Origin of the sequence: Stutzerimonas stutzeri, assembly GCF_051028275.1 — a bacterium.
Classification (GTDB): Bacteria; Pseudomonadota; Gammaproteobacteria; order Pseudomonadales; family Pseudomonadaceae; genus Stutzerimonas; species Stutzerimonas stutzeri_AS.
Genome location: NZ_CP069269.1, coordinates 1,052,501 through 1,511,651, shown reverse-complemented (window position 1 = coordinate 1,511,651; position 459,151 = coordinate 1,052,501). Strand labels below are relative to the sequence as shown.

The following is a 459,151-nucleotide window of genomic DNA, read 5'->3' as shown; positions in this document are numbered from 1 at the left end:
CTGCTTCGCTGAAGCTCATGCCGTGCTGCGCCATGCCAATACCGACACCCCCGATGAGGTTGATAAACAAGATCAGCAGGCCGGCGATGGCGTCGCCGCGAACGAATTTGCTCGCACCATCCATCGAGCCGTAGAAGTCTGCCTCGGAGGCAACCTCGACTCGGCGTAACTTCGCTTCGGCTTGATCGATAAGCCCAGCGTTGAGGTCAGCGTCGATTGCCATCTGTTTGCCGGGCATGGCATCAAGGGTGAAACGTGCGCTGACTTCGGAGATTCGCCCGGCACCCTTGGTGACCACGACGAAGTTGATGATCATCAGGATTGCGAAGACCACGATACCGACGACGTAGTTGCCGCCGATCACCACGTTACCGAAGGCTTCGATCACGTGACCGGCCGCAGAGCCGCCTTCATGGCCGTTGATCAGCACCACGCGAGTCGAGGCTACGTTCAACGCCAACCGCATCAAGGTGGCGACAAGCAGGATCGTCGGAAACACCGCGAAGTCCAGCGGCCGCAGAGCGTATACGCTGACCAGCAGGACGACGATCGACAAGGCAATGTTGAAGGTGAACAGCAGATCCAGCAGGAACGGCGGCACCGACAACATCATCATGCCCATCATCACGAGCAGCAGAAGCGGCACGCCCAGATTACCGCGCCCTGCGCCCGTCAGGCCGTTTCGAATATTGATGAGTTGCGTGCGATCCACGTAAACCCCGCCTGACCAGAACAAAGAATTGACGCAAAAACGCGTCCTGACAGGGCTATAGCAAAAAGGGGTCCAGTTTTCAGCTCTACATCGCCAGACCTCGAGGTCGGGATGGACGGACCGAACGCGACTGGGCTGCGGCAGTCACACAGTCGACGGGCGGCGTGACGCCGCCCTCGTCCAGTCAAACAGGAGCGTGCTATGAAACAGTGGTTAATTGCCGCAATGGCCAGCTGCGCCGCGATCGGCGTGCAAGCCGAAACCCTTTCCGTCGAGATGAACAAGGTCAACGATCAGGGCGTTGCCAGCTCCATCGGTACCGTGAAGATCGAGACAACCGATCACGGTCTGGTTTTCCGCCCTGACCTTTCTGGCTTGAACGCTGGCGCTCATGGCTTTCATGTTCATGCCAATGGCAGCTGCCAGCCTGCAGAGAAAGACGGCAAGAAAGCTGCGGCCGTTGCAGCCGGGGGACATTGGGATCCGAAGAACACTGGCAAGCATGGCGAACCCTGGGGAGACGGCCATATGGGCGACCTGCCCGTCCTGGTGGTTGATGCCCAAGGCAAAGCCAGCCAACCGATCCTGGCGCCGCGCCTGAAGAGCCTGGGCGATCTCAAAGGCCACGCGCTCATGGTTCATGAAGGTGGCGACAACTATTCCGACAACCCCGAGCCGCTGGGCGGCGGCGGTGCCCGCGTCGCTTGCGGCGTGATCGAGTAAGCAGCTAGCTTCACGACACGAAACAGGCCGTCTCGGCTTAGCTTGAAAGCGAGCGATTATTCATCCCGCCGCAAGTCTGGTGGAATCGGCAGGTTGCTCAACGGGTCCGGTCGTTTGCCCTTTCCGGAGCGGTACTGGCGTAGCTGATAGACATACGCCAGTACCTGCGCCACGGCGAGGTATAGTCCCGCCGGTATTTCCCGGTCGAGCTCGGTCGAGTAGTAAACCGCTCGCGCCAGAGCCGGTGACTCGAGCACCGTCACCTGATGCTCGTTGGCGATTTCGCGAATCTTCAGGGCGACGAAATCTCCACCTTTGGCCACCAGCGTGGGCGCCCCGCCTTTGCTACCGTCATATTTGAGCGCCACGGCGAAGTGAGTCGGGTTGGTGATGACCACATCCGCCTCCGGGACCGCCTGCATCATCCGCCGTTGAGCAGCGTCGCGCTGCAACTGACGAATCCGCGATTTCACTTCAGGCTTGCCTTCGCTGTCCTTGTACTCGTCGCGTACCTCCTGCTTGGTCATCATCAGCTTCTGCTTGTTGTCCCAGAGCTGAAAAGGCACATCGACCGCCGCAATCAGAATCAGCCCGCAGGCCATCCATAAAGCACTCCAGCCAACCACCTCGACGCTGTGCATGATGGCCAGGTCAAGCGGCTGTTTGGCGATGGACAGCAGGTCGTCCTGATAGGCGGCCAGCACAGCCAGCGCCACCATTAGCACCACGAAGAATTTCGCCAGTGCTTTGAGTAACTCGACCAGCGCGTGGGTGGAAAACATCCGTTTCAGGCCGGAGCCAGGATTCATACGACTGAACTTGGGCGCCATTGACTTGCCTGAAAACAGCCAGCCACCCAGGGAAATCGGACCGATGATCGACACGATCATCAGCACGATGAGCAAGGGCATGACGGCCTCGAGCGCGACCATCCCACCGCTCATCAGCAGCCGCACCATTGCGGCTTCATCCAGCAAGGTCTCACGGCTGAGCTCGAAGCTGTTCTGCATCAGGGCCATCAGGCTGCCTGCCATGCTGCCACCAGACGCCAGCAACCCGCCGATACCACCCAGCGTGACCGCCACCGTGTTCAGCTCTTTGGAGCGGGCCAGCTGGCCTTTCTCGCGCGATTCCCGGACCCGTTTTTCCGTGGGTTCCTCGCTTTTGTCGGCACCGCTTTCGCTCTCAGCCATAACAGGCCTCCCGCAGCTGTGGTGAAGGCATACGCATCAGCGTAGCCCGATCAGTTCGCGAAGCATCGCCAGCGCTTCGCTGACGAAGCTCTGGTATTGCGCAAGAAGGTCAGCCATTCCGATCCAGACAATGATCAGGCCCAGCACCAGGGTCAGCGGAAAACCAATCGAGAAGATGTTCAGCTGCGGCGCAGCGCGTGTCATCAGACCAAACGCCAGGTTTACGACCAGCAACGCGGTAATCGCCGGCAACACCAGGAGTAAACCGGCCCCGAGCACCCAGCCGAGCTTACCGGCGATCTCCCAGAAGTGGTTGGTACCAACCACCCAGCCGCCGACTGGCAAGGTCACGAAGCTCTCTGTGAGGATTTCCAGCGCCACCAAGTGCCCATTCATGGAGAAGAACAGGAGGATGACCAGCATGTTGAAAAACTGACCGATGACCGGCACCGATACGCCGTTGGCCGGATCGATCATCGAAGCGAAGCCAAGACCCATCTGCATTGCCAGCAGCTGCCCAGACACGATGAACACCTGAAAGAACAGCTGGAGGACGAACCCGAGCATGACGCCGACCAGGATTTGCTCGGCTATCAGCACCAGCGCCAGTCCACTCAACGGATCCACCAGCGGCACCGCAGGCAATCCCGGAACCAGCACAACGGCAATTGCGACGGCGAGGTATAGCCGCACCCGCATCGGCACCAGCTGAGTCCCGATGATAGGCATACTCATCAGCATGGCGGCCACGCGAAACAGCGGCAGCAGAAACTGCGCCACCCAGGCGCCGATCTGCGCGTCGCTGAGCTCAAGCACAGGCGCAAGCCGTATGGGGGACTGAAACGGTCAAGCACTCACCCAATGATCAGCGGAATGTTCTGAACCAGACCCTGGGTGTATTCCATCAACTCACGGACAAGCCAGGGTCCCGCCCATATCAGGGTGACCAGCATGACCAACAGGCGCGGAAGGAAACTCAGCGTTTGTTCGTTGATCTGGGTGGCCGCCTGAAACATGGCCACGACGAGGCCAACGAGCAAACTCGGAACTACCAGCACGCCGACGATCATTGCGGTCATCCAGAGCGCTTCGCGAAACAGATCAACCGCGACTTCGGGTGTCATGCGTGTCTCCGTATAGGCTCTAGAGCGTGCCGAAACTGCTGGCTAACGTACCGATAATCAAACCCCAGCCATCGACCAGAACGAATAGCATGATTTTGAACGGCAGCGAGATGATCAGCGGCGAAAGCATCATCATGCCCATCGCCATCAGCACACTGGCGACCACCATGTCGATGATCAGGAACGGAATGAAGATCATGAAGCCGATCTGGAATGCGGTTTTCAGCTCGGACGTCACGAATGCAGGAACCAGAATCGTGAGAGGCGCCGCGTCCGGGGACTGGATATCGGTCCGCCGGGACAGTCGCACGAAAAGCTCCAGATCGCTTTCGCGGGTCTGCGCCAGCATGAAATTCTTCAGAGGGACTTCTGCCCTAGCAATCGCATCCGGCGCCGAGATCTGCTCATTCAGGTAAGGCTGGACCGCCTCGTTGTTAATCCGCTCGAACACCGGAGCCATGATGAACAGCGTCAGAAAAATGGTGAGGCCGACCAGGATCTGGTTTGAGGGCGTCTGCTGCAGGCCCAGCGCCTGTCGCAAGATCGAGAAGACGATGATGATTCGTGTGAAGCTGGTCATCAGCATGACGAAAGCCGGAATAAAGCTCAGCGCCGTCATGATCAGCAGTATCTGCAGGCTGACCGAATATTCCTGCTGCCCCTGTGCGTCGGTGCTCAGGGTAATTGCGGGGATCGACAAGGGGTTGTCGCCCTGCGTAATCAAGCCCCCTGCATCCTGGCCCACGGCAAACGGGGCGGCCAGGATCAACAGGGCCGCCAACAACAATCGAAACATCAGGGCTTGTCCTTGTGATCCCGACCGAGCAGCTCCATCAGCCGCTGGGCAAATTCGGGGTTGGCAGGTTCAGCGTCCGGCAGATGCACCGGCTCCTTCAGCACATGCAGGGGCGTGATACGGCCAGCGCTCAAGCCCACCAGCACCTGCTCGCTGCCTACCTGGACCAATACCAGACGTTCACGTGGCCCCAGGGCCTGAGTCGAAATCAGTTTGATCGCCTGGTTGCTGCGAGGATTCAACTGCTGCATGCGACGCAGCAGCCATGCCAGCAGGAAAATCAATCCAATCACCAGCAATAGACCGAGCAGCAGCTTGGTCATCTGCCCACCCATGCCAGCGGAGCTCATATTTGTAGCGGGCTCGGCAGCCATCGCTGGCACGGCCAGAAACAGCGAGAGGATCGTCAGGGCCCGCATGTCAGCGCAGCTTCTTGATGCGTTCGCTCGGACTGATCACGTCAGTCAAACGAATGCCGAACTTTTCGTTTACGACCACCACTTCGCCGTGGGCGATCAAGGTGCCGTTGACCAGTACATCGAGCGGCTCGCCAGCCAGGCGATCCAGCTCCACGACCGAGCCCTGGTTGAGCTGCAACAGGTTGCGAATGCTGATTTCCGTACTGCCAACCTCCATCGAGATGGAAACCGGGATGTCCAGAATCACGTCCAGGTTAGGCCCCTCGAGACCCGCTGGGACCGGGGCCGCCTTGGGACTGCTGCCAAACTCCTCCAGCGGGGCACGTGGCGGCGACGACGCTGCAGCCGGCCCCTGATTCAACAGGGCATCGATATCATCCTGATTGGCATCACCCGCTTCAGCCAACGCCGCAGCCCATTCATCAGCCAGCGCCTGCTCTTCAGGGGAAGTGTTTTCGAAATCGTCTGCCATCGCTAATCCTCGACCGGCTGGTAATTGAGTGTGGGCTGAATCAACGTGGTCGCATTACGGATTCAAGCACCTGCAGGGCCAGGTTGCCCTTGTGAGCGCCAAGCTTGACCTTGAAGGTCGGCATGCCGTTGGCGCGCATGATCATGTCTTCGGGCATTTCAACCGGGATCACGTCGCCCGGTTGCATGTTGAGAATGTCGCGCAACTTGAGCTGTCGCCGCACGACGGTCGAACTGAGCGGCACCTTTACATCCAGCACGTCTTCTCTCAGGGCATTGATCCAGCGTTCATCCTGATCGCTGACGTCTGATTGAAAGCCGGCATCGAGCATTTCGCGAATCGGCTCGATCATCGAATAGGGCATGGTCACGTGGAAATCACCGCCACCGCTTTCCAGCTCGATGTGGAAGGTAGACACCACCACCACTTCACTTGGGCTGACGATGTTGGCCAATGCCGGATTCACTTCGGAGTGCACATACTCAAAATTGACGTCTAGCACCGCGTGCCAGGCTTCCTTCAGATCGACGAATGCCTGATCCAGCACCATCCGCACCACGCGCAACTCGGTAGGCGTAAATTCGCGCCCCTCGATCTTGGCGTGCCGGCCGTCGCCGCCAAAAAAATTGTCGACCAGCTTGAACACCAGCTTGGCGTCGAGGATGAACAGAGCGGTACCGCGCAGCGGCTTGATCTTCACCAGATTGAGGCTGGTTGGCACGTACAGGGAGTGGATGTATTCGCCAAACTTCATCACCTGCACGCCGCCGACTGACACGTCTGCCGAGCGGCGTAGCAGGTTGAACATGCTGATGCGCGTGTAGCGGGCAAAACGTTCGTTGATCATCTCGAGGGTGGGCATACGCCCGCGGACGATCCGGTCCTGGCTGGTCAGGTCGTAACTTTTGATGCTGCCCGGTTCGGAATCACTTTCGGTATCGACAAGACCGTCATCAACTCCGTGCAGGAGCGCGTCGATCTCATCTTGCGAGAGCAGATCTTGAACAGCCATCTACAACGACCCCTATTGCAATACGAAATTGGTAAACAGAACTTGCTCGATAGCAAGCTTGCCGATTTCCTTCTCTGCTAACGCCTGAACGCTGGCGGTTGCCTTCTGGCGAAGCATTTCCTGTCCTACCGGCGTCGCAAGGCTCGCAAATTCCTGACTGGAAAACAGCATGACCAATTGATTGCGCAGCAACGGCATATGTTCCTTCAATGCGTCGAGTGCGGCCTGGTCTCGCGACATCAGCGCCACGCTGACTTGCATGTAGCGCTGGCGACCTCCGGTATTGGCGAAGTTGACAATAAACGCAGGCGCCAACACTTCATAGATTGCAGTCGCACGTTGGGGCGGCGCGTTCGCTTGTGAAGCTTCCTCGGCCGGCTTCTCCGAGGCACCTCGAGACATGAAATAGAAGGTGCCGCCTACCGACAACCCAACCGCTAACAGCAAGCCGAGGACGATCATGATGATCAGCTTGAGCTTGCCCTTTCCCTCAGTCGCCGCCGCAGGACTGGGAACGTCCGGAGGGCCCTGTTTCTTCGCCATGCCAAATATCCGTCATCACAAGTGTTATCACTCGCCTCGAAACGAAGCGAGCAACTGCTATGCCAAAGTATCAATCAGCTCATGAGCTGCGTAAATGATTGCCTCGCACCGGCTCGTCTTTGCGGACCGATACTGAGTTTGCTCTGCCCAGTTTCGAACGACCGCACAAGAACGCGGCGAGGAAGGTTTGACAAGAACCCGTCACCCTGGGAAAGACGCGAGGGGGCTGGTTCAGGTAGCGGGTAAAGAACATTTTGAAGGCGGTATTATTGCGGCTTAACCGAGCGCAGCAGCCGCTCCCACGGCATGACTAGGCTCGGCTTTCAGACCGATTTGGCTGTCAGGCGTAGTAATCCACCAGGCCACGACCGCTGGCGACACGACCCGAGCTGATCTCCATGGTGCCTAGCGCCATTTCCTCCTCTGCTCCAGCCAAGGCACCGGCAACGCCGCCGCGCGGCTCACCGCCGCTTTCACCTTTCCACCCTCGTGACTGGTCAGACACGTTGACGTCCATGGTCATGCCCTGTTGGGCGAACATATCGCGCAGTCGCTGCATCTGTCCTTCCAGCGCATCCCGAACGCCAGCATGCGGACTTACGAAGGTCACCTGCGTCTGGTCCTTGTTCATGTCGATACGAACCTCCATACGACCGAGCTCGGCTGGATCGAGTTGAATCTCGGCAGACTTGAGGTTCTGGCTGGACAACCACATCACCTTATCGACCACAGCTTCGCTCCAGCCAGACTGCTGCATCTGTACGGGTTGGCCGGGCACCATCACAGGCCGCTGTATTTGCTGCGTCTGGTTCTGCTGAGCGATCGCCTGCGTCAAGGGGCTGAGCCGATCGATCGGCGCTTCAGTGATATTCGTACGGCTGTCCTTTGGCACATCGAGCTTTTCAAGCAGCTCTCCAAAGCTTTCATCCAACGAGCGAAGCTCAGGCTCTTCGACCTGCCCCTCGAGCAGGTTCGCCGGAAGCAGTTCCTGGGCATCGACTGCGGCGTCGCCTGTCATGACCAGACTCTGAGCGGTATTCTTCTGGCTGGCCGCCTGTTGCTCTCCAATGCGCTGCCCCGCCAGCAGGGTCTCGCTGTCTGGCGAGGCATCAGCAGGCACCGCCTGCGGTTGTGCCAGGCCCATCAGGAACTCGCTGCCTGCCGGAGGTGGCTCAGCGCCCGGCTGGACCCCACTAGCATCCGGCTGACCACCCATGCCGAAAAGCAGTAGCGGGTCGAGGTCGGCTTCAGGGTCGTGCGGGCTATCGTCGGCGGTCTCGGCGCCCGGAGGCAGCTCCTTGCCGGGTTCGGCCGCAGTCGGCGCTTCGCTGCCGCTTGACTTGTCAGTTTCCTGACTCGACTTATCGCTCACCGGCTTGTCGCGGGCCGGCTTTGCTGCAGCATTCTGCGCTTCGGCGGGTTTGCCCTGGCGCTCTTTCGCGTAGACGTTGGCGAAGCTGGAGGCCTCGTCCCGACTGGATTGCGGGGCGGGTTTAGGCGAAGCGTTCGCTGCTTTGCCGGCCGCGGTCGGAGCCTTGATGTTTAGCAACAGATCGGGAGAGACGGCCATAGGTTTTCCGTTGAAGGATGACGACGTACGTAGCGTCAAGCAAAGTCCGGGCCACCGACTAGCTGGCACCTAAAGCTGCCTCACTGAGACCAGCGGTTCGCCGCTACAGCAACCCCGTCAGCCAGCTCCATGCCAACGTTGGCGCTCGGCTCGGTAAAGGATTCGCACGATGGCGAACTCTCGCTCGATACGCTCGATCAACGCCGGGGCTTCATCCAGCTGCTCGCGTCGGGCGGTTTCCTCCATCTCGCGACAAAGGTCCGCCAGCAGTACGGCGCCCATGTTGCTGCAGCTTCCCTTGAAGCTGTGCGCGGCCTGTCGCAGGTCCTCGGATTGACCGCTCAGACAGGCCGCCTGCAAAAGGCGCAGCCGTTCTTCCGAATCGACGAGAAAGGTATCCAGCAGCACCGGATATTCCGCATCCATCACTTCCTGAAGTGTCGCGAGCACCCTGCTGTCGAGATGTTCGGCCACGGAAATGCTCCTGGCTGCAAACGGAGAATTATGCACGACCGACCCAGTGGAACTCTACGTAAAGGGCCTTGCCATCCGGCTCCCAATAGAAGCGTTCACTCAACTGACGAATCATACGCAAGCCTCGCCCACCCAAACGACCGCTGCAATACTGCTGATTCAGGGCCTGCTGCACATCAAAGCCTGGACCACTGTCTCGAACACCGATCCGCAGATACCCCGTTGGGCCTTCAGACTTGACGGTTAACTCGATGGATACGAAGCCTTCGGCAAGCTCATCCAAGCGTTGCTGTCGTTCACGATAATACCTGGCGAAACCGTCGGCACCGCACTTGATGGTCGAATCCAGTAACAGGACACCGTGCTCCAAAGCGTTGGCATAAAGTTCGGTCAGGACCGTGTAAATGGTTCCGATACGGTATCGCAACGGCGAAATCTGCAGCAAAAGCTGCATCGTGATTGGCAACGGATCGGCCATACGCAGGCTGCTCGGACGAAGCTCGAAGCAAGTCGTCCAGTCTCTCGGGTTAAGCTCTTTGGAGCCTAGCGGGAAATACGGTGTAGACAGCTGTGCAACCGGCGTTTCCTCGGCGATCATGCTCACCTCGACGAGGCTCAAGTCGTCAAGGATTTGACCATGAAAGGCGTGCAGCGCTTGTTCGATATCCTCGAACAGCCTCGTTCGGTCGCTGTTCGCATCCATGACAGCCAGCAACCTTTGTTCGCCGAAGAGCTCGTCGTCAGCGTTGCAGCTCTCAAGCAATCCGTCGGACATCAACAGCAAGCGGTCTCCAACCGCCAGGGACAACGTCTCGAAGGTATCGTCGAATACGGTCGCCTCGCGTACCCCTAGCGGTAGATGCCCGGACCGCAAGGGCAACCGTTCTCCATTCGCCTTGAGTAGATAGCCATCCGGTAAGCCGCCGTTCCACACGCGTAGGATGCCCTGTCCCAGGTTGATGTCGAGCAATGTGGCGCAGCAAAACATCTCGACCGGCAGGATCAGCTTTAGCTTGGCGTTGATCTCGCGGAGTATCTGGTTACTGGAGTAACCCTTTGCCGTCATTCCATAAAAGGTTTCTGCCAGCGGCATGGCGCCAATCGCGGCTGGCAAACCATGACCGGTGAAGTCCCCGAGCAGCACGAACATCCTCCCGGCCGGCGCATGAGCAGCGAGCAGCAGGTCGCCGTTGAATAACGCCCGCGGAGACTGTCGATAACGAATGTTGGGTGCGTTGAGGCAGCCGGCGTGAGCCACCTTGTCGAAGATCGCCTTTGCCGCTTTCTGCTCGTCGAGCAGTTGCTGATTACGCCGGGCAATAAGATCGCGCTGTTCCAGCACCGTTGCCTGCAACCGCCGCAAGCGATGCATAGCCTGGATCTTCGCTTCGAGGATGATCGGGTTGTAAGGCTTGGCGATGAAGTCATCGCCCCCTGCTTCCAAACAGCGAACCAGCGCTTCGTTTTCGGTGAGCGAGGTAAGAAAAATGATCGGTACCAGCTCGTTTCCAGCCAGTTGCTTGATCTGCTGTGCCGCCTCGAAGCCATCCATCACCGGCATCAGCGCGTCCATTAGGACCAGCTGCGGGCGCTCGCGTTCGAACAGCGCGACCGCCTCGGCGCCATTGGCAGCGGTTACCACATGATGTCCCTGGCGACGAACGATAGCCGCCAAGAGCATGCGGTCAGCCGCGCCATCCTCCGCGATGAGTATGGAGAGCCGACGAGGCATCAGGGTATGGCGAACAATTGTTCGAAGTTGGAAACCGAGAGGACTTTACGGACGTCGGGATTGCAGTTGATCAGGCGGATATCGGCCTCGTCACCGCCCGCGTGATCTCGCAGCAGCAACAACATGCCCAGAGCAGAACTGTCGAGATAGGTGGCCCCGTTGAGGTCGACTACATAGCGACGGGGCGAGCTACCCGAAGCCTGATAAGCGTCGCGAAAAGCCTGATGTGTATTGAAATCGAAGCGCCCCTGAATCGTAATGGTCAGCTCCTGTCCATCTGCCGATAGCTGTGAACTGATGGTCATCTAGCACTCCTGATCCAAAGCAAAAACATGGCTGTGATGCCGGCCGGCGGTGACGCGTCAGCGGGACGCTTCCAGCTGCACCCTGGCCTCGGTGAGCAGCTGCACGGCAGCACACAAGCTGCATGAAGATTTAGCATTCAAAACCCGGCGCAGCAAGTTTCAATCCTGTTTTGGCTTGCTGGCCAGGCGTTGTGAGAACTCGTCGAGCAGTTTCTGTTCGCGTTTGTCGGCCGCCGTCCTGGCTTCCTGTAGATAGCGGTCAACCAGCTTGCGCAAGCCATCGAGTCGGGCGCGTCGCTGTTGCCATTGTTCGCGGAGCTTGTCGAGGTTGTTTCGGTGCCAATCCAGGCTGCGCTGCTGCTGCCCGATCGCTGACTCGAGTTGCGAAAGGAAGCGTTGGTAGTTCATCAACCACTGGCCAGACACGCCCTGGCTGCCCTGAACCATCCATTGCTGCTGGTAATCGGCAAAGTACTGGCGCAGCTCGCCAAGTTTGGCTTCTGCCTGGGCGACTTGCGTCTGGCCTTGTCCGAACAGCTTTGCAGACTCTCGCTCGGCACGCTCGGCCATATCGATCACGGGCGCCAAACGCGCTGCACGGCTGGTTGCCAAGCCTTAACCCGCGACCTTGGGGTTGAACACGCTGGCCAGCAAAGCCTCGCTCTGGGTCAGATGCTCAGCCTCGTTCAGACCTTGCCGAAGGTAGCGCACCATCTCAGCCTGCCGGGCAATGGCGAGGTCGGTCTCCGGGTCGCCACCCGGTACATAAGCGCCAACGCTGATGAGATCGCGGCTCTGCTGGTAGCGCGACCAGAGCTGCTTGAAACGTTGCGAGTGACGCACGTGCTCGACGCTGACCACTTGCGGCATGACGCGGCTGATGGATGCCTCGATATCGATTGCCGGGTAATGACCCTCCTCGGCCAGTCGACGCGATAGCACGATGTGGCCATCAAGTACGCCCCGTGCGGCGTCGGCGATCGGGTCTTGCTGGTCGTCACCCTCGGACAACACGGTATAGAACGCAGTGATCGAGCCGCCGCCCTCTTCTGCGTTACCGGCGCGCTCCACCAGACTCGGTAGTTTGGCGAACACCGACGGTGGGTAGCCCTTGGTCGCGGGCGGCTCGCCAATCGCAAGAGCAATCTCGCGCTGGGCTTGGGCGAAGCGAGTCAGCGAATCCATCAGCAGCAGCACGTTCTTTCCTTTGTCTCGGAAATACTCGGCGATACGCGTGCAGTACATGGCGGCCCGCAAGCGCATCAACGGCGCATCGTCTGCCGGCGAGGCCACGACGACTGAACGCTTGATGCTTTCTTCGGTGAGGATGTTCTCGATAAATTCCTTCACTTCTCGCCCACGCTCGCCGATAAGCCCCACCACGATGATGTCGGCCTCGGTGAAGCGCGTCATCATGCCAAGCAAGACCGATTTACCGACACCGGTACCGGCGAACAGGCCCAGACGCTGACCGCGCCCCACAGTGAGCAAGCCGTTGATGCTACGGATGCCAACATCCAGCGGCTCGCTGATCGGGTGGCGCTTGAGCGGATTGATTACCGGGCCATCCATCGGCACCCAGTCCTCCGCTTTCATTCCGCCCTTACCATCCAATGCCCGCCCGGCACCGTCGAGAACGCGACCGAGCATAGAGGTGCCCATGGGCAGGCGGCCGGTATTGGCCAATGGGACGACCCTGGCGCCAGGGGCGATACCCGCCAGACTGCCGACGGGCATCAGATAGAGTTTGCCGCTGGCGAAGCCCATTACCTCGGCTTCGACCTGGGTCGGGTGGTAGCTGTCTTCGTTAATGACCAGGCAGCGACTTCCGACCGCAGCGCGCAGCCCCTCGGCTTCCAGAGTCAGACCGACCATACGCAACAACCGACCTTCGAGGATCGGTTGGCTGGGGAGTTTGATGGCATCGCCGTAGGCTTCAAAGCGTTTGGCGAAGCTGGTGCGTTCAAGGCGCATCGGGGGCCTCCGTGTCAGAGCCGAGCTCTACATGCAGGTCGGCCTCGGGCGGACTGGTGGCGTTCTCTCGCTGTTGCTCGAACAGCTGACTGATCGCTTGGCCCAGGCGCGTTTCGACACTGGCGTCGATACGGCTCTGCTCGGTCTCGATGCGGCAGCCGCCAGGCAGAAGATCGCTGTCTTCGACGATACGCCAGGTTTCTTCATGGCGTTCACGTAGCGCCTTGACCAGCTCGAAGTCTTGCGGATTGATGTAGATGCGCACATTGCTCGCCCCCATAGGCAGCAGCTTCAGCGCATCGCGCAGAACCTGGCGAATCTGACTGGAATCGATCAGCAGATCGCGCTGAATCACTTCGCGAGCCAACTGACTGACCAGCGTAACCATGGCGTGCTCGAGATTACGATCCTGATCGGCGATAGGTTCGAGCAGCTGTGCCATCAGCGTTTCCAGATTCTGCAGCTTGGGCGCCAGCGCTGCTTCGGCCTCTTGCCTAGCCTTGAGCTGACCGGCGTGAAAGCCGTCCTTCTCGCCGGTACTGAAACCTTCGTTATAGGCTTCCTGGCGAATCGCTTCGAGCTCATCGAGCGTCAGCGGTTTGACCTCCTCGACCGGGACGTCCTCGCTATGCGACAACTCTTCGGCAGGAGCCGGTTCCTCGACGGACGCCTGCACTTCCGGCTCTGCGCCTAGCGGATCGAAGCTCGGCAAAGCCCAGCGATCGAAAACGTTGACGTCCTTCGCACGGATCACATCGCTGGGGTTTTCCTTGGACATACAACTCGCTTAGATCTAGACCATTTCTTCGCCGCCCTTGCCGCCGAGTACGATCTCTCCGGCTTCGGCCATGCGACGGGCGATGGTAAGGATTTCTTTCTGGGCGCCTTCGACTTCGCTGATGCGCACCGGACCTTTGGCTTCCAAGTCATCGCGCAGCAATTCACCGGCACGCTTGGACATGTTCTTGAAGATTTTCTCCTTGATGGCTTCGTCAGCGCCTTTGAGCGCCATGACCAGCACATCGGAGGATACTTCGCGCAGCAACACCTGGATGCCCCGGTCGTCGACATCGGCGAGATTGTCGAACACGAACATCAGATCCTCGATCTGCGACGACAGGTCTTCGTCGACGTCACGGATGGCATCCATCAGCTGGCCTTCGACCGAGCTGTCGAGGAAGTTCATGATATCTGCCGCACGCTTGACGCCGCCCAGCGTCGCACGGGTGGTATTGGCGTTGCCGGAAAACTGCTTCTCAAGGATAAGGTTCAGTTCTTTCAGCGCAGCCGGCTGCACTGTGTTCAATGACGACACACGCAGAACGATATCCAGCCGCACCTTGTGGTCGAAATGCGAGAGCACTTCACCCGCCTGGTCGGGATCCAGATACGCCACTACGATGGCCTGGATCTGAGGATGCTCGTAGCGAATCACATCTGCAACCGCGCGCGGCTCCATCCACTTCAGGCTGTCGAGACCGCTGGTGTTGCCACCAAGCAGGATACGGTCGATCAAGCCACCCGCCTTGTCCTCTCCCAGCGCCTGGGTGAGCATTTTGCGGATGTAACCGTCCGCGCCAACGCCAACACTGGTCTGGTCGCCGACGATCTCGACGAATTCGCCCATCACCTGTTCTATCTGGGTTTTCTGCACGTTGCGCATCTGCGCCATTGCCGTGCCGACTTTCTGTACTTCCTTCGGGCCCAGATGGCGCAACACCTGCGCAGCGTCGGCCTCGCCGAGAGAGAGCAAAAGAATTGCAGCCTTGTCGACCTTGTTCAGCTTTGCGGGTACTCGAGCATCACTCATCTGCGTTGATCCAATCTTTGACGACCTGAGCCACCCGGCCCGGATCCTCTGCTACCAGATTCTTGATGGCATTCAATTGCGCATCGTATCCCTCGGAGGGGCTGGGCAGCATGATGCTTTGCGGCCCACTCAGGCTGACCCGATCACTCGCCAGCGCACCATCGATACCCTCCAGATCGCCCAGCTCGGCATCGCCGGGCACGGCTTGAAGCTCTTTAGCCTTACCGGCGTTCGTCAGGTTGTTCAGGACCGGTCGCAGCACCCCGAAGACCAGCACCAAGATAAACAGTACGCCAAGAACCTGTTTTACGATGTCCCAGAACCACGGCTGCGAGTAGAACGGAATGTCGATGAACGCATCGTCAAGCGAATCAGCGGCAAACGGTGCATTGATCACGCTTACGCTGTCACCGCGACTCGCATCAAACCCAACGGCATCCTGTACCAGGCGGGTAAAGCGCGCCAGTTCTTCGGCACTACGAGGCACACGGGTCGTGGTGCCATCAGCCGCAACCGTGACCTGGTCGTCGAGCACCACCGCAACCGACAGACGGCGCAAACGGCCCTGCTGCTGCTTGGTATAGCTGATCGAACGGTCCAGCTCATAGTTGCGGGTCGCCTGCTCACGCTTGTCGGCCGGATAAGGGGCCAACATCGGTTGGCCGGTTGCCGGGTCCATGACTTGCTGACCGTTGGCGTCCAGCAGCGGCTGACCGGGAGCGATGGCACCGGCTGCAGCGGCCTGCCCTGCCACGGCATTCTCTGGCGCAGCCGCCGCGCCGGGAGGTTGATTGCTCAGCGCACCGGGTACGCCCTGCGGGCCCAGGCTGCTCTGGCGCTGTTCGCTGACGCTCTGCTCACTACGCAGTGCCGGCTGATCCGGGTTGAAGGTCTCGGAGGTGGACTCGACAGCGCTGAAATCCACATCGGCGGACACCTCAGCCTTGTAGCGACCGCTACCCAGTACCGGCTGCAAAATGTTATGCACGCGCTGGGTGTAAAGGCTTTCCACGCGACGGCTGTAGTCGAACTGCTTGCCAGCCATGCTCAGCTCGGTGAGCTCCTGCTGATCGGACAGCAGATTGCCTTTTTGATCGACCACGGTGATCTGTGACTTGGTCAGCTCCGGTACGCTGGTTGCGACCAAATTGATGATCGCCATGACCTGGCTCGGCTCGAGGCTGCGGCCTGGGTACAGCTCAACGAGTACCGATGCGCTAGGCTTGCGCTCATCGCGAACGAACACCGAGCTCTTTGGAATGGCAAGGTGAACGCGAGCGTTCTTGACGTTGTTCAAGCTGGAAATGGTGCGCCCCAGTTCACCTTCGAGCCCCCGGCGATAGCGGGTCGCTTCCATGAACTGGCTGGTGCCGAGGCCTTGTTCCTTGTCGAGAATTTCAAAACCGATATTGCTGTCGGTCTGGGCAATGCCAGCGCCAGCCAGTCTCAGCCGTGCACGCGCCAGGTCGTCCGCCTTGACCAGCAAAGCGCCGGACGTGGGTTCGACGGTATAGGAAATGTCGGCGGCTGCCAGGGTTTCCATCACCTGATTAGCATCCATCCCGGCGAGGCTGCCCAACAACGGACGATAGTCCGGCTGCTGCGACCACAGCACCACGGCGAAACCGATGGCTACGCTCGCTGCCAGACCGACCAACAGGCCGATCTGCCGCAACATCGACATTTCAGACAGGTTCTCCAGAAAGGAGAGACCCAGCAAAGGCTTCTTCGGGGTATCCGAAGCGAGTGGTACCGGAGCGTTGGTAAGTGCGTCAGCCATTATTCAAATCCTGCCTTAGACCGGCATCTGCATGATGTCTTGATACGCCTGGACCAGCTTGTTGCGCACCTGGGTCATGGCCTGAAAAGAAACGCTCGCTTTTTGCGACGCGATCATGACTTCGGTCAGATCGATACCGCCCTGCCCCATCTCGAAAGCGCTGGCCAGTTGACTGGATGCCTGCTGGGTTTCATTCACTTTGTTGACGGCCTGTCCGAGCATATCGGAGAAGCTCGGGGCACCAACCTCCGGAGCAGCCGTCACGGGCTTGGAACGCGCCATGGCATCGGTCTGCATGGCCCGCATTTCCAGCATCAAGCGATTGAATTCGATACCCTGACTCATCATTCCTCCAACAGCTGCGGTTTTTTTGACGCATCGCAGCAGGCACTGGGGTAATAGCAACATCGGTGCCAGTGTCTGCTTAGCTGTCGGCACGCTTCTTCATCCGGGGGACGGACGGCACCAGGCTGGGGCCTTGTACTGTTACGCTGATCGCGACAATGGCTGTACCGCGACGTAAAGCGTACGACTCCCTAGCCTGCAAGCACTCCAGGCGAGGATCATGCTCAAGGGTCCGTTGCCATCCAATTCCGAGCGCATCAGCCATTCATGAAACCAACCCTATGCCGACGATGACCGCAACCACCGCCTCACCACAGCGCTTCTTCAAGGACAGCTCAGCTTCAACCGTCGTGGCCGGCTTCATTGCCATGCTGACCGGCTACACCAGTTCGCTGGTGCTCATGTTCCAGGCCGGGCAGGCAGCGGGGCTCAGTAGCGGCCAGATCTCCTCGTGGATCTGGTCGCTGTCGATTGGTATGGCCATTTGCAGCATTGGGCTGTCGTTGCGCTATCGAACGCCCGTCGTCATCGCCTGGTCGACGCCCGGCGCAGCGCTTCTGATCGGCAGCCTGCCTGGCGTACCCTATGGGGAAGCCATCGGAGCATTCATCTTCGCTTCAGCACTGATCGCGCTTTGTGGGTTCACCGGAAGCTTCGAACGGCTGATGCGTAAAGTCCCCGCCTCGCTGGCTGCCGCCCTGCTGGCCGGTGTGCTGTTCAACATCGGCAGCGAAATTTTCCGTGCCGTGGAAGTCCAACCGGTGCTTGTGCTGAGCATGTTCTTTACTTATCTGACCGCTAAACGCTTCCAGCCGCGCTACACGGTGTTGTCTGCTTTGCTGGTTGGCTGTGCCTTCTCGGCAGTGACAGGCCTGCTGGACTTCAGAGCGCTGAGCCTGGACGTCGCGGTGCCCGTCTGGACAACGCCAACGCTGTCGTTCGCCGCGCTTTTCAGTATCGGTATCCCACTGTTCGTCATCGCCATGGCCTCGCAAAACATGCCGGGACTGGCAGTGCTTCGCGCGGAGGGCTATCAGGTCCCAGCCTCACCGCTGATCTCGGTGACGGGCACTGCCTCGGTGCTGCTGGCTCCGTTTGGCTCCCATGGCATTCATCTGGCCGCAATCACCATGGCGATCTGCAGCGGCCCCGAAGCGCATCCCGATTCGTCTCGACGTTACACGGCGGCCGTTTGGTGCGGCATTTTCTATGGGATAGCCGGGATCTTTGGCGCCACACTGGCTGCGCTGTTTGCGTCTTTCCCTGCTGCCCTCGTGCTTTCCATCGCTGCGCTGGCGCTGCTCGGCTCGATAGGCAGCGGTTTGACCCAGGCCATGCAGACAGCACGCGAGCGCGAGGCTGCGCTGATCACCTTTATGGTCACGGCGTCAGGGCTGACGCTGTTCGGCATCGGCTCCGCGCTATGGGGGTTGGTCGCGGGCGTGCTGACACTATTGATAGTCAGCGCGCCCAAGCCGAAGGATTAGCCTCCGGCAAGCGGCTGCAGCTATCAGATCGCCATGGCGCCACCGTCGACCGCCAGCGCGTGGCCAGTGGTAAATGCGGCACCGTCACTGCAGAGATAGAGCACTGCAGCGGCGATTTCCTCAACCTTGCCGACCCGGCCGACCGGGTGCATGGCTGCGGCGAACTCAGCTTTGCGCGGGTCGGCTTCATAGGCGCGACGGAACATGTCGGTGTCGATCACGGCCGGGCAAACTGCATTTACCCTGATCTGCTTTTTCGCATATTCGATCGCCGCTGACTTGGTCAGTCCGATCACGGCATGCTTGGACGCCGCGTAGATGCTCATCTTCGGTGCCGCGCCAAGTCCTGCCACCGACGCGGTGTTGACGATGGCGCCGCCTCCCTGGGCCAGCATCACCGGGAGCTGATGCTTCATGCACAACCAGACGCCCTTCACGTTGACGCCCATGATGGCGTCGAATTCGGCCTCACTGCCTTCAGCCAAGCGCCCCTTCTCGATCTCGATGCCAGCATTGTTGAAGGCATAGTCCAGACGTCCATAGGTTGCCACGGCCTGCTCGACCATCGCCTTGACTTGCTCGTCCCGCGTGACATCGCAGCGTATGAATACCGCGTCGCCCCCCGCTTCAAGAATTGCTTCTGCACAGGCCTTACCGCCTGTTTCATCAATGTCGGCAACGACAACCCTGAGACCCTGATTGGCGAACGCGAGCGCGGTAGCCCGACCAATCCCTGCTGCTGCACCCGTGACCAACGCGACCTGACCGGAAAAAGACATGCTCATGCTGAATATCCTGATCGTTATAAGAGCGGCGGCAGTCCGAACGTGACCGCCCACCAGATACCGGTCATGGTTATACCGTCATCTCTAACCACCATTAAGTGGCGTTAGGGGATATCACTCAGACGGATGCCAACGCATTCCAGAATGCTGCCCTTGCTTGCAGGGTCGGGCTTGGCGGGCTACACCAAGGTTTTGCACACATTCGAGGCCATCATGAACACCATCAACCACCAATATCTGCTGGCCAAACGCCCAGTTGGCGCGCCGACGAAAGACACCTTCGAGTACGTCGAGAAGCCAGTGGGCGAGCCCGAAGCCGGCCAGATCCTGGTGAAGGTGGAATACCTGTCACTGGACCCGGCGATGCGCGGTTGGATGAACGATGCGAAATCCTATATTCCGCCAGTCGGGATTGGCGAAGTGATGCGCGCCCTCGGCGTCGGCAAGGTCATCGCCTCTAAGCATCCGGGCTTTGCCGAAGGCGACTACGTGAACGGCGCGCTTGGCGTTCAGGAATATTTCCTCGGCGAGCCGAAAGGTTTTTACAAGGTGGACCCTGATCAGGCGCCCCTGCCACGCTATCTTTCGGCACTCGGCATGACCGGGATGACTGCCTATTTCGGCTTACTGGCCGTTGGGGAACCGAAAGCCGGCGAAACCGTAGTGCTATCAGGCGCGGCCGGTGCCGTGGGCAGCGTCGCCGGACAGATTGCCAAGATCAAAGGCTGCCGCGTCGTGGGTATCGCTGGAGGCGCCGACAAGTGCCGCTTCCTGACTGAAGAACTCGGCTTTGATGCAGCCATCGACTACAAGAGCGAGGATGTCGCCGCTGGTCTGAAGCGCGAGTGCCCTAAAGGCGTTGATGTCTACTTCGACAACGTTGGGGGCGACATACTGGATGCCGTGCTGACGCGGATCACCGTCGGCGCCCGTATCGTGATCTGTGGTGCCATCAGTCAGTACAACAACAAGGAAGCGGTCAAAGGGCCGGCCAACTACCTGTCCCTGCTGGTCAACCGCGGACGGATGCAAGGCATGGTGGTGATGGATTACGTTTCCCGTTACCCGGAAGCCATGAAAGACATGGCAGGCTGGATGCAAAGCGGCGAGCTGAAGAGCAAGGAAGACATCGTGGAAGGCCTGGAAACCTTCCCAGACACCTTGATGAAGCTGTTCACCGGCGGCAACTTCGGCAAGTTGGTGCTGAAGGTGGGCTAGGCCTGATGCGAACAGAACCGGTCGCCGCCGTTGCGACCGGTCGCGAGCAGCTCGAAAGATGTCCGACTGCGCCCTGCACCGACCAGTCTGGTCACGCCAGTTCGGCAACAACCGCCGCTAATGCCTGCGCTGGATCGGCAGCCTGAGAGATGGGGCGCCCAATGACTAGATAGTCGGAGCCCGCCGCCATGGCTTGCGCCGGTGTGAGAATCCGGCGTTGATCGTTCGCTGCACTACCCGCTGGACGAATGCCCGGCGTGACCAGCTGCAACCCTGGGAACCTTGACTTCAGTGGTTGCGCCTCTTGAGCCGAACAGACCAGACCATCGAGTCCTGCTTTTTCTGCCAGACCGGCGAGCCGCAATACCTGACGTTCTGGTTCGAGATCCAGACCGACGTCTGCCAGGTCGGCCTGCTCCATGCTGGTGAGCACTGTTACGCCGATAAGCAGTGGCTTTTGTCCGCTTACCTTGTCCAATACCTCCCGACAGGCCGCCATCATGCGCAAGCCACCGGAACAATGCACGTTCACCATCCACACACCCAGTTCTGCCGCAGCGCTGACCGCCATAGCGGTGGTGTTGGGGATGTCATGGAATTTAAGGTCCAGAAACACCTCGAACCTTTTGGCCTGGAGTGCCTCAACGATCTGTGGACCGCAGCGGGTGAACAGCTCCTTGCCGACCTTGACCCGACACAACGCTGGATCAAGCTGATCTGCCAGTGCCAGCGCAGCATCACGGGAAGGAAAGTCGAGCGCAACGATGATCGGAGTCTGACAGGGCATGGCGGGTCCTCGGCTAAATTCGGCGCGCATTGTCGCAGAAAAGCAGGTTCTGGGAGATCCGTTCAAACGCTAAAGGTTGGGCGCAGCTACGGCGGGATGGCTTAGCGCCTCGGCCCAGCGTAAGGTGACTCAATCCACTTCTACTCTTGGAGAACCCTATGCCTTGGTACATCTGGCTGCTGTTGGCCCTTGTGATCGGTACGATTGTCGGAGGCTTGCTGATGCTCCGCGCCGGTGCCCGCAAGATCCCGCTCACTGACGAACAAAAACAGCGCATCGCTCAACGCAACGCCGAAGCAGACGCTCAGGACGCTCGGGATCGCTAGGTGCATAGGTGCGCTTGCTACAAGCTCACCAGGCATGATTTGTTGAGGAACGAAGGGGTTTCACGTGAGCCATCCCCTGCCGGTCGAGGAATCGGACGCATCGTTCAGTCAAGCCGTGGCCTGATACAAACGCCACGACACTGATCAGCACATATCCGGCTTATCGCTTTATCTCGAAATTGATCTGAGCCCCATCGATGATGGCTTCGTCCTGAGCGGCGCCCGGCAGGAGCTCACCACTGAGCTGCAAACGGGAGTCCTTGCTCGACTCGAACAGGGGCGGTAGCAGGTTCATTGACGTCGCCTCCTCCGCAGGTTCAAGCGTTTCGGACCAATCATCCGGAAGGCTCAGATCAAGTTCCGGATCTGGTAGCTCGACGTCCTCGACCTTTTTCTTCGACGCGGCGGCGACAGCGGGCTTTGGCTTGGGTGGCGGTACGACTCGCTCGGACGGCAGCTGCTCGGACTCTCCGGCCGTTACCGGCGCGAGATCGATCTTGATCTCTACAGGCGCGTCCTGGACGTCCGGCTCGGGTTTGGCAGTTGCCGGCGCAACGGCCGCGATTGGCGAGGACTCGACCTTCGGCGGCTCCGGGAGCACCGGATCATCAGGAACCTTCTCCCCGTCACACGCGGCGATAAGCGGTATCGCCAACAGTAACAGCCATCTCATGTTCCGCCCTCCTCCGTCCTAGTTCGATTGTCGACAAAGCTCCCCGGCAAGCTCACCCAATGTCTTCAGCGCCCTTTCAGCTTCGGCGGTCCACGGCAGAGCGCAATTGAGCCGTATGCAGTGGTTGAACTGCTCGGTGTTGCTGAAGATCAACCCCGGCGCGATGCTGATGCCCCGCTCCATTGCCTGCACGTGCAGTTGCTTGGTGTTTATCCGCGCTGGCAGGCTGACCCACAGGATGAATCCGTCTGTGGGCCGAGTCATCTGCGTCCCGTCAGGAAAATATCGCTGAACCGCCAGCTGGAACACGCTGAGGTTCTTGCGGTACTCATGACGGATATAACGCAGGTGTCGGTCGTAGCCTCCATTTTCCAGATAAGCGGCAACGCCCATTTGCGTCACGCTACACGCCGAATGCGTGCTGAACGTTTGCAAACGCTGTATTTCTTCGCGGTAGCGGCCGGGGAGTATCCAACCTATACGCACGCCGGGAGAAATCGTTTTGGAAAAGCTTGAACAGTAGATCACGCGACCATCGAGATCGTTCGACTTGAGTGCCTTAATCGAGCCCGGATCGAACATGAGTTCACCGTAGATATCGTCCTCCACGATTTGAATGTCGAAACTGGCGGCCATCTTGAGCAAACGCTTCTGGCGCGCATCGGGCATGCTTCCGCCCAGCGGATTACTCAATCGCGCGGTCAAAACCAACGCTTTGATCGGCCATTGGCTGGCGGCAAGCTGCAACGCCTCGAGGCTCATCCCTGTATCCGGGTCGCAAGGAATCTCGATGACTTTCAGCCCCAGTAGATCGGCCAACTGCAACAAGCCATAGTAGCTTGGCGACTCCGCCGCGATCAGGTCGCCGGGCTTGGTCAGGACACGGAGCGACATCTGCAGCGCGTCGACACAGCCGTGGGTGATCACGACATCATCGGGGCCAACGACGACCCCCGCGTCACGCATACGAATCGCCACCTGCCGCCGCAAGGGTTCATAGCCCGGGCTGAACATGTAGCTGAACGCCCGCTGGCTCTGAAAGCGGGTGACCTTGGCCAGCTGCTGATGCAGAGCCCTTACGGGGAGATAATCGACGTGTGGAACGGCGGCGCCCAACGGGATAAGCCCTTCGCGACGCGAGTCGCTGAGCACCTCGTTGATGATGCTGCTGCGGGTGACCAGCGTTGGCCGCTCAACCTGAGCGATGTCCGGCGTGGGTGCGGTCAGCGCGGGTGTGTGATGGACATAGAAGCCTGATTGCGGGCGAGCCCGAATCATCCCCTGGTCTTCAAGATTGGCGTAAGCCTGCAGCACGGTCGCATGGCTGACGCTCAGCTGCATGCTCATCTTGCGTACAGACGGTACTCGTTCGCCCGGACGATAGACGCCTCGCCGAATGTCCTCAGCAAGCTGATGGGCAATACGCTGGTATAGCAACAGATTGGTCATATTGTCCGACTCCGCCAACTGAACCATAACAGTAGTACAACCCTGTTATGCACGACCAATACAGTTGGCAGCTAACTCGCCGACACAGTCAGTTACCTTTACGCACACAAACTCAACGTGGGCTGCTCAGCTGCCCATTTTCATCGGAGAAAAGAATCTCGACTCGACGATTTTGTGCCCGGCCGCGCGCCGAGGCGTTCTCGGCAATGCGATGTTGTTCACCGTAGCCAACGATCTCGATGCGCCCAGCATCGATTCCGATACTCTGGATGAAGTCACCTACAGCCTGTGCCCTGGCTTTGGACAGGGCAAGGTTCTCGGCCGCGTCGCCTCGGTTGTCGGTATAACCCTCGATCCGGACTCTGCGTTTTGGATTGAGCTGCAGAAAATGCACGACCTTGAGTAAGGTGCGGTTGGCTGAGGCATCCAACTCGGAGCTGGCCGCCCTGAACAGAACATCCCCCAGCGTCATGACCAGACCGCGATCGGTTTCAGCGGCCGCAAGGCTGATCAACTGATCCTCCAGCCACCGGTCCTGGCTTTGCATACTCAGCAGCTTGGCCTCCTGAACAGCAAGGCGCAGCCGGTCCAGTTCCATGCTCAACTGAGTAGCGCGGCGCTGATTCTGAATCTGTTCGCTGTGCTGCCGGGCAATCTCGCTGTAGCGCTTGCTGAGATAGGCATAGTGAATGACATCGTCGGTGCTGCCCCAATAGCCCGCGAATTGCTTCGCTCGGGCCAGCGACTCGCCCGCTCGCACCATATCCTTGGGCGCGTCCTGAAGGATGTGGGGCTCTTCGCTGATACCCTCGAACGCAGCCGCCGCCTGCTCCAGATGCTGCAACGATTCCGACGAAGCGCAGCCCTGCAGTCCGCCAAGCGTGACCAGCAGGCCAATTGTCTTAAAAGCCGATTTCACTGTAACGCCCCCAGCTGTTCGCGCATCCGCGCGATACGACGATGCAACTCAGCCAATTCCTGCTCGCTCTTGTCGTTGAGTACACGAGCCTCGGCCAGCCGGGCGTCCAGTTCCGCCTGCTCGGCTTGCAGCCGTGCTTCCCGGTATCGCTCACCCTTCATGGCTTCTGTCGCAGCCGCAAGCTTCTGCTCGGCCAGCGCAAGCTCCGGGATTTGTTCAGATGCGCCTACACCCCTCGCCTGGACCACTGCCTGCTCGGTGAGGCGCAACTGTTCGGTGGGTGCCGGATCGCTGGCACAACCAACCACTGCAGTCAGTAAAAGCGTGCAGCAAAGATGTCTAATCAAGTGAATGACCCTAGCGTTGCGAATTGCTTGTCGGCGGCTGCTGCTTCCAGCGCTCGATATTGTCTACGAGCAGTTGCTGAGGAATTCCCGCGGCGCGCAATTCTGTCATTTTTATCGCCAGCTGTCCGCGCAACCAAGGACCATTGCAAGCTGAATCATGAGCCACGGCGAAATGCATACCACCGCTGAAGACTGGCGGGTCCAGTCGTTGAATCTCGGCAAGGAGCCCTTGCCGGGCCGCGTGGGCGATGGTGCTGTAGCGCTCGTGCAAAACATAGTCTGTCTTGCCGTCCACCAGCGTCTTCAGGGCCCCGCTCAAGTTCGAAGTGGAGCGCAAGCTGAGGTTTTCCTTGGCGTAACGCTCGAACGCGCTGTGCGTACGCGGAGACGCCACGTAAGTGCCCGAGCGACCTACAAGGTCATCGCGATCGGTGTATAGAAAGGGGGGTGCTTGACCTACCCACGCCGATATCTGCAAGGGCGTGATCGAGGGATGGACGAAGTCCAGATACGCCAGTTCTTTTGGTGATAGCACTGCATCGGCCAGCACGTCTACTTGCCCACTGCGCACCTGTTCCAGCGCCTTGGCCGCATCTCCGGTATAGAGCACCTCGAGCTTCAGATCGAGAGCGTCGGTGATCCTTTTGAGTAGATCAGCATTCGCCCCTATCAGCCGCTTGGGATTTTGCGGGTCTCGCCAGAGAAACGGGGGGTTTTCTGCGCCTCCGGTCGCAATCAGCCGATCACACTTCGCAGTTGCCGCATGCACCGAGAAGGGTGTAGCCAGCAGCAAGGCGAGCAAAGCGGACTTCAGCGGAACGGCACAACGCATGGAAAACCTCATCGTTCGGAATGGGATACACCCTCTCTCGGGTCTGCAGGGATGTTAACACTGGCCAGCGCAGCCAAGGTGCCCATAAAAAAACCCGCTCTAATAGCGGGTTTTTTTCAAGCTGCTCGGTTACACCAGCTCTTCGAGCTCCGGCAGGATCTGGAACAGATCGCCAACCAGGCCGTAATCAGCGACCTGGAAGATAGGCGCTTCTTCGTCCTTGTTGATCGCGACGATAACCTTCGAATCCTTCATGCCCGCCAGATGTTGAATCGCTCCGGAGATGCCCACCGCGATGTACAACTGCGGCGCGACGATCTTGCCGGTCTGGCCGACCTGCATGTCGTTCGGCACGAAGCCGGCATCGACCGCTGCACGCGAGGCGCCAACAGCAGCACCAAGCTTGTCGGCCAACGAATACAGATGCTTGAAGTTGTCGCCGTTCTGCATGCCACGACCACCGGAGACGACAATCTTGGCTGCTGTCAGCTCAGGACGATCGGACTTGGCCAGCTCTTCGCCAACGAACGCCGAAACGCCAGCATCGCCAGTGCCGGACACTTGTTCGACTGCAGCCGAACCGCCCTCTGCATTGACCGGATCGAAGCCGGTCGCACGCACGGTGATGACCTTGATCGGTGCGCTCGACTGCACAGTTGCAATGGCGTTGCCAGCGTAAATGGGACGCTTGAAGGTATCAGCGCTTTCAACGGCGATGATCTCGGAGATCTGATCCACGTCCAGCTTGGCGGCAACGCGCGGCAGGAAGTTTTTACCGTTGGTGGTTGCAGCGGCCAGCACGTGGCTGTAGTTCTTGGCCAGATCAGTGATCAGCGGCGCAACGTTTTCCGGCAACTGGTTCGCGTATGCAGCATCATCCGCGACCAGAACCTTGGAAACGCCTTCAATCTTGGCGGCCGCTTCCCCGATCGCAGCGCAACCGGCACCTGCGACCAGCACGTGAATCTCGCCGCCAATTGCTTTGGCCGCGGCCACGGTATTCAGGGTGGCTGCAGCCAGAACGGCGTTGTTGTGTTCAGCGATAACCAGGATAGTCATTTAGATTACCTTCGCCTCGTTTTTCAGTTTCTCGACCAGTTCTGCGACCGACTTGACCTTGATACCGGCGCTGCGTGCAGCCGGCGCTTCCACTTTAAGGGTCTTGACGGTGGAGGTGGTGACTACGCCCAGCGCATCCGGGGTCAGCACTTCCAGCGGCTTCTTCTTGGCCTTCATGATGTTCGGCAGCGACGCGTAGCGCGGCTCGTTCAAACGCAGGTCGGTGGTTACGATTGCCGGCAGGTTCAGCGCAACGGTCTGTGCGCCGCCGTCGATTTCGCGCTCAACGTTCACCTTGTCGCCGGACACTTCAACTTTCGAGGCAAACGTACCCTGAGCGAACCCGGTCAACGCGCCGAGCATCTGACCGGTCTGATTGTTGTCGCTGTCGATGGCCTGCTTGCCAAGGATCACCAGCTGCGGCTGCTCCTTGTCTACAACTGCCTTCAGCAGCTTGGCAACGGCCAGCGAATTGAGTTCCTCAGTGGATTCGACCAGCACGGCGCGATCGGCACCGAGCGCCAGCGCGGTGCGCAGCTGCTCCTGAGCAGCGGTCGGACCAATGGAAACCACGACGATTTCACTTGCGACGCCCTTCTCTTTCAGGCGTACGGCTTCCTCAACGGCGATTTCGCAGAAGGGGTTCATCGACATCTTGACGTTGGCGAGGTCGACGCCGGAGTTGTCCGGCTTGACGCGGACCTTGACGTTGTAATCGACCACTCGTTTGACAGCTACAAGAATCTTCATGGATTCCTCGTTACTCTCCGGTGAATAGAATTTCGCCGAGGCGAACCGAGCCATGCTCAAGGCCGGGCCGCCATTTCAGCCATCGGACCTGTTCGGCGAGCACAAAACTGCCCGTATCTTGACTGCAGGCAACTGCTGGGGTCAACAACGCAAATACCCAGTCATAAGCCGCAGTTTCCAGAGTCTATCAGGCTTGGAAGAAATTCAAACAAACGTTTGTATTGGACCGAATCAGACGGCTATATATAATGCGGCAGCTCGGCTTGGTCAGGGATACGATCCAGCCCTCCACTATCTAAAAAACAACTAAGCCTTGAGTAGGAGATAGCCAATGGAACGCGAATACATGGAATTCGACGTAGTCATCGTCGGCGCCGGCCCCGCGGGCCTGTCCGCTGCCTGCCGATTGAAGCAACGCGCCGTTGATGCTGGAAAGGAAATCAGTGTCTGCGTCGTTGAGAAAGGTTCCGAAGTAGGCGCCCACATTCTGTCTGGTGCTGTGTTCGAGCCACGTGCGCTGAATGAACTCTTTCCCAACTGGAAAGAGCTGGAAGCGCCGCTCAATACCCCAGTCAAGCGTGACGACATCTACCTGCTCAAGAGCGCCGAAGCCGCTCGCAAGCTGCCCAATGCACTGGTTCCGAAAACCATGCATAACGAAGGTAACTATATCATTTCCCTGGGTAATCTCTGCCGCTGGCTGGCACAGCAGGCCGAAAACCTTGGTGTCGAGATCTACCCGGGTTTTGCGGCTCAGGAAGCACTGATCGACGAAGCGGGAGTGGTTCGCGGCATATTGACCGGCGATCTCGGCGTGGACCGCGAAGGCAACCCGAAAGAAGGCATGTACACGCCGGGCATGGAGCTACGCGCCAAGTACACCCTGTTCGCCGAAGGCTGCCGCGGCCATATTGGCAAGCAGTTGATCAACCGGTTCCAGCTCAACGCGAACGTCGATCCACAGCACTACGGGATTGGCATCAAGGAACTCTGGGACATCGACCCGGCCAAGCATGAACAAGGCTTGGTGGTACACACCGCAGGCTGGCCGCTGGACGATGACAACACCGGCGGCTCATTCCTCTACCACCTTGAGAACAACCAGGTGGTGGTCGGTCTGATCGTCGATCTGTCTTATAGCAACCCGTTCCTCTCGCCGTTCGACGAGTTCCAGCGCTACAAGCATCATCCAGTGATCAAGCAGTACCTGGAGGGTGGCAAGCGCGTTTCCTACGGCGCCCGGGCAATCGCCAAGGGCGGCATCAATTCGCTGCCGAAGATGGTATTCAACGGCGGCGCGCTGATCGGTTGCGATGCCGGTACGCTGAACTTCGCCAAGATCAAAGGCAGTCACACCGCAATGAAGTCGGGCATGTTGGCGGCCGAAGCGGTGGCGGACGCCTTGTTCGCCGGTCGTGACGGCGGTGACGAACTGACGGGTTATGAAGAAGGCTTCAAAGCCAGCTGGCTCTACCAGGAGCTATATGCCAGCCGCAACTTCGGCGCAGCGATCCACAAGTGGGGCGCCGTCAAGGGTGGCGCGTTCAACTTCATCGATCAGAACATCTTCAGCGGCAAGATTCCGTTCACGCTGCACGACACCAAGCCCGACTATGCGTGCCTGAAGACAGCTGCCGAGTCGAAGAAGATCGACTACCCCAAGCCGGACGGGAAGCTCAGCTTCGACAAGCTCAGCTCGGTATTTCTCTCCAACACTAACCATGAAGAGGAGCAGCCGGTTCACCTCAAACTGATCGATCCTAGCATTCCGATCGAGAAGAACCTGCCGATGTACGATGAACCGGCCCAGCGTTACTGTCCGGCAGGTGTCTATGAGGTATTAGACAACGACGAGGGTGGCAAACGCTTCCAGATCAACGCGCAGAACTGTGTTCACTGCAAGACTTGTGACATCAAGGACCCTTCGCAGAACATCGTGTGGGTTGCGCCGGAAGGCACCGGGGGGCCCAACTACCCCAACATGTAAACAAGGCTCCACGGTGCATAGCGAACCCCGCCTCGGCGGGGTTCGCTTTTAGATGGCAACGCTTCGAAATCTTGCGGCATGACCTCCGTCACCGGCAGCGCTGCCTGGTCTAACCCACTCGGTTATCGCCGCTCAAAATGAAAAGCCCCGACCAAGGCCAAGGCTTTCTCACTGTCTCGCTAATAACCGGCACTCAAAGCCCGGCTACATCCTCGGCCTGGAGACCTTTCTGGCCCTGGGTAACCGAAAACTCCACCTGTTGCCCTTCTGCCAATGAGCGGTGGCCATCGCCACGAATCGCCTGGTAATGCACAAATACATCCGCGCCACTGCCCCGCTGGATGAACCCATAACCCTTGGCATCGTTGAACCACTTGACGGTTCCGGTCTCGCGCTCAGCCATCCTACTTCTCCAACTCGATTCTTATTATTCCCGCTCGGGGAGGGACGAACAGGCCTGACCCGTCGAAGGTCACCGCCAGCACCCAATGTAGCGCAGCAGCCGTGACAAGCAGATTTCAGCCGTACCGAGTGAGTATAGAGCGCGCTGAACCGTCTCGTCTTTGCTTTCTCCCGTGCTAATTCCGATTCGCATCACAAACAAACACCTCTCTTGGCGCAGGCTAGCCTGAACGATGCAAGACACACTTATGCGGGGGCCAGCTTGGCAGAAATGACCGACAACACCACAGCGGCTTTGCCCGGCGACCAGCGTTGCGGCACACTTGCGCGCTTCCCGGGAATTAACCCGTCCACGCTCGAATCTGCCGTATGACTCGCTCTCCTATCCGTCGCCTGCTTTTCTCCCTCGTTCGCCGTCTGTTGTATGTCTGGGTTCGCTCGGAGACCATCAATCAGTCGGCCCTTACGCTCAAGCTTGACCGCAGCAAGCCGGTTTTCTACGTGCTGCAACGCGCCTCCCTGAGCGACCTTGCGGTACTCGATCACGAGTGCAACAAGGCAGGCTTGCCGCGTCCAGTGGCTGATGTGGAGGTCGGTAATCACATCGAGCCGGCTGCATTCATCTTTCTCAACCCAGCGGCCAGCTGGTTTGGTCGACGTACACGGGCGGTCACGCCTGAGCCGCTGGTACGTCTGGTCGGGGCACTGGAACAGAACGCGGTCGACAATGCGCAGATCATTCCGGTAAGCGTGTTCTGGGGCCGCTCGCCGGATCGCGAAACCAGCGCCTGGAAGCTGCTGTTCGCCGACAGCTGGGCGGTAACCGGCCGGTTGCGCAAATTGCTCAGCATCGTCATGCTGGGTCGCAAGACCCGCGTGCAGTTTTCCGCACCGATCCAACTCAACGAGCTGGTCGCGCAGAACAAAGGCCATGAGCGCACCCTACGCATGGCGCATCGGATGCTACGGGTCCACTTTCGCAATCAGAAGACTGCTGTCATCGGGCCTGACCTGTCGCACCGTCGCAATCTGGTCAAGGGCCTGGTACATACACCTCAGGTACGCCAGGCAATCAAGGACGAGGCCGAGCGCGAGAACATTTCGCTGGAAAAGGCGGAAGCCCGTGCCCTGCGCTACGGCAACGAAATCGCCTCGGACTATGCGTACACCGCGGTGCGCTTTCTCGAGGTGGTGCTGTCGTGGTTCTGGAACAAGATATATGACGGCATCCGGGTCAATCATCTTGAGCCATTGCAGGAAGCCGTGCAGGGGTACGAGGTGATCTATGTGCCCTGCCACCGCAGCCATATTGACTACCTGCTGCTCTCCTATCTGCTGTTCCGTAACGGCCTGACACCGCCGCACATTGCCGCCGGAATAAACCTCAACATGCCCGTAATCGGCAGCCTGCTGCGCCGCGGCGGCGCATTTTTCATGCGGCGCTCGTTCAAGGGTAACCCGCTCTACACTTCGGTATTCAACGAGTACCTGCACACCCTGTTCAGCCGTGGCTTTCCGGTCGAGTACTTCGTCGAGGGCGGGCGGTCACGTACCGGCCGCATGCTGCAGCCGAAGACCGGCATGCTCGCGATCACCTTGCGCAGCTATTTACGCTCCTCCCGTTTGCCGATTCTCTTCGTGCCGGTATACATAGGCTATGAGCGAGTCTTGGAAGGTCGCACCTACCTCGGTGAGCTGCGTGGTGCAGCCAAAAAGAAGGAATCGATCTTCGATATCTTCAAGGTCATCGGGGCGCTGAAGCAGCGCTTCGGCCAGGTCTGGGTCAACTTTGGCGAACCACTGAAGCTCAACGAATTTCTTGACCAGCAACAACCCGGCTGGCGTCAGCAGGATCTCGCACCGAACTTCCGTCCGGAGTGGCTCAACGACACCACCAATCGCCTCTCGGAGCGGATCGCCCAGCGGCTCAACGAGGCGGCTGCGGTCAATCCGGTCAATCTGGTCGCACTCGCGATGCTCTCCACCAGCCGCCAGGCACTGGACCGGCGGTCACTGATACGCATCCTTGACCTCTACCAGAACCTGCTGCGGACCGTACCTTACTCGCCGCATACCACGCTGCCAGACGGCAACGGCGACAGCCTCGTCGACTACGTGAAAGACCTCGACCTGCTCGCTGAACAAAAGGACGCGTTGGGCAACATCCTTTATCTGGACGAGCAGAACGCTGTCCTGATGACCTACTACCGCAACAACGTGATGCACATCTTCGCCCTACCGGCGTTGCTGGCAAGCTTTTTCCAGAGCAGCTCTCGAATCAGCCGCGAGCAGATCCTGAGCTTTACCGAGGCGCTTTATCCCTACCTGCGCGCCGAATTCTTCATCCGCTGGGAGCCGGAAGAACTGGAAGCGGTCGTTGATCAGTGGCTCGCCGCCTTCGTCGAGCAAGGGCTACTGAAGCTCGACGGTGCAAATTACGTGCGCCCAGCGCCCAGCTCGCGTCAGTTCGTTTTGCTGACTCTGTTGGCACGAGTCATCGTCCAAACCCTGCAGCGCTTCTACATGGCGATTTCGTTGCTGCTCAACAGTGGACAGCACACCCTGAACGCTGAAGAACTAGAGAATCTTTGCACGGTCATGGCCCAGCGACTGTCGATCCTGCATGGCCTGAATGCGCCCGAATTCTTCGATAAGAGCCTGTTCCGTCACTTCATCAAGAGCCTGCAACACCAGGACGTGCTGCGTCAGGACGAACACGGCAAGCTCGGCTACCACGACAAGCTCGGCGAGCTGGCTGAAGGCGTTGCCAAGCGTGTACTACCTGCAGAGATCCGCCTGTCGATCCGCCAGGTAGCGCTTGAGCGGCATCAGGACGAGGCGGACGAAACCGTCCCAGAGAGCTGACATTCCTTTTCGCGGCGCCAGGCCATCGTCATCTCCGCATGCCCGGTGTGCTCGTCGTAGCCGTCGGCCAGCGATTCGAAACCGTGCCGGCGATAGAAGGCGATGCTGGCGGTGTTCTCGGTGTAGACGTTGAGCTGCAGGTAGTCACGCTGGGTCTTGGCGTGCTCGATCAATGCCGACCCAATGCCGGAGCCCTGAACCGCTGGCAATACGAAAATGGCGGCCAGTACTTGATCGACGAGGGAGACGAAACCTTGGATCGATCCTTCGCGCTCGTAGACCCAGGTCTGCGAGGCCGGCAAGTAGGTATCCCGCATAGCGTCGAGCCTAGATTTCCAGAAGCTGGGATCGACAAAGTGGTGAGCACGGATCGACGCCGTGAGCCAGATCGTCAGGATCGGCTCTACGTCCTCGGGGCGACAGGGTCGGATCATGCAGAGAGCTCGTGCGGCCATGGATGAAGCGAAACGGTAGCGCATTGGCGTTGCCATGTCTCGCTCGCATGCCCCAGGAACGAACCAGGAGGTGTCTGCGTTGCGCCCAGCAATCGGCTAGCATCACGCTAATCGAACGCTTGACGGTCGCCCTATTCCAATCGGAAGGTAATGCTCCATGCTCCGCACCACTACGCTCATTCTCAACCTGCTCGTCTCTGCCAACGTCCTCGCCGTCTCGCTCCCCGAGCTGAGCCAGGGCGACGCCAGCCAGGCGCTGAAAGATGCGCTCAGCCAGGGTACCCAGGTCGCCGTGCAGCAGCTTGGTCAGCCGGGCGGATTCAGCAATGATCCCGACGTGAGAATCGAGCTGCCCGGCAACATCGGCAAGGCCTCACGCATGTTGAAGATGATGGGGATGGGCGCTCAGGTCGAAGCGCTGGAAAACGGCATGAACAAGGCCGCAGAAAGAGCCGTGCCGCAGGCGCAGTCACTGCTGCTGGATGCGGTGAAGAAAATGACCGTTGCGGACGCCAAGGCGATCCTTGCGGGCGGCAACGACTCTGCAACGCAGTACCTAAACAAGACCAGCCGCGAGCAGATCCGTGCGAAGTTTCTGCCAATCATCAAGGAGGCTACCGACAAGGTCGGCGTCGCTCAGCAATACAATGCCCTGGCCGGCAAGGCATCCGGGCTCGGCGCGGTCGATCCGCGCTACGGCTCGGTGGAAGGCTACGTTACCGAGCAGGCACTTGAAGGGCTGTTCACGGTCATAGCCGAGCAGGAAGCGAGCATCCGTCAGGACCCAGCACAGGCTGCCACCAGCGTAGCGAAGAAGGTCTTTGGGATGCTGATGAGGCAATTGATTTAAAGACGGCGCAAGGCTTAGCCACGATGTATCACGGAGAACGATTCAACGCGTGGACGCACCTGGCTGGAGGCGTCCTGGCCTTGATCGGAACGGTCTGGTTGCTGGTCAAGGTGGCGTTGGACGGCGACCTGGCGAAGATTGTCAGCGTCACCATCTATGGATGCACGCTGGTGTTGCTCTACAGCGCGTCGACGCTCTATCACAGCGTACGCGGGCGCGCCAAAGCGGTGATGCAGAAGCTTGATCACCTTTCGATCTACTTGCTGATCGCCGGCAGCTACACCCCTTTCTGCCTGGTGACCCTACGAGGCAGCTGGGGTTGGTGGCTGTTCGGGATCGTCTGGTCGCTCGCCGTGATCGGCATGTTGCAGGAAATAAAGCCAAGGTCCGAAGCCAGAGTGCTATCGGTCGTCATCTACGCCGTGATGGGCTGGATCGTGTTGGTCGCGGTCAAACCATTACTCGCCGCACTCGGTACTGCCGGCTTCGTCTGGCTGGTTGCTGGCGGCGTGCTCTACACGGTCGGCATCATCTTCTTTGCCTACGATCAGCGCTTTCGTCACTGGCATGGCATCTGGCATCTGTTCGTGATGGCAGGCAGTCTGCTGCACTTCGTGGCGATCTCGCGGTACGTAGTCTGACGGCCGTACCCTTGGTCAGAGTTCGTTCATGCGATTGACCTGCTGCGCAAGCCGCATGGTTTCCTGTTCTTCGAGCCTCAGCATTTCGTCAAGCAAGCCGCTTGCTTTGCCCAGCCCGGCTCTGTTCTGCAACGAGCGATACAGGTCAATGATCTGGTTATGGACCGCGAATATCTCGCGGGAAATCTCGGTCACACTCATCTGCGCATAAGTCTCGCTGTCGAGATCCAGCGTTAGCATGTCTTGCCGAACGGCGTCCTGCAGGTGGGCTTGCAGTGCTTGGGGATCTGCGTGCTCCTTGATTCGCCCGATCGTTCGGGTCAGCTCCTGCTCGTGCTGGGCGAGGTAAACCAGCAGCATCTTGGCCAACGAGTCACCCCGATCATTTGCGCCTTCAGCCATGCAGTCTGAAAGCCGGGTATGGGCTTGGCTGGTCCAGTCGATCAGGTGTTCGCATCGTTCGATGTTCATGAAACCTCCATCCGCTGCGTTGATTGCCGGGCGAATAGCCGGCGCCATTCCAAATGGAGCGGAATTTCGATGCAAACACGTAAAGCCTGAATTGGCCAGTGCTGGACATCGATTGGATGGTGCGGCCGCTGGCGAAACCGAGCCAGGCTGTTTTTTGTTAACCAGACGAAGCATGACCTGAAGCAGCTTGACCTTGCCACTAGGGCAAGGTTGATGATCAAGCCTAGCCGGACTGGCCGGTATCAACGGAGGGTTTCTTATGAATTCCACCCAGCTTCAGGTTCAAGGCATGACGTGCGGCGCCTGCGTGCGACACGTCACCCAGGCGCTGAACACCCTTACCGGCGTTGACAGTGTTGAAGTCGATCTTCAGAGCGGGCTGGTTCGCGTCGATGGAAACCCTGACAAGGCTCAATTGATCGCCGCCCTGCATGACGCAGGCTATGCCGCTCAACTCGCGAACCAGGCTACCCCTCCCCTATCACTGCAAACAGGTTGCGGTAGCGGTTGTGGTTGCCGTTGATATTTCATCAAGGAGTGCAGTTATGCGTTTCATCAAATCCAAAGTCGCGGTCATTGCAGCCTTGTTCGTCGCCGGCAGTGTGCACGCTGCCGATGTCATCGATGTGCACCGGGACGCCAACTGCGGGTGCTGCAAGGACTGGGTCAAGTACCTGCAGGAAAACGGCTTCGAAGTCCGGGACCATGTTGAAAGCAACATGTCGGCGGTCAAGCAACGCCTGGGTGTTGCCCCGCGGCTGGGCTCCTGCCATACAGGCGTCATCGACGGCAGGTTCATAGAAGGCCACGTACCAGCCGCACAAATCCGTGAGCTGCAGCAACGCAAGGACCTGCTAGGTATCGCTGTGCCGGGCATGCCGGCAGGCTCGCCCGGCATGGATTACGGCCAGCCGGCTCAGGCCTATCAGGTGATCGGCCTGACCACCGAAGGATCCGACCTGGTGCTGGCCGACTATCCGGCAAAATGAGTCGGGCCGAAAAACCTCCGCGCCTGCCTGCTCAGTGCAGGCAGGTGCATCTGCTATCTGGCCTCTGCCGCCGTTGATCCAGCTGCGTGGACGCCGAGTTTTCAGGCACAGACGCTTACCCACACGCACGGCGACAAAGGACTCAGCCGAAGATTATCACCCATCGGTCGATCCCTCCTCACCCAAAGCCATCACTGATGCTTCTTGGCGTCTGTATCAGACGCCACGAACGTTTTTCAGCTTATCCCTGCGGTGCGACGGCTCCGGCGCCGGACGTTCAGGCGATATCGGACTGACGATAGGCATCGCGCCACGCTTGATGGCGTTCATCCTGCCAGACCCGCAGATGCAGCTGCGCCATCCCGTCCGGATCGTTCAGCAAGCGCCAGCGAGCCGCTTCGGCAGCACCAGTCGGGCCGGCATCGAGGATCTGCTGAATGCGCTGTTCGCGCAGCAACACGGCACCGGGAACGACTTTGGCGTGCCGCGCCCGAGCCATCCCACATACCAGCGCGTTGTAGATCGGATCGACAGTGGCTGCGATAAAACCGTTCGCCAGGGCGTTGGCCTGATTCTCGCGTGTGTAGCGGTCGGTCGATGCCAGTTCCTGCGGCGGCTGGAACTCCTCCGGAATCAGGAACAGCTTACGGCGATACGCCGCGAGCCCGAGGCCAGTGCGGCTGGTAATCACCGATACCGGCGCAGACAGGACCAGCGATACCACGATCGGTGCCAGCCACCATAGAAACGAAGGGTCCAGCCAGCCAACCAGCGCCGTCCAAAGCACTCCCAGCAACATCTGGGGACCGTGCCGGCGCAAGGCTTCGCTCCAGGGCGTTGCATTGTCGGCGCGCTGTGGTGATTTCCACTGCACCGACCAACCGAGGAAAGCAGCGCTCACGAATACCGTGTGGAACAACATGCGCACCGGCGCGGCCAGCACCGAGAACAGGCTTTCCAGCACCATCGAGACCACCAGCCTGACGCGACCGCCGTATTCGTGGGCACCCTGGATGCAGATCAGCAGAACGCTGAGCAGCTTGGGCAGGAACAGCAGCGTCAGGGTCGCCGAGAACAGCGCGATCGCTTCCTGCGGGTGCCATTGCGGCCACAAGGGATACAGCTGATTCGGCCGCAGGAAGTACTCCGGCACCATCAGCGTGTGGATCGCCAACAACCCAGTCGACAGCGCCAGAAAGACAAACCACAGCGGTGCCGACAGGTAGGACATCACCCCCGTCAGGAACACGAAGCGATGCACTGTGTGCATGCCCTTGACCAGAAACAGGCGGAAGTTCATCAGGTTTCCGTGGCACCAGCGGCGGTCGCGCTTGAGCTCGTCGAGCAGGTTGGGCGGCAGCTCCTCGTAACTCCCCGGCAGGTCATAGGCAATCCAGACGCCCCACCCCGCGCGCCGCATCAGCGCCGCTTCGACAAAATCATGGGACAGGATATCGCCAGCGAAAGCCCCCTTGCCGGGCAACGGCGCCAGGGCGCAGTGCTCGATGAACGGTTTCACCCGGATGATCGCGTTATGGCCCCAGTAGTGGGACTCGCCCAACTGCCAGAAATTGAGTCCGGCCGTGAACAGCGGGCCATACACCCGGGTGGCGAACTGCTGCATGCGCGCATACAGCGTGTCCATCCCCGAAGCCTTGGGCGCTGTCTGAATGATCCCGGCGCCTGGATTGGCTTCCATCAGCCGCACCAGGCTGGTCAGGCAGTCGCCGCTCATCACGCTGTCGGCATCGAGCACCACCATGTAACGATAGCTGCTGCCCCAGCGACGGCAGAAGTCGTCAATGTTGCCACTTTTGCGCTTCACACGACGGCGGCGACGCCGGTAGAAGATATGACCGAAGCCATCGACTTCCCGACAGACCTCCAGCCAGGCCCTCTGCTCGGCCACGCACGTATCCGGATCATTGCTGTCGCTGAGTACGAAAATGTCGAAGTGCTCCAGCTGACCCGTCGCCTTGAGCGACTCGAACGTCGCCCTCAGCCCGGCAAACACGCGTGGCACATCTTCGTTGGCGATCGGCATCACCAACGCCGTACGCGCCTCGCGTGGGATCGGCTCATCGCCAAGGGTGCTGGCCGAAATGTTGTACTGATCATGCCCCTTGAGCAGCTGAAAGAAGCCCATCAGCGCAGTCCAGAAGCCCACCGAAACCCAGCAGAACAGCAACGCAAACAACAGCAATATGCTGGTCTGCACGACATACGGCAGGATCTGCCGTGCCGATTCCTGCAGGGGCTGCTGAAACACCTCCTGCAGATCGATCAACGCCCAGCCCTGATACGGCAGCACCGATTTCATATGCCAGGTCGCGATTACGGTCTGCACCAACATCAGCACCAGCAGGGTCGTGCGGCGGAACGCGGCCATCTTGCGCCAGCCCGACCGATCAACGGATTGAGCCGGGGGCATCTCCACGGTGCGGTTCTTCTTGCGCAGCAAGCGCCACCAGCTCAGTTGCAGCACGCTGGTGTGCCACGGCTCCGGCACCATGCGGGTGCGGACGATGGGCGGTGTCGACTGGATACAAACGCGCCCCTGGTGATCACGCGTCAGCGCTTTTGCACGCTCCAGGGTTTCGCCCCAACCGAGTTTCAACCGAGCGGGTACCGAACCGAGCAGGTCATTTTCGCTCGGTTCCACGTCGCTGGCAGTCGGCACCGACCGGTCCAGAGCCCGATGAATCCCTTCCAGCCCGCTACTGTCCTCGTCCAGGTCTCGGATCAGGGCTTGGCGTTGCTGTTCATCCAGAGGCAACTCACTGATGTAACTCCCGACAATTGACGGCTCCACGGGATTACTCACTGGTAGGAATCTGGTAGCTCCAGGTTTCGGAAAGCGTCTTCTCGCCTTCCACCAGCGCTGCGCGCAATTCCACCGGCCGCTTAGCGTCACGCACCTTCAGACGCAAGGTGAGGCGCCAGCCATTGGTCACCGGGTTGTGCCGCAGATTGTTTTCCACGAGTTCGGCGTTATCGCCGATGCTGACCTGGGTCGTAACCGGAGCGTCCGCCGGCAGCTCGGCCAGATTGGGGCCAACGAAATCGACGATCAGCGCGGTGCTGCCGTCAGGCTGGCGGATCAGGTTGGACTGTTTGACATCCCCTGCAGACAGCCGCGTCTGGCTGACCCAGGCCAGCTTCGGATCATGCAGCGCGGGCTCGTCCATGGTGAAGTGCAGACGGTACTCGAAGTCGAGCGGCTTGCCGGGCTCAGGCCGCTGCTCCGGGACCCAGAAGGCAACGATGTTGTCGTTGGTTTCGTCAGGCGTAGGAATCTCGATCAGTTCTACCCGGCCCTTGCCCCAGTCGCCCTTGGGCTCGACCCAGCCGCTGGGTCGCAGCTCGTAGCGGTCGTCCAGATCCTCGTAGCGACCGAAATCGCGGGTACGCTGGAGCAGGCCGAAACCGCGCGGGTTTTCCACGCTGTAGCTACTGATAGCCAGTCGCTTGGGATTGTTCAGCGGTCGCCAGATCCACTCGCCGTTGCCGGTGTGAATCGCCAGCCCCTCGGAGTCGTGCAGCTGTGGCCGGTAGTTGAGCAACTCGCTGGGCTGATTGGCGCCGAACAGGTACATGCTGGTAAGCGCGCCGATGCCAAGTTTCTCCACCGGCTCGCGCAGATAGACGCGCGCTTTGATATCGACCGTGCTGTCCTTGCCCGGCGTGACCACCATCCGATAAGCGCCGGTGGCGCGGGGTGAATCAAGCAGTGCATAGATCACGAGATTACGACGATCGGCTTCGGGGCGCTCGATCCAGAATTCACGGAACCGGGGAAACTCCTCGCCGCTCGGCAGCGCTGTATCGATAGCCAGACCGCGCGCCGACAGGCCATAGACCTGGTCCTTGCCGATGACCCGGAAATAGCTTGCCCCCAGCAGGGTCAACAGCTCGTCCGCCTTGTCCGCCTTGTTCAGCGGATAGAGCACCTTGAACCCGGCAAAGCCGAGGTTCTCCAGCGCGGCAGGGTCTATCTCGACGTTGCCGAACTCGAACATGTCCCGGTCATAGCGGACCTTCTCGACACCTGTAGCGGTGATTTCATTGATCCTCACCGGGACGTCGAAGTGCATGCCCTGATGGTAGAACTGCACTTCGAAGGGTGTCGGCGCGTCATGCCAGAGCGCTTTTTCACCGCGGAAGCGCAGCTGCTGGTAATCAGCGAAGGCCATGTTGCGAAACACCGGAGGCAGGTTGCTCTTCGGCGCCGCATAATCCTCGGCCGCGAGCTTTTCTGCCTTGACCGCTACATCATCGAGACTGAAGGCCCAGCTTTGGCCGGCAAACAGTCCCAAACACAGACTCAACGTCATTCCCAGTGCCCGACCTGAACGAGCCCCTGATTTGAAATGATAGGTACGTGACACAACGCCTCCTGAGCAATCACGATTACCGTTGACCGCGATGCGGCCCGGTTTGCTGTCGTTGGTCTTCCGCAGCGGCAAATGATTCACCGGGTAGCCAAGCAAAGCGGCAAATCATCCCACGCCGCATGAGCGCCGGATAGCCACCCCAGGAGGACTTTTTCACATTGCATACCGTCGCCCAATGCCCAACCCTAGCGGGCTGCGGCCAGGCGACCAGCGGTCAGCTGGATGACTCACAGAAGGGTGAACTGCCCCCGCTTTACCTGCGCTGAATCCAACCCGATCTGCACTTCGAACACGCCGGGCTCGGCAACGCGCTTCAGTTGCGCGTCAACGAATGTCAGGTCCTTCTCTTCGAGCCGGAAGCGGACCTCCCGCGTCTCGCCAGCCTTGAGGAACACCTTGCGAAACCCTTTGAGCTCCTTCACCGGACGGATCACCGACGCCACCTCGTCCCGGACGTACAACTGGACGACGGTCGCACCGTCGCGCGATCCCGTGTTCTCCAGCGTCACGCTTGCTTCTAGGTTGCCGCCGCGCGCCATGGTCGTGCTGGACAAGCGCACCTCGGACAATTCGAACTGGGTGTAACTCAGGCCATAGCCAAAGGGATACAGCGGCCCATTGGGTTCCTCGAAGTATTGGGAGGTGTAGTTGCCCGGCTTGCCTTCGACATAGGGCCGACCGACGCGCAGGTGGTTGTAATAGGTCGGAATCTGCCCCACCGAGCGAGGAAAGGAGATCGGCAGCTTGCCTGCAGGATTCTGATCGCCAAACAGCACGTCAGCGATGGCATGCCCCCCTTCCGTACCACTGAACCAGGTTTCCACAACCGCATCGGCGTTGGCTTTCGCCCAGTTGAGGTCCAGCGGACGCCCATTCATCAACACCAGTACCAGCGGCTTGCCGGTCTTCTTGAGTGCCTCGAGAAGGGCCTGCTGGCTTTTGGGGATCTGCAGGCTGGTGCGGCTCGACGCTTCATGGGACATGCCGCGCGATTCGCCCACGGCGGCTACGATCACATCGGCCTGTTCAGCAATCGTGACTGCCTCAGCGATCATCGCTTCCGGTGAGCGTGGGTCTTGCACGACCTCGGGCTTGTCCCAGTTGAGGAAGTTCAGGTACTCGACCATGTGCGGGTCGTCGGTGATATTGGCGCCGCGGGCGTGACGTAGAACGGCTTTGTTGCCCAAGGCATCGAGCAAGCCCTGGCGTAGGGTCACCGACTGTGTGGCGACGCCCGCAGCGGACCAGCTACCCATCATGTCGACCGGCGAATCGGCCAGCGGACCAACCAGCGCGATGGTTCCGCGCTTTTGCAACGGCAAGGTCTGGCCCTTGTTTTCAAGCAGCACGATCGATTCGCGCGCTACGGCTCTGGCGGCCTCGCGATGCAAACGGCTCTCCGCGTTGACGTCAGCCGGATCGTCGTTGGCCGACCCGATGCGCAGGAACGGATCATGGAACAGGCCCATGTCGTACTTGGCGCCCAGTACTTCGCGCACGGCCGTGTCGATTTCACCGACCTTGACCTCACCTGACTCAACCAGGCCGGGCAGCTCCTCGCGATACAGTGAATCGGCCATGCTCATGTCGATGCCGGCCTTGATCGCCAGCTTTGCCGCCTCGCGGCCATCGGTTGCAACGCCATGGCGCATCAGCTCGCTGATCGCGCCGTGGTCGCTGAGGACAACCCCATCGAAGCCCCAATCGCGCCGCAGCAGGTCCTGCAGCAGCCATGTATTGGCGCTGGCTGGCACCCCGTTTATGGAATTGAGCGCAACCATTACGCCGCCCGCCCCGGCATCGATGGCGGCCTGATAAGGCGGCAGGTAGTCCTGATGCATGCGCATCGGGCTCATGTCCACCACGTTGTAGTCACGCCCGCCTTCGACCGCACCGTAGAGGGCGAAATGCTTGACGCTTGCGGTCACGCTGTCCGCCGCGGCTGGCGATTCGCCCTGATAGGCCTGCACCATGGTGCGCGCGATTTCGGAGACGAGATAAGGGTCTTCACCAAATCCTTCGGATGTACGCCCCCATCGAGGATCGCGGGAAACGTCCACCATCGGCGCGAAGGTCATGTCCAGGCCGTCGGCACTGGCTTCGATGGCCTGGACGCGACCGCTGGTGGCGATGGCGTCTAGATCCCAGCTCGAGGCCAGGCCCAGACTGATGGGAAAGATCGTCCGATGGCCGTGCACCACGTCATAGGCGAAAAAAATCGGGATCTTCAGTCGGCTGCGCAATGCGGCTTCCTGCATCGGTCGATTGTCATGACGGGTCACCGTATTGAAGGTGCCACCGATGCGGCCGGCTTCCAACTCCTCGAGCATCCGCTCGCGGGGCATGTCGCCACCGATGCTGATCAACCGCAGCTGGCCGATCTTTTCTTCGAGCGTCATCTGTTCGATGAGGCTGGCGATGAAGGCCGGCTTGTCTTCGAGTAAAGGGGAATGGGGTTCGGCGGCGACTGAGTGCAGCGAAAGACCGGTCATCAGACCGAGCAGGTACAGCCTTTTCATTATTTGAAGATTCCTGAGCCTGAACGGCTGATGGGACGAACCAACTGATTCCGGCACCGCCGGCTTAAGCATTGCTGAGTATGAATTTTCCGATGGCTTGTAACCAGCGATATACAACGGTGGGGTGGCCATTGCGGCACCCGTCGAAGCGCATCGGGCATAAGCTCGTAAGGCGCGCCGGCATCGAGACCATCACCGGCTTTACTCTACAAAGGGCTACTTGCTGGCAGCGAAACGCTTCACGGAGCCTAGCCAGGCGTCATCCAGGCGGCTCTGATCGATGTCCATTCCCCGAGCTTCCATCCTGTCGCGATGCTGATTGATTTCGCCCGTCACTTCGCTGAGCGAGGCGCTGTTGCCATCAAGCAGATGCATCTGCGTCAGCCCCAGGTGGTAGAAGCGCAGCAGTCTCATCGCATCGGGATCGCCAGCCTCAACGCCGGCCGTAACGTGATGCATGACGTTGGTGACGCTCATCAGGCTGCGCTTGAGACGCCAGCCGTAAGCCGCGCATGACATCCATGGCTTCTCCAGATAGACATAGCGCACCAGCGCGGCAGTCAGCAGCAAGCCGGTCATAACCCCGATCGCGTTCCACTTCAGATTGTCTGCACCCGCCTCGCCGAACAGCGCAACGGCGAGTGTCGCCAGCCCCATCGCCAGCACTGCGAAGGTCACAACTACGACCAAGGTGCTTCGGCGCGTCTGCTGCCGGTAGGTTTCGGGGCTGAGCGGCTTGATTTCGAATACAACCATGTTCGTGATCCTTGGGCTGGACGGGTCAGAGTGTGCCGACGGGCGCCGCATTATCTCTCAGTCAACCATTGGGCAGCTGACGCCGGACAGGCGTTGCCGGGTGTACTGCAGCGCACGGCGCTATGAGCGAGCTCGGGGGTGCCAACAACGTCGCAGCACCGACAGCGCAATCGCCCCCTGGCTTTCAACCACCTGCAGCAGTCTCTATGATCAGTGCATCGTACCTTGGGCAGTCAAAAGGACCTTACATGAGCCGCTATGAAATCTCCTTTTCCGGCGAACTCGCTCCAGGCGCAAAGCTGGAACAGGTTGAGGCCAACCTGGCCCGATTGTTCCAGGCCGATGCCCAGCGCATCGCCGTGCTTTTTTCAGGTCGGCGCATCATCATCAAACAGGACCTCGACCATGCCAGCGTCGAGAAATATCGCCAGGCCATGGCACGCGCCGGCGCCATCGCCGAGGTCCGACCGATGCCCGTGGAGGTCGAAGAAATCGAACTGGCCCCACCGCCGCCTGAGGAGCCGATTCGCGAGCCGCAGTCTCCCACTTCAGCTTCCCCACTGCCGCTGAAGGTGACCCCACGGGACGAGTACATGGCTGCTTTCGTCGATGTCGAGGCACCGGACTTCGGCATCGCGCCGGTCGGCGCCGACCTTCAGGATGCGCGCGCACCCGTGCAGCCGCCTGCTGTCGATCTGTCACAGTTCAGCCTGGCCCCGGTGGGCAGCGACATGGCTGAACGGCGCCGCGCCAGCGATGCGCCCGTACCGGACACCTCTCACCTGAAACTCGTGGACTGACTTCGCATTCTTAAAGACCTGGGCTCAAGCGGAACCCCGCAAGGCCGCCCGCTTCAGCTGCCCATTTAGCGAATGTTGGTTGGTCTTCGGCAGCCTGGGGTGGGCGTTAGTCCACCAGCGCCTCACACCCAACCGCTGCGCCCTTATCCACCACAACCGAACTCGCAGCGCTGCGCCGTGCTCAAACCCTAGAAGCCCGCAAAGTGCCCGTTAATCCATGGATCTCGTCGTTGCCCGCCCTGAAGGTCTGTACTGCCCGCCCGGTGATTTCTACATCGATCCCTGGCGCCCGGTAGATCGTGCTGTCATCACCCACGCCCACGGCGACCACGCGCGCTGGGGCATGGGTCACTACCTGGCCTGTAGCGACAGCGAGGGCATCCTGCGCTCTAGGATCGCAGCTGACATGCCCCTGCAGACCCTGGCCTACGGCGAATCCGTCGAACATCATGGCGTGAGGCTCAGCTTCCATCCTGCCGGCCATGTCCTCGGCTCGGCTCAGGTACGGCTCGAATACAAGGGGGAAGTCTGGGTTGCGTCAGGCGACTACAAGGTGGAGCCGGACGGCACCTGCGCGCCCTTCGAGCCAGTGCGTTGCCATACGTTCATCACCGAATCGACCTTTGGCCTGCCGATCTACAAGTGGCCCTCTCAGACCGCCGTGTTTCGCGAGATCAACGACTGGTGGCGTGCCAACGCCGCGGCGGGGCGCGCCAGCGTGCTGTTCTGTTATGCCTTCGGCAAGGCGCAGCGCATCCTGCACGGCCTCGATGAAACCATTGGCACGGTCGTGGTCCATGGCGCAGTCGAGCCGCTCAACAAGGTCTACCGAGAGGGCGGCGTCTATCTGCCGCCCACTGTCTACGCGGGCGATCTGAAGAAAGGTGATCCGCGCCTGAAGCAGGCGATCATCCTTGCGCCGCCTTCGGCCGGTGGCAGTACCTGGATGCGTCGCTTCGGCGATTATGCCGACGCCTTCGCCAGCGGCTGGATGATGCTGCGCGGCACACGACGTAGGCGCGGAGTCGACCGCGGTTTCGTGCTCTCCGATCACGCCGACTGGCCGGGCCTGCTGTGGGCCATCGAGCAGACCGGTGCGGAACGGGTGATGGTGACCCACGGCTCGGTTCCCGTACTGGTGCGTTACCTGAGGGAAATGCGCGGCCTCGACGCCCAGGCCTTCGAAACCGAATATGGCGAGGAAGACGACGACGCCCAGGAGGCCGAATGACCCGCTGTCATGCCGTTGGCGTCCTACCGGGAAATATCGGCACAGAACAACGACGCCTCACTTGTAGGAGCGAGCTTGCTCGCGACCCAAAACCATCGCGTCGCCACGGATCGCCAGCAAGCTGGCTCCTACGCAAGCACGCACAAGCAGAAGCGCGACCCGATACCTGTAGGAGCGAGCTTGCTCGCGAACCAAAGCCATTGCGCCGTCGCAGACCGCGAGCAAGCTGGCTCCTGCCAAAGAGCATCAGCACTGAGCTTCATCACCACCGTTGTAGGAGCGAGCTTGCTCGCGAACAGCCTGCCGCAGCCGTAACAGTTAGGCCGAAATGAAAGCCTTCGCCACCCTTTACAGCCGCCTCGACGCGACCACGTCAAGCAACGCCAAGCTCGCCGCGATGCGCGACTACTTTCGCGAAGCCGAGCCTGCCGACGCCGCCTGGGCAGTCTACTTTCTTTCCGGCGGACGGCCGCGCCAGCTGGTGCCGACGCGGGTGCTACGCGAGACTGCGATGCAGGCATCGGGCCTGCCGGAATGGCTGTTCGAAGAGAGCTATCAGGCGGTCGGCGACATGGCCGAGACCATCTCGCTGCTGATGCCCGAGGCCGAGCACAGCTCTGACGACGGGCTCGCCGTGTGGATGCAGGACAAACTGTTGCCATTACGCGGCCTGCCGCCGGAAGAGTTGGTCGAGCGTCTGCCAACGCTGTGGGCACAGCTGGACCGGCTCAGCCTGATGGTTTGCATCAAGCTGATCACCGGCGCCTTTCGCGTCGGTGTCTCGAAGCTGTTGGTCACCCGCGCGCTGGCCTCACTGGTCGACCTGGACCCCAAACGCGTGGCGCAGCGGCTGGTGGGTTACACCGATCTGTCTCACCGCCCCAGCGCCGAGGGCTATCTGGCGCTGATCGCCGATGAATCTGAGCACGAGCATGCGCAGCGCGGCGGCCAGCCTTACCCCTTCTTCCTTGCCCATCCATTGCAGGCGCCGGTGGACGAGTTCGACACCCTTCTCGGCTCGCCGGAAAACTGGTTTATCGAATGGAAGTGGGACGGCATTCGCGCGCAACTGGTCAAGCGTGACGGGCAGATCTGGGTATGGTCCCGAGGCGAAGAACTGGTCAGCGAGCGCTTTCCGGAACTCTGCGAGCTGGCTGGCTGCCTGCCGGACGGCACCGTGATCGACGGCGAGATTCTGGTTTGGAAGCATGCACCCGGCGAGCCTGCGACCGAACTCTTCCAGCAGCCGGAAGGCGAGGATACCGACACGACCGAACGCCTTGGCGTACAGCCCTTCGCTCTGCTGCAACAACGGATCGGTCGCAAGAACCTGACCGCCAAGGTACTGCAGGACGCCCCGGTAGCGGTGCTTGCGTATGACTTGCTCGAGTGGGAGGGCAATGACTGGCGGCAACGCGAACATCACGAACGTCGACATCAGCTTGAAGCGGTCGTCCGTAACTGCCCCAACCCGCGGCTGATGCTGTCGCCATTGGTGACAGGTGATAGCTGGGAAGACCTTGAGCAACAACGTCAAGCCTCTCGGGCGCGCGGCGTCGAAGGCATGATGATCAAGGCGCGAGCCGCGCAGTACGGCGTCGGCCGGACCAAGGATGTTGGCGTCTGGTGGAAATGGAAGATCGATCCTTACTCGGTCGACGCTGTGCTGATCTACGCCCAGCGCGGCCATGGTCGGCGCGCCAGCCTCTACACCGATTACACCTTTGCCGTCTGGGACGGCGAGCCGGGCGACCCGGAGCGCAAGCTGGTGCCCTTCGCCAAGGCCTATTCCGGCCTGACCGACGAAGAAATGCGCAAGGTCGACGCCATCGTGCGCAAGACCACCGTTGAGAAGTTCGGGCCCGTACGCAGCGTCACTCCGACCCTGGTGTTTGAGCTCGGCTTCGAGGGTATCGCCGCCAGCAGCCGCCACAAGAGCGGCATCGCCGTTCGCTTTCCGCGCATGCTGCGCTGGCGGCACGACAAGCCGGTAGACGAGGCCGATACGCTGGAGACGTTGAAGGAATTGCTTGGATGATGCGGCCAGCTGAAAAAGCCGGGCGGTCCAATGAAGGAGTCAACTTGCTGGCGATTCGCGTTGCCGCGAAGCACCATGATCGCGAGCAAGCTCGCTCCTACGAAAAGCAAAGGCGTAGCCTCGGCTCGAATCGGGCATGGACCGACGAATGAGTACGCCGCCCGCCTCCCTTGCCGACCGCTGGTTCGCCGCCCGCGGTTGGCAGCCGTTCCCTTTTCAGCAGCAGGTCTGGCAAGCAGTCCATGATGGCGAATCCGGCCTGCTCCACGCCACCACAGGCTCGGGCAAGACCTACGCCGTCTGGATGGGCGCACTCAATCGCTTCGCTTCCGCTTCACCCAAGACGTCTGGGGCTGAGTCGTCAGACAAGGCCGCTGCCCTCACGGTCCTATGGATCACCCCCATGCGCGCGCTGGCAGCCGACACGGCCCGCGCCCTGCAGGCTCCGCTGGAGGATCTTGGCATTAATTGGAGCATCGGCCTGCGTACCGGTGACACCAGCGGTGCCGAACGTGCACGCCAGGGTCGGAGATTGCCCAGTGCGCTGGTCACCACACCGGAAAGCCTTACCCTGCTACTGACCCGTGCCGACGCCCGCCAGGCTTTCGCCGGTCTGCGCATGCTGGTGGTGGACGAGTGGCACGAACTGCTGGGTAACAAGCGCGGGGTTCAGCTGCAATTGGCGCTGGCCCGCTTACGCCAGTGGATGCCGGACCTGATCGTCTGGGGGCTTTCGGCCACGCTGGGCAATCAGCCGCACGCCTTGAAGGTACTGCTGCACCCCGGCACCGGCCGGCTGGTGCAAGGCAAGATCGACAAGGATTTGCGCGTCGACACGCTGCTACCACCGACAATCGAACGCTTCCCCTGGGCCGGGCATCTTGGGCTGCGCATGCTGCCCCAGGTGGTGGAGCAGATCGATTCGGCGGCCACCACACTTGTCTTCACCAATACCCGTTCGCAGTCCGAGATCTGGTATCAGGCCATTCTCGAAGCGCGCCCTGACTGGGCTGGACTGATTGCTCTGCACCATGGGTCGCTCGCGCGCGAGGTACGCGACTGGGTCGAACTGGGCCTCAAGCAAGGCGCGCTGAAGGCGGTGGTCTGTACCTCCAGCCTCGATCTCGGCGTCGACTTCCTGCCAGTCGAGCGGGTGCTGCAGATCGGCTCGCCGAAGGGCGTGGCGCGCTTGATGCAACGTGCCGGTCGCTCCGGGCACGCGCCAGGCCGTACGTCCCGGGTTACGCTGGTGCCGACGCACAGCGTTGAAGTGGTGGAAGCCGCCGCTGCTCAGGTTGCCATCGCCGAACGACGCATCGAAGCACGCACGGCACCGCATCGTCCCCTCGACGTGCTGGTGCAGCACCTGGTCAGCATGGCCCTGGGCGGTGGATTTCGACCTGATCACCTGTTTGAAGAAGTGCGCCAGGCCTGGTCGTACCGAGAACTCACCGAAGACCACTGGCAATGGGCACTCGCCTTCGTCCGTCATGGCGGACATTCGTTGACGGCCTACCCGGACTATCAGCGCGTCGAGCCGGACGAGACCGGTTTATGGAAAGTGCCGAGTCGCCGCGTGGCGCTGCGCCATCGCATGAGCATCGGCACCATCGTCAGCGATGCCAGCCTGACGGTGAAGTTTTGGGCCAAGGGCGGTAGCGGTCGCTCGCTGGGCACCATCGAAGAAGGCTTCATCGCCCGCCTGCGACCCGGGGACAACTTTCTGTTTGGGGGGCGCCTGCTCGAACTGGTGCGGGTCGAAAACATGACGGCTTACGTCAGCCGTGCAACAGGCAAGAAGGCAGCGGTGCCGCGCTGGAATGGCGGTCGCATGCCGCTGTCCAGCGAGCTGGCCGATGCCGTGGTCGAGCAACTCGGTGCCGCCTCGCGGGGCCGCTTCGAATCGGCCGAGATGCAACTGGTCGAACCCCTGCTGCGCGTGCAGATGGACTGGTCGGCGCTGCCCACCGAAACCACGCTGCTGGCCGAGGTGATGAAATCCCGTGAGGGCTGGCACCTGTTCCTCTATCCCTTTGCCGGCCGACACGTGCATCTGGGGCTAGCCAGCCTGCTGGCCTGGCGCATGGGCCAACAACAGCCGCTGACCTTTTCCATCGCCGTAAACGACTACGGTTTCGAGCTGCTGTCCGCCACCGAAGTAGACTGGCTGCAATGGCTGACACCGGCGCTGTTCAACCAGGACGACCTGTTGCATGACGTTCTCGCGAGCCTAAACGCGGGCGAGCTGGCCCGCCGGCGCTTTCGCGAGATTGCTCGCATCGCCGGGCTGGTCTTTTCCGGCTATCCCGGTGCGCAGAAGAGCGCGAGGCAGCTGCAAGCCTCCAGCGGCCTGTTTTTCGACGTGTTCCGCCAGTACGACCCGGCCAACCTGCTGCTGACTCAGGCCGAAGAAGAGGTGCTGCGCCAGGAACTGGAGGTCGAGCGGCTGGAGCAGACCCTGAACCGCTTGCAGCGGCGCGAGCTAGACGTGCACATCGTCAAGCGCACCACTCCCCTCGCCTTCCCGCTGATGGTCGAACGCTTCCGCGAAAGCATGACATCGGAAAAATTGGCTGACCGCATCCGCCGGATGGTTGCCGAGCTGGACAAGGCCGCCGGGCCCGGTGGCTATCAACCGGAAGCGAATGCCAGCATTGCGGTCGAGCGCGAGACCAGCCCAAAGCGCAAACTGCGCGCAACCAAGGACGGCACGCCGCGGGTGAAGAAAGCAAAACGCGGCAACTGAAGGCTATGCGCAGCCCATGCGCTATGCGTGCGATCTCAAATACACCGCAAAAACGAGCTGCTTGCGACGTCTCAGCAGATTCTTTCGATCCAAACCCACTTCCCAGTGAATCCCGTCGTGCAGCGCATCTACCCCACACGGTCCGCAACACATCGAAGCGACACCGCGATACCACCGGTCCTAGGAGCGAACTTGCTCGCAATCGCGTCAAACTGTTCGCGTCCCCAACCGCTGTGCGGTGCGCCCCATGAAGCAGCCTCGAGCCTTGCGTCTCGTGCCAGACATGGAAACGATACGGCACTATCCTGGCCCCGTAGGAGCCAGCTTGCTGGCGATCGCTTCTTCCCGATTGCTCGACGATGTCTCTGTGGCGCCCACCATCACGCTTCCCAGTAGATACCTGTCCCCTCCCCGCCATGCATGGGAACGAGCCAGCGCTCGCGATAAACTCCGCCGCATGAATCCTCATCTTCCCATCCAACTCGAACACACCGAGCTCTGGTTGCTCGCCGACAAGGCCGTTTACTGGCCGGAACAGCGAACGTTGCTGATTGCCGATATCCACTTCGGCAAGGCAGCCGCTTACCGCCGTCTCGGTCAGCCGGTGCCCCACGGCACCACCCAAGCCAATCTGCAACGACTGGACGCTCTGCTCGCTCGTTATCATTGCGAACAGTTGATCTTTTTAGGCGATTTCCTTCACGCGCCGGAATCGCAAACGCCCGCGACGCTAGGCCAGCTACAGGCTTGGCGCGCAACCCATCCCGACCTGACGATCACCCTGATTCGTGGAAACCACGACCGGCGAGCCGGCGACCCACCCGCTAGCCTCGACATGACCGTCGTCCCCGAACCGCTGCTGCTTGGCCCGTTCGCCCTGCAACACGAACCGGACCCGCACCCGACCCATCACGTACTCGCCGGCCATCTTCACCCAGCGTTCCGTCTGCATGGTCGCGGTCGCCAGTCGTTGCGACTGCCGTGCTTTTGCATTGGTTCGCGGGTCAGCCTGCTGCCAGCGTTCGGCAGCTTCACGGGCATGATGGAGGTTGACGCCGACCCGGGCCGGCGTCTGTTCGTGGTTGGGGATGAGTGCGTGTGGCCGGTGACTTGAGTACGGTTCAGGCTTGGGAGATGCCGGTTACAGTGATACCGAAGCGTTCATTGAGACGTGTGGCGGGCGTCTCCTCCAGATCCGGATCGTGCTCGTAAGCATTGTCCTCATCGGCATAGTCCTGTTCGGCCTTTCGGGTGACCAGCTCAACTGCCTCATCTATGTCCGGTTGACGATCGGATTCGGTCCGGAGGATGGAGGTGTTGCCATCTTTGCTGTAAGCGATGATCCAAGTCGTCATATATACCCCCTGCTGTCTTAGCGCCTTCGGCGGAGACTCGCTAGCCGAGATTGGCGTCGCTCTGATTAGAGACTAGCCCCTCCTATTCAGTTCTGCCGCTTGCGCTTGATCCGACGACCCGCCAAACGGTCTGAACAGCGCTACCGCACATCGGTCATCCTAGAAAGCAGACAGAGGACGAGGCCATGATTCAGTCGCTACGCATGAACGAAACGACCGAAGAGCAGCTGATCAGCCAGCTGCGCAACCATGCCACGGTGCTGCCCTCGATTGAAGACCCAGGCTTTGCCGACGCGTTTGAGCAGTTTGCCGACGCGCGGGTCGTGCTGATTGGCGAAGCCAGCCACGGAACATCGGAGTTCTACCGCGCCCGGGCCGCAATCACTCGGAGATTGATCGAGCGTCACGGCTTCAACATCGTTGCCGCGGAAGCGGACTGGCCAGATGCGGCAAAGATCGACCGCTACGCTCGGCAGGAGCAGTCACCCGTCTGGGTCGAGGAAGGCTTCAAGCGCTTTCCGACCTGGATGTGGCGCAACCAAGAGGTGGCCGACTTCGCACGCTGGCTGCGCAGCCACAACGACGCGCTGCCTGCCGAGCAGCGCGTCGAGTTTCGCGGGCTCGATGTCTACAGCCTTGGCTCCTCGATTCAGGAAGTGCTGCGCTATCTCGACCAGGTCGACCCGCAGGCTGCAGGCGCGGCCCGTCAGCGCTATGGCTGCCTGAGCCCCTGGCATGACGAGCCAGCCGTCTACGGCCACAACGTGATGCGCGGCCAGCCGTCTTGTGAAGACGCGGTGGTCGAACAGCTGCGCGCTCTGCTCGATAAACGGCTGGAATACCTCGACAAAGATGGCAGCAATTTTTTCAGCGCCGAGCAGAACGCCCGTGTTGTGCTTGCTGCTGAGCAGTACTACCGAGCCATGTACCAGGGCTCCACCGAGTCGTGGAATTTGCGTGATCGCCATATGTTCGACACCTTGCGCGCCCTGCTCCAGCATCGCGGAGAAGACGCCAAAGCCATCGTCTGGGCACACAACTCCCATATTGGCAATGCGGCATCGACGTCGATGGGCTGGGGCGGCGAATTCAACATTGGAGAGCTGTGCCGAACGGCATTTGGTCGTGATGCGGTGCTGCTCGGCATGGCCACTGATCGAGGCGAAGTCGCCGCTGCCGATGACTGGGACGAGCCCATGCAGATCAAGCAGGTCCGCCCCTCTCGCCCGGATAGTTGGGAGCAGTTGTTCCTGCGCGCCGGACTGCCGGCTTCGCTGACCACGTGGCGCGATGACCCACTGCTTCGGGAAGCCCTGGCCCGCCCGCGCCTGGAGCGCGCCATCGGCGTCATCTACCGTCCGGCTACCGAACGTCAAAGTCACTACTTCCAGGCCATACTTTCAGAACAGTTCGATGCCCTGCTTTGGCTCGAACAGACCACGGCCGTCACGCCGATCGGTCCGCAGCAGATAGATGAAGAAAGCGTTCCGGATACCTACCCGTTCGGAGAGTGAACCATGCGCGCCTTCACGCCAGAGTTTCGCGACCGCACCCATGCCGGCCAGGCTTTGGCCGAGGCCCTACAGCACCTGACAGAAGCTCAGCCGCTGGTGCTTGCGCTGCCGCGTGGCGGGGTCCCGGTTGCCTTCCATGTGGCGCAACGCCTCGGCGCGCCACTGGATCTGGTGCTGGTACGAAAGATCGGAGCGCCCGGCAACGAAGAACTGGCGCTGGGCGCGGTCATTGATGGCGCCGAGCCTAAATGGGTGATCAATCAGGAATTATTCAACCAGATTGCACCGCCACCAAACTGGTTCGAGGAAGAGATGCGGCGTCAGCTCACCGAACTGGAACGCCGTAGACGTCGCTATTGTGGCTCGCGACCAGCTCCGGTGGTTTCAGATCGCTGCGTCATCGTGATCGATGACGGCATCGCCACGGGTGCCACGGTTCGGGCGGCACTGAAGGGACTCAAGCAGTCGAAACCGAGCCGCGTGGTGCTGGCTGTGCCTGTTGGCCCGCGTGATGTAATCGATATGCTGGAAACCGAAGTGGACGAGATGGTTTGCCTGGCGATGCCGGAGCCGTTCATTGGCGTGGGTTGCCATTATGGCAATTTCGAACAGACCCCAGACGAGCAGGTGGTCGACCTGCTCGCTCGGGCGTCTCAGGTTGCGCCCTCCTAACCCGATCAGGCAACAGGCGCTGGCGGTGGTTGGTCGGGAATCGTCGGCTCGCCTGGCTCGCTGGGCAGGTCCGGCACGCCTGGTTCTTCGGGATCGCCCGGTACGCCATTGGCCTGCAAGCTGAACGTGTCGGGTTCCAAGTAAGGATTGGTGTCCATGTCGCTGTCCTCCTGCGGGGTCAACAAAGCCCGGATGGGCTATAGCAGTAGAGGGCTGGCAGACGGCAGAAATCCATCCTTCCGTCGGCCGCTGCAACCAGAACGACCAGAACGGCACGACACATACCTCGCGATATCTGTAGGAGCCAGCTTGCTGGCGATCCTATGTCCCGCCGTGACTCCTGATCGCGAGCAAGCTCGCTCCTACAAAGGCAGCCGCGTGGGGACTGGTGGCTCGCAGCATGCGCACGCGTTAACGACCAGAACGGCACGGCGCACACCTCGCGATATCCATAGGAGCCAGCTTGCTGGCGATCCTATGTCTCGCCGTGATTCCTGATCGCGGGCAAGCTCGCTCCTACAAAGGCAGCCCCGTAGGGGCTGGTGGCTCGCAGCATAGACACGCGTTAGCGACCGGAACGGCACGACGCACACCTCGCGATATCTGTAGGAGCCAGCTTGCTGGCGATCCGCGGCAGCGCGGTAACTTCTGATCGCGAGCAAGCTCGCTCCTACCAAAGCAGCCGCGTGGGGACTAGTGGCTCGCAGCATGCGCACGTGTTAACGACCGGAACGGCACGACGCACACCTCGCGATATCTGTAGGAGCCAGCTTGCTGGCGATCCGCGGCAGCGCGGTGACTTCTGATCGCGAGCAAGCTCGCTCCTACCAAAGCAGCCGCGTGGGGACTAGTGGCTCGCAGCATGCGCACGCGTTGACGACCGGAACGGCACGGCGCATACCTCGCGATATCTGTAGGAGCCAGCTTGCTGGCGATCCGCGGCAGCGCGGTGACTTCTGATCGCGAGCAAGCTCGCTCCTACCAAAGCAGCCGCGTGGGGACTAGTGGCTCGCAGCATGCGCACGCGTTGACGACCGGAACGGTACGGCAACACCTTACGATCTGTAGGAGCGAGCTTGCTCGCGAACCGAAACGCGCAGATTGTCCGCTTCTACCCACGCGCCTCGCCGCCGCTATCGAACCGAAGATCAGCGACCCCTTACCACATCAGATCATCTGGAATCTGATAGGCGGCGTACGGATCGTCCGCGTCAGGCGCTTCGGTCTGGACATTGAGCTGAACGATACGGCGCGGGTCACGCTCCTGGATCTTCAAGGCCGCCTCGCGCGGGATCACCTCGTAACCGCCACCATGACGAACGATCGCCAGCGAGCCACTGGACAGCTTGTCGCGCATCAGTTTGTTAACCGACAGGCGTTTCACCTTCTTGTCGTCAACGAAGTTGTAATAGTCCTCGGTGGTCAACTTAGGCAGGCGGCTGCCTTCGATCAGTTGTTTGATCTGCGCGGTACGGGCTTTCTGCTCGGCCTTTTCCTGCTGCTGACGGTTCAACTCCTGATCACGGGCCTGTTTCTCGGCTTGGGCCTTGAGTGCCGCTTCGCGCTGAGAGTTGTCCTGTTCGGCCTGGCCTTTTTTGACCAGACGCTGCTGTTTCTGCTGTTGCTTGCCGGCCTGCTTGGCCTGTTTCTCATTGACCAGCCCGGCTTTGAGCAGCTGATCGCGAAGGGAAAGACTCATGTGTCGGCTCGTCTCGTCGTGAATTCAAATTAGACGTAAGGGTGGACCGTGCACGATCATCCGAGCGGGTTCGTGGCACGGACAACTTCCACGGTTACGCTTCGGCTATCAACCGCAAGTTGCTGCCTTTTCAGCTTTCTTGGCCTCGCCCCAAAGCGCGTCGAGCGCCTCCAGGTCGCAATTCTCGATGGGCTGGCCGCTCTCCCGCAAGGCTTGTTCGATAAAGCGGAAGCGCCGCTCAAACTTGCGATTGGCTGCGCGCAAGGCATTTTCGGGGTCGACCTTGAGATGACGCGCCAGATTGACGGTTACGAACAGCAAATCGCCAATCTCCTCGGCGATCGCATCGGGGTCGTTTTCGCTCATGGCTTCGAGCACTTCGCCGAGTTCCTCGCGCACCTTATCCACCACCGGCAACGCGTCGGGCCAGTCAAAGCCGACCTGGGCGGTGCGTTTCTGCAACTTGGCCGCACGGATGAGCGCCGGCAATGCGCTGGGCACGTCATCGAGCATTGACAGCTGTTCGGGCGCGGAGGCTTTCTCGGCGCGCTCCTCGGCCTTGATCTCCTCCCAGCGCTGCTTGATTTGCGCCTCGTTGAGGCCTGGCAGTTCGGGCGAGCCGTAAAGGTCGCCGTCGGGGAATACATGCGGATGACGGCGCAGCAACTTTCGCGTGATGCCATCAACCACCGCATCGAACTCGAAGCGACCTTCTTCCTTCGCCAACTGGCTGTAATAGACGACCTGGAACAGCAGATCGCCCAACTCGCCCGGCAGGTGATCGAAATCCCCGCGTTCGATGGCATCCGCCACTTCGTAGGCCTCTTCCAGCGTGTGCGGCACGATGCTGGCGTAATCCTGCTGCAGGTCCCATGGGCAGCCATGTTTGGGATCTCGCAGGCGCGCCATCAGGTGCAGCAGGTCATTGAGTTGATACATGGGGACTCCTCAAGGGCAACGCTGCACGGCATCGCGCAGCGGCCCGAAACGGGTCACGAAGCCCGCAGGCGACGAGCTTCGATGATATTGGGCAGCTGCGAGATCCGGCTGAGCAACCGACCCAACGCATCGAGCCCTGGGATTTCGATGGTCAGCGTCATCTGCGCCGTGCTGTCTTCCTTGTTCGAGCGGGTATTGACGGCCAGCACGTTGATCCGCTCGTTGAGCAGAATCTGCGAAACATCGCGGAGCAGACCGGAGCGGTCGTAGGCCCGGATGCTGATGTCCGCCGGATAGGTCTTCTCCGGGATAGGCCCCCAACTGACCTGGATGATCCGCTCCGGTTCACGCCCGGACAACTGCAGCACCGACGCGCAATCCTGGCGGTGAATGCTGACGCCGCGTCCGAGGGTGATGTAACCAACAATCGGGTCGCCCGGCAGCGGCTGACAACAGCCGGCCATTTGCGTGAGCAGGTTGCCGACGCCCTGAATCTGCACGTCGCCGCGTTTGCCTGGCTTGGTACTGGTGGGGCGCTTCGGGATCAGCTCGAGCTGATCATCACTAGGGCCGTCCGGCTCCACCAGCTGCTGGGCATGGTTGACCAGCTGAGCCAGACGCAAATCGCCTGCGCCCAGCGCGGCAAACATGTCCTCGGCGGTCTTCAGATTTGCTTTTTCGGCCAGCTTGTCGAAATCCACCGGCGGTAGATCGAGGCGGCCCAGTTCGCGCTCCAGCAGCGCCTTGCCGGCCGCCACGTTCTGGTCGCGGGCCTGTAGCTTGAACCAGTGGACGATCTTCGCCCGGGAGCGCGAAGTGGTGATGTAACCCAGGTTGGGGTTCAGCCAGTCGCGGCTCGGCGAGCCCTGCTTGCTGGTGATGATCTCGACCTGTTCGCCGGTCTGCAGGCTGTAGTTGAGCGGCACGATGCGCCCGTTGATCTTCGCGCCGCGGCAGTTGTGGCCGATCTCCGTGTGTACGCGGTAGGCAAAATCCAGCGGCGTGGCCCCCTTGGGCAGATCGATGGCATGACCGTCCGGGGTGAATACGTAGACCCGGTCAGGCTCGATATCCACGCGCAGTTGATCCGCCAAGCCGCCGATATCGCCCAGCTCTTCGTGCCATTCCAGCACCTGACGCAGCCAGGAGATTTTTTCTTCATAGTGGTTCGAGGTGCTCTTGACGTCCGTGCCCTTGTAACGCCAGTGCGCGCAGACACCCAGCTCGGCCTCTTCGTGCATGGCCTGGGTGCGAATCTGCACCTCCAACACTTTGCCCTCCGGCCCGAGCACGGCGGTGTGCAGCGAGCGGTAGCCGTTTTCCTTGGGGTTGGCGATGTAGTCGTCGAACTCCTTGGGAATGTGGCGCCACAGGGTGTGCACGATACCTAGCGCGGTGTAGCAATCCCGCACTTCAGGCACCAGCACACGAACGGCACGAACATCATAGATCTGGCTGAACTGCAGCCCTTTCTTCTGCATTTTCCGCCAGATGGAATAGATGTGCTTGGCACGTCCATCGATCTCGGGATGTATCCCGGTGGCAGTCAGCTCGTCCTTCAACTGTTGAACGACGCTATCAATGTACTGCTCGCGATCCAGCCGGCGTTCGTGCAGCAGCTGGGCGATCTGCTTGTACTGCTCGGGTTCGAGGTAGCGGAAGGACAGATCTTCCAGCTCCCATTTGATATGACCAATACCCAGTCGATGGGCCAGTGGCGCATAGATATCGAACACTTCCCGCGCGACGCGATGGCGCTTGTCGTCATCGGCATGTTTGACGGCGCGGATGGCGCAGGTTCGCTCGGCCAGCTTGATCAGCGCGACGCGCACGTCATCGACCATCGCCACCAGCATCTTGCGCAGGTTTTCCACCTGGGTCTGGGTGCCCAGCACCAACGATTCGCGCGGGTTGAGGCTGTCGCTGATGGCGGCCATGCGTAGCACGCCTTCGATCAGCTTGGCGACCACCGGTCCGAAGTGCTGATGCACCTCAGCCAGCTGGATCTTGCCTTCACGCACGCCACGGTAGATCACGGCTGCGACCAGGCTGTCCTGGTCAAGCTTGAGGTCGGCGAGGATTTCGGCAATTTCCAGCCCGGTCTGGTAGCTGGAGGTGCCTTCGCTCCACAGATTCTGTGCCGCGTTCGCCTGCTGCTCTGCCGCCCGAGCGAACTCGCAGGCCTGTTTGAGTGCGTCGCGGTCGAGTGCCGGGTCCATCCCCAGCACATGATCGAGCCAGCCATCGAGGTTGATGCTGCCGTCCGTATTGATCGGCTGAAGCGCTCTGACCTGGACCATCTAATACCTTCCCTCTACGCATTATCTGCGTCGAATACGCCGACTTTCTAAGAGTCGGTCGGTTAAACCACAGGCCGATCGCCTGTCGATATAAAGCCAAACTATGCAGACCGCTCGAAGAGCGCCATCGCCTCTACGTGTGCCGTTTGCGGGAACATGTCCAGCACGCCGGCCTGTATCAACTGGTAACCCTGGCCGATCAGCTCGGCAGCATCCCGCGCCAGCGTTGCGGGATTGCATGAAACATAGACCACACGCCTCGCGCCTAACGTCGTCATCTGCCGAACGATTTCCAACGCGCCATCGCGCGGCGGATCGAGCAGCACTGCCGAAAAGCCGCCCTCTGCCCACTCGGCCTCGGCAAGCGGCTTCGACAGGTCTGCCTGATAAAAGTGCGCAGCATCCAGACCGTTATGCTCTGCATTGGTGCGGGCACGCTCGACCATCTCGCCAACGCCCTCCACCGCCACTACCTGTGCACCCTTTCGTGCCAGCGGCAAGGTAAAGTTGCCCAATCCGCAGAACAGATCGAGGACTCGCTCGCCCGGTTCCGGTGCCAGCCAATCCAGCGCCTGCGCCACCATCGCCTCGTTTACCGGCGCATTGACCTGGATGAAGTCTCCCGGCCGCCAAGCCAACTCCAGATCCCACTCCGGCAAGCGATAGCCCAACAGGTACGTCGATTGCACTGGCTGCGGCGCGCCCTCGCCCTGCAGCCAGAGCTGCACGTTTTGTGCCCTTGCGAATTCGGTCAGGCGCTGCAGATCGCCCGCGGCCAGCGCAGCGGTGTGGCGCACCAGCACCGCTTCGCTAGTCCCGCTGAACAACTCCAGGTGGCCGATTGCCTGCGGCTTGTCCAATTCATGCAGCACGGCCAATAGCCCCGGCAACAGCGTCTGCAAAGGTTGTACCAGTACAGGGCATTCGCGGATCACAACGATGTCCTGGCTGGCACTGGCGCGGAAGCCGACATCCAGGCGCTTCGCTTTGTGATCCCAACGCACCGCCAGCCGTGCGCGACGGCGGTAGCCGAACTCGGGCCCGCTGAGCGACGTGGCCCATTGCTGCGGCTCGACCGCCGCCACACGGGACAGCTGCTCGGCAAGGCTGCGTTGTTTCAATTCAAGCTGATCGTCAGCGCTCAGATGCTGCAGGTTGCAGCCTCCGCAAACCCGCGCATGGGGGCACGGCTCGGCGCGACGGCGAGCGCTGGGTGCCAATACTCGCTCGGTACGGGCTTCGATGATCTGACTGCGGGCGTTGAGCACGCGCGCCTCGACGTCTTCGCCAGGCAAGGCCCCTTCGGCGAACCAGGTGCGGTTGTCGAGAAAGGCGATGCCTCGCCCGTCGTTGGCGAGCCGCTGAATGCTCAGCCGCTGCTTCTTGCCGGTGGGAATCTGCGGCTTCTTCTCGCCACCACTGGGCTGGAAACGCAAACCACCACTGCGCTTGGCCATTAGCGGGTTCCACCGTGCAAGTTCATGTCGCGATCAAGCCTGGTCATAAACGCCCGTCGACAGGTAGCGGTCGCCACGGTCGCAGATGATCGCCACGATCACCGCGTTTTCAACTTCCTCCGACAGACGCAGCGCGGCAGCCACTGCGCCGCCCGAGGAGACGCCACAAAAGATACCTTCTTCACGCGCCAGCCGCCGCATGACGTGCTCAGCCTCTTCCTGCGCCATGTCGACGATGCGGTCGACGCGCTCGGCCTGGTAGATCTTTGGCAGGTATTGCTGCGGCCAGCGCCGGATACCTGGAATCGCTGCGCCCTCCATGGGCTGCAGGCCGATGATCTGGATCGCCGGGTTCTGCTGTTTGAGGTAGCGCGACACGCCCATGATGGTGCCGGTGGTACCCATTGAACTGACGAAGTGGGTGATGCTGCCCTGAGTCTGCTGCCACAGTTCGGGCCCGGTGCTGGTGTAGTGGGCTTCGGGATTGTCCCCATTGGCGAACTGATCGAGCACCTTGCCGCGCCCTTCAGCAGCCATTTTTACTGCCAGGTCGCGAGCGCCTTCCATGCCCTCTTCCTTGCTTACCAGAATCAGCTCCGCGCCGTAGGCGGTCATCGCGGCCTTACGCTCGGCGCTGGAATTGTCCGGCATGATCAGGATGAACTTATAGCCCTTGATCGCAGCGGCCATCGCCAGGGCGATGCCGGTATTGCCGGAGGTGGCTTCGATCAAGGTATCGCCGGGCTTGATGTCGCCGCGTGCTTCGGCCCGGGCAATCATCGACAGCGCGGGACGGTCCTTGACCGAACCGGCAGGGTTGTTGCCTTCGAGTTTCAGCAAGATCGTGTTACTGGTTTGACCGGCCAGACGCTGCAGGCGAACCAGAGGGGTGTTGCCGACACAATCGGCGATGGTCGGGTACTGAATTGTCATGGCTTCGATGGACCGCACAGCCTTTGAGAGGCGCACATGATACCGGCAACCACCGGCCGCGGGCAGACCATGGTCCCCTCGCGTCGCTCAGGATGGCGGCGCGCTACGGCTGCCGATGCGCCATGTCGAGTGTCCATTCGGCGAAGCAGGCAGACAAACGGCTCAGCTCCCTGAAAATACGAAGATTTTCCCAACCGCAGCGATTTGGCTTGGCAGGACGGAGTCAGTAGTCTAGGTCTGTAAACAGTTACAGCTTTCCTTCCGCCCCAGACAAGGAACATCCCATGCACGCCGGACGAGCTGCCCTGGTTCCATCGATTCTGTTGCTCAGCCTCACCGCCTGTACTCAAACGGACGGCCCGTCCAGCGAAATCCCGCCCGCCCCGGAAGCGTCCAGCGGGTATTCGGCCAAGCCCGGCTGGGCGCTGGAGCGCTTTGCCGTCGCGGCGGCCAACCCGCTGGCGACGGAGGCTGGCTACGACATCCTCAAGGCCGGCGGTAGCGCAATGGATGCGGCCGTGGCGGTCCAGATGGTGCTGAGCCTGGTCGAGCCGCAATCCAGCGGGCTCGGCGGCGGTGCCTTTCTGCTGTACTGGGATGGCGAACACATCGCGGCGCTGGACGGACGCGAGACCGCACCGGCTGCGGTCGACGAGCGACTGTTCCTGACTGCCGACGGCGAGCCAATGGCCTTTCTCGATGCCGTGGTAGGCGGTCGCTCGGTGGGTGTGCCGGGCGTGGTCAGAATGCTTGAGCGCGCGCACGACCAGTACGGGAAACTGCCGTGGCGTGCATTGTTCAAGCCCGCTATCGAACTCGCCGAAGACGGCTTCGAGGTCAGCCCGCGTTTGCACAGCCTGCTGGCCAGCGACCCGGCCTTGCGCGGCGACCCGCGCGCGGCGGCGTTTTACTACCAGGCTAATGGCGAGCCATTACCGGTCGGCCATCGCCTGCGCAACCCGGCTCTCGCCGCTCTGCTCAGGGAGATCGCCGCGCGCGGCAGCGAGGCGTTCTATACGGGCGCCAACGCCCTATCGCTGGTGCAGCAGGTCAATACTCACCCAACCAATCCAGGCCGTATCAGCCTGAGCGATCTGGACGGCTATCAACCGCGACAGCGAGACGCCATCTGTACCCTTTGGCAAAAGCGCTATCAGGTCTGCGGCTTTCCGCCGCCGTCGTCGGGCCACATTACCCAGATGCAGATTCTCGGGATACTGGAACACCTGCCGCCAGTTCAGCCCCTCGATCAGGGCGTGCCCTCTGTCGAGTTCCTGCATCGTTACACCGAGGCCTCTCGCCTGGCCTACGCCGACCGAGCCAAGTACCTGGCTGACCCGGACTTCGTGCCGGTCCCCGGCCGCACCTGGAACAGCATGCTTGCGCCGAGTTACCTCAAAAGCCGTGCGGCACTGATCGGCCCAAGCAGCATGGGCACCGCCGAAGCAGGCGAACCGGGCGAAATGCCTGTCGCGCTCGCCCCGCAGGCGGCGCAGCCGGAATACGGCACAAGCCACATCAGCATTGTCGACGCCGAGGGCAACGCGCTGGCGATGACCACAACCATCGAGCAAGCCTTCGGCTCACGCCTGCTCAACGATGGCGGCACCGGCCTCCCCGGCGGTTACTTGCTCAACAACGAGCTGACGGACTTTGCGTTCGTACCCTACGACGCGATGGGCCGGCAGGTGGCCAACCGGGTCGAACCCAACAAGCGGCCGCGTTCAAGCATGAGCCCGACGCTGGTGTTCGACGTCACGGGCGAGCAATTCCTTGCGAGCCTCGGCTCGCCAGGCGGCGCCGCAATCATTCATTTCACGGCAAAAACCTTGCTGGGCATGTATGACTGGGGACTCGATGCGCAACGCGCGATCGATCTTCCAAACTTCGGCAGTTTCAACGGCCCGACGGTACTTGAATCCGGTCGCTTCCCGACCAGCACCGTGCAGGCGCTCGAAGCCCGTGGTCATGAGGTCAACGAGACCGAAATGACCAGCGGACTGCAAGCGATACAACGTACCGAAAACGGCTGGTTCGGCGGCGCCGATCCGCGCCGCGAAGGGGTGGTGATGGGCGAATGATGCTGCGGCATCGGGCTTTTCAGGCTTTCCTGCGGTCGGCACTGCCGCAGGCGAGCCTTCCTCGTCCGGGTGCGCGCCGAAGGTTCGCCCTCAGGCGAATGCGCTCAAGTGGTTGCGTCCCCCACTAGACCACACGTGCCTCTATCTCCAGCCGCTCGATGGCGCTGTCGAGCTCATCCAGCGCCTGGGCCGCGCTTGGGTGGTTCTGCTTGAGCAGGGTTTCGCTGCGCTCGCAGGCCGCGCGCAACTGAGGCACCCCGCAGTAACGGGTAGCACCGTGCAAACGATGCACGCGGTCGATGGTCGCCTGCCGGTCATTGGCCAGGCGGGTTGCGCGGATCACCTGACGATCATCCTCCAGCGAGGCCAACAGCATGCTCAGCATATCGGCGGCGAGATCGGCCTTGCCGGCGGCCAGGCGCAAGCCTTCTTCCGAGTCCAGCACCTTGAGATTGTTTTCCGGCGGCTGTGCCTCGGGTGGCGCAGCCACAAAGCTGCGCGTCAGCGGCAGGCCAGTCCACTTCAGGATTACCTGAGCCAATTGCCGCTCGCTGATCGGCTTGGTCAGGTAGTCGTCGAGGCCGCTCTGCAACAGCGAACGCTTTTCATTGGAGAGCGCATGCGCCGTGAGGGCAACGATCGGCATTGGCGGCTGAGCGCTGTCGTCCTCCCAGCGGCGAATCGCCTCGGTGGTTTGACGCCCGTCCATGCCCGGCATCTGCACATCCATGAACACCAGATCGAAGGGCTTCTGCTTGACGGCCTCCAACGCTTCCGCGCCGCTGCTCACCGCCTCGACTTCGCCGCCCATATCGGTCAGCAGGGTTTCCAGCAACAACAGGTTGGCCGGGTTATCGTCGACGCAGAGCACGCGTGGCGGTCGCGTCTCAGGCACCGCCGTGCTCTCGATCAACGCCTGCGGTGGCCGCAACAGGTCGAGCAGCACCCGCTGCAACTTGCGCGTGCACGCCGGCTTGCTCTGGAGCTGGGCATGAGTATGCGACTCGGGCAACGCCTCGTGGTACTGCGCCTGTTCGCTGGTTGGGCAGAGCACGATGCACTTACAGCCGAGCCCTTCGAACTCCCATAACCGCAGGCAGAGCTGTTGCGGTGCGATCTCCCGATGCGTCACACCGAGCACGGCTATTTCGATTGGTCTGTCACTGGTATGCGCTTCGAACACGGCCGCTTGCAGTTTATCCAGGCTCTCGAACGGCAGCACTTCCATGCCGCAGCTCTCCAGCTGGTGCTGCAGGGCCTGACGGGTCAGCGGATGCTGTTCAAGCAAGCCAACCTTGCGCCCGAGCAGCGCCGCTCGCGGCAGATCCTCAATGTCGTCACGTGCTTTGGGCAGGCTCAGGCTGATCCAGAACTCGGAGCCCTCTTCCGGAATGCTGTCGACGCCGATTTCCCCCCCCATCTGCTCGATCAGGCGCTTGGAAATCACCAGCCCGAGGCCGGTACCGCCGGGTTGGCGCGACAGGGAATTGTCTGCCTGGCTGAACGCCTGGAACAGCGCGCGCAGGTCCTGATCGGTCAGACCGATGCCGGTGTCCTGCACGCTGATGCGCAGCTGCGCACGGTCGGAGCGCTCATCCTCGACCATCGCGCGAACGATGACAGTGCCTTCGTTGGTGAACTTGATGGCGTTGCTGACCAGGTTGGTCAGCACCTGCTTGAGCCGCAACGGGTCCCCGACCAGCGACAGCGGCGTGTCGCGATAGACCAGACTGACCAGCTCCAGACGCTTCTCGTGTGCTGCTGGGCCGAGGATGGTCAGGGTGTCTTCGATCAGGTCACGCAGGTTGAATGGAATGCTGTCGAGCACCAGTTTGCCGGCCTCGATCTTAGAGAAGTCGAGGATCTCGTTGATGATCCCGAGCAGGCTGTCAGCGGACTTCTCGATGGTCGACAGGTAATCGTGTTGCCGCGGTGTGAGGTCGCTTTTCTGCAACAGATGCGTAAAGCCGAGGATGCCGTTGAGCGGCGTACGGATCTCATGGCTCATGTTGGCCAGAAATTCGGACTTGATCCGGCTGGCCTCCAGCGCTTCCTTACGGGCAAGATCGAGTTCGATGTTCTGGATCTCGATGGTTTCCAGATTCTGCTGCACGTCTTCGGTGGCCTGGTCGATGCTCTGCTGCAGTTCTTCACGGGCGGCCAGCAGCGCCTCGGCCATGCGGTTGATGCCTGCCGCGACCTCGTCCATTTCATGACTGCCGAGCGGCGGCAAACGGGTCTCCAGATGACCGTCCTTGAGCTGCGCCACCGCAACCTTGACCTTGTGCAGCGGCTTACTGATCGCCGTGCTCATGCGCAGCGCCAGCAGTGCGGTGATGATCAGCCCGGCACCGATCAACAACAGGCTGGTAAAGAGGCTGCGGTAACCGCGCAGCAACGTCCCTTGGTGCGACAACTCAAGCTCCAGCCAACCAACCAGGCGGAGGTCGTTTTCCGGGTTGTCTTCGGCGAGATTCAGATGCTTGCCACGCACCGGCAGGAGGATGCGTGTGGTGTCGACGTTGCTGACTTGAGTCAGCGCCTCGGGATCGGTTGGCGGCGATGGGGTGATCATGTTCGGCCCGGCATGGGCCTGCAGGTTGCGCTCGGCATTGAGGATGGACACGGCGCGTACATCGGGCTGGTCCAGCACTTGGTTGAGGATACGTTGTAGCCGTTTGCTATAGCCTTGCGCCATGGCGGGCGCGGCCAGAGGGGCCAACTGCTCTGCAATCAGCTGGCCCCGCGCATCGAGCTGATGGCGCATCTCGGAAAGCTGCATCCAGGTGAAATAGACGCCAAGCGCCACGGCGAGCACCATGCTGGGCAACAATATCAGCACCAGCACGCGACTCTTTATTCCCAAGTCCTTCAACACGGTTCCATTCCCCTTGGTAGCCCGGCCGCTAGTGTAGCGACTCGCTGGGCGGGAAGCTGCACGGCTTCGCTGCGGGGTGACGGAGTGTTATGCCGCTTTCCAAAGTTTTATGGCAATTCGGTGAGAGACGCTGAAGATCATCGCACCACCCGAAGGAGCTGATGCGAAGCCGGGGCGCCTGGTTCGCGAGCAAGCTCGCTCCTACAAGAGCCGTACGCTGCTAACCGTTGGCACTGATGACGGTAGATACTTCGTGACTGCAGCGGATCGCGCAAGCTCGCTCCTACAAAAAGGTGGATCGAGCTAGCGCGCCATAGGACTCATACACAGGACACGCATATTGCCGGGACTGCGCTCGGCCCAGCACTGAGGCACACTATCGCCCCATGAACTCTATTGCATATCACCCCGCCTGCTGCACTCCCTTGAGCGATCAATGGCCGCTGCCGCTCGCCTTGCCAGGCGTGCAATTGATCAGTACCCACTTCGATCCCGCCCTGCTCGTCCCTGAGGACTTCGTCCGCTGCGGCGTGCCACCTATGGCTGCCGTGAGCAAACGTCAGACCGAGTTCCTCGCCGGCCGCCTCTGCGCGTACGAAGCCCTGCGCAGGGTGACTGGCGAGCCCTGCATCCCCGCTGTGAACGACGACCGCTCGCCTTGTTGGCCAACCGGGGTGACCGGTTCCATTACCCACGGCGCCGGCTGGGCCGCAGCGGTGGTGGCGCGTCGTGACCAGTGGCGCGGCCTCGGGTTGGATGTGGAAAAGCAGATTCCAGCCTCCCGGGCGGATCGCCTGGTCGCCGAAATTCTCACCCCGCGCGAGCTGGAGGGCTACGCAGCACTCGACGAGGCCCAACGCTCGCTACGGGTGACCCTTACCTTTTCGATCAAGGAAAGCTTGTTCAAGGCGCTGTATCCGCTCGTCAACAAACGCTTCTATTTCCAGGAAGCCGAGCTGATCCATCATGACGACGGCGGCTATGCTCGCCTGCGGTTGCTCAATGATCTATCGGACGACTGGAAGACCGGTGCCGAACTGGAGGGCCAGTTCGCTCGATTCGATGACTACCTGCTGAGCCTGGTCAGCCTCTCGGCCACTGTTTGAGCGCGCCGCTCGTCCCATCGGGTCGAGATGGGTATCGCAGGCTCACCCCATCCTACCGGGACCGCTTGCGTGGCCAGACCAGACTGAAACGGGCACCGCCCAGTGGGCTGTGACCAATCTGTGAACGGCCATCGTGCCAATAGGAGATACGCCGGACGATCGACAATCCCAGGCCATGTCCACCGGAGGCTCGGGTTCGGCTGTCGTCCAGGCGCAGGAAGGGCGCGAAAACCTTTTCCCACGCCTCTTCCGGTACGCCCGGTCCATCATCTTCTACCACCAGCTGAGCCCGCACGGCATCGATGGCAAAGCTGACGTGAACCCGCGTTTCGGCATGGCGCATCGCATTGCTGATCAGATTGCTCAAGGCGCGACGCAGGTAGTGCGGCTCGGCATCGACGAGACTGCTTCCGTCGGGGCCCGGTTCACACGGCCCGCGCTCAACCAAAACGGCAGGCCGCAACGGCGCCAGCTCTCCGATCACCTGATCGATCAGGGTACTCAGGTCGACCGATTGGAACGTCAGTTCCGGCGAGCCACGTTCGAGACGCGTATACACCAGCATCTCGTCCACCAACCGGTCCAGATCGTCGATGTCACCGTCCATATCGTGCAGATAGCGACTACGCGCTTCCGGTGTCTGCGCCGAGCCGGCCATCTCCAGGCCAAAGCGCAACCGGGCGACGGGCGTTCTCAGCTCGTGAGCCACCGCGCTGACCATCTCCCGCTGCACCGCCAGCAAGCGCTGCAGATGACTGGCCATGCCGTTGAATGCCTTGGCCAGGCGTCCCACCGAGTCGGTGCCGGCGTCCGGAACGCGGGCTTCCAACTGGCCGGCCGCGATGCGTGTGGCGGCGCGCTCGACACTTCGCAACCGTCGCTCCAACTGGCGCACCAGCAGGTACACCGTCAGCCCGATCAGCGACAGGCCCAGCACGCCGATCAGTATCAGCAGCTGGGGCGGATAGGGATTGAGCTGATAGAGCGGACCAAGGGACATGATCCAGGGCGTGCCAGCAATCGCCGCGAATACCCGGATGGCCTCTCCCCCGTTGACCAGCGCCATCACCGTGTCGCCTTCATCCAGTCGGCGACGCTGATCGTCATCGAGGCTGGCACTGTCGCGGGTCAGCAATTGCAGCTCATAACCAAAGCCGCGCGCCTTCTTGAGTTCAGCCAAGCGCTGGGGCTGTTCGTCTTCGGGGTAGCGGATCAGCTCATCGATCAACAGATAGATGGTTGCACGCGCGAGCTGCTCACTGAGCTGCTCCACATCGCCCGTCAGCGCCAGGCGGTCCTCTGCGCTGACCAGCGAAAAGATCGTCACGCTGCCGGGGCGGATCTGCTCCACCAGCACCTGGCCGTTCAGCAGCCGGGTTTCCAAGCTGCTCTCAAGCCGGATGTCTTCCAGGGTTCGCACCCGCAAGGGTATGCCCAGCAGCCGCCCCCATAGATTCGCCGCCTGGCGCCGCTCGATGGGCGTCATGCTGCTCATGTTGTACGCCATCAGGCGAAAGGTACCCGCCGCCAGCGCCTCGCGATGCTGATCGGCTCTTACCTGGTTGAGCAGATGCAAACCACCGGCGCCCAACAGCCCAACCAGCACCAGCACGGCGAGCATGCCGCCGTAGATGCGCAGGAAGATCGAATTCACTGCAGCGCTTCAGCCGCTTCGGAGACGAACAGATAGCCCTTGCCACGTACCGTCTTGATCAGCCGCGGGTGATCGGGGTCATCACCGATCTTCGGGCGGATGCGGGAAATGCGCACGTCAATGGAACGGTCCTGGCCGTCGTACTCGATGCCGCGCAATTCAGAGAAAATCTGTTCGCGGGACATGATCCGTCCCGGATTGGAGGTCAGCAGCCATAGCAGGTCGAACTCAGCGCCCGTCAGCTCGATGCCCTCCCCGCGCAACCAGGCCTCGCGCAGCGCGTTGTCCACTACCAGAGGGCCGTACTGGACGCGTTTTCCACTGGGCATAGGTGAGACCTCTGCGCCCTCACGGCGCCGTAGCAAGGCCCGAATACGCGCCAGCAGCAACCGCGGCCGTACCGGCTTGCAGACATAGTCGTCAGCACCGGTCTCCAGACCGAGCACCTGGTCGAGGTCGTCGGCGCGTGCGGTCAGCATCAGGATCGGACCCTCGTATCGATCGCGCACCTTGCGGCAGATCGACAATCCATCCTCGCCGGGCAGCATCAGATCGAGCACCACCAGATCGGGACGCTCATCAACAATGCGTTCGGCCGCCTGGGCGCCATCCGCCTCGATGGAGACCTGCATGCCGTTGCTTTCAAGATACTCACGGGTCAGTTCGGCCAACCGCTGGTCATCTTCGACAATCAGGATGTTCCAAGACTCTTGATCCACCACGCGCCCTCCCGATACACCGGCCGGCATTGTAGCGCCACGGCGCAGGGAGATGGCAGCAGTAGCGGCGCACCACTCACCGGCCTTTTTTAGTGCGTCTTCATCAGGAAATAACCTCTCGACTCACGCGACCGAGGTGGCCAGAGCGAAGCCATTGCCTTCGTGATCCACCGCCGCAGCGGAGATCGATCACCCCAGACCCAGGCGCTCGACAGGCAGATGGCCAGCATCTGCGCTAATTCCGTCAAATCGACGCCTCGGCGCCAGTGAAACGCTATAAATCCGCCTTTGACAAAACACCACATATAGTGTTTTGCCTAGACCGGCGTCAGGCGTCCGAAAGCATCGGGTGACACGCATCTCATCCGAAGCGTGTGCAGCCCCGAAATGGCGCGGGCTGCGCCCCGATCGCGCACAGCTCGCCCACATCTTATCCACAGGTTGTTCATTTTTAGCGCCTTGCACTGCGCCCGAACCACCACTATCGTGTCGCTCCAGCGGTGTTTTACCCCATATGTTGGGTGTTAAAAGCCGAACAGACACAAACGCCGGAAAAAGCAAGCAAAATAATTCGCTCTGATTTTTACCCGGCTTGCGCTCGCATCGGCGCGATAGATCGCCGCCGCAGACCGCGACCCTGCGCAGCTCAACATTGATTTTGCTCAAGCCCAGCAGTAGCGCATGCGCCAAACGCATCACACTACATGTTGTGTTTTGAGGTTGTGATCTTCACAACGCCTGACTATGCTTCGGCACATTCGATTCGCCACCCTCTGGTGCCGGATCGTTTCCAGTTTTGAGTCACCCATGGCCGGTTCGCCGGGGCATGGTTAATGCAACACGAGACATGCGACATCCGATCAAGGCCGCCCACGAAGCAGGCCTGACACCTAACGAGCTACCGAGACAGAGAGAATCCGGAGACCCCATGCAGAACGAGTCCATTCGCGAGAACCCGCACGCCGACAGCACGCTGGACCTGGCCGCCACTGCGCCGGGCCAGCTACGCGTGATCAAGCGCAACGGTACAGTCGTCCCCTACACCGATGACAAGATCACCGTCGCCATCACCAAGGCGTTTCTCGCAGTGGAAGGCAACAATGCCTCTGCCTCGTCGCGCATCCATGACACCGTCGCGCGTCTGACCGAACAGGTCACTGCCACCTTCAAGCGCCGCATGCCCTCCGGCGGCACCATCCATATCGAAGAAATCCAGGATCAGGTCGAACTGGCCCTGATGCGTTCCGGTGAGCAGAAAGTCGCGCGCGACTACGTGATCTACCGCGAGTCCCGCACCCAGGAGCGCAAGCGTGGCGCGGTCGACGCGCCGGTTGACGCCCATCCGAGCATCCGCATCAAACGCGCCGACGGCAGCCTGTCGCCGCTGGACCTGGGCCGCCTGAACACCATCATCACCGAAGCCTGCGAAGGCCTTGCAGAAGTCGATGGCGCGCTGATCCAGAAAGAAACCCTGAAAAACCTGTACGACGGCGTCGAGCAGACCGACGTCAACACCGCCCTGGTGATGACCGCCCGCACCCTGGTTGAGCGTGAGCCGAACTACTCCTACGTTACCGCACGCCTGCTGATGGACACCCTGCGCGCCGAAGCCCTGAGCTTCCTGGACGTCGCCGAATCCGCTACCCATCACGAAATGGCCGACCTCTACGCCAAGGCGCTGCCGGCCTACGTGGAAAAAGGTGTGCAGTTCGAGCTGCTCGACCCGCGCCTGAAAGAGTACGACCTGGCCAAGCTGGGCGCCGCGATCAACCATGAGCAGGACCAGCAGTTCACTTACCTCGGCCTGCAGACCCTCTACGACCGCTACTTCATCCACAAGGATGGCGTGCGCTTCGAGCTGCCGCAGATCTTCTTCATGCGCGTCGCCATGGGCCTGGCCATCGAGGAAGAACAGCGCGAAGCCCGCGCCATCGAGTTCTACAACCTGCTGTCGTCCTTCGACTACATGGCCTCCACGCCGACCCTGTTCAACGCCGGCACCCTGCGCCCGCAGCTGTCGTCGTGCTACCTGACCACCGTGCCGGACGACCTGGGCGGCATCTACGATGCCATCCGCGATAACGCCCTGCTCTCCAAATTCGCTGGCGGCCTGGGCAACGACTGGACCCCGGTGCGCGCACTCGGCGCCTACATCAAGGGCACCAACGGCAAATCCCAGGGCGTCGTGCCCTTCCTGAAAGTGGTCAACGACACTGCTGTTGCGGTCAACCAGGGCGGCAAGCGCAAGGGCGCGGTCTGCGCGTATCTCGAAACCTGGCACCTGGACATCGAGGAATTCCTCGAACTGCGCAAGAACACCGGTGACGACCGTCGCCGTACCCATGACATGAACACCGCCAACTGGATTCCCGACCTGTTCATGAAGCGCGTCTTCGACGACGGCAAGTGGACCCTGTTCTCGCCAAGCGAAGTACCCGACCTGCACGACCTCACCGGCAAGGCCTTCGAGGAGCGTTACGAGTACTACGAAGCCCTGATCGAATACGGCAAGATCAAGAACTACAAGACCCTGCAGGCCAAAGACCTGTGGCGCAAGATGCTGTCCATGCTGTTCGAAACCGGCCACCCATGGCTGACCTTCAAGGACCCGTGCAACCTGCGCAGCCCGCAGCAGCACGTCGGCGTGGTACACAGCTCCAACCTCTGCACCGAGATCACGCTGAACACCAACAAGGACGAGATCGCCGTCTGCAACCTGGGCTCGATCAACCTGCCCCAGCACATCGTCGACGGTAAGCTGGACACCGCCAAGCTGGAGCGCACCGTGCGCACCGCTGTGCGGATGCTCGACAACGTCATCGACATCAACTACTACTCGGTGCCGCAGGCGCGTAACTCCAACTTCAAGCACCGCCCGGTGGGCCTGGGCATCATGGGCTTCCAGGACGCGCTGTACCTGCAGCACATCCCCTATGGTTCCGACGCCGCCATCGACTTCGCCGACAAGTCCATGGAAGCGGTCAGCTACTACGCCATCCAGGCCTCCTGTGATCTGGCCGACGAGCGTGGCGCCTACGAAACCTTCCAGGGTTCGTTGTGGAGCCAGGGCATCCTGCCGCTGGATTCCCAGCAGATCCTCATCGAAGCGCGTGGCCAGAAGTACATCGACGTCGACCTGACCGAGTCCCTGGACTGGGCCCCGGTGCGTGCGCGCGTCAAGAACGGCATCCGTAACTCGAACATCATGGCCATCGCGCCGACCGCGACCATTGCCAACATCACCGGCGTGTCGCAGTCCATCGAGCCGACCTACCAGAACCTGTACGTGAAATCGAACCTCTCGGGCGAGTTCACCGTGATCAACCCCTACCTGGTTCGCGACCTCAAGGCCCGCGGCCTGTGGGACGCGGTCATGATCAACGACCTCAAGTACTACGACGGTTCCGTGCAGCAGATCGAGCGCATCCCGCAGGAATTGAAAGACCTCTACGCGACCGCCTTCGAAGTGGAAACCAAGTGGATCGTCGACGCCGCCAGCCGCCGCCAGAAGTGGATCGACCAGGCCCAGTCGCTGAACCTCTACATCGCCGGCGCCAGCGGCAAGAAACTGGACGTGACCTACCGCATGGCCTGGTACCGTGGCCTGAAAACCACCTATTACCTCCGTGCCCTGGCCGCGACCAGCACCGAGAAGTCCACCGTCAACACCGGCAAGCTCAACGCCGTGTCCAGCGGTGGCAACAGCGGCGCCAGTGCTGCCCCGGCGAAAGCTGCGCCAGCGCCAGAAATGGCCGCCGGCCCGGCACCGGTGCCAAAAGCCTGCGCCATTGATGAACCGGATTGCGAAGCCTGCCAATAAGAAACCTGGCTGACGCACGAATCTGAGCGGACCGCGCGTTGTTGTCCGCCAAGCCGGCCCCCATCACGTACAGCTGTACGCTCAGGGGCTCCGACTTGGCAGACGCCTAGCGCTGCCTCGCTCAGCTTCGCGCTCACACCGAGTGAGCGCTGAAAAAGCGCTGCTCTAGGAGCGAGAGAAACACGGACTTGTAGGAGAGGCGGACGGCTAGTTGCGGACGGCCAGTCGGGGACGCCGAGTTGCGTCACCTGTAGGAGCGAGCTTGCTCGCGATCCACTATCCGCCAACTCCCGATCCGAGTTAGTGCAATAGCCACAGGCCAGCCCTGCTCCCATCCCCTCGCCCCACCGGGGAGAGGGCTAGGGTGAGGGGCCGCTCCACCAGACAACACAAAGGCCGGACCCAAACCCCGGCCTGATACAGAACACCGGGACGCAGGGCACCTCCACCCTCCCCCAACCAAACAACCGCTTTTGCGTGCACACACAAAAGCCCAAAACATTCCGACCGGCCACGACCGGTCCCCAATCAGGAGAAACCACCATGCTGAGCTGGGACGAATTCGACGAAGAAGACACCACCTCTGCCGCCACACCGGCCGCTCCCCAAGCCGCTGCAGCAAAATCCGACGCCCCCGCCAAACTCGACCAGGACGCCGCCGGCTCCGTCGAAGAAGCCCGCGCCGTTGCCTCTGACGACTCCGCTGCCGTCGCCCGCGCCAAGAAAGCCCTGGACGACCTCGACATTCAGGAAGGCCTGGACGACCTCGAAGGCGCCTCCGCCCGCGTTCACGTCGGCGACAAGCAGATGATCAACGCCCGCGCCGACCTCAACCAGCTCGTCCCCTTCAAGTACGACTGGGCCTGGCAGAAGTATCTGGATGGTTGCGCCAACCACTGGATGCCGCAGGAAGTGAACATGAACGCCGACATCGCCCTGTGGAAGAGCCCGGACGGCCTCTCCGAGGACGAGCGCCGCATCGTCAAGCGCAACCTCGGCTTCTTCTCCACCGCCGACAGCCTGGTCGCCAACAACCTCGTGCTGGCCGTGTACCGCCTGATCACCAACCCCGAGTGCCGCCAGTACATCCTGCGCCAGGCCTTCGAAGAGGCGATCCACACCCACGCCTACCAGTACTGCATCGAATCGCTGGGCATGGATGAAGGCGAGATCTTCAACATGTACCACGAGATCCCGAGCGTCGCGAAGAAGGCCTCCTGGGGCCTCAAGTACACCCGCTCCATCTCCGACCCGACCTTCCAGACCGGCACCGTCGAGACGGATAAAGAATTCCTGCGCAACCTCATCGCCTACTACTGCGTGCTGGAAGGCATCTTCTTCTACTGCGGTTTCACCCAGATCCTCTCCATGGGCCGCCGCAACAAGATGACCGGCACCGCCGAGCAGTTCCAATACATCCTGCGCGACGAGTCCATGCACCTGAACTTCGGCATCGACGTGATCAACCAGATCAAGATCGAAAACCCACACCTGTGGGACGCCGCCATGAAGGACGAAGCGACCCAGATGATCCTCCAGGGTACGCAGCTCGAAATCGAATACGCCCGCGATACCATGCCCCGCGGCGTCCTCGGCATGAACGCCTCGATGATGGAGGACTACCTCAAGTTCATCGCCAACCGTCGCCTGACACAAATTGGCTTGAAGGAAGAGTATCCGGGCACTACCAACCCGTTCCCTTGGATGAGCGAGATCATGGACCTCAAGAAAGAGAAAAACTTCTTTGAGACGCGGGTTATTGAGTATCAGACGGGTGGGGCTTTGAGCTGGGATTGAGTACTGGAAAGGCCCCGTTTGCTCGGGGCCTGCAGCTGAAGGGAAGCCACTATGACAGCAAGCATCACTGCCTTAAAAGAAGCCAAGAAACAGCTACGAAACGCCAATAGAAAGTTCAAATCATGGAGCGCCCAACCCACATTCGGCCCCGAGGGAGAATATACATCCAACTCCCTAAAAGCCGGGGTGGATGCCATTCTGATCGATCTGTCCGCCCTTTCTAAATCTGACGCCAAAATTATAAAAATCACTACCCACCAAGAAAGGACAAACCTAACAAACTTAACCACGAAGCTCGCGCAACTGCTGCCGTCAGAAAACGGAGCACAAATCGCAGCGCATTTAGACGCACTCAAAGTTTCGCTTCGCCCATACAATCTGCGATTCACGGCCGAGCGAAGCGAAGAATTTTTCAACAATTGCGATGAACTGCAAAGGCGTGCCACTGAGCTCTCAGTCAAGACGACAGAGATTGAAGCATCCTTAGAGTCTGCACAAAGCATCATAGAAGAAAGCAAGAAAGCAAGAAAGCTAACGACGATCTCTCCTCAAGAGTTTCAGAGCTTGAAATCCTTATTTCTGAAATCCCTACTAAGCTCAGCGCAATAAGCGAATCTGAAGAGGCCGCCGACTCTCATTTAGGAAGTATTTCTGCACTACAAACGTCCGCCAAACAAGCCCTGAGCCAGATCAAGGAAACGCAGACACTCATAGATAACTTTGTAAACAAAATCTCTCAACGAGAAATACAGTTAGAAGAACAATCAAAAAAATCGGAAAGCTTTCAGCAGCGCCTTAGCGATTATCAGGCGCAGCATGAGAAACTCCTAAAAAAAGCAGAAGGCCTAATTGAGAGTTCTCGACAAGCTCTTGGCTATGCTACAGCCGAGGGCCTGAGTGCTGCATTTCAAGAACACCATACTCTCACACGAGAAGACTGGGCAGCCAAAGGCTGGGTTGTAAGTTCTGGAGTCTTCCTTCTCCTCGCTATCGGCATCGGCATCTGGGTTGCAAGCGGCGCAGAGCAGGCCACATCTCTGCCGCTTATCATTGGAAGGCTCACGCTTATACCTCTGTGCGTCGCCGGATCATGGTTTAGCGCAAGTCAATTTATCAAGTTAAAGAATTTAGCCGAGGATTATGCTTACAAAAGCGTTCTCGCCAAATCTCTTGTAGGTTTCTCGGAGCAGATCCGACAGAGCGGGGAAGATCCCGCGTGCCATACGACATACCTGCAGCAGGTTCTCAATGAGATACACAAAGACCCCCTGCGGCAGAGAAACCAAAAGAGCGATAAAGATAAGCTCGACATAAACTCCATCAAGGAGGCTATGGATCAGCTCTTCGCTATCGGAAAAGAGCTGAAAGAATTAGCCCCTAAGCTAACCGGTAGCTTTGGTCAGAAAGCACCTGAGTGATTTCGAGAGCGAGCGATGAAAGGCGGCCAACGCTCTGCTTGTCCACCGCTCCGTGACACCACCCGCCATACTTTCCCCGCTCCCACAAGAAAAAAGGGGACAGCGAGGTAGCCTGGAAGCGACGCGTGGAAAAGGCTTCGCCGTTTTCCACCCTACGCTCTAACCCCCAACCCGCTCATTTTCCGCCGTGCCGAACGAAACGCTAGTGATGCTGGCAGGCCGCGATTTGAAATCTAGCAGCCCCCGACAGTGCCCAAGCCCAAGTTTCGTGAACGAGGGCCGGTTAGCCAAGGCCGTCAAACAGATAGACTGCGGCCCGGTTCAACAGCACAGGGAAGATTTTCATGGGGACGGACACCCTCAAAGACGCAGCCTACCCGTTCGATCAGGGCTGGGATCTGGACACCGGCTGGAAGCCTGACAGAACTGGCAGCCGCGATTCGAGCTGGCTACCTGAACATGGCTGGGGCCGACAGGCCGAGTTGCCGAAGATCAAGCCAGGCAACGGCGGCGCCTCCTTTGCCGCCTGGGAGCAAAAGGTCGAAGCCGCTCCAGAACTATCGGATTGGCCGCCGCCCGTTATGCTCAAGCTTCCCGAAGCCCTGCCGCCAGGCTTCTACATAGTGCCGCGCAGCATGTCCGGCGAGCAGGTGCTCGCCAGGCTGTTCGCCGACGCGCCGCACAAACATCTGGTCAATCGCATCAAGGCTCTAAATCCGACCTTCGCGAAGGGCTTTAAAGCCGGAGAAATGTTTGTTCTCGGCAACCTGATCAATCCAGCCGCTTGCTCACGCGAAGAAGCTGACCTGATGGCAGCCGCAGCGAAGGTGCGCGCAGCTCTGGAACCATTGAGCGAGAGCGAAGCCAATTTCATGGCTGACCATCAAGCCGAAATCGCTTTGATGGTGGGTGGCGCAAGCGGATCGCTGGGGCTCGGCACCGACGTGCTCGGGAACGGCTTGAAGCAAATCGAGAGCACATTGCGCGACATCGAATACCTTCATCAGCGCGAGTTCGCAGCGCATGGTCATCTGCGCAGTCAGCAGTTCTTCACGTCCCGCCAACAGCTGTACCGCCAGCTCGACAACCAGTTGAAGGCAACCTTTCTTGGTAAGCAACTGGGACTGGGCAACTACCCAACCTTGCGCCAGGATCTCGGCATTTCCACCCGTAGCTTGGTACATCATTGGAGCAAGGGCGGCGCGCCAGGCCAGATACCCGGATACGCGACCCACATGAATGAAATTGCCAAGGCGGCGAAGTACCTCAAGTATGGCGGCTACGTTGGTGTCGCGCTTGGCGGGACGGCCTCACTATTGAAAGTCCAAGAGGTCTGCCAGGCCGGGGAAACCCAGGCGTGTCAGAAGATTCGGTTTACCGAGACGGGTAATTTTGCTGGGGCGCTGGGTGGTGGAGCGCTAGCTGTGGCGATTGCTAGTCCTGCGGCGGGATCGATTTGCGTCGCCCTTGGAATTGCGACAGGCGGACTGGGCGGTGTTGTTTGCGGTCTGGTAGTGGTTGGCGGAGCTTCGGTTGCTGGTGGGGCCGGTGGCGGATGGGCTGGCGAACTTGCGGGCGAGAAGATTTATGAGGGGAGTAAGCATTGAACTTCAGCACATGGTTTGAAACCTGGCCGTTAGACCTTCAAATCACCTTTCTCTTAGCCCCTTTCGCAATCGGGTTCTCAGGCCTGCTCATGATTCTTGTAATGGCCTACAGAAATCTCGACACGATACTCCATACGTTCCCAAACAGCGGATACGTGATTAGACAGAAAATGCTTTGGGGTGACAGCGGCCTTTACTCCCGTTTTGTGTTAACCAGCAGTTTGGCAGCTATAGCATTGTTCCCCAAAGGTCACATAAACCGGGGAGACCTGTTGGAAAGCGAACTGCGCAATCTCCCCCACTCCATTAAACACCGCATGGTAGTGGCCTGGTGGCTCTGCTTCGCCGGGATGGCTTGGCTGCTTCTCGCAGTCGGCCTGCTGAAGCTCACGTCAGATTGAAGGAGACACCAGCGATCAATACCCTCTCGTTGATCGCTTTGCAATTGACTCACATACGTGAAATCTAGCTCACCTGCTAATTAAACGATGAAATACAAGGACGTTCCATGACATCTAAAAACGAGATATCTGTTATCAAATATGTAGGATTGTTTGCATTGCTAAACGCAGCATTAATGCTCTTTTTCAATGTACTCGCACTCGGCTTCGACATTGACTTCGGCTCCGGAGCTAATATAGCAATCTTGATGGGCGCATCCGTGGTTACTTCCAATCAATTTGTAACTGCCAACAAAAGGGCCCCGGATAAGTCGGAAAAAAACAAGCTGATATTTGGCTGCTTATTGTCAGCAATTGCCATATCGATCGTTGGCGTTGCGATATTGATTTCCATTGCATTCGGCCCACGAGGGCTAGCTGAAATAAAAAGCATTCTTCCCGCGCTCTCTATGCAAACGTGGTTCGTCATTATAAGCGCAGTAACGTTTTTCCATTATTTAATGCTAAGCCTCTCATTTGGATGGCATGCAAATAGATTAGCCATGAAAATTCAATCAAAAGCGTAACGCAACATTGTTTGGCCGGTCATTTCATGCGCTGTGACTGGCTGTGCACGGCCCAAGGTCGTGAACCGAAGTGCATGGGGCGCTTCTGGGCAGGTCGGAGAAAACAACCGAGGCCATTATCGAGGCAACCTCCGGACGTGCCCTATGACAGCGCGGCGCGCCTGATCCAGAACAACATGCTCAGCGGTATGCCGAGGACAACGAATGAAAGATTCAGCCCGCGGATTATTACTGGTGACGAGCGGCATCTTCATACTTAGCTTCGATGGCTTGCTGGTGCGTCTGGCACAGGCGGATGGCTGGAACATTGTGTTCTGGCGGGGTTTGTTGATGTTCGTGGCACTTGGGGTGTTTTCGCTGTCTGCCAAAAGCCGGGCGAGCATCCGGGCGCAACCGCTGGTCAGCACCAGTTCGGCACTGTTAATGGCGCTGACTTCGATCTTCTTCGTGTTGGCTGTCATCCATACCACGATTGCCAATGTCGTGGTCGTGCTCAGCACAGCACCGTTGTTCGCGGCGCTGTTCACCCGGTTTTTCTTGCGCGAGCACGTGGGGCTGCATACCTGGCTGGCGATAGGTGTAGCCGCACTGGGGATCATGGTGGTATTTGCTGGAGCCTTCACCCCGACGGATCGGGCCGGTAACGGGTATGCGCTGCTGTCCTCGGCGGCGGTGGGCGCCAACCTCACCCTGTTGCGCCGCCATCCGGCCATCGATCGAATGCCACTCATTGCGCTGGGCGGTTTTGCGGCCGCATTGATCGCATTGCCCAATGCGCAGCCGTTCAACCTGAACGCGACAAGTTACTGGGCGTTGGCGGTGATGGGGCTGGTGCAGATGCCCCTGGCCACACTGCTGATCAACAATGCGACGCGCTATCTGCCCTCAGCTGAAGTGGCGCTCTTTTATCTGCTGGAAAGCGTGCTGGGCACGCTCTGGGCCTGGTATTTTCTACATGAAACGCCCGCCAGCGCGACGCTCTACGGTGGCGCTCTGGTCATCACAACGCTGGTAGCGCACGCTGGCCTGACCTTGCGCTCACGCCCCGCATTGCCGGCCTGAGGAGCCGGCGACGAAAGTAACGGATCTGCTGGAGCACGTCAGGCTCTGCGTATCCACGCCTCACCCTGTCACCTCGCACAACCTACCCGGCACCGCCATCACCCACTCCCGCACCGCCAGCACCGCCGGGTCCTCCCGACGATTTTCTGGGTACACGAGGTGAAAGGGCTTGCCCTCCATCTCCGGTCCGAACGGCTGCACCAGCCGCCCTGCCCTCAATTCATCCTCGATCAGCTGACGGCTCATCAGGGCCACGCCCTGCGCACCAATCGCAGCCGAGATGGCGTGGGTCTCGTCGGAGAAGACCAGCCCGGCATTGACGTCCAGCCCCGGCACGTTGCCGAGCTTCTGCCATGCCAGCCAATGGATCGGTGCTGACGCGGCGGCCTGAGCATGGAAGTGAATCAAGGGATGCCTGGGCAGCTCGTCAACATCACGCAAACCGAGGTGCGGGCTGCAGACCGGGACGAAGGTGTTGTCGAACAGCTTCTCTGCCAATAGCCCCGGCCAGCGGCCGTCGCCGTAGCGGATGGCAATATCCGCCGTAACGCCGTCCAGCGGGACCGGTTCGTGTGAGGTGTGAAAGCGCAGATCGATGTCGGGGTGGGAGTCGCGCAGCATGCAGACCCAAGGCACCAGCCAGCGGACGGCGATAGCCGGTGTGGTGCTGAGCGTGATGGCTTGCCGGCATGGCGTGGCACTGAGCCGCTCCACCGTTGTGCTGATGTTGTCGAAGGCCGTCTCCAGGGTTTGCTGCAGCTCGCGGCCCTGAGCGGTCAATTCCAGCTTGCGCGGCTTGCGCAGGAACAGCGCCACGCCGAGCGTTGCTTCTAATGAACGAATCTGATGACTGATCGCCGTGGCCGTGACGTGAAGTTCTTCGGCCGCCTGCTTGGCGCTCTCGTGCCGCGCTGCCGCTTCGAAGGCGCGCAGCGCCGAAAGCGAAGGTAACCACCGATGCGCCATAGCTGAGTTTTCCTCACCTGTAACCGAAAGAAATGGTCGTTTGTCGCCTACAGAGCCTAGCCCTAGCCTGCATTCAACGCGAACACAGATGAATTCTTTCACAGAGGAGACTCGCCATGACACACCTACTGCACCTCGACGCCAGCGCCCGCCCCGGCCTCGCTGGCAAGGACGAGCACGGCTCCCACAGCCGCCATCTGACCCAGCGCTTCGTCAGCCAATGGCAGGCCCGCCGCATGCAGGACGACATCACTTATCGGGACATTGGCCAAAACCCACCCTCCTTCATCAGCCATGACTGGATCGCCTCCAGCTTCACGCCAGACGAACGCCGTGAGCCATGGATGAAGCAAACGCTGGCCGAAAGCGACCAGCTGGTAGATGAGCTGATCGCCGCCGACGTGCTGGTCATCGGCACGCCTCTCTACAACTTCGGCATGCCGGCTGCGCTCAAGGCCTGGATCGACCAGATCGTGCGACCGGGGCGGACGGTTGAAGTGGATGAAAGCAAACTGCCCGATCCCTACGTGCCGCTGCTGGCTGACCGGCCGCGGTACGCCATCATTCTCAGCGCCAGGGGCGGCATCGGCTTTGGCCCAGGCGGAGAGATGGCGCACATGAACCATTTGGAACCGAACCTGATCACCGCGCTCAATTTCATCGGGATCACCCGCATCCATCAGATTGCCATCGAAGGACAGGAAACGGGCGGCGAGGTGTTGGCGGCCTCGGTGGCACAGGCGCTGCGTGACGTGGATGCCTTGGTTGTCCGGCTTCAGGCGATGATCGACAAGCCTTCAACTCTGACCGATCTGAGGCAGACCGAGGCGGTGTAAGGAGGTGGCACTTTCGACGGTGCGGTCGGTCCGTTGTAAACCCTGCGTACTGGTTCCGGACATGCTGAATTTAGGATAAAAAAGCGATCAAAGCGGCGCCCCTAAGGGCGCCGCACTTATTTCAAGCAGAGAGCTTCTGGCTGTAGATGTCCGCTGGGTTGCCGATGTCGACCCGGTCCGCGTTCATCACCTTGTCCCACGCTTTGACGAAGTCATGGACGAACTTCTCGTTGCCGTCGGCCATACCGTAGACCTCTGCCTGAGCGCGTAGCTCGGACTGCGAGCCGAAGATCAGATCCACGCGGGTGGCGGTCCAGGTGGGCTGGCGGGTCTTGCGATTGAGGCCCTGGAAGCGATTCTTGTGATCGGTCGCGACCCACTCGGTGCCCATGTCCAGCAGATTGACAAAGAAGTCGTTCGACAGCGTGCCTACGCGGTCGGTAAAGACGCCCTCCTTCCCGCCATCGGCGTTAGTGCCCAGTACCCGCATGCCGCCGACCAGCGCAGTCATTTCCGGCGCGCTGAGGCGGAGCAAGTGCGCCTTGTCGACCAGTGCCTCCTCGGGCGCCATGAAGTGGGCGTCGTAGTAGTGATTGCGGAAGCCATCTGCGACCGGGCGCAGTGCCTGGAACGACTCTGTATCGGTCCATTCCTCCAGGGCATCCATTCGTCCTGGCGTAAAGGGGACTTTGATGGTGACGCCGCCATCCTGGGCCGCTTTTTCCACCGCGGCGCAGCCGGCCAGCACGATGAGGTCCGCCATGGACACCTTCTTGCCGCCAGTTGCCGAACCATTGAACTCGTTCTGGATGTTGGTCAGCTTTTCCAGCACACGGGCCAGCAACGCCGGGTTGTTCTCTTCCCAGTCCTTCTGCGGGGCGAAGCGGATACGTGCACCGTTGGCACCGCCACGCTTGTCCGAGCCGCGGAAGGTGGACGCTGATGCCCAGGCGACAGACACCAGCTCCGACACGGAAAAGCCCATGCCGAGCAGCTTCTGCTTGAGGGAGGCGATATCGGCGTCGTCGATCAGCGGGTGATCGCATTCAGGAATCGGGTCCTGCCAGATCAGCGTTTCCTTGGGTACGAGTGGCCCGAGGTAGCGGCCGGTGGGGCCCATGTCGCGGTGGGTCAGCTTGAACCAGGCGCGGGCGAAGGCATCCGCGAATTCGTCCGGGTTCTCCAGGAAGTGCCGCGAGATCTTTTCGTATTCCGGGTCGAAGCGCAGGGCCAGGTCCGAGGTCAGCATGGTCGGCTTGCGCTTCTTGTTGGGGTCGAACGGATCGGGAATGATTTCGCCGACATCCTTGGCCTGCCACTGATGCGCACCTGCGGGGCTCTTGGTCAGCTCCCACTCGAAGTTGAACAGGTTTTCGAAGAAGTAATTCGACCACTGCGTCGGGGTCTGGCTCCAGATCACTTCCAGGCCCGACGTGATGGCGTCGGCGCCGACACCGCTCTTGTAGCGGCTGCGCCAGCCGAGGCCCTGGTCCTCGATGACGGCGCCTTCAGGCTCCGGCCCCATCAGCGAGGGGTCGCCCGCACCGTGAGTCTTGCCGAAGGTGTGTCCTCCAGCAATCAAGGCCACGGTTTCGTAATCGTTCATCGCCATGCGGGCGAAGGTTTCGCGGATGTCGCGCGCCGATGCCTTGGGGTCCGGGTTGCCGTTCGGGCCTTCCGGGTTCACGTAGATCAAGCCCATCTGCACGGCGCCCAGCCCGGGATGCAATTGCCGCTCGCCACTGTAGCGTTCGTCACCCAGCCAGGTGCCTTCTGGGCCCCAGTAGAGTTCTTCCGGCTCCCAGGTATCGGCGCGGCCACCGGCGAAACCGAAAGTCTTGAAGCCCATGGATTCGAGCGCCACGTTGCCGGTGAGCACGTACAGGTCTGCCCATGACAGCTTGCGGCCGTATTTCTGCTTGATCGGCCACAGCAAGCGCCTGGCCTTGTCGAGGGCAGCATTGTCCGGCCAGCTATTGAGAGGCGCGAAGCGCTGCTGCCCACCGCCAGCGCCGCCACGGCCGTCAGTGATGCGGTAGGTCCCCGCGCTGTGCCAGGCCAGGCGGATGAACAGCCCACCATAGTGGCCAAAATCGGCTGGCCACCACTCTTGCGAGTCGGTCATGACCTTATGCAGGTCAGCAATCACCGCGTCGAGATCGAGCGACTCGAATTCAGCGGCATAGTCGAAATCCCCGCCGTATGGGTTGGAGCGCGGCGAGTGCTGGTTGAGTGAGGTAAGGCTCAGAGCTTCCGGCCACCAGTCACGGTTGCTCGGACGCTTGCGAGGTGCACCGGCGCCATGACCGAACGGGCATCCACCACCTGTAGTTTCTCCAGACTCAGCGCTCATGTTCTTCTCCTCAAGTAGTTGTAGTCGTCGCGGTCAGGCGCCGCTTCTAAACCGTAGCACCGACATCGTTGCAGAACAAAAAAGGGCTGAGACCGCTGATCGATACCGTTCAAGCCACGATAGTCAGCTACAAACCCAGCGCCGATGCGGCCTGCAGGGGTCTGGGCGGGGTTGGACAACGCATTGAAGCCTTGCATGGTATTTAGCTATAGCCTTAATAGGCTTTTTCTAAGCCAGCCCACGCAATCACATCAACCCCCTGCTTGCCGGCCTGCGGTGAACCATTCGCTTCGCCATAACGGCTCGGCCTCTGGCTATCCGTGGATATTGCCCCCAAGTGCTTCTAGAAAAATTGCATCAATGTGCTTTTTCCGCCCGTCACGCATGGACCGGCTGGCAGCTAACTGACGGATGCTCTGTTACGACTGTGATGAGCGACGGATCCGTTCTAACGCCATGCCTGTCGCACAGTACAATGGCCACTTTACCGCATTACTCCGGAGCCCCGCCTGTGTTCACCCTCACCCACCTGGATACCCCTCCGCCGGAATCGATGAAGAGTCAAATACTGCAGATGGTGGTGGACTACCTCAGCGACATCAGCCCGGTGTCGCTACCACCCAGCAATCCGCTCTACCAGCTGTATCAGTACGTCGTGGGGTTCGAGGTGCATCGCTATCTGGAGAGCATGGACGGTGCGCAGCCGGGCAAACCCAAGCTGATCATGGCGCTGGACGCGGACGATCCGGCTCTCCTGGTCGGCTTTGCTCTCTTCCTGCCGTACATGGATGATCCGCAAGCGTGCTCGCTGCTCTACCTCGCGGTAAAGGCCGACCATCGCCGACAGGGCATCGGCCAGGCCATGGTCGACGCTATGGTGGTGCGCTATCCCCACGCGGAGGTGGCCTGCGTGGCCGGAAAGGTGCCGTATTTTCAGTCGCTGGGCTTTCAGCCGTTGGCCGCCCGCGGCCCGCAGGTGGTGATGAACACCCGCAGCCAGGCTTCCAGCGGCGTGGTGGCAGTGCAGGATTTGGAACCGATATTCCAGTCCGAAGAGGTCCGCCAGATTCACAGTTACCTGGTGAAGCAACACGGCGCTCAAGCCATGAGCGATGCGGAAAAAGACCGCGACCAGCTACTCGATGAGCTGGCGCAACAGGCAGTGCATCTGACCCAGACGTCGTCGACGGCCAATCGGTTGCATTGATTGCACACCACAGCCGATGCGCGCTTCAGCACATACGAAATTGATTATTCAGCGTTGCAGAGGTCCGTTCATAGCCAAATCAGACAGCGCATCTGCTGGGGTGCAAGGGGTTAGACGTGCCAGCCATCGCTCCAGCTACCGCTGTAATGAACCAGTAGCCTGGCAACGAGTAGGCAGTCTGCTCATCAACAGGACGATGCGTTTGGGCTTTTACCGTTTGACGCATGCAAATATCGCATTCCCCGACGTCCCGTTCCACGGAATGATCTTCTCGTAATCATGCTCTAGCACGTGGACTTCGAAGTACGGCTGCAACAAGCCGGTCAGTTCGCCGAAGGTCACCGCCACCATACGATGCTCGTCGTGCCACACCTGGCTTTGCTCTGCAGCCTTCTTCTCGATCCGCAGCCTCAACAGCTGTTGCTCGCCCGCGCCGGAGTACTGCCAGCCGGAGCTGAACTTGAACAAGCCATCCGGGTGATTCGCGCTGTGCGATACGAATGAATCATTGTCGATAGCGTGTTTGTCGACCGCGTTGAAGCAGAAGAGCCCACCATCGGCCAGGGCGCCATGGACGCTGGCGATACAGGCCTTCAACCGCTGCACGCTTGCGCTGTAGTGAATGGAATAAAGGAAACAGGTGATCAGGTCGACCGGCTGCGGGACGGCAAAGCGACACATATCGCCTAAGGAAAATTGCGCTTGCGGGCAACGCGAGGCCGCGATGTCCAACATGGGCTGGTTGATATCGAGGCCGCTGCTCTGGTAACCCGCTTCGATGAAAAGCCGCACGTGTGGCCCAGTACCACAGGCGAGATCCAGATGCCGTCTTCCGCCGTTCCCAAACAGCTGCTGAAGCCGGTTGATACCCTGACTCTGCGCCCCGTAATCGATATCGGCACACATCAGATCGTAGTAACCCGACAAGTCGGTATAGAGAGCATCGCCGGGCATGATGACCTGATGTGTAAGCGGGAGCGTTGACGGGCGCGCATCATATCCGTGGCGCATGAAATTCGCCCGTCAATTCAGTGATGAGAGGCCTGGTTTTTCATCCTTTCGGGCGCGGCCCGTATACTTGGCGTTTTTTCGCGCGAGCCCTCCCCCTGTGAGCAACAAACGATATGCCTGCATCGGGCTGAGCAACCCGAAGTCGCCGTCTAACGTGGGCGCGATCATGCGTGCTGCTGGGTGCTATGGCGCCGCTTCGGTGTTCTATACGGGCACCCGCTACGACCGCGCCAAGGATTTCATCACCGATACGAAGAAGGTTCATCAGGGCATCCCGCTGATTAACATCGATGACCTGCGCAAGATTCTGCCGCTCGGCTGCATTCCGGTTGCTGTCGAACTGGTTGAAGGCGCGCGAGCGCTGCCCGAGTACACGCACCCGGATCGTGCGCTTTATATCTTCGGCGCTGAGGATGGCTCGCTGAGCAAGGAGATCCGAGACTGGTGCGAGGATGTCGTTTACATCCCAACCAATGGCTGCATGAACCTCGCTGCAACGGTCAACGTGGTGCTTTATGACCGGCTGGCCAAGGGCAACAACACCCGCTCTGGTCCGCAGTTCTGAGCGGTGATCCTGACCAATGAGCCCGGGGCCGCGTTTGCAACCGCTGCATCAGCGTGGCGACAACAGTGGCCGCCGGTGCGTAGCGGCCAATGTCGGTGTGATGGTGATGGTCCACGTTCAGGATGAAACAGGCCCGGTCCTGGGCAGGACCTGTGTCGGTCTCTTCCCGGTTCCGTTGGCGTGCCGCTCAGGAAATATCGATCTGATACCGAAACCCATCGGCTGCGGCACGGGACAGGCGGTACTCCAGCGGAGAACGGTCATATCCAAGCGCCGTGCGCTCGATGACGACCACGGGTGCGCCCTCTTCGATTGACAGGGTTTTAGCCATGACACTGTCTGCTGCGCCCACGGTGAGCGTTTCCTTCGCAGAAGCGATGCATTGGCCGCACTGCTTTTCGTAGAACGGATAGAGCAATTCGCCAAAATCTTCGGAATCGATTTCTGACGTCCGTGTATTGAGTCTGACCAGGATCCGGTCCGGTGCTGCGGCGCCGGGTCGTGGCTCCTTAACGCGGCCGGCACGCTTAACGGTTTGATCCGTTAGCGTGCCATGCTGCGGTTATCTGCCCTGCTTTAACCAGTGACTGTTACAGCGCGTACTCGGTCAATCCGGCGTACAGACGCGTCATCTCATTCAGCTGACGGAACATCGACTCGGCGTTGACAGCAACGATAGTCGGTACAAACTCCGGCGAGGCGAACGCCTTGCTCGCGAATTTCCAGCGGGCATCTGTTTTGCGCAAGGCATCAGCAATCTGAGGATTAGGTGAGCCAGCCGCTTGCAGTTCATCCATCACGACACTGAACTCCGCAACGGACGCTTCGAACTTAGCGTCCAGGTCAGGATGCTGAACACCCCATGCACGGGCCATATAGAACATTGCGGTGCGCTGGGTCAGTACGCGGTTCCAGCCGCTGCGGTTGATCGAATGCGAAGCCTCGTCGCCGTTGTGCTCTTCGAGCAAGTCAGTCAGGTGCTGAGCCTGCTGCACCAATGTCTCGGCCTTGGCCAGTACTGCGGGTGCCTGGTCCTTGCTCGGTACGGCAAGGACCAACTCACGATAGGCCGCCCATGTGGCTTCTATCTTGTCCAGCTCAGCACGGATGGCGTCGTTCGGCGCTGCTAACTTGAGTTGCTCATGATGATCTTCGAACAGTGCTACGCTGTCATCGCGCTGCTTGGTGGCTTCGGCAACTTTGACACCCGAACCGATCATCAAGTAATTCTTGGCCGCGATTTGACCCAGGGTGCGTTGCAGGCCCGCCATGTTCATGGTTTCCAGAGGCACGGGTTCTGCCCAGCAAAATGCGCTCAGCAGACTGCTGCCCAACAGCAGCGCGCGGAGTGTTTTCTTGATCAACACGGTATTCCTCTCTGATTCAATGAATAGCGTACGCCGCTGTGGCGGCATGCGTCCGAGTCAACGCGTAGTGCAGGTGGCTGACCTGTTACGCGCAACTCAGGCGTGCCATTTGAATGGGCGTAGCTTTCTTGAACCTTGCAGGCACCGCGGTTTGGGACTCCCAGGGGCCGAACTGTGAACCGCTGCAGAAAACGCAACATCTAGCGCCAACGAGCTGGCGTAGGAGTTGCCCATCCTCTTGTTTGAGGATCGGGAGTCGACCCAGTAATGCTGCGCTAACGATCAGCCGGCGGACCGAACATCAGCGCACGGTGCGCCGCTACGCCAGCCATGGCGCCATCGCCTACAGCCAGCGGTACGGAACCGGCCGCTCGGGCTATGTCTCCGCAGGCGAACACACCCGGAACAGAGGTCGCCTTGTTCGGATCAGTCTTGATGAACGCCCCGAGTGGGCCTTCCGCCATTTCGCAGCCCAGCTGAGCGACCAAGCTGGAGGCACGTATCCGGGGCGCGACGAATAGGCCGCCGAAGGGCAGCTCTCGGCCATCCTCCAGCTCCACGGTTATCGGTGCGCCCCCCTTCAGCCGCGCGACCCGGGTACGCTCCAGCGCCGTGCCTCGCGCCTCGAGTTGCGCCAGCTCTTCAGTGGTTGGCTCGAATGCATCGTTCAACAGCAGTGTTGTAGTGCCCCAGTCGGGCAGCATCAGCGCGTGGTGCATAGACAGTTGAGAGGTTGCGAGCACGCCGATGCGCCCCAGCTTCAGCTCATAGCCATGGCAATAGGGACAGTGAAACACCTCCGAACCCCAACGCTCAGCCAGCCCCGGAGTCGTGGGCAGCTCATCGACCACGCCGCAGGCAACGATCAACAGGCGCGCCCGGTGCTGGCTACTGCCTCGGACGTCGAGGGGATCAGTGGTTGGCAGGCGTTGAGCGACAGTGGCTGTACAGCGAATTGAACTGACCTGACAAGTCAGCCAGGCTCAGCGAGCCCAACCGGTTCAGCAGCAAAGTTTCAGCCTCCTGCATGGCCTCTTCGAGCGCAGCGTTGACGACACGTTCGACCAGGCAATCAGGGTTATCACGATCAGCGCCAATGGCGAAGATACGAGGCCCACCGACCGCGTTGAAAATATCCAGCAATGTAACGTGTCGCAGATCCACCGAAAGGCTCCAGCCCCCGTTGTAGCCTTTGTCGGCACGGACATAGCCAGCTTTTCTCAACGCCGTCATGGTCCGTCGCACCACGGCCGCGTTGGTGCCAGGCATCTGCGCGATCTGCTCGGAAGTCACCGTCGCTCATCACGCGCCAAGTGCAGCAGGACGTGGAGCATACGAGACAGGCGGCTATCGGTTCTCATGATCGGCGGTCAGTCTCTGGAAGGGTTGGGCTCGCACCTTACCCTGACTGCGGTATGAAGGCCACGCAGGGGCCTGCCCTGTCGCTGGTTCGCCGGAGCGATCGACAGCTTTACCGATGGGCGCTCATCACCGCAGCAGACGGATCTGCATCAACGGTGCGCAATTTGAGGGCCTCGTAAGGTGTGCAGCACTGCTTGCAATCAGGCGTCTCTGGATGCCGTTGCGAGCGGTAGCGTGCGGTTATCCAGTGCAGGCTACCTCGTCTTGCAAGTGCGCCTTAAGCCAACAATCTGCATCCACCGTCAGATCGATTGATAGCGCTGCGGTATGCCTATAGAGTCAGCCTGTCCATGCAACGGACGGATCGATGCCCAAGCGCATCACGGAGTGCAGGCTTCCATTTTCAGGGAACGAACATGACGACTGGGCTTGACCAGATACCGAACGACGCAGCCCGCCTGCACCTGGCGCCTACGGATAGCCCGGTTACGCCGGACGTCGGGGGTGCATATCCAGCTCTCACTGATCTACACCCCTTAGCGCTGCGAATAGGGGGACTGTTACTGACCTTCATTCTGACCGGCATGATAGGCACCGCGCTCGCCGCCCTAGGCCAGCCGGCGATAAATCAAGGTGCCAAAGCCATGCCGCTGTTGCAGATGATGACCGAAAAGCCTGCTCGTCACGTCATTCACTGAGGTCGGCCTTAACCGGCCATATGCCTTCGTCACGCCGGTTGCATCATCACCAGAATGAAGCCCACCACGATGCCGGCCAGAGCAATAGCCCAACCGATCCTGTGTGCGCGATTCTTTTCTGCTTGCCGAACGGGATCAACGGGCTTTTTCTTTCTCACGTTTCATCTGCCTTTGAGAACACTCGACTGCCAGCGGCACCTTTGCGCTGCCTAGCATAAGGGGCGCCTTTTTAGGCTGGGTGGAGCCAATTGTCCAGCCTGTCGACAGGCGTCTGCATTCGATGACGGCGCGGGATGCGACTGCTAGCCGAGCGGACTCTCGCCGGCATTGGGCTCGTCTTTGGGTTCGACGGTGTTTTCCGGGTTGTCTCCACCGGCGTCAGGCGCGTCGCCGTATTCGTCGTAATCCGGCGGGGTCAGACCATCCTTGAGCGGGTCTTTAGGGTCAGTCATGTGCTCTTCTCATCGATCAGGGGCTAGCGGTTCATAACGTTCGAGCGCTTCGATCACGCAATGTTCGCTGCAACATGAACCATGAGAAAAAACCATTTTTTAGGAAACGGGCCACCTCTGGCCAATGGGGCACACTGGCAAAGGGGCAGCCGTTACTGCGCACCAAAGGTCGCCGTCCAGTAAATGCCAGCATCGCTTTGCGGATCGACTGCATAGGCGGCGCCCATCTCGCTGAAGCGCGGATTCATCACGTTTGCGCAGTGCCCCGGGCTTGCCAGCCAGCCTTCGACGACCTTGCTCGACCGATCCAGCGCTGCAGCGATGTTCTGCCCCACCTGAGTCCCGATATAGCCTGCCAGCTCGGCTCGATCGCCAGGCGTGCGCCCATCCTTGTCCAGCGGGCTGAGGAAATTACCATTGGCCATGGCTCGGCTGTGGGTTTCGGCGACCGTTGCGAGCGTCGTGTTCCACCCCAGCGGCGGCGCTGCGGCGTAATCCGTACCGCCACATTGACGAGCCTGTCCGCGGGCACGGTTGAGTTCGTCTAGCAACATCTTTCCTTCCGTCTGGGAATCCTTTAGATGCCCACCTAGCAAGGGTCTCGCCAGAACGATGCGCCAGTCCCTCCCCTCGCGACTGACGCCAATATCGGCGTACTGCGGGTCGAGCACCACCCGACAGAAGCTCTCAACAAGCGCCTGCATGGCCGCTTGCGCATCGCGCGGACCTGAGAGGCTGATGGCTTGGACATTAACCATTGGATAACCCGCGCGCGACAACGCGCTCTGCAACTCACCGGCACCAGTAGCCGATAGGATCAGGCGTGCATCAAGAGACACCGGAAGCAGCTCTTCGCTTGCCTTGTCGCCGCAACGCTGCACTTCGCTGCGATAGGCATTGATGGCGTTGATTAGCTGCACCTCTTCAGTGCCAGCCGCAGCAGTCACTCCATCAGCATTGGACAGCGACGCCAGAAACAGGCCGAGGATGAAAACACGCATGAACATCTCCAGCGACGCCAATAGGCTCAAAAAACTCAAAGATGCACTGCAAAAGCGCGTTCGTCGAGTGTCCCGCCGCACTGCGGGCCACTGGACAGAGCAGACGTGCAAGGCGGTTGCCGGTCTGACGGCAATCCAATCTATAATCATTCCTATTTGCTTAGGATACGTGCAATGCAGCCATCCGCGACCCGACGGATTCTGGCGATCGAGGATGACCCGATTCTCGGCGCCCATCTGAAGAGTTCGCTCGAGAGCCGTGGCTTCAACGTAACGCTCGCCGTTGAAGGCATCACCGGCCTGGCCTTGGCCATCGACGGGGTGTATGACCTGATCCTGCTTGACGTGATGCTGCCAGGCCTCGGCGGGATGGAATTGTTGACCCGGCTGCGTGCCCGCCAGCGCACGCCTGTACTCATGCTCTCAGCGCTGGGCAACGAAGCGCATCGCATTCAGGGCTTCGACAGCGGTGCCGATGACTACCTGCCCAAGCCATTCAGCATCGAGGAATTGCAGGTGCGCATGGCCGCCATCCTCCGGCGTGTGGCTTACGAGCGCAGTGCGCCACCAGCTGCCAATGACGACATGCTGCGCTTCGATGACCAGCGCAGCGACATGTGCCACGAAGGTCGCTGGGTGGGCCTGACGGGCACTGAGTACCGCCTGCTGAAAGTGCTCCACGATGCGAAGGGTGAAGTCTTGAGCAAGCCCTTTCTGTATCAGCAAGCCCTTCGCCGCGGCTACTCGCAACATGACCGCAGCCTGGATATGCACATCAGCAATCTCCGCCGCAAACTGGCGCAGCAGCAGGTGGTCAACCTTCGCCTGGAGTCAGTGTGGGGCAAAGGCTACGTGCTGGAACTGCAGGCGAGCTGATGCCCAACCGCCATTCCCTGCTCTGGCGACTGGTGGTTCTTGTTGCCGGATTCTGTCTGTCGATGATCTGGGCCAGCGGCTACATGAGTCGCCATATCGATCGGGCCAGCTCCCACTTGTCCGAACAGGCGCGAGAGATCCTCCGCGGCTACGCGAGCGAAGCCAAGGCCGCGTTGCAAGCGGGCCCAGAGGCGATGGCGCAGTGGCTCAGGGAGATGAAGGAACGTGAGTCCTGGCTGGTCGTGGTAGACGCACAGTTACAACCCTTGGGCGACCAGTCGTTGAGCGACGAGGAGCGGCAGAGGCTAACGTTCGTCCGGCACTACGAATGGCCCATGAGCAGGCGCTATCAGGGCCTGCCGCTGGTATCCGTCCCGCTGGAGGGCACCGCTGATCAGCTGATAATCCAGCTGCCGGAACGCTTCCGGCCCTGGCGTCACCATGCGTTGCTCACTGCGGGCGGCGTATATCTGCCACTGATTTTGCTGTCACTGCTGTTCTGCTGGCTCCTCTACCGGATGCTGGTTTCACCCTTGGACCGCCTGCGTCTGCAGGCGCACGAATTGCGAGACAACCACCTCCATACATTGCTTCCGCCGTCCATTGCGCGGCGCAACGATGAACTGGGCGAACTGGGCCGTTCATTGGAATACCTCACCCAACGTCTGCGCGAATCTGTCACCCAGCAGCAACAGCTGCTACGGGATCTGTCCCATGAGTTGCGTACGCCACTGAGCCGGCTTCGTGTCGCCTGTGAAAGCGAACTGAGCGCCGAAGAAATGCGCAACCGCACAGAGCGTGAGATCACCAACATGCAGCAATTGGTCGATAACACCCTGGAGTTCGCCTGGTTGGATAGCGAACAGCCACGCTTCGAGTGCGAGCCGGTGGATGTCGCGGCGCTCTGGGAGCTGCTCTGTGAAGATGCCTGCTTCGAGGCTGGATGGCCGCGAGAGCGCATCCAGGCACGGATACCTGAAGGGTGTCAGGTGCTCGGCAACCTCAACGCACTGGCACAGGCGATGGAAAACATCCTGCGCAACGCCATTCGCTATTCCCCACCGGACGGGGTGGTTTGTCTGAGCGCGCAACGAGGCGAAGACAGCTGGCAGCTGCGCATCGAAGATCAGGGCCCTGGCGTGCCGGACGCGCAATTGTCGATCATCTTCAGGCCCTTTGCGCGGCTCAGCGCGGCCCGTCCGGGAGGCGACGGTTTCGGTCTTGGCCTCGCCATTGCCCGCAGCATGGTCGTGATGCAAGGCGGTGCAATCTGGGCCGAAAACAGCAACCCTGGCCTGCGCCTGACCATCGAGCTCAAAAGTGTATAGATTGTAAATGCGCTTTACTCTCAAATGAGAATACTTAGCATTGCGGTCGATTTGCGGCTTTGTTCCGCAGGTCTCACGCATGCGCCATGTCGTTCGTGGCGGCAGATGACCTAAGTTTTCTCAGGGAGATGGCAGTACATGATGACTTTCAATCGACATCGGCTGGCTTGTGCAATCACCGTAGCCACCTGGATGAGCATGCCGGCCAGCGCCGCAGAGCCGGTCGAACTGTCGAACGTTGTCGTGACCGCGTCGGGTTTCGAGCAGCAGATCAAGCAGGCCCCCGCTTCCATCTCCGTGGTCACCAGAGAAGAACTGGCGGATAAATCCTATCGCGACGTGACCGATGCGCTGCGTGACATACCAGGGGTCGTTGTGACCGGTGGCGCCAGTTCCAGCGATATCAGCATTCGCGGCATGGCATCCAAATACACCCTGATTCTGATCGACGGCAAACGCATGGAGTCGCGCGCGACGCGTCCCAACAGCGATGGGCCGGGCATCGAGCAGGGCTGGACGCCGCCACTGGAAGCCATCGAGCGCATCGAGGTCGTGCGTGGCCCGATGTCCTCCCTGTATGGCTCCGACGCCATGGGCGGCGTGATCAACATCATCACGCGCAAGGTAGCCGATACCTGGCACGGTGGCTTGCGAACCGAAAAGACCTTCCAGGACCGCTCCGACTCGGGCGATTACCATACCCTCAACGGCTACCTCTCCGGGCCTCTGGTCGACGGTCTGCTGGGGCTCCAGGTCTATGGACAGACGTCTCGCCGAGACGAAGACGACATTCTTGGCGGTTTCAACGAGCAAAAGACCGATAGCGGCACGGCCAAGCTGTCGTTCACGCCCAACGCGTCCAACGATATCGTTCTGGAAGTGGGAAAGACCGAACAGGAACGCAACGCAACGATCGGCAAATCCAGTACAGGCAGAGGCGATTCGCTGTCTGATTACGACCGTACCCATTATTCCATCAGCCATACCGGTCGCTGGGATGGGGGCCAGTCAGAGACCTATCTGCAGCAGGAGCGCATCGAGAACCCGGGCCGCGAGATGGAACTGGAGAACAGCGTATTCAACACGCAGAGTTCGTTCTTCCTGGGCGACCATATCGCCACGCTTGGTGGCCAGTACAAGTACGAAGACCTGTCGGACAACGGCAATCAGCTGGCTGGCGCCGAGGACCTGACCCGCCTCACACGCTGGTCGTGGGCGCTGTTTGCCGAGGACGAATGGAGCCTGACCGACAGCTTTGCACTGACCACCGGCCTGCGCATGGATCGAGACGAAAATTACGGCACCCACTGGTCTCCACGGGTCTATGGCGTGTGGCAAGCGGCAGAGCAATGGACAGTGAAAGGTGGCGTCTCCAGCGGCTATCGCTCGCCGGACATCCGCGCGGCGGTGGACAACTGGGGCCAGATCACTGGCGGTGGCCGTGGCGATCCGGCGGTGATCGTAGGCAACTCGGCGCTCAAGCCTGAAGAAAGCCTAAGCCAGGAAATCGGCGTGCTATGGGACAGCCTGAACGGTGTGTCGGCCGGCGTCACGCTGTTCAACACCGATTTCAAGGACAAGATCACCGAGGTTCGCCGTTGCTCGGACACCACCGCCACCGCATCGGGCCAGTGCGTCGTCAACGGAGAGGCGTATCGCTTCATCAGCGACCGCGTGAACGTCGACGAAGCTCGCATGCGCGGCGTCGAGGCGACCTTTGACTGGGCAATCACCGAAACGCTGTCGCTGGGTGCCAACTACACCTATACCGAATCGGAACAGCGCAGCGGCGAGTTTAGCGGCGAACCGCTGAACCAGATGCCCAAGCATATGTTCAACACCATGCTGGACTGGCAAGCCAGCGACCACCTCGGCACCTGGGCACGGCTCAATTACCGCAGCGAAACTTCAGAATATTTGTCGCGCGCCAGCATGGCGGAAAGCACGCCCTCGTACACGCTGGTTGATCTCGGCGGTACTTATGACCTGAACCGTAACGTCAAGCTGCTTGCCGGTGTTTACAACATCTTCAACGAGCAGATCGGCTACGAGAGTTACGAAACCGTACTCGACGGGCGCCGCTACACCGTCGGAATAAGCGCTTCGTTCTAACGATTAACGAAGCAGATGCCTTGCCCCACGCCAGGCGTCTCGCTTCGCTTCAGGAGACTGGCGTAACGAACTTAGCCTGACCGGGCGCATCGGTGTACCCGAGTCGGTTGAACAGACTCCCCCATGCCTGACCGGCGTTTCGACGGTTGGGCATTTTTCGTATGGACCTCACTGGAAGCCCGTCGTGACCCGTTCTGCCACCCAATCGCGAAGTGCCTGGCCTGAAGTTGCGGCCCGCACCGTACTGGCCCTTCTGGGCGGTTACGCTTTCACCTATGCCTTTACCGCCGCGTTTGCACGCTTGTTGCCGCTCGATCCGGTGGACGCCGTTACCGCTGCTTCGCTGCTTTCCTTTGTGGTGTATCTGGTGTTCCTGCTCTGGGCGTTCGCGGCACACTCGCTGCGGCGCGTGCTGATTGGCACCGGGCTGGCCATTCCCTTCGCGCTTATCGGTTACTGGCCGCAACTGACGGAGCTATTGCCATGAAAGGCAGCCTGACGCAATCTATGTCCTGGCTGCATACATGGTGCGGGCTGCTGCTCGGGTGGATGCTGTTCGCGATCTTTCTCACCGGCACCCTCGCGGTGTTCGACAAGGAGATCAACTGGTGGATGCAGCCGGAGCTGACGAATCAGCAGCAATCGGCTGCGTCCGCAGCCGACACGGCGCAGCGCTGGCTGACAGAAAACCATGCGGACGAAACGAACTGGAACATCAGCCTGCCCACCGAACGTTCGCCGGGCCTGGCCGTCTCGGTTGGCGAACGTCGACGTGGCGGCGGCAGTGTCACTCATCTGGACCCATCCACCGGAGCGGTCACCGCGCCTCGTGAAACCATCGGTGGCAATTTCTTCTTCCATTTTCATTACACGCTGCACCTTCCACGGACATTGGGTGTCTGGGTGGTCGGGTTCGCGGCGATGGCCATGCTGGTGGCGCTGATCAGCGGCATCATCATTCACAAGAAGATTTTCAAGGAGTTCTTCACCTTCCGCCCAGCAAAGGGGCAGCGGTCCTGGCTTGACGGCCACAACGCCAGCGCCGTGCTGCTGCTGCCCTTCCACCTGATGATCACCTATACAGGTCTTGCCATCTTCTATCTGCTCTATATGCCGGCAGCGGTCGATGTCTTGTATGAAGGCGACACCCGCGCCTTTTTCAATGAGGCGCAGCCGGCCTGGGCGGCGCAAGAGGCGCTACGTAGCGGCAGCCGTTCAGCCCCTTCTGTACAGGCCGACGCCGCGCCGCTGCTCCCTCTGAGCGAAATCGTCAGCCGAGCCGAAGCACACTATGGGCCAGGCATGGTCGGTGGGCTGTCTGTAAACAATCCCGGCCGGGTCGATGCCAAGGTAACCGCGCGGACGGTGCTTGGCAGTCGCCTCGAGCTGACCAAGGGCGAAGGCATACTCTTCGACGGTGTGACGGGTGAATTGATTCACGCGCCGGAGCCGTCGCGCACCAGCCAGCTGACGCAACGCGTGCTGGCGGGCCTGCACTTCGCCCAGTTCGGCGGTTACCCGATGCGCTGGCTGTACTTCATCTGCGGCCTGGTCAGCTGCGCCATGATCGGCACGGGCCTGGTGCTCTATGCAGTCAAACAGCGCAATCTGGCCAAGACCAACCCGCACTTTCTGCGTCTGGTGGAGAGCCTCAACATAGCGGTCGTCGCTGGGCTTTCGCTGGCCTGTGTCGCGCTTTTGTGGAGCAACCGATTACTTCCGGCAGAGCTGGCCGCACGCCAGGGTTGGGAGCTACGGCTGTTCTTTGGTATCTGGGCGCTTAGCTGGCTGCACGCCTGGCTCCGCAAGCCTTTGCATGCCTGGCGCGAACAGCTCGCGGTCGCTGCGCTGATGGCGCTCGCCCTGCCAGTGCTGGACCTGTTGGCGTTCGGGGGTTCGCTGGACAACATGCGGCTCTCGCTGCTCGCAGGCGTGGCCTTTATGGGGCTGCTGGTGGGCTGGACAGCCTGGAAAATACCCACCGTTGTGGCTGCCCGCAAAGACCGCTCGGCTCGCCTCGAGCGTCCCGCGGCAGGAGTCTCGTCATGAATGGATCCGCATTGTTCGCGAGCCTCGTGCTTGCATATGCCGGCATGTTGGGCTTCTGCCTCGCGAAAGAACGCCACTGGAAACAACTGGTCAATCCGCGGGTGCCTATGTCGCTCCGCCGGCTCTGCATGCCTGTCGGTGCTTCGCTGCTAGGCTTTGCCGTTTACGTTGCGGCCATCGTCTGGCCCACCGGCATGGCCGTGGTCGCCTGGTTCGGCCTGATCTCATTGAGCGGTTTTGCGTTGCTGATGCTGCTTCCCTATGCGCCACGCCTGGCGGTACTCCTTCCGCTGGCCGGGGGCCTGATCTGGGTCGTTGCGACCTTGCTCTGATGGCTGACGAAGGCACTGTTCGACCAGGCACAGATAGGCGAGCCCTGAGCAAACAGTGAGTCACGCGACGGTGATGGCCCCATTGGGCAGTGCTCAATGCCAAAGATAGTCGAGCACATTCAGCGCTTGTCAGATCGCCGCTTACCTGTCTTCGGGGCGGGCCACGTTAGATATACCAGCGCGTCCCTGACGATGTGGGAACACCGTTGCCCGCAGCTGTGATTTGAAAACGATATTCAGGAAACTTCTGTAGCTCGCTTTGCCAGCAAAGTCTGCCCTGCCAGGCGGGCATCGCCCTGAACAGGAAAGCCGTAGCGAGAGATGCCAGGCGTGATAGAGCGCCGCCTGGGCGCCAAGCGTCGAAGAAGAGGAAGAAGAAGTTGCCAAACCCTGGCAGCCCCTAAGGGCCGCCAAGGCAGATGGCTCTAGTGCTTGCGATTACCAGTTGTAACTGACCTTCGCCGTAATCTCACGACCCGGGTTGTAGTAGTCCGCGGTGCCGGAGCCGACCACGTGCTGCTCGTCCAGCAGGTTGCTGACGTTGATCGCTAGCTCGGTGTCTTTGAGGATCCGGTAGTTGAAGGCTGCGTCATACAAAGTAGTCGCATCGCTTTTTTCACTGTTAGCGGCGTCAAAGTAGTACGCGCCGGTGTAACGCGCGCCGAGGCCGACACTCATCGTGGTACCTGGCAAATTGTAGTAAGTCCACAGTGAGGCCGAATGCTTGGGCGCTGCCTCGAACTCATTTCCCTTGAGTGAAACGCCGGTACGCAACGCTCCACGCAGCACCTCCGACTCCATGTACGAGTAGCCACCGATAAGGCTCAGGTTCTGAGTCAGTTCCGCCTTGGCTTCGAGATCAAGGCCACGCACCTGGGATTCACCAATAGTCTCCCGCTCGATGGTGCCATTAGGCTGCACGACCGCAATGGTGACGTCTTCTTGCGTCAAGTCGTAAATCGCTGCGGAAAAGAGCGCATTCATGCCTATAGGCGAGTATTTCACGCCGAGCTCGTATTGCTTGCCCCGCTCAGGGGTGACGCCAATGGTGGGCGGTGCTACGGATTCCACCATGCTCACATAAGTGGAAATTTCATCGTTGACGATATAGGTCAGCGCACCTCGGTAGGACGTCTCCGAGAAACTATCGGAAACTTTCACGTCGGTGATGTCTGTGCTGGAGAGATCCAGGGAGTCGTTACGCATACCGCCGGTAACGATGAATCGATCAAAGAAGGACAGGTTCTGCTGCACAAAGACCGACTTGGTGGTGTAGTCCTGTTTGTTACGACGGTAGGGAACCAGTCCGACCGGGGCACCGCCGTATACCGGGTTGGCGATGTCGATGGGAGTAACGCTCTGATATACGGAGCTATCCTCGGACGAAGCATCGCGGTACTCCACCCCAACCATGGTGCTGCTATCGATGTTCTCGAAGCGGGCGTCGTACTGAAGCATCAGGTTGCCATTAAGCTGATCAGCTTCGGTGTCAGTACCGAAAGCATCCCGATTGAGTAAGGTCCCCGTTCCCGTACCGTCCAGATATACGTAGCCAAAATCGTCGGTCAGCTCGCTGTAGCGCAGGTTGCTGCGAAGAACGAAGCCGTTATCGAAATCATGAGTGAATATGCCGCTGATACTGGTGCGCTCGACGTCATGAAAGTTGTAGCTTGGCTCGCCATAGAATTTACTGCGGTCGTATTCCCTGTCCTTCGGATAACCGCCACTGTTTGGCGAACTTTTAGTATTCAGATGATCCACAATCACTGTGGCCGACGTAAACGCGGTCGGTGCCCATGTCAGGCCGCCCATCAAGAACTTGCTGTCGTCCTTGGAGTGGTCATATTCACGTTCGCTGTCCTGGAACTTGCCGGTGAATCGGTAGGCCAGCGTTTGGTCCTCATTCAACGAATCGCCGACGTCGATGCCGGTTTCGATATGGTCGAATGAACCGTATGTCACATAGCCTTGGCCGAACTTGTCGAAGCGCGGTTTCTTGGTAACGAAGTTTACGGAGCCACCTGGATCTGCCGGACCAAATAAGGTGGAGTTGGCCCCACGCAAGATCTCAATGCGCTCGTAAGCAAAGGGCTCTTCGCGCACACCGCGCATCGACCCCAGGGTCAGCCCGTCACGGTAAGTGGTGGCCTGGAAGCCGCGAATCTTGAAATAGTCGTTACGGTCGTCGGTGCCGTAATAGTCGCTGATCACGCCAGGGGTGTACTGCAGAACTTCTTCAGTCGTGCTCGCGCTGCGCTGTTCGATCTCCTTCTGAGTGACAACCGAAACCGATGCGGGCGTGTTGAGAATGCTGGTAGGCACCTTGCCGCCGACCCAAAGCTCCTGTGCAACGACGGTGCTTGCGTCGTCGCCGGCGGATGCACTGGCGTTGACGATGATGGGGGCTAGGCGAAACGGCTCGTCGGCTTTCTTCGTAGACGACTCCTGCGCATTTCCGATCATCGGAACAGCCACCAACGGCGCGCAGCACAAAACCGCGGTCGTGGTGCGTCGCCAAGGTGTCCGTGCCCTATCAAGCCCGGCTTTGCTACCAGTCATACTCCAGCTCCTTAATGTGTGGGTATTAGTCGCGAGCCTGATGATGCTGTCAGCATGTGTTCATGCCTTTCGCGACCAAAGGATGATAATCAATAGCGAACAAGATATGTAATCATTTGCACGAAGTTTCTCGATTGAACTGTGATTCGCGTGGGTGTGTCCGTGATCAGGTAGATTTACAGCGCCGATTAGGCTATCCACTCGCTCAGCGGCCAATCCCAAATGGCCCGTAAGTCATTACAATGCGCGCCTTCGATCTACACCCGGTCCGCGCACATGTCCTTGCCCAAACACCATCTCGAACTGCTCTCCCCCGCTCGGGACACCACCATTGCACGCGAGGCCATCCTGCATGGCGCCGATGCGGTGTACATCGGCGGGCCGAGTTTCGGGGCGCGGCACAACGCCGAAAACAGCGTGGCGGACATAGCCGAGCTGGTGAAGTTCGCCCACCTGTTCCATGCGCGGGTGTTCGTCACGATTAATACAATCCTGCATGACGACGAGCTGGAAGCCGCACGAGAATTGATCTGGCAGCTCTACGAGATCGGCGTCGATGCGCTGATCGTGCAGGACATGGGCGTGATGGAAATGGATATTCCGCCCATCGAGCTGCACGCCAGTACCCAGACCGACATTCGCACCTTGGAGCGTGCCAAGTTTCTGGACAAGGCAGGCTTCTCGCAGCTTGTGTTGGCCCGCGAGCTGAACCTGCAGGAGATCCGCGCGATCAGCGAGGCGACGGATGCAGCCATCGAGTTCTTCATCCACGGCGCGCTGTGCGTGGCCTTCTCTGGCCAGTGCAACATATCCCATGCACAGACCGGCCGCAGCGCCAATCGCGGCGATTGCTCCCAGGCGTGCCGCCTGCCGTACACGCTGAAAGACGACCAGGGTCGCGTGGTCGCGTTCGACAAACACCTGCTGTCGATGAAGGACAACAACCAGAGCGCCAACCTGCGCGCGTTAGTCGATGCCGGCGTGCGTTCGTTCAAGATCGAAGGGCGCTATAAAGATGTGAGCTACGTGAAGAACATCACTGCTTACTATCGCCAGCGCCTCGATGAAATTCTCCTGGACCGACCCGATCTGGCCCGCGCCTCCAGCGGACGCACCGATCACTTCTTCGTGCCGGACCCGGACAAGACCTTCCACCGCGGCAGCACCGATTATTTCGTGACCGACCGCAAGATCGACATCGGCGCCTTCGACTCGCCGACCTTCACAGGCCTGGCGGTGGGCGAAGTGCTCAAGGTCAGCAAACACGACCTCACCGTGCAGACCCGCGAGCCGCTGTCCAACGGCGATGGCCTTAACGTGCTGGTCAAGCGAGAGGTAGTGGGTTTCCGCGCCAGCGTGGTCGAGCCACTCGGGCAGGTTGAAGAGGATGGCCAGTCGCTTTGGCAGTACCGCGTCGAGCCTAACGAAATGCCCGCCGCTATCCGCCAGCTACGCCCCAATCATCCGCTGAACCGCAACCTGGACCATAACTGGCAACAGGCGCTGCTGAAGACTTCAGCGGAGCGTCGGATCGGCGTGCGCTGGCTGGCCAAGTTGCGGGCAGACGAACTGCAATTGCACGTCACCAGCGAGGAAGGCGCGTACGCCACGGTCTCGTTGGCCGGCCCCTTCGGCGAAGCGAAGAAACCTGAACAGGTCCCTGGCCAGATCGCCGACCTGCTGAGCCAGCTGGGCACGACGATCTACCACGCCGAAGACGTAGACGTGGACGCGCCGCAGGCCTTCTTTATTCCCAATTCGCAGCTCAAAGCGCTGCGCCGCGAAGCCATCGAAGCGTTGACCGAAGCCCGCGAAGCGATTCGCCCACTGGGCAGCCGCAAAGCCGTCAGTGTGCCGCCACCGGTTTACCCCGAAGCGCACCTGTCCTTCCTCGCCAACGTCTACAACGAAAAAGCGCGTGCCTTCTATCACCGCTACGGTGTTCAGCTGATCGATGCGGCCTACGAGGCCCATGAGGAAACCGGCGAGGTGCCGGTGATGATCACCAAGCACTGCCTGCGCTTCTCCTTCAACCTCTGCCCGAAACAGGCCAAGGGCGTGACGGGTGTACGCACCAAGGTCGCCCCGATGCAGCTTGTGCACGGCGATGAGGTACTGACCCTGAAGTTCGACTGCAAGCCGTGCGAAATGCATGTGATCGGCAAGATCAAGGGCAACATTCTCAACCTGCCGCAGCCGGGCAGCGCCAGCGGCGTGGTTGGCCATATCACTCCGGCCGACTTGATGAAAACCATCCGCACCAAGCCACACGCCTGACGCCGCCCCAGACCCAACGGGCGCCTTCACGGCGTCCGAGCAACGTCGGTTATGTGCGCGGCGTCGTTTCGTTAGCGACCTGCCACACCGTGCCACCGAGTAACCAGGTGGAAATGGCTGACCAGAACGATTCGGCCAACGCCCGGCGGCGAATACCGCCAAAAATCCAGTGCGCGAGCAAACTTACTGGCGAATGGACACTCCTAATGGCACAGCGCCCATACCGCCCAATAGGGTCGCGCAGCTCAGTGGGAAGACAAGGATAGAAGAATGCTCAACAGGTCAGCCAATTGGATCGTTGCAGTGCTTTTGTTCGCCTCTGTTGCCGGCTGTACTACAGCCCCGCCGCAAAAAACCGATCCCGAGCCGCCGCCTCCGCCTGTTGCTGCGGAGCAGATCGGCTCAGGCAAAGCCTCGTATTACGGCAAGCAACACCACAACAAGTTGACCGCCAGCGGCGAACGATTCGATCAGCACTCGCTGACAGCCGCGCACCGTACACTGCCGTTCGGTACGAACGTTCGGGTCATCAACACGCGCAACGGCAAAAGCGTCGTGGTACGTATCAACGACCGTGGGCCTTTCGTACGTGGGCGGGTCATCGACCTTTCGAAAGCGGCCTTTGAAAGCATCGCCAGCACGCGCGCCGGCGTGATCCCGGTGCGCCTGGAACGGGTTGACTGACCCGCACGATTCGAGGCCCAGTCAGCCATCAAGTTTTAAAGCAGCGTGCCGATAGAGGCCACGACTCCTCAGATTCAGATTCGGTGCTTTGATGTTCAACGGCCAGCTAAAAAAACAACTTGAAGAACAGGCAGCAGAATTGTCTCTGCTCCGACAGCTCCGCGAGCAGATGAACAGCACGATGCTGTCGATCACCCTCGATCCCGAGTTCCGAATGGTGGCCGTCAATAATACATTCGCCGAAACGCTCGGCTACCGAGTCGAGCAGCTACAAGGCCGTGCTATGGCGGATATCGTCCCGGCCTATGTAAAGAATCTGCCCTGCTTCCACAATTTCCGAGCCGCCGTCTCCAAGCTTGCGCCAATCAGCGACGACTATCGCTTTCTGCGCACCGACGGCAGCCTTGCCTGGCTGCATATCGACTGGTATCCGATCAAGAACGCCCAGGGCGGTTTGTTGCATATCAGCGGGTATGCCCGTGAAGTGACGAAGGAACTGCAATTCGCCAAGGAAAACGAAGCCTTCATTAACGCACTGCTGCGTTCTACCGCGGTCATTCAATTCAATCTGGACGGCACGGTAGTCTCGGCCAACGAGCAGTTCCTGCAAGGCATGGGTTATTCACTCAAGCAGATCGTTGGCAAGCACCACAGCATGTTCTGTACAACCGAAGAAGCATCGTCCCAGGAGTACAAATCCTTCTGGCAGACCCTCAACCGAGGGGAATACGTGGTGAACCGCTTCAAGCGCATCGATAACATGGGGCGGGACGTCTGGCTGGAAGCGAGCTACAACCCCGTCTATGACACCGAAGGCAAGCTGTGCAAGGTGGTCAAGTTCGCCAGCGTGGTCAGTGACCAGGTCGCTCGTGAGGTTGAGGTCCGCGAGGCTGCAAGCATCGCCTATGAGGTTTCCCGCAAGACCGATACCAGCGCAGAGCGCGGCGCTGTGGTGGTCAAGGATACGGTTGCGACCATGCAGCGCATCGCCGAGGAGGTCGAATCAGCCACTCAGGGAATCGAGGCGCTAGGCCAGCAATCACACCTGATCAGCTCCATCGTTCAGACCATTGGCGGCATCGCTGCACAGACCAACCTGCTTGCACTCAACGCTGCCATCGAAGCTGCACGAGCTGGTGAACAGGGGCGAGGGTTCGCAGTCGTTGCAGATGAAGTGCGCCAACTGGCGGGGCGCACCAGCGCCGCCACGGATGAGATCGTCAGCGTGGTGCAAAAGAACCAGGCACTGGTAGACGAAGCCGTACGGGAAATGACCACCAGCCGCGAGCAGGCCGCTCAGGGGCTCGCGCTGGCCAACCAGGCTGGCGAGGTCATCGTCGAAATCCAGGACGGCGCCAAACAGGTCGTCAGCGCAGTCAGTCGCTTCACCAACGAACTGCACTGACCGGCCATTATTGACTGCTGATTCCGGCGTCGAGGCCTTCGCTTGGCTCGCCGCGCACCTGCGTCAGGACCTCGTTGATTGCGCTGGCAATGACGTCCGGATGATCCTCGGGGCTGAAGTGACGGCCCTTGGGGATACGGGTTAACGGAGCGCCCAGTTCTTCGGCCAGTCGTTGTCCGGTGGCGAAATCCAGCGGATCGGCATCGCTCCAGACAACGCGCTTCACCCCACCGATTGCTGACAGTTTTCCAGCAAGGGCTTCGGTGTCCTTGGCGCTCATGTTATCGAGCTGGTGAGCAAATGCCTTAGGCCCAATCCCCCGTGAATAAGGCTGCCAGTGCAGTTCAGCGGACTCCTTGCGGCGCCCTGCGTGATCGTGACCGAGATTCGCCAGCCCGGTCAGGAAGATCGGCTTGAGCAATGCCGGAGGTAATTTGCTGATCAAGGCAGTCTGCTGCTTCGCTGCACGCACGGCAGCTACCGGCCAGTTGTCGTAGGCCACACAATCGGCGAGCACGAGCCCGCGGCAGAGCGCTGGGTGCTTGACCAAGAGTTGCTGAACGACCCCGCCCCCGACGTCATGGCCTACGAATACCGCTTCACGGATGCCGAGTTGCTGTAGCCAATCGTGAAGGTAATCAGCCTGGCGCGCGACGGAGATGTCCCGATCGAGGCCCTGCTCCATCGACCAGCCGAAGCCCACCTGCTCCCATGCGAGACAACGCACACCCACCAGCGATAGCTGCGGTATGACGTAGCGCCACAAGCGCGGTTGAGTCGGGATGCCATGCACCATGATGACGGGGATGGCATCCGGCTCGGTGGAGCCGTGCTCTTCCCAGCGCATCAGAATGCCGTTGACCATCGCACTCTTGACCAGCTCAGGTGCCTTGGGCAGGTCATCGGTCACGTCTTCTGAACGGCGACCAGTCAACGCTGAGCCGACGCCCAATGCCGCCGCTGCATACGCAGCGGTGCGCAACCGGCTGGTGCTGGGAAGAGCCAAGGCGCAGGCAGCGGCGATGCCGCCAAGGATCAGGCGATTCTTGTCGATCTTTTCGGGAATTTTCATGGGCAGGTCCTGTGAAAGCGCGTTAAAGGTGGGGCCTTCGCTCGCTCTCAGGGTTCCCCTACCAGGCCCGCTCTGCGACGAGGGGTCTGACCTGCCACATCCGCCCAGTATCAGAGCAAGGCGCTGTCTACTGGCCTGACGAAACGATAGGTCGCAAAGCAGCACAGCACGACGCCGCTCAATGCCAGCAGCCCGCCCACGATGCCCACGTTGACGAGCCCCAGATGCACAGTGACCAGGCTGCCAAGCAGCGCGCCGCCGCCGATACCGACATTGTAAATACCCGAGAATATGGCCATGGCAACATCGGTCGCGTCGGATGCAAGATTGAGCACCTTCGCCTGCAGCGCCAGGCCGAAGCACATGCCGGCGATGCCCCAGACGACCACCAGAGCGGCTAGTAACGAACTGTTGCGCGAAGCGGGCAATAGCAGCAACAGACACGTCGCCATGACCGAAATTGCAGCAATCAGGAAGCCTTTCGGGTAACGGTTGCTGTAACGGCTGAAGAGCATCGAGCCGAAGATGCCGGCGCCACCAAACAACAACAGCAACGCGGTCGTCATGTCGCCACTCAAGTGCGCAATGGTTTGCGCGAACGGCTCGATATAGGTGTAGGCGGTGAATTGAGCGGTGATCACCAACGCGGTCAGTACATAAGCCGCAACCAACGCCGGACGCTTGAACAGTACCGGCAGGCTGCGCAGCGAGCCGGAGTTCTGGCTTGGTAGCAGCGGCAGAGTCCGCGCCAGGCAGATCACCACAAGCGCCGCGATTGCTGCAATAGACAGGAAGGTGGTACGCCAGCCCAGCAGCTCCCCCACCACGCGACCAAGCGGAATGCCCAGCACCATGGCCAGCGCGCTGCCCGTCGCCAGCATGCCCAGCGCCTGTGCCTGTTTGCCTTGAGGTGCGACGCGCACGGCCAATGAGGCCGTGATCGACCAGAACACCGCGTGGGACAGGGCGATTCCGACACGGCTGACCATCAGCATGCTGAAACTCGATGCCACGCTGGAGACCAGATGGCTGCCGATGAACACCACGAACACGAAGACAAGCAGCGTCCTCCGCTCGACGTTGCGGGTCAGCAGCATCATCGGCAGCGACATCAGCGCCACGACCCAGGCGTAGATGGTCAGCATCAGTCCTACCCGGGATGGCGGCATATCGAACGAATGCCCGATGTCGCTCAGCAAGGCGACCGGGACGAACTCGGTGGTATTGAAGATAAAGGCAGCCAGCGCCAGTGCTACGACACTGAGCCAACTTCCGCCGTGAGCGCTTTGCGATTCGTTCATGTAGGGCAAATTCAGGAAGCAATCCATTCGCCAACCGCAGCGCGACAGGAAGGCACGTCGCTGTGTGACGAATGAGAGGTAAGGATTTCGGCGGTCCCGTTCGGCCACACAACGCACCCAGCCCGCGTGGCTTAGCCGAAAGCGCGGGCTGGCTGGGAGCTGAGGAAGAATGTGGAGCAAGACAGTCGGAGCGCCGCGATTCTACGCCGGCGACGTATCGATGTCAGGCACCGAAAACGCTCTGCGACGGGCGGCCTGCGGCACTCGGTTTAAGCAGCCAGAGCGTCTATGCCGCCGTTGTCATGCATGCGAGACCCGACCACTCGGCAATCCGCCGAAACTTTCCAGCCAGGCATAAGCCGTACTTATTGTCCCCACTTACACGTCTGGAGCATCCATGGCTTATCCGAAGATTCACGCGCAGAAACAAGACCGCTTGCCAGGCCTGGAACGCGAGATGCAGCCACAGGCTGAGTTCATTCGCGACGGCTACAAGGGCAGCGGAAAGCTGGCTGGCAAGGTCGCGTTGATCAGCGGCGGCGACAGCGGCATCGGTCGTGCGGCAGCGGTGCACTTCGCCCGAGAAGGCGCTGATGTCGCGATCATGTACCTCGACGAGCATGAAGATGCCGAAGATGCCAAGCATATGATCGAAGCCGAAGGCCAGCGCTGCCTGCTACTGCCTGGCGACATCCGCGACAGCAGCCACTGCACCGATGCGGTCGAACAAACCGTGAAGACCTTTGGCAGACTGGACGTGCTGGTGAACAATGCCGGACGTCAGGAAGTCCAGACACGGCTCGAAGACATCACCGATGAGCAGTGGGAAAAAACCTTTGCCACGAATATTCATGGCTACTTTTATCTCACCCGTGCTGCGCTCGCCCATCTGAAAGCGGGCGCGTCAATCATCAACACCACTTCGATCAACTCCTTTATCGGCAATCCGATGCTGGTCGATTACACCTCGACCAAGGGCGCTATCGATGGGTTCACCCGCGCCCTGTCGCAACAGCTGATCGAGCGCGACATTCGTGTCAATCAGATCGCTCCGGGCCCAATCTGGACGCCACTGCAGCCGCCCTCTCTTGGCAAGCATGACCCGCAATTGCTCGAGGACTTCGGTAGCCAGATGCCCATGGGCCGCTGCGGCCAGCCTTCAGAACTGGGGCCAGCCTACGTTTACCTGGCATGCGACGACTCCTCCTACGTCAGCGGCCAGACGATCCATATCAACGGCGGCAAGGTGGTGAACGGCTAGCGCGCCGCCCCTGCCAGCGATCGAATCAGAGAGGGCGAGTGGTCTGCCTCCTATCACTCGCCAACACGAGAAGCGGAAGCATCACGTAATGAGAATGCATGGAACCTTCGCCTTGCCGGTCCCACTCAATAACAGGGACGGCGCGCACTCACCTGACCGGTCGAGACGCTAGCCCCGCCTATCAACCGCAGCCAGGCCTGCATACACAAGGTGAAGTCATGCCCCAGATCCTCCTAGCGGCGTTTGACCGTTACGCCGAAGCCGAGCAAGTCAAAACAGAACTCTTGAGCAAGGGTATCGCCAGCGATGCCATCCAGATTTCCGCGTCTTTCAACCCCGACACCGTCGACAGCAGTCGCGTAGAGGTGGTGGGCGAAGAGCCAGACGATGACGCCTCGGTAGCGGAGAAAATCGGCAGTTTCTTCGGCAAGGTGTTCGGTGACGATTCAAGCAAGCATGCCGGTCGTTACCCAGAGGCTGCACGGCGGGGCTCCACTGTGGTGACCGTCACGCTGGATACGGATGACGAAGTCGCCATGGTCGAACAGTTGATGGAGCGAAACGGTGCGATCGACATCGACGAGCGCAGTGCCAGCTGGGATGAAGAGGAAGCCACGCCCGTCACTGCCAGTACCGAGACGCTGACCACGGGTTATCCCGATGCAGCCTCTCTCAGTGTCGATGAGCGCGAGCTGGACGGAACGGCCAGCGGAGATCGCGGCGCTGCAAACGGTTCGATTCCGGGACGCGCCGAAAACGACAAGGCCGGACGGCGCGACAACACAGCCGGGCGGGTACGCATCATCCCGCGCTAAGCGCGCTAAGACCGGTACGAAACAGCACAGGTCAGCTCGCTATCTACCCGCTCTGAGTAGCTGAGCTGACCTGTCGCCTGACGATGCAGCTCGAAGTCGCGTCACTGCGAAACGAACACCTCGTCGAGCAGATTGTTCATGGCTTGGAATGCCCGCTCCGCCACTAGCGGATTGAACTCGTTGCGCCCCGGCGCGTTGGCGTAAGGGTCCGTGAATGAATGCACGGCGTTGCTATAAATGTTCATTTGCCAGTCCGCATCGGTGGCTTTCATCTCCGCGATGAAGGCGTCGACCTGCTCTTTCGGCACTGCCGGGTCGTCGGCACCATGCAGCACCAGTACCGGCGACTTGATCTGCTTGGCGTCGTCCGGGTTCGGCGTGTCGAGGTTGCCATGAAACGAGACGAAAGCATCCAGATCTGACCCGGATCTCGCCAATTCCAGCACCGCACCGCCGCCGAAGCAGAAACCGATCGCAGCCATCTTGCCGTCAGCGAGCGCTACCTGATCTTGTGACCTGAACGCCTCGACCGCAGCCTGTGCCCGCTTGCGCATCAGTGGGCGGTCGCCGCGTACGAAACCGGCGGCCGCCTTGGCTTCATCCGGATTCGATGGCCGGACCTTTTTGCCGTAAAGATCGGCCATGAACACGACATACTTGTCACCCGCCGCGCGTGCTGCCTTTTCGGCAGAGCGCTCGGTCACGCCCAGCCAGTTGGGCACCATAAGCAGCCCGGGGCGCGGCGCCGATACCGCATCGTCATAGACGAGCAACCCTTCATAGGCTTCACCGTCGATTTCATAGGCATGCGGCTTGACCACCACCGCTGCTTCGGCAACACCGACCATTCCGGACAGCGCCAGGGCAATGCACGTCTTTTTTTCCATGATTGCGTTCCCGCTAGATGAGACGACTCATCAACAGTAGCGGAAAAAAACCCGGACACCGGCAGGCTTGCTCACGGGACCGTTTCGGTTTGTGTCGGCTCGCCTGGGCGGAAGTCAGGAATGCTTGAAGCGGCGTTGCAGTGCCAGAGCATCAGCGGTCGCCGCGCCGCTGGCAGTATTGTCAAAAATGCACCAGCTGGGCGTGCCCGCCTGTGCTCGAAGGCGCTGAGCCAGGGAGTCGAGCCACGCGTCGCCATAGGACGAGTGGTAAATACGTGGCGAACCGTGCAGGCGGTAATAACTGAAGCCTTGCCAGCCGCCGGGCTCAGTTGCACCTTCGAAAGGCGCCGGGTCGGCTGCGACCCTCGCGATTCGCGCGCGCTGGAGCAGTGGCTCGGCATCGACCCAGCTCTGATGGCGAGGTTCGACCGCCACCGGCCCCGCATAACGCGCTCTCAGCGAGTCGATGAACGCACTCGCCGTGTGCGGTTCGTAGTCCAGCGAAGGGGGTAATTGCACCAGCAGACAGCCAAGCTTCTCCCCCAGATGTCCGCACTCGTGTAGAAACTGGTCGACCAAGGCCGTGCAGTCAGCCAGACGCCGTTCATGGGTGATCTGCTTGGGGACCTTGACGCAGAAGCGAAACCCGAGTGGCACGCTTTCGCCCCATTTGGCATAGGTCGCCGGCCGATGGGGACGGTAAAACGCACTGTTGATCTCAACGGCGGAAAAACAACCCGCATACCGCTGCAAAAGCGTGCCCTGCGCGGGGAATTCCAGCCACTGCTTGCGCGGCAGACTCCAGCCAGCAGTGCCGAGCAGAACGGACGAGCCGTCGCTTTGAACACTCACCGCATCGCGCCATCACGCGTCTGGTACAGCTGCAAAGGTCAATGCCTGAACACAGCTGCACAGGCTGCAGGCAGCGTACGGCTGGGGCTGGCCATTGCCTCGGGACGCGGCGTCGGAAGTATCGCTTTGCAGCCCTCGCCTGCAGGGGGTGGTGGTTGGTCCACACATCCGGTTGAGCCCTCCGGGCAGCGCAGACGAACGTGCAGATGCTCGTCGTGAAATGGCCATGGGCGGATGCGTTGCAGCCAGGAGCGGTCCTCCCATTCGCGCTCGCAAAGGTCTCGCTTCACCGCAGCATCGACGAAGATTCGAGTGACCCGCGGGTCTTGCGCGGCAAGGCGGATCAGCTCAGCGTGCTGATCGGTCCATCTGCTCTTGTCCAGCTCCCCTGTCGCTTCGTCGACCAGAATAGGTTGTTCGATGCCCTCGCGCTCGCTGCGCTCAAGGGGGGGTAGGTCCAGACGGAACCAGATGTCGACATCCAAGCCGCTCTGGTGGCTGACGTGCCCATACGACATCGGTCCGCCGCGAGGCTGCGCCATGTCGCCGACGAGCATCGGCCCGATACCAGCCTCATCGAGTCGCCGACCAAGGCTCTGGATGTAATCGAGCAGGTCCGGGTGGCCATAGTGACGATTGCGCGCCAAATCGACGGCCTGATAGCCCACCCCTTCGGGCGGCAGCTGTACGGCACCCACCAGACACGCCGCGCCATGCTTGCCGATGATCAGGGGTTCGCCAGGTACCGGCTCCATCACACTGGACCAGTCCCGGTCAGCAGCGCTGACCGACGAAGCCAAGCATCCCGCTAAACCGCAAGCAACCACGGCTCGCTTGAAAGAAAACATGGGTATTTTTCGGGTGCGAAGGCTAATCATAGCTACGGCCAAGTCCTCGTACTGATTCAAACGTTGCGTTACTGCTGCTGACGCGCCAGCCACTCCAGCCCAGGCTGGTAGAGCATGTCGTGCTCACCCTCGAACAACACCAGCTCGGTGGGACCGGACTTCAGATACAACAGCACGTCCGCGTCCGCCTCGGCGAACTGCGGAAATTGCTCGTTTCCCTGAAGCGACCGCTGCTGCAGGGCATCCGGGACCTGACGGGTTTCCATTAACTGGTCGATTTGCTCTTGAGGTATGCGATCTTGCGCATCGGCCAGGTCATTGAACGCGTGCAACGCCTGTTCAGGCGGGACTGTGGTGTCGTCGATGCCGTGAGCGATCAGCACTCGGATATCGCCTGCCACCTCGGGTACATGAGCGCTTGGGCTGCGCTTACGGCATTCTTCATAGGCCTCGGAGCCTTGGTTCGGCTCGCCGCCGCACGCTTGCTCGATTTCGCCCGCATATTTTTCGCCTCGCCTGTCATTCCACGCGTGCCAGCTGACCAGGTCATAAACCGGTACCCAGGCCGCGACGCCCGCAAACACATCGGGATGACGGCTCGCCAGGTGCAGCGCGTTCATGGCGCCGCCCGAATAGCCGAGCAGGTAGATTCGCGACTCATCGATCTCGGCGTTTTCCCGCGCGTATTGCAGCGCGTCCTCCATGTCGGAAATCGCCAGATCGGAGGCGGTCGACTCGGGACGACCGTCGTTCTGACCTCGGAAGTTGGGGTGGATGAATACCCAATCATTGGCAATGGCGAACTGGCCGAGCGGAATATCAATGTTCTGCAGATAGTCAGTGCTCCAGCTGTGCAGCACCATGAGCAGCGGCTTTTTCCTGTCTGAACCCGAGTCGTAGAACAGTGCAGCTTGTTCGGTATCGTCGGCGCTGGACGGAATCGTGATGTCTTCCATCTCCGGCGTCGCTTCACGCCAGCGGGACAGCTCGGCTATCGCCAGACCGCCCGGATAGTTGGTGACCCGCAGAAGATCACTGGGGTGTTTCAGATCCTCAGCCAGTGCGCTTCCGACACCCCCGGCGGACAGCAGCATCATCGCGAGCAGTACGGCACGAGCAACCCAGCCGGCCAGAACGGGCGTGCGCCATGACTGGCGACCTACCGCCAAGACAGTGTGTAGCGGGTAACTGCTTGCACCGTTGTGTAGCGCCATGACCGTTATCTCCCGCGAGTCGGTTCAGTTGTATATGGTTGCGACTCTGAGCGAGCGCATACGTTCGCGACCGTGCGAGCCGACGCATGGCCGGCGTCCGTGCCGCTCGTAATGCGCCGCCCGATTGTCCAAACTCGCAGCACATCTGATCAGAGAGGCGTCGATCATGCGCAAGGCCGAAGCCAAACACCGCCATACTCACAAGCTGGCGAGACTTCAGCGATTCCTGGACTGGACCTGCGAGCGTCATCCCAACTTCGCGCCCAAGAAGAATCATCAGGAGAAATGGTTCAGCACCTATCTCGGCTATCAGCCGCCGGAAATAGGCCGCGCGGCGCGGTTGTTCTGGCTTGGGCTGGACGAAGCAACCGTCGAGGCGAACCTTGCGAACGCTGAGCCCACCAGCCTGATCGGCCGGCTGCTCAACCGGGACGTGAACGACTTCAGTTGTACGGTGGATATTTTCGGCGTCGAAGAAACGCTGGAGTGTGGCCCGGTGCAAAACCTGCTCGAGCCAGAGTTCGCGCTGCGCATCGACGACAGCCGGTCGACCGACGACTTTGAACGCAACGTCTGCGCCGCAGTGGAGGACCTGGTTCGGGATCGCCTGCATGTCCTGGAAAGGCCATTCATGAGCTTGAGCGATGAACAGAAAGCCCGGTGCCTGGAGCGCATGCCGGCCAGGCTTTCACGCCTCGATGATTTCGCGGCCCGGGCCGTGGACGTTGTCAACGAAGTCAAGCATGAGCTGCGTTATGTAGTCGAGCTGCGCCACGGCGAGCTGACGCTGGACATGCAACGGCGCATCCCGGGCGGTCAGGGTCATGTGCTCAGCGAACAGGAAGTCGCGGAGCTGAAAGAGGAAGACCGCCAGGCCCTGAACGCCAAGTTCGAGATGATGATCGAGGAAGCCCAAGACTTCGACCTACAGCTGCTCGGCGAAAAGCGCCTGACCGAAATCTTCATGATGGAGCCGAAGAAACTGCGTCGGACCATCCGCTTCGCCCGCGAGGACAATCGTGAAAAGATGGCCTTCGCAGTGCTGCTGGAGAACAACCCGCGCTTCGTTCACTACCACAAGCTCTACGCCGCACGGCGCATCACACGCACCTGGACCGCCCTGCTCGGCCCGACCAACAGCGGCAAGACCTACCAGGCGATCCAGGCCATGACCGGCGTAACCCACGCCATCTACCTTTCACCCTTGCGGCTGATGGCGCTGGAAAACCAGGAACGCATCGAATCCATGGGCGTGCCCTGCTCGCTGGTCACCGGCGAGGAAGAAATCATCCGCGAGGGCGCCACGCACTATTGCTGCACCGTCGAGGAGTTCGCCCGCTTCCGGCATGAATCCTGGGATGTGGTGGTAATTGACGAAGTACAGATGATGGCCGATTCGCAACGCGGCTGGGCCTGGGTCGATGCACTGGTCAGCGCCTATACCCAGGACCTGATCATGACCGGGCCAGAGCTGATCCAGCCGTCGCTGAAAACCCTGTGCGACCTGTGCGAAGACGAGCTGGTAATCAAGCGCACCATGCGCCTGTCACCGGTGGATGTGGCGCGCCGGCCTACCTCGATCAAGGCGCTGGATGCCGGTTCCATGCTGGTTGCCTTCAGCCGCAGAACGGTACTTGAGCTCAAGGCGATGCTGGAAATGACCGGCAAAAGCGTCTCGGTGGTCTACGGAGCGCTCTCGCCGGAAGTACGGCGCGAGCAGGCACGTCGTTTTCGAGAGGGCGAGGCAGAAATCATGGTCGCCACCGATGCGGTAGGCATGGGCTTGAACATGCCAGCCCATACCCTGTGCTTCTACACCGACGAGAAGTACGACGGCATCCAGAACCGCCAGCTCAAGGTGCAGGAAGTCAAACAGATCGGCGGCCGTGCCGGGCGCTTCGGTCATCACTCTAGCGGTGTCATCACTGCGCTTGACGGCCAGACGCTGCAGTCAATCAAGCGCCTGTTCCACAGCGCGGACCTGCCGGTCGACCTGTCGCAATTCCAGGTACGACCCTCCATCGAGCATCTGCAAGCCATCTCCGACCTGATGAACGAGCCGAGCCTGCTACGCGCCTGGCTGACGTTCAACCGCAACATCAACTATGGCGACGAATTCATCTCGATCCTGCCGGACGAGTTGGCCGAGTGGATCAAGCTGATCGACGACCCGACCATCGACCTGCCGCTACGCTGGATCTTTGCCTGCACGCCGATTCGCGGCGGTCTGGACAGCCCGGCCAGCCTCTTCGCCCAGCAATGGCTGAAGAAGGTTGCGCAGGAGAAAGAGATCCCATTGCCGCGGCTGATTATCGATGCCGACCTGGCAACGTTGGAAAGCTCGCTGCATGTCATCGAAACCTACCTGCATCTGGCACGCACGCTGCCGGCACACTTCCCGGCGCTGGAGCAGGCCGAAGAACACCGAAGCCTGCTGAACGGCGCTATCACGCGTGAGCTTTCACGCCAGCGTAAGCCCCGCAGTTCCGAGCGTCGCCAGATGTCGAGAGACAACCGTAACTGCAAGGGGTGTGGCAAGGCGATGCCCATGGCGGCGCGCAAGTTTCGCCTCTGCCAGAGCTGTTTTCGCGAACAGCGCTGAGCCTGCCTTCGCCATCCGCTACGGCCACATCGGATAGAGTCTGGCTGTCTGACGCCGGCCCCGATTGGCCATCCAGGCTGGCCAGGGGACGCACCGGCCCTTAGGATGCGGCAGGTTCATCCTGCCGCGGTCGTCTTCCGGCGCTTACCGCGACACCGCTTGCCAAGGAGTCAGGGTCGATGTCGATCATCATTCAGTTGCGCAAGCAACTGGCCGCGGTCACCAACAAATTCGGCTGGGCCGCACTGCTGCTCGCGTTATGTGTGCACGCTGGCGTGTCCTATGCCGGCCTGCGACTGTTTGAAGAAACGCCGCTGACAGAACTGAACACCTTCATCTACTTCTACCTCACGACCGCATTGACGGTTGGCTACGGTGACTTCTCCCCCCAGACTGAAGGTGGTCGCATCTTTGTCTCCACCTGGTTGATGGTCGGCGGCATCGCACTGCTGACGGCAGTGATCGGTAAAACCACCAATTCCATTGTTGAAATCTGGAGGAAAGGTATGAAAGGCAAAGGGACGTTCGCGACGTGCACGGGCCATACCGTGGTGATCGGCTGGGAGGGTGAAGTCAGTGAGCGTGTCGTCGAGCTGCTGCACGAGGACGAAACGTCCAACGACCATCTGATCGTCATCTGCGACACCGCACTCGAAGAAAACCCGATGCCGGGCAAAACTGAATTCATCCGCGGCGAGAGCCTGTCCTCGGCAGCGCTTTTGCAGCGCGCCGGCGTTAAAGGTGCCGAGCGCACGCTGGTGCGCACCGGCTCGGACGACCTTACCCTCGCCGTGGTGCTGACCATCAACCAGCTCAACCCGATCGGCCATGTCGTTGCGCATTTCAGCAGCAGTGAGACCGCCCGCCTCGCCCGCACCTATGCGCCAAAATTGGAATGCACGTCCAGCATGGCTATCGAGATGCTGGTGCGCTCTTCGCAGGATCCGGGCTCGTCAGTGATCATCAACGAGCTGCTGAGCGTCGGCCAGGGCGCCACGCAATACCGCCTGCTACTGCCGGACAGCTTCGAGAGCACGGTCGGCGCGCTGTACAAGCAGCTCAAAGATCGTCACAACGCGACCCTGATCGGCTATCGCGCCAGGGATCAGAGCCAACCGACCATCAACCCGGCCAATGACACCCAGGTGCGCGGCGGCGAGCTCTTCTACATCGCCGATGCCCGTCTCGCAGGCTTGGGCGATGTGAGCTGAGGTTCCATTGCCTGCCGATTCGGGAATCTACCCGGCCATTCCGGCTCTGATCAGAACAGTCCTGAGCAACCGGGAGACACCATGAGCGACCCCCATAATCTGCAGCGATTCGTCGAGGCCCAGCAGTCGACCTACGACCGCGCACTGGCGGAGCTGAAGGCCGGCCATAAGCAAAGCCACTGGATGTGGTTCATTTTCCCGCAGATCACCGGCCTCGGCCGCAGCGACATGGCGCGTCGCTACGCCATCAAGGATACGAACGAAGCGGCGGCGTACCTCCAGCACCAGATACTCGGACCTCGCTTGGAGGAATGCGCGGAGGCGCTGCTCACCCATGCCGAGCGGCCGGCACGGCAGATTCTCGGTTCGCCCGACGACATGAAGCTGCGCTCAAGCATGACGTTGTTCGCCGCCGTTGCGCCCGAGCGAACCGTATTCCAGTCGGTGCTGGATGCCTTTTTCGCCGCCGACCCGGATTCGGCGACACTGTCGCGACTGCGTCAGTGAGCCGCACGGAAACAGACTGCGGATCGAGACCGGTGCGACCGGTACGATAGTTTTCGACGTTGATTGATCGCGAGTGCTGGGCAGTATCCGGCGTATGACCCAGTAGACAGTTTCAAAGTCATCTCGCAGAAACTGTTCGTAGGCCCGCTCCGGCCGAGGAACCACTGATCGGTTAACCCCTCAAACCAGCGGATCGCAGCCGGCCTCCGGGTTCGTTGCGGTCCGACTGCCCGATAGCCGCGCTTGATGGCCAACGTTCAGGTCCGAGTCAACAGGTTCGAGCCTGACCGGGAACTGCGCAGGTCATCATCACTTGCGACGCCAGTTTTCTGTCAGCCGTGAACGGCATATCACGGCTTCGTCAGCTTTCCGTTGAAATGTTCAACTTTTTACTTTGACAGCCCGTACTTTTGACTTTAAGTTTTCGCTTACGAACATTTCCGAACCCTCGCAGTATTCGGATCATAAAAACAACAGTCCTAGATAGAGGTTCTGCGCATGAGTAACCCGTCCACCCCGACGCTTCGGGGGCAATGCATCGCCGAGTTCCTCGGCACCGCCCTGTTGATCTTTTTTGGTACCGGCTGCGTGGCGGCACTCAAGCTTGGCGGTGCAGATCTAGGTCTTTGGGAAATAAGCATTATTTGGGGTATTGGCGTCAGCATGGGGGTTTACCTGGCCGCGGGCGTTTCCGGCGCTCACCTGAACCCTGCCGTTTCCATCGCGCTCTGGCTGTTCGGCACATTCGAGCGTAACAAGGTGCCGGCCTACATCCTCGCCCAAACCGCTGGCGCCTTTTGCGCCGCTGCGTTGGTTTACGGTCTTTACAGCAGCCTCTTTTTCGATTTCGAACAGGCCCAGCAAATGACCCGCGGCAGCGTCGCCAGCCTGGAACTCGCTTCGGTATTTTCTACCTACCCGCACCCTTCGCTATCGATCGGCCAGGCATTCCTGGTGGAAGTGGTGATTACCGCTATCCTCCTGGGGATGATCATGGCGCTGACCGATGATGGTAACGGTCTGCCTCGCGGCCCGCTCGCCCCCTTGCTGATCGGTCTGCTGATTGCTGTGATCGGCGGTGCAATGGGACCGCTGACTGGCTTCGCGATGAATCCGGCGCGCGATTTCGGGCCGAAACTGATGACCTTTTTCGCCGGCTGGGGCGAAGTCGCATTCACCGGCGGTCGCGATATCCCGTATTTCCTGGTCCCGCTGATAGCACCGGTGTTGGGTGCCTGCATAGGTGCGGCCGGTTACAAGGCCCTGATCTGCAAACATCTGCCGGGGCTGGGCGGCGGCGCCTGCGATGCGCCAGCAACCGCAGAAGCGAAGCCTGACAGCAAGGCCTTTACCAAACACGATGTCACTGCCCAAGAAGCTCGTTAAGGAATCGACACCATGAGCAATCAGAACAACAAGCAATTCATCGTCGCCCTCGACCAGGGGACCACCAGTTCCCGCGCCATCGTGCTCGACCGCAACGCGAACGTGATCACCATCGCTCAGCGCGAGTTCGCACAGATCTATCCGCAACCCAGCTGGGTCGAACACGACCCCATGGAAATCTGGGCCACCCAGAGCGGCGTCTTCGTCGAGGCGCTGGCTCAGGCCGGCATCACCAATGAACAGGTCGCTGCGATCGGCATCACCAATCAGCGCGAAACCACCATTGTCTGGGACAAGAACACCGGCCGGCCGATTTATAACGCCATTGTCTGGCAGAGCCGCCAAAGCACGCCGATCTGCGATCAGCTCAAGCGCGACGGCATGCAGGACCATATCCGCAAGACCACCGGCCTGGTAATCGACCCCTACTTCTCGGGTACCAAGATCAAGTGGATCCTCGATCACGTTGAAGGCAGTCGTGAACGCGCCCGCCGTGGCGAGTTGCTGTTCGGCACCGTCGATTGCTGGCTGATCTGGAAGATGACCCAGGGCAAGGCGCACGTGACCGACTACACCAACGCCTCGCGCACCATGCTCTATGACATCCACAAGCTCGACTGGGACCCGGTGATGCTGGAGACGCTGGACGTCCCGCGTGAAATGCTGCCGGAGGTGCGTTCCTCTTCGGAAATCTACGGTCACGCCTACCTCGGCTCCGGCCAGAGTACCGGCATCCCCATTGCCGGGATTGCGGGCGATCAGCAGGCCGCGCTTTTCGGCCAGATGTGTGTCGAGCCCGGCCAGGCGAAAAACACATACGGCACCGGTTGTTTCCTGTTGATGAACACCGGCACCAAGGCCGTCCAGTCCGAACACGGGCTGCTGACCACCATCGCCTGCGGGCCTCGTGGCGAGGTCAATTACGCACTCGAAGGTGCCATCTTCAACGGTGGCTCTACGGTGCAGTGGCTACGCGACGAGCTCAAAGTGATCAACGATTCGCTGGATTCGGAATACTTCGCGACCAAGGTGCAAGACAGCAACGGTGTCTACCTGGTGCCGGCATTCACCGGCCTTGGCGCACCCTACTGGGACCCACGCGCCCGTGGCGCGCTGTTCGGTCTGACGCGCGGCGTTAAAGTCGATCACATCATCCGCGCCGCGCTCGAGTCCATTGCTTACCAGACCCGTGACGTGCTCGACGCCATGCAGCAGGACGCGGGCGAGCGCTTGCGATCGCTGCGCGTGGATGGCGGTGCAGTGGCGAACAACTTCCTCATGCAGTTCCAGGCCGACCTGCTGGGCACCCAGGTCGAGCGCCCGGAAATGAAGGAAACTACGGCCCTTGGCGCTGCCTACCTGGCAGGCCTGGCGACCGGCTTCTGGAGCAGCCTGGACGAGTTGCGCAGCAAGGCCACCATCGAACGCGTCTTCGAACCCGCCTGCGATGATGCGAAGCGCGAAGCGCTCTACACGGGCTGGAAGAAGGCGGTTGGCCGCACACGTGACTGGGAGGAGGAATAACCCAGACGCGTGACATTTGCCTTCGAAAAGCGCCCGACCTGGATCAGATCCCGCGTCGGGCGCAGTCATTCGGAAACGAACAATTCTTTAATCACAGACCAGACTGCGGCATGCTTCCCGGCATATTGATAATAAGGAAGCCTCCATGACTCTGGCCCCACGACAGCAGAGCATTCTCGAACTGGTGCGCGAGCGCGGCTACGTCAGCATTGAAGAGCTGGCGCAACAGTTTGCGGTGACGCCCCAGACCATCCGCCGCGACATCAACCAGCTAGGGGAAGCCGGCTTGCTCCGTCGCTACCACGGTGGCGCCGCCCACGACTCCAGCGTTCAAAACACTGCCTACACCCAACGTGCCCGCCAGATGCGTGACGAGAAGCGCCGCATCGCCGACGCCCTGGCTTCACACATTCCCGACCAGGCATCGCTGTTCATCAACATTGGTACCACCACCGAGGCCATCGCCCACGCGCTGCTGAACCACCGCGACCTCAAGGTGATCACCAACAACCTGCATGTAGCGAGCATTCTGAGTCCCAAGGAAGATTTCGACGTGCTGATCGCCGGGGGCAACGTGCGCAGCGATGGCGGCGTGGTCGGTCAGGCCACTGCGGATTTCATCAGTCAGTTCAAGGTCGACTACGCCCTGATCGGCATCAGCGGCATCGACGACGACGGTACGCTGCTAGACTTCGATTATCAGGAAGTCCGGGTATCGCAAGCCATCATCAATAATGCTCGCCAGGTCTTTCTCGCCGCGGATTCGAGTAAGTTCGGCCGCAACGCCATGACGCGCCTCGGATCGCTGGAACAGATCGACATGCTGTTCACCGAGACCCAACCACCGGAAGCCTTTCTCGAATTGCTCGCCCGGCACAAAGTGAAGCTGGAAGTCACGCAATGACAGGTCGGGACGGGCTCCGTTAGGCGCCCCGGACTATCCCCTGCAAAAACCCACAGGGCAGGGATTTTGATCAGCTCCTAGCCGTTTGGGCGTTTGTGCCCACAGCGCACACGCAAGCCTGAACGGCTATAGGTGCAGCAAGCGTGCTCCCGATCTAGCACCACTCGGTGATCGAGTACCCACCCGACTGATCGTCCGCACCTGAACGCCCATGGTCCACTTGGAGCTTTGATCGGATTCTGGCTCGACGACCGCATCTCACGAGGATTCCAGGCCGCTCTGCTCGCCCGAGCCAGCACATCGCGTACTCCGTTTTGCGGCTCAGCACCAATTAGCAGTTCATATCAGTTCGATTATTTTCTTTTGATATAAAAAATGAACACAGATGCTAGAGAAGGATTCGCTTCTACGTTAGGATGTTCACATTCGAAAATCAATGTTCGTTCTTGAGGAGAATCCCGTGACTGAGACCGTCTCCGAGCTGTACGACATCGCAGTAATTGGCGGTGGCATCAATGGTGTAGGTATCGCTGCAGATGCAGCCGGACGCGGCCTATCGGTCTTTTTATGTGAGCGCGACGACTTGGCCAGCCATACGTCGTCGGCGAGCAGCAAGCTGATCCATGGCGGCCTGCGCTACCTGGAGCATTATGAATTCCGCCTCGTACGCGAGGCGCTGGCCGAACGCGAAGTGCTAATGGCCAAAGCACCACATATCGTCAAGCCAATGCGTTTCGTCTTGCCGCATCGTCCTCACCTGCGACCCGCCTGGATGATCCGCTCTGGTCTTTTCCTCTACGACCACCTTGGTAAGCGTGAAAAACTACCGGCTTCACACGGCTTGCGCTTCGGTGATGAGAGCCCGCTGAAGCCGGAGATCAAACGCGGTTTCGAATATTCAGATTGCTGGGTCGACGACGCGCGCCTGGTGGTGCTCAACGCGATGGCCGCACGGGAAAAAGGCGCGCACATCCACACCCGTACCCAATGCCTGAGTGCCAAGCGTGCCGGTGGCATCTGGCACGTGGAGCTGCAGCGTCAGGATGGCAGCCGTTTTTCGCTGCGCGCCAAGGCACTGGTAAACGCAGCCGGCCCATGGGTGGCCCAGTTCATTGGCGACAACCTGCAGCAGCGTTCGCCGTACGGCATTCGTCTGATCCAGGGCAGCCACATCATCGTGCCCAAGCTGTACGAAGGTGAGCAGGCCTACATCATGCAGAACGAGGACCGGCGCATCGTGTTCGCCATTCCGTATCTGGATCGCTACACCATGATCGGCACCACTGACCGTGAATACCGCGGCGATCCGGCTACGGTCAGCATCAGCGAAGGAGAGATCGCCTATGTTCTGGGAGTGGCAAATAACCACTTCCGCAAGCAGCTGGAGCCCAAGGACATCGTGCACACCTTCGCCGGCGTCCGGCCGTTGTGTGACGACGAGTCGGATAACCCCTCGGCTGTCACCCGTGATTACACCCTGTCTCTGGCCGCTGAACACAAGCAGGCCCCGTTGCTTTCGGTATTCGGCGGCAAGCTGACCACTTATCGCAAGCTCGCCGAATCGGCAATGGCGCAGCTCAAGCCGTTCTTTCCGAACATGGGGGCGAGCTGGACGGCCAGCGCCGCCCTGCCCGGCGGTGAACACATGAGTACAGCCGACGCGCTCGCCGAAGAATTGATGGAAAAGGTGACAGGCGTAGACCGGCCATTAGCCAAACGTTGGGCGACCCTCTATGGCAATCGGGTCTGGCGCATGCTTGGGGCTGCACGTTCAGTTGAGTCGCTAGGCGAGGACCTGGGCCAGCAACTGTATTCGCAGGAAGTGGACTATCTATGCAGCGAGGAATGGGCCACGCACGCCGATGACATTCTTTGGCGCCGCACCAAGCTCGGCCTTGCATTCAACGAAGCGCAAAAAGCGCGCCTGCAAGACTATCTGGCGGACCAGCCCGCCAATGGGACGGCGAGCAGCAACGCCGCATGACATGACTCAGGGGGCTGCTCGCTCAGCCCCCGCCCACGGGTCACTGCTGGGCAACTGATCAGTCAAAACCGGCGCGTCACCCTTCGCCCTGCCGTCTGCGGTGCCTGGGTATCGGCAATGACCTGGCTGGGGCAGGCCCGACGCCACGAATCACCTGATCTTCATGTCGCCGTTTGTGTTTGTCCTGCAGCCTTCGCATCGAACCTGGGCTTAGGCCTGGTTGGACTGTGCTGCAACACAACCTCCTTTTCGTCAGCCCCTACGTCACGAGCACGCCTTATGGGGTGTGGAAGAACCGTGCGAGAGCCAGCACCAGTCTGCTGGTTATCGCCTGCACCGTTTGTCGCAGATGGCCGTTCCGGTCACGAAGCCTTCATACACAGCACCCACCGTCGAGCCAACAGACATCCCGAGGGGCTTGGCTCATGGCGACGAATGCAGGCGCACTGGCTGATAAATCTTCCACCCCGGCTACCCGTCAATGGCTTTCCTGGCTGTTGGTGGTCGCGCTGATCTATCTGTTGCTCGCCGCAGTCGGCGCAATCGGCGACGGCTTCAAAGCAGCCACGGGCGACAATGCAAGAGAGTTGTTCGCCTTTGCCACCAATCCTTTTGTCGGCTTGATGATCGGTTTGGCCGCCACGGCGTTGATCCAGAGTTCCAGCACCGTGACCTCGATCATCGTCGGAATGGTCGCCGGTGGCCTGCCGATCCCCATTGCGATCCCCTTGATCATGGGCGCGAACATCGGCACGTCGCTCACAAGCACCATCGTCAGCCTTGGCCACATCCGAAGTGGGCAAGAATTCCACCGCGCCTTTGCGGCGGCCACGGTGCATGACGCCTTCAACATCACGGCTGTGACCATTCTCCTGCCACTGGAGCTGCTTTTTCATCCGTTGCAACGTATTTCCGAGGCGCTCGCAGGCCTGCTGGTACATGACAGTGCGAGCGTCGACATGAAGAGCATGAACTTCATGAAGACCCTACTGAGCCCTGCCAGTGAGCTACTGGAGGCCAGCGTATCCTGGCTGCCAAGCACGGTGTGGGCTGGCGTCGGGCTGATCGTTATCGGGATCGGGCTAATTCTCTTCGTGGTGCAGGCCATCGGCAGAGTGCTGCGCAAAGTAATGGTCGGACGCGCCAAGGACATCATGCACGCAAGCGTCGGTCGCGGGCCGGTATCCGGCATCGCATCCGGGACGATCATCACCATCCTGGTGCAATCATCCTCCACCACAACAGCACTCATCGTGCCGCTGGCCGGCACGGGCGTCTTTACGCTCAAACAGGTCTACCCGTTCACGCTTGGCACCAACATCGGCACCTGCGTCACCGCCTTGCTGGCCGCCACCGCGATCTCGGGCCCCACGGCAGAACTGGCGATGCAGATCGCACTGGTGCATCTGATGTTCAATCTTCTGGGGATCACCATCATCTACGTACTGCCTTTCCTGCGCGGCGTCCCACCCGCGATCGCCAACTTCCTTGCGGACCTGGCCCAGCGCAACAAGCTGTATGTCGGCGCCTATATCGGCGGCGTGTTCTTTGGCCTTCCGCTGCTGCTCATCACCGGCAGCCAACTCTGACCAGCCTGGGGAGCCAAACCATGCAAAGCGAACGCCGCATCCAGACCGAAAATCGCATCCGTGAACTTCGCGAATCATTGAATGAACTGGAGGCGCAGCTCGAGCGCATCGACGCGCAGGAAGAGCAGGCGCAACACCGTGAAATCGACCGTCTGGACGATTACATCAACGCGGTGGATACACGCTTCAACAGCCTGCAGCTGTTCTGGACCGCGCTCAAAGCCGACTGGCTGAAAGCGAAATCCTGACCAGCCCGCGAGTCAAGTAGAGGGAACTTCAAATGCACGTTGCCCAATCCGCCCGCTTCCTGCTGGTCAGCCTCTCCCTGTGCCTGCATGCTGCGCTCGCACCCGCAGCGAACGAAGAGGCACCGGCATCCGACGGGTTGCTTATCGACGGGTCCAGTACGGTTTACCCGTTGACCCGTGAAGCGATAAAGCGTTTTCAGCGTGAGCGCCCTGGTCACCCGATCAATGTAGAGTTTTCCGGGACCACTGCCGGGTTCCGAAGTTTTTGCGCCGGCAAGACAGACATCAATGATGCGTCGCGCGAAATCAACGACGAGGAACAGGCAGAGTGTGCGGAAAATAACGTCCGCTATCGCCAGATCCCCATCGCCATGGACTCCATTGCGGTGGTGGTTCATCCCAGCAATCGCTGGGCGAACGATATTACGGTGGAAGAACTCAAGACGTTATGGAGCCCCGACGCCGAAGGCCGGATCACGCGCTGGAACCAGATCCGCCCTGAATGGCCGGACCGCCCCATCGAGCTGTTCGGCCGTGGGCAGGATTCGGGGACCTATGACGTCTTCACCGGTGAGATCGTCGGCACCACCCACCGCAGTCGCCAGGACTACACGGCCAGCGAAGACGAGGAACAGCTGGCCTCGGGCATTGCCGCCGAGCCCAATGCGCTTGGTTTCTTCGGCATCGGCGCATACCACCGCCACTGGGACGAGCTGAAACTGCTAGCCGTGGACAATGGTAAAGGCCCGGTCTATCCAACGCTCGACACGGTCGCCAAGGGGCACTATCAGCCACTGACACGTCCGCTGTTCCTTTACGTGAACGAACAAAGCCTGCAACGCAAGCCCATCACGCAAGCCTTCATCCAACATTACCTGCAACGTCTGCCCAGCTGGATCCATTTCACTGGCTTCATGCCACTCGGTTCCGAGCAATACCAACGCAGCATGGCGGTCCTGCAGAACCCACCGAAACAGCCTTCGCCCGAGTCGAACTGAGCCCGATGCTTGAATCGCTGGGCAAATCCGGTAGGCTCGCACCTTTCCCACTGGAGTAGACTCACATGGCACGAGCCACCGCCCGCCACATCCTGGTTCCCACCGAAGAAAAGTGCAACGAGCTGAAGGCTGCCATCGAAGGCGGTGCCGATTTCGCTCAGGTTGCCAAAGACAATTCCACCTGCCCGTCCAGCCGTCAGGGTGGTGACCTGGGCTCATTCGGCCCCGGTCAGATGGTCAAGGAATTCGACACTGTCGTCTTCAGCGCCCCGCTCAACGAAGTACAGGGCCCAGTGAAAACCCAGTTCGGTTATCACCTGCTGGAAGTGACCAGCCGCCAGGACTGATCACCTCGTCCCTGCACGCCATGTGCGGGGACGCCTTGCCGCCTCTGCTGACATCAGAGAGGCGCCTGCCCGCAGCACCTCCCCGCTCGCTTCGATCTCAGCTTCTTCACGCCTCCAGACGAATTATTCAATCTGCCCGTTTCGGCCGCTCATGCTCTGCATGATAGAGCTGCCCGATGCGGCCGTGTCGTGCGTCGCGTTGGCTGCCTGATCGGCCAGCTGGCCAGCAGACTGACCTCCTTGGCCAACTCATGCGTGCGACTGGCCAGGCTTCGCCTTGTCTGCAACCACTGCGAAGCCACGCCCCTGCCTGCCAGCGCGTGCAGCCTCGATGGCAGCGTTACGGGCCGACATTGCGGTGGCTGTGGCCCGCCAGCCCCACCATGGGTGCACTGGCCGAACGCCACACAACGGCTATGGTCACCTAACGGAGGGCTGCTCGCCGAACACTCATTGCAATCGAGGACTCGTCATGTTTCATGTAACGCGCATTGGTGACAAACGCATCGACGTGGATTTCTCTGGCAAGCTGGACAGCAGCGAGATGCGCTTCGCGCTAGATGAGCTACTGCGAAAATCCGATGACATCAGCCACGGTCACATGCTGATGCGCATAGGTGATTTCGACATCCCGACGCTAGGGGCGATGGGTGTGGAATTGGCGAGAATTCCGCAATTGTTTCGCTTCATCCGCCGCTTCGACCGCTGTGCGGTCGTTTCCGGCAAGGAGTGGTTGCGCAGGGCCAGCGAAATCGAGGGTGCCCTGTTTCCCGGTCTGACGATCAAAGCGTTCGACGAATCCCAGAACACCGAAGCCCACAACTGGCTTGAAAGCGTGGGCTGAACCAGCCCGACATTCGCTCAGCCTGCGATCAACGGGGCTTGCCGAAGACCTGAGTCCAGTAGCTGCCTGCAGCGCTGCTTTTGTCCATGGCATAGGCCGCCCCCATCTCGGTGAAATCGGGGTTCATAATGTTGCTGCAGTGACCGGGACTGGCCAGCCAGCCGGCCATCACTTGTTCCTCGGAGCCCTGCCCGGCCGCGATGTTCTCACCGATCCGCTGCCAGCTGTAACCGGCCCGGTTGGCCCGGTCGCTTACCTGGCTGCCATCCGGCGCGTGATGGCTGAAATAGTTCTGCTCCGCCATGTCACGGCTGTGGGCAAGCGCAGCACCGCCCAGCTTGGCATTCCAGGTCAGCGCCGGAGCGGCATCGAACGAACGGCTACCGCAGGTTCTCGGCTCGGCCCTCGCCTCGTTGACCCGTTCAAGAATGTTTTTTCCTACCTGCTGCCAGTCGCCTAGATCAGGTGACAGCAGCGGCCGGGCCAATAGCACCTGCCAGGTGTTGCCCTTGCGCGATACGCCGATCTCAGCGAAGTCCTGGCTACGCAGTGGCTCGCAATAGCGCTGCTTCAGTGCTTGCATGGCGGATTGCGCGTCGGCCGGCCCTGATACGGACATGGCTTGCAGCTTGGCCGGACGATAACCGGAAGCCTGCAGCGCTTCCTGCAGTTGCGTTCCGCTGGCGGCCGGCTGCACGCTCAGTGCCTTGTTCGGTGCGAGCGGCCCGATAGGCTGACCGTCGCCACCCCCGCAGGCTTCGTCCGCGCTGCGGAAATCGTTGATCAGGCTGACCAACTCCTGAGGTTCCTGTGCAAGGGCTGGAACAGCCAGCATCGGCGCCAGCACCAAGACCAGCAATGGCCCCGCTACTGATCGCGCGCTGCGAGCCGGTTCGATGGAGATCGGATTGAAGCCTGGAACAGCTTTGAGGGAGGTCATGAATCACCTGTAGAAAGGAACCTATAGATCCTGACCACGATCAATCACGAGCGATCCACTTCCTTCACAACAGCATTGTCGGCCGCCCCTGCACACTGCGTCGTTTCCAGGCGAAGACCAGCATGGACAGCAGCAACACCAGCGAGCAGTCGACGAGCCATCGTATGGCAGCCAGCCCGCAGGCCGTCCAGTCACCCACGCTCATGGCCATGGTGGTGATGGTCGCCGCGGGGACCAGCGCCAATCCGGTCATTACCCCTGCGGTCAGTACGGACCTGTTGGTAGCGACCAGAATAGCGCCGGCAATTGCCGATAACGCGGTCACCACGGTCGAGGGGATCGTCAGCGAGGTCCAATAACGAAGCAGCTCCTGGTTACCGAGATAGCCAGGGTCGGACGACAGTGGCGCCTCGCTCATTGCGACAAACATCAGGGTAGCCAACGCCGCACCGAGCACCAGTGCCAGGTACAGCCGCAGCAGATCGTGAGCGCCGCGCTGACGCGCTTGGCTACTGGTTATCGCGCCCAGGGCAATCCGTGTAATAGGCTCGAAACCAGGTGCGATGAGCATGGCACCTATCACCACATGCAATGTATTGGTCGAGACGCCGACGGCAGCAATGAACCCTGCAGCAAACATCAGGAAAAGCGTGTTTCGGTTGGTATTGCTCTCCTTCAGTAGCGACGACTCCATCTCCTCCCAGGGCGCATCACTGGGTTCGCGGGTCAGCTCTCTGGCATCGGGCGAAGAAACGCTGCTGAGCAGTTCCGAGGTGACGATAGACGAGTCCGCACTCTTACCGAGGCCTCGCGCCTCGAGCCGCCGCATCAGTTCGAGCAAGGCCGGATTGGTTAGCTCAACGGTGATGACATCACCCTTGGGCTTGAGCGAAACACCTTTATGCAAACTGATACCGGTGACGCCCTTGATGGGTTCTATTTCATTGATGAACTGCTCCGTAAGGTGTGGTGCAAGTGAAATCTGGACTTGTCGCGACATGGCACATCTCTCTTTGATAAACAGCACGGAACGGACTGTTACCTATCTGATCGGACCGAAACCAGGGTGATTTCATTCCGCCAGTGCGATCATTGGTACGTGATAACCGGAAGCGACAAAATGCGATCATTTGCAGCCGTTCAACCCTCTCGCCCAGACCTGCGCAGCCCTCGCCACCCATGACGCTATCTGACTTTCTGCTATTCGCACTGCCGGCGATCTTCCTGACTGGCCTTTCCAAAGGCGGTTTTGGCGGCGCCCTAGGTGGCATCGCCGTACCGCTGTTGGCGCTGGCAATATCGCCCAAACAGGCCGCTGCGGTGATGCTGCCGATTCTCTGCCTGGCGGATGTAGTGGGCCTCAAGGCCTACGTTGGCCACTGGGACAGGGCGAATCTGAAGGTGATGATGCCGGGGGCGTTGATAGGCATCGCGCTGGGCTCGCTTACCTTTGGCATGCTCGACGAGCGCATGATCGGTCTGATGATGGGCGCGATTGCGGTTGGCTTCGTGCTGCTGGGACTGGTCACCAATAATGACAAACCGCGCCCGCTGCAACGCGGTCGCGGCACATTGCTTTCCACGATTGCCGGCTTCACCAGCTTTGTCGCGCATGCCGGCGGGCCGCCGATCATGATGCACTTGCTGCCGCAGCAGCTGGACAAGCTGCGCTATGTGGCGACCATCAACCTGTTCTTCCTGATGACCAACGCCCTCAAGCTGATCCCCTATGCCGCGCTGGGCCAGTTCAGCCGGGAGAACCTGCTGCTCAGCCTAACCCTCGCGCCGGTGGTGCCGTTTGGCGTCTGGGCCGGGCTCTGGCTGCACAAGCGCATCGACCATAAATTGTTCTACCGAATCGCTCGTATAGGCATGCTCCTGGCCGGGTTGCAGTTGATCTGGAAAAGCCTCTGACGCGCGTACCAGACATGACCGGACAACCGGTTTAATGAACGTTCGCCGCCCTGCTCAGTCGGATTTAGTGAACCCACTGCAAAAGGAGTCATCCTCATGCTGAAGTTTCTGGGCAGCACAGTAGGCATCATCTTTCTGATCGGTCTGTTGGTCGTGATCGGCCTGTTCGCGCTGATTTTCTAACGCCTATTGAAGACGTTTGCATTGCATCTACGGTCCCTCGGTACGCACAGCCGCAGATTGCACGTTTCATCGACAGGCCGCCGCCAACATGGCGGCCTGTTTGTTTTCGGTTACTGCACCTCGAATGTGACGACCATGGCCCCTCGCCTTCTCAGCGCCATTTCCGTCCCCGTACGCCCGCTTGTCCTGTTTGTCCTGTTCTGCATGGCGATGCTGCCGTCACTGCACGCTTGGGCCCAGGAGGGTGTTGCGACCGTGCGCCTGGACGGCCGCGCCTTGTTCCGCATTGGCCCCACAGAGGAGCTGGAAGCACGGCCACGGGCTCGACAGATTGAACGGCAACTGGCAGCCGTGCTGGAAACGCCGAAGGGCATCACACAGGCTCGCATCGAACCAACCGAATCCAGTGAAGACGACGGCCTGCAGATCAGCGTAGCCGGCCGTCCTCTGATGGTGGTCTCGCCAGCCGATGCCGAAGCCAACGGGCTGTCCCTTGACCGGCTCGCCCGGGATTGGGCAGCGATACTCGACCGGGCGCTGGCTACGGCTGCAAAACGCCGCGATTCTGACCGTGGACGTTTTTTGACCTCGGTGCAGTCAAGCGTTGAGAACGCTTTTGCGCGCCTGCTCGAATCAGCCATCAACATTATCCCGCGAGTGCTAGCCGCCCTGCTGGTGCTGCTGTTGTTCTGGGGCCTGGCCACCGCTGTGCGGGCGCTGATGAAGAAAATTGTGCGCCGCCTGGCGAACGACCTGACCGTCGAGAATCTGGTCCGGCAGGTGAGTTATTACGCAGTTTGGGTGCTCGGAATCATCGTCGCCGCGAGTGCCTTCGGCCTGGAGCCCAGCACCCTAGCCACCGGGCTTGGGCTGACCAGCCTGGCGCTGGGTTTCGCGCTCAAGGACATCCTCTCCAACTTCGTAAGTGGTCTGCTGATCCTGACGCTGCGGCCGTTCCAGCTGGGCGACCAGATCATCATCGGGGAAACCGAGGGCAGCGTGGAGCGCATCGAACTGCGCGCCACCCAGATCCGTACCTACGACGGGCGCCGCGTACTGGTCCCTAACGCCGAGACCTTCACCTCGCGTGTCACCAACAACACGGCGGCGCCGGTCCGCCGCGGCAAGGTGGTCTGCAAGCTGTACTACGGCATCGACATCGATGCGGTCAGCGCTGTCATGCGCGATGCGGTGCAGCAGACGCCCGGCGTACTGGCCACTCCTCAAGCCGAGGTGCTGCTGACCGATCTGGGCGACAGCCAGTTCGTCTTCGACGTCCTGTTCTGGTGCGACTCACGCCGCTCGGATTTCGTCGCCACCGCCTCGGAGGTGCGCAAGGGTCTGGTCGCCGCGCTGCTCTGCGCCGGGGTCACGCTGCCGGACCAGGCGCGGCAACACATCGTGGTGCATACACCGAAAAGCTGAGTCGGGCTCCAACCCTGCCGAATACCGTTTATTACCCCTGGGCATAGGTCACTACGAGCCCCGTGCATCGTCGAAGCCTGAGCAGGATTTAACCTGAACCGTGCCCGCCACCTGCGGTCGAGTGTAGGTCAGCGCGCGATACCGCGGCGAAGACAGCACGAGACAAAAGGTCTGACTGAATGAGGCAGTTACTGCAAAACGCTGTGCTGATCAGCGCCACGACGCTGCTCATGGCGGCCTGCTCCGACGAAGAAAAAGCCGAACAAGCCGCACCACCACCCCCCGAGGTAGAGGTCGTGACGGTCGACCCCAAGCCGATCCCCAACATCATCGAGCTTCCCGGGCGTGTCCAGGCCGTTCGCATCGCCGAGATCCGCGCCCGGGTCAACGGCATCATTCAGGAAAGGCTGTATGAAGAAGGCACCGATGTGGAAGTCGGCACGCCGCTGTTCCAGATCGACCCCCGAGAAATGCTCGCCAACCTGAAGGCAGCCAAGGCCGCATTGGAACGTGCCGAGGCCACCGCATTGAATGCTGCGCAGGATGTTAAACGTTACAAGGGCCTGGTTGCCAAACAAGCCATCAGCCAACAGGAATATGACACTGCACTGGCCACCCTGCGCACGGCCAAAGCCGATGTGTCACAAGCCGAAGCCAACGTGCAGTCGGCCGAGCTGGAACTGGAGTACACCACCGTCGAGTCACCCATCGAAGGGCGCGCCGGGCGTGCGCAGGTCACCGAAGGTGCGCTGGTCAGCGCCAGCGAGGGCACTTTGCTGACCACGGTGGAGAAGTTCGACCCGGTCTATGTGAACTTCGCCCAATCGAGCTCCGATCTCCTGCAAATTCGCGCACAGCTCGCTTCAGGTGCCCTTGAGCTGCCCGAGGATGGCCGCGTGGAGGTCAAGCTGATTCTGGAGAATGGTCACGAGTACCCGCATCCCGGCTACGTCAACTTCTACGCCATGAGCATCGATGAGAACACTGGCACCGTGGCCGTTCGCGCCGAGTTTCCCAACCCGGACAGGCTGCTCCTGCCCGGCCAGTTCGTTCGCGCGCGGATCAATGCAGGCATCCGCCCTAACGGCGTGCTGATTCCGCAGCGTGCTGTCATGGTGAACGATCAGGCCGCGCGAGTGCTACTCGTTGGCGAGGACGACAAGGTCGCTTCTCGTAAGGTCGAGCTTGGCGAGCTGCAGGGCAGCAAATGGATCATTCGTGACGGTCTGGAGGCCGGTGAGGTGGTCATCGTCGAAGGCGGCGGCAGTGTCCGCAGCGGTGCAGCGGTACGAACAACTCCCTACCAGGCTGAAGAGCCGCCGGAAGCGCCAGAGTCGTCCAGGGCGACCGAGTCCAGCCAATGACCCCGGCGTTCTTCATCCGGCGACCGGTATTTGCCTGGGTCATCGCGCTGGGCATTCTGCTGGGCGGCGTCCTGGCCCTGCGCTCACTGCCCGTCGAGCAATACCCGAGCATTGCCCCCCCGACGCTTCGCATCAGCGTGACCTACCCCGGCGCAGACGCATCGGTCCTCGAAACCAACGTCACCCAGGTGATCGAGCAGGAACTCAACGGTGTCGAGGGCTTCCTCTACATGGACTCGTCGAGCCGCTCCAACGGCAGTGCATCGATCGAGTTGACCTTCGAGTCCGGCACCGACATCGACATCGCCCAGATGGAGGTGCAGAACCGCTTGAGTCGGGTGGAGCAACGATTGCCGGAGGAAGTCCGACGACAAGGCATCCAGGTCTTCCAGGCATCGCAGGACTTCCTGCTGATCATCTCGCTGTTCTCCGAGAACGGCACCATGAGCACGCTGGAGCTCGGCCACTTCGCCACTACCCGCGTACTCGACGAGCTGCGCCGCGTTCAGGGCGTGGGGGATATCCGCGAGTTCTACACCGCCTATGCCATGCGCATCTGGCTCAATCCGGATCGGCTGGCCAGCTTTGGGCTTTCAGCCGCCGACGTGCTCGCCGCCGTGCAGGAGCAGAACAGCCAGTCCGCAGGCGGTGCACTAGGCGCCCTACCGCTTGCCGAAAATATCGAGATCAACGCGCCCCTGGAGACCCGAGGTCGCTTCAGCACGCCGGAGGAGTTTGCCTCGATTATCCTGCGTGCCGGCCCGGACGGTTCGGCGATACGCCTGCGCGACGTCGCGCAAGTGGAGCTTGGTGCACAGGATTACACCTCACGAAGCGAACTTAACGGCCAGCCCGCGGCGGGCCTGGCTGTGCAACTGTCGCCTGGCGCTAATGCCCTGGATACGGCGGCTGCCGTGAAACAGCGGATGAGCGAGCTGGCCGAAGGCTTCCCGGAGGACATCTCCTGGACCGTGCCATTCGACTCGACCCCGTTCATTTCATCATCGATCCAGCAGGTCGTGGTCACGCTGTTGCAGGCAATGGGGCTGGTGGTACTGGTGATGCTGCTGTTCCTGCAGAACTGGCGCACCACGGTCATTCCCACCATTGTCATTCCGATAACCCTGGCCGGTACCTGCCTCGGCCTGTGGCTCATCGGCTTTTCGATCAACCTGCTGAGCCTGTTCGGCATGGTGCTGGCGATTGGCACCCTGGTGGACGACGCCATCGTGGTGGTGGAGAACGTCAAACGGATCATGGACGAGGAGCAGTTGCCGCCCTATCAGGCCACCGTCAAGGCCATGGAGCAGGTGACCGCCCCCATCATCGGCACGACCCTCGCCCTGATTGCCGTATTCGTGCCGCTGGCATTTTTCCCCGGCTCGACTGGCGGCATTTACCGTCAGTTCGCGGTGACGCTATCGATTGCTGTTGCCACCTCGACCGTGCTCGCACTGGTGTTGACCCCTGCGCTGTGCGCTGCATTGCTCAAGCCAAGTCAGCCTGACAACGGCAAGCCTGGACTGGGTCAGCGCATCTTCGGCCCGTTCAACCGCTGGATGGAGCGCACCACTGACCGGTACCACCATGCCGTCGGCGGCATACTTGCGCGTCCGATCTGGTTTTTGCTCGCCTTTGTCGGCTTGCTGGCCCTGACAGTCTTCCTATACCTGCGGATGCCCAGTGCTTTTCTGCCGGATGAAGACCAGGGCTCCCTGATGACCGTGATCCAGGCCCCTGCTGGCGCGACGGTAGAGCGCACGGAGGAAGCTATCGAGCAGGTCAAGGCGTTCTATGCCGACCATCCGCTGGTCGAAGACGCCATCACCGTTTATGGCTTCAGCTTCTTTGGCCAGGGCCAGGCTCATGCGATGTCCTTCGTACGGCTGATTCCGTGGGAGCAGCGCACCGAAGAAGGTAGCTCCGCCCAGGCCCTGGTTCGCGAAGCCATGGGCCGCTTCTCACAGATCAACGAAGCCCGGGTGTTCGCCCTGAACCCGCCTTCGATTCCCGGATTGGGCGTGGCCGGCGGGTTCACTTTCAAACTGGAAGACCGCGGCGGGCTCGGCTACCAAGCACTGCTCGATGCGCGCAACCAGCTCCTCGGCAAGGCGAATGAAAGCCCGGTGTTGCAGAACGTGCGGCCTGAAGGCGCGGACGACGCGCCGCGCCTGCGGGTCAATATCGATCGCATCAAGGCGCGCGCGCTAGGGCTGTCGATCAGCGAGGTGAATGCGACGCTGGCCATCGCCTTCGGCAGTGCCTACGCCAACGATTTCAACCGTGACGGACGTGTTCTGCAGGTGCTGCTGCAGGCTGATGCGCCTTATCGCATGACGCCCCAGGACGTGCTCGACCTGAAGGTAATCAACAATGAGGGCGAGAGCGTGCCGTTTGGCGCCTTCACCACCGTGGGCTGGACCGAGGGACCCACTCAGTTGCAGCGCTACAACGGCTACCCGGCGCTGACCCTATCCGGTAGCGCGGCACCCGGTTCGACAACGGGCGAGGCGATGACCGAAATGGAGCGGCTCGCAGCCGAACTGCCGGGCGGGTTCAGCTACGAATGGACTGGCGCCTCGCTGGAGGAGCAGCAAGCGTCCGGTCAGGTCGGTTTACTGCTGGGGCTGTCATTGCTGGTGGTGCTGATGGTACTGGCGGCTCTGTATGAAAGCTGGACGGTGCCCATCGCCGTATTGCTGGTGGTGCCCTTCGGCGCGCTGGGCGCCGTGCTGTTCGCGATGATTCGAGACTTGCCAGCGGACGTCTATTTCAACGTCGGTCTCGTGACCATCATTGGGCTTTCGGCTAAGAACGCCATTCTGATCGTCGAGTTTGCCATCGAAGAAGAAGGTCACGGCAAAAGCCTGACCGATGCCGTAATGAACGCGGTGCGCCTGCGCTTCCGCCCTATCCTGATGACCTCCCTGACGTTCATCCTCGGCATGTTGCCGCTGGTGCTGTCCACCGGCGCCGGCGCGGCTGGCCGGGTTGCGGTCGGTACGGGCGTCATGGGCGGCATGATCGTCGCAACGCTGCTGGGCCTGTTCTATATCCCGCTGTTCTACCTCTCCGTACGGCGCTGGCTGACCAAGCGTCGTCCGCCTACAGCCGAAGACAAGGCGCACCCAGCCGAGGAACAGGAGGCGCCAGACAATGCCTGACCGGCTCTCGCGACTTGCGGCCTTGCTCATGGGCGGCCTGCTGGCTGGCTGCCAGTTCGCCCCGCCACATGAGCAACCCCCTTCCCCCAGTGCCGCGCAATACCCGGCCGACTATCAGCCCAGGGACGGCGAGATTCTGGCCAGCGAAATCGCCTGGCGAGACTTTCTAGAAGATCCTCGACTCGAGCTGTACATCGAGACGGCCCTGCAGCGAAATCGAGACCTGCAGATAGCCGTAGCCCGAATCGAGGAGGCCCGCGGCCAATTCGGCGTACAGGAAGCCGACCGCTACCCGACGCTGGCTGCGACGGCTGATGCCAGCCGGGGCCGCTTTCCGACGGGCAGCGCTGGCCAGGTAGGGCGCGCCTCCCCTGGCGGGCCTGTTGCCGGAGCTGCGGGCAGTTCCAGCGGTCAGATCACCGAGCGATTCTCGGTAGGACTCGGCGTATCGGCATTCGAACTGGATTTCTGGGGTCGTGTGCGCAACCTCACCGAGGCGGCGCGCGCTCAGTATCTGTCGACCGTCCAGGCGCAGCGCGCATTCCGGCTATCGCTTATCGCCGATGTGGCCACGACTTACCTCGCCGTCCGCGGCGCTGAAGCACGGATCGAACTGGCTGAGGCAACGCTACAGAGCCGCCGCGATGGCCTGCGCATTGCCCGCGTACGCTTCGAGGCGGGCATCACCTCGGCGCTCGACCTGAACCAGGCACAGGCGCTGCTGACCCAGGCCAAGACGGAGCTGGCCAATCTGCACCTGATCCGAGCCGAGCAGGTCAATTACCTCACTCAGCTGATCGGGGGCCCGCTACAACAGCCGTTGCCGGCGCCACTGCCACTGAACGAACAGATCGAGCCATTGCGGCTGGATGCGGGGCTGCCGTCGGAGCTGCTGTTGGTCCGCCCCGACATCCTGGGTGCCGAACTGGAGCTGCGTGCGGCCCGCGCCAACATTGGTGTGGCGAGGGCTGCGTTCTTTCCGCAAATCTCCCTGACCGGCAGCCTCGGCTATATTTCCAATGAGCTGGATGACCTGGTCAGCCGAGACAACCGCACCTGGAGTATCGGACCGAGCCTCTCGCTGCCGCTGTTCGACTTCGGTCGCAATCGCGGCAACCTGACCGTCGCCGAGGCCCGCGAAAACGTGGCCGTAGCCGAGTACGAAAGCGCCATCGAAACCGCGTTCCGCGAGGTGGCCGACGCGCTCGCTGGTCGCCGCTACCTGGCCGAACAGGTTGCCGCTCAGGCGGAAAACGTCGCCACGCTGCGACGCATCGCCGACCTTGCGCGCGAACGCTATGCCGAAGGCGTAGTGAACTACCTGCAGGTGCTAGATGCTGAGCGCAACCTGTTCGATGCCGAACAGGCCTTTATCGAGATCAAGCGTGCTCAAGTTCAGAATCTGGTGAGCCTGTATATCGCGCTGGGCGGCGGTACTGACGCTCCGTCAGCAGCTCCCGAACCAACGCAGGGGGCTGCGGCCTCCACTCGCTAAGCCGCGAAGCAGTGCGCTTCCCGACCTGTGGCGCCGAATCCTCGACGCGTCATGGTGGTCCAACAATCACTACCTGATGACAGAGGAATTGAAATGGGCCTGTTCGACGAGATCAAAGACAAGCTCGGCATGGGCGGCGTGAGCAACGAAGCACACAAGCCGGTCGATCCAAGCAACACGCCGAACCAGCATGCGCCGGATACCGTGGTCGACTCGGAGCGCCCTACCGCTGCGCACAATGCCACCACCACGCCGCCAGGCGTCGCGCCCAGCCCGGAAGGTGTCGCCCATTCGACGGGAACGTCGACAAGCGCGGTGGATGTGCCTGCCAAGCTAGACGCAATGGCTGCAAACCATCCGGAGCCGTTGAACTGGCGCACCTCCATTGTCGATCTGCTCAAGCTGTTGGGTTTGGATAGCAACCTGGAGTCACGCAAGGAACTCGCTACCGAACTGGGCTGCCCGGCCGACAAAATGGGCGATTCGGCAGAGATGAACACATGGCTGCATCGCACCGTGATGCACAAGCTCGCTGAACACGGCGGCACCGTCCCGCCTGAACTGCGCACCTGATCCGCGGGCTGGCTTCGCTGGTGTTTGTCACCTAGCGGGCGCGGATCGCCAGCAAGCTGGCTCCTACAAACAGCGTCGAACTCACCCTGTAGGAGCGAGCTTGCTCGCGAACAACCGTCAGACGCCCCGTAGTGCCGCGAGTCCGCACAGCCCGGATCGCCAGCAAGCTGGCTCCTACACAGACCTCCGAACCCACCCTGTAGGAGCGAGCTTGCTCGCGAACAACCGTCAGACGCCCCGTAGTGCCGCAAGTCCGCACAACCTTGGATCGCCAGCAAGCTGTCTCCTACACAGACCTCCGAACCCACCCTGTAGGAGCGAGCTTGCTCGCGATCAACTTACAAACGCCCCGTAGTGCCGTGAGTCCGTACAACCCGGATCGCCAAGCTGGCTCCTACACAGAGCGCAGCGCCAACCCTGTAGGAGCGAGCTTGCTCGCGATCAACTTACAAACGCCTCGTAGCGCCGCGAGTCCGCACAACCCTGGATCGCCAGCAAGCTGGCTCCTACACAGAGCGCTGAGCCTGCCTTGTAGGCGCGAGCTTGCTCGCGAACAACCGTCAGACGCCCCGTAGTGCCGTGAGTCCGCACAACCTTGGATCGCCAGCAAACTGGCTCTACACAGAGCGCAGCGCCAACCCTGTAGGAGCGAGCTTGCTCGCGATCAACTTACAAACGCCTCGTAGCGCCGCGAGTCCGCACACCTCTGGATCGCCAGCAAGCTGGCTCCTACACAGGGCGCCGATCCTGCCTTGTAGGAGCGAGCTTGCTCGCGAACAACCGTCAGACGCCCCGTAGTGCCGCAAGTCCGCACAACCCCGGATCGCCAGCAAGCTGGCTCCTACACAGAGCGCGGAACCTGCCTTGTAGGCGCGAGCTCGCTCGCGATCAACCCTCAAACACCGCTCAATCGTCCAGCGACGGCCCGATCATCTCGGCCAGCTGCGGATACACGCCCGGACAGGCAACCAGATAGGGATTGCCTCGCAGCAGCCCATCGTTCCGGAAGAAATCATTGACCCGGCCACCCGCTTCTTTCACCAGCACCAGTCCAGCCATGCAATCCCAGCTTTTCAGCTCGGTCTCGTAATAGCCGAGCAGCCGTCCGGCTGCCACGTAGGCGGTCATCAGCGCGCCGGAGCCGTTACGGAAGAACATCCCGCCTTCGGCCAGCAGCTTCTCCATGAACGGAATGAAATGCGCCTTTCCGCGCGGGTGGAACGTGCCTGTGGCGGTCACGCCTTGTCCGACGTGTGTTGCCGCGCTGACTTTCAATGGTACGTCATTGACGTACGCCCCCTTGCCCAGGCAGCCATGAAACAGTTCGTTGTGGTTTGGATCGGCAATGGCGCCCAGGTGAGGTTCGCCGTCAATCAGCAGACCGATCGACACGCACCAGTTATGCAGGCCATTGACGAAGCAGGCGGTGCCGTCAATCGGGTCGATCACCCAGACGCAGCGGGCACCCAAATCAGCTGATCCACTCTCCTCCCCGAGAAACCCGTCCTCGGGAAAGAGCTCGGTCAGCCGTTGGCGGATAAAGGCTTCGATCTGCTTGTCGGCGATGCTGACCACGTCCTGCAGATCATCACCTTTATGCTCGATAGTCAGTGCGTCGCGCTTGCGGTAGTACTCGAGCCCCATCTGTGCAGCTTCCTCTGCCAGAGACTTGGCACAGGCATAACGTGCTTCGATATCGAGGCTGGAAGCGACGGAGTCAGAATTCATGGTTGTCCTTTTGCAAAAAACAGGTGCGGCGGCGCGCATGGAGTTGAGAATTCTAGTGAAACAACCGTGACAGGCCTATGCTGCGGCGCGGCGATGCCTCTTTGATATCGCCGCGCCCACCATCGCATGACGCCTCGTCCTGCTTGTCTCGGCCCCTGCCTGCCGGCCAACCGGGAGGATGGTCGCCACGGCTGAACCTATGGGACCGGTGGGCTGGCGCTGTCAGCAACACCTGCAATCGATCCAGAGGGATGTCAGGGCAGCTCCTCGCCTTGCTCATGCAGGCGCACGTTGAGCTCATCGACCACCGGCGCCCATTCAGCATCGTCCATCAACTGTTCTTTGAGGAAAGAGCCCTGGGCTTCACTCCAGAAAGGCGCGTCAGACACCTTCATTCCGTTCGGAATAGGTCGATGGGTGGCGATAAAGGCGTCGATGCTGGCCGGGTCAGATGGCAGACCGAGCTGCTCGAAAAGCGTACCGAGGTCTTTATTGGGCAGTTCCATGGGAGCTCCATCAGCTTGTGGAAAATCGAACCGCCTCGCTGGCGATTCGTTGTTCTACATAGAGGCGATGGCCCACCGCACAGTTCAACCGAACAGGCGCTGATTACTCCCATGCAGCAAAGCTGCAGGAGACGAGCCGGGCGAAAACGCCCGCCGCAACCACTAGGCTGCGACAGGCTGAGGAAAGGTTACGCCGCTTTGTCGAACAGCTGCCTGCCTTCATCGAGGCACTGATCGACTAGCCACTTGCCGTGGGCGATGGAGGCCCGCTGCGCCTGTTCCAGTTCAGCCATGAAGGCATGCCCAACGGGAAGCGCCATGCGCCGAGTGGTCTGCCCTTTGGGATTGCTGACACGGCAACCGCCTGCCCACGGTGTCGGCGTGCCGGGATGTTCCATCACCTCTGCGGTGATGACGTGATCGCGATATTCACATTGCATCATGGTCATGGTGTCACCTCGCTTGCTGTTGGCACGGGTCCGTCAATGGTCTTGTCCACGCGCCTGATGATTCCCCCTCTGGTGTAGTCGAACTCTGCCGCATCGAGCGCGCTATGCCCCTGTTGCGGTCATTCATTTGGGTATAGCACAGCCGCCGCCAGCCATAGGTCCGGCCGTCGTATCGAAGAGGTTTTTTGCTCGAAGGGTGTTACAGGAGGTGTAACGAAGGCAGGCATCGCGAGGATGCCTGCCAGTTGCGGTAGAGAGGGATATCAGGAGGTACGCAGCTGCTCGTCGGCGAGGAAGTCTTCTTCCAGTATGGCGTCACGGCCTTCCACTTCCAGGGTCTCGCCTTCCAGCGGCACCGGAGCTGAGGCGCGCTTGCTGCGCAGCTTGCCGAACTGATGACTCAGCGCGTTGTTGAGCTTGTCGATCGCACCGTCGACGGCGAATTCAAGCGATGCCGCCTTGTGCGTGACGGAAACGGGTTGACGGCCCTTGGGGCGGGCCTCGATCTGGCAACGCTTGTCATGGGCGCCGGCCTTGACGCCATTTTCGTCGTTGAGGTGCACCACGACGCGGGTCACTTCGTCGTCAAACCGATCCAGCTTGTCAGCAACACTGGAACTGACCCAATCAACCAGACGGGCACTTCCTTCGATGTGGTTATCGCTATGAACTTGAATCTGCATACGCTTATTCCTTCTATGCGACAGGGTAACCACCGTTCAGCACAAACGGCCTGATCTAGAAATGCCACCATTACGCCGATTAAGCAAGACCAGGGCAGCCCGTTTCGCTTGTGTGATCGACCGTAAAGGCCAGGCCGATGCGGGACGGAATCAGGACGTGGCGGCGAGTTTTTTCTTCGGGTAGATATCGTAGCGGCTGGACTTGCCCTCCAGGCTGTAGCCCGGACTGGAGCCGTCGATGGTCGGCGCCTTGCGAGGCCGTTTCACCACCACTCGGTGGCTGGCCAGCGCCAACGCCTGTTCGAGCAAGGCGGCGGCGTCCAGGTCGTCACCAACAAAAGGCCGGAACAGGCGCATCTCCTTTTTGACCAGTGCGCTCTTCTCCCGATGGGGAAACATCGGATCGAGATATATGACCTGAGGAGGCTCCTCTTGCCATTGCCCCATGAGCTCGATGGCATTGCCCTGCCGCAAACGCATGCGCTCGACGATACAGCGCACCTCGAGGTCATCGCGGCCCCGTTTCAGCCCGTCTTCCAGAAGCGCGGCAATCAGCGGTTGGCGCTCAAACAGCACCATTTCGCAACCCAAGGTCGCCAGTACAAACGCATCGCGCCCCAGGCCAGCCGTCGCGTCCAGCACGCTGGGACGAATACCGGGCTGGATGCCAACCGCCTTGGCGATCATTTGCCCGCTCCCGCCCCCGAACTGCCGGCGATGCGCGGCGCCGCCTTCAACAAAGTCCACCCGCACCGGCCCGGGTGCCTGCGGACCGAGCAGCTGCAGCTGCAAGCCATTCTCTCCCAGCTGCAGGGCGAACTCCGCCTCGTCCGCTTGTGTCGGCAAGCCCAGCCGCTGCGCCCAAGCCTCAGCCTGGTCGACAAAGTGCGGTGCGAGGGCTTCGACGCGGACCAATGGGGACAAGGCGGTCATAGGGCTAACTCAGGTCGGAAAAAACGCCGCATTCTGCCAGACACGGCATCGCACTGCCTCAGCGGCACAAACCGAAACCGCCCATATCCACATGGAAATGATCATGATGAGCCGCGTTGTATTCAGGGCTCAGGGTGATCTTGAAGGCATCGCAGGCTGCCGCCTTTACTTCGCGAAGGAAGCGCGCCTTGTCGTCATCGCCCTTCCAGTCGCGCGCAACGGTGATTCGCGTGCCGTCATCCAGCCTGAAGCCGGCCAGGTCCAACGCATTGGCCGAGGCGTGTTGGCTGCGCCTGTTGCTCCGCGCAATGTTGCGACAGGCAAAGCTCCCGAAGTGATCGACCCGAACCACTGGCTGGCCAAATATCCGCTGGGCCGCAGGCTGAAGACCGTGCCGTTCGAACATTGCATAGGCCGCAGCCAGCGGACAGGTCGCCAGAAACGCGCCATTGAACCGCACTGTAGACCCGCTTACGCGTACTGCATTTTCCACCGGACACCCAGGCTGCGGCGTGCTGTCAGGCACGGCGACATAGTTCAGGTCGGATGTTTGCAGGGCCTGCTCGCAGAGTGCTCGGTCTTGCTGCAAACGCTTTACCTTGAATGCGGTCAGCAGATTCGGCGCTTCACGGATGTCCAGTGGTGCCCAGGGATTCCACTTCGCCGGAACATCGACGTGCCCACGCCACACCGCGTAGGCGAACCCAGCCAGTGCGACGAGCAGCAACAGGAACAAACGGCCAAATGTCATAGGCGTTTGGGCAGCACCGACGCATGAAGGTTGCAGTGTCTCGCTTGCAGAAGGTCAGTCAGCGCTCGCCAGCTATGCCAAGCAGTGAGAGCTGCGCCTCGGTTTGCATGGGCGTCATGGCCAATGGCGGCAAGCCGGGTAGCCGCGCGCTGAGCTGTTCATGGAAGCGCATGGCGAGCTCTGGTGCCAACTGATTGTCGGGTGTATGCAGATACACATGCGGACGCTTGCCTGCCTCGATCCACTCCGCAACCTTATCCAGCCACGGCGCCATGAACGGATCATTCGCTTTGAGCTCTGGATGCCCGACGAAGCGGAGCTGTGGAGACTCACTGAAAGCCGCCGGCCGTACCGGCAACCGCGGTTTTTTGCTCTGAGCATGCCTCAGCGCTGGGTCGCTGGACTGGCAGCTGAACAGCGCCCGGGTGTCCATGCAGATCCGCTCGACGCCTCGCTCATGGAGCATCCTGTTCAATGCCCGCTCCTCCTCACCTCTGGCGAAAAACGCGGCATGGCGTACTTCCACGGCAAGCGGTCGATCAAGCGTCTCGATCAGCTGCGCCAACTCTTCCAATCGAGCGGGACCAAAGGACGCGGGCAGTTGCAACCAGAACGGCGTCACCCGCGCGCCAAGCGGAGCCACCAATGAGCGGAACGACAGGATCAGATTCCCGACCTCACCGAAATCCGGCGCGTGACTGATCTCCCGGGGCAATTTGGCGCAAAAGCGAAAGTCTTCTGGCATCTGCGCGGCCCAACGCTCGATCTTCTGCACCGAAGGCCAGGCGTAAAGGGTGGTGTTGCCCTCGACCGTATTGAACACCGAGCAGTAATGAGCGAGGTAGTTGCTCGCCGGCAAGCTTGGTGAATACAACGAGCCGCGCCATGCGGCATCGTTCCAGGAAGGGCAACCGAGAAAATAGGGAAGCGTCACGCGCGGTTCACTACGCCTCAAGCGTAGAGATCAAGGCCGAGCACTTCCTGAGCGTCCAGGTCGGCACTGAAGCTGGCCGTGGTGCCGTAGCTTTGGAGAGCCTGCACCGCACGGCTGTTCAGCGGCCGCTCCATCATGGCTTCGAAGCGCGCCGGCATGAAATCACCGGAAATCACCGAGCCATAGTCGGTCGATTCGCTTTTGCTGCGTCGGGACAGGTGCTCGTAGGTGGAATCGGCTTGGGTAGCCGACGTGACGATGGATTCGCGCGCCTGCTGCGCTGCTCTTTCACTTTCGCGATAGGGGACCGGCGCACTGCCAGGCTGGGCAGGACGATCGATGGGATAGGCAGAGGGGACGAAACCGTTTAGGCGCATCATTCACCTGTTCAAGTGCGCCGACTCTAGCGAGCCGCCCGACAATTGGCAATGCCGCTCGTCAGCGCGCGACCTTGGGTGTGGCGACGGTGTCACGCAGATAGATTGGCTGAGCCTGATCTGCTTCCACCGCTTCGCCCCGCTGCCAGGCAAAGCCGGCCAGCGACAGTAGATCCTCAGCGTGCGGCAGCAGGGTGGCGTCCATGGCTGACGGCTGAACCGCGAGGCGCGAGCCATAACCCCAGCCGGTACCCGCGCCGAACCATTGCCCTTCGCTTCCACGAGGAAGCGATACCTGTTCGGGCGGCAACACCGCTTCACTGCCAGCCAGTTGCATTTCGCCTTGCTGCACGCGATAGCAGCCCCAGTAGACCTCGTCCATGCGAGCGTCTATCGCCACTGCAACCTGCTCGGCCCCTCGATCGCGATAAGCGCGCTGGGCAATGGTGGCCAGGGTCGACACCGGCAGCACCGGACGCTCCAGCGCGAACGCCAGGCCCTGTACAACGCCAACGGCGATCCGTACGCCCGTGAAAGCGCCAGGCCCGCGGCCAAAGGCCAGCGCATCGACGGCCGACAGGGCAATGCCCGCTTCGCTGAGCAGCGTCTGGATCATTGGCAGGAGACGCTGGGCGTGCAGCCGCGGAATGACCTCGTAGTGGCTCAGCACGCGGCTGTCATGCAGCAGCGCGACGGAGCAGGCTTCGGTGGCGGTATCCAGGGCCAACAGCGTGGTCATCAGATGTTCCGGTCAGCAGGAAAAAGGGCGGCGATTGTAGCAGTTGCGTTTGCGCCCGATGAATATCGAACCACGCCATAACCCGAAAGAGCTTTGAAACGAAAAACGGCCCGCAAGCGGGCCGTCGGGGGACCGGGCACTATCAGCTGAGCGCTGCCAGTACCTTAGCGGTGATGTCTTCCACAGAGCCAACGCCTTCGACACGACTGCACTTCGGCGTGCCTTCGGCCGCCTCGAGATTCTGGTAGAACGCGACCAGCGGTTTGGTCTGCGAATGATAGAGGCTAAGACGATGGCGGATGGTTTCTTCCAGATCGTCCTTGCGCTGAATCAACTCTTCGCCAGTCAGGTCATCGAAGCCAGCCACTTTCGGCGGATTGTGCTCGGTGTGGTAGACACGGCCCGATGCCGGGTGCACGCGGCGGCCAGACAGGCGGCCAACGATCTCTTCGTCATCCACGGCGATTTCCAGTACGTGGTCCAGCTTTACGCCAGCATCACGCAGCGCCTCGGCCTGCGGAATGGTGCGCGGGAAGCCGTCGAACAGGAAACCATTGGCGCAATCAGGCTGCTGCAGACGCTCCTGAATCAGCGCGATGATGATCTCGTCGGAAACCAGACCGCCGCTATCCATCACGTCCTTGACCTGCAGGCCCAGTGGCGTGCCAGCCTTGACCGCTGCACGCAACATGTCGCCCGTGGAGATTTGCGGGACGGCAAACTTCTCAGTGATGAAGCGTGCCTGCGTGCCTTTCCCGGCACCCGGCGCTCCCAGCAGAATTACGCGCATGGAGTGAGTCCTCAAGTTTGCAAAGAGATGCCGCCAGGATCGATGCAATGCACCCTCACCTCTGGCGAATCAAAAAATCTGGTTTGCCGCCATGCGACAAAAGGTTGAACACGATACACAGCGCACAGAACGCAGACAAGCGGCGCCCAAGGCGGCGCGGTAGGACAACCCGGCGCCGCATGCTGTGACGAGAAAATGCCGTCAGCCGCTCATGACGACGGATGCAAGACGCATCATGAGCAGGTCCGAAACGGGTCAACCGGTGTTTCGCAGGCCCGCGGCAATTCCTGCAACGCTGACCAGCAAGGCTTGCTCCAGAGGGCTTGCCGCCGGGCTCTGCTGTTGCCGGGAACGGGCAAGCAGTTCGGTCTGCATCAGATGCAGCGGATCGAGGTAAGTGTTGCGCAGACCGAACGCCTCCAGTGTCGTAGGGCTATGCGCCAGGAGCTCTGACTGCCCGGTCAACTCAAGCACCGCCGTTACCGCCTGCGACAATCTGTCACGCAAATCATGCCCCAGCGGCTGCAGCTCTGCAGTGACCAGACGCGTGTCGTAGCGTTCGGCTATTTCCGCGTCAGCCTTGGCCAGGACCATCTCCAGCATGTCGATACGGGTCGTGAAAAACGGCCACCGCTGCCGCATCCGCTTCAGGCGTTCACCTTCGCCACGCTCCAGCGCGGTCCGCAGCGCCTGTTCCCATCCCAGCCAGGCGGGCAGCATCAGCCGCGTCTGGGTCCAGGCGAAAATCCAGGGAATCGCCCGCAAGCTTTCGACACCGCCCTCGCGTCGCTTCGCTGGGCGGCTGCCCAGCGGCAGGCGCCCAAGCTCCTGTTCAGGCGTGGCCTGACGGAAATACTGGACGAACTGAGGATGATCGCGCACCACGCTGCGGTAGGTTGAAACGCCCTCCGCAGCAAGCTGCTCCATGGTTTCGCGCCAGTCCGGCTCGGGCATGGGCGGCGGCAGCAGGGTCGCTTCAAGCACGGCTGCCAGATAGAGGCTGAGGTTCTGCTCGGCGATATCCGGCAAGCCGAACTTGAACCGGATCATCTCGCCCTGCTCGGTGGTACGGAAACGCCCCGCGACTGATCCGGGTGGCTGCGAAAGTATGGCTGCGTGAGCCGGACCGCCGCCCCGCCCGACTGTACCGCCACGCCCATGAAACAACAGCAGCTCGACCTGATGCGCGCGACAGATCTCGACCAGGCTTTCCTGCGCACGGTATTGAGCCCAGGCCGCCGCGGTGGTCCCGGCGTCCTTGGCCGAATCCGAGTAGCCGATCATCACTTCCTGCGGGCCGTGCAAACGCTGACGATAGCCAGGCAAGCCGAGCAGCTTGTCGATGGTCGGGCCGGCATTGTCCAGGTCGGCGAGCGTCTCGAACAGCGGCACGACACGCATCGGGCGTTGCAGACCGGCCTCCTTGAGCAACAGCTGTACCGCCAAGACATCCGAGGCGCCCCTGGCCATGGAGATGACGTAGGACCCGAGCGACGCACCGGGCGCCTGGGCCACCACGCGACAGGTTTCCAGCACCTCCGCGGTGTCGGCCGATGCTTGAAAGGTTGGGGGTAGCAAGGGCCGGCGGTTGTTCAGCTCGGATTGCAGGAAGTCCAGACGCTGCTGCTCGTCCCACTGATCGTAATGACCGATACCCAGGTAGTCGGTGATCTCAGCCAGCGCGGCGACATGCCGGGACGAGTCCTGGCGGACATCCAGGCGCACCAGAAACAGTCCAAAGCTCGCAGCGCGACGCATGGTGTCGAGCAAGTCACCGTCCGCAATCATTCCCATGCCACAGGCGTGTAGCGAGTGGTAACAGAGCTCCAACGGCTCGCACAAATCCTGATTGTCCTGCAGGACTTCCGGCGGAGCAGGTAGGTCATGCTCGATTGCCGCGTTCGCCCACTCGCGCGTGGCCAGTAGCCGATTGCGTAGGGTCTTGAGCAAGGCCCGGTATGGCTCTGCCGACTGCCCGCTGCGATTTAACAGTTCAGCGCTGGCGTTCTGCATCGACAGCGCTGCGATGAGCCCTTCCATATCGCGCAGAAACAGATCCGCCGCGACACCACGCGCCAGCAGCAGCACTTCACGGGTGACATTGGCCGTCACATTGGGGTTGCCGTCTCGGTCACCGCCCATCCAGGAGGCAAACCGGATCGGCGCAGCGTCCAGCGGGAGGGGAAGACCGGTGCTGCGTTGCAACGCCTGGTCAGTCTGGCGCAGCACATTGGGCAATGCCTGCCACAGCGAGTTTTCGATGACGGCGAAGCCCCATTTCGCCTCTTCTATCGGTGTCGGCCGGCTGCGACGGATTTCTTCGGTGTGCCAGGCCTCGGCAATCAGGCGCTGCAGACGCAGTTCGATCCTGGCCAGCTCCCCCTGACCCAGGTCGGTGTGATCCCGCGCCGCCAACTGCGCAGCGATGGCATCGTATTTCTGGATCAGGGTGCGTCGTGATACTTCGGTGGGGTGCGCGGTCAGTACCAGTTCAATGTCCAGGCGGGCCACCTGGCTCGCCAGAAAGTCCTGACCAAAGCCTTCGCTTTTCAGCCGCTCGAGCAGCCCACCCAGCGCACCAGCTTCGGACGGGGCCGGTTCGCCAGGCCGCCGCCTGCGCACCTGGTGATACTGCTCGGCGATGTTGGCCAGATTGAGAAACTGGCTGAAGGCGCGCGTCATGGGCAGGAGCTCGTCATCGCCAAGCCCATCCAGAGTCTCCTGTAACAGCCGTGCTCCATCAGCAGAACCGCGGCGTGCGCCCTTGGCGCCCTTGCGGATGCGCTCAATCTTGTCGAAGAAGGCTTCGCCGTGTTGTTCGCGAATCGCCCTGCCCAGCAGTTCGCCAAGCAGATGAACATTTTCTCGCAGTCGCGCGTCGATTTTCGCCATGTTCGCCTCTCTCCACAGGCCGCGCACGGGCAGCTCGCAAACGATGTGCACCTCGTGCTGAACGGCAACGCTGTATGAACCGTCCAAACAGAGTGCACAGCGTCTATGACGATGACAAGGCGTAGCCGAACAAGCCTGTCGATGCTGCTCGCATCACCCGCCACTATCGCTCGCCCATGCGGGCTAAGGATGGAGCAAGATGAAACTTTCAGAACTGGTCCGTGAATGGGAAAACAGTGCCAAAGGCCGTATGAGCGCTGCGCAGTACACCATTCCCCTGGACGTCGAAAGCGCGGCCAGGCTGGCGGCCCTCGCCGAGATGTACCCCAAACGCAGTACCGAAGAGCTGCTGGGAGAGTTGGTTGGCGCCGCCCTCGAAGGAATCGAAACCAGCCTTCCCTATGAGCAGGGATCCAAGGTCATTGCAACGGACGAGCAAGGCGACCCCATCTATGAAGACGTCGGGCCTACCCCTCGCTTCTTGGCACTGTCGCGCAAGCATCTTGACCGACTGCTCGCCGAGCGGGCACCACAATCCTGACGAATCTGTAACGCGTATCAGGGCCACATGAACGTGCCGAAGTGGTGCGTGTATTGTGGCCTTGCGCCTATCCAACGGCTCTACGCCGCCGCCTCCAATCGTTGCGTTTGTTTTTTACTGGAACGTTTGCGCCCAGCAGGCCTCACAAAAACAAGCCCGCATTAATTGCTGCCTCTCAAACGAGATCAGACGCAGCGTAACGGGCGCTGTTTTCGATATCCCATTCGATATCCCAATGGAGACTGGCCATGAAAATGAACACCATCGAAAGCCCCCAATCGCGATTCCAGCTACCCAAGCTGGCAGCCGTTGCACTCGGGGGCCTACTGCTGGTTGGTTGTGCCGGCAATCCACCGAACGAGCAGTTCGCTGTAACCGAATCGGCCGTGCGTAGCGCGATGAGCGCCGGGGCCACCCAGTATGCTCCGGTCGACATGCGTGCAGCCCAGGAGAAGTGGAAGCAGGCCGAGCTCGCAATGCAGAAAGAAAACTTTGACGAAGCCCGCAAGCTCGCCGAACAGGCAGAGTGGGATGCTCGAGTTGCAGAGCGCAAGGCCCAGGCCGCCAAGGCTCAGAAAGCCGTAGAAGACGCTCAGAAGGGTATTCAGGAACTGCGTGAAGAAAGCATGCGCGGCCTGCAGCAGCGATAAACCTTCCTTCCCTTCCGCACTCCCTTTAGCAAAGGATGAATCGACATGCATAAGCTAGTAGCCCTACCCACAGCGATCGCCATGAGCATCGGTCTTGCTGCCTGCTCATCGCAGCCAAACCAGAATCTGGAAACGGCACGTGCCGAGTTCTCGCAGCTGCAAAGCAACCCGCTCTCGCAAAAGTATGCTGCTCTTGAGACTCAGGATGCGTCCAAGCAACTGGATAAAGCCAACGCGGCGTACCTCAACGACGCCGATAAAGAGCGCGTCGACCAGCTGGCGTACCTGACCAACCGTCGTATCGACCTGGCCGAGCAGACCATTGAACTGCGCCAGGCCGAGCAGCAGATCGAGCAGGCTTCAACGCAACGCGCCCAAGCCCGACTGGAGTCGCGAGAAGCGATGCTCAAGCGTCAGCAGGACGAGATCCGTCAGTTGCAGCAGGATTTGCAGGCCAAGCAAACCGAGCGCGGCACCTTGGTCACCTTTGGCGACGTGCTGTTCGACCTGAACAAGGCTGAGCTCAAACCGGCCGGTCAGCGCGACGTGGGCAAGCTTGCAGATTTCCTCAAGGAAAACCCAGAGCGCAAGGTCATGGTCGAAGGCTATACCGACAGCACCGGCTCCGAATCGTACAACCAGCAACTATCCGAGCGTCGCGCTGAAGCGGTACGTCGTGCGCTAGTCAGCTCCGGTGTGGAAATCGATCGAATCCAGACGGTTGGTTACGGTGAAGCCTTTCCGGTGGCGAGCAACGATTCACCTGCCAGCCGGGCGATGAATCGTCGCGTTGAGGTCACCATCTCCAACGACAATCAGCGTGTAGCACCGCGTTCATCGATGGAGCAGTAACGACGTAAACGCGCCATTAGCATCGAAGCCCGCCGGTTATGGCGGGCTTTTTCATATCCGAAGCGCAAGTGCATCCGGCCAGCGGCGTGTCTGGCTCAGTTGTCAGGCGTGCTCTGCGCTGGCACCTGCTGACCCATACAGCGAATGGCGCGTTTACGGTCGTCGACCAATACGCCCGTAAGCCCCTTCTGCTCCGTATCGAAGAGCACCAACACACCATCGATACACTCAGCGACCTGAGGCGCGGGCTTGAGCGAGACCCTATAGTTTTCGCCGGGAATGGTTTTGAGCATCGTGTAATCGGCCAGCAACAGGGCGTCCTCCGGCTTGGCGAAGTGCACGTAGCCATAATAGGTAAGCACCGCGACAGTGGCGAAGACGCTGCCGATAGCAGTGAGAATCAGCGGAATGGGATTGCGTTCGGACATGGACCTGGTTCGCCTGATCAAAGAGCCGGCATTGTCTCAAATCGGGCTCGTAACGCTAAGCCCCTTGCGCGACCTAAGCCCGGCGGCCTTTTCGTCCGTGCAGACTGGCCATGTGACGCCCAGCAACCGCGGCGCGCACTGATTGTCTGCCATTGCCACGACGAATAGCACTTCCCGCCACTGGATTAACAACAGATGGTTGACCGATCCGCTATGCGGGCATGCCTTTGCCTGCGCGTGCTCTTAATTTCCAAAGGACCAGACAGACATGGCTCCAACTGCCCGCCTCGACGCCTTCGATCTGAACAGCCCCTTCGCCGCGATTCCCGATCTCATCGCCTATTGGGCCAGCCAGCGACCGGATCAAGCGGCGCTGATCCAGGACGAGCGTCGCCTAAGCTACGCCGAGCTCGATGGCGTGATGAGCCGCGTTGCTGCGGCACTGCAGCGCGACGGCATCCAGCCTGGCGACGTGTTGGCCATCTGCGCATACAACGCGATCGAATATGCCGTTGTGTTTCTTGGCGCATTGCGCGCCGGCGTCGCTGTGGCGCCGCTGGCTCCATCGGCCAGCCCCGAAAGCCTGCTGACCATGCTCGCTGACGCCGCGCCCCGCCTGTTGTTTGTCGATGCGAATGCGGCTGAGCATCTGGCATCGGTCGCAACATGGGTGCCCTGTCCGGTCCTGCGCCTGGACCTGCCGACAGAGCAGGGCCTGTCAGCATGGCTGAGCGACGCAGCGCCGGAGCCGGTGGCGATCCAGCCAGGCTGGGCGTTCAACATCATCTATTCCTCCGGAACTACCGGCGAGCCCAAGGGCATCGTGCAATCGCACGCCATGCGTTGGGCCCATGTACGTCGCAGCGCCGCCTATGGATATGGGGATAACGCCACCACGCTCATCTCCACACCGCTGTACTCGAACACCACGCTCGTTGCCTTTCTTCCGACGCTCGCCATGGGCAGCAGTGTCGTGCTGATGAGCAAATTCGACGCTGGCGAGTACCTGCACCTGGCCGAGCGGCATGAGGTGACTCATACGATGCTGGTGCCCGTGCAATATCAGCGGCTCATGGCACGTGAGGATTTCGAGCAATACGACCTCAGCCGTTTCCGCTACAAAATGTGCACCAGTGCGCCGTTCGGGGCGGCGTTGAAAGCCGATGTACTGGCGCGCTGGCCAGGCGGGCTGATCGATACCTATGGAATGACCGAAGGCGGCGGCACCTGCATCCTCGCGGCGCACGAGCACCCAGACAAGCTCCACACCGTAGGTCGGCCAGCCGAGGGCCACGATATTCGCATCATCGACGACGAGGGCAACGAACTGCCCGAAGGTGCGATCGGCGAGATCGTAGGGCACTCTCCGGCCATGATGACCGGCTACCTGAACAAGCCGGACAAAACCGCCGAAGCCGAATGGTTCGACCCCGCCGGCAAGCGATTCATTCGTACCGGCGACATTGGTCGCTTCGATGCGGATGGCTTCCTGACGCTGGTCGACCGCAAGAAAGACATGATCATTTCCGGCGGTTTCAATCTTTATCCAAGCGATCTCGAAGCCATCCTGCGCGAACATCCGGCCATCGCCGACGTGGCCGTAGTGGGCGTGCCATCAACGCGCTGGGGCGAAACGCCGGTGGCCTTCGTGGTACTCGGGAAGGGCCACCCGGAGGCGTCCGACACGCTGCTGGACTGGTTCAATAGCCGCGTCGGCAAGACGCAGCGTTTGGCGCGGCTGAAGCTGACGGACGAATTGCCCCGCAGCGCCATCGGCAAGGTGCTCAAGCGCGAACTTCGCGATCGCTACCTGGCGGAGCACGGAGCCGCTGACTAAAAGTCGCTCAACGGCGCCAGCACCGCCTGGCGGCTGGCGCCGCATCGCCTCGCCTCGCCGATTCGGCCGAATGGGACTTCGACTCGCTCCGAAGCTGCTCAGTATCCGCGCTGGATATCAATCACGCCGCTGACGGGTCGCCCCTCTTCCAGCGCAACGATCTTTTCCGCGATCTGGGCAATGGTCGCTTCGCGCAGGGTTCGCGCCGAGACATGGGGTGTGATGGTGACTTGCGGCATCTGCCAGAACGGATGCGAAGACGGCAGCGGCTCTTCGCGGAACACGTCGAGCACTGCGCGGGTCACCTTGCCCTCGTCGATGGCGCGGCAGAGATCGTTGTCGACCAGATGCTCACCGCGACCGACATTGATAACCACTGCATCAGGCCTAAGCCGCGAGAGCAGCGAGTAGTCGATCAGATCGCGCGTACTGTCGGTCAGCGGCAGCGTGTTGACCAGCACGCGCGTTTCACTCAGAAAATCGTCCAGTGCAGCCTCGCCGGCAAAACTGCGCACGCCTTGGATGCTGTGCCCGGAGCGCGACCACCCCATGACCGGGTACTCCAGCGCTGCCAACGTAATGGCGACACGCTGGCCGATATGCCCAAGCCCGAGCACGCCGATCGGCCACTCGCTGCGCTCGATAGGCCGCCGCAACTTCCATTGCCCCTGAGCCTGCTGCTCACGGTAGGCGTCCATGTCGCGACTGATCGCGATCACGTGATAAACGACGTATTCGGCCATCTGCACGGCCATTCCGGCATCTTCCAAGCGAACGATTGGGGTTTGGCGCGGCAGGTTCGGCATTAGCACCAGCGCATCTACTCCGGCGCCGAGATTGAACACCGCCTTCAGCTGCGGCTCCTGATCGAACAAGGCCGCGGGCGGATGCCAGACGATAGCGTAATCAGCACCGTAACTCGGATTGTCCGGCTGCCAGACCTGAATCTCGGCCTGTGGCAGGTGCTGTCGGATCAGGCTGGTCCAGCGCTCAGGCTTGGGATCGGCGGCGACGAAGAGAACTTTCATGGTCACTCGGTTTTATTCCTTGGCAGACATCCGGGACGCTAGCGTAGCGCTATATCGCATAGACATGACCATTGGCTTCAAGCAGGCGCAGCAAGGCAGGCCAAGTCAGCTTGGCGGCCATGCCCAGCTCGGCGGACTGCTGCCGCGTGGTCTCGATGGCGGCTGCCGACGGCATGTGGGTCGGACCGCAAGCCTGAGCGCGCACCTGAATCTCACACGCCTTCATCAGGAAGTAGAGGTAGGTGAAGGCTTCGGCGACGGTGCTGCCAGCCGTGAGAACCCCGTGATTGCGCAGCATCATCATGCGCTTGTCACCCAGGTCGCGGATCAACCGCTCGCGCTCACTCAGATCCAGCGCGACGCCTTCATACTCGTGATAGCAGAGATGATCGAGGCAGAGCATGGCCGTCTGGCTCAGCGGCAACAAGCCATCGCGATGCGCCGATACCGCCACGCCATCGGCAGCGTGCAGGTGCATGACAGCACCGGCGTCCTCGCGGCCCATGTGCACGGCACTGTGAATGGTGAATCCGGCCGGGTTGACCCGATGCAAGCTGCCGCTCTGGACGATCTGCCCCTCCTGATCCACCTTGACCAGCGACGAGGCGGTGATCTCCTGAAACAGCAAGCCGTACGGGTTGATCAGAAAGTGGTGCTCGGGGCCCGGCACGCGGGCAGAAAGGTGGGTAAACACCAGATCATCCCAGCCGAAGTGCGCGACCAGTCGATAGGAGGCTGCCAGGTCCTTGCGCACCTGCCATTCGGCTTCCCGGTTCGTAGCGGTTGAATCTTGCATAGCATCTGCTCCGTTCATTTCGAAGGCGCCATCGGGTGCGGGGCCTTGCAATCGCTTCGCTGCCGTCAGGCCTGCTCGGTGCCAGCAGCGTGTTTGCGGTTTTCTTCTTCCTGCAGCGCACGCCACATCAGTTTGCCGGTGGAAGAACGAGGCAGGGACGCGACGAACTCCACGTAGACAGGTGCCTTGTATGCGGCCATCTCGGCCTTGCACCAGTCGATGATGTCCTGCTCGCTGACCTGCGCTGCCTGCCCGTCACGCAGCACTACGCAGGCCTTGACCGTCTCGCCGCGCTTCGGATCGGGCCGCGAGATCACACAGCATTCCTGAATAGCCGGATGGCGGTACATCAAGCTTTCCACTTCTGAGGGCCAGACCTTGAATCCAGACGCATTGATCATTCGTTTGACCCGATCGACCAGGAAGAAGTAGCCCTCTTCATCGTAGTAGCCCATGTCGCCGGTGCGGAAAAATCGATGGCCGTCCAGTTGAATGAACGCGCGCTCGGTCTCTTCGGGGCGATTCCAGTAGCCCTGGAACAGCTGGGGCCCGCGGCTGATGATCTCCCCTATCTCATTGGGCCCGAGCTCCTGGCCGGTATTCAGATCGATGACGCGGCTGTCCACGTCGAACACCGGAATGCCGAGGCACTGTGGCTTGGGCTGCGGCACTGGATTGATGTGGGTGGCCGCGATGGTTTCGGAAAGCCCATAGCCTTCGATGTAGCGCAGGCCGGTAAGCCGATGCAGCTTCTCCTCCACCGCTTTGGGCATCGCAGCCCCGCCGCCGCCAACACTGACCAGACTGGACAGGTCATAGCGCTCCAGATCCGGATCGGACAGGAAGTCGATGGCCATGGTGGCGATGTTGACCCAGCCGGTGACGGCATGCCGCTCGATCAGTTGCGCCGCAACCTTGCGGTCCCAGCGAGTCATGATCACAGCGGTGCCGCCGTTGTAGATCGGCCCGCTCATGGCCCCCTGCATGCCCGTGACATGAAAGTACGGCAGTGTCGCGAGGATCACCGATTCGCTGGTGCTATGGGTCCATACGATGCGATGGATGATGGTCGCCATCGCCGAACGATGGGTGTGCATGCAGCCCTTGGGCGCGCCTGTGGTGCCGGAGCTGTAGGGAAATACACAGAGGTCGTCCGGGCCGGCCGTGTGTGGGCCGGGCTGGTGACCCGCCGCGATCGCCTCGCGCCAGGCGATGCCGCCGGGAAACGTCGGCGCGGCGACAGGCGCCTGCACTTCGGCCGGCAATGCCAGATCGGTGGGCTGCCGGACGTATTCCGAGTAAGCCGCCACGACGACATGACGCAACTGTGCGGTGCCGACCAGCGGAGAGATGAAGCCGGTGAGCTCCTGCCCGCACAGACACACGGCGGCGCTAGTGTCATGCAGGTAATGCTCAAGCTCTGCGCTATGGTTCATCGGGTTCACCGGGATCACCACCGCGTCCGCGCGCAGGATCGCGTAGTAGGCGACGGTGAACTGAGGCGAGTTCTGCATGTAGAGCAGCACTCGGTCGCCCTTGGCCACGCCCAGTTGCTGTAGATAGCCGGCCAGAGCCTCCACTTCGCTCAACAGTTCGGAGTAGGTAATCAAGGTGTCGTAGAAAACAATCGCCGTCTTACCCGGGAAGCGACGCGTGGAGATCTCCAGATTGGTGAACAGGCTGGTTTCCGGCACGCTCAGGTGCTTGGGCAGATCCTCAGGCCAGACCGCATGATGACGAGTGAACATTACTGAACTCCTGGATCGCAATTACAGGGCCAGGTCGGCCATGGCCCTTTCTTCGCCCCACTCGAGCCAGGGCCGGGTGTCGCGCAAGGGTGTGATAGCGATGCGTTTTTCACGCAGCGCAGCGACGTCGGCCTCAGGGGCGACGATATGGGCAGACGAATGCTCGAAGCCGAGCCACCAGTACGGCAGGCCACGGCCGTCTCGCCCCGCCTGCAGACGCGGACGGGCAATCGAACCGCGCGATTGCTGGGTCATCCGCAGGTGACTGACGGCGTCGACCGAGCACGCCGGGAAGTTCACATTCCAGCAGCAGCCGCCCTCACGACGCGCCCAAAGCGCTCGGATCACGGTTTCAGCATGGTTTTCGACACAGGACCAATCCATCCGCGCGCGATCGAGGAAGGCCTGGCTCAGCCCGATGGCCGGCAGGCCTAGCAGATCAGCACTGAGCACCGCACCAAGCGTGCCGGAGTAAGGCACAGAGTCGCCGATGTTGGCGCCGCTGTTGACGCCGGACAGCACCAGATCAGGCGGCGAATCCTGCAGCCACTCGGCCATGGCAAACATCACGCAGTCTGACGGCGTGCCGGAGACGGCGAAGCGCTGCGCTCCATGCTCATACACCCGCAACGGGGCGTGCACCGAAATGCCTTGTCCAGTGCCGCTCTGGTCATGCTCGGGCGCCACTACCCATACCTCATCAGCCAGCCGCGTCGCGATCCGCTCGAGCAGCGCCAATCCGGGCGCGGCGATGCCGTCATCATTGGTCAATAAAACGCGGCGTAACAACGGTGTGCTCATGCGGTACCCCCACTGCCATTCTGAGCGATCCGCCAGCCGGCCTCGGCCAACAAACCGGCGCGCTGGCCGACCTGCAACGCATCGGCATTGCTGGCGTTGCCCTGCAATGCCCGCGCATACACACCCTGAAGAATCGCCGCGAGCCGGAACAGCGAAAACGCCACGAACACATGCCAGTCGTCGATGCCGTCGCGCCCGCTCTTCAGGCAGTACCGTTGCAGCACCTCTGGCTCGGACGGTATGCCCTGAGACTGCAGGTCAATGCCCACCAACCCACGCAAGCCGTCCACACCGGCCGGCAAGTGGTACGGCAGACAGAAGTAGGCCAAGTCAGCGAGCGGATGGCCGAGGGTCGACAGCTCCCAATCAAGAATTGCCGCTACCCTCGGCTCCGCTGGATCGAAAATCAGATTGCCGAGGCGGTAGTCACCGTGGGCAATGGCGCATTCGTCGCGCTGTGGCACCTGCTCAGGCAACCACTGCATCAGCTGCTCCATGGCCGGCATATCACCCGTCCGGGACGCCTGATACTGGCCAGACCAGCGTTTCACCTGGCGGGCGAAATAACCCTGCGCCTTGCCAAAATCGCCAAGGCCCACCGCCTCGACGTCGACCTGATGAATCTCGGCGAGCGTCTCGATGGCAGCCATATGGATCGGCCGGCGTTCGGCTGCGGTCAGGTCTTTCAGGGCCGGATGGCTGAAGATTCGTCCGTCCACATGATCCATCAGATAGAACGCGGTACCGATGATGCTTACGTCTTCGCACAGCAGGTGTACCCGCGGCACCGGAACCGAGGTGTGCTCGGACAGGGCCCGGATCACCGTGTATTCGCGCTCGACCATGTGCGCAGACGGCAGCACCTTGCCTGGCGGTTTCTTGCGCAGCACGTAACGGCGACCGGCGCTTTCCAACAGGTAGGTGGGGTTGGACTGGCCACCCTGGAACTGGCGGATCACAACGTCATCGCCCATCTGCGGTAGGAGCTGGCGCAGGTATCGGATCAGCGCAGCCTCATCGAATCGATGCGCGGGCAGGACGTCGATCAGTTCGGGTTCGTTCATCGCCGCGCCCTCAGCATGCGGTTTCGCCGCCATCGGCCACGATCACCTGGCCGGTGATGTAGGCGCTGGCGGGCGCGGCGAGAAAGACCGCCAGCCCGGCAATATCCACTGGCTCACCGATACGGCGCAGCGGGGTTTTCTCCGCCGCACGACGGACGCGCTCGGGATCGTCGAGCAGCGCCTTGGCGAAATCGGTACGCACCAGCCCCGGCGCGATGGCGTTCACGCGGATGCCCTTGGGGCCCCACTCCGCCGCCAGATTGCGTGCCAGTGCCGCTTCCGCCGCCTTCGACACCCCGTAGGTGCCGATCACGGTATTGCCGCGCAGTCCGGCAATGCTGGAGAGCATGATGACCGCGCCTTCGCCACGCTCGGCCATCTGCGGGAGGACCATGTTGGACAGCCAGAAGGTGCCCTTGACGTTGGTGTCCATGATCTTGTCCCAGGCGTCGTCGGTCAGCTCGCTGGTGGGGCCATAGACCGGATTGGTGGCGGCGTTGCAGACCAGCACGTCGATTCGCCCCCAGGTTTGCAGCGTTGTATCGACCAGGCGCTGCAAGTCCTCTTTGCGGCCTACGTGGCAAGGCACGGCGATCGCATCGAATCCTGCGCCCTTGAGCTCGGCGGCAACCGCTTCACAGGCATCGGCCTTACGGCTCGATATCACTACGCGCGCGCCGCAGCGGGCCATTTCTTCGGCAATGGAACGACCGATACCGCGGGTGGAGCCGGTGATCAGCGCCACTTTTCCGGACAGGTCGAATAACGGATTGGTCATCGGACGGCATCCTTTTTGTTGTTTTGTCGGAGCTCAGTGCTTGCTGGCGTAGTTTTTCAGTTCCAGTTTGGCGATGGTGTCCAGGTGCACCTCGTCAGGGCCGTCGGCCAATCGCAGGGTGCGTTGATGTGCCCAGGCCGCCGCCAGGAAACTGTCCTGGCTGACACCTTTGGCACCGTGAACCTGAATCGCGCGGTCCAGTACACGCAACGCCATGCTTGGCGCCGCCGCTTTGATCATCGCAATCTCCTGCCGCGCCACCTTGTTGCCGACGGTATCCATCATGCGCGCCGCTTTCAGCGTCAGCAGGCGGGTCTGCTCGATTTCGATGCGCGAACGCGCGATGTCCTTGCGAACCGAGTCGAAGTCGGCCAACGGCTTGCCGAAAGCAACACGGGAATGCACCCGCTCGCACATGGCCTGCAAGGCCCGCTCGGCCACGCCAATGGTGCGCATGCAGTGATGGATTCGGCCCGGACCGAGCCGACCCTGGGCGATCTCGAAGCCGCGACCTTCACCGAGCAGCATGTTGCTCGCGGGCACACGTACGTTGTTGTAATGGATCTCGGCATGGCCATGAGGGGCGTGGTCGTAACCGAAGACGTTGAGCGCACGGATGATCTCGACGCCTGGGGTGTCCAGCGGCACGAGGATCATGGACTGTTGCCGGTGCCGTTCTGCCGCTGGGTCGGTTTTGCCCATGACGATGGCGATCTTGCAGGTGGTGGTCATTGCGCCTGACGACCACCACTTCTTCCCGTTGATGACATATTCATCGCCTTCGCGACGTATCTCGCAAGCGATGTTGGTGGCATCGGAAGACGCGACCTCGGGCTCGGTCATGGAGAAGCAGGAGCGTATCTCACCGTTGAGCAGCGGCTTGAGCCACTGTTCCTGCTGTTCTGGCGTTCCGTAGCGTGCCAACACTTCCATGTTGCCGGTATCCGGTGCGGAGCAGTTGAACACTTCAGCGGCCACATGCGAGCGGCCCATGATTTCACAGAGATGGGCGTACTCGACGTTCGTCAATCCGGCGCCGTGTGCACTCTCTGGTAGAAACATATTCCACAATCCCTGCGCTCGGGCTTTGGCTTTCAGCTCTTCGAGGATCGGCGGTGGTGCCCACCGGTTGCTGGCGGTAGCGACCTGCTCATGGAACACATGCTCGTTAGGATAGATATGCGCATCCATGAACGCCGTGAGCTGTCGCTGGAGATCAAGTGCCTTTCCGGTCAGTTCATACATCGCCGTTTTCCTTTTTGTTGTTCTGTGTAGGGAAATCCATCGGGACGCCCTGAGGCTGCTCGCTGCCAGAGCGAAGGCGAAAGGTCGCTTCGCCGATTGCCAGCAGGCGATCTTCGCTGTCGCGTATCTCTCCCGAGCTGTTGAATATCCGGCTACCGCCAGCACGTCGTCGGCCGACGGCGCGCACCACACCGCCCGAACATTGCCCGGTAAAGGTGGTGTTGAGCACCAGGGTAACGGCCTTGCGCACCCTTCCCGGATAAGGGCAATAGGTCCCAGCCTCTGCCAGCACGACATCCAACAGCGCTGTCATCACGCCGCCGTGGAGCACGCCGGCCATATTCAGGTGACAGGGTTGGACATCCAGCTCGATGACAGCTTCGTCTTCAGTCCAGGACACTTGACGATAGCCAAGCACCTGATGAAAGCCAGGCAGATCCTTGCCACCACTGAAAGGCAGATGACTGGGCTGGCTGGCATCACCGGGCAGATCGGTCCCCAGCCCGCTCATCGTGACTGTACCGGGCACAGCAAATCCGCGTTTAGGCCGGAGCCTGGATGTTGCGTCTGGGTTTTTCCCGCAAGGAAGCGCATGGCGAGTCCTCTCGATTATTGTTGTGGCGAGTCCTCTCCCTTTGAAGCTGGCATGCCTTAAACATCGCGTCAATTCGAAATTCAGTTCCATCATGCAGAATTATGACGACCCACAAACAGAACCGTCTAAGCTCAACCAGGACTCTGCTGACAGGCACTAGCCGACACGCGAAGCCCAATCGATAGTCGAACGAGGCCCGCGATAGCCTTCTGCTAGCGCTTGAAAAAGCCTTGCGCTATGTTAGTTTTCAAGCATCTTTGCAGAAACTAGTTTTGCTGTGCGAAACAAACGGCGAGATTAAGCGGCACCCAGATGGCCCGCAGCCAGACAATTACAACAAGAGGACGCGTTATGAAATCCATACTAAAGAAGCTGCTCGTTCCCGCCGGCCTGCTTGCGCTGGCGGTTTCGGCAACCGCTCCGCAGATGGCCATCGCACAAGACGTCACCAAGTGGCGGGTGCAATCTCATTGGCCGAGCGCCAGTAGTTCCTATCAAGACAGCCTCGTCAGGCTCAAGAATGAAATCGAACGGCGCACCGATGGTCGTCTGGAGTTGCAGCTGTTTGAATCCGGCGCCCTGTTCAAGCCACAGGAAACCTTCAATGCCGTCAGCCGCGGCATCGTTCAGATGGGCACCATCTCCCCCGGTTATGCGCAGGACAAGATGACCCTCGCCGGCATTGCCTCCGGGCTGCCCTTCGCCTTCCAGAATGTCTGGGAGGCCGCGTATTTCCATAAGCAGATGGGCTTCGAAGACATGCTCCGCGAGGAAGCGGCGAAGCACGGTGTGTATTGGTCGACCGACAAGGTTTATCCAACCGAAATGGTGGTCAAGAATCCGATCAACAGTTGGGAGGATTTCACCAAGCTGAAGATCCGCTCATCCGGGGCGCTGCAGAAATTTCTCGACGAGGCCGGCGCCTCCACTACCTATCTGCCTGGCGGCGAACTGTATCCGGCGCTCGATACCGGCGTAGTCGACGGTGCCCACTGGGGCGCGGTCCAGGGCGCGGCGAGCATGAGCTTCTATGAAGTGGCGAAAAATCATGTGCGGCCGGCACTGAACATTGCCGGCACTGACGTGATCATCATCAGCCAGAAGGCGCTGGACAAGCTGTCCGAGCGCGACCAGGAAATCGTCAAACAGATTCTCGACGAGCAATTCTGGTACCGCACCAATGAGTATCTGTACCAGGAACAAATCGCGTTGCAGAAGGCCATGAAAGAACAGGACGTGAAGGTCAACGTATTGCCTGAAGACGTTCAGGCACGGCTCCGCGAAGTCGCCAAGAAAACCTGGGAAGAAGAAGGCAAGCGCAGCGACAAGTCGGCCGAAGCCTTGCAGAAGCTGAAAACCTTCCTCAGTGACCTCGGCTACCAGTAACCCCCTAGCCTGACCCACCCCCGAAGCGGTCGCGTCGGGGGTGCGATTCGCTCAACCTTTGCTCGTGGGGCCAGTCATGCGCCTGATCCATGCCTACATCAACGGCATCACCCGGCTCAACGAATTCATGGGCCGCTGGGTGGCCTATCTGATCTTTCTCATCTTCGCGCTGTTGCTGCTCGAAGTGTTCATGCGCTATCTGTTCTCGAGCCCCACATCCTGGACCAATGAACTTGGACAAATGCTGTTTGGCGCCTATGTGGTGTTGTCAGGCGGCTACGTCATGGCGCACCGCGATCACGTCAACGTGGACCTGCTCTACGCCTCCTTCAGTCCTCGTACACGCGCCTGGGTCGATATCTTCACCTCGAGCATGTTTTTTCTGTTCATGGCTGCGCTGCTGTATTTCGGAAGCTCCATGGCGTGGGAGTCAGTTCAGGGTATGGAGACCTCTTATTCCGCCTGGAACCCACCGGTCTGGCCGATCAAGGCGATGATTCCGCTCGGCACCTTGCTGCTGTTGCTGCAAGGCATCGCCAAGCTGCTGCAGGACATCCTCATAGCGGTGGGACGTGAATCAGGCGACAACACCAGCCACGCGGGGGATGCGCAATGAGCATCGAAATCACCACGTTGCTGTTTTTTCTCACGCTGATCTTCTTTCTCGTTCTTGGCCTACCGCTGGCCTTCGTGCTTGGCGGTGTCTCGGTGCTGTTTCTGTATTTCACATGGGGCGTGGACGCGTTCTACATGGTCGCCTCGCAGATGTGGGGCACCATGGAAAGCTTCACGCTGGTGGCTATACCGCTGTTTGTGTTCATGGCCATGCTGCTGGAACGAACCGGCGTGGCGCGCGACCTCTATCGCATGATGCACCTGTGGTGTGGCGGTATGCGTGGGGGGCTGGCAATCGGCACGCTGGGCATCTGCGCGGTGTTCGGCGCCATGGTCGGCATCAGCGGAGCTGCGGTCGTGGCGATGGGCACCATTGCCCTGCCGGCGATGCTCGAACGCGGTTACGACAAACGCATGGTGCTCGGTTGCATCAACACCGGCGGAGGCTGGGGCATCCTGATACCGCCGAGCATCATGATGATCCTGTACGCAATGATCAGTGGTCAGTCTGTCGGCAAGATGTTCGCGGCTGGCGTCCTGCCGGGTCTGTTACTGGTTGGGCTGACGGTCACCTACGTGCTGGTGCGTTCTTTCCTGCAACCTCATCTGGCCCCCGCCCTGCCGAAGGAAGAACGCGGCAGCTGGGGTGAGAAACTGCGCGCGGTACGCGCCGTGCTGCTGCCCATCGGCATTGTGGTCATGGTGCTCGGCTCGATCATTGGCGGTTTGACGACCCCGACCGAGGCCGCCGCCATGGGTGTATTCGGTGCGCTGATCTCCGCTGCCGTCTATCGCAAGCTCAACTGGCCGATCCTGCAGGAAGCGGCCATTCGCACCTTTAAATTGACTGGCATGATCGCCTGGATCCTGTTCGCGGCTCACGCGTTCAGCTCGGCCTATCAGGGCATGGGCGCGCAGTCGCTGATCGAAGGGCTAATGATGGACCTTCCGGGTGGCCGCTGGGCCATCGTCATCTTCATGATGGCTATCGTGTTCGTCATGGGTATGTTGCTCGATCCGGTAGGCATCATGCTGATCACCCTGCCAGTGTTCTTGCCGATTGTCGCGTCACTCGGTTTCGATCCCATCTGGTTCGGCGTGCTCTTCGTGATCAACATGGAGATCGGTTACATGACGCCACCGTTCGGTTTCAACCTCTTCTATCTGAAAGGCATCGTGCCGCCCGGCATCACCATGAAGGACATCTACTGGTCGGTCATACCCTTCGTAATCGTCAACATCATCGGCATGGGCATCATCATGCTGTTCCCCGAGATTGCGACCTACCTACCGAACACGCTGTTCTGATCAAGCGGTGCTGAAATAGAAAAGCCGGAGCAGACGCTCCGGCTTTTCTCGTTGCAGCGAGCCCGACGCTATAGACCTGCCGACCGGGCTGCCCTTCCCGCGGCTACTTGCGGCCGAGGATACGCAGAATACGTATGAACAGGTTGATCATGTCCATATAGAGCGCCGCGGCGCTGTCGATGGCGTTATCCACGGTCTTCGGGATCCGGTTCGCCCGGCCCCAATCCACGCCGATATAGCCACAGAAGATTAAGACCACGATCCAATCTATGGCCCCATGACGAACACCCAGGATGAACATCTCGAACAACTCGATGACTATCACAGCCAGCAAAGCCACAGTAAGCGCACCGGCGATTCGTTCGAAGAACTGCGGAAACAGCGTGCCCGCCACCATCATCGCTACGGTAACCAACGCCGTAACGCGGATGGCCTCCTGAACCAGGTTGGCGTCATAGCGGCTGACCACCAGATTAACCACCAGTCCGAACGGCAAGACGACCAGATTGTAGCCAAGGAAGCTGATCCACGGCTGATTCGAGCGTTGAAACAGATAGATCCCTGCTAGGCAACAGGCAAAGTAACCGCCAAAAAACAGCAGAGGATCAATGCTGCGAATGGGTTCGACCGGAATGTGGACAACCATCCACCAGTTAACCAAGAAGCCCCAGCAGAGCGTGAGGCCGATGAGCAGGTTGTAAACGGCGGCAGATACCGTGCGATCCGTTACGTTCGGACGCCGAGCGAAGACCGAGTTTTCCATGTTTCATGCATCCTTGCTTGATAGTCATTGAGGCCAGCAGGCACTGTCCGGTGCCTGCGTTAAATTATATTGGCGTAATCCGCTTCGATCCGATCCAGGCTCAGGTGGTTGAGGAAGTTTGAGAAGCACATCCAGGCCGACAGCGCGTTCAGGTCCTGGAATTGCTGCGGCAGATACTTTGGCGGCACCACCATCCCCTCCTCCACCAATTGGCGCAGGGTACGCATGTCTTCCAGTGTGGTCTTGCCGCAGAACAACAGCGGGATCTGCTCCAGCTTGCCCTTGCGAACCGCCAGCTGGATGTAGTTGTAGATCATGATGAAGCCCTTCAGGTAGGACAGATCCTTGGTGAAGGGCAGACCGCCTGGCAGCGATCCACGGAAGACCCGGCTGGCGTTGCTGTAGCACTCGTCCGCGGCATAGCCCTCGTCACGGAAGAAGGCAAACACGTCAAGGAAGTCGGCGCCCTCTTCGGCCATGTGGATGGCTCGGGTACGGTTGGTGAGCTTACGCAGGCGGGTCGGGTAGGAGGCGAAGGCGATGACTTCCATCAGAATTGCCAGGCCTTCCTGGGTTACCGTCGACGACGGCGGGCCTTTGGCGAGGAAGGTGCAGATCGGCTGATTCTGCCCGTTGAGCGTGGTGCCGACGTGCACCAGCCCCTCGTGGACTTCCAGCGCCCGCACGTCACGCTCATTGAACATCGCATCACTGCGGATTTTGATGTAGTCGGCGCCGGCTGCGGCATCAGCCAGAATGCCATCGGACTCGAATACCCGAATAACGCCCTCACCCTCACCAAACACCAGGTCCAGGCGACGTTGCAGCATGTCGACCGCCTGCGGGGCGGTCAGTACCTTGGCTTCGTCTTTCAGGTCACCACGGTCGGCGATGTTGTTCAGGTAATCAGAGAGCATCAGGCCGAGGTCGGCCAACGTTGGGTCACCGGCGTGAAACGCATCCGATGCTGCACCGTACAGCTCCTGGGAGATCAGTCCGAAGTCGGCGGTGCCGCGCGCTTCCAGCATGCGGATCACCATCCGGTATTCCTTGCACATGCGACGCATGATCTGCCCGACCGGGTTGAACTGCCCCAGTTGTCGGGTGATGTCACGTTCGATGTTCTGGAATTCTTCTTTCTTGGCGCTGGAGTCAAAGGCCAGCGGTCGACCTTCGTAATAGGCACGATCGACCTTGGGCAGCTCGCGGCCCCCCGCTGCGAAGAAGCCTTGGCGGACATTGTCGTCCCACTTCACCGCATCGAGCACCCGCACCGGGGTTTGCGCCTCGACGATGCGGTCGGACAAGCCGCGCACCGTGAGCTGATATTCGTCCAGGTTGTTACGGCTGTTCATCCGTACCTCGTCAGTGATGATCCGTAGCCTTGAGCTTTATACATCAGCGGACCGCCGTGATCCGTGTCCGGTTCGCAGACGGTGACCTCCGGCATGCAATGAGTGTCGGCAGCCATCGGCCGAACTGAACCCGTCTGAACAGGTTCGAGAGGAGACCGTACGCCTTGAGTGGCGTACGGCATGCAACCTGCCGCCAGGCAGCGCCGAGCGGCAAGTTCGCTTATCAGGCTTCAGGGCGCATGTGCGGGAACAGGATCACGTCGCGGATGGACGGCGAATTGGTCAGCAGCATAACCAGACGGTCAATACCGATGCCCTCCCCTGCCGTCGGCGGCATACCGTATTCCAGCGCACGGACGAAATCGGCGTCGAAATGCATCGCCTCGTCGTCGCCGGCGTCCTTGTCGCGGACCTGGGCGTGGAAGCGCTCGGCCTGGTCTTCAGCATCGTTGAGCTCGGAATAGGCGTTGGCGATCTCACGGCCGCCAATGAACAGCTCGAAGCGGTCGGTCACGCTCGGGTCGTCGTTGCTGCGGCGCGCCAGTGGCGAGACTTCAAACGGATAGCGGGTAATGAACGTCGGCTGTTCCAGCTTGTGCTCGACCAGCTCTTCGAAAATCATCACCTGCAGTTTGCCCAGCCCTTCGAAGCCCAGCACCTTGGCACCGGCCTTCTTCGCGATGGCGCGGGCGGTGTCGATGTCCTGCAGGTCTGCAGCGCTGATGTCCGGGTTGTATTTGAGGATCGAATCGAACACTGACAGCCGCGCAAAGGGCTCACCAAAGTGGAATACCTTGTCGCCATACGGGACGTCAGTGGTCCCGAGTATCAGCTGCGCGAGCTCACGGAACAGCGCCTCGGTCAGGTCCATGTTGTCTTCGTAATCGGCATAGGCCTGGTAGAACTCGAGCATCGTGAACTCGGGGTTGTGCCGGGTCGATACGCCTTCGTTACGGAAGTTGCGGTTGATCTCGAACACTTTCTCGAAGCCGCCGACCACCAGACGCTTGAGGTAAAGCTCCGGCGCGATGCGCAGGAACATCGGCAGGTCCAACGCGTTGTGGTGAGTCTCGAACGGTTTGGCCGCCGCGCCACCCGGAATGGTTTGCAGCATCGGCGTTTCGACCTCGAGGAAGTCGCGCTCATTGAGGAACTTGCGGATATGGGCAATCACCTGCGAGCGGACCCGGAAGGTGTGGCGGGTTTCTTCGTTGACGATCAGGTCAACGTATCGCTGGCGGTAGCGCTGCTCGGTATCGGTCAGCCCATGATGCTTGTCCGGTAGCGGGCGCAGCGACTTGGTGAGCAGGCGTACGCTGGTCATTTCGACGTACAGGTCGCCTTTACCCGAACGGGCCAGGGTGCCCTCGGCGGCGATGATGTCGCCCAGGTCCCAGGTTTTGACCGCGTCCAGCGTCTCAGCCGGCAGGGTTTTGCGATTGACGTAGACCTGGATACGGCCAGTCATGTCCTGGATAACCATGAAAGCGCCGCGGTTCAGCATGATGCGCCCGGCAACCTTGACCGGGATCGCCGCTTCAGCCAGCTCTTCCTTGGATTTGTCGGCGTACTTCTGCTGCAGGTCGTTGCAGTAGCAGTCGCGACGGAAGTCGTTGGGGAAGACGTCGCCTTTGGCGCGCTCGGCGGCCAATTTTTCCTTGCGCTGAAGGATCAGGCTGTTTTCTTCCTCTTGGATGGCGTGCTGGTTCAGCGGTTGTTCGCTCATGTCTTGATGGATCCTGGTTAGGCGTTCTTGCCTGTGTGAAAACGGTTAGCGCAGCAGGGGGGTAAAGCGTAGCGTGCGCGGGCTGGGCATAACGGAAAATGGCGAGGACGCGGATCAAAGTGTAAATGAGCACTGCTCATTACCTTCGCCTCTTCGGTCCGCCGTCCGGGCGTTTGGTGGCGAGCCACCGTCCGAGCCATTTCCATATGCTGCCTAGCCAAGCGCAGTCGCTTTACAGCCCCTGTTTCAGGCTGGCTTCGAGATACTCGTCTATATCTCCATCCAGCACCTTATCGCAGTCGCTGCGTTCAACGCTGGTGCGAAGGTCCTTGATGCGCGACTGGTCGAGCACGTAGGAGCGGATCTGGTGACCCCATCCGATATCGGACTTTGAGTCTTCCAACGCCTGGGACGCCGCATTGCGCTTCTGCATCTCCAGCTCGTACAACTTGGCTCGCAACATTTTCATGGCGGTGTCCTTGTTGGCGTGCTGGGAGCGCTCGTTCTGGCACGCCACCACCGTGTTGGTCGGCACGTGGGTGATACGCACTGCCGAGTCGGTGGTATTGACGTGCTGACCACCGGCTCCGGAGGAACGGTAGGTGTCGATACGCAGGTCCGACGGATTGATCTCGATGTCGATGTTGTCATCGATTTCCGGCGAAACGAATACCGCAGTGAACGAGGTGTGTCGACGATTGCCGGAGTCGAACGGACTCTTGCGCACCAGGCGGTGAACGCCAATCTCTGTACGCAGCCAACCGAAGGCGTACTCGCCCTTGATATGCAGGGTTGCGCCCTTGATACCGGCCACTTCGCCTTCGGACAGCTCGATGATGGTGGCATCGAAGCCGTGCTTGTCGGCCCAGCGCAGGTACATGCGCAGCAGCATGTTGGCCCAGTCCTGGGCTTCGGTGCCGCCGGAACCGGCCTGAATGTCGAGGTAGGCGTTGTTGGGGTCCATCTCGCCGCTGAACATGCGGCGGAATTCCAGCCCTTCGAGAATGCCGCGCAGACGGTCCAGTTCGGCCGCGACGTCGTCTACGGCGCCCTGATCGTCTTCTTCGACAGCCATGTCGAGCAGGTCGCGGGAGTCGGCCAATCCACCTTCGAGATCGTCGATGGTTTCGACGATCTGCGCCAGGGTTGCGCGCTCACGGCCCAGGTTCTGGGCGTATTCGGGATTGTTCCAGACGTTTGGGTCTTCGAGTTCGCGGTTTACTTCGACGAGACGATCATGCTTCTGATCGTAGTCAAAGATACCCCCGAATTGACTGGGTGCGGTCGGACAGGTCCTTGATGCTGTTGAGGATCGGGTTGATTTCCATAGGTCGGCAGCTCTCAATCGGACGTTGCGAAAAGCCGACGATTATAGCGCAGCAGGCTGCGGCTGACAGCCCACACGGGGACCATTGGCGAGGTAAATGTCAAGCAACGCGAAGATCCAACGGCAAAGGCGGCCGGCACGCCGCCTCGAGCGTCATTACACGGAAACGCCACGCACCTGGCTTTCCAGTTCGGCCTTCAGTTGCGCGTCGAGTTTCAACTGCCGGGCCAGCTCATCCAGATAGGCACGCTCCATGAACTGTTCCTCGTCTACCATCAGAACACTGGCGAGATACATCTCCGAAGCCATTTCCGGCGTGGTGGCAGCGGCTGCGACATCTACAGGGTCGAGCGGCTTGTTCAGCTCGGCTTCAAGCCAACGCTGTAACGCGGGATCGTCGGTGAGCTGAGCCAGTTCAGCCTCGATCATCTTCCGCTCCTGATCATCGACGTGACCGTCGGCTTTCGCCGCAGCGACCAGCGCCTTGAGGATGCCTCGGCTGTGCTCTTCGACCTGTTCCGGCGGCAGCCGGTCAACGGTTTTCGGCTCGGCCTGGGACGTGCCCGCCGTTGCCGCAGCACCTTGTTGTGCCTGTTGTGCCTGTTGTGCCTGCCAGTTGCCATAGGCTTTGTAAGCCAGCATGCCGAGCGCGGCCAAGCCACCGTAGGTGACGGCCTTGCCGCCCATACGACGACCGCTCCGGCTGCCTAGCAACATGCTTAACGCGCCGGTTGCCAAAGCCCCCTTGCCGCGACTGCCATCGCCGCCGAGAAGGCTACCCAATGGCCCACCTGCGCCTGAAAGCATGTCACCAAGCGAGCCACTGCTGCCCTTGGGAGTGCCTGGCCCCGCTACGGAATTCTGCTGCTTTTGTAGAAGGTCCTGCCCAGACTTGAGCAGTTGATCGAGCAAACTGGAGGTTTTCATGAGTTACCTGCTTACGAAGTGATGGACTAATCAAGCGAGTCAGGAACCTGCCGGATCGGCGTGTTGCGGTGGGCCGCACGCACATATTGGGCCGGCCAGGGCACCGAGCTGTCGCGCAAGTCTTCAGCGGCATGGAGCGGCCAGTACGGGTCTCGCAGCAGCTCTCGGGCGAGCAGGATAAGGTCGGCCTGGCCGGTGCGCAGGATATGCTCGGCCTGAACCGCTTCGGTGATCATCCCGACCGTGCCGGTCGCGATGCCGGCTTCACGCCGAACCTGCTCGGCGAACTGGGTCTGATAACCCGGCCCGACGGGTATCTCGGCGTTGACTGCCGTACCACCGGATGACACATCGATCAGGTCGACGCCCAATGCCTTGAGCCGTCGTGCCAGCTCGACCGTTTCTTCGGAATTCCAGCCATCCTGTACCCAGTCGGTGGCAGACAAGCGGACAAACAAGGGCAACTCTTCTGGCCAGACGGCCCTGACCGCCTCGGTCACTTCCAGCAACAGACGGATCCGGTTATCAAAGGACCCGCCATAGCCATCCTGCCGCTGGTTGGACAGCGGGGAAAGAAACTGATGCAGCAGGTAACCATGGGCGGCATGGATCTCGGCAACCTTGAAGCCAGCAGCCAGCGAACGCTCGGCGGCACGCACGAAAGCCTGGATGACCTCACTGATCCCTGCCTCGTCAAGTGCGGTCGGCACGGCATGCTCCGGATCGAAGGCAATGGTAGAAGGCCCGACCGGCGTCCAGCCACCCGCTGCGATAGGCACGCTGCCGTGCTTACCCAACCAGGGCTGCCAGGTGCTTGCCTTGCGACCAGCATGGGCCAGCTGAATTCCGGCTACGGAGCCCTGGGCATCGATGAATCGCGTAATGCGCCGCAGCGGCTCGACATGCTCGTCGGACCAGATGCCCAGGTCTTCTGGTGAAATCCGGCCATTGGCCGACACAGCTGTCGCCTCGATGATTACCAGGCCTGCCCCGCCCACAGCCCGACTACCCAGGTGGACCAGATGCCAGTCATTTGCCATGCCGGCCTTCGCCGAGTACTGACACATGGGCGACACGACGATGCGGTTCGGCAGCGTCAGCTGGCGGAGCGTGAACGGCTGGAAGAGTTGTGTCATGAAAACCTCGACTGCATGGGATGCGTTTTGGACATCCTTCAGTAGAGACTGTTTCGACAACTTTGTCCGGTCCAGGCCACGTGGGGCAGCGAATCGGTGACCGCGTGTTGCGGAAGATCGCCGCTCTGCGGGTCTGTCATGGAGCGGACAGACCCGAGCGTGGCCATGCTCAGTTGCGCTGCGTCCTGTGCCCTCGCCAGACGTATACCGGCGTTTAAGCTGCCTCTACCTCAACCGGTACGCCGTTGAGGACGGCATTCCCAGACAAGGCATCAAGCTGGCGGTCATCGGTAAGATCGTTGGCGCTGACGCCTGGCTGGCGATTGGCAATCTCCAGTTGCACCCCTGGGCGACCATGGCCCCAACCATGCGGCAGACTGACCACTCCAGGCATCATCTCGTCACTGACGGCCAGCTCGACTTCAATCATGCCGACCCGCGAGCGAACCCTCACGCGCTGGCCATCAAGCAGCCCGAGCCGGGCCAGATCGAGTGGATTCATCAATAGCTGATGACGCGGTTTGCCCTTAACCAGTCGGTGATAATTGTGCATCCATGAGTTGTTGCTGCGCACATGACGACGACCGATCAGCAGCAACTGATCGCTTTGCGGAGCGGAGGCAGAGGCAAAGCGCTGCACGTCCTGCAGAAACAGCGATGGTGCCGCCTGGACCCGCTGATTGGCGGTCTTCAGCCGGCTGGCAAGGTTGGGTTTGAGCGCCCCTAGATCGACACCATGCGGGAAGTCACGCAGCCTAGCGAGGCTCAAGGTCAGCTCGCTCCCGTCACCATATTGGCCAGCACGCAGCCCCATGTCGATCATCTGCTCAGGTGAGACGGTCGGCTTGAGATCGCCACCGGTACGCGCTGCGAACGCCTGCGCCAGCCCAACGAAGATTTCCCAGTCATGCAAGGCGCCAGTTGGTTTGGGCAGGACCGCCTCGTTGAACCGGGTGACGTTGCGCACGGCAAACAGGTTAAAGGTGGTGTCGTAGTGATCATGCTCAAGCGGCGCGGTTGGGGGCAGGATCAGGTCGGCGTAGCGCGTGGTTTCATTGATGTAGAAATCAACGCTGAGCATGAACTCGAGGCCGTCGAGCGCTTGTTCCAACTGACGACCATTCGGCGTCGACAGGACTGGATTGCCCGCCACGGTAACCAGTGCACGAACCTGACCCTCGCCTTCGGTGAGCACCTCCTCAGCCAGCGCCGAGACGGGCAACTCGCCGCCGTATTCGGGAAGCCCCGACACCCGGCTCTGCCAGCGATTGAAGTGCCCGCCCGATGTGCTCGCCACCAGATCCACCGCCGGTTCGGTGCACAGCGTTCCGCCTACACGATCCAGGTTTCCAGTAACCAGGTTGATTGACTGCACCAGCCATTGGCATAGCGTGCCAAATGCCTGGGTCGATACACCCATGCGACCGTAACAAACTGCACTGTCCGCAGCGGCGAAATCACGTGCCAGCCTGCGAATCTGCTCGGCTGGAATGCCACAGCGCAGGCTCATCGCTTCGGCTGTGAACGGCGCCACAGCCGCGCGGAGTTCGTCCAGGCCATCCACCGGTAGATGGCTGACTCGGGTCAGTTGTTCCTCGAACAGCGTGTTGAGCAGCCCGAAAAGCAGCGCCGCGTCCTCACCTGGGCGAACGAACAGATGCTGGTCGGCGATGGCGGCGGTTTCGCTGCGGCGCGGATCGACCACAACCAGCTTGCCGCCCCGTGCCTGCACGGCCTTGAGGCGCTTTTCCACATCAGGGACGGTCATGATGCTGCCATTGGAGGCCAACGGATTACCACCCAGTATCAACATGAAGTCGGTGTGATCGATATCGGGAATCGGAATCAGCAACCCGTGGCCATACATCATCAGACTGGTCAGATGATGCGGCAGCTGATCGACCGATGTCGCCGAGAAACGGTTGCGTGTCTTCAGCTGACCGAGAAAGTAATTGCTGTGCGTCATCAACCCATAGTTATGCACGCTGGGGTTGCCCTGATAGACCGCTACGGCATTGTTGCCGTGACGCGCGCGGATGTCCGCCAGACGCTCGGCCACCAGCGCAAAGGCATCGTCCCACTCGATGGCCTGCCACTCGCTGCCGACACGGCGCATCGGATGACGCAGACGGTCCGGGTCGTTCTGAATGTCCTGCAGCGCGACCGCCTTGGGACAGATATGGCCGCGGCTGAAGCTGTCTTCCGGATCGCCCTTGATGGAAACGATCTGCTCATCGCGTGTTTCGATGGTAAGTCCACAAATGGCTTCGCACAGGTGGCAAGCACGGTGATGCCGAGTCGTTTCGCTCATCGCAGGCTCCGGAGAATCGTTCTTGTAATCCGACCACTCTAGGCCGGACCCGGGCGGGTGCCAATGAATTGCAGTGCGGCAAATAGGAGCCGATTCAGATAACCAATCTTGCCAAGGCAGCCTGTAGGGCTTGGGAGCTAATCAGCGTTTTTGACGAACCTAACTCAACACGCCACAGCAAGCTGGGATCAGCGAGGCCGAATCGAGCCGCAGCCCTTGTAGGAGCGAGCTTGCTCGCGATCAAGACCTCCGCGTAGCTGCCGAATTCATCATGCCTCAGCGAGCAGACTCGATCGCTCAACGCGCCGCGATATGCGCCACCAGCAACTGCACGCTTTCTCGCCCGCGAAACTCGTTGACGTCCAGTTTGTAGGCCAGGTCAGCCCAACGCACGGTAGGGTTCGGCCAGAGGTCGCGATCGATATTGAACGCAATGCCATCGAGGGTCAGCGAACCGCATTCGCTCTTGAGCACCATTTTCAGGTGTTTTTCGCCCACCAGCCGCTGCTGCACCAGCTGGAATACGCCATGAAAGACCGGCTCCGGGAAGTGCTGGCCCCAAGGCCCGGCATTGCGCAGCGCCTTCGCCAGCTCAAGGTGGAATTCCTCGATGCTCAGCTGTCCGTCGGTGAGCAAGCGCCCGGTGAGATCGTCCTCGCAGAGCTGGCGCCGCACCTCTGTATCGAACGCCGTTGCGAAAGCACCGAAGTTGGTCTCAGGCAGCGACAGGCCAGCGGCCATCGCATGGCCACCAAACTTGGTAATCAGACCCGGATGTCGCGCTGCGACCGCATCCAGCGCATCGCGGATATGAAAGCCGGGCACTGATCGTGCCGACCCCTTGAGCATTCCGTCGCCCGCGTCAGCAAAAGCGATGGTCGGACGGTGATACCGCTCCTTGAGGCGCGATGCGAGGATGCCGATCACGCCCTGATGCCAATCCGGATCGAACAGGCAGAGGCCGAAAGGCATGTCCTCAAGCGGCAGCTCCTTGAGCTGAGCCAGCGCCTCGCGCTGCATGCCCTGCTCGATGCCCTTGCGGTCCTGATTGAGCTGGTCGAGCTGCACCGCCATGTCCCGCGCCAGTGCTTCGTCTTCGCAAAGCAGGCATTCGATGCCCAACGCCATGTCGTCAAGCCGCCCCGCCGCATTCAGCCGCGGGCCGAGAATAAAGCCGAGATCGGTCGAGGTGATGCGGCTGTGGTCGCGCCCGGCGACTTCTAGAATCGCGCGCAATCCAGGGCGCGCCCGCCCGGCGCGGATCCGCGCCAGGCCCTGATGAACGAGAATTCGATTATTGGCGTCCAGTGGCACCACGTCAGCGACGCTGCCCAGCGCGACCAAATCGAGCAGCTCGGCCAGGTTCGGCTCGGCCCAGCTATTACGCGCAAACCAGCCCCTGTCACGCAGCGCCGCGCGCAAGGCCAGCAGAACGTAGAAAATCACCCCGACGCCGGCGATGCACTTACTCGGAAAGGCGCACTCCGGCTGGTTGGGGTTGACGATGGCATCGGCGGCGGGCAACTCCGGGCCAGGCAGGTGGTGGTCGGTTACCAAGACCTTGAGCCCGGCCGCCTTGGCCGCCGCCACGCCATCCACACTGGAAATTCCATTGTCCACAGTCACCAGCAACTCGGGCCGTCGCTCGAGCGCAACAGCGACGATTTCCGGCGTCAGGCCATAGCCGTACTCGAAGCGATTGGGCACCAGGTAGTCCACGTGCGCAGCGCCCAACTGGCGCAAGCCCAGCACGCCCACCGTACTGGCCGTAGCGCCATCAGCGTCGAAGTCACCGACGAAAAGAATGCGCTGGCGGGTTTCGATTGCCTCGACCAGCAGCGACACGGCGTCGTCGATTCCTTTGAGCTGGCCATAGGGGATCAAGCGCGCCAACCCCTTGTCCAGTTCCGTTACTGACTGCACGCCACGGGCGGCGTAGAGACGTGTCAGCAGCGGCGGCAAGTCGCCCAGGTCGGGAAGCCGTTCGGGAAGTGGGCGGGGTTCGATGCGCATCTATCTGTTATCCGGCGTACTGCGTGAAGTGAGTCAGAGCGATGTAGCGGCGCGTGCGGCCTGGTCGTAGAGGCCGGACATGGCACGCAGCATCCCGGCGAGACGGTGAATCTCGTCAGGGTCGATGTTCAAATTTTCGAAGGAGGCAATCAGGCATTCCTTGCGTATGTCGGCGTACTGCTGGCACAGCTCACGGCCCTTCTCCGTGGTCCGGTAGAACATCTCCTTACCCTGCTTTTCGCCTTCGACCAGACCGAGCTTGCCGAGCTTTTTCAACGCGTAGGTCACGGTGTGAGTGTCTTCGATATTGAGCAAAAGGCAGATATCCGCCTGTCGTTTAGCGCGACCTCGGCTGGTCAGGTTATGCAGCACCATGACGTCCAGCGCATTCATTTCCACCGCACCGGAAGCCCTCATGCAGCGCTCCATCCAACGCATCAGCGCGGCGCTGGCAATGATGATGCCGTATTCGAGCTCGGACAGTTCCTGCGATTGCTCGGCGAGATGAGCCGAGGCGACGATGGACGATCGCAACGGACGGGGGGGTTTGGCGTCAACCATCTTGCGGACCATGAACTGGCGGGCGGAGCATGGCGCCGCCCAGGTGAATCGGGTCCGCAAGCATACAGCAATGCGAACCGGAACGACCGCTGAACACATGCTCCACAAATACTTATTGATAAATCATCGATAATTTATCATCGTAGTTTCCACTTACATTCCCGTGCCCTTTGCAGACCAGCGGCCCATGAGGATTGATATGAAACCTCTACTTCTCAACTGCGACATCGGCGAAAGCTTCGGTGCCTGGTCCATGGGACTGGACGCCGAGGTCATGCCGTTCATCGATTGCGCCAACGTTGCCTGCGGTTTTCATGCATCGGACCCGCAGACTATGCGCCGCACCGTGGCACTGGCGGCTGAGCATAAAGTGATGATTGGGGCTCATCCGGCTTATCCCGATCTGGTCGGCTTCGGTCGCCGCTCCATGACGTGTAGCCCGGAAGAAGTAGAGAACATGCTGCTCTATCAGATGGGTGCGCTGGATGGCATCTGCCGCGCCGAAGGTACGCAGGTTCGCTACGTCAAGCCGCACGGCGCCCTCTACAACGACATGATGCGCAAGCCCGACCTGCTGCGCGCGGTAATGAAGGCCGTTATCGCTTATTGTCCGTCGCTTCCTTTGATGCTGATGTCGACCCGAGATAACCGTAGCGCGCAGGCATTGGCTGACGAACTGGGCATCACCCTGTGGTTCGAAGTCTTCGCCGACCGGGCCTACGACGCGGCTGGAATGCTGGTCTCCCGGACCCTCCCCGGCGCCGTTCACCACGATGCTGATACCGTCGTTGCCCAAGCCGTGAGCCTGGCCAGGGGCGAAGCATTGACCGCCACCGACGGCAGCGCCTTGATGCTGCGCGCCGACACACTTTGTGTGCACGGCGACAACGCCGGCTCGGTCGCTGCGGTGCAGCGTATTCGCCAGGCTCTTGAGCGCCTACCGGCATGAAGCTGCGTATCGAAGTGGTCGGCATCGACTGCCTGATGCTGCGCCTGTTCGATGAAATCGACGAGGCGAACATGCCGTGGCTGCTGGCGGCGGCGCAGCGATTGCGAGACGCCTTTGGCGCCACTCTGATTGATCTTGTCCCTTCCTATACGACACTGCTGGTGCACTACGACCTTCTGCAACTGGACGATACCCAGGCGCGTCAACGCATCGCGGATGCTCTAGGTGCACTGCAGCCAGACACGAGCGGCCAGGGACGAGAACTGGATATCCCGGTGTGGTACGACCCGAGCGTCGGACCGGAGCTTGAAACGCTGGGCCAACGGACCGGATTAGGCGTTTCAGGCGTCATCGAACGACACAGCGCCCATGTTTATCAGGTGTTTGCACTGGGCTTCGCTCCCGGTTTCGCCTTCATGGGGCTGGTTGATGAGTGCCTCGCCAGCCCGCGCCTACAAACACCTCGCAAGCGAGTCCCCGCCGGCAGCCTAGGCATCGCGGACCGGCAAACAGCCATCTATCCCCTGATCTCACCTGGCGGCTGGAATCTCATCGGCCGCAGCCCGACCCGGCTGTTCGACCGCTCCCTTGACGGCTACAGCATCTGGCGACCCGGTGATCGAGTGCGGTTTCAACCGATTGATCGCGCTGAGTTCATCCGACTCGGCGGTGACGACAGCCCCTTCGAGGTGAGGCCATGAGTCTTTTGATCGAGCGCAGCGGCGCATTGGCCAGCCTGCAGGACGGTGGCCGTTTCGGTGTTCGCCATCTCGGTGTGACCCAAGGCGGCGCTGCGGACTGGCTCTCACAACGCTGGGCGAACGGGTTGCTAGGCAATCCGCCAAGCGCCGCAACGGTGGAGATCACGGTGGGGAATTTCGCTCTGCTCGTCGAAGCGGACAGTTGCCTCGCACTCTGCGGCGCCGATCTGGGTACAACGCTGGATGGCCAACCTATCGCACCTGGCCGCAGCTTTTTCGTTCGCAAGGGCCAACGCCTGACATTCAACACACCCCTTAAAGGCGTACGTGCCTATCTGGCGGCACCTGGCGGCTTTGTTGCCCCGCAATTGCTGAACAGCTGCGCCACGGTCAGCAGAGAAAACCTCGGCGGCTTGAACAGCGACGGCCGACCACTGGCGGTCGGCGACCGGCTAAGTTGGCATGGAAAGGAGGCGACTCCCCGTGAGCTGACCGCTGAAATGTGCTCCGTGTTGTTCACCGAAGCGCCGTTATCAGTGGTGCTGGGTGCACAGATCGGTGACTTCAGCGGCCAGAGCCTTTTCGATGTGTTCAACTGCACGTGGACCATCGACCAGCGCGCCGACCGCATGGGCATACGGCTCCTGGGTCCAGCGTTGAACAACTCAAGGCGGTCGATGATCTCGGAGGCGGTGCCGCTGGGCGCAATTCAGGTACCCGCGGACGGTCAGCCCATCGTCCTGCTCAATGATCGGCAGACCATTGGCGGCTACCCCAGGCTGGGTGCGCTGACACCGCTAGCCGTCGCACGCCTGGCGCAATGCATGCCCGGTACAGAGGTGCAGCTAAAGCCAGTCGCTCTTGAAGCCGCACAACGTGAGCATCGGAAGCTGCTCGCCAACTGGTCATGACTTACCGGAGGAGCGAGCGGATGGGAGGCGATAGTCGCTCGGAGACATCCAGGAAAGGCGAGCGCGTTTAGCGGCTTCGTCACAACCGCCGGAGGCGCGCCACCGATCAGCAAAGCTGTGCCCCGCAACCGGCCATACAAAAACAAAACACATAGTCTGGGCACCGCCCGGCTGCATTTACATACCTGCCCCAACATCAAGAAAAAAGGTACATCAATGCAACCCACACCCAGTTTCACCCCGGGATCACAACGCAACGTGCTACGAGGCGCCGTCTTCATTATGGCGACCTCCTCTATCGGCCCCGCCTTTTTGACCCAGACCTCCTTGTTCACGGAGAAATACCTGGCGAGTTTTGCGTTCGCCATCGTCATTTCGCTGCTGATCGACATCGGTGCGCAACTCAACATCTGGCGAGTCATCACTGTCGCGAATCTACGCGGGCAAGACGTGGCCAATCGGGTTATTCCCGGTGTCGGTCATCTCATTTCGGCGTTTATCGTGCTGGGAGGCATTGCCTTCAATATCGGCAACATCGGCGGCGCCGGGCTGGCGATGAACGTCCTGTTTGACATTCCGCCGGTGATCGGATCGCTGATCGCAGGGGTGGTGATCATTGGCATTTTTCTACTGCGCAACGCCAAGGGCGTCATGGACTCGGTGATGCAGCTGCTCGGCCTGGTGATGCTGTGCATGATCGGCTACGCCATGCTGCAATCCAATCCGCCAGTGCTGGAGGCGCTGAGCCGCAGCTTCAATCCTGACGATCCGCTGATCCTGCTGCTGCCCATCGTGACATTGGTAGGCGGCACCGTCGGCGGCTATATCTCATTCTCTGGGGGGCATCGATTGGTCGAAGCCGGGATCACTGGCGTTCAGAATGTTGGCCTCGTGACCCGCGCTGCGATAACAGGCATCGCGACGACCGGCATCGTGCGGATCTGCCTGTTTCTGGCTGCGCTCGGTGTAGTCAGCCAGGGGTTGACGCTCGATCCCGGCAACCCCGCGGCTTCAGTGTTCTCCCATTCGATAGGGACGGTGGGCTATAAGATGTTCGGCGTCGTCCTGCTGGCCGCTTCGGTGTCATCGGTAATCGGTGCGGCTTACACCAGCGTGACATTCATGTACTCGCTGCACGAAAGCATCCAGCGAAACAACCGCTGGATGGTCATCGCTTTCATCGGGTGCTCGACGCTCATTTATAGCCTGGTCGGACAACCAGTGAAGGTTCTGGTCGTGGCGGGCACGCTCAATGCGTTGGTCCTGCCGCTGGCGCTGGGATGTGTGCTCTGGGCTGCAAAGAAGCCGAGCATCGTCGGTGACGAATATCGTCATCCGACCTGGATGATGGTGTTCGGCCTGTTGGCCATGCTGGCAACAGCGGTCGGGGTGGTGATGTCATTCAATGCCTTCGTCGATTTCTGGCAATCCTGATGCCGTAGCCGCAACGCCTAATGAGCAGCCGGCGAACGCCTCAGCCGCGTTCGCCGATCAGCCACTCGAGCGGGACTTCGTGCTGGCCTCGCTCGTCAGTGATGAACAACGCACCTTCGCTAATCATCACGCTCCAGTTGATTGCCCGTGGCAGATCCAAAGCGACGTTTTCCAACGTTTCCTGCCCCACCGCGACCACATTGATCTTCTTCAAGCTGCGGACGCTATCGAGTACTCGGGTCTGCCACACGCGCAGGTTGCCGTAGGCCACCAGACTGAAGCGTTCCGCGCGCCGCGAACACCAGGTGATACGCTCGGCGTCCGGCTGCCCGACTTCGATCCAATGCAGGACGCGGTCATCCAGGCTTTTTTCCCACAGAGCCGGCTCGTCGACATCTGACAGACCGCGACCGAACGCAAGTTGTTCGTCATACCAGAGAACATAGGCAATGAGCCGCGCAACCAGGCGTTCTTCTGTCTCCGAGGGATGCCGGGCAACGGTAAAGCGCAGATCCTGATAAACGTGGCGATCCAGATCGGTGAGATTGATCTCTACCTTATATGGCGTGGCTTGCAGGGCCATGACAGCTCCAGGCGGGAAAAGGACCCGCAGTTTAGCGCATCACCAAGGCTTAAAGAGGGGAGCGGTTGGGTTATCGAAAACAAGCGCAAGGCAGCCAAATCCGATGAACGATCTTTGACAATCATTCTCATTATATTTAGCATCCCTCCTATCGCAGACCCAACGGGTAGTTCATATGTACGTGTGTCTTTGCCAAGGCGTGACCGACGGGCAGATCCGTGAGGCCATCTATGAAGGTTGCTGCAGCTATCGTGAGGTGCGCGACGCAACGGGTGTGGCAACTCAGTGTGGCAAATGTGCGTGCGTTGCCAAGCAAGTCGTCCGCGAAACCCTCAGTGATATTCAGGGCGCCAATTCGTCGCTCGCCTACCCGGCCGGTTTTGCACCCGCTTGATACAAATCGATTTCCCATAGCCGGGCAGAAGCCCGGCTTTTTTATGCCTGTAAATCAATGCCTTGCTACCAAGTCGCGGAACAGACTTATTCTTATTCCGGTTTACCCTTTAACATTCAATGACTTAGGTTTGACAGCCTCTATATTCGTGGCCAGACTGCGCCCATCAACGAACACGCTTCGACGCAGGGCACCGATATGAAAGGCGATAAGCTAGTCATTCAACATCTGAACAAGATCCTCGGCAACGAGCTGGTCGCGATCAACCAGTACTTCCTGCATGCGCGCATGTACGAGGACTGGGGACTGGGCAAGCTCGGCAAGCACGAGTACGCAGAATCCATCGATGAGATGAAGCATGCGGACAAGCTGATCAAGCGCATTCTCTTCCTTGAAGGCCTGCCCAACCTGCAGGATCTCGGCAAGCTGCTGATAGGCGAAAACACGCGCGAGATGCTTGAGTGCGATCTGAAGCTCGAGCAAAGCGGCATGCAGGACCTCAAGGTCGCTATCGCTTACTGCGAAAGTATCGGCGACTACGGCACACGCGAGATGCTTGAAGATATCCTCGAATCAGAGGAAGAGCACATCGATTGGCTGGAAACCCAGCTGAGCCTGATCGACAAGGTCGGCATGGAAAATTATCTGCAGTCGCAGATGGACCAGTAAGCGCACTGCACCGGCAAGAACGGGAGCCTCGGCTCCCGTTTTTTATGTCCGACGTTAAGCCCAATTCAGCACTGTCAGCTCAAAGCGCAGACACAAAAAACCCGCCTACTGGCGGGTTTCAGTATCGCTTGGATCAAGCACCTGCTTTTTGAGCGGCTTGCTTGATCAAAGGCTGTAGCTCACCTTTTTCGAACATCTCAAGGATGATGTCGCTACCACCGACCAGCTCGCCATCAACCCACAACTGGGGGAAAGTCGGCCAGTTGGCATACTTCGGCAGGTTGGCACGAATTTCGGGATTCTGCAGGATGTCGACATAGGCGAATTTCTCACCACAGCCCATCACGGCTTGTGTTGCGCGAGCTGAGAAGCCGCACTGCGGCGCGTTGGGGGAGCCTTTCATATAGAGCAGTACCGGGTTCTTTTCGATCTGCTCTTTGATGGTTTCGATGATATCCATGGGGCACCTCGGCTAGTCTCGGTTGCCCGGCATTGTACAGGAACAACAGCCTAAAAGCCGAGCCACGGACTCGGCTTTTCTGCCCTAGCGCGCTGCGAAGCTGGCCTATAACGCCGGTTTCTGGCGTGTTGAGACCGATTTGCGCCGGCCAAGGCTTTCTGGATAAGATCGCGCCTTTCCCGTTTCGTCGCCATGTATGCGACCCCTGTCGTAGGTCTTCTTTTTCGTCGAAAAAACACCGGCCTCGATTGCGGCAATAAAGGTAGTTGATATGAGCGCAAGGCATTTTCTCTCACTGATGGATTGCACGCCCCAAGAGCTGTCAGGCCTGGTGCGTCGCGGCATCGAGCTGAAGGATCTGCGCGAGCGCGGGATCCTGTTCGAGCCACTGAAGAACCGTGTGCTGGGCATGATTTTCGAAAAGGCCTCGACCCGCACAAGGCTGTCTTTCGAGGCGGGGATGATTCAACTCGGCGGACAGGCAATCTTCCTCTCGCCTCGCGACACCCAACTCGGTCGCGGTGAGCCGATCAGCGATTCGGCCATCGTCATGTCGAGCATGCTCGATGCGATCATGATTCGAACCTTCGCTCATTCAACCCTGACGGAGTTCGCGGCCAACTCATCAGTGCCCGTCATCAACGGACTGTCGGATGATCTTCACCCCTGCCAGCTGATGGCTGACATGCAAACCTTTCACGAACTGCGCGGCAGCATCGCAGGCAAGACGGTTGCCTGGATCGGTGATGGCAACAATATGTGCAACTCCTACATGGAGGCAGCGCTTCAGTTCGATTTCCAGCTACGCATCGCTTGCCCTGAAGGCTATGAGCCCAAGAGCGAACTGGTCGCGCAGGCCGGTGATCGGGTGCAGGTACTCCGCGATCCACGCGAAGCCGTCAGCGGTGCGCATCTGGTCAGTACCGACGTCTGGGCTTCCATGGGCCAGGAAGACGAAGTCGCCGCGCGTATCGCCACCTTCCGCCCATATCAAGTAAACCGAGCCTTGCTCGATTCTGCAGCGGACGACGTTCTGTTCATGCATTGCTTGCCGGCGCACCGCGGCGAGGAAATCAGTGACGACCTACTGGACGACCCGCGTTCCGTAGCCTGGCAACAAGCTGAAAACCGTCTGCATGTGCAGAAAGCCCTGCTGGAATTTCTGGTCGAGCCGGCTTTCCACCACGCATGAGCCACGAACCGCTCCTGCACTTGCGAGATCTGGACTGCGGTTATGGCGGTCACAGCATCGTGCAGAAACTCAACCTGCACCTGAACCGCGGAGATATCGGTTGCCTGCTCGGGCCGTCCGGTTGCGGAAAAACCACTACCTTACGGGCCATTGCCGGGTTCGAACATCTCAACGAAGGCGAGATTCAACTCGGCGAATCCATAATCTCCCGCCGTGGTTTCACCCTGGCACCCGAAAAGCGTCGGATTGGCATGGTGTTTCAGGACTATGCGTTGTTTCCGCACCTGACCGTGATGGAAAACATCGGATTCGGTATACGCAAGCATCCGCAGTCGAAACGCATCGTGCAGGAGATGCTCGATCTGGTGCATCTTTCCCCGCTGAGCAAGCGCTATCCGCACGAGCTTTCCGGTGGTCAGCAGCAACGCGTCGCCCTGGCCCGTGCACTCGCGCCTGAGCCGGAACTGCTGTTGCTGGACGAACCCTTCTCCAACCTGGATGGGGACTTGCGCCGGCGTCTGAGCCATGAGGTACGGGCGATTCTCAAGGGACGCGGCACCAGCGCGATTCTCGTCACCCACGATCAAGAAGAAGCGTTCGCGGTCAGCGACCAGGTCGGCGTGTTCAAGGATGGCCGGCTGGAGCAGTGGGATACGCCGTACAACCTCTACCATGAGCCACACACGCCTTTCGTCGCGAGCTTTATCGGCCAGGGCTATTTCATTCGTGGACAACTGATCGATCCCGAGACGGTGCAGACGGAGCTCGGCGTCATCCGAGGCAACCGTGCCTACACCATGCCAGCCGGAAGCTCGGTAGACGTGTTACTGCGTCCGGATGACATCGTCTATTCACCCGACAGCCCGCTGAGAACGCTGATCGTCGGTAAGACGTTCCTCGGCGCCTCCACGCTTTATCGCCTGCAATTGCCGACCGGCAATCAACTCGAAGGGATATTCCCCAGCCACGCCGACTACGCACCCGGTCAGGAGGTCGGTATCGCTATCGCTGCTGACCACCTGGTGGTGTTCCCCGCGCAAGGCAGCGTGGCAGCTTATGAAAAGCTGCCGGAAGCGGGTGTACGTCGTTATAGCAGCAGCTAATGCTGACTGTGCCCTACTCGTCCGCCTGAACTACCGCGGCCTCACCGCCTTTTGGCCTGAGGCGGCGAGCCCTGAAAAATTCGCTGAGTGTCTCGCTGCACGCCTGCGCGGCCACACCACCTTCAATCAACACACGGTGATTGAGGAAATCTTGCGAGAAAAACTGGCCTCGGCTGACCGCCACGCCCGCCTTGGGCTCCGTGGCGCCGTATACAACACGCTGAACACGCGAATGAACAATCAAACCCGCACACATGCTGCACGGTTCAAGCGTCACGTACAGCGTACTTCCCGGTAGGCGGTAGTTTCCCAGCCTGGATGCCGCGTCGCGAATGGCGACCATTTCAGCATGGGCGCTGGGGTCGTGGCTGGAGATGGGGCAATTGAAGCCGCGACCAACAATCTGGCCATTCTGCACAACCACCGCACCGACAGGCACCTCCCCGAGCGCTGCCCCTTCGGCAGCAAGCGATAACGCCTCACGCATGAATGCTTCATCGTGGGATCGATCGATGATCATCGGTCTCTTCATCTATTCACCGGCTGCTGCCGTCCTCATACCACTTCAATCGCTGCCATCAGCCCGGTTTCCATGTGATCGATGACATGGCAGTGAAACATCCAAACGCCTGGATTATCGGCCACCAATGCGATTCGCGCCGTCTCGTTCTTGCCAAGCAGATAGGTGTCGGTATACCAGGGGTCGATGCGTTTGCGGTTGGACGAAATGACCTTGAAGGTCAGGCCGTGCAAGTGAATCGGATGCTGATACTGGCTGAGGTTGCGAAGCTCGAATATGTAGTGGCCGTCTCTTTTCAACGTAGCGATCGGTCGCTCCGCGCAGGTCTTGTCGTTGCTGTCCCAAGCCTGGCCATTGATCTGCCAAAAGGTAAAAGCCTCGCCCGCCCCGGCATCGCTGGACAGGGTGCCAGCCCATTCGAAATTGAAGCGCAGGGTTTCTGCTCGCTGCAAGTCCGGCTCCGCAACCGGGTTGGCTGGCAAAGGTGCAGGCCAGTCGCCTTCCGTCTCGGCTGTATCGACGGAAGCGAGCGTGGCCAGCCGCAGCGGGCCGTTGCGCAGGGAAATCTCCTGCCCGGCAGAAGGCACTTTCAACGCCAGGTCGATGCGCATGCCCGGCCCCAACCAATAGGTTTTGCCCAGCGGGCGCGGCACGATCGGGTTACCGTCGATTGCATAGATACGTGCGTCGCCATCCGACAGGTTCAGGCGGTAGGTGACAGTGTTGGTGATGTTGATGATGCGCAAACGCACCACTTGGCCGGCAGGCAGCTCAAGGGTGGGCGCGTGTTCCCCGTTGACGGTCGACAGCACGCCTGGGGTTCCTCCCCGGGCGGCTTCTCGCGGCACACTGAAGTCGGTGAACTGCCCCTGCTTGTCGACATGCCAATTCTTCAGGCTTAGCGTCCGCTCATGGCGAAATCCGCTCGGCTCGCGCTCTTCGACAATCAACGGCCCCACCAGGCCACGGCCCAGCTGCTCAGCACTCGTTGTGTGCGGGTGATACCAGAAACTGCCCGCATCCGGCACCTGAAAGCGATAGTCAAACGACTCGCCTGGCAAGACTGGCAACTGCGAAACATATGGGACCCCATCCATATTCACCGGCAGGCGGATGCCATGCCAATGGATGGTGGTGGGCTCTGGCAGGTGATTAATGAAGCGCACCCGCAGCCAATCACCCTGTCTGGCGCGCAATTCGACGCCTGGCGCCTGCCCACCGTAGCACCACGCCGGCGTTTTGGTGCCGGCGATCAGCTCGATATCGGCTGGAGCTGCGATCAGCTCGTAATCGTGGGTCACTGGATCAGCCGGACGCCCGAGCCAGTAGCGTGCGCCGCCGCCTACAACCCCCAACGTCGCGAGCCCAGCCAACCCGGCAAGCATTTTTCTTCGCGTAAAGGTCATTTCGTTCTCATCAAAAACTGCACGAACTGTATCGCTATCTAGCAACTAGATTGGAATCGCTCGCATTTGCGTCATGCTACAGCTTCGTGCGCTGCCTCGCAGCATGCAGTAGTCGCTCATTAATACCGTCAGCCGATTGCTGCGAACCCTCGCGCCCGATCCTGCGTCTACTAGGGGACATTCATCTATATCGAGGAGGCGCCATGCACCCCACCGCAGCCCAAGCCAAGGGCGAAGTCAGCCGAGGCATCACCTGGCTCGCCCGTAGCGGCTACGCCGCACGAGGCGTTGTCTATCTGATTGTCGGGCTATTCGCCTTCATGGCTGGCGTCGGCAGCGGAAACACCGTCGGTACCAAAGGCGCCATTCAACAATTGTTGGGGCAGCCGTTCGGAGAAACCTTGCTTTGGATCATGGTTGTCGGCCTCGTGGCTTACGTGGCGTGGCGTTTAACTCAGGCTATTACAGATCCGGAAGGTCATGGCACCGACGCCAAGGGCATATTGATCCGCTCAGGCCTCGTAGGAAGCGCCGTGACCTATTCGCTGCTCGCCCTGTTTACCCTCGGGCTGCTCGGTAGCTCCATTGGCGGGTCAGGCGGCGGCGGTGGGTCAGGTGGTGGTGACTTCCTGTCTGGCCTGCTTGGCTGGAAATACTCCAATTACCTGGTCTACTTTGTTGCACTGGTTCCGCTGGGTGTCGGCATCGCCCACATAATCAAGGGCTGGAAAGCCAAGTTTGAAAAGTACTTCTATGCTTCCGAACACGTCATGAAATGGGTTCGCCCTATTTCCCGCTCAGGCCTGATTGCTCGTGGCGTCGCCTTTTTCGTGGTCGCGGGCATGCTCTTCACAGGTGGTAGCCGCTACGAGCCCACCAACCCGCCGGGACTGGAGGATGCTCTGAGTGCGCTGCAGAATTTGCCCTTCGGCACGTTCTGGCTGTCGCTCATAGGGCTTGGATTGGTGGCCTTCGCCATCTACAGCTTCTCTGAGGCGATCTGGCGACGCATCGATGCGCCAGCCGTCATGCACTGACTGACACGTTGCAAAACAGAAGCCCCGGAATCCCGGGGCTTCGTCCTACCGAAACGCTATTTGGATCATTCCCACTCGATCGTAGCGGGCGGCTTGCTCGATACGTCGTAGGTGACGCGGGAGATGCCATCGATTTCGTTGATGATACGGTTGGACACCTTCTCCAGCAGCTCGTAGGGCAGATGCGCCCAGCGGGCGGTCATGAAGTCGATGGTTTCCACTGCACGAAGTGCGACGACCCAGGCATAGCGACGACCGTCGCCGACCACACCGACCGACTTGACTGGCTGGAATACCACGAAGGCCTGGCTGGTCTTGTGGTACCAGTCGAAGTTGCGCAGCTCCTGAATGAAGATGTGGTCGGCACGACGCAGCAGATCGGCGTATTCCTTCTTTACCTCGCCAAGGATGCGGACGCCCAGACCCGGGCCTGGGAAAGGATGACGGTAAACCATGTCGTATGGCAGCCCCAGCTCCAGACCGATCTTGCGAACTTCATCCTTGAAAAGCTCACGAAGCGGCTCGACCAGCTTGAGGTTCATTTCCTCCGGCAGCCCACCGACGTTGTGGTGTGACTTGATCACATGAGCCTTGCCGCTCTTGGCGCCAGCGGACTCGATGACATCCGGATAAATGGTGCCCTGGGCAAGAAACTGGATATTGTCGAGCTTGCTGGCCTGAGCATCGAACACGTCGATAAAGGTACGGCCGATAATCTTGCGCTTTTTCTCCGGGTCGGCTTCGCCGGCCAGATTCTCGAGAAACTGCGCCTCGGCGTCCGCGCGGATCACTTTGACGCCCATGTTCTCGGCGAACATGGCCATCACCTGATCGCCCTCATGCAGGCGCAAGAGGCCGTTGTCGACGAACACGCAGGTCAGCTGATCGCCGATGGCCTTGTGCAACAGCGCCGCCACCACCGAGGAATCAACACCGCCGGACAGACCCAGCAGCACGTTGGCCGAACCGACCTGAGCGCGCACCTGCTCGACCAGATCTTCTACGATGTTGGACGGCGTCCACAGGGCTTCGCAGCCGCAGATCTCGAGCAGGAATCGCGACAGGATGCGCCCGCCCTGGCGAGTGTGGGTTACTTCCGGATGGAACTGTACGCCGTAGTAGCGCCGATCATCGTCACCCATCGCGGCGATTGGGCAGCTTGGGGTGCTGGCGAGGATGTGAAACCCTTCAGGCAGGCTGGTTACCTTGTCGCCGTGGCTCATCCAGACGTCGAGGCCAAACACCCCGTCGTCATCCATGTGGTCTTCGATGCCGTCGAACAGCTTGGATTTGCCAACCAGGTCGACGCGGGCATAGCCGAATTCACGCTCGTCCGATCCTTGCACTTTACCGCCGAGTTGCTCGGAGAGGGTCTGCATGCCGTAGCAGATACCGAACAGCGGCACGCCCAGATCGAACACCGCCTGAGGCGCGCGCGGGCTGCCTTCGGCGTGCACCGATTCCGGGCCGCCAGCGAGGATGATGCCGCGCGGTGCGAAGGCGTGGATGTCTTCGTCACTCATGTCGAATGGATGCAGTTCGCAATAAACGCCCAGTTCACGAACGCGACGGGCGATCAACTGGGTGTACTGCGAGCCGAAATCCAGAATCAGGATTCGATGAGCGTGAATGTCTTGATGGGCCATTTTTTTCCCCTGGGAAAAACGGCTGAAGGCTGAACGCAAGCGGCTGAACGAAGCATGTGCTCATCCAGCCGCTCGGCGATCAGCCTCCAGCGACAGAAATATCAACCAACCCGGTAGTTGGGCGCTTCCTTGGTGATCTGCACGTCATGCACGTGGGATTCGGCCATGCCAGCGCCGGTGATTCGCACGAACTGCGGATGGGTACGCATATGGTCAATGGTCGCGCTGCCGGTATAGCCCATGGATGCACGCAAGCCACCCATCAGCTGATGAATGATTGCTGCAAGCGAACCCTTGTAGGGCACCCGCCCTTCGATGCCCTCGGGCACCAGCTTCTCAGCGCCTGCCGACGAATCCTGGAAATAGCGGTCCGAAGACCCCTGAGCCTGGGACATGGCACCCAGCGACCCCATACCGCGGTAGGCCTTGTAAGAACGACCCTGGAAGAGCTCGATTTCGCCTGGGGCTTCTTCGGTACCGGCGAACATCGAGCCCATCATCACAGCGTTGGCGCCGGCCACGATGGCTTTGGACAGGTCGCCGGAGAAACGGATGCCGCCGTCGGCGATCATTGGCACGCCGGTCCCTTCGAGCGCGGCGGAGACGTTGGCAATAGCGGAGATTTGCGGCACGCCTACACCCGCGACGATGCGCGTGGTGCAGATCGAGCCTGGGCCGATACCGACCTTGACCGCGTCAGCGCCCGCCTTGACCAGGTCCAGCGCGGCTTCGGCCGTGGCGATGTTGCCGCCAATAACCTGAACCTGCGGGAAGTTGTCCTTCACCCAGCGCACGCGATCCAGTACGCCGCGGGAATGACCGTGAGCAGTGTCGACAACGATTACGTCGACGCCAGCAGCGGCCAGCGCCTCGACGCGCTCGGCGGTATCAGGGCCTGTACCTACGGCTGCACCGACACGCAGGCGACCCTGACTGTCCTTGGATGCCAGCGGGTAGGTCTTGGCCTTCTCGATATCACGGAAGGTCACCAGGCCGCGCAGGTGGAAGTTCTTGTCGACCACCAACATCTTTTCGATGCGGTGCTCGTAGAGTTTGGTTTTGATTTCTTCCAGGCCGGTGCCTTCCTGAACGGTGACCAGCTCATCCTTCGGCGTCATGATCGCCGCGACCGAGTCACCAGCGTTTGGCGTGAAGCGCAGGTCACGTCCGGTAACGATGCCCACCAGCTCTTGACCAGAGACAACGGGGAAACCGGAGAAGCCGAGCTCGCGAGCCTTGCGCAGCAGTTCGCTGATCTTCGTCTCAGGGGTCACGGTGACCGGGTCGTGAACGATCGCTGTTTCGTGGCGCTTGACCTTGCGTACTTCCGCAGCCTGCTGCTCGACATTCATGTTCTTGTGAATGATGCCGATGCCGCCTTCCTGCGCCATGGCGATGGCCAGGCGAGCTTCGGTAACGGTATCCATCGCTGCTGAAACGAGGGGAATGTTCAGCTCGATGTCGCGGGTCAGGCGGGTCTTGAGGCTGACATCCTTCGGCAAAACTTCGGAATAACCCGGGATCAGGAGAACGTCGTCGAATGTCAGGGCTTCTTGGCTGATACGCAGCATGGCGGGGGCTCCCAGGCGGGAAAAAGGAAGCGCGGCATTATACCCGCCCACACCATCGCGCTCAATGCGGTTGTGAGGCACTTCGCCCTTATGCCGTTTCGCTTGACCGGCACGCTGACTGATCGGTCACCGCTATGCGACCACGACAGCCACCTTGAACCCCAGGCGAGCAGCGAACTCGTCCAGAAAGGCCTGAGTGAATACAGCATCGCCCCAGCCATTGAAGACAAAGCCGAGGTTGGAAAAACCGCAGGCTGGAATGAACAAGAACCCGTTGATGTCATCTTCGAAGCCGCATTCGGGACAGGTGAAATTATCGGTCTGCTTGGGCATCCACTCATCCAGGCTTTCGAACAGCGCTTCACCGATCTCGCGTCGACACTCGGGGCAGCCCGCCTCCTCGGCGAAGTCCTGGGTCGGCGTGTAAATGCAACGTTTGGTCACTACCTCCAATCCATTGATCGCCTCACCGAATGGCAAGCGGTCCGGATGCACCACGACGCTACGCGCGCCTGATGCGATGGCATATGCCATGCCGCCGACGCCGCGTCCGCAGGTGGTGGGCAGCGCCTCGACGATTCGACGCTCAGACAACCAGCGTAGGACCATTCGCGCTTTGGCTTCATGGCCAGGAAACGTTGAGATACGCGGCACGACGATCGCTTGATGGTGGCTCATGACTGGCTCGGAAAGGGGCAACGAAAGCGGCGCAGCTTAATCGGTTAGCCGCACAGGTCAACGAGGTGGGGCCAGCTGTTGTCTGACTAAGCGTTAGTCTTCAACGCCCATCGAGGCACTTTTCCCTTATCATCGCCGCCATGCTCAATGATCCTTTTCAACGCCTGAATCTCGATCGCGAAGTGCTGACTGTCAGCCAGCTTAACGGTCGTGCACGCCTGCTGCTCGAAGACGTCTTCGCCCAGGTCTGGGTCGAAGGTGAAATATCAAACCTGGCCAAGCCTGCGTCCGGCCACGTGTACTTCACGCTCAAAGACAAGAACGCTCAGGTCCGCTGCGCGCTGTTCCGACAGAACGCGCTGCGCGTGCGTCAGGCATTGCGCGATGGCCTGGCGGTAAAGGTTCGCGGGCGGGTGTCGCTGTTCGAGGGGCGCGGCGATTACCAGCTGATCCTGGATAACGTCGAGCCGGCAGGCGACGGTTCGCTACGTCTGGCCTTTGAAGCCCTTAAAGAGAAGCTGAGCGCTGAAGGTTTATTCGACGCGGCCACCAAGCGCGCCTTGCCCCTTCATCCGAGGCGCATTGGTATCGTCAGTTCGCCCACCGGCGCGGTGATCCGGGACATCATTTCGGTGTTTCGCCGACGCGCACCGCATGTCGCCCTGACGTTGGTGCCGACCCCTGTCCAGGGTCGCGAGGCGACGGCGCAAATTGTCCGTGCGCTGGAACTGGCCGATCGTGGCGATTTCGATGCGCTGATCCTCGCGCGTGGTGGCGGCTCGCTAGAGGATCTCTGGTGTTTCAATGAGGAGAGCGTCGCTCGAGCCGTCGCTGCCTGTGAGACGCCGATCGTCTGCGCTGTTGGCCATGAAACCGATGTATCCATCGCCGACTTCGTCGCCGATGTCCGCGCCCCGACGCCTTCCGCCGCCGCCGAGCTCCTGGCCCCCAGCAGTGCTGATGTTCGCCATCGACTCGAAGGCTTGCGACAACGCCTGCTGCTCCGTATGCGCGATCGTCTGCACCGCAGCGCCTCACATCTGGAAAGCCTGACGCGGCGACTGCGCCACCCGGGCGAACGCTTGCAGCAGCAGGCCCAGCGTATCGACGATCTGGAACAACGGCTGCTGCGCGGCATCGACCGTCGGCTCTGCGCCGGGCAAGAACGCCTCGCTCGATTCGAGACTCGCCTGGCCGGGCAACACCCGGGGCGAAACCTGACCCTGTTGCGCCAACGGCTCGATCATTTGTCCGGCCGCCTGCCTCGCGCAATGCAGGAAACGCTCAAGGGTCATCGCCACCAGCTACGGGGGTTGGCGCAAACACTGAATGTCGTCAGTCCGCTCGCCACGCTGTCACGTGGCTACGCCATTCTGCTCGATGAGCGCGGCCAGGCGATTCGACGTGCCGACAAGACCCAACCCGGCCAACGCCTCAAGGCACGACTGGGTGAAGGCGAACTGGACGTCAGGGTCGAAGACAACCATCAGACGCCTGTGACCTTGTCATCGCTGGATTAACCCATTCTCTGCCCAGGAATCCCATGCGTTTTGCCCTTGCCCTGCTGCTGTGTTTGTCGCTCCCGGTTCACGCCGAGGGTTTTCTCACCCGCCTGCTCAACAAGCCAGTACCCGGCGGCGTTGCTGTCATAGACCTGGGTAACGAGGCCAGCGCGCCAAAAGCACGGTACGACGGCAAACCGGTCCTGGTGGTGCGCGAAGACGACAAGCGCTGGATTGCCATCGTCGGGATACCGCTGACGGTCAAGGCGGGCCAGCAATCGCTGGACGTTGACGGCCGCGCGCAAGCTTTCCGCGTCGAGCCCCGCACCTACCGCGAGCAGCACATCACGCTGAAAAACCAGCGGCAGGTGAACCCGAACCCTGCCGACCTCAAGCGCATCCAGCGCGAACTGGACGAACAGACGCGGGCCTACCGACAGTTCAGCCCTCGCCAGCCCAGCAACCTCTTGTTCGACAAGCCGGTCAACGGCCCGCTCTCCTCACCGTTCGGCCTGCGGCGCTTCTTTAACGGCGAAGAGCGCAACCCGCATTCGGGGCTGGATTTCGCAGCGGAGACCGGTACGCCGATCAAGACGCCAGCAGCCGGAAAGGTGATCCTCACCGGAAACTATTTCTTCAACGGAAACACGGTGTTCGTCGACCACGGCCAAGGGCTGATCAGCATGTTTTGTCACCTCTCGAAAATCGACGTGAATGTCGGCGACGAACTTTCACGCGGCGCCGTGCTGGGAAAAGTTGGCTCCACAGGCCGTGCCACCGGACCGCATCTACACTGGAACGTCAGCCTTAACGATGCGCGTGTCGATCCGTCGATCTTCATCGGTGCGTTCAAACCCTGACCCGACCCAAGGACCCAATATGCTCATCAATGCGCAGGATTCGACCCTCCTCATTATCGACATCCAGGAACGGCTATTTCCCGCTATCGAAGGCCACACCGCATTGGCCGAGCACAGCGCCTGGCTGATTCAGGTTGCCCAGCGCGTCGGTGTGCCAGTGCTGTTCACCGAGCAGTACAGCAAAGGGCTTGGCCCTACCATCGCCTCGTTGCGCGACGGCATGGCTGACGAAGCGATTATCGAGAAGCTGCATTTTTCAGCAGCGCGCGACGGCGAGCTGTTCAAGCGTCCCGGCGGCGAGTGCAAGCAGTTCATCATCAGCGGTATCGAAACCCACATCTGCGTACTGCAGACCGTGCTCGACCTGTTGGCTCGCGGTCATCAGGTCTTCGTCGTAGAAGAAGCCGTCGGCTCGCGTCGCGCCAGTGACAAAGCGCTCGGCCTAGCGCGCATGCAACAGGCTGGAGCCAGCATCGTCTCCCGGGAAATGGTCGCGTTCGAGTGGATGGAGCAGGCCGGCACCGACCTGTTCCGCTCGATCAGCCGTGAATTCATCCGCTGATCAAACGCGCCGCTAACAGCCATCTGACGGAGCACTTTCATGCAGGACGAATTCAGGATCTGGCTGGACTGGCTTAGAGCCCACCCTGAACTGCAGACATTGGTCGCCAGCGCGGCGCTAGTATTCGCCGCCTGGCTCGCCAACTGGGTGGTCAAACGCATCCTTGTCCGCGGCGTCTACCAGATCGTACGCAGCTCGCGCGAATCGGAACTGCAGGATTTCGGGATTATCCGTCGGCTGTCCAACATCGTGCCGGCGCTGGTCCTTTCGGTCGGTGTGAACGCTGTACCGGGCTTACCTGAAGCGGCTGTCACAGTGGTGCGCAACGTCTGCAGTGGCTTCATCGTGTTAACGATCGCCCTCGCACTGGGGGCACTGCTGGACATCATCAACATGATCTACCGGCGCCGGGCCGATGCTCATGTGCACCCTATCAAGGGCTACCTGCAGGTCGTGAAGATCGTCGTGTATGCGGTTGCGACCATCCTCATCATCGCCACACTGATCGACCGATCGCCGCTGATTCTCCTGTCCGGCCTCGGTGCAATGGCAGCGGTGCTGTTACTGATCTTCCAGGACACCATCTTGTCGCTGGTGGCCAGCGTGCAGATCACCTCCAACGACTTGATCCGTGTCGGTGATTGGGTAGAAATGCCGCAGCTCAACGTAGACGGCGATGTCATCGACATCGCCCTGCATACGGTGAAGGTGCAGAACTGGGACAAAACCATCAGCAACATCCCGACCAAGCGCTTCATCAGCGACTCGTTCAAGAACTGGCGGGGCATGCAGGAAAGCGGTGGACGGCGGATCAAGCGCAGCCTGTTTCTGGATCAGCAAAGCGTGCACTTTCTGAGCAACGATGAATGCAAGCGTTTGCACCGCTTCAATCTGCTCGACGACTACCTGACCGAGAAGCGCCGGGAGATCGACGAATGGAACGCCAAGCTCGAAGAGCGCGGCAAGGAACCGGTAAACACCCGGCGCATTACCAACATCGGCAGCTTCAGGGCTTACGTCGAACGTTATCTGCGCAGTCACGGTGGGATTCATCAGGCGATGACCCTGATGGTGCGCCAGCTCAGCCCAACCGCGGATGGCTTGCCACTGGAAATCTATTGTTTCACCAATACTGTGGCCTGGACTCAATACGAGGCGATCCAGTCGGACATTTTCGACCACCTGCTGGCGATTCTGCCGGAGTTCGGTTTGCGTGTGTTCCAACACCCGAGCGGAGCCGACATGCGGGACTGGCGCGAGGCGCTCGCGCAAGATGGCGCACCGGTACTGCAACCGGATCGTGCAGGCGCCCGCAGCACTTTTCAACACAGCGGGCACGAATAAGCGAGACGGGATTAGCAAGCGGATCGAAAGCGGCATCGCCTTTCGATCCGCTGCCAGCTCTTAAAAACTCAGGTCAACGCGCCCCCAGTAGGTGCGACCGGGCTCGTTGATGCGCTCATCGGCGGACAAGCCGAAACCGGCATTAGGTTGAGATGCTCGCTGTACGCCTTGTCGAACAGGTTATCGATGCCGGTGCTGACCTTGAAGTTCGGGCTCAGGCGATAGGCGCCGTTGAGCGAGAAGACACCAAATCCCGAACTGTCATGGAAATCCTTGCTGACCACATTGCCGGAGCCGTGTGTGGATGGCTTTGAGGCTTCAACCAGGCAGAACGGGAGGTGCGCAGGGGTGTCGCTGAATATGGCGCCTTGCAGGCAACAACAGCTCGACCGGACGGGACGAAGCAAAAGCCGGACGGAACCGTGGCATCGCCAGCTCGAGCGTCAGAGTCAGCGGAGGGTTAAGCGTCAGCAGCTCGCAATAGCCGCAGAGATCCAACGCTTGTAGCCAGGTCGGATTCTGCGCGCCGCCCGTGCCGTGATGAGCAGCTCCAGCAGGCACCGCATGGGCCGATTGGTGCGCATGGGAATGCTCGCCAGCCGACGGTTTGGCTTGCAGCGCCGAATAAAGCGGGCCGACATGAATCATCAGCATGGCGAATAGGCCAAGCCAGATGCTAGATGACCATAGCCGTTTGCGTGTCAACGATGCATACCCGGATCAGGTGATAATGGTTCCAGCGAAGCGGCCGGATGATCGCACGCCCAGAGTCGTTTCCGGCGACATGAGGCCGCAGCAGAACGGGCAGCAAATGCTCATATAACTCAATAATTCAGCTATAAATTGCGCACTTGTCCGATATAGGGTGAAAACTGCCATTTTTAAAACAGTTCTTGCAACCACACACATCCACGCAATACTTTTGCAGCATCTACGATTGGTGCACGCGCGAGCGGCACTTCTCCGCCACGTTATCCATGGGGAATCGCCATGACCATGCTCAAGAATCCAGCGACGAAGTACCGCGCCTTTGCGCCGTTGAACATCCCGGATCGTACCTGGCCTTCCAAAACCATCACCGAGGCTCCTATCTGGCTGAGCTCGGATCTGCGTGACGGCAACCAGTCGCTGATCGAGCCGATGGATGCGGGCAAGAAGATGCGCTTCTTCAAAACGCTGGTGCAGGTTGGCCTGAAGGAAATCGAAGTAGGCTTTCCCTCGGCATCGCAGACCGATTTCGATTTCGTGCGCGAGCTGATCGAGGGCGGTCACATCCCGGATGACGTCACCATTCAAGTGCTGACTCAGGCTCGCGAAGACTTGATCAGCCGCACCTTCGAGTCGCTCAAAGGCGCCAAACGAGCGATCGTTCATTACTACAACGCCACCGCTCCGAGCTTCCGCCGCATCGTCTTCAACCAGGACAAGGCTGGTGTCGTAACCATCGCGGTCAACGCCGCGAAGGTGGTCAAGCGCCTGGCCGATGCCGCCCCGGAAACCGACTGGCGCTTCGAGTACTCCCCGGAAGTGTTCAGTTCGACCGAGACGGACTTTGCGGTCGAGGTGTGCAACGCCGTTATTGAGGTTTTCCAACCGACGCCCTCGAAGAAGCTGATCCTCAACCTGCCGGCGACTGTGGAAGCCGCCACGCCCAATATCTATGCTGACCAGATCGAGTATTTTGGACGCCATATCAACAAGCGCGACAGCGTGCTGATCAGCCTGCACACGCACAATGATCGGGGTACTGGCGTAGCCGCCACCGAGCTGGGCCTGATGGCTGGTGCTGATCGGGTCGAGGGCTGCTTGTTCGGCAACGGCGAGCGCACCGGTAACGTCGACTTGGTAACCGTCGCGCTGAACATGTACAGCCAGGGCGTTGACCCTCAACTGGACTTTTCCGATATCGACGCCGTACGCAAGGTGGTCGAGGAATGCAATCAGCTGCCAGTGCACCCCCGTCATCCCTACGTCGGCGACCTGGTCCATACTGCCTTCTCCGGATCTCACCAGGACGCGATCCGCAAGGGTTTCAGTCAGCAGGATCCGAATGGCCTATGGGAAGTGCCCTACCTGCCGATTGACCCCGCCGACATCGGTCGCAGCTACGAAGCAGTGATCAGGGTCAATAGCCAATCTGGTAAGGGCGGCATCACCTATCTGCTCGAACAGGAGTACGGGATCAGCCTCCCGCGCCGCATGCAGATCGAGTTCAGTCAGGTCGTCCAGAAAGAAACAGATCGGCTAGGCCTGGAAATGAGCGCCAAGCAAATCTATGCCTTGCTGGAGGCCGAATACCTGCAGGCTACTGCGCCCTATACGCTCAAGAGCCATCGCCTCCAGGAAGAGAACGGCACAAGCGCGCTGGATGTGGAAGTAACCAGCGAAGGTGAAACCATGCATTGGCGCGGCATCGGCAAAGGCCCGCTGGAAGCACTGGTAGCGGGCCTTCCAGTCAAGCTTGAAATCATGGACTACCACGAGCATTCGATTGGTGCTGGCAGCAACGCGCGGGCCGCGGCCTATATCGAAGTGCGCCTGGACGGCGAGCGACCGCTGCATGGCATCGGCATTGACGAAAACATCACCACTGCCAGCATTCGTGCGCTTTTCAGCGCACTGAACCGTGCACTGCGAGAAGCACAAAGCAAAGCCGCCTGAATGCCTCGGTGAAATCAAGCAAGGGGATGCTCAAGCCTCCCCTTTTTCGTTGGTCTAGCCAACTTGAGCGCGTTTTGCCCCCCATTGCGCCTCTTGAGCTGTAGAACCGTCACCTCAGGCCTTCCCTCGTCAACGCCGAGCCGGTAAGGTCGCCGACCTTCTGAGGAGTCGGCATGCGCTACCTTATTTTCGTCACCCTGCTCTGGGCATATTCCTTCAACCTCATCGGTGCGTACCTGGCCGCTCAGGTGGACAGCTATTTCGCTGTGCTGACGCGTGTGGTCCTGGCCTGCATTTTCTTCCTTCCGCTAACCCGCTGGCGGGGCGTTGCGCCGGGCTTCATTGCCGGGGTAACGCTGGTTGGCGCCTTGCAGTTTGGCGTCACCTATATCTGTCTTTACTTGAGCTTCAATGTGCTGACTGTCGCGGAAGTGCTGCTGTTCACCGTACTGACCCCCTTGCACGTCACGCTGATCGATGACGCGATAAACCGTCGTTTCAACCCCTGGGCATTGGTGGCGGCTGCCGTTGCTGTGTTGGGCGCTGGGCTGATCCGCTATGACGGCGTGTCCAGTGATTTCCTTGGTGGCTTCCTCTTGATGCAGCTGGCGAACTTCACCTTTGCCGCTGGCCAGGTCGGCTATAAGCATCTGGCATACCGCTACCCCTCTGATGTCCCGCTCTATCGCCGTTTTGGCTACTTCTTCCTGGGTGCGCTGGTCATCGTGTTGCCTGCCTGGTTGATGTTCGGCAACCCTGACAAGCTGCCAACCACAACCAGCCAATGGAGCGTGCTGATTTGGATGGGCGTGCTGGCGACTGCGCTGGGGCAGTTTTGCTGGAACAAGGGCGCGACTCAGGTGGACGCCGGCACGCTAGCCGTGATGAACAACATGGCGGTGCCGGTGGGACTGGTGCTCAACCTGTTGTTCTGGGGCACAGAGACTGATCTGCTACTGCTAACGCTGGGTGGACTGACCATCCTCGCCTCGCTGCAGATCAACCGACTGGGCCACCGGAAGGCTCGGTTAGCCATCAGGTGATTGTTACGCGTGGCTCATAATCGACCCCGATGATCGTCGTGCCCGTACGGATGTGATTCTCTAGTGCGCGTACGTCCCTGGTCACCGTCCGCTCAACGCGCTGCGGCTTTGCAGAGCCGGGTCGCTATTCCGATCGGTCTTTATCTGAGCGAAGGCTACAGCTCGCGATGTCCAGAAAGGATGGCCTGGACAGCTAGGCTGAACCTTGCACGTGCAGTTGCACCTGGGCAGCCGCGCACTGCATGCTGCTAGCTCAATGGATAATCATGGCTACAACAATGCGGGACAGGACGCTCTACACCACGCTCGGATCGCTCGTACTGCTGGCATTGGTCGGCTCCGGCGTGGCGCCACATGACCGAGCGACCTGGCTGCTTGAAGTCGCGCCAGTGCTGATCGCCGCCCCGCTGCTCTTGTGGAGCTATCAACGCTTCCCACTGACGCGCCTGCTCTATGTGGTCATAGCCATACATGCACTGATTCTGATCGTTGGCGGTGCCTACACCTATGCCCGGGTTCCGGCGGGCTTCTGGCTACAGGAATGGCTGGACCTCAGCCGCAATCCTTACGACAAACTTGGTCATTTCATCCAGGGAGTGACGCCTGCGCTGCTGGCGCGGGAGATTCTGCTACGTTGTCGTCTGGTGGCGCCCGGGAAAATGCTGGGGTTTATCGCACTCTGCGTCGCACTGGCGTTCAGCGCATTCTATGAACTGATCGAATGGTGGGTAGCACTCCTCGCCGGCCAAGGCGCAGAGGATTTCCTCGGCACACAAGGAGACCCTTGGGATACACAGTCAGACATGTTCATGGCGTTGCTCGGAGCGATACTGTCCGTCACCCTACTGGCGCGCCCGCAGGATCGACAGATTAGCCGGCTGACCCAGCAGGCATAGCGGAGTCACGCATGCTTTACAGAATCGGAGCCGATGCAGTACTGCTACTGCATCTCACGTTCATCGTATTCGTGCTACTGGGTGGGCTGCTGGTCGCCTGGAGGCGCGGATTTCTGCTGCTGCATATTCCAGCAATTGCGTGGGGCATCTTCGTCGAGCTAACCGGGCGACCCTGCCCCCTTACCCATTGGGAAAATCTGCTGCGCCAGCTGGCGGGCAGCGCCGGCTACGAGGCCGGCTTCATCGAGCATTACCTAGTGCCGCTGATCTATCCGGCCTGGCTGAGCGTACCGGTGCAGTACCTGCTGGCCGCCGTGGTCGTCTTGGTAAATGCACTGATCTACGGCGGCGTGCTGTGGCACCACAGACATAGCGCTGGAGCGAACCGGTGACGGTCGCCCCTTGGTCAAAGCTTAAGCTCGAATGCGTCGCCGTCGTGGTAAGCAGGGAATTTGCTGCGAAATTTGGCCAAATCGGCTGCCCGCAGCCGCGTCCGGAATACCCCCTCGGCATCGCCGGCGTCCAGCAACGTATCCCCCAGGTAGTCGAGCACTTGGCTGTCTCCACTGTAGGGGTAACCTTTGCCATCCTCGCCTACCCTGTTCACTGCCGCAACGTAGCAAAGGTTTTCAATAGCTCGCGCAGGGAGTAACCGGTTCCAGGCATTGCGTCGCGCAGCCGGCCAGTTGGCGGTGTAGAGCAAGAGATCGGTGTCGTGCGGATCACGGCTCCAGACCGGGAAGCGCAAGTCATAGCAAATCAAGGGTCGCACGTTCCAGCCGTTCAGCTCGAATACCGCCTGCTGGTTGCCCGCCGTGTAGTGCTTGTGCTCACCGGCCATCCGAAACAGATGGCGCTTGTCATAGTGCAAGATTTCGCCATTTGGCCGAGCCCATAGCAGTCGGTTGCGGTGAGTGCCGTCTGCCGCCTCGATGATCACGCTGCCAGTTATAACCGCGTCCATCCGCGCGGACTGCTCGCGAAGCCATGCGTAGGTCGGCCCTTCCTCGGGTTCGGCAAGCGATTCGGAATCCATCGAGAACGCCGTGGTGAACATTTCAGGCAGGACAATCAGGTCGACGCCACGAGCTTCGTCCAGTAGACCGATAAAACGGTCACGATTGGCAGCGGCATCCTGCCAGACGAGAGAGGTCTGGATGAGCGCCAGTTCGAGATCCGGCAACGTATTCAAATCGCGCATAGTCGTTGTGCTGCTTGGCGCAGCGTCTCCTCTCGTTTGGCGAAGCAGAAGCGGACTAGCCGTGATTCTGCAGGAGGTGTCTGATAGAAAACCGATATCGGGATGCTTGCCACACCATGCTGGCGGGTTAGCCATTCGGACATGGCTACATCATCGAGATCCGGCCGAATCGCCGAATAGTCGGCCAGCTGGAAATAGGTGCCAGCAGCTCGGGTGAAGCTGAATCTGGAACCGGCGAGCAAATCGCAGAACAGGTCACGCTTGGCCTGGTAGAACGCCGGCAATTCGCTTACATGCTCCGGATGGGCCGCCATGAAATCGGACAGCGCCCACTGCAGCGGTGTGACGCCGGTAAAACTGACGTACTGATGAATCTTGCGCAGCTCGATGGTCAAGGCTGGCGGTGCGATCACATAGCCGGTCTTCCAGCCCGTGACGTGATAAGTCTTGCCAAACGAACTGACGACGAAAGCGCGCTGGAACAGCTCCTCGTGGCGCAACACGCTGGCGTGCTGCCGACCATCAAACACGAGGTGCTCGTACACCTCATCGCTGAGCAGGTAGATCTCACGGTCGCGAATCAGCGCCGCAAGGCGATCCAGGTCCGTCATGTCGATTAGCGCCCCGCTGGGATTGTGCGGGGTGTTCAGCACGATCATCCGAGTGCGAGGGGTGATCGCATCGGAGAGCCGCTGCCAGTCGATTGAAAACTCAGGGAGGCTCAAGGGTTGATGAATACAAACACCGCCGGCCAACTCCACAGCAGGTTCGTAACTGTCATAGCACGGGTCAAACACGATGACCTCGTCACCCGGCCGTATCACGGCCTGAATCGCGCAGAAGATTGCTTGCGTAGCGCCAGGCGTGATGGTGATTTCCTGTTCGGCGCTGACCTGGCGGCGGTATAGCGAATCTACCTTGATCGCTACCTGCTCGCGCAGCGTTGGCAAACCAGCCATAGGCGCATATTGGTTATTCCCACCCATTACGTGCCGAGCGAGCGCCTCGCGCAGCGCGTCGGGGCCGTCAAAATCAGGAAAGCCCTGGGACAGGTTCAGCGCCCCGGTCTGAGCGGCCAGCTGGGACATTGTGGTAAAGATGGTGGTGCCGACATTGGGCAGTTTACTGATGAACATGAACGCCTTCCGACAGGTCTGCCGCAGGAGCAGCAGCAGAGAAAACAGAATAGCCGATCAAAGCAACTCGATACGAGGGCACGCGGTATCTGACGACTGCTGCTCCCTAGGATCACTGACTGGATGATTCTGTCATCCAATACCTGCCAGAAGCACAACATGCCCTCTACTCTGCCCACTCTCAATGGGACAACCTGCGCGCGATGCCTATCCAACTCTGCAGGGCGTGATCCGGGGCGGTACTGAGCAGATAAGCAGCAACCGACAGCCGATGGCGCACAGCCATTGTGTTGCCTGGGCCGCCACCCTGCTAAGCCTGGACATGCACGACCGGCCCTGCATATGGACCGGTTTCCGACGAAGCAGACTTAGGCTCAGCGCTTGTCGCGACGCTTCTTTTCGGCCTTTTTGTGGTGGGACATAAGGCGACGCTTCTTGTTGACCTGGCGATCCGTCAGCGTGTTCTTCTTGCCTTCGAACGGGTTTTCGCCGCCCTTGTACTCGATACGGATCGGCGTTCCGACCAGTTTCAACACACGCCGATAGGTGTTTTCAAGATAACGGGTGTAGGACTTGGGGATGGCGTCGACCTGGTTGCCGTGAATCACGATCAGCGGCGGGTTGGCCCCGCCAAGGTGCGCATACCGCAGCTTGATGCGGCGGCTGGCGACCATCGGTGGCGCGTGCTCTCGAACGGCATCCTCAAGAATCTGGGTGAGGCGACTGGTGGGCCAGCGGGTTACGGCTGACTTGAAGGAGGCCTGCACGGATTTATACAAGTTGCCAACGCCCGTGCCGTGCTTGGCCGAGATAAAATGGATGTCCGCAAACTCAACGAAGAACAAGCGACGCTCGAGTTCGGTCTTTACGTAGTCGCGCTCGCTCGGCTCCATGCCGTCCCACTTGTTCAGCGCGATGACCAATGCACGACCGCTTTCCAGAACAAAGCCAAGCAGATTCAGATCGTGTTCCACTACGCCTTCGCGTGCATCCATGACGAAGATGACCACGTTCGAGTCCTGGATCGCCTGTAGCGTTTTGACGACTGAAAACTTTTCGACGGCTTCGAAAATCTTGCCTCGGCGACGCACACCTGCGGTATCGATCAGTGTGTACTTCTCGTCGTCGCGTTCGAATGGGATGTAGATGCTGTCCCGCGTCGTGCCGGCCTGATCATAGACGATGACGCGTTCTTCACCCAGCATACGGTTGACCAGTGTCGATTTGCCGACGTTGGGCCGACCAATGATCGCGATCTTGATGCCATCCTTTTCGCTCGGCCCAGGGATGCGCTTGAGTTCCTGGCCTTCGGAGACCTGCTCACCCTCCTCGGCCTCGCTCTCTGCCTCTGGCATCTCGGCGTTGTCCTTGGGGAACATACCAAGGGCCTGCTCGAGCATGTGGCTGATGCCGCGGCCGTGCGCCGCGGCAATCGGCAACGCATCGCCAAGGCCAAGCGGACTGAATTCCGCGCGTGCGATGTCCGGGTCGATGCTGTCGACCTTGTTGGCTACAAGGAAGTGGCGCTTGTTCATCTTTCTCAGATGCTCGGCAATCATCTGATCGCCCGGAGTCATGCCCGCTCTCGCATCCACCATGAACATGACCGCGTCAGCTTCCTGCATCGCTTGCAGCGACTGCTCGGCCATCTTCGCATCGATACCCTGCTCGTCTCCGGTCAGCCCCCCCGTGTCGATAACTATATAGGTGCGGCCCTGCCATTTGGCCTCGCCGTACTGGCGATCACGGGTCAGACCGGCATATTCCGCGACGATAGCGTCTCGGCTCTTGGTCAGACGGTTGAACAGGGTCGATTTACCGACGTTCGGACGGCCCACCAGGGCGATTACGGGAACCATACGGCTCTCCACTGCGATATTTCAGAAAACACGAAGGCCGCTGCAAGGCAGCGGCCATGTATAGCGTCCCGCCGAGGCGAGACAAAGGGACTGACGCGGCCTCAGTCCGCTTGGCGAATGGTCAGTGCGACCAGTTTTCCGCCATTACCGTAGACAAACAGCCAGTCACCTTCAACCACTGGCTGCACACGCACACCATCGCTGTCGATGCGGGTACGGGCAACGAAGCGTCCATCCACCTGACTCAACAAATGCAAATAGCCCTCCTTGTCACCGACCGCTACGTAGCTGGAGAAGACCCCCGGCCCTGACAATTGGCGGCGAGCCAGCGCATCGTTGCTCCAGAGGGCGGTCGTGGAACGTTCATCAATGCTGACCACAGTGCCATCGGCCTGACTGACGTAGACGCTCCCATACCCCATTGCCACGCCAGACGAGGTGGAGGCGTCGCGCTGCCAGAGGATACGCCCGGTTTCCAGATCCAGGGCCGCGACGCGCCCCTGATAACTGGCGACATACAGGGTGCCGCCTGAAAGCAGCAGCCCACCATCGATATCGACGACGCGCTCCAATTCGGAACGGCCCGTGGGGATGGCGACCCGCTGCTCCCATACTGGCAGCCCACGTCGGGTATCGAGCGCTACGACTTTGCCGCTGGACAGCCCTGCGATCGCCAGCTCGTTGGTCAACAATGGTTCGCCCGTGCCGCGCAACGTCAGCACAGCGGGCGAGCTCTCGTAGCTCCAACGCTGCTTGCCGGTGTCGATTTCGAGGGCAACGACCCGGTCATCCTGCGTTTGAACAACCACTACATCGCCGTTAACGGCTGGGGCCGCGAGTACCTCACTGCTGACCTGGCTGCGCCAGCGCTCTTCGCCGGTCGAGACGTCCAGAGCCAACACTTCTCCGCGCAAGGTTCCGAGCAGGATCAGTCCGTAGCCTGCGCCAACGGCACCCGAGATCGGCACGTTGAGATCGTTTTTCCAGTTGACTTTTCCTGTCGTGCGGTCCATCGCGACAACCAGGCCTTTCACGTCCGCAGCGAAGATCTCGTTGCCGTATACGACCGGCGTCAGGAGGTTGTAGGTTTCGCCCTGACCTTTGCCAATCGAACGGCTCCATTCCTCTTTCAGCTGAATCTCTGCATCGAACTCGACCAGCTCGGCGGGTTCAGGCTCTTTCTTGTCATTGCTGCTGCAACCCGCTGCCAGTACGGCCAGGGTGAGCAGTGCTGCAGTCGTCCAACGCATCAATTCACGCCTCTCCGCGAGCCAGGTCATCTAGTTTCAGCTGCAAGCCGCCGATCGCGGCATCCTGAGACAGCAATTCTTTCGCCTTGGAATAGGCGGCGTGGGCCTCGTCAGGACGCTTGAGCGCCACCAGCAAATCACCGCGCAACTCTTCACGGCTGGCGGCAAAAGCTTCCACAGCATCGCCTTTGAGCAGCGCGAGCCCTTCTTCGGCTTTACCCTGCGCGGCCAGAACACGGGCCAAACGCTGACGGGCCAGTTCTTCGAGGGTCTGGTCAGCAGGCTTATCCAGCACGACCTGCAACTCGGTCACAGCATCATCGAGACGCCCTGATTCAACCGCAACCTTGGCTACGAACAGGTTGCCGTACTGGGCATAGTGAGAACCGGAAAACTCCTTCTGCAGCTGATTGCCCAAGCGCGAGACTTCAGCGGCGTCAGCGCCGTCCTGCTCCAGAGCTGCATTCAGCAGTTGCTGATAGATGACCGACGCGCTTTGGGACTGGTTGAGCTGATATCGCTGCCAGTACTGCCAGCCGAATACGACCACCAGGGCAACTGCAGCCCCTAACAGCAACGGCTTGCCGTTACGCTGCCACCACTCCTTGATTTGCGCCAGCTGTTCTTCTTCGCTACCCGAGGTCACACCGTCACTCCTTCAATTCGCTATTTTCAGGCCTATCGGCTCAAGCCAGACAGGCAGCCAGACGCTCGGGAAGAGCATCCCAGGCAATGCTTTGTTGTTCACTGTCGTCGCGCAGCGGCTTGCAACCTACCACGTGGCCAGCCAGCTCGTCGTCACCTAAGATCAGGGCGAACCGCGCGCCGCTCTTGTCAGCCTTTTTGAACTGGCTCTTGAAACTCCCGCCTCCAGCGTTGACTAACAGGCGCAGCCCCGGTAGCGCATCCCGCAGACGCTCGGCCAGCGCCAGCGCCGCAAGTTCGGCCGCGTCGCCAAAGGCGCAGATATAAGCATGGGCAGGCTGATTCAGCTCATCCGGAACGACCTGGAGGGTTTCGAGCAGCAATACCAATCGCTCGATTCCCATTGCGAAGCCGACACCCGGCGTTGGTTTACCGCCGAACTGACTGACCAGACCATCGTAGCGTCCGCCCGCACAGACAGTACCTTGCGAACCGAGCTTGTCCGTTACCCACTCGAACACGGTGCGCCCGTAATAGTCGAGGCCACGCACCAGCTTTGGATTGATCTGAAAAGCAATCCCGGCCGATTCCAGACGAGCCTTCAGGCCCTCGAAGTGGGCGCGGGACTCTTCATCTAGATAGTCGTGCAACGTAGGCGCGTCCGCCAGCAGTGCCTGCGTTTGAGCGTTCTTGCTGTCGAGAATGCGTAACGGATTAGTGGTGAGGCGGCGTTGGCTATCTTCATCAAGCTGATCGAAATGCTGCTGCAGATAGGCGACCAGTGCATCGCGATATACTGCACGCGCCTCGCTTGAACCGAGACTGTTCAACTGCAGACTGACCGCATCGGCCATACCGAGCTTCTTCCACAACCGAGCCGTGAGCACGATCAGCTCTGCATCGATGTCTGGCCCCGGCTGGTTGAAGACTTCCACACCAATCTGATGAAACTGGCGATAGCGGCCTTTTTGCGGCTTTTCATAGCGGAACATAGGGCCGGCGTACCAGAGTTTCTGTACTTGACCGCCTCCGGTCATGCCATGCTCGAGCACGGCGCGTACACAACCAGCAGTGCCTTCCGGCCGCAATGTGAGCGATTCGTCGTTGCGGTCAAGAAAAGTATACATCTCCTTGTCGACCACATCGGTACCTTCCCCGATACCACGGGCGAACAGATCGGTGAATTCCAGAATCGGCAAGCGAATCTCGTTGTAGCCATAGCTTTCGAGCAGCTGCGCAAAAGTGGTTTCCAGATAACGCCAGACGGGCGTCTGGGCCGGAAGGATATCGTTCATGCCACGAATGGCTTGCAGGGACTTGCTCAATTCCGTTCCTTAAAATCAGCTACGCACGATCAGCGCAGCGTCTGTCTCGGCCTTTTCAGCGGCTTTGCGACGAATCAGCTGTTCCAGTTCGTCTACCAGATTGTCGTTGTTCAGTTTCTGGGCTGGCTTGCCGTCGATATAGATGAGGTTGTTCGGCGTCCCTCCGGTCAAACCGATGTGGGCCTCTTTGGCCTCACCAGGACCGTTAACTACACAGCCAATTACTGCAACATCCATCGGGACCAGCAGATCATCGAGCCTACCCTCGAGGTCGTTCATGGTCTTGACCACGTCGAAGTTTTGCCGCGAGCAGCTTGGACAGGCAATGAAGTTGATTCCTCGTGAACGCAGGCGCAACGACTTGAGGATATCGAAGCCAACCTTGATCTCTTCTACCGGATCTGCGGCAAGCGAAATGCGGATGGTGTCGCCGATACCTTCGGCAAGCAGCATTCCCAGACCGACAGCCGACTTCACCGTACCGGAGCGCAGGCCACCGGCCTCCGTGATCCCCAGATGGAGGGGCTGTTCAATCTTGTCAGCCAGCAACCGGTAGGCCGCGACGGCCATGAATACGTCTGATGCCTTCACGCTGACTTTGAAATCCGCGAAGTTCAAACGATCGAGATGCTCTACATGACGCAACGCGGACTCAACCAGCGCCTCGGGAGTAGGCTCGCCATACTTTTTCTGCAGATCTTTTTCCAGCGAGCCGGCATTTACGCCAATGCGGATAGGAATGCCCCTATCGCGCGCCGCCTCAACAACGGCGCGGACCCGGTCCTCGCGACCAATATTGCCGGGGTTGATACGTAGGCAATCGACGCCAAGCTCAGCGACACGCAGTGCAATCTGATAATCGAAATGTATATCCGCCACCAAGGGCAGACTGACCCGCTGCTTGATCTTACCGAACGCCTCGGCCGCCTCCATTGAAGGAACCGACACACGAACGATGTCGGCGCCCGCATTTTTCAATCGCTCGATCTGCTCGACGGTAGCATCCACATCGCAGGTTTCGGTATTCGTCATACTCTGCACGGCGATAGGGGCATCACCGCCTACAGGTACGCTACCGACCCAGATCTTTCGGGAGTGGCGACGCTTGATGGGAGACTCACTGTGCATGATTACTGTCCTAGCTTGAGGCGAGCAGTCTCACCGCGCGTTTTGCCAGAAAGGCTGACGGGCTCGCCATTGAAGCTCACCTGGACGCCGGAGGCGAAGCCCAGATGTAGATCCAGTGGGGTTTCGCCAACCAACGTGCGAGACGAGCCGGCCTTCGCCAGCCCGCTATAGAGGACTTTACCGTTAACATCGGTGACTCGTGTCCAGCAGTCGGCGGTATAAACCAACGTCAGGCGCCCTTCTCCGGGCGCGACGGACTCCGTTTCAGCCGCAACCGGTGCCGATGTGGCGTCGGCGGGAGCTGCTGGCAACGTTTCGCCGGTCGGCTCGGGCGTGACGTCGCTATCTTGAGCAGGCACCGAAGTCTCGCTTGTCAGGGCTGCTGGACTGCCTTCAACCGGTGTGCCAGTCGCCGGCTGCCCATCAAGCGGAGAGGTTTCCGGACCGGGCGCGGGGGCTTCCCCGCTTGGTTGCTCAGGTGCCGGTTCGGCTGGCTCGGCTGGATCGAGCGGTTCGAGCTCAACAGGATCTTCCGCTCGATCAAGCAGGTGTATTTCAGTGGTACCGTCCGCAGCCTCAACCTCGATTCTCTCCAACGCAGTGACTGACGGGCCGGACTCGGTGCGGGAGGAGCGATCCTGCCACCATAAAAAAGCACCAACACCAATCACGAGCGTCAAGATGAACGTAAAGAAGCGCACCATGCTACGAGACAAGCGCACTGGCTGGTCGATGTGGCCCAGGCTGTTTACGCTGCTGCCAGTTGCATCTGTACCTGTGTGGTGATCGAACTGCCGTACGAGACGATTCTGGTCCAACCCCAACAACTTGGCGTAAGCACGCACGTAACCGCGTGCGAACGTATGACCGGGAAGCTGACTGAAATCACCCGCCTCGATCTGCATAAGCGACCGCTCAGAAAGATTAAGCTGCCTAGCCACCGAAGTAATCGACAGGCCTTTGCTCTCACGTTCTGCACGTAATGTTTCGCCAGGATTGGCCAGAGCCGTCGGGGCAGCGGCTTCAGAGTGTGGCGCTATCATCATTGCTCCGAAAGATACTGTAGATATTCAGGCGTACCTGGATAAAGGCGCTTGAGCTGAAGGCCCAGACTGGCCGCCAGATCGCGGTCCTGATGGATTTTGGCAAGTCGAATACCGAGCAACAGACTGCGGGCGTTCTGCTCGGAAAGGCTGCTAAACGCTTCGTAGTAACGCTTTGCAGGAACAAACTGCTTATCTTCGTAAGCCATCACGGCCAACTCAAGCAATGCACGCGGCTGGCGGCTATCCAGTCGCAACGCACGGGTGAAATAGGTTTCGGCCTGTTCGCGCTGATCGAGCATCAGTGCTGTCATGCCCATATTCTGGAAGACATGAGAACGTCCTGGATAGAGGTTGTCCTCGGCTGCCTTTGTGAACCGATCCATTGCTTCCTGATAGCGTTTTTGCTCGAAAAGAAAGCTACCGTAGTTATTGAGGATGCGAGCGTCGTTATGGCTGGAAAGTGCTTTGCGATAATGCTCGTCTGCTAGCTGGTTTTCCATCTCGGTCTGAAATACCAGCGCCAAAGCGGCATGCGCGTCTGCGCTGTTCGGGTCCAGCTCGAGCGCCTTACGGAGTGGCGTCTTCGCGCGGGACGCCTCGCCTTGCTGCAAATAGCCGATGCCAAGTTCGATATACGCATCACGTGCTTCGTCACGTCCTTCCGGGGTACGCATCGGATTGGTTGAACCGGAAGACACACAGCCAGCCATAAGGCTAGCGAGCACAAACAGCAGCGCAACGCGCATGGTCATCAGCATCCCCCTCAGGAACGATTCGTAGCGACAGGCGCTATTACGGGCTCAGATTGCAGCTCGCGCACCGCGATGTAGCGCTCGCTTCGGCGGGTTCGGTCCAGCACTTGGCCGACCAGCTGGCCGCAGGCGGCGTCAATGTCCTCACCACGAGTGGTACGCACCGTTACATTGTGCCCAGCTTTATGCAGGATGTCCTGAAAACGACGGATTGCATTGTTGCTCGGCCGCTCATATCCGGAATGCGGAAAGGGATTGAACGGAATCAGATTGATTTTGCACGGAATTTTAGCCAGCAAAGCAACCATTTGCTCGGCATGCTCGGGCTGATCGTTCACGCCCTGCAACAGCGTGTATTCAATAGTGAGAACGCGCTTCTCACCGAGATTGGAGATATATCGCTGACAAGCCGCCAGTAGCATCTCCAAGGGATATTTCTTGTTAATTGGCACCAACTGGTCACGCAGCGCATCGTTCGGCGCATGCAGTGACAAAGCCAAAGACACATCAATCACCTTCGACAACTCTTCGATCATCGGCACTACACCCGATGTCGAAAGCGTCACCTTACGCTTGGAAATCCCGTACCCAAGGTCATCCATCATGATCTGCATGGCAGCGACAACGTTATCGAAATTGAGCAAGGGTTCGCCCATGCCCATCATTACAACGTTGGTGATGGCTCGATCGACCTTGGCCGGAATGGTGCCGAATGACTTATTGGCAATCCAGACCTGACCTATGACCTCAGAGGCGGTGAGATTGCTATTGAAACCTTGCTTGCCGGTCGAGCAGAAGCTGCAGTCCAACGCACAGCCGGCCTGGGAGGAAACGCAAAGCGTGCCACGCCCACCCTGAGGGATATAGACGGTCTCCACACAGCTACCCGAAGCCACACGCACAACCCATTTACGGGTGCCGTCAGTCGAAATGTCCTCACTGACAACCTCGGGGCCGCGGATTTCGGCTGAGGCCTTGAGCTTTTCGCGCAAGGCCTTGCCGATATTACTCATGGCGTCGAAATCATCGACGCCATAGTGATGAATCCATTTCATGACCTGACCGGCACGAAAGCGCTTCTCCCCTATTGAATCGAAGAAGCTTTCCAACTGTGGCTGGGTCAGCCCCAGCAGATTCACTTTACCGGTCGTAGCAGTCATCTGGATTCACCTTCGCCTAATCAGCGAATGCGGGCGCACACTTCGGTGGCAGAGAAGAAATAAGCGATTTCACGAGCAGCAGAGGCTTCGGAATCAGAACCATGTACAGCGTTCTCGTCGATGGAAACAGCGAAATCGGCGCGAATGGTGCCCGGAGCGGCTTCCTTCGGGTTGGTAGCACCCATCAGCTCACGGTTTTTGGCGATCGCGTCTTCACCTTCCAGGACCTGAACGATCACCGGACCCGACACCATGAAAGCAACCAAATCCTTGAAGAAACCGCGCTCGCTGTGCTCAGCATAAAAACCGCCCGCTTCACGCTCGGACAACTGGATCATCTTCGAAGCGACAACGCGCAATCCGGCTTTCTCGAAGCGAGAGGTGATCTCGCCGATAACGTTCTTGGCTACAGCGTCAGGCTTGATAATAGAAAAAGTGCGTTGCAGGGCCATTTGAAACTCCAAAAATCATGAGGTTAAAGCAAACGAGTAAACCCGCGAATTATACGCGGGTCACGATTAAAAATATAAGGGCGGCTCCGAGCACTGGTGGTTGAGCAGAACAGAAGCCAGACCGAACTTCTATTGAAACCCACCTGACGGCGAAGACGGGCTAGACCTCTTCGATCCAGGCCGCCTGTATGGCCTCAAGCACTTTCTCACCACCGCGAGTTGGATCGTCAGCGAAGTCTGGCAGCTCTACTACCCAACGATGCAACTCGACGAAATTCACGTAGCGAGGGTCCACGTCAGGTTTGCATTCAGCCAATTCAATTGCGATATCCAATACATCGGACCACTTAAGCGCCATGGTTCACCTTGCCTCAATGGCCTTCGGAGACTTGGTTGATTGTGTACTTCGGGATCTCGACAACCAGGTCGGCATCAGCGACCGCGGCCTGACATGACAGCCGGGAAGTAGGCTCCAGCCCCCACGCCTTATCCAACATGTCATCCTCAAGTTCATCGGAGGCCTCCAACGAAGCGAACCCCTCACGAATAACGACGTGACAAGTCGTGCAGGCACACGACTTTTCGCAGGCATGCTCGATATCGATACCATTGCGCAGTGCGGCATCAAGCACTGTCTCACCGGGCTGAGCTTCTACAACTGCCCCGTCCGGACAATGGTCGGCGTGAGGCAGGAAAACAATCTGCGGCATTTGGGTCATTCCTCAATGTCGTTGAGCCGCCGTCCAGCCAGCGCGGCCTTGACGGTGGAATCTAATCTGCGCGCAGCGAAAGCATCGGTGATCTGGCTCAGGCGTTTGACCTGACGTTCGATGGCTGTACCGTCCCTGCTATCGAGAAGCATACGTAATTCAGTCATTTCTGATTCGATTGCGGCACGCTCGTCTTTTTCGAGCAATCTTTCGCCGTCGACCGCTAACGCGCTTTCAACCGCTTCGAGCAAACGCTGCGCATCGACCATCTGCTCACGCAGTGCTCGGGCTACCTTGTCTTCGTTGGCCTTATGAAACGAATCTTGCAGCATCTGAGCAATTTCACCGTCGGTCAGCCCATAAGATGGCTTCACCTGGATGCTCGATTCGACGCCGGATGCGAGCTCACGCGCCGATACACTGAGCAGCCCGTCCGCGTCGACCTGAAAAGTGACGCGGATTTTTGCTGCGCCCGCCACCATTGGCGGAATGCCCCGAAGCTCGAATCGAGCCAGTGACCGACAATCAGCGATGAGTTCGCGCTCACCTTGAAGCACATGGATCATCATGGCCGTCTGGCCATCCTTGTACGTGGTGAACTCTTGTGCACGGGCAACGGGTATGGTGGTGTTACGCGGAATGATTTTCTCCATCAGACCGCCCATGGTTTCCAGCCCAAGCGACAACGGTATGACATCGAGAAGCAATAGCTCCTCCCCGTCACGATTGTTACCTGCCAGTGTCTCGGCCTGAATCGCTGCACCAATCGCTACGACCTGGTCGGGGTCGATATCGGTCAGCGGCTCCTGACCAAACATTTCCCCAACCTTTTCGCGAACCCGTGGGACTCGGGTGGACCCACCCACCATCACTACAGCATGAACCTCATCAAGTTCGACGGAGGAGTCACGCAATGCCCGCCGGCAAGACTTGAGGCTGCGAGCGATCAGCGGATCGATGAGCTCGTTGAACGTAGTGCGGCTCAACGCACCCTGCCAACCTGCGTAACGGACATCGATCGTCTGAACTTCGCTAAGTCGCTCTTTTGCGTCACAGGCAACTCTAAGCAGCTCGCGCTGTGCGCCGGGGTCTAGGTCTTCAGAGGCTCCAGCCTGGGCAAGAATCCATCCAGCAATTGCGTGATCAAAGTCGTCTCCGCCAAGCGCAGTGTCTCCACCGGTGGCCAGGACCTCGAACACACCGCGACTCAAGCGCAGTATGGAAATGTCGAAGGTTCCGCCACCTAAATCATAGATAGCCACGACGCCTTCAGCCTCACGATCCAGGCCATAGGCAACGGCAGCCGCCGTTGGCTCATTGAGCAGACGTAGCACATTCAGATTGGCTAAACGGGCGGCATCCTTGGTGGCCTGGCGTTGCGCGTCGTCGAAATAGGCCGGCACCGTTATGACAGCTCCGACCAGCTCACCACCCAGCACGGCTTCGGCACGCTCACGTAAGGCACGAAGGATTTCTGCCGATACTTCAACAGGGCTTTTGGCGCCTTGCACTGTTTCGATGAAGGGCATTTGCGACTGCCCCTCACTGAATCGATACGGTAGCTGCCCGCCCAGCTGCTTCACGTCGCCAATGCCACGCCCCATCAGACGCTTCGCTGACAGGATAGTGTTTAACGGGTCGCTGGAGGCAGCTGACTTTGCCGGCCGCCCCACCTCGACATGATCAGCGTGATAGCGCACCGCAGATGGCAGAATCACTTCACCATCCCCATCTGGCAATGGCGCAGTGACGCCGCTGCGTAAGGCGGCAACAAGCGAATTGGTGGTACCTAGATCGATGCCAACTGCCAGCCGACGCTGGTGAGGCTGTGGGCTTTGTCCCGGTTCAGCTATCTGGAGTAAGGCCATGTCTATCTGATATCGGGCGCAGCGTCACGCGCTGCGCGGGGTTAATCGTCGAGGCGCTCTTCGAGCTGGCGCACTTCCTGGGACAGCTTGTCAAGGAACTGCATCCTGCGCACCAGCCGCTCCGCTTCCTCGCGCTGCGATTGTTCTTTCCAGATACTGGCGAACGTCTCGTGGAGATCCTTTTGGGCAGTCTTCATGCGAGCTTTAAACGAGACGATACCGTCTATATCCGCATCGTCTTGCAGCTCCTCGAGCTCCTCTCGCCATTGCATCTGCTGCATAAGGAATGCGGGATCCTGAACAGTCGCCTCTAGCGGCATCTCGCGACCTTCAAGTGTCAGCAGGTAGCGGGCGCGCCGCGAAGGGCTTTTCAATGTCTGATAGGCCTCGTTCAAATTCGCCGAGCGCTCGATGGCACTCCGCTGCTCGGCCTCTCCGGCGTCCGCAAACCGATCAGGGTGAACCTTTCGAGCCAGCTCTCGGTAGCGAGCGGACAGCATCTCCGGGTCAATGTCGAAAGCCGGCTGTAAGTCGAACAGTGCGTAATGACAAGGAGTACCCACAGCGCCCTCAAATATTGAAGCTTTCGCCGCAGCCGCATTCGCCACGTACGTTCGGGTTATTAAATTTGAAACCTTCGTTCAGACCCTCACGTACAAAGTCGAGCTCCGTTCCGTCAAGGTATACAAGGCTCTTAGGATCGATGATCACCTTCACACCATGACTGTCAAACACCGAGTCCTCTGCAGCAGCCTCATCCACGAACTCAAGCACATAAGCCAGGCCGGAACAGCCAGTGGTGCGCACACCCAATCGGACACCAAGCCCCTTGCCCCGCCCTTCCAGCGAACGGCGGACATGGTTGGCTGCGGCGGTTGTCATGCTGATAGCCATCGATTCCCCCTTTAGGCCTGCGGCAACCCTTTCTTCTCGCGGTAATCCCGAACGGCCGCCTTGATCGCATCTTCGGCCAGCACCGAGCAATGGATCTTCACCGGGGGCAGCGCCAATTCCTCGGCGAGCTGGGTGTTTTTGATGGTTTCAGCTTCCTCAAGGGTCTTGCCTTTCATCCATTCGGTCGCAAGCGAGCTCGAAGCGATGGCAGAACCACAGCCATAAGTCTTGAACTTCGCGTCCTCGATAACGCCCTGCTCGTTGACCTTGATCTGCAGACGCATGACGTCGCCACACGCTGGAGCACCAACCATGCCGGTGCCGATGGAGGGATCTTCAGCGTCGAACTTGCCGACGTTGCGGGGGTTTTCGTAATGGTCAATGACCTTGTCACTGTACGCCATGGTGCAATCCTCTTTGATCAGGCTATGGTGAATCGACGGGTCAGTGGGCTGCCCACTCGACCTGAGAAATGTCGACACCGTCTTTGAACATGTCCCACAAGGGTGAAAGCTCGCGCAATTTCGTTACGGCCTCGCTTACTTTTTGCGCGGCGTAATCGACCTCTTCTTCCGTCGTGAAGCGACCAAAGGTGAAACGAATCGAACTATGCGCAAGCTCGTCGTTGCGACCCAGCGCACGGAGCACATAGGATGGCTCAAGCGACGCGGACGTACAGGCTGAACCCGAGGAAACCGCCAGATCCTTGAGCGCCATGATCAGCGACTCACCCTCGACGTAGTTGAAGCTCAGGTTCAGGTTGTGCGGAACTCGAGCTGTCATGCTGCCGTTCACATACAGCTCCTCGAGATGCTCGACCTGCTTGAAGAAGCGGTCACGAAGCTGAGCGATGCGTTCGTTTTCAGCCGCCATTTCCAGCTTCGCAATGCGGAACGCTTCGCCCATGCCAACCGACTGGTGTGCCGCCAGCGTACCCGAACGCATCCCGCGCTCATGTCCACCGCCATGCATTTGTGCCTCCAGACGTACGCGGGGCTTGCGTCTTACATAAAGCGCGCCCACTCCCTTAGGGCCGTAAGTCTTGTGTGCCGAAAAGGACATGAGATCAACCTTCATTTTCTCAAGATCAATTTCGACTTTGCCGGTGGATTGAGCAGCGTCAACATGGAAAAGCACGCCGCGTGAGCGTGTCAGCTCGCCGATCGCTGCGATATCGTTGACCGTACCGATTTCGTTGTTCACGTGCATGATGGAAACCAGAACGGTGTCATCACGCAACGCTGCCTCAACCATGGCAGGGGTAATCACCCCATCTTCTCCAGGTTCGATGTAAGTGACCTCGAAGCCTTCACGCTCAAGCTGACGAGTCGTGTCCAGAACAGCCTTATGCTCGATCTTGCTGGTCACGATGTGCTTGCCCTTGGACGCATAGAAATGCGCCACGCCTTTAATAGCCAGGTTGTCCGACTCGGTCGCACCCGAAGTCCAGACTATTTCACGCGGGTCAGCGTTCACCAGCTCGGCAACTTGGCGGCGTGCATTTTCGACGGCCTCTTCGGCTTTCCAGCCAAAAGCGTGAGAACGTGAAGCGGGGTTACCGAAGTTCCCTTCGGCAGTTAGGCACTCGACCATCTTCGCAGCAACGCGAGGATCGACCGGTGTAGTGGCGGAGTAATCCAGGTAAATCGGCAACTTCATCAGGTATCTCCTATCAGGCTGTCGTCCTGCTCAATCGATGGCGGACGCTTCAATCTTATCCAGCTGCGGTGTCTGGCCATTGGCGCGACGCATATCCTGGCGTAAAGCCACCTCCTGGACCTCGCGACGCATCACCAGATCCGCCAGGCTGATACCGCTCAAAAACTCATGGATCTGTTGGCTCAAATCGCACCACAGGTGGTGAGTCAGACAGGTGTCTCCCGAATGACAATCACCCAACCCCTGGCAACGCGTGGCATCGACTGACTCGTTGACAGCGTCGATGACCTGCACGATCTGAATGCCTGCCATTTCGCGAGAAAGCTGATAGCCACCACCTGGCCCGCGAACACTGGTCACAAGGCTGCCACGGCGGAGCTTGGCAAAAAGTTGCTCAAGGTAGGAAAGCGAGATGCCTTGCCGCTCGGAAATATCCGCGAGGGACACCGGCCCGTGCTGCGCATGAAGCGCGAGATCGAGCATCGCAGTGACGGCGTAACGGCCTTTGGTTGTCAATCGCATCGGTTCGCACCAAGCATCATGGTTTGAGGCAAGTATGCAATACCCGACTATTTAGATCAACTATAAGCCCGATTGTATTGCTCAGGCTTTAGGTCCGACTGACACAACTGAAGGAGCGGCAGGCAGATTTCGCCTCGCCCTGAACGCATGATAACAGGCCCCATCATCTATCGCACTTCGGGCTCGTTGCCTTCCCCTTTGACTTCCGCAAAGTCTTCTTCTCGCAATTCAGGCATCTGCTTTGCGCAGTAATCGCTGCCAAGCTCGGTCAAGGCCTTGCACATGCCATCCATCCGCTCTTCAACGGCCTGAACATGATCGAGCAGCCGGCCGATAGCTCTCGCTACCGGGTCCGGCATGTCCTCGCTAACACCATACGCATCAAACCCAATTTTCTCTGCGATTGCCTTGCGCTTGGCCTCCTGCTGGTCATCGGCTTTCACGATTACGCGACCCGGAATTCCCACTGCGGTAGCGCCAGCGGGGACTGCACGAGTCACTACAGCGTTGGAACCTATCTTGGCGCCCGCACCGACCGTAAATGGGCCAAGAATCTTCGCGCCCGCACCTACGATAACCCCATCACCGAGCGTTGGGTGCCGCTTGCCCTTATTCCAGCTGGTACCCCCGAGCGTAACTCCATGATAGAGCGTCACGTCATTGCCGATTTCTGCAGTTTCCCCAATTACGATTCCCATGCCATGGTCGATGAAGAAACGCCGACCGATCCGTGCTCCCGGGTGTATTTCGATGCCTGTCAGCCATCGAGCAAGGTTTGAATTCATCCTCGCCAGCCACTTGCAGTCGTTGCGCCACAACCAATGGGAAAGCCGATGAAACCAGACAGCGTGGAGGCCCGGATAGCAGGTCACGACTTCGAATGCGTTACGCGCAGCCGGATCGCGATGAAAAACGCTTTGGATATCTTCGCGCATGCGTTCGAACATCAATCGACTCTCCGCTTGTGAGGTTCTCCGCGGACAGCTTTTTGCGTTTCGGTAAGAATCCCGCGGAGGATATTCATCTCCAGCTTGCTGATACCGCTGCGGCCATAAAGCCTGCGCAAGCGAGGCATCAAGTGCCGCGGTTTCTCGGGATCGAGAAAGCCTATCTCGACGAGGGTCCGCTCAAGATGGCCGTAGTAATGCTCAAGCTCATCAGCGGTAACCGGCTCCGCATCCAGCATCGCAGTGGTTTCGATTTTTTCCTGCTTGCTCGGCTGATTAGTAGCCGACAGCCAGGCCATACGTACTTCGTAAGCAAGCACCTGAACCGCAGCAGCCAGATTGAGTGAGCTGAAAGTGGGGTCCGACGGAATGTGGACATGATACTGGCAGCGCTGCAGCTCTTCGTTGGTGAGCCCGGCATATTCCCGGCCGAACACCAGCGCGACCTCCCCGCCCCGCTCAACCTGCTCCATGCAGACCGTTCCGGTCTCGCGAGGATCCAATAATGGCCATGGTATGCGGCGATCACGCGCACTGGTGCCCAACACCAGACTGCATCCCACCAACGCCTCTTCAAGCGATGCCACTACCTGAGCCGAATCAAGAATATCCGTTGCGCCCGAGGCACGGGCGATAGCGTCCGGGCTCGGAAAATCCTCAGGGTCCACCAGCACCAGGCGGGACAACCCCATATTTTTCATGGCGCGAGCAGCACCACCGATATTCCCGGCATGACTGGTGTTGACCAGCACTACACGAATGTTCTGTAGCGACACTGATTAGGTCTCTGTCGAAATAACTGAGCGAAAGCTTACAGGAAGCATCGGCGGATTCGCCATTGGCCGTCGGAACGAGCCTCGCCGAGCAACACGACGCGTCGGTTTCTGATAGAATTGTCGGCTTTCTTTAAACGACCAGGTATTTGATCGATGCAGCCTATGCTGAATATCGCGCTGCGCGCCGCCCGTAGCGCTGGCGAAATGATTGTTCGTTCCACCGAGCGCCTGGACGTGATCTCGGTTAGCGAAAAGGACGCGCGTGATTACGTCTCCGAAATCGACCGAACAGCCGAACAGTTGATTGTTGCTGCGCTACGCAAAGCCTATCCGAACCACGGCATTCTCGGTGAGGAAGGCGGGCTGCTGGAAGGCACCGGAGACGGCAAGGATTACCTGTGGGTTATTGACCCGCTGGACGGCACGACCAACTTCCTGCGCGGCGTACCGCACTATGCCGTCAGCATCGCGTGCAAGTACCGTGGTCGCCTTGAGCATGCAGTAGTCTTAGACCCGGTCCGGCAGGAAGAATTTACCGCCAGCCGCGGCCGGGGCGCCGCACTCAACGGACGCCGCCTACGCGTCAGTGCACGCAAAAGCCTGGAAGGCGCGCTCCTCGGCACGGGTTTTCCGTTCCGCGATGGGCAAATGGATAATCTCGACAGCTATCTCAACATGTTCCGCAGCCTGGTCGGCCAGACTGCAGGCCTTCGTCGCGCAGGCGCAGCCAGCCTCGACCTTGCATACGTTGCCGCTGGCCGTTATGACGCGTTCTGGGAATTCGGGCTCTCTGAGTGGGACATGGCCGCAGGTGCGCTGCTAATACAGGAAGCGGGCGGCCTGGTCAGCGACTTCGGCGGTAGCCATGAGTACCTGGAAAAAGGCCAAATCGTTGCCGGCAACACCAAATGTTTCAAAGCGGTACTCACAGCCATCCAGCCACACCTGACGCCCGCCCTGAAACGCTGAGAGCGATCCGAGCCGTGGTCATAAAAAAACGCCCTAGCAGGGCGTTTTTTTTGGCTTTCGGCCATCGTTGAGCAGCATCTACTGCCCCTTACGAACCGCAACCTGCTGGCCAGGATCACCATCCAAGGACAGAACCGACCAGCAACGACTTATTCACTGCAGTGCCTCTCTTCTGACGGGCCAAGCCCGCAGCGGCGCCTCAAACAGCGCACCGCCTCAACACGTCTAATCAGGGAAGCTCGTCGACCTCTTCAACCACAGGAGGAATCAGATCTTCGCGGGTCAGGTTCAGCCACACCAACAACATCCCAGCGACATAGACAGAGGAGTACGTGCCTGCGCCAACCCCAATCAACAACGCCAGCGAGAATCCCCACAGGTTTTCCCCACCGAAGAACATCAACGCGCCTACAGCAAGCAATGTAGAGATCGATGTGGCCAACGTACGCAGCAGGGTTTGTGTAGTCGAGATATTGATGTTTTCGAGCAACTGCGCCTTTCGGAGCATGCGGAAGTTTTCGCGGATTCGGTCAAAGATGACAATGGTGTCGTTAAGTGAATAGCCGATCACAGCCAGTACCGCAGCCAACACGGTCAGGTCGAACGTTATCTGGAAAAAGGAGAACACACCCAAAACCAGAATGACGTCGTGAAACAACGACAGCACTGCCCCTAGCCCGAATTTCCACTGAAAGCGAAAGGCGACATAAACAAGAATACCGCCAAGGGCAAGCAGCATGCCCAGACCACCTTGATCACGGAGTTCCTCACCAACCGCCGGCCCGACGAACTCGACACGCTTAACCGTTACTGCGCCGCCCGCCTCGCCGCCACGCAGCGCCTCGGCGATGCGCTCACCAAGCAGCGGATCGTCGCCAGGCATACGCACCAGCACGTCCGTGGTAGCACCGAAGCTCTGCACCACAGCATCATTGAAAGCGGCGCCAGCCAGCTGAGACCGGATCTGGTCGAGCGCGACTGGCTGCTCATAAGAGAGCTCGATCAAGGTGCCGCCAGTGAAGTCGAGTCCGAAGTTCAGACCCTTCACTGCCAGGCTAGCCAGGGATGCAAAAGTGAGCAGAACGGTCAGGGCAAAGGCGATATACCGTACACCCATGAAATTGATTACGCGTTTCATCGTGCTAACCCCTTAAATCCACAACTTCTTGAGATCGCGGCCGCCGTAGATCAGATTGACCATGGCGCGAGTCACGACGATCGCAGTGAACATTGAGGTTAGGATTCCTAAAGAGAGCGTTACCGCAAATCCCTTGATCGGCCCTGTTCCCATCGCAAAGAGGATACCGCCGACCAACAAGGTGGTCAGGTTACCGTCGACGATCGCCGAGAATGCCCGATCGAAACCTTCATGAATTGCCCGTTGAACTGACATGCCGTTCGCGATCTCCTCTCGGATACGGGAGAAAATCAGTACGTTGGCATCCACTGCCATGCCCATCGTCAGGACGATACCAGCGATACCCGGCAGCGTTAGCGTCGCACCCAGCATCGACATCAAGGCCATCAACACGACCATGTTGAATAGCAGCGCAACGGTAGCCAGCAATCCGAAGAACTTGTAGATCAGCACCATGAACACCGCAACGAAGAGAAAGCCCCACATTGCCGCCTCGACACCGAGCTGGATGTTCTCGGCGCCCAGGCTTGGGCCGATGGTGCGTTCCTCAGCGAAGTACATCGGCGCGGCCAAGCCACCGGCACGAAGAAGCAGTGCCAATTCGGAAGACTCGCCCTGACCGTCCAGACCGGTGATGCGGAACTGACTACCCAACGGAGACTGAATGGTCGCCAAGCTGATGACTTTCTTTTCTTCCTGGAACGTCTCCACAGGAACTTCCTGCTCAACGCCGTCAACCATCTGTTTGACGTAACGTGTAGTAGGCCGCTGCTCAATGAAGACCACCGCCATGCTGCGCCCGACGTTATTTCGCGTGGCGCGATTCATCAAATCGCCGCCATGGCCATCCAGACGGATATTCACCTGCGGCCGGCCATTCTCGTCATAGCTCGCTTGAGCATCGGTGACCTGGTCACCCGTGATAATCAGATTGCGCTCGAGCTGTACCGGCGGGCGCCCCTCTTGACGGAACTCGAAGGTCTCGGTTGTGGCACGAGCAGCATCAGCCTCGGCAGCCAACCGGAACTCGAGATTCGCAGTCTTGCCCAGGATACGTTTTGCTTCGGCCGTGTCCTGTACCCCAGGAAGCTCAACGACAATGCGATTGGCTCCCTGACGCTGAACCAACGGTTCGGAAACGCCCAGCTCATTGACCCGGTTACGCACCGTGGTCAGGTTCTGCTTGATCGAATACTCACGAATCTCGGCCAGCTTGGCCTCGGTAATGGCCAGGCGCAGCACATGCTGGCCATTGCGCTCGGTGGAGGTCAGTTCGAAATCATTGAAATTCTTACGGATGAGCGACTGAGCAGCCGAAAGGGTAGCCTCGTCGGCAAAAGCCAACTGCACTGCGTTCTCAGCCAGAGGAAGACTGCGATAGCGCACGCGCTCCTTGCGCAACAGACTCTTGACCTCACCCTCGTAGACGTTGAGGCGCGTCTCGATGGCCTTGTCCATATCGACCTCTAGCAGGAAATGCACACCGCCAGATAGATCGAGGCCCAGCTTCATCGGGCTTGCACCGACATCACGCAGCCAATCGGGTGTAGTAGGTGCAAGGTTTAGCGCAACCACATAAGCATCACCCAAAGCACGACGCACCACATCCTTGGCGGGCAGCTGATCTTCAAGGTCAGTCAGACGTAGCAAACCGCCCCGTCCCTGCTCGTCCAGGCTTGCAGACTTGACCTCGATGCCGGCTTCGGCGAGGGCATTGCTGGCTCGGTTGAGATCGGCCTCGGTGACATTGAGTGAAGTCGCAGCGCCTGTGATCTGAACCGCCGGATCATCCGGGTACAGATTGGGCGCCGAATATATGAAGGCAATGCCAAGCACTACCACTATTAGCAGGTATTTCCAGAGGGGGAATCTATTGAGCATGACGCAGCCCGTCTAATGACGCGGGGCGCCTTGCGCGCCCCGTCGTTGGTGTTGAGTAGAGGTCAGCTCAGATGGCCTTCAGCGTACCCTTGGGCAGCGTTGCGGCGATCGCCACCTTCTGGAACTTCAGCTCTACCGAGTCGGAGACTTCGATCACAACGAAGTCGTCGGACACCTTCGTAACCTTCCCAGCAATACCGCCCGACGTCACCACTTCGTCGCCTTTCTGCAGGCCACTAATCAAGTTCTTGTGCTCTTTCGCACGTTTGGCCTGCGGGCGCCAGATCATCAGATAGAAAATGACAAGAAAGCCTACCAGGAACAACCACTCAAAACCGCTACCAGCGGGACCGGCAGCAGCCTCTTGAGCATAGGCGGCGGGAATCAGAAAGCTCATGTAGCACTCCTGTTGCAGAGATCAGTTTAGTTATGGATTCGTCACGCAAGCGGCGGGGTTGGCAGGCCGCGCTTGGCATAGAAGGCGTCGACAAAGGTCGCCAATGTACCCTGTTGGATAGCGTCGCGTAAACCAGCCATCAGGCGCTGGTAGTGGCGCAGATTATGGATCGTATTGAGCATGCTCCCCAGCATTTCGCCGCATTTATCCAGGTGGTGCAAATAGCCCCGAGAGAAGTGCGTGCAGGTATAGCAATCGCACCCTGCTTCCAGGGGCGAGTCATCGTAGCGGTGCATGGCGTTGCGGATCTTGACCACCCCGACATCTGTGAACAGATGCCCATTTCGCGCATTACGGGTAGGCATGACACAGTCGAACATATCCACACCCCGACGCACACCTTCGACCAGATCCTCCGGTTTGCCAACGCCCATCAAGTAACGCGGCTTGTCAGCTGGCATGACTGGCGGCAGGAAATCGAGCACCCGAATCATCTCCTCCTTGGGCTCGCCAACCGAAAGGCCACCAATAGCCAAACCATCGAAGCCGATTTCGCACAGCCCTTCCAAGGAGCGCATCCGGAGCGACTCGTGCATCCCACCCTGAACGATGCCGAACAGCGCCGCAGGGCTATCGCCGTGCGCGACCTTTGATCGCTTGGCCCACCGCAGCGAGAGCTCCATCGAACGACGCGCGACATCCTCATCGGCCGGGTATGGCGTGCACTCATCGAAAATCATCACGATGTCGGAGCCAAGATCACGCTGCACCTGCATCGATTCTTCCGGGCCCATGAAAACCTTGGCCCCATCGACTGGCGAGGCGAAGTAAACACCCTCCTCCTTGATTTTGCGCATCGCACCCAGGCTGAACACCTGAAAACCACCCGAGTCGGTCAGGATCGGTCCTTGCCACTGCATAAAGTCATGCAAGTCGCCATGCGCTTTGATTACTTCGGTGCCAGGCCGCAGCCACAGATGGAACGTGTTGCCGAGAATGATTTGAGCACCGATAGCTTCGATATCGCGCGGGAGCATGCCCTTAACCGTGCCGTAGGTACCTACCGGCATGAACGCCGGGGTTTCCACCACGCCGCGAGGAAAGGTCAGCCGGCCTCGCCGCGCCCTCCCCTCTGTCGCAAGCAATTCGAAGGACATATGGCAGGTACGACTCATTGGGAATCCTCGGGGCCACGCGGGGCCGGATTGCGGATGATGAACATGGCATCACCGTAGCTGAAAAACCGGTAACCCTTGGCGACAGCCTCAGCATAGGCAGCCATGGTCTCTTGATAACCGGCAAATGCGGAAACCAGCATCAGCAAAGTGGACTCCGGTAGATGGAAATTAGTAACCAGCGCATCGACGACATGGAACTGCTTACCGGGGTAAATGAAGATATCGGTGTCGCCACTGAAAGGCTTGAGCACGCCGTCACGCGCAGCGCTTTCCAGGGAGCGGACACTGGTAGTGCCTACCGCCACCACACGCCCGCCCCGAGCACGGCAGGCGGTGACTGCATCAACCACACCCTGATCGACTTCAAGCCACTCGCGGTGCATTTGGTGCTCTTCGATACGCTCAACACGTACAGGCTGAAAGGTGCCAGCGCCGACGTGCAGCGTGACAAAAGCACTTTCGATACCTTTAGCCTGCAACGCAGCCAGCAGCTCCGCATCGAAATGCAGGCCAGCGGTTGGTGCAGCCACAGCGCCCGCCCGTTGTGCATAAACCGTCTGATACCGCTCACGGTCTGCGGCTTCGTCTGCCCGGTCGATATAAGGCGGCAAGGGCATATGGCCCACGCGCTCAAGCAACGGCAGCACGTCTTCGTCAAATTCCAGTTCAAACAACGCGTCATGGCGCACCAGCATCAGCGCCTCGCCGCCGCCGTCAATGTGAATTCTGGCCCCCGGCTTCGGTGATTTGCTGGACCGAATATGCGCCAGGACACGACGCCCATCGAGCACGCGCTCAATAAGCACCTCGACTTTGCCCCCCGTGTCCTTCTGGCCGAACAGGCGCGCCGGGATGACCCGTGTATTGTTGAACACCATCAGATCGCCGGGGCGAAGGTAATCGAGCAACTCAACGAAGCCGTGGTGGGCCATCGAACCGGTCGAGCCGTCAAGCACCAGCAAACGACTGGCGCGGCGCTCGGGCAAGGGATGGCGGGCGATCAGTGAGTCGGGAAGATCGAAGGAAAAAGCGGAGACTTGCATTTGAAAACTTCAGCACGGGGCGTCGGGGGCGCAAAGCTTAGCGGAAACACCCCATTCTGACCACGCCAGACGATTGACCGCTCCGCAATGCATCCCTATACTGCGCCGCCACTGTGCCTCGATGGCGGAATCGGTAGACGCAGCGGATTCAAAATCCGCCGTTGGTAACAACGTGAGAGTTCGAGTCTCTCTCGAGGCACCATAATTCAGTGACCAGATGTAGCAGTACTTCTGGTAAGGGTGAACCGCAGCATAGCAGCGACGACGCCCACTCCGTCAGGCCGACAGCGGCCCGCCGACGCAAGACCTACGTTTCATTGAAAACAGATTCGCACCGGCAGTACGCTAGGCCGCACAGGCTGAATCAACTGCCGAAAACGAACTTCATGAATACCAGACCTCACTGAAAGTTCAGCTTGCAGTGGGCATAATTCTATGGCTCTGAGGGCTTGGCATCGCCCGGCGAGTTATCGTAGAGTGTGCCCACTGTGTTTGCATGGGTCGCCGTTGAATCGTGACCTGATGCAGTAGATCTTCAGATCCGCTACATCCGTTCGACTCTTTACTCCTTGCAACCAGTTTCCGCTCTCCGCATATGCAGAGGCGCTTCCACTATTGAGTTTCAAGGATACAAAGCTATGTCGAATCGTCAGAACGGTACCGTCAAGTGGTTTAACGACGAAAAAGGTTTTGGTTTCATCACTCCCGAAAGCGGTCCGGATCTGTTCGTGCATTTCCGCGCGATCGAAGGCAACGGCTTCAAGAGCCTGAAAGAAGGCCAGAAAGTCAGCTTCATCGCTGTGCAAGGTCAAAAGGGCATGCAGGCTGACCAGGTTCAAATCCAGGAATAAGCCGAGCTCCGAAAAGCCCCTGACGGAAACGTCAGGGGCTTTTTTATGCGCGCGATTCCGTAGAATGCTCGATTGCATTTTCTAGCGAGACGTCATTGATGCGTAACCACCTGCTTAGCCCTCAAGGGCAGTATCCGGCAGCCGGCCTTATCCGCCGACTCGCCGCAATCGTTTACGATACTTTTCTGTCGATAGCACTGATGATGGTCGTCACGCTGTTTTACCAGCAGGTGGTCTTACGTCTTTTCTATGGCAGCGAAGGGTTGAAAGCCGTAGCGGAGTCAGGCGGCCTGGATATAGACCCTATCCTTTCGACGCTTTTGCTGTTTAGCCTGTTCGCCTTCTTCGCCAAATTCTGGACCCACAACGGGCAAACGCTCGGGATGCAAGTCTGGGGGGTTCGGATCCAGAACAACGATGGCACTGCGATCGACCTGTGGCAGGCACTGCTTCGCTTCCTGATCGCGATCATGTCCTGGCTCGCGCTGGGGCTGGGCTACTGGTGGATGCTCTTCGACAAAGAACGCAGGACCTGGCACGACATCTATTCCGAAAGCCAGGTCGTTCAACTACCAAAGAACATTCACAAGAAATAACGCCGAGAAGCCATAACCCCTCGCCACCCCGAATTACCCTGCACGACGCAGCAGAAGCACACCCGCAAGCGCGCAGACTCCGGCAGGCACCACCACCGCCAGTAGAGGCGGAAAGCCGAACACCTGGCTGGCTGGCCCCAGCAGGTCCTGCAGGATGCGGAACACGAAGCCAACGATGACGCCTGTAAAAATACGCTGACCAAGCGTCACTGAGCGTAATGGCCCGAAGATGAAGGAAATCGCCAAGAGCACCAACGCCACGGTCACAGCCGGCTGCAGGACCTTGGTCCAGAATGCCAGCCAGTATCGGCCGTTATTCAAACCCTGATCAGCTAGATAATGGATATAGCGCCATAGCCCGGTCACGGATAACGCATCCGGCTCCTTGACTACCGTACCGACCAGCTGTGGCGTCAACTGAACATCCCAACGTTCCTCGGCAGCTTTGACCACCTCGGTATGGTCACCACGAAAATGCGTCGTGGCGATGTCGCTGAGCAGCCAGTAATCCCCTTCGTATCGCGCTCGACGGGCGAAGCTTGCCGATAACAGCTGCCTCTCCTCGTCGAAGCGATAGCGGGTTACACCAAGCAATACACCACTGGGCTGGACAGCGTTGATGTGTACGAACTCGTCGCCCTGGCGATGCCAAAGCCCCCGCTTGCTGCTCTGGGCCTCGCCACCCCCTTGTGCTGCGGAGCGGCTGGCCTGGGCGATATCCCCACTCCAGGGCGCCACGTACTCCCCAATCAGGACATTGATCAGCATCAACAGCAACATGGGCTTCATGACGGCCAGGACGATTCGCCCCAGTGATACGCCAGCAGCACGCATGATCGTCAATTCGCTGTTGCTCGCGAGCGTGCCGAGCCCGATGAGACAGCCGATCAATGCCGACATCGGCAACAGCTCGTAAATTCGAGACGGCGTGGTCAACAGTACGTACATGGCTGCGTCGAGCGTGCCATAGCTACCCTTTACATCGCCCAACTCATCGATAAACGCAAAAAGCAGAGCCAAGCCGACGATGATGCCGAGCACCGTCAAAATCGCCAGCAGAACATGACTTCCGATGTACCGATCAAGCTTACGCATGGGCGGCCCTCGACAGGCTGCGGCGCTTGCTGATGGCGAGCATCAGCGGTTCCCAGTAGAGCATCAGCATCCCTATGGCAAAAAAGATTGCGTGTACCCACCACAGGCCCAACGCCGGCGGTATTCGCCCCTTGTCCAGGGAACCACGCGCGGCGATCAGCAACGAGAGATAAGCCATATAAAGAAGGATCGCGGGGAGCAGCTTTAAAAAGCGACCTTGTCGCGGATTCACCTTTGACAGCGGAACCGCCAGCAATGTGACGATGAACACCAGCAACGGTAAGGACAATCGCCATTGCAGCTCGGACTGCAATCGAATGTCTTCGCTCCCAAGCAGCTCGAGGGTCGACATGGACTCACGTTCGCTCAGCTCGACGCTCACTTCAGGCTTGGGCAGCAGCACCCCGTAGGTATCGTATTGAATTGCACGATAGTTGGCCTGACCCGGGTTGCCGTCATAGCGATAACCGTTTTCCAGAATCAGATAGCGGCTCCCGTCGGGCTGGATTTCCTGGCGCCCACTTTCGGCAACCAGAACAGAGAGCCCGCGCTTTTCCCCGGTCGCGCTGGATAGGTTGGTTTCGGAAATGAACACGCCGCCCAGTTCGGTTCGATCCGCACTCAGCTCGCGGGTGTAGGTGACCCGCGTACCGTCACGCAGGGTCTGGAAGCGCCCCGGCACCAGCGTATCGAATTCCGTCAGCGAATCCTGCTCATTGAGAATGCGATTGACCTCGGCGACACCCTGTGGAGCCAATCCAAGGCTTAGCCAGCCGACCAGCCCGGCAATCAACGCTGCCGGCGCCAGACTGTACATCAGCAGCCGGCGCTGGCTCATGCCGGTAGCTGAAAGCACCGTCATCTCGCTATCCAAATAGAGTCGACCGTAGGCCAGCAAAATGCCGAGAAACAGGCCCAGCGGCAGGATCAACTGCAGGAACCCCGGAAGGCGGAACCCCATGATCATCAACAGCACACCCGGATCGAGAAGCCCCTGCGCAGCCTGAGCCAGGTATTTGATGAAACGGCCGCTCATGATGATGACCAACAGCACGGCACTTACCGCGCTCAGGGTAACCAGAAGCTCACGCGACAGGTAACGAAAGACGATCAAACCGGACACTCCAGGGTTGTCAGGCTCCGGCAGCTACGCTCAAACTAGCTACCAAGCAGCCGGTCCGCCGTAACAAGGACATTGGGCTCATGCAGTTTTCCCAACGTCCCGGTAGACGAACCACCGGAAAATAAGCCCGGCATTATCCTGCAAACCCGACTCTTTGTCTTGGGGACTCGACGCCATGGAATTCGTTGTAAAAAACACTAAAGCCGCTGCAGCCAAAACATCCACACTCGTTCTGCCCGTCAACGAAGACGGATTGCTTGGCGCTACGGCCCAAGCCGTGGACCAGGCAAGCGGAGGTGCCATCAGCGCGGTGCTCAAGCGCGGCGACATCAAAGGCAAGCCGGGACAAACCCTGCTGCTGCATAGCTTGCCGAACCTCAAGGCGGACCGCGTATTGCTGATTGGCACCGGCAAGGATGACGAGCGCGACGGCCGCCAATGGCGCAAGGCTGTCAGCGCCGCGCTCGCTGTGCTCAAAGGCCTGGGCGGCAGCGATGCCACCTTTGCCCTGCAGGATGTCCAGCTCAAGGAGCGCGACGTCTACGCTCGAACGCGCATGCTGGTCGAAGTGCTTGCAGACGGCCAGTACGTTTTCGAACAGTTCAAGAGCAGCAAGAGCGACAAGCCCAAACTCGTCAAGATCACTATCCTTTCCGATAAAGCGGATCAGGATCGCGTCGAACAGGCTGCTCGCCATGCAGCTGCGATCACCGCCGGCATGAGCTTCGCACGTGACCTGGGAAATCTGCCACCGAACATCTGTCATCCAAGCTATATGGCTGAGCAGGCCAAGCAGCTAGGCAAGACGTTCAAAGGTCTGAAGGTCGAGGTGCTGGACGAGAAAAAACTGCGCGAACTTGGTGCGGGTTCCTTCTTGGCGGTCTCACAGGGGAGCAATCAGCCAGGCTGTATCGTGGTGATGCAGTACAACGGTGGTAAGAAGGGTGAGCAACCTTACGCACTCGTTGGCAAAGGGATCACATTCGACACTGGCGGTATCAGTCTAAAGCCCGGCCAGGGCATGGACGAAATGAAATACGATATGTGTGGTGCCGCAAGCGTTCTGGGCACCTTCCGCGCCGCACTGGAGCTTCAACTACCAATCAACCTGGTTGGCCTGCTGGCGTGCGCGGAAAACATGCCTAGCGGCAACGCTACCCGCCCCGGTGACATCGTCACCACCATGAGTGGCCAGACCGTGGAGATCCTGAATACTGATGCCGAAGGGCGTTTGGTGCTCTGCGACACCCTGACCTATGCCGAACGTTTCAAACCTCGCGCGGTAATCGACGTGGCTACCCTGACCGGTGCTTGTATCGTCGCACTGGGCAGCAACACCTCCGGTCTGCTGGGCAATAACGACGAGCTGCTGCAGCAGGTACTCGGTGCTGGCCAGAAGGCCGATGACCGCGCCTGGCAATTGCCATTGTTTGATGAGTATCAGGAGCAACTCGACAGCCCCTTCGCCGACATTGCCAATATCGGCGGCCCCAAGGCGGGCACCATCACCGCGGCCTGTTTCCTTTCGCGCTTCACCAAGGCCTACCCATGGGCACACCTGGACGTTGCCGGTACAGCCTGGGTCAGTGGCGGCAAGGAGAAAGGCGCGACGGGACGTCCGGTTCCGCTGTTGACTCAGTATCTGCTGGACCGGGCTGAGCAGGCATGAGCAAAGCAGGCGAAAACAGGGCATGACTCGTATCGAGTTTTATGTACTGCCTGATAGCGACGAGGTGGGCCGCGCCAGAGCGGCCTGCCAGCTGGCAAGCAAGGGCTGGCAGCACGGCCTATCGGTATTCATTCGTTGCCAGGACAGTCAGCAGTGCAGCGATCTGGACGACCTGCTCTGGTCGTTTCGTGCGGAACGCTTCATCCCGCACGAGCTCTATGGCACCGACTCGCTCGCTCCAGTGGTGATAGGCACGGAGCAGCCACCCGCCGCCAAGCATGGTCTGCTGATCAACCTTTCGCCGACCCTGTCACCGCATATTGATCAGTTCAGCCGCGTGATCGAGATAGTCAACCAGCAACCCGAACTGCTTACCGTCTGCCGGGACAACTTTCGCCACTACCGGCAGCATGGCTATGATCCAAAGAGAGTCGAACTGTAACGAACCTGGCAGAACACGACGAGCTCGCCGGAACCGTAGGCCGTCAACATGTATCGCCAATGGGCCACCGCCCTTCAGGACCACCCAACGCGCCTGGATGCCTTACCCCGGATAACCCGTAGATGACGCAATCGCCCACACCAAAAACCCACCTTCTGGATGATCTGGAATCCATTCGCGCACTGCTGGGAGATCAGGATCCACCGATGCTGAACGAGGCACTGGACCCAAACAGCATTCCGCTGCTCTCGGACATCGTCGAATACCCAACCGAAGGCGTATCGGAAGCTGAGGTAGAGCCACGCGAGCCTGCCGTGCGCACCGCCTTTCGCACGCTGGCCGAGCGCCACCTCGACCATGAACTGCGCACCGCTGCGCAACTGATCCTGCAAGAGGTCATTGATGACTTCATGCCGCAGATCGAAGCCGAATTGCGCACTCGCCTTGAAGCACGCGCCGAGAAGCTGATCAAGTCCCACCGCTCCTGATTCAGCTCAACCAAGCCAGCTCCAGCGGCAGCAGCGGGACAAAAGCGGCATTGCGGTTCCGCTGATTGTTCACTTTGCCTTTATACTTGCCCGCTTTTCCGATCAGCCGTTCTAAGGGTCCCGCCGCATGGACAAGACCTACCAGCCGCACGCCATCGAAACCTCCTGGTACCAGACCTGGGAATCGAACAACTATTTTGCGCCCCAAGGTTCAGGCGAGCCCTACACCATCATGATCCCGCCGCCGAACGTCACCGGCAGCCTCCACATGGGCCATGGGTTCAACAACGCCATCATGGATGCGCTGATTCGTTTCCGTCGGATGCAGGGCCGGAACACGCTTTGGCAGCCCGGCACCGATCACGCTGGCATTGCCACCCAGATGGTGGTCGAGCGGCAGCTGGGCGCGCAGGGCGTTAGCCGTCACGATCTCGGACGCGAGAAGTTTCTCGAGAAAGTCTGGCAGTGGAAGGAAGAGTCTGGAGGTAACATTACCCGCCAGATCCGTCGACTCGGCTCTTCGGTCGACTGGTCGCGCGAACGCTTCACCATGGATGCAGGCCTTTCCAACGCTGTGAATGAAGCCTTCGTTCGGTTGCATGAAGATGGCCTGATTTACCGCGGTAAGCGCTTGGTCAACTGGGATACCAAGCTGCACACTGCGATTTCCGATCTGGAAGTCGAAAACCATGACGAGAAAGGTCACCTTTGGCATCTACGCTACCCGCTTGCCGGCGGCTGCAAGACTGCGGATGGCCTGGATTACCTCGTGGTGCCCACGACACGTCCGGAAACGGTGCTTGGCGATGCTGCCGTTGCGGTTCACCCCGAAGACGAGCGTTACAAAGAGCTGATCGGTCGACACATCATGCTGCCGCTGGTGAACCGCCTGATCCCGATCGTCGCCGATGACTATGTCGACCTCGAATTCGGCACCGGCTGCGTGAAAATCACTCCAGCCCACGACTTCAACGACTACGAAGTCGGCAAGCGTCATCACCTGCCGCTGATTAATATTTTCGACCGCGATGCCGCAGTGCTGGCAAGAGCCCAGGTGTTCAACATTGACGGCACGCCTAACGACAAGGTCGATGCCAGTCTGCCTGATGGCTACGCGCAGATGGACCGCTTCGATGCCCGCAAGGCCATCGTCGCCGAGTTCGACGCCATGGGTCTGCTGGAAAAGATTGACGATCACGCGCTGAAAGTGCCCCGCGGCGATCGCTCCGGCACCATCATTGAGCCTTGGCTGACCGATCAGTGGTATGTCTCCACCAAGCCGCTGGCCGAGAAGGCCATTGCCGCCGTGGAAAGCGGCGATATCCAATTTGTGCCCAAGCAATACGAAAACATGTACTTCAGCTGGATGCGCGACATCCAGGACTGGTGCATCAGCCGTCAGCTCTGGTGGGGCCATCGAATTCCGGCGTGGTACGACGAGGCGGGCAACGTCTATGTTGGTCGCGACGAGGTCGAGGCGCGTACACGCTATAACCTCGGCAACGATATCGAACTGCGTCAAGACGACGACGTGCTCGACACCTGGTTCAGCTCGGGGCTGTGGACCTTCTCGACGCTTGGCTGGCCCGAGCAAACCGAGTTCCTGAAGACCTTCCATCCCACCGATGTGCTCGTCACCGGTTTCGACATCATTTTCTTCTGGGTCGCCCGGATGATCATGCTATCGACCCATCTGACTGGGCAGATCCCGTTCAAGACCGTGTACGTACATGGCCTGGTGCGCGATGGCCAGGGTCAGAAAATGTCAAAGTCCAAGGGCAACGTGCTTGACCCGCTGGATATCGTCGATGGCATTACCCTAGATGAGCTTCTGCAGAAACGCACCAGCGGCATGATGCAGCCCAAACTCGCCGAGAAGATTGCCAAGCAAACCCGCGCAGAGTTTCCAGAAGGCATTGCCAGCTACGGCACCGACGCCCTGCGCTTTACCTTCTGCTCGCTGGCCTCCACCGGCCGCGACGTGAAGTTCGACATGGGTCGTGTGGAGGGCTATCGCAACTTCTGCAACAAGATCTGGAACGCGGCCAACTTCGTCTTCGAGAACACCGAACACAAGGACACCGGCATCAATGGCGAACCCGTTGAGCTGTCTTCGGTGGATCGCTGGATCATCTCTTCGCTGCAGCGCACCGAATTCGAAGTCACGCGTCAACTCGAAGCCTTCCGCTTCGACCTGGCCGCTCAGGCGCTGTATGAGTTTATCTGGGATGAGTACTGCGCCTGGTACCTGGAACTGGTCAAGCCGGTGCTCTGGGATGAGTCAGCCAGCGCCGAACGCCAGCGCGGCACCCGTCGCACCCTGGTCCGTGTCCTTGAAACCGCGTTGCGTCTGGCGCATCCATTCATGCCATTCATCACCGAGGAAATCTGGCAGCGCGTCGCGCCGTTGGCGGGCAAGTCCGGTCCGACCCTGATGCTGCAGCCATGGCCAGAATTTGACTCGGATCGTCTGGATGAGGCTGCCGAGAACGATATCGAGTGGGTCAAGGCATTCATGCTGGGCATCCGCCAGATTCGTGGCGAAATGAACATTTCCATGGCCAAGCGCATCGACGTAGCGCTGGGTGATGCCAGCGAAACCGACCAGCGCCGCCTCGCCGACAACGAGCCACTGTTGAAGAAACTGGCAAAACTTGAAAGCGTTCGTGTTCTCGCTGCTGGCGAAGAGGCTCCGCTATCAGCCACCGCTCTGGTCGGCGAGATGCAGGTGCTCGTACCGATGGCCGGCTTGATCGATAAGGACGCCGAACTCGCCCGTCTCGACAAGGAGATCGGCCGATTGGAAGGTGAGGTCAAACGTGTGGGCGGCAAGCTTGGCAACGCAGGCTTCGTCGACAAGGCACCTTCTGAGGTAATCGACAAGGAGCGAGCCAAGCTGGCTGAAGCCGAGCAGGCCAAAGCTCGACTGCTCGAGCAGCGCGAGCGCATCGCCAGTCTGTAACGAAGCAAAGGCCAGCACACGTGCTGGCCTTTTTGTCTGTTTATCGACACTTGACCGATGACAAGGCGCTTCCTGAGCATCTGGAACACGATGCCACACAGGACAATAACGAATTACAACTGGCAGGCCTGAACCAACGCGCATAGCCCCGACAGGAAATAAGTCAGCAGCAGAGCAACCCAACACAGGTAGCTTGCACAAAGCCGCCCACCCTGCAGCTACGGCCTAGCTTTCCCGGTGGACTTAATTTCCTCGTACCGCAAGTCGCCCATCTTCTTGAGCCTGTCAGCACCGAGCCACACATTACAACCCGAATGGCTCGGAATGGTATTTAAGAAATGGAGCCCATCCGATGTACGCACTCATGGCTGTTCTGTTTGTTCTTGGCTATCTATGCATAGCGTTCGAGCATCCGCTGAAAATCGACAAGGCCGCGGCCGCCATCCTCACTGCAGTGCTGTGCTGGACAGCCTTGATACTGGGTGCGGACACCATCGTGCCGCTGCTGCCCTCTAACAGTCACTTCCAGGGCGAGTCGTCAGCCTTTGTAGTCGAATCATTGCGCCATCACCTGGGTGAAATCTCGGAAATACTGTTTTTCCTGCTTGGCGCCATGACCATTGTCGAGCTGATCGACTCCCATGAAGGTTTCAAGGTCATCACTGACCGTATCCAGACTCGCAAGCGCGTGCATTTGCTATGGATCATCGGCTTTCTGACCTTTTTCCTGTCTGCCGCGCTGGACAACCTGACCACCACCATCGTCATGGTCTCGCTGCTGCGCAAGCTGATCCGCGGTCGCCCTGAGCGCTGGTTGTTCGTCGGTGTCGTGGTCATTGCTGCCAATGCCGGCGGTGCTTGGTCACCGATTGGCGACGTCACGACTACGATGCTCTGGATCGGCAATCAGATCACCGCGTCCGGAGTAATCGTCGGGCTGTTCATCCCGAGCCTGGTCTGCCTGCTGGTGCCCCTGCTGGTGCTCAGCTTCAGCATGCGCGGCGAAGTGCCCCGCCCCCGTGCCCGAGCGCACCTGGCCGAAAGCAACCCACCCGCCACGACGGCATTTGAGCGCAACCTGGTGCTGGCGCTCGGCATTGGTGCGCTGGTCTTCGTCCCGGTTTTCAAGACGGTTACTCACCTGCCACCTTACATGGGGATCCTGTTCGGACTCGGCGTGCTCTGGGTTGCCACCGAGTTTCTGCATCGTCAAAAGGAGGACGACCATAAGCACCCGCTATCGGTCGTAGGCGTGCTGCGCAAGGTCGACACCCCTAGCGTGTTGTTCTTCCTGGGCATTCTCCTGGCCGTTGCGGCCCTCGCCACAGCCGGTCACCTGACCCAAGTCGCTACGGCGCTTCGCGACTCCTTCGGGCACATCTACCCGATCAATTACAGCATAGGCCTGCTCTCGGCCGTGGTAGACAACGTGCCGCTGGTTGCCGGCGCAATGAAGATGTACCCGCTGGTAAGCCCGGTGACGCTGGAAGCAGCACCCCAGGCCGAAGCCGCCTGGCTGTCACAGTTCGTCGTCGACGGGAACTTCTGGGAGATGCTGGCCTACTGCGCCGGCACCGGTGGCAGCACCCTGATCATCGGTTCGGCAGCCGGTGTAGCAGCCATGGGTATGGAAAAGATCAGCTTCACTTGGTACGTCAAGCGTGTCAGCCTCCTGGCTTTCCTCGGCTACACGGCCGGCGCCGTGACCTATATAGGGATGCTCGCGCTGCGTTGATGCACCACCGTCCAGGTCGTTGAGCCGCACATAGCAGCTCAGCGAGCCTGGCCTTCACCGTTCTGGAATCGCGATGACTGTCAGCAAGACCAAAAGCAGTTTCTACCGCCGCCTCTATGTTGCCTGGCTGATTGATAGCGGTGCCGCCACCAGCGTGCCCGCGCTGGTAGAAGCAACCGGAATGCCTCGCAGAACGGCACAGGACACAGTGTTGGCGCTCGCCGATCTGGACATCGACTGCCGCTTCATTCAGGACGACGGCGAGCGACATAACGCAGGCCATTATCTGATCCACGACTGGGGCGCGATCGACCGGCAGTGGATCGAGCGCAACCTGACGCAGATCAAGTCAGTGCTCGGCTATCCGTGACGCTGTGACACAACGACCAACAATGGTCTCGCTCGATGAACTCAAGCTGAAAGCCAGGCGTATTTGTGAGATGCCCGCCTAGCTGGACAGGCCCGGCCTCAACCATCAGTAGCGTGGTCCTTTGTCAGCCTTGACGATAAGCTTTGCCCCTTTGCCTGCAACAAGGTTCGTCGTAATGCCTCAACGCCCTGCCCTGTTCCCGGTTCTTCTCGCCGGCGCCATCCTGCTACTGGTCGTCCATGGTCTTGGGCGCTTCGTCTACACGCCACTGCTACCATGGCTCGTAGAGGACGGTGTACTGACCGTGCAGCAGGGCGCGAGCATCGCCAGCTGGAACTATCTGGGTTATCTGATCGGCGCGGTGCTCGCCCTGCGCTGGCATCAGGTTTCGCAGATTCGTCGCAGTCTGCCCTGGGCGCTGGTGCTGCACGTCGGGTCGACGCTCGCACAGACCCAAGCCGAATCGGTGGAGCTACTCTCAGCCCTTCGACTGCTCAACGGCGTCAGCAACGGTTTGGTTTTTGTTCAGGCACCCTCGCTGATCCTGGAGTGGCTGGCGCGTCATCGTCGCGTATCGTTTAGCGGTCTCGTCTACCTCGGCGTCTGCGTAGGCCTCATCATTTCCAGCTTCATGGTGAGCCTGAGCAATGGCGTGCTCGAGGGTGCTGAGCGCTGGTGGCCTGCGGCGGTCCTCTCGATCCCGCTTGCATGGTGGGGTTGGCGTCAACTGGCAAGGCTGGACATGCCCCCCGACGTTTATCAGAGCGAAACCACAACGCCCCGAAGCGGCCGTTTGCTGGACCGCGCCAGCACGCCACTATTTCTTTCATATGCAGGTGCCGGTATGGGTTACATCTTGCCGATGACCTTTCTACCAATGGTGGCACGCCTGCAGGTCGAGCCAGGGGACATGCTAGTGGACAGCAGCTGGTTGGTAGTCGCCGTGGCGACCCTCCCCTCGCCCTGGCTGTGGAATCGGTTGGGCGCTCTGCTCGGCGACACGCTGGCCTTGCGCTTCAGCTATGTCACGCAACTGGCTGGAGTCCTGGCTGCGCTTTTACTACCAGGCGCCTCGGGGATTCTGCTCTGTGCAGTACTGGTCGGCGGAACCTTTCTTGGCACCGTACTGTTGACACAGCGTTTGGCGCGAGCCCTGCATCCGCACCAAGGTCCTCGACTGTCAGCGGCGCTGATTGCGCTTTACAGCCTGACTCAGCTGGCCGGCCCTTGGCTTACAGGCGTCTGGCTCGATAGCGGTGGATCGCTGCATAGCGCGTTCTGGCTCGGTGCCGGCGCGCTGCTTTGGGGGCTCATCTGGATGCTGTTGGTTCCACGTCGCGCCTGAGAGCTGTGGGACAATAGTGGCTTTCACCGCAAGCGGCAGCCGAACATGACATCCAGACCCGCCACACCGCCAGCGCGCAAGGCCAAGCCTGCCGGCGACAAGGCCACGCTGCACCCACGCAACCGCCACACTGGGCGCTATGACTTTCCGGCCCTGATTGCAGGCAGCCCCGAGCTGGCCAGGTTCTTGATCGTCAATCCCTACGGTAAGGAAAGTATCGACTTTGCCGATCCGGACGCGGTCCGTGTGTTCAATCGTGCGCTGCTCAAGCAGTTTTACGGAATCGCGTACTGGGACATACCGCAGGATTATCTGTGCCCGCCGATCCCAGGTCGGGCGGACTATTTGCACGGTCTGGCCGATTTGCTGGCGGACGAGAACGCTGGCGAGATTCCACGCGGCGCGAGCATCCATGCCCTGGACATCGGCACCGGGGCTAATTGCATTTATCCATTGATCGGTTTATGCGAATACGGCTGGCAATTTACGGGCTCGGATATAGACGCAGTTGCACTGGCGTCGGCCCGCACAATCATTGCAGCAAACAACCTGGGTAAAAGCATCGCGCTGCGCCAGCAACCTTACCCTCACCATGTGTTCGAGAGCCTGGTGCAAGCCGGCGACCGCTTTGACGTCACGATCTGCAATCCGCCTTTTCACGCCTCACAGGCAGAGGCCAATAGCGGCAGCCAGCGCAAGTGGCGCAATCTCGGCAAGACTGACCCTAAACGCAAACTGCCCTCACTTAATTTTGGTGGCCAAGCGGCAGAATTGTGGTGTCAAGGTGGAGAGGCGGCATTCATTGCACGCCTGGCGGAAGAGAGCCGCGGGGTAGGCCAGCAGGTCTGCTGGTTCAGCACGCTGGTGTCCAAGGCGGCCAACGTACAACCGCTACAAGCTCGGCTAAAGAAGCTTGGTGCTCAACATGTACGCGTCTGCGACATGTCCCAGGGACAGAAGCGCAGCCGCTTCGTTGCCTGGACCTATCTGGATAATGACCAGCGTGCGAAATGGCGCGCTGATCACTGGTTGAATCGCAGGCCGGGCTGATCGTACCTCTACGATCAGCAGAGCGTGCTCGCCTTAGACGGCGACATCCCAATGCTGGCGATCTTTCAGCGCCAGCGTCTGGATATACCGAGGCTCTCCGTTGATTTCTTCCAGCTCGGTCATTCCAGCAAGTTCGCCAACGACGCGATAGCGCTTGCCGACGCGCTTGTCCTGCAGCGGATAGAGTTGAGCGATCTGTTGGGCGAGTTCGGTAAGGGTAGACATGGTTCGGTAGCTCCAGGTAACTGCATGCCGCAGCTTTTTACAGACCTTAAGTTACGGTTCTGCGACAACTTTCTTTCGTCTCGCCTGTTGGAGCCATCGGTTAACCAATAGATTCCCTAAGCGTGAGAAAAACGACCCAAACGCTTCATCAGCATATGCCTACCCCGAGCTGCAACAGCGCCAACCCGCCCCGCTGCCAGCCCCACCAGGCCGCGGCCAAGAGCAGCGAAGCCAGCGCCGCACCGCCCGTCCAGAACCAACGGCCACTCATCAGGCCATGCCCCCTGCCAAGCGCACGCGCTCGACGGGTTGCTCACGGATCGGCCAATTGAGCGCAGCAGCCATCAGGCTCAAGGCGATGGAGATCTGCCAGACCAGGTCGTAGCTACCGGTTCTGTCGTATACCCAACCGCCCAGCCAGCCGCCGAAGAACGAGCCGATCTGATGGAATAGAAAGACAATGCCGCCTAGCATCGACAGATTGCGCACGCCGAAGAGCGTTGCAACCGTGCCATTGGTCAGGGGCACCGTGGACAGCCAGAGCAAGCCCATGGCGATGCCGAACGCATAGGCCGTCCAAAGCGTCAGCGGAGCGAAGAAGAACAGGCTGATCACCACCGCCCGGGCCAGATAAAGCGCAGTCAGCAATTTAGGCTTGGAGTAACAACCGCCAAGCCAACCCGCCGTATAGGTGCCAACGATGTTGAACAGCCCGACCAGCGCGAGGACCGTCGTGCCGGCCATAGCGGGCAATTGCTTGTCGACCAGATATGCCGGCAGATGGATGCCGATGAATACGACTTGGAAGCCGCACACGAAAAAGCCCAGCGCCAGCAAGCGGAATCCGGAATGGCCGACCGCTTCACGCAGCGCCTCCATCAGCGTCTGCTGCGGGCCGGTAACCGGAGCTGCGGGCCCGCTGCGCAGCATCATCGCCAGCGGCATGATCAGCGCCACCAGCAAACCCAGCGCCAGTAAGGCCGACGACCAGCCGAGCCAGCCAATCAGCCCGAGCGTGCCGGGCAGCATCGCAAACTGACCGAAGGATCCCGCTGCGCTGGCGATACCCATTGCCATGCTGCGTTTCTCAGCCGGCACCGCCCGCCCGACTGCGCCCAGAATCACTGAAAACGAGGTTCCGGAAAGCCCCAGCCCAATCAGCAGGCCTGCACTGAGCGACAGCGAAACCGGCGAATCAGCCCCTGCCATCAACAACAGGCCGACCGCATAGAGCACCCCGCCAAGCAGCACCGCGCGGGCCACGCCAAAACGATCTGCCAGCGCGCCAGTCACTGGCTGCGCCAGACCCCAGATCAGATTCTGCAGGGCGATGGCAAAAGCAAAGACTTCCCGCCCCCAGCCGAACTCAGCACTCATGGGTGGCAGAAACAGGCCGAACCCGTGTCGCGTACCCAGTGAAACGGCGAGGATTAACGAGCCTCCCAGCAATATCCAGGTACTGTTGCGCCAAATCGCATTCATTGCTGACACACTTTGCAAAAAACAAGGGGGATCCATCTTACTCGCAACGACGACGTCATCCACCTCTCCTTTTTACTCAGCCTTGGGCGAGCGACTGGGTTGCTCGGGTAAACTGCGCCCCGTCTGCCTTATCTGACGCGAGTACCCCATGCCGATTCGCCACTGCATTGTTCATCTGATTGAAAAAAAGCCGGACGGCACACCTGCCGTGCTGCACGCCCGTGACTCGGAGCTGGGTGACTCCCAGGCCATTGAGAATCTGCTGGCCGATCTCAACGAGAGCTATAACGCCAAGCAGGGCAAGGCCTGGGGGTTTTTTCACGAGGAGTCCGGCGCGTACCCCTTCAGTGGCTGGCTTAACGAGTACATGGGTGGCAATCAAGACTTCACCGCGTTCAGCCGGAAGGCCGTGGAGCACCTGCAAAAGCTAATGGAGGAATCCAACCTCTCCACCGGCGGTCATGTCCTCTTTGCTCATTACCAGCAAGGGATGACCGACTACCTGGCGATCGCCCTGCTGCACCATAGCAATGGCGTCACGGTTACCGACTCGCTGGATGTCGCTGAGGCGCGTCACCTGGACCTCGGGCAGTTGCACCTGGCGACCCGAATCAACCTGTCCGAATGGAAGAACAACCAGCAGTCTCGACAGTACATTTCCTTTATCAAGGGAAAGAACGGCAAAAAGGTCTCGGAGTATTTTCGGGATTTTATCGGCTGCCAGGAGGGCGTCGACGGGCCAGGTGAAACCCGTACTCTGCTCAAGGCGTTCAGCGATTACGTCGAGAGCGAAGACCTGCCGGAAGAACAAGCAAGGGAGAAAACCAGCGCGTTGGTTGGCTACGCCAGCAGCCAGGCGAAAATCGGCGAGCCGATGTCGCTGGAGGAACTGTCCGGCGTGATCGACGAGGAGCGTCCGCGCGCCTTCTACGAGCATATCCGCAACAAGGATTATGGTCTCTCGCCGGAGATTCCTGCTGACAAGCGCACCCTCAACCAATTCCAGCGCTTCACCGGGCGCGCCGAGGGCTTGTCGATCAGTTTCGAATCGCATTTGCTGGGCTCGAAGGTCGAGTACGACGAAGCGCGTGACATGTTGATCATCCGCAACCTGCCAACGCAGCTGACCGATCAGCTCAAGCGCCGCAAAGGCTGACCTCGGAGGCAGTAACTGCTGCGGCCATTCGACCGCAGCAGTTACTGCAACTCGGCCAACCTGAACGACGGCTGAACGAAATTCCTACGTCGCGGAATAAATCCGCCAGCTGCTAGTCACATGGGCTGCTCAACCGCGCGGCAACCGCGCCTCCGCTTAACTAAGGATCAACAATGGATTGGCTACATCTGATTATTCTGTCCTTGGTGCAGGGCATCACCGAATTCCTTCCCATTTCCTCCTCCGCTCATTTGATCCTCCCGTCGCAGGTGCTTGGCTGGCCGGACCAGGGCCAGGCCTTCGATGTCGCGGTACACGTAGGTACGCTGTTCGCGGTACTGCTCTGCTTTCGCCATGAAGTCATTGCTACCACCCGCGGATGGCTGGCTCACGTCTTTCGTCGGCAGGCCAGCGCTGAAAGCCGACTCGGCTGGGCAATCATCATAGGGACGCTACCGGCGGGCATCATTGGCCTGCTGATGGAAGATTACATCGAGCAGTACACCCGCTCGATGTTGTTTATTGCTGCCACCACCATCATCTTTGGCTTGCTGCTCTGGTATGCGGACATCAAGGGGCGCCGCGTGGCAGAGATGGACCAGCTGGCATGGAAAAGCGCACTGATCATTGGCTTCGCTCAGGCGTTGGCGCTGATCCCCGGCACCTCCCGTTCAGGCATTACCATGACCGCTGCGTTGCTGCTCGGCTTCACCCGGCAGACGGCAGCACGCTTCTCGTTCCTGTTGTCGATCCCGCTGATCCTTGCAGCCGGGGGTTTGAAAGCGGTGGGACTGGCGAAGTCAGGTGAAGCGGCGCAATGGAACGACATCCTGATTGGCGCAGTGCTGTCCTTTATCGCAGCCTTCCTGTGCATCAAGCTGTTCCTCAAGGCACTCGACGCCCTGGGCATGCTGCCCTTCGTGGTCTACCGCCTGTTGCTGGGCGTGACGTTGCTGTTCATCGCCTTCTGACGAGCAGCGGAGTATGGCCCGCGCAGCAGACTCGCGCGGGCCCGGCATCAACGTGCGTCGATGCGATAACCAATGCGCGGAAAGTGCACATGCACAACGCCGGCGCGCTCATCCTCACGCCGCAAAATGAGCTCTTCGAGACCTGCGAAGACCAGCTCGCCCTCGACCGGTTCGGTGCCATAGTCCACAGCGGATATGGTCACGGCCTGGCCAGCCTGAAAGCCATTGGGCTCGAAAAACGGCTCGTCCGGCAATTCGGCTGGGGTTGCGTCGCGAGCAACGTCGACGGCGTCTGCGGCCGGTAGCTCGGACAGCGAGCCGTGCCCCACTGCCAGCACCTTCCCTAGCCAGGCTGCTACATCCGGATAGGCGTCCACCAACGGTGCGGTCACCGGTGTGCCTTTGAGGAACCACAGACAATGGGCGACGGCAAAATCAGCCACGCAAGGTGCACCGCCGAGCAGAAACTCCCCGTTGCCGCGCGACAGCTGCTGTTGCAACCGTGCCATCAACACCGGCCAGTGGCTCTTCGCCTGATCCAGTGGAATGCGGGCCACGGAGCCGCTGCTGAACAACGCTGCGCGGTCCTTGCTGAAAACCTCCACGAACGCCTTGGGGACCTGAGCGAAACGCATCGCCATCGATTCAGGCTGAAATACCAGGCTTACGGCATGCAGAAACAACACCGAGTCGGCCCACTGCGCCAGCGTTGCCGCGACAAACTCCTGTCCTTCGGGAAACAGAACCGGTGTGTTTTTTTCGGCTTCGAGACGACGCGCTATCAAGGCGGTATCGCAATAGATGTCAGCGCCAATCTGCAGCACGGGTGTGCGCCGATAGCCACCGGTCAGCGCCGTCAGGTCCGGCTTCGGCATTACGGGTGGAATCTGAACCGAGCGCCAGGAAAGCTGCTTGAAACCCAGCATCAGTCGCGCCTTCTCGGCAAAAGGCGAGGTGGGATAGTGGTGCAGGATCACTTCATGCATAGCAGGCTCCGCCAGTTTCGTTGAGTGAAACGGCAGCTTACTCGGCCCGACTGGGGCAGCCTACCCGTTCAACTGATTACTCGGATATTCACCGGATCGCTGCTGCACTGCGCCAGAACAAGTGCCTCTTTTGCAGGTTTCTTCAGCTGCTTGATGGCTCGCTCGCGGCGCAAGGCGTCCCCCTTGGTGCTGCAAGCTTCGACATAAACCAGTGCCACCGCAGGGCTCGAGTGAAAGAAGCGCGCCCCTCGACCGCTCTGGTGCACGGCGAACCGGCGCTCGGCGTCATCGCTTATTCCGCAATACAGCGAGCCGTTTTCGGCTCGCACCAGATACACGAACCAGGGTTTATCGGCGGCAACGCTCATCCAGCGCATCTCGAGATCAAAGGAAAGGATTCCGGCTGCGCCGGCATCGAGACAGCGGATTTTCCGGGGCTTGGCTAGACAGAGCAAGTTTATGTCCGCCAGCCACGCCTATGCATCGGCCTTACCTGATCCCCTCCGGACACCGGGTCGGCAGTGCCGTAACGTTCGGACACATTTCTTCTACTAGCGCAGCGGCTATCACATACCAACCGGCACTTGGACCGCCGGATGGAGCCGCCTCTCCTTAGCAAACTCCATCGATCCTGTCGAGATATGGTGGCGGTTCGCCTTTGCGTATACTGCGCCGATGTTTGCCCAGACCGCGTTCCGCAAGCGCTGCACCTCATGGTTGCTGGCGACCGGACTCCTCCTGATGCTTAGCAGCTGCGCTGAACCGCCCAGCGCGCTTGAGCGAGTTAAGGAGGAAGGTGTACTGCGCGTGATTACCCGCAACAGTCCGTCCACCTACTTCCAGGACCGCAACGGCGAAGCCGGCTTCGAGTACGAGCTGGTCAAACGCTTCGCCAGCCATCTGGGCGTCAAGCTGCAGATCGAGACCGCCGACAGCATCGAAGATATATTCACCCGCCTGAATCGCCCAGGTGGCCCTACCCTGGCGGCTGCCGGCCTGGTTGCCAGCGAAGAACGCAAAGGCCTTGTGCGTTTCACAGACCCCTACCTGGACGTGACCACACAGGTGGTTTACCGCAGAGGCCAGCGCCGACCGACCCAACCCGAAGACCTGGTCGGCAAGCGCATCCTGGTGCTCAAGGGCAGCAGCCAGGCCGAAAAATTGAGAGCCTTGCAGGCCGAGCATCCAGATCTTCGCTTCGAGGAATCCGATGCAGTGGAAGTCGTCGACCTGCTACGAATGGTTGACGAGGGCCAGGTCGATCTGACGCTCGTCGAGTCCAATGAGCTTGCGCTCAACCAGGTGTACTTCACCAACGCCAGGGCCGCGTTCGATCTAGGCGAGCAAAACAGCCTGTCATGGATTATCGGCAAGGGCGAAGACGACAGCGTGCTCGAGGCGGCCAACAAGTTTCTTGCACAGGCTCAGGAAAACGGCACGCTGCAGCGTCTACGCGAACGTTACTATGGCCATGTCGACGTACTTGGCTATGTCGGTGCCTACGCATTCGCCAAGCACCTTCAGCAGCGCCTACCGCGTTATGAAAAAGTCTTTCGCGAAACGGCTAAAGAACATGGTGTGGACTGGCGCCTGCTTGCTGCCATTGGCTATCAGGAATCGCATTGGCAGCCGGAGGCCACCTCCAAGACCGGTGTGCGCGGTTTGATGATGCTAACGCTCAACACCGCCAAAGCCATGGGCGTCAGCAACCGCCTCGATCCGGTGCAGAGCATTCAGGGGGGCGGGAAATACATCGCGAAGGTCCGTGCCAACCTGCCGGAAAGCATCAAGGAACCGGATCGCACCTGGTTCGCCCTCGCCGCCTACAACGTTGGCGGGGGACATCTGGAGGACGCCCGCAAGCTGGCCGAGAGCGAGGGCCTCGATCCGAACAAGTGGCTGGACGTCAAACAGATGCTTCCGCGACTTGCACAGAAGCAGTGGTACACCAAGACGCGGTACGGCTACGCCAGAGGCGGGGAACCCGTGCATTTCGTTGCCAACATCCGGCGCTACTACGACATTCTGACCTGGGTGACCCAGCCGCAGATGGAAGGCCAGCAGTTGGTCCACAGCGAACTCCATACCCCTGGCATCAACTCGACCGACCTCGGTGAAATGCTGCCGCCGCTCTAGACCCGCTCCGACTCGCCGTCGTCAAGGTCGCCCGATGGCGGCGAAGCTGCCAGCCGTATGCTCGGCCAGCACCTCGGCGGCCAACTCCACCTCCAGGCCTCGCCTCCCGGCGCTGACAAAGATGCTCGGCTGCGCCTGCGCCGAGGCATCGATAAAGGTACGCAGCCGCTTCTTCTGGCCCAACGGGCTGATTCCACCCACCAGATACCCCGTCGCGCGTTGCGCAGCCATAGGGTCGGCCATGTCGACCTTCTTGACCTTCGCGGCCTGGGCCAAGGCTTTGAGGTCGAGCGTGCCGGCGACGGGCACCACAGCCACCAGGAGCTCGTTCTTCTCGCTACAGGCAAGCAAAGTCTTGAACACCCGGGCCGGCTCCAGGCCCAGCTTTTCAGCCGCTTCGAGGCCATAGGATGCGGACTTTGGGTCATGCTCGTAGCTGTGGATACGATGATCGGCCTTGGCCTTCTTCAACAGATCGATGGCAGGTGTCATGGCAAGCGGAATAAATGGACGTAGCAGGCTACATTAGCTGAAAACTGCAACAGCCCACACAGGATGCGGGCCGTTTTTGCGCAATAGCCATGCCGGGCGTGCCGGCACAAGCCATTCACGGCCCAGTCAAAACGCTCAGTGCTTCTTGGCGTGGTGCGCCGTTCGCAGCTGGCGGGCCGCCGCGACCATGTTCACCAGCGCGGCCTCGGCCTCGGGCCAGGCACGGGTTTTCAGACCGCAGTCCGGATTGACCCAGAGCCGCTCGACCGGGATTCGCTCGCAGGCTTTCTGAAGAAGATCGACCATCTCAGCCGTATCCGGCACCCGGGGCGAGTGGATGTCATACACGCCAGGGCCGATATCATTGGGATAGTCGAACGCGCGAAACGCCTCCAACAGTTCCATCTGCGAACGCGACGTCTCGATGGTGATGACATCCGCATCCATCGCCGCGATCGCCTCGATCACATCGTTGAACTCGCTGTAGCACATATGGGTATGAATCTGGGTTTCGTCACGCACGCCGCTGGCGCATAGGCGGAACGCATCGACCGCCCAATTGAGGTAGCGCGCCCACTGCTCGCGGCGCAGTGGCAGACCTTCACGGAACGCTGCCTCGTCGATCTGGACGATTTTGATACCCGCCGCTTCGAGGTCGCACACCTCATCACGAATCGCCAGGGCGAGCTGCCGCGCCTGCTGCTCGCGACTGAGGTCCTCACGGGTAAACGACCACATCAGCATGGTCACCGGCCCGGTCAGCATGCCCTTCACGATCTTTTGGGTGTGCTGCTGGGCGTAGCGGATCCATTCCACCGTCATCGGCGCAGGTCGGCTCAGATCTCCGTAGATGATTGCTGGTTTCACGCAACGCGAGCCGTAGCTCTGCACCCAGCCGAAGCGGGTAAAGGCATAGCCATCGAGCTGCTCGGCAAAGTATTCGACCATGTCGTTGCGCTCAGCTTCGCCATGCACCAGTACATCCAGACCGAGCTGCTCCTGTATCTGAATTGCATGGCGGATTTCAGCCTGCATTGCCTCGGTATAGTCGGCGACCGCCAGCCTGCCCTGCTTGAAGGCCTGGCGCGCCAGACGAATCGCCTGAGTCTGCGGGAACGAACCAATCGTGGTGGTGGGGAACGCGGGGAGACCCAACCCGGCGCGCTGCTTCGCGATGCGGCTCTCGAACCCGGATTGCCGCTGGCTGTGCCTAGGCTGGATCGACGCCAGACGCTCTCGCACGTACCGTTTGTGAATCCTCGAGGACTGCGCCCGGTTCGCCTGGACATCACGGCTTAGCTGCAGCGCGGCCTGCACCCTCGCATCGTCCGGCTGATCCACGGCACGGGCCAGCACCGAAACTTCCGCGCACTTCTGCACCGCGAAAGCCAGCCAGCTCCGCAGTTCGGCATCGAGGTGGTCTTCACAGACCAGATCCACCGGCGTATGCAACAACGAACAGGACGGAGCCACCCAGAGTCGTTCACCCAGTCGCTCGCCAGCGTGACGGAGGACGCCCAGTGCCTTTTCGAGATCGCACCGCCAAACGTTTCGCCCGTTGACCAGGCCAAGGGACAGCGTCTTGTATGCCGGCAAACGGTCAAGTATCACCGGATACTGGTCAGGCGCACGCACCAGGTCGATGTGCAGGCCATCGACCGGTAGACCAGCGGCCAGTCCGAGGTTGTCCTCCAGCCCGCCGAAGTACGTCGCCACCATCTTTTTCAGTGGTGCACGCTGCAGCAGGTTATAGGCGCGCTCGAAGGCGTTCTTCCAGTCCTGCGGAAGATCCAGCACCAGTATCGGTTCGTCAATCTGTACCCACTCGACACCCAGTGCTGCGAGTCGCTCCAGCACTTGACCGTAGATCGGAAGGAGCCGCTCAAGGAGCTCCAGCTTGTCGAACGCCTCGCCTTTGGCCTTGCCTAGCCAAAGGTAGCTCAGCGGTCCAATCAACACCGGCTTGATTAGGTAGCCAAGCGCCTGGGCCTCCTCCACTTCTTCGAACAGCTGCGTCCAGGACAAGTGAAAGTGCTGGTCGACGGTAAACTCCGGGACCAGATAGTGGTAGTTGGTATCGAACCATTTGGTCATTTCCTGCGCCTGTCCGCCGCCACAGCACTGGCGGCTGACGCCACGCGCCATGGCGAACAAGGTGTCGAGCGTAGGCTGGCCGTCGGCTGGACGAAACCGATCCGGCACAGCGCCAAACATCAGTGAATGGGTCAGTACTTGGTCGTACCACGCAAAATCACCTACCGGAAGCAGCTCAATCCCGGCGTCGGCCTGCAGCTGCCAGTGAGCGGCTCGAAGCTGCGCCCCAACCTGACGGAGCTCCCTTTCGCTCAAGTCGCCCTTCCAATATGCCTCCAATGCCTTCTTCAATTCTCTGTCGGCCCCGATACGCGGAAAGCCGAGGGAGTGAGCGACAGCCATGAACAATTCTCCAATGCATCCGTTTCGATGGGCGAATTGTCGGGGCGAGCCGTAATTGAGACAAACTCAAGTATTTCCACTTGACGATTATATTTATTCATATTGGATCATTTGCCCTCGCCGAGCTCTAACGAACACGACGGTGAAGAAACGACTCGATGAGCGGCGAAAATAGTCCCAACACGCTTGGCGCCCTGTTGGATAAGCTGGAGGAGGCAGGCCGTCCCAAAGAGGAGGTCAGTCTCGAAGACATGCTGCAGGCTACCGGTCATCGCAGCTTTGGTGCCTTGCTTCTGGTGCCGGGATTGCTGGTGTTATCGCCCCTTTCGGGCATACCTGGGCTGCCGACCGTTTGCGCGATCATGGTCAGCCTGATTGCCTTACAGCTTTTGATGGGCAGGAGTCACTTCTGGCTGCCGGGGTGGCTATTGCACCGAAGGGCGCCTCGCGGCAAATACCGGCGATCGATTGGCATCCTGAAAAAACCTGCGCGGTATATCGATCGCATGCTGCGTCACCGACTGACCTTTCTCACCCAGGGTGTAGCGGTATACATCAACGCATTGCTCTGCCTGGTGATCGCCGCGATCATGCCGCCGCTTGAGCTGCTTCCCTTTGGCAACTCCGTCGCTGGCGCTGCCTTGAGCATCCTCGGAGTCGGCATGATGGCCCGGGACGGCGCGATGATCCTGGTGGCATTGGCCTTTATCGGGGCGCTTGCCTATATGCTCATGCAACTCTGGACGTGACTACCTGTACGAGCCAGTCGCGCCTTGCTCGACAGCGCCCACCCGCTAGGACACACTCCCCCTCTTCGATGAAGAGTGCTCACGCAAGCGTCCCTCATCGAAGCAAACACCCACAGGCCATCCGAGCCAAGACCACCAATAGCGCAGGAAGCCTCGGCATGCTGGAAATTCGTCACCTGAAAACCCTTCATGCACTGCGCGAGACCGACAGCCTTGTCGAAGCCGCAGAACGGCTTCACCTGACCCAGTCCGCGCTGTCCCATCAGTTCAAGGAACTGGAGGAGCGTCTGGGTTTGCAGCTCTTCGTTCGCAAGACCCGTCCCGTGCGTTTCACCAGTGCGGGCCTGCGACTGTTGCAGCTGGCGGACAGTTTACTGCCCCAGCTGCGCAGCGCTGAGCGAGATCTGGCCAGGCTGGCGGGAGGCACGGCCGGGCGTCTGCACATGGCGATCGAGTGCCATAGCTGCTTCCAATGGCTGATGCCGACCATCGATCAGTTCCGTGATGCCTGGCCGGAAGTCGAGCTCGATCTCGCCTCAGGTTTCTCGTTTGCCCCACTACCGGCTTTGGCTCGGGGCGATCTTGACTTGGTGGTGACCTCTGACCCGATAGATCTGCCGGGCATCACCTATGTCCCACTGTTCACCTACGAGGCGCTGCTTGCCGTCGCCAATCAGCACCCACTGGCCGCTCGCCCTTACGTACGCGCCGAAGATCTGGCCAGCGAAACGCTGATCACCTATCCAGTGGAACGTGATCGACTGGATATCTTTACCCGCTTCCTGGAACCGGCCGATGTCGAGCCGGCACAGGTGCGTACTTCAGAACTTACCGTAATGATGATGCAATTGGTGGCGTCTGGCCGAGGCGTCTGCGGCGTGCCGAACTGGGCGTTGCACGAGTACAGCACTCGCGGCTACGTCACGGCCAAGCGCCTGGGCGAAAAGGGTCTGTTTGCCACCCTTTATGCGGGCATTCGCGCCGACATGCTGGACTCGCCGTTCATGCGCGACTTCCTGCTGACTGCCAAGGACACCTCGTTCTCGACGCTTGAAGGGGTCAGCGCCGCACCGAAGGCGAAGTAGACGAGGCTGAATGCGGTGTTGCTGCGCTCAGCTGTCTTGCCGGTAGGGCAGCGCATCGCGCGCTGCCTCGGCGTAGCGCATGACACCCAGGCGCTCCTGCTCGAGAAACTCCCTCACTGCCGCACGCAGTCCCGGATGCTCCAGGTAATGCCATGAGCGAGTGATCACTGGCTCAAAGCCTCGGATGAGCTTGTGCTCACCCTGTGCACCCGCGTCGAAGCGGGACAAGCCAGCGGCGATGGCCTGATCGATGCCCTGATAAAAACAGGTTTCGAAATGCAGCCGGTCGAACTCATCAAGGCAGCCCCAATAGCGTCCATACAAAACCTTTCCGTCCACCAAGCTGAACGCCATGGCAACCGGTTGGCCGCTTTTCGTGGCTAGCACCACTCGGATTGACTCAGGTATCCGCTCGGCCACCAGGCTGAAAAAGGCTCGCGTCAGATAAGGCGCCTGCCCCCGCACATGATAGGTGTTGGCGTAACACGCGTAGACGAAATCCCATTCCAGTTCGCTGACCTGGTGACCATCGCGCCATTCAAAATCGATCCCCTGCCCTACCACCTGCTCGCGCTCCTTACGCAACTGCTTGCGCTTGCGCGAGGTCAGGCCGTCGAGAAAATCCTGAAAATCCCGATAGTCACGGTTGTGCCAGTGAAACTGGCAGCCAATGCGCTCCAACCAACCATCACGCCCGCGGAAAATCGCGTCTGCACACGGCTCGGTGAAATTTACATGCAGACCCGAATAGCTGCGTTCGCCCAAGCCACCTGTCAGCTGATCGAGCAGTTGCCCCGCAGCTTCAACATCGCCCAGCAAGCGCGCGCCGGTCACTGGAGAAAACGGCACCGCGCATAGCAGCTTCGGGTAATACTCGATGCCTGCGCGGTGACAAGCATCGGCCCAGGCCCAGTCAAACACGTATTCGCCGCTGGAATGGGTTTTCTGATATAGCGGCAACGCGGCGGCCACCTCTCCTTCGGCATCAATTAGCAATTGGTGCTGCGGTCGCCAGCCACTGCGGCCGCCAACACTGCCACTGTCTTCCAACGAAGACAGAAAGGCGTGCCGAACGAAGGGCTGTGGCCGGTCGCCGAGCAACGCGTCCCAGCGAGAGGCGTCGAGGTCGGCGAGGCGGGAAAGCGTCTGGATGGGCATGTGCATCAGTCTGGCCTTTATCACGGACGAAAAAAAGCCCCGCCGAAGCGGGGCTCAATGGAGCAATCTGAGGAGAATCAGTGGTTAGAACACGTACTGCGCACGGAATACCAGGCCGTCACCGTCGTCATCGCCGTTGGCGTTCGTAGTGTTGTCAACCTTGGCTTTAACGTAGTAGCCGCTGAGCTTGACGTTCTCGTTGGCGTACCAGTTAAGGCCCAGATTATGCACCTTACCTTCAACATCATTGGTCGCAACGGTCCCGACCAGATCATCTTCGGCTTCGATGTGGTCGTAACGGTAGAACACCTCCCATGCACCGAGCTGCTTGTTGGCCGGCTTGAGCTGGTCGAAACGACCCAGCTTGTAGCCACGTGCTTCGCCGGTCAGGGTATATGCTACCTGAGCGTAGTAACCCTTCGCCTCGAGGTCTTGGTACGCTGCAGAATCGGATTCCATTTCGCGGGTGATGTACTCACCTTGCACCGACAACGGGCCCATGGCCCATGCGGCTTCAAGACCGAAGGCGGTATCGTCGCCATAGGAACCGGCCGGGGTGTTGGCGCCGCCGAGCAACAGGCGGTTGCCGTTGGCGCCAGCATCGTTACCGCCAGCGGTGCTTACACCACGCATACCGAGACGGCTACGGATCCGACCGTCAACAGCGGTATCGTCCAAGTTCCGCTGAGCAAAGTTCACGCCCAGGTGCAGTACGTTGCCGGCTTCATGCATCGGCGCGAATACGGCGCGCACGTTGACCTGTTTGACGCTCTCGCCATCCACATCGTTCTGATCTTTAGCATGCAGGCCAACAGAGCCATACAGCGACGGACCAGCTGTGCCGTTGACCTGAATACCCAAGCCGTTCTGGTGGCCGTTCACCCAGTCGACCAGATCGTAAGCAGCGTTACGCTCCTGAGCGGTCACCCATTTGGAGCTAGTCGCTTTTTCCAAGCCGAAGTCTGGGTCGAAACGACCCATCTTGATGTTGATTGGATTGAAGCCGGAATACTGGATGGACGCCTCGTCCCAATAGCCGTCTTCCTGGCTGCCGGCGTTGTGGGCGAAATCGTAGTTGAATTGATACTTCCAATCTTCGAACGCCACACCACCGATTTCCAGGAACGCGCGACGGAAGTAGGCTGCGTCGGCATTGTCACCGTTCTGAGTATAGAAACCGTCGAAGGTGCTGTAGTCGGCTTGCAGACGACCACCGATCTTGAAGCTGAACTGCTTGTCCGTCGTGGCGACTTCCAGGCCACCCTTGGTCTTGACTACGATGTCAGCGCCGTCAGTAGTAACGGTACCGGCGAAAGCCTGGGCGGAAACGGCCAGAGCGAGGGCGCTGGCGGCGAAACCGGCGAAGTGCTTACGGATCATCGAATATTCCCCTGTTGGTTTAGCATTGGAAAACACACAGCTCGTAGCTCGTTGTGCTGCCGGCATGTTGGCGAGCCGGTGTGTCAGCCAAGTGGCTTTTTCATAAAGCTTTTATGACAGATGGAACTTAAAAAACGACTGGTTATCTCCCGCTAGTCAACTGTCTCTGGAGCGATTATTCCAGGCGAAGAGAAATAAAAAAGGCGAACCAAAGTCCGCCCTTTTTTCAGGAGCTATAGGTTGGGATTAGCGTTTGCGCAGAATTACGCTACCGATCGAGTACCCGGCGCCAAACGAGCTGAGCACACCGAGGCTGCCAGCAGGAAGGTCGTCCTGGTGTTTGTGGAATGCGATCACCGAGCCGGCAGAGCTGGTGTTGGCATAGGTGTCGAGGATGACTGGCGCTTCTTCTGGGGTGGCGTCACGCCCGAGCAGCTTGCGCACGATCAGGTGATTCATGTTCAGGTTGGCCTGATGCAGCCAGAAGCGCTTCACATCGCTAACCTCGATGGCGTTCTCTTTCAGATGCTCGCCGATCAGCTCGGCCACCATCGGGCAGACTTCCTTGAATACCTTGCGTCCTTCCTGAACAAATAGCTTGTCCGGGTTGGTCATGTATTCCTCAGCGGTGCGATTGAGGAATCCGAAGTTGTTGCGGATGTTGTTGGAGTACTCAGTCACCAGTTTGGTGCTCACAACCTCCCACTGATACCGCGAAGTGGCCTGGTCCGCACGCTCGACGATCACTGCCGTGCAGGCGTCGCCAAAAATGAAGTGGCTATCCCGGTCACGGAAGTTCATGTGTCCGGTGCAAATCTCCGGGTTGACCATCAATACCGCACGCGCCTGCCCCAGCTGAACCGAGTTGGCAGCATTCTGGATACCGAAGGTGGCAGACGAACAAGCCACATTCATGTCGAAGCCGAAGCCCTTGATTCCAAGCGCAGCCTGCACCTCGATGGCCACCGCAGGGTAGGCGCGTTGCAGATTGGAGCAGGCAACAATCACACCATCGATATCCGCTGCGGTTTTACCGGATCGCTCAAGTGCCTCCTCGGCAGCCTTGACTGACATCTCACAGAGAATGGACCACTGGTCGTTGCTGCGCTCAGGAATTCGAGGAACCATCCGGTCCGGATCGAGAATGCCGGCCTTGTCGGTGACGAAGCGGCTCTTGATGCCCGACGCCTTTTCGATGAACGCAGAGCTCGACTCCGGCATCGGCTGTACTTCACCCGCCTCGATCGCTGCAGCATTTTCATCGTTGAAACGACGCGAGTATGTGTTGAAAGACTCAACCAGCTCGTCGTTGGAAATGCTCTGGGCAGGGGTATAAAGGCCGGTACCGCTGATGACGACGTTATACACAGTCGTTCCTCTCGAATATTGGCTGATCGTGGTCGGCGTCGGAACAGCCGCGAAGGCGGCCAGCGCCGATGCGATCGTTCATGCCGTGTCTATTATATGAAGGCTATTGTGCACGAAAACTGAACAGAATCTGCAGCGGGGCACGTAAAAGCAGATAAAGGTCATCGAGGCGTAACGGCGAACGCTGCCGTTCAGCAGCAACCAGCACGGCACGGTCTGTCCAGGCTTTCGGTTATCCTTGCATTCCCGTACCGAGGACTGCTTCCAATGAAAGAGCCACTCGCCGAACTGATCCGCCTGATCAGCTCCGGTTGCATGAGCGATGCTGATATCAACCGCGTCGCCGACGAAGCAGCGCAGGCCTACGCCACGCCAGAGGGGTTCTTGCAGGCCAACCCGGATATCAATTATGACGACGAATTCCCCATCCCGCTGGGCGAATGGGTCGTGGTCGGCAGCCTGCCGGATACCGTGCTGTTTCAGGCTGACGACTACCAGACGCTGTTCGAGCAGATTGTCAGTTCGTTCGGCCCGGACGTTAATTTCGTGCTCAAGGCCAAGCAACTGGCAAAGACCGAGCCTGTGAAAGCGCTCAACCGTATCCAGACCCAGCTCAGCAGCCTCTACCCGGAAAAAGGCGGCTACGTGCTGGTCGATTTCAGCGAGCCACTGGACGATGAACTGCAAGCGGTGCTCGTCTACACCAGCGACGTCGAGCGCGTCATGGCGCTGGCTGTGGAGGTCGGCATATACGCAGCGCCGGCATTAGCCGCGCTTCAAGCTGACAGCGAAGGATGACTCAGCGCCGCCGCAGCGGCTCGAGCAGCCCGGACAGGCCGTTATGGTCGATCTCCTGCATCAGCGCCAGCAGCTGACCAAGATCTCCAGGCGGGAAACCGACCCGGGCGAACCAGTTGAGGTAGTTGCCCGGAAGATCTGCGATCAGCCGGCCCTTGTACTTGCCGTAAGGCATCGTCTGGGTCACCAGGCGTTCGAGGTCTTCAGGTTTCATTGCAACGTCACCGATCATGGAGCGCAGATACTGCCATACCCTTGGTGGCCGTGCAGCTTCGCCCATATCGCACATTCGCGCAGCCTATCGGTCGGATAGAAACGCAGTTGCCAGGGCGACTCATCGCTTTGGCAGAATCATGCGTCTTGCGCCGCTGCGCCCATACATGAAAGCCGAGGACATCAAGATGACGGATCAACCGAGCCCCAAGCCCGAACTGGACGACGCTGCACTGGCGTTCGCCGAGCAGGTTTTCGAAAGCGCCCGTACCGGTGATGCTCAGCGTCTTGCGGACCTGCTCGGTCGCGGCTTGCCGGCCAACATTCGCAACCACAACGGCGACAGCCTGTTGATGCTCGCCAGCTACCACGGCCACCTTGAGGCTTCGCGAGTACTTCTGGAAAACGGCGCCGATCCCCAGCTACGCAACGACAAGGGCCAGAGCCCGTTGGCCGGCGCTGCCTTCAAGGGCAATCTGGAAATGACCCGATTGCTGCTCGATCACGGCGCCGAAGTTGAAAGCGCCTCGCCCGATGGCAAGACCGCACTGATGATGGCCGCCATGTTCAATCGCAGCGAGATTGTCGAACTGCTGCTGAAGCGCGGTGCAGATCCGAGGCGCGCCGACTTGAACGGCGTCACCCCTTTGGCTGCGGCACAGGCGATGGGCGCCCAGGATACACCCAGACTGCTCGCCGAGGCACAGGCCGCGCAGGGCTGATCGCGTTCCTGCGATTCGGCTGGTTGGTGCGAGCCTGACTGTCATTCCTACACGTTTATGCTGGTGTGCGGCTGCGCCGCCGCACCCCTTTCGACTGTCGCTGTCTCTACAATTCCCCGGCCATCTGCAGGGCTGTTCGACTTGGATAGATAAGGAGCACGCATGACCATCGAAACGCTATCGATCAAAGGCATCGCCACGCCCGTTTCACGCATCGGCCTGGGCACCTGGGCCATCGGCGGCTGGATGTGGGGCGGCGCAGACGACGACCGCTCCGTCACGACCATTCGCGGTGCCCTGGAGCGAGGCATCAACCTGATCGACACAGCGCCGGTATATGGCTTCGGTCATTCTGAAGAGATCGTCGGCCAGGCGCTTGCAGGCGTGCGTGACCAGGCAGTTATCGCCACCAAGGTCGCTCTGGATTGGGGCGAAGGCGGCCCGCGGCGTAATTCAAGCCCAGCTCGTATCCGCAGGGAAATTGAAGACTCACTGCGGCGGCTACGCACCGACCGCATCGATCTGTATCAGGTGCACTGGCCGGACCCCTTGGTGCCTATCGAAGACACCGCCGCTGAACTGGAAAAGCTGCGCCAGGAAGGCAAAATCCTTGCGATCGGTGTGAGCAATTATTCCACCGAGCAGATGGACGCGTTCCGCAAAATCACACCTCTGGCCTCTGTCCAGCCCCCGTACAACCTGTTCGAACGCGCCATCGAAGCCGATGTGCTGCCCTACGCTCGGGACAATGGTCTGGCCGTGCTCGGATACGGCGCCCTTTGCCGCGGTCTGCTTTCCGGGCGGATGAATACCAGCACCGCCTTCGATGGTGACGATCTACGCAAATCAGACCCCAAGTTCATGGCACCGCGCTTCGAGCAGTACCTCGCAGCGGTCGAGGCATTGAAGACGCTGGCACAGGAACGCCACGGCAAATCTGTGCTGGCACTCGCTATTCGTTGGGTGCTCGATCAAGGACCAACGATCGCGCTCTGGGGTGCGCGCCGGCCGGACCAGTTGGACGGCATCCACGATGCATTCGGATGGTCGCTAAGCCCGCAGGACCTGAAGGACATCGACGCACTGCTCGCCGAGCACATCACCGATCCGGTAGGACCGGAATTCATGGCGCCGCCTACCCGCAAGGCGTAGACATGCGGTTCTGCCTGAATTCGCAACGTCTTCAGGCAGAACCAGAGACTACCCATTTCGCACTATTCATCCAATGAATGGACACTAAGGGAACGAACTCGCGATAATCCGGACCTTTGCGAACATGGACTAACCCTTACAGGGCCGGTCTCCGACGAAGGATCGTTAAAACCGTGCGCGCACTGTTGGTTGCCGTTTCCCTTCTGCTTCTATCCGCCATGACGCAGGCTGCGGAGCGTCCGTTGCGGTTTTCCGTCAGCGACAGCTCAACCATGCCCATGATCCACCTGGAGAACGGCCAGCCTGTTGACGGCATTCTTCACGATCTTCACTCGCGTATCGCCGAAAAGCTCGGACGCAGGGCCGATGAGCTGGTCATGTCAAGGGCACGCATTCAGCCGCTACTGGCCGAGGGCGAAGTCGACGTCAGCTGTTACATGAACCCGGCCTGGCTGGCGGTAGACCACCCCAGTTATCGGTGGAGCGTCCCGTTCATGACTCAGCGCAGCGTACTGGTGGCTCGACCCGAGACGCACCCGGTCAAGCTGTCGAGCTTGCATGGCCAACGGATCGGCACCGTGCTTGGCTTCCTCTACCGTGAGGCGGACGCGTCGTTTCGAGACGGCACCCTGATTCGCGATGACGCACGCACCGAGAATCAGGTACTGGAGAAGCTCGCCGCCGGGCGTGATCGTTATGCAATGAGTACCCAGGTAGCGCTTGATTGGTTCAATCGAAACAGACCGGCTGGACTCAGGCTGAACGTCGTCGACCGGCTGTTGGAATTTTCCATCCATTGCATCGTTCGCGATGAGCCTGACGTCCCGGCACGCGAGATACTCGACGCCATGCGGCAGATGCGAGACGACGGCGAGTTCGACGCGATTCTGGCCAGGTATCGATAACCGTGGCGTCTCAACTGAACGTGCGCGTCGCAGCCACAACAGCCTTCAATGTTGAGGCGAACTTCACCCTACGCTTGCTGCCCTATCTATTCGCTCATCCCCCAAGCCCCAGCGCCGCCTGAACCGAGCGGTGCGTGCCCGTTATTCGAACCATCCCGTTGAGGCACCAATGACCCAAGTGAACGTCACAGGCAAACCGATGCTCTCGGCGCGCGCTATTTTGCTGATCGAACTGGCCCTGGCCATGGGCGGGTTCGCCATCGGTACGGGCGAATTCGCCATCATGGGGCTGATGCCCAACGTCGCGCAGGGCCTCGGGATCAGCGAACCACAAGTGGGCCATGTGATCAGCACCTATGCTCTGGGCGTGGTGGTGGGCGCGCCGCTGCTGGCGATCCTTGGCTCCCGGATGTTTCGGCTGCACCTGCTGTTGCTGCTGATGACATTTTTCGCTGTGGGCAATTTCGCCAGCGCGATGGCGCCGGACTACCACTCGCTGATGGTGTTTCGCTTTATCGCCGGCCTGCCCCACGGCGCCTACTTTGGCGTAGCCATGCTGGTCGCCGCGTCGATGGTTGCCCCCGATCAGCGGGCCAAGGCTGTGAGTCGCGTGCTGGCGGGCCTGACCATTGCCATGTTGATTGGCAACCCCACCGCCACCTGGCTGGGTCAATGGCTCAGTTGGCGTTGGGCGTTCGGTCTGGTGGGCCTGATCGCCCTGCTGACGGTGTTGCTGGTCGCGATCTTTTTGCCACTCGACCGCAGCGAGCCTCGCAACAATCCGATGCGCGAACTGCGTGATTTCAATCGCAAACCGGTGTGGCTGGCGCTGGCCATTAGTTCGATCGGTTTTGCGGGCATGTTCTGTGTCTTCAGCTACCTGGCGCCAACCATGCTGGAGATTACCGGGGTCGGTGAGAACTGGATCCCGGTGGGCCTTGCCGCCTTTGGGCTGGGCGGCATCGTTGGCAACATCTTTGGAGGCTGGCTGTTCGATAAGTTGGGATTCAAGGCCGTCGCCTGGCTGTTGCTGTGGAGCATTGTGGTTCTGCTGATGTTCCCGCTCGCCGCGCATTCGCTGTGGACCATTCTTCCGGCCGCGTTTGCGGTAGGCACAATGGTGTCGCTCGGCCCGCCCCTGCAGACCCACCTGATGGACGTGGCCGGCGAGGCCCAGACGCTTGGCGCCGCATCCAACCATTCAGCCTTCAATGTCGCTAACGCTCTGGGTCCATGGCTTGGTGGATTGGCAATCAGCGCAGGTCTTGGCTGGACCTCGACCGGCTACATCGGAGCCGCTACCGGTGCCATTGGCCTGCTGGTGTTCTGGTGGGCCTGGACCGCAAGCGGTGGTAGCGAAGACACCAGAGGAGCTGCCGCCGCCTGCGATTGAGTTGTAGGCCCTACCGAGCGGAAGGCACCAAGTGAAAGCTCATCCCGTCAGTCCGTCGACAGCCCGGCCGAGATAGCGCAACAGGTTGTCGTCTACCCATGTGCCCTCCCTCAAGCCAGGCTCCTGCTGGTTGGCCTGACGTATCCGCTGCTGTGTCTGCGGATCGTCCCCGGCATAGGCGCGAAACAGCGCCAACCAGCGTCGGGCCAGCTGCTGCACCCTGTCGTCATCGGGTGCCAAGCCCTCCCGTTGAGCCTTGCGTAACTCTGCGATCAACCTGGGCCACTCACGCATGCTCGTCAGATAATGCTTACGCATGAAGGCGAATGCGTCGGCATCCAGGTAATGTTGATAGATAGCCAGTTTGCTCTCGGCAAATGCCTGCAGCACGTAATCGCTGACCTCACGACTGATACCGGTTTGCTGTTGCACGGCCGGTTCGCTCAGATGCATGGCGTCTAGCTTGGCCAACAGCGTGGGGTCGGCCGCGGTGTCGCGCTCCAGCTGCAGCATCCAGCGCCGCGCCAGGTCCAGCGCCTGCGGTTGCTGAGGAGTGACGTCCTCGTGCATCAGCCGCGCCGCCTCTTCTGCCAGCTCGGCCCAGCAGGCATCGCTGGCAGCGTTGCGGTTATAAAACGGCAACTGCCGCAATTCATCTTCAGAAAAATACTGCTCGTACATGTTCATCAACTCTAGTGCTTCCAGCCAGTCGGCAAGTGCCGGCTCCTGTCCCGCAACGCATTGCTGATGCAACTGCGTAAGCCGATCGCGCAGCCTGATCTGCCGTGCGATCTGCTGATCGAGCAAGCCCAACTGTTGCTCGATCACAGTGGAAACCGATCGACCCTGCCGGTCGAGAATTGCCCCGACTTCTGCCAGCGAAACGCCAAGGCTTCGCAGCGCCTGGATCTGCTGCAAACGCGCTACATCGTTGCGGTTGTACAGCCGATAGCCAGCGTCGGAACGCGCGGACGGTCGCAACAACCCGATGTCGTCGTAGTGATGCAAAGTCCTGACGGTCAAGCCGCAACGCCGGGCCAGCTCACCTACTTTCAACTGCATTGCAAAACGCTCCTCGTCCGTACGAGAGTGATGGTCGAGCCTCACGCAACGTGAGGGTCAAGGAGGATCTGGATAGACTTCGTCTCTTTTCTCGATGTTGGTTGTCAGCGGGGCGACCAGCTCCTTTGCGTTTTCCAGCAACAGATCCTGAGCGCCCGCTCATCGAGACAACAGGTCGACACAGCGCAACGCTGCAATCTGTAGTAATGACTTGCCGCCGCTAGCCGCTTGCATGCCCTACCAGCAGAACGCTCAATGGTGCCTTAACCTGAGGTATTACAGCTGCATGTCGAGACTGCCGATTTTCCGCACCAAAACCCGCACACTTATTTCGCTATCCCTAGCCGCAATCCTCGCGCTGTTGCCGGTGGGCTGCTCCATGCTCGAGCAGAAAGAGCGCGAGCTGGTGTTTCGTATCGAGCCCGGCACCGCCAGTTGGTATCGCCGTTTGCCGAGCGGTGTGGAGGAACTGCAACTGAGCACACCTGCGTTCGGTGACAGCCAGACTATCCATGCCTGGTGGTGGCCGGCGGAGGACCAGGACGCGCCGGCGATCCTTTATTTGCACGGTTCGCGCTGGAACCTCACCGGACACCTGTTCCGGCTGGAGCAGATTCGCGCCCTGGGGTTTTCAGTGCTGGCGATCGATTACCGTGGCTTCGGCCAGAGCGTAGGCGAGCTGCCGTCCGAAGCCACTGTCTATGAAGATGCGCGCATCGCCTGGGACCACCTAAAAAAGCTGCAACCGGACGCCGACAAGCGCGTGATCTACGGCCACTCGCTCGGCGGCGCCGTGGCGGTGGACTTGGCAGCCGAGCTTGGCCGTGAAGCCAAACGCCATGACGAAGCGCCGGAAGCACGCGCGCTGATCGTCGAGTCGACCTTTACCAATCTTGCCGATATCGCGACAGAAGTAGCAGACACATCCTGGCCGGTCCGCTGGCTGGTGTCGCAAAAATTCGACTCACTGGAGAAGATCGATCAGGTCGGCATGCCGCTCTTGCTGGTCCACGGAACGGACGACCAATACGTGCCGGCGCGCTTCAGCGAAGAACTCTTCGCCGCCGCTCAGAACCCCAAGCAGCTGCTGCTGATCGAGGGCGGCAACCACAACAATGCCATGCGTGTGGGCCGCAGCGCCTATGCCGAAGCCATCCGGGAGCTGCTGTCCACACCAGTGGAGCACGCTGCGGACAGGCGGGTACCGGAAGAGCTTGAGACCAACCGTAGCTGAGCTGCCTACTGGACGCACTCGCTTAGTAAGCCTGGCACGCGGCCGGTTGCGCCTCGCCTGTCCAGGGGTTCCTGCCCTCCCCGATCCACGCCAGGCTAGCTTGCCAGAACCCGTCTCGGTGGCGTTCGCGGAACAGGTCGAAGTGTCCGACTCGATCCATGCCTAGTGCCGCCGGGCTGAGCCGCACCTGTTGAATTTGAGCGTTGCGGTAGTACGCCAGCCCTCGCGCAATGGCCGATGGCGTGCCGTATTCATCGTCGCTAATGCTCACGGCCAGGATGGGCGCGCTGATTGCAGCGAAGCGTTGCAGCACTTGCGCCCGCTCATGCTCGGGGTAACTTTGCTCCAGTCGTGCCCGGCGAAACGCCCATTCGCGTGCGACACCGGCAGGCAGGTCCTCTAACCAGCCCAAACGCCGCCCCGGAAAGTATCCGCACAACACCGTCAAGGCGGGCATGCAGAGGTGCCATTTAGCGAACATCCGCAGGCGTTGCGGGGCCGCATAGTCGCGCCAGTAGGCAAACTGAGCGCCGACGCTCAGAAAGCGGTCGACCTCGGTAGCGGCCGCAGCGAAACCCGGCAGGAAGCCACCGATGCTGTGACCCACCGCGACCAGCGGCCCGTCGGGATCACGCTGACGCATCCACCTCACAGCAGCGTCGAAATCCAGATCCCCCCAGTCGCACCAGCGGATGGTCGCTTTGCGCAGGCAGGCCGGGCGCGACCCGCCGATACCGCGGTAGTCATACGTCAGCACCGCGTAGCCGCGTTCGCACAGAAAGCTGGCGTAGCGCGCGTAATAGCGTGCCAGGACACCAGTAGCACTGCTGACGATCACCGAGCCGCGTACCTGACCCGGCGGCAGCCAGAACTGCCCAGCGAGCGAATAGCCGTCACGACATTGGAGACTGATGGATTCAGGCATGCGGTCTTCAATCCTCGGTGATTGATGTGACAAGGTCATCAACAACCATAGGCGCCAGAACCATACCCGCCAACGCCCAAACCGTCGTCATCGTCCGAACCAAGGTCCGGATCATTTAATGGTCGCTAGACGCTTAACGGCATTGCTAGACTTCGTGGCTGTCTGCAGTGGCTCTGCAAACGCCCCGTTTCATTTATCGAAAGGCTCTCATGCGCATCCTGCTGGTTGAAGACGATCCTGTCCTCGCGCTAATCGCAGCATCAATGCTGGAAGGCGAAGGGCACGAGATTATTGGCCCTGCCTATGGGGACGAGGAAGCCCTGGCGCTCGCCGAAGGTCACGGCATCGACATCGCGTTAGTTGATATCAACCTGGCGGGACACGATGAAGGCGTTGCACTCGCGCGCAATCTGCGCAAGCACTACGGGATTGCCTCGATGTTCGTCAGCGGTCAGATCGAAGCGGCGCGTAACAACACCGATGCCGCACTGGGGTTGTTGCGCAAACCTTACGAGCCGAGCGATCTCAGCCGCTGTGTAGCGATTGCACAGGCGCTGATCAACGGATTCACCGTGTTACCACAGCCCGTACCGGCTTCGCTTGAAGTCTACTCCCCCGAACTAAGCTGCAATACCTAGGAGCCTAAGCATGGACCAGTCGCAAGAAGCCAGCGGTGAACCGCAGGACGGCATGGGCGAGCGGGAATTTCGTGAGCTTGCCGATAACGCACCGGTAATGATCTGGCGGTCACGCACCGACAAGCTCTGCGACTGGTTCAACAAACCCTGGCAGGACTTCGTTGGCAGAACGCAGGAGCAATTGTTCGGCTACGGCTGGGCAGAAGATGTCCACCCGGACGATTTCGAACGTTGCGTCGCAACCTACAATGCTGCCTTCGATGCCCGCGAAGCCTTCACGATGCCCTACCGACTGCGCCGTGATGACGGGGTCTATCGTTGGTTCCTCGACAACGGCGCGCCTTTTTTTCGCAACGGCAAGTTCGCCGGTTATTTCGGCAGCTGCATCGATATCACCGAGCAGCGAGACCTCGAAGAGCACCAGCGGCTCCTGTTAGCCGAGCTCAACCATCGGGTAAAGAACAACCTGCAGCTGATCATCGCGTTCCTTCAGCTCTCGAAGAACCACGCCAGTGGCGAGGAAGCCAAGACCCTGTTGCAAGGTGCGATCAGCCGAGTTCATGGCGTAGGGGCGGTGCAGGACGAACTGCACAGAAACACCAGCGGAGTTGTCGACCTGGCAGACTACCTGCCTAATCTGGCGCGCAGCGTGGTCAACATCGAACGGGGTGGGGATTACGTCCTGACAACCGAGGCTCAGTCGGTAAAGGTTTCATTCCAGACTGCTTCCAACCTCGGCCTGATCGTCAACGAGCTGGTGATTAATGCGATCAAGCATGGTCAGGGGAATCGTATAACTCTCAAGGTAGGGCGACCGGAGCCGGGACTAGCCGAGATATGCATTGCCGACCAGGGACCCGGCTTCAGCGAGGACGACCTGGCCAGCAACACGCGGCGCGGCGCCGGTAAGGGCAGAGAGCTGGTCGACGCGCTGGCGCACGCGTGTAAAGCGACCGTCATCCGCCGCAATCTCAATGGCGCTCACGTCTGCCTCCGCTTCCCCTGCTAACCGGCGCGCAGCGAGCCAACTGCGCACTGGCTTACGGCATCGTCGCCCTTGCCGTCTTGCTAAGGGTTAGCCCCGCCCGCGCGCCTTGAGTCCATTGAGCAACGCTTCATGGAATACATCCGGCGCCTCGACCTGCGGTGAATGGCCCAGCTCAGGGAAAGGCACCAGCGTCGCGTTGGGAATCATCGCTGCGGCTTTTCGACCCAGCTCGGGGTAATTACCCAAACTCTGAGCGACCTTTTCCGGTGCCCGGTTTGCACCCGGAGCAGTGCGATCCTTACCGCCGATCAGTAGTAAGGTCGGCACACTGAGCGTGTCGAATTCATGAATCACGGGCTGGGTGAAAACCATGTCGGACGTCAGCGCCTGGTTCCATGCGACGATCTCTTTGCCTTCACCGGCGTACATCCCGGCCAGCATGTTGACCCAACGGTCATAGCGCGGCTTCCAGTTACCGTTGTAGTAGAACTTCTCCTGGTAGGCTTTGATCTTCTCGAAGTCCGTCTTCAATTCACTCTGGTACAGCTCCTCGATAGGCGCGTAGGGCACGCCCTTCTCCTGCCAATCCTCAAGCCCGATGGGGTTGACCAGTACCAGCTGATCGACCATGTCCGGGTAGTTGAGTGCAAAACGCGACGCCAGCATGCCGCCCATGGAATGGCCGATCACTGTAGCCTGGTCGACATCCAGCGACTGCAGGAGCGCCCGCGTGTTATGGGCCAGCTGAGCGAAACTGAACTGGTATCGCTCGGGTTTGCTGGAGCTGCAGAAACCGACTTGATCCGGCGCGATGACCCGATAGCCGTTCTGAGACAGCACCGCGATGCTCTCCTCCCAGGTCGCCGCACAGAAGTTCTTCCCATGCATCAGCACGACCGTTCGCCCATTGGCCTTGCCCGCTGGCGCCACGTCCATGTAGCCCATGGTCAACGGCTGACGCTGAGACGAAAGCTCTAAGCGCTTGATCGGATGGGGATAGTCGAACCCTTCAAGATGCGGGCCATAGGTCGGTTGCTGCTCAGCGTGCAGCGTCGGTATCAGGGCGAACCCGGCGACGAACATCAGGGAGGATATGGCTCGTTTCACGCATCGACTCCTGGCGGGCGGCCAATCGGCCGCATGGCATGTAGGGGATTGTGTAAAGCGGTCTGCTGGCAAGCTACAGCCGAGCGCCGAGACGCTCAAGCACAACGGTTGTGCTTATCTGGGAGCACGAAATCTGAGCGAGGTTCGGCGAGGCTGACAGAAGAATGTTTCGTCTTTATACCGGCTCGCGATTCGCACGGCGTGGTCGCATCCTCGCTCCACTATACCGTGATGCAGCCGCGCTACTGGGTATCGACCTGATTGATGTCGAAGCCGATACGGTTGTCGCTGCTGATGCGAAACTGCAGCGTTTCGCCTGGCTCGACGCGCGCGGCCTTTTCGCGGAGCAGGTTGCCCATGCCGCAGAGCGTATCGTCCTCGGGGTCGGACTCAATGCTGACGATGCGCAGGCCGGCTGGAACCTGTAGCCGCACCTGCTCGCCGACATGGATACGTGCAGCAAGCTTGCGATCAATCATCACCGCCACGAAACAACCACCGCCTCGAAGCCCGAAATCCCGGGTCACCACTACCTCGCCACCATTGGCCACGGGGATCTGGTAGCCACGCAGTCGCTCCTCGGGAACGGGTGTGATGTCCTCCGGGTCAGCCTGCCAGGAAGAGCAACCAGCCAACACCAGCAGGGGTATGAGGGCGAGCATCATTCGCATAAGGACTCTCCAGTCAGGTAAGCGAAGCGGTGATGGTATGACAGGTTTGTTCGCTCGCCGTGCGGAAAAGTCACGAATATCTCACCTAACGAGTCGATACCGGATGGCTGCTTCCAGGGTACGGCCGCTCTTCCTCAAGACCGCCATCACGCCGGTAGACCTCCACCGAAGCGGTTCTGCCGGCCATAAGCCTGTCCAGCTCTGTGTACATCTCGTCTTTGGTCACGGTACGCAATACCGTTTCGTGAGATTGCTGATCAGTCAGTTCCCAGCCCATCGGGGTCGGATGTACCTGGTACTTGTCCATGCAGTGCTCCTTCTTATGGCCTGGTCGCCCCGTTTCCAGCGAGAAGACACCAGGCAGATTGCAGCGTTTGACGCACCGACTCTCCCAAATCGGCGCGTTGATCACGGGTCAGCACCCTAGCGGCGGCTGTCGTCGCCGCCTTCGATTTCAGTGTCGTCGAAATCCGGATCCTCGCCTGCCTCCTTTTCGCCAGCGTCGGTCATGGTGACGTCCGGCAGGTCCTCGGCCGGCTTGTTCTGCTCGCGCGGAGTCTGGTCGCTCTGGCTCATGGCTACCTCGTTGCATGGTTCGAAGGGTCTAGCCCATTTGAGCAACAGCCGGTGGACGGCGTTCGTCAGTCCGGGCACCGGCGGTCCGATCAGCCCTCGGCGGTAAAAGAATCCGTCGCCCTACCAACTTGAGATTGCAGCGACCCCGGTACTCAACCACACTGCCGACAATCCAATCCTTAACCGGAGCTGCCTGCCATGCCTGCCACCCAAACCCTTTCGCGCGACGCCATCCTGGCCGACCCGGATGCACTCAGCTGCACCATCTACCGCGCTCACGAAACAGACCCGGACGGCGAAGAACGCGATATGGGCGATGCCCGCGTGCTCATTACCGGGCAATTCGAGCCGCCCCAGGAGTGGGACGCCAAGGCGCGCGCCGACTATTTCGACGGCATGCCGGAGGACGCCTTCTTCACCGCAGTGTTTGCCAGTGAGCACGGCTCCGATTCCAAGGGTTTCTTCACCGTCGAGGCGGACGACTACGCGGCCGTGACCGAACAGGACGGCACCATCTCCATGTTCTACGTCTGCGAGCGCCTGGAAGACGACAGCTACGTATTGCTGCGTGAGGAAGACGACGAGGTGTAAGCCGCACGCCTGCGGACGTCGAACCCTCAGCTCGCTAACCGGGTCTGCTCTATATGGGCAGGCCCGTCGGCCCCGACTGACAGCCTGAGCACCTACTGCATACACCACTCGCCGCAAAGAGGAATCGCATGAGCCCTCTGCAACGCCGCTGGCAATCCCCTGTAACGCGTATGAAGCTGGTCGCCGGCCTGCTCCTGCTACTTGCCGCGCTGCTCTACGTGATTGCGACCGCCATGGAGCCGCGCCACCCTGCCTGGGGCTATCTCGCCTCCTTCGCTGAAGCGGCAATGGTCGGTGCGATTGCCGACTGGTTCGCCGTGACAGCCCTGTTTCGCCATCCGCTCGGCCTGCCGATTCCGCACACGGCGATCATCCCGCGCAGCAAGGCGCGCATCGGGCACAACCTGTCGACGTTCATTACCACTCACTTCCTCTCCACGCCCATGGTGCTCGCCAGGCTCGAAGCACTGGACATTGGCGGCCGACTGGCCAACTGGCTGCGTCATCCAGCCAATGCCGAAGCGGTTGGCCGTCAGCTCACCGGCATGGCGAGGTTCGGCGTCGGGTCCCTGCATGACGAGCGCGTGCAGGCCTTCGTTCAGGCTAAGCTGATCAGTCGCGCCCGCAAGGTCGACCTCGCCCCGATCTGTGGTCAGGTGCTGGAAATGCTTACGCGCCAGGGCAAGCACCAGGCGATGCTCGACGAAGCGCTGATAAAGGTCGATGCGTTGCTGCAAGACGACGACACCCGTGCGCTGGTCGCCGACGCGATCACGGCTGAAGTCCGGACGCTGCGTTATCTGGGTCTTGGCAAGGCTGTCGGCGGCTGGTCGGCCAACAAGTTCGTCGACGGGGTATCAGCCGTTATCGCGGAGATTGCGAGTGACCCTGACCATCCTCTGCGTGAGCGCTTCGACGAGCACGTGGCTGAATACATCGATCGCCTCAAGCATGACCCAGCCTATCGCCTGGAAGTCGAGCGAATCGTCGCTCAGCTGCTGGAGCATCCCGCTACCACCGACTACCTGCGCACGCTCTGGCACGAGCTCACCGAGTGGCTGGAAGCGGATCTGGAAAGCGCGGATTCCCGTATCGGCAAACGGATCGTCAGCATGACCAAAGGCTTGGGTGACTCGCTGATCGCCGACAATGCCATGCGAACCTGGATCAATGAGCAGTTGATGGCCGTTGCGCCGAGCCTGCTTGAGCGTTACCGCGGACAGATCGGCAAGTACATAGCCCAGCGCGTGGAAAACTGGGAGAGCCGCGAGCTGGTCGAGCAGATGGAACAGAGCGTCGGCAAGGACCTGCAGTACATCCGCATCAACGGCACCCTCGTCGGCGGACTGGTCGGGCTACTGTTGCATGCTTTGACGCAGCTGGCGGCGGGTTAAGAGCGCTGCGAGCTTGCCAGTGCCGTTTTCAGCGCCAGCCCAGAAAGCGCTTTGCATCCTCTCGTAGCCGCGTTGGTTGCGGCTACGACCGGAACGAAAGCGGTGTCGGTTCTGCTCTGGATCAGCGTTCGAGTTCGGCGAGCTTGCCCACCAGCCGCGCCTGTAGCTTTTCCAGCGCTGCCGGATCGGCCTTGCCCGCCGCGTGAATACCGAGTCCCTCACCGGAGTAACGCGGGACGATGTGCACATGGATATGAAACACCGTCTGCCCAGCGGGCGACCCGTTGAATTGGGCAATCTGCACGCCGTCAGGCTGCAGCTCATCGACGATCACGCGTGCCAGCTTCTGCGCTATGACCATCACCTTACACAGCGCTTCGGTATCGACGTCAAGGATATTGCACGCCGCCGAGCGCTTCGGAATCACCAGTGCATGTCCATAGGACTGCGGGAAAAGATCGAGGAAGGCGAGAACATCGTCATCCTCATAGAGCTTGTAGCAAGGCGCATCGCCGCGAATGATCTGAGCGAAGATGTTCTGCGGGTCGTAAGGGGTTGTCAGGGACACGTGCGACGCTCCGTGGCAAGGTGGGAACACGAACCATAGCGGGCGCCGATGCTCGTGCAAAGCGGTGCCTGCAATTACGTTGGGTTGTCGGCCCGCCTGAGAACCACCCCAACCGACAGCTTCGCTAACCGCAACGAGGACAGACCGCGGCTGTCCGAATGAGAGCAGCCAGATGCGCCGTCGCAATACAGCGCTCTGTTTTCATCGTCGACATGCCTTGAGGAGCGACCGATGCACGACCTATCCACCTTCACGATTACCCAGAAATGGCCTGCCAGTTACCCGGATCGCCTGCAGCTGTATTCGCTGCCAACGCCCAACGGGGTGAAGGTGTCGATCATGCTGGAGGAAACTGGTCTGCCGTACGAGGCGCATCTCGTCAGTTTCGAAAGCGGTGACCAGCGCTCCGACGAATTTCTTTCGCTGAACCCGAACAACAAGATTCCGGCGATCCTCGACCCCAACGGGCCGAACGGCGAGCCGCTGGCGTTGTTTGAGTCTGGTGCAATCCTGCAGTACTTGGCGGACAAGACTGGTCAGCTGATGCCCGAAGATGCCGCAGCCCGCTACGAGACCATTCAATGGTTGATGTTCCAGATGGGCGGGGTCGGGCCAATGTTTGGCCAGCTCGGCTTCTTCCATAAGTTCGCAGGCAAGGATTACGAAGACAAGCGCCCGCGCGACCGTTACGTCGCCGAAGCCCAACGTCTGCTGGGCGTGCTGGACAAGCGCCTGCAGGGTCGCGAGTGGCTCATGGGTGGCCGCTATAGCATCGCCGACATTGCCACTTTCCCCTGGGTACGGGGCCTCGTGGAATTCTACGAAGCACGCGAATTGGTGGAGTTCGAGCGCTTCGTCAACGTGCAGCGGGTATTGGATGCCTTCGTCTCGCGGCCGGCGGTAGCCAAAGGGCTGAACATTCCAGCTCGAGGCTGAGCCGTCAGATCACCTTGGCTGCCCGCCCGATGAACTGGATCGGCCCGGTCGGCAGCCCGGTCGGTGAACCTGTGGGCTGTTCCAGCGTCAGTTCGAACAGCTGGTTGGGCTGCAACGGAGGTAGATCGTCGAGACGAATCCTCACCGGCTCGCCTGGTTTGACCAGCCCTAGGGAGACAGGTGCCCGCCAGCCATCAGCCTTGGTCCAGAGCTGTAGCGCCTTGTCCGGCGGCAATTCGGTGACGCCCAGCGGGATCAGCTCGATTTCACTCGTCCGGCTGCTGGCCTGCACCACCCAGCCGGGGGACAGGTCCTGCGGAGCAGCGAGCACGACGAGCCAGGTTGGCGTGGGCTCAGGCGACAGACGCGTCATCAACAAGGCGCCAAGCACCAAGGTGGCGGCCATGCCGGCTGCAGCGAAGCCACGCCACAACGACAGGCTGTCCCACCAGCTGTTCCGGCGTGCCGGTACAGCCGGAACGATTTGACGATTCAATTCGTCGAGCGTTCGCTGGATACGACTCCACAAACGCGGCGAAGGAGTCTGCGGTTCGACCAGGTCAGTCAGATGAAGCAGCCGCGATTCCCAGTAATCGACTGCCGATTGCAGCTCAGGCTCGACGGCCAGGCGCTTTTCGACCCCTTCCCGGTCTTCGGCTGAGAGGGTTCCAAGCACATATTCACCAGCAAGCTCGTGCAGTGTTTCGCGTGGATCCTTGGGTTCGTTGTTCATCCGATGCACTCACGAAGGGCCGTCAGGCTACGGCGAATCCAGGCTTTTACGGTGCCCAGTGGCGCGCCCAGGCGTTGGGCGATCTCCTGATGCGAATAGCCGTCGACGTAAGCGTGAAATACGCAATTGCGTCGCACCGGTTCAAGTTGTTCGAGGCAGGCTTCGATCCTGCCGGGGTTCACGCGCCAATCGAAGGCGTCGTCGGCCTGTGCCTGCCAACCCTCTATGGTGCCATGCTCCATGTCGCCCTCCTCGTCCTCTTCCATCTGGACATGGCGGGCATTGTTACGGACGGCATTGAGGGCCAGGTGGCGGGTCAGGCTGAAGATCCAGCCGCGACCCGAGCCGCGGGTCTGGTCGTAAGTGGCAGCTTTATTCCAGATGCGAATGAAGGCGTCATGCACGATGTCTTCAGCGAGGGCCGAGTCGCGCACGATGCGTTGCACAACGCCAAGTAGTCTCGGACTTTCCTGCTCATAAAGCCGCTGCAATGCTGAACGCTCGCCGCGCGCGCAGGCGCGCAGTGCCGCTTCGTAATCGAACAAGGGGGGCTGCGCCACGTGATCCGACATCCGCTGGTTATCGACACCCCCGGCGCACGCAGGCCGGGGAGTCAAAGCATAGAGGTGATCGGCGCTCATATCGAGCGGCTTTTCACCCGCTGCGCTTTATTCACTTGCTAGCCCAGAACAGGTAGTCGGCCTGGTAATCGACGACCTGGCGCTCGCCTTCGTTGGCCGCTGTGCACGCCTTGGCCGGCGCCACGCCGCCCTTGGTCGCGATGCGCTGGATGTAGCTGACACCGGTCATGGCGCCTTTGCCTTCGGCAGGGTTGGCCTTGACCAACTGATGCGGGATGTTGCCCTCGCCAGCCGGCGCGATCGCGACCTGAGTGCCGGTCACCTTGGAGCCATCCATCGACTCCCAAGTCGCGGGCGGGCCGTAATAAGTACCGACCTGCTTGCCGCTGCGGTCATTGAGCGCGGCCTTGGGGCCCATGAACACCCATGCCATCTGACCGGGCATGTCGGTCTTGGCCTGGCATTCATAGGTGATCTGGCCGACGCCGACCGTTTCCATGGCGATCTTATGGCCATCCGGTACGCGCACGGCTTCCGGCACGTCCATCTGGGCGAAGGCGCTGGCAGAGCAGCCGAGGGCCAGGGTCAGACCAGTCAGGCAGAGGATCTTTTTTGCGTCCATTTTCATGTCTCCGGGTAGGGATCGGATTGGGCGACTGTGGAGCCGCTACCTGTACTACCCACCAGCCAGACGATTGGATGCAGTGAATTTGAAAAATATTCTGCTTAGCTATGTACGTGATCTGTCTTGCCGCTTGTCACCCTTCAGAGAGCCACGATGCCCTACCTGACGACCCTGGAGTTCCCGACCATCGAGCATCAAGCCTATGAAGCGCTCTGCGCAAGGCTAGCACCGAGCGGGCCACCGCCTGGCATCCTCTTTCACTCATGCGCTGCGGTACCCGGCGGCTGGCGCATTACCGATCTTTGGGAGAGCGAAACCGCGTTCGATCAGTTCGTCGACGCATCGCTGCTACCTGCTGCCCGCACATTGGGTTGGCCAGAGCCGTCGCGCAGGGAATGTCTCGCCACCCATCATGCAGGCATGGTTCAGGGCTGAACTGACACGCCGCTTACCGATGAAGATGACATTGGTTGTCGATTCCGCCTGGCTCGGAACGACTAGCAGGAAGGACCGGCTGATTCGCTTAAATCCTGGCTGTGCTCCGTTACTCGAGGAACCGAAGCGATGCGATTCATGGTGATGATCAAGGCCAACGCGCAAACCGAAGCAGGTGAGATGCCCAGCGAAGAGGTGCTAGCAGCAATGGGCCGTTACAACGAAACCCTGGCGGATGCAGGCGTGCTGCTCGGTGGCGAAGGCTTGCACCCCACCAGCCGAGGTGCGCGGGTGCGCTTCGATGACGGCCACTGTTCGGTCATTGATGGCCCCTTTGCCGAGACCCGCGAACTGATTGCAGGGTTCTGGCTGTTCCAGACGGCCTCGTTGCAGGAGGCCATCGATTGGGTGAAGCGCTGTCCGGTGTCCGCGATTGGCGAATCGGAAATCGAGGTTCGCCAGATTTTCGAGGCTGAGGACTTCGGCGCTGAGTTCACCGATGAATTGCGCGAGCAGGAAGACCGCCTGCGCGCAAAGATCAGTCACTAACTGACAGGAGCCCCCCTATGAAAATCACTCCCTATCTCACCTTTGATGGCCAGACCCGCGACGCATTTACACTCTACCAGAGGGTACTGGGTGGCGACCTCGAGATGATGACCTTTGCCCAGGCGCCCGAGACGGAGCAGTTCCCAGCCGAACACCGTGAGCGGATCATTCATGCGTGTCTGAGTCTGGGCCAATTCCGGCTGATGGCGTCCGATACCATGCCCGGGGACCCGGCGTGCGGGGGCGGCGTTTACGAAGGCATCAAAGGTTGCTCGATTTCCTTGCATCCGGAAAGCATCGAAGAAAGTCAGCGCTTGTTTGACGGCTTGGCAGAAGGCGGACAGGTGGTGATGCCGCTGGAAAAGACCTTCTGGGCCGAACGCTTCGGCATGCTGACTGACCGCTTTGGCGTGTCATGGATGATCGACTGCGAACCCGCTTAGCGACCGCCCGCCACAGCCGCGGTTACCTCAGGCCGCCCGCGAAGTAGCAGAGCAGCTAATCACTGATTGGCTGCTCGGCGCATTTGTTATAACGTATCGCGCCCGTACTTTGCGGCGCAGCATTGCGCTCGCGCCTCGTAAGCCCGTTGTGAGCGTTTCATGCCTTCTCCATCTGTTTCCCCACCTTCGACACGCCTGCTGTCGATCGACGCGCTGCGCGGTCTGGTCATCCTGTTCATGCTGCTCGACCACGTGCGCGAGACCTTTCTGCTGCACATGCAGGTCACAGACCCTATGGACGTGGCTGTGACTGAACCTGCCCTGTTCTTCAGCCGCACCCTGGCGCACCTCTGTGCACCGGTATTCATCTTTCTGACCGGACTGTCGGCATTTCTGTTTGGTGAGAAACATGCGGGCCGGGCGGAAGTGTCGAGCTTTCTGCTTAAACGTGGCCTGTTCCTGGTGGTCCTGGAGTTCACACTGGTCAACTTCGCCTGGACGTTCCAGTTCCCGCCAAGCGTGATTTACCTCCAGGTGATCTGGGCCATCGGCCTGAGCATGATCGCGCTGTCAGCACTGCTCTGGTTGCCGCGTGGACTGCTGGCAACGCTGGGCCTGATGATCATTGCCGGGCACAACCTGCTCGATCCGCTGCACTTCGCCGACGACTCGCTGATGCATATCCCCTGGGCCATTCTGCATGACCGTGGCTGGATCGAGGTTTCGGAAAGTTTCCGGCTGCGCACCTCTTACCCGCTGCTGCCCTGGATCGGTGTGATCGCGCTGGGCTATGCGATAGGCCCATGGTTCGCCCGCGGTGCTGACCCAGTCGCGCGTCAGAACCGACTGCGCAATTTCGGCCTCGGCGCGTTGCTGGCGTTCGTCGGGCTGCGGCTAGTCAACGGTTACGGCGAGCGCACCTGGACTGTCGGAGAAACGGGCATGCAAACGCTGATGAGCCTGCTCAACGTCACCAAGTATCCGCCGTCGCTGCTGTTTCTTTGCCTGACGCTGGGGATCGGTCTGTTGCTGCTTCTGGCTTTCGAGCGCAGCCAGACACGTCGCTGGATGCGACCGCTGACGGTATTCGGTGCCGCGCCGATGTTCTTCTACCTGCTGCACCTCTATGTGCTGAAATTGCTCTATCTGGCAGCGGTGGGCATCTTGGGGCACAACCAGGGAAGCTACTACGGCTTTGACGTGGTCTGGCCAATCTGGATGTGTACGGTCGTCCTGGCGGTCGTACTATTTCCCGCGGTGCGCTGGTTCGCCGATCTGAAAGCGCGCAGACGAGATATTCGGTGGCTCAAGTATCTGTGACACATAGGCGACAGGCTCAGGCGATCCAGCGAAAAGGCCACGTGGCACATGCACTATCGGGGGTCCTGGCCCCGGAACGTCTCGCGATAATGCTTCGGCGAAACACCCAGTGCCTTGCTGAAATGCTGACGCAGGGAAACCTGGGAGCCGAAGCCGGCCAGTGAGGCAATGGCGCTGATGGGCTGATCGGTGGTCTCCAGCAGGCGCTGGCTCATGGCCAGTCGCTCGGCCAATAACCAGCCCCCGACAGTCGTACCGGTGTGCAGCCGAAAGTGTCGGGTGAAGGTACGCCGGCTCATCATGGCCTTATCGGCCAAGCTGTCCAGCGTATGGGGCAAGTGCAGCGTAGCCCGCGTCCAATCGAGGAGTTCTCCGAGGCGCGTATCGCGGCGATTCACCGGCATGGGTTGTTCGATGAACTGCGCCTGACCGCCTTGGCGATGGGGTGACATCACCAGCCGCCGCGCTACTCGGTTGGCAACCTCGGCGCCCCAGTGTTTACGTAGCAGATAGAGGCAGCAGTCCAGCGCCGCGGCTGTGCCTGCAGAGGTCAGGAGGTTGTGCTCATCCAGGTAGAGCACGTCCGCGTTCACCTCGATGGCTGGAAATCGGGTTTTGAAATGCTCGACCCATGCCCAGTGAGTGGTGGCGCGACGACCTTCGAGCAAGCCGGTCGAGGCCAGAACATAAGCACCCAGACAGAGCCCGACGAGGGTAGCACCGCGTGTGTGGGCGGCTATCAGCGCATCGAGCAACGCCGCTGGAGGTGATTCGTCAGCATGACGCCAGCTCGGCACGATCACCGTCTGCGCCCGCTCCAGTGCTTCCAGCCCGCAGGTGACCTGTAATGCGAAACCGGCGGTGGTGCGCAAGGGTCCCGGCTCCGCAGCACAGACGTCGACAAGGTAGCCCTGCTCCCGCGAACCTTCATCGCCAAATACCAGGCAAGGCACAGACAGGTGAAACGGGCTGATCTGGTCAAAGGCCACGACAGCAATTCGATGCGGTTGCATCACGACGCCTCTGGGTAAATGCGTTGGAAAAAAGATTGGCCCGATCCTAACACAAGCTGTCTTACGGGCCACTCACGTTCTCCACTGAGCAGCGCCACAATGGCGCGACATCCACTGCTGAGAGACGCAACATGAGCCAGAAACGCGCATTGATCGTAATCGACGTACAGAACGAATATGTCACAGGCAACCTGCGCATTGAGTACCCGGACGTGCAGCTGTCGCTCGGTAATATCGCACGAGCCATGGATGCGGCACGGGCTGCCGGGATCCCAGTCGTGGTTGTGCAGCACCTCGTGGCAGAGAACTCACCATTATTCGCGCGCGGCAGCCTGCAGGCCGATCTGCACCCAACGGTCGCCGAACGCCCTTTCGATCTCCACGTAGAAAAAACCCTGGCCAGCGCCCTGAGCCATAGCGAACTCGGGCCTTGGCTGCGCGATAGGCAGATCGACACCCTGACGGTGGTGGGCTACATGACCCACAATTGCGACATCTCCACGGTGCTCCAGGCACACCATGAGGGCTGGAAGGTGGAGCTCCTGCACGATGCCAGTGGCTCGGTGCCTTACCAGAACGCCATAGGCAGGGTTAGCGCAGAGGAGATTCACCGAGCCTTCACAGTGGTGATGAATACCGGTTTCGCTGCGGTTGTGACCACTGACGAGTGGTTGCAAGCCGTTCGGGATGGGCAGGCGCTTTCACCGGACAATATCTATCAGTCCAATCAGCGAGCCGTGCAGCGCTGAACCGCTGAGTGGAAGATTCCAGAGAGCTGTGACGGCGCCAACTGGTACGTACGGCGCGCTAGTCATCGAGCGTCAGGGAGTCGAGCAAGGCGCGCATGTCCTGCCAGTGCGTGCCCTCCCAGAAAATCCGACCGCACTGACCACAGGCGAGAAAATGCTCATGACGAGCCTGGACTCGCGGCGGTAGACGGTTGAGTACCGTTTGTTTTTCCACTGCCTGCAAAGGCGCGTTACAGCTCATACACAGGCTGAACGGACGCGCCTGGGTTGCCAGATCGAGACGGTGATAGACCTCGCGCAGCTGCGCCTGCGGCTTTAACGCCTGCACATAGCAACCATGAACCACGTTTCGACGCATCAGCAACGGTCGGTCTCGGGTCAGCAATGTCCGGCCTTCACGATTGGCCAGCTCAGCCATCACCGCATCGTCGTAGTGGTTGTCGTAGAGCGTGTCGAAACCAGCCATACGCAGCAGGCGTGCCAGGCCGCCGAGGTGCGCGTCTGCGACGAAACGCAGCGGGCCAGGCGGCAATGCTGGCGACGCCGATAGGTGCCCAAGATCCAGTTGCTCGAATTTGGGATACACGGTGATCCGGTCGCCGTTGCGGATCGGTCTATCGAAACCAGCAGGCTCCCCGTTGGCGAGCACCAGCGCCACCTCGGTATGCGGTACGCCGAGGGCTTCGATCATATGTTTGGTCGTGGCGGACTCAGCGCAGATGCAGCTGAACGCCTGCCCGCGGCGCTCGGCTGGAAGAAATGCATTCAACCTAGCGTAGAAACGAAACGTCGCGCTCGTCATGCGTCTGGCAACGTCCGCTGCGCGTAGCTAATAGCGCAGCACGTCGCGCCCCCGAAGTAGGCTGTAGATCAGATCAGCTTATAACCGATCATGGCCAGCATGACAGCCAGGCAAGGCCGGAGCACGGAATCAGGAACACGACCGGACAGGTTGCTGCCGAGGTAGATACCCGGCAATGAGCCCATCAGCAGATAGGCCAGGATTGTCCAGTCCATGTTGCCCATGCTGGCGTGGCCGAGGCCAGCCACCAGGGTCAGCGGCACCGCATGCGCGATCTCGGTGCCTACCAGACGGCGGGTTGCCAGCAGGGGGAAGAGGAAAAACAACGCTACGGTACCCAGCGCACCTGCGCCGATCGAGGTCAGGGTCACCACCGACCCCAGCACCATGCCGACAATGGCGGTCAGGATGTTTAACCCGCGCGGCGACAGTCGGGGCGTTGGGCCCGACAAGCGAGCGGCAACGGCCAGCAGGCGCTTCTTGAACAGGACCGCTAGAGCAGTGAGCACCAGCACGATGCCAAGCGAATGCCTGATGATCGCATTGAGCGCCTCTTGATCCGTGAGCAACCCTTTCAATAGCCAGAGCGTCAGCGCTGCGGCCGGCACGCTGCCCAAGGCCAGCCAGCCGGTGATGCTCCAGTCGATATTGCGGTTCTTCTGGTGGACCCAGACCCCGCCGGCCTTGGTAATCGCGGCGTAAAGCAGATCAGTACCGACCGCGACAGCCGGATTGACGCCGAACCACAGTAGAATCGGGGTCATCAACGAGCCGCCGCCGACGCCTGTCATGCCAACGATAAAGCCAACGAGCAGGCCTGCTACCACAAAGCCGATTACACCGAATTCCATCATCTGCTTCCGATTCAAGGCCCCACGCGGACCGCGTCAAAGGCTGGCAGCATAGCGGTCTGATTTAGCAATCCCCAATATAAGTTCGTGCTTTCTTAGTAACTAAAAGATATATGCGCTTGATGCCTCGCCAGATGAAGCGCAGGTTTATTCCATGGAACGCTATTGCCATACTGACGCCACGACACCGCACGAGCCCTTCCATGGACCTGATCTTTCTTGGCACCTCGTCCGGCGCGCCGACCAAAGCCCGCAATGTCAGCGGCGTGGCCCTGCTGGAAGATAGCGGTAAAGGCTGGCACCTGATCGACTGCGGCGAGGCCACGCAGCACCAGCTGCTGCATACGCCGCTAACGCTGCACGGCCTGCGTGCCATATTCATCACCCACGTTCATGGCGACCACTGCTATGGTTTGCCGGGGCTGTTGGCGAGCGCCGGCATGGCGCGCCGACAGGAACCGCTGGAGATCATTGCTCCGGCAGCCCTCGAGCACTGGATACGAAGCACGCTGGACATGAGCCAGAGCTGGCTCCCCTATGAACTCAGATTTCACGCAACCGAAACCTTCGCGGGCTGGCGCAACCCACAGGTGCAAGTAGAAGCCACCCTACTCTCCCACCGCGTACCGAGCTGGGGCTATCGGTTTACCGAAGCGCATGCCGATCCGCGCCTGGACACCGATAAACTTGACCGGGACGGCATACCCCGCGGTCCACTCTGGGGTCAGCTCGCACGCGGTCTAGCGGTCGAACATGAGGGCCAGGCGCTATGCGGCGCAGACTATCTGCTCCCGACGCGCCAACCACGCCGTATCGTCGTCGCGGGTGACAACGACCGGCCGGCGCTTCTGCGCGAGACTTGCCAGGGCGCGCATGTGCTCGTCCATGAAGCCACCTACACCCAGCCCGTTGCCGATGCAGGCAAGTTGGAGTTCGGCCACAGCACCGCTGCCCAGGTGAGCGCCTTTGCACAAGATGCAGGCATACCCAACCTGGTACTGACGCACTTCAGCGCCCGATATCAAAGCGTTCCGGGGCGAGGGTTATCGATAGAGGACATTCGAGCAGAGGCTCGCAACAGCTACAGCGGGAATCTGGTGCTGGCAGAAGATTTGTTGCGGTTGAGCCTCGGTAAGGACGGAATCATGAAGCCGGCATGAGCAATACCCACCCAAGCGCCAAGCAGCATGCATGTCACCAAATGAGAAACGCAAACATACAATAAAGCCATGCGTTTGCGAGGAAGTCTCGTTACATCATGATCTCAACAACCTAGGCTTGAAGTCCTGGTGCGGGTTCGCCGAGGTAAAAGCGGCGGCGAGGCATCAACGAAAACCCGGTCAAGCCTCGGCTTGCCATCGCTTCAGCCTGGATCTTGCCGCACTGCAACAACGAATCGAAGGTCGTCAATCCAGGGAAACTCTTCAAGCGCTGCGCCTGACGCCCGCTTCAGCCCAATCGAACAGGAACCACAATGATCAAACCCATCGTCAGTTTTGTCTTGCTCGGCGCACTTGCGCTGCCCTCCTATGCCCACGAACTCTGGCTGGAACGCGAAGGCAGCGGGCCCGTCAAGGTATTCCTTGGCGAACCGGACCAGGACGTGATCGAAAAAGGGGAAACCGTTGTGGCGCTGGCGCCGAACACCCGTATCATCACGCCCGATTCCGCCAAACAGGCTGCAATCACTGCCAAACAGGACCATCTTGAGGCGAGCATTGACGGGACCGGCACTGTGCGAGTCGTCAACGACCAGGTCTGGAAGCCTTGGGAGAACGACAAAGGTGAAGTCAAGGCAGCCCTGATGCACGCCCGCTGGGGTCGCAGCGAGACTCAGGCCGAGATGGATCTGGAACTGGTCCCGGTCAAAGCCGAAAGCGACGACTTCACGCTGTTGTTCAAGGGCCAACCCCTGGCGGATAACGACGTCATGCTGATAACCCCCGAGAACGAGGCGCAACCGATGAAAACCGACAAGCAGGGCCGGGTCCAGCTGTCGATAGATGCTCCAGGCCGCTACATCCTGGCCGCCGGTCATGAAACGCCAGCCAACGGCCAGCGCGTGGCAGGGCAAGAGGTGGACAGGCTTTACCACGGCACTACGACCAGCTTCGTCGCTGAATAAGCGACGCTCGCGAGCAACGCCCATGACTGCGAAAGCGGGCTAACACCTTCTGGGTGAGCCGACGAAACGGGTCGGCTCACCTCGGCGCGGCAAGCCCCAACGGGCGCATCACGCCTCCACCTGAGTCCACTGCTTGTTCAGTCGCTTGTCCGACACCGCCATCTTCGTTCCCAGCTGCTGGGCCCAGAGCGATACGCGGTACTCCTCGAGCATCCAGCGGTAAAGGGTCAGCTCAGGGTCACGCTTGCCTTCCTGCTGATGCTTCCTCAACCGAGCCTGGTATTGCTCCCAATAACCGGCCAGCTCGCCGGACCAGACACGGTCGCGCTGCAGCTGCGCACCGATCTTCTCGAAGCGTTGTTCCACCGCTTTCAGATAACGCGGATATTCCTTCAGCCACTCGCCCGGCGTTTCCCGGACGAAGCCTGGATAGACGAGGCTGGCCAACTGCGCCTTGATGTCGTTCAACGCCACCGCCTGTGCCAGATCTATCTTGCCCTTGAAGCGCTTCTGCAATCCGTGCCAGTGCTTGAGGATATCCAGCGCCAGTCGCGCCAACCGTTCGGCATGCGTCGCCCAATCGCCGCGCTTGCGCTCGGCCAGTGATGCCAGAGCGGCGCCATCGCGTGGCAGCTGCGCTTCGCCGTCGAGGATGCAGCTGTCGAGACTGGCCAGCAGGATGTCCTCGACCAGTGCATCGATCTTACCCATGTCGCGATAGAGCAGCGCCAGCTCGGTGAGGCCTGGCAACTTGTTGCGCAAGTATTTCGCCGACTCGGCCAGCTGCTGCAGCAACAAGCGCTGCAAGGCGCGGCGGTGCTGATAGTCGGCTTCGGCCTGGGTCGGAAAACGGCCCTCCTTGACCACCCCGGCCTCTTCGACCAGTGCTGGATAGACCGTCATCGACAACCCGGCCATCTTCGCCTGAGCCTTTTCCGCCACCTGGGCGAAGCCCTTGGCCTCGACCGGCTTCTGTTCGGCCTTCTGCTGAGGCGGCGCGAGCGCAGCCTGGCTGGCTTCATTGAAGCGTGCCGTCAGTTCGGCCAGATCGCGGCCTTCACCGAGGAACTTGCCGCGTGCGTCGACCACTTCGATGTTCATCTTCAGATGATGGTCCAGCCCCACGGCCGCTTCCGCCCAGGCTTCGTCCGAGACACGAGCACCGGTCATGCGCAGCAGCTCGCGGCCCAGCGCATCAGGCAACGCCCCCTCGCCGAACGTGATCTTCGATAGCGCAGCCTTCACGAAGTCCGGCACCGGAACGAAGTTCTTGCGGATCGCCTTGGGCAGATTGCGTACCAGCGCCACCGCCTTCGCCTCGATCAGACCCGGTACGAGCCAGTCGAGCCGATCGGCCCGCAGTTGCGGCAGCAGCGGTGCGGGCACACGCAGCGTTACACCATCGCGGGGGTGATTAGGTTCGAAGTGGTACTCCAGCGGCAGCTGCAACTCGCCAATGCGCAGATGGTCCGGGTACTGGGCTGCGGTGACTTCACTGGCGTCGCGCGCCAGGACATCCTCGTCACGCATGACCAGCAGCTGCGGGTTCTTCTGACTTTCGCGCTTGTACCAGTTCTCGAAGCTGGCGGTCTGGTAGATGTCCTGAGGTACACGTGCGTCGTAATAAGCAAACAGCGTGTCCTCGTCCGCAATGATGTCGCGGCGACGGGCCTTGGCTTCCAGCTCGTCGAACAACTCCAGCAACTCACGATTGGCGGTCAGCGCCTTGGCGCGACTGTGCATCTCGCCGCGTACCAGCCCCTCACGGATGAACAATTCCCGCGCGGCAGGCGGGTCGATGGGACCGAAGTGCACCGGGCGGCGAGCCACCACAATCATGCCGTACAGGGTGACCTGCTCGAAGGCCACGACCTGCCCTCGCTTCTTCTCCCAGTGCGGCTCGAAGTGGTTGGTCTTGATCAGGTGCCTGGCCAGCGGCTCGATCCAGTCGGGCTCTATCTTGGCGACCATGCGCGCGAACAGCTTGGTGGTTTCGACCAGCTCAGCCGCCATGATCCAGTTGGGCTTCTTGCGCCCGATGACGCTGGAGGGGTGCACCCAGAAGCGCCGCTGGCGGGCGCCGAGAAAATCACCCTCCTCGGTCTTGTGCCCGATCTGGCTGAGCAGCCCCGAGAGGATCGCCTTGTGCACCGCAGCGTAGCTCTTGGCGCGCTGGGCGGCCTCGCTGGCTTCGGCTTGCTGGGCGAGTTTGACGTTGACCTTCTTGTCCTTCGTCAGGGCTATCTGATCGGCAGGAGCATCTGCGCTTTCATCGGCGGCTCCGGATGTCGCGCCTTCCTTGTAGGAGCCAGCTTGCTGGCGATCTCTCCTGTCACCGGGCTGATCGCCGGCAAGCTGGCTCCTGGGAGTCTGCGCGTTATCGTTGAGTTTCAGCTCACGCACAATCAGAGTCAGCTGGCGATGCGCATCCCGCCACTCGCGGAGGCGCAGGTAGTTGAGGAAATTCTTCCGGCACCAGGTACGCAACGGATTGGAGCCGAGCGCCTGCCGCTGCTCTTCGAAACCGCGCCAGAGGTTGATCAGCGCAGCGAAATCCGAATCCGGGTCCTTCCACTGCGCATGAGCCTGATCGGCCTGCTGCTGACGATCGGCCGGTCGCTCGCGCACGTCCTGCACCGACAGCGCACTGGCGACGATCAGCACCTCGGCCATGCTGCCTAATTTCGCCGCTTCCAGCAGCATACGTCCGAGGCGTGGATCAATGGGCAGGCGCGCCAGCTGCCGGCCCAAGGGCGTCAGCTGGTTCTCGCGATTGACTGCCGAGAGCTCCTGCAACAGGTTGAAGCCATCGCTGATGGCTTTGCCATCCGGCGGCTCGATAAAGGGGAAATCCTCGATCTGGCCGAGGCGCAGGTGCAGCATCTGCAGGATGACGGCTGCGAGGTTGGTGCGCAGAATCTCAGGATCGGTAAATTCCGGCCTGCTGAGGAAATCTTCCTCGCTGTACAGCCGGATGCAGATCCCCGGCTCGACCCGCCCGCAACGGCCCTTGCGCTGATTGGCGCTGGCCTGTGACACCGCCTCGATGGGCAGCCGCTGCACCTTGGCGCGGTAACTGTAGCGACTGATGCGTGCAGTACCCGAGTCGATCACGTAGCGGATGCCCGGCACGGTCAATGAGGTTTCAGCCACGTTGGTGGCGAGCACGATCTTTCGGCCCGGTCGCGGCTGGAATATTTTCTGCTGCTCGGCAGGCGTCAGTCGCGCATAAAGAGGCAGCACCTCGGTGAATTTCAGGTTGGCCTTGCGCAGCACCTCCGCCGCGTCACGAATTTCTCGCTCGCCAGGCAGAAACACCAGCACATCGCCGGGGCGCTTGCCGATGCTGCGCTCGTGGGCGTCGATTTCATCCAGCGCCGCCAGAATCCCCTGGTCGATGGTGAGGTCGTCCTCGACCCGATTGCCATCCTCATCGGTTTCCGCCGCCAACGGGCGATACCAGGTTTCGACCGGGTAGGTGCGGCCCGATACCTCAACGATTGGCGCGCCACTGAAATGTTCGGAAAAGCGCTCCAGGTCGATGGTCGCCGACGTGATGATGACTTTCAGGTCCGGCCGGCGCGGCAGCAATGTCTTCAGATAGCCGAGCAGGAAGTCGATGTTGAGGCTGCGTTCGTGGGCCTCGTCGACGATGATGGTGTCGTAGCGCTCGAGGAAACGATCGTGCTGGGTTTCGGCCAGCAGGATGCCGTCGGTCATCAGCTTGATCAGCGAGCTGTCCTTGCTCTGATCCTCGAAACGCACCTGATAACCCACCAGTTCGCCCAGAGGCGTGCCGATCTCCTCGGCCACTCGCGTGGCGACGCTACGTGCCGCGAGTCGGCGCGGCTGAGTGTGGCCGATCAGGCCATGCACGCCTCGTCCTATTTCCAGGCAGATCTTCGGCAGCTGGGTGGTCTTGCCCGAGCCGGTTTCACCCGCGATCACCAAAACCTGATGCTTTTCCAGTGCGGCCTTGATTTCGTCGCGCTTGGCAGCGATTGGCAGGCTATCGTCATAGCGCATGCCCGGCACGCTTTGGCGCCGTGCCTGGACCTTGGCCGTGGAAGCCTGGAAGCGCTCAAGCCACTGCATGAGCCGCCCTTCATCAATCGGCTGGTCGCCGGCCTTCTTGCGCAGGTCGTGCAATTGCCGACGCAAGCGATGCCGGTCGGCGTACATGGCCTGATCGAGGTTTTTCAGGAGTTGGTCAACAGCGGGCGTTGCGTCGGTCATGGACAGCCGTAAGCGATTTCGTGAGGGGCGCAATTGTCGCAGATTTGCCCGGCTGGCCGTAAGGAAAGGGATTGACGGAAGGACCGCGCCGGAGAGCCGGCGCGGTGTCTAGACGATCAGCGGATCCAATGACCCCAGCGTGACTTCTCCTGTACTTGCTGGATGCGCATGGCGCCCATGCTCTGCTCGGCCGCTGCCGCTATCTCATCGTCGATCATCTTGGTCGACAGGGACAGCCAGCTGGTGGCGAAGGCCAACGCATCGCCGTGCAACTCCAACGCCTCGGTGGAGATGTTGCTGAGGTCGTCGCACTCGGAGTGGTAGCACGGATCGTATGCCAGGCCGGCGGTACCGCCGTAGAGCTGAGCCTGTTCTTCGGTCTTGATATCCTCAGCGCCGGTGAACAGCCCGCCAAAGGCGATGCCGTCATCGAAGAACTGAGCATAGTCGGAGCGGAAGTCGATCTCGGTGCCTTCGGACGGCGCGTTGCGCAACTGGAAGTAGGAACGGAACAGACGCTCGATGGCACCAGAGCCGGGCGGTCCCTGTAGACCGAAATCAGAGCCGTCGCCGTCATAAATGAAGTTCGCGTAATTCGGCGATCCGATCATGTCGACGTTCAGATAGGCCTTGATCTGCTGCTTTTCCTCTTCCGGCAGCTGGTTGACGTAGTAGGTCGAGCCAACCAGCCCCGACTCTTCGGCACCCCACCAGGCGAAGCGTACCTTATTCAGTGGATAAGCCCGGCTCATCAGTGTCGCCATTTCCAGCAATGCTGCGCTGCCGGAAGCATTGTCATTGATGCCTGGACCTTCGAATACGGAGTCCAGGTGCGCGCCGACCATCACGACGTTGTCAGGATCGCCTCGACGGGTTTCGGCCAGCACGTTGTAGGTTTCAGTCCGTTCGCGCACCACGTCCACGTTCATGCTCAGTTGCAGACCCTCTGTCCCAGCCCAGGTCACGCCATTGTCATAGGTAGAGAACAGCACCGGAATCCCGCCCTCGTAGTCTTCACCCAGCGTGGCGACCAGCAGTCCTCTACGGTCCTCGGTATCGCCCTGATTGAAGATGATCGCCCCCGCTGCTCCGGCCGCTGCTGCATTGGTTGCCTTCTGGCCGAACGCACAAGTGCCGCGCTGCATCAACGCGATGGCGCCGGCAGGGAACCCTGCAAAGTCCTCCGGCTCGCAACCGCTCGTGGAGGTGTTGCCCAGGCCGAGGGCAAGATCGACCGGAACGACCGGCGCGGTCACGGTTCCTGGATCGGTCTGATCGGCGTAGGTGAAATCCTCCTCCCAGGTGTACTGCACGGCCTGCGGCGCGACCGCAGCGAGCGAGCCTGGTCCCTCAGGGTAAAACGCGAGGAAGGGGAAGGTTTGCACGCGTACCTGGTAACCGGCGCGCTCAAGCGTAGTTCGTACGTAATCGACCGAAGCCTGATAGCCGGGTTGACCGGACGCGCGATTGCCGTTGTTCAGGGAGGCGATGTCCTGCAGGTTCTGCAGGTGGGTCATGATGTTACTGGCCTGCATACAGCGAGGCAGCCCCAATGGAGAGCCTACCAGCAGCGGAGAGCGGCAAACCCGTGAGTCGGGCTTGCCGGGACTCCAGTAATCATCGAACGCAGCGATCTCTGGGGTGGGCGCGGCGAGTGCCGCGGAGGAAGCCAGTAAAGCGAAAGAAGCAACTACCCGACGTGCATTTTTTTTCTTTTGCATGGGTAACTCATCCTTGCAACGAGATTGATGGGCAGGCCGCAAAATGGCATGCGCCATCGTCCTCTACGGCATCAAGTGGACGCGGCCATAGGGGACTAGACCGGACGAGTTACGTCGCGGTTCTTGCTCTCGCGCCAGACGGCATTACCGTCGGTCGGCTCGTTGGAACCTGTATCAGATGCGCTTGATTCGCCTTACCTCAGCCCCCTTGCTAAATAGCCGTGCACCTAGGTGAGGGCTGTCGCTTGGCTAGCTCAAATACGGAACTGACCGACTACCCCTTGGAGATGGCTCCCAAGACCATGCAGCTCACGTGCGGTTTGAGCGCCTTCAACTGCGTCGTCGGCCACACCGTCGACCGCAGCGGCGATGTGATGAACGCTGCGGTTGATTTCCTCTGCTACCGCTGTTTGTTCCTCCGCTGCGCTTGCGATCTGAGCGTTCATCGAGTTGATGGTGCCGATCAGCGCGGCAATAGCATCCAGAGCTTCACCCGCCTGGTTGGCCTGCTCGCGGGTCGCTTCGCCTTTTTCACCGGCGCGTCGCATGGTGGCGACGGTATTTGAGGTGGCGCTCTGCAGGCTGTCGATCATGCACTGGATCTCTCCGGTGCTTTGCTGGGTACGGCTGGCGAGGGCTCGCACTTCGTCGGCGACAACCGCAAAGCCTCGTCCAGCTTCACCTGCGCGGGCCGCTTCGATCGCTGCATTGAGCGCGAGCAGGTTGGTCTGTTCGGCAATGGCGCGGATCACATCCAGCACCCCAACGATACCGTTGACGTCTTGCTGCAATCCTTCCAGCGATTCACCACTGCCAAGCAGCTCTCCGACCAATTCGTGAATGTTGCGGATACTTTGGTCAACCACCCGCTTAGCCGCAACGCCTTGCTGGTCGGTCTGCTGCGCCGCCTCTGCAGCGCGCTGGGCGCTCGTTGCCACTTCTTGCGCGGCAGCGGACATTTCGTTGATGGCGGTAGCGACCTGATCAGTCTCGTTCCGCTGATCGGCCATTGCTTGCTCTGATCGCTGCGCCTGGCTGGCCACAGCACTGACCAGTCCGGTGAGTTGAGCAGTGGTACCAGCCACCTGCTGCACCAATACGTGGATCTTTTCGACGAAACGGTTGAAAGAGCCGGCCAATTCTCCAAGCTCGTCGCGGGTCGTGACCGGCAGCCGGTGGGTTAGATCACCGTCCCCAGCAGCCATATCATCAAGATTGCGCTTGATCAGCATCAGCGGTCTTAAGATCGCGTTGCTCACGACCCCCGCAAGTAAACCCATCAGCACCAGCAGGGCGATGGCCGACCCGATCATCAGGGTAACCAACGCATCGATTCGATCCTGAAATTCGGCGCGTGCGGCCTGAACATCTCGTTCGATACCGTCGAGGTTGAGCGCAGTGCCAAAGATCATGTCCCACTTGGGCAGATGAAGCGAATAGCCCACCTTGGGCACGATGACCTTGTCCGCACCTACCAAGAAGCTATAACGCACGTAATGGCTCCCGTCGACTGCAGCGCGGACCAGCTCACGGATCGGATAAGTGCCCTCGGCATCGCGGAAGTCATAGAAGCTCTCGCCGATCCGGTCCCCCGTGTTGCCCTGGAAAAGCCGTATGGTCTTGGTGTCGTAACCCCAGAAATAGCCTTCGTCACCGTAGTTCAGTTCCTGCAGCAAGGCGACGGCTTCAGCTCGTGCCGCCATGTCCGACGGCGCGGAATTCTCATAGATTGCCTTGATAGCGTTGTAGGCAATATCCACATACTGCTTGAGTTCGGCCTGCCTGTTCTGGATCAGGCTGCTACGGGTTTGCTCCTCCTGCTCCTCCGCTAGCTGTTGGAGCCGCATTACTGTGATGCCACTGAAGACAATCGTCAGCAGAAGTATCGGCCCCAGGGCCAACAGAAGCAGTTTGGATCTTAGACGCAGGTTTGAAAGCATTACTTAACATCTCCATGTATCCGCTGCCCCAACTACAGAGGCGCATCTAGCGACTGCCTGCACAGCAGATAAGGCTTATCGTCCTCGGCGATCTTTTCTTTATGCGCAATATCAAGATTCCGATAAACGCGCCTGTGTTGTAAGGAGGGCGATTACAGGCGATTGATTGACGAGCTGTCGTGTTACGGCTGCTACTCCAAGCGCGTTCAGGACCAAAAAAAAACCGCCTGGGCACACCCAAGCGGTTCTTGCGACACAAGACCTGTCTTTATTTCTGACCGAGCTTTTTCAGCTCCTCATCACGCAACTCACGGCGCAGGATCTTGCCGACGTTGGTGGTCGGCAGGCTCTCGCGGAACTCGACGGTCTTGGGCCGCTTGTAGCCGGTGACGTTGTCATGCATGTGCTGCATGACCTGCTCCTTGGTCAGGCTTTCGCCCGGCTTGACCACTACGAACAACTTGATCGCCTCGCCTGACTTCTCGTCCGGGATGCCGATCGCCGCGCATTGAAGAACGCCTGGCAGAGTCGCGAGCACGTCTTCCAGCTCGTTCGGGTAGACGTTGAAACCGGAGACCAAGATCATGTCCTTCTTGCGGTCGACGATACGCATGTAGCCGTCGTCCTGGATGATGCCGATGTCCCCCGTCTTCAGCCAACCGTCAGCACTCAGGATGTCGTCAGTTGCTTCCTGGCGCTGCCAGTAACCCTTCATGACCTGAGGGCCTTTGACGCAGAGTTCTCCGATGGCGCCCATTGGCAGGTCGTTGCCTTCGTCATCGATGACTTTACACAGGGTCGACGGCATGGGGATGCCGATGGTGCCGATTTGGATACCTCCGAACGGGTTGACTGATACGACCGGGCTGGTTTCGGTCATGCCGAAGCCTTCGCAGATCTCACAACCGGTGACTTGTTGCCAGCGCTCGGCAGCTGCCAACTGCAACGCCATACCGCCGGAGAACGTGGCTTTAAGCGAAGAGAAGTCCAGCTTGCGGAAATCCTCGTTGTTGCACAGCGCTACGAACAGCGTATTGAGGCCGACAAAACCGGTGAAACGGTACTTGCTCAAATCCTTGATGAAGGTCGGCAGGTCGCGGGGGTTGGTGATCAGCACGTTGTGCGCGCCGATCAGCATCATCGTCATGCAGTGAAAGGTAAACGCATAGATGTGATACAGCGGCAGCGGTGCGACCATGGTTTCGCAGCCGTTGTCCAGCTCCGAGCCCATCAGCGCGCAGCACTGCAACATGTTGGCGACAATGTTGCGGTGGGTCAGCATGGCGCCCTTGGCCACGCCCGTGGTACCGCCGGTGTACTGCAGCACGGCTACATCATCACTGGCAGGATTGGCTTCGCGCGCCGTCTTGCCACGACCTAGCGCCATGGCATCGGTGAATTTCACCGCCTTGGGCAGGTTGTAAGCCGGCACCATCTTCTTCACATGCTTGACCACGGCATTGACCAGCAGGCGCTTGACGGCCGGTAGCATGTCGCCAACTTCGGTCACGATGACGTTGCGAATGCCGGTTTTAGGCAGCACCTGTTCGGCGAGGTGCGCCATATTGGCCAGACAGATCAGCGCCTTGGCGCCGGAGTCATTGAACTGGTGTTCCATTTCCCGCGCGGTATAGAGCGGGTTGGTATTGACCACGACCAGTCCGGCACGCATGGCGCCAAACACGACGATGGGATACTGAATCAGGTTGGGCAGCTGGACCGCGATGCGATCGCCAGGTTGCAGATCGGTGTTCTGCTGGAGGTAGGCAGCAAACTCTCCGGACAGTTTGTACAGCTCACCGTAGGTCAGGGTTTTGCCGAGATTACTGAACGCAGGCTTGTCCGCGAATTGCTCACAGGACTGTTTGAGCACAGCCTGAATGTTCTGGTACTCATCGGGATTGATTTCGCTGCTGATCCCGACAGGATATTTATCCTTCCAGAAGTTATCGGTCATGTAACCCCCACTCCTAAGCGACAGCTTTACTGCATATGGCAGCTGTTTTGTTGTGTTTTGTTAATTTTTGTACGGAAATTCCGACAGAAACGGAGCCGAGGTTAGCAGTTTTGGAAGTGCCCGAACAGTGTCTGGCGGGAGTGCAAAAGACACGAAGTGACTGATAGCTCACAGCCAGTCACTTCGTGAGAGATGGAGTTCGCTTGGTTTAAGCCTGGTCGCGCAGCTCACGGCGCAGGATCTTGCCTACCGGCGTCATTGGAAGCGAATCGCGAAACACAATATGCCGAGGCACCTTGTACCCGGTGAAATTCTCCCGGCAGTATGCCATCAGCTCATCTTCGCGAAGGCTGTCATCGCTGCGCACCGCGAATAGCTTGACCGCTTCACCGGATTTCTCATCGGGCACGCCGATTACCGCGCAGGCCGCTACCTTGGGGTGAGCCATCACCACATCTTCGATCTCGTTGGGATAGACGTTGAAGCCCGACACGATAATCAGGTCCTTCTTGCGATCGACAATGCGCACGAAGCCATCGGCATCGATCACGGCGATGTCGCCTGTCTTCAGCCAGCCTTCCGCGTCCAGCACTTCCGCGGTCGCATCGGGACGCTGCCAGTAGCCCTTCATCACCTGAGGGCCTTTGACGCAGAGCTCCCCGCGCTCACCAATCGGCAGCTCATTGCCCTCATCGTCGATCACTTTCAAGGTCGTACCGGGCACCGGGAGGCCAACGGTGCCCAGGCGAGAGGCCTCGCCGTGCGGGTTGGCGCATACCACGGGCGAGGTTTCGGTGAGGCCGTAGCCCTCGGTCACGGTGACACCGGTCATGCTCTTCCAACGTTCGGCCACTGCTGAAACCAGGGCCGTACCGCCTGAGTTGGTGCCCTTGAGCGAGGCGAAGTTGATCTTCTTGAATTCGGGATGGGACATGAGCGCGACGAACAGGGTATTTAGCCCGAGGAATGCCGTGAACTGCCACTTCTGCAGCTCTTTGACAAAGCCGTCGATGTCGCGGGGGTTCGTAATCAGCACGTTATGATTGCCGGTCACCATCATGCACATGCAGTTAACCGTGAAGGCATAGATGTGATACAGCGGGAGGGGGGCGATCATGATCTCTTGACCGTCCTTGATGATCGTATGCCCGTGCTCGTCCAGCTGCTGCATGTTGGCGTGGACCTGTTGCATATTGGCGACCAGGTTTCCGTGCGTAAGCATGGCCCCCTTTGCCACACCCGTCGTACCGCCGGTGTATTGGAGCACAGCAACGTCTTCCAGCGTCAGCGACACCGGCTTGAGACTGTGCCGACCACCGTCCTGCAAGACATGCTTGAACGAGACTGCTTGCGGCAGGTTGTAAGCCGGTACCATTTTCTTCACATGCTTGACGGCTGCATTGACCAGCAGCCCTTTGAGTGCCGGCAGCATGTCCCCGATACGCGCCTCGATGAGCATTTCGATGCTGGTATCGGGCACCACTTCCTGCACCAGCTTGCCGAAGGTATTCAAATACACGAGCGCCCGTGCGCCTGAATCCTTGAACTGATGACGCATCTCGCGGGCGGTGTACAGTGGGTTAGTATTGACCACAACGAGCCCGGCACGCAGCGCACCGAATACCGCAATGGGGTACTGCAACAGATTGGGCATCTGTACGGCGATGCGGTCGCCGGGTTGCAGATCAGTGTGATTCTGCAGCCAGGCCGCGAAGGCCGCTGAGTAGCGCTCCAGGTCCGCATAGGTCAGGGTCACGCCCATGTTGCTGAAAGCGGGACGGTTCGCGTGCGTCTTGCAGGAGCGCTCGAACACCTCCACGACCGAGCGGAAGCCGCCCATATCCACATCATTGGGAACGCCGGCGGGACGTTTGTCATTCCAGAAGTCAGGTTGCATTGTTATTGGCCTCTATACCTGAAAGTGTCTGGCCCACGCTCGGCGGGCTGTGGCGAACTTATCAGCTCCGCTGTGTGGCGCAATAGCGAGGCGAGCGTAATCAGTAACGTGAATCTTCAACCACTGCAACAACCAGCCTGGAACGGGACATCCCCGTCGCAGCACTCTAGAATGCAGCCACCCAAGCGCCCCCACCGGCGCGCCTGCCATGACCTGCCGCGGCTTCAGTCGAGGCTGGGCCTATCATCCGTTTTGCATTCAGAGGTTACGCATGAGCACGCTGAGCAATACCCCCTACGCTGACCTGGAAGTCGGCCAGAAGGCGACCTACAGCAAGACCGTGGAAGAGCGCGATATTCAGCTATTCGCCGCGATGTCGGGTGACCACAACCCTGTCCACCTGGACGCCGAATTCGCGGCCTCGACGATTTTCCGCGAGCGCATCGCCCACGGCATGTTCAGCGGGGCGCTGATCAGCGCTGCCGTGGCGTGTGAGCTGCCAGGGCCTGGCACTATTTATATCGGGCAGACGATGCGTTTCGTTCTGCCGGTCAAGCTGGGCGATACGCTAACCGTGCGCCTGGAAATTCTCGAGAAGCTGCCGAAGTTTCGTGTACGCATCGCTACTCAGGTGTTCAACCAGCGTGACGAGATGGTGGTCGACGGCGAAGCCGAGATCCTCGCGCCACGCAAGGCGCAGACCGTCGAGCTCAAGGCGTTGCCAGCGGTCAACATTGGCTGACACCCTTTTCGGTTCGTAATCATGACTGCGAGCGATAGCGGTGCGAACAGGCACCGCACGCACCAAGACGGGTCTCGCCTTGGTCGACATTCACAAAGAATCATCGGAAATCCAGTCAAAAACGACAGCTGAGTTGTGCACTTCGCACAACGAAAGACTGTCGACCGCCCAACACGAATAAAAACAGCAAGCTGGCATGACCGCTGCTAAAGCATGACCTCACCCTTCGTGGAGTTAAGGACATGCTTCAAGTACAGCACCATGACAGCGACTTCCCCTTGAGCGAGGTGCCACCGACGGCACGCAAAGGGCTGTTTTCCACTTCGATCATGCTGTTCGGTTTCACCTTTTTCACCGCAACCATGTTTGCCGGCGGGCGCATCGGCATGGCCTTCGATTTCACCACGCTGCTATGGGCAGCGGTGATCGGCAACCTGCTGCTAGGTCTCTATGCTGCAGTTCTGGGCTTCATCGCCTGCCGCAGCGGACTCAATTCGGTGCTCATGGGCCGCTTCTGCTTTGGCGAGGTAGGCAGCAAGCTGTCCGACATAATTCTGGGGTTCACTCAGGTCGGTTGGTACGCCTGGGGGACAGCCACCATTGCGCTGGTATTGGTCAAGATACTCGAGCTGCCTGAAAGCCTGACGATTCCCCTGATGGTGCTATTCGGCTTCGGCTTCTGCATCACCGCTTTTGTCGGCTACAAAGGACTGGATCTGCTCTCGCGTTTCGCGGTCCCCGCGATGCTGGCGCTGCTCGTCTGTTCGTTATGGATAGCCACTCGCGACGTGGGCGCTCTGGATGCCCTGATGGCGATTGAGCCCAGCGAAAGCATGAGCCTGAGCATGGCCATCACCATGGTCTTCGGAACCTTCGTCAGCGGGGCGACCCAGGCCACGAACTGGACACGCTTCGCCCGCAATGGGCGGGTTGCTGTCCTGTCGAGCCTGATCGGTTTCTTCGTCGGCAACGGGTTGATGATTATCGCTGGCGCCTACGGGGCGATCGTGTATCAGCAGGCCGATGTGGTTGAAGTACTGGTGCTTCAAGGGCTGTCCATGGCCGCCGTGGTCATGCTGTTTCTGAATCTGTGGACGACGCAGGACAACACGATCTACAACTTCGCCGCAGCCGGTTGCAACCTGCTGCGCACCGGGCGCCGGAGACTGGTGACGCTCAGCGGCGCCGCGATCGGGACCGCCTTGGCGATTGGCGGCATGTACGACATGCTGATCCCCTTCCTGATCCTGCTTGGCTCGATCATTCCACCCATCGGCGGAGTGATCATGGCGAACTACTTCTACGCCCATCGCGGTCGCTATCCGCTACTGGCCGAAGCAGGTCTGCCCGCTTTCAACTGGGTCGGTCTTGCGGCCTACGTTGTCGGTGCCGTGTGCGCCTATCTGTCTCCCTGGGTGGCGCCCATCATCGGGATCGTAGCCGGAAGCATGGCTTACATTGCGTTTTTCGAACTGCAACGCACCCTGGCTGGCCGCAGCGCAACTGTCGCACAACCGCGCCCATGAGCCTTACCGTATCAGCGGTACTCGCGCTTCCAGCACTGGAGAGCCTGCAGCTTCGCGCGGGTGCTGCAGGGCTGGATAACCCGGTCCGCTGGACCTATGTAGCCGAAAACGAGGGCATCGCTGATTGGGTCGTAGGCGGCGAACTGGTCTTCGTGACCGGTATCAACCACCCCCGCGATGAACGCAACCTGTTGCGCTTACTGCGTGAAGCGCATGAGCGCGTTACTGCCGGTGTGGTGATACTGACTGGCGAGGAATTCATCCACGCCATTCCCGAGTCGGTGATCGGAGAGGCCGAGCGACTCGGCATCCCGTTGATCGAGCAGCCCTACCAACTGAAGATGGTGGTTGTCAGCGAGTCTATTGGCACCGCGCTGGTACAGGAACAGATGCTCGGGCGTTCGCGCGAGCACGTCTTGCAGCAGATGCTCGAGGGTGACTACCAATCCCTCGACGTGCTTTTGCAACGGGGGGCCCGTCTCGACCTGCCCCTCGCTCAGCCACGCCAGGTCGCCCTGATAAAGCTGCACAACAGCGAGCGACTCTTCACCGAGGAGCCGGCGGACGCTGCCGAGCGACGCCTGCAAGCGTCCCGACAACTGCTGCAGCGTAGGCTCGAACAGATCCTGAGTGAATTGAGTGAGCCCTTGCCCCTGCTCTGTCAGGGCGATCACTGGATCGCATTACCGCCGACACGCCCGCTTCACGAGCCCAGCAATCGACAGGTGTTTGCCGCCGCGCTGGATGAACTGAACCGTGAGCTGGCGCCCTTGCGCCTGTTCATCGGCCTGAGCGCAGGCGGCCACGGCCCAACGCAACTGCCCACCGGCCTGGGTGAAGCGCGCCAGGCACTGCTTGCCGCGCAGTCATTTCCCGAGCGCTTGGGGTTGTGCTGTTTCAGCGATCTGGGCGTGCTCGAATTGCTCGGTGCGATCCGCGACCGCAGCCTGCTCGACCGCTTTGTCGCCAATGTACTGGGGCCATTGATTGGCGACGACTCGAGACACGAACCCGTCCTGATGCCAACGCTGGAGGCCTGGTTCTACGAGAACGGCAACCTGGCCCTTGCCGCCCAAAGGCTGGCGGTGCACCGCAACACGCTGAGCTATCGCATTCAGCGCATCGAAGCGCTCAGCGGTTGCTCATTCAATGACCCACACGACCGACTTAACGTCGCTGTCGCCCTGATGATCTGGCGACTGTCGCCATCCCATCCCGCATGGAGTACCACATGAACATCATCAACGCCCGTCTGCGCGGCAAAGAAGGCCTCTTCCGCATCGCACTCAAAGGTGAGTGCATCGAGACGATTACACCACAGACGGAACCGGCATCCGGCGCGATTGGCGACCTGGATGCCGCTGGCAACCTCGTCACCGCCCCCTTCATTGAGCCGCACATCCATCTCGACGCAACCCTCACGGCCGGCGAGCCCGCCTGGAACATGAGCGGGACACTGTTCGAGGGCATCGAACGCTGGGCCGAGCGCAAGGCGCTGGTCACCCATGAAGACACCAAGACCCGAGCCAAACAGACCATCGGCATGCTCGTGGATCACGGCATACAGCACGTCCGCACCCACATTGATGTAACCGATCCGGGCCTGGCGGCGCTAAAGGCGATGGTCGAAGTACGCGACGAAACCCGACACCTGATCGACATGCAGATCGTTGCATTCCCTCAGGAGGGCATCGAGTCGTTCGCGCGTGGCCGCGCGTTGATGGAAGAAGCCGTGTCTATCGGGGCAGATGTGGTGGGCGGCATTCCACATTTTGAAAACACGCGGGAACAGGGCGTTAGCTCGATCAAATTCCTGATGGACCTTGCAGAGCGCAAGGGCCTGCTGGTTGACGTGCATTGCGACGAGACGGACGATCCGCAGTCTCGCTTCCTCGAGGTGCTGGCAGAGGAAGCCCGCGCGCGCGGGATGGGCCCGATGGTAACTGCCAGCCACACTACCGCCATGGGCTCTTACGACAACGCCTACTGCTCCAAGCTGTTTCGCTTGCTGAAGCAGTCGCAGATCAACTTTGTTTCCTGCCCTACCGAAAGCATCCACCTGCAGGGACGTTTCGACAGCTACCCGAAGCGGCGCGGGTTGACACGTGTGGCGGAGATCGACCGCGCCGGCATGAACATCTGCTTTGCTCAGGATTCGATAGTCGACCCCTGGTATCCGCTGGGTAACGGCAACATCATGCGCATCCTCGAGGCCGGCCTGCATATCTGCCACATGTTGGGCTATGAAGACCTTCAGCGTGGATTGGACCTGATCACCGACAACAGCGCCCGCACCTTGAACCTTGGCACCCGCTACGGTATCGAGCCCGGCAGACCCGCCAGTCTTTTGATCCTGTCAGCAGCAAGTGACTACGAAATGATCCGCACCCAGGGCCACGCACTCGCCTCGATCCGCAATGGCAAACTGCTGATGCAACGTACGCCGGCACGGGTCGAGCGTTGTCACGAACGTGAGCACACACTCCAGGGAAATGGCCGAACGCCAACCGTCGCGTGAACCTGTGCATTTTTCGGCAGACAAAAAAAGGGCGACCTAAGTCGCCCAAATGCCTTGCGTGCTCTGTAAGCCAGCGGATCACCGCTTTTTTTGCGCGTCCCGCCAGATGAAATAACCGAAGCCACCGAGGAAGGCGACCATAAGGCCGACCGTGACCACCCCTGCGAGCACCACATTATCGACGAACATGATTTCCTGCCTCCGAGCTGCCTCTCTGTCTGATGGCTGAATAATCACCCGCCTCGTCGATAAAAAAATTGACCGGCATCAACGCCACAGCGCCTTTGAATAAAGGCGCTGGGAGAGCTGATCCAGGTCAAGAAAATCGAGGTATCGGAGGGGGATGCGAGGCATAAACAACAGCCCGCCGAGCGAGGCTATGCCGGCGAGGGTAGGCACGGGAAAGTGGTTTTAGCGCTTCTTCGGCTTGGTCTTGGTTTTCTTCTTCGGCTTGCTCAGCGGCAACACCTGCTCGAATGCCTGACGCATCTCGACAAGGCGCTTTTCCTTGATGTCGTGAATACGTTTTTCACGTTCGGCGCTGAAGTCGATCAGCTTTTCATCACTGCTCATGGGAGGGGCTCACGGATGATCTGGCGGAAAGTCAGGTTGAGGCGCGGCGCGCGGACCTTTCGTGTTCTGGCGATTTGATGCTGCCAATAATGCTGCGTGAGACCGCCCATGACCAGCAGCGATCCATGTTCAAGTTCGATGGAGTACGCAATTCGGCTGGTTCCCCTGCGGCGAAAATCGAAACGTCGCGTGGCGCCCAGATTGAGCGAGACCACCAAGGGTTGTTCACCAAGCTCTGGCTCATCATCGCTGTGCCAGCCCATGGCGTCTTGCCCGTCGCGATAATAGTTGAGCAGCACGCCATTCAACGATGCACCGATCGCTTGCTGCACGCGCTGGCGGATGTGAGTCAGTAGTGGCGTCCAGGGAAGCGGTGCGTGAGTAAGTCCGGAGTACCGATAATGCGCGTCGGCATCGCCATACCAGGCGACCAGTCGCGGCACTACGACGCTACGACCATAGAGATTGATCTCAGGCTGCGACCAGGGCGTCTGTGCCCGTAGCTCGGATAACCACCGGTCAGCCTGGACGGGATCGACCCATCGCGGCAGGTAACGCAGCTCCGCGTCGGCCAGTTCTATCACCGCGCTGTTGACAGGCTCAGACCTCGACATCCACCCAGAGCCCCTGCCGTGGCAGTTCTTCGAGGGCCGCCTGATCCTCTACGGCGGTCTCGCCTTCGGCCAGCTCCTGCGGGGTATAACCACGACGGCGGCGTTGCCGCCTGCGTTGCTCGTCGCGAAGCATCTGTTCAGCTTCCTGCGGATGACGACGCTCGAGGCCTACCGAGCTTTCGTTGGCGCCGGGCTGAACGGGCGTTACCGGCGCGATGTCCGGGCGCGGCTTGACCACGTCCTGCTGCGCGGTGACCTGAACGGTGCCTGGCGGAATGATTGGCAGCATTTGTGCTCTCCATAGGCAACGCCGAGCTCACAGCCTGATCAGGCAGGCCCTGAACCAGCTGAACGCTCGACCTGCTGTAGACTTTAACAGCAACACGGCACCGACTGGGTAGGCATCTATCGTCGATCTATCGGCAGTGTTCCGTTAATATAGCGGGCTTTTTTACAGCGGAGGCAGGGCATGGCGCAGCAGTATCTACCGGGGCAACGCTGGATCAGCGACAGCGAAGCGGAACTCGGTCTGGGAACCATCCTCATGCAAGATGGCCGGATGCTCACCGTGCTCTACCCCGCGACGGGTGAGACTCGCCAGTATGCCGCCCGCAGCGCCCCGCTGACCCGCGTTCGTTTTGTCCCAGGTGACGAGATCACCCATTTCGAAGGCTGGAAAATGACCGTGCGCGAGGTCGAGGACGTCGACGGCCTGTTGGTCTATCACGGCCTGACCGCACAGAGCGAAGCCCGCACGCTGCCGGAAACCCAGCTGTCGAACTTCATCCAGTTCCGCCTCGCCAGCGATCGCCTGTTCGCTGGCCAGATCGATCCTTTGAACTGGTTCAAGCTGCGCTACCACACCCTGGAAAACCAGAGCAAACAGCTGACCTCCTCGCTGTGGGGCCTGGGCGGCGTGCGTGCTCAACCCATCGCGCACCAGCTGCATATTGCCCGTGAAGTCGCCGACCGCATCGCCCCGCGCGTTTTGCTGGCGGACGAAGTAGGTCTCGGCAAGACCATCGAAGCCGGCATGGTGATCCACCGCCAGCTGCTCTCTGGTCGCGCCAAACGTGTGCTGATCCTGGTTCCGGAGAACCTTCAGCACCAGTGGCTGGTGGAGATGCGTCGCCGCTTCAACCTGCAGGTTGCGTTGTTCGATGATGAGCGCTTCATTGAAAGCGATGCCACCAATCCATTCGAAGACACCCAGCTCGCACTGGTCTCGCTGGACTGGCTGAAGGACGACGAGCGCGCTCAGGATGCCGCCTTCGCTGCAGGCTGGGACCTGCTGGTTGTGGACGAAGCGCATCACCTGGTCTGGCATCCGGAAAACGCCAGCGCCGAATACAAGTTGGTCGAGCAACTGGCCGAAGTCACCCCCGCTGTTCTGCTGCTGACCGCAACCCCCGAACAGCTCGGCCAGGAAAGCCACTTCGCGCGCCTGCGCCTGCTCGACCCGAACCGCTTCCATGACCTCGAAGCCTTCCGTGCGGAAAGCGCCAGCTACCAGCCGGTCGCTCGTGCGGTGCAGGAACTGTTGGACGAAGGCCGCCTGTCGCAGGAAGCACACCAGACCATTCATGACTTCCTCGGCGCCGAGGGTGAAGCGCTGCTCGCCGCGGCCACCGATGGCGACATCGAAGCCAGCAGCCGGTTGATCCGTGAACTGCTCGACCGTCACGGCACGGGTCGTCTGCTGTTCCGTAACACCCGTGCTGCCGTGCGCGGCTTCCCCGAGCGTCAGCTACACCCCTATCCGCTGCCCTGCCCTGCCGAATACCTGGAGCTCCCGCTCGGAGACCATGCCGAGCTGTATCCGGAAGTCAGCTTTCAGAGTCAGCAGGAAGAACCGGATGCGCAGATCCGCTGGTGGAATTTCGATCCACGTGTCGAGTGGCTGATCGACACGCTAAAGATGCTGAAGAAGTTCAAGGTGCTGGTCATCTGCGCCCACGCCGAGACCGCACTGGATCTGGAAGACGCCTTGCGCGTGCGCTCCGGCATCCCGGCCACGGTCTTCCACGAAGGCATGAGCATTCTCGAACGCGACCGCGCGGCTGCCTACTTCGCCGATGAAGAGTTTGGTGCGCAGGTGCTGATCTGCTCCGAGATCGGCAGCGAGGGCCGCAACTTCCAGTTCGCTCATCACTTAGTGCTGTTCGATCTGCCGTCACACCCCGACCTGTTGGAACAGCGTATCGGTCGTCTCGACCGGATCGGTCAGGCCCACGTCATCCAGCTGCACGTGCCCTACCTGGAAACCAGCCCGCAGGAACGTCTGTTCAAGTGGTACCACGAGGCGCTGAATGCGTTCCTCAACACCTGCCCCACCGGTAACGCCCTGCAGCATCAGTTCGGACCGCGCCTGCTGAACCAGCTTGAAGAAGGCGACGACGACGAATTCCAGCAACTCATCGAAGAGGCCCGCGCCGAGCGCGAACGACTGGAAGCCGACCTGCACGCCGGCCGTGACCGTCTGCTGGAGCTCAACTCCGGTGGTGGCGAACAGGGCAAGGCGCTGGTCGAAGCCATCGAAGAGCAGGACGACCAGTTCGCCCTGCCAATTTATATGGAAGAACTGTTCGACGCCTTTGGCATCGACAGCGAAGACCATTCCGAAAACGCGCTGATCTTGCGCCCCAGCGAGAAAATGCTCGACGCCAGCTTCCCGCTCGGCGACGACGAAGCCGTGACCATCACCTACGATCGCGAGCAGGCCCTGGCCCGCGAAGACATGCAGTTCCTTACCTGGGAACATCCCATGGTTCAGGGCGGCATGGATCTGGTGCTTTCCGGCTCCATGGGCAATACCGCGGTGGCGCTGATCAAGAACAAGGCGCTCAAGCCCGGCACCGTCCTGCTGGAACTGCTGTATGTCAGCGAAGTGGTAGCGCCGCGTGCACTGCAACTGAACCGCTTCCTGCCGCCTTTGGCACTGCGCTGCCTGCTGGACTCGAATGGTAATGACCTCGCACCGAAGGTGGCCTTCGAGACGTTGACCGACCAGCTGGAAAGCGTTCCCCGCGCCAGTGCGAACAAATTCGTCCAGGCTCAGCGCGACGTGCTGGCTAAGCAGATCGCCGATGCCGAGGCCAAGGTCACCCCTCGCCACACCGAGCGCGTAGCCGAAGCGCAGCGCAAGCTGAAGGCGAGCCTCGACGAAGAGCTCGCGCGTTTGACCGCGCTGCAAGCCGTCAACCCGAGCGTGCGCGACAGCGAGATCGAAGCTGTACGCAAGCAGCGTGAAGAAGGCCTGGCCATGCTGGAGAAGGCCGGCCTGCGCCTGGAGGCGATCCGCGTGCTGGTCGCCGGCTGACGTTCGACCGCAGTATGAAAAGGCCGGCTACGAGTGATCGCAGCCGGCCTTTTTCATTTCCTCGCCCTCGCGGGGTGGCGTAGCACGAAGCAATACCCATCAACGCTGCCAACCGCGGTATGGGATCGCTGTTTCAGCTTGTACTACGGTTCCTGAAGCCTGAAGCCTGAAGCGCAGACAGTGGGACTTTCAGCGCCGAGCCACTGCCAGCAGTTGCCTGGCCTTTCGCTGGTCGTCTTCGTCCAGCTTCGCCAGCAGCTCAGGTTTGCCTGCAACCAACAGCGCCAGCGGTACACCGTCTCGATAGAGGATGCGGTTGCCTGCGATTGCAGGTACACGTTCGCCCGGCAGCAACGTGCCAACCTGATTCAGCGGATCGACCGCCGAGACCGCGATCATCTCGCCGGCCAGGGGCCGCTTGCGAACCTCACGTAACAGACCGACCGCCTCAGGCAGTGCGAACTGTTCGCCCGGCACGCCCGCGACGAAACGCCCACCGCGAATGTCGCCACGCGCTTCGAGCCGGTGGTAGACGCGCAGGAGCTCACGCCAGGGCGGCAGCCAGTCCGCCTCCCGGTTTAGCAGGCGCCAGAACACCACGCCGTAGCGACGCAGCAAGGTCATTGCAATATGTTCCAGGGCTTCGGAGTCCAACGCCGGCCATCGTGCAGGAGTCTCCACTGGCGCCGGTGCGCCTTTACGCACCAACGCCCAGCGACCGGCGTCCGCCATGCCACCAATGAATGCGCCGCCGCGGCTCTGTCGGGTGCTGCGTGAACGCTTCGCTGCTGGTGCCAGCAGCGCCCGAAGGCCGGCGAAGCTGTCGGCATTGACCAGCCCCACCGCGACCAGCTCACCCAGTGCGTCCTCCAGCTCACTGCGCAACAGGCGGGCGTCCTGCTGCAGTTCGTCGAAGAACAACGCGCCCTGCCCCTGCAGCGTCTCCAATACCCGCTGCGCCTTTGATGACAGCTCGGGCGGCGCAGCATCGCTCGCCAGCGCATACCAGGCTGCAAGCTGCCGTCGAGGCAGCAGCACGATGGGCGTGCCGCGCACCGGCCCGCTGCTGGCTTTGATCCGCCCCGCCAGACGGGTCCAGACGATGCGTCCGGAGCGGCACAGCTCGTCCAGCCAGGTGCCGCCGTAATCCCTCAACCGCGCGGGCAGCAGGTCGCTTTCCCAGGCGCCCGCCGCGGCTTGGAAGCCTTCCAGTTGTTCGACCACCGTGGCGAGCGCGTCGCGGCCCTGCATCCGCGTCGCCTCGGACAGGTGCTGCCAGTCGAACAGAAAACGCATGAGATCGGCGCGCTCCACTGGTTCGATTTCGCGGCGCAGGCGCTTGACCGTGTAACGGTGAATGCGCGCCAGCAAATGCCGCTCGCACCACTCCTCGTCAGTTGCGCCAGGTGTGAAGCGGCCACGCAGGACATAGCCCTCCGACTCCAAACGCGTGAGCGCCAGCGCGACCGCCGAAGCCGGCAGGGCAAGCGGCCGTGCAATCAGCGGAACCGGCAGAGGACCGAAGCCGGTCAGGCGAGCACGGATCAGCTCAACCAGGGCGTCGTCTTCGCCCGACGGCTGATCGAAGCCAGGCAGCGGCTTGAGGATCGGCTCGCAACCCGCCGCGGGATAGATCGACTGCAACAGTGCAAGACGCTCGACGGGCAACCAGAGCGCGCGATCCTGCGCGACCTGCATCCGCGTCGCGCGCCCTCCACGAGCCAGCTCGCTCAGCCAGGTCAGCCATTGGGGATCGGCCTGCACTTCGGCTTCAGCGATACAGCCCAGTCCTGTCAGCGCTTCATGCAACTCGTCCGGATTACGCGCCTGGGGCCAGGCTTCCTCGCCCACCGCCTCGATCGCCGCCGCATCTAGCGCGCCGAGATCGTCGCTGGACTCGGGGTCGGTCCATCGGCGGTTCAACACGGCCTGGGTCCGACGCTCTTCCAGCGGTGCGTCGTCGAGAAAGGCGTAAGGCCGCGCGCCCAACACTTCCATGGCCAGCGGTGACGGTGCCGGCAGGTCGCGGGCCAGCAACTCGATTTTGCCCGCTTCGATGCGCCGCAGCAGTGCCAACCAGCCAACGCTGTCCATGGCCTCGTGCAGGCAGTCATTCAGTGTCTGTGCGACTAGGGGATGATCCGGCACCTCGCGCTCGCCGACGATATTTTCCAGGCAGGCCATCTGATCAGGAAAGACGGTCGCCAGCAGATCCTCGCTCTTCATCCGTTGCAGCTGCGGCGCGACTTTGCGCCCACCGGCCATGCGTGGCAATGCCAGGGCGGTAGTCGCGTTCCAGCGCCAGCGCACCCCGAACAGCGGCGCATCGAGCAACGCCTGGATCAGCACCGCTTCGGCGCTATTTGAGTGCAGGTAACGCCACACTTCCTCGAGCGGGAAGCTATGGCTGGTCGACAGTGAAAAGATGATTGCATCCTCGGTCGCCGCGGCCTGAAGCTCGAAGTTGAAGGTGCGGCAGAAACGCTTGCGCAGCGCCAACCCCCAGGCACGGTTGATCCGACTGCCGAACGGCGAGTGGATGACCAGCTGGGTGCCACCGGACTCGTCGAAGAAGCGCTCCATGATCAGCCGCTGCTGCGTCGGCAGCGCGCCCAGCGCAGAGCGGGCCCGGGCGAGGTATTCGACGATCTGGCGAGCGGCGGCATCCGGTAGGCCGAGGACGCTGGTGAGCCACTCGATGGCAAGCTCAAGTTTTGATGAGGGCACGCAGGTATCGTTGCCTGTTGCTTTTGCAGGAGCGAGCTTGCTCGCGAATGTCGACACCACGGCTGCGTCCGCTTCGCGAGCAAGCTCGCGCCTACAGTCGCTGGCGTCCATCAGGCGCGTATCGATCTCGCCGCGCAACCGTGCCACAGCGGCCGAGAGCTCATCGCTACGTCCAGGCGCCTCGCCTATCCAGAACGGGATATTTGGCGGCTGGCCCTGGGCATCTTCGACCCGCACGCGGCCGGACTCTATCTTGATGATGCGGTAGGAGGTATTGCCAAGCTGGAAGACATCACCCGCGAGGCTCTCGACTGCAAAGTCCTCGTTGACCGTGCCGATGCTGAAGCCTTGGGGTTCGAGCAGCACCGAATAGTCAGCATTATCGGCGATGGTGCCGCCAGAGGTCAGCGCGGTCAGGCGGCCGCCGCGTCGTCCGCGAAGGCTGCGGTTCACCAGGTCGCGGTGCAGATAGGCGCCGCGTGCACCGTGGCGGGTGGTGTACCCCTCCGCGAGCATCGCTAACAGCGCCTGATAATCCGCCTCGGTCAAACCGGCGTACGGCATGGCTCGGCGGATCAATGCCAGCAGTCCATCCTCCTGCCATTCACGACACGAAATTTCGGCCACGACCTGTTGCGCCAGCACATCCAGCGGCGCCTCCGGTATCACCAGCGTATCCAGCTCACCACGGCGCACGCTGTCGAGCAAGGCGGCGCATTCGATCAGGTCATCCCGTGAGCCAGGAAACAGGCGGCCCTTCGAGACGCCGCCAATCTGATGACCAGCGCGGCCGACCCGCTGCAGAAAAGCCGAAATCGACCGCGGCGAACCCAGCTGGCAGACCAGTTCGACGTCACCGATATCGATACCCAGCTCAAGTGAAGCAGTGGCGACCAGCACCCGTAGCTCGCCGCGTTTGAGCCGTTGTTCGGCATCCAGCCGTTGCTCACGGGCTAAACTGCCATGATGGGCAGCCACCACGGCGTGGCCTAGCCGCTCGCTCAGGTGCCGCGCCGCCCGTTCGGCCATGCGTCTCGTGTTGACGAAGATCAGGGTGGTTCGGTGCTCACCCGCCAGCGCGGCAAGCCGGTCGTACACCAGCTCCCAGACATCATTACTCATCACCGCTTCCAGCGGCACTGGCGGCACCTCCAGTGCCAGGTCACGCGCTCGGCCATGGCCCACGTCGATGATCTCGCAGTGGCGCCCGACACCGACCAGAAATTCGGCCACCGCCTCGATGGGTTTCTGCGTCGCCGATAGCCCGACGCGCACCAGCGGTCGTCCGCACAACGCCTCCAACCGCTCCAGCGTCAACGCCAGATGGCTGCCACGCTTGTTGCCCGCAATGGCATGAATCTCATCGACAATCACGCTGCGCACACCCGTGAGCATCTGCCGGCCCGATTCGGAGCCGAGCAGCACATAAAGCGATTCCGGTGTCGTTACCAGGATGTGCGGCGCCCGCTTGCGCATCGCCGCTCGCTCGGCCTGTGTCGTATCACCGGTGCGCACGGCGGTGCGGATTTCGAGCGGGGGCAGACCAAGCGCTTGCAGCTCCGCCGATATGCCCGCTAGCGGCTGTACCAGATTGACGTGGATGTCGTTGGACAGCGCCTTGAGCGGCGAAACGTAGAGCACCGAGGTGTGATCCGGGAGGCGACCTTCAGCAGTGCCGTCCTGCACCAACTGGTCGATGGCGGCCAGAAAGGCTGTCAAGGTTTTGCCAGAGCCGGTAGGCGCTGCCACGAGTGTGGACTGGCCGGCACGAATCAGAGGCCAGGCGCGGGCTTGAGCGGAGGTCGGCGCAGGGAAACTGCGGCCGAACCAGCCGGCCACCGCTGGGTGGAAGGACGCCAGCGCGTCGAGAACGGTTGAGTCTGTCATGGCCTGAATATGCTGCCGCAGCCGCTCATCTACAAGGCCGTCTCGCCACAGCCCGTCGCGTGCCCGTCAGGCGGGAGGAAACGGCATCGCTGCTTGGAGGTCCACTTGAAACAGCCTGACGATGGAGAATGCCATGAGTAACCAATCCCTGAACCTGGACGAAGCGATGCAGCTGGTGTCCGAAGCCTTTCTTCCGTGCGGTTGCGTAACCAGCGCCAACCCGGACGAAGACAGTTTCGGCTTTACCGTGATGTCAGCCAGCGGAGCCGAAATCCTGCACGTGCCCGCTGTGTCGCGCGAGGAATACACCAGCCCGCAGCGCCTTGGCGGCGTCATAGAGCAGGCCCGCCTGGACGTCGAGGAAAAGGATCAGCGCCTGGAGCCCTGGACCATGCCCGTAATTACCGACGACACCGGCATCCCTGAGACGACGCCGAACTATTGATCCCTCAGGCACCGAGAGAAAAACATGAGCGATCCGGTTTTCTTGATCACTGGCGCTTCCTCAGGAATTGGCGCTGCAACCGCGCGCCTTGCAGCCGAGGCTGGTTATCGCGTCGCCTTGGCTGCTCGCTCCGAACACAAGCTGACGCAACTGGTCGACGAGCTCGGTGGTCATGATCGCGCGCTCGCCATTCGCTGTGATGTAAAGGAGTACGCCGACCAACAGGCCATGGTGCAGCGGGTGCTCGACCATTTCGGTCAGCTCGATGCGGTGTACGCCAACGCCGGCATGCCGGGCAGTGAAGGCGGCTTCAGTGGCGCGGACCCAGAAGTCTGGCGCCAGATGCTGCTGACCAATGTCTACGGTGTCGGGCTGACGCTGCGCTGCAGTCTCGAAGCGCTGAAGGCCAGTCAGGGCCACGTCCTGCTGACCGGCTCCGCGGCTGGCCGCTTTGTCATCCCCGGCTCGATGTACAGCGCCAGCAAATGGGCGATCACCGGCATGGGCCTAAGCGTACGCGAAGAGCTGCGCGGCACTGGCGTCAGGGTAACGCTGATTGAACCCGGGATGGTCGACACACCGCTGTTCGACAAGCCACCCGCCTACGCGCTGGAGCCCGAGGACATCGGTCGCGCGGTGGTGTATGCGTTGTCCCAGCCTGCGCATGTGGACATCAATGAAATGTTGATTCGCCCTACACCGCCCGTCGAGGCCAGTTGAGTCTCGTGAGCCGTTCAGATCGGTGCATCGCGCTTGTCGCCCGGCATTCGTCGGCTCGTCTCCCTCGATACCCGTTGCCCTGCTTTTATTCACGGATGGGCTTGCACGGGTTTGGCTGATCGAAACTTCACGCCTCGCTTCGGGTCGCTTATAGAAGCAGTTTTCGGCCGTTCCGGGGGTCGAAAAGTCACCTATCGAACACAGGGGAACGCCCATGGGCAATCTGGCGGAACAGCGGGCGCAGCAACCAGCCTTGGCTGAACTGGACTATCTGTTGAAACGCTTTCGGCAGGTACGCGCTACCAGCGAAGCGATTTGTGCGCCCCTGCAGATCGAGGACTACGTCATCCAGAGCATGCCTGATGTCAGCCCGCCCAAATGGCACCTGGCACATATCAGCTGGTTCTTCGAAGCGTTTCTGCTCAAGCCCTACCTGGCTGGCTACAAGCCGTTGAACGACGCGTACGACCATCTGTTCAACTCCTATTACGAAACCCATGGCACACCTTTCCCACGAACCCAGCGCGGGTTGATTTCGCGTCCAGGCGTGGAGGATGTCTACCGGTTTCGCCAGCATGTCGATCGGGCAATGGGTGAGCTTCTGGTCAACCCCCCGCAGCAGCATGCTGTTGAGATCATGCGCCGGGTCGAACTGGGTCTGCAGCATGAACAGCAGCATCAGGAATTGTTGCTGATGGACATCAAGCACATCCTGGCGCAGAACCCGTTGCACCCGGTTTACCGCAGCGACCTGAAGCCTGCTCCCGCACTCCATAACGACCGCGTCCATTGGCACAGCTATGCCGGTGGCGTGCGTCACATCGGCCATGCCGGCAGCGGCTTCGCCTTCGATTGCGAGACGCCGCGTCACCGGCAGTTCGTCGAAGACTTTCAGCTGGCTGACCGCTTGGTAAGCAATCGCGAGTACCTCTCGTTCATCGCCGACGGCGGCTATGCGCGTAGCGAGCTCTGGCTGTCAGATGGCTGGGCGCATATCCGCCAGCATGGCTGGAACGCTCCGCTGTATTGGAACCGAGAGGATGGCAGCTGGTGCGAAATGACGCTCGCCGGATTGCAGCCGCTGGACCTGGAAGCGCCCGTCTGTCACATCAGCTTCTATGAGGCCGACGCTTATGCGCGCTGGGCCGGGGCCAGGCTGCCGACCGAGGCCGAGTGGGAAGTCGCGGCGACCGACCAGCCACGGCGCGGAAATTTTCTGGAAAGCGATCATCTGCAACCTGTCTCTGCCAGCGTACCCCATGACGGACCAGCGCAACTGTTCGGTGATGTCTGGGAGTGGACTGCCAGCGCCTACCGGCCCTACCCCGGCTTCCATCCGCTGGAAGGCAGCCTGGGTGAATACAACGGCAAGTTCATGTCCGGCCAGATGGTGCTGCGCGGCGGATGCTGCGCCACGCCCGAAGCACATATACGCGCTACCTACCGCAATTTCTTTCAGCCGGCGATGCGCTGGCAGTTTGCCGGGCTGCGCCTGGCCAGGGAGCTTTGAAACATGGCACTTGCTGTACACTTTCATGATCAGACGCAGCCGACCCACAACAGCTCCCTGCGCGACGAGGCACTGGAGGGCTTTGCCGCGTCGCCCAAATGCATTTCGCCAAAATTTTTCTACGATCGGCGCGGCTCGGAGCTGTTCGAGCAGATCTGCCTGCAGCCCGAGTATTACGTGACCCGGACGGAAGAAAAGATCCTCGCCAACGCGGCAAACGAGATACTGGAAATTGCCGGTCCACAGACCGACCTGATCGAACTGGGCAGCGGTGCCAGCCGCAAGGTGCGACTGCTACTCGAAGGGCTGCGTCCGGTCAGTTACCTGGGTATCGACATCTCCGAAGACTTCCTGCTGACCAGCACTCAGCGCCTCGCCGCGGACTATCCCTGGCTTGAAGTGCATGCGGCCTGTGCTGATTTCTCGGACGAGCTGAAGCTGCCGGACGACTTCGCCCTGCATCACCCGTTGGTGTTTTTCCCAGGTTCCAGCATCGGCAATTTCACCCCGCTGGAGGCTCGCAAGCTGCTTGGGCATCTGCACGAGATATTGCCGCCTGGCGGTGGCCTGTTGATTGGCGTCGATCTGGTCAAGGACCGCAGCGTTCTGGAGGCGGCTTACAACGATCGCGCCCACGTCACGGCCGCCTTCAATCTCAACCTGTTGCAGCGCATCCGGCAGGAGCTGGATAGCGATATCGACCCGTCGCGTTTCGCCCACCGGGCGTTTTTCAACGAGCGTGACTCGCGGATCGAGATGCACTTGGTCAGCCGCGAAGCGCAGGACGTAACGATCGAGGGCCATCGCTTCCATTTCGATGCCGGCGAAAGCCTGCACACGGAGAACTCCTACAAGTACACACTCGAATCCTTTGCTGAGTTGGCGAACAGCGCAGGCTTCGACTGCAGCGGTCAATGGACCGATGCGCAGGACCTGTTCAGCGTGCATTACCTGCAACGTCGCCCGTGAGGCCGATCCACTTCCTGACCGCGCTTTCTCTGGCGGCTGGCCTCGGCAGCGCCATTGCCGAGGAGCAGCCACTGCGAGTCAAGGACCTGCAGCGCTGCGGCGACCTGTTTTCCACCCAGTCGATGACGTTCTGCTTGCGCAGCGAAGGGGTCGCAGAGGCAGATCTGAAAGTGATGCTCGGCGGCAAGCCCGTCGCAACCGATCAGGAAAACAATGGCCGACTCCGTCTGACCCTGAGCCCAAAGGACCATCAGAGCGGTCCGCTCTGGTTGGAGCAAGGCGATCGCCGCAGCAACCCGGTCTGGCTCACCCTCAATGGCAGCCACGTCGTACCGGCGAGACCTGACGAAGTCGCCAAGAACATGGACGGCCTAACCACCTACGTGGACCTTGTCAGCGTGATCATCGAAGAGGACCACGACGGATTGGAGGAATCGCGACGCCTGGCGAAGAAGTACGATGCCCAGGTGGTTGGCGCCATCGCCCCGCTCAATACCTACCAGCTGCGACTGCCAGTCAAGGACCTGACCGAACGCGACGCATTGGTGCTGCGTCTGGGCAGCGAAACGAGCGTGGATGCGGTGGTTGTCGAGGAATCCAGCGCCGAGGAGCCGCTGGAAGAAGACAGACAAACCAAGCCTCGTAACAGCGAGTGGGTCGCCAACCGCTTTCTCGATGCCGTGGATTTCTACCTGCATCGACTGACTGCGCAAACGGCGCCGATCAAAACCCATCCGGTACGGATCGGTATCATCGAGCGCGACGTTGACTTCGACTCGCCTGAATTTGCTGGCTACCTTGGTAGCTGCGATCCGGCCAAGCCACGCACCTGCGTCTATGCACGCGATGCCGAGTCCCCAGCGGATCACGGCAGCAGCGTCACCGGCATCCTTGCAGCACGTAGCGTCGACCCGAGCGATAGCGGCTTTCTCAGCGCGCTGGAGCCGACCAGTTCCGGCTTTGAAGTCATCGTCGAACGCAACTCGGACGCCGGTATCACCGCCAACGTCGCGGCCTCGGTCAATCTGGTTGAAGACGGCGTACGGGTGCTGAACTGGAGCTGGGGCATCCATCGCGTCGGCACGCTTGATGTTGACGGGGAGAAAATCGATTCGCTGGTGCGTTCCGGCGTCGCCATGAGTGGCTATGAAGAACTGCTTGAAGAATTTTTTCTCTGGTTGCGCCGGGAACACCCTGATGTCGTGGTGGTGAACTCCGCAGGCAACGGGTCGGCGCACTCCGGCCAGGACGACTACCGGCTGCCCTCGTCCTTCATAACCGACCAACTGTTGGTGGTGGGCGCGCATCAGCGCGACTTCAGTAAAGATGTTTCGGTTGAACACCCGGAATACGTAACCAAGCGCCCTTCATCCAATATCGACATGCGGGTCGACATCACCGCTTCGGCGTGTACCCGTGCGGCAACGCTGGAACTCGGCAAGCGCGGCGAAGTGCATTGCGGCACCTCATACGCGACACCCCTGGTGACCGGAGCAGTGGCCGCGATGCTGTCGATCAATCCTGCACTGGCACCGGAACAGCTTCGTGAGTTGCTACGCCGAAGCGCATTGACGATAGGCCGCAACAGCGACTTCGAAGCGGCTGAAGCCGATGACCTGACAGCGCCAATCCTTCCATCGGAGCGCAGCTACCAGCTGGGCAATCAGGATATTGGCCGCTCGGCTCGCCTGGATATGCGCAAGGCGTTGGAGCTGTCAGTCGACAGCCTGAATCAGGTTCGTTAATACCGGCCGGTTGTGGCTGGCGAACGTCCTTATTCCATCAGTGGCGCCAAGTCCCTCGAAATGCGATCTGAGCCGTTTCGCTCTGCAATACCCTGCAACACATTTTTCTCGCACCTTTTTTGGCGCCAATTTGCTAAATAAAAGCGACATCCAAGCGCAAGCAATTAATCAAACAGACAGAAGTAAAACTTTAATTACGACAAATCAGCTACTTATTGATGATATCAATCTAATACTTATACGCCACCATATAGTGGCTATATAGCTAATAAAATCCAAACACCCGCTAATGTGTGTTTTGCTGACGCCAATATAACTTCAAAAATGATTAGCCACTCTATATAAAGGCTATGCGTGCGGCGCTGACGAAGCAGCGGCGGCATGCAAAATATTGGTGGCGTCATCGGTCAGTGCTTCGGTCGTTGCATTGAGCGTTGGGTGCTTCCGCACTTTTTAAAGGGTTACGGCCCTTTGTCGTATTAAGTTCCGGAGATATCGATGCTCGTCAAAGCGACGTCCTGCATACGTAACGTGCTGCTCGGCGCTGCGTTATTCGCAGCGCCCGTAAGTTTCATCATCCCCGTCCAGAGCGCTTACGCTGCTACCGCCTCCGCGCTGCAGACAGTGGCCACGGCCAAGGTCAACGATTTCAGCGGCCCGCAGTGGGCCAAGGGGATCTGGCGGCAGTCTGCCGGGTTTTCGATTCCGGCTACCGCCGCGAACAAGGCCGCCTTCAAGAAAGGCGCTCAGGTCCGGACTGCAGACGGCCAGGTCCGTACGATCAAGGTGGTCTACTTTTCAGGTGCTCACATGAGCGTAATGCTCAGTGGCGCTACGCTGAATGCAGCCGCCAATGGTCATCCGAAAAGCGTATCGGCGCTTGGTCTAAGTGCCACGACTGCCGCAGCCGTGATTGCGCCAAGTAACAGCGCCAGTTCCACCAGCTCGTCTCACAGCACTGCCATTAACAACTACACCAACAACGACTGGATCAGCGGGGTCTGGCGCAAGTCAGCAGGCTTCTCTATCCCAACTAGCAACGCGAACAGCTCAGCATTCAAAGTCGGTTCGTCGGTCAAGCTGGCCGATGGACAAGTACGCAAGATCACAGCCGTATACGTCTCTGGCAAAAACATGAGCGTGATGCTCTCCGGAGCGGCCCTAAGCGGCAAACTCGGCTACCCGAACAAGTTGTTCTCGGCTAACGCCAGCAGCAGTGCTCCGGTGACTGTAACCACTCCGAGCCAGCCCGCAGCACCGGCACCGGCACCTGTCTCCAGCCAACCCCCGGCCGCTGCTGCATTGACGACGGCCCTGAATGCGTTCAATGGTGGCGATTTTGTCAATGGCGTCTACAACACCAGCAAGTTTGTCGGCTTTTCCGTAAAGGCAACCGCTCAGAACAAGGCGGCCTTTCACAAAGGTGCCAAGGTCAGGTTTGCCAATGGCCAGGTTCGCACGATCAAGCTGATCTACCATTCGGGCGCCAATATGACGGTAATGGTCGACGGCGGCGCTATCGACGGTAAGGCAGTGGGCTACCCACGCACCATCTCTGTCAGCAGCAGCGGCTTTAGCGAATCGATTTCCAATATCAGCATTCCGACCCGAACAGCAGGCAGCGCTGCCCCCGCCAACCCCATCAACCTGGTCGGCATCAACCTGGCCGGTGCGGAATTCGGTGCTGACGTCGCCCTGCCTGGTGTGTATACCAAGCAATACATCTATCCAGGCGAGGCGGACTTCAAGCGTTACGCCGATCGCAACCTGAAGTTGGTGCGTTTGCCATTTCGCTGGGAACGTATCCAGCCGAGACTCAACCGCGAGCTGAACAGCATCGAGCTTGGCCGCATGCTGGCGACGCTCGATCATGCAAAGAAATACAACATGCAGGTCGTGCTCGACATGCATAACTACTATCGCTACTACGGCAAAATGATCGGCTCCAACGAGGTGCCCATCAGCGCGTTTGCTGACGTCTGGCGGCGCATTGCCCAGCAGGTTGCCAACCATCCGGCCGTTTATGGCTATGGGCTGATGAACGAACCCCACACTACTAACGGTAAGTGGCCTGCCGCAGCCCTCGCGGCCGCGAAAAGCATCCGTACGATCGACGCGAACCGCTGGGTTGTCGTCGCCGGTGATCGCTGGTCCAGTGCTTTTCACTGGCCGTCGTACAACACGCAGCTGATCCAGGACCCCTGGATGCGAGACCCCAGAAACAATCTGATGTTTGAGGCACACCTGTATTTCGACAAAGATTACTCGGGCTACTACACCAATAGAGCCGAGACCTACGATCCGATGATCGGCGTGGTTCGTGCCAAACCGTTCGTTGAATGGCTCAGCCGGTATCGCCTACGTGGATTCATCGGCGAGCATGGTGCGCCGGACTACTCACCGTCTGCCGTGGTCGCGATGGACAATCTGCTCCAATATCTGGGTCAGCACTGCATCCCCAGCACTTACTGGGCGGCTGGTCCTTGGTGGGGGGACTATGCCCTGTCGCTGGATGTGAAGAGCGGCAAGCCACGCCCCCAGCTGCCTATATTGCAGAAGCATGCGGCCAACAAATCCTGTGGGGCAATCGGCCCAGTGCAGTAAAGGCTGATTCGACGCCCCGCACCTGCGGGGCGTTCTTATTTCGACGTTAGCCTGCTGCTAAACCGTCAAAGACTTCCGGCACCAGGGCCGCCTCGCCCTTCTCGTCCAACCGTCGACGGTTCTCGGTTCCCCCAGGGCCGCCTTCTAGCATGTGCATCAGCCGCAAGCCGCGATCGGTCAGAACGAAATTCTCGCCGTTGCCGCCCTGATCTTCCGGACGCGCCTTCATGAAGCCACCCTCGAACAGCAAGCTTTCGTAGTTTTGCGCCTCGGCCTTCAGCGAGTCCATGTTGGGCATCGGCTCACCCGCGTCCTCCATCGCCAGGGCATGTTCGTCAGCATAGTGACGCGGTGCAAAGGTCTCGTTGCCGGATTTCTGCGCTTCACGCAGCAGGCGTAGCATCAGGTCCCAGTTGTAGCTCATGTCCGTTCTCCGGTTGCGCCGCTACGTGAAGGCGGCCATTGCTATTCGGACCCTGAACGCACAGGCATGGTTCGGTCGAGCGATGCCGCGACGGGCTGAACTAAAGCGCGCCACCGACGATCCACCGAACAGGTCGTTATTAAAGGAGTGCGCCATGAAACGCCTGTTGATTCCAGTCACCCTCGCCCTGCTGGCAAGCCAGCCGGTTTTCGCTGAGCAATGCACGACTGATGAGATAAACGCCAAGGCCAAGCAACTTGCTGATCGTGTCAATGAACTGACCGAAAGCAACCCTGAGCGCGCCGCCGAGATCAATCAGGAGTTGCGCGATATGGAGGTCAAGCAGACTGCTGAGCAGCTGGGAAGCGAGTGCGAAGCTTACGAGAAGCGAATCGAGCACGTTGAGCAGGCAGAGAAGGAAGCCGACATCGCGCCGGCCGAAAATCGCTAAGGAACCTGAACGAGCCGGGGCAGCGGGGCTGCTCCGGCTTCGACGAATTACTCTGCCGCGGGCTTTTTACGTCGCAGTGGTGCAAGGCCGTCCTGGCTGACGATCGGTGAAGCCGGCGCTTCGCGCTTGGCGTTTTTCGGTCGCTTGGCCACCGGTTTTGCAGCCGGTTTGCCCTTCTTTTCCGCGGCTTTCTTTTTGTCGTCCTTCTTCTTTTTGCTGCCGGCAGCTTTACCGGACGCCTTGAGGTTCTTCGGGCCGCCATAACTGCCTTTCAGTCCCTTGATCACGCGACGTTCGAAGCGCTGCTTGAGATAGCGCTCGATGCTCGACATCAAATTCCAGTCGTTGTGGCAGATCAGCGAGATAGCCAGGCCTTCAGCCCCGGCGCGGCCAGTGCGACCAATCCGATGTACATACTCGTCGCCCGAACGGGGCATGTCGAAGTTGATCACCAGATCCAGGCCTTCGATGTCCAATCCGCGGGCGGCCACGTCCGTGGCCACCAGCACCTTGACGCCACCTTCCTTGACCCGGTCGATAGCCAGCTTGCGGTCTTTCTGGTCCTTGTCGCCGTGCAGCACGAAGGCTTTGACGCCTTCGGCAACCAACCTTCCGTACAGACGGTCGGCCTGCACGCGGGTGTTGGTGAAGATGACCGCTTTCTTGTAGGTCTCGTTGGCCAGCAACCAGTGCACCAGCTTTTCCTTATGCTCGGTGTCTTCGGCGGTAATGATCTGCTGGCGGGTGCCTTCGTTCAGTTCGCTGACCCGGTTGAGCTGCAGGTGCAACGGGTCACGCAGCACGGCGGCACTCATCTCGCGCAGCGCTGCGCCCCCGCTGGTGGCTGAGAACAGCAGCGTCTGCTGGCGCTTGGCGCACTCCCCGACCAGCCGCTGCACATCGTCGGCAAAGCCCATATCGAGCATGCGATCCGCTTCGTCAAGGATCAGCAATTCGACGTCTTTGAGGATCAGCGTGCCGGCATTGAGGTGCTCGATCATGCGGCCCGGCGTGCCGATGAGGATATCCGGCACCTTGCGCAGAATTGCCGCCTGGACCTTGAAATCCTCACCGCCTGTGATCATTGCCGACTTGATGAAGGTGAACTGCGAAAATCGCTCGACTTCCTTGAGAGTCTGCTGAGCCAGCTCACGGGTCGGCAGAAGGATCAATGCACGCACATCGGTACGCACCACGGCATCGCCGATCAGCCGATTGAGCATCGGCAACACGAAAGCGGCCGTCTTGCCACTACCGGTCTGCGCTGTCACCCGCAGGTCACGCCCCTCCAGCGCAGGGGGGATGGCCGCCACCTGCACCGGGGTCGGCTCGACGAATTTGAGTTCGGCGACAGCCTTGAGCAGGCGTTCGTGGAGGGCGAATTGGTCAAACAAGGGTGACACCTCAAACAGGTCAAAAAAACGTGGCATAGAGTAACCCGTCCGACGCGTGCAGAGTCGTCTTTGTGCAGCGCGGCGACAGGCTAACCGGCAGGCAGGAAGCCGTGATCAGGAAGCGGGAAAAAGCGGCCGGACGCGCATCGAGCATCACGGCCAGGGCGCGTCAGGCGATCCTCATTGAGGCTCGCAGGTCAGCTTGATACGCAAGCGGATGACGTCGCGTTTGAACTTGGCAGTCATAGGCTTGCTCTGCCCAGGCTCCAGCGTGAGACGGCGGGTGCGTGGCAGTTCCGGACCATTGCGAAACGCAGCACTACACTCTACCGGGCGGTCACCAAGGTTCTGTAGCACCAGGCCCGCCATGTCGCGGTCGATGGTTTCCGGACTGGCCATTACCTCGGTTCCGTTGAGCTCCTGTTCGAGATCCACTGGGTAGCTGACGGCAAGCGCGCTCGGTGGGAACATGGTGGCCGATGCGAGCGCAGCAGCGAGCGCGGCGAAGCAGACTTTATTCATTATTATGCGGGCTCCTCGTGAAAGCGAGCGCCAGCGTACCAGACCGACGCAACAGGAAAACAATGGAATGAAAGTGCCGCGCGTAACCCTCGACCAGTGGCGAACCCTGCAGGCGGTGATCGACCACGGTGGATTCGCCCAGGCAGCGGAGATGCTGCATCGCTCGCAGTCCTCGGTGAGCTATACGGTGGCGCGCATGCAGGAGCAGCTTGGCGTGCCGCTGCTACGCATCGACGGGCGCAAGGCGGTGCTTACCGACGCCGGCGAGGTGTTATTGAGGCGCTCCCGACAATTGCTCAACCAGGCCAGTCAGTTGGAAGACCTGGCCCATCACATGGAACAGGGCTGGGAAGCCGAAGTCCGGCTGGTGGTCGATGCAGCCTACCCCAACGCCAAGCTGATTCGGGCGCTGACCGCCTTCATGCCCCAGAGCCGGGGTTGCCGCGTGCGGCTGCGTGAAGAAGTCTTGTCAGGCGTTGAAGAGGTACTCAAGGACGGCACGGCCGATCTCGCCATCAGCGGTCTGGACATCACCGGCTATCTCGGACAGGAATTGGGTACCGTTGAGTTCGTCGCAGTGGCTCATCCCAACCACCCGCTGCACCAGCTGCAGCGCAAACTTAGCGTGCAGGATCTGCAAAGCCAGATGCAGGTGGTGGTGCGTGACTCAGGCCAGCGACAACCGCGCGACAGCGGTTGGCTTGGTGCGGAACAGCGCTGGACGGTCGGCAGCCTGGCCACGTCGGTCGGCTTCGTCAGCAGCGGCCTGGGCTTTGCGTGGCTGCCTCGCCACATGATCGCTCGCGAATTGGCCGAAGGTGCACTCAAGCCGCTGCCGCTCGTCCAAGGCAGCATCCGCCGGCCGCTGTTTTATCTCTACACTAACCCTGACAGACCGCTCGGCCCGGCCACGCAGATTCTCATCGACCTGATCAGGACGTACGATGCTCAAGCGCAATTGCCCGCTCAGGCTTCGAAATCGACATGACGCACAAGGCCCCAGCTGACGCAGCAAGGCCAGAACAGCGCCAACCAGCCTGCAGCAACGAGCATCCAGTCTTACCCATACCAGGAACAACACCATGAAACGACTTCTACTCGCCGCCTGCTCACTGCTGCTCGTCGGCAACCTCCTTGCTGCTGAAAAACCGCATGTGTTGCTGAACACCAGCATGGGCGAAATCGAGATTGAGCTGGAGGCCGAGAAGGCACCGGTCAGCGTGAAGAATTTCCTAGAATATGTCGAAAGCGGATTCTACGACGGCACGGTTTTTCACCGCGTGATCCCAGGTTTCATGATTCAGGGCGGTGGCTTTAACGAAGGGCTGAACCAGAAGCAGACTCGCGATCCGATCAAGAACGAAGCCGACAACGGCCTGCACAACGTACGTGGCACGCTGGCCATGGCGCGAACCCAGGACGTCAATTCGGCGACCAGCCAGTTCTTTATCAACCACCGCGACAACGATTTTCTGGACAACGGCAGCCGCGATTTCGGCTACGCAGTGTTCGGCAAAGTCGTCAGAGGTATGGACGTGGTCGACCAGATCGCCCAGGTGCCCACGGGCAACCGCAGCATGATGCAGAACGTCCCGCTCACGCCGGTGAAGATCGTCTCGGCAAAGAAACTCTGACCGCTCGCCATCGGTCGACAGTGTGCACGGCGCCGGCCGTGCATATCCTCGCCACGACAGGAGACCCGACATGAGTGAACAGAACGTGCTGAACACCACCGAAGGGGAAGCAAAGCTGCTCCAAGACCTGCTTAGCGCCGAGCGTGCCGGAGCCAAGGTAGCCGGCGAAAGCCTGCAGCAATGCAACGATGCTGCGCAGCAAAAGCTGCTCGAACAGATCCGCCAGGGTGAAGTCGATAGCTGCCGGCTGGTGCTCAATTGCATGAACCACCTGAACATCGAGCCCAACCGTGAGACCGGTGCCTTTTATGAAAAGGCGATGGCCATCGAGTCGCTGGACGAGCGCCTGACGTTCGTCGACCGTGGCCAGCAATGGGTGATCCGCAAGCTGCGCGAGTACTTGCCCGGCTGTACCGATCAGTTCATCCGCACCGAGCTTGAAAAGATGCTGAAAATTCACGAGATCAACAGCCAGGCCGCCTGATGCCTGGCTGACACGCATCTCTGCTGCCGATCAGTCGCGGGCGCCGTCCCAATACCGCTGCCAGCGCGCCACAAGCTTCTTGGGCGCCTCCTGATAGATTTCGTCGCCCAACTTGAGAGCGCCGCTCTGCAGCTCGCTACGGCGCTCAGCAATCGCGGTGCCGAGCCGCTCGCGCAAGACGTCGTCGCCGAACAGCGTAGGCTGAGCCTGGATAAGCTCTGTCATCACCGCCAAGTCATGATCGTCACCGAGCTGATCCGCCAGATCTTTCAGCGAGTCGCTGCGTAGCTTCATCAGCTTCGGCCAGCTCGGAGTAAGCAGCCGCGTCTGGTACCAATGGTCCTTGACCCGCTTGCGCCACTGGTGAAGCTGTTCGTCGCTGAGGTCGTGCCTGACCTTATCCAACTCGGCGCAGCCGTCAGCATAGGTGCGCTTGACGCCACCAGCCAGCAAGTCGAAGCCCTTGGCTTGGAGTGGCCAGCTCTCGACACAGCTGCGCGCGTCCTTTAGTTCATCGATAACCTTGCCAATGCGCGTGTCGAGGTCCGCAGTGCCGCTCTCGGCTTGTTTCGCTCGAGCCTGCAGACGCCGCCGGGCCTGCTTGAAATCCGCCTCGGCAAACAGCTCGGGAAAGCGTTTCGCCAGCGCATCCCAGCTTTCCAGCATGGCCGTGGCATCCCGCGACTCGGCCAAGGCTCGACCAAGGTCACGCAGACGATGGTTCTCGCGCTGAAATTCGTCACCCAGCGGTTTGCGCACCAGGCGTAGGAGCGCGCGCAGCTCTTTGAACCGTTTGCGCGCCTGGTGCACACCCTCGGCACGCTCCTCGGGCGGAACGCTCAGTGCCTCGATGGCATTGTCGATGCCCTGCCGGGCGACCTTTCGCACCTCAGCGGCAGGGTCTTGCGGACGCAGTTTGTAACCCATGACAGCTCCCGTTCGGGCCCGCTGCCACGCTCGCACAGCTGGCAGGACGGGCTGTTTAGCCGTAGCGCTTGCGCGCCTCGATGGCCAGGCCGCTACCGATACTGCCGAAGCGATTACCTTCGACGTGACGTGCCCGTGGCAGCAAGGTGGCGATGCTCTGGCGCAGCGCCGGGATTGCACTGGAACCGCCGGTGAAGAAGACCGTGTCGATATCTTCGTGCTTGAGCCCGGCACTTAGTAGCAATTGACTGACGTTCGCGCGGATTCGTTCGAGCAACGGCTCAATAGCCGTTTCGAATACAGGCCGCGTAAGCGTGGCTTCGAGGCCGGTTTCGATGCGTGCAAAGTCGATCAGGTAGCGTTCCTGCTCGGTCAATTCGATCTTGCCCTGCTCGACCTGCATCGCCAGCCAATGGCCCGCACGCTGTTTGATGAGGCTGAACAGCCGGTCGATTCCGGTGGGGTCGACGATGTCGTAGCGCATGCTCTGAAGTGCACGCAGCGAAGCCGGCGCGTAAACCGAGTTGATCGTGTGCCAGGTCGCAAGGTTGAGGTGAGTGCTGGTGGGCATGGGCGCATCGCTTTTCATTCGACTGCCATACCCAAACAGCGGCATCACGCCTTGCAGACTGAGCTGCTTGTCGAAATCGGTACCGCCAATATGCACGCCGGAAGTGGCAAGAATGTCATCCTGACGATTATCGATCTGCCGACGCTCCGGTGCCAGGCGCACCAGTGAGAAGTCCGAGGTTCCGCCGCCAATGTCGACGATCAACACGCGCTCTTCCCGCTCGATCCGCGACTCGTAGTCGAACGCTGCAGCGATGGGCTCGTATTGAAACGAGACATCCTTGAAGCCGATTTTCCTGGCAGCCGCAGCCAGGGTGTCAGCGGCCTCCTTGTCTGCCTGCGGATCGTCGTCGACGAAAAACACCGGGCGGCCCAGCACGACCTCGTCGAACGAGCGCCCGGCCTGCTCTTCAGCGCGCTGCTTGAGCGTGCTCAGGAACAATCCGAGGATGTCCTTGAACGGCATGGCACTACCCAGCACCGTGGTTTCACTTTTCAGCAGCTTGGAGCCCAGCAGGCTCTTGAGCGAGCGCATCAGGCGCCCTTCGTAACCTTCGAGGTACTCGGACAGGGCCAGTCGACCGTATACGGGGCGACGCTCTTCCACGTTGAAGAACACCACCGAAGGCAAGGTCTGCTGATCCTCTTCCAGTGCCAACAGCGGATCGGCGTCGGGGCGCCACCAGCCGACCGTGGAATTGGACGTACCGAAGTCAATGCCGCAGGCGCGGGCGGGGGACGGGTTGTGCATGTGCGGTCCGGACTGCCAAAAACGGCCGCGCAGTTTATTCGAGCCGGGCGGCAAATGCAGGCCAATCGTCGGCCGATCGGTGTCGAGCCATTGCGGCACCCGACGGCGCCGCAATGTCAGCCGTCAGGCCGGCGACGGCTCGCCCGCCGCAGCAGAGTCCGTCATGCCATCCGTCATGCGCTTGGCGTCATCGCAGAAGGTAAGCGAGGCCATGAACAGGAAGACCATCGTCAACAGCAGCGTGGCCGGGATCAGGTACATTGCACCGTGAAGGCCTTCGGCGCGGAAGGCTTCGCTCATCTCGCTGGCTCCGGCAGCAAGCATCGCCGACTCGGCGAAATGATCCGACAGCAGCCCTACCACCACCGTGCCCATGCCACCACCGAGCAGGTAAAGACCGGCAAAGAACAATGCCATGGCGGTTGCACGCAGCCGCGGCTCGACCACGTCCTGAATGGCGGTATAGACGCAGGTGTAGAAGTTATACGAAAACAGCCAGCCGATACTGAAGACCGCAACGAACACGCCCACCTCGATCCGGCCGGCAAGCAGTGCATACCCCGTCAGAGCCGTAGCGATAAGCATGCTCACCGCAGCGAAGATCAGCCGACCGCGAGCGAAGCGCTGATGGATCTTGTCCGCGACCCAACCGCCCAGGGTCAAGCCGATCAGACCGGTCAAACCGACGATGATCCCGGTCGCGATAGACGCCTCAACCAGCGGCACCGCGTGATAGCGCATCAACAAGGGCACCATGAACGCGTTACAGGCATAGGTGGCGAAATTGAAGGCCAGGCCCGCCAGCACCAACCACCAGAAAGTGCGGATCGCGAGAACCTTGCGAATCGGCTGTTCGACACGCGCTTGCGATACCTTCACGGTTTCGGCGGCACCACGCTGGGGTTCCCTGATGAAAAAGATGAACAGCGCCAGTACGAGGCCGGGCACGGCCGCAATGAAGAACGGCGCGCGCCAGCTACCGAAATACTGAACCATCGAGCCGATGGTAAAGAACGCCAGCAGCAACCCAAGTGGCAGGCCGAGCATGAAGATCCCCATGGCCCGCGCCCGCTTGTGAGCCGGGAACAGATCGCCGATCAGCGAGTTGGCCGCCGGTGCGTAGCTGGCCTCACCGATACCGATGCCCATGCGCACCAGCAGAAACGTCCAGAAATTCCAGGCAAGGCCGTTGACGGCGGTCAGCCCGCTCCAGGCAGTCAACCCCCAGCCCATGATCTTGCGCCGCGAGCCGACGTCTGCCATGCGGCCGAGCGGCACCCCAGCGATGGCATAAACGATGGTGAAGGCGGTGCCGATCAGGCCCAGTTGGAAATCATTGAGGTTCCACTCCAGCCGGATTGGTTCGGCGATGATCGCGGGAATGGTGCGATCGAAGAAGTTGAACAGGTTGGCCAGAAACAGCAGGAACAGGACGCGCCAGGCGTTTGCGGCTTGGGTGGATGGCTGCATGACGTCGCTCTCGATTTATTGTTATGCGCGGTCGCGTTCCGACCGTTCTCGACGCTGACTCTAGGGCCCCGGCGTGCGTCTGTCTGTCACCATCACCTTCGCTTATGCCGGACGATGCAAAGGCTCAGCCTGTCGCCATGCGTCCAGCCACCCCAGGCTTGCCAAGGTATCAGGGCCTTCCGGGCGATACTCTGCCGCCAGCCAGCCCGCATACCCTACATTGCATAACGCTTCGAGCAGTGATGCGAAGGCTACCGAGCCAGTGCCGGGCGCGCCGCGACCGGGGCAGTCAGCGAACTGAACGTGCCCGATCCGGGAGCCGAGCAGCGCTATCCCAGCGGCTATATCAAGCTCCTGTCGCGCCATGTGATAGAGATCCAGCTGAGCCTGGCAATTGGGATGGCCGACCCGCTCCAACAGTGCCTGCAGATGCTCTGGGGTGTTGATGAGAAACCCCGGCATGTCCAGAGGATTGATCGCCTCGCACACCACATGCACGCCAAGCAATGCGAACGCCTCAGCACTTTTACGCAGGTTGGCAGCCAGGGTTTCCAAGGCTTGCCCACGTGTGACGCCTGCCGCCAGCCGGCCCGGTAATACGTTGACGCATAGCGGGCGGGCCATGGCCGCATAGGTCAGGCCTTCCTGAAGCGCCGCGTCGAACTCAGCCTGCCGTGACGGCACCGCCGCCAGGCCAGCGCCGCCCTGCATGAAGTCGCCGGCAGGCAGATTGATCAGCACCAACGGCAGGCCGGCGCGCTCCAGCGACTCCTTCAATTGCAACGCTGGCAGCTCGTAGGGAAACTGGATTTCCACACCGTCGAACCCGGCGACGCGAGCCGCCATGATGCGCCCAGCCAAGGGCAACTCGTTGAACAGCATGGACAGATTGGCTGCAATCTTCATAGATCCTGGCCCCGGAACATCCCGACCAGCGTGGAGGGGTCACTTTCCAACTCGCCCCGACCGCCATGCAGCCGCATCAGTTGCGCGGCCAGCCCGGTCATTGGCGTGGCACCACCTGCTTCACGTGACAGCTGCACGGCTGTGTCGAGATCCTTGAGCAAGGTACGCACGCGCCATTTCACCGGCTCGAACTCACTGCTGGCCATTTGCGGGGCCAGGATCTGCAGCGGTTTGGAATCCGCAAAGCCGCCTGCCAATGCCGGTGCGATGAGGCTGGCGTCGACGCCGGAGCGCTCAGCCAAGGCCACCACTTCAGCGATGACCAGCGCGTTGCAGGCAACGATCATCTGGTTACAGGCCTTGGTCACCTGACCGGCGCCAACCTCTCCCATGTGAGTCAAACGCTGGCCCAGATGCGCCAGCACCGGCCGAACCCGCTGAATGTCTTCAGCGCGGCCGCCGGCCATGATCGCCAGCGTTCCCGCCTCGGCGCCAGCCGTGCCGCCGGACACCGGCGCATCGACCCAGCGCATGCCGCTGCGGGATTCAAGTTCTGCGGCCATGGCGCGAGTGGCCGCCGGTTCCAGGCTGGAATGATCGACCAGCAGCTGGCCCGGCTTCGCTCCCTCGATGACGCCACCCGAGCCAAACACCACCTCCCTCACCACTGTGGTGTCTGCAAGGCAGAGCAGGACGATATCGGCGGCGCTGCACAGGTCGGCTGGATGGCTGGCCAGACGCGCTCCGGCGTCGACAAGCGGTGCGCATTTTTCCGGTGAACGGTTCCAGACCGTCAACGGATAGCCAGCGGCGAGCAGCCGACGGCACATCGGCAGGCCCATCAAGCCGATGCCGGCGAAGGCAACGGTTGGCAAATCAGACATGGGGATGGTTCCTCAAGAAGCTGGGGCGAGATTCTATTTCCGAGCTGACGCCAGGGGCCAAGCTTGGTTCAGAGCACATTACCTTGGTCCCAGAGCCGAACCAGCTCGCCGGGTGCCTGCTCTTCAGGCACCTGAAACACCACCTCGTTGTCACGCTCATTTTCACGGTAGCGAAGCTCGATCTGGTAGTAACGTCGATCGCCTTGCCCGACCTGTTCCGTCGCGAGCGATACACAGCCTTCAAGGACGGAGCAGATCTGCCCTCGCTGCTGCTCGTCGCAGCTGGCCAAATCGATCTCGCGAGGTCGAGCAAGCGCCTGTATCGCAGCGAATCCGCCCTGCCTTGAGAGGCGAATGGTCGCTTCCTTGCCCAGCGGTGGTAACTGTTTCATCGCATCTCCTCGTTGGGGCCTGAGGGCACAACGACACCCACATCCGTCCAGGCCTGCCTGACCGACTGTACCTCGTTACCGCTCGCACCAAAGAGGGTCATGGCGTTATCGATCGTCAATCCGGCGAAGGAGACGAAATCCGCATCGTTGGCCAGGCGCTTATCGCAAAGGGTGTCGTACCAGATACGTCCGGCCTTGTCCCAGGCATAGCCGCCCAGCGCCAGGGCGGTGAGGTAGAACGCGCGATTCGGTATGCCCGAATTCAGATGCACGCCGCCGTTGTCGTCACGGGTATCAATGAAGTCGCGCATATGCCCTGGTTGCGGATCTTTACCCAACAGTGGGTCGTCGTAGGCACTGCCGGGATTGGCCATCGAACGTAGGGCCGAGCCGTTCACCTTGTCAGTCAGCAACTCGGCGCCAATCAGCCAGTCGGCCTGTTCAGCCGTCTGCTTGAGGCTGAACTGCCGGACCAACACGCCGAACACGTCGGATATGGATTCGTTCAGGGCGCCGGATTGATTGAAGTACAACAGCCCGCCCTCGCTCTCGATGATGCCGTGGGTCAGCTCATGCGCCACGACATCCAATGACAGCGTAAACCGATTGAAGAGTTCGCCGTCACCGTCGCCAAAGACCATCTGCGCGCCGTTCCAGAATGCGTTCTCGTAGCCGACGCCGTAGTGCACCGTGCCGATCAGCGGAAAGCCATGATTGTCTATGGAGTCCCGCCCGAACACCTGCCAGAAGCACTCATGCGTTTTGCCGATGGCGTCATAGGCTTCATCGACTGCTGCATCGCCGATCGGCGGCTGACCCTCGATTCTTGCCAGCACACCAGGCAAAAGCATTTGTTGCTTCGCGTCGTGAATACTGCGTCGCGGCTCACCTCGCCGGCCTCGCTCCGGCAACACACTAGATACTGGCTGGCGACTGGGCGGCCCGGGATTGGGCAATAGGTTGTGGACGTGCGTCAGGGTTCCGAGCGCTCGTTCACGCTGCCTTTCCGTACCCTTATCGATGATACGGTCAAGTATGTAGGGCGGGATGAAGCTGTGGCGCATGGTCGAGTGGCGCATGGTTCCCCCTTCAGCCTGGACACTAGGAGCATCCATGCAGGTTTGATCCGTTCCAGGCCCAGCGTTGCGCAGGCTGTTTAGATAATGCCTGTTCAGCAGGCTAGAGCAAAAGCGCCGGTCGGCAAGCGGCATTCGAGTTGGATGCTGGGAGGGGGTGGATTCAGCCGATGATCGAGTGGTCGTTGTCGGCAAGCTGTATCTGAGCAGCCTCGCCGTCGCGGCTCAGCGCTTCGATTGCCTGATCGAGCTGCCTGATGCACAGATCGGCTGCCATCTGGCGAAGCGCATCGGGCCACTCGTGGTCGGCAACCGACTCGATCATGTCCAAGAGATCCAGATACCCAACAAGCATGCCCTGCTTCACCCTAAGGGTTTCGCCAGCCGAAACGATCGTGACCGGATCTCGTGCGGTGATATTGGCGCCTGCATCGAGCAGTTCGTCGATGTGTTTGCGCAGGGCGTGAAGCGTGCGTTTGTCTTGCGCCGTCAATTCCATATCAAAATGCCACCATCCATTGAGGCGGCGGATTTTAGTCAAATGTGAAATGGATCACAAAGCTTGCGATCGCCAACCTGTCCGGTCGATGCGGGCATTGCACTCAGGCCGGTGCAGGCTGAACGCGCAGCACCACGTATCAGCGCTGAAAGGTGCCTTGCACCGACGGGCTTTCCTCTTGCTCGCCGGCACCACCGACCTTGCCTGCGTCAAGCTGACCCAGGCAAATCTCGATAGCGACGCTTCGTGAGTCTTGGGAAGGCCAGACATGCCTGGCAATGACAGCCACCAAACTTCGTATGCCCTTTTCACTGAAGAGCTTTCCGTTACGCACAGTCATTGTGCATTCGTGAAAAGCGATGGTGATTGGATCGCGCCCGGTCAGGCTCGCACCGGCGTTGACTAGACAATCGATATGCCGACGCAACCTGTGGTTCGTTCGGCGCTCAGAGGAGATGACGGTCATTTCCGAGCCCAGCGCCCGATAACCGCTAGCTGATTTTTCCGCATTGCGCTTCAAGCCTCGTCTGCCAAGCCATCACCGTCAGGATGATCCCAAGCGCGGCCTCTGGCGCCTCATCTGGTTGAGGGCCGTAAAAGCCAGCAGCTATCCCCCGCACAGGCCCGGCCGCCCATGGTCCGTAGTCGGCTCGATCAGAGCGAAGGGCTTGCCATGGCTGATCAACATGCCGTGATTGACCAGCAGCACCTGACCCCCTTCGACGAGAATCAGCGGGTCCCGTTGGGTAACGACGGCACCGTTAGTCAGCAGCTCGTCGATGTGTTTTCGCAGCGCATGAAGCTTGCGCTTCTCGTCCTTGTACTCAGCCATTCCACAACCCCCGTCCTTGAGGCATCACATACTATTCAAACCTTGGCGAAGCTGGAATGGCTAAATGCCATTATTTAGTCTTAGCCGAGCCTGGTGTGATCTTCAGTTGACTCATGTCATTCACCCTCGCCAATGCTGCACCGGGCGGCGTAGCGACAAGATCAGCGGTCGAGCCGCACGAACGATGCGACGGACTGTGCGGTCACCGCGGCCAGACAGGCAAAGCCATCGCAGCCTGACGCTTGCGCTGACGCAGCCCACTACCCCTATAATCCGCGCGCTTTTTCCGCTATTGAACCGGAGAACCACAATGCTGAAGCGCACCCTGGCAGCCGTTACCGGCCTTGCCCTTTCTTTGTCTATTGCTACCACCCATGCCGCCGATGTGCTTCGCGTATCGGCCATTCCCGACGAAGCCCCGACCGAACTGATCCGCAAGTTCGAACCGCTGGGCAAGTACCTCGAAAAGGAATTGGGCATGCCGGTGAAATTCACTCCGGTTTCCGACTACGCAGCCGTCGTGGAAGCACTGGCGTCCGACCGTCTCGACCTCGCCTGGCTGGGCGGATTTACCTTCGTCCAGACCCGTTTGAAGACCGGTGACGCCATGCCGCTGGTTCAGCGCGAGCAGGACGAGGAATTCACCAGCAAATTCATCACAGCCGATCCAGATGTAAAAACGCTGGAGGATCTCAAGGGCAAGACCTTTGCGTTTGGCTCCGTGTCCTCAACCTCTGGCAGCCTTATGCCGCGCTACTTCATGCTCAAGGACGGCATTGATCCTGAGCAGTTCTTCAAGCGCATCGCCTATTCCGGCGCGCATGACGCTACGGCGGCCTGGGTCCAGGCTGGCAAGGCCGACGGCGGGGTGCTCAATGCATCGGTCTGGGACAAGCTGGTCGCGGCTGGCAAGGTCGACACGGACAAGGTGCGAGTCATCTCCACCACTCCGCCGTACTACGACTACAACTGGACCGTACGCGGCAACCTTGACCCGAAGCTGGCCGAAAATATCAAAACCGCGTTCCTCAAACTCGACCCGAAAAAACCTGAACACAAGAAGATCCTGGACCTCCAGGCCGCAACACGCTTCATTGAAACGCGCCCGGAAAACTACGAGGGTATCGAGGAGGCTGCCCGCGCCGCCGGCCTCTTGAAGTGATCCTGGTACTCGGTCCGCTGCACATCCTGCGGACCGCCCGGAGCGCAGCGAGTGAGTCTGTCTGAATGAGCGCATCGACATTCTCTTCGAGCCCGCATGATGCACGTGCAACCGATACCGGACAGGCCTTGAGCCTGTCCGGCGTAAGCTACCGCCACGCCAGCGGGCAGGTGGCGCTACGTGACGTTGATCTGCAGATTGCCAAAGGCGAGCGAGTCGCGCTTATCGGCCCTTCCGGCGCCGGCAAGACCACCTTGCTCCGCCTGCTCGCTACGCACCTACAGCCGAGCACAGGGGTGGTCGAGCTGCTTGGCTGCCAGCCATGGACCCTGTCAATAGGTGCGCGACAGAAGCTGCGGAGTCGCATCGGCCTGATTCATCAGGCACCACCGCTACCACCCCGTCAGCGTGTCATCACAGCGGTGCTGGCCGGGCGCCTGGGCCAGTGGTCGCTGGGCCGTAGCCTGCTCAGCCTGATCCACCCGCTCGACAAGGACGGAGCGGCCGACGTGCTGGGGAAACTCGACCTGGCAAACAAACTCTTCGAGCGCTGCGATCAGCTCTCCGGCGGTCAATTGCAGCGGGTCGGAATCGCCCGGGCGCTGTACCAGAACCCGACGCTCATGCTGGCGGATGAACCTGTCTCTGCCATGGACCCGGTGCTGGCGGCTTATTCACTGAGCGTACTCAATTGCGAAGCGGCGAACAGCCAAGCGACGCTCGTTGCCAGCCTGCACACGGTCGAGCTGGCATTGGAACACTTTCCTCGGGTGATAGCCGTACGAGATGGGCAGATCCTGTTCGACAAGGCGTCCAGCACAGTGACCTCAAGCGACCTCGATGCGCTCTACGCCAACGACCAACTGGAAGCCTTCACCCCCTTCGAGCCGACACAGGGCCAGAGCCTGAAGATTCCTCGATGCTGAATCCAGCCCCAGCTCAGCATGACCCTGCCGCTCGCTCACGCCTGCTGGTGACAGTGATAGCGCTGGCGCTGCTTTGGCCAGGACTGTCATTGAGCGAGCTGGACCTCGGGGTGCTAATCGATGGCAGCAACGCCGAGACCATGGGCGTCTTCCTTTCCGGCTTCTGGCCTCCAGCGCATGACACTGATTTTTTGCGTCTGTTGGGGCGTGCAACGCTGGAAACCCTTGCCATCGCCACGGCAGGCATGGCGATAGCGCTTGCGTTAGCCGTGCCCTGTGCTCTCTTAGCAACCCGTGCGCTGTCGATTTCCGCGCTTAGTCGCGGTGGCCGGCCCCGCCCTTGGGCTCAAGCCCTTCGCTGGCCCATACGATCCGTGCTGATCGTGCTGCGCAGCGTGCCGGAGATCGTATGGGCGCTGCTCTTCGTGCGGGCCGTGGGCCTCGGTCCGACCGCTGGTGTGCTGGCAATCGCCATCACCTATGCCGGCATGCTCGGCAAGGTTTACGCGGAGATATTCGAGTCGGTCGACCCGCTGCCGACGCGCGCGCTGATCGGCGCTGGTGGGTCAAGGCTGCAAGCCTTTGCCTACGGTGTGCTGCCGCAGGCCACGGGCGAGATGCTGTCCTACACCGTCTATCGTTGGGAATGCGCCATCCGCGCGTCGGTCGTCATGGGTTTCGTTGGCGCGGGAGGCCTGGGACAGCAGATGGATCTGTCCATCCGCATGTTTGCCGGGGGCGAAGTGGCGAGCATGCTCCTGACCTTCCTTCTGCTTGTCCTCATGGCAGATCTTTTCAGCCAGTTGCTACGCCGGAGGTTCGTATGAAGCCTCTTGCGCGCTATGCGCTACCGCTGTTGTTGGCTTTGGCGGTTGTCGCTTCGTTCGCTTATCTACAGCTTGAAGCCAGCGCGCTATTGAGCCGTGAGGGCGCGGCCCAGATGGCGGACTATGCCGCAGCGTTCTTCAGCCCCGACCTGTCGGCACCCCACCTTCGGGCAATCGCTTATGGTTCGCTGGAAACGCTGGCGATGTCTGCCATCGGCACGCTTCTCGCTGCGGCGCTCGGCCTCATGCTTGTGCTGCCAGCCTCCGGCCGCTTCGGGTTAGTTTCCAAGAGTGTTTCGCGACTGCTGCTCAATGCTCTTCGAGCGATCCCCGAACTTGTCTGGGCGGCCCTGATGGTCCTGGCGGCGGGGCTGGGGCCGAACGCCGGCACGCTTGCCCTGGCGCTGCATACGGCCGGCGTGCTTGGCCGCTTGTTCGCCGAAGCGCTGGAAAATACACCGAGCGAGCCAAGCGAGGCGTTGCGACTGGCTGGCAGCGGGCGTGTCGGTGCGTTCTGCTACGGCACCCTTCCGGCACTCTGGCCGCAACTCGTGGCGTATACGCTGTATCGCTGGGAAAACAACATCCGCATGGCCAGTGTGCTCGGCTTCGTGGGCGCGGGCGGCCTGGGGCAGATGCTTTACATGAGTCTCAGCCTGTTCCAGGAAGCCCAGGCGTCAACAATCATCCTGGCCATGCTGGTGATGGTGCTGGTGGTGGATGCGCTCAGTGGCTGGGCGCGGCAGCGCTGGGTTCGCAGCTAGCGGCTGACTTGAATCAGTGCAGGCTGGGCTTGGCTGCCCTTTCCTGAACCAGCACCCACGGCGCGACGACAACAGCCCAGAGCGACGGGTCACGTTCGAGCCAGTCCTGCGCTTCGTCGGCTTCCAGCTTGCCCATATGGCCTTTTGCCAGCCATCGAGATACTGTTTCTCGGTCATCCAGGGCGATGGCTTGAGCCGCTTCGATCAGATCGAAATCACCAGCCACCCGTAACAATGCCCCTCGGGCGAAGAAGGGCTGTAGTTCCGTCCAGGAGATCGCAGCTGTTTCGCCCAGCAACTTGGCATAAAGAGTGCTTGAATCTTCGCTCATGAGGTTCGCCCGGTCTCCAAAAGGCGCAATGATAGCGCTCGGGTAAATCTCATCAACCAGATGGAGTTCCTGACTGTGCAAACAGGTGCTGACGCTTCTACACTGTGCCGGTACAGTTGCCGTACCGTTTGGGGATGATAAGCCCTTAACGACACTGCAGCCCGCAGGATCTAAACAATAACGATGCAAGGGGAGCGGATATGAAGACCAAGCAGCGTCTTTCCAAACTATTCATGGCAATCGCTTTGACGGGTGCAGCGAGCTATACGCTGGCCGCCGAGAACATCAAGATCGGCTTGGCTGGCCCAGTGACGGGGGCTGTCGCGCAGTACGGTGACATGCAATTCATCGGTGCCAAGATGGCCATCGAGCAAATCAACAAGGAAGGCGGCGTCAACGGGCAGCAGCTGGAAGGTGTCGTTTATGACGACGCCTGCGACCCAAAGCAGGCCGTGGCGGTCGCCAACAAGATCGTCAACGATGAAGTCAGTTTCGTGGTTGGCCATCTGTGCTCCAGTTCCACCCAGCCGGCGTCCGACATTTATGAAGACGAAGGCATCCTGATGATCACCGCGGCGTCCACCAGCCCGGACATCACTTCCCGTGGCTACGAGCTGATCTTCCGTACCATCGGTCTGGACAGCCTGCAGGGCCCGACCGCGGGTAACTTCATCGCCGATACCATCAAGCCGAACAACGTCGCCGTAATCCACGACAAGCAGCAGTACGGCGAAGGCATCGCGACCGCAGTCAAGGAAACCCTGGAGAAGAAAGGCGTCAAGGTTGGCCTGTTCGAAGGCATCAACGCGGGTGACAAGGACTTTTCTTCGATGATTTCCAAGCTCAAGCAGGAGAACGTCGATTTCGTCTACTACGGCGGCTACCACCCGGAGCTGGGCCTGCTGCTTCGCCAGGCCAAGGAGAAAGGGCTGAATGTCCGCTTCATGGGCCCTGAAGGCGTAGGCAACAAGGAAATCTCCGCGATTGCCGGCCCGGCTTCCGAAGGCCTGCTGGTTACCCTGCCAAAATCGTTCGATCAGGATCCGCGCAACCAGAAGCTGGTCGACGCATTCAAGGCGAAGAACCAGGACCCGAGCGGCCCGTTCGTGTTCCCGGCCTACGCTGCCGTTCAGGTCATTGCCGAGGGTATCGAGAAAGCCGGCAGCACCGACACCTCCAAGGTGGCCGAAGCGCTGCGCAGCAACACGTTCGATACTCCGACCGGCAACCTCTCGTTCGACGAAAAGGGTGACCTGAAAGATTTCAATTTCGTGGTTTACGAATGGCACCAGGACGGCACCAAGACCGAAGCCAAGTGAACCTATAACCAACCGACCCAAAGCCCACGGCACTCGCCGTGGGCTTTGTTTTAGCTGATCGGAGCCAACCCGGCCACAAGCACGGGACGCCCCAGCAACACCTTCAACCAAGCGAGTGGCCTGCAGCTCTGGCCCGCCTCGACAGGTAGGTGCGTGATCCGCACCGAGCCCATGGCGCCGCATTCTCCATGCAGCGTTCTCGAAGCAGGTCCGCATTGGCAGCGAGCACGGATGCAGGGTGTTCAGGAGAACGTAATGCCTGAGCTTTACCACTACTTCCAACAGCTGATCAACGGCCTGACCGTTGGCAGCACCTACGCCTTGATAGCCATCGGTTACACGATGGTCTACGGCATCATCGGCATGATCAACTTCGCCCACGGCGAGGTGTACATGATCGGCTCGTATGTCACCTTTATTGCCATCGTCGGGCTGACCATGATGGGGCTCGATTCGCTGCCGATCCTGATGATTGGCGCGTTCGCGACAGCCATGATCGTCACCAGTGCCTATGGCTACAGCATTGAACGGGTGGCTTATCGACCGCTACGCGGCAGCAACCGGCTGATCCCGCTGATCTCCGCGATCGGCATGTCGATCTTCCTGCAGAACGTCGTCCTGCTCGCTCAGGACTCCAAGGACAAGGCGATTCCCAACCTGATGCCCGGCAATTTCATCTTTGGTGAAAGCGCTATGAACGGGGTGGTGATCTCCTACATGCAGGTGCTGATCTTCGTCGTGACCATCATCGCCATGATGGGCCTCACGCTGTTCATCTCCCGCTCCCGCCTGGGCCGCGCCTGCCGCGCCTGCGCAGAGGACTTGAAGATGGCCAACCTGCTGGGCATCAACACCAACAGCATCATCGCCCTGACCTTCGTCATCGGCGCTGCGCTGGCAGCCGTTGCGGCCGTTCTGATCAGCATGCAATACGGGGTAATCAACCCGCACATCGGCTTCCTGGCCGGAATCAAGGCATTTACCGCCGCGGTGCTCGGCGGTATCGGCAGCATCCCGGGCGCCATGCTCGGCGGTTTGGTACTCGGTGTGGCCGAAGCCTTCGGTGCCGATATTTTCGGCGATCAGTACAAGGACGTGGTCGCGTTCAGCCTGCTGGTACTGGTGCTGCTTTTCCGTCCGACTGGCATTCTTGGTCGCCCGGAGGTTGAAAAGGTATGACTCGCAATCTGCGCTACGCCTTTTTCAGCGCGTTGCTGGTATTCGCCCTCGCGGTACCGGTGTTCGGCCTGAAGCTCACCACCGTCGGCATTCGCCTCGAAGTTCATGGCAGCGACGCAACGACGTTCTGGATCATTGCGGCCTGTGCCGTGGCCATGTTCTTCTGGCAGTTGTTCCGTCACCACGCAGCCGCCGGCTGGGCAGCAACCCCCAGCCTGCCAAGAGTACCGGCCGGAGCGGGAAACTTTCTGACCCTGCCGTCGACCCAGCGCTACATCATCATCGGGCTGATCGTGCTGGCGCTGGTGTGGCCGTTCTTCGGTTCACGCGGCGCGGTGGATATCGCCACGCTGATCCTGATCTACGTGATGCTCGGCCTCGGCCTGAACATCGTGGTCGGCCTGGCTGGCTTGCTGGATCTTGGTTACGTCGGTTTCTACGCCGTTGGCGCCTATACCTATGCCCTGCTCTCGCACTACTACGGGATCGGGTTCTGGGTAGCGTTGCCGATTGCCGGAGCCATGGCCGCACTGTTCGGATTCCTTCTCGGCTTCCCGGTGCTGCGCCTGCGCGGGGATTACCTGGCGATCGTGACCCTGGGCTTCGGTGAGATCATCCGCTTGTTGTTGCGCAACATGACCGATATCACCGGCGGCCCCAACGGCATCAGCGGGATCGACAAGCCAACGCTGTTCGGCCTTTCGTTCGACCGTCGCGCCGCTGAAGGCATGCAGACCTTTCACGAGTTCTTTGGGCTGGATTACAACTCCATCAACAAGGTGATCTTCCTCTACCTGATCGCCGTGCTGCTGGTTCTGCTCACCCTGCTCGTGATCAACCGACTGCTGCGTATGCCCATCGGCCGCGCCTGGGAAGCCCTGCGCGAAGACGAAATCGCCTGCCGCGCACTGGGCATGAACCCCACCGTGATCAAGCTTTCCGCGTTTACCCTCGGTGCGGCATTCGCGGGCTTCGCCGGGAGCTTCTTCGCGGCTCGCCAAGGACTGGTATCACCCGAATCGTTCACTTTCATCGAATCGGCCATCATCCTCGCCATCGTGGTACTAGGCGGTATGGGCTCGCAGCTGGGGGTGATTCTTGCCGCCATCGTGATGATCCTCCTGCCTGAACTGATGCGTGAGTTCAGCGAGTACCGCATGCTGATGTTCGGCGCCTTGATGGTGCTGATGATGATCTGGCGTCCGCAAGGGCTGCTGCCCATGCAACGCCCACACCTGGAGCTGAAGCGATGAGCCGCCCGATTCTCGAAGTAAGCGGCCTGACCATGCGCTTCGGCGGCCTCTTGGCCGTCAACGGGGTAGGCCTGACCGTACATGAAAAGCAGGTGGTCTCGATGATCGGCCCCAATGGCGCCGGCAAGACCACCGTATTCAACTGCCTGACCGGCTTCTACCAACCAACCGACGGCAAGATCCTGCTCGACGGCGAAGCGATCCAGGGCTTGCCTGGCCATAAGATCGCCCGCAAGGGAGTCGTTCGGACGTTCCAGAACGTCCGCCTGTTCAAGGACATGACCGCAGTGGAGAACCTGCTGGTTGCCCAGCACCGGCATCTGAACACCAACTTCCTGTCCGGCCTGTTGAAGACCAAGGCGTTTCGCAAAAGCGAACACGAGGCGATGGATTTTGCCGCGCACTGGCTCGATCAGGTCAACCTGACCGATATCGCCAACCGCCCTGCCGGCACCCTCGCTTATGGCCAGCAGCGCCGTCTGGAGATCGCCCGATGCATGATGACGCGCCCGCGCATCCTCATGCTCGACGAGCCGGCAGCGGGCCTGAACCCGAAGGAAACCGAGGACCTGAAAGCGCTGATTGGCATGCTGCGCGACCAGCACAACGTGACGGTGTTGCTGATCGAACACGACATGAAGTTGGTCATGAGCATTTCCGACCACATCGTCGTGATCAACCAGGGCTGTCCCCTGGCAGACGGCACGCCGGAGCAGATACGTGATAATCCGGACGTGATCAAAGCCTATCTGGGAGAGGCGTAACCATGCTGTATTTCGAAAACGTCTCGACCTTTTACGGCAAGATCCAGGCGCTGCATAACGTCAACGTCGAGGTCCGCAAGGGCGAAATCGTCACGCTCATCGGTGCCAACGGGGCCGGCAAGTCGACGCTGCTGATGACCCTGTGCGGCACGCCGATGGCGTCCGAAGGCAGCATCCGCTTCGAGGGTGAGGAGCTGGTCGGCAAGCAGACCTGCGACATCATGCGCAAGGACATCGCTGTCGTACCTGAAGGACGGCGCATCTTTGCCCGCCTGACGGTCGAGGAAAATCTGGCCATGGGTGGGTTCTTCACCAACAAGGCGGACTTCCAGGAGCAACTGGACAAGGTGCTGCTGCTTTTCCCGCGTTTGAAAGAGCGGTTTCATCAGCGCGGCGGCACCATGTCCGGTGGTGAACAGCAGATGCTCGCCATCGCCCGCGCCCTGATGAGCAAACCCAAGTTGCTGCTGCTCGACGAGCCGTCGCTGGGCCTTGCGCCGATCATCATTCAGCAGATCTTCGACATCATCGAGCAGCTGCGCAGGGACGGCGTGACCGTTTTTCTGGTCGAGCAGAACGCCAATCAGGCGCTCAAGCTCGCGGATCGAGCCTACGTGCTTGAAAACGGCCACATCGTCATGCAAGGCAGCGGTGCAGAGCTGCTGGTCAACCCGAAAGTCCGCGACGCGTACCTCGGAGGCTGACCAACTGTAGTTGAGCCATACCCTGTCCTAGTAGGAGCGAGCCTGCTCGCGAAACGAGCTTCGCAACTAGCTTCGCCAGCAAGCTGGCTCCTACGAAAGACGTGGCCACCATGAGGCCTCAACCTAAATCCGGTGACAATTCCCCTGCGTACCGTTATGGTGCGTCCCGCATGCGTGCAATCCGCACATGCTCCTGGATCAGCAGACAGGGCATAACTGAGCTGGCTCATTTCTGAACTCAACTCAGGAGAAGCCGGCCATGACTGCCAGCCGTATCTGGATCAAGAACCCCCTCGCCCTCTTTACCGCCAACGATCAGAAAGCCCCAGGCGGGCTGGTGATCGAGCAAGGCGTGATCGTCGAAATGCTCGACGCCGGGCAATCGCCATCGACGCCTGTCGACAGTACCTTCGAGGCCCGTGAACACGTTGTGCTGCCGGGCCTGATCAACACACATCACCATTTCTACCAAACCCTCACGCGCGCTTGGGGTCCCGTCGTCAATCAGCCCCTGTTCCCCTGGTTGATGACGCTGTACCCGGTCTGGGCGCGCCTGACGCCGGATCGCCTGGCTCTCGCCAGCAAGGTTGCGCTCGCCGAACTGCTGCTTTCTGGCTGCACCACCGCCGCGGACCACCATTACCTGTTTCCCGATGGATTGGAAAACGCCATCGACGTGCAAATCGACGTCGTGCGCGAACTGGGGATGCGCGCCATGTTGACCCGCGGCTCCATGAGCCTCGGCGAAGCCGATGGCGGGCTTCCGCCACAACACACCGTGCAGACGGCCGAGGCGATCCATGAGGACAGCGAGCGGCTGATCGGCCGCTACCACGAGCGAGGCGCCGGCGCGCAGATTCAGATCGGCCTCGCGCCCTGCTCACCGTTTTCGGTGACACCGGAGATCATGCGCGCCAGCGCGGCGCTGGCCGAACACCACGACGTTCGCCTGCACACGCACCTGGCCGAGACCCTGGACGAAGAACAGTTCTGCATTCAGCGCTTCGGCCTGCGCACCGTGGACTATCTGGACAGCGTCGGCTGGCTGTCAGAGCGCACCTGGTTGGCGCACGGCATCCACTTCAACGAGGACGAAATCGCACGGCTCGGCGCAGCCGGTACCGGGATCTGTCACTGCCCATGCTCGAACATGCGCCTGGCCTCGGGCATCTGCCCGACCGTCGCGCTGGAAGCGGCCGGAGCGCCCATTGGCCTTGGCGTTGATGGATCAGCTTCTAACGATGCCTCCAACATGATCCTCGAAGCCCGACAGGCACTGTTTATCCAGCGCCTGCGCTACGGCGCCGAGCAGATCACGCCGGAACGAGCGCTGGGTTGGGCAACGCGCGGTTCGGCGCGGCTACTCGGCCGTAACGATGTCGGTGAACTGGCGGTCGGCAAGCAGGCCGATCTCGCCATGTTCAAGCTCGACGATTTGCGTTTCTCTGGTAGCCATGACCCGATCTCGGCTCTGCTGCTATGCGGCGCCGACCGTGCTGACCGGGTGATGATCGGCGGGCAGTGGCGAGTGGTCGACGGCCAGATCGAAGGTCTCGACGTGGCCGGACTGATCGCCAACCACAGCCAGGCTGCACGCGAGCTGGTTGCGGGCTAAGTACTACGACCCCTCCATGAGCGGGGCTCTCTGACGGGGCGCCTCGGGCCGTACGAACATTCAACACGACCCGAGCGCCGCCCTTACCCGGCATACACAGCAGATGTTTGCTCATCGATGCCGCTCCGGACACAGCGCCTGTCGAGACGAGCAGCAATCCAGACCTGACTGGACCACACTCCATACATCAACAGCCCAGCCAAGACGGCATGTCCTTTGCTGCGATACAGACATACGTCGGCGCGACTGACTTTTGAGTCAGGAATTAGTTGACCCGCAAGTCAGATAAGGCTAATTTCCACGCCCAGAGCCCAGAACAAAAAAGCCCCGGAGGCCCTCCTTGATCCAGTTCCTACTCAATCGAGAACTGCACCGTGAGCAGACACTCGATCCGAATACCACCGTGCTGGAATACCTGCGTGAATATCGCGGCAAATCCGGCACCAAAGAAGGCTGCGCTTCCGGCGACTGTGGCGCCTGCACCGTCGTGGTTGGCGAGCTGGACGGTGAGCGCCTGCGCTACCGCACCCTTAACTCCTGCCTGACCTTCGTCTCCGCATTGCACGGTAAACAGCTGATCACGGTGGAAGATCTCAAACATCAGGGTCAGTTGCACAGCGTCCAGCAAGCCATGGTTGACTGCCACGGCTCGCAGTGCGGTTTCTGCACGCCGGGCTTCGTCATGAGCCTGTTCGCCCTGCAGAAGTCAGCGGACGGTTACGACAAGGCCGACACCCATGAGGCGCTGGCTGGCAACCTCTGCCGCTGCACCGGCTATCGCCCGATTCTCGATGCCGCCGAGCAGGCTTGCTGCGGCAAACAGCCAGACCAGTTCGATGCGCACGAAGCCGAAACCATCGCTCAACTGAAAGCCATCGAACCACGTGAAACCGCCGAGCTGAACAGTGGCGACAAGCGCTGCCTGTCGCCACTGACCGTAGGCGATTTGGCTGACATCTACAGCGCCAACCCGGACGCTCGCCTACTGGCCGGCGGTACTGACCTCGCGTTGGAAGTCACCCAGTTCCATCGCGAACTGCCAGTGATGATCTATGTCGGCCACATCGCCGACATGAAGAAAATCGAGGTGACCGAAAGCCATATCGAGATTGGCGCGGCCACTCCGCTTACCGATTGTTACGACGTGCTGGCGAAGGAATACCCAGATTTCGGCGAGCTGCTGCACCGCTTCGCCTCTTTGCAGATCCGCAACCAGGGCACGCTTGGCGGCAACATCGGCAACGCTTCGCCTATCGGCGATTCGCCGCCGTTGCTGATCGCGCTGGACGCCCAGGTGGTGCTGCGCAAAGGCAATAACAGCCGCACCCTGCTGCTGCAGGATTACTTCATCGACTACAAGGTCACCGCTCGCGAACAAGGCGAGTTCATCGAGAAGATACTCGTGCCGCGTGCCAAGCCGAACCGGGTGTTCCGCGCCTATAAGGTGTCCAAGCGTCTGGATGACGACATCTCGGCTGTCTGTGCGGCCTTCGATCTGAAGTTTGAGAATGGGCTGATCGATGATGCTCGCGTCGCCTTCGGCGGCATGGCGGCCATTCCGAAGCGGGCCGTGGCCTGCGAGCGCGCGCTGATCGGCGCGCCCTTCAATGCCAACACCATCGAGCGGGCCTGTGAAGCGTTGGCGAATGACTTCACGCCGCTTACGGACTTCCGGGCCAGCCGCGAATACCGCCTGCTGGTCGCACAGAACCTGCTGCGCAAATGCTTCCACGAACAACAAGCGCCGGCGTACGAAACGAGGGTCACTTCCTATGCATAAGCCAACAAAAAGTCAGGAAGAAATCGCCAGCCTGTTCAAACAGGACCTGGTTACAGGCGTCGGCCGCAGCGTCAAGCACGACAGCGCGCCCAAGCACGTGACTGGCGAGGCGGTGTATGTCGACGACCGCCTGGAGTTCCCCAATCAGCTGCACGTCTATGCACGCATGAGCGACCGCGCCCACGCTCGCATCGTCAGCATCGATACCAGCCCCTGCTATAAGGTGCCCGGCGTCGCCATCGCCATCACCGCCAAGGACGTGCCTGGCCAGCTGGACATCGGTGCTGTCATGCCCGGTGATCCGCTATTGGCTGACGACAAGGTCGAATATGTCGGCCAGCCGGTGATCGCCGTTGCAGCCGACTGCCTGGAAACTGCACGCAAGGCAGCGATGGCCGCGATCATCGAATACGAAGATCTGGAACCGGTAATCGATGTGGTCGATGCGCTGCGCAAGAAGCATTTCGTGCTCGACAGCCACACCCACAAGCGCGGTGATTCGGCCGGTGCGCTGGCCACCGCGCCGCGCCGACTCCAAGGCAGCCTGCACATCGGCGGGCAGGAACACTTCTACCTGGAAACCCAGGTGTCATCGGTAATGCCGACCGAAGACGGCGGGATGATCGTCTACACCTCGACGCAGAACCCCACCGAAGTGCAGAAGCTGGTGGCCGAGGTGCTTGGCGTCTCGATGAACAAAATCGTCATCGACATGCGTCGCATGGGCGGCGGTTTCGGTGGCAAGGAAACCCAGGCCGCAGGGCCTGCGTGCATGTGCGCGGTCATCGCTCACCTCACCGGCCGTCCGACCAAGATGCGTCTGCCGCGCATGGAAGACATGACCATGACCGGTAAGCGTCACCCCTTCTATGTCGAGTACGACGTCGGCTTCGATGACGACGGCCTGCTGCATGGCATCGAAATCGACCTGGCGGGCAACTGCGGCTACTCACCAGACCTTTCCGGCTCCATTGTCGACCGCGCGATGTTCCACTCCGACAACGCCTATTACCTGGGCGACGCCACCATCAACGGTCATCGCTGCAAGACCAACCTGGCCTCGAACACCGCTTATCGTGGCTTTGGCGGCCCCCAGGGTATGGTCGCCATCGAAGAGATCATGGACACGGTGGCCCGTGAGCTGGGCAAGGACCCGCTGGACGTTCGCAAGCGCAACTACTACGGCAAGACCGAGCGCAACGTGACGCCCTACTACCAGACCGTCGAGCACAACATGCTCGAGGAGATGACCGCCGAGCTCGAAGCCAGCAGCGACTATGCGAAGCGCCGCGAAGACATCCGCGCGTTTAACGCCAAGAGCCCGATCCTGAAAAAGGGCCTGGCACTGACGCCGGTGAAGTTCGGCATCAGCTTTACCGCCAGCTTTCTCAACCAGGGTGGCGCGCTGGTGCATGTCTACACCGACGGCAGCATCCACCTGAACCACGGCGGCACCGAGATGGGCCAGGGCCTGAACACCAAGGTCGCCCAGGTGGTCGCCGAAGTGTTCCAGGTCGATATCGATCGCATCCAGATCACCGCGACCAACACCGACAAGGTGCCGAACACATCGCCTACCGCAGCGTCCAGCGGTACCGATCTCAACGGCAAGGCGGCGCAGAACGCCGCGCAGACCATCAAGCAGCGCCTGATCGAGTTCGCCGCCCGGCATTACCAGGTGACCGAAGAGGATGTGGAATTCAAGAACGGTCAGGTACGCATTCGCGACGAATACGTCTCTTTCGACGAGCTGATCCAGCAGGCTTATTTCGGGCAGGTCTCGCTATCGTCCACCGGCTTCTACCGTACACCGAAGATCTACTACGACCGCAGCCTGGCGCGCGGCCGACCGTTCTACTACTACGCCTATGGAGCAGCCTGCTCCGAGGTGATCGTCGACACCCTGACCGGCGAATACAAGATGCTGCGCAGCGACATCCTGCATGACGTCGGCGCCTCGCTGAACCCGGCCATCGACATTGGCCAGGTGGAAGGTGGCTTCGTTCAGGGCATGGGCTGGTTGACCATGGAAGAATTGGTGTGGAACGACAAGGGCAAGCTGATGACCAGCGGTCCGGCCAGCTACAAGGTGCCAGCCGTGGCGGACATGCCCCTGGATTTGCGGGTCAAGCTGGTGGAGAACCGCAAGAACCCGGAGGACACGGTGTTTCACTCCAAGGCCGTCGGCGAACCACCGTTCATGCTCGGCATCTCGGTCTGGTGTGCAATCAAGGATGCCGTGGCGAGCCTGGCTGACTACAAGGCACAACCGAAGATCGACGCGCCAGCAACGCCCGAAAGAGTGCTGTGGGGCGTAGAGCAGATGCGCAAGTTGAAGCAACAGGCGGTGTCCCTACCGGAGCCCGCCGTGGAAACCGCCCACTGACCCGTAGGGTGGACAACGCTCCGCTTGTCCACCACGGCCGCAACACGAATGTTACGGTGGAAAACGCTTCGCGGTTTTCCGCCCTACGAAGGACCAAGCCATGAGCAACCTGTCCTGGATCGAAGCACTCGCCGACCTGCAACAACAAGGCGAACCCTGTGTGTTGGTGACCATCATCGAGGAGCGCGGCTCGACGCCGCGCAATGCCGGCTCGAAGATGGTGGTCAGCCGCGAGCGCTTGTACGACACCATCGGCGGCGGCCATCTGGAATACAAGGCACAGCAGATCGCCCGCGACATGCTGGAGAGCCGTAGCCGTGAAACCCGTCTGGAGCGCTTTTCCCTGGGCGCGAGCCTCGGCCAGTGCTGCGGCGGCGCCACGGTGTTGCTGTTCGAGCCCATGGGCCAGCCGCAGGCGCATATCGCTGTCTTCGGTGCCGGCCACGTCGGCCGCGCACTGGTGCCGTTGCTCGCCAGCCTGCCGTGCAAGGTGCGTTGGATCGACTCGCGGGAAGGCGAATTCCCGGCACAGATCCCGGCGGGGGTGCAGAAAGTGGTCAATGACGAGGTGGTCGATGAAGTGGCCCAGATGCCTGCGGGCAGTTATTTCATCGTCATGACCCACAACCACCAGCTCGATCTGGAGCTGACGGCTGCCATCCTCGAACGTAACGACTTCACCTACTACGGGCTGATCGGTTCGAAGAGCAAACGCGCCAAGTTTGAACACCGCCTGCGTGATCGAGGCTTCCAGCCCGACACCGTCCAGCGCATGCGCTGCCCGATGGGCATTGCCGAGGTGAAAGGGAAATTGCCGGTGGAGATCGCCGTCTCCATTGCCGGAGAAGTGATCGCCACCTACAACGCGCATTTCGGTGAAAAAACCACAGACACGGATAAGCCGGTGCCGATGCTCGTTCCGGCGTCACGGCGATCGCAGCCGGGCTGAGCCGCCTCAAGGCAAAACGCATCTAGCGAAGGGGTCGCCAGCAAGCTGGCGCCCAGCAATAGAACCCAAGCCTTCGGGATCAGAGCTTGATGCCGGGCGGATCACACATTCATCACGATCTTTGAGAACAATCATGTCTAGCACCAAAGCCTACCGTGCCGCCCTGCTCCACTGCCTCGCCGACCCACGGGAAGTGGGTATAGAGCAGTCCCACGAGTATTTCGAAGACGGGCTGCTGGTTGTCGAGGATGGAAAGATTGCCCAGATCGGCAATGCGGCTGACCTGCTCCCGACCCTTAGAGCCGGCACTCAGGTTGTGGATTACCCGGACGCACTGATTACGCCCGGCTTCATCGACACCCACATCCATTACCCGCAAGTCGGCGTCATCGGCTCCTATGGCGCGCAACTGTTGGACTGGCTGGAAACCTACACCTTTCCCAACGAGGGTCGCTTCAGCGACATGGCTCACGCCCGCGAGCAGGCCGAGCTGTTCCTCGGCGAGCTGCTGCGAAACGGCACCACTACCGCGCTGGTGTTCGGCACCGTGCACAAGCAGTCCGTGGACGCCTTCTTCGAAGCGGCTGAAAAGCTCAATCTGCGCATGATCGCCGGCAAGGTGCTGATGGATCGCAATGCGCCGGACTTCTTAACCGACACGGCCGAGTCCGGCTATGCCGACAGTAAGGAGCTGATCGAGCGCTGGCACGGTAAGGGACGCCTGCATTACGCCGTCACACCGCGCTTTGCACCGACCAGCACGCCTGAGCAACTGACCCTGGCCGGCAAGCTGTTCGCCGAATTCCCAGACCTTTACATGCACACCCACATTTCTGAAAACAAGCAGGAGGTGGAGTGGGTCAAGTCGCTGTTTCCCGAGCGCAGCGGTTACCTAGACGTCTACGACCACCACGGCCTGATCGGCGCGCGCTCAGTCTTCGCCCATGGCATCCATCTGTGTGACGAGGAGTGCAAGCGTCTGGGAGAGACCGGTTCGGCGGTCGCCTTCTGTCCTACATCCAATCTGTTTCTCGGCAGCGGGCTTTTCGATCTGGCGAAAGTAGAAGGCTATGGCGTGCGCGTGGGACTGGGTACGGACGTCGGGGGCGGCACCAGCTTTTCCCAACTGCAAAGCCTCAATGAGGCCTACAAGGTGCTGCAGCTACAAGGGCAGAAACTCGACGCGTTCAAGGCCTTGTATCTCGCAACCCTTGGAGGCGCGCGGGCGCTTTATCTGGAGGACAAGATCGGCAATCTCCAACCGGGCAAGGACGCCGACTTCGTTGTGCTCGACTACAAAGCCACACCGCTCATTGATTACCGCTTGAGCCAGGCCACCACGCTGCAGGAAAAACTCTTCGCCCTGATGATTCTGGGCGACGACCGTGCGGTAAAGGAAACTTACGCCGCCGGGGTTTCAGTGCACCGCAAGATGGGCTGAACAGCGGATCCCGAACGTAAACATCAACATCGTTTCCACGTTCGATTAGTGCGTGGATCGGTGAAGCGTGATCCACCCTACGGCTCGAGTCAGAAGCGCCGCTCGTAGGGTGGATGTCGCTTTTTTTGCACAGGACCCGGGCCCCGAAGGCCGCCCTGTTTGAATGACGAGTTCAGCGTTGAGCGACACGGGCGGCCCAGTCACCAAACGCTCCGAGCCGATTGTGCGAGAGGGATCAGCAGCCGCTACGGTTTTTTTTCTTCGCCAAGGTCAGATGTGAGAAAACGGCGTGCAGATCATCGGACGCGCTGTCTTCATCGAGGTTGAGCTTGCTGTCGATGTGATCCATGTGATGCATCATCAGGCGCACCGCCTTGTCGTTGTCCCGCGCAGCAATAGCATCGATCAACTCGTTGTGCTCATCGAACGAGCAATGCGAGCGATTGCCACTTTCGTACTGCGCAATGATCAGCGAGGTCTGTGATACGAGGCTGCGCTGGAAGCTGACCAGCGGCGCATTCTTTGCGGCTTCGGCCAGCTTCAAATGAAACTCTCCGGAAAGACGAATCCCGGCCCCGCGATCGCCTCGGGCGAAACAATCCTGCTCGTTGGTCACCATCTGCCGCAGCTCGCCCAGCTGTTCGGTGGTGGCGTGTTGTACAGCGAGCTCCGTGATGGCGCGCTCGACGAGCCGGCGGGCAAAAAAGATTTGTCGCGCCTCTTCCACGCTCGGGCTGGCAACGACAGCGCCACGGTTGGGGCGCAGCAACACGACGCCTTCATGGGCGAGCCGTGACAGGGCTCGACGAATAATGGTGCGGCTCACGCCGAATATCTCACCCAACGCCTCTTCGCTGAGCTTGGTGCCCGGCGCCAGTCGCTGTTCGAGAATTGCATCAAAGATATGGGCGTAAACGATGTCGTCCTGGGTCCCGGTACGGGCATTGCCGCTTCGCGTCGGCTTCTTGAGAGGCTGCAACTGTTCGTTCATGGTGACTCGAGTCGGAAATGTCGGCAGACCGAACTTTACTGCCTTTCGGGCCCCAACTGGCAGTGGCTGAGGGCGAAACAGCGAAATAAGTCGAGATTAATTGTGCACAATCAAGAGCATAGTTCACACCAGAACAGTGTGCGCTTCGTTTTTTGAGCCCGATGACCACTGCACCTTATTCGCCTGGCCTCCTGTTAACCACCTGAAACGCTGCAAATCGTGTTGCATTTTTTGTATACAAAAGCATAATCGCGGCAAGCCTTCCTGACCTTTCGGTCAAAAAAAACCGAACAGGACGAGCCCTCACCATCACCTGCCCTCAAGAGCACCGCTCTGGGTGATAAGAAAACAAGAACGATGAGGAACACCTTGTGGAAAGCACCAAGCAGGAACAGCCGGCCCTCGGCCTGCAGCCGAAAAACCCCGGCTTGCTCGACCGATTCTTCAAACTCAGCGCCCACCGAACCACAGTCAAAACAGAACTGCTGGCTGGCCTGACAACCTTTGTCACCATGGCCTACATCATCTTCGTCAACCCCAACATCATGGCTGATGCAGGCATTGACCACGGCGCAGCGTTTGTCGCGACCTGTATCGGTGCGGCGCTCGGCTGTCTGCTGATGGGCCTGTATGCCAACTGGCCGGTAGGCCTGGCACCTGGCATGGGCCTGAACGCCTTCTTCACCTATACCGTTGTCGGCGAGATGGGTTACAGCTGGCAGATCGCATTGGGCGCAGTGTTTCTATCGGGCATCCTGTTCATGATCATGAGCCTGTCCCGCCTGCGCGAGTGGCTTCTCAACAGCATCCCAATGAGTTTGCGATTCGCCATGGGTGCCGGGGTCGGGTTATTCCTTGGTTTGATCGGGTTAAAAACCGCAGGCATCGTGGTCGACAGCCCGGCCACATTACTGACCATGGGCTCGTTCGGGGACCCCACTGCCCTGCTGGCTGCGGTGTGCTTTCTGATGATCGCGGTACTCAGCCACCGCAACGTTTTCGGCGCGATCCTGCTGAGCATGCTGGTGGTGACCGGTATCGGCTGGGCGATGGGCCTGGTTGAGTACAACGGTCTGGTCTCGATGCCGCCCAGCCTGGCGCCGACCTGGCTGGCGATGGATATCGCCGGCGCGCTGAACGTCGCCATGGTCAGCGTGGTTCTGGCGTTTCTCTTCGTGAACATGTTCGACACTGCAGGCACCCTGATGGGCGTTGCGCACCGCGCCAATCTGGTAGACGACGACGGCAAGATCCAGAACCTCTCCCGTGCACTGAAGGCTGACAGCACCTCCAGCGTCGCTGGCGCCCTGGTTGGCTGTCCGCCAGTTACCAGTTACGTCGAAAGTGCCTCGGGTGTTGCCGCCGGTGGCCGCACCGGGCTCACTGCAGTCACGGTCGGCGCGCTCTTTCTGATCGCGATGTTCTTCGCACCTTTGGCCGGCATGATCCCAGCCTATGCGACCGCCGGCGCGCTGATCTATGTCGCCATGCTGATGATGAGCGGCATGGCGCATATCGACTGGAAGGACCACACCGACACCATCCCGGCGATCGTCACCGTGGTGATGATGCCGCTGACCTTCTCCATCGCCAACGGCATCGCCCTGGGCTTCCTGACCTACGCGACGCTGAAGCTGTTGACCGGACAGCGCGACAAGGTGTCGATCAGCCTTTATGTGCTGTGTGTGATCTTCATCGCCAAGTTCGCCTTCCTGTAAACCAGAAAAATCGAAGGCCCCTCCGTTACGGCGGTGGGGCCTTCGACTTTTCAGCGATGCGGAGTGGGATTGGAAACGCCTCGATATCGCGTGGGTAACGACCCTATCAGGAAGCGGCAAGATAAGTCGGGGTGAGACCCGAGCGCTAGGTGCCAGCGGAGCGCTCGTGGTCAGTTTCCCAGAGCTGGTCGCCCCTCATATTGCGGTGCTCGTCATAGCCTGACCTGAGCGGTACTGGCTTCACAGCAGGCTGGCCGACAAATCGGAAGCCCACGGCGCAGTGCACGATCGGCGCTCTGGCAAAAGAGCGAATCAGGTTTAATTGAATAATCGCTGTACTGTTCCAGTGCCGCTTGGTGCGGCTTCGTTGATCAGCCAGGCGCCCAGGCGCTCCACAAAAAAAACCCGCCATCAAGGCGGGCCGGGGGACTCAGGGGAGTCAAAGTTCACGCATGGGAGAAGGTACTGCCGCGTCGCTGTGCGCGTGCAGATGCAGTCAGCTGCCGCGATAGGTGGAGTAACTGTAAGGCGAAATCAGGAGCGGCACGTGGTAGTGGTCCTGCTCGGCACTGATACCAAAGCGCAACACCACCACGTCTAGAAACGCCGGCTCTGGCAGCGTTACACCACGCCCGCGGTAATAGTCGCCTGCGGAAAACTGTAGCTGGTAAACGCCGGAACGATAGTCGTCGCCGTCCAGCAGGGGCGAATCGCAACGGCCATCGCTGTTGGTCTGGCGTGTCGTCACCAACTCGAGGCGTTCATCTTCGACGCGAAAGAGTTCGATGCGGATATTGCTGCCGGGGCAGCCGTGGGCTGCATCCAGTACGTGAGTAGTCAAACGTCCCATAGATCAAAGCATCGCGGATCATCCGCCAATGCTCGCCTCCTCTTGTAGTGATGGGTGGAGATGGATTCGAGCATAGCATCTGAAACAGGAAAATAAAGACAGTTTTTATTATTTTTGTACACAATCCTGTCGCACCACCTTAGCCTGTTTCCAGCTCAGGTCGTTCTAAGCCCAGCTTCAATCGGCCGAACGGCTTGCGAGGTATCGAGTGACGAGCCTGACACCAGGGAATTCCCTCTCGATTTCACGTTTTTTGATTTACAAAGCGTAAAACGTTTTGTATACAATTGCTCCATGCCGGTCGCCCGAACTTACAACGGCGCCCCACCGATCAAATAAGGAACACAATCGTGAGCGCAGACTACTCCCGCGACCTCATCGGCTACGCCGATAACCCACCCCATCCGCAATGGCCGGGCGATGCCCGTATCGCACTGTCCTTCGTACTCAACTATGAAGAAGGGGGCGAGCGTTGTGTGCTGCATGGTGACAAGGAGTCCGAGGCGTTTTTGTCGGAGATGGTCTCAGCCCAGCCCTTGCATGGCGTGCGCAACATGAGCATGGAATCGCTTTACGAATATGGCAGCCGTGCCGGCGTGTGGCGCCTGCTCAAGCTGTTTCGCAAGTTTGATATTCCGCTCACCATCTTCGCCGTAGCGATGGCGGCGCAGCGCCACCCGGACGTGATCAAGGCCATGGTCGCCGACGGTCATGAGATCTGCAGCCATGGCTACCGCTGGATCGACTATCAGTACATGGATGAGGCGCAGGAGCGCGAGCACATGCTCGAGGCCATCCGCATCCTCACCGACATCACCGGAGAGCGTCCGCTGGGTTGGTACACCGGCCGTACCGGGCCGAACACCCGTCGCCTGGTACGAGAGGAAGGCGGCTTTCTCTACGACTCTGACACCTATGACGATGACCTGCCCTACTGGGACCCGGAGTCGACGCCCGCCAAGCCGCACCTGGTGATCCCGTACACCCTTGATACCAATGACATGCGCTTCACCCAGGTTCAGGGCTTCAACAAGGGTGACGATTTCTTCGAATACCTGAAGGACGCATTCGACGTGCTCTATGCCGAAGGCTGTGAGGGTGCGCCAAAGATGCTGTCCATTGGCATGCACTGCCGTCTGCTGGGCCGTCCCGCACGCCTGGCCGCGCTGCAGCGCTTCGTCGAGTACGTCAAGGGCCACGAGCAGGTGTGGTTCGCCCGCCGCGTCGACATCGCGCGCCACTGGCACTCGACCCATCCTCTCACTCAGGAGCGCAGCCAATGACACCCTTCAAGACCATCAAACCGTCGACCCTGGACCGCGACGCCTTCATCGCCACCTTCGCTGATGTGTACGAACATTCGCCGTGGGTCGCCGATACGGTCTATCAGGCCGGCGTCGACGAGACACTCGACTACGTCGAAGTGATGCATGAACGCATGTCGCAGGCCATGCTCGCGGCTCACCACGACACCCAGTTGGCATTGATCAACGCTCACCCGGACCTCGCCGGAAAGGCGGCGGTGCGCGGCGAACTGACCGCTTCAAGCACCGCCGAACAGGCCGGCGCCGGCATTCATGAATGCACCGCCGAAGAGTTTGCCCGCTTTACCGAACTGAACGACGCCTATAAAGCCAAGTTCGGCTTCATCTTCATCATGGCGGTCAAGGGCAGTAACCGACACCAGATCCTCGCGGCCTTCGAGGAGCGCATGCACAACTCGCAAGCGCAGGAGTTCGCTCGCGCCCTGGCTGAAATCAACAAGATCGCTCTGTTCCGTCTGCAGGCGATGTAAGCGCGAGGCCATCGGACGACTCCAAGAGAAGAACGACACGTGAAGAGTCACGGCTGCGGCGACGATGGACTGCCTCAGACATAGGACACATGACACCGTAGGAGCGAGCTTGCTCGCGAATGACTCAACCCAGGATCGCGAGCAAGCTCGCTCCTACTTACTTAAGACAACGAGCACCGCATGCGCACACTCAAAATCGAACCGTTGACCAAAGAAGCCTTCGCCGCCTTCGGTGATGTAATCGAAACCGAAGACAGCGACTACTTCATGATCAATAACGGCTCAACCCGCCGCTATCACAAGCTCGCGACGGTACAGACTGCGCAGCCGGACGACCAGGCCATCATCAGCATTTTCGCCGCCGACGCGCTGGAAATGCCGCTGGTCATTCGCATGCTCGAACGACACCCGCAGGGCAGCCAGGCGTTCATTCCGCTGCTCGGCAACCCCTTTCTGGTCGTGGTCGCGCCACTTGGCGATGCACCTGTACCGGGTCACGTCCGCGCCTTCCGCAGCAACGGCAGGCAGGGCGTCAATTACCACCGCGGCGTCTGGCACCACCCGGTGCTGACGATCGAAAAGCGGGATGAATTCCTGGTGGTCGATCGCAGCGGTTCTGGCAACAACTGCGACGAGCATTTTTTCAAAGAGGACGAGCTGCTTCTCCTCGACCCCCACCGGGACTCCGACCAAGCGACCTATTGATCAGCGAGGGCATGACCGGGAGCGGCTGTGGCTAGCCGTTACCAAGCATGCGTGCGTCGGAACAAGCGGACACTTGCGACGAGTCGAATAAGAAGAAACAACGGTTGGCGTGCCAGCCGTGCAAGAGGTAATTATCGTGGAAGCACATCTGACCGAATGGCTGAACCTTACTATTCGCTGGATACACATGATCGTCGGTATCGCCTGGATCGGTGCCTCGTTCTACTTCGTCTGGCTGGAAAACAACCTTAACCGCGCAAACCCTAGAGACGGCCTTTCGGGCGACCTCTGGGCGATTCACGGTGGCGGCATCTACCACTTGGAAAAGTACAAGCTGGCGCCGCCGCAGATGCCCGAGAATCTGCATTGGTTCAAATGGGAGGCGTACACCACCTGGCTCTCGGGCGTGACCCTGCTGATGGTCGTGTACTACCTCAACCCCACCCTCTATCTGATCGCACCCGGCAGCGACATGGCCCCCGCCATGGCGATCGCCATCGGTTTTGGCTCGCTGATCATCGGCTGGTTCGTCTATGACCTGCTCTGCGACTCGCCCCTGGGCAAAAAACCGGCACTGCTCGGCCTGGTGCTGTTCGTATTGGTGATCTTTGCGGCCTGGGCCTATTCACAGGTGTTCAGCGGTCGAGCCGCTTACATCCATACCGGCGCGCTGATCGGGACCATCATGGTCGGTAACGTGTTCCGCATCATCATGCCGGCCCAGCGCGCACTGGTCGCCGCCATCGAACAGAACCGTACGCCGGACCCGGTCCTTCCTGCAAAGGGCCTGTTGCGTTCGCGCCACAACAACTACTTCACGCTGCCGGTGCTGTTCATCATGATCAGCAACCACTTCCCGAGCACCTACGGCAGCCAGTACAACTGGGCGATCCTGGCCGGCATATCGGTCCTAGCCGTGCTGGTGCGTCACTACTTCAACACACGTCATGACAGCAATCGCTTCGCCTGGGCGCTGCCAGCTGCTGCAGTCGGCATGATCTGCCTGGCCTTTGTCACCGCGCCTAACCGCCAGGGTGGCGTGCCCAATGCAGTGCCGACCAGTCCGCGTGAGCAGAGCATCGAAGCTCAACAGGCCGCTGCAGCAGCGCCCGCCGACCAGGCTGGCACGGCCGCGACTGCCGCAGCCGGGCAAAGTGGAAACAGCGAGTTCGCTGAAGTGCGTCGCATCATCGATGAGCGCTGCACCGTTTGCCACGCCGCGCAGCCGAGCAGCCCGCTTTTCAGCGCAGCGCCCGCAGGCGTGATGTTCGATACCCCGGAGCAGATCCGTCAGCAGGCCGCGAAAATTCATGCACAGGCCGTGGCCAGCCAGATCATGCCGCTGGGCAACATGACCGACATGACCCAGGACGAGCGCGACCTGCTCGGCGCCTGGATCGACAAGGGCGCACCGATCGACTGATCGCCGCTCATCAGCCGCGCTCCCGGGCGCGGCTTTTTTTCACCTGTTCGATACCCAATCCACTCAGCACTACACGAGGTTTCAGCACAACCCGAGATCAAGCCCAGCGAGCGGCGACAGCCGATAGAGCACCCTTTACCGGCCCCGCACGTTCGGAGGGGCCACCGCGACCATCCAATAACAAAAGCGTCCGAGGTGTTTTGCATGAACGATGTGACCGAGCGGGAGACCGCACCAGCCACGGAGAAACGACTGCCTTTGCTGCAGATGCTGCTGGTGAGTTTTCAACACGTGCTGCTGATGTACGGCGGCGCGGTGGCCGTCCCGCTGATCGTGGGCCAGGCGGCCGGACTTTCTCGTGAGGAAATCGCCTTCCTGATCAACGCCGACCTGCTGGTGGCCGGCATTGCCACGCTCGTGCAGTCGATGGGCATCGGGCCGGTGGGCATCCGCATGCCGGTGATGATGGGTGCAAGCTTTGCTGCGGTCAGCAGTATGGTGGTGATGGCAGGCATGCCCGGTGTCGGCATGACCGGGATCTTCGGTGCGACCATCGCAGCCGGCTTCTTCGGTCTATTGATCGCGCCCTTCGTCTGCAAGATCGTGCGCCTGTTTCCTCCGCTGGTAACTGGCACCGTTATTACCGCCATCGGCCTCTCGCTATTTCCGGTCGCGGTCAACTGGGCGGGGGGCGGTAGCGGCACCGGCCAGTTCGGCGCCCTGCCCTACCTCGGGGTGGCGGCGGCAGTACTCGCGGTAATCCTGCTGATCAATCAGTTCATGCGCGGCTTCTGGGTCAACGTCTCCGTGTTGGTCGGCATGGCGTTGGGCTATGTGCTCGCCGGCAGCCTGGGCATGGTCGACCTTTCCGGCATCAGCGCCGCGCCGGCTTTCCAGGTGGTCACGCCGAATCACTTCGGCGCGCCGCAGTTCCTGCTCGCACCGATCCTGTCGATGTGCCTGGTGGTGGTGATCATCTTTGTCGAGTCTGCTGGCATGTTTCTGGCGCTGGGCAAAATCACCGGTCAGGAGGTCGATCCCAGGCAACTGCGCCGCGGTCTGCTGTGCGATGCCGGGGCGACGTTCCTGGCAGGCTTCATGAATACCTTCACCCACTCATCTTTCGCCCAGAACATTGGCCTGGTGCAGATGACCGGCGTGCGCAGCCGCTACGTCACTGCCATAGCCGGCCTGTTCCTCATCAGCCTGAGCCTGTTGCCAAAAGCGGCGTTCATGGTGGCTTCGATTCCAGCGGCAGTGCTGGGCGGCGCTGGCATCGCCATGTTCGGCATGGTTGCAGCCACCGGCATCAAGATTCTTCAGGAAGCCGACATCAGCGACCGGCGCAACCAACTGCTCGTCGCGGTGAGCATCGGGCTGGGAATGGTGCCGGTGGTTCGCCCTGAGTTCTTCGCGCATCTGCCGCACTGGATGGAGCCGATTACGCACAGCGGTATAGCCCTGGCGACCCTCAGTGCCGTGACGCTCAATCTGTTGTTCAACGTCCTCGGTGGGGCCGAACGCCAGGCACTTACCGGCGCTGCGCATCCCTGACGCGCCCACTTCGAGCGCCCCTTAAGGCCCGCCAAGTGCGGGCCTGCATTTTTCCGGCTTGCTTTTTCCGGCCACGGCCCGACACTCGACAAGCAACGTACCGCCGTTAAAATGCCCCGCCCCTCAATGCCGTACGCCTGAACGAGAAGGACTGAGCCATGATCGAAGCAACCTGGATCGCCTTCGCATTCGTCCTTGGCCTTGCGACGCGCTCGATCGGGCTGCCGCCCCTGATTGGTTATCTGGGCGCTGGCTTTGCCCTCGCCGCCTTTGGTGAGCACGTCGGGGTCGGCCCGACCGACAGCGTAATCCTTGAACACATTGCGCACCTGGGCGTGCTGCTCTTGCTGTTCACCGTTGGTCTCAAGCTCAAGCTGAGCAACCTGGTGCGGCGCGAGGTGATAGGCGGCAGTTTGCTGCACTTCGGCATATCCAGTCTTGTGGTGCTGCCGGCTATCCTCGTTTTTCTCGATACCAGTTGGCGCGAAAGCGTGCTGCTGGCCATCGCGCTGTCATTTTCCAGCACCGTGCTGGCGGCCAAGGTGCTCGAAGGCAAGCGCGAGCTCAAAGCGTTTCATGGCCGGGTAGCCATTGGCGTGCTGATCATTCAGGACCTTATCGCCCTGGTCGTGATGAGCATCGCTGCCGGCAAGGTGCCCTCTGCCTGGGCGCTGCTGGTGTTCGGCTTGCCGTTGCTGCGTCCGCTGCTCTTCCGGCTGCTCGACTACAGCGGCCACGAGGAGTTGATGGTGCTGCTGGGCCTGATGCTGGCGCTGGTCGCCGGCGGTCTGGGGTTCGAGCACGTCGGCCTCAGCTCGGAGTTGGGTGCGCTGGCCTTCGGCGCGATGCTGGCCAAACACAAGCGCGCCACCGAACTGTCCAATTCGCTGTGGGCGATCAAGGAAGTCTTTCTGGTCGGCTTCTTCCTGCAGATCGGTATTGGCGGCTTGCCGGACATGGACGCCATGCTCTTCGCTGGCGCGGTGGCCTTGCTACTTCCGCTCAAGGGCGCGCTGTTCTTCTTTTTGTTCCTGCTGTTCCGCCTACGTGCGCGTAGTGCATTTCTCAGTGCCTCGAGCCTGACCAACTACAGCGAATTCGGGCTCATCGTCGCGAGCGTCGTGCTGCCGCAATGGCTCACGCCGTTGGCGATCACGGTGGCCTTGTCATTCGTCATTTCCGCGCAGCTCAATCGCATCTCGCACCCCCTCTATGATCGCCTCGCCAGGCGCCTGATTCCGCTGGAGCGCAACACGCGCCACCCAGACGAACAGCCGGTGTCCCTTGGCGACGCGCAAATCCTGATCATGGGCATGGGCCGTACCGGACGCGCTGCGTACGATCACCTTCAAGCGCAGGGCTGGCGGTTGATCAGCCTCGACTCCGACCCGGTGACCGTTGAAAAGAGCAGCGAGAAAGGCCGCCACGTACTGTTCGCGGACGCCGAAGACCAGATGTTCTGGGAAAGGCTGGAGATGAACAAGGTCGAGGCGGTGATATTGGCCATGAACGATGCCGAAGCGAAGATCATCTCCACCCGCAAGCTGCGAGGCAAAGGATTCGAAGGGCTTATCGTCTCGCACGCGTTGTATGAAGACATCGCTCAACAGATCGAAGAAGCGGGCGCGGACCGCACCTACCTCACCATGAGCGAAGCCGGTGCCGGCTTGGCCGAGAACGTTTCCCGAGAGCTTCAGGCCAATCGGTGATGGCTCTGCACAGCCGCCTCGCGACGAGCTGTCGGTGCTCGCTCGTCATAATTGTGCACAATCCATAAATTTATTGTTTCAAGAGCTGTTCACAGGTTGCTATAGTCGAGCCCAACCTGACTGATCGAACAGCTTTTCGGCGGTCAGTCTACGAGGTCCGTGCAGCCTCGAAAGCCCATGACCGAACAATAACGAATGGCAGGCTTGACTCATGACCGCAACCGAATCCAGGAGCGGTGACGCTCCCAACCAGGACCTGATCTACCAGCTCGAAGATCGCCCGGGTCCGATCCCAGCAACATTCGCCGCGATACAGCACGTACTCGCCAGCTTCGTCGGTGTCATCACCCCCACTCTGATCATCGGCAGCGTGCTGGGGCTAGGCGCCTATGTACCCTACCTCGTCAGCATGGCACTGTTCGTTTCCGGCATCGGCACCTTCATCCAGGCCAAGCGTGTAGGCCCGATCGGGGCCGGCATGCTCTGCCTGCAGGGCACCAGTTTCGGCTTCCTCAGCGTGATTCTGGCGGCCGGCTTCATCGTGAAGAATCGAGGCGGCAGCCCGGAGGAAATACTGGCCACACTGTTCGGCGTCAGCTTTTGCGCTGCCTTCGTTGAAATCGCCGTCAGCCGCTACATCGATAAGCTGCGCCGAATCATCACGCCCGTGGTCACCGGCACCATCATCAGCCTGATGGGCCTATCGCTGATCAAGGTTTCGATGACCGACATCGCCGGTGGATATGGCGCCGAGAACCCGGGTGCGCTACCCAACCTCGCATTGGCCGGGCTGGTCCTGGGCACCATCATCGTGCTCAACCGCTTCGGCATCCCGCTGCTGCGCTTGTCGGCTGTAATAGTCGCGCTGGTGGTCGGCTACGTTGCCGCCTGGATGATGGGCATGGTGGATTTTTCCAGCCTCGCGACCCTGCCGGCAATCAGCGTGCCGCAGCCGTTCAAGTTCGGCTTCGCCTTTGACTGGATGGCATTCATCCCAATTGCGGTGATCTTCCTGATCACGCCGCTGGAAACGGCGGGGGACCTGACTGCAAACTCAATGATTTCGCGCCAGCCGGTCAAGGGCCCGCTGTACATGAAGCGGATCAAAGGCGGCATCCTCGGTGATGGCTGCAGTTCGCTGCTCGCCGCCACCTTCAACAGCTTGCCGATGACCACCTTCAGCCAGAACAACGGCGTGATACAGCTCACCGGCGTGGCCAGCCGTCACGTCGGCCTCTATATCGCCGGCATTCTGATCTTGCTGGCGCTGTTCCCGGTCGTCGGCGGCGTATTGCAACTGATGCCCAAGCCAGTACTGGGTGGCGCCACACTGATCATGTTCGGCACGGTTGCCATCGCCGGGATCAAGATTCTCGCCGAAGCGGGCCTCAACCGCCGCAACATGCTGATCGTGGCCATTTCGCTGGGCCTCGGGCTGGGTGTGGCCGCGGTACCAGAGGTGCTGACCAATCTGCCCGAAGTGTTGAAGAACATCTTTGGCTCGCCGATCACCATCGGTGCATTCAGCGCGATCCTGCTCAATTTCTTCCTGCCCCGCGAGCCGGAAGAAATGGATGATTACGATCCGGACAACCTGATCGAGGACTCAGTCGGCACCAACACCCTGGCGGTGAATATCCCCGACTACACGAAGGTCCATCCGAAAGCCACCACACGCGATCCTTCCGCTCAGCTGACGCCTACAGGCTGATCGCACCGCGCCCGGCCTGCACGAGCCGGGCGCGACACCTGCATTCATCACAACAACAAAACCAAAGGGTATCAACATGACCTTCAAGCGCGCTCCACTGTCGCTGGCGCTGGCCGGCTGCCTGCTGTCCGCCCCGGCCTTTGCCGATGGCATGCTCCAATGGCAGAACAACAGCCTCAGCTACCTCTACGGCAAAAATTTCAAGGTCGACGCCGGCGAAATCCAGCAAACCGTAACCTTCGAGCATGCCAGCGGCTGGAGCTGGGGCGACATGTTCCTGTTCGTCGACAGCAAGTGGTACAACGGCTTATCAGGCGAAGAAGGACACACCTACTACGGTGAGTTCAGCCCGCGGTTGTCGTTCGGCAAATTGAGTGGCCAGGATGTGAGCTTCGGCCCGGTCAAAGACGTATTGCTGGCGGCCACTTACGAGCGCGGCGAGAGCAGCGCCGGTCGGCCCAACCAGACCTATCTGCTCGGCCCCGCTGTGGACCTCGATGTGCCCGGCTTCGACCGGCTGGCTATCAACGTCTACTATCGCAAACCCGACGGCACCACCCGCCGCGCTTCGGGCCAGTGGCAAGTCACGCCGACCTGGGCCATGACATTCCCGGTCGGCAAATCGGACATCCTCTTCGACGGCTTCATCGACTGGGTCGTCAACGATGCCGGTTCCGAACGCAGCGGTGATTTCATGTCGAAAAATCTGCACATCAACCCGCAAATCAAGTACGACCTGGGCAAGGCCTTGGATGGCGAGCCCGGCAGACTCTATGTCGGTATCGAATACGATTACTGGTCCGACAAGTACGGCATCGAGGATGGCGGCTTCGTCAGCGACCTGGTAGGCGGCACCAACCAGAACACCGCCAGCCTGCTTGTCAAAGCGCACTTCTAACCGACTGCCGCAAGGGCATGGAAAAGAAAAAAGCAGCCGAAAGGCTGCTTTTTTGGTCTCGTTTTTTATGTCGTCATGTCGTGACGAAGGACCTTCCCATCAAGCGCAAATCGGAGCCCGTGGTGGCAAGGGACGAGGGTCGAATAACCGAATCGCGACCGCCATGCCGCAGCACAGCGCGCCCCTAAACGGCAGGCGCGCTCGCCGCTCAGGTTAAAGCTTGAAGCTGCCCATCTGCCGGCTCAGATCATCGGCCAGGCGACTCAGCTCATGACAATCTTCCCGACAGCCCTGCACATCACTCGCCGTCGCCTGGGCCAGGTCGGCGATGCCCTGCACGTTACGGGTGATCTCCTCGGTCACGCTGCTCTGCTCTTCAGTCGCTGCGGCCACCTGAGTGTTCATGTCGCTGATGGCTTCGACCTGCTCGGTGATTGCGCCAAGCGACTGGCCGGTGCGCTGACTGGCCTCTACACCAGTGCCCGTCGCAGCCTGCCCTGCGTGCATGGAGTTGACCGCGTTTTCAGCACCGCTCTTGAGCCCCTGGATCATGTTCTGGATTTCGTCGGTAGATGCTTGAGTGCGGCTGGCCAGGGTGCGTACCTCGTCAGCGACCACTGCAAAGCCGCGACCCATCTCTCCGGCGCGCGCAGCCTCGATAGCCGCGTTCAGCGCCAACAGGTTGGTCTGTTCGGAAATGCTGCGAATCACCGCCAGCACCTTGTCGATGGAGGCGACCTGCTGCGCGAGATCGGTAACCGACTCAGCAGCATGACCGATTTCTCCGGACATCTTTTCGATATGGGCAATCGAATCGTTGACCACCTTGCGCGCCTCCATCGCCTCGCTACGTGCACCTTGTGAGGCCTGGGCAGCACTGCTGGCGTTCTGCGCGATTTCCTGCACGGTCAAGCCCATTTCATGCACGGCGGTCGCGACCATGTCAGTCATTTCGTGCTGGCGGCCTGCGCGCTTCGCGGTGTTGTCGACAACCTGCGTCACCTGGCCAACGGCGGTGCGCAATTGTTGGCTGGTGTTCAGCACGTCGCCTATCAATTCGCGAAGACTACCGATGAAGCGGTTGAAGCCGCGCGCCAGGTCACCCAGTTCGTCAGCCCGGCTCTCGTCCAGACGACGCGTGAGATCGCCACCGCCGCCGCCGATTTCGACAAGCGCGTTGGTCACCTGGCGGATCGGTTTCACCAGCCCGCGCGCCAGCAGCACGACGAGGCCGAGAAAGAACAGGGCAATGCATGCGCCGATCAGACTGATGGTCCACAACGTGCGGCGCGCCTCGGCAAAGATTTCCGCTTCCGGCACTTCACTGACCAGTACCCAACCCAGGCTTTCCAACGGCTGGGCAATCGCCAGGAACGCCTCGCCGTCACGCTCGAAACGCACTGCGCCCTGGGTACCTGTGAGCAATTGCTGCGCGGCGTCAGTGCCGGTCAACGCGCTTAGTTCAGTTCGGTCATTATTGTCGGTTTTCGGATGGACCTTGACGCGGCCCTCGGCGTTGATGAGGTAAACCTCGCCGCGCTCACCGAAACGGAAATTGCTGATCAGCTCGGACATGCTTTTGAGACTGTAGCCAAGCCCGGCGACGCCCAGGGTCCTGCCGCCCGCCTCGATCCGCTGATTGATGAACAGGGTCGGCTGACGGGACGCTTTGTCGATGTCGATCTCGAATCGCCGTTTGATTCCGCTGTCGACCAGCCCGTAAAACCAACCGTCGCCGGCAACCTTGCGGTTAAGTGTCCGCGAGAGCCCTGACTCGGAGTAGTAGTTGCCACTATCGAGTACTGCTATCGAAGTCGTGAGCGCGTTTTGCTGAGCCTTTACGCCGTCCAGGTAACGACCCATTGCCTCCGCTCGGTCTGCACTCTCACCTTCACGCAACCAATCCTGAACGAGCGTGTTGTTGGCAATACCGGCCGTGGCAGTGATGGGCGCAGCGAGCGTACGCTCGATGTCGTTCCGAATCGCCGCAATGTTGGCCGGCAGCGCCTGGCCTACGAGGTAGCGTTCAGCGAGTCGATTGACGGCTGATGAATAGACAAGAATGACGATCAGGGTGCTGGTGAGCAGAGCTGCCCCCATGCTGACAATCAGCTGCCACTGAATACTGCGTTGCATGAAAGGCATAGTCATGACCTCTGTTGTTTTAGTTAACGTACACAACTTCCATGCGTGCATGTATACAACAATATAAAATTGGCGTCATTATGCTATCGGGCGCTTACGGCTTCTCTTGAACACCGTTGGGCAGATAATCGAGTAATCACGCCAGGCTGCACCTCTGCCCAGGCGCCTTCGCTTATGAGAGTGAGGGCGAGCAGCACTTCATCAACATCCGCTACATCCCGGAGCTGGGCTGGTTCCTGATGGTCGATAAGCAGGAAAGCGGCGTCATGGCTCCCGTGCGGCGAGCGCTATGGATAAACCTGCCTAGCGGCGGCAGCTTCCACAAAACGCAATGATTCCCCACCATAGGCCGACAGCTCCGTCATAGCAGGTTCGCGATTTAGCTGACCCGTAGCTGTCTTGAGGCCGCTCGGAAGCCGGTGCTAGGATGCGGCGGCAGGCCACCAGGCTGGGTGGTCATGAATTGAACAGGCCTTATGTCCAGTATCCGCGAGCGCAACAAAGAACTGATCCTTCGTGCTGCCAGCGAGGAGTTTGCCGAGAAAGGCTTCGCCGCCAGCAAGACCAGTGACATCGCCGACCGCGCCGGGCTGCCCAAGCCCAACGTCTATTACTACTTCAAGAGCAAGGAGAACCTGTACCGCGAGGTTCTGGACAGCATTGTCGAACCCTTGTTACAGGCGTCTGCCCCGTTCAACCAGCCCGGCCAACCCGCCGATGTGTTGCGCGCCTATATCCGCACCAAGATCCGCATTTCGCGGGAGCACGCCTGCGCTTCCAAGGTGTTCGCCAGTGAGATCATGCACGGCGCACCACACCTGCCCCCAGAGCGCGCCGAGCAGTTGAATGCGCAGGCCAGCCATAACATCGCCTGCATCCAGCGCTGGATAGATGAAGGGCAGATGGCGAAAGTCGACCCCAACCATCTTCTGTTCAGCATATGGGCGGCCACCCAGACCTATGCCGATTTCGACTGGCAGATCTCCACCGTGACCGGAAAAGCCAGCCTCGACGACGCGGATTACGAAGCGGCTGCCGAGACCATCATTCGAATGGTGATCCAGGGTTGCGAAGTCAAGGAAGCGCCAGCGCAAGCCTGATCGCTCTATGCAGCCTTGCTAGATAGGCGGTTCTGCAGCCAATTGAGCATTTTTGATAACGTTTTATGCCTAAAGCGCGCTCAGGCCTTTGACGTTTCATCTATGCCTACCAATACTTGCCTGAGCTCCGGCCCGAATAAAGGGAATTCTTTTGACCGTATTGCGCAACAGCCTGTCGCGACAACTGTTACGTATTGTCTTGCTAGTCGCCCTTGCTGTGGGACTGGTGCTGAGCTGTGCCCAGATCGTATTCGATGCGTACAAGACCCGACAATTGATCGGCGCCGAAGCCCAACGAATCCTCAGGATGACGCGCGACCCTTCGACACAGGCGATTTACAGCCTGGACCGTGAAATGGGTACCCAGGTCATGGAGGGTTTGTTTCAACACGAATCGATCCATCAGGCCTCCATCAGCCACCCCGGCGATGAAGCCCTCGCTTCCAAGTCGCGCCCCTTGATACCATCCCCGTGGCGCTGGCTGACAGACCCGATACTGGGCGTCGATCAGGCGTACTCCATTCCGTTGATAGGCCGCCCCCCCTATAACGAATATTACGGCGACCTTCGCATCTCGCTCGACACCGCGCCCTATGGTGAAGAGCTCGTCAGCAACTCGGTGGTGATTTTCGTCGTCGGCATCCTCCGCGCGATGACATTGGGGCTGGTGCTCTACCTCATCTATGAATGGCTGTTGACGCGCCCGCTGACCAAACTCATCGAGCATTTATCCAATATCAATCCAGACCGCCCAGGCGAACACAAACTGCCGATGCTCAAGGGCCACGAAAAAAATGAGCTCGGGCTCTGGGTCGAGACCGCCAATGGGTTGCTCTCCTCCATCGAACGCAATATGCAGTTACGTCACGCGGCCGAGAGCAATCTGGAGCGCATGACCCAGTACGACTTCCTTACGGGCCTGCCAAACCGACTTCAACTGCAACACCAGCTCGATCACATCCTCAATGAGGCCGGCCGCCTTCAGCGTCGGGTCGCAGTGCTCTGCCTTGGGTTGGATGATTTCAAGGGCGTCAACGAGCAATTCAGTTACCAGAACGGCGACCGCATGCTGATAGCGCTGGCAGAGCGGCTGCGCAACCAGAGCGGGCGGCTTGGCGCCCTGGCGCGACTGGGCGGCGATCAGTTCGTATTGGTGCTTTCAGGCTTCGAACAGCCCTATGAAGCGGCAGAGCTGGCGCAGAAGGTTCTCGACGAACTGGAGCTGCCCATTCTGCTCGAACAGCAGGACATCCGCTTGCGCGCCACCATCGGCATCACGCTATACCCCGAGGACGGCGATAGCACCGAAAAGCTGCTGCAAAAAGCCGAACAGACCATGACCTTGGCGAAGACGCGCGCACGAAACCGGTATCAGTTCTACGTGGCCAGCATCGACACCGAGATGCGCGAACGCAGAGAGCTGCAAAAGGACCTCAGCGGCGCGGTAAAGCGCGGCGAGTTTCGACTGGTGTACCAACCGCAGATCGACTACCGACTCAAACGCATCACAGGTGTCGAGGCACTGCTGCGCTGGTCGCACCCCAGCGGAAAGATGGTTCCGCCAGACGTATTCATCCCGCTTGCCGAGCAGAACGGCAGCATCATCGCGATCGGTGAGTGGGTGCTCGATCAGGCATGCCGGCAATTAAGCGAATGGCATCAACAAGGCTTCAGCGATCTGCGCATGGCTGTAAACCTGTCGACCGTCCAACTGCACCATGCCGAACTTCCATTGGTCATCAGTAACCTGATCAGCGCCCATCGCCTGCCACCGGAAAGCCTTGAGCTCGAGGTGACCGAAACCGGACTTATGGAAGACATCGGGGCGGCCACGCGTAACCTGCACAGCCTGCGTCGCTCCGGCGCGCTGATCGCCATCGATGATTTCGGTACCGGCTACTCCTCGCTCAGCTACCTGAAGAGCCTGCCTCTGGACAAAATCAAGATCGACAAGAGCTTCGTTCGCGACATGGAGGCCGACGAGAGCGACGCCACCATCGTTCGCGCAATCATCCAGTTAGCCAAGAGCCTCGGCATGCAGGTCATTGCTGAAGGCGTGGAGACAGCCGAGCAGGAGCGCTACCTGATCGACGAAGGCTGCAACGAGGGCCAGGGCTACTACTACAGCAAGCCCGTCCCGGCGCTGGAACTGGCCGCCCTGTTACGTCAGTCCATGAGTACCGAGCGCACGTTCAATTCCGAGCCGCTATAGACGCACCAGCCGGTGAGCTCAGACCGGCGTTCGGAGACAACTTCCTGGCGGCACCAATAAATCGCAGTCGCGATCTGCACCCAGCAATTTCTTTGCACAAAATGCAAATCTTTCGCATTATGCTCTGCATCCGTCTGTCGCAACCTCTTGCCAACAGACTCTTCCCACCCTGCAAGCAAAGGAACCCGCCATGCTACGCACTCCCGTCTGGGCTACCGCCAGCCTTCTGGCTGTCGCCATTTCACTCGCTGGTTGCGGCGAAGAAAAAGCACCGGCCGAACAGGCTGCTGCGCCGCAACCTGCCACAACCCAGAGCGAACCGGCCGCGGCTGCCCCACAGACTGTGAAGAGCGAAGCGGCCCAGGCAGTGGTCAAGCACTACGCCGATATCGCACACGCGGTCTTCAGCGATGCACACAGCGCCGCATTGAAACTGCAAGACGCGATAAACGCCATGCTTGCCAACCCGACCCCGGAAAACCTGCAGGCCGCCAGAGCGGCCTGGGTCGCCGCCCGCGTTCCTTACATGCAGAGCGAAGTGTTCCGCTTTGGCAACCCTGTGGTTGACGACTGGGAAGGCCAGGTCAACGCCTGGCCGCTGGACGAAGGCATGATCGACTATGTCGAGGGTGACTATCAGCATGCGCTGGGCAACCCGGGTGCCACCGCCAACATCATCGCTAACAAAGAACTGCAGATCGGCGAAGACAAGATCGACGTCACTGAGATCACCGGCGAGAAGCTGGCTAGCCTGAACGAACTGGCCGGTTCCGAAGCCAACGTTGCGACTGGCTATCACGCCATTGAATTCCTGCTCTGGGGCCAGGATCTGAACGGTACAAATGCCGGTGCTGGCGATCGTCCGGTCAGCGACTACATCGAAGGCGAAGGCTGCACCGGCGGCAATTGCGATCGCCGTCGCGCCTATCTGAAAGCCGCAACTGAGCTGCTGGTAAGCGACCTTGAAGAAATGGTTGCAGAGTGGGAAGCGGGCAAAGCCGACAACTACCGCGCCAGCCTGGAAAAAGAGTCGGCGGAAAACGGCTTGCGCAAGATGTTCTTCGGGATGGGCAGCCTGTCGCTGGGAGAATTGGCAGGTGAACGCATGAAGGTCGCACTGGAAGCAAACTCTCCGGAAGACGAACACGACTGCTTCAGCGACAACACGCACAACTCGCACTTCTACAACGCCAAGGGCATCCGTAATGTCTATCTGGGCGAGTATGAGCGAATCGACGGCACTAAAGTGACCGGCCCAAGCCTGGCGTCGCTAGTGGAAGGCGCTGCGCCTGAGGTCAACAGCACGCTGAAGAGCGATCTCGAAACCACCGAAGCCAAACTGCAAGTACTCGTCGAGAGTGCCGAAAACGGCGAAGCCTTCGATCAGTTGATCGGTCCGGACAATGCCGAAGGCCAGGCAAAGGTTCGCGCTGCGATCGCGGCTCTGGTTCAGCAAACCGGTTCGATCGAAAAAGCAGCCGCTGCGCTGGGCATCAGCGACCTCAACCCGGATACCGCAGACCACGAGTTCTGATCAGCGGTGCCACTGGGGTGCGGCGCAATGCCGCCCCCTTCCGGCAAGACACGCGTAGTGACTGCCCTTCGGCAGAGAATCGGCCCAGTCGGCCATAAGCCAAATGCAAATTGATATTATTCAGGACCCCGTAGACTGCTACGATTGCTGTCCTGTTTAGGCTTCGGACTATCGATGCGCCCGCTTTCCCGTACCACTTTTGCCATTCTGCTGCTCCTTACCCTGGCTGCATGCGAGGACACGCCGCGCTTAGACCAGGCAGAGCCGGGCGAAGCACTTTCCGGCGGGGACGCAACCGTCATGAAGTCCGACCAAAACGCCTTCTCGATGCCTTCTGCCAATCTTTCGCCTGTGCGGCGGCTGGACTTCAGCGTGGGCAACAGTTTCTTCCGCAATCCCTGGGTCATTGCGCCATCTTCGACCACCGCTCGTGACGGCCTGGGGCCGCTGCTCAACACCAATGCCTGCCAAAGCTGCCATATCAAGGACGGTCGTGGCCGCCCGGCAGAAGCCGAGCGAGGCAACGCAGTGTCCATGCTGGTCCGTCTCTCGATTCCGGCGGGCCCCGAACATGCCGAGGTTGTGCGCGAACGTGGCATCGCACCGGAGCCCACCTACGGCGGTCAGTTGCAGGACATGGCCATTCCCGGGGTGGCGCCCGAAGCCAAGGTTCGCCTCAACTACAGCACGCATATCGAGCGTTTCGCTGACGGATTTGAAGTCGAACTGCGTAAGCCCGAACTGGTAATCAGCGACCTGGGTTACGGCCCGATGCATCCGGACACCCAATTCTCGATTCGCGTAGCAACGCCCATGATCGGCCTGGGACTGCTCGAGGCGATTCCTGAATCGGCAATACTGGCCAATGCCGATCCGGACGACCGCAACGGCAATGGCATTTCGGGGCGACCCAATAAGGTGTTCGATCAGGCCTCTCGCAGCACAGTCATTGGTCGCTTCGGGTGGAAAGCGGGTCAGCCAAGCCTTAACCAGCAGAACGCCGATGCCTTCTTCAACGACATGGGGCTGAGCACCACCCTGTTCAGCGGCCGTAATTGTACCGAGGCCCAGACCGACTGCCTGGCGATGCCTAACGGAGGCGAGCCAGAAGTCAGCGACCACATCCTCGCGCAGGTGCTGTTCTATACGCGCAACCTGGGCGTACCGGCTCGGCGTAACGTCGGCGACCCCCAGGTGCTGGCGGGCAAGGCGCTGTTCCATCGTGCCGGCTGCCAAAGCTGCCATGTGCCTGAGTTCACAACGGGCAACGCTGCAGAGCCGGAACTCGCGAATCAGGTAATCCGGCCCTACACGGACCTGTTGCTGCATGACATGGGTGAAGGCCTCGCTGACAACCGGCCCGAATTCGAGGCGAGTGGTAGCGAGTGGCGCACGCCTCCGCTCTGGGGCGTTGGGCTGACCCAAACTGTGAGCGGCCACACCCAGCTATTACATGACGGCCGCGCGCGGAACCTGCTCGAAGCCATACTCTGGCATGGCGGCGAGGGCGAAAAAGCCAAACAGACCGTGCTTGGATTCGACCAGGACGAACGCAGCGCGCTGCTGGCTTTTCTCGAGTCACTCTAATAACGCATCCATCTTCTTTTGCCCTGCTTTGCCGAGGAACAACATGCATCCCAACCGACTCTTCCGGGCCGTCGCCGCTACCGCAATAGGCCTGCTGTTAGGCGCCTGCGCGCCCTCCGACCCCTACGCCGAGACAAGCCAGACGCTAGCTGAAGAAGTGCTGCTTCCGGCCTATACCAATTGGGCCGAAGCCAACCGCAGGATGGCGGCCAGCAGCATCGCGTTCTGCGCCGACAACGAAGAGTTGGACGATGCGCGCCAGGCATTCATCCAGGCGCAGCTGGCCTGGTCCGGCTTGCAGCCCCTGCTAGTGGGGCCGATGGGCGAAGGCAACCGGGCCTGGCAGGTGCAATTCTGGCCCGACAAGAAGAATCTCGTTGGCCGCCAGATTGGCACGCTGTTGAAAAAGAAGCCGCAATTGACCCAGGCGGATCTGGAAAACGGAAGCGTCGTGCTCCAAGGACTCTCGGCATACGAATACGTGCTCTATGACAAAGCGGTGGATTTGACCAACAGCGACACTAAAGCGCGTTATTGCCCGCTGCTACAGGCCATCGGCGAGCACCAGCAGAAGCTCACCGCTGACATCTTGCAGACATGGACAGCCAAGGACGGCATGGCAGCCCAGCTGAGCGAATTTCCCAATGAGCGTTACGCCGAACCGGCCGAAGCGATTGCCGACCTGCTGCGCGTTCAGGTCACTGCACTGGACGGTTTGAAGAAAAAGCTCGGCGCACCGCTCGGCCGCCAGAGCAAAGGCTTCCCGCAACCGTTCCAGGCCGAAGCCTGGCGCAGCGACGCCACGCTTCCGAGCATCGATGCAGCGCTAGCTGGCGCCCAGCGACTGTGGCAAGGCACAGATGAGAACGGCCTCAAAGCCCTGGTGCCAGCGGAGCAGGCTGATCTGGTCCAGCGCATCGACGTTGCCCACGAAACGACACGCCAGCATCTGGTCGACATCATGCTGCCGTTCAGCGAGCTGATTGCCGACGAAGCCGGGCGTGCACGCCTGGATGCTCTGTATGAGGACATCGATGTCTTGCACCGCCTGCATCAGACCGAACTGGCGCGCGCACTCGGTGTACAGATCGGCTTCAATGCTCACGACGGAGACTGAATATGAAGCGCCGTGCTTTCCTGGGGCTGGGCGGTGCGCTCGTAGCCGCTTCGGCAGTTGGCGGTTGGACGCTCACGCATCATACCGAACAGCCCTTGCTGCTATCGGCTCGTAACGATGCCGACGGCCGCCACTATGCGGTCGGCTACCGCCTCGACGGCAGTCAGGTATTCGCGACCCCCGTCGCTGAGCGCTGCCACGATGTTTACGCACACCCCCACCTGCCCCTCGCCGTGTTCGTCGGACGCCGCCCTAGCCGTGAAAGCTACCTGATCGACAGCCGCGACGGGACGCTGCTGCAGATCCTGGCATCGCCACCGGACCGCCACTTCTATGGCCACGGCGTCTTTCACGCCAGTGGCGACTGGTTCTATACCACCGAAAATGACACCGCCGAAGCTGGCCGCGGCGTGCTTGGCGTCTACCGCGTCGAGGGGCGTCAGCTGGTGCGTAGCGGCGAACATTCAACGCACGGCATCGGTCCGCATCAGCTGCTTTGGATGCCCGACGGCGAAACGCTGGTTATCGCCAACGGCGGAATCCGCACCGAAGCGGACAGCCGCGAGATGATGAACCTTGATGCCATGGAGCCCAGCCTGGTGCTGTTGCGTCGCGATGGGACGCTGGTCAGCAAGGAGCAGTTACCTGAGCAGATGAACAGCGTGCGACATCTGGCGGTGGCGGCCGACGGCACGGTAGTGTCGGGCCAGCAGTACGAAGGCGACCCGATGGATCAGGTGCCTTTGCTCGCGATCAAGCGTCCAGGCCAGGCTTTCCAGGCGTTCCCGCTGGGCGAAGCGCAACGCCAGACCATGAACCAGTACACCGCCAGCCTGGCAATCAATGACGCCCTTCGCCTGCTGGCCGTGACGGCTCCGCGCGGCAATAAAGTCTTCATTTGGGACCTGGACACGATCGCCCTGCGCAAGGAAATCCATCTGCCTGATTGTGCTGGCGTCGCGGCTGTAACGGAGGGGTTCGTCGTGAGCTCCGGCCAGGGCCGCTGTCGCCTTGTCGACTGCACTGGCACGGATGTCGTCAGTACCCCGCTGCGACTGCCGGCAGGGCTCTGGGACAATCATCTGCGACTCGTCTGAAACCGTTCAAGTATCGAAGCGCCAAGCCGAAATACCGGCGAGTGAGCAGTCAGCCTGACGGCTCATCGCCACTTGCGTGACGCAAGCGCATCCCTTTCGATACGAGAACGCCCAGATGTTCCTGAAAAAATCCCTGCGTGCCCAGCTGCTCGCGCTGATAGGCGGCAGCTTACTGTTGATGCTGACCATCGCGCTCGCCAGTTTTTCGTTTCTTTCCAATGACATCGCGTCCTATCAACGGTTGCTTAAAGGGCCGATCGAAGCCTCACGGCTGATCGATCAATCCAACCTGGAATTCAAGATACAAGTCCAGGAGTGGAAGAACGTGCTGCTGCGCGGTAAGTCCCCGGAGAGCCTGGCCAAGTACTGGCAAAGCTTCGAAGAACAGGAGCGCAAGGTGCAGGCCTTGTTAGGCACCCTTGTGCAAGAAAGCCAAGGCGACCCCGCTCTGGCCGCTCAGATTCAGAGCTTGCGTGACGAGCATCTGAAGCTCGGCACGGCCTATCGCGCCGGACGTGACGCGTTCATGGCAGCCGGTGGTGATCCGTTTGCAGGCGACGCTGCCGTCAAGGGCATCGACCGCGCCACCAGCGAGCAGCTCAGCGTGCTGGTGGAACAACTACGAGGCTCGGCCCTTGCCAGCTCTGAGGCGATCAGCCAGGCAGCGGACCGAACCATTATCCTCGGCTCGCTATTCATGCTTGCCGCTGGTGTGTTGATTGGCCTGCTCAGTGCCTGGCTGGTCAATCGCAACTTGGTCAATCCGATTCGCCATCTGATTGACCATGTTGCGAATCTCAGCCAGGGCAACTTCAAAGAGCACGTAGATACCAGCCGTGCCGACGAGCTGGGCCGCCTTGCGGTAGCCGCTAATGTCCTGCGTGACTTTCTGGCTGACACCTTCACCCGCTTGCAGCGCAGCACCTCGGATCTGGACAGCGCAAGTGGTGAGCTCAACGCCATTGCGGCCCTGATGGGCCAAGGTACCCGCGAACAGTTCACGCGAACCGATCAAGTGGCCACGGCGATGCACGAAATGTCCGCCACCGCACAGGAAGTCGCGCGCCATGCCGCCGACGCAGCACGCGCAGCGGATGCAGCCGACCAGTCGGCGCAACAGGGCGAAACCATGATGCGCTCGACCATTCAGACGATCACCCACATGCGTGGCGAGATCAGCAACACCGCGACCGTCATTCGCCGGCTGGAGGCTGACAGTGGGCGCATCGGCAAAGTGCTGGAAGTCATCCGCGGCATCGCCGACCAGACCAACCTGCTGGCCTTGAACGCAGCCATCGAAGCCGCCCGTGCCGGCGATGCAGGCCGCGGCTTCGCCGTGGTGGCGGACGAGGTCCGTACGCTTGCCAAACGCACCGCCGACTCCACCGCCGAAATTCATCAGATCATCGACACCGTGCAGACCGGTGCAGTGGACGCCGTCCGGGCGATTGAAAATGGACAGACCCGTAGCGACCAGGGCGTTGAGCAAGTGACCGAGGCCGGCAGCATGCTCCAGCGCATCACCCTAGAAGTCGAAGCCATTCGCGACATGAACCGTCAGATCGCTACCGCCGCGGAGGAACAGACATCGGTTGCCGAAGATATCTCACGCAACCTGACCGAAATCACCGCCATCGCCACGACCAACCAGGACAACGTCGAGCGCACCGAGAAAGCCAGCAATAACCTGCACGAGCTGTCCGCCCAGCTCACCGACATCACCCATCGCCTCGCGGGATAACCCCGTCATCATCAGCGTCTGGCAGCCCGGCTGGCCAGACGCTGCGTCCTGCGGCTCAGCGCCTTTTTGCTCCTGCGTCCCATTTCCATGCATGGCTAAGTGACACCGCTTTACTTGCCTAAACTTCGCAGCTAGTTTTCTCTTCTCTCGGACCAACAAGTCTGAACAACAGGAGCCGGCAAGCGCCGGTCTCAGCGACGGGCGTGGCCTCGACGGTTGCCTCGCTCGGGTTATCCGTCAGCCGGTCTCTCCAAGGAATAAGGAAATGTTGCGCCGCATGCTGCTCATGCTTGGCGCGGTGATCGTCGTCGTTCTGATCCTCGCCGCTCTCAAGTTCAACGCCATCTACACCCAGATTCAGCAATTCACAGCCCCTAAACCCCCGATCAGCGTCGAGGTTGCCGAATCGCGCCAACAGCCATGGCAAAGCCGCCTACCCGCTATCGGTACGCTCAAGGCCTCGCAGGGCATCGACCTATCCGTCGAGATCGCCGGCACTATCGAAGACGTCCAGTTCCAGTCCGGTGAAAAAGTCCGCAAGGGTCAACCGATCATCCTGCTTGACAGCGAAGTCGAGCAGGCGAGCCTGGCGGCAGCCGAAGCCGATCAGCATTTGGCGAAAGTCGAGTTCGAGCGGGCATTGAGTCTGGTCGACCGTCAGGCCATCTCGCGTAGCGAGTTTGATCGGCTGAGTGCCGAATCGCAGAAAGCCGGCGCTACAGTTGCGCAGCTCAAGGCAAGCCTGGCAAAGAAGCGCATCCTGGCGCCTTTCGCCGGCACCATCGGGATACGGCAGGTGGACGTCGGCGATTTCGTCGCCGCTGGCACGTCCATCGCGACGCTGCAAGATCTATCGACCTTGTATGTGGATTTCTACCTGGCTGAACAGCAGGTTCCGCTGCTGGAGCTCGGTCAGCGCGTGATCGTCAGGGTCGCTGCTTTCCCTGGGGAAGATTTCGAAGGTCGCATCGTTGCATCAACCCGAAAGTGGAAACGTCCACACGCAACGTTCAGGTCCGAGCGGAGCTTGCCAACCCCGACGAACGCTTGTTGCCCGGCATGTTTGCTGATTTGCAGGTACTCCTACCCAGCGAAGCGCCTCGCGTCGTGGTCCCGGAAACCGCCGTCACCTATACGCTATATGGCAACTCGGTGCTAGTGGTGAAGAACGGTGAGCGGCCCGAAAGCGAAGACGCGAGCGCAGCCGATGCGACCGAAACCAATGAGCCCTATCTGGTGGTCGAACGGCGCTTCGTCAAGACAGGAGAACGGCGCGACGGTCGCGTCGTTGTGCTCGAAGGGCTTGAGGCCGGCGAACAGGTTGTGATTGCCGGCCAGCTCAAGCTGGACAACGGCGCCCATGTCGCCATTGCCGAGAAGCGCACGCTCGAGCTCGAGCCAAACAGCGAGTCCGGCGCCCGCTGAGGCGCCGACTGAAGGGACACGATCCTCATGGCTTTTACCGATCCTTTTATCCGCCGCCCTGTGCTGGCCAGCGTGATCAGTCTGCTCATCGTGCTGCTCGGCTTGCAGGCATTCAACAGCCTGGTGATTCGCCAGTATCCACAGATGGAAAGCGCGCTGATCACCGTGACCACCGCGTACCCTGGAGCCAATGCGGAAACCATCCAGGGCTACATCACACAGCCCCTGCAACAGAGCCTGGCCAGCGCCGAAGGCGTTGATTACATGACGTCGGTGAGCCAGCAGAACGTATCGATCATCTCCGTCTATGCACGCATCGGCGCCGATACCGACCGCCTCTATACCGAACTGCTCAGCCAGGCCAACTCGGTAAAGAATCAGCTGCCACAAAACGCCGAAGACCCTGTACTGAACAAGCAGGCCGCAGACTCCACCGCGCTGATGTACATCAGCTTCTATAGCGAGCAATTGAGCAATCCGCAGATCACCGATTATCTGTCCCGCGTGATTCAGCCAAAGCTGGCGACCCTGCCCGGCATGGCCGAAGCGGAGATACTTGGTAATCAGGTGTTCGCCATGCGCCTGTGGCTGGACCCGGTAAAACTCGCCGCTTACGGGTTGTCTGCCGGCGATGTGAACGAAGCAGTGCGCAAATACAACTTCCTTTCGGCCGCAGGCGAAGTGAAAGGACAGTATGTCGTTACCAGCATCAACGCGGATACGGAACTCAAAACACCCGAAGCCTTCGCCGCAATACCGCTGAAGACCGAGGGCGACAGTCGCGTCCTGCTCGGCGACGTGGCGCGCGTTGAGATGGGGGCCGAAAGCTACAACGCAATCAGCTCCTTCGACGGTATCCCTTCGGTCTATATCGGCGTTAAAGCGACTCCAAGCGCCAACCCTCTGGACGTCATCAGCGAAGTGCGCGCGGTCATGCCCGAAATCGAGTCGCAGTTGCCGCCGAGCCTCAAGGTGACCATCGCCTATGACGCCACGCGCTTTATCCAGGCATCTATCGATGAAGTGGTCAAAACCTTGGCCGAAGCGGTGGTGATCGTCATCGTCGTGGTGTTTCTGTTCCTTGGTTCGCTGCGTTCGGTGCTGATCCCGGTGGTCACCATTCCCTTGTCGATGATCGGCGTGATGTTCTTCATGCAGACCATGGGGTACTCGATCAACCTGCTTACCTTGCTGGCGATGGTGCTGGCCATCGGTCTGGTCGTGGATGACGCTATCGTTGTGGTGGAGAATATCCACCGGCACATAGAGGAAGGCAAGGCACCGTTCCAGGCGGCTATCGACGGCGCTCGCGAGATCGCCATGCCAGTCATCACCATGACCATCACCCTGGCCGCGGTCTATGCGCCGATCGGCTTCCTGCAAGGCCTGACCGGTGCACTGTTTCAGGAGTTCGCGTTCACCCTGGCTGGTGCAGTGTTGATTTCCGGCCTGGTAGCCCGGACTCTCTCGCCGATGATGTGCTCGCGACTCCTGCGCCACGAAGACAACCCGAGCGGTTTTTCACACCGTCTCGACTCGCTGTTCGACCGATTGAAAAATCGCTACCAGCGCGCCTTGCACGGCACCCTGAACACCCGTCCGGTTGTGCTGGTGTTTGCCGTGATCATCCTCGGGTTGATCCCGATTCTACTCAAATTTACCGAAAGTGAGCTGGCCCCTGAAGAGGATCAGGGGATCATCTTCATGATGGCAAGCGCGCCGCAAACAGCGAACCTGAACTACCTGAACGCCTATACCGATCAGTTTCTGGAAATCTTCAAGGCGTTCCCCGAGTACTACTCATGGTTCCAGATCAATGGCTTCAACGGCGTACAGAGCGGTATCGGTGGCTTCCTGATGAAACCCCTGGGATGAACGTGAGCGCACCCAGATGGAGGTGCTGCCGGAGGTGCAGGCGAAGATCGATCAAATCCCCGGCTTGCAGGTTTTTGGTTTCAACCTGCCTTCATTACCAGGTACTGGCGAAGGACTGCCGTTCCAGTTCGTCATCAATACAGCCAGCGACTATGAGTCGCTCCTACAGGTCACCGAGCGCATCAAGGAAAAGGCCCAGGCATCTGGCAAGTTTGCATTCCTCGATGTGGACCTCGCGTTCGACAAGCCGGAGATCGTTGTAGACATCGACCGGGAGAAGGCCGCGCAGATGGACGTTTCCATGGAAGATCTGGGACTGACTCTGGCTACGCTGCTTGGCGAGAGCGAGATCAACCGCTTCACCGTCGACGGTCGCAGCTACAAGGTCATCGCCCAGGTCGAGCAGGCTTACCGAGACAATCCCGGTTGGCTGACCAACTATTACGTGAATAACGGCCGTGGCGAAATGCTGCCGTTGTCGACGCTCGTCACAGTGCACGACCGTGCCCGTCCGACTCAGCTCAGTCAGTTCCAGCAGCTCAACGCTGCGACAATTCAGGGGTTCCCCATTGTCAGCATGGGCGAAGCGATCAACACAGTCAGAAGCATTGCCGAAGCAGAAGCACCGCTCGGGTTTACCTTCGACTATGCAGGCGCTTCACGGCAGTACATTCAGGAGGGCAACGCGCTGTATCTGACCTTCGCCTTGGCGCTGGCAATCATCTTTCTGGTGCTGGCTGCGCAGTTCGAAAGCTTCCGCGATCCGCTGGTCATCCTCGTCACGGTGCCCTTGTCGATTTGTGGCGCATTGGTGCCGCTGTTCCTGGGGGTGTCCAGCATGAACATCTATACCCAGGTCGGCCTGGTGACGCTCATCGGCTTGATCAGCAAACACGGGATCATGATCGTCGAGTTCGCCAACCAGCTACGCCATGAGCGAGGCCTTGGCCGCCGTGAGGCTGCGGAGGAAGCCGCTGCGATTCGCCTGAGGCCGGTTCTGATGACCACCGCGGCAACCGTATTCGGCATGGTGCCGCTGATTCTGGCCAGCGGTGCCGGCGCGGTAAGCCGTTTCGATATCGGCCTGGTGATCGCCACGGGAATGACGGTGGGGACGCTTTTCACACTGTTTGTGTTGCCTGCGGTCTATACCGTCCTGGCCAGCCCGGACCATACGCCAGTGCGAGCGGCACAGAGCTGAGCTTTTCGGACTTTGCGAATTCGCCCGTGCCGTTAGTGATGGAAACGGCTGCGACCTAACCCCGGCCTACCAGGCTCTGAGAAAGGCCGTACATGAACAGTAGAAGGTCATGGTCGGGGCGCGCTTCGGCCTGTGACACCTGAGCAATACGCGGCACTGCACAATGGCTACTGAGATCACTCCGCGCTACGACTTTTGCGTCCGGCTCACTCCATGCGGCCGCGCACAGTGACGCGACGCCCAGTGAACCGACCAAGAACAGACCTCGAGCAATTTCAAGCTTCATTGCGCAAGCCTTTGTTATCAGGTGGATGGAGAAGGTCAACATAGACGACATGTCCTGACCTTGCCGAACTACTTGACCAGCGGTCGTTACTGGCCAGCAACGGTACGCTCCCCAGATGACATCTATGCGTATCCGTCAGGAAACTTCGATGATGAAACCGACGCGCATAAAAAAGCCCCGCACGAGGCGGGGCTTTCTTTGCAGCGGGTAGGCCGGCTGGCTTACATCATGCCGCCCATACCACCCATGCCGCCCATATCCGGCATTGCCGGGGCCGGCTTGTCTTCAACCACTTCAGCGATCATCGCCTCGGTAGTGACCATCAGACCACCGATGGAAGCTGCAGCTTGCAGCGCGGAACGAGTGACCTTGGCCGGATCGAGGATACCCATCTCGATCATGTCGCCGTAGACATCGGACGCAGCGTTGAAGCCGTAGTTGCCTTCGCCCTGCTTAACCTTGTCCACGACAACGCTCGGCTCGCCACCGGCGTTGGCAACGATCTGACGCAGCGGTGCTTCAACAGCACGACGCAGCAGAGCGATACCGACGTTCTGGTCTTCGTTATCGCCCTTGAGCTCGGAGATGGCCTGCAGAGCGCGCACCAGGGCAACGCCGCCGCCAGGAACCACGCCTTCTTCAACGGCTGCACGGGTAGCATGCAGGGCGTCTTCAACGCGGGCCTTCTTCTCTTTCATCTCGACTTCGGTACCGGCGCCGACCTTGATCACCGCAACACCGCCAGCCAGCTTGGCCAGACGCTCTTGCAGCTTCTCTTTGTCGTAGTCGGAGGTGGTGTCTTCGACTTGCTTGCGGATCTGCGCCACGCGGGCTTCGATGTCAGCCTGCTGACCAGCCCCATCGATGATGGTGGTGTTTTCCTTGTTCAGCACGACGCGCTTGGCGTTACCCAGGTGCTCCAGGGTAGCGGTTTCCAGGCTCAGGCCGACTTCTTCGGAAATCACGGTACCGCCAGTCAGGATAGCGATGTCCTGCAGCATGGCCTTGCGGCGATCGCCGAAGCCAGGCGCCTTGACAGCAGCGACTTTGACGATGCCGCGCATGTTGTTGACCACCAGGGTAGCCAGGGCTTCGCCCTCGACGTCCTCAGCCACGATCAGCAACGGACGACCGGCCTTGGCGACACCTTCCAGCACCGGCAGCAGTTCGCGGATGTTGGAGATCTTCTTGTCAACCAGCAGCAGCATCGGGCTGTCCAGCTCGGCAACCATGGTGTCCGGCTTGTTGATGAAGTACGGGGACAGGTAGCCGCGGTCGAACTGCATGCCTTCTACGACGGACAGTTCGTTTTCCAGGCCGGAGCCTTCTTCAACGGTGATGACGCCTTCTTTACCAACCTTTTCCATGGCTTCGGCAATGATCGCGCCGATGGAGCTGTCGGAGTTGGCGGAGATGGTGCCGACCTGAGCGATGGCCTTGAAGTCGGTGCATGGCTTGGCCAGGTTTTTCAGCTCGGCGACGACGGCGATGGTCGCCTTGTCGATGCCGCGCTTCAGGTCCATCGGGTTCATGCCGGCAGCGACGGCCTTCAGGCCTTCGTTGACGATGGCCTGAGCCAGAACGGTCGCGGTGGTCGTACCGTCACCGGCTTCGTCGTTGGCCTTGGACGCAACGTCCTTAACCAGCTGCGCGCCCATGTTTTCGAAACGGTCCTTCAGCTCGATTTCCTTGGCAACGGAAACGCCGTCCTTGGTGATGGTCGGAGCGCCAAAGCTCTTCTCCAGCACCACGTTGCGGCCTTTCGGGCCGAGGGTCGCTTTTACCGCATCAGCCAGGATGTTGACGCCGGAGAGCATTTTCTTGCGAGCGGAATCGCCGAATTTAACTTCTTTAGCAGCCATGTTGATTCTTCCTCAAATTCTGTTGATGAAACGCAATCGCTAAGCAGCGAGCGCTGATCAGGCTTCGACGACGGCGAGGATTTCGTTCTCGCTCATTACCAGCAGGTCTTCACCGTCGACCTTGACGGTGTTGCTGCCGGAATAAGGACCGAATACAACCTTATCGCCAACCTTGACTGCGAGCTGACGTACTTCGCCGTTGTCCAGAACGCGGCCAGTGCCTACAGCGACGACTTCGCCACGGTTGGGCTTTTCGGCAGCGGAGCCCGGCAGCACGATGCCGCCTGCGGTCTTGGTTTCTTCTTCGCTGCGACGGATCACGACGCGATCATGTAGAGGACGAAGCTTCATTGTCGATCTCTCCTAAGTACAGTGGTTTCCATGCCGATGAATGTCATCGGCGGGTTGGGCAAATCCGGCGTTGCCGGTTGCGGCCCGCAACGCGAGCCGCAGAAGACGGACTGTCAAATCGCGACAGCGACCTTGCGGTGACCGCTACATGCGGGCGTGCAAAATGATTTCAAGGGCACCGCATCGTTTTTTTTGCATCAGGAAACGAAAAAGGCATGCCTGTGCATGCCTTTTTCAGTGAACGGTCAACATCACTTGTCGCGACGCTCCCACTCGCCCTCGATGACGTTGGGCCGATGAGGATTGGCCCGATGTTCTTGCTGTTGGTGAAGGTCATCGGCAAAGGCCCTGCGGCGCTGGGCCTGGGCTTCGACTCGGCGACTGACGAAACCAAGAAACAACTTTCGCGACGGAGGAAACAGAACAAGCAACGCGACGATGTCGCTGATGAAACCGGGCACAAACAGCAACCCGCCGGCAACGGCCATCATCAGCCCTTGTAGCATCTCCCGCTCAGGCAGTTCGCCCCGGGAGAGACGCTCACGGGCACGCCATGCCGTGGCAAAGCCCGCCAAGCGCATCAGCAGAATGCCAGCCATGCCGCTGATGACGAGCAGCAGGATGGTTGGCAATACGCCAATTGAGCTGCCGACCTGGATCAGCAGTGCCAGCTCGGCCAGCGGAAATAGGAGAAACAATAATAAGAAAATGCGCATCGATAGGTCCTTCGCGGAAGTACGGCTTCCGAAGTTGTGTAGATGACGGCGGCGCACAGCAAATTCAACCCGGATGACGAACAGCGCTGTAACGGAATTATTCGCTCCGCGACTTACGCCAGCCTGAATCAGTCGCGGGCCATAGCCACCAACGCCTGCCGCACTGCGCCTGGCGTGGTGCAGTCAGCTGGAAACGCGAGCCAATGGATCGACTGGCCGATGCGCAGGTGAAAGCCCTCGCTATCGATACCGACCATGTAAGCCTGTGGTTCAGAGGGAAGCCCTGCCCGAGAAACGTAATGGGCGATCGCCTCGCTGTGGTCATTGTTCATATGCTCGAGCATGCCACCCTCGGCTCCGTCTCGCGCAGCGAAAGGGTTGGCCGACGCGACTCGATCCAGCCAGTGGATCGCCCCAAACCCGCCGATGAAGCGCCAGCGCACCGGCTGCAATGTCCAGAAATCGAAATCGTGCGCGCGGTGATAGTCACGAGACTCCGGAAAATATCGGTAATAGCGTTCCGCAGCGATTTCGATGGCCTGCGGATCGACAATGACTTGCGCTTCGGCCAGCAGGGTCAGCCGGCCGGTCGCCTGAACATCTTCAGCGCCGCGCTCACCCACAAGAAGCGAACAGCGAGCGTCCGCCTTGAGATTCTTCGTATGTTGCGCGATCCGGCTGATGAGTATCAGCGGCCAGCCATGCTCGTCCAGGCAATAGGGCACCGCGGATCCGAAGGGAAAGCCGGGCACACTCTGCGAATGGGTAGATAGCACGCCACGGTATTCCTTGAGCAGTAAGAGTCGGGCATGCTTGGCGGCTTCTGCGCTCACCTGGGGTACCTCGGGCCGGTTTATCAGGCTGTCAGCATACCGGTTTAGGCCCCGGGGCGTCGCGTTGCACACTGGCATAAGCAGGAGAGTGGCATGCAGCTCAAAGACAAGGTCATCATCATTACCGGCGGCGGTCAGGGCCTGGGGCGTGCGATGGGCGAATACCTCGCAGCCAAAGGCGCCCGCTTGGCACTGGTCGACCTCAATCAGCAACGACTGGACGAAGCGGTTGCAGCTTGCAAAAGCGCTGGTGGAGATGCGCGCGCATACTTGTGCAACGTGGCGGACGAGGAGCAGGTCAGCCACATGGTCGCGCAAGTCAGCGATGACTTTGGCGGGCTCGACGGCCTGGTGAACAACGCCGGCATTCTCCGCGATGGTCTGACCATCAAGGTAAAGGACGGCGAACTGTCGAAAATGAGCCTTGCCCAATGGCAGGCCGTAATCGATGTGAACCTCACCGGCGTATTCCTGTGCACCCGGGAGGTGGCGGCAAAGATGATCGAGCTCAAGCGTCAGGGAGCGATCATCAACATCTCGTCGATCTCAAGGGCCGGCAATATGGGCCAAGCGAACTATTCCGCCGCCAAGGCAGGTGTTGCAGCCGACACCGTGGTCTGGGCGAAGGAGCTGGCTCGCTACGGTATCCGCGTAGCCGGTGTCGCGCCCGGATTCATCGAAACCGATATGGTCGCCAGCATGAAGCCCGAAGCACTCGAAAAGATGACTGCGGGTATTCCGCTTAAGCGCCTGGGCAAGCCACAGGAGATCGCTCATTCGGTGGCTTACATATTCGAGAACGACTACTACACAGGGCGCATTCTTGAGCTGGATGGAGGCCTGCGGCTGTAGAGGCGTCAGATACGAAACCGGGCGCACGTTGCGCCCGGTTCTTGGAAAGAAAGCCTTACCAGCCCACACCGAAACCGATGCTGTAGCGGGTTTCGTCCAGGTCGCTCTCTGCGCCACTGACGATGTCTTTCTCGGCCTTCATGTTGAGCGACGCCCAGTCGGTCACCTTGTAGCGCAGCCCCATTTCTGCGTCGAACTGATAGTCGGCGACGGTCTCCAGCGGCTTGCCGATCTCGCCGCTACTGAATAGCTCAAAGGTCTTGCCCACCAGATAGCGGTTGTAGTTCCACTTCACGGCCAGCGAGTAGAACTCCTCCGTATTGCCATTAGCGAACTTGTAGTCGCTGCGGTTGACCAGCGAAGCCAGCGAGAAGGCACCAAGCTCGTTATCCCAGAACTGGTAACCCGGACCCGTACCGATGCTGCGCTGCCGGCGCACGTCCTCGATCTGATCACGCTTGTATTCCAGACGCCCCTGCCAGAACCAGTGCTCATCAAGGAAGCGATCCAGTGCGTATTCGGCCTCCCAGTTGTCGGTCGACGTCACTTCGTTGCGATATTCACGGTTGTAACTACCTGAACCGTTGTGACGCCAAAGACCGTGGCGGGCCGATGTCTTGAATGAGATATCGTAGTCATCGGTGTCGGTTTCAGCGCGCTTGTAATCGATGGCCAGATCGACGTTACCCTTCCAGGTGAGGTCCTGAATGAGTGGCTTAGGATGGATGATCTGTGTGATGGACTTCAGCGCCACCGTACGCGAGGCGCCTCCATCACTCAGCGTGACCATGCCATCACCAGCTGCTTGCAACGATTTGGCCACTTCGCCAGAAACATCGTTTTGCTTGACCAGCAACTGCTGATTGCTCTCCAGTGTCGCGACCTGGCTCCATTTCACCGGGATGGAACCGCCGTACTCGGTTTCGATGAGCAGCTTGCCACCATCGAGCACGCTGATCCTGCCGGTCAGGCGATCACCGTTTTTCAACCATACGGTGTCGGCGAATGTTGGCAGGGAGAGCGTCGAGAGGGTTACGCAAAGCAGGGTGCGATTGAGCGGTCGGGAGAACATAGGTGAGAGGGTGTCTGTGGGCTAGATGAGAAAGGCAGCCATTATCCTGATGGGTTCAAAGACAACAAGCGCGGACTGCCAAACGGAGCGCCGAATCGGTATGAATGCCCCTTTAACGGAGCCCGGCAATGACCTTCCAACCGGCTGATGCACAGCAAAGCGATCTACGGACTCAAGATGCCGAAACTCGACGCGCCGCACTGTATCTAGCCTTGGCGCAGATTCCTGAAGGTAAAGTCACCAGCTATGGCGAAATTGCCGCGGTCGCCGGGCTGGGTCGCGCGGCGCGCTGGGTCGGTCGGGTCCTGTCGCAATTGCCAGACGATACGCAGCTGCCGTGGCATCGAGTAATGGCCGCCGGTGGCCGATTGAGCCTGGCCGCCGGTACGGTATCCGGCGACGAACAACGTGCTCGCCTTCGCGCTGAAGGTGTGCAGGTGGTCAACGACCGCGTCGACGTACGTCGACACGGCTGGCATTCAGCGGAGCACAGCGGGTAGAGTGCGTCCTTCATGTTCTGCCCCTGATTTGCCCATGTCCCGTGAAACCTGGCGCGCTGCGCTAGCCGCTTATGCCAGTCCAGCCTCGCTGACTTTGCTGATCCTTGGCTTCGCTGCCGGGCTTCCGGCGATCCTGGTGTTTTCCACGTTGTCCGTATGGCTGCGCGAGGCTGGCGTGTCTCGCGAAACCATTGGTTTTGCAAGCTGGATCAGCCTTGCCTATGCCTTTAAATGGGTCTGGTCGCCGATGCTCGACCAGTGGCGGTTGCCATGGATTGGAGGCCTGGGGCGACGACGCTCCTGGCTGGTACTGTCGCAGGCAGTGATTGCGCTCGGCCTGATTGGCATGGCCATGTGCAACCCGCAACAGAACCTGACCATGTTGATCGCACTCGCCGTGGCGGTGGCGTTCGCCTCTGCCACTCAGGACATCGCCATCGATGCCTATCGGCTGGAGATCGCCGAGGACAAATTGCAGGCCACGCTGGCTGCGAGCTATATGACCGGCTATCGCGTCGCCATGCTGCTGGCCAGCGCTGGTGCACTTTTTTTGGCTGAGTGGCTGGGATCGAGCAACCTCGAATACAACCAGGCGGCCTGGGCAACAACCTATGTGGTTTTTGCCCTCCTCATCCTTCCAGGCCTTATAACCAGCCTGTTGATCCCTGAGCCGCAAGGCGCCGCGCCGCTGCCTCATGAGCCGTCCAGGTTCAGCTTCAATCATCAGATGGCTGCGGTCGGGCTGCTGCTGGTGCTGCTGATCTCCGTTCCAGCCATGATCAACGCACTGATCGCTCAGGCCTGGCCGCGGGCAACGCTGTATTTCCTTTTCATCATCGGCTCGCTGTCACCCTGGGGGCGGTCGCTGATGGTTCCGGTGCGTCAGATGCTGCATCAGGCCGGCCAGCGCCAGCGCCCGGCACGTTTCGACTTTGTTCATCAGGCCGTATCGGTAATCGTGCTGATCATCCTCATGGTCTCTACCACTGGGATGTTCCAATCGTATTGGGGTGGCTACTGGCCGCGCGGGACCATGTACCTGTTGATCTGCTGGGGCTGCCTGTCGGGTCCGGGTCGGGTTCTGATGGGGCCCGTGCTGACCCCCATCACGGACTTCATCCTTCGCTATCGCTGGCAAGCCCTCTTGCTGCTCGGGCTGATCGCCACGTACCGGATGTCCGATACGGTCATGGGAGTCATGGCCAACGTCTTCTATATCGACCAGGGCTTCAGCAAGGATCAGATCGCCAGCGTCAGCAAGCTCTTCGGTTTGGTCATGACGCTGCTCGGGGCAGCTTTTGGCGGCTTGCTGATCGTGCGATTCAGCATTCTGCCCATCCTGTTCATTGGCGGTGCTGCATCGGCGGCAACCAACCTGATGTTCATGTTGCTGGTGGAAATGGGCGCCAACCTCAACATGCTGATCGTAACGATTTCCTGCGACAACTTCAGCGGCGGGCTCGCCTCGACTGCATTCGTTGCTTATCTATCAAGCCTGACCAACCTGAAGTTCTCCGCGACCCAGTACGCCCTGCTCAGCTCGTTGATGCTGCTGTTACCAAGATTGCTGGGGGGCTACTCAGGGGTGATGGTCGAGCATCTCGGTTACAGCAATTTCTTCCTGGTGACCGCCCTACTCGGGATTCCGACATTGGTCCTGATTGCCTGGCAATGGACACTCACTCGCCGGCAGCCCGATAACGTTGAACCGCTGACCTCGGAAGTGAATACAACAAACGAAAAAGCCGGCTGATGCCGGCTTTTTCATCCTGATGATTAGCGCTTATCGCTGCATCAGGTGCACCACGCGCTGCGGGAACGGGATGCCGATTCCAGCTGCGTCGAAGCGCTCCTTGACCAGTTCGGTAAAGCCGAAGGTCACCGGCCAGAAGTCACCGGTGGCGACCCACACCCGCAGCGACAGATTCACAGAACTGTCGGCCAGCGCCACGACATGAACCACCGGCTCGGGATCACGTAGCACGCGCTCGTCCTCCGCAATTTCCAAAAGAATCTTGCGCGCCAGCTTGATATCGGCGCCGTAATCGATCCCGATATTGATGTCCGCACGGCGACGAGGCTCGCGGGAATAGTTGGTGATATGGCCATTGGAAAGGCTGCCATTGGGCACGACGATGGTTTTGTTGTCCGCCGACTTCAGAACGGTATGGAAGATCTGTATCGAATGCACGGTGCCGGCCACGCCCTGTGCTTCGATCCACTCACCGACCCGGATAGGACGGAAGATCAGGATCAGCACGCCGCCAGCAAAGTTGCCCAGACTGCCCTGCAACGCCAGACCGATGGCAAGACCCGCCGCACCGATCACAGCGATGAACGAAGTCGTCTCGACGCCGATCATCGAAGCGACACTGATCAGCAACAGAACCTTGAGGATGATGCTCGCCAGACTTTCGATGAAGCCGTGCAGCGAAGGGTCGACCTGGCGGCGATTCAGTACATTTCCGACTTTACCGACGAGCTTGTTGATCAGCCACCAGCCGACAAGCAAGGTGACAAGCGCCAGCGTGACTTGCGCGCCGTATTGGATGACAACAGGCAGCCAGGCCTCGGAAAGCTGGACCAGGTAATCGACACTGAAATCCATTGCTAGGATTCTCCTTGACATACCGAGCGTCCGCTAGGCGGAACGCTCGGCAAATGCGAGTAAAGCACGCATTACGTGCGCGGGGGATCAGTCGCGGAAGTTATTGAACTGCAGCGGCATTCCAAAATCCTTGGCGCGTAGAAGCGCGATGGCTTCCTGCAAGTCGTCACGCTTCTTGCCAGTCACACGGACCTGCTCGCCCTGAATGGCAGCCTGGACCTTGAGCTTGGCCTCCTTGATGTAGGCGACGATCTTCTTTGCCAGCTCCTTGTCGATGCCTTCACGCAGTACGACGTCCTGTTTGACGGCCTTGCCCGAAGGAAAGGGGTCCTTGTATTCGAGGCACTGGATATCGATCTTTCGCTTGACCAGGCTCAGCTTGAGAATCTCCAACATCTGTTCCAATTGGAAATCGGCGTCGGCGGTCAGATGGACCGTCAATTCCTTTAACTCGAAACTGCCTTTACCGCGCAGATCGTAACGCCGGTCCAACTCCTTTACGGCGTTATCAATGGCGTTGGTCACTTCGTGTTTGTCCAGTTCGGACACCACGTCGAACGAGGGCATGGGATTCCTCCATTGGTAGTACGGCGCCGCGGTGTGACCCAGCGCGCTTAGCTTGACGGTTCAAATGCGCCATCATTATAACTGCTCAAACCTACAACGCCTGACCAACCACATACATCGCGACTCTACCCCTACCGAGCCTTTTGATGCCCAACCCCCAACTCAGCATTCTGGTGGTCGATGACGCCAAGCTTTCCAGCGTCGTGATTGGTCGCGCCCTTACCAAAGCCGGTTACGAGGATGTGCGATTCGCCAACAGTGCAAGCGCAGCACTGGAACTGATCGAACAGCGTCCGACCAATGTCCTGCTCGCCGACTGGCTGATGCCGGAAATGGACGGGCTGGAGCTGACCGCCCAGGTGCGTCAGCAAGATGAAATGTCAGACCATTACACCTACATCATTCTGGTGACCGGACGGGACGGGGAGGATGTGCTCGGCAGGGCATTCGACCGCGGCGTGGACGATTTCATCAGCAAGTCAGCCATGAACGACCAACTGGTGCCTCGCGTCTACGCAGCAGATCGCATATGCGGCTCGCTGCAACGGCTGATGCGGGAAAATCGCCTGTTGACCGAAAACATCGCCAGTCTGGAACGACGCAATCTCGTCGACCCGATCACAGGTTTGGGTAACGTCCGCTACCTTAAACAACGCCTGAAGGACAGTTTGCGCCAGATCGAGAGCCGTGGTGGTGCGTTGTGTTACCTGAGCATTGGCCTGCCGGAGACGACCGACCAGCGTCAGCGCTACGGCGAACTTTTCTATCAGGAACTGATGCGCGGCGTTGCCCGCCGTTTGCAACATCTGGTTCGCCCCCTGGACATCCTCACGCGTCTGGACGACAGCCATTTCGGCCTGCTGGCACTGGTGGATGACCTGCAGGCCTGTTCGCCGAGCAGCTTCAAACGCCTGCACGAAGGACTGAATCTGAAAGCGTTCAAGACCAGCGAAGGCTTCATTTCCCTCAAGGCAGGTATTGGGCTTGTGAGCCTGGACTCCCAGGCATTGCCTGCCGAAGCACAGTCGATCATCGACCGTGCCGCGTCCCTATTGCCCGACTCCTATACAACTGGTCGCATCGTGCCGTTCAAACTCAAGCAACCTGCCAGATGACGACCTGGCATATCCTCGGTGCCGGTAGTCTTGGCTGCCTCTGGGCGGCACGCCTGGCCCGAGCTGGGCTACCCGTGCAGTTGATCTTACGGGACTCGAAACGTCTCGCTGATTACCACGCGGCGGCTGGTGTTGGGCTGACCGAGGAACAGTGCACCACCCGCTATCCGATCCCAGCTGAACTGCCGACCGCACGAACGCCAATCCAGCGGCTGCTGGTTGCCAGCAAGGCGTACGACGCGGAGTCTGCGGTTGCCGGCGTGGCACCGCGGCTGGCGCCAGGTGCGCAGGTTCTATTGTTGCAGAACGGTCTGGGTAGTCAGGAAGCGGTTGCTGCACGCCTGCCCGCTTGCCGCTGCATATTTGTTTCCAGCACCGAAGGTGCCTATCGTGACGGCGACTTCCATGTCGTGCATGCCGGACGGGGGCATAACTGGCTAGGCGACCCGACCGGTTTCGAACCGCCTCCTTGGCTGCACGAGTTGGCCGCTGCGGGTATCCCCCACGAGTGGACCGAACAGATCATGGGCCGCCTATGGCGCAAGCTTGCACTCAACTGTGCAATCAATCCGCTTACCGTTCTGCATGACGCCCGTAATGGAGAGCTTCTGGACCACCGGCCAACCCTACAGGTTTTGTGCCGTGAGCTTGTCGAGGTGCTGCTTGTCAGCAATCAGCCCGATGCGGCGAAGGGGCTCGAGGAAGAGGTTATCCGCGTCATCGAAGCGACTGCAGAGAACTATTCTTCGATGCATCAGGATGTTCGAAACGGACGGCGCACCGAAATCGGTTTCTTGCTGAGCAAGGCCTGTCGCGCAGCGTCCGCGCAGGGTATCGACGCACCCGAGCTGCACGGATTGCTGCAGCAACTTCAAGCGTTCCTGCAACATCGTGGATTGCCGGTGGACTGACGCACCGCTACCCTGCTGGGATACTCGTAGCCTGTTACTGCCATGACTCTACGCCAGCGCCTCGAAAACCTTCCGGTCGGCCGCAAGCTGCTGATCGCCCTTCTCGTCCTGCTGGCAGCTGTGCTGTTGGTGTCCAACCTCGCTTTCATCAGCGCGGCTTATTGGATATCTCGACAAAGCGTCGCTCCCCAGGCGATGCATACCCTCGGCGCGCTGTTCGCCACGCCTGAACTGAGCAATCGCGCGCTCCAGTCCGAGGCAGCTGCCAATGAATTACTGCAGAAACTCAACGAGTACGCGCCTCTGCGCGCTGCGGTGATCTATGACAGCGCAGGGTTGAGTCTGGGGCAGTTCTTTCAGGGCGACCCGCTGGATCTGCCGCGACGAATCGGGGAGTTGGCGCACTGGCAGAAGACCGAAATGCGCGCCAACCTGCTGGTGGAGCTACCTCAGGCGGCAGGACCTCCCGGCCACCTGCTGATCATTGCCAGCAGCGAGCTGCCAGGCGCTTTCTATACCGGCACGCTTACCGCGAGCGCTGTGATCCTCCTGGCCAGCTTACTGCTCTGGCTGCTGGTTGCTCGACAAATCCGCCGATTGGTCACCCAGCCGATCCGCGACCTCGAGGGACTGTCTCGGCAAGTCACCCGTGAGGAAAACTACTCATTGCGCGCGACCCCACGGAACCATGACGAAATCGGGCGCCTTGCTGATGCCTTCAACACCATGCTGTCTCGAATGGAAGCCCGCGAGCAGCAGCTCAAGCGTGCCCGTGACGATGCCCAGAACGCCTTCGATCATGCCCAAGGCCTTGCCGAGGAAACGCGCCATTCCAACCGAAAGCTGGAGCTTGAAGTTCAGGTCCGCAGCAAGATTGAAAAAAAGCTCACCGGTTTCCAGAACTACCTCAACAGCATTATCGACTCGATGCCTTCGGTGCTCATCGCACTGGACGAGCAGCTCTACGTCACCCAGTGGAATCAACAGGCCAGTGCACTTTCCGGAACGTCCATCGATGACGCCTTGAACCAGCCCGTGTTCATTGCCTTCGAGCCGCTGCGCCCGTTTTTGAGGCAGATTCGCCGGACATCCGAGCATCATCAGGTCGAGAAGATCGAGCGCGTCACCTGGGCGTTCAATGACGAGCCGAGACATTACGCGCTGACGCTATACCCCCTAATGGGTGGGGGCGGGCGTGGGGTGGTCATCCGCATCGATGACATCACCGAACGCATCAATATGGAAGAAATCATGGTGCAGTCGGAGAAGATGCTTTCTGTTGGCAGCCTTGCCGCTGGCATGGCACACGAAATCAACAACCCCCTCGGGGCCATCCTGCATAACGCGCAAAACATTCGCCGACGCCTCTCTCCAGAGCTGGAGCGTAATCGAGAAGCCGCTGACGACACGGGCGTTTTGCTGGAGGCAGTCAATCAGTACCTGCAACGGCGGGAAATACCGCAGCTGCTCGATGGTATTCAGCAAGCAGGCTCACGCGCAGCCAAGATCGTCAGCCATATGCTGAGCTTCAGCCGCCTCAGCAACCGCCAGTTGGCGGAATGTCAATTGACGGTGTTGATCGATCAGGCACTGGAGATCGCCGGTAATGACTTCGCCCTGATCGATGGCTTCGATTTCCGTGCCATCGAAATCGTCCGAGACTTCGATCCACAGGTCGATCGGGTGCCCTGCATCGGTAACGAGCTGGAGCAGGTATTGCTGAATCTGCTGAAAAATGCGGCACAGGCGATCCATCAAAAACCGGAGCGAGCCGGCGGGCTGATCATATTGCGTACCCGCCTGAATCCACCATGGGCCGAAATTCAGGTGGAAGACAATGGTGGCGGTATTCCAGAACATATCCGCAAACGAATCTTCGAGCCGTTCTTCACGACCAAAGAGGTCGGCCAGGGAACCGGGCTGGGGCTTTCCGTTTCGTATTTCATCATCACCAACAATCACAAGGGCCAGATGGAGGTGCAGTCCAGGCCGGATCAGGGCACCTGCTTTACCCTGCGCCTACCACTGACATCGCCTACTGAACCAAACAACGGCTGAATCAAGGAATCCAAATGGGCAACCGACTCTCGAAGATTTACACCCGTACCGGTGACGCCGGAGAAACCGGGCTGGCTGATGGCCGCCGTGTGCCCAAGGATCATCCACGTATCGAGGCCATGGGTGAAATCGACACCCTCAATAGCCAGCTCGGCCTGCTACTGGCCGAGCTGGCCGAAGCGCAGGCGAACTGGCCACGTCTGGCCGAGCTGATCGAGGTATTGAGTCCTTGTCAGCATCGCTTGTTCGACCTGGGGGGCGAGTTGGCAATGCCAGAATATCGAGCACTGACGGAGGCCGAAGTGGAGCGATTGGAAGCGGCCATTGACCATTGGAATCAGGAGCTTGGCCCGCTGGAAGATTTCATCATGCCGGGCGGCTCACGGCTGATTGCCCTCGCCCATCTGTGCCGGAGCATGGCGCGCACCAGTGAACGCCGTTGCCAACAGCTCAACGCCGTCGAGCCGCTGCGCCCGGTCGCTCTGGCTTATCTCAATCGGCTTTCAGATCTCTTCTTCGTCGTAGCGCGTCTGATTGCACGTCGCCAGGGGTGTCCGGAGATCCTGTGGCATGCCGCCGACGCGCACGCCAATGCCGATGCATGAGCAAACGCAGCGCCGCGAGCGCTTGATTGACGGGATGCATGCAGCCTGGGAAGGCCTGATCGTCCTGCTGGTTTGCATCAACCTGGCGTTGATCCTGTTCGACAGCCTTTTCATCCTCCAGCCGATCAACGCTGCACTGGCCGAATGGGCACCGTCGCTGCATGAACGCTACGACACGATCGTCCACCAGAACTTCCAGCACATCGACCTTGCCTTCGTCGCGATCTTCATCTTCGATGTGCTTCTGGGGTGGACCGTCGCGCTCTTCGAACGCCGCTATGCGCGCTGGTATTACTACCCATTCGCACATTGGTATGACGTGCTCGGCTGTATCCCGCTAAGCGGCTTCCGCTGGCTGCGCGTGTTACGCGTCGGCAGTCTGCTGATGCGTCTGCAGCGGCTGGGCCTGATCGACGTACGGCGCTGGGCGGTATTCGGCCTCGTTAACCGCTACTACCTGCTGTTGCTCGAAGAGCTGTCCGATCGCGTCATGGTCCGCCTGTTCAGCCGTATGCAACAAGAAATCGGAGCCAGTGATGATCTGTCTCGGCGTCTGTTGCAAGAGGTGGTCAGGCCTCGTAAAGAGCGGCTAATCAATGACCTGTCACGGCGTATGCAAGGCATGCTGGAGAGCGGCTATCGCGACAACAAGGGCGCGATCGAAGGCTATGTAGGTGGCCTGATTCATCAGGCCTTGCTGAACAATCCGGAGGTAACCAGTCTTCGTCGACTGCCAATGGGAGGCCGGGTCGCCGATACGCTCGACGAAGCCCTGGCCGACATCGCAGCGAGGTTGTTGCAAGGTGCTGCCGAGGGGCTACAAAGCCCCCAGTTCCAGCGACTGGCACGTAGCCTGGCGGATGAGTTTTTTGAGGCCTGGGTTTATCAGGACGACAACACCGACCTGGCGCTGGAAGAGGTGTTGGTGGACATCATCGAGGTACTCAAACAGCAGGTGTTGGACCGGCGCTGGAGTCGGTTCGTCGGTCCCATTCAGCCGCCCTCCCCGCCAGGCTAACGCCGTTTCGCAGCGGCGAGGCCTTCCTGCTGATCGAGTCGAGCCCCCACTACCATCTCGGTCGCCCAGCTGACCAGAATGTCCGTGTAGGCTTTCTGGCAGCAGTCGCTGGTCAGCGCATGATCAGCACCCAGGATGATCCGATGCGTCAGCGAGTGCGTTTGATGAAATGCGGCTCGGTAGCTCATGATGGTCGCGTGGGGCACAAGATGATCATGTTCCGATTCGACGATCAGCACATCCCCACGAAAAGCCGCGCAGGCTGCCAACGCCCGGTTTTCCTCTGGCGTGACGCGGCGACCGCGTAGCTTGTTGAGCAGGTCTCGGTCCAGCTGGCGCTTGGGCACCATCCAGTCGTCATCGCCATAAAGTGCCGGTACGCGCATGGCCAACCATTTCACTGGCCGCAGCGAAGTCAGCAGCGCAGCCAGGTAACCGCCGTAGCTTGTCCCCACCACAGCGATAGCCGTAGGGTCGATGTTCGGGTGCTGCGCCAGAAGGTCATAGGCCGCGAGCAAATCATTGAGGTTTTGCTCGCGGGTAACGGTCTGCTGCTGAGCCAGCGTCTGAGCATGGCCGCGCAAATCGAAAGACAGGCATATGCATCCCAATCCCGCTATGCCGCGCGCTCTGATCAGGTCGCGTTCCTGACTTCCGCCCCACCCGTGCACGAACAGCACACCGGGCAGCTTGGTCGGCGGAGTGAGAAACGTGCCGGCAATACGCTCTTCATCAACAAGGATTTCTACGCATTCACTTTGGGTCGCCATAGTCCTCTACCGTTACGTATTTGGTGATGAACCCAACATCTTCATCTTGGCCTCGGAACAGTACGGTTGCACCGGGCGGGACTGCTTGCGACTCGCCGTAAACCTCAACGGTAGAGGCCCGCACTGCGCCGGTCTCGCCGTGAGATAACCTTTCCAATGCGGCGATTTCAGCACCACTCGCACCACCGACACGCCAGGACTGCTCCAGCACACCAGAACAGGCACGACCGCGCCCATCGACTCCCTGCGCAATGTCATAGTTGCGACGGGAGGCAAAAAAACCTCGGAAACACGCCGAAGCGGCATCGTCGTAGACCTGCGCTTGCATGACAGCCAGTCGAGCCTTCTCCGGAAGATCGAGCCTCAGCAAGGCCTCGAAGTCTCCATCGGACACAACGAGGTCTGACCCGCCGTAGACCGTCTCGCCGGAATTATCTGGCGTCAGCCGCTGGGTCCCGTAGTAGCTGAGCGTTCGTCCCGCTACACGGATCTGTCCCACACTGAACGTCGTGACGTGCTCAAGATTGGTCTCGAGCACCAGCCCGTACTGCGCCATCTCGTTCTGGTCGACGTGCGCAAGGGCGCGATCCAGTTCCTGCTCATTGTTGATCCGTTCCTGCCCTCTCCCACCCGTGGCGCGAACCGGTTTCAGCCTCAACGAACCCTCGTGCAACAGCCGTTCCCCGGCTTCGCGGGCATCGTCTAGCGAAAACACGCTGTAGCCCGGGAGCACACTGCCAGTCACCCGGGCGGCAAAGTCGCGAGACCAGCCTCTCGGCGCATCCGCATCGGGACGGACCAGCGGATGGGTAATGGCCTTGGTTTCTATGAAAGGCTGAGGCACCACGCCACCGAACAGATCCTCCTCATCATCGAGGCCCAGCTCACGAGCTGCGTCTGTACCGACGATGGTGCCAGATGGCACGAAATACAGCGGGCTTGAGTATTCGACGGTTCGGTCGTACTCACCGAGAAAGGTCAGGCCTTTGACTGCGGCCAGACGCTTGGCCAGATGCTCATGCACGGCCCTTTCATGTTTGGGGTCTCTAGACCGGTTGGTCAGAGTCACTACTGCCCCGCGGGGCGTTTGCGGCGCATCCGCATTGATCATCAGAGGACTCGCTCCGTGGACTGCTGGTACATATACGGCGAGCGGTCGATGACCGCCCGTTTCGCTCGTTATCACCCGAGCCAAAGCGGATCCGGTGTAATTAAATAGACCGTGGATATCGGCTATCTATCCTTGGAATCGGACCCAATGTCTTCTCGTACGCCAGCAGCCAGAAACAAAAAAGGGGAGCAGACCCAGGTCTGCTCCCCTTTATTTTTGCGTCGACGCTCAGTCTGCGACAGAGCTTCGAATGAGGTGATCGAAGGCACTCAGCGAGGCTTTGGCGCCCTCGCCCACAGCGATGACGATCTGCTTGTAGGGCACTGTGGTGACGTCACCAGCGGCAAAGATACCCGGTAGCGACGTCTCGCCACGCGCGTCGACGATAATCTCGCCGCGCGAGGTCAGCTCAACAGTTCCCTTCAACCAGTCGGAGTTGGGCAGCAGGCCGATCTGCACGAAGATGCCTTCGAGTTCCAGCTCATGAAACTCACTGGAGTTGCGATCCTTGTAGGTCAGGCCGGTGACCTTCTGACCGTCGCCAATGACTTCACTGGTCAGCGCACTGGTGATCACGGTGACATTGGACAGGCTGTGCAGCTTCTTTTGCAACACCGCATCCGCACGCAGCTGGCTGTCGAACTCGATCAAGGTGACCTGAGCAACGATGCCCGCCAGATCGATCGCAGCTTCCACACCCGAATTGCCGCCGCCGATCACTGCCACGCGCTTGCCCTTGAACAGGGGGCCATCGCAGTGCGGGCAGTAGGCTACGCCACGTCCACGGTATTCCTGCTCGCCCGGGACGTTCATTTCACGCCAGCGAGCACCGGTCGCGAGAATCAATGTCTTGGCTTTCAGGGAGCCGCCATTCTCCAGCTTGATTTCGTGCAGGCCACCGTCGCTTGAAGCGGGGATCAGCTGGGCAGCACGCTGCAGGTTCATGATGTCGACGTCATACTCGCGCACATGGTTTTCCAGCGCACGGGCCAGTTTCGGGCCTTCGGTCTCGTTGACCGAGATGAAGTTCTCGATGGCCATGGTGTCCAGCACCTGACCGCCGAAGCGCTCGGCTGCGACACCGGTACGAATGCCCTTGCGCGCCGCATAGATGGCCGCAGCAGCACCGGCGGGACCACCGCCGACCACGAGCACGTCGAAAGCATCCTTCGCGCTGAGCTTTTCCGCATCGCGCGCCGAAGCGCCGGTGTCGAGCTTGGCGAGGATTTCTTCTTCGCCCATGCGGCCCTGGCCAAACAGCTCACCGTTGAGGTAGATGCTCGGCACCGACATGACCTGGCGTACCGTGACTTCTTCCTGAAACAGCGCACCATCAATGGCGACGTGGCGGATGTTCGGGTTGAGCACAGCCATCAGGTTGAGCGCCTGGACTACGTCCGGGCAGTTCTGGCAGGACAGCGAGAAGTAGGTTTCAAAATTGTACTCGCCTTCAAGGCCTTTGATCTGTTCGATGACTTCAGGCGCGGTCTTGGACGGATGGCCCCCTACCTGCAGCAGCGCCAGTACCAGCGAAGTGAATTCGTGACCCATCGGGATGCCGGCGAAACGCAGGCTGATGTCGCCACCGATGCGATTGAGCGCAAACGAAGGTTTGCGGACGTCATTGCCGTCGGTGCGCAGGGTGATCTTGTCGCTCAGGCTGGTGATCTCTTCCAGCAGGCTGAGCATTTCCTGGGACTTGGCGCCGTCACCGAGGGACGCGACGATCTCGAACGGCTGGGTGACCTTTTCAAGGTAAGTCTTCAGTTGCGCTTTGAGATTGGAGTCCAACATGAGCAGCGATCCCCTTCTTACAGAATTCAGGTAATAAAACGCCCGGACGGTTCACGCCCAGGCGTTGGAGCTCGGACAGACTATTCGTCCGAAAAACTGCACTGTCGACGCTGCGCCGAGCGCAGCGCCTCTCGGCTGTTTAGATCTTACCGACCAGGTCCAGCGACGGGGCCAGAGTGGCTTCGCCTTCTTTCCACTTGGCCGGGCAGACTTCACCCGGATGTGCTGCGGTGTACTGAGCGGCCTTCAGCTTGCGCAGGGTCTCAGATACGTCGCGGGCGATTTCGTTGGAGTGAATCTCAACGGTCTTGATCACGCCTTCCGGGTTGATCAGGAAGGTACCACGCAGCGCCAGACCTTCTTCGGCAATGTGCACACCGAATGCATTGGTCAGCTGGTGGGTCGGGTCGCCGATCAGCGGGAACTGAGCTTTGCCGACGGCAGGAGAGGTCTCGTGCCAAACCTTGTGCGAGAAGTGGGTATCGGTGGTGACGATGTACACCTCAGTACCGGCCTTCTGGAACTCAGCGTAACTGTTGGCAGCGTCTTCGATCTCGGTCGGGCAGTTGAACGTAAAGGCTGCTGGCATGAAGATCAGGACCGACCACTTGCCCTTGAGGGACTCTTCGGTGACTTCGATGAACTTGCCATTGTGGAAAGCATTGACTTTGAACGGCTGGACTTGGGTGTTGATCAGAGACATCTACTAACTCCTTTCGGGATTCAGAATTTAACGGCGCCTAAGATAGCGCACGAAACCAGATATGCTTAATTGATTGAGAAAATAGATTCGATATAAATATCCTATCAAAAACATTCTCAATCTACGACGGCCCATCCGACACCGCCAGTGCCCGACAATTCAGGTAACGGGCCGTATTCGAGCCGCTGAACCGCTCAAGGCCAGAACGCCCTGATGCCTGCGACGCCTTGCGCACCTATCTGTGCGGCCCGTGCCATGTCATTTGGCCCAAGGCCGCCCAGCAGATATGCAGGCTGAGCGGAACCTAGCAGCAAATCTGCCGCGCACTGCCACCCCAAAGGTCTCGCTTCGGGGTGCGAGGCGGTTGCAAGTATCGGCGAGAGCACAACGAAATCAACCCCCATCTGCTTCGCCAGATCCAACTCAGCCATATCGTGGCATGACGCGGCGAGCCATCGTCCCGGCTCAATCGGCCGACCCTCATCGGCATGCCTGCGCAATTGCGACGCCGTAAGATGCCAACCGGCGGTCGGAAAATCGTGAGCCCACTCCAGGGGTCCCTTCAGCATCAGGCGCGCGCGTCCGGCGCAGATCCCCAGCACTTGAGTTGCCAGCTCCCAATACTGGCCGTCGGGCAGAGAGGGGCAACGTAGCTGCAGCAGCTGAATTCCTGCATCAAGCGCGAGTGACACACCGCTCAGCACGTCCTGAGGCGTTAACATGTCCGGGGTGATCATGTACGACTTTGGCAGACGCGCCGCAGCGATAATCGGTCGGTTCGCTGCCGGAAAGTCATAACCCGGTAAGTCCTCCGCAGCCACCCACGCCCACGGCTGCCCCTCGGCCCCATGCGGCTCGCCATCAAACTCAAGCACCTCCCAGACGTCGAGGAGTACTTGCTTGTCGGGATAGTCATGGCGCACCTGAATAAGGGGCCTGGCAACGATGACCGCTATACCCAGCTCCTCTGCCAGTTCCCGTGCGAGCGCAGCCTCTACAGTTTCACCATCTTCGACCTTGCCGCCGGGGAATTCCCACAACCCGCCTTGGTGCTTATCGAGCGGGCGCTTGGTGATCAGTATGTGATCGCTGGTGCCACGGATCACGCCAGCGGCGACGTGGAGCCGTTTCACGGTCCGACACCAAGGGGAGGCCCGACAGTCGTCGGGACCTTTGGCGGCAGTTGATTCACCTTGTCGACTGGCAAGGTATCAGGTGCGGTATTCGGCATTGATCCGTACATATTCGTGAGAGAGGTCCGTAGTCCAGATCGTCTCGCTGCAGTTACCGCGACCGAGCTCGATACGGATCTCGATCTCTTCCTGAGCCATCACAGCCGCGCCCTGCTCTTCTGTATAACTCGGGGAACGTCCGCCTTGGCTGGCGATACACACGCCGCCCAAGTAGACATCGATCTTGCTTACATCCAGTTCGGGAACGCCTGCACGACCAACAGCCGCCAGGATGCGCCCCCAATTGGGATCGGAGGCGAACAGCGCAGTCTTGATCAGCGGCGAATGCGCGACGGCATAGCCTACGTCCAGACATTCTTGATGGTTACCACCACCGTTGACTTGAACGGTGACGAATTTGGTCGCTCCTTCGCCGTCACGAACGATGGATTGCGCCACTTCCATGCTGACCTCGAAGACTGCCTGCTTGAGCTTTGCGAACAGCTCTCCAGAGGCTTCAGTGATTTCAGCGACATTAGCCTTGCCGGTAGCGATCAGCATGCAGCAGTCGTTGGTGGAGGTATCCCCGTCGATAGTGATGCGGTTGAACGACTTGTTGGCCGCATCTCGCAACAGATCCTGCAAAACGGGCTGAGCGACCTTCGCGTCGGTAGCGATATAGCCGAGCATCGTCGCCATGTTGGGGCGGATCATTCCGGCGCCCTTGGATATACCCGTGACGGTGACCGTCACGCCATCGTGCTCGAACTGACGGCTCGCGCCCTTGGGCAGGGTGTCGGTGGTCATGATTCCGGTGGCGGCCTCAGCCCAGTGGTTTTCATCAAGGTCGGCCAGCGCTGCGGGAAGTACCGCCTCGATCTTCTCGACGGGCAGCAACTCACCGATGACGCCGGTTGAAAAAGGCAGAACTGCATCGGCTTCCACCCCGGCCAGTCCCGCGAGGCTGGCACAGCTGCGAATTGCCGCCTGCATGCCAGGCTCGCCAGTGCCGGCATTAGCATTTCCGGTGTTGGTCAGCAGGTAACGCACCGTTCCCTGAGTGCGCTGCTTCGCAAGAATCACCGGCGCGGCGCAGAACGCATTGAGGGTGAATACCCCTGCGACCGTTGAGCCTTCGGCGCAACGCATCACTACGACGTCCTTGCGGCCAGGCCGTTTGATACCCGCCGAAGCGATACCGAGCTCAAAACCGGGAACAGGGTGCAGTGTAGGTAGTGGACCAAGACCAACAGCCATTGATGCGCTCCTTCAAAAAGGATGGATGGCCTTCGGCCACCGAAAACCAGGGATAAAAACGCCGCGAGCGGCTAGAGCCGGTCGCGGCGTGAGACACCACAGACGGTTCCGCTTACTGGACCTGTCCGTGGCAATGCTTGTACTTCTTTCCAGACCCGCAAGGACATGGTTCGTTGCGCCCGATTTTCTGTTCGGAACGAACGGGGGCTGCAGCTGCCGCTACATCGCCCTCACCCTGCGCATCCTCTTGTTCGGCTTCCAGCGCTGAAACCTCGGCATGCTGAAACTGCATACGCTGCGCCAGTTCTTCTGCTTCACGGCGTAAACGCTTCTCTTCCTCGGCCGGATCTTCGCGACGCACCTGTACGTGGGACAGAACCCGAATGCTGTCGCGCTTGATGGATTCGAGCAGCTCCTGGAACAGCGTGAAGGACTCGCGCTTGTACTCCTGCTTCGGGTTTTTCTGGGCGTAACCGCGCAAATGAATGCCCTGGCGAAGGTGATCCATCGTCGACAGGTGATCCTTCCACAGGTCGTCGAGTACACGCAGGACGATCTGCTTCTCGAAGGTGCGCAGCGCCTCGGCACCCGCCAGCTCTTCCTTCTCGTTGTAGGCAGCAATCAGCTCCTCGAGGATGCGCTCGCGCAGTGTCTCTTCGTACAGTTTCTCGTCCTCGTCGAGCCACTGCTGTACGGGTAACCGCACGCCAAAATCGCTGTAGAGCACTGCTTCGAGCCCACTGATGTCCCACTGCTCGGGCAATGATTGCGGCGGAATGTGCTGGCTGATGGCGTGATCGAGAGCCTCGCGACGGAATTCGCTGATCGTCTCACCGATCTCGTCGGCGGCCAGCAAACTGTTGCGCATGTGGTAGATCACTTTGCGCTGCTCGTTAGCGACGTCGTCATATTCGAGCAATTGTTTACGCATGTCGAAGTTGCGACCTTCGACTTTGCGCTGGGCCTTTTCAATGGCGTTGGTCACCATGCGATGCTCGATCGCCTCACCGGACTCCATGCCCAGCGCCTTCATGAAGTTCTTCACCCGATCCGAGGCGAAGATACGCATCAGGCTATCTTCGAGCGACAGGTAGAAACGGCTCGAACCGGCATCGCCCTGACGCCCGGCGCGCCCACGCAGCTGGTTATCGATACGTCGTGACTCGTGACGTTCAGACGCAATCACATGCAGGCCACCGGCCTCGAGTACGGCCTGATGACGCTTCTGCCAGTCGGATTTGATCTGCGCAACCTGATCATCCGATGGATTCTCAAGTGCAGCGACTTCAACTTCCCAGTTGCCGCCAAGCAATATGTCAGTACCCCGGCCCGCCATGTTGGTAGCAATGGTCACGGCACCTGGACGTCCCGCTTGAGCGATGATTTCCGCCTCCTTGTCGTGGTGCTTGGCGTTCAGCACCTTGTGCTCGATGCCTTCGCTGACCAACAGGCGCGACACATATTCGGACGTTTCGATGGTTGCAGTGCCCACCAGCACGGGACGGCCATTGTTCTGGCAATCCTTGATGTCGGCGATGATGGCAGCGAACTTTTCTTCCTGGGTCAGGTAGACCAGGTCGTTGTAGTCCTTACGTGCCAGCGGCTTGTTGGTCGGGATGACCATCACCGGCAGGCTGTAGATCTGCATGAACTCGAACGCTTCGGTGTCCGCAGTACCGGTCATGCCCGATAGCTTGTTGTAGAGACGGAAGTAATTCTGGAAGGTGGTCGAGGCAAGCGTCTGGCTTTCCGGCTGGATCGGCAACCCTTCCTTCGCCTCAATGGCCTGGTGCAAGCCTTCGGACAGGCGACGACCCGGCATGGTCCGCCCGGTGTGTTCGTCGATCAACAACACCTGGTTGTTCTGGACGATGTATTCGACGTTGCGATGGAACAGCTTGTGCGCACGCAGGCTGGAGTACACGTGAGTCAGCAAACCGAGATTGTGAGCCGAATATAGGCTCTCGCCTTCTGCAAGCAGCCCTGCCTTGGTCAGCATTTCCTCGACGAACTGGTGCCCGGACTCGTTCAGTTCGACCTGACGCGTCTTCTCGTCGATCGAGAAATGACCTTCCTGGGTAACGACGCCTTCCTCTTCCTCGATGTGCTGTTTGAGGAGCGGTATGAGCTGGTTGATCTGCTGATAGAGCTTGGAACTGTCTTCGGCCTGGCCGGATATGATCAGCGGTGTGCGGGCTTCGTCGATAAGGATCGAGTCCACTTCGTCGATGACCGCAAAATTGAGTTCGCGCTGGTTCTTCTCTTCGAGACTGAACGCCATGTTGTCGCGCAGATAATCGAAGCCGAACTCATTGTTCGTGCCGTAAGTGATGTCGGCCGCATAAGCCGCTCGTTTCTCTTGTGGCGGCTGGAACGGCGTGACGATACCAACCGTCAAACCCAGGAACTCATATAGCGGACGCATCCAGTTGGCATCGCGACGCGCCAGATAATCGTTCACCGTAACGACATGGACACCCTTGCCGGCCAACGCGTTGAGGTAAACGGCCAAAGTCGCTACGAGCGTCTTGCCTTCACCGGTGCGCATCTCCGCAATTTTGCCTTCGTGGAGCGTCATGCCGCCGATCAGCTGAACATCGAAGTGACGCATACCCATGACGCGCTTGCCAGCTTCCCGGCAGACTGCGAAGGCTTCGGGAAGAATCTGATCGAGGGTCTCGCCTTGGCCGAGGCGGGCCTTAAACTCTTCGGTCTTGCTCCGCAACTGCTCATCGGAGAGAGACAGCATCTGCTCTTCGAGCGCATTGACGGACTGAACCGCCTTGAGCATGCGCTTGACCTCACGGTCATTCTTGCTACCAAAGAGCTTCTTCATTAAAGGCGCAAACATATCGACAAGGACTTCCATGCTGGGGATGGAGGCACGGCCGCAGGGCCACCGCAGCTTCGTGCAAAGGGGCATTCTACTCGGAAACGTCCGAGAGGAAAGGTGCCTACTACACAGTTGATGCAGCCGTGACGCCAACAACCTGGCGATCCTCCCGTTGATAGAGGCTTGCGGGATATCCGGCATAGCTGTGCAATATGGACTCAGAACCGCTGGCGTATGGACGGCGGCTACAGATCGGGACGACGACGCAGAAAGGCTGCAGTAGGGTTCTGATAAGATCGCATTTCATCACTTACGAGTCTCGGTTATGTCGTTCCGTCCGCTGCCGGCCCGAGCAACCGCGTCGCTGCTGCGCGAGGCCAAACCGTTAAAAGCGCTGTTCGGCGAGGCAAAGCGGCTTGATCGCCTGCAGGGACTGGTTGAAAGCCAGCTGCAGCCCGCTGCACGCGAGTTCTGCCGTGTGGCCTCTTGGCGAGAGGGGACACTGCTCCTTATCGTCACTGACGGCCACTGGGCTACGCGCCTGCGCTACCAGGAACGTCGGCTGCAGCGTCAGCTACAGAGCATCGCAGAATTCAGCGGTCTGGTTAGGATTCAATACAAAGTGCAGCCGCCCGAGACGCCGCGACACAAACCCGGCCCGCCGCCAGAGCTGTCCGCACGCTCCGCAGATAGCCTCCAGCAAGCCGCCCGAGGCATCGCTGACCCCAAGCTCAGGGCCGCACTCGAACGACTGGCCCGCCACGCGGGCCCAATCTCCGAAGATTAACTCGAACGAAGAGTGCTTAAGGCCTGGCTGTTTGGCGTCACTCAGCGCTAGGCTTTACAGGGGGGTCGCAGTTATCTATTGGGAGAGGTTTCGATGCATAACTCTTCGACCAGGCGCCAGCCATGTTGATTGGCGCTTTGTTGATCGTCACCTGGGCGATATTGCTGATCCGCTACCCCCGTCGAGCGGTTCCTGTATCACTGGGAGCACTCCTCGGTCTGGGCGTGGTTATCGGGTGGGTAATCTGGCAGGAACAACGCCAGGAACACTTACTTGCCCAGCTGGACTTGCGGATGTCCTATGCGCCAGCAGACTGCCCAGCCGCACAACCGCTGCGAATCACCTTGGTGAATCACAGCTCCAAGCCGATGGAAAGCCTGCGCTGGGAGGTTGCTGCGTACTCACCCGGCTCTGCTCTGAATTTGGTGACTTCCAGTTACGACGCGCCGCGATACCGGGGTCCAGGCCACTTGGAACCAGGACAAAGCTGGGTATCTTGCGCGCCACTGCCGCCGTTGCGCACGGGCTATCGCAGCAGCAACCTTGAGTTTCGAGCCGAACGGCTACAAGGTCGCTTCGCCAACTGAGGCATATCCGAGCGCGCAGGCTTTTCAAGCTCGCAGATACAGCCTATGCTGTACAAATAAACAGTACTCAATCATTCAACCGAGGTGGCAGATGGCCGTCGAAGTGGTTTACCGCAGCAGCCGGGACCTGGAGCGCTTGTTCATGGATAAAGCCGAAGCCGACCGTCACGACAAAATGCTTGAGCTTGCAGAAGCCCTGGCCGCGGCATTGCAGAAAGCTACGCCATCCTTGAGCGAACAGCAGGCAGATGAAATCGGCATTTTCATGGCGAAACACCGAGACCTCTTCGCCAAGGCTTTCAAAAACAACCCCGAAGCACTGGCGGAACTATCGACTGCGGCCGTCCCAGAGTGATGCGCCAACTCTCAACGGGCCGAGGTAAGGTTGCTTCACTTTGCCGCAGGCTATATGCCTAGCGGGGGAAACTAGTCAATCCATGCTCGGTCCATTGAGGGCAGTCATCCAAAACAGGTGCAGGCATGGATAGTCCATTCCAGAAAATCAGCGACGTGTTTCAACCCCAATACAACGTCAACTTCAGCATTCAGAAACCGGACGGCAGCATCCTGCTGACGCTGACAGACGCGGCTGGCGTAGCGGTCAAGCGCTTCATCAGCTCCAGTCAATGGCGGGACCAGCAACAACTGGAACGCTTGATTACCAGCTTGCAATTCAGCTTGGCAATTGAGCGTGGCGGGCAATCCACTTCTTATCGGCTGACCAAGTATTCTCAGCCGGCAGCGCAGTAGCAAATCTCGCACGGCCTGCTGCCGTCACCCCTCCCCTTCCGCAATAACAACAACAATAGCCAATTCCCAACCCACCGGCTCGCTGCTTTGCGATCGCCGCAGGGAGACACGCGTCCTAGCCCCGTCACAACCAGGCCAGTGCCTTGGCGCGAGCGACTGCCTGAGTACGTCTGGCAACTCCCAGCTTGGTATTGATTCGTCGTGCATGGGTCTTGACGGTATGCAGGGATATGAATAGTTGCTCGGCAATTTCCTGATTCGAACATCCCTGGGCGATGAGCCGCAGTACCGTTAGTTCACGGTTGCTCAGGATGGCTTCATCCCCCGAAGCAACCACATCTTCCGGCTCGCGCTCAAATTGGAGCAGCCGATCACGCAGGCTTTCCCCGTTGCCAGCCGGCAGCACCCTCGCGAGCCATTGCGGTTGACGATGCTGCAGTTCATACAGCGGCTTGACCAGATGCTGTCGCGCAGCTTCGCTAAGTGCCTTGCGTAGCTCCAGTTCAGCCTCGTCATGCTGCCCATTCAAGTGAAGCGCCTCGGCCAGCGTGAACCGGCACTCGCAAGCCAGGCTCAGCCGTTGCGTACGGACATTCTGCTCGACCAGTTCGCGCAGCGTGTCGATGGCAAGCGAGCAACGTCCTGAAAGAAGGTCAACAACGGCGATATAGCGCTGGACCCTCGGCTGCAGATCGTAGAATCCGGACGGCGCCAGGTGCGTTTGTCCATCGTACATATCCAACACCTGCATCAGGACGGTTCTGGCCTTTTTCAACTGCCCCTGATGCAACCAGGTAAGCCCGGTTATCAACGGTAAAATGCCGCGAAAACGCGCTTCCGGCACGTGTCGCCACTGGGCCAACCGCTCCGCCTCACGTAACCAGTGGTAAGCATGGGTGAATTCGTGATTTCGAGCCGCCAGTTCAGCCAGCCCGGCATAGCCGAAGAACACATACGAGTCGCCACAGGTCTCTGTCTCGACACGCCCGTGCTGATAGGCCTCACGGGCCGGCTCGTCGAGCCCCTGATAGGCCAGCAAGTGCCCCCGTAGCAGTTTTAACCGACCGATGATCGGGCTATGCCCTACTGCGTCGCGCAGCACCATCAGTGACTCTTCAAGCACCCCTACAGCGCGCTCGAACTCGCCGGTGATTTCCAGCAACTGGATTCGCTCGACGCTCAGCATCGCCTCATACAGCACGCTGCCCTTGAGCCGTGCGAGCTTCATACCCTCGCTGTTGTAATGCTGCGCCAACTCCAGCTGGCTTTCCGCGATAGCCTGCTGAGACAACGCCTGATAACAGAGCACGCGTTGCGCCCAAGCGTGATCCGACAAGACGTCCAGCGCCTGAAGGCAATAGTCTCTGGCTTCGAGCTCGCCTCGCAATCGCGCCAGAAACCCTCGTAACGCTTGCCACTGAGCCAGCAGCTGCGCCTGACGTCGAGCATCGGGCTGGGGAACGAACTTCGCCAGATCGGCTAGACAATCATCTACCTCGTCGAGCCGCGCCGAGATGATCAGCGCCCAACCATGCAGAACGATCAACCGGGTGGTGCTGTTGAACAGATCCTGTGGAAGCTCGCTTCGCCATTTCATGAAGTGTGATACGTTGTCACCTATCAACAGCTGCTCTTGCCCGTAGCGTTGCAAGAAGTTGGCAGCCACTTCCGGTTGCCCGGCCCACAGCGCATGCTCCACCGCTTCGCGCATCTCGCCGCGATTGGCGAACCACTGACAGGCGCGCAGGTGCGTTTGGGTGGGCGATATCGCGTCAGGCAAGCGCTGCAGAATTAGAGCCAAGGGCCGCCACAGGCGAAACCACTCGCCGCAGTTGTCAGTTTGGCGAATGAATAGCTGGTGGGTCTTGAGCACATCGAGCAACTCATTTCCTATGCCATCGAGCACATGCTCGCATAGCTGCGACGAGAACCGCGGCATGCGCGCCAACGCGAACATGGCGCGGCGAACATCTTCACTCTGTCCGCCAAGCACTTCTCGCTGAACGTAATCGCGCAACAGTGCCGTACCGGCTATCAGCCGCTCGCGCACCGCCTGCTCGTCGGCGTTGAGCAACAGCAAGCTAACGCCAGCCAACCATCCTTCGCTGCCAGCCACCAATTGTTTGAAGGTGTCTTCAGCCAGCTCCAGACGGTGGGCTTTGAGCAGAAGCCTGAGCTCGCTGGCTGTAAGCGCCAGCGTCTCAGCCTCTAGTTCGAACAAATCGCCTTGAAGCAATAGCCTGGGCAATTTCCAAGCGGGTTGCCGGCGACTGGTCACCCACCAACTGACAGACTCAGGTCCCCTTTCGATAAGCTGGTCTAGACAAGCATCAAACTCTGTAGTGGTTTCACGGGGATAGTCATCCAGCATGATCCACAACGGCCCTAGAAAACCATCCAACAGGTCAACCAGGTCTTGTTGAATGTCGCCAGTCACCTGACACGGGACGTCAAGCACCCGTCTGAGCTTGGAATAGAGCGCCTCCGCCGAAAACGATCTCCCGCCCAGATCAATCCAGACAAGATGCGTATCGGCAGGCACGAGCCGAGCACATTCATTCATCAGCACGCTTTTGCCGAAACCGGCCGGTGCGCAGATCAAACGGAGCCTACAACCGGCCTCAAGCAGTGCATCAACCAGCCGAGGTCGGGGAATGTGTAGTGGAGGAAGGCGTGGAATAGTCGCAACTTGAACTTGCGCAGTGGCTTCTGTACTGAGTGCACCAGGGTTGAAGCGTACTGACATAGCCAGGTTTCTCTTATTCGTATCATTCCATTGGAGAACACGTTGGGTATCGCATCCGGATCCCGCTTCGGCTCGAAGCCAGTAAAAGCGGATGAACCTATGGCGTAATAAGCTGCACCATTACGTAAACTTTGTCGAATCGCACAATCACTCAGCCTCGACCGCACGAGCCGCTTACCACCACCATATAAAAAAAGGCGGCCAATTGGCCGCCTTATTCATCTGCTGGATAGTACCGAATCAGCGCACCCCGGCATTACGTAGCGCGGCAGGCGTGAAATCACGTGCCGATGCTTTGTAGCCAAACTCGTGAGCAGGCTCTTCGTTGCTCATACCGATCGCGATGTACCGACCTGAAATCACGTCGTACAGCGCCTCGAATGCATAAGCCGGAACCTTGTGCTGATAGTACTGAAGCATGTGCGCTTCACCGACGCGCCACAGCTGTCCGCGACCGTCATAGAGCTCGGATTGCACGATTGTCCAGGTATCTTCGTCCACGAAGAAGCGACGCTTGGCATAGATGTTACGCTCGCCCTCCTTGAGGTTCGCTTCGATCTCCCAAACGCGATGCAACTCGTACCGAGCAAGATCCTGATTGACATGACCGGCTTTCAGGATGTCGCTGTACTTCACGTCGCTAGAGTTGATTTCATAGCTGTTATAGGGGATGTACAGCTCCCTCTTCCCGATCAGTTTCCAGTCGTAACGATCAGGAGCACCGCTGAACATATCGAAGTTATCGGTTGTACGCATGCCGTCCGCGGCAGTGCCCGGGCCGTCGTAGGCGACCTGCGGTGCACGCCTCACCCGGCGCTGACCGGCGTTGTAAATCCATGCCTGCCGTGGCTCTTTGACCTGATCCAGCGAGTCATGCACGAGCAGCACGTTACCTGCGAGACGCGATGGCGCAGTTACCCTCTGCTTGAAGAAAAGCAGCGCGTTCTTGGCGCGCTCTGCATCCAGATCCGTCATGTCGCTGGGAAAGGCCACTTCATCCTCGAAGTGCACCAAGGTGTAACTGCCGTTTGTCTGCGGGGTGGCCTGAACGATATTACGGCGCACGTTGCCGCCGCGGTACCGCGTGATGTGGTTCCAAACCACCTCCAGGCCGTTCTTCGGAATAGGAAACGCGTAGTAGCGGCTGTCGGCAAAATTGGCAATACCGTTACCGCCATCAACCAGCTCGGTGTTCAGAGCGCTCTTCTTGGCTGCTTCGTAGATGTGGTCTGGCACTGCCGCGGTGCGATGGGTCGGGAACACCCGAATCTTGTAGGTTTCAGGATAGCGCTTGAACATGGCCTGCTGGCCTGCAGTCAGCTTGTCCTTGTATTGATCGACGTTTTGCGCGGTGATGACAAACTCCGGCTTTTCAGCCGCGAAGGGATTTGTCAGATGCCCGTTATTGAGTGGTGCTGCATCGGTTGGAAGCCCGCCTGTCCAGGCCGGGATTGTGCCTTCAGCGTTGCCCGCCTTTTCGGCGCCTAGCGGCGTCAGGGTGTTGCCAAGCTTTGCCGCTTCCTCAGGAGATACTGCAGCCATGACGCTGCTTGCGAGCAGCGAGAGGGCCAAGACACTGAATAGTTTTCTTGTTGTTTTCATACGCTTCCAGTTCCTCTTGATCTTTATTTGGCCAATGGCCTCGAATCTAGCGTGCGCGTAACGGAGCTGTTGAATGAACTCCGTTACGCCGACATCGATATACCTCCTTAGAAGTTCACGCCCATGCTGAGGGCGAGGAAATCGCGGTCAACCAGTGTGTTGTAGTCGCCACCGAAGAAGTCGGTATACGACAGACTGGCGGTGTAGCGGTTCTGATAAACAGCATCAACGCCCACGCTTACGGCTTTCGAGCCTTCGTTGAACAGACCGTTCGGGCCATAGCCATTAACGTCGTGCGAGAACGAAACGTTTGGTGTCAGGTTTACGCCAGCGAATACGTTGCTGTAATCCGCAAGAGCGCGCAGACGATAACCCCATGAGTTGGCTGTAACGAAGCCGTCATTGCCGTACTCAGGTGTGTCCAGCCCATAAATCGAGTCGCGACCGTAGCGAAGTTCGCTCTTACTCTCTAGACCGCCCACATGGGTATAACCAACCTCGCCGACTAGCGTCACTCGACCGGCACCTAAAACCTGATCAATGAAGTGCGTGAACGTAGTCTGAACCTGAGTGACTTCTTTGCGGTTGTATCCGCGACTCTCAGCACCAGCCTGAGCCAGCGCAGCGGGAACACCACCGGCTGAAAGAGCGCCAACCACGCTGTTAGCTAGAAGCCCTGTGATATAAGTCGTATTCAACTGCACCGGAAGATTTGGCCGATAACTTATTTCTCCGGACCATGCCGTACCAGTGGGAAGGGTCGTGGAGAAACTAGCTCCATATAGACGGATATCTTCTGGGTACTCTAAGAAATACTCCCCGTTGCTGAGCAGAATTGGCGATGCCAAGGCAGGGGTAGCGAGTGCAGCGCCAATCGCAGCTCTACTAGCATTCCTCATGCTTAGGTTAGGAGTGCGACTATGATAATTCATCGCATAGAGACCGTACTCCGTTGCATCGCCAAGCCAGCGCATGGCTACTCCATACTGACCTGAATCGCGGGCGTCGCGATCTCCGCCTCTGTTAACCAGCAACCCTTCAGGTTCTACATCAATGCCAAGCGCAGCCCGGGTTGCAGCTGGCAGCGCTAATAGCCCGTTTACTGTCCTTGCGTCGAGAATGTTGTAATTGTCATCGCACCCGTCAGCGACCACATCAGCGCTTGCGAAGAAAGTACCGCAGTTGTCGGCTATCGTTTGATCCCATTCCAACTGGTAAAACGCTTCCATGCTGAGCCGATCACTAAGGCTCTGCGATACGTAAAGCATATTTACCGGAATCAGGCCTTCCTTGATTTCAGCACCAGGGCGACGGAACGCTGCCGCATCGAGTGGGTTGATCGCGTTTATTGAGTTGCCAATGAAAGTACTCTCACCCCAGCTGACAACCTGCTTTCCGATTCGGACAGTACCCGGAAGGTCACCAAGGTAGTAGTTGTGGTACAGAAAGGCATCGAGAATCTGGGCACCGGAAGACTGTGCAGCTTCCTTACGATTGTCGTCGCTGATGTCCTTGAACAGACGGCTCTCATCTTTAAGCTCAAAGTCATACCAGTATTTGCCACGAATAAAAGCACCGCTATCGCCATAGCGCAGTTCTAGGTCGTGAATACCTTTAAAAATTTTCGAAAAGGTCTCGCCCTTTTTGAAATTCAAACGACCGTCGTCGCCGGTCTGCGTATATCCGGTACCGCCATTGGCGCTACCCACCAGATCCATGTCCCGGTCGGTCGTTGACCAACTCGCTCCGATAGACATAGCGGAGTCCAGTTGCCCCTCTATCTCCCCAATATTGAACGTGACGGCGTAAGTTGGCGATGCAATACCCAACGCGACCCCGAGGGCCAGGTGTTTGGGCTGGAAGATTCCTTGCCTTGTTGTTTTTGTCATGAGGCGCTCCTGGTTGGTACGAAGTACGTTTACCCTACCCACACGACAGGAGAGGGATAAGCGCACTAAGGTTTGATTTATTTTGTAATCCTAAAGTATGAACAGGCTTCTCGGAGTGGGCTTGCAACTGAACTCCGGCACACCGATATGCCGTTCCCCCTTAAGAAGCTATCCCACAGCTTAGACGCCCGTCAAACAGACGCAACCCGCTTTTTAGAGCAGTTGCGACCCCGTTCGCTAGTATTGCAAAGAAGCTCAAGCCGCAAATTGCCGCTGCTGGACATCATCTCTGTTACCCAGGGCGGAAACGCGCCAGATCGCGTCGAGCTAACCGGCGCCCGGGCAACGGAGCGTTACCGAAGCGCACGCGTGAGGCGAAACGAAACAGCTCGCCAGAAACGAAGGGAGAAAAGGTCTGCGTGCCCGCTTACAACGCACTAAGCGCAAGCAGGCAAGCAGAGTAGCGGGAACGTTTCATGCGAGACGAGCAGTCACCCTTACGATCACACGAGTCCCTGGCCGTGGCTAGCCGAGCGATGCCCGGCTGGCATTTGAGTTGCGATCCTTACATGCCCTTTACGGCATAGATCCCTGGAGCGTTGCGCCAGTAACCTTTGTAGTCCATGCCGTAACCGAATACGTAGCGGTCAACACAGCTAAGCCCGACGTAGTCGGCTTTCAAATCGGGACGGGCCTTACGCTGATGATCCTTGTCGACCAGGACGGCGGTATGCACCGATGCAGCGCCAGCATGACGGCAGAAATCGATGATTGCGCTCAGGGTATGCCCCTCGTCCAGAATGTCATCGATGATCAACACGTCGCGGTCGATGAACGATATCTCGGGCTTGGCCTTCCAGAACAAATCACCGCCACTCGTTTCATTGCGATAACGCGTAGCGTGCAGATAAGAGAGTTCCAGCGGGAAGTCGAGTTTGGGTACCAGCTTGCCAGAGAAGATCAGCCCACCGTTCATGACGCAGAACACAACCGGGTTACGGTCAGCCAGTTCAGCATTGATTTTTTCAGCCATCGAATCGATTGCCGCTTCAACCTCGGCTTCGAGGTACAGACAGTCGGCTTCGGCCATAACCTGACGGACATGTACGAGATCGGCGGACATGGCGATTTCTCCAAGGCAGTAAAAAATTTAAGCAGCTCGGTAGGCTGCGTGAAAATAAAGGGCGCGACGATACCGATGCCGCCATGAACGGAGCAAGTCCCGTTCGACGCATTAATAGCCGGTAACACCGCGATGCATTAATCTACGCCGGTTTATTTGACCGCCGCCGGAGTCGCCATGCCCATCAAAGAAATCCGCCACCCGCTTATTCGCCACAAACTTGGGCTGATGCGCCGTGCCGATATCAGCACCAAGAACTTCCGCGAACTGGCGCAAGAGGTTGGCTCGATTCTGACATACGAAGCGACCCGTGATCTGCCCTTGGAAAATTACAGCATCGATGGCTGGTGTGGCCCAGTCCAGGTCGAGAAGATTTCTGGCAAGAAAATCACCGTCGTACCGATCCTGCGTGCGGGCATCGGCATGCTCGACGGCGTGCTCACCTTGATACCTGGAGCGAAGGTCAGCGCGGTCGGCATTGCTCGCAATGAGGAAACCCTGCAGGCACATACCTACCTTGAGCGACTGGTGGATGATCTCGACCAGCGTCTGGCAATGATCATTGATCCCATGTTGGCGACCGGCGGCTCCATGGTTGCCGCTATCGACATGCTCAAGAACGCAGGCTGCAAGGAGATACGGGCGCTGGTTCTGGTCGCAGCACCAGAAGGCATCGCTGCTGTCGAGAACGCGCACCCTGATGTCACCATCTATACCGCCTCCATTGATGACCGTTTGGACGAGAACGGCTACATCATGCCCGGCCTGGGCGACGCGGGTGACAAGATCTTCGGCACCAAGCAGAAGGACATCTAAGCATGTCGCAGCCCATGGAGGAGCCGCTCGCGCGGCAGGTACTTGCTGGCGCGCAAATGCTGTTTGTCGCCTTCGGCGCACTGGTGTTGATGCCGCTGATCACGGGCATGGACCCCAACGTCGCATTATTCACTGCCGGTATCGGCACCTTGTTGTTTCAGTTGGTAACCAAACGGCAGGTCCCAGTTTTCCTGGCGTCGAGTTTCGCCTTCATCGCACCGATCATCGCAGCAAAGGGCGAATTCGGATTGCCCGCCGTGCTTGGCGGTGTGGTTGCGGCTGGCGTCGTCTACATGTTTCTTGGTTTCGCGGTCCGCCTCAAAGGCCCTGGCTTTATTGATCGCCTGCTACCACCCGTGGTGATCGCACCGGTGATTATTTCCATCGGTCTAGCCCTGTCGCCCGTCGCGGTCAACATGGCGATGGGCAAGGCCGGCGACGGCAGCGCTCAACTGGTGCCCTACGCCACAGCCATGATGATCTCCATGCCTGCGCTGCTCACCACGCTGCTGGTGGCTGTTCTCGGAAAAGGCTTGTTCCGACTCGTGCCGATCCTGGCGGGCGTCGCGGTGGGGTATGGTCTGTCATTCATCTTCGGTGTCGTCGACACTTCAGGGATCGCTGCCGCTCCATGGTTGGCCGTTCCGAACTTCGTCACGCCGGAGTTTCATTGGGGTGCCATTCTGTTCATGGTTCCGGTCGCGCTTGCGCCTGCCATCGAACACATCGGCGGCGTCGTCGCCATCGGAGGGGTGACTGGCAATAACTTCATCAAAAAACCTGGCCTGCACCGCACACTACTCGGTGACGGTCTGGCAACTTCAGCAGCCGGTTTGTTCGGCGGGCCACCCAACACGACCTATGCCGAAGTGACAGGTGCGGTCATGCTGACCAAAAACTACAACCCGAAGATCATGACCTGGGCTGCGATCTTCGCCATCGTTCTGGCATTCATTGGCAAATTTGGAGCGGGACTGCTGAGCATTCCGGTGCCGGTAATGGGCGGCATCCTGTGTCTGCTGTTCGGTTCGATCGCAGTGGTGGGATTGAGCACGCTGATCCGTCACCAGGTCGACTTGGCCGAAGCACGCAACCTCATCATCGTTTCGGTCACTTTGGTATTCGGCATAGGCGGCATGGCGTTCGGCTATGGTGAGTTCACCCTGTCCGGCATCTCGCTCTGCGCGATCATCGCCCTGCTCTTGAATCTGGTACTGCCTGGCGGCGAAGGCTGGAAAAACAAGCAGATCGGCGAAAACTGCTGATCCGTGTAGCCAGCATCGCCGTGCTGGCTTTGCGCGCCTCTGGCGTTTGCGCCTTGCAGCTATCGTGGCTCAAGGCGCGTAGACTGCCGCAATGAATCAAGCCTTTATTCCCCATCGCCAACTCGCCGACAACGGCGTCAGTTGCAGCACATGCGCCGCGTGCTGTTGTCGCCTCGAAGTGCTGCTGCTAACCGATACCAGCGTTCCGGAACGCTTCATCGATGAAGACAACTGGGGCGGCCAGGTCATGCGACGCCTGGACGACGGATGGTGCGCTGCACTCGACCGCGACAGCATGCGCTGCACCATCTACGCCCAACGTCCCTTGATCTGCAGGGAGTTCGTGCTGGGCTCGGATGATTGCCTAGACGAGCGTAAGGGTTCGGCTCGAGCCTATGAACAAGGCTGACGGCGGTTCCATCAGCCATCAGATCAGATCAGATCAGATCAGAATGAGGCCCGATAATGCACAGCGTAGCTTTCAATACCGTCGTTAGGGTTCTTGATGCCTGCGTTCGAGTAGTGGATAGCCCGTACGCCGACCTCATGTCCACCAGCAAAGCGCAAACCAGCGCCGAAGCGATCCTCGAACTGGAAAGATGATCCCAAGTCGTTGTTCTCTACTTCAGTGTTTTCAAAGGCAGCGATGCCGACGCCTACTTCCAGATAGGGTTTTACCGACCCGGCGTTGAACTCGTACACGAATACCGGCGCAAGCGAAATGCTGTGGTTGCTCGAGGTCTCGTCACCTTCCCAGTATGTATAGCCGGCGTCCCAGTAGCCCGTCAGCCGGCCGACACCCGTCTCGAACCAGCTCCGGTTGAAATCCATCTGCGCGCCAAGTCGATAGGTCGTCGTTGACTCGCCAGTGCGCCCAACCGCAGCGGTCAAATCAATTGCATGGGCTGCAGCGACCTGACCCAGCGTAATTGCTGCAACCGCAGCGAAGGAGATCAGTTTGTTCATACGAAATTTCCTTATCGACAGGGGCGAACGTTTCGTTTTTTAGTGTTGCTTAAATACAGAGGCCTAGCGCAGCGGGGAGTTCCTAGGCGGAACAGTAGGAAACTGTACCTGTTTCACCCCAAAGTATGGGAAGAACACTAGCCAATCGAAGCGGATCGCCGCTACTCCAGAACCGCACCTCTGGCTTTCCTTCCGCCAGCTGGGCGTTGCCCACCAACAGGGTCTCGAGGTGCCTTGCAACCGCTGCGCCGGTATCGACCAACGCTATAGACGGCGGCAACATGCCTCGAAGAAGGGGCTTTACGAATGGATAGTGCGTACATCCAAGAATAAGCGTATCGCACCCCTGCTCGATCAGAGGCTGAACGAAACCTGCCAGCAATTGCCGGGTAGTCGGTGAGTCCAGTTCTCCAGCCTCGATGCATTCGACGAGGCCTGGACAGGGTTGAGTCAGGACTCGCACGTCACTGGCAAAACGGTCCAGCAACGCCGCAAACTTTGCGCTCTTGAGCGTGCCGGTAGTTGCAAGCACACCCACCACGCCAGTTCGCGTTGCCAGGGCTGCCGGTTTGACAGCAGGTTCCATTCCGACCAAGGGAAGCTTGGGATAGCGTTCGCGCAAGTCGGCCACCCCTGCCGCGGTCGCCGTATTGCAGGCCACTACCAACGCTTTCGCCCCCTGCTCAAGCAGAAACGTCGAGATTGCCCGACAGCGCTCGCGGATGAACTCGGGGGTCTTTTCGCCATAGGGAACGTGCCCGCTGTCAGCGAAGTACAGCAGCGATTCGTGTGGAAGGCGCGTGCGGATCTCCTTCAGCACTGACAATCCGCCAACGCCTGAGTCGAACACGCCTATCGGCGCGTTGTCAGCCACGACCCGCACCACAGACGGCGCATTCGGGATCACGCCTGACCTTCAGCTCACGGAAGCGACTGGACAACGCATCGATCAGCAGGAGCCTACCCACCAAAGGCTCACCGAAACCAACCAGCACCTTGATCGCTTCGAGCGCCTGGAGGCTGCCGACCATGCCGACGACCGGCCCCAAAACCCCAGCCTCGCTGCAAGTCAATTCAGCCTCGCTGCCATGCCCGTACAAGCAGTGATAACAAGGGCTGGTCTCGATACGAGGATCGAACACCGATAGCTGCCCTTCCAGTCGAATAGCCGCACCGCTAACCAGCGGTTTTCCGGCTGCCACGCACGCTGCGTTGACCGCTTCTCGGACACCGAAATTATCCGTGCAGTCCAGCACCAGATCGACTGCGGCCACCGCCACACCCAGGCTGTCGACATCCATCGCGGCACGGTGCGGCACCAGCTTTACCTGCGGGTTGAGCGTTGACAGTCGGTTGATGGCCGAGTCCACCTTATGCACGCCTACGGACGAGCTGTCATGAACGATTTGCCGTTGCAGATTCGTCAGATCGAGCCGGTCGAAATCCGCCAGATGAAGTTCGCCTACCCCGGCAGCGGCCAGGTACAGCGCAACAGGCGAACCCAAACCGCCAAGTCCGACGATAAGTACACGGCTACCCTTGAGTTTGAGCTGCCCGTCGATATCGACCTGTTTCAACAGTATCTGTCGGCTGTAACGCAGCAGTTCTTCATCGCTCAGCATGGTGATTCCTCATTGGGGTCATGGCAGGCGCCCAAGGCTGACGCGCTCGTGACCAGCCAGATCTTTGCAGCTTGCGACCTCAGCGAAGCCTCCGCCCGACAGCAGCGCCCGCACCGCAGCAGCCTGATCGTAGCCGTGCTCCAACAAGAGCCAGCCGGACGGATGCATATGACTGGGCGCATTCGCAATGATGTGCCGGATATCGTCCAGACCGTCCAACCCCGCCACCAACGCACTGCTCGGCTCGAAGCGTACGTCTCCCTGCAACAGATGCGGGTCGTTGCTGGGCATGTAGGGCGGGTTGGAGATGATCAGCTCATAGCGATTGCCGGTGAGCATGGAGAACCAGTTGCTTTCGATAAACCGCGCATTGGCCAGGCCAAGCCGCTCGGCATTACGCATCGCCAGTGAAACGGCCTCACCGATGCGGTCTACGCCAGTAACCTGCCAGGCCGGCCGCTCACTGGCGAGCGCCAGGGCGATGGCGCCGGTTCCTGTCCCTAAATCGAGCACAGCCGCTGGGCCGGCAGGCGACAACAGCAGTGCAGTCTCAACCAGCAGCTCTGTATCCGGGCGAGGAATCAAGGTATGCGGCGCTACTTCGAGTTCCAGGCTCCAGAACCCTTGGCGCCCAAGAATGTAGGCCACAGGCTCGCCCGCGCGACGGCGCGCAAGGTCGGCTAAAAAACGGGCTTCGGCCTCGGGCGGCACGTCTCGATCAGGCCAGGTACGCAGATAGCTCGGCGCCTTGCCCAGCGCTGCCGCAAGCAGCCACTCGCCGTCGAGCTTGGCGCTCGGCGAGTCAGGCAGCTGGGCAGTCCGCAGCAGGAAATCGATTGTCGCCATATTCAGGGTCCAGATCTCGGTGGTACACCGCGCAGCCCGAAGACGTTCGGATCTGCCAGATTGAAACGTCAGTCGCCCAGTGCAGCAAGCTGATCGGCCTGATACTCCTGCAACAACGGCTCGATGACCTGCTCTACCGCGCCGCCAACGACCTCATTGAGGGAATACAGCGTAAGGTTGATACGGTGATCCGTGACGCGCCCCTGCGGAAAGTTGTAGGTACGAATGCGCTCGGAACGGTCACCGGAACCGACCAACAGCTTGCGCGTATCGGAGATTTCCTTGTGGGCAGCGCTGTCCTGCACGTCCTGCAGTTTGGCCGCAAGCCAGGCCATCGCCCGGGCGCGGTTCTTGTGCTGCGAACGCTCCTCCTGACACTCCACGACGATACCGCTAGGAATGTGAGTGATACGCACAGCCGAGTCGGTCTTGTTGATGTGCTGACCACCAGCACCGGATGCCCGGTAGGTGTCGACGCGCAGATCGGCCGGGTTGATCTCGATGGCGATCTGCTCGTCCGGCTCAGGCAACACGGCGACGGTACAGGCGGAAGTATGGATACGCCCCTGGGATTCGGTTTCCGGAACGCGCTGGACTCGGTGGGCGCCAGACTCGAACTTGAGCTTCGCGAAAACGTTTTCGCCTTCAACGCGGGAGATCACTTCCTTATAGCCACCGTGCTCCCCTGGGCTCTCGGACAAGATTTCGACCCGCCAGCCCTGACGCTCAGCGTAGCGGGAATACATGCGAAAAAGGTCGCCGGAGAAGATCGCCGCCTCGTCGCCACCGGTGCCCGCCCGGATCTCAAGGAACACGTTACGCCCGTCCTTTGGATCCTTCGGCAGCAGCATGCGCTGGAGACGGGTTTCGATGTCTTCGAGTAGACCACGCGCCTCGATGACCTCCTCTTCGGCCATCTCACGCACGTCCGGGTCGCTGTCCTTGAGCAACGCCTGGGCGCCCTCAAGGTCAGACTGTGTTTTTAGAAACTGGCGGTAAGTTGCGATGACCGGTTCAACCTCGGCGTACTCGCGCGAATACGCCCGGAAGCGAGTCTGGTCACTGATCACTTCAGCGTCGCCAAGCAACGCGGTCAGTTCTTCGAAACGGTCCTGCAGGATGTCGAGTTTATTGAGCAGCGACGCTTTCATGGCTTATCCGGACTGTCTTGCAATGCGAAGAGCTCCTGAACGATCGTCAGTGCCTCCACGCGCCCTTCGGCGGAAAGTTTTTTCAACTGCACGCTAGGAGCGTGCAGCAGTTTGTTGGTCAAACCACGGGCCAGTTGAGCCAGGGCATCTTCGGGCGTGCCACCATTAACCAATAGCCGTTGCGCCCGGAGAAGCTCCTCATCGCGGAGCCGCTCGGCGTGCTGCCGATACGCCTTGAGCACATCGACCGCGGCCAGCTCACGCAAGCGCCCCATGAAGTCTTCGGTGCCAGCCGCAACCAGCTCTTCGGCAGCCTGAGCCGCACCCTGCCGGCTCTTGAGGTTTTCAGCGACGACTTCATGAAGATCGTCGACCGTATATAGATAGACGTCGTCCAGTTCACCGACCTGCGCCTCGATATCCCTAGGCACCGCTATATCGACCATGAACATGGGCTTGTGCTTGCGCTTCTTCAACGCCTGCTCCACCGCCCCCTTGCCCAGGATCGGCAGCTGGCTCGCCGTGGAGCTGATGACGATATCGCTGTTATGGAGTTCCTGGGGAATATCGGCCAGCAGGATCGCATGAGCGCCGAACTGTTCAGCCAGTGCACTGGCGCGCTCGAGCGTGCGGTTGGCGACGACGATACGCTTGACGCCCTGCTCGTGCAGGTGACGGGCGACCAGAGTGATGGTTTCGCCAGCGCCAATGAGCAAGGCCTGACTGCGATCGAGATTAGCGAATATCTGCTTGGCCAGGCTGACGGCTGCGAAGGCGACCGATACCGGATTCTCGCCGATGGCCGTATCGGTACGCACCGTCTTGGCCGTACTGAACGTTGCCTGGAAGAGGCGCCCCAGCAGCGGCCCGACACTGCCGGCCTCGCGCGCCACCGCATACGCGGATTTCATCTGCCCGAGAATCTGCGGTTCGCCGAGCACCATCGAATCCAGGCCGGACGCGACGCGCATCATGTGCCGCACGGCCTGCTCGTCCGTATGCACGTAGGCGCAGGCTTTCAGGTCTTCCACGCTAAGCCGGTGATAGCTCGCCAGCCAGGCCAGCACCGCCTCGGCTTCGAGTTGATCCTGCTGCAGGTACAGCTCGCTGCGGTTGCACGTCGACAGGATCGCCGCTTCGCGGGTCGGCGTGACACGACACAGCTGTTGCAGCGCCTCGACCATCTGTTCGGGGGTGAATGCCACACGCTCGCGCACGTCCAACGATGCGGTCTTGTGATTAATGCCAAGCGCGATGAAAGCCATGCAGGATCGCTGATTCGAAAACGGAGCGCGCGATTCTCCTACTTCGCCTGGCTCAGAACAACCGTTGCCAGCAACTGTCTGTAATAGCCAAGGCCTATCGAATCCACCTAAAAGCCGGCCCATGTGCTTGCCTGTTCCGCTTGTGTCATGATGCCGCGACCGCAGACCAGCCTTATATTCCTATGAAAAAACACCTCGCCCTCAGCGCCGTCCTGTTTCTCGGTGGCTGCCAAAGCTTCATGCAGAACGCTCCCGACAGCAGCCCGCCGATCGAGGAAGCGACACCGGAGCCTGCGACAACGGGTCCCAGCGAATTTGGCTCGTTCAGTCGTGATTCGCTCTATTCCCTACTGGTGGCTGAACTGGCCGGCCAGCGCAACCGATTCGATATCGCACTTGGCAACTACGTCCAGCAAGCCAATGCCACGCAGGACGCCGGGGTCGCCGAACGCGGCTTTCGAATCGCCGAATACCTGGGCGCCGACCAGGCTGCGCTCGACACCGCCTTGATCTGGGCTGGCAACGCTCCGACCAACCTGGACGCTCAACGCGCAGCCGCAGTACAACTGGCCCGTGCCGGCCGTTACGAAGAGTCGCTGACCTTCATGGAGAAGGTTCTGAAGGGCCAGGGCTCCACCCATTTCGACTTTCTCGCCTTGTCCGCGGCCGAAACCGATCCGGACACCCGTGCCGGTCTGCTCCAGAGTTTCGACCGGCTATTGACCAAACATCCCGAGAATCCTCAGCTCAAATTCGGTAAAGCGGTGCTGCTACAGCAGGATGGACGTGCCGAGGAGGCGCTGGTTCTGCTGGAGGAACAGCCGGCACGGCAGCAGGAAATTCCCTCGATTCTGCTTCAGGCTCGCCTGCTCCAAGTGCTTGACCGCAGCAAGGAAGCACTCCCACTGCTGGAAAAAAGCCTGCGTGAACACCCCGAGGACAAACGTCTACGTCTGACGTACGCTCGCCTGCTGGTCGAACAGGAGCGACTGGAGGAGGCAATGGGCGAGTTTGCCACTCTGGTACAGCAGTACCCGGCGGATGATGACCTTCGGTTCTCGATGGCCTTGGTTTGCCTCGAAGCCGAGGCCTGGCGCGAGGCTATCGTCTACCTCGAGGAACTGATCGAACGTGGCAGCCACCTCGATGCGGCTCATTTCAACCTTGGACGTGCGTATCGAGAGCTGGGCGAGCCCGAGCAGGCGCTGGAAGCGTTCGCCAAGGTCGGACCTGGCAACGAATACCTGCCGGCTAAACTCATGCAGGCCGAGCTGCTGTTCTCGCTAGGCCGCAACCAGCAGGCTTCAGAACTGCTGTCACGAGCGCGGGATGAACAGCCGGACTATGCGATCCAGCTTTACCTGATTGAGATCGAAGCGCTATCTGGCCAGCAGCAGGTCGAGCAAGCGTGGCAACTCGCCAATCAAGCGCTGGAGCAGTTTCCGGAAGACCTGAACCTGCTGTACACCCGCGCGATGGTTGCCGAAAAGCGCGGCGACCTGGCGCAGCTCGAGCGGGACCTCCGTTTTGTCATTGAACGTGAGCCTGACAATGCCATGGCGATCAACGCGCTCGGCTATACATTGGCCGACCGCACCGACCGCCATCAGGAGGCGCTCTCACTGATCGAGCAGGCTTACCGCATCAATCCTGACGACGCCGCGATTCTCGACTCGCTTGGCTGGGTCAATTATCGACTGGGCAATCTGCAGGAAGCCGAGGCCCAGCTGCGCAAGGCGCTCGAACGCTTTCCCGACCATGAAGTTGCCGCCCACCTGGGCGAAGTGCTCTGGACTTCAGGCAAGCAGCGCGAAGCGCGCGCTGTCTGGTCGAAGGCACTGAAGGAGCAGCCGGACAGCGAAGTGCTGCGCGAGACCATAAAACGCCTGACAGGCTCGGAGAAACCCTGACCCATGAAGTTGATGCGTAACCTGCTGATCCCGACCCTGGCCCTTGTGCTGGCTGGCTGCGCCGGTCTCGGCCCGCAGGAATCAGTCCAAGGCCCCGGCAATGCCGAGGACTGGAAAACTCATAAAGCCCGAATCAGCGAGATCGATGGATGGCAGATCAGCGGCAAGATCGGCATCCAGGCCCCACAGGATTCCGGCAGCGGCACGTTGTTCTGGCTGCAACGCCAGGACTATTTCGACATCCGCCTCTCTGGCCCGCTGGGGCGCGGCGCCACGCGCCTGGCTGGTCGTCCCGATGCAGTGGCGCTGGAAGTCGCCGGGCAGGGACGCTTCGAAGCCGATTCGCCGGAAGCACTCGTGGAAAATCAGCTGGGTTGGCAGCTGCCCGTCTCCAACCTGCTCTGGTGGGTACGCGGCCTGCCGGCTCCGGATAGCCGCAGCCGTATCGCCCTCGATGCCAAAGGACGGCTTGCCAGCCTGGAGCAAGACGGCTGGGATGTTCAGTATCTGAGCTACATCGAAGAAGACGGCTACACGCTTCCAAGTCGTATCAAACTGGCAGGGCGAGACCTGAAGATCACGCTGGTAGTCAAGGACTGGCAGCCGCGCCAGTTAGGTCACTGATGCTCACGCTGACCCTTCCCGCACCGGCCAAGCTCAATCTCATGCTGCACATCCTCGGTCGACGCGCCGATGGCTACCATGAGCTGCAGACGCTGTTTCAGTTCCTCGATCATGGCGACGAGCTGACATTCACGGCTCGGACCGATGGGCAGATCCGATTGCACACGGACCTTCCTGGCGTCGACCATGACAGCAATCTCATCGTCCGCGCTGCGCGCCTGCTACAGACAGATAGTGGCTGCGCGCTGGGCGCCGATATAGCACTGATCAAGCGACTGCCTATGGGCGGCGGCATTGGCGGCGGAAGCTCGGACGCTGCCACCACCCTGCTTGGCCTCGATTACCTTTGGAAGACGCACCTTGGCGAAGACCGATTGGCGGACATCGGCATCGCCCTTGGTGCCGACGTTCCGGTGTTTGTCAGAGGTCGCGCAGCCTTTGCCGAAGGGGTCGGTGAGCGCCTGCAACCGGTCGAATTGAGCGAACCCTGGTACCTGGTGATCGCGCCGCAAGTCTCTGTTAGTACAGCGGAAATATTTTCCGACCCAGAGTTGACACGCAATACCCCGGCCATTACAGTTCGCAGCCTTCTTGCAGGGGGCGGTCATAACGACTGTCAGCCGGTAGTCGAGAAGCGTTATCCAGAAGTTCGTAACGCTTTGAGCTTGTTGAACAAATTTGTTCCAGCAAGAATGACCGGCACTGGAGCTTGTGTGTTTGGGAGCTTCCCAAACAAAGGCGAGGCTGATAGAGTTTGCCGCCAACTTCCACCCGATTTGCCAGCATTCGTCGCTCAAGGCCGCAATATTTCGATGTTGCACCGAAGGCTCACGCAGCTGACACAGGAAGTAAGTGGTTAGAGGTTGTACGTTACAGGGGCGTCGCCAAGCGGTAAGGCACCAGGTTTTGATCCTGGCATGCGTTGGTTCGAATCCAGCCGCCCCTGCCATAACCTTTCGGGGTTAGTACAGCTGCACAGCACTTCAGGGTTACATCTACAGGGGCGTCGCCAAGCGGTAAGGCACCAGGTTTTGATCCTGGCATGCGTTGGTTCGAATCCAGCCGCCCCTGCCAAATATCATGAGAGCTGTTCAAAACGCCTGGCCTTTCGAACAGCTTTTTGTTTCATCGGATCCACCCTCAGGCAGGTACTGCGCGTGTCCAAGATGATGGTCTTCACGGGGAATGCCAACCCCGACCTGGCCCGGCGTGTTGTACGTCAGCTGCATATCCCTCTCGGTGACGCCTACGTCGGTAAATTCTCCGACGGCGAAATCAGTGTCGAGATCAATGAAAACGTTCGCGGTAAGGACGTCTTTCTGATTCAACCGACCTGCGCCCCCACCAATGACAATCTGATGGAACTGGTTGTGATGGCAGACGCCTTCCGCCGGTCCTCCGCCACCCGCATCACAGCCGTCATCCCCTACTTTGGTTACGCCCGTCAGGATCGCCGTCCGCGCTCCGCACGTGTGCCGATCAGCGCCAAGGTCGTGGCTGACATGCTCGATGTGGTAGGTGTCAACCGCGTTCTAACGGTGGACTTGCACGCCGATCAGATCCAGGGCTTTTTCGACATGCCCGTGGACAACATCTACGGTTCGCCGGTCCTGGTCGATGACATTCAGGCTCAGCGCTTCGAGAACCTGATGATCGTTTCCCCCGATATTGGTGGTGTGGTGCGTGCTCGCGCCGTGGCCAAATCCTTGGGTGTGGATCTGGCGATCATCGACAAGCGTCGCCCAAAGGCCAACCAGTCCGAAGTGATGCACATCATTGGTGATATCGAAGGCCGTACCTGCATCCTCGTCGATGACATGGTCGATACCGCCGGCACGCTGTGCCACGCCGCAACTGCTCTGAAAGATCATGGCGCCGCCAAGGTCTTCGCGTATTGCACTCACCCGATTCTGTCCGGTCGCGCCATTGAGAACATCGAAGGCTCGGTACTCGACGAATTGGTCGTGACCAATACCATTCCGCTGTCCGCAGCAGCACAAGCCTGTACCCGTATTCGCCAATTGGACATCGCGCCAATGGTGGCTGAAGCGGTTCGCCGCATCAGCAATGCTGAATCGATCAGCGCGATGTTCCGCTAAGCAAACGCTTAGCCCTTCGCGCAGAACGAAAATGTGCCCCGCCTCGTGCGGGGCTTTTTGCCCAACCGCCCGCTAGCGCTGGTCGCGAGCGTTTCGGGTGCGTTGTTATCCTGGAGAAACACAATGACTGATTTCACCCTGAATGCCCAAGTGCGTTCCGACCTGGGGAAAGGTGCGAGCCGCCGCCTGCGTCGTAACGCCAGCCTCGTCCCGGCCGTAATCTACGGCGGTGACAAGGCCCCGCAGTCCATCAGCCTGCTGGCCAAAGACCTGGCCAAGATGCTGGAAAACGAAGCATCCTTCAGCCACGTGCTGACCCTGAACGTTGATGGCCAGAACGAATCCGTTCTGATCAAGGCGCTGCAGCGTCATCCGGCCAAGAGCTTCGTCCTGCACGCTGACTTCGTTCGCGTCGTCGAAGGTCACAAGCTGACCGCTACCGTTCCGCTGCACTTCATCAACCAGGAAACATCGGTTGGCGTGAAGCAGCAGGGTGGCGAAATCCTGCACAACATCAACGAAGTCGAAGTGTCCTGCCTGCCGCAGGATCTGCCGGAGTTCATCGAGGTCGACATGGCCAACGTTGAAATTGGCCAGGTACTGCACATGACCGACCTGACTCTGCCGAAAGGCGTTCAGCTGGTCTCGCTGGCACATGGCAGTGACCTGCCGGTTGCCAACGTTCACGCGCCTCGCGTGAACAAGGAAGACACTCCGAAAGAAGAAGGCGCTGCCGAGTAATCCACTCGCCATCACCTGAGGAAGGGCCTCTGTCGTGACTGCCGTTAAACTGATCGTCGGCCTGGGTAACCCAGGCCCTGAATACGACCAGACCCGGCATAACGCAGGGGCCCTTTTCGTTGAGCGTCTGGCTGCCCTCAAGGGCGTCAACCTCAGCGTCGATCGCAAGTATTTCGGCCTGGTCGGCAAGTTTCGCCACCAAGACGAAGACGTCCGCCTGTTGATCCCGACCACCTTCATGAACCGCAGCGGTCAAGCGGTGGCGGCACTGGCCGGATTTTTCCGAATCACTCCCGAGTCCATCCTGGTTGCCCACGATGAACTCGACATGCCCCCCGGCGTCGCCAAACTCAAGCAAGGCGGCGGCCATGGCGGGCATAACGGGCTTCGCGACATCATTGCCAAGCTCGGCAATCAGAACAATTTTTACCGCCTGCGTCTGGGGATCGGCCACCCAGGCCATAGCAGTCTGGTGAGCGGTTACGTATTGGGCCGAGCCCCACAGGCCGAGCGCGAAAAACTCGATGCCAGCATCGACGTCACGTTCGACGTCCTGCCAGAGATTCTCGCCGGTGACTGGACGCGCGCGATGCAACGTTTGCATAGCCAGAAGGCCTGATCGAACCCAACACTGACACACAAGACAAGGCAACGGCTGAGCGGAAGACCAGAATTACAACGCGTCATGAAGCCGTTTAAACGCAGTTTGGCAACGCCGGTAGCGCATCCGCTGCCAGCCAGCACCGAGGCAAGACATCATGGGATTCAATTGCGGCATCGTCGGCCTGCCCAACGTCGGCAAGTCCACCCTGTTCAACGCGCTGACCAAGTCCGGTATCGCTGCGGAAAACTTCCCCTTCTGCACCATCGAGCCCAACAGCGGCATCGTCCCGATGCCTGATCCGCGCCTGCAGGCCCTGACCGAGATCGTCAAGCCTGAGCGAATCCTGCCGACCACCATGGAGTTCGTCGACATCGCCGGCCTCGTCGAAGGCGCCTCCAAAGGCGAAGGCCTGGGCAACAAGTTCCTCGCCAATATCCGCGAAACCGACGCCATCGCTCATGTGGTGCGCTGCTTTGAAGACGAGAACGTTATTCACGTTTCCAACTCGGTCGACCCCAAGCGCGATATCGAGATCATCGAACTGGAGCTGATCTTTGCCGACCTCGACAGCTGTGAGAAGCAGCTGCAGCGCGTAACGCGCAACGCCAAGGGCGGCGACAAGGAAGCGCTCGCACAAAAGGCCCTGCTGGAAAAACTGATCCCCCACTTCACCGAAGGCAAGCCAGCCCGCACGCTGTTGAAGAAGCTGGGCGATGAAGAGATGCAACTGGCCAAGGGCTTCCACCTGCTGACCAGCAAGCCCGTCATGTACATCGCCAACGTTGCCGAAGACGGTTTCGAGAACAACCCGCACCTGGACGTGGTCAACGCCATCGCCGCGGAAGAAGGTGCTGTTGTGGTACCGGTGTGCAACAAGATTGAAGCTGAGATCGCCGAGCTGGAAGATGGTGAGGAGAAGGACATGTTCCTCGAGTCCCTCGGACTCGAAGAGCCTGGTTTGAACCGGGTGATCCGGGCAGGTTACGAACTGCTCAACCTGCAGACCTACTTCACCGCTGGCGTGAAGGAAGTCCGCGCCTGGACCGTGAAAATCGGCGCCACTGCGCCCCAGGGCGCGGGCGTGATCCACACCGACTTCGAGAAGGGCTTCATCCGCGCCGAAGTGGTCGCCTATAACGATTTCATCCAGTACAAAGGCGAAGCCGGAGCCAAGGAAGCCGGCAAGTGGCGCCTGGAAGGTAAGGAATACGTCATCAAGGACGGCGACGTAATGCACTTCCGCTTCAACGTCTGACCTGCCCGTACAACACCAGCAGGTCGCACCCTAAAAGCCTCGCTTATGCGGGGCTTTTTGCAATCTTGGGTGATGAAACCGTCGCGCTTGATTCCCGCTTCCAAGCTTCTTTCCAGGCACTTGTCTGACGACCGGCACGAAATCAACTCATCGAGGCGGAATATTCGTCCCGCTTATGCGGTCCGAACAGGCAGACATGTCGACATCGGAGCCGTGATGAACAGCCTCACCGAACCACCGCTACAGTATCTCGACGATGCGTTTTTCGACCGGGACGCACAGATCGTTGCCCAGGAACTGCTCGGAACCGTAATTCGCCACTGTGTTGACGGGCTGTGGCTGTCGGCGCGCATCATCGAGACCGAGGCCTACTACGTCGACGAAAAGGCCAGTCATTCCTCGCTCGGCTACAGCCCTTCGCGACGTGCGATGTTCATGCCGGCCGGGCACCTGTACCTCTATTACTCACGCGGCGGGGACTCGCTGAACTTCAGCGTACATGGGGACGGCAACGCGGTCTGTATCAAGGCCGGATATCCCTGGGTCGACTCGCTGTCGTGCGAAGAGTCGATCGAGCGCATGCGCACAAACAGCCCGGCTGCCGCCGGTGGTCCTCGCCCCCTCACCCGCCTGTGCTCGGGCCAGACGTTGCTCTGCAAGGCACTGGGCCTGACCGTGACGGAGTGGAATGCCCAACGCATGAACCCTTCCCGACTGCGCGTGGACGACATCGGCGCTCGGCCGGATATTGTCCAGACCACACGACTAGGCATTCCCACCGGTCGTGACGAGCACCTGCCGTACCGTTTCGTCGATGCAGGCTTCGCCGCGCACTGCACGCGTAATCCCCTGCGCCGTGGTCAGGTCGAAGGCCAGGATTACGCGCTGCTGCGCCGCGAACTATTGGCGAGCTGACCCCCGATTCAGTCTGCCCTGACCAGGCGAATCCGGGTGATCTCCGACGGCGCGCCGAAGCGTAACGGCGGTCCCCAGTAGCCAGTGCCACGGCTGATGTAGATCTGCAGCTCACCGACGCGCTGCAGTCCCGCCACCCACGGCTGCTGCCAACGCACGAAATGCATCCACGGCCAGAACTGGCCGCCGTGCGTATGGCCGGACAGCTGCAGATCGCAGCCCGCCTCTGCAACCGCCTTGGCCGAACGCGGCTGGTGCGCCAGCATGATGCGCGGTGCATCATCCGGCGCGCCCGCCAACGCAGCGACCGGGTCGCTTCGATGGCTGGGCCGGAAGAGTTCAGCCGAATAGTCGGCAATGCCTGCCAGTACCAAGCGTGAGCCACCGTATTCGAGCTGAACATGGCGATTGAGTAACACCGTCATGCCCAGCCGCTCGAACTCGGCAATCCAGCTGTCCGCACCGGAGTAGTACTCGTGATTGCCGGTCACCACGTAGGTGCCGTGAGGCGCAATGAGCTGCGCCAGCGGCGCGATATCATCGGCCAGATCCGCAACGCTGCCATCTACCAGGTCACCGGTGATGACGATGAGGTCTGGCGAGAGCCCGTTGACTCGCTGGACGATCGCATCGATATAGCCCTGCTTGATTGTCGGCCCTACGTGGATGTCACTCAGTTGCACGATGCTGAACCCCTGCAATGCCGGCGAAAGATCACGCAAGGCAATGTCACGCTCGACCACCCGCGCTGTGCGCCGCGCATTAAGCACACCGAACGACGTCACTGCAGCCACCGCAACGATGACAGCGAGGGCTGAGGCCTGTGCGATGGCAGCCGACTCATGGCCCAGCAGCGAGGCCAGCGCCAGTGCAAAAGCGCGCAACAGAGAAAACACCGCCAGGCTGGAGAATATCCCCATGGCCAGCAAGCCGGACCATGCCAGCAGCGTACTGCCCGCGCCTCGCACCAACACACCGTAGCGCATCAACACAGCCGAAAGCCCGAGATAGCCCCACGCCAGAACGCTACCGACCAAGCCGAGCGAGAGGTCTGGAATCAGCGTGACGCCGACAAACACATGCAAGCCAATCAGCAACACAACAACCAATAACCGCCTGTTCATGCGTTACATCTCTTGAGCAAAGGGGCACATTGTTACGCACGCAATGGACAGCTTGCGTATCGGTATCGAAAAGAAGTTGAAAAGCGCCGGCATGCAACAGCAGACCAGCCTCAGCTGGGCATCGTATACAGATGTATTGAACGTCTCGTTGCGTTGCCGCATATGGGGTCGGATAGACCTGACTGGGGGAAACGTCTGCATGGCGCAGCTGTGGCTTGAACCGATACCGCTGTAACACGCCCTGCGCCGGACGCCGGGCCAAACAACCAGAGCAGCTGGCGCGTGGGCTTAGAGCGCCAGAAAAAACGTCTGCTTTGCTCTATGCGCTACGGCTCGCCGGCGCTGGCGCAGCCGCCTCACCAACTCAGCACCACCGATGCCTGGCAGGCTCAAGCAACCAAAGCGTTACATCACACCGGGGTCGGGCATCGGGTCAGGTGGCGGCGGCTCTTTGTCCAGCTGCTCGAGCACTTCGTCTGGCAAGACACCACCGTCGTCCAGTTCGGTGTCGCTCTCGGCGTCGTCGAGATCGTTCAGTGGCGATTCGTCCGCCAGCCAGGGATACAGCGGCGGCTCGTTTGGATGGGTGCTGAGCATGAAGGTCTCCTTGAAGGTGTGCCTGCAACGTTAGGCAGGCCCGGCCCCGCATCGTTCGGACCAGTCATCCGTGGCGAGTCCACGCCTGCTCGGCCAGGCATTCGCTCAGGTAATCGAGGAAACAGGTAATGCGCGCGGCCAGTGCCGTGTTGCGGTAGTACACCGCATGGATCGGCTGCAACATCTGGACGTTTGCCTCGGCGAAAACCTCTACCAGCGAACCCTCGGCGCGGTCCCGTTCGGTCATGAAGTCTGACAAACAGGCGATGCCTTGCCCGGCCAGCGCCAGCTGCCGTACGGTCTCCCCGCTGGATGCCCACAGGCTGGGCACGATGGCCCAGCTCTCGCCAAACGGATGGCGTAGCGGCCAGTGATTGAGGCTTTCGGGCTGGGTGAATCCGATCAAGCTGTGCTCCGCCAGCTCGTCCACCTGCTGCGGCGTGCCGCGGCCCGCCAGGTATGCCGGGCTCGCCACAGCACGTAGCCGACTGCGCCCCAGCGGCCGGGCGTGCAGGGTGGAATCACGCAGCGGTCCGTGGCGCAACGCCAGATCAGTGCGATGCTCAAGCAGATCGATGATCTCGTCGCTGCTGTTCAGCTCAAGCTCGATGTCCGGGTAGCGCTCGCGAAACCCGCCAACAAGGGGCACCAGTACATGCAGCATGAAGGGCGCCGACGCATTCACCCGCAGCCGCCCGGCCGGGTGCTGAAGCCGACGCGACATCTGCTCCTCGGCTTCCTCTACCGCCTCGAGAATCCGCCTGGCCTGGACTAGAAAAGCCGCACCCTCCTCCGTCAGCTCCAGACGACGAGTAGTGCGGCGCAGCAGCGTGGTGGCGAGCTTGGCTTCGAGCCGGCTCAGAGCCCGGCTAATGCCTGAGGCAGTCTGCCCCAATTGCACCGCCGCGCTGGAGATGGAACCGGTATCAATAACGGCCGTAAACGCCTGCAATTCATCGAGCGTGGTTTTCATTCGTGATTCGTAGTCAGTTTTTTTGGCCCCATACCCGGCGTCTACCGCATGAGTCTGCGGTAGACACTGCGCGCCTTGCAGTTCAACCCGCGCTTCATCCCAATGCCATCGCTCTGCTCGAGTTGCGTCAATGCAATGGGCGCAAGGCCGGCGGACATATTGCCGCTTCACTGGGTCTCATTGATACCGTCTGGATCGGATCGTCGGTTGCACGGGTCGCCCTGGGACTTTCTTATCGAAGCGGGCCAGCTGGTCCGCCAGTAACCTGCGAGCCCAGACCGTCGAGCCGGAGCTTACCGCCCTCACCTTGAACAACCCACAGGAGAACCCTCAATGACCATACCCGCATTCGGCCTCGGCACCTTCCGCCTCAAGGGTCAGCAAGTCATCGACTCGGTAAACATGGGGCTCGAACTCGGCTACCGCCACATCGACACCGCGCAGATTTACGAAAACGAAGCGGAAGTCGGCCAGGCCATTGCCGAGAGCAGCGTCCCGCGCGACGAGCTGTTCGTGACCACCAAAGTCTGGACCAGCAACCTCGGCGCCGACCGCCTGATCCGCAGCCTGGAGGAAAGCCTGAGCAAACTGCGCATCGAACAGGTAGACCTCACCCTGGTGCACTGGCCGTCGCCCAACGATGAACTGGCAGTTGCCGACTACCTGGCCCGGATGATGGACGCCAAGCAGCGAGGCCTGACCCGTACCATCGGCATCTCCAACTTCACCATCAACCATATGCAACAGGCTATCGACGCCATCGGTGTCGAGCACATCGCCACCAATCAGGTCGAGGTGCATCCGTTCCTGCAGAACCGCAAGGTGGTCGACTTCGCCCGCAGCCAAGGCATTCACATCACCGCTTACATGCCGCTCGCCTACGGCAAAGTGATGCAGGACGAGGTTATGCAACGCATCGCCGAAGCCCACAACGCGAGCCCCGCGCAGGTCGCCCTCGCCTGGCTAGCGCAGCAGGGCTTCGCCGTGATCCCCTCCTCCACCAAGCGCGAGAACCTCGCCGCGAACCTCCAGGCACAAGCGCTGCGCCTGACTGACGAGGAGATGCAGCAGATCGCCGCGCTGGACCGCAACGAGCGCCTGGCCAACCCCGGATTTGCGCCAAAATGGGACTGATCGACAGCGCACCGGCAACGGTCGGACCGGCGGCATAAGCATTTGAAAAAGCAGGTAGAAAAAGCGCGTCGGGAGGGTTGACACACAACCGCGCGGCGCGAATAATGCGCGCCACTTGGCTACGTAGCTCAGTTGGTTAGAGCATAGCATTCATAATGCTGGGGTCCGGGGTTCAAGTCCCTGCGTAGCCACCAAATTCAAAAGGGTTCAGCGAAAGCTGAGCCCTTTTTTGTGCCTGCCGTTCAGCCAACCGACCAAGAGCGCACCATGAGAGACGACTTCGACAACATCCGTGCCGAGCGCGAAACGCCCTACCGCAGCGTCGCCATTCAAACTAACAGGCACGCCGGGCTTTGGAAACAGATCGCCCTCGGCGTCGTGGTTGGGCATCTGTCGCTGGGATTGATTGGTGCTGCGGTTTGGATGGTTGCGGTTCAGCTGCTGGTGGGGGATTTGCAGATCGTTGTGCCGTGGGCTGGAAAGCAGGGTTGAAGCCATTGCGTCGTCTCGACCAGATCGCAGGGACTTCACCAGAATAATTAATCTGTCCTTTTTCCTTTTTGATACGGCAGCAAGGCGCCGTATCGCTCAGCAATATGCGCCTTGATCCGTTGAAATCTACTCTCCGCGTCTACGTCCGCTGTACTCATTTCTTCCAACCGTGGATTGCTTCGAACTAGCTAGCCACTCGAAGCGGCTCGATTTCATGTTCAATCTCTTCGCCGTTCGCCGCATAGGTCGTCGCTAGGGCGTAGTCCGACTGCAGGTTCATCCAGAACTGTGCGGATGTATCGAAGTAGCGGCCCAGGCGAATAGCGGTATCGGCAGTAATGCCACGACGCTCGCGCACGATGTCATTGATGGTGGGAGCCGATACATGCAGCGCACGAGCAAGCGCAGCGGGAGTGATGCCCAGCGGCTCTAAAAATTCTTCGCGCAGCACTTCACCAGGGTGAACGGGGCGCATGCCGTTAATTGCCATGTAGCCACCTCCTCAGTGGTAATCGACGATTTCAACCTGTGTAGGGCCTGCTTCTGTCCAGACAAAGCAGATCCGCCATTGGTCGTTGATCCTGATGCTATGTTGCCCTGCTCTGTTGCCTTGTAATGCTTCCAACCTGTTGCCCGGCGGGGAGCGTAGATCTCGCAGCTCCGTTGCCGCATTAAGCATGGCGAGCTTTCTGGTCGCAACATTCAGGATGTTTCCCCAACGCCGGGAGCCCCCTGACTCGAACAAAGCTCGGGTTTCATCACACCTGAAAATCAGAATCACGCTTTAATCCTTAACGTTAAGCGTTAGTGGATCATATACCAATTGGTGAAATCGTCAACACGCGCCCATCGTAGTGCTGGGTGGCTATTTGCTGGGCCTGTAGCGTATTGTCTTTCCCCCGCTCCGTTTTTTTTGCGCTCCTTAAGCCGTCGATACGTCCAATCGGCTACCCGCCTCCGACTTTTTTTAGCCCGTTTGGTCGATAGCCCAACCCTAAAAGACGGACAAGACTCCTGGTTGCTTCGCCTGTGACGTACGGAGCTCATCCAACGCGAACAGGAGATTCCAATGTCCAACCTCACTCCTATCGCTGCTGCGCTTTTACTCGCTGCAAGCGGCGGCGTCGTAGCCAACAATCAGATGGCTGAGATCGAACAGAACGGCATCAGCAACAGCGCTGAACAGACCCAGCGTGGTGCCATGCTGCGATCGTTTATCCGGCAGAACGGCACTGAGAATCGTGCAATCACTGACCAATCTGGCCCCGTCAGCGAGGGTAGCCAGGCGAGCGCCGAACAAACCGGCACTCTGAATTTGGCAACGATCTACCAGGTGAACGGAAGTCGGCCCGGCTTGGTGACCGCAGAGATTTACCAGGCCGGGGCTTCAAATACCGCCACACTTGAACAACATGAATACCTTGGCGAACTCGCCGCCACCGCCACCCTGCATCAGGAAGGCACAGGCAACCGGATTGATGCTCGGCAGACGTGGGTGGCGAACGCGCTCGACGTGGTGTCCATCGGACAGGACAACGTTGTCGAAGTCGATCAGTCCGGCTTCAGCACCGCTCAGGTTCAGCAGAACGGGAGCGAGAATCTGGTGCGGCTCGAACAGGTGAGTAACGGCTTCGGCGGTGGTTCGGCTGTGATCGAACAGGACGGCACGGCAAACCAGGCAGCTGTCCAACAGCGCTCCGGTCGGTATCCCGCTGCCGATGTACTGTTGCAGCAAGTGGGTGATGCCAATATCGCGCAGATCAGTGCTGGCGACGGCAACAGCATCCTGGACTATGCGCAGCGGGGCATTGGGAACACCCTCAACGCTTCCATCGCCGGGCAGAACAGCAGCTTAACCGGCTATTCGGAAGGCGATTACAACAGGGTGGTAACGTCGCAGGTTGGGGATGACAACAGCCTGGACATTACTCAGGTCGGCACTCACAACGAAATAGAAGCCACCCAGAGCTTTCATACCCATGAAGCGCTCATCAGCCAAACGGGTAATGGCAACCAGGCTCTCCTGACGCAAGCTGAAGCGCTGGCCGGCCATTCAGCCGGTATCGTCCAGAACGGAAACGGCAACATAGCCAGCGTAGTGCAACAATAGAGCAGTGCCGTCGCGGATCGCCGGGAAAGCTCGGCGGGGCCTAGGATGGTAGAGGCGGAGCCCTCCTCCATCTCAGGGCCACTCGCTGCAGCGCCATCACCTCCCGAACCGCGACGTTCAAGTTCCACCCTTCGCTGACCACGCTGCCAGGCGTTGGCGCGATCTGAGCTTATCGCTGCTGCTGCGTATCGCTCCATGTCGCCCCAACCAGCGGTGGCCCGCATTCCTGGCGCACGCAGAACAGCGCCTTCCCCGTCCACCCTCGACCAACTCCGCGCCGTTGGGCTCGAACCTCTGCGTTCGGCTGGGTTCAGTTCTAAAACAATGAAAGCATTACCGGTGATACCGCAGGGCTGAGCTTGACCGCACCCTGCGAGCAGTGCCGTGCACCGAAGAGGAGACCAGTTTTGCAGAAGCACCCGGAACGCATGGAGGCTAATGCAGACCAGCAACCGTCCCGTTGCAAGAGAAACAGCACAATCAAAGGGTTCGATATCGATTTCTATGACGGGTCGAATGCTGAACTCATCGACCATATCATCGAGGGCAGCGAGCATGCGTTCAGCTATATCGTCACCCCGAACGTCAACCATGTGGTCCGGCTCGAAGAAGACCCCGAACTTCGCCGCGCCTATGCCAGTGCCAGCTACAGGATTTGCGACAGCCAGGTGTTGAAACGCCTGATGACGCTGCTGCGTAACCCTGTCCCCGAGGTCATCCCCGGCAGCACCCTGACCGGCGAGCTGATGGACATTGCCGAGGCGAAGCGTTGGCGGGTCACGGTGATTGGCAGCGACACATCGGATATACGAACGATGCGCCAGCTATACCCGAATGTGACTTTTCTTCATCACAACCCGCCCATGGGTTTCTTCGCCGATCCGCAGGCGGTTCAGGCGTGCCTGGACTTCGTTATCCAGCACCCTGCGGAACTTGTGGTGCTTGCCGTGGGCTGTCCGCGTCAGGAAATCCTGGCGCGGATGATCCGAGCGGATGGGAGAGCACAGGGGGTGGGGCTGTGCGTCGGGGCGTCCATCGACTTTCTCTCCGGCAGGGTCAGGCGAGCGCCGAGATGGATGCAGCGCATGTCGCTCGAGTGGTTGCACCGGATGTGCACCGAACCGCGGCGGCTGGCAAAGCGCTACGCCAACGATGCGGTGCGCATGATCCCTATCCTGTACCGACAGTTTCGGTGATGGCCAGGGCGCGACGGCTTATTTGTCGAATTCGCGCTCGATGATTGCATCGAGTCGATGCGCGGCCATTTCTGGCAAACCTGCGGGCAACTCGGGCGCTGTTTGCCCCTCACCTACCTGCACCAGCATCACCATACCTTTGGTCAAGTGCGGCGTGCATTGAATGCCGTATACGCCTGGGACGTCGAATGTGACGGCAATGTTCTCGTTGATTTCGCCCTTGAAGGGTTCGGCACCCTCGGGAATCAACCCGGGGATGGTTGCGGAATCGTGTTTGCCATGGTCGGTGACGAACCGCACCGAATCACCCGGAGCAATTGCCAGGAAGTCCGGTTCGTAAACCATCTCTCCCGTTGCGCCTTTGCTGAACATCAGCACTTCGTGGGTATCAGCCATGGCAAGTGGGCTGGCGAGCAAAAGCATTGCAAACGCGATGTGTTTATCCATAGTCGTTGATTCCATTTCCAGACGTAGAAAGCAGAGGAACAGTCCTTGGCGGCAGCGTCAGCGACAGCATGCCCAGCCCCGAAATACGGGGGCACCCGCCATCAGGCAGCGGCTTGCACGGCGAGTGAGCGAGCAGCTGCCTGTCACTCATGAACGGCAGCCGAGGGCGGGCCAGAGTCAGTTGGCCGCTGCGCAGTCTAACAAGGACAGGGCCATTGTTGGCTCTAGAGCGGGGCTCGCATTGTTTTTGCAGTAGGCGCCTTTGACAAATCGACGCAGCGCATGCCGCCCCATTCCGCAATTGCTCAGGGCTCCGCTTTCCAACGCTTCTCATAACCCGGTGTTGGATATTGGGCCTACCGCCGGTCAATCGGCTGCTTGATTTGTAAAGCGATCGTTTTACACTTGGGCTATGGATAAACGAAATGAAATGATCACGGGCGCGCTCCGCATCTTCGATGCAGAGGGATTCCGGGGAATTGGTATCGATCGTGTGATCGAGCCTTCCGGCGTTTCCACGCGCACGCTTTACAAGCACTTCGGCTCCCGCGACGGGCTGGTCATTGCCGTACTCGAGGCGCGGCACCGCGCCTTCATGGACTTACTTGAGATGGACGACGGAGGCGGCGATCCCGTCGGAGCGCTGTTCGATGCGCTTCAAGGTTGGGTGGAGGTGCATGGCTCGCGGGGTTGCATGTTGCTACGTGCACGCAGTGAATATGCGTCCGCAAGCAGTGCCATCGTCTCGTTGGTGCACCAGCAGAAAGAGGCGTTTCGTACCGAGGTCGCACGCCGTGTACGAACGGCCCTTGGCAGAGAAGATACGCAGCTCACGACTCAGGTCTGGGTGCTCTTCGAAGGGGCAACCGCGGCGGCGAGCGTGGCGGGCGATTCTGTCATCAGCGATGCGAAAGCCGCCGCGCTGTCGCTTCTCAGGACCGCGAGGGGCACTCCATGAAGCGAGGAATCAATCTGGTCGCCGCCGCGTTTGCATTGACGGCGCTCTGCTATGGTTTGGCACGGTTCGCCTATGGCTTGCTACTACCGCAGATTCGCGAGGAACTTGGCCTCGATGTAATCGCTGCAGGGTGGATCGGCGGAAGCGCTTTCGTAGCGTACTGCCTGGGTATCATTTTCACATTCCTGGCAAACGGCACGCTCAGTCCGCGAATCATTGCGCTGATGGCAGGTACCGCCGCCACGTGTGGCATGACCTTCGTCGTGTTCTCCGATTCAGGATGGGCGCTGGGCTTCGGCATTGCGCTGGCCGGGTTGAGTACAGGCCTGACGTCACCTCCCCTTGCCTCTGCTGTTGCGAGCCAATTCACCCAAAAGGATCGCCCTAAGGCGAACGGAGTGATCAACGCCGGAACGGCGGTCGGGATCATGTTTTCCGGCATGGCAGCGTTGTTGGCTGCGGGCGCCTGGCGCGAACTCTACGCCCTGTTCGCCTTGATCGGCCTGGGTGTGTCGATATGGCTGTGGTTCGCCATACCGGCGGGTGGCAAGGGCGACGAAGGCAGTGGCTTTAGCTTCGCGGCGCTGAAGCGGCCTGGACTATTTGCCCTCTGCGCGAGTGCGTTTCTGATGGGCCTGTCGAGCACCGCAATCTGGACATTCGGTGCGGATATCCTGCGTGGTCAATTTGCCTTCACCGATGCCCAGATCGCCTGGGCCTGGATCGCGCTTGGCGCTGCCGGGATCAGCGGCGCATTGACGGGCATGCTGACTAATCGCTTGGGGACCGGCCGAGTTCACAGCCTTGCGCTGCTTGGCATGGCGGTCGGCACGGTTGGCTTGGCCGCGGCCGCCGTCTCAAGCATCTATGGTTTCTTGGCCATGGGCCTGTTTGGCGCTGCCTATATCGTTTCTTCAGGTGCCTACCTGATCCAAGGCATAGACCTTCTCGCAGACCGCCCCGACCTTGGCCTGGGCATTCCTTTTCTCGTCCTTGCGCTTGGCCAGACGGTCGGCACACCGCTTTTCGGAGCTGTCCTGAACCTGACAGGCACGACCGTTGCGCTGGCGGCTTTTGCACTGGCGGCGTGTATCGCATGTGTCATCCGCCCCCGCAATGGAGGCGTAAGCGACACGCCCCAACAGCCTGAACGATCACGACGACGCACTGCGTTTTTCTGCCGTTAACGTCACGTCCACATGGGGTGCGTGCTGTTTGCCGCGTTGAGGTCAGGCCGGCTGAACGCTGTTTGCATTTCCCGCGGCTCACTGGGAGCCCCTGGCGGGGCTCCCAGCCCTACGTCAATAGCCCTGAACGACTGTCGCCATATTTCCAGTGCCGTTTTGCATGATATTGGCAGTGCTGGTAGCAGCGCCTTCCTGCGTCAGGTTTTGAGTCAAGTATGCAGTGTTGGCCGCCCCTGTCTGGCTGATGACGCCAATGTCGCCCTCCCCCCACCAGCCACCCTGGTTCGCTTCGATGATGTTGTCGTCACCAGACTGAGCCACTTCCAGCGAGTTGTAGTCACCCGTTTGGTTGATATCGACCTGGTTACCGATACCGCTGGAACCGCCAGTGAATGACGTGTTTCGTCCGCTTTGATCGACGGTCAAGCGGTTGGCTGAGCCTGATTGGTCGAATACGAGCGTGCTCCACGCGCCGGTCGCAACAATGTCAGACCTGTTAGCCTCTCCGCCCTGCACGAGGCTGACGCTGCCGCCTGGATGACGGCCTCCATCAGTCTGGTAGATGTCTGCAAAGTTACTGGAGCCGTTCTGGGACACGCTTGTGCTGGCTCCGAACGGCCAAGCCACCTGACGGATGCTTAGGGAGTTATCCGTGCCATTCTGAACGGCCTTGGCATCAGCGCCACCCTCCTGTGTTACTAACGCATAATTGCCAGTGCCGCTTTGTTGCCCGGCAAAATGGTTGGCCCACGCAGACTGTTCTACTTTCGTGATGTTGGCGTCTCCGTCCTGTAGTACCTCCGCACTGTGGCCAGCCTGGTCGAGTTGGCTGACCACTGCTGAATTGCCCTCACCGATCTGGTCAATGACCGCGCTATGACCACCACTGTATTCGTCCTGCGCATCATGTTGGTAGAGGCGCTGATAGTTGCCCTCGCCCCGCTGAGACAGGCGGGCTGAACTGCTGGTGCCGATCTGCTCAGTGAGCATGACGTTTCGCGCACCGTCCTGGTGAGCGCCAAGAGCCAGATCGGTGCCGCTTTGACTAGCCTCAATACTATTTAAAGTGCCTAGCTGTTCGGCTTTAGCCTGGTTGCCAGCAGCCTGCGCCTGGCCGATCAACACCAAAGTGACGGCAGCCGCGAGAAGGGAGGGAGTGTGCATGCTCAGAATCCTTTGAGTGGGTAGAGGCAGGATTCTCTGCACGCGGCATCACAAAGGGTATGAGCCATACGATGGATTCAGACAAGCGAGACTATCGGAGCGATTTGTTAGCTTTACCGCTGTAAATCAGCCACTTCGGGAGGTGGCTGTCAGTTGAGACAAGTGCGTAGCCGGCCGCAATCGTCTAGCCAGCCACTCGCATCGAGCCTCCTACGGACAAGCAGCGCGGTGCGGGGCTACGGCATCTCCGCCGGAACGAGCGCGCTAGCGCGGGCTTTGTTTCGCCTGACTGGATACTGCGCTGCGAGCCGTGGTGCGGGTCGCCAGTAACAGACCGGCAAATATCAGCCCACCACCGATCCAGTGGAACAGCTGCAGGCCCTCACCCAGCAACAGCCAGCCGAGAATTGCGGTGAACACGGGCATCAGGTAGGTCGCCATCGCCGCTTTCGCCGCGCCAACGGTTTTGACGCCGTGGTTCCAGGACAGATAGGCCACCAGCGAGGCAAAAACCGCAGTATAGGCGATGACCGACAGGTTAATTGGGGTTGGCTCAAAGCCCCCTTCATGACTGAGCTCGAACAGGTAGAACGGAAGAATCAACGGCGTACCGATTGCCATCAACACACCCAGCAGCGTCAGCGGCGGAACCTGAAGAAACTCGCTCCAACGTCTCAAGGACAGGGTATACAGCGCCCACACCAGAACCGCCACGAGCATGATGAGGTCGCCGGTCTTGAACGCTAAATTGGCAAAGGCATCCCAGCTGCCACGGCTGATGAGATAGACCAAGCCGCATGCGGCGATGGCCATGCCGAACCAGGCACGACGCGCTGGCCATTCACCCAACAGCAGGCCGCCGCCGATGAAGGTGAACAGCGGCAGACAGGTGTTAACGAGGGTGAGGTTGATGGCCTCCGTACTTTGGGCAGCGGAGTAAAGCAATGAGTTGTAGCTGCTGACGCCCAATGCTGCGATTACCGGCAAGCGCCAGCCGGCGGTTCGGAGTGTTGCGCGATGCATCCAGATGGAGCGCGCAACGAACGGCAGCAACAAGCATGTAGCGAGTACCCAGCGCCAGAACGACAAGGTCAGCGGCGGTATCGCATTGTGAAAGGCGCGCGCCACCAGGGCGTTTCCGCTCCAGCAGAGCACAGCGAGCAACAAGCCGCCAACGGCCCATCCCTGACGCGATTCCATCAGGCCAGCCAACTGGTGCGAAGACGATACTGCGGCGGTAGCTGACCAAGCCCGCTGCCGGTGACGTTGAGGTTGTTCCAGATGCCATCCTTGATGCCACAGCCGATCCAGAAACATTCCGGGACCTGCTGCTTGGCCAGTTTGGTAAAAACCGTATGGGCCTGCTCGATGATCGCTTCAGCCCAGCGTGCGCTCTTCTCGAGTAACTGTTGACGCTCGTCGCTCATCGCCTGCCCCTTCCGTTCCGACACGCACGTTACGAACCGGCCGGCGTTTTGACAAGCACGCAGACCGGAACGTCACAGCTCTAGACGGCAAACAGGGGGTTCGAAGGAACTTCAGCTCGCGGACGCGAGGAAAAAGCACGCAGATCGCGCAGGAAATTGTCACGCCAGGCATCCAGGTCAGCGGCGCGTATCGCCCGCATCATGTGCTCGTAGCGATCCTTGCGCTCAGTCAGCGACATGCGCATCGCGCGGTCCAGCGCCTCGGCCATGCCGATGCAATCGTAGGGGTTGATGATCAATGCTGAGGTCAGCTCACGGGCGGCACCGGCGAAGCGTGACAGTACCAGCACGCCAGGGTCTTCCGGGTCTTGAGAGGCGACGAACTCCTTGGCAACCAGGTTCATGCCGTCGCGCAGCGGTGTGACGAAACCGATGTCTGCCTGGCGAAACAGGCCCATCAGGGCGCGGCGGTCATGGCTTTTGTTCAGGTAATGCAGCGGCGTCCAGTCCAGATCGGACAGCCAGCCATTGATGTGTCCGGCCTGGCTTTCCAGCTGCTGCCGAATCGCCTGATAGGTTTTCACGTCCGAGCGAGACGTGGGGGCGATCTGAATGAATTCCACGGCGCGCCGGTGTTCAGGGTAGCGCTCAAGAAACGCCTGATAAGCCATGAAACGCTCGACCAGCCCTTTGGAATAATCCAGCCGGTCAACGCTGATGATCTTCTTGCGGTCCACATCGGTGGTGCGTCGCATGGGCTTGCTACGGCCTTTATAAGATTCGGCGAGATCACGAATCTCATCCGGCACCACACCGATGGGATAGACCCCGGCGCGGAAATTCTGCCCGTAGGCCGTCAGGCTGCCATCCGACTCCAGCACGCCGCGGACTTCTCGGGTCATGTAATCCTGAAATGCGAGCCGATCGGTCTCAGTCTGGAAGCCAATGAGGTCGTAGAAACACAGCGTCTTGAGCAGCTCATTGTGCGGCGGAATGACTGTGAGAATTTCTGGTGGCGGGAAAGGAATATGGAGGAAGAAGCCGATGCGGTTGCGAATCCCTAGCTGGCGACAGGCTTCGGCGAAAGGAATGAGGTGGTAGTCGTGGATCCAGATGATGTCGTCGGGCTTGAGATGGGGCTTGAGCTTCTCCGCCAGCATGGCGTTGACACGCCTGTACCCCTCGTATTCCTGGCGGTTGTAACGGGCCAGATCGATACGGTAATGGAAGATCGGCCAGAGCGTGGCGTTGGAAAACCCGCGGTAATACTGGTCGTAGTCCTGCTTGGTCAGGCCCATCGTGACATAAGTGATGTTCCCAACGGTCTCGGTGTTGGTCTGCGGGGTGTTGCTTACGTCGCCACTCCAGCCAAACCAGATCCCACCGGCTTGGCGCAACGCATCATGCACACCCACTGCAAGCCCGCCAGCAGCGACCTTCCCCGCCTTGATCGGCGCTACGCGGTTGGACACCACTACTAGTCGGCTCATGGTAGTTCTCGCTTCAGTCTGGTTTTAGGATGTTTCGAGGCTCGGAAAGTGTGCTCCGTAACCCGTCGAGCCAGGTGGCAACGGCCTCTACCGACTCCAGCCGCTGCGTGGCTTCGGTCGCTCCGCTGCCGACCTTGATCGAGATACCGCCCAGCTCGTTGACCACCGCAAAGCCAGCCTCATCGGTCAGATCGTCGCCTATGAAGACTGGGGTGCGTCCGGCAAATGGCGCCTCTTGCATGAAGGTTCGGATGACTTCGCCCTTGCTGGCACCGCGCGGCTTGAGCTCGAACACGCATTTGCCGGGCTGCAGCGCCAGCACCTCACCGTAACGGGTAACAAACTCTTCGGCCACGCGGCGCGCTGCCTTTTCCATCTCGGGCGCAAGACGGAAATGCAGTGCAAAGGCGACACCCTTGTTTTCCAATGTCAGGCCGGGATGCTCCGCACATGCCTGGGCCAGCTCACGCTGAATAGCATCGAATACCTCGCTATCGATGGCCAGGTTTTGCAGCTCCCCTGAAGCGGTACGACGCTCGGCGCCATGCACGCCAGCGGCAGGCAACTGCAAAGGGGTCAGTAGCGCGTCGAGCTGGCTGATCGGCCGACCCGACACCACGGCGACAGGAATACCGTTGGCATTCAGCTGTTCCAGCGCGGCCAACGAACGAGGCGGGATGAAAACGAGTTCAGGACGCGGCTGAATATCAGCGAGCGTGCCATCGACATCGAAGAAAAAAGCGCAGCGCCGAGTCTCTAGCTCGGGTTGATCGTTTTGTTTACTCATGTAACTAAGACCCCCGATCAACGGTGGTGGTTCGCGTTTTTTTATCGCCGCTGCCCTCTGCTATTCAGCAAGCACGGCCATTGCAGCTTGGTTCATAAAGCCGGAACCGGCCAGCAGTCAGCCTGAATCTTCACATCGTCGCCGGGTCACAACCTGCAAGACCAGCGTTTTAGCAGGAGGTTGTCATGAACGATTCCAAGCCTTACACCCCAACGGAAATCGACACTACCGAGGACCGCATGGGCTCCATCGAACAACTCGATTTCGATCAGCATCGGGACGACCGTAAAGGCCGCATCGGAGACGAAGTACCTGCTGATGAAGTCGAAGATGAGTTTCCGCCAGAGCGCGTCGCCGAAGCAGGGATGACGACTGGCGAAGTACCCGGTGGCCAAACCACCATGGATGACATGGCGCCCGAAACGCTGATGCCTGACGATGGCTCTCGCTCGCCCCACGAGCGCGGCCATGGCGGACCGGCCGACCAGGACCTCACTGAGGTATCAGAACACCGCATCGGTGCCGATGTGGACCTGGACGAGGCCGAAGAGGCGCGTTATGACCCGCTGGATGGCAAACCGTGGGATGGCCCTGCAGACGGCGATCCTGATACCGGCCTTGGCGGTGGCGATGCCGTGCTGCATGAAAACGACGATGTGATGGATGACAACGAGCTCGGCGGCGACGCTCCCCTGGACTCCAGCCGGGACAAAGCACCGCGGTGACAACCGGCGCGATGCCTCGTCAGCGCGGCGAGCCACCGCCAAGAAAAGGCCCGACTCACCGAGTCGGGCCTTTTTAGGTCCCACGCACGATTATCAATCTATCAGCGTACAGGCCATCACCAGTGCATCCTCCCGTCCTTCGGCAGACGGATAGTAACCACGACGGCGGCCGACCTCATTGAAGCCATAACGCTCATACAGGCGGTAAGCCGAGGTGTTGCTCGCGCGCACCTCTAGGAAACACTCACGACCACCACGTTCCTGAGCGCGTTGCATCAGATGTTCCAGCAGACGAAGGCCAAGCCCATGTCCCTGGCTCTGGGGTTTGACGGTGATGTTGAGCAGATGCGCCTCGTCGAGGATGACATTGATAACGCCGTGACCGACCTGCTGCTCGCCCTCGAACATCACCCAGCACTCGTACGCGGTGAGCGCATCGGTAAAGATTCCGCGGGTCCAGGGATGACTGAAGGCGGCGTACTCGATTTTCAGAACGGTTTCGATATCCGCCGAGGTCATCGGACGAAAGCTCACTGCATCACTCATGAACACTACTCGTTGACTCACCTAGACCGATCACCCAGCGCGGCATGCTGCGGCGCATGGCTTGCCACAGTTGCGCCTTGCTTTCAGGCTGCTCCATCAACTGCTCGAGCCCCGGCATGGTCAGTGCGACGCCTAATCCTTCGATGGTCAGTTCGCGGTAGCAGGCATCAGCCTCGACTTCGCCGGCAAACCGCAGCGCGGGCGGGCCGATCAGCCAAAGGCAGGCACAACCCATATCCTCCAGCTCTGCAGCGACCACGCCTTGCACATAGTCGCGCGCAGCTTCGGCGCCCTGATCGAGACTGCCACGATGGAGCAGTGGCCAGCGAATCGGCTCGCCATCGCCGACCTGCTGCGGCTTATCGGGCAGCCTGGCGGCACGCAACAGGTCCTTGAGCAGGATGTATGCAGGATCGCGGCTCTGGAACGACTCGCCCGTCGGCAGCTCGACCAGCAGCAACACATTACCCGCGCGTAACAGCTGCAAGGCGAACCGAGGAGGCGGAACAGCGGCTGGCTGCTCAGCGGCGACCACTTGTGCCTCGCTGTTCTTAGGCGCTGTTTTTTTCGGCTCGGGCATGGCGACGCGTGGCATGATCGAACGAATGGCATCTGCGGCCGGACTCGTCGAAGGAGCCGGTGTAGGCGCAGCCGGCTCGGGCACCAAGCGGCTCGGTGCTTGCCTAGACTCGACGATCGGTGCGGGCGCAACGTCCGTTTCTACAATCTGTAGCAACTCCGGCCGCGACGGCGCGGCAAACGGCAGTTCGGCCCGTGGCAGCCAGGTAGTGATCTGCATGGCGTCGAGGAAGGCCCGACGCCGACTTTCGGGAATCAAACCCCAGCTACCTGTGGATGAGCCTTGGCGCCGACCTGCATCAGATTCAGCGCATTCAAGTAGGCCTTGGCCGAGGCCACGACGATGTCGGTGTCTGCGCCGTTGCCGTTGACGATGCGCCCGCCCTTCTCCAACCGAACCGTGACCTCGCCTTGCGAGTCGGTCCCCTTGGTGATGGCGTTGACCGAATACAGTTGCAACGTGGCGCCCGAATTCGCTACCGACTCGATGGCCTTGAAGGTCGCGTCGACCGGTCCCGAGCCCTGTCCCGATGCAGCCTGCTCGTTGCCGTCGACGTTCAGTACGAGCTTGGCATCGGGCACTTCGCCGGTCTTGCTCGCCACTTCCAGCGTGACCAGTTTGAAATGTTCCTGCACGTCTTCGGCCAAGGTGTCGGAAACCAGCGCCTGCAGGTCCTCATCGAAGATCTCGTGCTTCTTGTCCGCCAGCTCCTTGAAGCGGGCAAAGGCAGCGTTCAACTCGCCTTCGCCCGGCAGGACGATACCCAGCTCTTCGAGCCGCGAACGGAATGCGGCACGGCCAGAATGCTTGCCCATGACCATTTTGTTGGCATTCCAGCCCACCGATTGAGCGGACATGATTTCGTAGGTCTCGCGATGTTTGAGCACGCCGTCCTGATGAATGCCGGACTCGTGCGCGAAAGCATTGGCGCCGACGATGGCCTTGTTCGGCTGCACCGGAAAGCCGGTGATGCCGGAGACCAGACGCGAGGCGCTGAGGATGTGTTCGGTCTCGATGCGGGTGTGAACATCGAGCAAATCCTGGCGCGTCTTGATCGCCATGACGATTTCTTCCAGCGCGGCGTTACCGGCGCGCTCACCCAGACCATTGATGGTGCATTCGACCTGCCGGGCACCCGCGACGACCGCCGCGAGCGAGTTGGCGACGGCCAGCCCCAGGTCGTTGTGGCAGTGGACGGAAAAGACGGCCTTGTCAGCGTTGGGAATGCGTTCGAGCAGCTGGCGGATGGTATCGGCGTACTGGTGCGGGATGGCGTAGCCGACCGTGTCCGGGATGTTGATGGTGCGCGCACCGGCGTCGATGGCCGCTTCGATGATACGGCAGAGAAATTCGATTTCGGACCGCCCAGCGTCCTCGCAGGAAAACTCCACGTCGGCGCAAAGGTTGCGCGCCTTGGTCACCGCACGTACGGCCTGTTCGATTACCTGGTCCGGCTGCATGCGCAGTTTGTACTGCATATGAATCGGGCTGGTAGCGATAAAGGTATGGATGCGACCGGAGTTGGCACCGGCCAGCGCTTCGGCGGCACGTTCGATGTCGGCATCGACGGCACGAGCCAGACTACAGACGGTGCTGTCCTTGATGTGGTCAGCCACGGCTTTGACCGCGTCGAAATCGCCCGGGCTGGCGATGGCAAAGCCGGCCTCGATCACATCCACTTTCAGCCGCTCGAGGGCCTTGGCTATGCGCAACTTTTCTTCGCCCGTCATGGACGCACCGGGGCTCTGTTCGCCGTCGCGCAAGGTGGTGTCGAAGATGATGACGCGATCGTTGCTGCTCATAGGGAAGTCCTCACGGCTGCCGAGCGCCTCTCGTGGGCGCCTGTACACAGCAGATTGTCGCGTGAAATAGACAAGGCGGGAAGGCGCAGCTGTAGCTTGTTGATGAAGTCGGCTTGCTTAAACCATGTGGAACAGCACGGACTGTAGCGACCGTTGGACAAAACCGGAATGCCCGGCCGGGCGACCGCTGCCCGACGGCAGCAAACAAAACGCCCGCCAGGATGGCGGGCGTCGGGCTGACTGAGCGAGCTTGCCTGTCAGCCGGCAAGCGCTCACCGGATCAGATCGCCTGATCCCACGGCCGATCGCCGTGCTCGTCCTTGATCCGCGTGGGCAGGCCCATCACGTCAAGTAGCTTGAGGAACGGCTGCGCGGGCAATTGTTCGACGTTGACCATGCGTTGCGCATCCCAGTCTCCGCGCGCTACCAGCAGAGCGGCGGCCACGGGCGGAACGCCAGCGGTGTAGGAAATGCCCTGGCTGTCGGTCTCGGCGTAAGCCTCCTCATGGTCGGCCACGTTGTAGATGAACAGCTCGCGCGGCTGCCCCTCTCTAGTGCCCTTGATGAGATCGCCGATACAAGTCTTACCGGTGTAGCCAGGGGCCAGCGAGGCGGGATCGGGCAGTACGGCTTTGACCACCTTGAGCGGCACCACTTCAAGCCCCTCGGCGGTACGCACCGGCTGTTCGGAAAGCAGGCCCAGGTTCTTCAGCACGGTGAAGACATTGATGTAGTGGTCACCGAAGCTCATCCAGAAGCGGACATTCGGTACGTCGAGGTGCTTGGAGAGGGAATGCACCTCGTCATGTCCGGTCAGGTAGAGGCTTTGCTCGCCCACCACAGGCAAGTCGTCGGTGCGCTTGACCTCGAACATGGAGTTGGTCGTCCATTGGCTGTTCTGCCAGCTGTAGACCTGACCGGTGAATTCGCGGAAGTTGATTTCCGGGTCGAAATTGGTCGCGAAATATTTGCCGTGCGAGCCGGCATTGACGTCCAGGATATCGATCGATTCGATCTTGTCGAAGTATTCCTGCTGCGCCAGGGCAGCGTAAGCGTTGACCACGCCCGGGTCGAACCCAGCGCCTAGAATGGCGGTAATACCTTTTTCCTGGCACTCAGCGAGATGCTTCCATTCGTAGTTGCCATACCACGGGGGTGTTTCGCAAATCTTGTTCGGCTCTTCGTGAATTGCCGTGTCGAGATACGCGGCGCCAGTGTCGATGCAGGCGCGCAGCACGGCCATGTTCAGGAAGGCTGAACCGACGTTGATGACGATCTGCGATTCAGTTTCGCGGATCAGGGCCTTGGTCGCTTCTATGTCAAGGGCGTCCAGCACGTAGGCCTTGATCTCGCCGGGCTGTTTCAATCCGCCCTTGGCCTGCACGCTGTCGATGATGGCCTGGCATTTGGAGATGCTGCGCGACGCGATAGCAATACGACCGAGTTCGTCGTTGTGCTGCGCACTCTTATGGGCCACCACCTTGGCGACACCTCCTGCACCAATGATAAGAACGTTTTTCTTCAATTGTTTTGTCACTCCTTAAGCCGCCGCCTCAGGAAAGGCTGGACAGGTAATCGTCAAAGATGAATTCGCGAACCACCTCGACGCTGCCGTCGAGTTGCTTTACGACGATGGATGGCATTTTCAGGCCGTTGAACCAATTTTTCTTGACCATGGTGTAACCCGCTGCGTCGATAAACGACAGCCGATCGCCGATGGCCAGCGGACGATCAAATTGGTACTCGCCGAAGATATCGCCGGCCAGACAGGATTTGCCGCACACCATGTAGCTGTGCTCGCCTTCACTTGGTGCCATCTTGGCGTTGAGGCGGTAGATCAGCAGATCGAGCATGTGCGCCTCGATCGAGCTGTCGATAACCGCGAGATTCTTGCCGTTGTACAAGGTATCGAGCACCGTCACTTCCAACGAGGAGCTGAGCGTGATCGCTGCTTCGCCAGGCTCCAGATAGACCTGTACACCGTATTTCTTGGAGAAAGACTTCAGCCGAGCGCAGAATGCGTCCAGTGGATAGCCCTCTCCGGTGAAATGGATTCCGCCACCGAGACTGACCCACTTGACCCGCTCGAGCAGGGAGCCGAAGCGCTCCTCGATGGTCGTGAGCATCTTGTCGAACAGCTCGAAGCTGCCATTCTCACAATTGTTGTGAAACATGAAGCCAGAGATCTTGTCCATGACCGCGGCGATCTTCTCCGGGTCCCATTCACCCAGGCGGCTGAACGGACGCGCCGGGTCCGCGAGCAGGTAATCAGAGCTGCTGACCTGAGGATTTACACGAAGCCCACGAATTGTGCCTTCGGTAGCGGTCTCAAAGCGCTCGAGTTGGCCTATGGAGTTGAAGATGATCTTGTCGCAGTTGGCGACCATCTCTTCGATTTCATCGTCTGCCCAGGCCACGCTATAAGCGTGCGCTTCACCAGCGAATTTCTGCCGACCCAGCTTGAGCTCGTAGAGTGACGACGAAGTAGTACCGTCCATGTACTGCTGCATCAGGTCGAAAACCGACCAGGTGGCAAAGCACTTGAGCGCCAGCAACGCCTTGGCGCCGGACTGCTCGCGTACGTAGGCGATCTTTTCCAGATTGCCCAACAGCTTCTGTTTGTCGATGAGGTAGTACGGCGTCTTGATCATGTGTGCGTGCCCCGGAAAGGTCGCCGACAGGAAGCCGGTCGCTTCCCATTTGAAAAAAGGGCGAATTGTGCCGATAACCGGCGCATACCGAAATAGCATTTCGACACTTCGTCGACTTTCATGATGGTCGGTCGCACAAAAAATCGGCGGGCCGAAGCGATGCACTGCAGGCTAACCCGAGAACGATGACGTGCGGGTGAACGATCGAATCTGCTGATCTAAATGCCGATCAGGGCGCATCCAACCGTCTTCGGCCTGCCATATCCCCAGCGATGATGCAGTACAATTTGCACCTATTTTCATGGCTGGATTGGCGCCTCGATGATCGAACCCAAGCGCGTACTGCGTGCCCTCGCCGAACACTGGACGTTGCTCGAGCCGTTGTGCGAACGCTTCGATGCCGGCACCCTGAGCCTGATCGAACTTCGTCATCAGCTCGCTGCGCAACTGCCGGAAGGAACCCCCACCGATATCACCGCCCTGCTCGATCAGTGGATTCGTCTGGATATCCTGGTCCCGGTGGCGAAAAGCCCGAATCGCTTCGAGCTGAACGCACAGATTCATGACTTTCTGGCGTACCTGCGCCGCGAGCACCGGTTGGGCCTGTGCCTGGAAATCGAAGCCTATCTGCGACACCTGGAACGCCTGGCCGGACATATTCAGGACGCCTTCGAAATCCGGGACGGCCAGGACCTCGCGCGTCAGTTGCGCCTGCTCGACATGCGCGTGCGTGACGTACTGAAAAAACTTGCCAACGATGAGCAGGCCCTGATCGGTGTGGCCGATCGGGCCAAGACCAGTGATCGGCAGATTCCGCTGCGTCAACGTTACGCCGAAGTACTGGCAACCTGGGATGAGTACGTTGAGCCGATGATTCAGCTGGTCGCTGCTGACGGCGCATTCGAACAAGGCGTCTACCGCGTCGAGCAAGTGCTGATGAAGCTGCTCGGCGAGCAGCAGCGACTTGGCCAACTGGTCGACGACGACCTGTTGCTGCGCACGCATGCGCGCATTCTTGAAATGCAAAGCACCGCTCAGCTGACCCTTCGTCACGCCCGGGAGCTGTTGCTGCCCTTGCGGGAGGAGGCCCGTCGGCACAACGCCATAACCCGCGGGGCCGCACTGGCCCTTTCGGCCATTCGCAAAAAAGGGCTCGACGCGGTGCCACAGGCTTCGCTGCCGCTATTCACCCGTCCCCAGAGCACCTTTCTCGGCTCGGCCAGTCAGGTCGAAGCGTACGTCTACGCCCTGGCCCGCTTCGAGCCGAAACCAGCCCAGTTCCCCAAGGCCGTCAGCAAGCGCAAGACCGACGCACCGCGCTCGCCGTTGACGGCGCGGGAGATGCTAGAGCGCTGCGAACAGGCATTGCCGCTGCCTGATCTGATGCAGTGGCTGATGGAGCAGGAGCCAGACGGCGCGACCGACGAGCTGCTCTACTGGTTCTCCCGGCTGTCCCGTGATGCGCGCTTTCAACGCGACCGCCTGGAGCGTCGCGAGTACCTGACCCGCGAGCATCAAGTCAGCCTCAGCTCCTTTGCGCTGCTGGCCAGTGCCCATGGTTGAGCTTGCGGTGCGTTGGCAACGCATTGCCCGACCCGATTCCAAGCCTTTTCGTGATAAGCGCATCGCGCCCTTCTCACACGATGATTGCCTGAGTTGCGTATGAACATTGATCTGAAAGAAATGACCCAGCTGGCGCCTATTTTCCGCGAGCTGTTCAAGGGCTATCACCTGTCGCGCAGCGAGCCGGAGTGCTATGCCCAGCTAAGCAACATGCAGGACCAATACCGTGCGCTGTTCAAGGCGCTCGGTTTCGAGCTGGTCTGCGATCCGCGCGGCTTCTACTACTTCGTTCCCGAGCAGATGGGCGCGCAGGTCAACAAGACGGCGCAACGCCTGGCGTTGTTCACATTCATTTTGGTCGAGCACCTTGCTGATCAGGGACGCGATCCACTAGCGGTCCTCGATGGAGGCACCCTGGGCCGCGATGAACTCCCAGCCTTGCTGGACAAGTACCGCGACCTATTCCTGCAGGCTGAGGTGACGACCCAGGATGAACTGGAAGAAAAGGTCATCCGCCGGCTGACACAGCTGGGCTTCGCCGAAGACAGTAATGGCATCTACCGATTCCTGCCACCCATGCACCGCTTCCTTGATGTCTGTTTGTCCGTTCAGCAGGACCGTGACCTGGCGGCCAGCCTGCACAGCAGCGACTTGCCGCTGCCCGCACCCCAGCTCATCGCCGAGGAGGAAGAGGACGACATCATTCTGATCGACCGCGTGCCCGACGAAACCGAGGAGGATGCGCTCACACGCGCCATTGCTGAAGAAAAGGAGTATGACGCATGAGCCAGGAACGCTACGGTATTCGCCGCTTCGCCCTGTTGAACACTGCAGGTTATAGCCTCGGAATTTTCCCGCTTGAAACGCCGCTGTCTGTTTACGGCGCTAACAACCTCGGCAAGTCCGCATCGATCAACGCCCTGCAGTTTCCGATTCTGGCGCGCATGTCGGACATGAGTTTCGGCAAGTACAGCCTGGAGCAGTCTCGCAAGTTCTACTTTGCCAGTGACACCAGCTACATTTTGGTTGAGGTCGCCTTGCCTCATGGTCCGCATGTGATTGGCGTCGCCGGGCGAGGGCCAGGCGGTGGATTCGGCCACCAATTCTTTGTATATCAGGGCTCGTTGGACCTCGATCATTATCAGAAGAACGGAACCTGCCTGCGTCAGCGAGAGCTGTTCGCCAACCTTGAGCGAGCCGGCATCAAGGCCTACGAGGCCAAGCCGGATGAACTACGCCGACTGTTAGTCGGTGGCCACACCGCGATTCCGCTGGACATGACGCTTATCCCGTTGCGCTCGACCAGCGAACAGAGTCTGAAGACCTTCCGCGCGCTGTTCATCAACCTGCTGCATATGCGCGAGATCACCGCGGCCAAACTCAAGCAGCTGTTTCTCGATGCCTTCGAGCACAGCTTGCGATCCGGCAGTGTGGACTATATCGCCGCTACCGAAGAAGCCTTCCGCGACGTGCGCCGCATGGAGCAAGACTATCAGGCGTTGGTCGCAGCCGGCCCGCTGGTCGAAGCCCTTGCCGCCGGCGTAGCACAGCGTGAATTGCTGCGAGGTAAGCTGCATCGCCTGTCTCCCCTGCTCGACTCGCTTCTTGGAGCCTGGCAAAACTATGCCGGCGCACGCAAGGAAGAGCTGGTCGTCCAGGCCGAACACTATCGCCGCGAGCAGGACGGTCTGCAGAACGAACAGCGTGGCGGCACGGCCGAACTGATGCGTTTGGAGCGCGAAATCAGCGAGATTCAACGCTGGCTGGGCGAACTCGCCGCGCTAAAGAACCGCTTCGCATTGGTCGAAGATGCCCACGTGCTAGAGCAGCAGCTGCTTGCTGCAAAGGACGCCCATGATGAACTGGCCGGCGCTCTGTCTCAATCTCGCCAGTTCTCCAGCGAAGACCTGGACGAGCGGCTGCGCGATCTGGAGAAGCGTCTCAAATCGGTCCGGCAGCAACTGGATCATGCGGACAACAACAGCTATTCCCGCCTTCGTGAAGAATTTTCCCAGGCAGACGTTGATCGCCTGATGCGTCTGTTCAACGGTCAGCTGTTCAGCTTGCCCTTGGGTGACAAAGGCATTGCCGTGGACGACAGCGACACCTGGATCAAATCGATCGAGGCGGTGCTGGAAAGCTTCAAGGGGGATCGTTTCGAAGCGCCCGGGTTGTCCATCGACCTGTCCAATATAGAGCCGCCCGCTCTGCAGGCACTGGCCGATCGCGCCGCGCTGCGTGACCAGAAGGATCGTTTGGAGCGCGAGCTCAAACAACTCAAGGCGCAGCATTCGGTGGCGGTTGACCGCGCCGCGAGCAAGGCGCAAGCCGAGCAGCTTTATCAGCAGGTGCTGGATGCTCAGAAAGCGCTGGAGGATTTCCGCCGTTGCCAGACGCTTTCAGCCGAAGCAGACACCAAGCTTGAGCAGCTCGCTCAGGCCGAAGCGGCGCAGGACGAGCTCAAGCGGACCAGCGATGCGTTCACCGAGCGGGTCCAACACCTGTCGGCGAAACTGCAGCTGGTTGGCCGGCAGCTGGCCGATCTCGAAGCCAAGGAGCGCACGCTGGAGGACGCGCTACGTCGCCGTCAGCTACTTCCAGCAGATCTGCCATTCGGCACCCCCTTCATGGATCCGGTGGACGACTCGCTGGATAACCTCCAACCGCTGCTAAACGACTATCAGGACAGCTGGCAGGCGCTGCAACGCATCGATGGACAGATCGAAGCCCTCTACGCGCAGGTACGACTCAAGGGCGTCGCGAAATTTGATAGCGAAGAAGATCCCGAGCGGCGCTTGCAGCTTCTGGTGAATGCCTATGCGCACCGACAGGACGAAGCCCTGACGCTCGCCAAGGCGCGTCGCGCCGCAGTCACCGATATAGCCCGGACCCTGCGCAACATCCGCAGCGACTACGACAGCCTTGAACATCAGCTGGCGCTCTTCAACCGCGAGATCAACAAACGCCAGGTCTCGAACCTCGAAAGCTTCCGCATCGTGCTGGCGCCGAACAAGGATGCGCTCAAGCACATCGATCAGATTATCCACAGCGCTGGGCAATACGAGCAAGGCGAGACGCTTTCAGTGTTTGACCTGCAGCAGGGCAGCGAGCAGGAGAGTAAAAACGAGGAGGCCAAAGAATACCTGGCACGCCTCGTTGCCGCGAACAACAACCAGCTGGGTCTAAAGGACTTGTTCGAGCTCGCCTTCGAGATCACGAAAGTGGGTGGCCAACCGGTCATTCATACCGACATTGATGGCGCGGCATCAAACGGTACAACGATGACAATCAAAGCGCTGACCAACATGTATCTGTTGCTACACCTGATGGATCGCGAGCAGGCTGGCCGTATCCGCCTGCCCTACTACCTAGACGAGGCCGCCGATATAGATGAACGCAACCAGCAAGCGCTCATCGAAACCAGCCTCCAGCTGGGCTTCGTGCCGATTCTCGCCTCGGTAAAACCTCAGGTCTCGGCCCATGTAGCGATCGACCTCGAGGGCGGCAGTAGCCCTAATGGAATCTACATCGACGAGGCGGATTGGAAATTCATTATGCGGCGGAAAGAGTCAGAGCGGTCGACTGTTACGCCCGATCAAAGAGCGACGACAGAGGCCGAATCGGTCAACTGAACCATCATCGCGATTTAACCGCCCTTCAGGTGGTGCAGGCCGGTTAGTTCGACGGCACTTTCCACTCGCAGCACCACCTCTGTACCATGCTAATCAGCTCTGAGGGGAGCGACTCTCCTCACCATCGGCACAACGTCACTAGCTAGGCCTCGATTGGGGGCAACGGGCCAAGTGGCTCTTCCATCGAGCGGCTTTACATTGCCATCTGTTTAGCTAGACCTGACATCAGGCTGTCCCCAAGAGCTAGAGATCGATGCAGCTATGCATCTCGGTCAAGGTAAGCGAACTCCAGGCATCATGATGCGAGATGCCATGTCACGCCCTAGTTTCAACGTGCCAATACATCCGTACAGCTTGTCGTCCGGCAGCTTCCAGACCATAGCCCGAAAATGGGCAGGCAGACTGCTCTCTCGCTGTGTGGCGGAGCGTTCGGAGCCGCTGACTCTCTACAGAAGCAGAGCACAATCCGTCCGTCAGGGCTGACTAGGGTCCGCAGATGTCGATGTACTCATCAGCTAAATGGCTGTTATTGGTATCGGAAGCGCAGCCTTCCGGTGGCCTCAGAACACTGCAAACGCTCTCTTGATGAGGCTTCAACCGAGTTGCCATCGCCCTGGGGCCGGAGGCTTACCTAGCCTCCTACACCCGAAGCGCACATTTCCGCGCCCCCAAAAGACAAACCCCCGACCTTCGTTAGAAGATCGGGGGTTTGGTGTAGAAGCTTGACGATGACCTACTCTCACATGGGGAAGCCCCACACTACCATCGGCGATGCGTCGTTTCACTTCTGAGTTCGGGATGGGATCAGGTGGTTCCAACGCTCTATGGTCGTCAAGCAATTCGGTTGGGGAGTCGGTGTTGAGTCGCTTCCCCTAATTGGGTATGTGATGGTGTTGCTTTGTACGGTTCGCTTTGCGAGCGTTGCGTCTTTTCGGTTTGTTGTCGACTTCAACCGTCTGACACACAAACATCAAATTGTTTGGGTGTTATATGGTCAAGCCTCACGGGCAATTAGTATGGGTTAGCTCAACGCCTCACAACGCTTACACACCCCACCTATCAACGTCGTAGTCTTCGACGGCCCTTCAGGGAGCTCAAGGCTCCAGTGAGATCTCATCTTGAGGCAAGTTTCCCGCTTAGATGCTTTCAGCGGTTATCTCTTCCGAACATAGCTACCCGGCAATGCCACTGGCGTGACAACCGGAACACCAGAGGTTCGTCCACTCCGGTCCTCTCGTACTAGGAGCAGCCCCTCTCAAATCTCAAACGTCCACGGCAGATAGGGACCGAACTGTCTCACGACGTTCTAAACCCAGCTCGCGTACCACTTTAAATGGCGAACAGCCATACCCTTGGGACCGGCTTCAGCCCCAGGATGTGATGAGCCGACATCGAGGTGCCAAACACCGCCGTCGATATGAACTCTTGGGCGGTATCAGCCTGTTATCCCCGGAGTACCTTTTATCCGTTGAGCGATGGCCCTTCCATACAGAACCACCGGATCACTAAGACCTACTTTCGTACCTGCTCGACGTGTCTGTCTCGCAGTCAAGCGCGCTTTTGCCTTTATACTCTACGACCGATTTCCGACCGGTCTGAGCGCACCTTCGTACTCCTCCGTTACTCTTTAGGAGGAGACCGCCCCAGTCAAACTACCCACCATACACTGTCCTCGATCCGGATAACGGACCAGAGTTAGAACCTCAAAGTTGCCAGGGTGGTATTTCAAGGATGGCTCCACGCGAACTGGCGTCCACGCTTCAAAGCCTCCCACCTATCCTACACAAGCAAATTCAAAGTCCAGTGCAAAGCTATAGTAAAGGTTCACGGGGTCTTTCCGTCTAGCCGCGGATACACTGCATCTTCACAGCGATTTCAATTTCACTGAGTCTCGGGTGGAGACAGCGCCGCCATCGTTACGCCATTCGTGCAGGTCGGAACTTACCCGACAAGGAATTTCGCTACCTTAGGACCGTTATAGTTACGGCCGCCGTTTACCGGGGCTTCGATCAAGAGCTTCGCTTGCGCTAACCCCATCAATTAACCTTCCGGCACCGGGCAGGCGTCACACCCTATACGTCCACTTTCGTGTTTGCAGAGTGCTGTGTTTTTAATAAACAGTCGCAGCGGCCTGGTATCTTCGACCGGCATGAGCTTACGGGGTAAACCCTTCACCCTCACCGGCGCACCTTCTCCCGAAGTTACGGTGCCATTTTGCCTAGTTCCTTCACCCGAGTTCTCTCAAGCGCCTTGGTATTCTCTACCCAACCACCTGTGTCGGTTTGGGGTACGGTTCCTAGTTACCTGAAGCTTAGAGGCTTTTCCTGGAAGCATGGCATCAACCACTTCTCCTTCTAAAAGAAGGATCGTCATCAGTTCTCGGCATTAAGACCCCGGATTTACCTAAGATCTCTGCCTACCACCTTAAACTTGGACAACCAACGCCAAGCTGGCCTAGCCTTCTCCGTCCCCCCATCGCAGTAACTAGAAGTACGGGAATATTAACCCGTTTCCCATCGACTACGCTCTTCAGCCTCGCCTTAGGGACCGACTCACCCTGCGTCGATTAACGTTGCGCAGGAACCCTTGGTCTTTCGGCGTGCGAGTTTTTCACTCGCATTGTCGTTACTCATGTCAGCATTCGCACTTCTGATACCTCCAGCAAGCTTCTCAACTCACCTTCACAGGCTTACAGAACGCTCCTCTACCGCTCATCTTACGATGAACCCGTAGCTTCGGTACCTGGTTTGAGCCCCGTTACATCTTCCGCGCAGGCCGACTCGACTAGTGAGCTATTACGCTTTCTTTAAAGGGTGGCTGCTTCTAAGCCAACCTCCTAGCTGTCTAAGCCTTCCCACATCGTTTCCCACTTAACCAGGATTTTGGGACCTTAGCTGACGGTCTGGGTTGTTTCCCTTTTCACGACGGACGTTAGCACCCGCCGTGTGTCTCCCGTGCTGACACTTGCTGGTATTCGGAGTTTGCATCGGTTTGGTAAGTCGGGATGACCCCCTAGCCGAAACAGTGCTCTACCCCCAGCAGTGATACACGAGGCGCTACCTAAATAGCTTTCGAGGAGAACCAGCTATCTCCGAGCTTGATTAGCCTTTCACTCCGATCCACAGGTCATCCGCTAACTTTTCAACGGTAGTCGGTTCGGTCCTCCAGTTAGTGTTACCCAACCTTCAACCTGCCCATGGATAGATCGCCCGGTTTCGGGTCTATTCCCAGCGACTAGACGCCCTATTAAGACTCGCTTTCGCTACGCCTCCCCTATTCGGTTAAGCTCGCCACTGAAAATAAGTCGCTGACCCATTATACAAAAGGTACGCAGTCACCTAACAAAGTAGGCTCCCACTGCTTGTACGCATACGGTTTCAGGTTCTATTTCACTCCCCTCTCCGGGGTTCTTTTCGCCTTTCCCTCACGGTACTGGTTCACTATCGGTCAGTCAGTAGTATTTAGCCTTGGAGGATGGTCCCCCCATATTCAGACAAAGTTTCTCGTGCTCCGTCCTACTCGATTTCACTTCTAAGATCCTTTCGCGTACAGGGCTATCACCCACTATGGCCGCACTTTCCAGAGCGTTCCGCTAAAATTAAAGAAGCTTAAGGGCTAGTCCCCGTTCGCTCGCCACTACTAAGG

The 459,151-nt window shown here is 60.0% G+C and carries 413 protein-coding genes, 4 tRNA genes, 2 rRNA genes and 6 pseudogenes (2 of these 425 cut by a window edge); 201 read left to right on the top strand and 224 right to left on the bottom strand.

What is annotated here, in order from left to right; translation table 11 throughout:
- A protein-coding gene (gene flhA, locus JQR87_RS06945) for a flagellar biosynthesis protein FlhA (protein ID WP_407291390.1) crosses the window boundary here: on the bottom strand, positions 1–712 show its beginning. The gene continues 1,409 nt to the left of window position 1, outside the view; the window shows 712 of its 2,121 coding nt (coding positions 1–712); its start codon is at positions 710–712; its stop codon lies beyond the left edge, outside the window.
- A gap of 201 nt (positions 713–913) precedes the next feature.
- On the opposite strand from flhA, the gene sodC reads away from it, so the two are divergent.
- On the top strand, positions 914–1,435 hold the full coding sequence (sodC, locus tag JQR87_RS06940) for a superoxide dismutase [Cu-Zn] SodC (RefSeq protein ID WP_407291391.1): 522 nt from the start codon (positions 914–916) through the stop codon (positions 1,433–1,435).
- Between the two features lie 56 nt (positions 1,436–1,491).
- Here sodC and flhB read toward each other — a convergent pair whose 3' ends face one another.
- From flhB to fliE, 18 genes are all read right to left on the bottom strand, one after another.
- Positions 1,492–2,628, bottom strand: a complete 1,137-nt coding sequence (gene flhB, locus JQR87_RS06935; RefSeq protein WP_407291393.1) for a flagellar biosynthesis protein FlhB — start codon at positions 2,626–2,628, stop codon at positions 1,492–1,494.
- Positions 2,629–2,664: 36 nt separating this feature from the next.
- A complete protein-coding gene (gene fliR, locus JQR87_RS06930; protein ID WP_407291395.1) occupies positions 2,665–3,444 on the bottom strand; it encodes a flagellar biosynthetic protein FliR in 780 nt (259 codons plus the stop codon).
- A gap of 38 nt (positions 3,445–3,482) precedes the next feature.
- Positions 3,483–3,752 (bottom strand): flagellar biosynthesis protein FliQ, encoded by a 270-nt coding sequence (fliQ, locus tag JQR87_RS06925; RefSeq protein ID WP_407291396.1) that lies wholly within the window; start codon positions 3,750–3,752, stop codon positions 3,483–3,485.
- Positions 3,753–3,771: 19 nt separating this feature from the next.
- Entirely contained in the window at positions 3,772–4,548 is a 777-nt protein-coding gene (fliP, locus tag JQR87_RS06920; protein WP_407291398.1) for a flagellar type III secretion system pore protein FliP, read from the bottom strand.
- Positions 4,548–4,967, bottom strand: a complete 420-nt coding sequence (fliO, locus tag JQR87_RS06915; protein WP_407291399.1) for a flagellar biosynthetic protein FliO — start codon at positions 4,965–4,967, stop codon at positions 4,548–4,550. Before fliO ends, fliP begins: the two co-directional genes overlap by 1 nt.
- A gap of 1 nt (position 4,968) precedes the next feature.
- Positions 4,969–5,439: a flagellar motor switch protein FliN gene (fliN, locus tag JQR87_RS06910; RefSeq protein WP_407291401.1), complete on the bottom strand. Its 471-nt coding sequence runs from the start codon at positions 5,437–5,439 to the stop codon at positions 4,969–4,971.
- 40 nt (positions 5,440–5,479) lie between these two features.
- Positions 5,480–6,451 (bottom strand): flagellar motor switch protein FliM, encoded by a 972-nt coding sequence (gene fliM / locus JQR87_RS06905; protein WP_407291403.1) that lies wholly within the window; start codon positions 6,449–6,451, stop codon positions 5,480–5,482.
- 12 nt (positions 6,452–6,463) lie between these two features.
- Complete coding sequence (fliL, locus tag JQR87_RS06900) at positions 6,464–6,994, bottom strand: flagellar basal body-associated protein FliL (protein ID WP_407291405.1); 531 nt, start codon at positions 6,992–6,994, stop codon at positions 6,464–6,466.
- A 340-nt stretch (positions 6,995–7,334) separates the two neighbouring features.
- On the bottom strand, positions 7,335–8,564 hold the full coding sequence (locus JQR87_RS06895) for a flagellar hook-length control protein FliK (RefSeq protein WP_407291406.1): 1,230 nt from the start codon (positions 8,562–8,564) through the stop codon (positions 7,335–7,337).
- A gap of 117 nt (positions 8,565–8,681) precedes the next feature.
- Entirely contained in the window at positions 8,682–8,990 is a 309-nt protein-coding gene (locus tag JQR87_RS06890) for an Hpt domain-containing protein (protein WP_407297796.1), read from the bottom strand.
- 76 nt (positions 8,991–9,066) lie between these two features.
- The gene (locus JQR87_RS06885; protein ID WP_407291407.1) at positions 9,067–10,770 is read right to left on the bottom strand and encodes an ATP-binding SpoIIE family protein phosphatase; all 1,704 of its coding nucleotides are present in this window, start codon (positions 10,768–10,770) and stop codon (positions 9,067–9,069) included.
- A complete protein-coding gene (locus JQR87_RS06880; protein ID WP_407291408.1) occupies positions 10,770–11,075 on the bottom strand; it encodes an STAS domain-containing protein in 306 nt (101 codons plus the stop codon). The genes JQR87_RS06885 and JQR87_RS06880 overlap by 1 nt, the downstream gene beginning before the upstream one ends.
- Before the next feature lie 159 nt (positions 11,076–11,234).
- The gene (fliJ, locus tag JQR87_RS06875; protein WP_407291410.1) at positions 11,235–11,687 is read right to left on the bottom strand and encodes a flagellar export protein FliJ; all 453 of its coding nucleotides are present in this window, start codon (positions 11,685–11,687) and stop codon (positions 11,235–11,237) included.
- A gap of 3 nt (positions 11,688–11,690) precedes the next feature.
- The gene (fliI, locus tag JQR87_RS06870; protein WP_407291412.1) at positions 11,691–13,049 is read right to left on the bottom strand and encodes a flagellar protein export ATPase FliI; all 1,359 of its coding nucleotides are present in this window, start codon (positions 13,047–13,049) and stop codon (positions 11,691–11,693) included.
- Positions 13,039–13,827: a flagellar assembly protein FliH gene (gene fliH / locus JQR87_RS06865; protein WP_407291413.1), complete on the bottom strand. Its 789-nt coding sequence runs from the start codon at positions 13,825–13,827 to the stop codon at positions 13,039–13,041. Before fliH ends, fliI begins: the two co-directional genes overlap by 11 nt.
- 15 nt (positions 13,828–13,842) lie before the next feature.
- A complete protein-coding gene (fliG, locus tag JQR87_RS06860; protein ID WP_407291416.1) occupies positions 13,843–14,859 on the bottom strand; it encodes a flagellar motor switch protein FliG in 1,017 nt (338 codons plus the stop codon).
- Positions 14,852–16,639, bottom strand: a complete 1,788-nt coding sequence (fliF, locus tag JQR87_RS06855) for a flagellar basal-body MS-ring/collar protein FliF (protein WP_407291417.1) — start codon at positions 16,637–16,639, stop codon at positions 14,852–14,854. Before fliF ends, fliG begins: the two co-directional genes overlap by 8 nt.
- A 15-nt stretch (positions 16,640–16,654) precedes the next feature.
- Positions 16,655–16,984: a flagellar hook-basal body complex protein FliE gene (gene fliE, locus JQR87_RS06850; protein WP_407291419.1), complete on the bottom strand. Its 330-nt coding sequence runs from the start codon at positions 16,982–16,984 to the stop codon at positions 16,655–16,657.
- A gap of 290 nt (positions 16,985–17,274) precedes the next feature.
- Between fliE and JQR87_RS06845 the strand changes: the two genes are divergently transcribed.
- Positions 17,275–18,471, top strand: a complete 1,197-nt coding sequence (locus tag JQR87_RS06845) for a benzoate/H(+) symporter BenE family transporter (protein WP_407297798.1) — start codon at positions 17,275–17,277, stop codon at positions 18,469–18,471.
- Positions 18,472–18,494: 23 nt separating this feature from the next.
- Here JQR87_RS06845 and JQR87_RS06840 read toward each other — a convergent pair whose 3' ends face one another.
- On the bottom strand, positions 18,495–19,256 hold the full coding sequence (locus JQR87_RS06840; protein WP_407291421.1) for an SDR family oxidoreductase: 762 nt from the start codon (positions 19,254–19,256) through the stop codon (positions 18,495–18,497).
- Positions 19,257–19,469: 213 nt separating this feature from the next.
- Here JQR87_RS06840 and JQR87_RS06835 point away from each other — a divergent pair, with 213 nt between their 5' ends.
- Positions 19,470–20,474: an NADP-dependent oxidoreductase gene (locus tag JQR87_RS06835; protein ID WP_407291423.1), complete on the top strand. Its 1,005-nt coding sequence runs from the start codon at positions 19,470–19,472 to the stop codon at positions 20,472–20,474.
- Between the two features lie 91 nt (positions 20,475–20,565).
- On the opposite strand, the gene pyrF is transcribed toward JQR87_RS06835, so the two are convergent.
- Complete coding sequence (gene pyrF / locus JQR87_RS06830) at positions 20,566–21,261, bottom strand: orotidine-5'-phosphate decarboxylase (RefSeq protein ID WP_407291425.1); 696 nt, start codon at positions 21,259–21,261, stop codon at positions 20,566–20,568.
- Positions 21,262–21,419: 158 nt separating this feature from the next.
- On the opposite strand from pyrF, the gene JQR87_RS06825 reads away from it, so the two are divergent.
- Complete coding sequence (locus JQR87_RS06825; protein ID WP_407291426.1) at positions 21,420–21,587, top strand: DUF2897 family protein; 168 nt, start codon at positions 21,420–21,422, stop codon at positions 21,585–21,587.
- 160 nt (positions 21,588–21,747) lie between these two features.
- On the opposite strand, the gene JQR87_RS06820 is transcribed toward JQR87_RS06825, so the two are convergent.
- The 7 genes from JQR87_RS06820 to JQR87_RS06790 all read right to left on the bottom strand — a co-directional run bounded on the left by JQR87_RS06820 (position 21,748) and on the right by JQR87_RS06790 (position 27,616).
- Positions 21,748–22,260 (bottom strand): hypothetical protein, encoded by a 513-nt coding sequence (locus tag JQR87_RS06820; RefSeq protein WP_407291428.1) that lies wholly within the window; start codon positions 22,258–22,260, stop codon positions 21,748–21,750.
- 18 nt (positions 22,261–22,278) lie between these two features.
- Positions 22,279–23,709, bottom strand: coding sequence for a PLP-dependent aminotransferase family protein (locus JQR87_RS06815; protein WP_407291429.1), 1,431 nt, complete (start codon positions 23,707–23,709; stop codon positions 22,279–22,281).
- A gap of 112 nt (positions 23,710–23,821) precedes the next feature.
- Positions 23,822–24,628, bottom strand: a complete 807-nt coding sequence (locus tag JQR87_RS06810; RefSeq protein ID WP_407291431.1) for an OmpA family protein — start codon at positions 24,626–24,628, stop codon at positions 23,822–23,824.
- Positions 24,625–24,975: a DUF4398 domain-containing protein gene (locus JQR87_RS06805; protein WP_407291433.1), complete on the bottom strand. Its 351-nt coding sequence runs from the start codon at positions 24,973–24,975 to the stop codon at positions 24,625–24,627. Before JQR87_RS06805 ends, JQR87_RS06810 begins: the two co-directional genes overlap by 4 nt.
- A gap of 10 nt (positions 24,976–24,985) precedes the next feature.
- Positions 24,986–25,807, bottom strand: coding sequence for a substrate-binding periplasmic protein (locus JQR87_RS06800; protein WP_407291434.1), 822 nt, complete (start codon positions 25,805–25,807; stop codon positions 24,986–24,988).
- A 129-nt stretch (positions 25,808–25,936) separates the two neighbouring features.
- Positions 25,937–26,866: an electron transfer flavoprotein subunit alpha/FixB family protein gene (locus JQR87_RS06795; RefSeq protein ID WP_407291435.1), complete on the bottom strand. Its 930-nt coding sequence runs from the start codon at positions 26,864–26,866 to the stop codon at positions 25,937–25,939.
- Positions 26,867–27,616: an electron transfer flavoprotein subunit beta/FixA family protein gene (locus JQR87_RS06790; RefSeq protein ID WP_407291436.1), complete on the bottom strand. Its 750-nt coding sequence runs from the start codon at positions 27,614–27,616 to the stop codon at positions 26,867–26,869.
- Between the two features lie 331 nt (positions 27,617–27,947).
- Between JQR87_RS06790 and JQR87_RS06785 the strand changes: the two genes are divergently transcribed.
- Positions 27,948–29,603: an electron transfer flavoprotein-ubiquinone oxidoreductase gene (locus tag JQR87_RS06785; protein WP_407291438.1), complete on the top strand. Its 1,656-nt coding sequence runs from the start codon at positions 27,948–27,950 to the stop codon at positions 29,601–29,603.
- A gap of 193 nt (positions 29,604–29,796) precedes the next feature.
- Here JQR87_RS06785 and JQR87_RS06780 read toward each other — a convergent pair whose 3' ends face one another.
- Entirely contained in the window at positions 29,797–30,006 is a 210-nt protein-coding gene (locus JQR87_RS06780) for a cold-shock protein (protein ID WP_122164305.1), read from the bottom strand.
- A 368-nt stretch (positions 30,007–30,374) separates the two neighbouring features.
- Here JQR87_RS06780 and plsB point away from each other — a divergent pair, with 368 nt between their 5' ends.
- Positions 30,375–32,870 (top strand): glycerol-3-phosphate 1-O-acyltransferase PlsB, encoded by a 2,496-nt coding sequence (gene plsB / locus JQR87_RS06775; RefSeq protein WP_407291441.1) that lies wholly within the window; start codon positions 30,375–30,377, stop codon positions 32,868–32,870.
- On the opposite strand, the gene JQR87_RS06770 is transcribed toward plsB, so the two are convergent.
- The gene (locus tag JQR87_RS06770; RefSeq protein WP_407291442.1) at positions 32,834–33,304 is read right to left on the bottom strand and encodes an N-acetyltransferase; all 471 of its coding nucleotides are present in this window, start codon (positions 33,302–33,304) and stop codon (positions 32,834–32,836) included. The two genes, plsB and JQR87_RS06770, sit on opposite strands and share 37 nt — an antisense overlap.
- 178 nt (positions 33,305–33,482) lie before the next feature.
- Here JQR87_RS06770 and JQR87_RS06765 point away from each other — a divergent pair, with 178 nt between their 5' ends.
- Together JQR87_RS06765 and trhA are read left to right on the top strand one after the other, a co-directional pair.
- Positions 33,483–34,175, top strand: coding sequence for a DUF4197 domain-containing protein (locus JQR87_RS06765; protein ID WP_407291443.1), 693 nt, complete (start codon positions 33,483–33,485; stop codon positions 34,173–34,175).
- 23 nt (positions 34,176–34,198) lie between these two features.
- Positions 34,199–34,816, top strand: a complete 618-nt coding sequence (gene trhA / locus JQR87_RS06760) for a PAQR family membrane homeostasis protein TrhA (protein WP_407291445.1) — start codon at positions 34,199–34,201, stop codon at positions 34,814–34,816.
- A 15-nt stretch (positions 34,817–34,831) separates the two neighbouring features.
- Here the strand turns inward: trhA and JQR87_RS06755 are convergent, their stop codons facing one another.
- The gene (locus tag JQR87_RS06755) at positions 34,832–35,287 is read right to left on the bottom strand and encodes an ATPase (RefSeq protein WP_407291447.1); all 456 of its coding nucleotides are present in this window, start codon (positions 35,285–35,287) and stop codon (positions 34,832–34,834) included.
- Positions 35,288–35,546: 259 nt separating this feature from the next.
- Here JQR87_RS06755 and JQR87_RS06750 point away from each other — a divergent pair, with 259 nt between their 5' ends.
- Together JQR87_RS06750 and JQR87_RS06745 are read left to right on the top strand one after the other, a co-directional pair.
- Complete coding sequence (locus tag JQR87_RS06750) at positions 35,547–35,810, top strand: heavy-metal-associated domain-containing protein (protein ID WP_407291449.1); 264 nt, start codon at positions 35,547–35,549, stop codon at positions 35,808–35,810.
- Between the two features lie 22 nt (positions 35,811–35,832).
- Entirely contained in the window at positions 35,833–36,276 is a 444-nt protein-coding gene (locus tag JQR87_RS06745; RefSeq protein ID WP_407291451.1) for a DUF411 domain-containing protein, read from the top strand.
- Positions 36,277–36,553: 277 nt separating this feature from the next.
- Here the strand turns inward: JQR87_RS06745 and mdoH are convergent, their stop codons facing one another.
- The 4 genes from mdoH to JQR87_RS06725 form a co-directional block, all read right to left on the bottom strand.
- Positions 36,554–39,088 carry a glucans biosynthesis glucosyltransferase MdoH gene (gene mdoH, locus JQR87_RS06740; RefSeq protein WP_407291452.1) on the bottom strand — a complete coding sequence of 845 codons (2,535 nt, stop codon included), beginning with the start codon at positions 39,086–39,088 and terminating at the stop codon, positions 36,554–36,556.
- Positions 39,089–39,092: 4 nt separating this feature from the next.
- Positions 39,093–40,610 carry a glucan biosynthesis protein G gene (locus tag JQR87_RS06735; RefSeq protein ID WP_407297800.1) on the bottom strand — a complete coding sequence of 506 codons (1,518 nt, stop codon included), beginning with the start codon at positions 40,608–40,610 and terminating at the stop codon, positions 39,093–39,095.
- 287 nt (positions 40,611–40,897) lie between these two features.
- Positions 40,898–43,189, bottom strand: a complete 2,292-nt coding sequence (gene bglX, locus JQR87_RS06730) for a beta-glucosidase BglX (protein WP_407291454.1) — start codon at positions 43,187–43,189, stop codon at positions 40,898–40,900.
- Positions 43,190–43,405: 216 nt separating this feature from the next.
- Entirely contained in the window at positions 43,406–43,945 is a 540-nt protein-coding gene (locus JQR87_RS06725; RefSeq protein WP_407291456.1) for a DUF3087 domain-containing protein, read from the bottom strand.
- A 248-nt stretch (positions 43,946–44,193) separates the two neighbouring features.
- On the opposite strand from JQR87_RS06725, the gene JQR87_RS06720 reads away from it, so the two are divergent.
- The 5 genes from JQR87_RS06720 to pdeM all read left to right on the top strand — a co-directional run bounded on the left by JQR87_RS06720 (position 44,194) and on the right by pdeM (position 51,874).
- The gene (locus tag JQR87_RS06720) at positions 44,194–44,745 is read left to right on the top strand and encodes a hypothetical protein (RefSeq protein ID WP_407291457.1); all 552 of its coding nucleotides are present in this window, start codon (positions 44,194–44,196) and stop codon (positions 44,743–44,745) included.
- A 217-nt stretch (positions 44,746–44,962) separates the two neighbouring features.
- Positions 44,963–45,976 carry a ligase-associated DNA damage response exonuclease gene (locus JQR87_RS06715; protein ID WP_407291458.1) on the top strand — a complete coding sequence of 338 codons (1,014 nt, stop codon included), beginning with the start codon at positions 44,963–44,965 and terminating at the stop codon, positions 45,974–45,976.
- Positions 45,977–46,304: 328 nt separating this feature from the next.
- Positions 46,305–48,014, top strand: coding sequence for an ATP-dependent DNA ligase (locus JQR87_RS06710; RefSeq protein ID WP_407291460.1), 1,710 nt, complete (start codon positions 46,305–46,307; stop codon positions 48,012–48,014).
- 148 nt (positions 48,015–48,162) lie between these two features.
- Positions 48,163–50,760, top strand: a complete 2,598-nt coding sequence (locus JQR87_RS06705) for a ligase-associated DNA damage response DEXH box helicase (RefSeq protein WP_407291462.1) — start codon at positions 48,163–48,165, stop codon at positions 50,758–50,760.
- Positions 50,761–51,217: 457 nt separating this feature from the next.
- Entirely contained in the window at positions 51,218–51,874 is a 657-nt protein-coding gene (gene pdeM / locus JQR87_RS06700) for a ligase-associated DNA damage response endonuclease PdeM (RefSeq protein ID WP_407291464.1), read from the top strand.
- Between the two features lie 7 nt (positions 51,875–51,881).
- On the opposite strand, the gene JQR87_RS06695 is transcribed toward pdeM, so the two are convergent.
- Complete coding sequence (locus JQR87_RS06695; protein WP_407291465.1) at positions 51,882–52,115, bottom strand: hypothetical protein; 234 nt, start codon at positions 52,113–52,115, stop codon at positions 51,882–51,884.
- A gap of 185 nt (positions 52,116–52,300) precedes the next feature.
- On the opposite strand from JQR87_RS06695, the gene JQR87_RS06690 reads away from it, so the two are divergent.
- Entirely contained in the window at positions 52,301–53,629 is a 1,329-nt protein-coding gene (locus JQR87_RS06690) for an erythromycin esterase family protein (RefSeq protein WP_407291467.1), read from the top strand.
- 3 nt (positions 53,630–53,632) lie between these two features.
- A complete protein-coding gene (locus JQR87_RS06685) occupies positions 53,633–54,301 on the top strand; it encodes a phosphoribosyltransferase (protein WP_407291469.1) in 669 nt (222 codons plus the stop codon).
- A 5-nt stretch (positions 54,302–54,306) separates the two neighbouring features.
- Here JQR87_RS06685 and JQR87_RS06680 read toward each other — a convergent pair whose 3' ends face one another.
- From JQR87_RS06680 to cysM, 6 genes are all read right to left on the bottom strand, one after another.
- A complete protein-coding gene (locus JQR87_RS06680; protein WP_407291470.1) occupies positions 54,307–54,459 on the bottom strand; it encodes a hypothetical protein in 153 nt (50 codons plus the stop codon).
- A gap of 1,001 nt (positions 54,460–55,460) precedes the next feature.
- Positions 55,461–56,000, bottom strand: coding sequence for a DUF2058 domain-containing protein (locus JQR87_RS06675; protein ID WP_407291472.1), 540 nt, complete (start codon positions 55,998–56,000; stop codon positions 55,461–55,463).
- Between the two features lie 108 nt (positions 56,001–56,108).
- Complete coding sequence (gene mazG / locus JQR87_RS06670; protein WP_407291473.1) at positions 56,109–56,939, bottom strand: nucleoside triphosphate pyrophosphohydrolase; 831 nt, start codon at positions 56,937–56,939, stop codon at positions 56,109–56,111.
- 53 nt (positions 56,940–56,992) lie between these two features.
- Positions 56,993–59,239, bottom strand: a complete 2,247-nt coding sequence (gene relA / locus JQR87_RS06665) for a GTP diphosphokinase (protein ID WP_407291475.1) — start codon at positions 59,237–59,239, stop codon at positions 56,993–56,995.
- 101 nt (positions 59,240–59,340) lie between these two features.
- A complete protein-coding gene (gene rlmD / locus JQR87_RS06660; RefSeq protein WP_407291477.1) occupies positions 59,341–60,696 on the bottom strand; it encodes a 23S rRNA (uracil(1939)-C(5))-methyltransferase RlmD in 1,356 nt (451 codons plus the stop codon).
- Between the two features lie 33 nt (positions 60,697–60,729).
- The gene (cysM, locus tag JQR87_RS06655) at positions 60,730–61,629 is read right to left on the bottom strand and encodes a cysteine synthase CysM (RefSeq protein ID WP_407291478.1); all 900 of its coding nucleotides are present in this window, start codon (positions 61,627–61,629) and stop codon (positions 60,730–60,732) included.
- A 284-nt stretch (positions 61,630–61,913) separates the two neighbouring features.
- Here cysM and JQR87_RS06650 point away from each other — a divergent pair, with 284 nt between their 5' ends.
- Positions 61,914–63,710, top strand: coding sequence for a gamma-glutamyltransferase family protein (locus JQR87_RS06650; RefSeq protein WP_407291480.1), 1,797 nt, complete (start codon positions 61,914–61,916; stop codon positions 63,708–63,710).
- A gap of 124 nt (positions 63,711–63,834) precedes the next feature.
- Here the strand turns inward: JQR87_RS06650 and JQR87_RS06645 are convergent, their stop codons facing one another.
- On the bottom strand, positions 63,835–66,588 hold the full coding sequence (locus tag JQR87_RS06645) for a response regulator (protein WP_407291481.1): 2,754 nt from the start codon (positions 66,586–66,588) through the stop codon (positions 63,835–63,837).
- 386 nt (positions 66,589–66,974) lie between these two features.
- On the opposite strand from JQR87_RS06645, the gene JQR87_RS06640 reads away from it, so the two are divergent.
- Positions 66,975–67,694, top strand: a complete 720-nt coding sequence (locus JQR87_RS06640; RefSeq protein WP_407291482.1) for a 4'-phosphopantetheinyl transferase family protein — start codon at positions 66,975–66,977, stop codon at positions 67,692–67,694.
- A 52-nt stretch (positions 67,695–67,746) separates the two neighbouring features.
- Here the strand turns inward: JQR87_RS06640 and JQR87_RS06635 are convergent, their stop codons facing one another.
- Both JQR87_RS06635 and JQR87_RS06630 read right to left on the bottom strand, forming a co-directional pair.
- The gene (locus JQR87_RS06635; protein ID WP_407291484.1) at positions 67,747–69,348 is read right to left on the bottom strand and encodes an ATP-binding protein; all 1,602 of its coding nucleotides are present in this window, start codon (positions 69,346–69,348) and stop codon (positions 67,747–67,749) included.
- Positions 69,345–70,067 carry a winged helix-turn-helix domain-containing protein gene (locus tag JQR87_RS06630; RefSeq protein ID WP_407291485.1) on the bottom strand — a complete coding sequence of 241 codons (723 nt, stop codon included), beginning with the start codon at positions 70,065–70,067 and terminating at the stop codon, positions 69,345–69,347. The genes JQR87_RS06635 and JQR87_RS06630 overlap by 4 nt, the downstream gene beginning before the upstream one ends.
- A gap of 928 nt (positions 70,068–70,995) precedes the next feature.
- Here JQR87_RS06630 and JQR87_RS06625 point away from each other — a divergent pair.
- The 7 genes from JQR87_RS06625 to JQR87_RS06595 all read left to right on the top strand — a co-directional run bounded on the left by JQR87_RS06625 (position 70,996) and on the right by JQR87_RS06595 (position 80,738).
- Entirely contained in the window at positions 70,996–73,887 is a 2,892-nt protein-coding gene (locus JQR87_RS06625; RefSeq protein ID WP_407291487.1) for a ribonucleoside-diphosphate reductase subunit alpha, read from the top strand.
- Positions 73,888–74,430: 543 nt separating this feature from the next.
- Positions 74,431–75,684, top strand: a complete 1,254-nt coding sequence (locus JQR87_RS06620) for a ribonucleotide-diphosphate reductase subunit beta (protein ID WP_407291488.1) — start codon at positions 74,431–74,433, stop codon at positions 75,682–75,684.
- A 51-nt stretch (positions 75,685–75,735) separates the two neighbouring features.
- A complete protein-coding gene (locus JQR87_RS06615) occupies positions 75,736–76,293 on the top strand; it encodes a hypothetical protein (RefSeq protein WP_407291490.1) in 558 nt (185 codons plus the stop codon).
- A gap of 1,153 nt (positions 76,294–77,446) precedes the next feature.
- A complete protein-coding gene (locus JQR87_RS06610) occupies positions 77,447–78,709 on the top strand; it encodes a hypothetical protein (protein ID WP_407291492.1) in 1,263 nt (420 codons plus the stop codon).
- Positions 78,706–79,110: a hypothetical protein gene (locus tag JQR87_RS06605; protein WP_407291494.1), complete on the top strand. Its 405-nt coding sequence runs from the start codon at positions 78,706–78,708 to the stop codon at positions 79,108–79,110. Before JQR87_RS06610 ends, JQR87_RS06605 begins: the two co-directional genes overlap by 4 nt.
- Before the next feature lie 107 nt (positions 79,111–79,217).
- Positions 79,218–79,676, top strand: a complete 459-nt coding sequence (locus tag JQR87_RS06600) for an ABZJ_00895 family protein (protein WP_407291495.1) — start codon at positions 79,218–79,220, stop codon at positions 79,674–79,676.
- Between the two features lie 204 nt (positions 79,677–79,880).
- Complete coding sequence (locus JQR87_RS06595; RefSeq protein WP_407291497.1) at positions 79,881–80,738, top strand: DMT family transporter; 858 nt, start codon at positions 79,881–79,883, stop codon at positions 80,736–80,738.
- A gap of 60 nt (positions 80,739–80,798) precedes the next feature.
- On the opposite strand, the gene JQR87_RS06590 is transcribed toward JQR87_RS06595, so the two are convergent.
- Positions 80,799–81,704 (bottom strand): LysR substrate-binding domain-containing protein, encoded by a 906-nt coding sequence (locus tag JQR87_RS06590; RefSeq protein ID WP_407291499.1) that lies wholly within the window; start codon positions 81,702–81,704, stop codon positions 80,799–80,801.
- Between the two features lie 116 nt (positions 81,705–81,820).
- Between JQR87_RS06590 and JQR87_RS06585 the strand changes: the two genes are divergently transcribed.
- Positions 81,821–82,540: an FMN-dependent NADH-azoreductase gene (locus tag JQR87_RS06585; RefSeq protein ID WP_407291500.1), complete on the top strand. Its 720-nt coding sequence runs from the start codon at positions 81,821–81,823 to the stop codon at positions 82,538–82,540.
- 121 nt (positions 82,541–82,661) lie between these two features.
- Here JQR87_RS06585 and katG read toward each other — a convergent pair whose 3' ends face one another.
- Entirely contained in the window at positions 82,662–84,893 is a 2,232-nt protein-coding gene (gene katG, locus JQR87_RS06580; protein WP_407291502.1) for a catalase/peroxidase HPI, read from the bottom strand.
- A gap of 511 nt (positions 84,894–85,404) precedes the next feature.
- Between katG and JQR87_RS06575 the strand changes: the two genes are divergently transcribed.
- Complete coding sequence (locus JQR87_RS06575) at positions 85,405–86,100, top strand: GNAT family N-acetyltransferase (protein WP_407291503.1); 696 nt, start codon at positions 85,405–85,407, stop codon at positions 86,098–86,100.
- A 210-nt stretch (positions 86,101–86,310) separates the two neighbouring features.
- Here the strand turns inward: JQR87_RS06575 and JQR87_RS06570 are convergent, their stop codons facing one another.
- The gene (locus JQR87_RS06570) at positions 86,311–87,054 is read right to left on the bottom strand and encodes a class I SAM-dependent DNA methyltransferase (protein WP_407297802.1); all 744 of its coding nucleotides are present in this window, start codon (positions 87,052–87,054) and stop codon (positions 86,311–86,313) included.
- 154 nt (positions 87,055–87,208) lie between these two features.
- Here JQR87_RS06570 and JQR87_RS06565 point away from each other — a divergent pair, with 154 nt between their 5' ends.
- Positions 87,209–87,676, top strand: a complete 468-nt coding sequence (locus tag JQR87_RS06565; RefSeq protein WP_407291504.1) for an RNA methyltransferase — start codon at positions 87,209–87,211, stop codon at positions 87,674–87,676.
- 187 nt (positions 87,677–87,863) lie between these two features.
- Here JQR87_RS06565 and JQR87_RS06560 read toward each other — a convergent pair.
- The 4 genes and pseudogenes from JQR87_RS06560 to JQR87_RS06545 all read right to left on the bottom strand — a co-directional run.
- Positions 87,864–88,121, bottom strand: a pseudogene (locus JQR87_RS06560) (UTRA domain-containing protein); the annotation flags it as partial.
- A gap of 145 nt (positions 88,122–88,266) precedes the next feature.
- Complete coding sequence (locus JQR87_RS06555; RefSeq protein ID WP_407291506.1) at positions 88,267–89,040, bottom strand: type IV pili methyl-accepting chemotaxis transducer N-terminal domain-containing protein; 774 nt, start codon at positions 89,038–89,040, stop codon at positions 88,267–88,269.
- A gap of 278 nt (positions 89,041–89,318) precedes the next feature.
- Complete coding sequence (locus JQR87_RS06550; protein ID WP_407291508.1) at positions 89,319–89,912, bottom strand: NAD(P)/FAD-dependent oxidoreductase; 594 nt, start codon at positions 89,910–89,912, stop codon at positions 89,319–89,321.
- 43 nt (positions 89,913–89,955) lie between these two features.
- Positions 89,956–90,404, bottom strand: a pseudogene (locus JQR87_RS06545) (Rrf2 family transcriptional regulator).
- Between the two features lie 417 nt (positions 90,405–90,821).
- Between JQR87_RS06545 and JQR87_RS06540 the strand changes: the two are divergent.
- Positions 90,822–91,103, top strand: a complete 282-nt coding sequence (locus tag JQR87_RS06540) for a hypothetical protein (RefSeq protein WP_407291509.1) — start codon at positions 90,822–90,824, stop codon at positions 91,101–91,103.
- A 302-nt stretch (positions 91,104–91,405) separates the two neighbouring features.
- On the opposite strand, the gene JQR87_RS06535 is transcribed toward JQR87_RS06540, so the two are convergent.
- Entirely contained in the window at positions 91,406–91,555 is a 150-nt protein-coding gene (locus tag JQR87_RS06535) for a hypothetical protein (protein WP_407291511.1), read from the bottom strand.
- Positions 91,556–91,707: 152 nt separating this feature from the next.
- Positions 91,708–92,556: a CAP domain-containing protein gene (locus JQR87_RS06530; RefSeq protein ID WP_407291512.1), complete on the bottom strand. Its 849-nt coding sequence runs from the start codon at positions 92,554–92,556 to the stop codon at positions 91,708–91,710.
- A 174-nt stretch (positions 92,557–92,730) separates the two neighbouring features.
- On the opposite strand from JQR87_RS06530, the gene JQR87_RS06525 reads away from it, so the two are divergent.
- The 6 genes from JQR87_RS06525 to JQR87_RS06500 all read left to right on the top strand — a co-directional run bounded on the left by JQR87_RS06525 (position 92,731) and on the right by JQR87_RS06500 (position 99,253).
- Positions 92,731–93,432, top strand: coding sequence for a response regulator transcription factor (locus JQR87_RS06525; protein WP_407291514.1), 702 nt, complete (start codon positions 92,731–92,733; stop codon positions 93,430–93,432).
- The gene (locus JQR87_RS06520; RefSeq protein WP_407291515.1) at positions 93,432–94,760 is read left to right on the top strand and encodes a HAMP domain-containing sensor histidine kinase; all 1,329 of its coding nucleotides are present in this window, start codon (positions 93,432–93,434) and stop codon (positions 94,758–94,760) included. Before JQR87_RS06525 ends, JQR87_RS06520 begins: the two co-directional genes overlap by 1 nt.
- 138 nt (positions 94,761–94,898) lie before the next feature.
- Positions 94,899–96,872, top strand: a complete 1,974-nt coding sequence (locus tag JQR87_RS06515; protein WP_407291517.1) for a ligand-gated channel protein — start codon at positions 94,899–94,901, stop codon at positions 96,870–96,872.
- 184 nt (positions 96,873–97,056) lie between these two features.
- The gene (locus tag JQR87_RS06510) at positions 97,057–97,359 is read left to right on the top strand and encodes an iron transporter (protein WP_407291519.1); all 303 of its coding nucleotides are present in this window, start codon (positions 97,057–97,059) and stop codon (positions 97,357–97,359) included.
- Positions 97,356–98,921 carry a PepSY-associated TM helix domain-containing protein gene (locus tag JQR87_RS06505; protein WP_407291521.1) on the top strand — a complete coding sequence of 522 codons (1,566 nt, stop codon included), beginning with the start codon at positions 97,356–97,358 and terminating at the stop codon, positions 98,919–98,921. Before JQR87_RS06510 ends, JQR87_RS06505 begins: the two co-directional genes overlap by 4 nt.
- On the top strand, positions 98,918–99,253 hold the full coding sequence (locus JQR87_RS06500) for a DUF3325 domain-containing protein (RefSeq protein ID WP_407291523.1): 336 nt from the start codon (positions 98,918–98,920) through the stop codon (positions 99,251–99,253). Before JQR87_RS06505 ends, JQR87_RS06500 begins: the two co-directional genes overlap by 4 nt.
- 438 nt (positions 99,254–99,691) lie before the next feature.
- On the opposite strand, the gene JQR87_RS06495 is transcribed toward JQR87_RS06500, so the two are convergent.
- Entirely contained in the window at positions 99,692–101,716 is a 2,025-nt protein-coding gene (locus tag JQR87_RS06495) for a TonB-dependent siderophore receptor (RefSeq protein WP_407297804.1), read from the bottom strand.
- A 372-nt stretch (positions 101,717–102,088) separates the two neighbouring features.
- Between JQR87_RS06495 and JQR87_RS06490 the strand changes: the two genes are divergently transcribed.
- The 3 genes from JQR87_RS06490 to JQR87_RS06480 all read left to right on the top strand — a co-directional run bounded on the left by JQR87_RS06490 (position 102,089) and on the right by JQR87_RS06480 (position 106,178).
- Positions 102,089–104,089 (top strand): peptidase U32 family protein, encoded by a 2,001-nt coding sequence (locus JQR87_RS06490; RefSeq protein ID WP_407291525.1) that lies wholly within the window; start codon positions 102,089–102,091, stop codon positions 104,087–104,089.
- A 270-nt stretch (positions 104,090–104,359) separates the two neighbouring features.
- Positions 104,360–104,773, top strand: a complete 414-nt coding sequence (locus JQR87_RS06485) for a septal ring lytic transglycosylase RlpA family protein (RefSeq protein WP_407291527.1) — start codon at positions 104,360–104,362, stop codon at positions 104,771–104,773.
- Between the two features lie 91 nt (positions 104,774–104,864).
- Positions 104,865–106,178 carry a methyl-accepting chemotaxis protein gene (locus JQR87_RS06480; protein WP_407291528.1) on the top strand — a complete coding sequence of 438 codons (1,314 nt, stop codon included), beginning with the start codon at positions 104,865–104,867 and terminating at the stop codon, positions 106,176–106,178.
- A 7-nt stretch (positions 106,179–106,185) separates the two neighbouring features.
- Here JQR87_RS06480 and JQR87_RS06475 read toward each other — a convergent pair whose 3' ends face one another.
- Positions 106,186–107,250, bottom strand: a complete 1,065-nt coding sequence (locus JQR87_RS06475; protein ID WP_407291530.1) for an alpha/beta fold hydrolase — start codon at positions 107,248–107,250, stop codon at positions 106,186–106,188.
- Between the two features lie 110 nt (positions 107,251–107,360).
- The gene (locus JQR87_RS06470) at positions 107,361–108,551 is read right to left on the bottom strand and encodes a sugar transporter (RefSeq protein ID WP_407291532.1); all 1,191 of its coding nucleotides are present in this window, start codon (positions 108,549–108,551) and stop codon (positions 107,361–107,363) included.
- Between the two features lie 397 nt (positions 108,552–108,948).
- Between JQR87_RS06470 and JQR87_RS06465 the strand changes: the two genes are divergently transcribed.
- Together JQR87_RS06465 and JQR87_RS06460 are read left to right on the top strand one after the other, a co-directional pair.
- Positions 108,949–109,812: an SDR family oxidoreductase gene (locus tag JQR87_RS06465; protein WP_407291534.1), complete on the top strand. Its 864-nt coding sequence runs from the start codon at positions 108,949–108,951 to the stop codon at positions 109,810–109,812.
- A gap of 218 nt (positions 109,813–110,030) precedes the next feature.
- Complete coding sequence (locus JQR87_RS06460; RefSeq protein ID WP_407291535.1) at positions 110,031–110,627, top strand: hypothetical protein; 597 nt, start codon at positions 110,031–110,033, stop codon at positions 110,625–110,627.
- A 101-nt stretch (positions 110,628–110,728) separates the two neighbouring features.
- Here JQR87_RS06460 and JQR87_RS06455 read toward each other — a convergent pair whose 3' ends face one another.
- The 4 genes from JQR87_RS06455 to JQR87_RS06440 form a co-directional block, all read right to left on the bottom strand.
- The gene (locus JQR87_RS06455; protein ID WP_407291537.1) at positions 110,729–111,514 is read right to left on the bottom strand and encodes a dienelactone hydrolase family protein; all 786 of its coding nucleotides are present in this window, start codon (positions 111,512–111,514) and stop codon (positions 110,729–110,731) included.
- 114 nt (positions 111,515–111,628) lie between these two features.
- Positions 111,629–112,366, bottom strand: a complete 738-nt coding sequence (locus JQR87_RS06450) for a DUF72 domain-containing protein (RefSeq protein WP_407291538.1) — start codon at positions 112,364–112,366, stop codon at positions 111,629–111,631.
- Between the two features lie 38 nt (positions 112,367–112,404).
- Positions 112,405–113,121: a penicillin-insensitive murein endopeptidase gene (mepA, locus tag JQR87_RS06445; protein WP_407291540.1), complete on the bottom strand. Its 717-nt coding sequence runs from the start codon at positions 113,119–113,121 to the stop codon at positions 112,405–112,407.
- A 161-nt stretch (positions 113,122–113,282) separates the two neighbouring features.
- Positions 113,283–114,428: an alpha/beta hydrolase family protein gene (locus JQR87_RS06440; protein ID WP_407291542.1), complete on the bottom strand. Its 1,146-nt coding sequence runs from the start codon at positions 114,426–114,428 to the stop codon at positions 113,283–113,285.
- 166 nt (positions 114,429–114,594) lie between these two features.
- On the opposite strand from JQR87_RS06440, the gene JQR87_RS06435 reads away from it, so the two are divergent.
- The 11 genes from JQR87_RS06435 to JQR87_RS06385 all read left to right on the top strand — a co-directional run bounded on the left by JQR87_RS06435 (position 114,595) and on the right by JQR87_RS06385 (position 127,728).
- Positions 114,595–117,030, top strand: a complete 2,436-nt coding sequence (locus JQR87_RS06435; protein ID WP_407291544.1) for a helicase-related protein — start codon at positions 114,595–114,597, stop codon at positions 117,028–117,030.
- A 179-nt stretch (positions 117,031–117,209) separates the two neighbouring features.
- The gene (locus tag JQR87_RS06430; RefSeq protein ID WP_407291546.1) at positions 117,210–118,241 is read left to right on the top strand and encodes an ion channel; all 1,032 of its coding nucleotides are present in this window, start codon (positions 117,210–117,212) and stop codon (positions 118,239–118,241) included.
- 81 nt (positions 118,242–118,322) lie between these two features.
- Positions 118,323–118,748: a DUF1810 domain-containing protein gene (locus tag JQR87_RS06425; RefSeq protein ID WP_407291548.1), complete on the top strand. Its 426-nt coding sequence runs from the start codon at positions 118,323–118,325 to the stop codon at positions 118,746–118,748.
- A 498-nt stretch (positions 118,749–119,246) separates the two neighbouring features.
- On the top strand, positions 119,247–120,134 hold the full coding sequence (locus JQR87_RS06420; protein WP_407291550.1) for an MIP/aquaporin family protein: 888 nt from the start codon (positions 119,247–119,249) through the stop codon (positions 120,132–120,134).
- 12 nt (positions 120,135–120,146) lie between these two features.
- Positions 120,147–121,658, top strand: coding sequence for a glycerol kinase GlpK (gene glpK / locus JQR87_RS06415; RefSeq protein ID WP_407291552.1), 1,512 nt, complete (start codon positions 120,147–120,149; stop codon positions 121,656–121,658).
- Positions 121,659–121,803: 145 nt separating this feature from the next.
- Complete coding sequence (locus JQR87_RS06410; RefSeq protein WP_407291554.1) at positions 121,804–122,562, top strand: DeoR/GlpR family transcriptional regulator; 759 nt, start codon at positions 121,804–121,806, stop codon at positions 122,560–122,562.
- A gap of 436 nt (positions 122,563–122,998) precedes the next feature.
- Positions 122,999–124,546 (top strand): glycerol-3-phosphate dehydrogenase, encoded by a 1,548-nt coding sequence (gene glpD, locus JQR87_RS06405; protein ID WP_407291555.1) that lies wholly within the window; start codon positions 122,999–123,001, stop codon positions 124,544–124,546.
- Positions 124,547–124,971: 425 nt separating this feature from the next.
- Positions 124,972–126,135, top strand: a complete 1,164-nt coding sequence (locus tag JQR87_RS06400; RefSeq protein ID WP_407291557.1) for a Na/Pi symporter — start codon at positions 124,972–124,974, stop codon at positions 126,133–126,135.
- Positions 126,136–126,155: 20 nt separating this feature from the next.
- A complete protein-coding gene (locus JQR87_RS06395) occupies positions 126,156–126,383 on the top strand; it encodes a hypothetical protein (protein ID WP_407291558.1) in 228 nt (75 codons plus the stop codon).
- 32 nt (positions 126,384–126,415) lie between these two features.
- Positions 126,416–127,381 (top strand): PstS family phosphate ABC transporter substrate-binding protein, encoded by a 966-nt coding sequence (locus JQR87_RS06390; protein ID WP_407291560.1) that lies wholly within the window; start codon positions 126,416–126,418, stop codon positions 127,379–127,381.
- 65 nt (positions 127,382–127,446) lie between these two features.
- Positions 127,447–127,728, top strand: a complete 282-nt coding sequence (locus JQR87_RS06385) for a peptidylprolyl isomerase (RefSeq protein WP_003282311.1) — start codon at positions 127,447–127,449, stop codon at positions 127,726–127,728.
- A 224-nt stretch (positions 127,729–127,952) separates the two neighbouring features.
- Here the strand turns inward: JQR87_RS06385 and JQR87_RS06380 are convergent.
- Positions 127,953–128,079, bottom strand: a pseudogene (locus tag JQR87_RS06380) (methyl-accepting chemotaxis protein); the annotation flags it as partial.
- 121 nt (positions 128,080–128,200) lie between these two features.
- Here JQR87_RS06380 and JQR87_RS06375 point away from each other — a divergent pair.
- On the top strand, positions 128,201–128,572 hold the full coding sequence (locus tag JQR87_RS06375; RefSeq protein ID WP_407291563.1) for an STAS/SEC14 domain-containing protein: 372 nt from the start codon (positions 128,201–128,203) through the stop codon (positions 128,570–128,572).
- A gap of 28 nt (positions 128,573–128,600) precedes the next feature.
- Here the strand turns inward: JQR87_RS06375 and JQR87_RS06370 are convergent, their stop codons facing one another.
- Both JQR87_RS06370 and JQR87_RS06365 read right to left on the bottom strand, forming a co-directional pair.
- The gene (locus JQR87_RS06370) at positions 128,601–129,512 is read right to left on the bottom strand and encodes a CAP domain-containing protein (RefSeq protein WP_407291565.1); all 912 of its coding nucleotides are present in this window, start codon (positions 129,510–129,512) and stop codon (positions 128,601–128,603) included.
- A 64-nt stretch (positions 129,513–129,576) separates the two neighbouring features.
- Entirely contained in the window at positions 129,577–130,512 is a 936-nt protein-coding gene (locus JQR87_RS06365; RefSeq protein WP_407291566.1) for a DUF389 domain-containing protein, read from the bottom strand.
- A 179-nt stretch (positions 130,513–130,691) separates the two neighbouring features.
- On the opposite strand from JQR87_RS06365, the gene JQR87_RS06360 reads away from it, so the two are divergent.
- From JQR87_RS06360 to JQR87_RS06335, 6 genes are all read left to right on the top strand, one after another.
- Complete coding sequence (locus tag JQR87_RS06360) at positions 130,692–131,426, top strand: sulfite exporter TauE/SafE family protein (RefSeq protein ID WP_407291567.1); 735 nt, start codon at positions 130,692–130,694, stop codon at positions 131,424–131,426.
- 318 nt (positions 131,427–131,744) lie between these two features.
- The gene (locus JQR87_RS06355; RefSeq protein ID WP_407291569.1) at positions 131,745–133,034 is read left to right on the top strand and encodes a mechanosensitive ion channel family protein; all 1,290 of its coding nucleotides are present in this window, start codon (positions 131,745–131,747) and stop codon (positions 133,032–133,034) included.
- A 179-nt stretch (positions 133,035–133,213) separates the two neighbouring features.
- The gene (locus JQR87_RS06350) at positions 133,214–134,398 is read left to right on the top strand and encodes an efflux RND transporter periplasmic adaptor subunit (RefSeq protein ID WP_407291571.1); all 1,185 of its coding nucleotides are present in this window, start codon (positions 133,214–133,216) and stop codon (positions 134,396–134,398) included.
- Positions 134,395–137,562, top strand: coding sequence for a multidrug efflux RND transporter permease subunit (locus tag JQR87_RS06345; RefSeq protein ID WP_407291573.1), 3,168 nt, complete (start codon positions 134,395–134,397; stop codon positions 137,560–137,562). The genes JQR87_RS06350 and JQR87_RS06345 overlap by 4 nt, the downstream gene beginning before the upstream one ends.
- Positions 137,555–139,057: an efflux transporter outer membrane subunit gene (locus JQR87_RS06340; RefSeq protein WP_407291574.1), complete on the top strand. Its 1,503-nt coding sequence runs from the start codon at positions 137,555–137,557 to the stop codon at positions 139,055–139,057. Before JQR87_RS06345 ends, JQR87_RS06340 begins: the two co-directional genes overlap by 8 nt.
- Positions 139,058–139,150: 93 nt before the next feature.
- Positions 139,151–139,630 carry a DUF3597 domain-containing protein gene (locus tag JQR87_RS06335; RefSeq protein ID WP_407291576.1) on the top strand — a complete coding sequence of 160 codons (480 nt, stop codon included), beginning with the start codon at positions 139,151–139,153 and terminating at the stop codon, positions 139,628–139,630.
- A 906-nt stretch (positions 139,631–140,536) separates the two neighbouring features.
- Here JQR87_RS06335 and JQR87_RS06330 read toward each other — a convergent pair.
- The 11 genes from JQR87_RS06330 to ppc all read right to left on the bottom strand — a co-directional run bounded on the left by JQR87_RS06330 (position 140,537) and on the right by ppc (position 150,412).
- Positions 140,537–141,358, bottom strand: coding sequence for an inositol monophosphatase family protein (locus JQR87_RS06330; RefSeq protein ID WP_407291577.1), 822 nt, complete (start codon positions 141,356–141,358; stop codon positions 140,537–140,539).
- Positions 141,359–141,612: 254 nt separating this feature from the next.
- A complete protein-coding gene (locus JQR87_RS06325; RefSeq protein ID WP_407291580.1) occupies positions 141,613–141,864 on the bottom strand; it encodes a DUF2789 domain-containing protein in 252 nt (83 codons plus the stop codon).
- 188 nt (positions 141,865–142,052) lie between these two features.
- Positions 142,053–142,313 carry a hypothetical protein gene (locus JQR87_RS06320; RefSeq protein WP_407291582.1) on the bottom strand — a complete coding sequence of 87 codons (261 nt, stop codon included), beginning with the start codon at positions 142,311–142,313 and terminating at the stop codon, positions 142,053–142,055.
- A gap of 263 nt (positions 142,314–142,576) precedes the next feature.
- Entirely contained in the window at positions 142,577–142,996 is a 420-nt protein-coding gene (locus JQR87_RS06315) for an HPF/RaiA family ribosome-associated protein (protein WP_407291584.1), read from the bottom strand.
- 150 nt (positions 142,997–143,146) lie between these two features.
- The gene (locus JQR87_RS06310) at positions 143,147–143,929 is read right to left on the bottom strand and encodes a class I SAM-dependent methyltransferase (protein WP_407291586.1); all 783 of its coding nucleotides are present in this window, start codon (positions 143,927–143,929) and stop codon (positions 143,147–143,149) included.
- A 58-nt stretch (positions 143,930–143,987) separates the two neighbouring features.
- Complete coding sequence (locus JQR87_RS06305) at positions 143,988–144,680, bottom strand: extensin-like domain-containing protein (RefSeq protein ID WP_407291588.1); 693 nt, start codon at positions 144,678–144,680, stop codon at positions 143,988–143,990.
- A gap of 58 nt (positions 144,681–144,738) precedes the next feature.
- Positions 144,739–145,614, bottom strand: coding sequence for a DUF72 domain-containing protein (locus JQR87_RS06300; protein ID WP_407291590.1), 876 nt, complete (start codon positions 145,612–145,614; stop codon positions 144,739–144,741).
- Positions 145,615–145,631: 17 nt separating this feature from the next.
- A complete protein-coding gene (locus tag JQR87_RS06295) occupies positions 145,632–145,994 on the bottom strand; it encodes a hypothetical protein (protein WP_407291592.1) in 363 nt (120 codons plus the stop codon).
- 58 nt (positions 145,995–146,052) lie between these two features.
- Positions 146,053–146,730 carry a tRNA (adenosine(37)-N6)-threonylcarbamoyltransferase complex dimerization subunit type 1 TsaB gene (gene tsaB / locus JQR87_RS06290; protein WP_407291593.1) on the bottom strand — a complete coding sequence of 226 codons (678 nt, stop codon included), beginning with the start codon at positions 146,728–146,730 and terminating at the stop codon, positions 146,053–146,055.
- 142 nt (positions 146,731–146,872) lie between these two features.
- Positions 146,873–147,520 (bottom strand): adenylate kinase, encoded by a 648-nt coding sequence (gene adk / locus JQR87_RS06285; RefSeq protein ID WP_407291595.1) that lies wholly within the window; start codon positions 147,518–147,520, stop codon positions 146,873–146,875.
- Positions 147,521–147,775: 255 nt separating this feature from the next.
- Positions 147,776–150,412 carry a phosphoenolpyruvate carboxylase gene (ppc, locus tag JQR87_RS06280; protein WP_407291596.1) on the bottom strand — a complete coding sequence of 879 codons (2,637 nt, stop codon included), beginning with the start codon at positions 150,410–150,412 and terminating at the stop codon, positions 147,776–147,778.
- A 199-nt stretch (positions 150,413–150,611) separates the two neighbouring features.
- Between ppc and JQR87_RS06275 the strand changes: the two genes are divergently transcribed.
- The 3 genes from JQR87_RS06275 to JQR87_RS06265 all read left to right on the top strand — a co-directional run bounded on the left by JQR87_RS06275 (position 150,612) and on the right by JQR87_RS06265 (position 152,455).
- Positions 150,612–150,953, top strand: coding sequence for a pilin assembly protein (locus tag JQR87_RS06275; protein WP_407291597.1), 342 nt, complete (start codon positions 150,612–150,614; stop codon positions 150,951–150,953).
- Between the two features lie 248 nt (positions 150,954–151,201).
- Positions 151,202–151,603 carry a DUF4398 domain-containing protein gene (locus JQR87_RS06270; protein ID WP_407291599.1) on the top strand — a complete coding sequence of 134 codons (402 nt, stop codon included), beginning with the start codon at positions 151,202–151,204 and terminating at the stop codon, positions 151,601–151,603.
- A 45-nt stretch (positions 151,604–151,648) separates the two neighbouring features.
- Positions 151,649–152,455 (top strand): OmpA family protein, encoded by an 807-nt coding sequence (locus JQR87_RS06265; RefSeq protein ID WP_407291601.1) that lies wholly within the window; start codon positions 151,649–151,651, stop codon positions 152,453–152,455.
- A gap of 95 nt (positions 152,456–152,550) precedes the next feature.
- Here the strand turns inward: JQR87_RS06265 and JQR87_RS06260 are convergent, their stop codons facing one another.
- Positions 152,551–152,883 carry a hypothetical protein gene (locus tag JQR87_RS06260; protein ID WP_407291603.1) on the bottom strand — a complete coding sequence of 111 codons (333 nt, stop codon included), beginning with the start codon at positions 152,881–152,883 and terminating at the stop codon, positions 152,551–152,553.
- 268 nt (positions 152,884–153,151) lie between these two features.
- On the opposite strand from JQR87_RS06260, the gene JQR87_RS06255 reads away from it, so the two are divergent.
- On the top strand, positions 153,152–154,720 hold the full coding sequence (locus tag JQR87_RS06255) for a class I adenylate-forming enzyme family protein (protein ID WP_407291605.1): 1,569 nt from the start codon (positions 153,152–153,154) through the stop codon (positions 154,718–154,720).
- Positions 154,721–154,818: 98 nt separating this feature from the next.
- Here the strand turns inward: JQR87_RS06255 and JQR87_RS06250 are convergent, their stop codons facing one another.
- The 8 genes from JQR87_RS06250 to JQR87_RS06215 all read right to left on the bottom strand — a co-directional run bounded on the left by JQR87_RS06250 (position 154,819) and on the right by JQR87_RS06215 (position 162,691).
- Entirely contained in the window at positions 154,819–155,748 is a 930-nt protein-coding gene (locus tag JQR87_RS06250) for a 2-hydroxyacid dehydrogenase (RefSeq protein WP_407291606.1), read from the bottom strand.
- A 49-nt stretch (positions 155,749–155,797) separates the two neighbouring features.
- Positions 155,798–156,544: a class II aldolase/adducin family protein gene (locus JQR87_RS06245; RefSeq protein ID WP_407291607.1), complete on the bottom strand. Its 747-nt coding sequence runs from the start codon at positions 156,542–156,544 to the stop codon at positions 155,798–155,800.
- A gap of 65 nt (positions 156,545–156,609) precedes the next feature.
- A complete protein-coding gene (locus tag JQR87_RS06240) occupies positions 156,610–158,292 on the bottom strand; it encodes a long-chain fatty acid--CoA ligase (RefSeq protein WP_407291608.1) in 1,683 nt (560 codons plus the stop codon).
- A gap of 21 nt (positions 158,293–158,313) precedes the next feature.
- Entirely contained in the window at positions 158,314–159,093 is a 780-nt protein-coding gene (surE, locus tag JQR87_RS06235; RefSeq protein ID WP_407291610.1) for a 5'/3'-nucleotidase SurE, read from the bottom strand.
- Positions 159,090–160,157: a phosphotransferase gene (locus JQR87_RS06230; protein WP_407291611.1), complete on the bottom strand. Its 1,068-nt coding sequence runs from the start codon at positions 160,155–160,157 to the stop codon at positions 159,090–159,092. Before JQR87_RS06230 ends, surE begins: the two co-directional genes overlap by 4 nt.
- Before the next feature lie 10 nt (positions 160,158–160,167).
- The gene (locus JQR87_RS06225; RefSeq protein ID WP_407291613.1) at positions 160,168–160,935 is read right to left on the bottom strand and encodes an SDR family NAD(P)-dependent oxidoreductase; all 768 of its coding nucleotides are present in this window, start codon (positions 160,933–160,935) and stop codon (positions 160,168–160,170) included.
- A gap of 33 nt (positions 160,936–160,968) precedes the next feature.
- Positions 160,969–162,180 (bottom strand): acyl-CoA dehydrogenase family protein, encoded by a 1,212-nt coding sequence (locus JQR87_RS06220; RefSeq protein ID WP_407291615.1) that lies wholly within the window; start codon positions 162,178–162,180, stop codon positions 160,969–160,971.
- Positions 162,173–162,691, bottom strand: coding sequence for a PaaI family thioesterase (locus JQR87_RS06215; protein ID WP_407297806.1), 519 nt, complete (start codon positions 162,689–162,691; stop codon positions 162,173–162,175). The genes JQR87_RS06220 and JQR87_RS06215 overlap by 8 nt, the downstream gene beginning before the upstream one ends.
- Positions 162,692–163,126: 435 nt before the next feature.
- Between JQR87_RS06215 and dctP the strand changes: the two genes are divergently transcribed.
- The 3 genes from dctP to JQR87_RS06200 all read left to right on the top strand — a co-directional run bounded on the left by dctP (position 163,127) and on the right by JQR87_RS06200 (position 166,084).
- Complete coding sequence (gene dctP / locus JQR87_RS06210; protein WP_407291616.1) at positions 163,127–164,161, top strand: TRAP transporter substrate-binding protein DctP; 1,035 nt, start codon at positions 163,127–163,129, stop codon at positions 164,159–164,161.
- Between the two features lie 76 nt (positions 164,162–164,237).
- The gene (locus tag JQR87_RS06205; RefSeq protein WP_407291617.1) at positions 164,238–164,777 is read left to right on the top strand and encodes a TRAP transporter small permease subunit; all 540 of its coding nucleotides are present in this window, start codon (positions 164,238–164,240) and stop codon (positions 164,775–164,777) included.
- Positions 164,774–166,084, top strand: a complete 1,311-nt coding sequence (locus JQR87_RS06200; protein ID WP_407291619.1) for a TRAP transporter large permease — start codon at positions 164,774–164,776, stop codon at positions 166,082–166,084. The genes JQR87_RS06205 and JQR87_RS06200 overlap by 4 nt, the downstream gene beginning before the upstream one ends.
- A 103-nt stretch (positions 166,085–166,187) precedes the next feature.
- Here JQR87_RS06200 and JQR87_RS06195 read toward each other — a convergent pair whose 3' ends face one another.
- From JQR87_RS06195 to JQR87_RS06155, 9 genes are all read right to left on the bottom strand, one after another.
- Positions 166,188–166,847 carry a Bax inhibitor-1 family protein gene (locus tag JQR87_RS06195; protein ID WP_407291620.1) on the bottom strand — a complete coding sequence of 220 codons (660 nt, stop codon included), beginning with the start codon at positions 166,845–166,847 and terminating at the stop codon, positions 166,188–166,190.
- A 59-nt stretch (positions 166,848–166,906) separates the two neighbouring features.
- Positions 166,907–168,202 (bottom strand): flavohemoglobin expression-modulating QEGLA motif protein, encoded by a 1,296-nt coding sequence (locus JQR87_RS06190; RefSeq protein WP_407291621.1) that lies wholly within the window; start codon positions 168,200–168,202, stop codon positions 166,907–166,909.
- A gap of 223 nt (positions 168,203–168,425) precedes the next feature.
- Positions 168,426–169,928, bottom strand: coding sequence for a lysine--tRNA ligase (gene lysS, locus JQR87_RS06185; protein ID WP_407291622.1), 1,503 nt, complete (start codon positions 169,926–169,928; stop codon positions 168,426–168,428).
- Between the two features lie 232 nt (positions 169,929–170,160).
- A protein-coding gene (prfB, locus tag JQR87_RS06180; protein ID WP_407291623.1) for a peptide chain release factor 2 occupies positions 170,161–171,256 on the bottom strand; the annotation gives its coding sequence in 2 pieces (ribosomal slippage) (positions 170,161–171,183 and positions 171,185–171,256; 1,095 coding nt in all).
- A 155-nt stretch (positions 171,257–171,411) separates the two neighbouring features.
- A complete protein-coding gene (locus tag JQR87_RS06175) occupies positions 171,412–172,182 on the bottom strand; it encodes a tellurite resistance TerB family protein (RefSeq protein ID WP_407291624.1) in 771 nt (256 codons plus the stop codon).
- Positions 172,183–172,208: 26 nt separating this feature from the next.
- Positions 172,209–173,318, bottom strand: a complete 1,110-nt coding sequence (locus JQR87_RS06170; protein ID WP_407291626.1) for an NADH:flavin oxidoreductase/NADH oxidase — start codon at positions 173,316–173,318, stop codon at positions 172,209–172,211.
- A 214-nt stretch (positions 173,319–173,532) separates the two neighbouring features.
- Complete coding sequence (locus JQR87_RS06165) at positions 173,533–175,629, bottom strand: molybdopterin oxidoreductase family protein (protein ID WP_407291628.1); 2,097 nt, start codon at positions 175,627–175,629, stop codon at positions 173,533–173,535.
- A gap of 297 nt (positions 175,630–175,926) precedes the next feature.
- Positions 175,927–177,642 carry a single-stranded-DNA-specific exonuclease RecJ gene (recJ, locus tag JQR87_RS06160; protein WP_407291630.1) on the bottom strand — a complete coding sequence of 572 codons (1,716 nt, stop codon included), beginning with the start codon at positions 177,640–177,642 and terminating at the stop codon, positions 175,927–175,929.
- A 33-nt stretch (positions 177,643–177,675) separates the two neighbouring features.
- A complete protein-coding gene (locus tag JQR87_RS06155; RefSeq protein ID WP_407291632.1) occupies positions 177,676–178,203 on the bottom strand; it encodes a winged helix DNA-binding protein in 528 nt (175 codons plus the stop codon).
- Between the two features lie 199 nt (positions 178,204–178,402).
- On the opposite strand from JQR87_RS06155, the gene JQR87_RS06150 reads away from it, so the two are divergent.
- The 4 genes from JQR87_RS06150 to JQR87_RS06135 all read left to right on the top strand — a co-directional run bounded on the left by JQR87_RS06150 (position 178,403) and on the right by JQR87_RS06135 (position 182,198).
- Complete coding sequence (locus JQR87_RS06150; protein ID WP_407291634.1) at positions 178,403–179,152, top strand: 5-oxoprolinase subunit PxpA; 750 nt, start codon at positions 178,403–178,405, stop codon at positions 179,150–179,152.
- Positions 179,149–179,853, top strand: a complete 705-nt coding sequence (pxpB, locus tag JQR87_RS06145) for a 5-oxoprolinase subunit PxpB (RefSeq protein WP_407291636.1) — start codon at positions 179,149–179,151, stop codon at positions 179,851–179,853. Before JQR87_RS06150 ends, pxpB begins: the two co-directional genes overlap by 4 nt.
- Positions 179,850–180,764, top strand: a complete 915-nt coding sequence (locus JQR87_RS06140) for a biotin-dependent carboxyltransferase family protein (protein ID WP_407291637.1) — start codon at positions 179,850–179,852, stop codon at positions 180,762–180,764. The genes pxpB and JQR87_RS06140 overlap by 4 nt, the downstream gene beginning before the upstream one ends.
- Before the next feature lie 216 nt (positions 180,765–180,980).
- A complete protein-coding gene (locus JQR87_RS06135) occupies positions 180,981–182,198 on the top strand; it encodes an NRAMP family divalent metal transporter (RefSeq protein WP_407291638.1) in 1,218 nt (405 codons plus the stop codon).
- A gap of 40 nt (positions 182,199–182,238) precedes the next feature.
- Here the strand turns inward: JQR87_RS06135 and JQR87_RS06130 are convergent, their stop codons facing one another.
- Positions 182,239–182,781, bottom strand: coding sequence for a YaeQ family protein (locus JQR87_RS06130; RefSeq protein ID WP_407291640.1), 543 nt, complete (start codon positions 182,779–182,781; stop codon positions 182,239–182,241).
- A gap of 175 nt (positions 182,782–182,956) precedes the next feature.
- On the opposite strand from JQR87_RS06130, the gene JQR87_RS06125 reads away from it, so the two are divergent.
- Together JQR87_RS06125 and bfr are read left to right on the top strand one after the other, a co-directional pair.
- Positions 182,957–183,175 (top strand): bacterioferritin-associated ferredoxin, encoded by a 219-nt coding sequence (locus JQR87_RS06125; RefSeq protein WP_407291642.1) that lies wholly within the window; start codon positions 182,957–182,959, stop codon positions 183,173–183,175.
- 198 nt (positions 183,176–183,373) lie between these two features.
- Positions 183,374–183,844: a bacterioferritin gene (bfr, locus tag JQR87_RS06120; protein WP_407291643.1), complete on the top strand. Its 471-nt coding sequence runs from the start codon at positions 183,374–183,376 to the stop codon at positions 183,842–183,844.
- 133 nt (positions 183,845–183,977) lie between these two features.
- On the opposite strand, the gene grxD is transcribed toward bfr, so the two are convergent.
- A complete protein-coding gene (grxD, locus tag JQR87_RS06115; protein ID WP_407291644.1) occupies positions 183,978–184,304 on the bottom strand; it encodes a Grx4 family monothiol glutaredoxin in 327 nt (108 codons plus the stop codon).
- 271 nt (positions 184,305–184,575) lie between these two features.
- Between grxD and argF the strand changes: the two genes are divergently transcribed.
- A complete protein-coding gene (gene argF, locus JQR87_RS06110) occupies positions 184,576–185,496 on the top strand; it encodes an ornithine carbamoyltransferase (RefSeq protein WP_407291646.1) in 921 nt (306 codons plus the stop codon).
- Positions 185,493–186,599 (top strand): ABC transporter ATP-binding protein, encoded by a 1,107-nt coding sequence (locus JQR87_RS06105; RefSeq protein ID WP_407291648.1) that lies wholly within the window; start codon positions 185,493–185,495, stop codon positions 186,597–186,599. Before argF ends, JQR87_RS06105 begins: the two co-directional genes overlap by 4 nt.
- Before the next feature lie 13 nt (positions 186,600–186,612).
- Here the strand turns inward: JQR87_RS06105 and tadA are convergent, their stop codons facing one another.
- Both tadA and JQR87_RS06095 read right to left on the bottom strand, forming a co-directional pair.
- Positions 186,613–187,131 (bottom strand): tRNA adenosine(34) deaminase TadA, encoded by a 519-nt coding sequence (gene tadA, locus JQR87_RS06100; protein ID WP_407291650.1) that lies wholly within the window; start codon positions 187,129–187,131, stop codon positions 186,613–186,615.
- 23 nt (positions 187,132–187,154) lie between these two features.
- Positions 187,155–188,525, bottom strand: coding sequence for a multicopper oxidase family protein (locus JQR87_RS06095; protein ID WP_407291652.1), 1,371 nt, complete (start codon positions 188,523–188,525; stop codon positions 187,155–187,157).
- Between the two features lie 203 nt (positions 188,526–188,728).
- On the opposite strand from JQR87_RS06095, the gene JQR87_RS06090 reads away from it, so the two are divergent.
- Complete coding sequence (locus tag JQR87_RS06090; RefSeq protein ID WP_407291653.1) at positions 188,729–189,562, top strand: DUF1206 domain-containing protein; 834 nt, start codon at positions 188,729–188,731, stop codon at positions 189,560–189,562.
- A gap of 65 nt (positions 189,563–189,627) precedes the next feature.
- Here the strand turns inward: JQR87_RS06090 and guaA are convergent, their stop codons facing one another.
- The 3 genes from guaA to JQR87_RS06075 form a co-directional block, all read right to left on the bottom strand.
- Positions 189,628–191,208: a glutamine-hydrolyzing GMP synthase gene (gene guaA / locus JQR87_RS06085; RefSeq protein WP_407291654.1), complete on the bottom strand. Its 1,581-nt coding sequence runs from the start codon at positions 191,206–191,208 to the stop codon at positions 189,628–189,630.
- A 101-nt stretch (positions 191,209–191,309) separates the two neighbouring features.
- Complete coding sequence (guaB, locus tag JQR87_RS06080; RefSeq protein ID WP_407291656.1) at positions 191,310–192,779, bottom strand: IMP dehydrogenase; 1,470 nt, start codon at positions 192,777–192,779, stop codon at positions 191,310–191,312.
- 132 nt (positions 192,780–192,911) lie between these two features.
- Positions 192,912–193,457, bottom strand: a complete 546-nt coding sequence (locus JQR87_RS06075; RefSeq protein ID WP_407291657.1) for a sugar ABC transporter ATPase — start codon at positions 193,455–193,457, stop codon at positions 192,912–192,914.
- A 140-nt stretch (positions 193,458–193,597) separates the two neighbouring features.
- Here JQR87_RS06075 and xseA point away from each other — a divergent pair, with 140 nt between their 5' ends.
- Genes xseA through JQR87_RS06055 form a run of 4 tightly spaced genes read left to right on the top strand, consistent with a single transcriptional unit; the run spans position 193,598 to position 197,725 of the window.
- Positions 193,598–194,977 (top strand): exodeoxyribonuclease VII large subunit, encoded by a 1,380-nt coding sequence (xseA, locus tag JQR87_RS06070; protein ID WP_407291659.1) that lies wholly within the window; start codon positions 193,598–193,600, stop codon positions 194,975–194,977.
- 23 nt (positions 194,978–195,000) lie between these two features.
- Positions 195,001–195,819, top strand: a complete 819-nt coding sequence (locus JQR87_RS06065; RefSeq protein WP_407291661.1) for a peptidoglycan DD-metalloendopeptidase family protein — start codon at positions 195,001–195,003, stop codon at positions 195,817–195,819.
- 19 nt (positions 195,820–195,838) lie between these two features.
- Positions 195,839–196,381, top strand: a complete 543-nt coding sequence (locus tag JQR87_RS06060; protein WP_407291663.1) for a hydrolase — start codon at positions 195,839–195,841, stop codon at positions 196,379–196,381.
- Positions 196,382–196,420: 39 nt separating this feature from the next.
- Complete coding sequence (locus JQR87_RS06055; RefSeq protein WP_407291664.1) at positions 196,421–197,725, top strand: mechanosensitive ion channel family protein; 1,305 nt, start codon at positions 196,421–196,423, stop codon at positions 197,723–197,725.
- A gap of 60 nt (positions 197,726–197,785) precedes the next feature.
- Here the strand turns inward: JQR87_RS06055 and JQR87_RS06050 are convergent.
- Both JQR87_RS06050 and JQR87_RS06045 read right to left on the bottom strand, forming a co-directional pair.
- Positions 197,786–198,018 (bottom strand): annotated as a pseudogene (locus JQR87_RS06050) (TonB-dependent copper receptor); the annotation flags it as partial.
- A 25-nt stretch (positions 198,019–198,043) separates the two neighbouring features.
- Entirely contained in the window at positions 198,044–198,379 is a 336-nt protein-coding gene (locus JQR87_RS06045; RefSeq protein WP_407291666.1) for a DUF2946 family protein, read from the bottom strand.
- A gap of 336 nt (positions 198,380–198,715) precedes the next feature.
- Here JQR87_RS06045 and leuA point away from each other — a divergent pair, with 336 nt between their 5' ends.
- The 4 genes from leuA to JQR87_RS06025 all read left to right on the top strand — a co-directional run bounded on the left by leuA (position 198,716) and on the right by JQR87_RS06025 (position 202,717).
- Positions 198,716–200,386 carry a 2-isopropylmalate synthase gene (gene leuA, locus JQR87_RS06040; RefSeq protein ID WP_407291668.1) on the top strand — a complete coding sequence of 557 codons (1,671 nt, stop codon included), beginning with the start codon at positions 198,716–198,718 and terminating at the stop codon, positions 200,384–200,386.
- A gap of 173 nt (positions 200,387–200,559) precedes the next feature.
- The gene (locus JQR87_RS06035; RefSeq protein WP_407291669.1) at positions 200,560–201,429 is read left to right on the top strand and encodes a carboxylate/amino acid/amine transporter; all 870 of its coding nucleotides are present in this window, start codon (positions 200,560–200,562) and stop codon (positions 201,427–201,429) included.
- A 242-nt stretch (positions 201,430–201,671) separates the two neighbouring features.
- Positions 201,672–202,325 carry a DUF2238 domain-containing protein gene (locus JQR87_RS06030; protein WP_407291672.1) on the top strand — a complete coding sequence of 218 codons (654 nt, stop codon included), beginning with the start codon at positions 201,672–201,674 and terminating at the stop codon, positions 202,323–202,325.
- Positions 202,326–202,336: 11 nt separating this feature from the next.
- Positions 202,337–202,717: a DUF2784 domain-containing protein gene (locus JQR87_RS06025; RefSeq protein ID WP_407291674.1), complete on the top strand. Its 381-nt coding sequence runs from the start codon at positions 202,337–202,339 to the stop codon at positions 202,715–202,717.
- Between the two features lie 14 nt (positions 202,718–202,731).
- On the opposite strand, the gene JQR87_RS06020 is transcribed toward JQR87_RS06025, so the two are convergent.
- The 21 genes from JQR87_RS06020 to trmJ all read right to left on the bottom strand — a co-directional run bounded on the left by JQR87_RS06020 (position 202,732) and on the right by trmJ (position 221,655).
- Positions 202,732–203,526: an amidohydrolase gene (locus JQR87_RS06020; RefSeq protein WP_407291675.1), complete on the bottom strand. Its 795-nt coding sequence runs from the start codon at positions 203,524–203,526 to the stop codon at positions 202,732–202,734.
- Positions 203,514–204,662 (bottom strand): pyridoxal phosphate-dependent aminotransferase, encoded by a 1,149-nt coding sequence (locus JQR87_RS06015; RefSeq protein ID WP_407291677.1) that lies wholly within the window; start codon positions 204,660–204,662, stop codon positions 203,514–203,516. Before JQR87_RS06015 ends, JQR87_RS06020 begins: the two co-directional genes overlap by 13 nt.
- Positions 204,663–205,036: 374 nt before the next feature.
- Positions 205,037–206,521 (bottom strand): ribosome biogenesis GTPase Der, encoded by a 1,485-nt coding sequence (der, locus tag JQR87_RS06010; protein WP_407291678.1) that lies wholly within the window; start codon positions 206,519–206,521, stop codon positions 205,037–205,039.
- A gap of 101 nt (positions 206,522–206,622) precedes the next feature.
- Complete coding sequence (gene bamB, locus JQR87_RS06005) at positions 206,623–207,771, bottom strand: outer membrane protein assembly factor BamB (protein ID WP_407291680.1); 1,149 nt, start codon at positions 207,769–207,771, stop codon at positions 206,623–206,625.
- A 4-nt stretch (positions 207,772–207,775) separates the two neighbouring features.
- Positions 207,776–208,417, bottom strand: a complete 642-nt coding sequence (locus JQR87_RS06000) for a YfgM family protein (protein WP_407291681.1) — start codon at positions 208,415–208,417, stop codon at positions 207,776–207,778.
- A 40-nt stretch (positions 208,418–208,457) separates the two neighbouring features.
- On the bottom strand, positions 208,458–209,741 hold the full coding sequence (gene hisS, locus JQR87_RS05995; RefSeq protein WP_407291683.1) for a histidine--tRNA ligase: 1,284 nt from the start codon (positions 209,739–209,741) through the stop codon (positions 208,458–208,460).
- Between the two features lie 15 nt (positions 209,742–209,756).
- The gene (gene ispG / locus JQR87_RS05990; protein WP_407291685.1) at positions 209,757–210,869 is read right to left on the bottom strand and encodes a flavodoxin-dependent (E)-4-hydroxy-3-methylbut-2-enyl-diphosphate synthase; all 1,113 of its coding nucleotides are present in this window, start codon (positions 210,867–210,869) and stop codon (positions 209,757–209,759) included.
- 2 nt (positions 210,870–210,871) lie between these two features.
- Complete coding sequence (locus JQR87_RS05985) at positions 210,872–211,912, bottom strand: RodZ domain-containing protein (protein ID WP_407291687.1); 1,041 nt, start codon at positions 211,910–211,912, stop codon at positions 210,872–210,874.
- On the bottom strand, positions 211,912–212,667 hold the full coding sequence (pilW, locus tag JQR87_RS05980) for a type IV pilus biogenesis/stability protein PilW (protein WP_407291688.1): 756 nt from the start codon (positions 212,665–212,667) through the stop codon (positions 211,912–211,914). The genes JQR87_RS05985 and pilW overlap by 1 nt, the downstream gene beginning before the upstream one ends.
- 11 nt (positions 212,668–212,678) lie before the next feature.
- Positions 212,679–213,827 carry a 23S rRNA (adenine(2503)-C(2))-methyltransferase RlmN gene (rlmN, locus tag JQR87_RS05975; protein WP_407291689.1) on the bottom strand — a complete coding sequence of 383 codons (1,149 nt, stop codon included), beginning with the start codon at positions 213,825–213,827 and terminating at the stop codon, positions 212,679–212,681.
- Positions 213,828–213,847: 20 nt separating this feature from the next.
- Positions 213,848–214,279 carry a nucleoside-diphosphate kinase gene (ndk, locus tag JQR87_RS05970; RefSeq protein WP_407291690.1) on the bottom strand — a complete coding sequence of 144 codons (432 nt, stop codon included), beginning with the start codon at positions 214,277–214,279 and terminating at the stop codon, positions 213,848–213,850.
- 160 nt (positions 214,280–214,439) lie between these two features.
- On the bottom strand, positions 214,440–214,637 hold the full coding sequence (gene iscX, locus JQR87_RS05965) for a Fe-S cluster assembly protein IscX (protein ID WP_407291691.1): 198 nt from the start codon (positions 214,635–214,637) through the stop codon (positions 214,440–214,442).
- A gap of 13 nt (positions 214,638–214,650) precedes the next feature.
- Positions 214,651–214,989 (bottom strand): ISC system 2Fe-2S type ferredoxin, encoded by a 339-nt coding sequence (gene fdx / locus JQR87_RS05960; protein ID WP_407291692.1) that lies wholly within the window; start codon positions 214,987–214,989, stop codon positions 214,651–214,653.
- 5 nt (positions 214,990–214,994) lie between these two features.
- Positions 214,995–216,857 (bottom strand): Fe-S protein assembly chaperone HscA, encoded by a 1,863-nt coding sequence (gene hscA / locus JQR87_RS05955; RefSeq protein ID WP_407291693.1) that lies wholly within the window; start codon positions 216,855–216,857, stop codon positions 214,995–214,997.
- Positions 216,858–216,898: 41 nt separating this feature from the next.
- Positions 216,899–217,420 (bottom strand): co-chaperone HscB, encoded by a 522-nt coding sequence (gene hscB / locus JQR87_RS05950; RefSeq protein WP_407291695.1) that lies wholly within the window; start codon positions 217,418–217,420, stop codon positions 216,899–216,901.
- Positions 217,421–217,427: 7 nt separating this feature from the next.
- Positions 217,428–217,751 carry an iron-sulfur cluster assembly protein IscA gene (gene iscA, locus JQR87_RS05945; protein ID WP_021209490.1) on the bottom strand — a complete coding sequence of 108 codons (324 nt, stop codon included), beginning with the start codon at positions 217,749–217,751 and terminating at the stop codon, positions 217,428–217,430.
- Between the two features lie 11 nt (positions 217,752–217,762).
- Positions 217,763–218,155, bottom strand: a complete 393-nt coding sequence (gene iscU, locus JQR87_RS05940; RefSeq protein WP_045425243.1) for a Fe-S cluster assembly scaffold IscU — start codon at positions 218,153–218,155, stop codon at positions 217,763–217,765.
- Between the two features lie 40 nt (positions 218,156–218,195).
- The gene (locus JQR87_RS05935; protein WP_407291696.1) at positions 218,196–219,410 is read right to left on the bottom strand and encodes an IscS subfamily cysteine desulfurase; all 1,215 of its coding nucleotides are present in this window, start codon (positions 219,408–219,410) and stop codon (positions 218,196–218,198) included.
- A gap of 30 nt (positions 219,411–219,440) precedes the next feature.
- Positions 219,441–219,932, bottom strand: a complete 492-nt coding sequence (gene iscR, locus JQR87_RS05930; protein WP_407291698.1) for a Fe-S cluster assembly transcriptional regulator IscR — start codon at positions 219,930–219,932, stop codon at positions 219,441–219,443.
- Between the two features lie 167 nt (positions 219,933–220,099).
- Positions 220,100–220,879 carry a serine O-acetyltransferase gene (cysE, locus tag JQR87_RS05925; RefSeq protein ID WP_407291699.1) on the bottom strand — a complete coding sequence of 260 codons (780 nt, stop codon included), beginning with the start codon at positions 220,877–220,879 and terminating at the stop codon, positions 220,100–220,102.
- Entirely contained in the window at positions 220,879–221,655 is a 777-nt protein-coding gene (gene trmJ, locus JQR87_RS05920; RefSeq protein WP_407291700.1) for a tRNA (cytosine(32)/uridine(32)-2'-O)-methyltransferase TrmJ, read from the bottom strand. Before trmJ ends, cysE begins: the two co-directional genes overlap by 1 nt.
- A 153-nt stretch (positions 221,656–221,808) precedes the next feature.
- On the opposite strand from trmJ, the gene suhB reads away from it, so the two are divergent.
- Complete coding sequence (suhB, locus tag JQR87_RS05915) at positions 221,809–222,624, top strand: type III secretion system regulator SuhB (RefSeq protein WP_407291701.1); 816 nt, start codon at positions 221,809–221,811, stop codon at positions 222,622–222,624.
- A 229-nt stretch (positions 222,625–222,853) separates the two neighbouring features.
- Here suhB and secF read toward each other — a convergent pair whose 3' ends face one another.
- The 5 genes from secF to queA form a co-directional block, all read right to left on the bottom strand.
- Positions 222,854–223,762, bottom strand: a complete 909-nt coding sequence (secF, locus tag JQR87_RS05910) for a protein translocase subunit SecF (RefSeq protein WP_407291702.1) — start codon at positions 223,760–223,762, stop codon at positions 222,854–222,856.
- Between the two features lie 12 nt (positions 223,763–223,774).
- A complete protein-coding gene (gene secD / locus JQR87_RS05905) occupies positions 223,775–225,643 on the bottom strand; it encodes a protein translocase subunit SecD (RefSeq protein WP_407291703.1) in 1,869 nt (622 codons plus the stop codon).
- 67 nt (positions 225,644–225,710) lie between these two features.
- On the bottom strand, positions 225,711–226,040 hold the full coding sequence (gene yajC, locus JQR87_RS05900; RefSeq protein WP_407291704.1) for a preprotein translocase subunit YajC: 330 nt from the start codon (positions 226,038–226,040) through the stop codon (positions 225,711–225,713).
- Between the two features lie 41 nt (positions 226,041–226,081).
- Positions 226,082–227,197 (bottom strand): tRNA guanosine(34) transglycosylase Tgt, encoded by a 1,116-nt coding sequence (gene tgt, locus JQR87_RS05895; protein WP_407297808.1) that lies wholly within the window; start codon positions 227,195–227,197, stop codon positions 226,082–226,084.
- Positions 227,198–227,211: 14 nt separating this feature from the next.
- Complete coding sequence (gene queA / locus JQR87_RS05890; RefSeq protein ID WP_407291705.1) at positions 227,212–228,261, bottom strand: tRNA preQ1(34) S-adenosylmethionine ribosyltransferase-isomerase QueA; 1,050 nt, start codon at positions 228,259–228,261, stop codon at positions 227,212–227,214.
- A gap of 115 nt (positions 228,262–228,376) precedes the next feature.
- Between queA and JQR87_RS05885 the strand changes: the two genes are divergently transcribed.
- The 3 genes from JQR87_RS05885 (at position 228,377) to JQR87_RS05875 (ending at position 229,708) form a co-directional block, all read left to right on the top strand.
- Positions 228,377–228,463 (top strand) — tRNA-Leu (locus JQR87_RS05885).
- Positions 228,464–228,899: 436 nt separating this feature from the next.
- Positions 228,900–229,112, top strand: coding sequence for a cold-shock protein (locus JQR87_RS05880; RefSeq protein ID WP_014853413.1), 213 nt, complete (start codon positions 228,900–228,902; stop codon positions 229,110–229,112).
- Positions 229,113–229,210: 98 nt separating this feature from the next.
- A complete protein-coding gene (locus JQR87_RS05875; protein WP_407291706.1) occupies positions 229,211–229,708 on the top strand; it encodes an RDD family protein in 498 nt (165 codons plus the stop codon).
- 33 nt (positions 229,709–229,741) lie between these two features.
- On the opposite strand, the gene lptG is transcribed toward JQR87_RS05875, so the two are convergent.
- Both lptG and lptF read right to left on the bottom strand, forming a co-directional pair.
- Positions 229,742–230,803 (bottom strand): LPS export ABC transporter permease LptG, encoded by a 1,062-nt coding sequence (lptG, locus tag JQR87_RS05870; RefSeq protein WP_407291707.1) that lies wholly within the window; start codon positions 230,801–230,803, stop codon positions 229,742–229,744.
- Positions 230,796–231,917: an LPS export ABC transporter permease LptF gene (gene lptF / locus JQR87_RS05865; protein ID WP_407291708.1), complete on the bottom strand. Its 1,122-nt coding sequence runs from the start codon at positions 231,915–231,917 to the stop codon at positions 230,796–230,798. Before lptF ends, lptG begins: the two co-directional genes overlap by 8 nt.
- Before the next feature lie 184 nt (positions 231,918–232,101).
- Here lptF and JQR87_RS05860 point away from each other — a divergent pair, with 184 nt between their 5' ends.
- The 8 genes from JQR87_RS05860 to rlmF all read left to right on the top strand — a co-directional run bounded on the left by JQR87_RS05860 (position 232,102) and on the right by rlmF (position 241,987).
- The gene (locus JQR87_RS05860) at positions 232,102–233,595 is read left to right on the top strand and encodes a leucyl aminopeptidase (RefSeq protein WP_407291709.1); all 1,494 of its coding nucleotides are present in this window, start codon (positions 232,102–232,104) and stop codon (positions 233,593–233,595) included.
- A 22-nt stretch (positions 233,596–233,617) separates the two neighbouring features.
- Positions 233,618–234,037: a DNA polymerase III subunit chi gene (locus JQR87_RS05855; protein WP_407291711.1), complete on the top strand. Its 420-nt coding sequence runs from the start codon at positions 233,618–233,620 to the stop codon at positions 234,035–234,037.
- 122 nt (positions 234,038–234,159) lie between these two features.
- Entirely contained in the window at positions 234,160–234,525 is a 366-nt protein-coding gene (locus JQR87_RS05850) for a DNA polymerase III subunit chi (protein WP_407291713.1), read from the top strand.
- 127 nt (positions 234,526–234,652) lie between these two features.
- Entirely contained in the window at positions 234,653–237,487 is a 2,835-nt protein-coding gene (locus JQR87_RS05845) for a valine--tRNA ligase (protein WP_407291714.1), read from the top strand.
- 352 nt (positions 237,488–237,839) lie between these two features.
- Positions 237,840–239,222, top strand: a complete 1,383-nt coding sequence (gene nhaD, locus JQR87_RS05840) for a sodium:proton antiporter NhaD (RefSeq protein ID WP_407291715.1) — start codon at positions 237,840–237,842, stop codon at positions 239,220–239,222.
- A gap of 73 nt (positions 239,223–239,295) precedes the next feature.
- The gene (locus JQR87_RS05835; protein WP_407291717.1) at positions 239,296–239,592 is read left to right on the top strand and encodes a winged helix-turn-helix domain-containing protein; all 297 of its coding nucleotides are present in this window, start codon (positions 239,296–239,298) and stop codon (positions 239,590–239,592) included.
- Positions 239,593–239,767: 175 nt separating this feature from the next.
- Entirely contained in the window at positions 239,768–240,937 is a 1,170-nt protein-coding gene (locus JQR87_RS05830) for a YbfB/YjiJ family MFS transporter (RefSeq protein WP_407291719.1), read from the top strand.
- 45 nt (positions 240,938–240,982) lie between these two features.
- On the top strand, positions 240,983–241,987 hold the full coding sequence (rlmF, locus tag JQR87_RS05825) for a 23S rRNA (adenine(1618)-N(6))-methyltransferase RlmF (RefSeq protein ID WP_407291720.1): 1,005 nt from the start codon (positions 240,983–240,985) through the stop codon (positions 241,985–241,987).
- A 33-nt stretch (positions 241,988–242,020) separates the two neighbouring features.
- Here rlmF and JQR87_RS05820 read toward each other — a convergent pair whose 3' ends face one another.
- The 3 genes from JQR87_RS05820 to JQR87_RS05810 all read right to left on the bottom strand — a co-directional run bounded on the left by JQR87_RS05820 (position 242,021) and on the right by JQR87_RS05810 (position 243,694).
- Positions 242,021–242,212: a hypothetical protein gene (locus JQR87_RS05820; RefSeq protein WP_407291721.1), complete on the bottom strand. Its 192-nt coding sequence runs from the start codon at positions 242,210–242,212 to the stop codon at positions 242,021–242,023.
- Between the two features lie 148 nt (positions 242,213–242,360).
- Positions 242,361–242,483, bottom strand: coding sequence for a hypothetical protein (locus JQR87_RS05815; protein WP_407291723.1), 123 nt, complete (start codon positions 242,481–242,483; stop codon positions 242,361–242,363).
- Entirely contained in the window at positions 242,483–243,694 is a 1,212-nt protein-coding gene (locus JQR87_RS05810) for an MFS transporter (RefSeq protein ID WP_407291724.1), read from the bottom strand. The genes JQR87_RS05815 and JQR87_RS05810 overlap by 1 nt, the downstream gene beginning before the upstream one ends.
- A gap of 148 nt (positions 243,695–243,842) precedes the next feature.
- On the opposite strand from JQR87_RS05810, the gene yejK reads away from it, so the two are divergent.
- Positions 243,843–244,850 carry a nucleoid-associated protein YejK gene (gene yejK / locus JQR87_RS05805; protein WP_407291725.1) on the top strand — a complete coding sequence of 336 codons (1,008 nt, stop codon included), beginning with the start codon at positions 243,843–243,845 and terminating at the stop codon, positions 244,848–244,850.
- A gap of 173 nt (positions 244,851–245,023) precedes the next feature.
- A complete protein-coding gene (locus JQR87_RS05800; protein WP_407291727.1) occupies positions 245,024–245,821 on the top strand; it encodes an undecaprenyl-diphosphate phosphatase in 798 nt (265 codons plus the stop codon).
- A gap of 47 nt (positions 245,822–245,868) precedes the next feature.
- Here the strand turns inward: JQR87_RS05800 and JQR87_RS05795 are convergent, their stop codons facing one another.
- Both JQR87_RS05795 and JQR87_RS05790 read right to left on the bottom strand, forming a co-directional pair.
- Positions 245,869–246,807: a glutathione S-transferase family protein gene (locus JQR87_RS05795; RefSeq protein ID WP_407291729.1), complete on the bottom strand. Its 939-nt coding sequence runs from the start codon at positions 246,805–246,807 to the stop codon at positions 245,869–245,871.
- Between the two features lie 68 nt (positions 246,808–246,875).
- Positions 246,876–247,175: a GIY-YIG nuclease family protein gene (locus tag JQR87_RS05790; RefSeq protein ID WP_407291730.1), complete on the bottom strand. Its 300-nt coding sequence runs from the start codon at positions 247,173–247,175 to the stop codon at positions 246,876–246,878.
- A gap of 307 nt (positions 247,176–247,482) precedes the next feature.
- Between JQR87_RS05790 and mltF the strand changes: the two genes are divergently transcribed.
- Positions 247,483–248,943 carry a membrane-bound lytic murein transglycosylase MltF gene (gene mltF / locus JQR87_RS05785; RefSeq protein ID WP_407291731.1) on the top strand — a complete coding sequence of 487 codons (1,461 nt, stop codon included), beginning with the start codon at positions 247,483–247,485 and terminating at the stop codon, positions 248,941–248,943.
- Between the two features lie 21 nt (positions 248,944–248,964).
- Here the strand turns inward: mltF and ybaK are convergent, their stop codons facing one another.
- Positions 248,965–249,435, bottom strand: a complete 471-nt coding sequence (gene ybaK, locus JQR87_RS05780) for a Cys-tRNA(Pro) deacylase (RefSeq protein WP_407291733.1) — start codon at positions 249,433–249,435, stop codon at positions 248,965–248,967.
- Positions 249,436–249,570: 135 nt separating this feature from the next.
- Positions 249,571–251,871 (bottom strand): 5-methyltetrahydropteroyltriglutamate--homocysteine S-methyltransferase, encoded by a 2,301-nt coding sequence (gene metE, locus JQR87_RS05775; protein WP_407291735.1) that lies wholly within the window; start codon positions 251,869–251,871, stop codon positions 249,571–249,573.
- A 158-nt stretch (positions 251,872–252,029) separates the two neighbouring features.
- Between metE and JQR87_RS05770 the strand changes: the two genes are divergently transcribed.
- Both JQR87_RS05770 and metR read left to right on the top strand, forming a co-directional pair.
- A complete protein-coding gene (locus JQR87_RS05770; RefSeq protein WP_407291737.1) occupies positions 252,030–252,620 on the top strand; it encodes an exopolysaccharide biosynthesis protein in 591 nt (196 codons plus the stop codon).
- Between the two features lie 158 nt (positions 252,621–252,778).
- On the top strand, positions 252,779–253,705 hold the full coding sequence (gene metR / locus JQR87_RS05765) for a transcriptional regulator MetR (RefSeq protein WP_407291738.1): 927 nt from the start codon (positions 252,779–252,781) through the stop codon (positions 253,703–253,705).
- 27 nt (positions 253,706–253,732) lie between these two features.
- Here the strand turns inward: metR and JQR87_RS05760 are convergent, their stop codons facing one another.
- From JQR87_RS05760 to JQR87_RS05750, 3 genes are all read right to left on the bottom strand, one after another.
- Positions 253,733–254,863 carry a GNAT family N-acetyltransferase gene (locus JQR87_RS05760; RefSeq protein WP_407297810.1) on the bottom strand — a complete coding sequence of 377 codons (1,131 nt, stop codon included), beginning with the start codon at positions 254,861–254,863 and terminating at the stop codon, positions 253,733–253,735.
- Positions 254,864–254,947: 84 nt separating this feature from the next.
- Positions 254,948–256,243: an OprO/OprP family phosphate-selective porin gene (locus JQR87_RS05755; RefSeq protein ID WP_407291740.1), complete on the bottom strand. Its 1,296-nt coding sequence runs from the start codon at positions 256,241–256,243 to the stop codon at positions 254,948–254,950.
- Between the two features lie 246 nt (positions 256,244–256,489).
- Entirely contained in the window at positions 256,490–257,611 is a 1,122-nt protein-coding gene (locus JQR87_RS05750) for a beta-ketoacyl-ACP synthase III (RefSeq protein ID WP_407291742.1), read from the bottom strand.
- 267 nt (positions 257,612–257,878) lie between these two features.
- Between JQR87_RS05750 and JQR87_RS05745 the strand changes: the two genes are divergently transcribed.
- Positions 257,879–258,409, top strand: coding sequence for a hypothetical protein (locus JQR87_RS05745; RefSeq protein WP_407291743.1), 531 nt, complete (start codon positions 257,879–257,881; stop codon positions 258,407–258,409).
- A 1-nt stretch (position 258,410) separates the two neighbouring features.
- On the opposite strand, the gene JQR87_RS05740 is transcribed toward JQR87_RS05745, so the two are convergent.
- Positions 258,411–258,623 (bottom strand): DUF3820 family protein, encoded by a 213-nt coding sequence (locus tag JQR87_RS05740; RefSeq protein WP_102835996.1) that lies wholly within the window; start codon positions 258,621–258,623, stop codon positions 258,411–258,413.
- Positions 258,624–258,810: 187 nt separating this feature from the next.
- Between JQR87_RS05740 and JQR87_RS05735 the strand changes: the two genes are divergently transcribed.
- The 4 genes from JQR87_RS05735 to JQR87_RS05720 all read left to right on the top strand — a co-directional run bounded on the left by JQR87_RS05735 (position 258,811) and on the right by JQR87_RS05720 (position 262,794).
- Positions 258,811–259,344 carry an ankyrin repeat domain-containing protein gene (locus JQR87_RS05735; protein WP_407297812.1) on the top strand — a complete coding sequence of 178 codons (534 nt, stop codon included), beginning with the start codon at positions 258,811–258,813 and terminating at the stop codon, positions 259,342–259,344.
- Positions 259,345–259,506: 162 nt separating this feature from the next.
- The gene (locus tag JQR87_RS05730; protein WP_407291744.1) at positions 259,507–260,496 is read left to right on the top strand and encodes an aldo/keto reductase; all 990 of its coding nucleotides are present in this window, start codon (positions 259,507–259,509) and stop codon (positions 260,494–260,496) included.
- 173 nt (positions 260,497–260,669) lie between these two features.
- Positions 260,670–261,401, top strand: a complete 732-nt coding sequence (locus JQR87_RS05725; protein ID WP_407291745.1) for a substrate-binding periplasmic protein — start codon at positions 260,670–260,672, stop codon at positions 261,399–261,401.
- A 169-nt stretch (positions 261,402–261,570) separates the two neighbouring features.
- On the top strand, positions 261,571–262,794 hold the full coding sequence (locus tag JQR87_RS05720) for an MFS transporter (RefSeq protein WP_407291747.1): 1,224 nt from the start codon (positions 261,571–261,573) through the stop codon (positions 262,792–262,794).
- Positions 262,795–262,833: 39 nt separating this feature from the next.
- Here the strand turns inward: JQR87_RS05720 and JQR87_RS05715 are convergent, their stop codons facing one another.
- Entirely contained in the window at positions 262,834–263,856 is a 1,023-nt protein-coding gene (locus tag JQR87_RS05715; RefSeq protein WP_407291749.1) for a MerR family transcriptional regulator, read from the bottom strand.
- Positions 263,857–264,142: 286 nt separating this feature from the next.
- Between JQR87_RS05715 and JQR87_RS05710 the strand changes: the two genes are divergently transcribed.
- Complete coding sequence (locus JQR87_RS05710; protein ID WP_407291750.1) at positions 264,143–265,090, top strand: alpha/beta hydrolase; 948 nt, start codon at positions 264,143–264,145, stop codon at positions 265,088–265,090.
- A gap of 22 nt (positions 265,091–265,112) precedes the next feature.
- Here JQR87_RS05710 and JQR87_RS05705 read toward each other — a convergent pair whose 3' ends face one another.
- Entirely contained in the window at positions 265,113–266,015 is a 903-nt protein-coding gene (locus JQR87_RS05705) for an alpha/beta hydrolase family protein (RefSeq protein ID WP_407291752.1), read from the bottom strand.
- Positions 266,016–266,224: 209 nt separating this feature from the next.
- Here JQR87_RS05705 and JQR87_RS05700 point away from each other — a divergent pair, with 209 nt between their 5' ends.
- Together JQR87_RS05700 and JQR87_RS05695 are read left to right on the top strand one after the other, a co-directional pair.
- Positions 266,225–266,653 carry a response regulator gene (locus tag JQR87_RS05700; protein ID WP_407291753.1) on the top strand — a complete coding sequence of 143 codons (429 nt, stop codon included), beginning with the start codon at positions 266,225–266,227 and terminating at the stop codon, positions 266,651–266,653.
- Positions 266,654–266,663: 10 nt separating this feature from the next.
- The gene (locus tag JQR87_RS05695) at positions 266,664–267,662 is read left to right on the top strand and encodes a sensor histidine kinase (protein ID WP_407291754.1); all 999 of its coding nucleotides are present in this window, start codon (positions 266,664–266,666) and stop codon (positions 267,660–267,662) included.
- 66 nt (positions 267,663–267,728) lie between these two features.
- Here the strand turns inward: JQR87_RS05695 and JQR87_RS05690 are convergent, their stop codons facing one another.
- The 4 genes from JQR87_RS05690 to JQR87_RS05675 form a co-directional block, all read right to left on the bottom strand.
- A complete protein-coding gene (locus JQR87_RS05690; protein ID WP_407291756.1) occupies positions 267,729–268,748 on the bottom strand; it encodes an alpha/beta fold hydrolase in 1,020 nt (339 codons plus the stop codon).
- 242 nt (positions 268,749–268,990) lie between these two features.
- A complete protein-coding gene (locus JQR87_RS05685; RefSeq protein WP_407291758.1) occupies positions 268,991–269,419 on the bottom strand; it encodes a 3-isopropylmalate dehydratase in 429 nt (142 codons plus the stop codon).
- A gap of 85 nt (positions 269,420–269,504) precedes the next feature.
- Positions 269,505–269,726, bottom strand: a complete 222-nt coding sequence (locus tag JQR87_RS05680) for a hypothetical protein (RefSeq protein ID WP_407291760.1) — start codon at positions 269,724–269,726, stop codon at positions 269,505–269,507.
- A gap of 116 nt (positions 269,727–269,842) precedes the next feature.
- Entirely contained in the window at positions 269,843–269,995 is a 153-nt protein-coding gene (locus tag JQR87_RS05675; protein WP_407291761.1) for a hypothetical protein, read from the bottom strand.
- A 198-nt stretch (positions 269,996–270,193) separates the two neighbouring features.
- Here JQR87_RS05675 and JQR87_RS05670 point away from each other — a divergent pair, with 198 nt between their 5' ends.
- Together JQR87_RS05670 and JQR87_RS05665 are read left to right on the top strand one after the other, a co-directional pair.
- Positions 270,194–270,586, top strand: coding sequence for a hypothetical protein (locus JQR87_RS05670; protein ID WP_407291763.1), 393 nt, complete (start codon positions 270,194–270,196; stop codon positions 270,584–270,586).
- A gap of 128 nt (positions 270,587–270,714) precedes the next feature.
- Positions 270,715–271,980, top strand: a complete 1,266-nt coding sequence (locus JQR87_RS05665) for a DUF445 domain-containing protein (RefSeq protein WP_407291765.1) — start codon at positions 270,715–270,717, stop codon at positions 271,978–271,980.
- A gap of 121 nt (positions 271,981–272,101) precedes the next feature.
- On the opposite strand, the gene JQR87_RS05660 is transcribed toward JQR87_RS05665, so the two are convergent.
- On the bottom strand, positions 272,102–272,548 hold the full coding sequence (locus tag JQR87_RS05660) for an HIT family protein (RefSeq protein ID WP_407291766.1): 447 nt from the start codon (positions 272,546–272,548) through the stop codon (positions 272,102–272,104).
- Between the two features lie 231 nt (positions 272,549–272,779).
- On the opposite strand from JQR87_RS05660, the gene JQR87_RS05655 reads away from it, so the two are divergent.
- Positions 272,780–273,484 carry a glutathione S-transferase N-terminal domain-containing protein gene (locus JQR87_RS05655; protein ID WP_407291768.1) on the top strand — a complete coding sequence of 235 codons (705 nt, stop codon included), beginning with the start codon at positions 272,780–272,782 and terminating at the stop codon, positions 273,482–273,484.
- Between the two features lie 4 nt (positions 273,485–273,488).
- Here JQR87_RS05655 and JQR87_RS05650 read toward each other — a convergent pair whose 3' ends face one another.
- The 3 genes from JQR87_RS05650 to JQR87_RS05640 all read right to left on the bottom strand — a co-directional run bounded on the left by JQR87_RS05650 (position 273,489) and on the right by JQR87_RS05640 (position 275,420).
- On the bottom strand, positions 273,489–274,217 hold the full coding sequence (locus tag JQR87_RS05650) for an anti-sigma factor (RefSeq protein WP_407291770.1): 729 nt from the start codon (positions 274,215–274,217) through the stop codon (positions 273,489–273,491).
- On the bottom strand, positions 274,214–274,789 hold the full coding sequence (locus tag JQR87_RS05645) for a sigma-70 family RNA polymerase sigma factor (RefSeq protein ID WP_407297813.1): 576 nt from the start codon (positions 274,787–274,789) through the stop codon (positions 274,214–274,216). The genes JQR87_RS05650 and JQR87_RS05645 overlap by 4 nt, the downstream gene beginning before the upstream one ends.
- Positions 274,790–274,889: 100 nt before the next feature.
- Entirely contained in the window at positions 274,890–275,420 is a 531-nt protein-coding gene (locus tag JQR87_RS05640) for a DUF3455 domain-containing protein (RefSeq protein WP_407291771.1), read from the bottom strand.
- Between the two features lie 156 nt (positions 275,421–275,576).
- Between JQR87_RS05640 and JQR87_RS05635 the strand changes: the two genes are divergently transcribed.
- From JQR87_RS05635 to JQR87_RS05620, 4 genes are all read left to right on the top strand, one after another.
- On the top strand, positions 275,577–275,858 hold the full coding sequence (locus JQR87_RS05635) for a hypothetical protein (protein ID WP_407291773.1): 282 nt from the start codon (positions 275,577–275,579) through the stop codon (positions 275,856–275,858).
- A 129-nt stretch (positions 275,859–275,987) separates the two neighbouring features.
- Positions 275,988–276,407 carry a YciI family protein gene (locus JQR87_RS05630; RefSeq protein ID WP_407291775.1) on the top strand — a complete coding sequence of 140 codons (420 nt, stop codon included), beginning with the start codon at positions 275,988–275,990 and terminating at the stop codon, positions 276,405–276,407.
- A 17-nt stretch (positions 276,408–276,424) separates the two neighbouring features.
- Positions 276,425–276,850: a VOC family protein gene (locus JQR87_RS05625; protein ID WP_407291777.1), complete on the top strand. Its 426-nt coding sequence runs from the start codon at positions 276,425–276,427 to the stop codon at positions 276,848–276,850.
- Positions 276,851–277,009: 159 nt separating this feature from the next.
- Positions 277,010–278,170 (top strand): DUF1624 domain-containing protein, encoded by a 1,161-nt coding sequence (locus JQR87_RS05620; RefSeq protein WP_407291779.1) that lies wholly within the window; start codon positions 277,010–277,012, stop codon positions 278,168–278,170.
- A 53-nt stretch (positions 278,171–278,223) separates the two neighbouring features.
- Here JQR87_RS05620 and JQR87_RS05615 read toward each other — a convergent pair whose 3' ends face one another.
- On the bottom strand, positions 278,224–279,183 hold the full coding sequence (locus JQR87_RS05615; RefSeq protein WP_407291781.1) for a helix-turn-helix domain-containing protein: 960 nt from the start codon (positions 279,181–279,183) through the stop codon (positions 278,224–278,226).
- 131 nt (positions 279,184–279,314) lie between these two features.
- Here JQR87_RS05615 and JQR87_RS05610 point away from each other — a divergent pair, with 131 nt between their 5' ends.
- The gene (locus tag JQR87_RS05610) at positions 279,315–279,932 is read left to right on the top strand and encodes an isochorismatase family protein (RefSeq protein ID WP_407291783.1); all 618 of its coding nucleotides are present in this window, start codon (positions 279,315–279,317) and stop codon (positions 279,930–279,932) included.
- Between the two features lie 58 nt (positions 279,933–279,990).
- Here the strand turns inward: JQR87_RS05610 and JQR87_RS05605 are convergent, their stop codons facing one another.
- Both JQR87_RS05605 and JQR87_RS05600 read right to left on the bottom strand, forming a co-directional pair.
- On the bottom strand, positions 279,991–280,734 hold the full coding sequence (locus tag JQR87_RS05605) for a Mut7-C RNAse domain-containing protein (RefSeq protein WP_407291784.1): 744 nt from the start codon (positions 280,732–280,734) through the stop codon (positions 279,991–279,993).
- A gap of 68 nt (positions 280,735–280,802) precedes the next feature.
- Complete coding sequence (locus JQR87_RS05600; protein WP_407291787.1) at positions 280,803–281,585, bottom strand: sulfite exporter TauE/SafE family protein; 783 nt, start codon at positions 281,583–281,585, stop codon at positions 280,803–280,805.
- Between the two features lie 203 nt (positions 281,586–281,788).
- Between JQR87_RS05600 and JQR87_RS05595 the strand changes: the two genes are divergently transcribed.
- The gene (locus JQR87_RS05595) at positions 281,789–282,745 is read left to right on the top strand and encodes a ribonuclease Z (RefSeq protein ID WP_407291789.1); all 957 of its coding nucleotides are present in this window, start codon (positions 281,789–281,791) and stop codon (positions 282,743–282,745) included.
- Positions 282,746–283,059: 314 nt separating this feature from the next.
- Complete coding sequence (locus JQR87_RS05590) at positions 283,060–283,710, top strand: DUF4198 domain-containing protein (RefSeq protein ID WP_407291791.1); 651 nt, start codon at positions 283,060–283,062, stop codon at positions 283,708–283,710.
- A 108-nt stretch (positions 283,711–283,818) separates the two neighbouring features.
- Here JQR87_RS05590 and hrpA read toward each other — a convergent pair whose 3' ends face one another.
- The 5 genes from hrpA to fadD2 form a co-directional block, all read right to left on the bottom strand.
- Positions 283,819–287,946 (bottom strand): ATP-dependent RNA helicase HrpA, encoded by a 4,128-nt coding sequence (gene hrpA, locus JQR87_RS05585; RefSeq protein ID WP_407291793.1) that lies wholly within the window; start codon positions 287,944–287,946, stop codon positions 283,819–283,821.
- Between the two features lie 116 nt (positions 287,947–288,062).
- The gene (locus JQR87_RS05580; protein WP_407291795.1) at positions 288,063–289,667 is read right to left on the bottom strand and encodes a M28 family metallopeptidase; all 1,605 of its coding nucleotides are present in this window, start codon (positions 289,665–289,667) and stop codon (positions 288,063–288,065) included.
- 254 nt (positions 289,668–289,921) lie between these two features.
- Positions 289,922–291,607, bottom strand: a complete 1,686-nt coding sequence (locus JQR87_RS05575) for a methyl-accepting chemotaxis protein (RefSeq protein ID WP_407291797.1) — start codon at positions 291,605–291,607, stop codon at positions 289,922–289,924.
- A 268-nt stretch (positions 291,608–291,875) separates the two neighbouring features.
- On the bottom strand, positions 291,876–293,564 hold the full coding sequence (gene fadD1, locus JQR87_RS05570) for a long-chain-fatty-acid--CoA ligase FadD1 (RefSeq protein WP_407291799.1): 1,689 nt from the start codon (positions 293,562–293,564) through the stop codon (positions 291,876–291,878).
- A gap of 208 nt (positions 293,565–293,772) precedes the next feature.
- Positions 293,773–295,461, bottom strand: coding sequence for a long-chain-fatty-acid--CoA ligase FadD2 (fadD2, locus tag JQR87_RS05565; RefSeq protein ID WP_407291802.1), 1,689 nt, complete (start codon positions 295,459–295,461; stop codon positions 293,773–293,775).
- A gap of 271 nt (positions 295,462–295,732) precedes the next feature.
- Here fadD2 and JQR87_RS05560 point away from each other — a divergent pair, with 271 nt between their 5' ends.
- From JQR87_RS05560 to codA, 4 genes are all read left to right on the top strand, one after another.
- On the top strand, positions 295,733–296,203 hold the full coding sequence (locus JQR87_RS05560) for a MaoC family dehydratase (protein ID WP_407291804.1): 471 nt from the start codon (positions 295,733–295,735) through the stop codon (positions 296,201–296,203).
- 242 nt (positions 296,204–296,445) lie between these two features.
- The gene (gene codB / locus JQR87_RS05555; RefSeq protein ID WP_407291806.1) at positions 296,446–297,729 is read left to right on the top strand and encodes a cytosine permease; all 1,284 of its coding nucleotides are present in this window, start codon (positions 296,446–296,448) and stop codon (positions 297,727–297,729) included.
- A complete protein-coding gene (locus JQR87_RS05550) occupies positions 297,726–298,964 on the top strand; it encodes a PucR family transcriptional regulator (RefSeq protein WP_407291808.1) in 1,239 nt (412 codons plus the stop codon). Before codB ends, JQR87_RS05550 begins: the two co-directional genes overlap by 4 nt.
- Entirely contained in the window at positions 298,961–300,247 is a 1,287-nt protein-coding gene (codA, locus tag JQR87_RS05545) for a cytosine deaminase (RefSeq protein ID WP_407291809.1), read from the top strand. The genes JQR87_RS05550 and codA overlap by 4 nt, the downstream gene beginning before the upstream one ends.
- Positions 300,248–300,325: 78 nt before the next feature.
- Here the strand turns inward: codA and ccoM are convergent, their stop codons facing one another.
- The 4 genes from ccoM to JQR87_RS05525 form a co-directional block, all read right to left on the bottom strand.
- On the bottom strand, positions 300,326–300,436 hold the full coding sequence (gene ccoM, locus JQR87_RS05540) for a cytochrome c oxidase subunit CcoM (RefSeq protein WP_014851898.1): 111 nt from the start codon (positions 300,434–300,436) through the stop codon (positions 300,326–300,328).
- Positions 300,437–300,658: 222 nt separating this feature from the next.
- Complete coding sequence (locus tag JQR87_RS05535) at positions 300,659–300,820, bottom strand: hypothetical protein (RefSeq protein WP_407291810.1); 162 nt, start codon at positions 300,818–300,820, stop codon at positions 300,659–300,661.
- Entirely contained in the window at positions 300,817–301,434 is a 618-nt protein-coding gene (locus tag JQR87_RS05530) for an alpha-ketoglutarate-dependent dioxygenase AlkB family protein (protein WP_407291811.1), read from the bottom strand. Before JQR87_RS05530 ends, JQR87_RS05535 begins: the two co-directional genes overlap by 4 nt.
- Positions 301,421–301,723, bottom strand: coding sequence for an aspartate-semialdehyde dehydrogenase (locus JQR87_RS05525; protein WP_407291813.1), 303 nt, complete (start codon positions 301,721–301,723; stop codon positions 301,421–301,423). The genes JQR87_RS05530 and JQR87_RS05525 overlap by 14 nt, the downstream gene beginning before the upstream one ends.
- Positions 301,724–301,903: 180 nt before the next feature.
- Here JQR87_RS05525 and rapA point away from each other — a divergent pair, with 180 nt between their 5' ends.
- A complete protein-coding gene (rapA, locus tag JQR87_RS05520) occupies positions 301,904–304,753 on the top strand; it encodes an RNA polymerase-associated protein RapA (RefSeq protein ID WP_407291815.1) in 2,850 nt (949 codons plus the stop codon).
- Positions 304,754–304,942: 189 nt separating this feature from the next.
- Here rapA and JQR87_RS05515 read toward each other — a convergent pair whose 3' ends face one another.
- Positions 304,943–309,367, bottom strand: coding sequence for a DEAD/DEAH box helicase (locus JQR87_RS05515; RefSeq protein WP_407291817.1), 4,425 nt, complete (start codon positions 309,365–309,367; stop codon positions 304,943–304,945).
- A gap of 133 nt (positions 309,368–309,500) precedes the next feature.
- On the opposite strand from JQR87_RS05515, the gene JQR87_RS05510 reads away from it, so the two are divergent.
- The 6 genes from JQR87_RS05510 (at position 309,501) to JQR87_RS05485 (ending at position 317,360) form a co-directional block, all read left to right on the top strand.
- On the top strand, positions 309,501–309,812 hold the full coding sequence (locus JQR87_RS05510; RefSeq protein WP_407291818.1) for a hypothetical protein: 312 nt from the start codon (positions 309,501–309,503) through the stop codon (positions 309,810–309,812).
- A gap of 24 nt (positions 309,813–309,836) precedes the next feature.
- Positions 309,837–310,532, top strand: coding sequence for an SDR family oxidoreductase (locus JQR87_RS05505; protein ID WP_407291820.1), 696 nt, complete (start codon positions 309,837–309,839; stop codon positions 310,530–310,532).
- A 214-nt stretch (positions 310,533–310,746) separates the two neighbouring features.
- Positions 310,747–312,042, top strand: a complete 1,296-nt coding sequence (egtB, locus tag JQR87_RS05500; RefSeq protein ID WP_407291822.1) for an ergothioneine biosynthesis protein EgtB — start codon at positions 310,747–310,749, stop codon at positions 312,040–312,042.
- 3 nt (positions 312,043–312,045) lie between these two features.
- Complete coding sequence (gene egtD, locus JQR87_RS05495) at positions 312,046–313,011, top strand: L-histidine N(alpha)-methyltransferase (RefSeq protein ID WP_407291824.1); 966 nt, start codon at positions 312,046–312,048, stop codon at positions 313,009–313,011.
- The gene (locus JQR87_RS05490) at positions 312,957–314,756 is read left to right on the top strand and encodes a S8/S53 family peptidase (protein WP_407291826.1); all 1,800 of its coding nucleotides are present in this window, start codon (positions 312,957–312,959) and stop codon (positions 314,754–314,756) included. Before egtD ends, JQR87_RS05490 begins: the two co-directional genes overlap by 55 nt.
- Positions 314,757–315,254: 498 nt before the next feature.
- On the top strand, positions 315,255–317,360 hold the full coding sequence (locus JQR87_RS05485) for a glycoside hydrolase family 5 protein (protein WP_407291828.1): 2,106 nt from the start codon (positions 315,255–315,257) through the stop codon (positions 317,358–317,360).
- A gap of 46 nt (positions 317,361–317,406) precedes the next feature.
- On the opposite strand, the gene JQR87_RS05480 is transcribed toward JQR87_RS05485, so the two are convergent.
- On the bottom strand, positions 317,407–317,784 hold the full coding sequence (locus tag JQR87_RS05480; protein ID WP_407291830.1) for a transcriptional regulator: 378 nt from the start codon (positions 317,782–317,784) through the stop codon (positions 317,407–317,409).
- A gap of 154 nt (positions 317,785–317,938) precedes the next feature.
- Between JQR87_RS05480 and JQR87_RS05475 the strand changes: the two genes are divergently transcribed.
- Positions 317,939–318,235 (top strand): hypothetical protein, encoded by a 297-nt coding sequence (locus tag JQR87_RS05475; protein ID WP_407291831.1) that lies wholly within the window; start codon positions 317,939–317,941, stop codon positions 318,233–318,235.
- 47 nt (positions 318,236–318,282) lie between these two features.
- Here the strand turns inward: JQR87_RS05475 and JQR87_RS05470 are convergent, their stop codons facing one another.
- Positions 318,283–319,629, bottom strand: a complete 1,347-nt coding sequence (locus JQR87_RS05470) for a DEAD/DEAH box helicase (RefSeq protein WP_407297815.1) — start codon at positions 319,627–319,629, stop codon at positions 318,283–318,285.
- A 180-nt stretch (positions 319,630–319,809) separates the two neighbouring features.
- Positions 319,810–320,151: a 3-phosphoglycerate kinase gene (locus JQR87_RS05465; RefSeq protein ID WP_407291832.1), complete on the bottom strand. Its 342-nt coding sequence runs from the start codon at positions 320,149–320,151 to the stop codon at positions 319,810–319,812.
- A gap of 67 nt (positions 320,152–320,218) precedes the next feature.
- On the opposite strand from JQR87_RS05465, the gene JQR87_RS05460 reads away from it, so the two are divergent.
- The 3 genes from JQR87_RS05460 (at position 320,219) to JQR87_RS05450 (ending at position 322,269) form a co-directional block, all read left to right on the top strand.
- Positions 320,219–321,139 (top strand): LysR family transcriptional regulator, encoded by a 921-nt coding sequence (locus JQR87_RS05460; RefSeq protein ID WP_407291834.1) that lies wholly within the window; start codon positions 320,219–320,221, stop codon positions 321,137–321,139.
- A gap of 94 nt (positions 321,140–321,233) precedes the next feature.
- A complete protein-coding gene (locus tag JQR87_RS05455) occupies positions 321,234–321,785 on the top strand; it encodes a peptidylprolyl isomerase (protein ID WP_407291836.1) in 552 nt (183 codons plus the stop codon).
- A gap of 70 nt (positions 321,786–321,855) precedes the next feature.
- On the top strand, positions 321,856–322,269 hold the full coding sequence (locus tag JQR87_RS05450; RefSeq protein ID WP_407291837.1) for a DUF6306 domain-containing protein: 414 nt from the start codon (positions 321,856–321,858) through the stop codon (positions 322,267–322,269).
- Between the two features lie 30 nt (positions 322,270–322,299).
- On the opposite strand, the gene JQR87_RS05445 is transcribed toward JQR87_RS05450, so the two are convergent.
- The 10 genes from JQR87_RS05445 to JQR87_RS05400 all read right to left on the bottom strand — a co-directional run bounded on the left by JQR87_RS05445 (position 322,300) and on the right by JQR87_RS05400 (position 330,576).
- Positions 322,300–323,196, bottom strand: coding sequence for a CHAD domain-containing protein (locus JQR87_RS05445; RefSeq protein ID WP_407291838.1), 897 nt, complete (start codon positions 323,194–323,196; stop codon positions 322,300–322,302).
- A gap of 55 nt (positions 323,197–323,251) precedes the next feature.
- Positions 323,252–324,517, bottom strand: coding sequence for an Hsp70 family protein (locus tag JQR87_RS05440; RefSeq protein WP_407291841.1), 1,266 nt, complete (start codon positions 324,515–324,517; stop codon positions 323,252–323,254).
- 123 nt (positions 324,518–324,640) lie between these two features.
- Positions 324,641–325,987, bottom strand: a complete 1,347-nt coding sequence (locus JQR87_RS05435; protein WP_407291842.1) for a spinster family MFS transporter — start codon at positions 325,985–325,987, stop codon at positions 324,641–324,643.
- A gap of 102 nt (positions 325,988–326,089) precedes the next feature.
- Complete coding sequence (locus tag JQR87_RS05430; RefSeq protein ID WP_407291844.1) at positions 326,090–326,893, bottom strand: hydroxypyruvate isomerase family protein; 804 nt, start codon at positions 326,891–326,893, stop codon at positions 326,090–326,092.
- Entirely contained in the window at positions 326,890–327,777 is an 888-nt protein-coding gene (locus JQR87_RS05425) for an NAD(P)-dependent oxidoreductase (protein ID WP_407291845.1), read from the bottom strand. The genes JQR87_RS05430 and JQR87_RS05425 overlap by 4 nt, the downstream gene beginning before the upstream one ends.
- Positions 327,778–327,845: 68 nt before the next feature.
- Complete coding sequence (locus JQR87_RS05420) at positions 327,846–328,169, bottom strand: protealysin inhibitor emfourin (RefSeq protein ID WP_407291846.1); 324 nt, start codon at positions 328,167–328,169, stop codon at positions 327,846–327,848.
- Positions 328,166–329,248 (bottom strand): M4 family metallopeptidase, encoded by a 1,083-nt coding sequence (locus JQR87_RS05415; protein WP_407291848.1) that lies wholly within the window; start codon positions 329,246–329,248, stop codon positions 328,166–328,168. The genes JQR87_RS05420 and JQR87_RS05415 overlap by 4 nt, the downstream gene beginning before the upstream one ends.
- A gap of 160 nt (positions 329,249–329,408) precedes the next feature.
- A complete protein-coding gene (locus JQR87_RS05410; protein WP_407291850.1) occupies positions 329,409–329,744 on the bottom strand; it encodes a hypothetical protein in 336 nt (111 codons plus the stop codon).
- 139 nt (positions 329,745–329,883) lie between these two features.
- Positions 329,884–330,084 carry a hypothetical protein gene (locus JQR87_RS05405; RefSeq protein WP_407291852.1) on the bottom strand — a complete coding sequence of 67 codons (201 nt, stop codon included), beginning with the start codon at positions 330,082–330,084 and terminating at the stop codon, positions 329,884–329,886.
- A gap of 267 nt (positions 330,085–330,351) precedes the next feature.
- Positions 330,352–330,576, bottom strand: coding sequence for a hypothetical protein (locus JQR87_RS05400; RefSeq protein ID WP_407291854.1), 225 nt, complete (start codon positions 330,574–330,576; stop codon positions 330,352–330,354).
- 310 nt (positions 330,577–330,886) lie between these two features.
- Here JQR87_RS05400 and JQR87_RS05395 point away from each other — a divergent pair, with 310 nt between their 5' ends.
- The 4 genes from JQR87_RS05395 to phnE all read left to right on the top strand — a co-directional run bounded on the left by JQR87_RS05395 (position 330,887) and on the right by phnE (position 334,255).
- The gene (locus tag JQR87_RS05395; RefSeq protein WP_407291857.1) at positions 330,887–331,738 is read left to right on the top strand and encodes a putative selenate ABC transporter substrate-binding protein; all 852 of its coding nucleotides are present in this window, start codon (positions 330,887–330,889) and stop codon (positions 331,736–331,738) included.
- A gap of 65 nt (positions 331,739–331,803) precedes the next feature.
- Positions 331,804–332,664, top strand: coding sequence for a phosphonate ABC transporter ATP-binding protein (locus JQR87_RS05390; protein WP_407291859.1), 861 nt, complete (start codon positions 331,804–331,806; stop codon positions 332,662–332,664).
- Positions 332,658–333,491, top strand: a complete 834-nt coding sequence (locus JQR87_RS05385; RefSeq protein ID WP_407291861.1) for a PhnE/PtxC family ABC transporter permease — start codon at positions 332,658–332,660, stop codon at positions 333,489–333,491. The genes JQR87_RS05390 and JQR87_RS05385 overlap by 7 nt, the downstream gene beginning before the upstream one ends.
- Positions 333,488–334,255 carry a phosphonate ABC transporter, permease protein PhnE gene (phnE, locus tag JQR87_RS05380; protein WP_407291864.1) on the top strand — a complete coding sequence of 256 codons (768 nt, stop codon included), beginning with the start codon at positions 333,488–333,490 and terminating at the stop codon, positions 334,253–334,255. The genes JQR87_RS05385 and phnE overlap by 4 nt, the downstream gene beginning before the upstream one ends.
- A 13-nt stretch (positions 334,256–334,268) precedes the next feature.
- On the opposite strand, the gene JQR87_RS05375 is transcribed toward phnE, so the two are convergent.
- On the bottom strand, positions 334,269–334,586 hold the full coding sequence (locus JQR87_RS05375; protein ID WP_407291865.1) for a DUF2288 domain-containing protein: 318 nt from the start codon (positions 334,584–334,586) through the stop codon (positions 334,269–334,271).
- A 200-nt stretch (positions 334,587–334,786) separates the two neighbouring features.
- Here JQR87_RS05375 and JQR87_RS05370 point away from each other — a divergent pair, with 200 nt between their 5' ends.
- The 10 genes from JQR87_RS05370 (at position 334,787) to guaD (ending at position 347,976) form a co-directional block, all read left to right on the top strand.
- Positions 334,787–335,905 carry a branched-chain amino acid ABC transporter substrate-binding protein gene (locus JQR87_RS05370; RefSeq protein ID WP_407291868.1) on the top strand — a complete coding sequence of 373 codons (1,119 nt, stop codon included), beginning with the start codon at positions 334,787–334,789 and terminating at the stop codon, positions 335,903–335,905.
- 255 nt (positions 335,906–336,160) lie between these two features.
- Complete coding sequence (gene livH / locus JQR87_RS05365; protein ID WP_407291870.1) at positions 336,161–337,084, top strand: high-affinity branched-chain amino acid ABC transporter permease LivH; 924 nt, start codon at positions 336,161–336,163, stop codon at positions 337,082–337,084.
- Positions 337,081–338,337, top strand: coding sequence for a high-affinity branched-chain amino acid ABC transporter permease LivM (locus JQR87_RS05360; protein WP_407291872.1), 1,257 nt, complete (start codon positions 337,081–337,083; stop codon positions 338,335–338,337). The genes livH and JQR87_RS05360 overlap by 4 nt, the downstream gene beginning before the upstream one ends.
- Positions 338,334–339,101 carry a high-affinity branched-chain amino acid ABC transporter ATP-binding protein LivG gene (gene livG / locus JQR87_RS05355; protein WP_407291873.1) on the top strand — a complete coding sequence of 256 codons (768 nt, stop codon included), beginning with the start codon at positions 338,334–338,336 and terminating at the stop codon, positions 339,099–339,101. Before JQR87_RS05360 ends, livG begins: the two co-directional genes overlap by 4 nt.
- 2 nt (positions 339,102–339,103) lie before the next feature.
- Positions 339,104–339,805 (top strand): ABC transporter ATP-binding protein, encoded by a 702-nt coding sequence (locus JQR87_RS05350; protein ID WP_407291874.1) that lies wholly within the window; start codon positions 339,104–339,106, stop codon positions 339,803–339,805.
- 259 nt (positions 339,806–340,064) lie between these two features.
- Positions 340,065–341,420, top strand: a complete 1,356-nt coding sequence (locus JQR87_RS05345) for an 8-oxoguanine deaminase (RefSeq protein WP_407291876.1) — start codon at positions 340,065–340,067, stop codon at positions 341,418–341,420.
- A gap of 340 nt (positions 341,421–341,760) precedes the next feature.
- Positions 341,761–343,200, top strand: coding sequence for a xanthine dehydrogenase small subunit (gene xdhA / locus JQR87_RS05340; protein WP_407291878.1), 1,440 nt, complete (start codon positions 341,761–341,763; stop codon positions 343,198–343,200).
- Complete coding sequence (gene xdhB, locus JQR87_RS05335; protein WP_407291881.1) at positions 343,193–345,586, top strand: xanthine dehydrogenase molybdopterin binding subunit; 2,394 nt, start codon at positions 343,193–343,195, stop codon at positions 345,584–345,586. The genes xdhA and xdhB overlap by 8 nt, the downstream gene beginning before the upstream one ends.
- A gap of 100 nt (positions 345,587–345,686) precedes the next feature.
- A complete protein-coding gene (xdhC, locus tag JQR87_RS05330; protein WP_407291884.1) occupies positions 345,687–346,535 on the top strand; it encodes a xanthine dehydrogenase accessory protein XdhC in 849 nt (282 codons plus the stop codon).
- A 133-nt stretch (positions 346,536–346,668) separates the two neighbouring features.
- Positions 346,669–347,976 (top strand): guanine deaminase, encoded by a 1,308-nt coding sequence (gene guaD / locus JQR87_RS05325; RefSeq protein ID WP_407291886.1) that lies wholly within the window; start codon positions 346,669–346,671, stop codon positions 347,974–347,976.
- Positions 347,977–348,211: 235 nt separating this feature from the next.
- Here the strand turns inward: guaD and JQR87_RS05320 are convergent, their stop codons facing one another.
- Positions 348,212–348,967 (bottom strand): GntR family transcriptional regulator, encoded by a 756-nt coding sequence (locus JQR87_RS05320; RefSeq protein WP_407291888.1) that lies wholly within the window; start codon positions 348,965–348,967, stop codon positions 348,212–348,214.
- A 371-nt stretch (positions 348,968–349,338) separates the two neighbouring features.
- Between JQR87_RS05320 and JQR87_RS05315 the strand changes: the two genes are divergently transcribed.
- On the top strand, positions 349,339–350,685 hold the full coding sequence (locus tag JQR87_RS05315) for an NCS2 family permease (RefSeq protein WP_407291891.1): 1,347 nt from the start codon (positions 349,339–349,341) through the stop codon (positions 350,683–350,685).
- 496 nt (positions 350,686–351,181) lie between these two features.
- Here the strand turns inward: JQR87_RS05315 and uraH are convergent, their stop codons facing one another.
- Entirely contained in the window at positions 351,182–351,535 is a 354-nt protein-coding gene (gene uraH / locus JQR87_RS05310; RefSeq protein WP_407291893.1) for a hydroxyisourate hydrolase, read from the bottom strand.
- A gap of 350 nt (positions 351,536–351,885) precedes the next feature.
- Between uraH and puuE the strand changes: the two genes are divergently transcribed.
- The 8 genes from puuE to JQR87_RS05270 all read left to right on the top strand — a co-directional run bounded on the left by puuE (position 351,886) and on the right by JQR87_RS05270 (position 361,330).
- Positions 351,886–352,818 carry an allantoinase PuuE gene (gene puuE, locus JQR87_RS05305; protein ID WP_407291895.1) on the top strand — a complete coding sequence of 311 codons (933 nt, stop codon included), beginning with the start codon at positions 351,886–351,888 and terminating at the stop codon, positions 352,816–352,818.
- Entirely contained in the window at positions 352,815–353,330 is a 516-nt protein-coding gene (uraD, locus tag JQR87_RS05300; RefSeq protein WP_407291897.1) for a 2-oxo-4-hydroxy-4-carboxy-5-ureidoimidazoline decarboxylase, read from the top strand. Before puuE ends, uraD begins: the two co-directional genes overlap by 4 nt.
- 180 nt (positions 353,331–353,510) lie before the next feature.
- Entirely contained in the window at positions 353,511–354,035 is a 525-nt protein-coding gene (locus JQR87_RS05295) for an ureidoglycolate lyase (protein WP_407291899.1), read from the top strand.
- A 136-nt stretch (positions 354,036–354,171) separates the two neighbouring features.
- Complete coding sequence (locus tag JQR87_RS05290) at positions 354,172–355,458, top strand: urate hydroxylase PuuD (RefSeq protein ID WP_407291900.1); 1,287 nt, start codon at positions 354,172–354,174, stop codon at positions 355,456–355,458.
- A gap of 204 nt (positions 355,459–355,662) precedes the next feature.
- Positions 355,663–357,012, top strand: coding sequence for a nucleobase:cation symporter-2 family protein (locus tag JQR87_RS05285; protein ID WP_407291902.1), 1,350 nt, complete (start codon positions 355,663–355,665; stop codon positions 357,010–357,012).
- A gap of 158 nt (positions 357,013–357,170) precedes the next feature.
- The gene (locus JQR87_RS05280; protein ID WP_407291904.1) at positions 357,171–358,721 is read left to right on the top strand and encodes a cation:proton antiporter domain-containing protein; all 1,551 of its coding nucleotides are present in this window, start codon (positions 357,171–357,173) and stop codon (positions 358,719–358,721) included.
- A gap of 211 nt (positions 358,722–358,932) precedes the next feature.
- Entirely contained in the window at positions 358,933–360,432 is a 1,500-nt protein-coding gene (locus tag JQR87_RS05275) for a nucleobase:cation symporter-2 family protein (RefSeq protein WP_407291906.1), read from the top strand.
- A gap of 76 nt (positions 360,433–360,508) precedes the next feature.
- A complete protein-coding gene (locus JQR87_RS05270; RefSeq protein WP_407291907.1) occupies positions 360,509–361,330 on the top strand; it encodes a DUF5020 family protein in 822 nt (273 codons plus the stop codon).
- Between the two features lie 213 nt (positions 361,331–361,543).
- Here JQR87_RS05270 and JQR87_RS05265 read toward each other — a convergent pair whose 3' ends face one another.
- Positions 361,544–363,475: a methyl-accepting chemotaxis protein gene (locus tag JQR87_RS05265; RefSeq protein ID WP_407297817.1), complete on the bottom strand. Its 1,932-nt coding sequence runs from the start codon at positions 363,473–363,475 to the stop codon at positions 361,544–361,546.
- A gap of 476 nt (positions 363,476–363,951) precedes the next feature.
- On the opposite strand from JQR87_RS05265, the gene JQR87_RS05260 reads away from it, so the two are divergent.
- The 9 genes and pseudogenes from JQR87_RS05260 (at position 363,952) to JQR87_RS05220 (ending at position 378,364) form a co-directional block, all read left to right on the top strand.
- Complete coding sequence (locus tag JQR87_RS05260) at positions 363,952–364,575, top strand: TetR/AcrR family transcriptional regulator (RefSeq protein WP_407291909.1); 624 nt, start codon at positions 363,952–363,954, stop codon at positions 364,573–364,575.
- A gap of 151 nt (positions 364,576–364,726) precedes the next feature.
- Positions 364,727–366,787, top strand: a complete 2,061-nt coding sequence (locus tag JQR87_RS05255; protein WP_407291911.1) for a putative bifunctional diguanylate cyclase/phosphodiesterase — start codon at positions 364,727–364,729, stop codon at positions 366,785–366,787.
- 190 nt (positions 366,788–366,977) lie between these two features.
- Positions 366,978–368,321, top strand: coding sequence for an imelysin family protein (locus JQR87_RS05250; RefSeq protein ID WP_407291913.1), 1,344 nt, complete (start codon positions 366,978–366,980; stop codon positions 368,319–368,321).
- Between the two features lie 174 nt (positions 368,322–368,495).
- Complete coding sequence (locus tag JQR87_RS05245) at positions 368,496–369,908, top strand: di-heme oxidoredictase family protein (protein ID WP_407291915.1); 1,413 nt, start codon at positions 368,496–368,498, stop codon at positions 369,906–369,908.
- Between the two features lie 43 nt (positions 369,909–369,951).
- Positions 369,952–371,025 carry an imelysin family protein gene (locus JQR87_RS05240; protein ID WP_407291917.1) on the top strand — a complete coding sequence of 358 codons (1,074 nt, stop codon included), beginning with the start codon at positions 369,952–369,954 and terminating at the stop codon, positions 371,023–371,025.
- Positions 371,026–371,027: 2 nt separating this feature from the next.
- Positions 371,028–372,122: a DUF1513 domain-containing protein gene (locus tag JQR87_RS05235; protein WP_407291918.1), complete on the top strand. Its 1,095-nt coding sequence runs from the start codon at positions 371,028–371,030 to the stop codon at positions 372,120–372,122.
- 115 nt (positions 372,123–372,237) lie between these two features.
- Positions 372,238–373,863 (top strand): methyl-accepting chemotaxis protein, encoded by a 1,626-nt coding sequence (locus JQR87_RS05230; RefSeq protein ID WP_407291919.1) that lies wholly within the window; start codon positions 372,238–372,240, stop codon positions 373,861–373,863.
- A gap of 265 nt (positions 373,864–374,128) precedes the next feature.
- Positions 374,129–375,288, top strand: a pseudogene (locus tag JQR87_RS05225) (efflux RND transporter periplasmic adaptor subunit).
- 27 nt (positions 375,289–375,315) lie between these two features.
- Positions 375,316–378,364: pseudogene (locus JQR87_RS05220) on the top strand (multidrug efflux RND transporter permease subunit).
- Positions 378,365–378,419: 55 nt separating this feature from the next.
- Here JQR87_RS05220 and JQR87_RS05215 read toward each other — a convergent pair.
- The 5 genes from JQR87_RS05215 to JQR87_RS05195 all read right to left on the bottom strand — a co-directional run bounded on the left by JQR87_RS05215 (position 378,420) and on the right by JQR87_RS05195 (position 382,412).
- The gene (locus tag JQR87_RS05215) at positions 378,420–378,650 is read right to left on the bottom strand and encodes a hypothetical protein (protein WP_407291920.1); all 231 of its coding nucleotides are present in this window, start codon (positions 378,648–378,650) and stop codon (positions 378,420–378,422) included.
- 221 nt (positions 378,651–378,871) lie between these two features.
- On the bottom strand, positions 378,872–380,512 hold the full coding sequence (groL, locus tag JQR87_RS05210) for a chaperonin GroEL (RefSeq protein ID WP_407291922.1): 1,641 nt from the start codon (positions 380,510–380,512) through the stop codon (positions 378,872–378,874).
- A gap of 57 nt (positions 380,513–380,569) precedes the next feature.
- Positions 380,570–380,863 carry a co-chaperone GroES gene (locus tag JQR87_RS05205; RefSeq protein WP_407291923.1) on the bottom strand — a complete coding sequence of 98 codons (294 nt, stop codon included), beginning with the start codon at positions 380,861–380,863 and terminating at the stop codon, positions 380,570–380,572.
- A gap of 251 nt (positions 380,864–381,114) precedes the next feature.
- On the bottom strand, positions 381,115–381,579 hold the full coding sequence (locus JQR87_RS05200) for an FxsA family protein (protein WP_407291925.1): 465 nt from the start codon (positions 381,577–381,579) through the stop codon (positions 381,115–381,117).
- Positions 381,580–381,707: 128 nt separating this feature from the next.
- Positions 381,708–382,412, bottom strand: coding sequence for a HugZ family protein (locus JQR87_RS05195; RefSeq protein ID WP_407291927.1), 705 nt, complete (start codon positions 382,410–382,412; stop codon positions 381,708–381,710).
- A gap of 93 nt (positions 382,413–382,505) precedes the next feature.
- On the opposite strand from JQR87_RS05195, the gene JQR87_RS05190 reads away from it, so the two are divergent.
- Positions 382,506–383,264, top strand: a complete 759-nt coding sequence (locus JQR87_RS05190; RefSeq protein WP_407291928.1) for an SDR family oxidoreductase — start codon at positions 382,506–382,508, stop codon at positions 383,262–383,264.
- A gap of 55 nt (positions 383,265–383,319) precedes the next feature.
- On the opposite strand, the gene JQR87_RS05185 is transcribed toward JQR87_RS05190, so the two are convergent.
- Positions 383,320–384,336 (bottom strand): DUF481 domain-containing protein, encoded by a 1,017-nt coding sequence (locus JQR87_RS05185; protein ID WP_407291929.1) that lies wholly within the window; start codon positions 384,334–384,336, stop codon positions 383,320–383,322.
- Positions 384,337–384,464: 128 nt separating this feature from the next.
- Here JQR87_RS05185 and JQR87_RS05180 point away from each other — a divergent pair, with 128 nt between their 5' ends.
- Both JQR87_RS05180 and JQR87_RS05175 read left to right on the top strand, forming a co-directional pair.
- Entirely contained in the window at positions 384,465–384,836 is a 372-nt protein-coding gene (locus JQR87_RS05180) for an MGMT family protein (RefSeq protein ID WP_407291931.1), read from the top strand.
- Between the two features lie 34 nt (positions 384,837–384,870).
- Positions 384,871–386,589 (top strand): AmpG family muropeptide MFS transporter, encoded by a 1,719-nt coding sequence (locus JQR87_RS05175; protein WP_407291932.1) that lies wholly within the window; start codon positions 384,871–384,873, stop codon positions 386,587–386,589.
- Positions 386,590–386,619: 30 nt separating this feature from the next.
- Here JQR87_RS05175 and JQR87_RS05170 read toward each other — a convergent pair whose 3' ends face one another.
- Both JQR87_RS05170 and JQR87_RS05165 read right to left on the bottom strand, forming a co-directional pair.
- The gene (locus JQR87_RS05170) at positions 386,620–387,444 is read right to left on the bottom strand and encodes a mechanosensitive ion channel family protein (protein WP_407291933.1); all 825 of its coding nucleotides are present in this window, start codon (positions 387,442–387,444) and stop codon (positions 386,620–386,622) included.
- A gap of 87 nt (positions 387,445–387,531) precedes the next feature.
- Positions 387,532–388,011, bottom strand: coding sequence for a YajQ family cyclic di-GMP-binding protein (locus JQR87_RS05165; protein ID WP_407291934.1), 480 nt, complete (start codon positions 388,009–388,011; stop codon positions 387,532–387,534).
- Positions 388,012–388,157: 146 nt separating this feature from the next.
- On the opposite strand from JQR87_RS05165, the gene JQR87_RS05160 reads away from it, so the two are divergent.
- The 5 genes from JQR87_RS05160 to JQR87_RS05140 are packed head-to-tail and all read left to right on the top strand — an operon-like array spanning position 388,158 to position 393,718.
- Positions 388,158–389,126 (top strand): GGDEF domain-containing response regulator, encoded by a 969-nt coding sequence (locus tag JQR87_RS05160; protein ID WP_407291936.1) that lies wholly within the window; start codon positions 388,158–388,160, stop codon positions 389,124–389,126.
- Positions 389,123–390,037 carry a putative 2-dehydropantoate 2-reductase gene (locus JQR87_RS05155; protein ID WP_407291938.1) on the top strand — a complete coding sequence of 305 codons (915 nt, stop codon included), beginning with the start codon at positions 389,123–389,125 and terminating at the stop codon, positions 390,035–390,037. The genes JQR87_RS05160 and JQR87_RS05155 overlap by 4 nt, the downstream gene beginning before the upstream one ends.
- Before the next feature lie 42 nt (positions 390,038–390,079).
- Positions 390,080–392,095: a sensor histidine kinase gene (locus JQR87_RS05150; RefSeq protein ID WP_407291940.1), complete on the top strand. Its 2,016-nt coding sequence runs from the start codon at positions 390,080–390,082 to the stop codon at positions 392,093–392,095.
- A gap of 14 nt (positions 392,096–392,109) precedes the next feature.
- Entirely contained in the window at positions 392,110–392,700 is a 591-nt protein-coding gene (locus JQR87_RS05145; RefSeq protein ID WP_407291942.1) for a cob(I)yrinic acid a,c-diamide adenosyltransferase, read from the top strand.
- Positions 392,693–393,718: an ion transporter gene (locus tag JQR87_RS05140; protein WP_407297818.1), complete on the top strand. Its 1,026-nt coding sequence runs from the start codon at positions 392,693–392,695 to the stop codon at positions 393,716–393,718. Before JQR87_RS05145 ends, JQR87_RS05140 begins: the two co-directional genes overlap by 8 nt.
- On the opposite strand, the gene JQR87_RS05135 is transcribed toward JQR87_RS05140, so the two are convergent.
- The 7 genes from JQR87_RS05135 to secA form a co-directional block, all read right to left on the bottom strand.
- Positions 393,715–394,488, bottom strand: coding sequence for an alpha/beta hydrolase family protein (locus JQR87_RS05135; protein ID WP_407291943.1), 774 nt, complete (start codon positions 394,486–394,488; stop codon positions 393,715–393,717). The two genes, JQR87_RS05140 and JQR87_RS05135, sit on opposite strands and share 4 nt — an antisense overlap.
- Complete coding sequence (locus JQR87_RS05130; protein ID WP_407291944.1) at positions 394,472–395,599, bottom strand: DUF3182 family protein; 1,128 nt, start codon at positions 395,597–395,599, stop codon at positions 394,472–394,474. Before JQR87_RS05130 ends, JQR87_RS05135 begins: the two co-directional genes overlap by 17 nt.
- Before the next feature lie 228 nt (positions 395,600–395,827).
- A complete protein-coding gene (gene ahpF / locus JQR87_RS05125; protein ID WP_407291946.1) occupies positions 395,828–397,393 on the bottom strand; it encodes an alkyl hydroperoxide reductase subunit F in 1,566 nt (521 codons plus the stop codon).
- 139 nt (positions 397,394–397,532) lie between these two features.
- A complete protein-coding gene (ahpC, locus tag JQR87_RS05120) occupies positions 397,533–398,096 on the bottom strand; it encodes an alkyl hydroperoxide reductase subunit C (protein WP_102837994.1) in 564 nt (187 codons plus the stop codon).
- Positions 398,097–398,290: 194 nt separating this feature from the next.
- Positions 398,291–399,229: a Nudix family hydrolase gene (locus JQR87_RS05115; RefSeq protein ID WP_407291948.1), complete on the bottom strand. Its 939-nt coding sequence runs from the start codon at positions 399,227–399,229 to the stop codon at positions 398,291–398,293.
- A gap of 78 nt (positions 399,230–399,307) precedes the next feature.
- On the bottom strand, positions 399,308–400,525 hold the full coding sequence (gene argJ / locus JQR87_RS05110; protein ID WP_407291949.1) for a bifunctional glutamate N-acetyltransferase/amino-acid acetyltransferase ArgJ: 1,218 nt from the start codon (positions 400,523–400,525) through the stop codon (positions 399,308–399,310).
- A gap of 112 nt (positions 400,526–400,637) precedes the next feature.
- Positions 400,638–403,376, bottom strand: a complete 2,739-nt coding sequence (secA, locus tag JQR87_RS05105) for a preprotein translocase subunit SecA (protein ID WP_407291950.1) — start codon at positions 403,374–403,376, stop codon at positions 400,638–400,640.
- A gap of 307 nt (positions 403,377–403,683) precedes the next feature.
- Between secA and JQR87_RS05100 the strand changes: the two genes are divergently transcribed.
- From JQR87_RS05100 to JQR87_RS05085, 4 genes are all read left to right on the top strand, one after another.
- Entirely contained in the window at positions 403,684–404,145 is a 462-nt protein-coding gene (locus tag JQR87_RS05100; protein WP_407291952.1) for a DUF721 domain-containing protein, read from the top strand.
- 122 nt (positions 404,146–404,267) lie between these two features.
- Positions 404,268–404,732 carry a multidrug transporter gene (locus JQR87_RS05095; protein WP_407291953.1) on the top strand — a complete coding sequence of 155 codons (465 nt, stop codon included), beginning with the start codon at positions 404,268–404,270 and terminating at the stop codon, positions 404,730–404,732.
- Between the two features lie 91 nt (positions 404,733–404,823).
- Entirely contained in the window at positions 404,824–405,087 is a 264-nt protein-coding gene (locus JQR87_RS05090) for a YebG family protein (protein WP_407291954.1), read from the top strand.
- Between the two features lie 125 nt (positions 405,088–405,212).
- Positions 405,213–405,482 carry a DUF3509 domain-containing protein gene (locus tag JQR87_RS05085; RefSeq protein ID WP_407291956.1) on the top strand — a complete coding sequence of 90 codons (270 nt, stop codon included), beginning with the start codon at positions 405,213–405,215 and terminating at the stop codon, positions 405,480–405,482.
- Positions 405,483–405,606: 124 nt separating this feature from the next.
- Here the strand turns inward: JQR87_RS05085 and JQR87_RS05080 are convergent, their stop codons facing one another.
- The 4 genes from JQR87_RS05080 to JQR87_RS05065 all read right to left on the bottom strand — a co-directional run bounded on the left by JQR87_RS05080 (position 405,607) and on the right by JQR87_RS05065 (position 412,842).
- Positions 405,607–408,228, bottom strand: a complete 2,622-nt coding sequence (locus JQR87_RS05080; RefSeq protein WP_407291958.1) for a LuxR C-terminal-related transcriptional regulator — start codon at positions 408,226–408,228, stop codon at positions 405,607–405,609.
- 240 nt (positions 408,229–408,468) lie between these two features.
- On the bottom strand, positions 408,469–409,830 hold the full coding sequence (locus JQR87_RS05075; RefSeq protein WP_407291959.1) for a DUF1329 domain-containing protein: 1,362 nt from the start codon (positions 409,828–409,830) through the stop codon (positions 408,469–408,471).
- Between the two features lie 107 nt (positions 409,831–409,937).
- Complete coding sequence (locus JQR87_RS05070; protein WP_407291961.1) at positions 409,938–411,719, bottom strand: DUF1302 domain-containing protein; 1,782 nt, start codon at positions 411,717–411,719, stop codon at positions 409,938–409,940.
- Between the two features lie 565 nt (positions 411,720–412,284).
- Positions 412,285–412,842 carry a hypoxanthine-guanine phosphoribosyltransferase gene (locus tag JQR87_RS05065; RefSeq protein ID WP_407291962.1) on the bottom strand — a complete coding sequence of 186 codons (558 nt, stop codon included), beginning with the start codon at positions 412,840–412,842 and terminating at the stop codon, positions 412,285–412,287.
- A 177-nt stretch (positions 412,843–413,019) separates the two neighbouring features.
- Between JQR87_RS05065 and upp the strand changes: the two genes are divergently transcribed.
- The 3 genes from upp (at position 413,020) to JQR87_RS05050 (ending at position 415,332) form a co-directional block, all read left to right on the top strand.
- Positions 413,020–413,658, top strand: a complete 639-nt coding sequence (gene upp / locus JQR87_RS05060) for a uracil phosphoribosyltransferase (protein WP_407291963.1) — start codon at positions 413,020–413,022, stop codon at positions 413,656–413,658.
- Between the two features lie 2 nt (positions 413,659–413,660).
- The gene (locus tag JQR87_RS05055) at positions 413,661–414,923 is read left to right on the top strand and encodes a uracil-xanthine permease family protein (protein ID WP_407291965.1); all 1,263 of its coding nucleotides are present in this window, start codon (positions 413,661–413,663) and stop codon (positions 414,921–414,923) included.
- Positions 414,924–415,014: 91 nt separating this feature from the next.
- Positions 415,015–415,332, top strand: coding sequence for a YkgJ family cysteine cluster protein (locus tag JQR87_RS05050; RefSeq protein ID WP_407291966.1), 318 nt, complete (start codon positions 415,015–415,017; stop codon positions 415,330–415,332).
- A gap of 38 nt (positions 415,333–415,370) precedes the next feature.
- Here the strand turns inward: JQR87_RS05050 and JQR87_RS05045 are convergent, their stop codons facing one another.
- The 6 genes from JQR87_RS05045 to hemA form a co-directional block, all read right to left on the bottom strand.
- Positions 415,371–415,889, bottom strand: coding sequence for an acyloxyacyl hydrolase (locus JQR87_RS05045; RefSeq protein ID WP_407291968.1), 519 nt, complete (start codon positions 415,887–415,889; stop codon positions 415,371–415,373).
- 82 nt (positions 415,890–415,971) lie between these two features.
- Positions 415,972–416,763 (bottom strand): glutamate racemase, encoded by a 792-nt coding sequence (gene murI / locus JQR87_RS05040; RefSeq protein ID WP_407291969.1) that lies wholly within the window; start codon positions 416,761–416,763, stop codon positions 415,972–415,974.
- The gene (locus tag JQR87_RS05035) at positions 416,756–417,511 is read right to left on the bottom strand and encodes a molybdopterin-synthase adenylyltransferase MoeB (protein WP_407291971.1); all 756 of its coding nucleotides are present in this window, start codon (positions 417,509–417,511) and stop codon (positions 416,756–416,758) included. Before JQR87_RS05035 ends, murI begins: the two co-directional genes overlap by 8 nt.
- A gap of 18 nt (positions 417,512–417,529) precedes the next feature.
- Positions 417,530–418,357 carry a peptide chain release factor N(5)-glutamine methyltransferase gene (gene prmC / locus JQR87_RS05030; RefSeq protein ID WP_407291972.1) on the bottom strand — a complete coding sequence of 276 codons (828 nt, stop codon included), beginning with the start codon at positions 418,355–418,357 and terminating at the stop codon, positions 417,530–417,532.
- A gap of 68 nt (positions 418,358–418,425) precedes the next feature.
- Positions 418,426–419,508, bottom strand: a complete 1,083-nt coding sequence (prfA, locus tag JQR87_RS05025; RefSeq protein WP_407291974.1) for a peptide chain release factor 1 — start codon at positions 419,506–419,508, stop codon at positions 418,426–418,428.
- Positions 419,505–420,773 carry a glutamyl-tRNA reductase gene (hemA, locus tag JQR87_RS05020; protein ID WP_407291975.1) on the bottom strand — a complete coding sequence of 423 codons (1,269 nt, stop codon included), beginning with the start codon at positions 420,771–420,773 and terminating at the stop codon, positions 419,505–419,507. Before hemA ends, prfA begins: the two co-directional genes overlap by 4 nt.
- 182 nt (positions 420,774–420,955) lie before the next feature.
- Here hemA and JQR87_RS05015 point away from each other — a divergent pair, with 182 nt between their 5' ends.
- From JQR87_RS05015 to JQR87_RS04970, 10 genes are all read left to right on the top strand, one after another.
- The gene (locus JQR87_RS05015) at positions 420,956–422,683 is read left to right on the top strand and encodes a tetratricopeptide repeat protein (protein ID WP_407291976.1); all 1,728 of its coding nucleotides are present in this window, start codon (positions 420,956–420,958) and stop codon (positions 422,681–422,683) included.
- A 3-nt stretch (positions 422,684–422,686) separates the two neighbouring features.
- On the top strand, positions 422,687–423,307 hold the full coding sequence (gene lolB / locus JQR87_RS05010) for a lipoprotein insertase outer membrane protein LolB (RefSeq protein ID WP_407291977.1): 621 nt from the start codon (positions 422,687–422,689) through the stop codon (positions 423,305–423,307).
- Positions 423,307–424,167 (top strand): 4-(cytidine 5'-diphospho)-2-C-methyl-D-erythritol kinase, encoded by an 861-nt coding sequence (gene ispE, locus JQR87_RS05005; RefSeq protein WP_407291979.1) that lies wholly within the window; start codon positions 423,307–423,309, stop codon positions 424,165–424,167. The genes lolB and ispE overlap by 1 nt, the downstream gene beginning before the upstream one ends.
- Positions 424,168–424,181: 14 nt before the next feature.
- Positions 424,182–424,256 (top strand) — tRNA-Gln (locus tag JQR87_RS05000).
- 50 nt (positions 424,257–424,306) lie between these two features.
- Positions 424,307–424,381: transfer RNA gene (locus tag JQR87_RS04995), tRNA-Gln, on the top strand.
- A gap of 83 nt (positions 424,382–424,464) precedes the next feature.
- Positions 424,465–425,406, top strand: coding sequence for a ribose-phosphate pyrophosphokinase (locus tag JQR87_RS04990; RefSeq protein ID WP_021208703.1), 942 nt, complete (start codon positions 424,465–424,467; stop codon positions 425,404–425,406).
- 123 nt (positions 425,407–425,529) lie between these two features.
- Positions 425,530–426,147, top strand: a complete 618-nt coding sequence (locus JQR87_RS04985) for a 50S ribosomal protein L25/general stress protein Ctc (protein WP_407291981.1) — start codon at positions 425,530–425,532, stop codon at positions 426,145–426,147.
- 34 nt (positions 426,148–426,181) lie between these two features.
- Positions 426,182–426,766 carry an aminoacyl-tRNA hydrolase gene (gene pth / locus JQR87_RS04980; protein WP_407291983.1) on the top strand — a complete coding sequence of 195 codons (585 nt, stop codon included), beginning with the start codon at positions 426,182–426,184 and terminating at the stop codon, positions 426,764–426,766.
- Positions 426,767–426,905: 139 nt separating this feature from the next.
- Complete coding sequence (gene ychF / locus JQR87_RS04975) at positions 426,906–428,006, top strand: redox-regulated ATPase YchF (RefSeq protein WP_407291985.1); 1,101 nt, start codon at positions 426,906–426,908, stop codon at positions 428,004–428,006.
- 216 nt (positions 428,007–428,222) lie between these two features.
- Positions 428,223–428,921 carry a DNA-3-methyladenine glycosylase gene (locus tag JQR87_RS04970; protein ID WP_407291987.1) on the top strand — a complete coding sequence of 233 codons (699 nt, stop codon included), beginning with the start codon at positions 428,223–428,225 and terminating at the stop codon, positions 428,919–428,921.
- Positions 428,922–428,929: 8 nt separating this feature from the next.
- Here the strand turns inward: JQR87_RS04970 and JQR87_RS04965 are convergent, their stop codons facing one another.
- From JQR87_RS04965 to JQR87_RS04955, 3 genes are all read right to left on the bottom strand, one after another.
- The gene (locus JQR87_RS04965; protein ID WP_407291989.1) at positions 428,930–430,045 is read right to left on the bottom strand and encodes a metallophosphoesterase; all 1,116 of its coding nucleotides are present in this window, start codon (positions 430,043–430,045) and stop codon (positions 428,930–428,932) included.
- 405 nt (positions 430,046–430,450) lie between these two features.
- Positions 430,451–430,642, bottom strand: a complete 192-nt coding sequence (locus tag JQR87_RS04960) for a hypothetical protein (RefSeq protein WP_407291992.1) — start codon at positions 430,640–430,642, stop codon at positions 430,451–430,453.
- A gap of 64 nt (positions 430,643–430,706) precedes the next feature.
- Positions 430,707–431,615, bottom strand: a complete 909-nt coding sequence (locus tag JQR87_RS04955) for a LysR substrate-binding domain-containing protein (RefSeq protein ID WP_407291994.1) — start codon at positions 431,613–431,615, stop codon at positions 430,707–430,709.
- Positions 431,616–431,948: 333 nt separating this feature from the next.
- Between JQR87_RS04955 and dkgB the strand changes: the two genes are divergently transcribed.
- From dkgB to JQR87_RS04940, 3 genes are all read left to right on the top strand, one after another.
- Positions 431,949–432,749, top strand: a complete 801-nt coding sequence (gene dkgB / locus JQR87_RS04950) for a 2,5-didehydrogluconate reductase DkgB (protein WP_407291995.1) — start codon at positions 431,949–431,951, stop codon at positions 432,747–432,749.
- A gap of 117 nt (positions 432,750–432,866) precedes the next feature.
- Positions 432,867–432,943, top strand: a tRNA-Met gene (locus tag JQR87_RS04945).
- Between the two features lie 73 nt (positions 432,944–433,016).
- Positions 433,017–433,241: a hypothetical protein gene (locus JQR87_RS04940; RefSeq protein WP_407291996.1), complete on the top strand. Its 225-nt coding sequence runs from the start codon at positions 433,017–433,019 to the stop codon at positions 433,239–433,241.
- A 184-nt stretch (positions 433,242–433,425) separates the two neighbouring features.
- On the opposite strand, the gene JQR87_RS04935 is transcribed toward JQR87_RS04940, so the two are convergent.
- Together JQR87_RS04935 and JQR87_RS04930 are read right to left on the bottom strand one after the other, a co-directional pair.
- Positions 433,426–433,731 carry a HigA family addiction module antitoxin gene (locus tag JQR87_RS04935; RefSeq protein WP_407291997.1) on the bottom strand — a complete coding sequence of 102 codons (306 nt, stop codon included), beginning with the start codon at positions 433,729–433,731 and terminating at the stop codon, positions 433,426–433,428.
- A gap of 12 nt (positions 433,732–433,743) precedes the next feature.
- Positions 433,744–434,022 (bottom strand): type II toxin-antitoxin system RelE/ParE family toxin, encoded by a 279-nt coding sequence (locus JQR87_RS04930; protein WP_407291999.1) that lies wholly within the window; start codon positions 434,020–434,022, stop codon positions 433,744–433,746.
- 288 nt (positions 434,023–434,310) lie between these two features.
- Between JQR87_RS04930 and JQR87_RS04925 the strand changes: the two genes are divergently transcribed.
- Together JQR87_RS04925 and JQR87_RS04920 are read left to right on the top strand one after the other, a co-directional pair.
- Positions 434,311–435,351 carry a hypothetical protein gene (locus JQR87_RS04925; RefSeq protein ID WP_407292001.1) on the top strand — a complete coding sequence of 347 codons (1,041 nt, stop codon included), beginning with the start codon at positions 434,311–434,313 and terminating at the stop codon, positions 435,349–435,351.
- 407 nt (positions 435,352–435,758) lie between these two features.
- Positions 435,759–436,547: a WecB/TagA/CpsF family glycosyltransferase gene (locus JQR87_RS04920; RefSeq protein ID WP_407292003.1), complete on the top strand. Its 789-nt coding sequence runs from the start codon at positions 435,759–435,761 to the stop codon at positions 436,545–436,547.
- An 18-nt stretch (positions 436,548–436,565) separates the two neighbouring features.
- Here JQR87_RS04920 and JQR87_RS04915 read toward each other — a convergent pair whose 3' ends face one another.
- Positions 436,566–436,994, bottom strand: coding sequence for a pseudoazurin (locus JQR87_RS04915; protein ID WP_407292005.1), 429 nt, complete (start codon positions 436,992–436,994; stop codon positions 436,566–436,568).
- 412 nt (positions 436,995–437,406) lie between these two features.
- On the opposite strand from JQR87_RS04915, the gene JQR87_RS04910 reads away from it, so the two are divergent.
- Entirely contained in the window at positions 437,407–437,952 is a 546-nt protein-coding gene (locus tag JQR87_RS04910; RefSeq protein WP_434157924.1) for a TetR/AcrR family transcriptional regulator, read from the top strand.
- Positions 437,949–439,139: an MFS transporter gene (locus tag JQR87_RS04905; protein ID WP_407292008.1), complete on the top strand. Its 1,191-nt coding sequence runs from the start codon at positions 437,949–437,951 to the stop codon at positions 439,137–439,139. The genes JQR87_RS04910 and JQR87_RS04905 overlap by 4 nt, the downstream gene beginning before the upstream one ends.
- Positions 439,140–439,253: 114 nt before the next feature.
- On the opposite strand, the gene JQR87_RS04900 is transcribed toward JQR87_RS04905, so the two are convergent.
- From JQR87_RS04900 to otsB, 5 genes are all read right to left on the bottom strand, one after another.
- Positions 439,254–440,303 (bottom strand): hypothetical protein, encoded by a 1,050-nt coding sequence (locus tag JQR87_RS04900; RefSeq protein WP_407292009.1) that lies wholly within the window; start codon positions 440,301–440,303, stop codon positions 439,254–439,256.
- Positions 440,304–440,567: 264 nt separating this feature from the next.
- Positions 440,568–441,503, bottom strand: a complete 936-nt coding sequence (locus JQR87_RS04895) for a DMT family transporter (protein ID WP_407292010.1) — start codon at positions 441,501–441,503, stop codon at positions 440,568–440,570.
- Positions 441,503–441,730 carry a hypothetical protein gene (locus JQR87_RS04890; protein ID WP_407297901.1) on the bottom strand — a complete coding sequence of 76 codons (228 nt, stop codon included), beginning with the start codon at positions 441,728–441,730 and terminating at the stop codon, positions 441,503–441,505. Before JQR87_RS04890 ends, JQR87_RS04895 begins: the two co-directional genes overlap by 1 nt.
- Before the next feature lie 80 nt (positions 441,731–441,810).
- A complete protein-coding gene (gene otsA / locus JQR87_RS04885; RefSeq protein WP_407292012.1) occupies positions 441,811–443,220 on the bottom strand; it encodes an alpha,alpha-trehalose-phosphate synthase (UDP-forming) in 1,410 nt (469 codons plus the stop codon).
- A 13-nt stretch (positions 443,221–443,233) separates the two neighbouring features.
- Positions 443,234–444,007 carry a trehalose-phosphatase gene (gene otsB, locus JQR87_RS04880; RefSeq protein ID WP_407292013.1) on the bottom strand — a complete coding sequence of 258 codons (774 nt, stop codon included), beginning with the start codon at positions 444,005–444,007 and terminating at the stop codon, positions 443,234–443,236.
- Between the two features lie 185 nt (positions 444,008–444,192).
- On the opposite strand from otsB, the gene JQR87_RS04875 reads away from it, so the two are divergent.
- Positions 444,193–444,732, top strand: a complete 540-nt coding sequence (locus JQR87_RS04875) for a hypothetical protein (RefSeq protein WP_407292014.1) — start codon at positions 444,193–444,195, stop codon at positions 444,730–444,732.
- 93 nt (positions 444,733–444,825) lie between these two features.
- Here the strand turns inward: JQR87_RS04875 and rimI are convergent, their stop codons facing one another.
- The 5 genes from rimI to JQR87_RS04850 all read right to left on the bottom strand — a co-directional run bounded on the left by rimI (position 444,826) and on the right by JQR87_RS04850 (position 450,311).
- Positions 444,826–445,278 (bottom strand): ribosomal protein S18-alanine N-acetyltransferase, encoded by a 453-nt coding sequence (rimI, locus tag JQR87_RS04870; protein ID WP_407292016.1) that lies wholly within the window; start codon positions 445,276–445,278, stop codon positions 444,826–444,828.
- Positions 445,271–446,116, bottom strand: a complete 846-nt coding sequence (locus tag JQR87_RS04865; RefSeq protein ID WP_407292018.1) for an energy transducer TonB — start codon at positions 446,114–446,116, stop codon at positions 445,271–445,273. Before JQR87_RS04865 ends, rimI begins: the two co-directional genes overlap by 8 nt.
- Positions 446,113–447,660, bottom strand: a complete 1,548-nt coding sequence (locus JQR87_RS04860; RefSeq protein WP_407292020.1) for a 2-isopropylmalate synthase — start codon at positions 447,658–447,660, stop codon at positions 446,113–446,115. The genes JQR87_RS04865 and JQR87_RS04860 overlap by 4 nt, the downstream gene beginning before the upstream one ends.
- Positions 447,661–447,940: 280 nt before the next feature.
- Entirely contained in the window at positions 447,941–449,185 is a 1,245-nt protein-coding gene (locus JQR87_RS04855; RefSeq protein WP_407292021.1) for a saccharopine dehydrogenase family protein, read from the bottom strand.
- Positions 449,186–449,213: 28 nt separating this feature from the next.
- A complete protein-coding gene (locus JQR87_RS04850; RefSeq protein ID WP_407297820.1) occupies positions 449,214–450,311 on the bottom strand; it encodes a carboxynorspermidine decarboxylase in 1,098 nt (365 codons plus the stop codon).
- Positions 450,312–450,632: 321 nt separating this feature from the next.
- Here JQR87_RS04850 and mksB point away from each other — a divergent pair, with 321 nt between their 5' ends.
- From mksB to mksF, 3 genes are all read left to right on the top strand, one after another.
- Positions 450,633–451,874: an Mks condensin complex protein MksB gene (gene mksB, locus JQR87_RS04845; RefSeq protein ID WP_407292023.1), complete on the top strand. Its 1,242-nt coding sequence runs from the start codon at positions 450,633–450,635 to the stop codon at positions 451,872–451,874.
- Positions 451,875–451,973: 99 nt separating this feature from the next.
- Positions 451,974–452,660 (top strand): Mks condensin complex protein MksE, encoded by a 687-nt coding sequence (gene mksE, locus JQR87_RS04840; protein ID WP_407292025.1) that lies wholly within the window; start codon positions 451,974–451,976, stop codon positions 452,658–452,660.
- On the top strand, positions 452,657–455,506 hold the full coding sequence (mksF, locus tag JQR87_RS04835; RefSeq protein WP_407292027.1) for an Mks condensin complex protein MksF: 2,850 nt from the start codon (positions 452,657–452,659) through the stop codon (positions 455,504–455,506). Before mksE ends, mksF begins: the two co-directional genes overlap by 4 nt.
- Before the next feature lie 720 nt (positions 455,507–456,226).
- On the opposite strand, the gene rrf is transcribed toward mksF, so the two are convergent.
- Both rrf and JQR87_RS04825 read right to left on the bottom strand, forming a co-directional pair.
- Positions 456,227–456,342 (bottom strand): 5S ribosomal RNA (rrf, locus tag JQR87_RS04830).
- A 154-nt stretch (positions 456,343–456,496) separates the two neighbouring features.
- Positions 456,497–459,151 (bottom strand): 23S ribosomal RNA (locus JQR87_RS04825); it runs 236 nt beyond the window's last position.

What these genes read in the sequence shown, in the direction of transcription:
- sodC (WP_407291391.1), top strand. Translation starts at nt 914, where the DNA reads ATGAAACAGTGGTTAATTGCCGCAATGGCCAGCTGCGCCGCGATCGGC.
- flhB (WP_407291393.1), bottom strand. Translation starts at nt 2,628, where the DNA reads ATGGCTGAGAGCGAAAGCGGTGCCGACAAAAGCGAGGAACCCACGGAA.
- fliQ (WP_407291396.1), bottom strand. Translation starts at nt 3,752, where the DNA reads ATGACACCCGAAGTCGCGGTTGATCTGTTTCGCGAAGCGCTCTGGATG.
- fliP (WP_407291398.1), bottom strand. Translation starts at nt 4,548, where the DNA reads ATGTTTCGATTGTTGTTGGCGGCCCTGTTGATCCTGGCCGCCCCGTTT.
- fliO (WP_407291399.1), bottom strand. Translation starts at nt 4,967, where the DNA reads ATGCGGGCCCTGACGATCCTCTCGCTGTTTCTGGCCGTGCCAGCGATG.
- fliN (WP_407291401.1), bottom strand. Translation starts at nt 5,439, where the DNA reads ATGGCAGACGATTTCGAAAACACTTCCCCTGAAGAGCAGGCGCTGGCT.
- fliM (WP_407291403.1), bottom strand. Translation starts at nt 6,451, where the DNA reads ATGGCTGTTCAAGATCTGCTCTCGCAAGATGAGATCGACGCGCTCCTG.
- fliL (WP_407291405.1), bottom strand. Translation starts at nt 6,994, where the DNA reads ATGGCGAAGAAACAGGGCCCTCCGGACGTTCCCAGTCCTGCGGCGGCG.
- JQR87_RS06895 (WP_407291406.1), bottom strand. Translation starts at nt 8,564, where the DNA reads ATGGCCGTCTCTCCCGATCTGTTGCTAAACATCAAGGCTCCGACCGCG.
- JQR87_RS06890 (WP_407297796.1), bottom strand. Translation starts at nt 8,990, where the DNA reads ATGGATGCGGAATATCCGGTGCTGCTGGATACCTTTCTCGTCGATTCG.
- JQR87_RS06885 (WP_407291407.1), bottom strand. Translation starts at nt 10,770, where the DNA reads ATGCCTCGTCGGCTCTCCATACTCATCGCGGAGGATGGCGCGGCTGAC.
- JQR87_RS06880 (WP_407291408.1), bottom strand. Translation starts at nt 11,075, where the DNA reads ATGACCATCAGTTCACAGCTATCGGCAGATGGACAGGAGCTGACCATT.
- fliI (WP_407291412.1), bottom strand. Translation starts at nt 13,049, where the DNA reads ATGCGCCTTGAACGCACCAGCTTCGCCAAACGCTTTGAAGCCTACGGC.
- fliH (WP_407291413.1), bottom strand. Translation starts at nt 13,827, where the DNA reads ATGTCCAAGGAAAACCCCAGCGATGTGATCCGTGCGAAGGACGTCAAC.
- fliG (WP_407291416.1), bottom strand. Translation starts at nt 14,859, where the DNA reads ATGAGTGATGCTCGAGTACCCGCAAAGCTGAACAAGGTCGACAAGGCT.
- fliF (WP_407291417.1), bottom strand. Translation starts at nt 16,639, where the DNA reads ATGGCTGACGCACTTACCAACGCTCCGGTACCACTCGCTTCGGATACC.
- fliE (WP_407291419.1), bottom strand. Translation starts at nt 16,984, where the DNA reads ATGAGTCAGGGTATCGAATTCAATCGCTTGATGCTGGAAATGCGGGCC.
- JQR87_RS06845 (WP_407297798.1), top strand. Translation starts at nt 17,275, where the DNA reads ATGACCGCAACCACCGCCTCACCACAGCGCTTCTTCAAGGACAGCTCA.
- JQR87_RS06840 (WP_407291421.1), bottom strand. Translation starts at nt 19,256, where the DNA reads ATGAGCATGTCTTTTTCCGGTCAGGTCGCGTTGGTCACGGGTGCAGCA.
- JQR87_RS06835 (WP_407291423.1), top strand. Translation starts at nt 19,470, where the DNA reads ATGAACACCATCAACCACCAATATCTGCTGGCCAAACGCCCAGTTGGC.
- pyrF (WP_407291425.1), bottom strand. Translation starts at nt 21,261, where the DNA reads ATGCCCTGTCAGACTCCGATCATCGTTGCGCTCGACTTTCCTTCCCGT.
- JQR87_RS06825 (WP_407291426.1), top strand. Translation starts at nt 21,420, where the DNA reads ATGCCTTGGTACATCTGGCTGCTGTTGGCCCTTGTGATCGGTACGATT.
- JQR87_RS06820 (WP_407291428.1), bottom strand. Translation starts at nt 22,260, where the DNA reads ATGAGATGGCTGTTACTGTTGGCGATACCGCTTATCGCCGCGTGTGAC.
- JQR87_RS06815 (WP_407291429.1), bottom strand. Translation starts at nt 23,709, where the DNA reads ATGACCAATCTGTTGCTATACCAGCGTATTGCCCATCAGCTTGCTGAG.
- JQR87_RS06800 (WP_407291434.1), bottom strand. Translation starts at nt 25,807, where the DNA reads ATGCGTTGTGCCGTTCCGCTGAAGTCCGCTTTGCTCGCCTTGCTGCTG.
- JQR87_RS06795 (WP_407291435.1), bottom strand. Translation starts at nt 26,866, where the DNA reads ATGACTATCCTGGTTATCGCTGAACACAACAACGCCGTTCTGGCTGCA.
- JQR87_RS06790 (WP_407291436.1), bottom strand. Translation starts at nt 27,616, where the DNA reads ATGAAGATTCTTGTAGCTGTCAAACGAGTGGTCGATTACAACGTCAAG.
- JQR87_RS06785 (WP_407291438.1), top strand. Translation starts at nt 27,948, where the DNA reads ATGGAACGCGAATACATGGAATTCGACGTAGTCATCGTCGGCGCCGGC.
- JQR87_RS06780 (WP_122164305.1), bottom strand. Translation starts at nt 30,006, where the DNA reads ATGGCTGAGCGCGAGACCGGAACCGTCAAGTGGTTCAACGATGCCAAG.
- plsB (WP_407291441.1), top strand. Translation starts at nt 30,375, where the DNA reads ATGACTCGCTCTCCTATCCGTCGCCTGCTTTTCTCCCTCGTTCGCCGT.
- JQR87_RS06770 (WP_407291442.1), bottom strand. Translation starts at nt 33,304, where the DNA reads ATGATCCGACCCTGTCGCCCCGAGGACGTAGAGCCGATCCTGACGATC.
- JQR87_RS06765 (WP_407291443.1), top strand. Translation starts at nt 33,483, where the DNA reads ATGCTCCGCACCACTACGCTCATTCTCAACCTGCTCGTCTCTGCCAAC.
- trhA (WP_407291445.1), top strand. Translation starts at nt 34,199, where the DNA reads ATGTATCACGGAGAACGATTCAACGCGTGGACGCACCTGGCTGGAGGC.
- JQR87_RS06755 (WP_407291447.1), bottom strand. Translation starts at nt 35,287, where the DNA reads ATGAACATCGAACGATGCGAACACCTGATCGACTGGACCAGCCAAGCC.
- JQR87_RS06750 (WP_407291449.1), top strand. Translation starts at nt 35,547, where the DNA reads ATGAATTCCACCCAGCTTCAGGTTCAAGGCATGACGTGCGGCGCCTGC.
- JQR87_RS06745 (WP_407291451.1), top strand. Translation starts at nt 35,833, where the DNA reads ATGCGTTTCATCAAATCCAAAGTCGCGGTCATTGCAGCCTTGTTCGTC.
- JQR87_RS06735 (WP_407297800.1), bottom strand. Translation starts at nt 40,610, where the DNA reads ATGACGTTGAGTCTGTGTTTGGGACTGTTTGCCGGCCAAAGCTGGGCC.
- bglX (WP_407291454.1), bottom strand. Translation starts at nt 43,189, where the DNA reads ATGAAAAGGCTGTACCTGCTCGGTCTGATGACCGGTCTTTCGCTGCAC.
- JQR87_RS06725 (WP_407291456.1), bottom strand. Translation starts at nt 43,945, where the DNA reads ATGGTTGTATTCGAAATCAAGCCGCTCAGCCCCGAAACCTACCGGCAG.
- JQR87_RS06720 (WP_407291457.1), top strand. Translation starts at nt 44,194, where the DNA reads ATGAGCCGCTATGAAATCTCCTTTTCCGGCGAACTCGCTCCAGGCGCA.
- JQR87_RS06715 (WP_407291458.1), top strand. Translation starts at nt 44,963, where the DNA reads ATGGATCTCGTCGTTGCCCGCCCTGAAGGTCTGTACTGCCCGCCCGGT.
- JQR87_RS06710 (WP_407291460.1), top strand. Translation starts at nt 46,305, where the DNA reads ATGAAAGCCTTCGCCACCCTTTACAGCCGCCTCGACGCGACCACGTCA.
- JQR87_RS06705 (WP_407291462.1), top strand. Translation starts at nt 48,163, where the DNA reads ATGAGTACGCCGCCCGCCTCCCTTGCCGACCGCTGGTTCGCCGCCCGC.
- pdeM (WP_407291464.1), top strand. Translation starts at nt 51,218, where the DNA reads ATGAATCCTCATCTTCCCATCCAACTCGAACACACCGAGCTCTGGTTG.
- JQR87_RS06695 (WP_407291465.1), bottom strand. Translation starts at nt 52,115, where the DNA reads ATGACGACTTGGATCATCGCTTACAGCAAAGATGGCAACACCTCCATC.
- JQR87_RS06690 (WP_407291467.1), top strand. Translation starts at nt 52,301, where the DNA reads ATGATTCAGTCGCTACGCATGAACGAAACGACCGAAGAGCAGCTGATC.
- JQR87_RS06685 (WP_407291469.1), top strand. Translation starts at nt 53,633, where the DNA reads ATGCGCGCCTTCACGCCAGAGTTTCGCGACCGCACCCATGCCGGCCAG.
- JQR87_RS06680 (WP_407291470.1), bottom strand. Translation starts at nt 54,459, where the DNA reads ATGGACACCAATCCTTACTTGGAACCCGACACGTTCAGCTTGCAGGCC.
- JQR87_RS06675 (WP_407291472.1), bottom strand. Translation starts at nt 56,000, where the DNA reads ATGAGTCTTTCCCTTCGCGATCAGCTGCTCAAAGCCGGGCTGGTCAAT.
- mazG (WP_407291473.1), bottom strand. Translation starts at nt 56,939, where the DNA reads ATGTATCAACTCAATGACCTGCTGCACCTGATGGCGCGCCTGCGAGAT.
- relA (WP_407291475.1), bottom strand. Translation starts at nt 59,239, where the DNA reads ATGGTCCAGGTCAGAGCGCTTCAGCCGATCAATACGGACGGCAGCATC.
- rlmD (WP_407291477.1), bottom strand. Translation starts at nt 60,696, where the DNA reads ATGGCCAAGCGCAGTGGTGGTTTGCGTTTCCAGCCCAGTGGTGGCGAG.
- cysM (WP_407291478.1), bottom strand. Translation starts at nt 61,629, where the DNA reads ATGACAATTCAGTACCCGACCATCGCCGATTGTGTCGGCAACACCCCT.
- JQR87_RS06650 (WP_407291480.1), top strand. Translation starts at nt 61,914, where the DNA reads ATGCACGCCGGACGAGCTGCCCTGGTTCCATCGATTCTGTTGCTCAGC.
- JQR87_RS06640 (WP_407291482.1), top strand. Translation starts at nt 66,975, where the DNA reads ATGAACTCTATTGCATATCACCCCGCCTGCTGCACTCCCTTGAGCGAT.
- JQR87_RS06625 (WP_407291487.1), top strand. Translation starts at nt 70,996, where the DNA reads ATGCAGAACGAGTCCATTCGCGAGAACCCGCACGCCGACAGCACGCTG.
- JQR87_RS06620 (WP_407291488.1), top strand. Translation starts at nt 74,431, where the DNA reads ATGCTGAGCTGGGACGAATTCGACGAAGAAGACACCACCTCTGCCGCC.
- JQR87_RS06615 (WP_407291490.1), top strand. Translation starts at nt 75,736, where the DNA reads ATGACAGCAAGCATCACTGCCTTAAAAGAAGCCAAGAAACAGCTACGA.
- JQR87_RS06610 (WP_407291492.1), top strand. Translation starts at nt 77,447, where the DNA reads ATGGGGACGGACACCCTCAAAGACGCAGCCTACCCGTTCGATCAGGGC.
- JQR87_RS06600 (WP_407291495.1), top strand. Translation starts at nt 79,218, where the DNA reads ATGACATCTAAAAACGAGATATCTGTTATCAAATATGTAGGATTGTTT.
- JQR87_RS06595 (WP_407291497.1), top strand. Translation starts at nt 79,881, where the DNA reads ATGAAAGATTCAGCCCGCGGATTATTACTGGTGACGAGCGGCATCTTC.
- JQR87_RS06590 (WP_407291499.1), bottom strand. Translation starts at nt 81,704, where the DNA reads ATGGCGCATCGGTGGTTACCTTCGCTTTCGGCGCTGCGCGCCTTCGAA.
- JQR87_RS06585 (WP_407291500.1), top strand. Translation starts at nt 81,821, where the DNA reads ATGACACACCTACTGCACCTCGACGCCAGCGCCCGCCCCGGCCTCGCT.
- katG (WP_407291502.1), bottom strand. Translation starts at nt 84,893, where the DNA reads ATGAGCGCTGAGTCTGGAGAAACTACAGGTGGTGGATGCCCGTTCGGT.
- JQR87_RS06570 (WP_407297802.1), bottom strand. Translation starts at nt 87,054, where the DNA reads ATGCCCGGCGATGCTCTCTATACCGACTTGTCGGGTTACTACGATCTG.
- JQR87_RS06540 (WP_407291509.1), top strand. Translation starts at nt 90,822, where the DNA reads ATGACGACTGGGCTTGACCAGATACCGAACGACGCAGCCCGCCTGCAC.
- JQR87_RS06535 (WP_407291511.1), bottom strand. Translation starts at nt 91,555, where the DNA reads ATGACTGACCCTAAAGACCCGCTCAAGGATGGTCTGACCCCGCCGGAT.
- JQR87_RS06530 (WP_407291512.1), bottom strand. Translation starts at nt 92,556, where the DNA reads ATGCGTGTTTTCATCCTCGGCCTGTTTCTGGCGTCGCTGTCCAATGCT.
- JQR87_RS06525 (WP_407291514.1), top strand. Translation starts at nt 92,731, where the DNA reads ATGCAGCCATCCGCGACCCGACGGATTCTGGCGATCGAGGATGACCCG.
- JQR87_RS06520 (WP_407291515.1), top strand. Translation starts at nt 93,432, where the DNA reads ATGCCCAACCGCCATTCCCTGCTCTGGCGACTGGTGGTTCTTGTTGCC.
- JQR87_RS06515 (WP_407291517.1), top strand. Translation starts at nt 94,899, where the DNA reads ATGATGACTTTCAATCGACATCGGCTGGCTTGTGCAATCACCGTAGCC.
- JQR87_RS06505 (WP_407291521.1), top strand. Translation starts at nt 97,356, where the DNA reads ATGAAAGGCAGCCTGACGCAATCTATGTCCTGGCTGCATACATGGTGC.
- JQR87_RS06500 (WP_407291523.1), top strand. Translation starts at nt 98,918, where the DNA reads ATGAATGGATCCGCATTGTTCGCGAGCCTCGTGCTTGCATATGCCGGC.
- JQR87_RS06495 (WP_407297804.1), bottom strand. Translation starts at nt 101,716, where the DNA reads ATGATCGGAAATGCGCAGGAGTCGTCTACGAAGAAAGCCGACGAGCCG.
- JQR87_RS06490 (WP_407291525.1), top strand. Translation starts at nt 102,089, where the DNA reads ATGTCCTTGCCCAAACACCATCTCGAACTGCTCTCCCCCGCTCGGGAC.
- JQR87_RS06485 (WP_407291527.1), top strand. Translation starts at nt 104,360, where the DNA reads ATGCTCAACAGGTCAGCCAATTGGATCGTTGCAGTGCTTTTGTTCGCC.
- JQR87_RS06480 (WP_407291528.1), top strand. Translation starts at nt 104,865, where the DNA reads ATGTTCAACGGCCAGCTAAAAAAACAACTTGAAGAACAGGCAGCAGAA.
- JQR87_RS06475 (WP_407291530.1), bottom strand. Translation starts at nt 107,250, where the DNA reads ATGAAAATTCCCGAAAAGATCGACAAGAATCGCCTGATCCTTGGCGGC.
- JQR87_RS06470 (WP_407291532.1), bottom strand. Translation starts at nt 108,551, where the DNA reads ATGAACGAATCGCAAAGCGCTCACGGCGGAAGTTGGCTCAGTGTCGTA.
- JQR87_RS06465 (WP_407291534.1), top strand. Translation starts at nt 108,949, where the DNA reads ATGGCTTATCCGAAGATTCACGCGCAGAAACAAGACCGCTTGCCAGGC.
- JQR87_RS06460 (WP_407291535.1), top strand. Translation starts at nt 110,031, where the DNA reads ATGCCCCAGATCCTCCTAGCGGCGTTTGACCGTTACGCCGAAGCCGAG.
- JQR87_RS06455 (WP_407291537.1), bottom strand. Translation starts at nt 111,514, where the DNA reads ATGGAAAAAAAGACGTGCATTGCCCTGGCGCTGTCCGGAATGGTCGGT.
- mepA (WP_407291540.1), bottom strand. Translation starts at nt 113,121, where the DNA reads ATGGAGCCGGTACCTGGCGAACCCCTGATCATCGGCAAGCATGGCGCG.
- JQR87_RS06440 (WP_407291542.1), bottom strand. Translation starts at nt 114,428, where the DNA reads ATGGCGCTACACAACGGTGCAAGCAGTTACCCGCTACACACTGTCTTG.
- JQR87_RS06435 (WP_407291544.1), top strand. Translation starts at nt 114,595, where the DNA reads ATGCGCAAGGCCGAAGCCAAACACCGCCATACTCACAAGCTGGCGAGA.
- JQR87_RS06430 (WP_407291546.1), top strand. Translation starts at nt 117,210, where the DNA reads ATGTCGATCATCATTCAGTTGCGCAAGCAACTGGCCGCGGTCACCAAC.
- JQR87_RS06425 (WP_407291548.1), top strand. Translation starts at nt 118,323, where the DNA reads ATGAGCGACCCCCATAATCTGCAGCGATTCGTCGAGGCCCAGCAGTCG.
- JQR87_RS06420 (WP_407291550.1), top strand. Translation starts at nt 119,247, where the DNA reads ATGAGTAACCCGTCCACCCCGACGCTTCGGGGGCAATGCATCGCCGAG.
- glpK (WP_407291552.1), top strand. Translation starts at nt 120,147, where the DNA reads ATGAGCAATCAGAACAACAAGCAATTCATCGTCGCCCTCGACCAGGGG.
- JQR87_RS06410 (WP_407291554.1), top strand. Translation starts at nt 121,804, where the DNA reads ATGACTCTGGCCCCACGACAGCAGAGCATTCTCGAACTGGTGCGCGAG.
- glpD (WP_407291555.1), top strand. Translation starts at nt 122,999, where the DNA reads ATGTTCGTTCTTGAGGAGAATCCCGTGACTGAGACCGTCTCCGAGCTG.
- JQR87_RS06400 (WP_407291557.1), top strand. Translation starts at nt 124,972, where the DNA reads ATGGCGACGAATGCAGGCGCACTGGCTGATAAATCTTCCACCCCGGCT.
- JQR87_RS06395 (WP_407291558.1), top strand. Translation starts at nt 126,156, where the DNA reads ATGCAAAGCGAACGCCGCATCCAGACCGAAAATCGCATCCGTGAACTT.
- JQR87_RS06390 (WP_407291560.1), top strand. Translation starts at nt 126,416, where the DNA reads ATGCACGTTGCCCAATCCGCCCGCTTCCTGCTGGTCAGCCTCTCCCTG.
- JQR87_RS06385 (WP_003282311.1), top strand. Translation starts at nt 127,447, where the DNA reads ATGGCACGAGCCACCGCCCGCCACATCCTGGTTCCCACCGAAGAAAAG.
- JQR87_RS06375 (WP_407291563.1), top strand. Translation starts at nt 128,201, where the DNA reads ATGTTTCATGTAACGCGCATTGGTGACAAACGCATCGACGTGGATTTC.
- JQR87_RS06370 (WP_407291565.1), bottom strand. Translation starts at nt 129,512, where the DNA reads ATGACCTCCCTCAAAGCTGTTCCAGGCTTCAATCCGATCTCCATCGAA.
- JQR87_RS06365 (WP_407291566.1), bottom strand. Translation starts at nt 130,512, where the DNA reads ATGTCGCGACAAGTCCAGATTTCACTTGCACCACACCTTACGGAGCAG.
- JQR87_RS06360 (WP_407291567.1), top strand. Translation starts at nt 130,692, where the DNA reads ATGACGCTATCTGACTTTCTGCTATTCGCACTGCCGGCGATCTTCCTG.
- JQR87_RS06355 (WP_407291569.1), top strand. Translation starts at nt 131,745, where the DNA reads ATGGCCCCTCGCCTTCTCAGCGCCATTTCCGTCCCCGTACGCCCGCTT.
- JQR87_RS06350 (WP_407291571.1), top strand. Translation starts at nt 133,214, where the DNA reads ATGAGGCAGTTACTGCAAAACGCTGTGCTGATCAGCGCCACGACGCTG.
- JQR87_RS06345 (WP_407291573.1), top strand. Translation starts at nt 134,395, where the DNA reads ATGACCCCGGCGTTCTTCATCCGGCGACCGGTATTTGCCTGGGTCATC.
- JQR87_RS06340 (WP_407291574.1), top strand. Translation starts at nt 137,555, where the DNA reads ATGCCTGACCGGCTCTCGCGACTTGCGGCCTTGCTCATGGGCGGCCTG.
- JQR87_RS06335 (WP_407291576.1), top strand. Translation starts at nt 139,151, where the DNA reads ATGGGCCTGTTCGACGAGATCAAAGACAAGCTCGGCATGGGCGGCGTG.
- JQR87_RS06330 (WP_407291577.1), bottom strand. Translation starts at nt 141,358, where the DNA reads ATGAATTCTGACTCCGTCGCTTCCAGCCTCGATATCGAAGCACGTTAT.
- JQR87_RS06325 (WP_407291580.1), bottom strand. Translation starts at nt 141,864, where the DNA reads ATGGAACTGCCCAATAAAGACCTCGGTACGCTTTTCGAGCAGCTCGGT.
- JQR87_RS06320 (WP_407291582.1), bottom strand. Translation starts at nt 142,313, where the DNA reads ATGACCATGATGCAATGTGAATATCGCGATCACGTCATCACCGCAGAG.
- JQR87_RS06315 (WP_407291584.1), bottom strand. Translation starts at nt 142,996, where the DNA reads ATGCAGATTCAAGTTCATAGCGATAACCACATCGAAGGAAGTGCCCGT.
- JQR87_RS06310 (WP_407291586.1), bottom strand. Translation starts at nt 143,929, where the DNA reads ATGACCGCCTTGTCCCCATTGGTCCGCGTCGAAGCCCTCGCACCGCAC.
- JQR87_RS06305 (WP_407291588.1), bottom strand. Translation starts at nt 144,680, where the DNA reads ATGACATTTGGCCGTTTGTTCCTGTTGCTGCTCGTCGCACTGGCTGGG.
- JQR87_RS06295 (WP_407291592.1), bottom strand. Translation starts at nt 145,994, where the DNA reads ATGATGCGCCTAAACGGTTTCGTCCCCTCTGCCTATCCCATCGATCGT.
- tsaB (WP_407291593.1), bottom strand. Translation starts at nt 146,730, where the DNA reads ATGACCACGCTGTTGGCCCTGGATACCGCCACCGAAGCCTGCTCCGTC.
- adk (WP_407291595.1), bottom strand. Translation starts at nt 147,520, where the DNA reads ATGCGCGTAATTCTGCTGGGAGCGCCGGGTGCCGGGAAAGGCACGCAG.
- ppc (WP_407291596.1), bottom strand. Translation starts at nt 150,412, where the DNA reads ATGGCGAAAATCGACGCGCGACTGCGAGAAAATGTTCATCTGCTTGGC.
- JQR87_RS06275 (WP_407291597.1), top strand. Translation starts at nt 150,612, where the DNA reads ATGAAACTTTCAGAACTGGTCCGTGAATGGGAAAACAGTGCCAAAGGC.
- JQR87_RS06270 (WP_407291599.1), top strand. Translation starts at nt 151,202, where the DNA reads ATGAAAATGAACACCATCGAAAGCCCCCAATCGCGATTCCAGCTACCC.
- JQR87_RS06265 (WP_407291601.1), top strand. Translation starts at nt 151,649, where the DNA reads ATGCATAAGCTAGTAGCCCTACCCACAGCGATCGCCATGAGCATCGGT.
- JQR87_RS06260 (WP_407291603.1), bottom strand. Translation starts at nt 152,883, where the DNA reads ATGTCCGAACGCAATCCCATTCCGCTGATTCTCACTGCTATCGGCAGC.
- JQR87_RS06255 (WP_407291605.1), top strand. Translation starts at nt 153,152, where the DNA reads ATGGCTCCAACTGCCCGCCTCGACGCCTTCGATCTGAACAGCCCCTTC.
- JQR87_RS06250 (WP_407291606.1), bottom strand. Translation starts at nt 155,748, where the DNA reads ATGAAAGTTCTCTTCGTCGCCGCCGATCCCAAGCCTGAGCGCTGGACC.
- JQR87_RS06245 (WP_407291607.1), bottom strand. Translation starts at nt 156,544, where the DNA reads ATGCAAGATTCAACCGCTACGAACCGGGAAGCCGAATGGCAGGTGCGC.
- JQR87_RS06240 (WP_407291608.1), bottom strand. Translation starts at nt 158,292, where the DNA reads ATGTTCACTCGTCATCATGCGGTCTGGCCTGAGGATCTGCCCAAGCAC.
- surE (WP_407291610.1), bottom strand. Translation starts at nt 159,093, where the DNA reads ATGAGCACACCGTTGTTACGCCGCGTTTTATTGACCAATGATGACGGC.
- JQR87_RS06230 (WP_407291611.1), bottom strand. Translation starts at nt 160,157, where the DNA reads ATGAACGAACCCGAACTGATCGACGTCCTGCCCGCGCATCGATTCGAT.
- JQR87_RS06225 (WP_407291613.1), bottom strand. Translation starts at nt 160,935, where the DNA reads ATGACCAATCCGTTATTCGACCTGTCCGGAAAAGTGGCGCTGATCACC.
- JQR87_RS06220 (WP_407291615.1), bottom strand. Translation starts at nt 162,180, where the DNA reads ATGTATGAACTGACCGGAAAGGCACTTGATCTCCAGCGACAGCTCACG.
- JQR87_RS06215 (WP_407297806.1), bottom strand. Translation starts at nt 162,691, where the DNA reads ATGAGCGGGCTGGGGACCGATCTGCCCGGTGATGCCAGCCAGCCCAGT.
- dctP (WP_407291616.1), top strand. Translation starts at nt 163,127, where the DNA reads ATGAAATCCATACTAAAGAAGCTGCTCGTTCCCGCCGGCCTGCTTGCG.
- JQR87_RS06205 (WP_407291617.1), top strand. Translation starts at nt 164,238, where the DNA reads ATGCGCCTGATCCATGCCTACATCAACGGCATCACCCGGCTCAACGAA.
- JQR87_RS06200 (WP_407291619.1), top strand. Translation starts at nt 164,774, where the DNA reads ATGAGCATCGAAATCACCACGTTGCTGTTTTTTCTCACGCTGATCTTC.
- JQR87_RS06195 (WP_407291620.1), bottom strand. Translation starts at nt 166,847, where the DNA reads ATGGAAAACTCGGTCTTCGCTCGGCGTCCGAACGTAACGGATCGCACG.
- JQR87_RS06190 (WP_407291621.1), bottom strand. Translation starts at nt 168,202, where the DNA reads ATGAACAGCCGTAACAACCTGGACGAATATCAGCTCACGGTGCGCGGC.
- lysS (WP_407291622.1), bottom strand. Translation starts at nt 169,928, where the DNA reads ATGAGCGAACAACCGCTGAACCAGCACGCCATCCAAGAGGAAGAAAAC.
- JQR87_RS06175 (WP_407291624.1), bottom strand. Translation starts at nt 172,182, where the DNA reads ATGAAAACCTCCAGTTTGCTCGATCAACTGCTCAAGTCTGGGCAGGAC.
- JQR87_RS06170 (WP_407291626.1), bottom strand. Translation starts at nt 173,318, where the DNA reads ATGACACAACTCTTCCAGCCGTTCACGCTCCGCCAGCTGACGCTGCCG.
- JQR87_RS06165 (WP_407291628.1), bottom strand. Translation starts at nt 175,629, where the DNA reads ATGAGCGAAACGACTCGGCATCACCGTGCTTGCCACCTGTGCGAAGCC.
- recJ (WP_407291630.1), bottom strand. Translation starts at nt 177,642, where the DNA reads ATGCGCATCGAACCCCGCCCACTTCCCGAACGGCTTCCCGACCTGGGC.
- JQR87_RS06155 (WP_407291632.1), bottom strand. Translation starts at nt 178,203, where the DNA reads ATGGTTGACGCCAAACCCCCCCGTCCGTTGCGATCGTCCATCGTCGCC.
- JQR87_RS06150 (WP_407291634.1), top strand. Translation starts at nt 178,403, where the DNA reads ATGAAACCTCTACTTCTCAACTGCGACATCGGCGAAAGCTTCGGTGCC.
- pxpB (WP_407291636.1), top strand. Translation starts at nt 179,149, where the DNA reads ATGAAGCTGCGTATCGAAGTGGTCGGCATCGACTGCCTGATGCTGCGC.
- JQR87_RS06140 (WP_407291637.1), top strand. Translation starts at nt 179,850, where the DNA reads ATGAGTCTTTTGATCGAGCGCAGCGGCGCATTGGCCAGCCTGCAGGAC.
- JQR87_RS06135 (WP_407291638.1), top strand. Translation starts at nt 180,981, where the DNA reads ATGCAACCCACACCCAGTTTCACCCCGGGATCACAACGCAACGTGCTA.
- JQR87_RS06130 (WP_407291640.1), bottom strand. Translation starts at nt 182,781, where the DNA reads ATGGCCCTGCAAGCCACGCCATATAAGGTAGAGATCAATCTCACCGAT.
- JQR87_RS06125 (WP_407291642.1), top strand. Translation starts at nt 182,957, where the DNA reads ATGTACGTGTGTCTTTGCCAAGGCGTGACCGACGGGCAGATCCGTGAG.
- bfr (WP_407291643.1), top strand. Translation starts at nt 183,374, where the DNA reads ATGAAAGGCGATAAGCTAGTCATTCAACATCTGAACAAGATCCTCGGC.
- grxD (WP_407291644.1), bottom strand. Translation starts at nt 184,304, where the DNA reads ATGGATATCATCGAAACCATCAAAGAGCAGATCGAAAAGAACCCGGTA.
- argF (WP_407291646.1), top strand. Translation starts at nt 184,576, where the DNA reads ATGAGCGCAAGGCATTTTCTCTCACTGATGGATTGCACGCCCCAAGAG.
- JQR87_RS06105 (WP_407291648.1), top strand. Translation starts at nt 185,493, where the DNA reads ATGAGCCACGAACCGCTCCTGCACTTGCGAGATCTGGACTGCGGTTAT.
- tadA (WP_407291650.1), bottom strand. Translation starts at nt 187,131, where the DNA reads ATGAAGAGACCGATGATCATCGATCGATCCCACGATGAAGCATTCATG.
- JQR87_RS06095 (WP_407291652.1), bottom strand. Translation starts at nt 188,525, where the DNA reads ATGACCTTTACGCGAAGAAAAATGCTTGCCGGGTTGGCTGGGCTCGCG.
- JQR87_RS06090 (WP_407291653.1), top strand. Translation starts at nt 188,729, where the DNA reads ATGCACCCCACCGCAGCCCAAGCCAAGGGCGAAGTCAGCCGAGGCATC.
- guaA (WP_407291654.1), bottom strand. Translation starts at nt 191,208, where the DNA reads ATGGCCCATCAAGACATTCACGCTCATCGAATCCTGATTCTGGATTTC.
- guaB (WP_407291656.1), bottom strand. Translation starts at nt 192,779, where the DNA reads ATGCTGCGTATCAGCCAAGAAGCCCTGACATTCGACGACGTTCTCCTG.
- JQR87_RS06075 (WP_407291657.1), bottom strand. Translation starts at nt 193,457, where the DNA reads ATGAGCCACCATCAAGCGATCGTCGTGCCGCGTATCTCAACGTTTCCT.
- xseA (WP_407291659.1), top strand. Translation starts at nt 193,598, where the DNA reads ATGCTCAATGATCCTTTTCAACGCCTGAATCTCGATCGCGAAGTGCTG.
- JQR87_RS06065 (WP_407291661.1), top strand. Translation starts at nt 195,001, where the DNA reads ATGCGTTTTGCCCTTGCCCTGCTGCTGTGTTTGTCGCTCCCGGTTCAC.
- JQR87_RS06060 (WP_407291663.1), top strand. Translation starts at nt 195,839, where the DNA reads ATGCTCATCAATGCGCAGGATTCGACCCTCCTCATTATCGACATCCAG.
- JQR87_RS06055 (WP_407291664.1), top strand. Translation starts at nt 196,421, where the DNA reads ATGCAGGACGAATTCAGGATCTGGCTGGACTGGCTTAGAGCCCACCCT.
- JQR87_RS06045 (WP_407291666.1), bottom strand. Translation starts at nt 198,379, where the DNA reads ATGCTGATGATTCATGTCGGCCCGCTTTATTCGGCGCTGCAAGCCAAA.
- leuA (WP_407291668.1), top strand. Translation starts at nt 198,716, where the DNA reads ATGACCATGCTCAAGAATCCAGCGACGAAGTACCGCGCCTTTGCGCCG.
- JQR87_RS06035 (WP_407291669.1), top strand. Translation starts at nt 200,560, where the DNA reads ATGCGCTACCTTATTTTCGTCACCCTGCTCTGGGCATATTCCTTCAAC.
- JQR87_RS06030 (WP_407291672.1), top strand. Translation starts at nt 201,672, where the DNA reads ATGCTGCTAGCTCAATGGATAATCATGGCTACAACAATGCGGGACAGG.
- JQR87_RS06025 (WP_407291674.1), top strand. Translation starts at nt 202,337, where the DNA reads ATGCTTTACAGAATCGGAGCCGATGCAGTACTGCTACTGCATCTCACG.
- JQR87_RS06020 (WP_407291675.1), bottom strand. Translation starts at nt 203,526, where the DNA reads ATGCGCGATTTGAATACGTTGCCGGATCTCGAACTGGCGCTCATCCAG.
- JQR87_RS06015 (WP_407291677.1), bottom strand. Translation starts at nt 204,662, where the DNA reads ATGTTCATCAGTAAACTGCCCAATGTCGGCACCACCATCTTTACCACA.
- der (WP_407291678.1), bottom strand. Translation starts at nt 206,521, where the DNA reads ATGGTTCCCGTAATCGCCCTGGTGGGCCGTCCGAACGTCGGTAAATCG.
- bamB (WP_407291680.1), bottom strand. Translation starts at nt 207,771, where the DNA reads ATGCGTTGGACGACTGCAGCACTGCTCACCCTGGCCGTACTGGCAGCG.
- ispG (WP_407291685.1), bottom strand. Translation starts at nt 210,869, where the DNA reads ATGCACAGTGAGTCTCCCATCAAGCGTCGCCACTCCCGAAAGATCTGG.
- JQR87_RS05985 (WP_407291687.1), bottom strand. Translation starts at nt 211,912, where the DNA reads ATGATAGCGCCACACTCTGAAGCCGCTGCCCCGACGGCTCTGGCCAAT.
- pilW (WP_407291688.1), bottom strand. Translation starts at nt 212,667, where the DNA reads ATGACCATGCGCGTTGCGCTGCTGTTTGTGCTCGCTAGCCTTATGGCT.
- rlmN (WP_407291689.1), bottom strand. Translation starts at nt 213,827, where the DNA reads ATGACTGCTACGACCGGTAAAGTGAATCTGCTGGGGCTGACCCAGCCA.
- ndk (WP_407291690.1), bottom strand. Translation starts at nt 214,279, where the DNA reads ATGGCCCTGCAACGCACTTTTTCTATTATCAAGCCTGACGCTGTAGCC.
- iscX (WP_407291691.1), bottom strand. Translation starts at nt 214,637, where the DNA reads ATGGCGCTTAAGTGGTCCGATGTATTGGATATCGCAATTGAATTGGCT.
- fdx (WP_407291692.1), bottom strand. Translation starts at nt 214,989, where the DNA reads ATGCCGCAGATTGTTTTCCTGCCTCACGCCGACCATTGTCCGGACGGG.
- hscA (WP_407291693.1), bottom strand. Translation starts at nt 216,857, where the DNA reads ATGGCCTTACTCCAGATAGCTGAACCGGGACAAAGCCCACAGCCTCAC.
- iscA (WP_021209490.1), bottom strand. Translation starts at nt 217,751, where the DNA reads ATGGCTATCAGCATGACAACCGCCGCAGCCAACCATGTCCGCCGTTCG.
- iscU (WP_045425243.1), bottom strand. Translation starts at nt 218,155, where the DNA reads ATGGCGTACAGTGACAAGGTCATTGACCATTACGAAAACCCCCGCAAC.
- JQR87_RS05935 (WP_407291696.1), bottom strand. Translation starts at nt 219,410, where the DNA reads ATGAAGTTGCCGATTTACCTGGATTACTCCGCCACTACACCGGTCGAT.
- iscR (WP_407291698.1), bottom strand. Translation starts at nt 219,932, where the DNA reads ATGCGATTGACAACCAAAGGCCGTTACGCCGTCACTGCGATGCTCGAT.
- cysE (WP_407291699.1), bottom strand. Translation starts at nt 220,879, where the DNA reads ATGTTCGAACGCATGCGCGAAGATATCCAAAGCGTTTTTCATCGCGAT.
- suhB (WP_407291701.1), top strand. Translation starts at nt 221,809, where the DNA reads ATGCAGCCTATGCTGAATATCGCGCTGCGCGCCGCCCGTAGCGCTGGC.
- secF (WP_407291702.1), bottom strand. Translation starts at nt 223,762, where the DNA reads ATGAAACGCGTAATCAATTTCATGGGTGTACGGTATATCGCCTTTGCC.
- secD (WP_407291703.1), bottom strand. Translation starts at nt 225,643, where the DNA reads ATGCTCAATAGATTCCCCCTCTGGAAATACCTGCTAATAGTGGTAGTG.
- yajC (WP_407291704.1), bottom strand. Translation starts at nt 226,040, where the DNA reads ATGAGCTTTCTGATTCCCGCCGCCTATGCTCAAGAGGCTGCTGCCGGT.
- tgt (WP_407297808.1), bottom strand. Translation starts at nt 227,197, where the DNA reads ATGTCCTTCGAATTGCTTGCGACAGAGGGGAGGGCGCGGCGAGGCCGG.
- queA (WP_407291705.1), bottom strand. Translation starts at nt 228,261, where the DNA reads ATGCAAGTCTCCGCTTTTTCCTTCGATCTTCCCGACTCACTGATCGCC.
- JQR87_RS05880 (WP_014853413.1), top strand. Translation starts at nt 228,900, where the DNA reads ATGTCGAATCGTCAGAACGGTACCGTCAAGTGGTTTAACGACGAAAAA.
- JQR87_RS05875 (WP_407291706.1), top strand. Translation starts at nt 229,211, where the DNA reads ATGCGTAACCACCTGCTTAGCCCTCAAGGGCAGTATCCGGCAGCCGGC.
- lptG (WP_407291707.1), bottom strand. Translation starts at nt 230,803, where the DNA reads ATGCGTAAGCTTGATCGGTACATCGGAAGTCATGTTCTGCTGGCGATT.
- JQR87_RS05860 (WP_407291709.1), top strand. Translation starts at nt 232,102, where the DNA reads ATGGAATTCGTTGTAAAAAACACTAAAGCCGCTGCAGCCAAAACATCC.
- JQR87_RS05855 (WP_407291711.1), top strand. Translation starts at nt 233,618, where the DNA reads ATGACTCGTATCGAGTTTTATGTACTGCCTGATAGCGACGAGGTGGGC.
- JQR87_RS05850 (WP_407291713.1), top strand. Translation starts at nt 234,160, where the DNA reads ATGACGCAATCGCCCACACCAAAAACCCACCTTCTGGATGATCTGGAA.
- JQR87_RS05845 (WP_407291714.1), top strand. Translation starts at nt 234,653, where the DNA reads ATGGACAAGACCTACCAGCCGCACGCCATCGAAACCTCCTGGTACCAG.
- nhaD (WP_407291715.1), top strand. Translation starts at nt 237,840, where the DNA reads ATGTACGCACTCATGGCTGTTCTGTTTGTTCTTGGCTATCTATGCATA.
- JQR87_RS05835 (WP_407291717.1), top strand. Translation starts at nt 239,296, where the DNA reads ATGACTGTCAGCAAGACCAAAAGCAGTTTCTACCGCCGCCTCTATGTT.
- JQR87_RS05830 (WP_407291719.1), top strand. Translation starts at nt 239,768, where the DNA reads ATGCCTCAACGCCCTGCCCTGTTCCCGGTTCTTCTCGCCGGCGCCATC.
- rlmF (WP_407291720.1), top strand. Translation starts at nt 240,983, where the DNA reads ATGACATCCAGACCCGCCACACCGCCAGCGCGCAAGGCCAAGCCTGCC.
- JQR87_RS05820 (WP_407291721.1), bottom strand. Translation starts at nt 242,212, where the DNA reads ATGTCTACCCTTACCGAACTCGCCCAACAGATCGCTCAACTCTATCCG.
- JQR87_RS05815 (WP_407291723.1), bottom strand. Translation starts at nt 242,483, where the DNA reads ATGAGTGGCCGTTGGTTCTGGACGGGCGGTGCGGCGCTGGCTTCGCTG.
- JQR87_RS05810 (WP_407291724.1), bottom strand. Translation starts at nt 243,694, where the DNA reads ATGAATGCGATTTGGCGCAACAGTACCTGGATATTGCTGGGAGGCTCG.
- yejK (WP_407291725.1), top strand. Translation starts at nt 243,843, where the DNA reads ATGCCGATTCGCCACTGCATTGTTCATCTGATTGAAAAAAAGCCGGAC.
- JQR87_RS05800 (WP_407291727.1), top strand. Translation starts at nt 245,024, where the DNA reads ATGGATTGGCTACATCTGATTATTCTGTCCTTGGTGCAGGGCATCACC.
- JQR87_RS05795 (WP_407291729.1), bottom strand. Translation starts at nt 246,807, where the DNA reads ATGCATGAAGTGATCCTGCACCACTATCCCACCTCGCCTTTTGCCGAG.
- JQR87_RS05790 (WP_407291730.1), bottom strand. Translation starts at nt 247,175, where the DNA reads ATGAGCGTTGCCGCCGATAAACCCTGGTTCGTGTATCTGGTGCGAGCC.
- mltF (WP_407291731.1), top strand. Translation starts at nt 247,483, where the DNA reads ATGTTTGCCCAGACCGCGTTCCGCAAGCGCTGCACCTCATGGTTGCTG.
- ybaK (WP_407291733.1), bottom strand. Translation starts at nt 249,435, where the DNA reads ATGACACCTGCCATCGATCTGTTGAAGAAGGCCAAGGCCGATCATCGT.
- metE (WP_407291735.1), bottom strand. Translation starts at nt 251,871, where the DNA reads ATGGCTGTCGCTCACTCCCTCGGCTTTCCGCGTATCGGGGCCGACAGA.
- JQR87_RS05770 (WP_407291737.1), top strand. Translation starts at nt 252,030, where the DNA reads ATGAGCGGCGAAAATAGTCCCAACACGCTTGGCGCCCTGTTGGATAAG.
- metR (WP_407291738.1), top strand. Translation starts at nt 252,779, where the DNA reads ATGCTGGAAATTCGTCACCTGAAAACCCTTCATGCACTGCGCGAGACC.
- JQR87_RS05760 (WP_407297810.1), bottom strand. Translation starts at nt 254,863, where the DNA reads ATGCCCATCCAGACGCTTTCCCGCCTCGCCGACCTCGACGCCTCTCGC.
- JQR87_RS05755 (WP_407291740.1), bottom strand. Translation starts at nt 256,243, where the DNA reads ATGATCCGTAAGCACTTCGCCGGTTTCGCCGCCAGCGCCCTCGCTCTG.
- JQR87_RS05745 (WP_407291743.1), top strand. Translation starts at nt 257,879, where the DNA reads ATGAAAGAGCCACTCGCCGAACTGATCCGCCTGATCAGCTCCGGTTGC.
- JQR87_RS05740 (WP_102835996.1), bottom strand. Translation starts at nt 258,623, where the DNA reads ATGAAACCTGAAGACCTCGAACGCCTGGTGACCCAGACGATGCCTTAC.
- JQR87_RS05735 (WP_407297812.1), top strand. Translation starts at nt 258,811, where the DNA reads ATGACGGATCAACCGAGCCCCAAGCCCGAACTGGACGACGCTGCACTG.
- JQR87_RS05730 (WP_407291744.1), top strand. Translation starts at nt 259,507, where the DNA reads ATGACCATCGAAACGCTATCGATCAAAGGCATCGCCACGCCCGTTTCA.
- JQR87_RS05720 (WP_407291747.1), top strand. Translation starts at nt 261,571, where the DNA reads ATGACCCAAGTGAACGTCACAGGCAAACCGATGCTCTCGGCGCGCGCT.
- JQR87_RS05715 (WP_407291749.1), bottom strand. Translation starts at nt 263,856, where the DNA reads ATGCAGTTGAAAGTAGGTGAGCTGGCCCGGCGTTGCGGCTTGACCGTC.
- JQR87_RS05710 (WP_407291750.1), top strand. Translation starts at nt 264,143, where the DNA reads ATGTCGAGACTGCCGATTTTCCGCACCAAAACCCGCACACTTATTTCG.
- JQR87_RS05705 (WP_407291752.1), bottom strand. Translation starts at nt 266,015, where the DNA reads ATGCCTGAATCCATCAGTCTCCAATGTCGTGACGGCTATTCGCTCGCT.
- JQR87_RS05700 (WP_407291753.1), top strand. Translation starts at nt 266,225, where the DNA reads ATGCGCATCCTGCTGGTTGAAGACGATCCTGTCCTCGCGCTAATCGCA.
- JQR87_RS05695 (WP_407291754.1), top strand. Translation starts at nt 266,664, where the DNA reads ATGGACCAGTCGCAAGAAGCCAGCGGTGAACCGCAGGACGGCATGGGC.
- JQR87_RS05685 (WP_407291758.1), bottom strand. Translation starts at nt 269,419, where the DNA reads ATGCGAATGATGCTCGCCCTCATACCCCTGCTGGTGTTGGCTGGTTGC.
- JQR87_RS05680 (WP_407291760.1), bottom strand. Translation starts at nt 269,726, where the DNA reads ATGGACAAGTACCAGGTACATCCGACCCCGATGGGCTGGGAACTGACT.
- JQR87_RS05675 (WP_407291761.1), bottom strand. Translation starts at nt 269,995, where the DNA reads ATGAGCCAGAGCGACCAGACTCCGCGCGAGCAGAACAAGCCGGCCGAG.
- JQR87_RS05670 (WP_407291763.1), top strand. Translation starts at nt 270,194, where the DNA reads ATGCCTGCCACCCAAACCCTTTCGCGCGACGCCATCCTGGCCGACCCG.
- JQR87_RS05665 (WP_407291765.1), top strand. Translation starts at nt 270,715, where the DNA reads ATGAGCCCTCTGCAACGCCGCTGGCAATCCCCTGTAACGCGTATGAAG.
- JQR87_RS05655 (WP_407291768.1), top strand. Translation starts at nt 272,780, where the DNA reads ATGCACGACCTATCCACCTTCACGATTACCCAGAAATGGCCTGCCAGT.
- JQR87_RS05650 (WP_407291770.1), bottom strand. Translation starts at nt 274,217, where the DNA reads ATGAACAACGAACCCAAGGATCCACGCGAAACACTGCACGAGCTTGCT.
- JQR87_RS05645 (WP_407297813.1), bottom strand. Translation starts at nt 274,789, where the DNA reads ATGTCGGATCACGTGGCGCAGCCCCCCTTGTTCGATTACGAAGCGGCA.
- JQR87_RS05640 (WP_407291771.1), bottom strand. Translation starts at nt 275,420, where the DNA reads ATGGACGCAAAAAAGATCCTCTGCCTGACTGGTCTGACCCTGGCCCTC.
- JQR87_RS05635 (WP_407291773.1), top strand. Translation starts at nt 275,577, where the DNA reads ATGCCCTACCTGACGACCCTGGAGTTCCCGACCATCGAGCATCAAGCC.
- JQR87_RS05630 (WP_407291775.1), top strand. Translation starts at nt 275,988, where the DNA reads ATGCGATTCATGGTGATGATCAAGGCCAACGCGCAAACCGAAGCAGGT.
- JQR87_RS05625 (WP_407291777.1), top strand. Translation starts at nt 276,425, where the DNA reads ATGAAAATCACTCCCTATCTCACCTTTGATGGCCAGACCCGCGACGCA.
- JQR87_RS05620 (WP_407291779.1), top strand. Translation starts at nt 277,010, where the DNA reads ATGCCTTCTCCATCTGTTTCCCCACCTTCGACACGCCTGCTGTCGATC.
- JQR87_RS05615 (WP_407291781.1), bottom strand. Translation starts at nt 279,183, where the DNA reads ATGCAACCGCATCGAATTGCTGTCGTGGCCTTTGACCAGATCAGCCCG.
- JQR87_RS05610 (WP_407291783.1), top strand. Translation starts at nt 279,315, where the DNA reads ATGAGCCAGAAACGCGCATTGATCGTAATCGACGTACAGAACGAATAT.
- JQR87_RS05605 (WP_407291784.1), bottom strand. Translation starts at nt 280,734, where the DNA reads ATGACGAGCGCGACGTTTCGTTTCTACGCTAGGTTGAATGCATTTCTT.
- JQR87_RS05600 (WP_407291787.1), bottom strand. Translation starts at nt 281,585, where the DNA reads ATGGAATTCGGTGTAATCGGCTTTGTGGTAGCAGGCCTGCTCGTTGGC.
- JQR87_RS05595 (WP_407291789.1), top strand. Translation starts at nt 281,789, where the DNA reads ATGGACCTGATCTTTCTTGGCACCTCGTCCGGCGCGCCGACCAAAGCC.
- JQR87_RS05590 (WP_407291791.1), top strand. Translation starts at nt 283,060, where the DNA reads ATGATCAAACCCATCGTCAGTTTTGTCTTGCTCGGCGCACTTGCGCTG.
- hrpA (WP_407291793.1), bottom strand. Translation starts at nt 287,946, where the DNA reads ATGACCGACGCAACGCCCGCTGTTGACCAACTCCTGAAAAACCTCGAT.
- JQR87_RS05580 (WP_407291795.1), bottom strand. Translation starts at nt 289,667, where the DNA reads ATGCAAAAGAAAAAAAATGCACGTCGGGTAGTTGCTTCTTTCGCTTTA.
- JQR87_RS05575 (WP_407291797.1), bottom strand. Translation starts at nt 291,607, where the DNA reads ATGCTTTCAAACCTGCGTCTAAGATCCAAACTGCTTCTGTTGGCCCTG.
- fadD1 (WP_407291799.1), bottom strand. Translation starts at nt 293,564, where the DNA reads ATGACCGATAACTTCTGGAAGGATAAATATCCTGTCGGGATCAGCAGC.
- fadD2 (WP_407291802.1), bottom strand. Translation starts at nt 295,461, where the DNA reads ATGCAACCTGACTTCTGGAATGACAAACGTCCCGCCGGCGTTCCCAAT.
- JQR87_RS05560 (WP_407291804.1), top strand. Translation starts at nt 295,733, where the DNA reads ATGAGCACGCTGAGCAATACCCCCTACGCTGACCTGGAAGTCGGCCAG.
- codB (WP_407291806.1), top strand. Translation starts at nt 296,446, where the DNA reads ATGCTTCAAGTACAGCACCATGACAGCGACTTCCCCTTGAGCGAGGTG.
- JQR87_RS05550 (WP_407291808.1), top strand. Translation starts at nt 297,726, where the DNA reads ATGAGCCTTACCGTATCAGCGGTACTCGCGCTTCCAGCACTGGAGAGC.
- codA (WP_407291809.1), top strand. Translation starts at nt 298,961, where the DNA reads ATGAACATCATCAACGCCCGTCTGCGCGGCAAAGAAGGCCTCTTCCGC.
- ccoM (WP_014851898.1), bottom strand. Translation starts at nt 300,436, where the DNA reads ATGTTCGTCGATAATGTGGTGCTCGCAGGGGTGGTCACGGTCGGCCTT.
- JQR87_RS05535 (WP_407291810.1), bottom strand. Translation starts at nt 300,820, where the DNA reads ATGAGCAGTGATGAAAAGCTGATCGACTTCAGCGCCGAACGTGAAAAA.
- JQR87_RS05530 (WP_407291811.1), bottom strand. Translation starts at nt 301,434, where the DNA reads ATGTCGAGGTCTGAGCCTGTCAACAGCGCGGTGATAGAACTGGCCGAC.
- JQR87_RS05525 (WP_407291813.1), bottom strand. Translation starts at nt 301,723, where the DNA reads ATGCTGCCAATCATTCCGCCAGGCACCGTTCAGGTCACCGCGCAGCAG.
- rapA (WP_407291815.1), top strand. Translation starts at nt 301,904, where the DNA reads ATGGCGCAGCAGTATCTACCGGGGCAACGCTGGATCAGCGACAGCGAA.
- JQR87_RS05515 (WP_407291817.1), bottom strand. Translation starts at nt 309,367, where the DNA reads ATGACAGACTCAACCGTTCTCGACGCGCTGGCGTCCTTCCACCCAGCG.
- JQR87_RS05510 (WP_407291818.1), top strand. Translation starts at nt 309,501, where the DNA reads ATGAGTAACCAATCCCTGAACCTGGACGAAGCGATGCAGCTGGTGTCC.
- JQR87_RS05505 (WP_407291820.1), top strand. Translation starts at nt 309,837, where the DNA reads ATGAGCGATCCGGTTTTCTTGATCACTGGCGCTTCCTCAGGAATTGGC.
- egtB (WP_407291822.1), top strand. Translation starts at nt 310,747, where the DNA reads ATGGGCAATCTGGCGGAACAGCGGGCGCAGCAACCAGCCTTGGCTGAA.
- egtD (WP_407291824.1), top strand. Translation starts at nt 312,046, where the DNA reads ATGGCACTTGCTGTACACTTTCATGATCAGACGCAGCCGACCCACAAC.
- JQR87_RS05490 (WP_407291826.1), top strand. Translation starts at nt 312,957, where the DNA reads ATGGACCGATGCGCAGGACCTGTTCAGCGTGCATTACCTGCAACGTCG.
- JQR87_RS05485 (WP_407291828.1), top strand. Translation starts at nt 315,255, where the DNA reads ATGCTCGTCAAAGCGACGTCCTGCATACGTAACGTGCTGCTCGGCGCT.
- JQR87_RS05480 (WP_407291830.1), bottom strand. Translation starts at nt 317,784, where the DNA reads ATGAGCTACAACTGGGACCTGATGCTACGCCTGCTGCGTGAAGCGCAG.
- JQR87_RS05475 (WP_407291831.1), top strand. Translation starts at nt 317,939, where the DNA reads ATGAAACGCCTGTTGATTCCAGTCACCCTCGCCCTGCTGGCAAGCCAG.
- JQR87_RS05465 (WP_407291832.1), bottom strand. Translation starts at nt 320,151, where the DNA reads ATGAATAAAGTCTGCTTCGCCGCGCTCGCTGCTGCGCTCGCATCGGCC.
- JQR87_RS05460 (WP_407291834.1), top strand. Translation starts at nt 320,219, where the DNA reads ATGAAAGTGCCGCGCGTAACCCTCGACCAGTGGCGAACCCTGCAGGCG.
- JQR87_RS05455 (WP_407291836.1), top strand. Translation starts at nt 321,234, where the DNA reads ATGAAACGACTTCTACTCGCCGCCTGCTCACTGCTGCTCGTCGGCAAC.
- JQR87_RS05450 (WP_407291837.1), top strand. Translation starts at nt 321,856, where the DNA reads ATGAGTGAACAGAACGTGCTGAACACCACCGAAGGGGAAGCAAAGCTG.
- JQR87_RS05445 (WP_407291838.1), bottom strand. Translation starts at nt 323,196, where the DNA reads ATGGGTTACAAACTGCGTCCGCAAGACCCTGCCGCTGAGGTGCGAAAG.
- JQR87_RS05440 (WP_407291841.1), bottom strand. Translation starts at nt 324,517, where the DNA reads ATGCACAACCCGTCCCCCGCCCGCGCCTGCGGCATTGACTTCGGTACG.
- JQR87_RS05435 (WP_407291842.1), bottom strand. Translation starts at nt 325,987, where the DNA reads ATGCAGCCATCCACCCAAGCCGCAAACGCCTGGCGCGTCCTGTTCCTG.
- JQR87_RS05430 (WP_407291844.1), bottom strand. Translation starts at nt 326,893, where the DNA reads ATGAAGATTGCAGCCAATCTGTCCATGCTGTTCAACGAGTTGCCCTTG.
- JQR87_RS05425 (WP_407291845.1), bottom strand. Translation starts at nt 327,777, where the DNA reads ATGTCTGATTTGCCAACCGTTGCCTTCGCCGGCATCGGCTTGATGGGC.
- JQR87_RS05420 (WP_407291846.1), bottom strand. Translation starts at nt 328,169, where the DNA reads ATGAAACAGTTACCACCGCTGGGCAAGGAAGCGACCATTCGCCTCTCA.
- JQR87_RS05415 (WP_407291848.1), bottom strand. Translation starts at nt 329,248, where the DNA reads ATGCGCCACTCGACCATGCGCCACAGCTTCATCCCGCCCTACATACTT.
- JQR87_RS05410 (WP_407291850.1), bottom strand. Translation starts at nt 329,744, where the DNA reads ATGGAATTGACGGCGCAAGACAAACGCACGCTTCACGCCCTGCGCAAA.
- JQR87_RS05405 (WP_407291852.1), bottom strand. Translation starts at nt 330,084, where the DNA reads ATGACTGTGCGTAACGGAAAGCTCTTCAGTGAAAAGGGCATACGAAGT.
- JQR87_RS05400 (WP_407291854.1), bottom strand. Translation starts at nt 330,576, where the DNA reads ATGGCTGAGTACAAGGACGAGAAGCGCAAGCTTCATGCGCTGCGAAAA.
- JQR87_RS05395 (WP_407291857.1), top strand. Translation starts at nt 330,887, where the DNA reads ATGCTGAAGCGCACCCTGGCAGCCGTTACCGGCCTTGCCCTTTCTTTG.
- JQR87_RS05390 (WP_407291859.1), top strand. Translation starts at nt 331,804, where the DNA reads ATGAGCGCATCGACATTCTCTTCGAGCCCGCATGATGCACGTGCAACC.
- JQR87_RS05385 (WP_407291861.1), top strand. Translation starts at nt 332,658, where the DNA reads ATGCTGAATCCAGCCCCAGCTCAGCATGACCCTGCCGCTCGCTCACGC.
- phnE (WP_407291864.1), top strand. Translation starts at nt 333,488, where the DNA reads ATGAAGCCTCTTGCGCGCTATGCGCTACCGCTGTTGTTGGCTTTGGCG.
- JQR87_RS05375 (WP_407291865.1), bottom strand. Translation starts at nt 334,586, where the DNA reads ATGAGCGAAGATTCAAGCACTCTTTATGCCAAGTTGCTGGGCGAAACA.
- JQR87_RS05370 (WP_407291868.1), top strand. Translation starts at nt 334,787, where the DNA reads ATGAAGACCAAGCAGCGTCTTTCCAAACTATTCATGGCAATCGCTTTG.
- livH (WP_407291870.1), top strand. Translation starts at nt 336,161, where the DNA reads ATGCCTGAGCTTTACCACTACTTCCAACAGCTGATCAACGGCCTGACC.
- JQR87_RS05360 (WP_407291872.1), top strand. Translation starts at nt 337,081, where the DNA reads ATGACTCGCAATCTGCGCTACGCCTTTTTCAGCGCGTTGCTGGTATTC.
- livG (WP_407291873.1), top strand. Translation starts at nt 338,334, where the DNA reads ATGAGCCGCCCGATTCTCGAAGTAAGCGGCCTGACCATGCGCTTCGGC.
- JQR87_RS05350 (WP_407291874.1), top strand. Translation starts at nt 339,104, where the DNA reads ATGCTGTATTTCGAAAACGTCTCGACCTTTTACGGCAAGATCCAGGCG.
- JQR87_RS05345 (WP_407291876.1), top strand. Translation starts at nt 340,065, where the DNA reads ATGACTGCCAGCCGTATCTGGATCAAGAACCCCCTCGCCCTCTTTACC.
- xdhB (WP_407291881.1), top strand. Translation starts at nt 343,193, where the DNA reads ATGCATAAGCCAACAAAAAGTCAGGAAGAAATCGCCAGCCTGTTCAAA.
- xdhC (WP_407291884.1), top strand. Translation starts at nt 345,687, where the DNA reads ATGAGCAACCTGTCCTGGATCGAAGCACTCGCCGACCTGCAACAACAA.
- guaD (WP_407291886.1), top strand. Translation starts at nt 346,669, where the DNA reads ATGTCTAGCACCAAAGCCTACCGTGCCGCCCTGCTCCACTGCCTCGCC.
- JQR87_RS05320 (WP_407291888.1), bottom strand. Translation starts at nt 348,967, where the DNA reads ATGAACGAACAGTTGCAGCCTCTCAAGAAGCCGACGCGAAGCGGCAAT.
- uraH (WP_407291893.1), bottom strand. Translation starts at nt 351,535, where the DNA reads ATGGGACGTTTGACTACTCACGTACTGGATGCAGCCCACGGCTGCCCC.
- uraD (WP_407291897.1), top strand. Translation starts at nt 352,815, where the DNA reads ATGACACCCTTCAAGACCATCAAACCGTCGACCCTGGACCGCGACGCC.
- JQR87_RS05295 (WP_407291899.1), top strand. Translation starts at nt 353,511, where the DNA reads ATGCGCACACTCAAAATCGAACCGTTGACCAAAGAAGCCTTCGCCGCC.
- JQR87_RS05285 (WP_407291902.1), top strand. Translation starts at nt 355,663, where the DNA reads ATGAACGATGTGACCGAGCGGGAGACCGCACCAGCCACGGAGAAACGA.
- JQR87_RS05280 (WP_407291904.1), top strand. Translation starts at nt 357,171, where the DNA reads ATGATCGAAGCAACCTGGATCGCCTTCGCATTCGTCCTTGGCCTTGCG.
- JQR87_RS05275 (WP_407291906.1), top strand. Translation starts at nt 358,933, where the DNA reads ATGACCGCAACCGAATCCAGGAGCGGTGACGCTCCCAACCAGGACCTG.
- JQR87_RS05270 (WP_407291907.1), top strand. Translation starts at nt 360,509, where the DNA reads ATGACCTTCAAGCGCGCTCCACTGTCGCTGGCGCTGGCCGGCTGCCTG.
- JQR87_RS05265 (WP_407297817.1), bottom strand. Translation starts at nt 363,475, where the DNA reads ATGCCTTTCATGCAACGCAGTATTCAGTGGCAGCTGATTGTCAGCATG.
- JQR87_RS05260 (WP_407291909.1), top strand. Translation starts at nt 363,952, where the DNA reads ATGTCCAGTATCCGCGAGCGCAACAAAGAACTGATCCTTCGTGCTGCC.
- JQR87_RS05250 (WP_407291913.1), top strand. Translation starts at nt 366,978, where the DNA reads ATGCTACGCACTCCCGTCTGGGCTACCGCCAGCCTTCTGGCTGTCGCC.
- JQR87_RS05245 (WP_407291915.1), top strand. Translation starts at nt 368,496, where the DNA reads ATGCGCCCGCTTTCCCGTACCACTTTTGCCATTCTGCTGCTCCTTACC.
- JQR87_RS05240 (WP_407291917.1), top strand. Translation starts at nt 369,952, where the DNA reads ATGCATCCCAACCGACTCTTCCGGGCCGTCGCCGCTACCGCAATAGGC.
- JQR87_RS05235 (WP_407291918.1), top strand. Translation starts at nt 371,028, where the DNA reads ATGAAGCGCCGTGCTTTCCTGGGGCTGGGCGGTGCGCTCGTAGCCGCT.
- JQR87_RS05230 (WP_407291919.1), top strand. Translation starts at nt 372,238, where the DNA reads ATGTTCCTGAAAAAATCCCTGCGTGCCCAGCTGCTCGCGCTGATAGGC.
- JQR87_RS05215 (WP_407291920.1), bottom strand. Translation starts at nt 378,650, where the DNA reads ATGAAGCTTGAAATTGCTCGAGGTCTGTTCTTGGTCGGTTCACTGGGC.
- groL (WP_407291922.1), bottom strand. Translation starts at nt 380,512, where the DNA reads ATGGCTGCTAAAGAAGTTAAATTCGGCGATTCCGCTCGCAAGAAAATG.
- JQR87_RS05205 (WP_407291923.1), bottom strand. Translation starts at nt 380,863, where the DNA reads ATGAAGCTTCGTCCTCTACATGATCGCGTCGTGATCCGTCGCAGCGAA.
- JQR87_RS05200 (WP_407291925.1), bottom strand. Translation starts at nt 381,579, where the DNA reads ATGCGCATTTTCTTATTATTGTTTCTCCTATTTCCGCTGGCCGAGCTG.
- JQR87_RS05190 (WP_407291928.1), top strand. Translation starts at nt 382,506, where the DNA reads ATGCAGCTCAAAGACAAGGTCATCATCATTACCGGCGGCGGTCAGGGC.
- JQR87_RS05185 (WP_407291929.1), bottom strand. Translation starts at nt 384,336, where the DNA reads ATGTTCTCCCGACCGCTCAATCGCACCCTGCTTTGCGTAACCCTCTCG.
- JQR87_RS05180 (WP_407291931.1), top strand. Translation starts at nt 384,465, where the DNA reads ATGACCTTCCAACCGGCTGATGCACAGCAAAGCGATCTACGGACTCAA.
- JQR87_RS05175 (WP_407291932.1), top strand. Translation starts at nt 384,871, where the DNA reads ATGTCCCGTGAAACCTGGCGCGCTGCGCTAGCCGCTTATGCCAGTCCA.
- JQR87_RS05170 (WP_407291933.1), bottom strand. Translation starts at nt 387,444, where the DNA reads ATGGATTTCAGTGTCGATTACCTGGTCCAGCTTTCCGAGGCCTGGCTG.
- JQR87_RS05165 (WP_407291934.1), bottom strand. Translation starts at nt 388,011, where the DNA reads ATGCCCTCGTTCGACGTGGTGTCCGAACTGGACAAACACGAAGTGACC.
- JQR87_RS05160 (WP_407291936.1), top strand. Translation starts at nt 388,158, where the DNA reads ATGCCCAACCCCCAACTCAGCATTCTGGTGGTCGATGACGCCAAGCTT.
- JQR87_RS05155 (WP_407291938.1), top strand. Translation starts at nt 389,123, where the DNA reads ATGACGACCTGGCATATCCTCGGTGCCGGTAGTCTTGGCTGCCTCTGG.
- JQR87_RS05150 (WP_407291940.1), top strand. Translation starts at nt 390,080, where the DNA reads ATGACTCTACGCCAGCGCCTCGAAAACCTTCCGGTCGGCCGCAAGCTG.
- JQR87_RS05145 (WP_407291942.1), top strand. Translation starts at nt 392,110, where the DNA reads ATGGGCAACCGACTCTCGAAGATTTACACCCGTACCGGTGACGCCGGA.
- JQR87_RS05140 (WP_407297818.1), top strand. Translation starts at nt 392,693, where the DNA reads ATGCATGAGCAAACGCAGCGCCGCGAGCGCTTGATTGACGGGATGCAT.
- JQR87_RS05135 (WP_407291943.1), bottom strand. Translation starts at nt 394,488, where the DNA reads ATGGCGACCCAAAGTGAATGCGTAGAAATCCTTGTTGATGAAGAGCGT.
- JQR87_RS05130 (WP_407291944.1), bottom strand. Translation starts at nt 395,599, where the DNA reads ATGATCAATGCGGATGCGCCGCAAACGCCCCGCGGGGCAGTAGTGACT.
- ahpF (WP_407291946.1), bottom strand. Translation starts at nt 397,393, where the DNA reads ATGTTGGACTCCAATCTCAAAGCGCAACTGAAGACTTACCTTGAAAAG.
- ahpC (WP_102837994.1), bottom strand. Translation starts at nt 398,096, where the DNA reads ATGTCTCTGATCAACACCCAAGTCCAGCCGTTCAAAGTCAATGCTTTC.
- argJ (WP_407291949.1), bottom strand. Translation starts at nt 400,525, where the DNA reads ATGGCTGTTGGTCTTGGTCCACTACCTACACTGCACCCTGTTCCCGGT.
- secA (WP_407291950.1), bottom strand. Translation starts at nt 403,376, where the DNA reads ATGTTTGCGCCTTTAATGAAGAAGCTCTTTGGTAGCAAGAATGACCGT.
- JQR87_RS05100 (WP_407291952.1), top strand. Translation starts at nt 403,684, where the DNA reads ATGTCGTTCCGTCCGCTGCCGGCCCGAGCAACCGCGTCGCTGCTGCGC.
- JQR87_RS05095 (WP_407291953.1), top strand. Translation starts at nt 404,268, where the DNA reads ATGTTGATTGGCGCTTTGTTGATCGTCACCTGGGCGATATTGCTGATC.
- JQR87_RS05090 (WP_407291954.1), top strand. Translation starts at nt 404,824, where the DNA reads ATGGCCGTCGAAGTGGTTTACCGCAGCAGCCGGGACCTGGAGCGCTTG.
- JQR87_RS05085 (WP_407291956.1), top strand. Translation starts at nt 405,213, where the DNA reads ATGGATAGTCCATTCCAGAAAATCAGCGACGTGTTTCAACCCCAATAC.
- JQR87_RS05080 (WP_407291958.1), bottom strand. Translation starts at nt 408,228, where the DNA reads ATGTCAGTACGCTTCAACCCTGGTGCACTCAGTACAGAAGCCACTGCG.
- JQR87_RS05075 (WP_407291959.1), bottom strand. Translation starts at nt 409,830, where the DNA reads ATGAAAACAACAAGAAAACTATTCAGTGTCTTGGCCCTCTCGCTGCTC.
- JQR87_RS05070 (WP_407291961.1), bottom strand. Translation starts at nt 411,719, where the DNA reads ATGACAAAAACAACAAGGCAAGGAATCTTCCAGCCCAAACACCTGGCC.
- JQR87_RS05065 (WP_407291962.1), bottom strand. Translation starts at nt 412,842, where the DNA reads ATGTCCGCCGATCTCGTACATGTCCGTCAGGTTATGGCCGAAGCCGAC.
- upp (WP_407291963.1), top strand. Translation starts at nt 413,020, where the DNA reads ATGCCCATCAAAGAAATCCGCCACCCGCTTATTCGCCACAAACTTGGG.
- JQR87_RS05055 (WP_407291965.1), top strand. Translation starts at nt 413,661, where the DNA reads ATGTCGCAGCCCATGGAGGAGCCGCTCGCGCGGCAGGTACTTGCTGGC.
- JQR87_RS05050 (WP_407291966.1), top strand. Translation starts at nt 415,015, where the DNA reads ATGAATCAAGCCTTTATTCCCCATCGCCAACTCGCCGACAACGGCGTC.
- JQR87_RS05045 (WP_407291968.1), bottom strand. Translation starts at nt 415,889, where the DNA reads ATGAACAAACTGATCTCCTTCGCTGCGGTTGCAGCAATTACGCTGGGT.
- JQR87_RS05035 (WP_407291971.1), bottom strand. Translation starts at nt 417,511, where the DNA reads ATGCTGAGCGATGAAGAACTGCTGCGTTACAGCCGACAGATACTGTTG.
- prmC (WP_407291972.1), bottom strand. Translation starts at nt 418,357, where the DNA reads ATGGCGACAATCGATTTCCTGCTGCGGACTGCCCAGCTGCCTGACTCG.
- prfA (WP_407291974.1), bottom strand. Translation starts at nt 419,508, where the DNA reads ATGAAAGCGTCGCTGCTCAATAAACTCGACATCCTGCAGGACCGTTTC.
- hemA (WP_407291975.1), bottom strand. Translation starts at nt 420,773, where the DNA reads ATGGCTTTCATCGCGCTTGGCATTAATCACAAGACCGCATCGTTGGAC.
- JQR87_RS05015 (WP_407291976.1), top strand. Translation starts at nt 420,956, where the DNA reads ATGAAAAAACACCTCGCCCTCAGCGCCGTCCTGTTTCTCGGTGGCTGC.
- lolB (WP_407291977.1), top strand. Translation starts at nt 422,687, where the DNA reads ATGAAGTTGATGCGTAACCTGCTGATCCCGACCCTGGCCCTTGTGCTG.
- ispE (WP_407291979.1), top strand. Translation starts at nt 423,307, where the DNA reads ATGCTCACGCTGACCCTTCCCGCACCGGCCAAGCTCAATCTCATGCTG.
- JQR87_RS04985 (WP_407291981.1), top strand. Translation starts at nt 425,530, where the DNA reads ATGACTGATTTCACCCTGAATGCCCAAGTGCGTTCCGACCTGGGGAAA.
- ychF (WP_407291985.1), top strand. Translation starts at nt 426,906, where the DNA reads ATGGGATTCAATTGCGGCATCGTCGGCCTGCCCAACGTCGGCAAGTCC.
- JQR87_RS04970 (WP_407291987.1), top strand. Translation starts at nt 428,223, where the DNA reads ATGAACAGCCTCACCGAACCACCGCTACAGTATCTCGACGATGCGTTT.
- JQR87_RS04965 (WP_407291989.1), bottom strand. Translation starts at nt 430,045, where the DNA reads ATGAACAGGCGGTTATTGGTTGTTGTGTTGCTGATTGGCTTGCATGTG.
- JQR87_RS04960 (WP_407291992.1), bottom strand. Translation starts at nt 430,642, where the DNA reads ATGCTCAGCACCCATCCAAACGAGCCGCCGCTGTATCCCTGGCTGGCG.
- JQR87_RS04955 (WP_407291994.1), bottom strand. Translation starts at nt 431,615, where the DNA reads ATGAAAACCACGCTCGATGAATTGCAGGCGTTTACGGCCGTTATTGAT.
- dkgB (WP_407291995.1), top strand. Translation starts at nt 431,949, where the DNA reads ATGACCATACCCGCATTCGGCCTCGGCACCTTCCGCCTCAAGGGTCAG.
- JQR87_RS04940 (WP_407291996.1), top strand. Translation starts at nt 433,017, where the DNA reads ATGAGAGACGACTTCGACAACATCCGTGCCGAGCGCGAAACGCCCTAC.
- JQR87_RS04935 (WP_407291997.1), bottom strand. Translation starts at nt 433,731, where the DNA reads ATGGCAATTAACGGCATGCGCCCCGTTCACCCTGGTGAAGTGCTGCGC.
- JQR87_RS04925 (WP_407292001.1), top strand. Translation starts at nt 434,311, where the DNA reads ATGTCCAACCTCACTCCTATCGCTGCTGCGCTTTTACTCGCTGCAAGC.
- JQR87_RS04915 (WP_407292005.1), bottom strand. Translation starts at nt 436,994, where the DNA reads ATGGATAAACACATCGCGTTTGCAATGCTTTTGCTCGCCAGCCCACTT.
- JQR87_RS04910 (WP_434157924.1), top strand. Translation starts at nt 437,407, where the DNA reads ATGGATAAACGAAATGAAATGATCACGGGCGCGCTCCGCATCTTCGAT.
- JQR87_RS04905 (WP_407292008.1), top strand. Translation starts at nt 437,949, where the DNA reads ATGAAGCGAGGAATCAATCTGGTCGCCGCCGCGTTTGCATTGACGGCG.
- JQR87_RS04900 (WP_407292009.1), bottom strand. Translation starts at nt 440,303, where the DNA reads ATGCACACTCCCTCCCTTCTCGCGGCTGCCGTCACTTTGGTGTTGATC.
- JQR87_RS04895 (WP_407292010.1), bottom strand. Translation starts at nt 441,503, where the DNA reads ATGGAATCGCGTCAGGGATGGGCCGTTGGCGGCTTGTTGCTCGCTGTG.
- JQR87_RS04890 (WP_407297901.1), bottom strand. Translation starts at nt 441,730, where the DNA reads ATGAGCGACGAGCGTCAACAGTTACTCGAGAAGAGCGCACGCTGGGCT.
- otsA (WP_407292012.1), bottom strand. Translation starts at nt 443,220, where the DNA reads ATGAGCCGACTAGTAGTGGTGTCCAACCGCGTAGCGCCGATCAAGGCG.
- otsB (WP_407292013.1), bottom strand. Translation starts at nt 444,007, where the DNA reads ATGAGTAAACAAAACGATCAACCCGAGCTAGAGACTCGGCGCTGCGCT.
- JQR87_RS04875 (WP_407292014.1), top strand. Translation starts at nt 444,193, where the DNA reads ATGAACGATTCCAAGCCTTACACCCCAACGGAAATCGACACTACCGAG.
- rimI (WP_407292016.1), bottom strand. Translation starts at nt 445,278, where the DNA reads ATGAGTGATGCAGTGAGCTTTCGTCCGATGACCTCGGCGGATATCGAA.
- JQR87_RS04860 (WP_407292020.1), bottom strand. Translation starts at nt 447,660, where the DNA reads ATGAGCAGCAACGATCGCGTCATCATCTTCGACACCACCTTGCGCGAC.
- JQR87_RS04850 (WP_407297820.1), bottom strand. Translation starts at nt 450,311, where the DNA reads ATGATCAAGACGCCGTACTACCTCATCGACAAACAGAAGCTGTTGGGC.
- mksB (WP_407292023.1), top strand. Translation starts at nt 450,633, where the DNA reads ATGATCGAACCCAAGCGCGTACTGCGTGCCCTCGCCGAACACTGGACG.
- mksE (WP_407292025.1), top strand. Translation starts at nt 451,974, where the DNA reads ATGAACATTGATCTGAAAGAAATGACCCAGCTGGCGCCTATTTTCCGC.
- mksF (WP_407292027.1), top strand. Translation starts at nt 452,657, where the DNA reads ATGAGCCAGGAACGCTACGGTATTCGCCGCTTCGCCCTGTTGAACACT.